Origin of the sequence: Asaia sp. As-1742, assembly GCF_011753235.1 — a bacterium.
Classification (GTDB): domain Bacteria; phylum Pseudomonadota; class Alphaproteobacteria; order Acetobacterales; family Acetobacteraceae; genus Asaia; species Asaia bogorensis_B.
Genome location: NZ_VWWA01000001.1, coordinates 57,672 through 519,044, shown reverse-complemented (window position 1 = coordinate 519,044; position 461,373 = coordinate 57,672). Strand labels below are relative to the sequence as shown.

General features: G+C 60.1%; 393 protein-coding genes, 4 tRNA genes, 1 other RNA gene, 2 pseudogenes and 1 riboswitch (2 of these 401 running past the window's edge). Of the genes and pseudogenes, 164 read left to right on the top strand and 236 right to left on the bottom strand.

Annotated features, from left to right (window positions below):
• From lysA to F3J08_RS02170, 3 genes are all read left to right on the top strand, one after another.
• Positions 1-750 carry the 3' portion of a diaminopimelate decarboxylase gene (lysA, locus tag F3J08_RS02180; protein ID WP_231944547.1) on the top strand. 552 nt of this gene lie to the left of the window's left edge, so the window shows 750 of its 1,302 coding nt (coding positions 553-1,302); the start codon falls outside the window, past its left edge; its stop codon occupies positions 748-750.
• Positions 747-3,452 carry a DUF4175 domain-containing protein gene (locus F3J08_RS02175; RefSeq protein WP_166928241.1) on the top strand — a complete coding sequence of 902 codons (2,706 nt, stop codon included), beginning with the start codon at positions 747-749 and terminating at the stop codon, positions 3,450-3,452. Before lysA ends, F3J08_RS02175 begins: the two co-directional genes overlap by 4 nt.
• Positions 3,453-3,840: 388 nt before the next feature.
• Positions 3,841-6,810, top strand: coding sequence for a TonB-dependent siderophore receptor (locus tag F3J08_RS02170; RefSeq protein WP_166928240.1), 2,970 nt, complete (start codon positions 3,841-3,843; stop codon positions 6,808-6,810).
• 119 nt (positions 6,811-6,929) lie between these two features.
• Here F3J08_RS02170 and uraH read toward each other — a convergent pair whose 3' ends face one another.
• Genes uraH through F3J08_RS02130 form a run of 8 tightly spaced genes read right to left on the bottom strand, consistent with a single transcriptional unit; the run spans position 6,930 to position 13,923 of the window.
• On the bottom strand, positions 6,930-7,262 hold the full coding sequence (gene uraH, locus F3J08_RS02165) for a hydroxyisourate hydrolase (protein WP_166928239.1): 333 nt from the start codon (positions 7,260-7,262) through the stop codon (positions 6,930-6,932).
• Positions 7,259-7,753, bottom strand: coding sequence for a 2-oxo-4-hydroxy-4-carboxy-5-ureidoimidazoline decarboxylase (uraD, locus tag F3J08_RS02160; RefSeq protein WP_166928238.1), 495 nt, complete (start codon positions 7,751-7,753; stop codon positions 7,259-7,261). The genes uraH and uraD overlap by 4 nt, the downstream gene beginning before the upstream one ends.
• Entirely contained in the window at positions 7,750-8,646 is an 897-nt protein-coding gene (puuE, locus tag F3J08_RS02155; protein ID WP_166928237.1) for an allantoinase PuuE, read from the bottom strand. The genes uraD and puuE overlap by 4 nt, the downstream gene beginning before the upstream one ends.
• Positions 8,647-8,666: 20 nt before the next feature.
• The gene (locus tag F3J08_RS02150) at positions 8,667-10,244 is read right to left on the bottom strand and encodes a gamma-glutamyltransferase family protein (RefSeq protein WP_166928236.1); all 1,578 of its coding nucleotides are present in this window, start codon (positions 10,242-10,244) and stop codon (positions 8,667-8,669) included.
• Complete coding sequence (locus F3J08_RS02145) at positions 10,244-11,584, bottom strand: AtzE family amidohydrolase (RefSeq protein WP_166928235.1); 1,341 nt, start codon at positions 11,582-11,584, stop codon at positions 10,244-10,246. Before F3J08_RS02145 ends, F3J08_RS02150 begins: the two co-directional genes overlap by 1 nt.
• The gene (locus tag F3J08_RS02140; RefSeq protein ID WP_166928234.1) at positions 11,581-11,754 is read right to left on the bottom strand and encodes a DUF4089 domain-containing protein; all 174 of its coding nucleotides are present in this window, start codon (positions 11,752-11,754) and stop codon (positions 11,581-11,583) included. The genes F3J08_RS02145 and F3J08_RS02140 overlap by 4 nt, the downstream gene beginning before the upstream one ends.
• Positions 11,751-13,193 carry an NAD(P)-binding domain-containing protein gene (locus tag F3J08_RS02135; protein ID WP_166928233.1) on the bottom strand — a complete coding sequence of 481 codons (1,443 nt, stop codon included), beginning with the start codon at positions 13,191-13,193 and terminating at the stop codon, positions 11,751-11,753. The genes F3J08_RS02140 and F3J08_RS02135 overlap by 4 nt, the downstream gene beginning before the upstream one ends.
• A gap of 1 nt (position 13,194) precedes the next feature.
• Complete coding sequence (locus F3J08_RS02130) at positions 13,195-13,923, bottom strand: HAD family acid phosphatase (RefSeq protein WP_166928232.1); 729 nt, start codon at positions 13,921-13,923, stop codon at positions 13,195-13,197.
• A gap of 314 nt (positions 13,924-14,237) precedes the next feature.
• Between F3J08_RS02130 and F3J08_RS02125 the strand changes: the two genes are divergently transcribed.
• Positions 14,238-14,855, top strand: a complete 618-nt coding sequence (locus tag F3J08_RS02125; RefSeq protein WP_122039969.1) for a TetR family transcriptional regulator C-terminal domain-containing protein — start codon at positions 14,238-14,240, stop codon at positions 14,853-14,855.
• 33 nt (positions 14,856-14,888) lie between these two features.
• On the opposite strand, the gene F3J08_RS02120 is transcribed toward F3J08_RS02125, so the two are convergent.
• On the bottom strand, positions 14,889-16,046 hold the full coding sequence (locus tag F3J08_RS02120; RefSeq protein WP_166928231.1) for an MFS transporter: 1,158 nt from the start codon (positions 16,044-16,046) through the stop codon (positions 14,889-14,891).
• A 109-nt stretch (positions 16,047-16,155) separates the two neighbouring features.
• On the opposite strand from F3J08_RS02120, the gene F3J08_RS02115 reads away from it, so the two are divergent.
• Complete coding sequence (locus F3J08_RS02115) at positions 16,156-17,475, top strand: aspartate aminotransferase family protein (protein WP_166928230.1); 1,320 nt, start codon at positions 16,156-16,158, stop codon at positions 17,473-17,475.
• A 156-nt stretch (positions 17,476-17,631) separates the two neighbouring features.
• Here F3J08_RS02115 and F3J08_RS02110 read toward each other — a convergent pair whose 3' ends face one another.
• The 4 genes from F3J08_RS02110 to F3J08_RS02095 form a co-directional block, all read right to left on the bottom strand.
• Positions 17,632-18,363, bottom strand: coding sequence for a CDP-diacylglycerol diphosphatase (locus tag F3J08_RS02110; protein WP_370458646.1), 732 nt, complete (start codon positions 18,361-18,363; stop codon positions 17,632-17,634).
• Positions 18,364-18,440: 77 nt separating this feature from the next.
• Positions 18,441-19,991: a Ppx/GppA family phosphatase gene (locus F3J08_RS02105; RefSeq protein WP_166928228.1), complete on the bottom strand. Its 1,551-nt coding sequence runs from the start codon at positions 19,989-19,991 to the stop codon at positions 18,441-18,443.
• On the bottom strand, positions 19,948-22,131 hold the full coding sequence (locus tag F3J08_RS02100; protein WP_370458652.1) for an RNA degradosome polyphosphate kinase: 2,184 nt from the start codon (positions 22,129-22,131) through the stop codon (positions 19,948-19,950). The genes F3J08_RS02105 and F3J08_RS02100 overlap by 44 nt, the downstream gene beginning before the upstream one ends.
• Before the next feature lie 224 nt (positions 22,132-22,355).
• Entirely contained in the window at positions 22,356-23,087 is a 732-nt protein-coding gene (locus tag F3J08_RS02095; RefSeq protein ID WP_166928227.1) for an HdaA/DnaA family protein, read from the bottom strand.
• A gap of 95 nt (positions 23,088-23,182) precedes the next feature.
• Between F3J08_RS02095 and purM the strand changes: the two genes are divergently transcribed.
• A complete protein-coding gene (gene purM / locus F3J08_RS02090) occupies positions 23,183-24,241 on the top strand; it encodes a phosphoribosylformylglycinamidine cyclo-ligase (RefSeq protein ID WP_062164814.1) in 1,059 nt (352 codons plus the stop codon).
• A gap of 8 nt (positions 24,242-24,249) precedes the next feature.
• A complete protein-coding gene (purN, locus tag F3J08_RS02085) occupies positions 24,250-24,834 on the top strand; it encodes a phosphoribosylglycinamide formyltransferase (protein ID WP_166928226.1) in 585 nt (194 codons plus the stop codon).
• A gap of 85 nt (positions 24,835-24,919) precedes the next feature.
• Here the strand turns inward: purN and F3J08_RS02080 are convergent, their stop codons facing one another.
• From F3J08_RS02080 to F3J08_RS02070, 3 genes are all read right to left on the bottom strand, one after another.
• Positions 24,920-26,332 carry a DUF2142 domain-containing protein gene (locus F3J08_RS02080; protein ID WP_166928225.1) on the bottom strand — a complete coding sequence of 471 codons (1,413 nt, stop codon included), beginning with the start codon at positions 26,330-26,332 and terminating at the stop codon, positions 24,920-24,922.
• A gap of 75 nt (positions 26,333-26,407) precedes the next feature.
• On the bottom strand, positions 26,408-27,394 hold the full coding sequence (locus tag F3J08_RS02075) for a glycosyltransferase (protein WP_166928224.1): 987 nt from the start codon (positions 27,392-27,394) through the stop codon (positions 26,408-26,410).
• Between the two features lie 92 nt (positions 27,395-27,486).
• Positions 27,487-28,344 (bottom strand): sugar phosphate isomerase/epimerase, encoded by an 858-nt coding sequence (locus F3J08_RS02070; RefSeq protein ID WP_166928223.1) that lies wholly within the window; start codon positions 28,342-28,344, stop codon positions 27,487-27,489.
• Positions 28,345-28,645: 301 nt separating this feature from the next.
• Between F3J08_RS02070 and F3J08_RS02065 the strand changes: the two genes are divergently transcribed.
• Complete coding sequence (locus F3J08_RS02065; protein ID WP_166928222.1) at positions 28,646-30,124, top strand: sugar porter family MFS transporter; 1,479 nt, start codon at positions 28,646-28,648, stop codon at positions 30,122-30,124.
• A gap of 76 nt (positions 30,125-30,200) precedes the next feature.
• Here the strand turns inward: F3J08_RS02065 and F3J08_RS02060 are convergent, their stop codons facing one another.
• Positions 30,201-30,728: an AAA family ATPase gene (locus F3J08_RS02060; protein WP_166928221.1), complete on the bottom strand. Its 528-nt coding sequence runs from the start codon at positions 30,726-30,728 to the stop codon at positions 30,201-30,203.
• A 166-nt stretch (positions 30,729-30,894) separates the two neighbouring features.
• Here F3J08_RS02060 and F3J08_RS02055 point away from each other — a divergent pair, with 166 nt between their 5' ends.
• Entirely contained in the window at positions 30,895-31,827 is a 933-nt protein-coding gene (locus tag F3J08_RS02055; protein WP_370458645.1) for a DMT family transporter, read from the top strand.
• Between the two features lie 14 nt (positions 31,828-31,841).
• On the opposite strand, the gene F3J08_RS02050 is transcribed toward F3J08_RS02055, so the two are convergent.
• On the bottom strand, positions 31,842-32,300 hold the full coding sequence (locus F3J08_RS02050; protein WP_166928220.1) for a hypothetical protein: 459 nt from the start codon (positions 32,298-32,300) through the stop codon (positions 31,842-31,844).
• Between the two features lie 329 nt (positions 32,301-32,629).
• Entirely contained in the window at positions 32,630-33,052 is a 423-nt protein-coding gene (gene ndk / locus F3J08_RS02045; protein ID WP_023978403.1) for a nucleoside-diphosphate kinase, read from the bottom strand.
• A gap of 117 nt (positions 33,053-33,169) precedes the next feature.
• Here ndk and F3J08_RS02040 point away from each other — a divergent pair, with 117 nt between their 5' ends.
• The 3 genes from F3J08_RS02040 to F3J08_RS02030 all read left to right on the top strand — a co-directional run bounded on the left by F3J08_RS02040 (position 33,170) and on the right by F3J08_RS02030 (position 37,216).
• Positions 33,170-35,062 (top strand): ABC-F family ATP-binding cassette domain-containing protein, encoded by a 1,893-nt coding sequence (locus F3J08_RS02040; RefSeq protein ID WP_166928219.1) that lies wholly within the window; start codon positions 33,170-33,172, stop codon positions 35,060-35,062.
• 45 nt (positions 35,063-35,107) lie between these two features.
• A complete protein-coding gene (locus tag F3J08_RS02035; RefSeq protein ID WP_122039954.1) occupies positions 35,108-36,238 on the top strand; it encodes an AI-2E family transporter in 1,131 nt (376 codons plus the stop codon).
• Between the two features lie 180 nt (positions 36,239-36,418).
• Positions 36,419-37,216 (top strand): MerR family transcriptional regulator, encoded by a 798-nt coding sequence (locus F3J08_RS02030; RefSeq protein WP_166928218.1) that lies wholly within the window; start codon positions 36,419-36,421, stop codon positions 37,214-37,216.
• A 162-nt stretch (positions 37,217-37,378) separates the two neighbouring features.
• Here F3J08_RS02030 and F3J08_RS02025 read toward each other — a convergent pair whose 3' ends face one another.
• From F3J08_RS02025 to F3J08_RS02015, 3 genes are all read right to left on the bottom strand, one after another.
• Positions 37,379-37,840, bottom strand: a complete 462-nt coding sequence (locus F3J08_RS02025; protein WP_166928217.1) for a hypothetical protein — start codon at positions 37,838-37,840, stop codon at positions 37,379-37,381.
• On the bottom strand, positions 37,837-39,036 hold the full coding sequence (locus tag F3J08_RS02020) for a DegT/DnrJ/EryC1/StrS aminotransferase family protein (protein ID WP_166928216.1): 1,200 nt from the start codon (positions 39,034-39,036) through the stop codon (positions 37,837-37,839). Before F3J08_RS02020 ends, F3J08_RS02025 begins: the two co-directional genes overlap by 4 nt.
• Positions 39,037-39,173: 137 nt before the next feature.
• Complete coding sequence (locus F3J08_RS02015) at positions 39,174-41,144, bottom strand: nucleoside-diphosphate sugar epimerase/dehydratase (RefSeq protein WP_205206618.1); 1,971 nt, start codon at positions 41,142-41,144, stop codon at positions 39,174-39,176.
• A 127-nt stretch (positions 41,145-41,271) separates the two neighbouring features.
• Here F3J08_RS02015 and F3J08_RS02010 point away from each other — a divergent pair, with 127 nt between their 5' ends.
• Entirely contained in the window at positions 41,272-42,345 is a 1,074-nt protein-coding gene (locus F3J08_RS02010) for a glycosyltransferase family 4 protein (protein ID WP_166928214.1), read from the top strand.
• Here the strand turns inward: F3J08_RS02010 and F3J08_RS02005 are convergent.
• From F3J08_RS02005 to F3J08_RS01995, 3 genes are all read right to left on the bottom strand, one after another.
• Complete coding sequence (locus F3J08_RS02005) at positions 42,302-42,868, bottom strand: GNAT family N-acetyltransferase (RefSeq protein WP_166928213.1); 567 nt, start codon at positions 42,866-42,868, stop codon at positions 42,302-42,304. The genes F3J08_RS02010 and F3J08_RS02005 overlap by 44 nt on opposite strands.
• A gap of 172 nt (positions 42,869-43,040) precedes the next feature.
• Positions 43,041-43,445 carry a MarR family transcriptional regulator gene (locus tag F3J08_RS02000; protein ID WP_023978412.1) on the bottom strand — a complete coding sequence of 135 codons (405 nt, stop codon included), beginning with the start codon at positions 43,443-43,445 and terminating at the stop codon, positions 43,041-43,043.
• Positions 43,446-43,705: 260 nt separating this feature from the next.
• The gene (locus tag F3J08_RS01995; protein WP_240149061.1) at positions 43,706-45,127 is read right to left on the bottom strand and encodes a M17 family metallopeptidase; all 1,422 of its coding nucleotides are present in this window, start codon (positions 45,125-45,127) and stop codon (positions 43,706-43,708) included.
• Between the two features lie 108 nt (positions 45,128-45,235).
• On the opposite strand from F3J08_RS01995, the gene F3J08_RS01990 reads away from it, so the two are divergent.
• From F3J08_RS01990 to fdxA, 3 genes are all read left to right on the top strand, one after another.
• Complete coding sequence (locus F3J08_RS01990) at positions 45,236-47,770, top strand: helicase-related protein (protein WP_240149060.1); 2,535 nt, start codon at positions 45,236-45,238, stop codon at positions 47,768-47,770.
• A 4-nt stretch (positions 47,771-47,774) separates the two neighbouring features.
• Positions 47,775-48,059 carry an RNA-binding S4 domain-containing protein gene (locus F3J08_RS01985; protein WP_166928211.1) on the top strand — a complete coding sequence of 95 codons (285 nt, stop codon included), beginning with the start codon at positions 47,775-47,777 and terminating at the stop codon, positions 48,057-48,059.
• A 167-nt stretch (positions 48,060-48,226) separates the two neighbouring features.
• Positions 48,227-48,559, top strand: coding sequence for a ferredoxin FdxA (fdxA, locus tag F3J08_RS01980; protein WP_023978416.1), 333 nt, complete (start codon positions 48,227-48,229; stop codon positions 48,557-48,559).
• Between the two features lie 264 nt (positions 48,560-48,823).
• Here the strand turns inward: fdxA and cyoD are convergent, their stop codons facing one another.
• The 4 genes from cyoD to cyoA are packed head-to-tail and all read right to left on the bottom strand — an operon-like array spanning position 48,824 to position 52,703.
• Positions 48,824-49,159, bottom strand: a complete 336-nt coding sequence (cyoD, locus tag F3J08_RS01975) for a cytochrome o ubiquinol oxidase subunit IV (RefSeq protein ID WP_122039945.1) — start codon at positions 49,157-49,159, stop codon at positions 48,824-48,826.
• Positions 49,159-49,776 (bottom strand): cytochrome o ubiquinol oxidase subunit III, encoded by a 618-nt coding sequence (gene cyoC / locus F3J08_RS01970; RefSeq protein ID WP_166928210.1) that lies wholly within the window; start codon positions 49,774-49,776, stop codon positions 49,159-49,161. Before cyoC ends, cyoD begins: the two co-directional genes overlap by 1 nt.
• Positions 49,777-49,778: 2 nt before the next feature.
• Positions 49,779-51,767: a cytochrome o ubiquinol oxidase subunit I gene (gene cyoB / locus F3J08_RS01965; protein ID WP_122039944.1), complete on the bottom strand. Its 1,989-nt coding sequence runs from the start codon at positions 51,765-51,767 to the stop codon at positions 49,779-49,781.
• Positions 51,768-51,773: 6 nt separating this feature from the next.
• Positions 51,774-52,703: a ubiquinol oxidase subunit II gene (gene cyoA, locus F3J08_RS01960; RefSeq protein ID WP_122039943.1), complete on the bottom strand. Its 930-nt coding sequence runs from the start codon at positions 52,701-52,703 to the stop codon at positions 51,774-51,776.
• 133 nt (positions 52,704-52,836) lie between these two features.
• Between cyoA and F3J08_RS01955 the strand changes: the two genes are divergently transcribed.
• Positions 52,837-53,124, top strand: a complete 288-nt coding sequence (locus F3J08_RS01955) for a hypothetical protein (protein ID WP_166928209.1) — start codon at positions 52,837-52,839, stop codon at positions 53,122-53,124.
• Positions 53,125-53,295: 171 nt separating this feature from the next.
• On the opposite strand, the gene F3J08_RS01950 is transcribed toward F3J08_RS01955, so the two are convergent.
• Positions 53,296-54,078: a Bax inhibitor-1/YccA family protein gene (locus F3J08_RS01950; protein ID WP_166928208.1), complete on the bottom strand. Its 783-nt coding sequence runs from the start codon at positions 54,076-54,078 to the stop codon at positions 53,296-53,298.
• 333 nt (positions 54,079-54,411) lie between these two features.
• On the opposite strand from F3J08_RS01950, the gene thpR reads away from it, so the two are divergent.
• Positions 54,412-54,981 (top strand): RNA 2',3'-cyclic phosphodiesterase, encoded by a 570-nt coding sequence (gene thpR, locus F3J08_RS01945; RefSeq protein ID WP_166928207.1) that lies wholly within the window; start codon positions 54,412-54,414, stop codon positions 54,979-54,981.
• Between the two features lies 1 nt (position 54,982).
• Positions 54,983-55,576 (top strand): uracil-DNA glycosylase family protein, encoded by a 594-nt coding sequence (locus F3J08_RS01940; protein WP_166928206.1) that lies wholly within the window; start codon positions 54,983-54,985, stop codon positions 55,574-55,576.
• Positions 55,577-55,608: 32 nt separating this feature from the next.
• Here the strand turns inward: F3J08_RS01940 and F3J08_RS01935 are convergent, their stop codons facing one another.
• The 3 genes from F3J08_RS01935 to F3J08_RS01925 are packed head-to-tail and all read right to left on the bottom strand — an operon-like array spanning position 55,609 to position 60,097.
• Positions 55,609-56,340 (bottom strand): MarC family protein, encoded by a 732-nt coding sequence (locus F3J08_RS01935; protein WP_166928205.1) that lies wholly within the window; start codon positions 56,338-56,340, stop codon positions 55,609-55,611.
• Positions 56,340-58,433 carry a lysylphosphatidylglycerol synthase domain-containing protein gene (locus tag F3J08_RS01930; protein WP_166928204.1) on the bottom strand — a complete coding sequence of 698 codons (2,094 nt, stop codon included), beginning with the start codon at positions 58,431-58,433 and terminating at the stop codon, positions 56,340-56,342. The genes F3J08_RS01935 and F3J08_RS01930 overlap by 1 nt, the downstream gene beginning before the upstream one ends.
• Before the next feature lie 38 nt (positions 58,434-58,471).
• Positions 58,472-60,097, bottom strand: a complete 1,626-nt coding sequence (locus F3J08_RS01925) for a lysine--tRNA ligase (protein ID WP_166928203.1) — start codon at positions 60,095-60,097, stop codon at positions 58,472-58,474.
• Between the two features lie 167 nt (positions 60,098-60,264).
• Between F3J08_RS01925 and F3J08_RS01920 the strand changes: the two genes are divergently transcribed.
• Together F3J08_RS01920 and F3J08_RS01915 are read left to right on the top strand one after the other, a co-directional pair.
• Positions 60,265-63,159, top strand: coding sequence for an ATP-dependent DNA helicase (locus F3J08_RS01920; protein ID WP_166928202.1), 2,895 nt, complete (start codon positions 60,265-60,267; stop codon positions 63,157-63,159).
• Positions 63,152-64,297, top strand: coding sequence for a glycosyltransferase family 32 protein (locus F3J08_RS01915; RefSeq protein WP_166928201.1), 1,146 nt, complete (start codon positions 63,152-63,154; stop codon positions 64,295-64,297). The genes F3J08_RS01920 and F3J08_RS01915 overlap by 8 nt, the downstream gene beginning before the upstream one ends.
• A 131-nt stretch (positions 64,298-64,428) precedes the next feature.
• Here the strand turns inward: F3J08_RS01915 and F3J08_RS01910 are convergent, their stop codons facing one another.
• Positions 64,429-67,401 (bottom strand): TonB-dependent receptor domain-containing protein, encoded by a 2,973-nt coding sequence (locus F3J08_RS01910; RefSeq protein WP_166928200.1) that lies wholly within the window; start codon positions 67,399-67,401, stop codon positions 64,429-64,431.
• Positions 67,402-67,753: 352 nt separating this feature from the next.
• A complete protein-coding gene (locus F3J08_RS01905; RefSeq protein WP_166928199.1) occupies positions 67,754-68,653 on the bottom strand; it encodes a LysR substrate-binding domain-containing protein in 900 nt (299 codons plus the stop codon).
• Positions 68,654-68,766: 113 nt separating this feature from the next.
• Between F3J08_RS01905 and F3J08_RS01900 the strand changes: the two genes are divergently transcribed.
• On the top strand, positions 68,767-69,549 hold the full coding sequence (locus F3J08_RS01900; RefSeq protein ID WP_166928198.1) for an SDR family oxidoreductase: 783 nt from the start codon (positions 68,767-68,769) through the stop codon (positions 69,547-69,549).
• Between the two features lie 67 nt (positions 69,550-69,616).
• On the opposite strand, the gene F3J08_RS01895 is transcribed toward F3J08_RS01900, so the two are convergent.
• Positions 69,617-70,378, bottom strand: coding sequence for an SDR family NAD(P)-dependent oxidoreductase (locus tag F3J08_RS01895; protein WP_166928197.1), 762 nt, complete (start codon positions 70,376-70,378; stop codon positions 69,617-69,619).
• Positions 70,379-70,492: 114 nt separating this feature from the next.
• On the opposite strand from F3J08_RS01895, the gene F3J08_RS01890 reads away from it, so the two are divergent.
• The 3 genes from F3J08_RS01890 to F3J08_RS01880 all read left to right on the top strand — a co-directional run bounded on the left by F3J08_RS01890 (position 70,493) and on the right by F3J08_RS01880 (position 73,800).
• Entirely contained in the window at positions 70,493-71,407 is a 915-nt protein-coding gene (locus F3J08_RS01890; RefSeq protein ID WP_166928196.1) for a LysR family transcriptional regulator, read from the top strand.
• 51 nt (positions 71,408-71,458) lie between these two features.
• Positions 71,459-72,523 carry a bifunctional transcriptional activator/DNA repair enzyme AdaA gene (locus F3J08_RS01885; protein WP_166928195.1) on the top strand — a complete coding sequence of 355 codons (1,065 nt, stop codon included), beginning with the start codon at positions 71,459-71,461 and terminating at the stop codon, positions 72,521-72,523.
• Between the two features lie 374 nt (positions 72,524-72,897).
• Positions 72,898-73,800 carry a prohibitin family protein gene (locus F3J08_RS01880; RefSeq protein ID WP_166928194.1) on the top strand — a complete coding sequence of 301 codons (903 nt, stop codon included), beginning with the start codon at positions 72,898-72,900 and terminating at the stop codon, positions 73,798-73,800.
• Positions 73,801-74,146: 346 nt separating this feature from the next.
• Here the strand turns inward: F3J08_RS01880 and groL are convergent, their stop codons facing one another.
• The 3 genes from groL to F3J08_RS01865 all read right to left on the bottom strand — a co-directional run bounded on the left by groL (position 74,147) and on the right by F3J08_RS01865 (position 76,562).
• Complete coding sequence (gene groL / locus F3J08_RS01875) at positions 74,147-75,790, bottom strand: chaperonin GroEL (protein ID WP_023978433.1); 1,644 nt, start codon at positions 75,788-75,790, stop codon at positions 74,147-74,149.
• A gap of 50 nt (positions 75,791-75,840) precedes the next feature.
• A complete protein-coding gene (groES, locus tag F3J08_RS01870) occupies positions 75,841-76,131 on the bottom strand; it encodes a co-chaperone GroES (RefSeq protein ID WP_023978434.1) in 291 nt (96 codons plus the stop codon).
• Positions 76,132-76,358: 227 nt separating this feature from the next.
• Positions 76,359-76,562: a DUF4169 family protein gene (locus tag F3J08_RS01865; protein WP_166928193.1), complete on the bottom strand. Its 204-nt coding sequence runs from the start codon at positions 76,560-76,562 to the stop codon at positions 76,359-76,361.
• 50 nt (positions 76,563-76,612) lie between these two features.
• Between F3J08_RS01865 and F3J08_RS01860 the strand changes: the two genes are divergently transcribed.
• Complete coding sequence (locus tag F3J08_RS01860) at positions 76,613-77,287, top strand: dienelactone hydrolase family protein (RefSeq protein ID WP_166928192.1); 675 nt, start codon at positions 76,613-76,615, stop codon at positions 77,285-77,287.
• 30 nt (positions 77,288-77,317) lie between these two features.
• The gene (locus tag F3J08_RS01855) at positions 77,318-77,638 is read left to right on the top strand and encodes a DUF2934 domain-containing protein (protein ID WP_166928191.1); all 321 of its coding nucleotides are present in this window, start codon (positions 77,318-77,320) and stop codon (positions 77,636-77,638) included.
• Positions 77,639-77,723: 85 nt separating this feature from the next.
• Here the strand turns inward: F3J08_RS01855 and F3J08_RS01850 are convergent, their stop codons facing one another.
• A complete protein-coding gene (locus tag F3J08_RS01850) occupies positions 77,724-78,611 on the bottom strand; it encodes an S-methyl-5'-thioadenosine phosphorylase (RefSeq protein ID WP_166928190.1) in 888 nt (295 codons plus the stop codon).
• 178 nt (positions 78,612-78,789) lie between these two features.
• Here F3J08_RS01850 and hemF point away from each other — a divergent pair, with 178 nt between their 5' ends.
• Together hemF and F3J08_RS01840 are read left to right on the top strand one after the other, a co-directional pair.
• A complete protein-coding gene (hemF, locus tag F3J08_RS01845) occupies positions 78,790-79,731 on the top strand; it encodes an oxygen-dependent coproporphyrinogen oxidase (protein WP_166928322.1) in 942 nt (313 codons plus the stop codon).
• Positions 79,732-79,837: 106 nt separating this feature from the next.
• Positions 79,838-80,965: a hypothetical protein gene (locus F3J08_RS01840; protein WP_166928189.1), complete on the top strand. Its 1,128-nt coding sequence runs from the start codon at positions 79,838-79,840 to the stop codon at positions 80,963-80,965.
• Between the two features lie 65 nt (positions 80,966-81,030).
• Here the strand turns inward: F3J08_RS01840 and F3J08_RS01835 are convergent, their stop codons facing one another.
• From F3J08_RS01835 to F3J08_RS01815, 5 genes are all read right to left on the bottom strand, one after another.
• Positions 81,031-81,657: a Smr/MutS family protein gene (locus tag F3J08_RS01835; RefSeq protein ID WP_370458644.1), complete on the bottom strand. Its 627-nt coding sequence runs from the start codon at positions 81,655-81,657 to the stop codon at positions 81,031-81,033.
• A 56-nt stretch (positions 81,658-81,713) separates the two neighbouring features.
• Positions 81,714-83,171, bottom strand: a complete 1,458-nt coding sequence (locus tag F3J08_RS01830; protein WP_166928320.1) for a cytochrome-c peroxidase — start codon at positions 83,169-83,171, stop codon at positions 81,714-81,716.
• A gap of 270 nt (positions 83,172-83,441) precedes the next feature.
• Positions 83,442-84,278, bottom strand: a complete 837-nt coding sequence (locus tag F3J08_RS01825) for a site-specific DNA-methyltransferase (protein WP_166928188.1) — start codon at positions 84,276-84,278, stop codon at positions 83,442-83,444.
• A complete protein-coding gene (locus tag F3J08_RS01820; protein ID WP_166928187.1) occupies positions 84,278-85,435 on the bottom strand; it encodes a murein transglycosylase A in 1,158 nt (385 codons plus the stop codon). The genes F3J08_RS01825 and F3J08_RS01820 overlap by 1 nt, the downstream gene beginning before the upstream one ends.
• A gap of 143 nt (positions 85,436-85,578) precedes the next feature.
• Positions 85,579-86,262, bottom strand: a complete 684-nt coding sequence (locus F3J08_RS01815; protein ID WP_240149058.1) for a Tim44/TimA family putative adaptor protein — start codon at positions 86,260-86,262, stop codon at positions 85,579-85,581.
• Between the two features lie 234 nt (positions 86,263-86,496).
• Here F3J08_RS01815 and secB point away from each other — a divergent pair, with 234 nt between their 5' ends.
• Positions 86,497-87,015, top strand: coding sequence for a protein-export chaperone SecB (secB, locus tag F3J08_RS01810; protein WP_023978446.1), 519 nt, complete (start codon positions 86,497-86,499; stop codon positions 87,013-87,015).
• Positions 87,016-87,266: 251 nt separating this feature from the next.
• Here the strand turns inward: secB and F3J08_RS01805 are convergent.
• The 3 genes from F3J08_RS01805 to tsaD form a co-directional block, all read right to left on the bottom strand.
• A tRNA-Ser gene (locus F3J08_RS01805) sits at positions 87,267-87,356 on the bottom strand.
• Between the two features lie 223 nt (positions 87,357-87,579).
• The gene (locus F3J08_RS01800; protein WP_122039922.1) at positions 87,580-87,774 is read right to left on the bottom strand and encodes a hypothetical protein; all 195 of its coding nucleotides are present in this window, start codon (positions 87,772-87,774) and stop codon (positions 87,580-87,582) included.
• A gap of 109 nt (positions 87,775-87,883) precedes the next feature.
• On the bottom strand, positions 87,884-88,984 hold the full coding sequence (tsaD, locus tag F3J08_RS01795) for a tRNA (adenosine(37)-N6)-threonylcarbamoyltransferase complex transferase subunit TsaD (RefSeq protein WP_166928186.1): 1,101 nt from the start codon (positions 88,982-88,984) through the stop codon (positions 87,884-87,886).
• A gap of 88 nt (positions 88,985-89,072) precedes the next feature.
• Here tsaD and hemC point away from each other — a divergent pair, with 88 nt between their 5' ends.
• Genes hemC through F3J08_RS01770 form a run of 5 tightly spaced genes read left to right on the top strand, consistent with a single transcriptional unit; the run spans position 89,073 to position 93,471 of the window.
• Entirely contained in the window at positions 89,073-90,182 is a 1,110-nt protein-coding gene (hemC, locus tag F3J08_RS01790) for a hydroxymethylbilane synthase (protein WP_166928318.1), read from the top strand.
• Positions 90,175-90,921 carry a uroporphyrinogen-III synthase gene (locus F3J08_RS01785; protein WP_166928185.1) on the top strand — a complete coding sequence of 249 codons (747 nt, stop codon included), beginning with the start codon at positions 90,175-90,177 and terminating at the stop codon, positions 90,919-90,921. Before hemC ends, F3J08_RS01785 begins: the two co-directional genes overlap by 8 nt.
• Positions 90,918-91,775 carry a 23S rRNA (adenine(2030)-N(6))-methyltransferase RlmJ gene (locus tag F3J08_RS01780; protein WP_166928184.1) on the top strand — a complete coding sequence of 286 codons (858 nt, stop codon included), beginning with the start codon at positions 90,918-90,920 and terminating at the stop codon, positions 91,773-91,775. Before F3J08_RS01785 ends, F3J08_RS01780 begins: the two co-directional genes overlap by 4 nt.
• A complete protein-coding gene (locus F3J08_RS01775; protein WP_166928183.1) occupies positions 91,772-92,737 on the top strand; it encodes an NAD(P)H-dependent glycerol-3-phosphate dehydrogenase in 966 nt (321 codons plus the stop codon). The genes F3J08_RS01780 and F3J08_RS01775 overlap by 4 nt, the downstream gene beginning before the upstream one ends.
• 23 nt (positions 92,738-92,760) lie before the next feature.
• Positions 92,761-93,471, top strand: coding sequence for a TylF/MycF/NovP-related O-methyltransferase (locus tag F3J08_RS01770; protein ID WP_166928182.1), 711 nt, complete (start codon positions 92,761-92,763; stop codon positions 93,469-93,471).
• Between the two features lie 94 nt (positions 93,472-93,565).
• On the opposite strand, the gene F3J08_RS01765 is transcribed toward F3J08_RS01770, so the two are convergent.
• The 3 genes from F3J08_RS01765 to F3J08_RS01755 form a co-directional block, all read right to left on the bottom strand.
• Positions 93,566-93,862, bottom strand: a complete 297-nt coding sequence (locus F3J08_RS01765) for a superinfection immunity protein (RefSeq protein WP_166928181.1) — start codon at positions 93,860-93,862, stop codon at positions 93,566-93,568.
• A gap of 85 nt (positions 93,863-93,947) precedes the next feature.
• A complete protein-coding gene (locus F3J08_RS01760) occupies positions 93,948-94,865 on the bottom strand; it encodes an MIP/aquaporin family protein (protein WP_166928180.1) in 918 nt (305 codons plus the stop codon).
• 152 nt (positions 94,866-95,017) lie between these two features.
• The gene (locus F3J08_RS01755; protein WP_166928179.1) at positions 95,018-96,259 is read right to left on the bottom strand and encodes a NupC/NupG family nucleoside CNT transporter; all 1,242 of its coding nucleotides are present in this window, start codon (positions 96,257-96,259) and stop codon (positions 95,018-95,020) included.
• 226 nt (positions 96,260-96,485) lie between these two features.
• On the opposite strand from F3J08_RS01755, the gene F3J08_RS01750 reads away from it, so the two are divergent.
• Positions 96,486-96,974, top strand: a complete 489-nt coding sequence (locus F3J08_RS01750; RefSeq protein ID WP_166928178.1) for a glutathione peroxidase — start codon at positions 96,486-96,488, stop codon at positions 96,972-96,974.
• 84 nt (positions 96,975-97,058) lie between these two features.
• Here F3J08_RS01750 and F3J08_RS01745 read toward each other — a convergent pair whose 3' ends face one another.
• The gene (locus F3J08_RS01745; RefSeq protein ID WP_062164858.1) at positions 97,059-97,694 is read right to left on the bottom strand and encodes a LysE family translocator; all 636 of its coding nucleotides are present in this window, start codon (positions 97,692-97,694) and stop codon (positions 97,059-97,061) included.
• A 481-nt stretch (positions 97,695-98,175) separates the two neighbouring features.
• Between F3J08_RS01745 and murJ the strand changes: the two genes are divergently transcribed.
• The 3 genes from murJ to F3J08_RS01730 all read left to right on the top strand — a co-directional run bounded on the left by murJ (position 98,176) and on the right by F3J08_RS01730 (position 105,473).
• Complete coding sequence (gene murJ / locus F3J08_RS01740) at positions 98,176-99,729, top strand: murein biosynthesis integral membrane protein MurJ (protein ID WP_166928177.1); 1,554 nt, start codon at positions 98,176-98,178, stop codon at positions 99,727-99,729.
• Between the two features lie 242 nt (positions 99,730-99,971).
• A complete protein-coding gene (mutS, locus tag F3J08_RS01735; RefSeq protein ID WP_240149057.1) occupies positions 99,972-102,617 on the top strand; it encodes a DNA mismatch repair protein MutS in 2,646 nt (881 codons plus the stop codon).
• Between the two features lie 48 nt (positions 102,618-102,665).
• On the top strand, positions 102,666-105,473 hold the full coding sequence (locus F3J08_RS01730; RefSeq protein WP_166928176.1) for a [protein-PII] uridylyltransferase: 2,808 nt from the start codon (positions 102,666-102,668) through the stop codon (positions 105,471-105,473).
• Between the two features lie 44 nt (positions 105,474-105,517).
• On the opposite strand, the gene F3J08_RS01725 is transcribed toward F3J08_RS01730, so the two are convergent.
• Both F3J08_RS01725 and F3J08_RS01720 read right to left on the bottom strand, forming a co-directional pair.
• Positions 105,518-107,341: a tetratricopeptide repeat protein gene (locus F3J08_RS01725; RefSeq protein ID WP_166928175.1), complete on the bottom strand. Its 1,824-nt coding sequence runs from the start codon at positions 107,339-107,341 to the stop codon at positions 105,518-105,520.
• 65 nt (positions 107,342-107,406) lie between these two features.
• The gene (locus F3J08_RS01720) at positions 107,407-107,757 is read right to left on the bottom strand and encodes a DUF3147 family protein (RefSeq protein WP_166928174.1); all 351 of its coding nucleotides are present in this window, start codon (positions 107,755-107,757) and stop codon (positions 107,407-107,409) included.
• 147 nt (positions 107,758-107,904) lie between these two features.
• Between F3J08_RS01720 and F3J08_RS01715 the strand changes: the two genes are divergently transcribed.
• The 5 genes from F3J08_RS01715 (at position 107,905) to F3J08_RS01695 (ending at position 114,184) form a co-directional block, all read left to right on the top strand.
• Positions 107,905-109,044: an L-dopachrome tautomerase-related protein gene (locus F3J08_RS01715; RefSeq protein WP_166928173.1), complete on the top strand. Its 1,140-nt coding sequence runs from the start codon at positions 107,905-107,907 to the stop codon at positions 109,042-109,044.
• A gap of 84 nt (positions 109,045-109,128) precedes the next feature.
• Positions 109,129-110,535, top strand: coding sequence for a threonine synthase (gene thrC, locus F3J08_RS01710; RefSeq protein WP_166928172.1), 1,407 nt, complete (start codon positions 109,129-109,131; stop codon positions 110,533-110,535).
• A 128-nt stretch (positions 110,536-110,663) separates the two neighbouring features.
• Positions 110,664-111,929 (top strand): pitrilysin family protein, encoded by a 1,266-nt coding sequence (locus F3J08_RS01705; RefSeq protein ID WP_166928171.1) that lies wholly within the window; start codon positions 110,664-110,666, stop codon positions 111,927-111,929.
• Positions 111,926-113,269, top strand: coding sequence for a TldD/PmbA family protein (locus tag F3J08_RS01700; RefSeq protein ID WP_166928170.1), 1,344 nt, complete (start codon positions 111,926-111,928; stop codon positions 113,267-113,269). The genes F3J08_RS01705 and F3J08_RS01700 overlap by 4 nt, the downstream gene beginning before the upstream one ends.
• 9 nt (positions 113,270-113,278) lie before the next feature.
• Positions 113,279-114,184: a TIM44-like domain-containing protein gene (locus F3J08_RS01695; protein WP_166928169.1), complete on the top strand. Its 906-nt coding sequence runs from the start codon at positions 113,279-113,281 to the stop codon at positions 114,182-114,184.
• Positions 114,185-115,060: 876 nt separating this feature from the next.
• Here the strand turns inward: F3J08_RS01695 and F3J08_RS01690 are convergent.
• The 3 genes from F3J08_RS01690 to F3J08_RS01680 form a co-directional block, all read right to left on the bottom strand.
• The gene (locus tag F3J08_RS01690; RefSeq protein WP_166928168.1) at positions 115,061-116,002 is read right to left on the bottom strand and encodes a heme o synthase; all 942 of its coding nucleotides are present in this window, start codon (positions 116,000-116,002) and stop codon (positions 115,061-115,063) included.
• Positions 115,999-117,192 (bottom strand): hypothetical protein, encoded by a 1,194-nt coding sequence (locus F3J08_RS01685; protein ID WP_166928167.1) that lies wholly within the window; start codon positions 117,190-117,192, stop codon positions 115,999-116,001. The genes F3J08_RS01690 and F3J08_RS01685 overlap by 4 nt, the downstream gene beginning before the upstream one ends.
• 102 nt (positions 117,193-117,294) lie before the next feature.
• Positions 117,295-118,017, bottom strand: a complete 723-nt coding sequence (locus F3J08_RS01680; protein WP_122040085.1) for a class I SAM-dependent methyltransferase — start codon at positions 118,015-118,017, stop codon at positions 117,295-117,297.
• A 276-nt stretch (positions 118,018-118,293) separates the two neighbouring features.
• Between F3J08_RS01680 and F3J08_RS01675 the strand changes: the two genes are divergently transcribed.
• Complete coding sequence (locus F3J08_RS01675) at positions 118,294-118,617, top strand: hypothetical protein (protein WP_166928166.1); 324 nt, start codon at positions 118,294-118,296, stop codon at positions 118,615-118,617.
• A 21-nt stretch (positions 118,618-118,638) separates the two neighbouring features.
• On the opposite strand, the gene gshB is transcribed toward F3J08_RS01675, so the two are convergent.
• From gshB to uvrB, 4 genes are all read right to left on the bottom strand, one after another.
• Positions 118,639-119,619, bottom strand: coding sequence for a glutathione synthase (gene gshB / locus F3J08_RS01670; RefSeq protein ID WP_346426167.1), 981 nt, complete (start codon positions 119,617-119,619; stop codon positions 118,639-118,641).
• A gap of 171 nt (positions 119,620-119,790) precedes the next feature.
• On the bottom strand, positions 119,791-120,288 hold the full coding sequence (gene greB, locus F3J08_RS01665; RefSeq protein WP_370458643.1) for a transcription elongation factor GreB: 498 nt from the start codon (positions 120,286-120,288) through the stop codon (positions 119,791-119,793).
• Between the two features lie 6 nt (positions 120,289-120,294).
• Entirely contained in the window at positions 120,295-121,188 is an 894-nt protein-coding gene (locus tag F3J08_RS01660) for an aldose 1-epimerase (RefSeq protein WP_166928165.1), read from the bottom strand.
• Entirely contained in the window at positions 121,185-123,404 is a 2,220-nt protein-coding gene (uvrB, locus tag F3J08_RS01655) for an excinuclease ABC subunit UvrB (RefSeq protein WP_166928316.1), read from the bottom strand. The genes F3J08_RS01660 and uvrB overlap by 4 nt, the downstream gene beginning before the upstream one ends.
• A gap of 121 nt (positions 123,405-123,525) precedes the next feature.
• Between uvrB and F3J08_RS01650 the strand changes: the two genes are divergently transcribed.
• From F3J08_RS01650 to glpK, 4 genes are all read left to right on the top strand, one after another.
• Positions 123,526-124,293, top strand: coding sequence for a DeoR/GlpR family DNA-binding transcription regulator (locus F3J08_RS01650; RefSeq protein WP_122050327.1), 768 nt, complete (start codon positions 123,526-123,528; stop codon positions 124,291-124,293).
• 117 nt (positions 124,294-124,410) lie between these two features.
• Positions 124,411-126,066, top strand: coding sequence for a glycerol-3-phosphate dehydrogenase (gene glpD, locus F3J08_RS01645; protein WP_166928164.1), 1,656 nt, complete (start codon positions 124,411-124,413; stop codon positions 126,064-126,066).
• A 47-nt stretch (positions 126,067-126,113) separates the two neighbouring features.
• The gene (locus tag F3J08_RS01640) at positions 126,114-127,019 is read left to right on the top strand and encodes an MIP/aquaporin family protein (protein WP_122039896.1); all 906 of its coding nucleotides are present in this window, start codon (positions 126,114-126,116) and stop codon (positions 127,017-127,019) included.
• A 117-nt stretch (positions 127,020-127,136) separates the two neighbouring features.
• Positions 127,137-128,672, top strand: a complete 1,536-nt coding sequence (glpK, locus tag F3J08_RS01635) for a glycerol kinase GlpK (protein WP_166928163.1) — start codon at positions 127,137-127,139, stop codon at positions 128,670-128,672.
• A 99-nt stretch (positions 128,673-128,771) separates the two neighbouring features.
• Here the strand turns inward: glpK and F3J08_RS01630 are convergent, their stop codons facing one another.
• Positions 128,772-129,287, bottom strand: a complete 516-nt coding sequence (locus F3J08_RS01630) for a DUF2938 family protein (protein ID WP_166928162.1) — start codon at positions 129,285-129,287, stop codon at positions 128,772-128,774.
• Between the two features lie 517 nt (positions 129,288-129,804).
• Here F3J08_RS01630 and F3J08_RS01625 point away from each other — a divergent pair.
• From F3J08_RS01625 to F3J08_RS01615, 3 genes are read left to right on the top strand one after another with little or no spacing between them, the layout of a single operon-like run.
• Positions 129,805-131,139 carry an SMP-30/gluconolactonase/LRE family protein gene (locus F3J08_RS01625; protein ID WP_166928161.1) on the top strand — a complete coding sequence of 445 codons (1,335 nt, stop codon included), beginning with the start codon at positions 129,805-129,807 and terminating at the stop codon, positions 131,137-131,139.
• Positions 131,136-132,365 carry an L-dopachrome tautomerase-related protein gene (locus F3J08_RS01620; RefSeq protein WP_166928160.1) on the top strand — a complete coding sequence of 410 codons (1,230 nt, stop codon included), beginning with the start codon at positions 131,136-131,138 and terminating at the stop codon, positions 132,363-132,365. Before F3J08_RS01625 ends, F3J08_RS01620 begins: the two co-directional genes overlap by 4 nt.
• A complete protein-coding gene (locus F3J08_RS01615) occupies positions 132,362-132,877 on the top strand; it encodes a DUF1440 domain-containing protein (RefSeq protein WP_166928159.1) in 516 nt (171 codons plus the stop codon). The genes F3J08_RS01620 and F3J08_RS01615 overlap by 4 nt, the downstream gene beginning before the upstream one ends.
• A gap of 52 nt (positions 132,878-132,929) precedes the next feature.
• On the opposite strand, the gene F3J08_RS01610 is transcribed toward F3J08_RS01615, so the two are convergent.
• Positions 132,930-133,349: a GNAT family N-acetyltransferase gene (locus tag F3J08_RS01610; protein ID WP_166928158.1), complete on the bottom strand. Its 420-nt coding sequence runs from the start codon at positions 133,347-133,349 to the stop codon at positions 132,930-132,932.
• A gap of 76 nt (positions 133,350-133,425) precedes the next feature.
• Complete coding sequence (locus F3J08_RS01605) at positions 133,426-134,535, bottom strand: zinc ribbon domain-containing protein (RefSeq protein ID WP_205206612.1); 1,110 nt, start codon at positions 134,533-134,535, stop codon at positions 133,426-133,428.
• Between the two features lie 156 nt (positions 134,536-134,691).
• On the opposite strand from F3J08_RS01605, the gene F3J08_RS01600 reads away from it, so the two are divergent.
• On the top strand, positions 134,692-136,314 hold the full coding sequence (locus F3J08_RS01600; RefSeq protein WP_166928157.1) for an ABC-F family ATP-binding cassette domain-containing protein: 1,623 nt from the start codon (positions 134,692-134,694) through the stop codon (positions 136,312-136,314).
• Between the two features lie 233 nt (positions 136,315-136,547).
• On the opposite strand, the gene F3J08_RS01595 is transcribed toward F3J08_RS01600, so the two are convergent.
• A complete protein-coding gene (locus F3J08_RS01595) occupies positions 136,548-137,063 on the bottom strand; it encodes a 2'-5' RNA ligase family protein (protein WP_166928156.1) in 516 nt (171 codons plus the stop codon).
• A gap of 124 nt (positions 137,064-137,187) precedes the next feature.
• Positions 137,188-137,883, bottom strand: a complete 696-nt coding sequence (locus F3J08_RS01590) for a TetR/AcrR family transcriptional regulator (RefSeq protein ID WP_166928155.1) — start codon at positions 137,881-137,883, stop codon at positions 137,188-137,190.
• 75 nt (positions 137,884-137,958) lie between these two features.
• Between F3J08_RS01590 and F3J08_RS01585 the strand changes: the two genes are divergently transcribed.
• Positions 137,959-139,395: a cytochrome P450 gene (locus tag F3J08_RS01585; RefSeq protein ID WP_166928154.1), complete on the top strand. Its 1,437-nt coding sequence runs from the start codon at positions 137,959-137,961 to the stop codon at positions 139,393-139,395.
• Between the two features lie 63 nt (positions 139,396-139,458).
• On the opposite strand, the gene F3J08_RS01580 is transcribed toward F3J08_RS01585, so the two are convergent.
• The 4 genes from F3J08_RS01580 to F3J08_RS01565 form a co-directional block, all read right to left on the bottom strand.
• On the bottom strand, positions 139,459-140,319 hold the full coding sequence (locus F3J08_RS01580; RefSeq protein ID WP_205206610.1) for an FkbM family methyltransferase: 861 nt from the start codon (positions 140,317-140,319) through the stop codon (positions 139,459-139,461).
• A 490-nt stretch (positions 140,320-140,809) separates the two neighbouring features.
• Positions 140,810-142,177 (bottom strand): AarF/ABC1/UbiB kinase family protein, encoded by a 1,368-nt coding sequence (locus tag F3J08_RS01575; protein ID WP_166928153.1) that lies wholly within the window; start codon positions 142,175-142,177, stop codon positions 140,810-140,812.
• A 3-nt stretch (positions 142,178-142,180) separates the two neighbouring features.
• Positions 142,181-143,992 carry a M3 family oligoendopeptidase gene (locus F3J08_RS01570; RefSeq protein ID WP_166928152.1) on the bottom strand — a complete coding sequence of 604 codons (1,812 nt, stop codon included), beginning with the start codon at positions 143,990-143,992 and terminating at the stop codon, positions 142,181-142,183.
• A 120-nt stretch (positions 143,993-144,112) separates the two neighbouring features.
• Complete coding sequence (locus F3J08_RS01565; protein WP_240149056.1) at positions 144,113-145,561, bottom strand: AMP nucleosidase; 1,449 nt, start codon at positions 145,559-145,561, stop codon at positions 144,113-144,115.
• A gap of 109 nt (positions 145,562-145,670) precedes the next feature.
• Here F3J08_RS01565 and F3J08_RS01560 point away from each other — a divergent pair, with 109 nt between their 5' ends.
• The 4 genes from F3J08_RS01560 (at position 145,671) to F3J08_RS01545 (ending at position 150,574) form a co-directional block, all read left to right on the top strand.
• Entirely contained in the window at positions 145,671-146,105 is a 435-nt protein-coding gene (locus tag F3J08_RS01560) for a DUF6525 family protein (protein WP_240149055.1), read from the top strand.
• A gap of 364 nt (positions 146,106-146,469) precedes the next feature.
• The gene (locus F3J08_RS01555) at positions 146,470-147,936 is read left to right on the top strand and encodes a hypothetical protein (protein WP_166928151.1); all 1,467 of its coding nucleotides are present in this window, start codon (positions 146,470-146,472) and stop codon (positions 147,934-147,936) included.
• Positions 147,933-149,132, top strand: a complete 1,200-nt coding sequence (locus F3J08_RS01550; protein ID WP_166928150.1) for an HlyD family secretion protein — start codon at positions 147,933-147,935, stop codon at positions 149,130-149,132. Before F3J08_RS01555 ends, F3J08_RS01550 begins: the two co-directional genes overlap by 4 nt.
• The gene (locus F3J08_RS01545) at positions 149,129-150,574 is read left to right on the top strand and encodes an efflux transporter outer membrane subunit (protein ID WP_166928149.1); all 1,446 of its coding nucleotides are present in this window, start codon (positions 149,129-149,131) and stop codon (positions 150,572-150,574) included. The genes F3J08_RS01550 and F3J08_RS01545 overlap by 4 nt, the downstream gene beginning before the upstream one ends.
• Before the next feature lie 70 nt (positions 150,575-150,644).
• On the opposite strand, the gene F3J08_RS01540 is transcribed toward F3J08_RS01545, so the two are convergent.
• From F3J08_RS01540 to F3J08_RS01510, 7 genes are all read right to left on the bottom strand, one after another.
• On the bottom strand, positions 150,645-152,672 hold the full coding sequence (locus tag F3J08_RS01540) for a transglycosylase domain-containing protein (protein WP_166928148.1): 2,028 nt from the start codon (positions 152,670-152,672) through the stop codon (positions 150,645-150,647).
• Entirely contained in the window at positions 152,669-157,720 is a 5,052-nt protein-coding gene (locus F3J08_RS01535) for an alpha-2-macroglobulin (protein ID WP_166928147.1), read from the bottom strand. The genes F3J08_RS01540 and F3J08_RS01535 overlap by 4 nt, the downstream gene beginning before the upstream one ends.
• A gap of 160 nt (positions 157,721-157,880) precedes the next feature.
• Positions 157,881-158,810: a Gfo/Idh/MocA family protein gene (locus F3J08_RS01530; RefSeq protein ID WP_166928146.1), complete on the bottom strand. Its 930-nt coding sequence runs from the start codon at positions 158,808-158,810 to the stop codon at positions 157,881-157,883.
• Positions 158,807-160,093: a sugar MFS transporter gene (locus F3J08_RS01525; RefSeq protein WP_166928145.1), complete on the bottom strand. Its 1,287-nt coding sequence runs from the start codon at positions 160,091-160,093 to the stop codon at positions 158,807-158,809. The genes F3J08_RS01530 and F3J08_RS01525 overlap by 4 nt, the downstream gene beginning before the upstream one ends.
• A gap of 171 nt (positions 160,094-160,264) precedes the next feature.
• Positions 160,265-164,785 (bottom strand): glutamate synthase large subunit, encoded by a 4,521-nt coding sequence (gltB, locus tag F3J08_RS01520; RefSeq protein WP_166928144.1) that lies wholly within the window; start codon positions 164,783-164,785, stop codon positions 160,265-160,267.
• 5 nt (positions 164,786-164,790) lie between these two features.
• Entirely contained in the window at positions 164,791-166,251 is a 1,461-nt protein-coding gene (locus F3J08_RS01515) for an NAD(P)-dependent oxidoreductase (RefSeq protein ID WP_166928143.1), read from the bottom strand.
• A 178-nt stretch (positions 166,252-166,429) separates the two neighbouring features.
• Positions 166,430-167,365, bottom strand: coding sequence for a complex I NDUFA9 subunit family protein (locus F3J08_RS01510; RefSeq protein WP_166928142.1), 936 nt, complete (start codon positions 167,363-167,365; stop codon positions 166,430-166,432).
• 111 nt (positions 167,366-167,476) lie between these two features.
• Between F3J08_RS01510 and F3J08_RS01505 the strand changes: the two genes are divergently transcribed.
• The 7 genes from F3J08_RS01505 to rpoN all read left to right on the top strand — a co-directional run bounded on the left by F3J08_RS01505 (position 167,477) and on the right by rpoN (position 173,419).
• Positions 167,477-167,563 (top strand) — tRNA-Leu (locus F3J08_RS01505).
• A gap of 69 nt (positions 167,564-167,632) precedes the next feature.
• Complete coding sequence (locus F3J08_RS01500) at positions 167,633-168,280, top strand: ribonuclease D (RefSeq protein WP_023978500.1); 648 nt, start codon at positions 167,633-167,635, stop codon at positions 168,278-168,280.
• 126 nt (positions 168,281-168,406) lie between these two features.
• The gene (locus tag F3J08_RS01495) at positions 168,407-169,441 is read left to right on the top strand and encodes an SIS domain-containing protein (RefSeq protein ID WP_122039875.1); all 1,035 of its coding nucleotides are present in this window, start codon (positions 168,407-168,409) and stop codon (positions 169,439-169,441) included.
• Positions 169,438-170,220, top strand: coding sequence for an LPS export ABC transporter periplasmic protein LptC (gene lptC, locus F3J08_RS01490; RefSeq protein ID WP_166928141.1), 783 nt, complete (start codon positions 169,438-169,440; stop codon positions 170,218-170,220). The genes F3J08_RS01495 and lptC overlap by 4 nt, the downstream gene beginning before the upstream one ends.
• A complete protein-coding gene (locus F3J08_RS01485; protein ID WP_166928313.1) occupies positions 170,220-171,209 on the top strand; it encodes an LptA/OstA family protein in 990 nt (329 codons plus the stop codon). Before lptC ends, F3J08_RS01485 begins: the two co-directional genes overlap by 1 nt.
• Complete coding sequence (lptB, locus tag F3J08_RS01480) at positions 171,209-171,985, top strand: LPS export ABC transporter ATP-binding protein (RefSeq protein ID WP_023978504.1); 777 nt, start codon at positions 171,209-171,211, stop codon at positions 171,983-171,985. The genes F3J08_RS01485 and lptB overlap by 1 nt, the downstream gene beginning before the upstream one ends.
• 6 nt (positions 171,986-171,991) lie before the next feature.
• Positions 171,992-173,419: an RNA polymerase factor sigma-54 gene (gene rpoN / locus F3J08_RS01475; RefSeq protein ID WP_166928140.1), complete on the top strand. Its 1,428-nt coding sequence runs from the start codon at positions 171,992-171,994 to the stop codon at positions 173,417-173,419.
• A 67-nt stretch (positions 173,420-173,486) separates the two neighbouring features.
• On the opposite strand, the gene F3J08_RS01470 is transcribed toward rpoN, so the two are convergent.
• From F3J08_RS01470 to F3J08_RS01460, 3 genes are all read right to left on the bottom strand, one after another.
• Complete coding sequence (locus F3J08_RS01470) at positions 173,487-173,849, bottom strand: RidA family protein (RefSeq protein ID WP_122039872.1); 363 nt, start codon at positions 173,847-173,849, stop codon at positions 173,487-173,489.
• A 2-nt stretch (positions 173,850-173,851) separates the two neighbouring features.
• Positions 173,852-174,106 (bottom strand): DUF1150 family protein, encoded by a 255-nt coding sequence (locus F3J08_RS01465; protein ID WP_035443886.1) that lies wholly within the window; start codon positions 174,104-174,106, stop codon positions 173,852-173,854.
• 84 nt (positions 174,107-174,190) lie between these two features.
• Complete coding sequence (locus F3J08_RS01460) at positions 174,191-174,688, bottom strand: Hsp20 family protein (RefSeq protein WP_023978508.1); 498 nt, start codon at positions 174,686-174,688, stop codon at positions 174,191-174,193.
• 189 nt (positions 174,689-174,877) lie between these two features.
• Here F3J08_RS01460 and def point away from each other — a divergent pair, with 189 nt between their 5' ends.
• From def to truA, 3 genes are read left to right on the top strand one after another with little or no spacing between them, the layout of a single operon-like run.
• A complete protein-coding gene (def, locus tag F3J08_RS01455; RefSeq protein ID WP_023978509.1) occupies positions 174,878-175,423 on the top strand; it encodes a peptide deformylase in 546 nt (181 codons plus the stop codon).
• A gap of 4 nt (positions 175,424-175,427) precedes the next feature.
• A complete protein-coding gene (fmt, locus tag F3J08_RS01450) occupies positions 175,428-176,354 on the top strand; it encodes a methionyl-tRNA formyltransferase (RefSeq protein WP_166928139.1) in 927 nt (308 codons plus the stop codon).
• Positions 176,344-177,135 (top strand): tRNA pseudouridine(38-40) synthase TruA, encoded by a 792-nt coding sequence (gene truA / locus F3J08_RS01445; protein ID WP_166928138.1) that lies wholly within the window; start codon positions 176,344-176,346, stop codon positions 177,133-177,135. The genes fmt and truA overlap by 11 nt, the downstream gene beginning before the upstream one ends.
• A gap of 28 nt (positions 177,136-177,163) precedes the next feature.
• Here the strand turns inward: truA and F3J08_RS01440 are convergent, their stop codons facing one another.
• The 3 genes from F3J08_RS01440 to dapD are packed head-to-tail and all read right to left on the bottom strand — an operon-like array spanning position 177,164 to position 179,759.
• Positions 177,164-177,799, bottom strand: a complete 636-nt coding sequence (locus F3J08_RS01440; RefSeq protein ID WP_166928137.1) for a hypothetical protein — start codon at positions 177,797-177,799, stop codon at positions 177,164-177,166.
• Positions 177,796-178,926, bottom strand: a complete 1,131-nt coding sequence (dapE, locus tag F3J08_RS01435; protein WP_370458642.1) for a succinyl-diaminopimelate desuccinylase — start codon at positions 178,924-178,926, stop codon at positions 177,796-177,798. The genes F3J08_RS01440 and dapE overlap by 4 nt, the downstream gene beginning before the upstream one ends.
• 2 nt (positions 178,927-178,928) lie before the next feature.
• Positions 178,929-179,759 carry a 2,3,4,5-tetrahydropyridine-2,6-dicarboxylate N-succinyltransferase gene (gene dapD / locus F3J08_RS01430; protein ID WP_023978513.1) on the bottom strand — a complete coding sequence of 277 codons (831 nt, stop codon included), beginning with the start codon at positions 179,757-179,759 and terminating at the stop codon, positions 178,929-178,931.
• 212 nt (positions 179,760-179,971) lie between these two features.
• On the opposite strand from dapD, the gene F3J08_RS01425 reads away from it, so the two are divergent.
• Positions 179,972-180,997, top strand: a complete 1,026-nt coding sequence (locus tag F3J08_RS01425) for a diguanylate cyclase domain-containing protein (RefSeq protein ID WP_166928136.1) — start codon at positions 179,972-179,974, stop codon at positions 180,995-180,997.
• Here F3J08_RS01425 and argB read toward each other — a convergent pair whose 3' ends face one another.
• The 6 genes from argB to rpmH form a co-directional block, all read right to left on the bottom strand.
• The gene (argB, locus tag F3J08_RS01420) at positions 180,998-181,921 is read right to left on the bottom strand and encodes an acetylglutamate kinase (protein WP_062164924.1); all 924 of its coding nucleotides are present in this window, start codon (positions 181,919-181,921) and stop codon (positions 180,998-181,000) included.
• Positions 181,918-182,595, bottom strand: a complete 678-nt coding sequence (gene yihA, locus F3J08_RS01415; RefSeq protein ID WP_062164926.1) for a ribosome biogenesis GTP-binding protein YihA/YsxC — start codon at positions 182,593-182,595, stop codon at positions 181,918-181,920. Before yihA ends, argB begins: the two co-directional genes overlap by 4 nt.
• Entirely contained in the window at positions 182,592-184,361 is a 1,770-nt protein-coding gene (gene yidC, locus F3J08_RS01410) for a membrane protein insertase YidC (protein WP_062164928.1), read from the bottom strand. The genes yihA and yidC overlap by 4 nt, the downstream gene beginning before the upstream one ends.
• 164 nt (positions 184,362-184,525) lie before the next feature.
• Positions 184,526-184,759, bottom strand: a complete 234-nt coding sequence (gene yidD, locus F3J08_RS01405) for a membrane protein insertion efficiency factor YidD (protein WP_336717216.1) — start codon at positions 184,757-184,759, stop codon at positions 184,526-184,528.
• Positions 184,756-185,097: a ribonuclease P protein component gene (rnpA, locus tag F3J08_RS01400; protein ID WP_166928134.1), complete on the bottom strand. Its 342-nt coding sequence runs from the start codon at positions 185,095-185,097 to the stop codon at positions 184,756-184,758. The genes yidD and rnpA overlap by 4 nt, the downstream gene beginning before the upstream one ends.
• Positions 185,098-185,104: 7 nt before the next feature.
• Positions 185,105-185,239: a 50S ribosomal protein L34 gene (gene rpmH / locus F3J08_RS01395; RefSeq protein ID WP_023978518.1), complete on the bottom strand. Its 135-nt coding sequence runs from the start codon at positions 185,237-185,239 to the stop codon at positions 185,105-185,107.
• Positions 185,240-185,387: 148 nt separating this feature from the next.
• On the opposite strand from rpmH, the gene F3J08_RS01390 reads away from it, so the two are divergent.
• Complete coding sequence (locus F3J08_RS01390) at positions 185,388-185,600, top strand: hypothetical protein (RefSeq protein ID WP_166928133.1); 213 nt, start codon at positions 185,388-185,390, stop codon at positions 185,598-185,600.
• 74 nt (positions 185,601-185,674) lie between these two features.
• On the opposite strand, the gene gloA is transcribed toward F3J08_RS01390, so the two are convergent.
• The 19 genes from gloA to rpoZ form a co-directional block, all read right to left on the bottom strand.
• Positions 185,675-186,070 (bottom strand): lactoylglutathione lyase, encoded by a 396-nt coding sequence (gloA, locus tag F3J08_RS01385; RefSeq protein ID WP_023978520.1) that lies wholly within the window; start codon positions 186,068-186,070, stop codon positions 185,675-185,677.
• Positions 186,071-186,124: 54 nt separating this feature from the next.
• Positions 186,125-186,967: a UDP-2,3-diacylglucosamine diphosphatase LpxI domain-containing protein gene (locus tag F3J08_RS01380; protein ID WP_166928132.1), complete on the bottom strand. Its 843-nt coding sequence runs from the start codon at positions 186,965-186,967 to the stop codon at positions 186,125-186,127.
• Positions 186,964-187,815, bottom strand: a complete 852-nt coding sequence (gene lpxA / locus F3J08_RS01375; protein ID WP_166928131.1) for an acyl-ACP--UDP-N-acetylglucosamine O-acyltransferase — start codon at positions 187,813-187,815, stop codon at positions 186,964-186,966. Before lpxA ends, F3J08_RS01380 begins: the two co-directional genes overlap by 4 nt.
• Positions 187,816-187,836: 21 nt before the next feature.
• The gene (gene fabZ, locus F3J08_RS01370; protein WP_031240655.1) at positions 187,837-188,256 is read right to left on the bottom strand and encodes a 3-hydroxyacyl-ACP dehydratase FabZ; all 420 of its coding nucleotides are present in this window, start codon (positions 188,254-188,256) and stop codon (positions 187,837-187,839) included.
• 247 nt (positions 188,257-188,503) lie between these two features.
• A complete protein-coding gene (gene lpxD, locus F3J08_RS01365; RefSeq protein WP_166928130.1) occupies positions 188,504-189,565 on the bottom strand; it encodes a UDP-3-O-(3-hydroxymyristoyl)glucosamine N-acyltransferase in 1,062 nt (353 codons plus the stop codon).
• A 6-nt stretch (positions 189,566-189,571) separates the two neighbouring features.
• The gene (locus tag F3J08_RS01360) at positions 189,572-190,483 is read right to left on the bottom strand and encodes an OmpH family outer membrane protein (protein ID WP_166928129.1); all 912 of its coding nucleotides are present in this window, start codon (positions 190,481-190,483) and stop codon (positions 189,572-189,574) included.
• Positions 190,484-190,554: 71 nt separating this feature from the next.
• A complete protein-coding gene (gene bamA / locus F3J08_RS01355; protein WP_370458651.1) occupies positions 190,555-192,855 on the bottom strand; it encodes an outer membrane protein assembly factor BamA in 2,301 nt (766 codons plus the stop codon).
• 324 nt (positions 192,856-193,179) lie between these two features.
• Positions 193,180-194,265, bottom strand: coding sequence for an RIP metalloprotease RseP (rseP, locus tag F3J08_RS01350; protein WP_122039859.1), 1,086 nt, complete (start codon positions 194,263-194,265; stop codon positions 193,180-193,182).
• Entirely contained in the window at positions 194,258-195,460 is a 1,203-nt protein-coding gene (gene dxr / locus F3J08_RS01345) for a 1-deoxy-D-xylulose-5-phosphate reductoisomerase (RefSeq protein ID WP_166928127.1), read from the bottom strand. Before dxr ends, rseP begins: the two co-directional genes overlap by 8 nt.
• Positions 195,461-195,479: 19 nt before the next feature.
• Positions 195,480-196,346: a phosphatidate cytidylyltransferase gene (locus tag F3J08_RS01340; RefSeq protein WP_166928126.1), complete on the bottom strand. Its 867-nt coding sequence runs from the start codon at positions 196,344-196,346 to the stop codon at positions 195,480-195,482.
• Positions 196,343-197,110, bottom strand: coding sequence for a polyprenyl diphosphate synthase (gene uppS / locus F3J08_RS01335; RefSeq protein WP_276110103.1), 768 nt, complete (start codon positions 197,108-197,110; stop codon positions 196,343-196,345). The genes F3J08_RS01340 and uppS overlap by 4 nt, the downstream gene beginning before the upstream one ends.
• Before the next feature lie 9 nt (positions 197,111-197,119).
• Positions 197,120-197,686 carry a ribosome recycling factor gene (gene frr / locus F3J08_RS01330; RefSeq protein ID WP_166928125.1) on the bottom strand — a complete coding sequence of 189 codons (567 nt, stop codon included), beginning with the start codon at positions 197,684-197,686 and terminating at the stop codon, positions 197,120-197,122.
• Positions 197,687-197,822: 136 nt separating this feature from the next.
• Positions 197,823-198,551 carry a UMP kinase gene (gene pyrH, locus F3J08_RS01325; protein ID WP_166928124.1) on the bottom strand — a complete coding sequence of 243 codons (729 nt, stop codon included), beginning with the start codon at positions 198,549-198,551 and terminating at the stop codon, positions 197,823-197,825.
• 86 nt (positions 198,552-198,637) lie between these two features.
• Positions 198,638-199,528 (bottom strand): GTPase Era, encoded by an 891-nt coding sequence (era, locus tag F3J08_RS01320; protein ID WP_035443892.1) that lies wholly within the window; start codon positions 199,526-199,528, stop codon positions 198,638-198,640.
• Positions 199,525-200,274, bottom strand: a complete 750-nt coding sequence (gene rnc / locus F3J08_RS01315) for a ribonuclease III (protein WP_166928123.1) — start codon at positions 200,272-200,274, stop codon at positions 199,525-199,527. The genes era and rnc overlap by 4 nt, the downstream gene beginning before the upstream one ends.
• A 9-nt stretch (positions 200,275-200,283) precedes the next feature.
• Positions 200,284-201,078 carry a signal peptidase I gene (gene lepB, locus F3J08_RS01310; protein ID WP_166928122.1) on the bottom strand — a complete coding sequence of 265 codons (795 nt, stop codon included), beginning with the start codon at positions 201,076-201,078 and terminating at the stop codon, positions 200,284-200,286.
• 43 nt (positions 201,079-201,121) lie between these two features.
• Positions 201,122-201,532 carry a holo-ACP synthase gene (gene acpS / locus F3J08_RS01305; RefSeq protein WP_166928121.1) on the bottom strand — a complete coding sequence of 137 codons (411 nt, stop codon included), beginning with the start codon at positions 201,530-201,532 and terminating at the stop codon, positions 201,122-201,124.
• A gap of 8 nt (positions 201,533-201,540) precedes the next feature.
• Positions 201,541-203,766, bottom strand: a complete 2,226-nt coding sequence (locus F3J08_RS01300) for a bifunctional (p)ppGpp synthetase/guanosine-3',5'-bis(diphosphate) 3'-pyrophosphohydrolase (RefSeq protein WP_122040073.1) — start codon at positions 203,764-203,766, stop codon at positions 201,541-201,543.
• A 151-nt stretch (positions 203,767-203,917) separates the two neighbouring features.
• On the bottom strand, positions 203,918-204,316 hold the full coding sequence (gene rpoZ / locus F3J08_RS01295) for a DNA-directed RNA polymerase subunit omega (protein WP_023978537.1): 399 nt from the start codon (positions 204,314-204,316) through the stop codon (positions 203,918-203,920).
• Positions 204,317-204,621: 305 nt separating this feature from the next.
• Here rpoZ and F3J08_RS01290 point away from each other — a divergent pair, with 305 nt between their 5' ends.
• The 3 genes from F3J08_RS01290 to F3J08_RS01280 all read left to right on the top strand — a co-directional run bounded on the left by F3J08_RS01290 (position 204,622) and on the right by F3J08_RS01280 (position 207,363).
• The gene (locus F3J08_RS01290; RefSeq protein ID WP_122039853.1) at positions 204,622-205,227 is read left to right on the top strand and encodes an NYN domain-containing protein; all 606 of its coding nucleotides are present in this window, start codon (positions 204,622-204,624) and stop codon (positions 205,225-205,227) included.
• A 430-nt stretch (positions 205,228-205,657) separates the two neighbouring features.
• Positions 205,658-206,632: an NAD(P)-dependent oxidoreductase gene (locus F3J08_RS01285; RefSeq protein WP_370458641.1), complete on the top strand. Its 975-nt coding sequence runs from the start codon at positions 205,658-205,660 to the stop codon at positions 206,630-206,632.
• A gap of 122 nt (positions 206,633-206,754) precedes the next feature.
• Positions 206,755-207,363, top strand: a complete 609-nt coding sequence (locus F3J08_RS01280) for a superoxide dismutase (protein ID WP_166928119.1) — start codon at positions 206,755-206,757, stop codon at positions 207,361-207,363.
• A gap of 129 nt (positions 207,364-207,492) precedes the next feature.
• On the opposite strand, the gene yajC is transcribed toward F3J08_RS01280, so the two are convergent.
• On the bottom strand, positions 207,493-207,807 hold the full coding sequence (yajC, locus tag F3J08_RS01275) for a preprotein translocase subunit YajC (RefSeq protein ID WP_023978541.1): 315 nt from the start codon (positions 207,805-207,807) through the stop codon (positions 207,493-207,495).
• A 122-nt stretch (positions 207,808-207,929) separates the two neighbouring features.
• Between yajC and F3J08_RS01270 the strand changes: the two genes are divergently transcribed.
• Positions 207,930-208,772, top strand: a complete 843-nt coding sequence (locus tag F3J08_RS01270; RefSeq protein ID WP_166928118.1) for an ATP-binding protein — start codon at positions 207,930-207,932, stop codon at positions 208,770-208,772.
• A gap of 102 nt (positions 208,773-208,874) precedes the next feature.
• Here the strand turns inward: F3J08_RS01270 and F3J08_RS01265 are convergent, their stop codons facing one another.
• A complete protein-coding gene (locus F3J08_RS01265; RefSeq protein ID WP_166928117.1) occupies positions 208,875-211,391 on the bottom strand; it encodes a TonB-dependent siderophore receptor in 2,517 nt (838 codons plus the stop codon).
• 426 nt (positions 211,392-211,817) lie between these two features.
• On the opposite strand from F3J08_RS01265, the gene F3J08_RS01260 reads away from it, so the two are divergent.
• Positions 211,818-212,918 (top strand): aromatic ring-hydroxylating dioxygenase subunit alpha, encoded by a 1,101-nt coding sequence (locus F3J08_RS01260; RefSeq protein ID WP_166928116.1) that lies wholly within the window; start codon positions 211,818-211,820, stop codon positions 212,916-212,918.
• Positions 212,915-213,877, top strand: a complete 963-nt coding sequence (locus F3J08_RS01255) for a bifunctional GNAT family N-acetyltransferase/(deoxy)nucleoside triphosphate pyrophosphohydrolase (protein WP_166928115.1) — start codon at positions 212,915-212,917, stop codon at positions 213,875-213,877. Before F3J08_RS01260 ends, F3J08_RS01255 begins: the two co-directional genes overlap by 4 nt.
• 14 nt (positions 213,878-213,891) lie before the next feature.
• Here the strand turns inward: F3J08_RS01255 and F3J08_RS01250 are convergent, their stop codons facing one another.
• Positions 213,892-214,800 (bottom strand): SMP-30/gluconolactonase/LRE family protein, encoded by a 909-nt coding sequence (locus F3J08_RS01250; protein WP_166928114.1) that lies wholly within the window; start codon positions 214,798-214,800, stop codon positions 213,892-213,894.
• A gap of 131 nt (positions 214,801-214,931) precedes the next feature.
• Between F3J08_RS01250 and F3J08_RS01245 the strand changes: the two genes are divergently transcribed.
• Positions 214,932-215,684: a molybdopterin-binding protein gene (locus F3J08_RS01245; protein ID WP_166928113.1), complete on the top strand. Its 753-nt coding sequence runs from the start codon at positions 214,932-214,934 to the stop codon at positions 215,682-215,684.
• Positions 215,685-215,775: 91 nt separating this feature from the next.
• Here the strand turns inward: F3J08_RS01245 and F3J08_RS01240 are convergent, their stop codons facing one another.
• The 3 genes from F3J08_RS01240 to F3J08_RS01230 are packed head-to-tail and all read right to left on the bottom strand — an operon-like array spanning position 215,776 to position 217,969.
• Positions 215,776-216,732 (bottom strand): acetyl-CoA carboxylase carboxyltransferase subunit alpha, encoded by a 957-nt coding sequence (locus tag F3J08_RS01240; RefSeq protein ID WP_062164959.1) that lies wholly within the window; start codon positions 216,730-216,732, stop codon positions 215,776-215,778.
• Between the two features lie 48 nt (positions 216,733-216,780).
• Positions 216,781-217,707, bottom strand: a complete 927-nt coding sequence (locus tag F3J08_RS01235; RefSeq protein WP_166928112.1) for a tyrosine recombinase — start codon at positions 217,705-217,707, stop codon at positions 216,781-216,783.
• Positions 217,708-217,717: 10 nt separating this feature from the next.
• A complete protein-coding gene (locus tag F3J08_RS01230; RefSeq protein ID WP_166928111.1) occupies positions 217,718-217,969 on the bottom strand; it encodes a hypothetical protein in 252 nt (83 codons plus the stop codon).
• Positions 217,970-218,116: 147 nt separating this feature from the next.
• Between F3J08_RS01230 and aroB the strand changes: the two genes are divergently transcribed.
• From aroB to F3J08_RS01215, 3 genes are all read left to right on the top strand, one after another.
• Positions 218,117-219,799 (top strand): 3-dehydroquinate synthase, encoded by a 1,683-nt coding sequence (aroB, locus tag F3J08_RS01225; RefSeq protein WP_166928110.1) that lies wholly within the window; start codon positions 218,117-218,119, stop codon positions 219,797-219,799.
• A gap of 311 nt (positions 219,800-220,110) precedes the next feature.
• Complete coding sequence (locus F3J08_RS01220) at positions 220,111-221,256, top strand: OmpA family protein (protein ID WP_122039845.1); 1,146 nt, start codon at positions 220,111-220,113, stop codon at positions 221,254-221,256.
• Between the two features lie 186 nt (positions 221,257-221,442).
• A complete protein-coding gene (locus F3J08_RS01215; protein WP_023978550.1) occupies positions 221,443-221,586 on the top strand; it encodes a hypothetical protein in 144 nt (47 codons plus the stop codon).
• Between the two features lie 110 nt (positions 221,587-221,696).
• On the opposite strand, the gene F3J08_RS01210 is transcribed toward F3J08_RS01215, so the two are convergent.
• On the bottom strand, positions 221,697-223,259 hold the full coding sequence (locus tag F3J08_RS01210) for a peptide chain release factor 3 (RefSeq protein WP_122039844.1): 1,563 nt from the start codon (positions 223,257-223,259) through the stop codon (positions 221,697-221,699).
• A 107-nt stretch (positions 223,260-223,366) separates the two neighbouring features.
• Entirely contained in the window at positions 223,367-223,984 is a 618-nt protein-coding gene (gene rpsD, locus F3J08_RS01205; protein WP_023978552.1) for a 30S ribosomal protein S4, read from the bottom strand.
• A 387-nt stretch (positions 223,985-224,371) separates the two neighbouring features.
• Here rpsD and F3J08_RS01200 point away from each other — a divergent pair, with 387 nt between their 5' ends.
• On the top strand, positions 224,372-224,842 hold the full coding sequence (locus F3J08_RS01200; RefSeq protein ID WP_023978554.1) for a LysM peptidoglycan-binding domain-containing protein: 471 nt from the start codon (positions 224,372-224,374) through the stop codon (positions 224,840-224,842).
• A 44-nt stretch (positions 224,843-224,886) separates the two neighbouring features.
• On the opposite strand, the gene F3J08_RS01195 is transcribed toward F3J08_RS01200, so the two are convergent.
• Complete coding sequence (locus tag F3J08_RS01195; RefSeq protein ID WP_166928109.1) at positions 224,887-226,314, bottom strand: MATE family efflux transporter; 1,428 nt, start codon at positions 226,312-226,314, stop codon at positions 224,887-224,889.
• A 96-nt stretch (positions 226,315-226,410) separates the two neighbouring features.
• Between F3J08_RS01195 and cysS the strand changes: the two genes are divergently transcribed.
• Genes cysS through F3J08_RS01180 form a run of 3 tightly spaced genes read left to right on the top strand, consistent with a single transcriptional unit; the run spans position 226,411 to position 228,933 of the window.
• A complete protein-coding gene (gene cysS, locus F3J08_RS01190) occupies positions 226,411-227,766 on the top strand; it encodes a cysteine--tRNA ligase (RefSeq protein ID WP_166928108.1) in 1,356 nt (451 codons plus the stop codon).
• Complete coding sequence (locus F3J08_RS01185) at positions 227,763-228,542, top strand: RNA methyltransferase (RefSeq protein WP_171840683.1); 780 nt, start codon at positions 227,763-227,765, stop codon at positions 228,540-228,542. The genes cysS and F3J08_RS01185 overlap by 4 nt, the downstream gene beginning before the upstream one ends.
• Positions 228,517-228,933 carry a VOC family protein gene (locus F3J08_RS01180; RefSeq protein ID WP_240149054.1) on the top strand — a complete coding sequence of 139 codons (417 nt, stop codon included), beginning with the start codon at positions 228,517-228,519 and terminating at the stop codon, positions 228,931-228,933. Before F3J08_RS01185 ends, F3J08_RS01180 begins: the two co-directional genes overlap by 26 nt.
• 116 nt (positions 228,934-229,049) lie before the next feature.
• Here the strand turns inward: F3J08_RS01180 and F3J08_RS01175 are convergent, their stop codons facing one another.
• The 10 genes from F3J08_RS01175 to tkt all read right to left on the bottom strand — a co-directional run bounded on the left by F3J08_RS01175 (position 229,050) and on the right by tkt (position 242,738).
• Complete coding sequence (locus tag F3J08_RS01175; protein ID WP_240386549.1) at positions 229,050-230,519, bottom strand: MFS transporter; 1,470 nt, start codon at positions 230,517-230,519, stop codon at positions 229,050-229,052.
• Between the two features lie 152 nt (positions 230,520-230,671).
• Positions 230,672-231,442 carry a DUF4349 domain-containing protein gene (locus tag F3J08_RS01170; protein WP_166928107.1) on the bottom strand — a complete coding sequence of 257 codons (771 nt, stop codon included), beginning with the start codon at positions 231,440-231,442 and terminating at the stop codon, positions 230,672-230,674.
• A gap of 400 nt (positions 231,443-231,842) precedes the next feature.
• Entirely contained in the window at positions 231,843-232,379 is a 537-nt protein-coding gene (locus F3J08_RS01165) for a gluconokinase (protein ID WP_166928106.1), read from the bottom strand.
• A complete protein-coding gene (gene rpiA, locus F3J08_RS01160; RefSeq protein WP_062164970.1) occupies positions 232,376-233,095 on the bottom strand; it encodes a ribose-5-phosphate isomerase RpiA in 720 nt (239 codons plus the stop codon). The genes F3J08_RS01165 and rpiA overlap by 4 nt, the downstream gene beginning before the upstream one ends.
• Positions 233,088-233,837, bottom strand: coding sequence for a 6-phosphogluconolactonase (gene pgl / locus F3J08_RS01155; RefSeq protein WP_166928105.1), 750 nt, complete (start codon positions 233,835-233,837; stop codon positions 233,088-233,090). Before pgl ends, rpiA begins: the two co-directional genes overlap by 8 nt.
• Before the next feature lie 95 nt (positions 233,838-233,932).
• Entirely contained in the window at positions 233,933-234,796 is an 864-nt protein-coding gene (locus F3J08_RS01150) for a Cof-type HAD-IIB family hydrolase (protein ID WP_062164972.1), read from the bottom strand.
• A gap of 28 nt (positions 234,797-234,824) precedes the next feature.
• The gene (zwf, locus tag F3J08_RS01145) at positions 234,825-236,372 is read right to left on the bottom strand and encodes a glucose-6-phosphate dehydrogenase (protein ID WP_166928104.1); all 1,548 of its coding nucleotides are present in this window, start codon (positions 236,370-236,372) and stop codon (positions 234,825-234,827) included.
• Between the two features lie 133 nt (positions 236,373-236,505).
• A complete protein-coding gene (gene gnd / locus F3J08_RS01140) occupies positions 236,506-237,501 on the bottom strand; it encodes a phosphogluconate dehydrogenase (NAD(+)-dependent, decarboxylating) (RefSeq protein ID WP_166928103.1) in 996 nt (331 codons plus the stop codon).
• Between the two features lie 91 nt (positions 237,502-237,592).
• On the bottom strand, positions 237,593-240,460 hold the full coding sequence (locus tag F3J08_RS01135; RefSeq protein WP_166928102.1) for a bifunctional transaldolase/phosoglucose isomerase: 2,868 nt from the start codon (positions 240,458-240,460) through the stop codon (positions 237,593-237,595).
• 157 nt (positions 240,461-240,617) lie between these two features.
• Positions 240,618-242,738, bottom strand: a complete 2,121-nt coding sequence (gene tkt, locus F3J08_RS01130; RefSeq protein ID WP_122039835.1) for a transketolase — start codon at positions 242,736-242,738, stop codon at positions 240,618-240,620.
• 726 nt (positions 242,739-243,464) lie between these two features.
• Between tkt and F3J08_RS01125 the strand changes: the two genes are divergently transcribed.
• The 6 genes from F3J08_RS01125 (at position 243,465) to F3J08_RS01100 (ending at position 247,782) form a co-directional block, all read left to right on the top strand.
• A complete protein-coding gene (locus tag F3J08_RS01125) occupies positions 243,465-243,980 on the top strand; it encodes an ankyrin repeat domain-containing protein (RefSeq protein WP_122039834.1) in 516 nt (171 codons plus the stop codon).
• Positions 243,977-245,044, top strand: coding sequence for a histidinol-phosphate transaminase (locus tag F3J08_RS01120; protein ID WP_166928101.1), 1,068 nt, complete (start codon positions 243,977-243,979; stop codon positions 245,042-245,044). The genes F3J08_RS01125 and F3J08_RS01120 overlap by 4 nt, the downstream gene beginning before the upstream one ends.
• A 124-nt stretch (positions 245,045-245,168) precedes the next feature.
• Positions 245,169-245,453, top strand: coding sequence for a hypothetical protein (locus F3J08_RS01115; RefSeq protein WP_023978569.1), 285 nt, complete (start codon positions 245,169-245,171; stop codon positions 245,451-245,453).
• Between the two features lie 86 nt (positions 245,454-245,539).
• The gene (locus tag F3J08_RS01110) at positions 245,540-246,781 is read left to right on the top strand and encodes an aminopeptidase (protein ID WP_166928100.1); all 1,242 of its coding nucleotides are present in this window, start codon (positions 245,540-245,542) and stop codon (positions 246,779-246,781) included.
• A 56-nt stretch (positions 246,782-246,837) separates the two neighbouring features.
• A complete protein-coding gene (locus F3J08_RS01105; RefSeq protein ID WP_240149053.1) occupies positions 246,838-247,305 on the top strand; it encodes a hypothetical protein in 468 nt (155 codons plus the stop codon).
• A gap of 69 nt (positions 247,306-247,374) precedes the next feature.
• Entirely contained in the window at positions 247,375-247,782 is a 408-nt protein-coding gene (locus tag F3J08_RS01100) for a hypothetical protein (RefSeq protein WP_122039829.1), read from the top strand.
• Positions 247,783-247,888: 106 nt separating this feature from the next.
• On the opposite strand, the gene F3J08_RS16905 is transcribed toward F3J08_RS01100, so the two are convergent.
• Positions 247,889-248,242 carry a hypothetical protein gene (locus tag F3J08_RS16905; protein ID WP_205206608.1) on the bottom strand — a complete coding sequence of 118 codons (354 nt, stop codon included), beginning with the start codon at positions 248,240-248,242 and terminating at the stop codon, positions 247,889-247,891.
• A gap of 506 nt (positions 248,243-248,748) precedes the next feature.
• Between F3J08_RS16905 and F3J08_RS01095 the strand changes: the two genes are divergently transcribed.
• Positions 248,749-249,480: a response regulator transcription factor gene (locus F3J08_RS01095; RefSeq protein ID WP_122039827.1), complete on the top strand. Its 732-nt coding sequence runs from the start codon at positions 248,749-248,751 to the stop codon at positions 249,478-249,480.
• A 3-nt stretch (positions 249,481-249,483) separates the two neighbouring features.
• Here the strand turns inward: F3J08_RS01095 and thiD are convergent, their stop codons facing one another.
• From thiD to secA, 16 genes are all read right to left on the bottom strand, one after another.
• Entirely contained in the window at positions 249,484-250,275 is a 792-nt protein-coding gene (thiD, locus tag F3J08_RS01090; protein ID WP_166928099.1) for a bifunctional hydroxymethylpyrimidine kinase/phosphomethylpyrimidine kinase, read from the bottom strand.
• Positions 250,275-251,642, bottom strand: coding sequence for a phosphoglucosamine mutase (glmM, locus tag F3J08_RS01085; protein WP_166928098.1), 1,368 nt, complete (start codon positions 251,640-251,642; stop codon positions 250,275-250,277). Before glmM ends, thiD begins: the two co-directional genes overlap by 1 nt.
• Positions 251,643-251,751: 109 nt before the next feature.
• Positions 251,752-253,674, bottom strand: a complete 1,923-nt coding sequence (gene ftsH, locus F3J08_RS01080; protein WP_166928097.1) for an ATP-dependent zinc metalloprotease FtsH — start codon at positions 253,672-253,674, stop codon at positions 251,752-251,754.
• Between the two features lie 166 nt (positions 253,675-253,840).
• Positions 253,841-255,130 carry a tRNA lysidine(34) synthetase TilS gene (tilS, locus tag F3J08_RS01075; protein WP_166928096.1) on the bottom strand — a complete coding sequence of 430 codons (1,290 nt, stop codon included), beginning with the start codon at positions 255,128-255,130 and terminating at the stop codon, positions 253,841-253,843.
• 8 nt (positions 255,131-255,138) lie between these two features.
• Entirely contained in the window at positions 255,139-255,999 is an 861-nt protein-coding gene (locus tag F3J08_RS01070) for a tol-pal system YbgF family protein (protein ID WP_166928095.1), read from the bottom strand.
• Positions 256,000-256,259: 260 nt separating this feature from the next.
• Positions 256,260-256,736, bottom strand: coding sequence for a peptidoglycan-associated lipoprotein Pal (gene pal / locus F3J08_RS01065; protein WP_023978578.1), 477 nt, complete (start codon positions 256,734-256,736; stop codon positions 256,260-256,262).
• Positions 256,737-257,012: 276 nt separating this feature from the next.
• Positions 257,013-258,392 carry a Tol-Pal system beta propeller repeat protein TolB gene (gene tolB, locus F3J08_RS01060; RefSeq protein WP_122039821.1) on the bottom strand — a complete coding sequence of 460 codons (1,380 nt, stop codon included), beginning with the start codon at positions 258,390-258,392 and terminating at the stop codon, positions 257,013-257,015.
• 46 nt (positions 258,393-258,438) lie between these two features.
• Positions 258,439-259,434 (bottom strand): energy transducer TonB, encoded by a 996-nt coding sequence (locus tag F3J08_RS01055; RefSeq protein ID WP_122039820.1) that lies wholly within the window; start codon positions 259,432-259,434, stop codon positions 258,439-258,441.
• A 17-nt stretch (positions 259,435-259,451) separates the two neighbouring features.
• A complete protein-coding gene (tolR, locus tag F3J08_RS01050) occupies positions 259,452-259,886 on the bottom strand; it encodes a protein TolR (protein WP_023978580.1) in 435 nt (144 codons plus the stop codon).
• Between the two features lie 5 nt (positions 259,887-259,891).
• Entirely contained in the window at positions 259,892-260,608 is a 717-nt protein-coding gene (gene tolQ / locus F3J08_RS01045) for a protein TolQ (protein ID WP_122039819.1), read from the bottom strand.
• Between the two features lie 99 nt (positions 260,609-260,707).
• Positions 260,708-261,121 carry a tol-pal system-associated acyl-CoA thioesterase gene (ybgC, locus tag F3J08_RS01040; protein ID WP_023978582.1) on the bottom strand — a complete coding sequence of 138 codons (414 nt, stop codon included), beginning with the start codon at positions 261,119-261,121 and terminating at the stop codon, positions 260,708-260,710.
• Positions 261,108-262,166: a Holliday junction branch migration DNA helicase RuvB gene (gene ruvB, locus F3J08_RS01035; protein ID WP_122039818.1), complete on the bottom strand. Its 1,059-nt coding sequence runs from the start codon at positions 262,164-262,166 to the stop codon at positions 261,108-261,110. Before ruvB ends, ybgC begins: the two co-directional genes overlap by 14 nt.
• Positions 262,167-262,221: 55 nt before the next feature.
• Positions 262,222-262,827: a Holliday junction branch migration protein RuvA gene (gene ruvA, locus F3J08_RS01030; RefSeq protein ID WP_023978583.1), complete on the bottom strand. Its 606-nt coding sequence runs from the start codon at positions 262,825-262,827 to the stop codon at positions 262,222-262,224.
• A gap of 76 nt (positions 262,828-262,903) precedes the next feature.
• On the bottom strand, positions 262,904-263,410 hold the full coding sequence (gene ruvC / locus F3J08_RS01025) for a crossover junction endodeoxyribonuclease RuvC (protein WP_122039817.1): 507 nt from the start codon (positions 263,408-263,410) through the stop codon (positions 262,904-262,906).
• Positions 263,407-264,156 (bottom strand): YebC/PmpR family DNA-binding transcriptional regulator, encoded by a 750-nt coding sequence (locus F3J08_RS01020; protein WP_122039816.1) that lies wholly within the window; start codon positions 264,154-264,156, stop codon positions 263,407-263,409. The genes ruvC and F3J08_RS01020 overlap by 4 nt, the downstream gene beginning before the upstream one ends.
• Before the next feature lie 36 nt (positions 264,157-264,192).
• Positions 264,193-266,940: a preprotein translocase subunit SecA gene (gene secA / locus F3J08_RS01015; RefSeq protein ID WP_166928094.1), complete on the bottom strand. Its 2,748-nt coding sequence runs from the start codon at positions 266,938-266,940 to the stop codon at positions 264,193-264,195.
• Between the two features lie 362 nt (positions 266,941-267,302).
• Here secA and F3J08_RS01010 point away from each other — a divergent pair, with 362 nt between their 5' ends.
• The 5 genes from F3J08_RS01010 (at position 267,303) to F3J08_RS00990 (ending at position 272,576) form a co-directional block, all read left to right on the top strand.
• A complete protein-coding gene (locus F3J08_RS01010; protein WP_166928093.1) occupies positions 267,303-268,214 on the top strand; it encodes a peptidylprolyl isomerase in 912 nt (303 codons plus the stop codon).
• A 139-nt stretch (positions 268,215-268,353) separates the two neighbouring features.
• A complete protein-coding gene (argJ, locus tag F3J08_RS01005) occupies positions 268,354-269,589 on the top strand; it encodes a bifunctional glutamate N-acetyltransferase/amino-acid acetyltransferase ArgJ (RefSeq protein WP_062164989.1) in 1,236 nt (411 codons plus the stop codon).
• A gap of 352 nt (positions 269,590-269,941) precedes the next feature.
• Positions 269,942-271,177: an NAD(P)/FAD-dependent oxidoreductase gene (locus tag F3J08_RS01000; RefSeq protein WP_035443912.1), complete on the top strand. Its 1,236-nt coding sequence runs from the start codon at positions 269,942-269,944 to the stop codon at positions 271,175-271,177.
• A 26-nt stretch (positions 271,178-271,203) separates the two neighbouring features.
• Positions 271,204-271,962 (top strand): 2OG-Fe dioxygenase family protein, encoded by a 759-nt coding sequence (locus F3J08_RS00995; RefSeq protein WP_370458640.1) that lies wholly within the window; start codon positions 271,204-271,206, stop codon positions 271,960-271,962.
• Positions 271,963-272,021: 59 nt separating this feature from the next.
• Positions 272,022-272,576 carry a hypothetical protein gene (locus F3J08_RS00990; RefSeq protein ID WP_205206606.1) on the top strand — a complete coding sequence of 185 codons (555 nt, stop codon included), beginning with the start codon at positions 272,022-272,024 and terminating at the stop codon, positions 272,574-272,576.
• Between the two features lie 26 nt (positions 272,577-272,602).
• Here the strand turns inward: F3J08_RS00990 and F3J08_RS00985 are convergent.
• Positions 272,603-272,676 (bottom strand) — tRNA-Gly (locus F3J08_RS00985).
• 104 nt (positions 272,677-272,780) lie between these two features.
• Positions 272,781-272,860: riboswitch (SAM riboswitch) on the top strand.
• 67 nt (positions 272,861-272,927) lie between these two features.
• Here F3J08_RS00985 and metZ point away from each other — a divergent pair.
• Together metZ and apaG are read left to right on the top strand one after the other, a co-directional pair.
• Positions 272,928-274,115 carry an O-succinylhomoserine sulfhydrylase gene (gene metZ / locus F3J08_RS00980; protein ID WP_166928092.1) on the top strand — a complete coding sequence of 396 codons (1,188 nt, stop codon included), beginning with the start codon at positions 272,928-272,930 and terminating at the stop codon, positions 274,113-274,115.
• Between the two features lie 36 nt (positions 274,116-274,151).
• On the top strand, positions 274,152-274,625 hold the full coding sequence (gene apaG, locus F3J08_RS00975; RefSeq protein ID WP_166928091.1) for a Co2+/Mg2+ efflux protein ApaG: 474 nt from the start codon (positions 274,152-274,154) through the stop codon (positions 274,623-274,625).
• On the opposite strand, the gene F3J08_RS00970 is transcribed toward apaG, so the two are convergent.
• Both F3J08_RS00970 and F3J08_RS00965 read right to left on the bottom strand, forming a co-directional pair.
• The gene (locus F3J08_RS00970) at positions 274,585-277,467 is read right to left on the bottom strand and encodes a ligand-binding sensor domain-containing diguanylate cyclase (RefSeq protein ID WP_166928090.1); all 2,883 of its coding nucleotides are present in this window, start codon (positions 277,465-277,467) and stop codon (positions 274,585-274,587) included. The genes apaG and F3J08_RS00970 overlap by 41 nt on opposite strands.
• Positions 277,468-277,723: 256 nt before the next feature.
• Entirely contained in the window at positions 277,724-278,224 is a 501-nt protein-coding gene (locus F3J08_RS00965; protein ID WP_166928089.1) for a hypothetical protein, read from the bottom strand.
• 484 nt (positions 278,225-278,708) lie between these two features.
• On the opposite strand from F3J08_RS00965, the gene F3J08_RS00960 reads away from it, so the two are divergent.
• Positions 278,709-280,112, top strand: a complete 1,404-nt coding sequence (locus F3J08_RS00960; RefSeq protein ID WP_166928088.1) for a sugar porter family MFS transporter — start codon at positions 278,709-278,711, stop codon at positions 280,110-280,112.
• 105 nt (positions 280,113-280,217) lie between these two features.
• Complete coding sequence (locus tag F3J08_RS00955; RefSeq protein ID WP_166928087.1) at positions 280,218-281,381, top strand: bifunctional 2-C-methyl-D-erythritol 4-phosphate cytidylyltransferase/2-C-methyl-D-erythritol 2,4-cyclodiphosphate synthase; 1,164 nt, start codon at positions 280,218-280,220, stop codon at positions 281,379-281,381.
• Between the two features lie 149 nt (positions 281,382-281,530).
• Here the strand turns inward: F3J08_RS00955 and F3J08_RS00950 are convergent, their stop codons facing one another.
• The 11 genes from F3J08_RS00950 to aat form a co-directional block, all read right to left on the bottom strand.
• Positions 281,531-281,704 carry a hypothetical protein gene (locus F3J08_RS00950; protein ID WP_023977686.1) on the bottom strand — a complete coding sequence of 58 codons (174 nt, stop codon included), beginning with the start codon at positions 281,702-281,704 and terminating at the stop codon, positions 281,531-281,533.
• A 133-nt stretch (positions 281,705-281,837) separates the two neighbouring features.
• Positions 281,838-282,569, bottom strand: coding sequence for an ATP12 family chaperone protein (locus F3J08_RS00945; RefSeq protein ID WP_166928086.1), 732 nt, complete (start codon positions 282,567-282,569; stop codon positions 281,838-281,840).
• Entirely contained in the window at positions 282,566-285,124 is a 2,559-nt protein-coding gene (locus tag F3J08_RS00940) for an AsmA family protein (protein WP_166928085.1), read from the bottom strand. Before F3J08_RS00940 ends, F3J08_RS00945 begins: the two co-directional genes overlap by 4 nt.
• Before the next feature lie 16 nt (positions 285,125-285,140).
• Positions 285,141-286,136 carry an RluA family pseudouridine synthase gene (locus F3J08_RS00935; RefSeq protein ID WP_062164997.1) on the bottom strand — a complete coding sequence of 332 codons (996 nt, stop codon included), beginning with the start codon at positions 286,134-286,136 and terminating at the stop codon, positions 285,141-285,143.
• The gene (locus tag F3J08_RS00930) at positions 286,133-287,545 is read right to left on the bottom strand and encodes a replication-associated recombination protein A (protein WP_166928084.1); all 1,413 of its coding nucleotides are present in this window, start codon (positions 287,543-287,545) and stop codon (positions 286,133-286,135) included. The genes F3J08_RS00935 and F3J08_RS00930 overlap by 4 nt, the downstream gene beginning before the upstream one ends.
• A gap of 218 nt (positions 287,546-287,763) precedes the next feature.
• Entirely contained in the window at positions 287,764-291,036 is a 3,273-nt protein-coding gene (locus F3J08_RS17485; protein ID WP_166928083.1) for an AsmA-like C-terminal region-containing protein, read from the bottom strand.
• A 15-nt stretch (positions 291,037-291,051) separates the two neighbouring features.
• Complete coding sequence (gene bcp / locus F3J08_RS00920; protein WP_166928082.1) at positions 291,052-291,513, bottom strand: thioredoxin-dependent thiol peroxidase; 462 nt, start codon at positions 291,511-291,513, stop codon at positions 291,052-291,054.
• 22 nt (positions 291,514-291,535) lie between these two features.
• Positions 291,536-291,913: a hypothetical protein gene (locus tag F3J08_RS00915; protein WP_122039801.1), complete on the bottom strand. Its 378-nt coding sequence runs from the start codon at positions 291,911-291,913 to the stop codon at positions 291,536-291,538.
• A gap of 367 nt (positions 291,914-292,280) precedes the next feature.
• A complete protein-coding gene (locus F3J08_RS00910) occupies positions 292,281-292,925 on the bottom strand; it encodes a hypothetical protein (protein WP_166928081.1) in 645 nt (214 codons plus the stop codon).
• Positions 292,922-293,569, bottom strand: a complete 648-nt coding sequence (locus tag F3J08_RS00905) for a DUF4412 domain-containing protein (protein WP_166928080.1) — start codon at positions 293,567-293,569, stop codon at positions 292,922-292,924. Before F3J08_RS00905 ends, F3J08_RS00910 begins: the two co-directional genes overlap by 4 nt.
• Before the next feature lie 20 nt (positions 293,570-293,589).
• Positions 293,590-294,252 carry a leucyl/phenylalanyl-tRNA--protein transferase gene (gene aat / locus F3J08_RS00900; protein WP_166928079.1) on the bottom strand — a complete coding sequence of 221 codons (663 nt, stop codon included), beginning with the start codon at positions 294,250-294,252 and terminating at the stop codon, positions 293,590-293,592.
• 161 nt (positions 294,253-294,413) lie between these two features.
• On the opposite strand from aat, the gene F3J08_RS00895 reads away from it, so the two are divergent.
• Positions 294,414-294,578, top strand: a complete 165-nt coding sequence (locus F3J08_RS00895; protein ID WP_162922287.1) for a hypothetical protein — start codon at positions 294,414-294,416, stop codon at positions 294,576-294,578.
• A gap of 96 nt (positions 294,579-294,674) precedes the next feature.
• Here the strand turns inward: F3J08_RS00895 and F3J08_RS00890 are convergent, their stop codons facing one another.
• Positions 294,675-295,511, bottom strand: a complete 837-nt coding sequence (locus tag F3J08_RS00890) for an EcsC family protein (protein ID WP_023977674.1) — start codon at positions 295,509-295,511, stop codon at positions 294,675-294,677.
• Between the two features lie 224 nt (positions 295,512-295,735).
• On the opposite strand from F3J08_RS00890, the gene F3J08_RS00885 reads away from it, so the two are divergent.
• From F3J08_RS00885 to F3J08_RS00865, 6 genes are all read left to right on the top strand, one after another.
• On the top strand, positions 295,736-296,218 hold the full coding sequence (locus F3J08_RS00885) for a hypothetical protein (RefSeq protein ID WP_166928078.1): 483 nt from the start codon (positions 295,736-295,738) through the stop codon (positions 296,216-296,218).
• A gap of 5 nt (positions 296,219-296,223) precedes the next feature.
• Entirely contained in the window at positions 296,224-297,606 is a 1,383-nt protein-coding gene (locus F3J08_RS00880; protein WP_166928077.1) for an NAD-dependent succinate-semialdehyde dehydrogenase, read from the top strand.
• 253 nt (positions 297,607-297,859) lie between these two features.
• Entirely contained in the window at positions 297,860-298,495 is a 636-nt protein-coding gene (locus F3J08_RS00875) for a PadR family transcriptional regulator (RefSeq protein WP_166928076.1), read from the top strand.
• Complete coding sequence (locus tag F3J08_RS17085) at positions 298,492-298,851, top strand: siderophore-interacting protein (RefSeq protein ID WP_240149052.1); 360 nt, start codon at positions 298,492-298,494, stop codon at positions 298,849-298,851. Before F3J08_RS00875 ends, F3J08_RS17085 begins: the two co-directional genes overlap by 4 nt.
• Positions 298,852-298,875: 24 nt before the next feature.
• Complete coding sequence (locus tag F3J08_RS17080; protein ID WP_240149051.1) at positions 298,876-299,295, top strand: siderophore-interacting protein; 420 nt, start codon at positions 298,876-298,878, stop codon at positions 299,293-299,295.
• A 53-nt stretch (positions 299,296-299,348) separates the two neighbouring features.
• Positions 299,349-299,486, top strand: coding sequence for a hypothetical protein (locus tag F3J08_RS00865; RefSeq protein ID WP_166928075.1), 138 nt, complete (start codon positions 299,349-299,351; stop codon positions 299,484-299,486).
• Positions 299,487-299,814: 328 nt separating this feature from the next.
• Here F3J08_RS00865 and F3J08_RS00860 read toward each other — a convergent pair whose 3' ends face one another.
• A complete protein-coding gene (locus tag F3J08_RS00860) occupies positions 299,815-300,453 on the bottom strand; it encodes a pyridoxamine 5'-phosphate oxidase family protein (RefSeq protein WP_166928074.1) in 639 nt (212 codons plus the stop codon).
• Between the two features lie 107 nt (positions 300,454-300,560).
• On the opposite strand from F3J08_RS00860, the gene F3J08_RS00855 reads away from it, so the two are divergent.
• Positions 300,561-301,997 carry a PLP-dependent aminotransferase family protein gene (locus F3J08_RS00855; protein WP_166928073.1) on the top strand — a complete coding sequence of 479 codons (1,437 nt, stop codon included), beginning with the start codon at positions 300,561-300,563 and terminating at the stop codon, positions 301,995-301,997.
• A gap of 16 nt (positions 301,998-302,013) precedes the next feature.
• Here the strand turns inward: F3J08_RS00855 and F3J08_RS00850 are convergent, their stop codons facing one another.
• Positions 302,014-302,436, bottom strand: coding sequence for an EVE domain-containing protein (locus F3J08_RS00850; protein WP_062165862.1), 423 nt, complete (start codon positions 302,434-302,436; stop codon positions 302,014-302,016).
• A 215-nt stretch (positions 302,437-302,651) separates the two neighbouring features.
• Between F3J08_RS00850 and F3J08_RS00845 the strand changes: the two genes are divergently transcribed.
• The 7 genes from F3J08_RS00845 to ccmI are packed head-to-tail and all read left to right on the top strand — an operon-like array spanning position 302,652 to position 308,077.
• Positions 302,652-303,413 carry a heme ABC transporter permease gene (locus tag F3J08_RS00845; protein ID WP_166928072.1) on the top strand — a complete coding sequence of 254 codons (762 nt, stop codon included), beginning with the start codon at positions 302,652-302,654 and terminating at the stop codon, positions 303,411-303,413.
• Positions 303,410-303,607, top strand: coding sequence for a heme exporter protein CcmD (gene ccmD, locus F3J08_RS00840; protein WP_166928071.1), 198 nt, complete (start codon positions 303,410-303,412; stop codon positions 303,605-303,607). The genes F3J08_RS00845 and ccmD overlap by 4 nt, the downstream gene beginning before the upstream one ends.
• Before the next feature lie 35 nt (positions 303,608-303,642).
• Entirely contained in the window at positions 303,643-304,158 is a 516-nt protein-coding gene (ccmE, locus tag F3J08_RS00835) for a cytochrome c maturation protein CcmE (protein ID WP_166928310.1), read from the top strand.
• 10 nt (positions 304,159-304,168) lie between these two features.
• Complete coding sequence (locus tag F3J08_RS00830; protein WP_205206604.1) at positions 304,169-306,187, top strand: heme lyase CcmF/NrfE family subunit; 2,019 nt, start codon at positions 304,169-304,171, stop codon at positions 306,185-306,187.
• A complete protein-coding gene (locus tag F3J08_RS00825) occupies positions 306,184-306,774 on the top strand; it encodes a redoxin domain-containing protein (RefSeq protein ID WP_166928070.1) in 591 nt (196 codons plus the stop codon). Before F3J08_RS00830 ends, F3J08_RS00825 begins: the two co-directional genes overlap by 4 nt.
• 50 nt (positions 306,775-306,824) lie before the next feature.
• A complete protein-coding gene (locus F3J08_RS00820; RefSeq protein ID WP_370458650.1) occupies positions 306,825-307,283 on the top strand; it encodes a cytochrome c-type biogenesis protein CcmH in 459 nt (152 codons plus the stop codon).
• Positions 307,280-308,077 (top strand): c-type cytochrome biogenesis protein CcmI, encoded by a 798-nt coding sequence (gene ccmI / locus F3J08_RS00815; protein ID WP_166928068.1) that lies wholly within the window; start codon positions 307,280-307,282, stop codon positions 308,075-308,077. The genes F3J08_RS00820 and ccmI overlap by 4 nt, the downstream gene beginning before the upstream one ends.
• Positions 308,078-308,125: 48 nt before the next feature.
• Here the strand turns inward: ccmI and F3J08_RS00810 are convergent, their stop codons facing one another.
• A complete protein-coding gene (locus F3J08_RS00810) occupies positions 308,126-309,853 on the bottom strand; it encodes a hypothetical protein (protein WP_166928067.1) in 1,728 nt (575 codons plus the stop codon).
• A gap of 21 nt (positions 309,854-309,874) precedes the next feature.
• On the opposite strand from F3J08_RS00810, the gene F3J08_RS00805 reads away from it, so the two are divergent.
• Positions 309,875-310,078, top strand: a complete 204-nt coding sequence (locus F3J08_RS00805; RefSeq protein ID WP_166928066.1) for a hypothetical protein — start codon at positions 309,875-309,877, stop codon at positions 310,076-310,078.
• Between the two features lie 192 nt (positions 310,079-310,270).
• Here F3J08_RS00805 and F3J08_RS00800 read toward each other — a convergent pair whose 3' ends face one another.
• Positions 310,271-311,518, bottom strand: a complete 1,248-nt coding sequence (locus F3J08_RS00800) for a DUF3142 domain-containing protein (protein ID WP_166928065.1) — start codon at positions 311,516-311,518, stop codon at positions 310,271-310,273.
• A gap of 380 nt (positions 311,519-311,898) precedes the next feature.
• On the opposite strand from F3J08_RS00800, the gene F3J08_RS00795 reads away from it, so the two are divergent.
• From F3J08_RS00795 to F3J08_RS00765, 7 genes are all read left to right on the top strand, one after another.
• Positions 311,899-312,252, top strand: a complete 354-nt coding sequence (locus F3J08_RS00795) for a hypothetical protein (RefSeq protein WP_240149049.1) — start codon at positions 311,899-311,901, stop codon at positions 312,250-312,252.
• Positions 312,253-312,316: 64 nt separating this feature from the next.
• Positions 312,317-313,468 carry an LPS export ABC transporter permease LptF gene (gene lptF, locus F3J08_RS00790; protein ID WP_166928064.1) on the top strand — a complete coding sequence of 384 codons (1,152 nt, stop codon included), beginning with the start codon at positions 312,317-312,319 and terminating at the stop codon, positions 313,466-313,468.
• Positions 313,458-314,609 carry an LPS export ABC transporter permease LptG gene (lptG, locus tag F3J08_RS00785; protein ID WP_023977652.1) on the top strand — a complete coding sequence of 384 codons (1,152 nt, stop codon included), beginning with the start codon at positions 313,458-313,460 and terminating at the stop codon, positions 314,607-314,609. Before lptF ends, lptG begins: the two co-directional genes overlap by 11 nt.
• The gene (locus F3J08_RS00780) at positions 314,609-316,921 is read left to right on the top strand and encodes an LPS-assembly protein LptD (RefSeq protein WP_166928063.1); all 2,313 of its coding nucleotides are present in this window, start codon (positions 314,609-314,611) and stop codon (positions 316,919-316,921) included. Before lptG ends, F3J08_RS00780 begins: the two co-directional genes overlap by 1 nt.
• Positions 316,922-317,003: 82 nt before the next feature.
• Entirely contained in the window at positions 317,004-318,461 is a 1,458-nt protein-coding gene (locus F3J08_RS00775; RefSeq protein ID WP_166928308.1) for a peptidylprolyl isomerase, read from the top strand.
• The gene (gene rsmA, locus F3J08_RS00770; RefSeq protein ID WP_166928062.1) at positions 318,458-319,276 is read left to right on the top strand and encodes a 16S rRNA (adenine(1518)-N(6)/adenine(1519)-N(6))-dimethyltransferase RsmA; all 819 of its coding nucleotides are present in this window, start codon (positions 318,458-318,460) and stop codon (positions 319,274-319,276) included. Before F3J08_RS00775 ends, rsmA begins: the two co-directional genes overlap by 4 nt.
• A gap of 166 nt (positions 319,277-319,442) precedes the next feature.
• Complete coding sequence (locus F3J08_RS00765) at positions 319,443-319,649, top strand: cold-shock protein (RefSeq protein WP_023977648.1); 207 nt, start codon at positions 319,443-319,445, stop codon at positions 319,647-319,649.
• Positions 319,650-319,817: 168 nt separating this feature from the next.
• Here the strand turns inward: F3J08_RS00765 and F3J08_RS00760 are convergent, their stop codons facing one another.
• From F3J08_RS00760 to F3J08_RS00720, 9 genes are all read right to left on the bottom strand, one after another.
• Positions 319,818-322,082 (bottom strand): TonB-dependent siderophore receptor, encoded by a 2,265-nt coding sequence (locus tag F3J08_RS00760; RefSeq protein WP_240149047.1) that lies wholly within the window; start codon positions 322,080-322,082, stop codon positions 319,818-319,820.
• 134 nt (positions 322,083-322,216) lie between these two features.
• Positions 322,217-323,416: a cyclopropane-fatty-acyl-phospholipid synthase family protein gene (locus F3J08_RS00755; protein ID WP_166928061.1), complete on the bottom strand. Its 1,200-nt coding sequence runs from the start codon at positions 323,414-323,416 to the stop codon at positions 322,217-322,219.
• 138 nt (positions 323,417-323,554) lie between these two features.
• Positions 323,555-324,133: a 50S ribosomal protein L9 gene (gene rplI / locus F3J08_RS00750; RefSeq protein ID WP_122039778.1), complete on the bottom strand. Its 579-nt coding sequence runs from the start codon at positions 324,131-324,133 to the stop codon at positions 323,555-323,557.
• 10 nt (positions 324,134-324,143) lie between these two features.
• Positions 324,144-324,425, bottom strand: a complete 282-nt coding sequence (gene rpsR, locus F3J08_RS00745; RefSeq protein ID WP_023977644.1) for a 30S ribosomal protein S18 — start codon at positions 324,423-324,425, stop codon at positions 324,144-324,146.
• A gap of 5 nt (positions 324,426-324,430) precedes the next feature.
• Positions 324,431-324,895: a 30S ribosomal protein S6 gene (rpsF, locus tag F3J08_RS00740; protein WP_023977643.1), complete on the bottom strand. Its 465-nt coding sequence runs from the start codon at positions 324,893-324,895 to the stop codon at positions 324,431-324,433.
• 226 nt (positions 324,896-325,121) lie between these two features.
• Positions 325,122-325,706, bottom strand: a complete 585-nt coding sequence (locus F3J08_RS00735; RefSeq protein ID WP_166928060.1) for an N-acetyltransferase — start codon at positions 325,704-325,706, stop codon at positions 325,122-325,124.
• Between the two features lie 16 nt (positions 325,707-325,722).
• Positions 325,723-327,672, bottom strand: a complete 1,950-nt coding sequence (gene rpoD, locus F3J08_RS00730; RefSeq protein WP_166928059.1) for an RNA polymerase sigma factor RpoD — start codon at positions 327,670-327,672, stop codon at positions 325,723-325,725.
• A 246-nt stretch (positions 327,673-327,918) separates the two neighbouring features.
• Entirely contained in the window at positions 327,919-329,730 is a 1,812-nt protein-coding gene (gene dnaG / locus F3J08_RS00725; RefSeq protein ID WP_166928058.1) for a DNA primase, read from the bottom strand.
• A 14-nt stretch (positions 329,731-329,744) separates the two neighbouring features.
• On the bottom strand, positions 329,745-330,197 hold the full coding sequence (locus F3J08_RS00720) for a GatB/YqeY domain-containing protein (RefSeq protein ID WP_062165027.1): 453 nt from the start codon (positions 330,195-330,197) through the stop codon (positions 329,745-329,747).
• Positions 330,198-330,362: 165 nt separating this feature from the next.
• Here F3J08_RS00720 and carA point away from each other — a divergent pair, with 165 nt between their 5' ends.
• The 4 genes from carA to F3J08_RS00700 all read left to right on the top strand — a co-directional run bounded on the left by carA (position 330,363) and on the right by F3J08_RS00700 (position 337,131).
• Positions 330,363-331,715, top strand: a complete 1,353-nt coding sequence (gene carA / locus F3J08_RS00715; RefSeq protein WP_166928057.1) for a glutamine-hydrolyzing carbamoyl-phosphate synthase small subunit — start codon at positions 330,363-330,365, stop codon at positions 331,713-331,715.
• Between the two features lie 3 nt (positions 331,716-331,718).
• Positions 331,719-334,973 (top strand): carbamoyl-phosphate synthase large subunit, encoded by a 3,255-nt coding sequence (gene carB / locus F3J08_RS00710; RefSeq protein ID WP_166928056.1) that lies wholly within the window; start codon positions 331,719-331,721, stop codon positions 334,971-334,973.
• A gap of 400 nt (positions 334,974-335,373) precedes the next feature.
• Positions 335,374-335,847, top strand: a complete 474-nt coding sequence (greA, locus tag F3J08_RS00705; protein WP_031240013.1) for a transcription elongation factor GreA — start codon at positions 335,374-335,376, stop codon at positions 335,845-335,847.
• A 72-nt stretch (positions 335,848-335,919) separates the two neighbouring features.
• Entirely contained in the window at positions 335,920-337,131 is a 1,212-nt protein-coding gene (locus tag F3J08_RS00700; protein WP_166928055.1) for a threonine ammonia-lyase, read from the top strand.
• A gap of 13 nt (positions 337,132-337,144) precedes the next feature.
• Here F3J08_RS00700 and F3J08_RS00695 read toward each other — a convergent pair whose 3' ends face one another.
• The 7 genes from F3J08_RS00695 to aroA form a co-directional block, all read right to left on the bottom strand.
• Positions 337,145-338,047: a hypothetical protein gene (locus F3J08_RS00695; RefSeq protein WP_166928054.1), complete on the bottom strand. Its 903-nt coding sequence runs from the start codon at positions 338,045-338,047 to the stop codon at positions 337,145-337,147.
• Positions 338,048-338,232: 185 nt separating this feature from the next.
• The gene (locus F3J08_RS00690; protein ID WP_122040058.1) at positions 338,233-339,246 is read right to left on the bottom strand and encodes a glycosyltransferase; all 1,014 of its coding nucleotides are present in this window, start codon (positions 339,244-339,246) and stop codon (positions 338,233-338,235) included.
• A gap of 52 nt (positions 339,247-339,298) precedes the next feature.
• On the bottom strand, positions 339,299-342,265 hold the full coding sequence (locus tag F3J08_RS00685; RefSeq protein WP_166928053.1) for a glycosyltransferase: 2,967 nt from the start codon (positions 342,263-342,265) through the stop codon (positions 339,299-339,301).
• Between the two features lie 20 nt (positions 342,266-342,285).
• Positions 342,286-345,642, bottom strand: a complete 3,357-nt coding sequence (locus F3J08_RS00680; protein ID WP_166928052.1) for a glycosyltransferase — start codon at positions 345,640-345,642, stop codon at positions 342,286-342,288.
• A gap of 197 nt (positions 345,643-345,839) precedes the next feature.
• A complete protein-coding gene (gene rpsA / locus F3J08_RS00675) occupies positions 345,840-347,534 on the bottom strand; it encodes a 30S ribosomal protein S1 (RefSeq protein ID WP_023977629.1) in 1,695 nt (564 codons plus the stop codon).
• A 496-nt stretch (positions 347,535-348,030) separates the two neighbouring features.
• Entirely contained in the window at positions 348,031-348,663 is a 633-nt protein-coding gene (gene cmk / locus F3J08_RS00670; RefSeq protein WP_166928051.1) for a (d)CMP kinase, read from the bottom strand.
• The gene (gene aroA, locus F3J08_RS00665; RefSeq protein ID WP_240149046.1) at positions 348,663-350,006 is read right to left on the bottom strand and encodes a 3-phosphoshikimate 1-carboxyvinyltransferase; all 1,344 of its coding nucleotides are present in this window, start codon (positions 350,004-350,006) and stop codon (positions 348,663-348,665) included. The genes cmk and aroA overlap by 1 nt, the downstream gene beginning before the upstream one ends.
• 182 nt (positions 350,007-350,188) lie before the next feature.
• On the opposite strand from aroA, the gene F3J08_RS00660 reads away from it, so the two are divergent.
• Together F3J08_RS00660 and F3J08_RS00655 are read left to right on the top strand one after the other, a co-directional pair.
• On the top strand, positions 350,189-350,515 hold the full coding sequence (locus tag F3J08_RS00660) for an FYDLN acid domain-containing protein (RefSeq protein WP_031240006.1): 327 nt from the start codon (positions 350,189-350,191) through the stop codon (positions 350,513-350,515).
• Between the two features lie 44 nt (positions 350,516-350,559).
• Positions 350,560-351,090 (top strand): hypothetical protein, encoded by a 531-nt coding sequence (locus tag F3J08_RS00655; RefSeq protein WP_166928049.1) that lies wholly within the window; start codon positions 350,560-350,562, stop codon positions 351,088-351,090.
• Positions 351,091-351,141: 51 nt separating this feature from the next.
• Here F3J08_RS00655 and F3J08_RS00650 read toward each other — a convergent pair whose 3' ends face one another.
• The 9 genes from F3J08_RS00650 to F3J08_RS00610 all read right to left on the bottom strand — a co-directional run bounded on the left by F3J08_RS00650 (position 351,142) and on the right by F3J08_RS00610 (position 360,996).
• On the bottom strand, positions 351,142-353,031 hold the full coding sequence (locus F3J08_RS00650) for a glycosyltransferase family 2 protein (RefSeq protein ID WP_166928048.1): 1,890 nt from the start codon (positions 353,029-353,031) through the stop codon (positions 351,142-351,144).
• A gap of 30 nt (positions 353,032-353,061) precedes the next feature.
• Complete coding sequence (locus F3J08_RS00645) at positions 353,062-353,820, bottom strand: SDR family oxidoreductase (protein WP_166928047.1); 759 nt, start codon at positions 353,818-353,820, stop codon at positions 353,062-353,064.
• A complete protein-coding gene (gene recR, locus F3J08_RS00640; protein ID WP_370458649.1) occupies positions 353,817-354,413 on the bottom strand; it encodes a recombination mediator RecR in 597 nt (198 codons plus the stop codon). Before recR ends, F3J08_RS00645 begins: the two co-directional genes overlap by 4 nt.
• Before the next feature lie 57 nt (positions 354,414-354,470).
• Entirely contained in the window at positions 354,471-354,794 is a 324-nt protein-coding gene (locus tag F3J08_RS00635; protein WP_166928045.1) for a YbaB/EbfC family nucleoid-associated protein, read from the bottom strand.
• Between the two features lie 18 nt (positions 354,795-354,812).
• Positions 354,813-356,924 (bottom strand): DNA polymerase III subunit gamma/tau, encoded by a 2,112-nt coding sequence (locus F3J08_RS00630; RefSeq protein ID WP_166928044.1) that lies wholly within the window; start codon positions 356,922-356,924, stop codon positions 354,813-354,815.
• A gap of 32 nt (positions 356,925-356,956) precedes the next feature.
• An RNA gene (gene ffs, locus F3J08_RS00625) (signal recognition particle sRNA small type) lies at positions 356,957-357,053 on the bottom strand.
• Between the two features lie 57 nt (positions 357,054-357,110).
• Positions 357,111-358,895, bottom strand: a complete 1,785-nt coding sequence (gene ggt / locus F3J08_RS00620) for a gamma-glutamyltransferase (protein ID WP_240149078.1) — start codon at positions 358,893-358,895, stop codon at positions 357,111-357,113.
• A 69-nt stretch (positions 358,896-358,964) separates the two neighbouring features.
• The gene (gene map, locus F3J08_RS00615) at positions 358,965-359,756 is read right to left on the bottom strand and encodes a type I methionyl aminopeptidase (protein WP_031239998.1); all 792 of its coding nucleotides are present in this window, start codon (positions 359,754-359,756) and stop codon (positions 358,965-358,967) included.
• Positions 359,757-359,877: 121 nt separating this feature from the next.
• Complete coding sequence (locus tag F3J08_RS00610) at positions 359,878-360,996, bottom strand: D-alanyl-D-alanine carboxypeptidase family protein (RefSeq protein WP_166928043.1); 1,119 nt, start codon at positions 360,994-360,996, stop codon at positions 359,878-359,880.
• Positions 360,997-361,313: 317 nt separating this feature from the next.
• Between F3J08_RS00610 and clpS the strand changes: the two genes are divergently transcribed.
• Complete coding sequence (gene clpS, locus F3J08_RS00605) at positions 361,314-361,682, top strand: ATP-dependent Clp protease adapter ClpS (protein ID WP_023977614.1); 369 nt, start codon at positions 361,314-361,316, stop codon at positions 361,680-361,682.
• A gap of 115 nt (positions 361,683-361,797) precedes the next feature.
• On the top strand, positions 361,798-364,134 hold the full coding sequence (clpA, locus tag F3J08_RS00600) for an ATP-dependent Clp protease ATP-binding subunit ClpA (protein ID WP_062165040.1): 2,337 nt from the start codon (positions 361,798-361,800) through the stop codon (positions 364,132-364,134).
• A 103-nt stretch (positions 364,135-364,237) separates the two neighbouring features.
• Here the strand turns inward: clpA and F3J08_RS00595 are convergent, their stop codons facing one another.
• From F3J08_RS00595 to F3J08_RS00575, 5 genes are all read right to left on the bottom strand, one after another.
• On the bottom strand, positions 364,238-364,705 hold the full coding sequence (locus F3J08_RS00595; RefSeq protein WP_166928042.1) for a DUF3465 domain-containing protein: 468 nt from the start codon (positions 364,703-364,705) through the stop codon (positions 364,238-364,240).
• A 5-nt stretch (positions 364,706-364,710) separates the two neighbouring features.
• Positions 364,711-364,923: a DUF2945 domain-containing protein gene (locus F3J08_RS00590; protein ID WP_166928041.1), complete on the bottom strand. Its 213-nt coding sequence runs from the start codon at positions 364,921-364,923 to the stop codon at positions 364,711-364,713.
• 161 nt (positions 364,924-365,084) lie between these two features.
• The gene (locus tag F3J08_RS00585; protein ID WP_122039758.1) at positions 365,085-365,825 is read right to left on the bottom strand and encodes an HAD family phosphatase; all 741 of its coding nucleotides are present in this window, start codon (positions 365,823-365,825) and stop codon (positions 365,085-365,087) included.
• Between the two features lie 524 nt (positions 365,826-366,349).
• Positions 366,350-367,054, bottom strand: a complete 705-nt coding sequence (locus tag F3J08_RS00580; RefSeq protein ID WP_240149045.1) for an HAD family phosphatase — start codon at positions 367,052-367,054, stop codon at positions 366,350-366,352.
• Between the two features lie 282 nt (positions 367,055-367,336).
• Entirely contained in the window at positions 367,337-367,630 is a 294-nt protein-coding gene (locus F3J08_RS00575) for a DUF333 domain-containing protein (RefSeq protein WP_166928040.1), read from the bottom strand.
• A 728-nt stretch (positions 367,631-368,358) separates the two neighbouring features.
• Here F3J08_RS00575 and F3J08_RS00570 point away from each other — a divergent pair.
• Both F3J08_RS00570 and F3J08_RS00565 read left to right on the top strand, forming a co-directional pair.
• On the top strand, positions 368,359-369,150 hold the full coding sequence (locus F3J08_RS00570) for an SDR family NAD(P)-dependent oxidoreductase (RefSeq protein ID WP_122039756.1): 792 nt from the start codon (positions 368,359-368,361) through the stop codon (positions 369,148-369,150).
• A gap of 137 nt (positions 369,151-369,287) precedes the next feature.
• Entirely contained in the window at positions 369,288-370,088 is an 801-nt protein-coding gene (locus tag F3J08_RS00565) for an SDR family NAD(P)-dependent oxidoreductase (protein ID WP_166928039.1), read from the top strand.
• Between the two features lie 69 nt (positions 370,089-370,157).
• On the opposite strand, the gene F3J08_RS00560 is transcribed toward F3J08_RS00565, so the two are convergent.
• On the bottom strand, positions 370,158-370,607 hold the full coding sequence (locus tag F3J08_RS00560) for a response regulator (protein WP_166928038.1): 450 nt from the start codon (positions 370,605-370,607) through the stop codon (positions 370,158-370,160).
• Positions 370,607-371,710 (bottom strand): histidine kinase dimerization/phosphoacceptor domain -containing protein, encoded by a 1,104-nt coding sequence (locus F3J08_RS00555; RefSeq protein ID WP_166928037.1) that lies wholly within the window; start codon positions 371,708-371,710, stop codon positions 370,607-370,609. The genes F3J08_RS00560 and F3J08_RS00555 overlap by 1 nt, the downstream gene beginning before the upstream one ends.
• Before the next feature lie 652 nt (positions 371,711-372,362).
• Between F3J08_RS00555 and F3J08_RS00550 the strand changes: the two genes are divergently transcribed.
• On the top strand, positions 372,363-372,857 hold the full coding sequence (locus F3J08_RS00550) for a lysozyme (RefSeq protein WP_166928036.1): 495 nt from the start codon (positions 372,363-372,365) through the stop codon (positions 372,855-372,857).
• Positions 372,858-372,894: 37 nt separating this feature from the next.
• A complete protein-coding gene (locus F3J08_RS00545; RefSeq protein ID WP_122039751.1) occupies positions 372,895-373,134 on the top strand; it encodes a hypothetical protein in 240 nt (79 codons plus the stop codon).
• 594 nt (positions 373,135-373,728) lie between these two features.
• Here F3J08_RS00545 and F3J08_RS00540 read toward each other — a convergent pair.
• The 7 genes from F3J08_RS00540 to F3J08_RS00510 all read right to left on the bottom strand — a co-directional run bounded on the left by F3J08_RS00540 (position 373,729) and on the right by F3J08_RS00510 (position 379,149).
• Positions 373,729-373,803 (bottom strand) — tRNA-Thr (locus F3J08_RS00540).
• 69 nt (positions 373,804-373,872) lie between these two features.
• Entirely contained in the window at positions 373,873-374,286 is a 414-nt protein-coding gene (gene dksA / locus F3J08_RS00535; protein WP_023979604.1) for an RNA polymerase-binding protein DksA, read from the bottom strand.
• A 490-nt stretch (positions 374,287-374,776) separates the two neighbouring features.
• Positions 374,777-375,436, bottom strand: coding sequence for a glutathione S-transferase family protein (locus tag F3J08_RS00530; RefSeq protein WP_166928035.1), 660 nt, complete (start codon positions 375,434-375,436; stop codon positions 374,777-374,779).
• Between the two features lie 14 nt (positions 375,437-375,450).
• Positions 375,451-376,515 (bottom strand): tRNA 2-thiouridine(34) synthase MnmA, encoded by a 1,065-nt coding sequence (gene mnmA, locus F3J08_RS00525; RefSeq protein WP_166928034.1) that lies wholly within the window; start codon positions 376,513-376,515, stop codon positions 375,451-375,453.
• Between the two features lie 38 nt (positions 376,516-376,553).
• Complete coding sequence (locus F3J08_RS00520) at positions 376,554-376,868, bottom strand: ferredoxin family 2Fe-2S iron-sulfur cluster binding protein (RefSeq protein ID WP_023979601.1); 315 nt, start codon at positions 376,866-376,868, stop codon at positions 376,554-376,556.
• Between the two features lie 23 nt (positions 376,869-376,891).
• Positions 376,892-378,040, bottom strand: a complete 1,149-nt coding sequence (locus F3J08_RS00515; protein ID WP_166928033.1) for a cysteine desulfurase family protein — start codon at positions 378,038-378,040, stop codon at positions 376,892-376,894.
• The gene (locus tag F3J08_RS00510; protein WP_166928032.1) at positions 378,037-379,149 is read right to left on the bottom strand and encodes a cysteine desulfurase family protein; all 1,113 of its coding nucleotides are present in this window, start codon (positions 379,147-379,149) and stop codon (positions 378,037-378,039) included. The genes F3J08_RS00515 and F3J08_RS00510 overlap by 4 nt, the downstream gene beginning before the upstream one ends.
• Positions 379,150-379,615: 466 nt before the next feature.
• Here F3J08_RS00510 and F3J08_RS00505 point away from each other — a divergent pair, with 466 nt between their 5' ends.
• From F3J08_RS00505 to F3J08_RS00485, 5 genes are all read left to right on the top strand, one after another.
• Positions 379,616-380,281 carry an alpha/beta hydrolase gene (locus F3J08_RS00505; protein ID WP_023979597.1) on the top strand — a complete coding sequence of 222 codons (666 nt, stop codon included), beginning with the start codon at positions 379,616-379,618 and terminating at the stop codon, positions 380,279-380,281.
• A 161-nt stretch (positions 380,282-380,442) separates the two neighbouring features.
• Positions 380,443-381,699 carry a tyrosine--tRNA ligase gene (gene tyrS / locus F3J08_RS00500; RefSeq protein ID WP_166928031.1) on the top strand — a complete coding sequence of 419 codons (1,257 nt, stop codon included), beginning with the start codon at positions 380,443-380,445 and terminating at the stop codon, positions 381,697-381,699.
• Between the two features lie 646 nt (positions 381,700-382,345).
• A complete protein-coding gene (locus F3J08_RS00495) occupies positions 382,346-382,909 on the top strand; it encodes a hypothetical protein (protein ID WP_166928030.1) in 564 nt (187 codons plus the stop codon).
• A 40-nt stretch (positions 382,910-382,949) separates the two neighbouring features.
• Positions 382,950-384,044: a sensor histidine kinase gene (locus F3J08_RS00490; RefSeq protein ID WP_166928029.1), complete on the top strand. Its 1,095-nt coding sequence runs from the start codon at positions 382,950-382,952 to the stop codon at positions 384,042-384,044.
• Positions 384,041-384,655 (top strand): response regulator transcription factor, encoded by a 615-nt coding sequence (locus tag F3J08_RS00485; RefSeq protein WP_122039740.1) that lies wholly within the window; start codon positions 384,041-384,043, stop codon positions 384,653-384,655. The genes F3J08_RS00490 and F3J08_RS00485 overlap by 4 nt, the downstream gene beginning before the upstream one ends.
• Here F3J08_RS00485 and F3J08_RS00480 read toward each other — a convergent pair whose 3' ends face one another.
• The 4 genes from F3J08_RS00480 to F3J08_RS00465 form a co-directional block, all read right to left on the bottom strand.
• Positions 384,656-385,762, bottom strand: coding sequence for a glycosyltransferase family 4 protein (locus F3J08_RS00480; RefSeq protein ID WP_166928305.1), 1,107 nt, complete (start codon positions 385,760-385,762; stop codon positions 384,656-384,658).
• Between the two features lie 47 nt (positions 385,763-385,809).
• Positions 385,810-387,642: a heparinase II/III family protein gene (locus F3J08_RS00475; RefSeq protein WP_166928028.1), complete on the bottom strand. Its 1,833-nt coding sequence runs from the start codon at positions 387,640-387,642 to the stop codon at positions 385,810-385,812.
• 27 nt (positions 387,643-387,669) lie between these two features.
• Positions 387,670-388,344 (bottom strand): ribulose-phosphate 3-epimerase, encoded by a 675-nt coding sequence (rpe, locus tag F3J08_RS00470; protein ID WP_122039738.1) that lies wholly within the window; start codon positions 388,342-388,344, stop codon positions 387,670-387,672.
• A gap of 89 nt (positions 388,345-388,433) precedes the next feature.
• A complete protein-coding gene (locus F3J08_RS00465; protein WP_166928027.1) occupies positions 388,434-389,696 on the bottom strand; it encodes an RsmB/NOP family class I SAM-dependent RNA methyltransferase in 1,263 nt (420 codons plus the stop codon).
• A gap of 78 nt (positions 389,697-389,774) precedes the next feature.
• On the opposite strand from F3J08_RS00465, the gene F3J08_RS00460 reads away from it, so the two are divergent.
• The 5 genes from F3J08_RS00460 (at position 389,775) to F3J08_RS00440 (ending at position 395,407) form a co-directional block, all read left to right on the top strand.
• On the top strand, positions 389,775-390,452 hold the full coding sequence (locus F3J08_RS00460) for a YggS family pyridoxal phosphate-dependent enzyme (protein WP_240149044.1): 678 nt from the start codon (positions 389,775-389,777) through the stop codon (positions 390,450-390,452).
• A 140-nt stretch (positions 390,453-390,592) separates the two neighbouring features.
• Positions 390,593-392,581, top strand: coding sequence for a potassium transporter Kup (locus F3J08_RS00455; RefSeq protein WP_166928025.1), 1,989 nt, complete (start codon positions 390,593-390,595; stop codon positions 392,579-392,581).
• Between the two features lie 26 nt (positions 392,582-392,607).
• On the top strand, positions 392,608-393,735 hold the full coding sequence (gene hemW, locus F3J08_RS00450) for a radical SAM family heme chaperone HemW (RefSeq protein WP_370458639.1): 1,128 nt from the start codon (positions 392,608-392,610) through the stop codon (positions 393,733-393,735).
• A 159-nt stretch (positions 393,736-393,894) separates the two neighbouring features.
• A complete protein-coding gene (locus F3J08_RS00445; protein ID WP_122039733.1) occupies positions 393,895-394,980 on the top strand; it encodes a nucleoside hydrolase in 1,086 nt (361 codons plus the stop codon).
• 4 nt (positions 394,981-394,984) lie between these two features.
• Entirely contained in the window at positions 394,985-395,407 is a 423-nt protein-coding gene (locus F3J08_RS00440) for a DUF1489 family protein (RefSeq protein WP_166928024.1), read from the top strand.
• A gap of 39 nt (positions 395,408-395,446) precedes the next feature.
• Here the strand turns inward: F3J08_RS00440 and F3J08_RS00435 are convergent, their stop codons facing one another.
• The 11 genes and pseudogenes from F3J08_RS00435 to rimP form a co-directional block, all read right to left on the bottom strand.
• Positions 395,447-397,489 (bottom strand): FUSC family protein, encoded by a 2,043-nt coding sequence (locus F3J08_RS00435; RefSeq protein ID WP_166928023.1) that lies wholly within the window; start codon positions 397,487-397,489, stop codon positions 395,447-395,449.
• Positions 397,490-397,520: 31 nt separating this feature from the next.
• Positions 397,521-398,951, bottom strand: coding sequence for a nitronate monooxygenase family protein (locus F3J08_RS00430; RefSeq protein ID WP_122039731.1), 1,431 nt, complete (start codon positions 398,949-398,951; stop codon positions 397,521-397,523).
• A 60-nt stretch (positions 398,952-399,011) separates the two neighbouring features.
• Positions 399,012-401,165, bottom strand: coding sequence for a polyribonucleotide nucleotidyltransferase (gene pnp, locus F3J08_RS00425; protein ID WP_062165066.1), 2,154 nt, complete (start codon positions 401,163-401,165; stop codon positions 399,012-399,014).
• A 248-nt stretch (positions 401,166-401,413) separates the two neighbouring features.
• Entirely contained in the window at positions 401,414-401,683 is a 270-nt protein-coding gene (rpsO, locus tag F3J08_RS00420; RefSeq protein ID WP_023979579.1) for a 30S ribosomal protein S15, read from the bottom strand.
• On the bottom strand, positions 401,667-402,620 hold the full coding sequence (gene truB, locus F3J08_RS00415) for a tRNA pseudouridine(55) synthase TruB (RefSeq protein WP_166928022.1): 954 nt from the start codon (positions 402,618-402,620) through the stop codon (positions 401,667-401,669). The genes rpsO and truB overlap by 17 nt, the downstream gene beginning before the upstream one ends.
• Positions 402,621-402,635: 15 nt before the next feature.
• Complete coding sequence (gene rbfA / locus F3J08_RS00410) at positions 402,636-403,061, bottom strand: 30S ribosome-binding factor RbfA (RefSeq protein ID WP_122039729.1); 426 nt, start codon at positions 403,059-403,061, stop codon at positions 402,636-402,638.
• Positions 403,058-405,220, bottom strand: a pseudogene (gene infB, locus F3J08_RS00405) (translation initiation factor IF-2); the annotation flags it as partial. The pseudogene infB and the gene rbfA, both read right to left, overlap by 4 nt.
• 206 nt (positions 405,221-405,426) lie before the next feature.
• Positions 405,427-405,865, bottom strand: a pseudogene (locus F3J08_RS17480) (translation initiation factor IF-2 associated domain-containing protein); the annotation flags it as partial.
• Positions 405,862-406,491 (bottom strand): RNA-binding protein, encoded by a 630-nt coding sequence (locus F3J08_RS00400; protein WP_255345471.1) that lies wholly within the window; start codon positions 406,489-406,491, stop codon positions 405,862-405,864. The pseudogene F3J08_RS17480 and the gene F3J08_RS00400, both read right to left, overlap by 4 nt.
• A 52-nt stretch (positions 406,492-406,543) precedes the next feature.
• Positions 406,544-408,088: a transcription termination factor NusA gene (gene nusA, locus F3J08_RS00395; protein WP_062165068.1), complete on the bottom strand. Its 1,545-nt coding sequence runs from the start codon at positions 408,086-408,088 to the stop codon at positions 406,544-406,546.
• An 83-nt stretch (positions 408,089-408,171) separates the two neighbouring features.
• Positions 408,172-408,798, bottom strand: coding sequence for a ribosome maturation factor RimP (gene rimP, locus F3J08_RS00390; RefSeq protein WP_122039726.1), 627 nt, complete (start codon positions 408,796-408,798; stop codon positions 408,172-408,174).
• Positions 408,799-408,996: 198 nt separating this feature from the next.
• Between rimP and F3J08_RS00385 the strand changes: the two genes are divergently transcribed.
• Genes F3J08_RS00385 through F3J08_RS00375 form a run of 3 tightly spaced genes read left to right on the top strand, consistent with a single transcriptional unit; the run spans position 408,997 to position 411,887 of the window.
• Positions 408,997-409,635, top strand: coding sequence for a hypothetical protein (locus tag F3J08_RS00385; protein ID WP_166928019.1), 639 nt, complete (start codon positions 408,997-408,999; stop codon positions 409,633-409,635).
• A complete protein-coding gene (locus F3J08_RS00380) occupies positions 409,632-410,900 on the top strand; it encodes an AAA family ATPase (protein WP_122050449.1) in 1,269 nt (422 codons plus the stop codon). The genes F3J08_RS00385 and F3J08_RS00380 overlap by 4 nt, the downstream gene beginning before the upstream one ends.
• Positions 410,901-410,921: 21 nt before the next feature.
• Positions 410,922-411,887: a hypothetical protein gene (locus F3J08_RS00375; protein WP_166928018.1), complete on the top strand. Its 966-nt coding sequence runs from the start codon at positions 410,922-410,924 to the stop codon at positions 411,885-411,887.
• Between the two features lie 528 nt (positions 411,888-412,415).
• Here F3J08_RS00375 and F3J08_RS00370 read toward each other — a convergent pair.
• The 3 genes from F3J08_RS00370 to acnA all read right to left on the bottom strand — a co-directional run bounded on the left by F3J08_RS00370 (position 412,416) and on the right by acnA (position 417,440).
• Positions 412,416-413,942 (bottom strand): ABC transporter substrate-binding protein/permease, encoded by a 1,527-nt coding sequence (locus F3J08_RS00370; protein WP_166928303.1) that lies wholly within the window; start codon positions 413,940-413,942, stop codon positions 412,416-412,418.
• A gap of 41 nt (positions 413,943-413,983) precedes the next feature.
• On the bottom strand, positions 413,984-414,676 hold the full coding sequence (locus F3J08_RS00365; RefSeq protein ID WP_083510828.1) for an amino acid ABC transporter ATP-binding protein: 693 nt from the start codon (positions 414,674-414,676) through the stop codon (positions 413,984-413,986).
• A gap of 70 nt (positions 414,677-414,746) precedes the next feature.
• Positions 414,747-417,440, bottom strand: a complete 2,694-nt coding sequence (acnA, locus tag F3J08_RS00360) for an aconitate hydratase AcnA (protein ID WP_166928017.1) — start codon at positions 417,438-417,440, stop codon at positions 414,747-414,749.
• Positions 417,441-417,556: 116 nt separating this feature from the next.
• Between acnA and ccmA the strand changes: the two genes are divergently transcribed.
• The 3 genes from ccmA to F3J08_RS00345 all read left to right on the top strand — a co-directional run bounded on the left by ccmA (position 417,557) and on the right by F3J08_RS00345 (position 422,386).
• Positions 417,557-418,246, top strand: a complete 690-nt coding sequence (gene ccmA / locus F3J08_RS00355) for a heme ABC exporter ATP-binding protein CcmA (protein WP_166928016.1) — start codon at positions 417,557-417,559, stop codon at positions 418,244-418,246.
• The gene (gene ccmB / locus F3J08_RS00350) at positions 418,237-418,908 is read left to right on the top strand and encodes a heme exporter protein CcmB (protein WP_166928015.1); all 672 of its coding nucleotides are present in this window, start codon (positions 418,237-418,239) and stop codon (positions 418,906-418,908) included. Before ccmA ends, ccmB begins: the two co-directional genes overlap by 10 nt.
• A 172-nt stretch (positions 418,909-419,080) precedes the next feature.
• Positions 419,081-422,386 (top strand): S41 family peptidase, encoded by a 3,306-nt coding sequence (locus F3J08_RS00345; protein ID WP_166928014.1) that lies wholly within the window; start codon positions 419,081-419,083, stop codon positions 422,384-422,386.
• A 350-nt stretch (positions 422,387-422,736) separates the two neighbouring features.
• On the opposite strand, the gene F3J08_RS00340 is transcribed toward F3J08_RS00345, so the two are convergent.
• The 4 genes from F3J08_RS00340 to aroQ are packed head-to-tail and all read right to left on the bottom strand — an operon-like array spanning position 422,737 to position 425,608.
• Positions 422,737-423,306, bottom strand: a complete 570-nt coding sequence (locus tag F3J08_RS00340; RefSeq protein ID WP_166928013.1) for an NIPSNAP family protein — start codon at positions 423,304-423,306, stop codon at positions 422,737-422,739.
• A gap of 21 nt (positions 423,307-423,327) precedes the next feature.
• The gene (accC, locus tag F3J08_RS00335; RefSeq protein ID WP_166928012.1) at positions 423,328-424,674 is read right to left on the bottom strand and encodes an acetyl-CoA carboxylase biotin carboxylase subunit; all 1,347 of its coding nucleotides are present in this window, start codon (positions 424,672-424,674) and stop codon (positions 423,328-423,330) included.
• Positions 424,675-424,700: 26 nt separating this feature from the next.
• Entirely contained in the window at positions 424,701-425,156 is a 456-nt protein-coding gene (locus tag F3J08_RS00330) for an acetyl-CoA carboxylase biotin carboxyl carrier protein subunit (protein ID WP_122039717.1), read from the bottom strand.
• Positions 425,153-425,608 (bottom strand): type II 3-dehydroquinate dehydratase, encoded by a 456-nt coding sequence (gene aroQ, locus F3J08_RS00325; protein ID WP_023979560.1) that lies wholly within the window; start codon positions 425,606-425,608, stop codon positions 425,153-425,155. Before aroQ ends, F3J08_RS00330 begins: the two co-directional genes overlap by 4 nt.
• Positions 425,609-425,888: 280 nt before the next feature.
• On the opposite strand from aroQ, the gene F3J08_RS00320 reads away from it, so the two are divergent.
• A complete protein-coding gene (locus F3J08_RS00320) occupies positions 425,889-426,593 on the top strand; it encodes a septal ring lytic transglycosylase RlpA family protein (protein WP_166928011.1) in 705 nt (234 codons plus the stop codon).
• 140 nt (positions 426,594-426,733) lie between these two features.
• Here F3J08_RS00320 and F3J08_RS00315 read toward each other — a convergent pair whose 3' ends face one another.
• Entirely contained in the window at positions 426,734-427,702 is a 969-nt protein-coding gene (locus tag F3J08_RS00315) for a YihY/virulence factor BrkB family protein (RefSeq protein ID WP_122040050.1), read from the bottom strand.
• 622 nt (positions 427,703-428,324) lie between these two features.
• On the opposite strand from F3J08_RS00315, the gene F3J08_RS00310 reads away from it, so the two are divergent.
• From F3J08_RS00310 to F3J08_RS00295, 4 genes are all read left to right on the top strand, one after another.
• Positions 428,325-429,458: a type III PLP-dependent enzyme gene (locus tag F3J08_RS00310; RefSeq protein WP_166928010.1), complete on the top strand. Its 1,134-nt coding sequence runs from the start codon at positions 428,325-428,327 to the stop codon at positions 429,456-429,458.
• A 292-nt stretch (positions 429,459-429,750) separates the two neighbouring features.
• Positions 429,751-430,857 (top strand): P1 family peptidase, encoded by a 1,107-nt coding sequence (locus tag F3J08_RS00305; protein WP_166928009.1) that lies wholly within the window; start codon positions 429,751-429,753, stop codon positions 430,855-430,857.
• Positions 430,858-431,063: 206 nt separating this feature from the next.
• Complete coding sequence (locus F3J08_RS00300; RefSeq protein ID WP_062165886.1) at positions 431,064-432,716, top strand: NAD-dependent malic enzyme; 1,653 nt, start codon at positions 431,064-431,066, stop codon at positions 432,714-432,716.
• A 1-nt stretch (position 432,717) separates the two neighbouring features.
• Positions 432,718-434,121 (top strand): lyase family protein, encoded by a 1,404-nt coding sequence (locus F3J08_RS00295; RefSeq protein ID WP_166928008.1) that lies wholly within the window; start codon positions 432,718-432,720, stop codon positions 434,119-434,121.
• A 793-nt stretch (positions 434,122-434,914) separates the two neighbouring features.
• On the opposite strand, the gene F3J08_RS00290 is transcribed toward F3J08_RS00295, so the two are convergent.
• Positions 434,915-435,268, bottom strand: coding sequence for a hypothetical protein (locus F3J08_RS00290; protein ID WP_240149043.1), 354 nt, complete (start codon positions 435,266-435,268; stop codon positions 434,915-434,917).
• Positions 435,269-435,530: 262 nt separating this feature from the next.
• Here F3J08_RS00290 and F3J08_RS16900 point away from each other — a divergent pair, with 262 nt between their 5' ends.
• Positions 435,531-435,731 carry a hypothetical protein gene (locus F3J08_RS16900; protein WP_205206602.1) on the top strand — a complete coding sequence of 67 codons (201 nt, stop codon included), beginning with the start codon at positions 435,531-435,533 and terminating at the stop codon, positions 435,729-435,731.
• 56 nt (positions 435,732-435,787) lie between these two features.
• Here F3J08_RS16900 and F3J08_RS00280 read toward each other — a convergent pair whose 3' ends face one another.
• Positions 435,788-436,843: an AAA family ATPase gene (locus tag F3J08_RS00280; protein WP_240149073.1), complete on the bottom strand. Its 1,056-nt coding sequence runs from the start codon at positions 436,841-436,843 to the stop codon at positions 435,788-435,790.
• Positions 436,844-437,504: 661 nt separating this feature from the next.
• On the opposite strand from F3J08_RS00280, the gene F3J08_RS00275 reads away from it, so the two are divergent.
• Positions 437,505-439,004, top strand: a complete 1,500-nt coding sequence (locus F3J08_RS00275) for a S10 family peptidase (RefSeq protein WP_166928005.1) — start codon at positions 437,505-437,507, stop codon at positions 439,002-439,004.
• A gap of 65 nt (positions 439,005-439,069) precedes the next feature.
• Here F3J08_RS00275 and F3J08_RS00270 read toward each other — a convergent pair whose 3' ends face one another.
• From F3J08_RS00270 to F3J08_RS00255, 4 genes are all read right to left on the bottom strand, one after another.
• Complete coding sequence (locus F3J08_RS00270) at positions 439,070-440,575, bottom strand: aldehyde dehydrogenase family protein (RefSeq protein ID WP_166928004.1); 1,506 nt, start codon at positions 440,573-440,575, stop codon at positions 439,070-439,072.
• A 247-nt stretch (positions 440,576-440,822) separates the two neighbouring features.
• Positions 440,823-441,614, bottom strand: coding sequence for a deaminated glutathione amidase (locus F3J08_RS00265; protein WP_166928003.1), 792 nt, complete (start codon positions 441,612-441,614; stop codon positions 440,823-440,825).
• A 112-nt stretch (positions 441,615-441,726) separates the two neighbouring features.
• Positions 441,727-442,680, bottom strand: a complete 954-nt coding sequence (locus tag F3J08_RS00260; protein WP_166928002.1) for a BadF/BadG/BcrA/BcrD ATPase family protein — start codon at positions 442,678-442,680, stop codon at positions 441,727-441,729.
• 93 nt (positions 442,681-442,773) lie between these two features.
• Positions 442,774-445,248, bottom strand: a complete 2,475-nt coding sequence (locus tag F3J08_RS00255) for a TonB-dependent receptor (protein ID WP_166928001.1) — start codon at positions 445,246-445,248, stop codon at positions 442,774-442,776.
• A 327-nt stretch (positions 445,249-445,575) separates the two neighbouring features.
• Between F3J08_RS00255 and nagB the strand changes: the two genes are divergently transcribed.
• Positions 445,576-446,343 (top strand): glucosamine-6-phosphate deaminase, encoded by a 768-nt coding sequence (gene nagB / locus F3J08_RS00250; RefSeq protein ID WP_166928000.1) that lies wholly within the window; start codon positions 445,576-445,578, stop codon positions 446,341-446,343.
• Positions 446,344-446,497: 154 nt separating this feature from the next.
• Here the strand turns inward: nagB and F3J08_RS00245 are convergent, their stop codons facing one another.
• From F3J08_RS00245 to F3J08_RS00235, 3 genes are all read right to left on the bottom strand, one after another.
• On the bottom strand, positions 446,498-448,690 hold the full coding sequence (locus tag F3J08_RS00245) for a beta-N-acetylhexosaminidase (protein ID WP_166927999.1): 2,193 nt from the start codon (positions 448,688-448,690) through the stop codon (positions 446,498-446,500).
• A 27-nt stretch (positions 448,691-448,717) separates the two neighbouring features.
• Positions 448,718-449,527: a copper homeostasis protein CutC gene (locus F3J08_RS00240; RefSeq protein ID WP_166927998.1), complete on the bottom strand. Its 810-nt coding sequence runs from the start codon at positions 449,525-449,527 to the stop codon at positions 448,718-448,720.
• 150 nt (positions 449,528-449,677) lie between these two features.
• On the bottom strand, positions 449,678-450,814 hold the full coding sequence (locus tag F3J08_RS00235; protein ID WP_122039703.1) for an ROK family transcriptional regulator: 1,137 nt from the start codon (positions 450,812-450,814) through the stop codon (positions 449,678-449,680).
• 509 nt (positions 450,815-451,323) lie between these two features.
• Here F3J08_RS00235 and gluP point away from each other — a divergent pair.
• The 3 genes from gluP to F3J08_RS00220 all read left to right on the top strand — a co-directional run bounded on the left by gluP (position 451,324) and on the right by F3J08_RS00220 (position 455,413).
• Positions 451,324-452,604 carry a glucose/galactose MFS transporter gene (gluP, locus tag F3J08_RS00230; RefSeq protein WP_166927997.1) on the top strand — a complete coding sequence of 427 codons (1,281 nt, stop codon included), beginning with the start codon at positions 451,324-451,326 and terminating at the stop codon, positions 452,602-452,604.
• A 49-nt stretch (positions 452,605-452,653) separates the two neighbouring features.
• On the top strand, positions 452,654-453,724 hold the full coding sequence (gene nagA, locus F3J08_RS00225) for an N-acetylglucosamine-6-phosphate deacetylase (protein ID WP_240149072.1): 1,071 nt from the start codon (positions 452,654-452,656) through the stop codon (positions 453,722-453,724).
• A gap of 171 nt (positions 453,725-453,895) precedes the next feature.
• Positions 453,896-455,413 carry a carbohydrate porin gene (locus F3J08_RS00220; RefSeq protein ID WP_166927995.1) on the top strand — a complete coding sequence of 506 codons (1,518 nt, stop codon included), beginning with the start codon at positions 453,896-453,898 and terminating at the stop codon, positions 455,411-455,413.
• A 59-nt stretch (positions 455,414-455,472) separates the two neighbouring features.
• On the opposite strand, the gene ade is transcribed toward F3J08_RS00220, so the two are convergent.
• Both ade and F3J08_RS00210 read right to left on the bottom strand, forming a co-directional pair.
• Positions 455,473-457,176: an adenine deaminase gene (ade, locus tag F3J08_RS00215; RefSeq protein ID WP_166927994.1), complete on the bottom strand. Its 1,704-nt coding sequence runs from the start codon at positions 457,174-457,176 to the stop codon at positions 455,473-455,475.
• A 198-nt stretch (positions 457,177-457,374) separates the two neighbouring features.
• Positions 457,375-458,925, bottom strand: coding sequence for an NAD(P)/FAD-dependent oxidoreductase (locus F3J08_RS00210; RefSeq protein WP_166927993.1), 1,551 nt, complete (start codon positions 458,923-458,925; stop codon positions 457,375-457,377).
• A 434-nt stretch (positions 458,926-459,359) separates the two neighbouring features.
• Between F3J08_RS00210 and F3J08_RS00205 the strand changes: the two genes are divergently transcribed.
• Together F3J08_RS00205 and F3J08_RS00200 are read left to right on the top strand one after the other, a co-directional pair.
• Positions 459,360-459,599, top strand: a complete 240-nt coding sequence (locus F3J08_RS00205; RefSeq protein ID WP_023979534.1) for a FeoA family protein — start codon at positions 459,360-459,362, stop codon at positions 459,597-459,599.
• A gap of 6 nt (positions 459,600-459,605) precedes the next feature.
• Positions 459,606-461,373 carry the 5' portion of a ferrous iron transporter B gene (locus tag F3J08_RS00200; RefSeq protein WP_166927992.1) on the top strand. 95 nt of this gene lie beyond the right edge of the window, so the window shows 1,768 of its 1,863 coding nt (coding positions 1-1,768); the start codon lies at positions 459,606-459,608; its stop codon lies off the right edge, out of view.

Sequence of the window (461,373 nt, the reverse complement as noted above, 5' to 3'; positions counted from 1 at the left end):
GCCGATGTCCCGGCCCTCTACCGCGAAGCCAGCACCCTGCCGGGTATCGATATCCGCGGGCTGGCGACCCATATCGGCAGCCAAATACTATCGCCAGCCCCGTTCAAGGCCGCCTATGCCCGTATCGCCGAGATGGTGGTCGGTCTGCGCGAAGAAGGTCTGAGCGTTTCGGTGGTGGACTGTGGCGGCGGTCTGGGTGTGCGCTATCGTGACGAACTCGCTCCGCCCCCGGCCGCGCTCGCCGGGGCAATTGCCGAGACACTGGGCCATCTCGATCTGAAACTCGCCATTGAGCCCGGTCGCTGGATCGCGGCACCGGCCGGCGTCCTTCTGGCCTCGGTGATCGATCTCAAAGCCCAGCGCGAGGGTATTTCGGACTTCGTGATCGTGGATGCGGCGATGAACGATCTGGCGCGCCCAAGCCTTTACGGGGCCTGGCACGGCATCATCCCGCTTGCGCCCGATCTTGCCTACGCTGAAACGGCCCCCCAGACCGTTGTGGGGCCCGTTTGCGAGTCGAGTGACGTTCTGGCCAAGGACCGACTTTTGCCTGCGGTACGCACGGGCGATCAGATCGCCATTCTCGATACGGGTGCCTATGGCGCCGTCATGAGTTCGACCTACAATAGTCGCCCCCTGGCCGCACAGGTCATGATTGAAAACGGCCAGTGGCAAGTGGTGCGCAAGCGGCAACGGGTCGAAGCGCTTTGGGGTGATGACAGCATACCGGAGTGGCTGGATAGCGAATGAGCATGGCGCCGCCCGCACCGTCTTCCGGCTCCAGCCTCACGCCCGAGATGCGCGTCCACAAAGCGCGTCATCGGGCAAGACGTGTGCTCTGGCTCGAATCTGCCTGGTCTGCCGTCCAGCGGCCTCTGGCGCTCGTAGGTGCCTACGCCATATCGGGGTTGCTGCGCCTTCCGCAGTCCCTGCCGGACACGCTACACGCGTTTCTGCTGGCGGGCGTTGCGGGAGGGGCCATCGCCCTCGCTGCCCGCAATCTGACGCGTTTGCCCCCGCCCTCGCCCGCCCTCATAGACAGGCGCATTGAGCGGGCTTCCGGATTGGCACATCAGCCTCTCGCTGCGCTTGATGACTATCCGGCTGATGGCGAAGAAACCGCCCTGTGGCGCGTGCATATGGCTCGTCTGCGCGACAGCGTTGGGCGGTTGCGCACGGGCTGGCCACGACTGATCTGGACCACTGGCCGAAAATCCGGTTGGGCAGGGTTCGGGATATGCCTGATCGCGACACTCGCTCTGTCGGGTCCGGCGGCACCCTCGCGCCTCGAGGCCGCCTTCCTGCCGGGCGTGGATGATATCGATGTCCCGTTGCCGCAGATCGAGGCCTGGGTCGACATGCCGGATTATGCCCCCGGCGCACCCGTTTTCCTGACGAACACCACCACGCCGCCGCGCCTCCCGCAGGATGCGAAACTCACCATCCATGTCACCGGCGCACGCTCGGGTCCCCATCTTCTGGGCATCGAGACGAGCGATGTCGCCACGAAGCAACTCGATTCCGGAAGCTGGAGCTTCACCGCCAAACTCGCTCATAGCGGCAGGATCTCCGTTCGCTCGCGTGGCCGGACGGTTGGCGAATGGCAATTCGAGATCGACCCCGATCTTGCCCCCGAGGTTGCGTGGACATCACCGCCAGCGCCTGCAAAAGACGGCACCGATCTCGCCATGCCCTGGAGAGTTGCTCAGGCACATGGCGTGGCGGGACTGCAGGCTGAAATCACACTCAAGGCCAATCCGGACAAGCCTGCGCTGAACGTACCCATTCCTCTCAAAGGGGTGCCCAACAAGGCGGACGGCACGTTCCAGAGCGACCTTACCGCTTCGCTATGGGCGGGAGAGGCTGTCGCGCTGCGGCTCAAGGCCACGAGCCGCAGCGGCAGGACAGCCTACAGCAAATCCGAGACGGTGACGCTCCCTGTGAGGGTTTTTCACGATCCTGCAGCCCGCGCCCTGGTGAGTCTGAGGCATCGTTTCGGGCTCGACCGCGAAACTGCCGCACAGACTGCAGACGAACTGAGGGCGATTGCGAGCGCATTGCCGCTGCAGGAGAAAGGCAGCATCCTCGCGCTCCTCTATGCCGCCGCCCAGCTTGAGGATCAGGATTCAGACGGAGCCAGAGAGAACACGATCGGGCTTACCTGGGCTGTCGCGCTGTATCTGGAAGATCTGCGCAACACGGACCGTGACACCGCACAGGCTAATCTTGAGATCCGCGCGGCGCAGAAGGCCGTACAGGACCAGATCGCCCATATGCGTGCGCTGGGCCCTGCCGGGCATAGCGAAGCCGAGCAGCAGGAACTTGCCTCGCGCATGAAGACGCTGCGCGAGGCCCTGAGCCGACGCATGCAGGCCCTGATGCAACGCAGCATGCAGCTTGGTACGGTTATTCCCGACATCGGTGACTCACCCGATGATGGATCGGACCCGGTATCGAGGCTCATGCGCCGTCTGCAATCGGACGCGGCCAATGGCAATGCCGATCAGGCGATCAAAAGGCTGGACGACCTTTCGCGAATGGCCGAGCGTATGCGCACGGCCACCCCGGAGGACCTGGCGCAGATCGCCCAGCAGCTTCAGGCGCAGGCACGGGCGCGAGCCCAGAAAGCGACCCTGCATGATCTCGTCAGACGTGAAACCACCCTGCTCGACCATGCCCAGTCCCGCCTGAACCCTGGCCAGCGCGCCGCGCACGAGGCCATGCTGAACCAGAATGCCCCGGGGCAGGATGTCAGTGCCATGTCCACCGCTGAGTTACTCAAGCGCCTCGGGATGGCCCCGCCGCCGGATATGGATGAGGCAACGCCCCCCGCCCAGCCTCCATCTCTTTCGCCAGACGAAATCGCGCTGCAGCACGAGGAGAGGCGCAACGACCATGCTGTCCAGCGTGCCCTGCAAATGGTGGCCCGCCTGCTCAATGACGACATAAAGGGCTTGACCGGCAAGACGATGCCGGGCCTGACCAAGGCCGATCAGGACATGAAGGCGGCGCGTGCAGCCCTGGCCGCCGCGCAGGACGGACCTGCTGAAATCGCCATACGCAAGGTGCTCAAGGATCTCGCCGAAACTGGCCAGCAGATGAGTGAGGCACAGAAAGGCAAGAACCATGGCGGTGGACCGCTCGCCTTGCTGCCCACAATGGGAAGCTCGGGCCACGCCCAGGGTGGCAAGGACAAGAAAGGCCAGAGCCAGGCTGATAGCGACGATGACGACAACGGAGACGGCCAGTCCGGTGACAAGAGCGACCGCGATCCCCTCGGCCGGAAAACCGGCAAGGGCCATTCTGGCGCTGACACGGACGGCACAGTGCCGGAAGCAGACAGCCGCGAAAAAGCCAGGGAAATCGAGCGCGAGCTTCGCCGACGTGATGCAGATCGGACACGCCCCCAGAGCGAGCTCGACTATCTGGACAAGCTGCTGAAATCCTACTGAGCCACACGACCAGCGTTTCTGGAATGCGCGCTTCACCCGGCGCGGCAAAGGGATGCGCTGGCCCGCGCTATCCCGGCGGGTCCTTAATGAAATCTGGAGGTTAAGGGACACCGTCGCCGAATCGCGTGATGCTGCTGCCGATCGTCTGTGTCCCAAGCTTGTACACTAGCCCGCCTGCGCAGAGCACCTGCCCAAACCCTGTTGGACACCTCAACCCTCGCGCGATGAACTGGAGGCAGACCGCCGTTGTGGCAACAAAACGATGCAATTTTGCAACATCGACCGAGTGCTTTGCAGAAACGTAACGTCACAGAACGATAACGACCTTGCAATAAAAAGATAGAAAACGCAGCCTCGTGAAACCAAGTTATTCCGAGGGCAAACTTTCATGAAAATCGTTAATTTGCAGAGACGAGGGCGATTGCTGCTGGGTGCGGCCATTATCCTTTCCCCTGTCGTAACGAATGTCGCAGCCCATGCGCAGACGGCTGCAGCGACCACGCATCATCGCAAGGCGGCCAGGCACAGCACGGCTCGCAAGACCACCACTCGTCCGGTCAACGGACCGCAGCTCGGCGCCCAGACAGCGCCCGCAGCCACGATGGTCCCCACACGCTCGCAGAACGCGCTGCGCAATGTCGCGCCGGCAAGCGCTGTATCGTTCTCGCAGGGTGGCAAGTCTGAAGAGCTCATCGTCGTCGGTTCAGCCCTGAGCACGGCCCATAATACGAGTGCCAATCCGGTACAGATCGTTACAGCCAAGCAGATCCAGCAGACGGGCACGACCAACCTCAACGACTACCTGTCGCGCCTCCCTTCGATCGGTTCGAGCGGCACCACCAACAACAATACCAACGGCACAGGGGGCGCTGCCTGCGTCGATTTGCGTAACCTGGGCCAGAACCGCGTTCTGGTGCTTGTCGATGGCAAGCGCACCACGCCGAACGGCAATAACAACTGTATCGATCTGAACACGATCCCGGTACAGATGGTCCAGTCGGTCGAAATCCTGAAGGATGGTGGTTCGGAACTCTATGGTGCCGACGCCGTATCGGGCGTGCTCAACATCAAGCTTCGCCACGACCTGAATACTGGCAGCATCACCATGCGCGGCGGTATTACCGGTCATGGTGACAACCGCACCGGTATGCTCTCGGCCATGAAGGGCTGGAACTTCGATCACGATAAGGGCAACATCACCCTTGGCGGCAGCTACATGACGCAGGGCGGTATCCAGCAGCGCAACCGCTCATGGTCCGCTACATCTCTAGGCGCGCCTGGTACCTATCCGAACCAGCCAGGGCTACAGGTCGGTTCAATCATCACGCCGGGCGGCACCTACGTTGGTCAGGATACCGGCGCCACTTATGTCGGCAACATTGATAACGGCTCGCTCAGCCCCTACAGCAAAAGCAAGCGTTACAACTACGGCCAGAACACGTCGCTGATGAACGCTTTGCAGGATTCGACCCTTTCGGGCGATCTGCATTACGAGATCAACAAGCATTTTGACCTCTATTCGAACGTGCTTTACGCCCATCGCTCATCCAAGACGAGCCTTGCCCCTGAGCCTGCAAGTGGTAGCGTACCGCCCTCGCCTCTGCCCAATTCGATCATTCTCGGCGCCGATTATCCTGGCAATCCGGCGGGTGAGGATCTGCAGCTCTATCGCCGCCTGAACGAGTTCGGTCCGCGTATCGACAATAACGTCAGCGACACGGTCACCGGCATGTTCGGCGTGCGCGGCGATATCGTGCGCGACTGGAAGTACGACCTGTCCTACACCTATGGTGCAAGCCAGGTGACGGATGAGATTCAGGGCGTCGGCAACTACTCAAAGCTGCTGCAGGAATGGGGCCTGGAAAATGCGATTGATCCGAACGACCCTTATGGCGCGCTGATCTACAACCCGAACAGCTGCGCGGGCTCACCGGGCTGCGTGCAGTCCAACGCTTTCACGCGTCTGTCGCCGGGTGCCGCGCAATACGCCAATTACACCACGTACCAGCACACCATGTATCAGCTGCGCGACCTGAACCTGCGCATCCACAACAACCACATCTTCCATATGCCCTGGAAGGGCGGCGGCGATTTCGGCGTGGCGCTCGGTATGGAGCATCGTGGCGAGCAGCTCTCGAACAATCCCGATCCGCTGGTGCAGAGCGGCTACTCGCTCACCAACACGGTGCAGTCGACCTCGGGCGGCTTCAACGTGACGGAAGGCTATATCCAGGGCCATGCGCAGCTCCTCAAGGACGTTGCCTTCGCCAAGGATCTGTCGATCGACGGTCAGGGCCGTTACTCGTCGTACAACACCTTCGGCGGCGCCAAGAACTGGAAGGTCGGTATCGACTGGGCACCGACACGTGACATCCGCTTCCGCGGCACGCTGGGTACGTCCTTCCGTCAGCCGAATGTTTACGAACTCTATGGTGGCGTCGGTCTCGGCTATCCCGCAGCATCCGATCCCTGCGCTGGTGCAGCGAACCCTATCCTGATCGCGAACTGCATAAAGGGTGGCGTTGCCAACCCGCAGAACTTCAACTCGGCCAATTCCGGCCAGGTACCCACCCTTTCGGGCGGCAACAGGGCGCTGCAGCCTGAAACCGGCCGTACCTACACGTTTGGCACGATCATCACGCCGCGCTGGGTGCCGGGTCTGTCTGCCTCGGTTGAATACTGGCATTACACGATTGGCGGCCTGATCGGTTCGCTTCCCACGCAGTATATCCTGAACCAGTGCTATCAGGAGAGCGTCCAGTCCTATTGCAGCGATGTCAACCGTCTGCCCACCGGCCAGATCAACACGGTTTCGGCGCTTGACCAGAACCTGGGCGACCTGATCACCAGCGGTATCGATTTCGATCTGAACTATCGCTTCCGTGTTACACGTCATGACTCGTTCATCGTCGACAATAACTTCCAGCAGCTGGTCAAGTACAAGCAGCAGCAGCAGCCCGGCGGCGCGTATCTGAACCAGACGGGCGCCCTGTTCTATCAGAACGGTATCAGCCAGCCGCGCGTACGTGACTACGCCACCCTGACATGGCAGCATGACGCTTTCCGTGTTTCCTACATGTTCCAGTATATCGGTGGTGCAAACTGGAATGACGGTAGCGCCTTCCTCAGCGAGGAAAATCCGGCAGCCAACGCCCGTATCAAGACACCTGCAATGGTTCAGCAGGACATCTCGATCGGGTACACTTGGAAGCGCTGGAACTTCGAAGGCGGCGTGCAGAACATCGCTGGCAAGAACCCGCCTTTCGTCCTCAACGCAGCCTCCAACTCGGCTGACAGCACCTATGGCGGCTTCTATCTGGGCCGTTACATCTTCCTGCAGGCTGGTCTGAACTTCTGATCACCCCAGACGCGGAGCTCTGCTCCGCGTCATGGAAGAAAGACGACCAAAAAGGGAGAAGGGCCTGCGCCTTTCTCCCTTTTTTCATGCGCATCCCGCGCCATACAGAATGACGCGTATCAGCTCCCGCGATAGGTCGAATAGCCGAAGGGCGAGACCAGCAAGGGCACGTGGTAATGCCCGGTCTCCGTCATGCCGAAATCGATCTGCACCACATCCAGAAAAGGTGGCTCGGGCAGATCATGCCCACGCGCCCTGAAATAGGCCGCCACGCCGAAGCGAAGCACATAAGCGCCTGCCCCAACCACGATATCCTTCAGGCCGGGACAGCGGCCATCCTCATTTGTCGCTCCGGAAAAGAGCACGCGATCATCATGAAGCAGGGTGATCGTCATACCCTGTGCGGGCACGCCCCCTGCCGTATCGAGAACATGGGTGGAAAGGCTGGTCATGATGCTATCCTGTCCTTGAGTCTGAGCAACGCAATCTGGTCGATCTGACCGAGGGCCTCCGCCAGTTCCTCCTGCGGTGACTGCGCCAGTCGACGTTCGATCTCCTGACGCATACGCTCCTTGGTGGCCTGTCGGACACAGATGACGAAAGGCATATTGAAACGTGCCTGATAGGCTTCGTTCAAAGCGCGGAAGGCGATGAATTCAGCCTCGCTCAACCTGTCTAGACCCGCCCCCTCCTGCTCGGCAGCCGAGAGCCTGCCCAGATCGGGGTCTACACCAAACTTACGTGCGAGCTCCGGATGGGCCTTGACCAGTGCTTTCTGCCTGTCGTGATCGGCATCGCGTATGATCTGCGATGTTGCGGCGATCATGGCCTCCGGGCCTGAAAAGGGCGCCTGAGGCCACGCCTCGGCCACGATCCAGGGCGTGTGCTCATAGATATCGCCATAGGCCGATACGAATTCTTCCCGTGTGTTCGCGGTGATCATGCGGGGTGATGCTCCTGCCAGTGACGGGCGATATCGAGCCGTGTCGTAACCCAGGCGTCCTGATGGGCCTGCACATGGGCGATGAAACGTTTGAGCGCCAGCGCACGGGCGGGCCTGCCTGCAAGGCGACAATGCAGGCCGACAGACATCATACGCCCGCCCTCCTGATACAGCATGTCGAACGTATCACGCAGATAACGGAAGAACTGCTCGCCTTCGGTAAAACCATTGAGCGCGACGAGCTTCATGTCGTTCACGTCAAGCGTGTAAGGCACGATCAGCTGCGCCCGGCCATAACGACGGTCGTAATAGGGCAGATCATCGGCATAGGAATCGGCGTCGTAGACGAAGCAGCCTTCCTCGGCGACAATCCGGGCGGTGTTCGGGCTTGTACGCCCCTGATACCAGCCCAGCGGAGCCTCGCCCGTGACCTCTTCATGCAGCCTGATGGCTTCCCGGATATGCTCGCGCTCGATTGCTTCCGGGATGTCCTGATAATCGATCCATCGATAGCCGTGGGACGCAATCTCCCAGCCTGCCTGCTTCATGGCCGTTACAGCATCGGGATTGCGGGCAAGGGCCATTGCCACACCGAAAACCGTAAGGGGTAAACCTGCCTCGGTGAAAAGCCGGTGGAGACGCCAGAAGCCGGCGCGAGAGCCGTATTCATACAGGCTTTCCATCTGCATGCAGCGCGCGCCGATGATCGAACGGGTACCGACCATCTCCGACAGAAAGGCCTCGGAACCGGCATCGCCATGCAGAACGTTGTTTTCGGCGCCTTCCTCGTAATTCAGAACGAACTGGACGGCGATGCGGGCGCCGCCAGGCCATGCAGCCTCGGGGGGATTGGCACCATAGCCGAGCAGGTCGCGTGGATATGCCTGTGTCATGCCTGTTCGTTCTCTCCCATTCAAAGCGCTGCCACGCCGCCATCGCTGCGCGGGTCGGTGGCCCCTTCCATTGTGCCATCCTCATAGCGCCGAATGGCCCCGGCATGACCCATTGCCGTGGCAAATGGCGTCAGACTCTCGACGTCGTGACCAAGCGCGCTCAGCCCCTCCAGGATTTCCGGACCAAAGCGCGTTTCCATCTTGAGCGTTGTGGTAGTTTCGCCCCAGGTGCGCCCCAACAGCCAACGCGGTGCCGTGATCGATTCCTGAAGGCTCAGCCCGGCGATGACATTGCGCGCCACGATGGCCGCCTGGGTCTGCGGCTGTCCCTCGCCGCCCATCGTGCCATAGGCCAGCAAGCTCCCATCATTGAGCGCGGCCATGGCGGGATTGAGCGTGTGGAAAGGCCTGCGCCCCGGCACGAGGCTACGCAGACGCCCGGGAACGAGGTCGAAACTGGCACCGCGATTCTGCCATACCAAGCCGCTCTCCGGCAGAACGATGCCCGAGCCGAATTCGAAATAGAGGCTCTGGATCATGCTGACGGCCCAGCCCTGCGAGTCCATCACGCCAAACCACGTGGTATCGCCCTGCTGGGTCTGATGGGGCCAAGGTGCCGCTCGGGTCAGATCAATGGAGGCTGCCATATCATCCAGAGCAGCGTGATCGGACAAAAGCGCCTGTGGAGAGGTTTCCATGATGGCAGGATCGGCAATCACGCGATCACGCCAGATGAAGGCGGCCTTTGTCGCTTCAACCCAGCGATGAATGTCGTCAACCGTATCAGCCCCGGTCACGCCCAGCCGTCCGGCCAGAGCCAGAATCAGCAGGGAAGCCGCGCCCTGCGTGGGTGCGACCATGTTGAAGAAACGACCATGATGCAGCGTGGTCTCAAGCGGTTTCGTCAGGAGCGCTTCATGGTGGTTGAGGTCGTCGCGGCTGACCGGCGAACCACAGGCCGCAAGATCAGCCGCGATCTGATCGGCCAGCTTGCCATGGTAAAAATCGCCCAGACCGGCATTGGCGAGACGTCGCAACGTGCGCGCCAGCGCCGGATTGCTGTGCACGGCGCCCGCAATCGGCATATCGCCTTGTGGCAGGAACAGGCCACTGAAATTGGGCATGTAGCTCAGCACGTCAAGATGGGCAGCCATAAGCCCGGCCATGCTTTCCGTAACCACCATGCCACTCTCGGCGTGATCGATGGCGTCGGCCAGCAATGTCGAGAGAGGCAACGCCCCTCCCGCATAGGCAAGCGCTCGCGACCAGCCCGCAACCGTACCGGCAACCGTGTTGGCTGCCAGCCCGCCACGCCAGGGCACACTGTCACATTCCGCATAGAGTTCGGGAGTCGCGTTCTGGGCGAGCCTGCCGCACGCATCAATGGCCACGGTTTCGCCATCAGGGCGGCGAATGAGCCAGAAGCCATCTCCCCCAAGGCCGGTCATATGGGGGTAAACCACAGACAGGGTTGCAGCCACGGCCACGGCTGCCTCGACCGCGTTGCCTCCCGCCTTGAGAATGTCCCTCCCCGCCTGCGCCGCAAGATGATGCGGGGCGGTAACCATTCCCTTGCGGGAGCGTGCGCTGAAAAGCATCAATCCTCCAGAATACGGGCGCGAGCGACGCCAGCGCGTTCCAGCGCCTCGCCGAGCGCAACGAGACGATCTTCACGCCCCGGCTGCGCCACGAGCTGGACGCCAAGCGGCATCCCGCTGCCGACATTCGCGTCGATGGCCAGAGGCACTGTCAGGACAGGGAAACCGGCCAGAGTCAGGGGCTGGGTGTAAAGGCCGAGATTGGCACGCGCAGAAACCGGTTGACCACCAATTTCGATGACGGGCGCATCAATCCGCGGAGCGGGGCCGACCACGGCGGGTGCAACAAGAATATCTGCCTCGAGAAAAGCTTCGTGCATGCGCTCACGAAACCAGTGGCGGATCTTGTGTGCTCTGAAAACATGCGGTGCAGGCACAAGCGCCCCTGCGAGCAGGCGATCACGCACCGCCGGATCATACTGCTCCGGGCTGTGACGCAAGCGATCGAGATGCAGCCCTGCCCCTTCGGATGCGCTGATGACAAATGCCGCGGCACGCGCCCTTGCAACCTCTGGCAGAACGATCTCTCTGCGTATCGACAGGGCCGTGCAGAAAGCTGCGAGAGCCGCTTCCATCTCCCGCGACATATCCTGGGCGAACCAGCCGCCAAGCCGCGCCATTTTCAGCCCTGCAACATCCACCCGCGCCAGAGGTGACGCGCTCAGCACCTCCACCATCACCCGCATATCGGCAGCGCTTGCCGTGAAAGGCCCGACCGTATCGAGACTGGCGACAAAAGGATAAGACCCCGATACCGACAGCAGGCCCTGTGTGGCGCGCAGGCCCCACACACCACAAAGCGATGCCGGCACACGGATCGAGCCATTCGTGTCAGAGCCGAGGGAGAGCGGGAAATATCCCGCAGCGACGCCTGCCGCAGACCCACCGGAAGACCCACCGGCGAGACGCGCGCTGTCATGCGGATTTTTCGTTATGCCATAATGGGCATTGTCTGTCGCAAAACCGTAGGCAAATTCATCCATATTGGTCGTGGCGAGCGGTATGGCGCCAGCCTCGATCAGCCTGCTGACCAGCAGCGCATCACAATCGGCCGGCGCTTCGCTGGCCAGCACCTTCGACCCAGCCGTAGTGACCAGACCTTGCACATCAAACAGGTCCTTGATGCCAAAAGGCACCCCTGCCAGCGGTCCGGGGTCGATCCCCTCGGCCACAAGAGCATCGATGCGGCGCGCCTGATTGAGCGCCCGCTCCGACAGCAGGCGCGTGACGGCATTGACGGTGCCATCGCGCTGGGCGACACGGTCGAGGCAGTTCTCGATCAGGCCAAAAGCGCTGCGTTCGCCCGACCTGACAGCGCGCGCAATCTCGGTGGCGTTCATGGATGATACTCGAAAGCGGGCTCCGTGCGCTCGGGCAGATCGAGCGACAGGACGAGATTCTGGTACCGGGCGAGCAGGGCGAGATTCTCCAGCACGCCGGGTTGGCAATCGACCGGAATCGTCAGATCGAGCGCAGCCGCACGCGCATTGAGCGTGGCCTCGTCAATCATGCCTGCTCCTCACCCTCCCGACCGAGACTGACGAGTTCCTCCGCGTCATAGGCGAGCAGGCTCTCAAGGTGCTTTTCACCATCCTGGACAAACAGGTCGCAAGCAATCGAGCGGGCCAGGCGGTCCACGCCATAGCGCATGCCGCTGATCGAGGCGCCCGAAAGTCCCATGCTCGGCGTCGCCGCAAAGGTGAAGTTATAGATCGCCCCGAGCATGGCGGCATCCGGATGAGCCGGGTCGCGCGGCAGGAACTGGCTCTGCGGGCCAAGATAGGGATAGGAGTCCAGAACGGCGCTTTCCTCGCCCTGTGGGGCCTCGAAACGATCGCGCCACAGCGCAACGTTTCCGGCAAACGAGGCTGTTTCCGGCCGCTTGCTGAAATCGATCACGAAGCCGGTGCCGATGATCAGGAAGTCAAATTCCATCGTCCCGTGAGGCGTATCGACGGTAATGGTCTCACCCTCGCAGCGCGCGCCAAGCCAAGGGGTATCACCATGGAAGCTGAACCCGTCATGACGGCTGCAACGCCAGAATGTGTCCTGCGGCGGCGGCTGATTGAGATCGAAGATGCGGCGCATGAAGCGCCAGCGTGTCAGATCGGGCAGCGCCGGGAAATGGGCCAGAAACCCCGCATTTTCCATCCAGCGATACGGGTTGATGCGCGGCAGGGTCTTGCGGCGTATGCAGACGGCAACCGAACTGGCACCGGCTTCTAGCGCGGTCGCCGCATTATCGAATGCGGAGGCGCCGCCGCCGAGCACACCGACACGCTTGCCACGCATCGCCTCGAAATCGATCGGCTGATGCGTGTGCGCGTAGAGATGGCTGGGAACCGCCTCGCGTATGAATTCCGGCACATGCCATGACCCGCTACCCTCAATGCCGGTCGCCAGCACAAGGCGGCGTGCCCAGACGTGAGAGATCTCTCCCTCCTGCGAGCGGAACTGCAGATGCAACAGGCCATCCTGCCACACGACATCGACCAGTTCACGGTTGTGCTCCACTGGGAGAGCAAGTGTCTCCTCATACCAGTCGAGATAGGCCTGCCAGTCGCGCCGGTCGATCTTGCCCAGCGACTCCCATGCATCCTTGCCGTAACGCGCCTCGAACCAGCTTCGCGGCGTCAGCGAGGGGATGCCGAGATCAGGGCCAGTCACGTGCTTGGGTGTACGCAGCGTGATCATCCGGGCAAAAGTAACCCAAGGTCCCGCCTGCCCCTTTTTTGCGCGCTCGAATACCCGAACGTTATGCACGCCAATGCGACGAAGCGCGAAAGAGGTCGAGAGACCTCCCTGCCCGCCACCGATCACCGCAACATCGAGCACTGGCTCACCATGATGGGTCAGGGTGGACGAGACCCAGGGACCCGACGCATAGGCGATTTTCTGAAGATCCTCATGAACCCGGTCAGCGAGGTCACGGAGCGCTTTGTTCTGCATGTCAGGGCACCCGGTAAAATGGATTGGGGAGAAGGAAACCACGTTCGGCATGGCCACCTGCGAGATCGGACGGCTGATCACCAATATTGGCGATGATCTGGAAACCCTTCTGTTCAATCTCGCGACGGGCCGCCGCCTTGTAGTCCGAGGCTGATGGCGTATGGCTGCCCTCGGGCCTGAGCACGAGGCCAGACCAGCCAGTATAACCCGCAGTCTCAAGGTTACGCGCCGTATCGGCACGCTCGTTCTCACTGCGTCCGGTCACGAAAAACACCGACACGCCATGCTGCTGGGCCATACGATAAAGAGCGAGTGTGGAGGGAAAAGCCTGCGCCTTGGCGCTCATTTCCCAGGCCATCACGCCGCACGGTCCCTTGGGCAGGACATCGCACTGACCATCACGAAAATAGGCAAAATGATTGGCCTGAATCTCGGGCCAGTTGGAGAGCGATGTCTCGTCGATATCCAGGACAATGGCCGGCTTGCTCACATGCGTGGCACGCAAACGAACCCACTCCGATGCCTCCTCGACCACGGCAGCGAACTCACGATCATAGGCCCCGCTATCATGGTAGGTGGTAGCGGCAATCTCTGCATCACCTACATTGGCCGGTGCCGCGTGGGCAGAGCCCGCTGCCGGTGCCCCAAGCAAAACCGCAAGCGCCAATGCGCGCCCGAAACGATTTAAGCGCCGGCGAGAAACCGAACAGACGACAGACGGATAATTCATGGTAGGCGGCGCTCCTGTGAAGCCAAGATACAATTGCACCATCTTCACAGCTGTAGAGACGGCTCACAAGACCGGTGCGCAGGAGCATGTCCTTGCCTCAAACAATCGTTTTTCATACCTGCCCCGTCCTGTATTGATATCTCGTTCCCCAAGTGAAACAGAACATCTCCTCTTCGTCTATCCCTCTTGTGCACAAACGCATCGAAAGCCTATTTTGTAAATTCTGGTTCAGGTGGCCCGAATAGGGATGCAACTACTTGCAAATACCCCAATACCCGCCTAGACACGGTCGTATACAACGAAGCAGTCAGGAGATGATTTTGGGCGCGCCTCGGGAAATTGCGGTCGTGACCATTCTGGAAGCCGCTGAAAAGATCTTCTCCGAACATGGATTCAGCGGTGCAAGCATTGCTGCCGTGGCCCGGGAAGCTGGTATTCCCAAAGCCAATATTCATTATTATTTCTCTACCAAGGAGACCCTGTATCAGGAAGTGCTCCGGCGCACCGTGCAGGAATGGCTTCGGGAATGCGAAATCTGGCTTCGCCCTGAAAATAAAGCCTCTACGGCCCTACGCGCCTATATCGGCTCCAAGCTCGCCTTCTCACGTGCCAATCCCCATGCGTCACGCCTGTTCGCCCATGAGATCATCGGAGGGGCGCGCTACCTGCATGATTATCTCTCGACAACCCTGCGTGAGGCGATAGCGCCGTTCGGTGAGACATTCGGGGTCTGGATGGAGCGGGGCGAGATTCCGCAGGTCGATCCGACGCATTTCCTCTTCTGCCTCTGGGCCATGACCCAGTGGTATGCAGATATGCAGCCTCAGGTAACCGCCCTGCTCGGCAAGGAAACGCTTGAAGAAAGTGATTTCAATGTTGCCGCGGAAACAATCCTCGCCCTCGTTCTCGCCCGGAAGGACATAACAGCCTGACGTCTGGCCTGCCGAGAAAGCCCTGCCGGTGGTTTATCCTCGGTCCATTGACGGAACACGAACGAGCAGAACAATCAGGATAGCAAGCGCGGCGAGTGCGGCACCGCTCATCGAAACAGCACCATAGCCTAGCCCCTGATACAGAACCGCGCCGCCCAGCCAGGCACCAAGCGCGTTACCAAGGTTGAACGCGCCGATATTGACTGACGACGCCAGAGCCGGGGCGCGCTGTGCCGCCTGCATCGTGCGCATCTGCAACGCGGGCATGATGGCGAAAGAGGCCGCACTCCAGACCAGAATACCGAGTATTGCACCGATCGGCGTGACCGCAATAAACGGGTACATCAGCATGATGCCACCTAGCATAGGGAGCATCAGCAACAGGGCAAAACGCGTGGAGCGATCGGCCAGACGACCGCCAAGCGCTGCGCCAATGCTGAAACCGACGCCGATCGTCATGAGTGCGAGGGTGACGAGTCCCTCACTGGCATGGGTGATGCTATGCAGGAAGGGCGCGATATAGGTGTAGAGAACGAACATGATCCCCGCACCGAGCGTGGTGACGGCAAGGGCCAGCAACACCTCACCGCCCGCCAGAACGCGCAATTCGCCAAGGATATCCGGGAGTGGATTGCTGCCCCGTGGTGGCAGGGCGAGGCTGAGGGCCAGCACGGCCAGGGCGCCGAGCAGCGCCGTCACCAGGAAAGCGCTGCGCCACCCCATGGTGTCGCCCAGCCAGGTTGCCGCAGGCACCCCGAAGATATTCGCGATGGTCAGCCCCATGAACATCGACGCCACCGCCGAGGCACGACGCTCGGGTGCCACGACACTCGATGCCTCGACAGCCCCGAGGCCGAAAAACGCCCCGTGTGACAGGCTGGTGATCACTCGCCAGATCATCAGAACGGCATAGCTATGGCTGAGCCCGGCACCGAGGTTGCCGATAATGTAAAGCCCCATCAGCCCAACCAGGGCGGCCTTGCGCGATACGGCCCCCAGCAGCAGCGTCATGATGGGGGCCCCCAGCATGACACCAAAGGCATAAGCGCTCACGAGCGACCCGGCCTTGGGCACGCTGATGTGAAGATCCTGGGCAATGACCGGCAACAACCCCATCGGGGTGAACTCGGTCGTGCCTATGGCAAAAGCCCCCACTGCCAGCGCGAGCAGCGCCCCTCGAGCCGAACCCATCTTACCCCCTGCCGAATTAAAGCTTGCGCAAGTTCTTCTTACTTTCCAGATCCTGCGCCCCGTGCCACGATTTTCTCCTGATGTTTCCACAAGGAGCCGGATCGAGACAATGACCACACCATTTGCCGACAGCAATCACGACGCCCTCTGGCTGCCCTTCACGGCCAATCGCCAGTTTCGCGATGCCCCGCGCATGCTCGTTTCGGCAAAAGGTATGTATTACCGGGATGATAAAGGCCGCGAAGTCCTGGATGGTTGCGCCGGACTCTGGTGCGTCAATGCAGGCCACGGGGCACCGCGTATCGTGGAAGCCGTGCAGAAGACGGTCGCGACACTCGATTTTGCCCCTGCTTTCCAGATGGGCCACCCCCTGGCTTTCGAGGCCGCAGACCGTGTCGCGCGCCTGGCCCCGAATCCGCTCAACCACGTTTTCTTCTGCAATTCCGGCTCTGAAGCAGGCGACACGGCGCTCAAGATCGCCATCGCCTATCATCGCCTGCGTGGCGAAGGCACACGCACCCGCCTGATTGGGCGTGAACGCGCCTATCATGGCGTCGGGTTTGGCGGCATTTCGGTTGGCGGCATTTCGGGCAATCGCAAGCTCTATGGTTCGCTGCTGACCGGGGTGGATCATCTGCCCCATACGCTCGATCTGCGTCGCAACGCTTTCTCGCGCGGCCTGCCGGAACATGGCGCGGAACTGGCTGACGATCTGGAGCGCATCGTCGCCCTTCATGACGCCTCGAACATTGCGGCTGTTATCGTCGAGCCCATGGCTGGCTCGACAGGCGTGCTGCCAGCGCCGAAGGGCTATCTCAAACGCCTGCGCGAGATCTGCACCAAGCATGGCATCGTGCTGATTTTCGATGAGGTCATCACCGGTTTCGGCCGTCTGGGCGCGTCTTTCGCCGCCGAGAAATACGGCGTCGTGCCTGACATCATGACGGTGGCCAAGGGTATTACCAACGGTACGATCCCGATGGGTGCCAATATCGTATCCGACGAGATTTTCGACGCGTTCATGCAGGGACCGCGCGAGGCCATCGACCTGCCGCATGGCTACACCTATTCGGCCCACCCCGTCGCCTGTGCTGCTGCCATTGCCACACTCGACACCTACGCCGAGGAGCATCTGTTCGAACGCGCAGCCGCGCTCTCGCCGTATTTCGAGGAGGCTGCCCATTCGTTGAAAGGTGCGCCTCATGTGGTCGATATCCGCAATGAAGGGCTTGTGGCCGGTATCGAACTCGCCCCCCGTGGCGCCAAGACGACGCGCGCTTTCGAGGTGTTCGAGCGTGCTTTCCATGAAGGGCTGCTGCTGCGCTACACAGGTGACATCCTCGCCATTTCACCGCCGCTGATCATCGAAAAGAACGAGATCGATCGCATCTTCGAGACGATCGGCCGCATCCTCAAGACGATCGACTGATCAGGCTGGGCTCCGGCGGGATACGCCGGGGTCTCACCCCCATCGCGCAGACTTTTCGATCTCCCGGCAATCCGGTCAGATCGAGCCTGTTTGGGGCCAATAGTGCGACAAAGCTTCGCCTCGGCCCAAGACGTTCAGCCAGTTACCTTGCGCATCTCAAGGAACAGATCGGGGATCACTGTCGAGAACATGGCAGGCATGGTCCTGCAGCTCTTCACCAGAGGCATGGTCATCATCATGCGCCACGTCATCAAGCAACGCATAACCGGCGCCGAGCGGCACGAGGACGAGGGTATGGTCCCCCATTTCCTGTTCGGGATGGGCCAAGGAACCCGCAAGTATCCTGAAGGGCGAGCCGTTCAGCGTCGAGAGATAGAGGGCGCGGTAACGATGTGCACCCAGCGGGACGGGTAGAAATGACCAGCTTGGCCCGATACGGTCGCCGTACCGGTCCAGTGTCGCCCTCACCTCAGGGTCCACGCAATCCAGATGGATGTGGAGCTGGTTCTGCGAGCGCCCGTGTGACGAGTTGATCGAGAGGGCAAGCAGCCGGTCCGGAACAGGGTGCCCATAGGCCGCGCCAACGCGATCGCGAAAAGACCAGGCTTCGGCGAAGTAATTGGGCGTTTCGGGACGGAGCAGGACCGTGCTTTCCATCCCCGCTACCTTGTCCGTCGGAATCAGAAGATATTGCCCACGCCCCTCAAGCGAATGCAGCAGGGCAATGCCCCGCGCGTGGTCATAGATCACACAGGGCTTCGTCCCTTTGGAGCACTTCGCGCTGATGAGCTTCCAGAGGATATCCGGATCATGATCCTTGTGGATCACCGTGGCGGCGCGGGAGGCGGGTGCAAGACCGACGCCCAGCGCCGCAACGGCAACACCCACCCGCCACATTCCGCGCCTGATGCCGCGCGGCAAAGTACGACCCGATCTGGGAAACAGGGATAGACCCCGACCGCCTCTCAGCATGCACGCGTCGCCGCCGAAAGAGCCATACTCTGACCCAGTCGCTCAAGGCGACGCTTGACCCCGCCACCCGCAGCAAAGCTGCTCTGCTCATTATGGCTCAACCAGAGAATCCCGTCCTCGATCGAGAGCGAGGTATTCTTGAGAAGCGCCGACGTGCCACCGCAGATCGTATAGGCAAGGCGAAGCGCAAAGCCGAGCTGCACGGCACGGTCGCAATCATCAGGTGAGAGCAGACGCCGCGAGACTTCCATGAGGGGATCGGCCGGGTCGGCCTCGTAACGCACCGCCAGCGTCAGAGCGACGAAGGCGCGTGACTGGTGGTCGAAGCCAACGCCATGCATACGCATGATACGCAGATAGGTCTGGGCTGCGCGATATTCGGGATGATCGAATGAGCCGATGTCGGACATACGGCAGGCCATGTCGCGCAATGCCGTTTCGGACGGCGTTTCATGCTGGAACAAGGGCTCGGTCCAACGCACGAGATCATCAGGTAGCTCCATGCTGCGGCTCAGACGATGCGCGGTCTCATCAGCCAGCGCACGACAGGGGTCGAGTGCAGCAACCTCCTGCCCGACCTTGCGCATATACCAGCCCTCCCGCAGGCCATCGACGCTGAATATGATCTGTGATGGCTGCACGATGCGCATCAGGCGCCGCAGGACGGTGGCGGAGAACGGGACATCGTCCAGACGCTTGCGCGGAAAGCCGGGTACTTTTTCCAGCATCTTGCGCGGGGTATCGATCAGCCACGTCACCATCTCGCGCGCCTCATCGGCACCCAGCGTGTAGAGATGAACGATATTGAGCGGGTAATGCGTGCGGGCAATCTGCAACCGGGCCAGGGCGCGGAAGGCGCCGCCAACCAGATAGAGCGGCTTTCCTTTCAGGGCAGGCAGCCACGCCACACCATCAAGATCGGCTTCCACAACCTCACGCGCACGTTTGAGGTCACCGCCGGAACGGTCAGACAGTCGTATCACCCCAAGCGGCTTGGTGCAGGCCTCATGATGCCGGCCCCCTGCCACGCGGATTAGTTCAAGCGAGCCACCGCCAATGTCAGCGACAACGCCATCTGCATCCGGCAAACCACAGAGCACACCTGTAGCCGCGTAATCCGCTTCCTCCTCACCCGAGAGAATACGGATCGGCACGTCGGGCATGCACTCATGCAGCGTCTCGACAAATTCGCGCCCGTTGCTGGCATCGCGAACGGCAGCCGTCGCCAGTACCTCAAAAGGTTGGGCATCCATTGCGCGTGCGATGGCATTGAAGCGGGTCATGACATCGCGTGCGAGTCTCAGCCCCTCCTCATTCAGGCGGCCCGTCTGCTCAAGCCCTCGCCCCAGACGGAGCGTGGCTTTCTCATTGAAGATCGGGATCGGATTACGGGTGACGCCCTCGAACACGACCAGCCGGACCGAATTAGATCCCAGATCGACGATGGCGGCGCGATGATGGCCCTTTGGCGCGTCAGTACCCGTCACTCTACCCTCTTCCTCAATCTTCGCGGATACGCTCGGGCCGTTCACGACGGCCCGCATCCTTATCCTGCGGTTTCTCCCTCGCTGCCGAGCCACGCCCGGAGAGCGAAGGGTTATGCATGAAATATTCATGCGCCGAGAAGGGATTAGCCCCCGGAGATACGCGATGCCAATCCCCACGCGAGGAAAGCACCCAGCTTTGAAGTGTGTCACGTAAATCCATGGTCATGATCTGACCCAGGATCTGGGCATGGACGGTCGAATTGAAGATCGGCACCATCGCCTCGACACGACGATCCATGTTTCGTCCCATCCAGTCAGCCGAGGAAATAAAGACCTTGGCCTTGTGCGACGGCATCCGATGACCATTGCCGAACGCGAAGATACGCGCGTGCTCCAGAAACCGACCGACGATCGAACGGATCTCGATATTTTCCGAAAGGCCCGGCACACCGGGGCGCAGGCAGCAGATACCCCGGATGATTCCAACCACCCTCACCCCGGCGCGTGAAGCCCGGTAGAGCGCATCGATCAGGGCCGGGTCGACCAGTGAATTCATCTTCAGCCAGATCTTGGCAGGGCGTCCGGCCTTGGCATGAGCGATCTCCCCCTCGATCAGGTCCATGAGCGTGTCACGCAGCGTGATGGGGGCAAAAGCGAGCGCCTCCATATCCACCGGGGTCGCATAACCCGTCATGTAGTTGAACAGCTTGGCCGAATCGCTCGCGAGCTGGGGATCGCAGGTGAAGAAGGAGAGATCCGTGTAGATACGCGCCGTGATCGGATGATAATTACCCGTACCGAAATGGGCGTAGGACCGCAGACCACCAGCTTCTCGCCTGACGACAAGGCTGAGCTTGGCGTGCGTCTTGAGATGGGTGAAGCCGAACACCACCTGGACGCCTGCCGATTCGAGCGACCGCGCGAGGCGGATATTCGCTTCCTCGTCAAAGCGCGCCCGCAGCTCAACCATCGCCGTGACCGACTTGCCCAGCTCGGCGGCCTCGATCAGCGCCCGCACAATGGGGCTGTCCCGCGAGGTGCGATAGAGCGTCTGCTTGATCGCCACCACATTGGGGTCAAGCGCTGCCTGTTTGAGAAACTGCACCACCACATCGAAGCTCTCGAAGGGATGATGCACCACGATATCCTTGGCGCGGATCGCTGCGAAGCAATCGCCGTCATAATCGCGGATTCGCTCAGGGAAGCGCGGCGTATAGGGTTTGAACAGCAGGTCGGGGCGATCCGATACGATCATCTGCTTGAGGTCGACCACACCGATGATGTCGGGCTGAACCACCACATCGTCACGTGCCACGTCGAGTTCTTCAGCGAACTCACGCCCCATGCTCTCCGGTATGGAGGCGTCGAGGGCAAGATGGATACCCACACCGCGGCGACGCTGCTTGAGCGCTGTCTCGTAGGACAGCACCAGATCCTCGGCTTCGTCCTCGAACTCGACATCCGAATCGCGGATGATACGCAGCACCCCGCCCTCGGCAATTTCCATCCCGGGGAAAAGACGCGTGATGTGCAGCCGTATGACGTCCTCGAGCGCCACGAAGCGCACATCGGGGCGGATATCCGGCTCCTCCTTGTGCGGCGCGGGTAGACGTATGAAACGGTCGATCTGCTGGGGCAGCAGAATGAGCGCATCCATCGAGAACCCTGGGATCGTCGGGTCATTGAGGCGTAGTGCCAACGCCATTCCAAGATTCGGAATGAACGGCATGGGGTGCGAGGGGTCGATGGCGAGCGGCGTCAGAACAGGATAGATCTCGTTCTCGAATTTGGCAGCGATACTCTCGCGCTCGGCGTCTGTCAGTTCCTCACGTGTGCACAGGCGAAGCCCCGCCTGGGCCAGTTCACCGCGCAACAGGCGCCAGATGCGCTGCTGTGCCGCAAAGAGCTTTGCCGCGCTGCGGCGCACGCTCGTCAGCTGGCGCGCTGGTGTCAAACCATCAGCCGAGGGGGCGACCAGTCCCTCGCGCACCTGACCAACAAGCCCCGCCACACGCACTGAATAGAATTCATCCAGATTGCTGGCACTGATCGACAGAAAGCGCAGACGCTCCAGCAACGGGTGGCGGCTGTTTTCTGCCTCCTCGATCACGCGCTGGTTGAAATCGAGCCAGGATAATTCACGGTTGATGAACCGCGTCGGTGAGGTCACGATTCCGGGGTCGGGAATACGGGCCACGGCACGCGTGGCACGCGTCGCCCTTGGAGCTTTCGCCCGGGTGGCGCGTGGTGCCTTGGAGGGGGCGGGCCTTGAGTCCTTTTCCGAAGACGACGTCACGCGCTACGTTTCCTGTTTCTGTCCAATGAGAAGTAACAACATCGGCCCGTGAGCAGCGCGCGTCAAACCCCTTAACCCAATCATCATAAAACGTTCCGGCCCGGTGATGGCCTGAGCGGTCAGGTTCAGCGTTCGCCGGGGGCTGGCTCATCCAGCAGTCCCGACAGGGCCTGTCGTGCAAGGCCCCGCGTGAGTGGCCTGTTATGAGCAAGCCCAGCCTGATCGAGCCGGTCTACCGCGCTCACAATCGCATCGCAGGTGCGCGGCAGATGGTGCATGAGCCAATCGAGAATCGGTTTGGAAACAATCATCTGGCGCTCTGCAATCAGGCGCAGAAGCAGGGCAAAACGCAGGGAATCCTCAGGAGCCAGAAGCGGCACCACCGTAATGGCCCGCAAGCGGCTTGCCAGATCAGGCAGAACGATGGGCAGACGGACAGGCGCAAAACGCGAAGCGATGAGCAGGGTCGTGCGTTGTTCACGCGCCAGATTGAGCAGATGCAGCAGGGCACGCTCGGATGTCACACGCTCCAGATGATCGAGCGCCAGCGTGGTGTGGGCTGCCCCCGCGATCTCGACCACCTGCGCCATATCCAGCGTCGCCGCATCCACAACGCGCGCCTGACGCCTCGCCGCCCAGATGTGCAGAAGATGCGACTTGCCACAACTGTCGTCACCGCAGAGCAGCAGCCTGCGATCGGGCCAGCCGGTCTGGTTCAGCCAGTGGCGCGCCTGTGCGTTGGAGGCCGACGGAATGAAGTGACGGGCTGCAACGCTTGCAGGCGGCCGCAGCGCCAGCGCGAGTTGCGCGGCGGCGTTGCCCGGCGCCAATCCGTCAATTCCCGCTTCTTTGTCCATTCAATAGCCGTTCCGGTCCTTTCCGAGCCGGGTCGGCTCCATTAGAAGGACAGATACTAACGCAACCGGCCAGGTTTTTCGAGCGAGGCGACAGCATGACCGATCCGATTTCCCCTTCAGCAAGCTATCGCGATTCCGGCGTCGATATCGAGGCCGGTGATGCGCTGGTCGAGGCGATCAAGCCTGCAGCAAAATCGACCGACCGGCCGGGCACGATGGGTGGTCTGGGCGGCTTCGGTGCGCTGTTCGACCTCAAGGCCGCTGGCTTCACCGACCCGATCCTGGTGAGCTGCACCGATGGTGTGGGCACAAAGCTCATGGTCGCCATCGAGAGCGGCCAGCATGATACGGTCGGCGTCGATCTGGTCGCCATGTGTGTGAATGATCTTGTGGTGCAGGGCGCTCAGCCGCTTTTCTTCCTTGATTATCTGGCAACTGGCAAACTGGCTGTTGAAGATGCTGCCCGTGTCGTGAAGGGCATCGCGCAGGCCTGCCGCGATACGGATTGCGCACTGGTCGGCGGTGAAACTGCCGAGATGCCCGGGATGTATGACTCCGGACATTACGATCTTGCTGGCTTCAGCGTTGGCGCAGCCGAGCGTTCCGCTCTGCTCCCCGCCGGCATCACCGAAGGCGACACATTGATCGCCCTCCCCTCCACCGGCGTTCATTCCAACGGCTATTCGCTGGTACGCAGCATCAAGGCGATGAGCGGTCTGCAATGGAACAGCGAAGCCCCCTTTGAGCCGGGCAGTACGCTCGCCGAGGCCCTGCTGCGCCCCACCGCGCTTTATGTGCGCACGGTCATGGCCCTGCATCATGCCGGGTTGCTGCATGGCTGCGCCCATATCACCGGCGGTGGCCTGCCCGGAAACCTGCCCCGCGTCCTGCCTGAGGGTCTGGGTGTACAGATCGAAGCCGATACCTGGCCTGTGCCGCCTGTCTTCCGCTGGCTGGCTACCACGGGCAATGTCGCGCATGACGAGATGCTCAAGGTCTTCAACTGCGGCATCGGCATGGTTCTGATCACGCCCGAGCCCGAGAAGGTTCTGGCCATGCTCGAAGCCCGCGGTGAAAAGGGCTATCGCATTGGTGACGTAACCGCCAATGGCCCACGCTATGCACTGGATGGCCAGGTTGATTTCGCCCTATGAGCGAAACAATGGCTGTCCATAAAACCCCCATCGCGGTTTTCATCTCGGGGCGCGGCAGCAACATGAATGCCCTGATCGAGGCCTGTGCGCGACCGGATTATCCGGCGCGCATTGCCCTTGTGCTGAGCAATAACCCTGATGCACCGGGGCTCGAGACGGCACGAAACGCAGGTCTTGAAGCGGTAGCGATCGATCACCGTCTCTTCCCAAAAGACCGTGAGGGACACGAGAAGGCCATTGAGGCCTGTCTCGAAAAGGCAGGGATCGAGTTGATCTGCCTCGCGGGCTACATGCGCGTCCTCACCCCTTATCTCGTCGGGCGATGGGTCGGCCGCATGCTCAACATTCACCCAAGCCTGCTGCCGGCCTATCCCGGTCTGGATACGCATGAGCGTGCCCTGGCGGCGGGCGATACCCGTCATGGCTGCACGGTCCATCTGGTCACTGATGGTGTGGATGAAGGCCCGATACTGGGCCAGGCCGAGGTGCCGGTCCTGCCGGGCGATACACCCTCCGCGCTTGCGGCACGCGTTCTGGAGCAGGAGCATCGCCTCTACCCCGAGGCGCTCGCAGCGTTTCTGAGAGCCCGATAAGGCACCCTCTCACGACATAAAGAAGCCCGGTCAAGCCGGGCTTTTTTTATTGAGCATCCATAGGTTCGGGGAGCAGGGGGCTCCCTTACCAGAAACGTGCGGCCAGAACGCTCGTGAGCGTTACAAGGTCGAAGCAAAGGAAAGCGGTCATACCCAGCATGGCCCAACGCTGCGTGCTTTCCGACGGGGAAAGCTGGCCTGCTCTTGGCATGAGGGGAAACAACAGAGCCAGAAAGGGCGCAATCGGCAGGAAGTAGCGGCCCTGAACGCCATCGATGATCGGCGCACCCACCGGGGTCCAGATCACATAAAGCGAGAAATAGACGGCGCCCACCGCAAGCAGCACGGCAAGCACCGTCACGAAAACCGTTCTACCGTTTTGTGCCAAGGCCCGGTTTCTGATCGCCGGATAGGCGCAAAAGCAGAGTGTAGCGAGAATCGTCGCATAGACAAGGCGATAGAACCACGCCGGAAACAGCGTATCCAGCCAACCAAGCACCCCGATGAACTCGTGAATGTTGTGACCGAGATTCACCTTGAGCGTCGTATAGGCGAGCATCGGCAGCGAGAGAGGATGGGTGAGTACCCAATGCACCTGACCACTATCCGACGTGCCCGACCCATCAAGGAACTGCACTTTGGTCGGGGTCATGCCGAAATGCTGCCAGACAAGAAACGCTACGATGCTGGCGACAAAAGGGGCCACAGCGAGATATTTGCGGCGCCCCACACCCAGCCATTCCCGCGCCGGAAACAGGCCAAGCGGGATAAGGCTGCACAGCAGCAGTGGGGGCTTGCTGACCGTCAGAACGGCGAAAAGACAGGCGATACCAATCCAGAAGCGCGTTGATCCCGGATCAAGCGTATTGATCCGGGTAAGCAGCGAAGCCGTAAGAAGGGCGAGCGCGAAGATCAGGCCATCCTGCGAGCATGACGCGTTGAGCGCCATCACCATGGGCAGGCTCGCAAGCAACATCAGATAAAGCACCCCGCGACGGGCCAGCGCGATGGCGAGCGTGCACAGAGCAATGCTGATCACCGCATTGATCACATGCACCATGATGCTGGTCTGGATGATCGTCGCCCGCGTATGGCGACCGATAAAGGTGACGACCGCGCCCGGCAGATAGGTGATGGGAGCGTAAATGACCGTATTGCCGAAAGAAGCCCAGCTACGGTGATTGTCCCATTGCCGCTGCGCAAGAGCGGACAGCTCGCCCATATCCACCTTTCTCTCGGCGTGGAAACGCAAACTGTCCAGTAATTCCGCCTCCGAAGGAAAGTTTGCAGGCAAATAACCACCCGCCTGCCCCGCATCGAGCTTGATGCCAACAAACCCGCCCTGGGCGATCTGAACGATCCGCGCAAAGTGGTTGCGCTCGTCCGGCATCTGCCCGGGGGGAATGAGCAGGATGCAGGCGAGCCCCATCATGGAGGCAAAGAACATGAATACGCGCACGGGCGAGAGCGCCAAGGCTGATCGCAAAGTGGAAAGCAAGACTTCATCCCCCGGGGGAAAACGCGATGAATGCCCGGAAGAAACCGGGCTGGCGGGAAGTGATGGCGAGACCTGTCAGAGATCGACGCAGGGAGGTGCCTGAAGCGCCAGATAGGCCAGACGCTTGTTCTCCTGACGGCCCAGCGCAACACTGTTCAATATCAACCCGCATACCAGCGAGAGGGCCGCCAGCAACTCAAGCCCGGTGGCCAGCACAGCCGAAGGCAGATGCGGCACAGTGTGGGTCTCGATAAAGTCGAGGACCGAACGCAGACCGATCAATCCGCCAAGCACAGCGAGAACCAGGCCGATCGCACCAAAGAACAGGAGAGGACGCTCCTGTTTGAGCAGGTTCAGAATTGTCCCAAGAATACGAAAACCGTCGCGATAGGTGTTCAGCTTGGAGAACGATCCTTCGGGACGCTCGATATAACGGGTCAGCACTTCGCCCATCGACATATTCAGCTGCAGGGTATGGACCGTAAATTCTGTTTCGGTCTCAAACCCGGATGACAGCGCCGGGAAGGATTTCACAAAGCGGCGACTGAAGACGCGGTAGCCCGAAAGCATGTCTGACTGACCGCGACCAAAAAGGCTAACGACCAGCCCGGTCAGCACCTTGTTCCCAAGCACATGGCCAGGGCGATAGGCAGCAGCGTCCTGATGCTCACGAACGCCCATCACGGTATCATGCCCGTTTTCCAGCGCCATACGCACCATCTGCGGCGCCGCAGCCGCTTCGTAGGTGCCATCGCCGTCGATGAGCACATAGAAATCAGCCTCGATGTCCGCAAACATTCGTCGGATGACATGGCCCTTGCCCTGCAACCGCTCGCGTCGAACGATCGCACCGGCTTCCTTTGCCAGTTCAACGGTCCGATCGCTGGAGTTGTTGTCGTAAACGTAGATAGAGGCATCCGGCAACGCGGCGCGCATATCGTGCACCACGCCGGCTATGGTCACCTCCTCGTTATAGCAGGGAATGAGGACCGCAATCCGGCAGATGCCAGGCGGCAATGCGGTTGCTGTGACGATACCTGCCGGATTGGGGTCTACCTGCATTACTCTCTCTGCGGAACGATCCTGATCAGCCGCTCCTAGCATCTCGGATGCAACGAAGCCAGATCATGCCTGTCGCCCCCGAGGCTTGGGCGTCACTCCTGCCCAGAAGCAGCCGCCCGGGAGCAGCCGGTCGTCATATAGCCACGCAACACGCCCTGTAGACGCGGAAGCAGGAAAGCCGGGTCGCACTCCCACAGTGCCGGGCTGATCAGCTCGACCGACCACGGCCCGGCATAGCCACTGCGCCTGACCGCGTCGCACCACCCCGAAAGGTCGATTTCCCCCTCTCCCGGCATGCAGTCACGGAGTACGGTCTCGTCCCACGCCTCGCCGGGACGTGGAAGGCGCCCATCGCAGAAATGCACACCAAAGATCCTTGCAGGGTCGAGGGAATCGAGATCAGCAGGGATCGCTCCCGACCCGTGGAAATGCCAGAAATCCACGACACCCCCCACATTGGGGGCCCCCACACGGGCAATAACCTCTTTTGCCTGGGTCAAGGTCCGGAAACGGGTGAAGGCCGGCAACTCGATCATATATCGCACACCCCAATCGCCCCCGATCGCGGCAATTGAAGCGATATTCTGCACCATGACATCCATGAGCGCAGGATCTGACAGATGGTCGGCACCGTTGCGCGGAAGAACCATGACTGTTGGTGCGCCCAGATCATGCGCCTCGCGCGTGATCTTTACCGCTTCCTCCATCAGAGCTGCGCGCCCAGACGCATCATGACGCTCGATGTGATCGAGCGCGCTCACATGGCTTATGCCCATCCCGGCATCGCGCACCATGCCTTGCACGGTATCGATAGTACCGCCGCAGGAAAGATAACGGGCAAGTTTCGGATAGAAAATTTCCATATCGTCAAACCCCGCCTCATGCGCGAGACGGATATCAGTCAACAAATTCGAGTGGAAACTCGTAATACCGTGCAACGCGGTGCGCATGACGACCATCTCCTCCTGACAAATCAGTCAACCTCACCGGACAGAAATCTGCCCCGGTGATCCTGTGCCGATCCTGTCGCGGGCGGTGACAGGGTCGCAGTCCGTCCTTGATGTGAAACCATCGGAATTCGCATTCGCTTCCGCAGGCGCATGGCTAGGCTTCGGACGTTAACTTAATGTCATCTTGGGGTCGCCCTATGATCATTCCTTCGATTCCCTCCCCTGCCTTGCATCGTCGCTCCTGCAAGACCCATCGCGCGTCTGCAATCGAGACCGCTTTCCCGGCAAACGGAGGACGCGCATGAGACGGATTCAGTCACTCGTTGGCGTCACGTCCGAGCGCCATGATGTTTCCTATGTACTTCGCATCTGCGCGGTTGCTGCGCTGGGCGGTATTCTCTTTGGTTACGATACCTCCGTCATATCGGGGGCCATTGGGCCGATACGGGCCCATTTCCATCTGAGTGACGCCGCAACCGGCTGGGCTGTCTCCAGCGTGATACTGGGCTGTATCATCGGGGCCTTCGGATCGGGGTGGCTCGCTCACACGCTCGGACGCCGGATGGCCCTGTTCATCTGCGCCATCCTGTTTTCCGTGCAGTCGGTGGGTGCAGCCCTTGCACCTGATTTCACCCAGTTTGTCATCTATCGGATCCTGGGTGGGCTGGCTGTTGGCATCGCTTCTGCGGTGTCGCCCATGTACATGTCTGAAGTATCGCCAAAGGACATGCGCGGTCGGGCCTTGTCGATGGAGCAGTTTGCCATCGTTCTGGGCGCGCTGATCGTCTATGTCGTCAATTACCTGATCGCCGCCCGTGCTAGCACTGCCTGGCTTGAGGAAATGGGCTGGCGCTGGATGCTTGGATCGGAGATTGTTCCGTGCCTCGTTTTCTGCGCAACGATTTTCCTCATTCCGGAATCACCACGCTGGCACATGATCCGTGGGCGCGAGTCCCATGCCCTCAAGACGCTGAGCCGGATATCAAACGAGGCCCATGCGCGCTCGCTCATCGCAGAGATACGGGAATCCATGACGCAGCATACCCGCCAGGGACCTGCACTCATGACGGTGCTGCGCGACCGCCGCGCAAGATGGATCGTCTTTGCGGGCGCCATGGTCGCAGGCCTGCAGCAATTCACCGGCATCAATATTGTTGTCTATTACGCACCGATGCTCCTGAGCACGACAAGCGGCAGCCTACAGAATGCCCTGTTTCAGACCATCTGGATTGGAGTGGCCAATCTCGTTGGTGGCATGATTGGTGCCTGGATTGTCGATCGAAAGGGAAGACGTCCGCTGATCCTGTGGGGGTCGCTCGGCATGACCATCGGCCTTCTGGTGTCGTCCGTCGCCCTTTACAGACAGGATTCCGGACTTCTCGCCCTGTTCGGCCTGCTTTTCTACATGCTCATGTTTGGCCTTTCATGGGGGCCTGTCGCATGGATTCTCGTTTCGGAAATCTTCCCGAACCGCATCCGCTCGATTGGCATGAGTCTTGCCGTCGCTTCAAACTGGGTGATGAATTTCGTGGTGGCGCAAGGCTTCCCAATGCTGGCAGGCAACCACGCCCTGAATGAGGCTTTTCACGGTGCCTTTTCCATGTGGCTTTTTGCGGCGCTCTGTCTCGGATCAATGGTCTTCGTGTTGCGTTATATCCCCGAAACAAGAGGCGTCTCGCTTGAGAAGATTGAAGAGACCATGATGGCTGGACCCGACTACAGTCCGAGCCGCCTGGGGAACAAGCCGCTCTCCACCGGACGTCCTGTCGATCACACGTGAACCGGGCGCGGTGAAGCGTGATAGAAAAACAGGCTGACATAGGCGGTGCCTCATTGGATGCCGGCATAATGCCTCCTCACAATCCCACGTGCCGACAGAACTCATCGACGGCACGAGGTGTCGGGAGGAAGCATTTTGGCAAGCGCGATCGGGCGTAGATCGTTCGATAGCGCCGCCTGTTCATTCTCGTCGGCCCGACGATATGGCCCAGCATCGCGACACTGATGGGCTCGCGGGTGTCGCGCGCAAACCCTCCTATACGCTGGCCGGGACGTGCACAGCGACGCAGGTAACGATACAGGCTGAGGCAGGTTGACGCGTCCAGCAGGATCAACCCGGTCGCTCGTGCCAGACGATCTTCCATACAGGAGGAGTAATTTCCCTCGATCACCCAGCTTTCGCCCGAAACCGCCCGTGCATGATCAGCATGGAATGCGTCGAGCGGCCTCAATGTGCTGAAATCGCCATAGTGGTAGCGCAGAAGGTCCAGATGAACCACGGAGAGACCATAGGCAGTGCCTATACGCAGCGCGAGAGTGGATTTCCCACTATTGGAAGGGCCGATGATACAAATGCGGCTCCCTAGTCTGGCTGTCAGCTTCATTGGCTCAAGGTCCCCCATCAGAGTAGGCGCTTTCGTTGCGCTAAAGTAGAACGGGAAATCTAGACCTCACCGGGGCTCGCCGGTGGACAATCCCCTTATGGAGGATGCGGCTGACCCTTACCCGTGCCACAAGACGGATGAAACGATTTAGAAAGAGGGACGATCCGTGCAGGAGCAACATCAGAATCATATGGGGCCAAAAGAATGGTCGCTCCTGCTGGTCCTGGCTCTTCTTTGGGGAGGCTCGTTTTTCTTCTTCAAGATTCTCGTCTCTGTCGTACCTCCCTTTACAGTCGTACTGGGGCGGGTCGGGCTGGCGGCTCTGGCCCTTAATCTCCTTCTGGTCATCCGCGGCACTTCCCTGCCACGCGATGGCGCTCTCTGGATGCGCCTCCTGCTACTCGGACTGCTGAATAACGTGATACCCTTCTCGGCCATCGCCTTCGGTGAGTCGCGGATCTCCAGCGGTCTGGCGGCCATCCTGAATGCCACGACTCCTGTTTTCACTATCATCGTCGCGCATTTCATGACCCATGATGAGAAAATGCGCCCAGGGAAGATTCTTGGCATCCTTCTGGGGTTTTTCGGGGTCGGCATCCTGATTGCGCCTGCCCTCACAGGAGGAAAGACTCAGGGTTCCCTTGCTGGAGAACTGGCCTGCCTCGCTGCGGCGCTAAGCTATGGGTTTGGTGGCGTGTATGGGCGCAGGTTTCGCGGCCTGCCACCCTTGCAGATCGCCACCGGGCAGTTGACTGCCAGTACCGCCCTTATCTTTCCGCTTTCCATACTCATCGACCGCCCATGGACCCTGCCTACGCTTTCCTGGAACGTCTGGGGTGCCTTTGCCGGGATCGCCCTGCTCAGTACGGCTGGCGCCTTCATTCTTTATTTCAGACTTCTCGCGACCGCCGGTGCCACCAATCTTTCTCTGGTGACATTCCTGCTGCCGATCATGGCATTGCTGCTGGGGACCCTGTTTCTGGGAGAGCATCCGGGCTGGACGGCGCTTGCTGGCCTCCTCCTTATCGGCACTGGCCTTGCCGCAATCGACGGGCGACTCTTGCCCATTTTCTTACGCAGCAGGCCTGGCGCCGACTGAACGCCCGGAAACAATCATTTGGGTAGTGGTAGATGTGAACACTTCTGAAGCTTTATCGACAGCATGGCCACATCATCAGGCGACTGACGGGCGAGATAAAGGGTTCGCCCCGGACTGATCCAGTGTGTCAGCTTCTCGCCTCCGATTCCAAGCCGCCGACCGCGATCCTCGTCCATTCCGATCTCCGATACGGCATCGCTTTCGGACAGGATGACCCGCACAGGCATAATCTCTGACACGTCACTCGCTTGCGCTTGCGACGACACGAGCGCTTCGTCTTTTTCCAGGGAGATCACGCTCACAAGGGGAGGCAGGATGTAGCAGCATTCATCCTGGGACATCCCGAGTTTATCGAGCTTGCGACCGTCTTCGGTGGTTACGATAATATTTGGGTCAGGCAATACATGGGCCGTATCGAGCAGCCTATCGGCGCGCTTGGGGAACTGAATGACATTGTCAGACATCTCCGTCATGTTTTCATTAGATATTATATCGTTATTATTACCGATCTTAATCATTGAATTCTCTACTTCATGTAATTTTGAGCCGATTTCGCGGACTCAAGCTCCATAACACTACGCTTGTTATGGGACTTATCAAAACAGTTGTAATCGGTCAGATCCTTCATGTTTCTGTTACAGAAAGCGTTAAAGAGCGGCATATGACCGAAAACCCCTGCATGGTACGATACGTATATTTGAGAATGGTCAACGAAAACTGATCCGTGGATCAGGATCGGAACTATGAATAAAAAAAGGCGGCCCGGAGGCCGCCTTTTCGATCTGCATCGATGCAAACTGCCTTACGGCAGGATTTCCGTCTCGGCAAAGAAGAACGAGATCTCGTTCTTTGCATTTTCGAGGCTGTCGGAACCATGCACCGAGTTGGCTTCGATGCTCTCGGCATAGAGCTTGCGCACGGTGCCCTCAGCAGCCTGGGCCGGGTTGGTTGCGCCCATGACTTCGCGATGATGTGCCACAGCGTTGTCACCCTGCAGCACCTGCACGACAACCGGCTCGGACAGCATGGAAGCAACAAGGCTGCCATAGAACGGACGCTCGGCGTGCACAGCGTAGAAGGCCTTGGCCTGGTCTTCAGTCAGCTTGATGCGCTTCTGGGCGACGATGCGCAGGCCTGCGCCTTCGAACACGGCATTGATCTTGCCGGTCAGGTTGCGGCGGGTTGCATCGGGCTTGATGATCGAAAGGGTGCGTTCCAGGGCCATGAGGCATCTCCTGCATTAAAAAAGAAAAGCGGTGAACGCCCTTCCCCTAGAGCAAAACAAGACTTCCTGATAGTCCGCTTGGCATCAAAACGCCTCCATATTGCCCGGGAAGAAACTGTGAGCCTGCTGACCATCACCGACCTGACCCTGCGCATTGCCGGTCGCGTCCTGCTCGACAATGCCTCACTCAGTATCGACCCGGGGCGCAAGGTGGGGCTGATCGGCCGGAATGGCGCCGGTAAATCGACGCTGCTTGCCGCCATTGCCGGTGATCTGCACCCCGATGGGGGCACGATACAGCTCTCCAACCGGGCCAGCATGGGGCGCGTCAAGCAGGAGACGCCTGAAGGGGATGCCTCCCTTATCGACACGGTTCTGGCCGGTGATCTCGAGCGCGCGCGCCTGCTGCACGAGGCCGAAGCGGCCCATGATCCCTCTCGCCTTGCCGATATCCATGAGCGGCTGCTTGTCATCGACGCTCACACGGCCCCGGCCCGCGCAGCAAGCATCCTGTCAGGGCTTGGTTTCGATCATGCAGCCCAGCAGCGCCCGGTCTCGTCATTCTCCGGTGGCTGGCGCATGCGCGTGGCGCTGGCCACAGCCCTGTTCCTAAACCCCGATCTGCTGTTGCTGGACGAGCCCACGAACCATCTCGATATCGAGGCGACAATCTGGCTCGAAAACTGGCTCAAGACCTTCTCGGGCGCAGCGATCGTCGTGAGCCATGATCGCTCCCTGCTCGATAGCGTAGTCGATTCCATAGCACATCTGGACAAGGGCAAGCTGAGCCTCACCCCTGGCGGGTATAATGAGTTCATCCGCATACGCACCGAGCAGGCCCTGCAGCAGAACAGGGCGGCCGAACGCCTTGCTGCACAACGCGCGCACATGCAGTCTTTCGTCGATCGCTTCCGGGCCAAAGCCACCAAGGCCCGACAGGCTCAGGCCCGCCTCAAGGCATTGGCGCGTCTGCCTCAGATCGACTCTGTTGTGGAGGACAGTCCCACCCGCTTTTCCTTCCCGGAGCCAACGCCTCTTCCCCCGCCCATGCTGTCGCTGGAAAATGTCAGCGTTGGCTATGGCGGGCGCGCTGTCTTGTCCAACCTCTCCTGCCGCCTCGATCTTGATGATCGCATCGCGCTTCTGGGCCAGAACGGCAAAGGCAAATCGACCTTCGCCAAATTGCTGGCAGGGCGTCTCGACCCCATCTCAGGCCGCGTCAACCATTCTCCAAGGCTCCGCATTGGCTATTTCGCCCAGCATCAGGGCGACGAGCTCGTGCTGGGCGATACACCCATCGACCATATGAGCCGCGCCATGCCTGACGCAACGCCCGTCGCCGTGCGCGCACAGCTCGACCGGTTCGGGCTCGATGCCGGCAAGGCCGAGTCCCGGGTGGGCGACCTGTCAGGCGGTGAGAAAGCGCGCCTCCTTCTTGCCCTCGCCACGCGCAACGCCCCTCACCTCCTGCTGCTGGACGAACCGACCAACCATCTGGATCTTGATGCCCGCGACGCACTGATTCGCGCCCTTTGCGATTTCGAAGGTGCTGTCGTGTTGATCAGCCATGATTCTCATCTGGTGGAATCCGTCGCTGATCGTCTTTGGCTCGTCGATGAGGGAACAATCACGCCGTTCGATGACGATATGGACGGCTATCGCAGCTGGCTGATCGAACGGGCACGCAAGGCCGCCAGTGATGGCCGGGGTGAGAGCGAGCCGGACAGCGCCGGCAGGAAGGACCAGCGCCGCGACCGTGCGGAACAGCGAAAGGCTCTGGCGCCCCTGCGCAAGGAAGCGAAAGCCGCCGAGCATTTGCTGGAGCAGCTTGGCAAGGAACGTCAGAAAATCGAGACGCGTCTGGCCGATCCGGCACTTTATGCAAAAAGCGATACCGCTGAAATCACGAAGCTGAACACAAGGCTGGCCGCATTGCGCCTTGAGGAGCAGGCGGCTGAGGAACGCTGGCTGGCCGCAGAAGCCGAAATCGACGAGGCGAACCGAAGCTAGGGCTCTCCGTTACAACGAGACAGTTTTTTGAAAACAAGAGAGACGATGTCCGAAACCCATCCTGACGACGCCCACGGCGCGGGGCGCGAACTGACACGGATCTTCCGGATCCTGCGTTTTACTCTCATCGTTACGGTTGCCGTGCTCGCCATCTGGCTCATTGGCGACGTGCTGATGGTCGTTTTTGCCGCCACGTTGTTTGCTGTGATCCTGCACGGTCTGGCGCGTATTCTGCGTGACAAGGCCCGTATGCCTTACCAGCTCGCCGTGGGTCTGGTGGCGCTGACAATCCTCCTCGCCATCGCCGCTCTCTTCTTCTTCAGCGGCCCGCAGATTGGTGACCAGTTCGTCAAGCTGAAGCAGGCCCTGATCACGCAGTATGGTCAGATACGCGAGCAAATGGGCTCCAGCACATGGGGCCAGTTTGCCCTTGATCACTTGCCCAAATCGCTTGGTGGGAACGAGGCTGGCAGCGGCCCGTCCCTCGGTGCCGGTCTGGCCAATTCGGTAACGGGTATCCTGAGCAGCGCGTTCGGTCTGCTCGGCACGATTGCCGTGATCCTGATTGCCGGACTCTACTTCGCCCTGTCCCCCGCCATCTATGTGGACGGTCTGCTGCGACTTGTGCCCGAGGGCCATCGCCCGGAGGCCCGCAAGCTTCTTCTGACGGCGGGCACGGCGCTGTGGTCATGGACAATCGGACAGGCCTTTGACATGCTTGCCGTTGGTCTGGCCTCGGGGATCGGGCTGGGCTTTCTTGGCGTTCCTCTGGCGATGGCCCTTGGCGTTGTTGCCGGCCTCTGCAATTTCATCCCCTATATCGGCGCGATTCTCGGGGCGATACCCGCTGTGCTGATCGCCCTTTCCCAGGGCACACGCACCGGCCTTATGGTGGCGGGGCTCTATTGCGTCATCCAGTTCCTGGAGGGCAACGTGCTCGCCCCCCTGATCCAGCGTCACGCCGTTCATATGCCGCCAGCGCTGGCAATTCTCTCCCAGACCGTGTTTGGCACCATTCTGGGCGTGCCCGGCCTCATTCTTGCCTCTCCCCTCACCGCAGCTCTGCTTGCCATTGGTGACAAGGGCACGGCACCGCTCGCCGATGATATGCGGACGGGCGAGACCATGGGTGATGCGCCGCTTTCGAGCGAGAGCGGAAAACAACAACACGCCTGACCCCTAAGTGACGGGGCGTATTATCACCCCGTCAGTCCAGCCTGCCAGCCGGAGTGATGCCACGGGCTGCGCGCGGCTCTGCCTTCAAATACCAGTCTCAAACATAGCGTATTTACCTCTTGCTCCTCACACTGTGTCAGCATCGCATGGTGATGCCGGACGATAGAGAGGGGCATCGTGATGCGTGATCGATCAATTGGCGAAATGGCTGCCCAAAGCGGGCTATCAATACGCAGCTTGCGCCACCTTGAGGAAAAAGGGTTGATCGCTCCACGCCGAACCGAGGCAGGTCGTCGTGTCTACGGCGCGCGGGAAGTGAACCTGATCACCAAGATTCTCCTGCTTCGGCAGGCAGGGTACCGGCTATCGGCAATCTCTGCGGTCATGATTGCCCCCTCTCTGGACGCCCGGAGCCTGATCGAAACACAGATCCTGCATCTTGGCGCGAAGCAAAGAGAGATCGAGACCATGCTGCGCCGTCTGCGGCATATGTCCGATCTGCTCGAAACACGCGAAACACCTGATGCTGACCGGCTCTGTTCCCTTATCAAGGAGGCACAGACCATCATGACACAACAGGATCTCAGAACCGTCGCAAAGCAGTATTTCACTGAGGAAGAATGGAATCGCTGGCAGGCGCTCGGCGCCAGACTTTTTCCGGGAGACACACGCACCGCCTATGAGCAGGACTGGGCGGCGCTGATCACCCGTGTTGAAGACGCCATCAGACAAGGTGTTGTACCGGGATCGCCCAAAGCCCTGTCGCTTCTTGGTGAATGGATGACGCTTCAACAGCCTATGGTTGATGCGTTGGGCAAAGACCACTGGAACAAGGCAGCAAAAATGTATGCCGATATGGAAAACTGGCAGACAGACACAGCCAGGGCACCGTTCAGTGCCGAGGTCTATCGCTTCATCACGGAGACCGGCCGGCTCTCACGTACGGGGGAGAAGCAGGTCTCGCAGGGCCAGCCCTGAAGGCGGGCATTGCTGGTCCGGGATGGATGCTTTCATTCCGGGCCATGGGTGTCGTAATCGCAACGCCTGACACTATGCCTGCACACCGTCACAAGTGTCGGACCAGAGTGCCAAGCACGGGCCCGAACACCTTTGCAGGTGAACAGGCCACGAGGCTTCTCCTCAGGGAACGTCGGTTTTCTCGAAGCCCTGCCCCTCGATCAGTCGACGCAGCGGCGCCCAACCCTGATCATCAAAGCTCTGCACCTTGAAGCGTGCCTTGGGGTTCACGCGCGTAATGGCTGTATCATTCCAGTCAGCTCCGCTGATACCCGTCCAGAGCGCAAGCTCGAACGGCTCACCATCCGGCAGATGGGCCTTGATTACCACATCACCGGTTGAAGGGGCTGGCGAGGTGAGCGGGGCCCAGCCATGCGTATGGCTGTGAAGCCATGCATTCAGCTGAGCCGTTTCCGCCTCATCGAGCTTGCGCGTCTGGTTCGTCTGCTCGATCGTCAGTGTCACATCCGACACGGTCTCGAACCGTACCGGACGCAGAGCCGGCCATGCGAAATACCAGATGAGCGCGACCGTCGAGAGAACAACCGCCAGAAATCCGAAAACGAGAAGGGTCTCTTTTCTCACGCGCCGCGCTCCTGCCCGGCATCGGCTGAACCGGCCTCACCACCTGCCTCGGACGCTGCAAAATAGGACGAGACAGCGCCGATCACACGGCTGACCTCTTCGTCAGTCAGTTCAGGATGAAGCGGCAGGGCCAGAATACGAGAGCCCAGCGTTTCTGAAACTGGCAGCGATACCGTTTCGTCATGATGCTCGGCATAAGCTGGCTGCTCATGCAGCGGGCGCGGATAGTACACGACGCTTGGCACCCCGTGGCGGCCAAGATGTGCCTGCAAGGCATCCCGCGTTGCGGCGTCCGGCAGCAGGATGGAGTAAATGGCCCAGGCGCTTGCACTGTCCTTCACCCGTGCCGGAGTCTGCACAATACCGGAAAGCGCCGCGTCATACGCCTGTGCAATGGCTTCGCGGCGGGCCAGTTCCTCTTCAAACCGGTCGAGCTTCGCCAGAAGAATAGCCGCCTGAAGCGTATCGAGACGTCCATTGAGGCCGATACGCAGAACTTCGTAGCGCGTGCGCCCCTCACCGTGGGTGCGCAGCGAACGGTACAGCTCCGCACGCTCGGCATCGTCAGTGAGGATGGCCCCCCCATCGCCATAGGCCCCCAGCGGCTTGGACGGGAAGAAGGACAGGGTTGTCGCCATTGCCTCGCGGCCCAGCTTGTGACCGTTCAGAGAGGCGCCAAAAGCTTGGGCGCAGTCAGCAACAAGCAACAGATCCTCCTGCGCGGCAATATCGCGCAGGTTCGCCCAAGGCGCAGGCTGACCGAACAGGTCAACGCCGATAATGATGCGAGGCTCAAGCTCCTCCTGCGCACGTATCGACGCTATGCGCGCGCGCAGATTATCGCAGTCGATCTGGAAACTTGCCGGATCCACATCCACGAAAACCGGGGTGGCGCCAAGCAGCAGCACCACTTCTGCGGTAGCGGTATAAGTGAAGGCCGGCAGGAACACGGCGTCGCCCGGACCAATCTCCTCGGCCATGAGCACCATGAGGAGCGCATCGGTACCGGACGAGACGCTTACGGCATGCGCCGCACCGCTATAGGCGCAGAGCCGTTTTTCAAGCTCCTCAACCTCCGGCCCCATCACGAATTTACAATGATCGAGGACTGTGTCGATCCGCTGCTTCAGCGCCGCGCCGAGGCGCGCCTGTTGTCTGGGCAGGTCGAGAAAGGAGATGGGGGCTTTGTCGCTCATGGCACCTTTTTTTCCATTGACGGCCGCATGAGGCCGGTCCCGTATCACTGGAGGTTCCGTCAATCGCGGCATAGCCCGAAAGACAGTTTCCATTGGCCGGGCGCATGAAGAAACGCGCCCGAACGTTCACGCCGGGACTATGACACAGGGTTCGTGTTTTCCGAAGCCTCCAAGCTTTCAGCTTTCAGGATCGGTGGGGCGGAATAACGTACCTCGCCCAGTGGGTTATGCGCGAACTCCGGCACGAGTTCCTGTATGATGGCAAGCGACTGCGCGATATCATCGGCATGACTGGCCGCCTCAAGCTGCTGCAGCAATGTTCGGGCAGCTTCCAGATCAATCATCCGCGGCGTTGCCATTTTCAGACCCGGCGCATCGGTCGGAACCGGCGCCTCGCGGCCATGAAACAGCTCCTCATAGAGCTTCTCGCCCGGGCGCAGTCCGGTAAACCGTATGGCGATGTCCTCATCGGGCCTCAGCCCCGCCAGACGCACCATCTGACGCGCCAGATCGAGAATGCGAACCGGCTCGCCCATATCGAGAACAAAAATTCCGCCGCGTTGCAGACGTTGGTCCGTCTCGTCGGCCTCACGCCGAGATGCTGTGCCACGCACACTGGCCTGAAGCACGAGACCTACCGCCTCTGGTACGGTCATGAAATAGCGTGTCATATCAGGATGCGTGACGGTAAGCGGCCCCCCCTGTTCCAGCTGGCGTCGGAACAAAGGCACGACCGACCCCGTAGATCCAAGGACATTGCCAAAACGCACGGTCACACAACGGAAATGTGAGCCCTTTGCCTCAGCCTCGCCCATGAGCGCCTGACAGTAGATCTCCGCACAGCGTTTGGTTGCCCCCATGATGCTCGACGGATTGACGGCCTTGTCGCTTGAAATGAGGACCATCGCCCGCGCCCCGTGGCGAATAGCGGCATCGGCGACGACCCGCGTCCCGATCACGTTTGTCAGCACGCCCTCGCAAGGGTTGGCTTCAACAATCGGTACGTGTTTGAGCGCCGCAGCGTGAAACACGAGCGCCGGACGATAGCGTGCGAACACCTCGTCGATACGCTGGGCATCGCGGATATTGGCCACGACGACCTGACGCTGCACATGGGGGAACAGCTCTGACAGTTCCAGATCGATCTGCCAGAGCGCATATTCGCCGTGATCCAGCAGGAGCAATGTAGCGGGACCAAACTGGGCAACCTGTCGGGCCAGCTCTGAACCAATCGTCCCACCCGCGCCCGTGACCATGACCACCTGCCCCTGAATCAGGCGTGCCATACCTTCACGATCCAGCGGGACTTCCGGCCGGTTCAGGAGGTCCTCCAGCGCGATGGGACGCATCTGGATTTCCTCGGCCGGCGTAAGCCTTGTGAGCGAAGGGGCACGTTGTACCGCAATGCCGTAGCTCTGCCCGGCATCGAGCACGACGGAGAGCTGCGACCCGCGCCATTCAGGATCGGTCACGATCACGCTATCTGGCAGGGTGTCGTTCTTCTCCATCTCCGCCAGCACGGAGGAAAGATCCTCGGTCACACCAAGAATCGGTACGCCATGCAGCCGCCGCCCCTGCTGCCCGGGCGAGCGGGTAACCAGTCCCATCACCAGATAATGCGCGTCCGATACGCGCTCCAGCGCGCGAAGAAACAAGTCAGCGCTCAGATCAGAGCCCGCAAGCAGAACACGGCGCCTCTGCCCCTGCGCCTGCTGTCGCACCGTACCGTAAAGGCGCGTGGCAACACGGCCACCTCCAAGGCCAACAAGGAGAACGAGCGCGTAGATCAGGGGAAAGGTGGGCGATGGCAGGGGAAAGCCGGAAACCCAGAGCATGAGCGAGAAAAGGGTGGCACCTGCGATAGAGGCGGCGGCTATACCGCGCAGATCCGCAACACCCGAAAAACGCCAGTATTGCTGGGGGATACGAAATGGCAGGCCACTGACGAGCAATGTGATGGCACCGCCCATGACGAACCAGAGCGGATGCAGCAACCCGTCATGGGGGGCGGCCAGAAATCGGGCTACCGGGGCAGCGAGTCCTGATATCAGACCGTCAGCGATAACATTGACGGCGATGCGCCCGCGTGATCGATGACGCCGCGTCAAGGATGAGGGGACCGGGCTATGAGATTGTTGCTTCGCGTTCACCCGACACTTATAGCCGCAAAAAAACTTTTGTCGCGATGGGCAGTCGTCACGTCAGCCCCTGCCCGCTGAGAAATTTCCGGATCCGATGATGATACCCCTGATCCTCTGTTGTGCTGCCACGGCCTGTATCAGTGCTGCCCTTGTCCTTTACATGATCCGCATCGGGGTCATGGACGTGCCGGGGCATCGCAGCTCGCATACGCGCCCTACCCCCAAAGGTGGCGGCATTGGCATCATCACGGGGTTCCTGCTCGTCTTTCCCCTGTCGCAACTCTGGACACAGGGCGATCTACCGGGCCCAGCGCTTCTTCTGCCTCTTCTCGCCGTGGCCTTGCTCGCTTTCTTTTCCTGGCTTGATGATATCCACTCCTATCGCGCCTCGCTCAAGCTGGGTGTTCAGGGTGTGGCAGCCCTGATGACGCTGGCGGGCGTGGCGCTCACCTCACTCCCGGGTTCCGACTCTGGCGTAATTGGTCAATTAATCCTGGGCAGGAGCGCTCTCCCCTTCATTCCTGCCTATCTCATGTCAGGCTGGGTCATCGTGGCTCTTGCTATCGGCATCGGCTTCTTTTGGCTCGTTTTTACGACCAATGCCCTGAACTTTATTGATGGCCTGAATGGCCTTGCGTCCGGTGTGATGGCCATTACGGCTTTGACGCTTTCGCTCCTGTTCAGCCACGCGGGGCGACCCGGCTTTACCCATGCAGCACTTCTTCTGGCTGTTGCGCTCCTGATATTCCTGCCCTTCAATTTTCCCAGGGCGCGTATCTTCATGGGTGATGTGGGCAGTCAGGGTGCAGGACTGACTTTGGCATGGCTCGGTATAGAGGCCGCCTGCACAACACCCTGCCCCCTGATCGTACCCTTCATGCTGGGTGGGGTGCTCTATGACGTTGCCTTTACGCTGATCCGTCGTGCGATCGCCGGTGACCCGCTGGCGCAGGCCCATCGAAGCCATCTTTACCAGCTCGCCGCGCGCAGCGGCGTCTCACCAACGCTTGTAAGCCTCTTGCACTGGGCCTTCGCCCTATGGGGCGCAGCTGCCGCCGTGACCCTCTCGCCTATTGCCGCTCAGTTGAGCCTTGTCCTGGCCCCGCAGCTGCTCTGGACAGGCTTTACCCTGCACCGGGCACGGGCACGTGATCTGGGCAAATGGTGACGCCGCACCGCTGACGTTCAAGGACGTCGATAGCAGAGCCCAGATACTGGGTCCGGGCCAGCGATGTGAAGCCATATCGCCTCGCCAGCTTCATTGAGGCCAGATTCTCCGGATCGATGATGCAGCGTGCGACCCTATGATCGGTCCGGGTGTCGAGCCATTTCAAAGCTGCGGCCACACCCTCACCCCCATACCCTTTGCCGTGACACCAAGAGGCGAGCACCCAACCAGCCTCGGGATAGCCATCGAGGGACGGCTCGATACCCCGTCTTGCCTCGCCAAACCCGATCGTACCCACGAAACGCCCGGTAAGGCGCTCCTTCACGCACCAGTAGCCGTAGCCAAGTATTCCCCAGTATCCACGATACCGTATCAACCGGTCCCAGGACTCATTGCGCGATGCAGGCTGACCGCCAGTATAGCGTGTCACAACCGGATCGGCGCGCATGTCTGCAAGCGCCTCGAAATCCTGCCGGTCGGGAAGCCGGAAACACAAATTCGCCGTGTCGAACTCGTGCGTCATGACCTCAACCCTTGCTGACTGCGTGGAATGCCGCTGCCATAGGACATAGCGGCTGCAGGAATTTAGCAGAACATCCGATCGCTCGCACCTGAACAAAAAAAACCGCCACCCTTTCGGGAGGCGGCTTTCAAAATCCTCTGCTGGCGCGAGCCCGTCAGACGATCGGGCTCGTTCAGCCTGCGATGCGACGCACCGTCATGCGCTCTACGGTGCCACGACCAGTCTTGGCAGCCGGCTTGACCGTGCCCGAAGCCTCGCTCATGAGCGAACGCATTTCGCGCAGGAACGCGGAGCCCTTGAGGGTGCGCTGCACGAGAACCGAGCGGCGATCGAGCGGATCGACCTTGCGACGCGCCAGATCGAGCTCACCCAGACGATCAAGAGCGCGGGTGATGGCAGGCTTGGAGACATTGAGTTCCTGAGCCAGGCCACGAACTGTGTGGGCGCCATCCTGCAGATAGCAGGTCAGAAAAACACCAAGCTGACGTGCGGAGAGATCAGGGCCGTCCTTGCGCACGAGCGAAACGATCGTGTCACGAAGAAGGTTGAGCATCTGGTCATTCTGTGCCTGGGCCATCGAAAAAACTCCTCAATGCATCGCGCATCCGGCGCGGCTAATGGTCTTACCCGTCGCCCAAGTAAGCCACCCTGAAAACACCTTGCGGATATTTCAGGGATGCCACGCCTTGGGTGCGTGTCCTGAAGGCGCTTGCTTTAGGAACGGAGCGGGTTACATCCCGATTAGCGTTGCATTCCTACAACATGCGTCGAACGATACGCATCCATATAGGTTCGTTTTTGTAATCGGTTTAGTATCTTTTTGTTGAAAGTCAGTGACTAAGCTGGTCCTGACCCTACCCTTTCATTAATCATTCGTAATGTTGCCTCGACCAGAGCGCGTAATGCGAGCGTCTCTCCCCCCTCGGGACGCCCTTTTCTCGGTCCATCATTCCAAGCGTAGGTGTCGATATGTGCCCATTTTACAGTGGGTTCGACGAAATGCTGAAGGAATAGGGCGGCAGTGATCGCCCCCGCCATTGGCTTGTCCGTCACATTGCCAAGATGGGCATTTTTGCGGCGGAGCCATGCGTCATAGCCATGCCAGAGTGGCAATTGCCACATGGCATCACCGGCCTCATGACCTGATTCAAGCAGAATCTGCGACCATTCCGGGTCGTTACAGAACAACGCAGGCAGGTCAGGGCCCAGCGCGACACGGGCCGCACCCGTCAGAGTCGCCGCGTCCAGCAGCCAGTCGGGTCGGGACTCGCAAGCCTCGGTCAACAGGTCGCCAAGCACAAGACGCCCCTCGGCATCGGTATTACCCACCTCTACCGTGAGGCCTGCCCGCGTGGTCAGAATATCGCCCGGCCTCATGGCATGGCCGGAGATGCTGTTCTCAACGCAGCCAAGACGCAATTCCAGACGCAATGGCAGGTCCTGCGCCATGATCACATGCGCCAGAGACAGCATCAGGGCAGCGCCACCCATATCCTTTTTCATGCGCAGCATGCCGCTGGCGGGCTTGATGTCATATCCGCCAGTGTCGAAGCATACGCCCTTGCCAACCAGAGAGAGCAGCGGCGCATCGGCTCCGGCAGCGCTGCCCTGCCATGTCATCCTGAACACTTGCGCCGGGCGATCCGACCCAGCGCCCACAGCCGCAAGGCAGGGATAGGCCCGCTCCAAGGCCTCTCCGCTCACAATCTCACTCGTGGCGGCGTGAAGTCGGGCCACCGCCTCGGCCCTTTGCGCGAGCTCTACTGGCCCCAGGAGATTGGCAGGCATGTTCACCAGATCGCGGCCGAGCCATGTCGCCTGAGCAAGCGTAACGGCGCGACCTGTATTGCACTCCGGAGGCAGAACCAGGCGCACCGTATTCTCGCTCGCCGGGCCTATCGCGTAGTGATACGCCCCCATGCAAAAGCCCAGCACCACATCCTGCATAATCCCCAGGCGCGACCCGGCATAATCGGGTGCGACAGAAGGAACCCAGTCACCAGGGGGCAAGCCCGTGGCCAGCACACCGAACCGCGCGGCATCGCATGATTGCGGATCATCCAGATAGACCGCGTGACTGACGCCCGCCGCTCCGGGGACGAGATAAAGACGTCCTGCCACCGGCTCCCCGGCCATTTCGCGCAGGGCGGCGCCGTGTCCATGAAGCAATGCCTCGAGATCCTGCCCGACAGGCACGATATGGAGGAGTCTCGCCGCGTCGGCCGTCGTCGTCAGGCAAAGCTTTTCGGGATTACGCATGGTTATCTGCCTTTCTGCTGATCTTCCGGTAGAGGATCGGGTCCGCACAAGCTGTGCCAGTGGCGGTGGCGTCTTGCAATTCGGTCGCTCATGCACAAGCATCGTATCATGAAGTCCCAGCTCCATCTCATGCCCCGCCGAATTCGTGCCGTGCTGGGACCGACCAATACCGGCAAGACCCATTATGCGCTCGAGCGCATGCTGGCGCATGAATCTGGCATCATCGGCTTCCCCCTGCGTCTGCTGGCGCGCGAAAATTACGAGCGCATGGTGCGCCTCAAGGGCGCGCGCCATGTGGCGCTCATCACGGGTGAGGAAAAGATTGTTCCCCCCGATGCAAAGTGGTTTTCCTGCACGACTGAGGCCATGCCACTCACGCGCAAGGTCGAGTTCGTGGCCGTGGACGAGATCCAGCTCAGCAGTGACCCCGATCGTGGGCACGTCTTCACTGACCGGCTGCTGAATGCGCGTGGCAATGTGGAGACCCTGTTTCTCGGCGCCGAGACCATGCGCCCCCTTCTGCAACGCCTTGTGCCCGGCATCGAGATCGACACGCGCCCTCGCCTATCGAGTCTGGTCCATACGGGTCATACCAAACTCTCGCGGCTCCCTGCCCGCTCGGCCATCGTCGCGTTCTCGGCTGCCGAGGTCTACGCCATTGCGGAGATCATACGGCGTCGACGGGGTGGCTGCGCGATCATCATGGGGCAGCTCTCGCCCCGCACCCGCAATGCACAGGTCGAGCTCTATCAGAACAAGGATGTTGATTATCTCGTTGCGACCGATGCCATAGGCATGGGGCTGAACATGGACGTGAACCATGTCGCCCTGGCATCGCTCACAAAGTTCGACGGCGCCTCGCTTCGGCCACTGACAGCCCAGGAATGTGCCCAGATTGCCGGTCGCGCCGGGCGCGGCATGAAGGATGGCACATTCGGCGCGACCGCCGAGGCGCGTCCGATGTCAGAGTCGCTTGTTGATGCGATCGAAGCGCACCGCTTTGACCCGGTCGAGCGTGTGAGCTGGCGCAATGCGGCTCTCGATTTCACCTCCCCCGACGCCCTTTATGCGAGCCTCAACGCGTCACCACCCAAACGCGGTCTGGTGGCGGGCCGTCCTGCTTCCGACGTGCTGACGCTCGAGAGCCTTTCAGGTGAGCGCGAAATCCGCGAGGCCGCGCGAGGCAGGAAGGCCACAGCCTTGCTATGGGAAGTGTGCCAGATCCCCGATTTTCGTAAACTGGGTGACGATTCCCATGTGCGGTTATGCCATCGTCTCTTCATGCATCTCCTGCAGGATGGGGGCATCCCCGGTGCGTGGTTCGACTCCCATATTGCGGGGTTTTCGCGCCTAGATGGCGATATCGACACGCTGATGCATCGCCTGACCGGAATCAGGATCTGTGCCTATGTGGCGGCGCGCAGTGACTGGAGCGACCGGGCAACCCATTGGCAGGAACGTACCCGGGAAGTCGAGGATCTGCTGTCAGATGCGCTGCATGAGCGCCTGACGGCCCGGTTTGTCGATCGACGTGCCACATCCCTCCTGCGTCGTCTCGATAGTGATGGCACACGGGACCTGCTTTCTGCCGTGACCCGTGAGGGGCAGGTGATTGTCGAGGGCCACGCCGTCGGCACCATTGAGGGTTTCACCCTGAAGCCCGATCGTGAAGAGGCCCTTCCCGAACGCAAACTTATGCTGCGTGCGGGACGGCGTGCGCTGCTGCACGAAATCCCGCGACGCGTGCAGGCTCTTGTCTCGGCCTCCGATGATACTCTCTCGCTGGATGCGACCAATGGCCATATCGCCTGGGACGGCGTGGTCATCGCGCGCCTTGCCCGTGGTACGGCCCTCCTCGCGCCTGCCGTACAAATTCTGGGTGGGGAATTTGCTGACACGAAGCAGCGCGATCTCGTTCAGGAAAGACTGATCGCGTTCGCCTTTGCCCATATCCGTACGACGCTGGCCCCGCTTTATGCGCTGGCTGCGCAGCCCCGCCCCACACCTGCCCTGCGCGGCCTTACCCATCGCCTGATGGAATATGGCGGTGTCGCTCCCCTCATGCCTGGAGAACCCGCCAGCCACGGAACGCAGGTGCTCAGCCATCTGCGACGTTTAGGGATACTGTTCGTCCCGCAGGGCGTCTTCATGCCTGCCCTCCTCAAACCTGCCGCCATGACCCTGCGCTCGTTGTTGCTCAGTCTGTGGCACCGTCATGCCAGTCAGAACCCTGACGGCCGCCAGATAACGATTGCCCTCCCGGGCACAGCGCCAATCGCCTCTGCGGGCTGGGCTTGGGCTGGTGGAAGCTGGATGCGGCTGGATCGTGTGGAGAAGCTGCTAGGTGAAGTGCATCGCCTGACACGACACGGCCCCTGCCCCGTACCGAACGATCTGGCGCAGCGCTATGGGCTGAACAAGACACAGCTACCGGAGCTTTTATCCGGTCTGGGCATACGCCTGCGTGTGGCAGCGCCGCTATCGGCCGGTCAATTCGGGCCGCCCGTGCCCCTCATGCTTTTGGCATTGAAGCCACAGGCAGAACACCGCCGTCATTCGGGCAAACGAGCGCCCGCAAGGCCCGCTCCCCCCTCTGACAGCCCCTTCGCTGCGCTGGCCCGGCTGGGTCTGGGCGGGAGATGATCTCATGACTGATGCAGAGCGTGATTATCAGCGGCTCGATCTGTGGTTGTGGCATGCCCGTGTGTGCCGCCAACGTCAGGACTGCGCCGCCCTGGTGGAAAAAGGACGCATCAGGATCAATCGTCAGGTAACGACCAAGCCTCACAGCAAGATACGTGTGGGCGATGTGTTGGGATTGCCTGGTCATCCGCGCCCCGAAGTCCGTATCTGGCGTGTTCTCGGCCTTGCTGAGCGCCGGGGATCTGCCATCGAGGCCGCCCTGCTTTACGAGGTTATCGGCGAGGACTGAGCCCACAAGGCAAATTTGCCGTGGCTTGCCGTAAACATATGCTTGCCACGGACCGAAACTTCCGCCTATCTGCGGCATCCCTTATTGGAAAATCCCAGACGGCGTCTCTCTATTGCCTCCCGGGATCCTCTCGGGCCTCTGGCCCCAGCTTAAGATCGGAGACACCAATGGCCTATGTGGTCACCGAAAACTGCATACGCTGCAAATACACGGATTGCGTTGAAGTCTGTCCGGTCGACTGCTTCTATGCAGGCGAGAACTTCCTCGTGATCAACCCCGATGAGTGCATCGATTGCGGCGTTTGCGAACCAGAATGCCCTGCTGAGGCCATTGTGCCTGACAGCGACGACCGTGCGACGCCCTGGCTTGAAGTCAACAGCAAATACGCTGCCGTGTGGCCCAACATCACACGAAAGATCGACGCCATGCCGGACGCCGATGAGTGGAAAGACAAGCCCGGCAAGGATGCCATGCTCTCGCCGGAGCCGCACAAGGACTGAAGCGCGTCACGCGTTGCGAAAGAAAAAGCCCGATCAATGATCGGGCTTTTTTTGTGTTCGCTCTGGGTGTAGCGAGCGCTGCAATGCGTTGCTGCTTCTCCATTCGTCGCCGGACAATGCCCGCGGTTTTGTCACCACAGGCGAGATTGCAAAACACGCCGTAAAAAAGGCCCGAGGGATTTCTCCCCCGGGCCTTTCCTTTTTCACCAATATGATCGGCTCCCGTCAGACTTCTCGCGAAGCGACGCCGGGAGCCTGACCGTATCAGCGCGACATCATGTTCATGCTGACGTCGTGGATGATGAAGATCGTTCCACCGACAATGATCAGCACGCAGATAACTGCGAAGGCAAATGCCGTGTTGTTCCAGGACTGGCTCGAGCTGCTGTTCATGTGCAGGAAGTAAATCAGATGCACAAAGATCTGAACCACTGCCAGCGCGGCGATGACACCGAAGGTCACGCCGGGGGTCATGAGGTGCATCTCGACGATGGCGAAAGCCGCTACCGTCAGGATGGCCGCAATCACGAAGCCGATGATGTACGAGGCGAAGCTGCCGTGAGACTCGCCTTCGTGTTGATGGGTCGATGCTTGGCTCATCAGATCACACTCAACAGATAAACGAAGGTGAACACGCAGATCCAGACGATGTCCAGGAAGTGCCAGAAAAGGCTCAGGCACTGGAGCTTGTCCATATAGCGTGTGCTGAAAACCTGCGAGCTGAAGCTCTGGACCATGATAACGGCGATCCAGACCAGACCACAGGTGACGTGAAGACCATGCGTCGCCACCAGCGTGAAGAATGCGGAAAGGAACGCAGAGCGATCCGGACCGGCACCTTCATGGATGAGATGAGCGAATTCACGGACTTCGAGAACAAGGAAGCCGAGGCCGAGCACGAAGGTGATGGCGAGCCATGCAAGCATGGCACCCTGCTTGCGGGCATAAGCCGAAAGCATACCGAAACCGAAGGTGATCGAGCTGAGCAGGAGGAGGGCTGTTTCCAGCCCCACCCCGTTCAGATCAAACAACTCCTTGCCCGTTGGGCCACCAGCGAACTGGGTGCGCATGACAGCGAAGGTGGCGAACAGCGTCCCGAACAGGAGGCAGTCCGTCATCAGATAGATCCAGAAACCAAACACGTTGTTCGTGTGATGGTGTTCGTGATCATCAATGCCGTGTGCGGTGCCGTGTGGCGTTGCTGAGATATTTGCCATTGTTATTCTGCCGCCTGTGCTGTCAGCGAGCGGACATAGTTTGCCTGGTCGCGTTCGATTTCGCTGACCGGGACATAGTAGTCCACATCATTGTTGAAGCTGCGCAGGATGACTGTCGCGAACACGCCAACCAGGGCGAGTGCTGCAAGCCACCAGATCCACCAGATCGCTGCGAAACCGAGCACGAAGCTGAAGGCACCGACAAAGAAGCCGGCAGCCGTGTTCTTCGGCATATGGATCGGTGCAAGCACCTTACCCTCATAGCTGCGACGGCCCATCTGCTTCTCGGTATGGAACGTATCGATACCGTGAACATCAGGGAGGACGGCGAAGTTATAGGCGGGCGGGGGCGAGGACATCGACCATTCGAGCGTACGTGCGTTCCACGGATCACCCGTGAAGTCACGGTTCTCGGCCAGATTACGATCGCGGATCGAGACATAGATCTGCATCAGCTGGCAGACAACGCCCACTGCGATGACGGCAGCGCCGGCAGCAGCGATGAGCATCTGAACATGCCAGTCAGCATTGTCGTAATGGTTCATACGACGGGTCATGCCTTCGAAGCCGGCAATGTAGAGCGGCACGAATGCAAGATAGAAGCCGACGAACCAGCACCAGAAGGCGCGCTTGCCCCAGGACTCGTTCATCTTGAAGCCGAGAACCTTCGGCCACCAGAAGTTCAGACCTGCGACGTAACCGAAATACACACCGCCGATGATGACGTTGTGGAAGTGAGCGATCAGGAACAGCGAGTTATGCAGCACGAAGTCGGCTGCCGGCATCGCCATCATGACGCCCGTCATGCCACCGATGGAGAAGGTGACCATGAAGCCAACGACCCAGTACATGATGCCGTTGAACTGGATACGGCCCTTGTACATGGTGAACAGCCAGTTGAAGATCTTCACGCCCGTCGGGACGGCGATGATCATCGTGGCAACACCGAAGAAGGCGTTGACGTTCGGGCCTGCGCCCATGGTGAAGAAGTGGTGAGCCCAGACGATGAAGGACAGAACGCCGATCGCAAGCGTGGCGTAAACCATCACGCGGTAGCCAAACAGGGGCTTGCGCGAGAATGTCTGGGTGATTTCCGAGAACACACCGAAGGCCGGCAGAACCAGGATGTAAACTTCCGGATGACCCCACGTCCAGATGAGCGAGAGATACAGCTGAACGCTGCCGCCGCCATCATTGGTGAAGAAGTGCATACCCAGATAACGGTCAAGCGCGAGCTCGGCCAGGGTAACGGTCAGAACCGGGAAGACTGCCATGATCAGAACGACCGTGACGAGAGCCGTCCAGGTGAAAACGGGGAGCTTCATCCAGCCCATGCCCGGAGCGCGCATCTTCACGATGGTGACGAAGAAGTTCACGCCTGTCAGCAACGTACCGACACCGGCAAGCTGCACGGCCCAGATGTAGTAATCCACACCGACGCCAGGGCTGAACTGCTGCTCTGACAGCGGCGGGTAGACCAGCCAGCCGCACTGAGCGAATTCACCGATAAAGAGCGAGACGTTGATCAGGACTGCGCTGATCGTGGTCATCCAGAAGCTCAGCGAGTTCAGGAAGGGGAAGGCCACGTCGCGAGCGCCGATCTGCAGCGGCACGATGACGTTGAGCAGACCCGTCATGAACGCCATGGCCATGAAGAAGATCATGATTGTGCCATGGGCGGAGAAGATCTGGTCATAATGGTGCGGGGGCAGATAGCCCGGGTTACCATTATAGGCCAGAGCGAGCTGACTGCGCATCATGATGGCGTCCGCAAAGCCGCGGAACAGCATGACAAGGGCAAGCACGATATACATGATGCCAAGGCGCTTATGGTCGACCGAGGTCAGCCATTCACGCCACAGATAGCCCCATTTGCCGAAATAGGTGATAGCACCCAAAACGGCGAGCGCGACGATAACAACACCTGTGAACGTGCCGACCAGAATGGGCACATCCAGCGGTATCGCCGAAAGTGTTAACTTACCTAGCATGTGTCCCTATTCCTTCATCTGCATGTCGGACATGGCGGACTGCATGTGCATGACCTGACCTGTCGACTTGTCGATGACCGTACCGTTATTGTACTTGGCCACGATGCTGTCGAAGAGATTAGGCTGAACATGCGCGAAATACTTCACCGGCGCTGCTTCCTGAGGAGCGGCGACCTGCGGATAGTCGGCTGAGTCGAGCGAGTCAGACGCGCCCTTCACCTTCTCCACCCACTGATTGAAATCGTCATCCGTCATGGCGAGCGTACGGAACTTCATGTCAGAGAAGCCACGGCCCGTGTAGTGCGCTGCTTCACCCAGGTAATCACCCGGCGCGCTGGCCAGAAGATGGAGCTGCGTCTGCATGCCAGCCATGGCATAGACCTGCGAGCCCAGACGCGGGATGAAGAACGACGTCATGACTGAGTCAGACGTGATGCGGAAGTTGATCGGCGTATTGACCGGCACGGCAAGCTGGTTGACCGTTGCAATACCCTGATCGGGGTAGATGAACAGCCATTTCCAGTCGAGTGCGACAACCTCGACATTGAGAGGCTTGCGCCCGGCTGCCTCGGCCGAATGCAGCGGGCGATAGGGGTCGAGCGTATAGCTCGTCCAGATCGCGATTGCACCCAGGATAACGATGACAACGGCAGGAACACCCCAGACAAAGAACTCAATCTTCGTCGAATGATCCCAGTTCGGCAGATATTCGGCCGAAGTGTTGCTCTCGCGATACTTCCACGCGAAGTACAGTGTCATGATGATGACGGGAATGACGATGCAGAGCATCACACCCAGTTCGATCAGGATGACGTTGCGGTTCTGAATGCCTACCGGGCCACGCGGATCGAGAAGATCGAGCGTACATCCGGAAAGGAAAAACGCCGGCGCCAGCGGCAAGAGCCGCCGCAACTTCGGCAAGAGTCTATTGTTCATTGTCTGCCCCGCTCGTTGAACCGACCGTCAAGCTTTTCGGCTGCGCTACGCTGCCGCTAAACCCGACCACGGCTTGGTCGAACATGGCGACAACACCTTCAGGGGATGTCATCCATCTCTCCTATTCCAGTGAATGGTGCGCATCGCGCCGCACCGTGACATCATCATACGGCTGGAGCCGTATAAAGATGTAACGTTACGTCTGCCGGTGATTTCGACCATCCCGACCACGATCCGCCTCATCCTTGCCTCGCCTTGCTTCAGCAGGACGGCTGATCTCATGATCGGCCATCTGCCTGCACGCTGGGCATCAGTGCCCAGCTCTGTTCTGTTGTTTCCGCCCGATTGGTCTGCAAAGCAAGCACTGATCCTGAATTTTCACGCACCTGTTCACAATTTGAACACAGACATTAGCTTTTAGATTCAGTCTCTTAGGAGACATTACCGCTTTTCTGCCGCATTTCATTGCGGATTTTTTAGATTCAGTTCAGCTAGAAAATACAAGTTAACTAGACTGAAATAGTCTGAATACACAAAACGGGGCGTGCCATGGACACACCCCGCGAAATAAAAAGTCGCAACAGGTCAGTAGTTACCCGTTGTTATTATTACGAACCCCCATGAACTGGAGCAAAAAGGTGAAGAGGTTGATAAAGTTCAGATAAAGCGAAAGCGCATCATAAACACTGCGCTTGCCCATTTCCTCTGGCCCCACATAGGACAGGTAGTATTGATACGTTGCGCGTACGCGCTGCGTGTCGAACGCTGTCAGGACAGTAAACAGCACCACACCAATCAGGCTTACCATGAACGACATGGCCGGGCTGTGAAGGAACATGTTGACCAGGCTGGCGATAACGAGACCAATCAGTCCCATCGACAGAAACGAACCCATCGAACTCAGATCGCGGCGGGTCGTGTATCCCCAGAGCGACATCGCAGCGAATGTTGCTGCCGTCACAAAGAACGTACTTGCCACAGAGGTATGGGTATAAACGATCAGAATATTTGACAGGCTGGCTCCCATCACGGCGCAGAAAGCCCAGAACAGCCCTTGGGCTGCCTGACGCGACAGGCGGTTTACGCCAAACGACATGACCATAACGAAAGCAAGAGGGGCAAAGATTGTGAGCATTCCCAGCCCTGTCGGACGGGTAAGGATGCCACCCGGCGTCAGAACCTGCTGAAAGAACAGATCACGCAACGAGGTTTCGGCCACGGCATAGGCCACGAAACCGGTCAGAACCAGCCCCGCTGTCATCCAGTTATAAACGCTGAGCATGTAGGCGCGCAAACCGGCATCGACCGTATCGACCCTGGCGGCTCCGGTGTTACCCGAGGTATTACCAGATCGAGAATTTGGAACGAAAGCCATGACACCCTTTCCTGAAATTTTGGCCAGATTGGCCTTTTGTCTCTTCAATGTGGCGCTTTTAGCATAGTGGTCAAGGCAACCTTGGGGAACGACATCCTAAGATACATTCGCCATACTGGCCGAAACCACCGCGACTTGGTGCGTTATAAGGCCTGATGATACGACATAAGTGCCCCGTTGCGCCATCGAATTCACCACCCGAGCGCGGGGGTGCATCGTTCCCGTCAGGTCTTTATCATCAGGACGTTCCCGCATCTGCACGGGGCTTGGGGCCCTCCGGCGTACGGAACTCAGGAATTCAACCGCCCTCTTCTTTCCCGTCAGGAAATATCCATGCGTCTGTTCATCGCACTCGATCTGGCCAGCGAACACAAACGCCTTCTTTCCTCCCTGCGTCGCCCTTATTCGGGGGTCACCTGGTATCCGCCTGACACGTATCATCTTACCCTTCGCTTTATCGGGGATGTGAGATCACGCCCCATCATGGAAGAGCTGGATCATGCTCTTGCCGCTGTAACCACCGAGCCTGTGCTGATTGAGCCATGCGGCGTGGGCATCACGACGCAAGGTCTGCGCTCCCGGTTATGGACCGGGGTCGCACCGTCCCGCAGCCTGAACGTTCTGCAGGGCAAGATCGAAACGGCTCTCCGGCGATGCGGCTTTGCGCTGGAGAAGAAGCGCTTCATCCCCCACATATCCTTGGGGGCCTTTGATGGCGAACCGGGTTCCGACATCGTTCGCTGGATTCAGGCAAACAACCTGCTCAGGGCGAGAGCCATAACAAGTGAGCATTTTGTATTGTTCCGCTCTCACAGGGGGGGCGACGCCCCTCACTACGAAGCCTGTGCTGAATATCCGCTTACTTCAGGCGCCCTGCCGTCACTCGAGGCGTGGTCGCTCTAGAGTGCAGAGCTCGAAATCTGGTGAAAGCCTTGCGGATCTGGTCACACGCGTCAAAGCCTGCCGGATCTGCGAGGCGTCGCTGCCCCTGGGCCCCAAACCTCTCATTCATGTCTCACCGACATCGCGTGTTCTCATCGCAAGCCAGGCGCCCGGCACCATTGCCCATGAGAGCGGCAAATCATTTTATGACCCCTCGGGGCGACGGTTGCGGGAATGGATGGCTCTCTCCGAAGAGGATTTCTATGACACGGGCAAAGTGGCCATCCTGCCCATGGGGCTGTGCTATCCCGGTCGCCTGCCGAATGGCGGTGACAGGCCACCTCGTCCGGAATGCGCGCCTGCATGGCGCGATCAGGTTCTGGGGCATCTGAAGGAGCTGCGGCTGATCCTTCTGGTTGGCTCCTACAGCCAGCATTACACGCTGGGGCGTGGATCCGTAACGGATCGCGTGCGTCACTTTCGGGATTACCTGCCCCGTTACTTTCCGCTCCCGCATCCGTCATGGCGAACGGGTGTGTGGGAAAAACGGGCGCCCTGGTTCCGGGAGGAGGTGATCCCAGCATTGCGGGAGGAGATACGTATCGCCTTGGCCTGAACGCCCTGCCCGTTTGCCCAACTCGGCTCAGTTCAGTTCAGCAAATTGAGCTGTCGCATATGCTTGAGTGTCGAAACAACGAACCCCTCCAGCCCCGCGAACAGGATCTGGATACCGATACACAGCAGGATGAGGGCGGCAAGACGGCTTACGATGCGCGCGCCGGTGCGACCGAGTGAACTGACGATCCGCTCGGCATAGGTGTAGAAAATGACCACGGTCAGGGAGACAGCAAGTACCGCAAGGGACAAGCCGATGATGTAGCTGGCAGCCGAGGCCCCGAGGGTACGACCCGAACTTAGGGCAATGGCCACGGCAATACTGCCCGGCCCCACGGTGAAGGGCATGGCGAGCGGAAAGAACGCCCTGTCCCCAAGGTCGTTATCCGCGTTGGCAGTGTCATGGTCGAAAACCTGACGCTCCTTGCGTGCCTCGCTCTCCTCCGGCGCCAGCAACAGTGCCCAAGCACGAGAGGCGACAACGAGGCCACCAGACACGCGCAGGGCATCAATGGTGATTCGAAAGAAGCTGAGGATCCACCCACCCAGCCACACCGACACCATCAGAATGATGAAGGAATAGAAGCCGACGGTCCGGGCCAGACGAACCACTTGTGCTCGTGGGCGACCCAGGGTCGTCTGCGCAAAGATAAGCGAGGCCCCAAGTGGATTGACGATCGAGAACAACGCTGAATAAGCCATCAGCCAGATGGCCGTAACGTCGCTGATCCTGACCTGTTGCGTCAACACATGGGGCAGGTGCATCACCCGGCCCGATCGGCACGGGCCTTGACCGACAGGAAACGTCTCGTGTGCAGAAGGCGTTTGAGCCGTCTGTGCTCACTGCCCAGCACCGCCTTGACCGCCTGCAGATCCTGCGCGAGGCAGCACAGCGCCCCGGTTTCACCCGGACCGTTGGGGCAAACCGTCATGCCGATGTCATGATAGACCCCAAGAAGCGCCTGACCGACCTTGATGAACACGGGATGACGCCCCTCTTCAAGGGCGAGATCGCGCAGGCGCCAGATCGCAGCAATACACTCGGTCTCCGCGCCGGCAGGATCTCCAACACCAATAATGAACTGACCCGTGCGCAGAAACGGGATACCGGCACGGCCATTGTCATTCAAAATCAGTCCGCTCGGGCGACGGGGGCCAAGCTCCTCGAGGGCGTGAGCCAGGTTGCGGTAGAGCGTCTCGCTCTCCTTGTCCCACGGACGCACCAGAACGTGGCTTCGACGCAGCATCTGGATGACGGCCACAATGCCGAGCAGAGCCGAAATGCCAAGCGCCCAGCGAACAACTGAGGTATGCGCATCATAGATCAGCGACCGCCACCATGCATGGCCGAGATGATGACGGAGGGCGAACAGTCCTACGCTGCCGAGGCTGATGATCCAAAGCGTGACCGGCGCCATGAGTGTCGGGCTGAGCGGTTCGGCAAAAAGCTTTGCCTTGCGATAGTAGCATGACCGGAACGGCGCGATGAGAAACATCACCATCATCAGACACAGCGGAATTGCCAGTGGCCCCTGCCGCAGGATGACAAGTGGAATGGCAATCCCCAACAAGGTAAGTGCCGCCCGCCAGGCCGCAGTCACGCGCTGCGCCAGTCCTGCTGCAACTCCCACAAGCATCACCCCGGTCAGGCACAGAAGAAACTCTGCCAGCTGCAACATGAGATGGGTGAATGGCGTGCCAAGGAGAGGCGCAGGAACGGCCACGGCGTAGAACACGAGCAATATCCCGGTCCCGGCCACCACACCTGTCGCGACCGTCACCGAAAAATCGGCCTCGGACTCACGCACCACCTGACTTGGCCGCCGTGCAAACGCACCCGCTGCCGCTCCGCCGCGGCGCCGTGCCCAGGCCGCATCACCACGCAAAAACAGCTCATGAACGGCAAACATGCCACCGGCCAGAAAGAGCGGAATGATGTAATAAAACAGGCGGAAGGTCAGAATAACGCCAAGGATCTGCGGGGTGGGCAGATAGGGCCCAAGCGCCAGAAGCATTGCGCCGTCGAACACGCCTAGCCCACCCGGCACGCTCGCGACCAGACCGGCAGTGTAGGAGGCGATGTAGATGGCGAGAAATGCCGGAAAGCCGATTGCCGCTTCGGGAGGCAACAGGACATAGGCAATCATCGCTGTCATCGCCATGTCGGCGGCGCTGACAATGACCTGTGCCACAGCCACGCGAAAACCCGGCACGTCGAGCGTGTAACGCCAGATACGCATCTGGCGATATCGCAGCGACACGCCGAGATAGGCGAGCACGCAAAGCCAGGCCGCTGCACCACCCAGTTGCAGGAACAGATGGGGCAGATGCGCCACAAGCGGGATATGGCCCGGCTCGAACAGGAACACGCCGCCTATGAGCGCCATCGCACCAAGCAGATAGGTGGTGGAACAAAAGGCGATAATCTGGGCGATGCCGCCGGGCGACACCCCCCAGTTTCGATAGAGCCGAAAGCGCACGGCAGCGCCGGAAATGGCCGAGCAGCCTAGATTATGTGACAGCACATAAGAGCAGAACGCCGCAAAAGCGGTCCGCAGGAACGATTGTCTCGATCCGATATGGTAGCAGGCCAGCCGGTCGTAGAAAGACAGGATAAAATAGGACAGGAAGGTGCAACCTACCCCAGCCAGCAATGCCTGTGCCGGTATGGCCTGAAGAGCCCCCCTTATCTGGGCAAGAGAGAGCGATTTGAGCTCTTTCTGGATAACGTAGATCGCCGCCACCAGAAGAATGAGCCCCAGCAGCGCTGGAAGACGACAGGCCACGCGTCGCCAGGGGCTCGCATGTTTGGCCTCGCCTTCCTCACAGCACGGTGTTGTCTGTTCCTGAACGGTCATAAACCCTCAATCAAGGCTGCTGATCGTCTCTCCACCTGTCAGTTATTGGCATCAGCCACGGCAACATCGCGGGCAAGGGCATTTTCGATCAGCGCCACCGTTTCCGGCAGGCCGAAAAGCGAAGCGAAGATGCCAAAGCGCGGTCCCTCGGTCTGCCCGAGCAAAACCTCGTAGAGACACCCGAACCACGCCTTTAGCGGCTGGATCTGATGTTTCTTGCCAATTTCAAAGACGATATCCTGAACCTGAACAGGAGATAGTCCGGGGTCTGCCAGTTTCAAGGCGTCTGCCAGATCCTGCAGGGCAACGCGCTCCAGATCGGTCGGGGCACGGAACGTTTTGGCCGGACGGACGAACTCCTTGAAATAAACAAGAGCATGGCCGACCAGACGATCGACATAGGGGTGTGTTTCCGGCGAGAGGCTCGGGTCGTAACGGCGCAGGAATTTCCAGAGGGTATCGCTGGTCTCGGCATTGGCGACCGAGGCCAGATTCAGCAAGGCTGTGAACGAGACCGGGCTGGAAAGCCCCTTGTCGAGCGTGCCGCCATGAATGAACCAGGCCGGATTGGCGCGCAGCGTGGTCTCGTCTTCCGTCTCGACAGCCTTGTCCAGATTGGCCAGATACTCATCCATGGCCCGCGGGATGACATCAAAGAACAGGCGCTTGGCGCGTGTCGGCTGGTTGAACATGTACTGCGCCAGACTCTCGGGCGGCGCGTAATGCAGCCACTCCTCGATCGACAGACCATTTCCCTTGGACTTGCTGATCTTCTGGGCGTTCTGGTCCAGAAACAGCTCATAGGTCAGGCCCGCGGGCGGGGCCTTGCCAAGAATACGGCAGATCTTGCTGGACAGCTTGACGCTGTCAATCAGGTCCTTGCCTGACATTTCGTAATCCACGCCGAGCGCATACCAGCGCATGGCCCAGTCGGCCTTCCACTGCATCTTGGCATGACCACCCAGCACGGAGGTCTCGAAATTCTCGCCCGTCTCGGGGTCCTGCCACTGCACGGTTGCGGCAATCGGATCGACCTTGGTCACGGGCACCTGCATGACCTGACCTGTGCGCGGGTGAATGGGCAGCACAGGCGAGTAGGTCGCGCGACGTTCGGCACCCAGCGTGGGCGCAATGGTCGCCACGACCTCGTCATGCACCTCAAGCATACGGCGCAGCGCCGCATCGAAACGACCCGATGTGTAATAATCGGTTGCGGACGCAAACTCGTACTCGAAGCCGAAACGGTCGAGGAATTCGCACAGCATCGCGTTGTTATGCGCCGAAAAACTCTCGAATCTGCCAAACGGATCGGGGATACGGCTCAGTGGCAGGCCGAGATGCTGCGCCAGCATCTCCTGATTGGGGACATTGCCCGGAACCTTGCGCAGCGCATCCATGTCATCGCTGAAAGCCAGCAGACGCGTCTTGCGTCCCGTCAGGCGTTCGTAGGCCAGACGCACCCAGGTCGTACGCGCAACCTCACCGAAAGTGCCGATATGGGGCAGGCCGGAGGGGCCATAACCGGTCTCGAGCAGGGCTGGAGCATCGCCGCCTCGTGCCTCGACATGGGCTACGATTTTTCGCGCCTCCTCGAACGGCCATGCTTTTGGCAGGTCGAGGGCGTCTGGAGTGAGGGAGGCGTTGTTTTTTGCAATGCTGGACATGATTGGTCGAAAACTAGAAATAGTTCCGCCCCGGGTCAAGCAAGTTGGCGTTAGCCCCTCATCTTCACAGGCTGCCCAACGCGCCCATTCCACCCCGCTCCAGGCCGCATATGGCAAAGGAAACGCGCTGCTGGCGGGCGAGCGCGAGTGCGTCTATGGTCAGTGTGATGCCCACACCCTCCCGCGCCTTACCTTATGATGCCCCTGCCCTTGTAACGACCAGAGCGCGGGCGTCGGTTCTGACACCGGATGGCGAGCTTCTCTCCCTCGACGCGAATGAGGCGGCACAGCTGCTGGCGACGCTCCCCCCGCCGCTGCTGATTCACGGTCCGGCCACAATCAGACGACTGGGTCTCACGCCACCGGGTCAGGTCGTGCCGTGGTTCGATCTGCTCGAACTGTTCCTGTTTCTCTTTCCCACACGCCCTGTCGTGCCGACCCCTCGGGGTATGGCGTTGGCATTGGGGATTATGGCCCCCGACCCGTGCGAGGCCGATTTTCTGCATCAGCTTCTCGAAATGCTGCGCCAGAGCCTCACCCGTCTGGCAGAGACAGGCGAGGCGGACACCATGCGGGCCCTGCTTCCGCTTCTGTCCCGTGCAGGCTGGGCCTGGGCGGCGTTTGTCGAGACGGAACTGGCGGCAACGTCTTCAGCACAGCGCCATCCCTACGAGGCGTTGCGCGTCTGGCGGCGTCTGCCGCGCTGGGAGGAGATGGCGCAAAGACCACCGCCGGGAAGCCGCCCCGTCAGCCCCGTCGAGGCGCGTGCACGCCTCTCGGCCATACTGGGTGACAAGGCCGAGACGCGCCCGGGACAGGCCGATTATGCCTCGGCTGTGACCCACGCCCTGACCCCACGCGAAGGGTTCGGGATACCGGAAATTGTGCTGGCGGAGGCCGGAACCGGGACAGGCAAGACACTTGGCTATATCGCCCCGGCAAGCGTCTGGGCCGAACAGAATGATGGACCGGTCTGGATCTCCACCTATACGCGGCATCTGCAACGGCAGATCGAGCAGGAGCTGCACCGCCTCTATCCCGATGATGCCGAACGCCGAAATACAGTTGTTCTGCGCAAGGGACGGGAAAACTATCTCTGCCTTCTGAACATGGAAGACGCAGTCAACACGCTGGCGTCGAGACCGAACCCCTCACCTGCTGCCCTTGTCGGCCTGTCCATGCTGGCCCGCTGGGCTGAAGCGACCGAAGATGGCGATCTGATGGGGGGCGACCTGCCAGGCTGGTTTGGCGATATCTTCGGTACCAGCACGATCTATGGCATGGCTGACAGACGGGGCGAGTGTATCCACGGCGCCTGCCCGCATTATCAGACCTGCTTTGTCGAACATTCCATTCGTCGGGCACGCAGCGCCAATCTCGTGATCGCCAATCATGCTCTTGTGCTTTCGCAGGCAAGCTGGGCCAGCCTTGCACGTGACGATGTGCCTGATGAGGACCAGCTTCCAACGCGCTATTTCTTCGATGAGGGGCATCACCTGCCTGAGGCGGCGGATAGCGCGTTCTCTCTTGCTCTTTCGGGGCTGGAAGCGGCAGAGCTGCGACGCTGGCTGCTCGGCGCCGAGGGCAGCCGCTCGCGGGCGCGCGGATTACGCCGAAGGCTGGAGGACCTCGTTGCCACCTCCCCGGCGCTGGAATCGCCGCTGGATGCCATTCTTTCTGCGGCTCATGCCCTGCCCGCACCGGGTTGGCTCGGTCGCCTCAATGGGGAGAATGACGCGACGGAGCCGGAGGTGCCGGAGCTGATCACCAACAGCGCCGAACAGTTTTTCCGGGCGCTCAGAGCGCAGCTTGAAGCGCGCCGTATTGGCGCAGCGGGACAGGACACGTCCGAATGTGAGCTTCACCCGGCAGGTGATATGCTCAGGGGGGCGGCAGACCCTTTCGATACGGCGCTACGACGCCTGCTCACGCCACTCGAAACCCTCGTCGAGCGTCTCAAGGCCCTGTTGAGCGAGCCGGATGACGCGCTGGAAGCGGCGCAGAGGCTGCGTATCGAGGCCATGATACGCTCGATCCGCCGGCGGGCCATTTCCCGCCTGGAGGGCTGGATCGCCATGCTCGACACCGTGCTGGGCGATACCCCTGAAACGGGCAGCGCATTCATCGATCTCATCAGGCTCGAATATGTCCCCGGCCGCCCGGGCGAGCGCGATATCGGTCTGCACCGTCACTGGCGCGACCCGACCATTCCCTTTGCCTCGGTCATGCAGGGGCCGGCGCATGGCATACTGATCACCTCGGCCACATTGCGTGACCAGACGCCCCCGCAGGGTGAGAGCGGCCCTGATCCCCGTCTGGTCGAACAGGGATGGCAGGCAGCCGAGACGCGACTGGGTACGCCGCATTTCATCAAGCCGCCCATGCGGGCCTCGCTGCTCAGCCCGTTCGACTACGCCAGCCAGACACGCGCGCTGATCGTCACGGATGTTCCACCGAACGATCTCGATGCGCTGGCAAGCGCCTACAGGCTGCTTTTCATGGCGGCGGAAGGCGGTGCGCTGGGGTTATTCACCGCGATCTCCCGCCTGCGCGCCGTGCATCAGCGGATTGCGGCACCGCTGGAGGAAGCAGGCTTGCCGCTTTACGCGCAGCATGTCGATACGATGGATAATGCCACCCTGGTCGATATCTTTCGCACCGAGCTTCATTCCTGCCTGCTCGGCACAGATGCGATGCGCGACGGCGTGGATGTGCCGGGTCAGGCGCTACGTCTGGTCGTTTTCGAGCGTACAACGTGGCCGCGCCCCGATATCCTGCATCGCGAGCGGCGCAAGGCGCTCTCCCCCGACGACCCGCGCGATTACGACGACCGTCTCACGCGTATGAAACTGCGTCAGGCTTTTGGTCGGCTGATACGCAAGGGCGATGACTGCGGGGTATTCGTCATTCTCGATCGACGCATGCCCTCACGCCTCCTTTCCGCTTTTCCTGAAGGCGTCGCTGTCGAGCGTGTGAGCCTCGCACAGGCGGTGCGGCAGATCGGGGAGTTCCTCCCTCGTGAGCCCCACGCCGTAACGAAAAGTGATACGCACGATGTCTGACACAGCCCTCGTGACCATGTTCGGGGATGTCCTCATCCCCAACGGGACAGAGACTCCCGATATGGGGGCGACCGGGCCAGGAACGCCCGGAATGGGGACAAACGGAACAACTGATAGCCTCACGCCGAATACAAACAGTCCCATTCGCGGCACGGTTCTGGAGGGCACTGGGCAAACCCTGCTCGGCATCGATACGCAACGCCGCCTGTTGCTCAATGCACCTGCCGGGTGGAACCTGCATCAGACAGCGCCCGCCGTGTATCAGCTGCGCGACGCCTCTGGCGCGATCTGGTCGCACGCCCCTGACGGCTCACGCGACCGGGTCATGGAGCGCGCCAGCTGGAGCGATCTCGTTTGCCTCAGCCTGCGCCGCTTTCCGGTCATTGCGCCAGCACAGATATCATCCGAGCCCATGCCGCGTCTGTTGCATTACATCTGCAATGATGTGGCGACACTGGACCCCGCCATTGCAGCCAATATCGAGCGCACGGCCCAGATGAATTCGGGATGGTCGCTCAGGCTGTGGGACGAGGCTGCACGTTTCGACTTCATATCCGAGCATTATGGCTGGGACATGCTGAAAATATACCTGATGATTGGCGGGGAATACGGCGCCGCCAAGGCCGATTTCTTCCGTTATCTGCTGATCTACAAGCTGGGTGGGGTTTATCTCGACCTCAAATCGACCACATCGCGACCGCTGGATATGATGATACGCGCGGACGATGCGTATCTGCTCTCGCAATGGAACATGTCAGGCTCCGGGCTGCACAAGGGATGGGGCATTGGTGCCTCAATCGCCCATGTTCAGGGTGGAGAATATCAGCAATGGTTTCTCATCGCCCGGCCCGGTCATCCTTATCTGAGGCGGGTGATCCAGCTCGTGATGACCAAGATCCTGACCTACCGCCCCGAGGTGCATGGCGCGGGCGCGGTCACGACATTCAATATCACGGGCCCGCACGCCTATACCAAGGCGATCTATCCAATCAGAACCGCTGACCCACACAGGGTATTCGATGCTGAAAGCGAGGGGCTGGTCTACTCGGTCATCGAGGATCATCGTGCGCGCAGTGGCAGCAACTACCGAGAAGCCCGGACGCCCATCGTGACCGGTAACGAGTCCTATCGCCTGTAAGGCAGCCAGCCTTCGCGCAGCCGGACATGCAACACTCAAAACGAAGCAAGGCCGTCGAACGCAGGGTCCGACGGCCTTTTACACAAGGCGTTCGCGCCCCTCACACGAGGCGCATCACCCTTGGGGCAGGATCAGAAATTGACCCCCGCCTGAAGGAAGACATAGCGGCCATAATAAAGATCGCCATAAAGACCGGCAGCGCTGTTGGTCGAGGCATCGGCCACGAAAGGCGGCTGCTTGTCGAACAGGTTGTTCACACCGGCCTGGAACGTCCACTTGTTCAGACGATAATCAATCGTCAGATCATGCGAGAACACGCCGGGAGTCTTGTAGCGCCCATAACCAAGGGCCGTGCTCAGATCCTGCGATCCGTTGTTCCACACCATGCCACCCGTATATTTCATCATATAGGTGACACCCCAGTTGCCATGCTGCCAGTTGACCGTGGCGTAATCGCGCACGCGCGGCTGGCCTGTGCCCGACTGGTACATCAGACGACCGGCATAGTTGTACCACTGTCCGCCCGGCTCGTTCTGCTGCAGATAGCTGATGAGCTGCTGGAAGTTGTTGCCCAGCGTCACCACATCCCTGGGTGTAACACGAATACGATAATCAAGGTCGAAATCGATACCGCTCGTGCGCAGACCGCCAATATTGGCATAGTAGTCCGTCACAGAGTTCAGCTGGCTGGTGCTCGAGACGCGTGTGATGTTGTTGCAGTAATTCGTGCTGGCCCCTGTGTAGCACTGGTCAAGAATATACTGTGAGCTCAGATACGAGATCATGTTCTTGATCGTGTAATGCCAGTATTCCACCGAAGCAGAGAGACCCGGCACCCAGCGCGGTGTGATCACCGTACCGATTGTGTAGGTGCGGCCGGTTTCCGGCTTCAGCGAGGCGTTACCGCCATAAAGCGTCGGCACCTGACCCGAGTTTGCCGCAACAAAGGTTGAGGTATTGATGCCCTGCTTGGCGCAGTTGGCTACGACATTGGCCGAGAGCGATCCATAGGAGCTGGCCTGGGCGCAGGGATCGGTTGCCGAGGCATAACCAAGGCTGCCACCTGAATAGAGCTCATACACATTCGGCTGGCGATAGGAGCTGCCAATCGTTGCGCGGAAACGGATATCGCGGATCGGCGCCCAGTTGATCGAGGCCTTCCAGTTCTTGGTGCCACCAAAGGTGCTGTAGGACGAATAACGCCCCTGCGCATCGATGGTCAGATCCTTGGCGAGAAAGACGTCTCGCAGAAGCGTCGCCTTGCCTTCGAGATAACCTTCCGTGACGTTGAATCCACCACCGGTATAGGAGGCCGAGTTGGTGAGCGTGTCGCCTGACGCCACAACAGCATCAGGGTGATAGGCAAGCTGCTCGCCACGATGTTCCATGCCCAGTGCAAAGCCCAGATCGCCGCCGCCCTTCCAGGGCATGGTGGCAACATGGTTGTTGTGCATACGCAGGTTCAGGTCGCGCAGCTGGTAATAGTAATGATCATGGCTCGTGTAGTTCGAATAAGCCGCAGCCGCCGAGGAAAGGGGCTTGAACGGATCGGACAGTACACAACCGGCAGAGGCCTGACAGACCGACGGGTTATAGACGAGCGCAGAACTTGAATCGGTCGGATCGACCTGCTGCAGACCGTATTCCTGCAGAAGCTTGGCATAGTTGCCCACACCCGACATCTGCGATGTCACCTGGTTCCAGCCATAGGTGTAGGACAGATCGTACATCCAGCCATGGGTGATCTCGCCCTTGGCGCCTGCAATGGCGGTGTAGGTATCGGTCGCTGTCTCGGTACGACGGTTACCCCATTCGCCGTAACGCTTGTACATCAGCACGTCTTCGCCAAACGTGTTGTATGGCGCATCAGCCGGGATCACGAGGCTGGACGGCAGGTTGGACGGGTAGATGCTGCCCGTCATCGGCTCCGGCGCCAAGGTGGTGCTGGAGGTACGGTGGCTGTACTGGAAATTGGCATAGGGCGTGAAATGGCTGTTCACGTCATAATGCGCGTCGAAAGACAGCGTGGAGTTCTGCAGCGAGTTGGTCAGGGATTGCTGCGAGCCATAATTATAGCGATCTGCAGAGGTGGCCGTGTGGTAGCCGGTCCCACTGGCATTGGGGATATAAGTCCCTGAATCAGTAAAATACTTGCCCGTTGTCGGGATTGATGAACCATAGAGCAGGTCGGACGCGTCGGTCGGATCGTTGATCTGCACATTGCGTGACCAGGCGCGGTTGCGCTGCATGATCCCGCTCTTGGTCATGTATGACCCGAACAGTGTAACGTTGCCCTTGCCGTGATCGAAATTCCAGCCCTTGTAGCCGGAAATCTGACCCGTCTGGCCGTCACCGACATCGGTGATCCCGCCGCGAACGGTAATGTTCGCGTCATTCAGGTCATGGCGCATCTTGATGTTGATCACGCCTGCAACGGCGTCGGCACCATAGAGTTCGGAGCCGCCATCCTTGAGGATTTCGATGCTCTGAACCTGATAGACGTTGATCGTGTTCAGATCGACGCAGCTGTTATTGCCGTTGAGCGTGGTGCGCTTGCCATCGATCAACACCAGCGTACGGTTCTGGCCAAGGTTACGCAGATCCACGCAGGACGATCCGCCCGTACCGTTCGTCTGCGAATTATAGGTACCCGACGAACCGACAGAAGGCAGGCGCTGTAGATAATCGCCTACCGTGGTGGCGCCTGTCTGCAGGATCTGCTTGGACGTCACGATCTGGACCGGGTTGGCATTGGCGTTGTTCGAGGTACTGAGCGCCGAACCGGTCACCACAATGTTTTCACTGCCACCCCGCGCCCCACGACCGGAAACCGGCGCGAATGTGTCGTTGCTGGCCGAGATCGAGCGGACACCGGCACCCTGCGCAGCCGGACGAACGAGCGGTGCGGCGGAGGCTGCAGGAGCGGTGGTTGCCTGGTTGCGCGCAGCAACGGGGGTTGTCTTTCTGGCCGTGCGCTTGTGGGCCTTGTGTGAGGGTGCCGTTGCAGACTGGGCGGCGTGGGCCAGCTGCGCCTGACCAAGAACCAGACCTGCACCAACTGTGGAGACAAGAAGCAATCGCCGCTTGTTTCTGATGATCTTCATAGTGTTTTCGACCTCCAAAAGGCGTTCTGGGAGCGAAAAGATTTCACAAACGAAATCACGTCCAGAGGCTTATTGCAGATCAAATCGCGCAGACACTGATCATTGTATTTTTATCACAGAGTTACTTACGGTTGTTGTAAACTGAACTCATATCTTACCTTTGGTTATTCGAATTACACTTCTGAAATAATCAGAATCATTCGGAAACGTCGCGCGATATGGCAGTGTCGGGGGCAAAAGACGACCAGCAGGCAAGTGACTGATCTGCGCGCAAGCCAATCGCCGTGAGGCACGGCACCGTCGGGTGTGCTGTATCCCGCCTTCAGGCGACCTTCTCCCTGGCATGGAACGCTTACGCGCTTGGGATGCGGAAAAACGCCGTGAAGGCTTTCAGTGCAGCCGGGACGTGCCTTCGGGAGGGATAATAGGCATGAAAGCCCTCCCCCAACGACGCCCACTCAGGCAGAACCAGTTCAAGTTGGCCATTATCGAAAGCAGGCTGGGCTCTCTTTTCGAGACAATAGAACAACCCGCCCCCGGCGGTGGCGCAAGCCAGCGACAGTTCGCTATCGCCAAGAATGACCTGCCCCGGCACGTCGAGCACGCATTGCCTCGACCCCTCACCCAGTTCCCATGGATAAAGGCGACCTGTGCCGGTGCGGATACGGATGCAGCGATGCTGCATCAGATCCTCAGGCTGCTGCGGACGACCCATTGCGTCGAGATAAGCCGGCGCGCCGACGACAACCCAGTTCAGATCGCCCGTCAGGCGGGTCGCAATCATGCCCTCGGGAACAGTGCCCCCGTAGCGTATGCCTGCGTCAAATCCTTCCGAAACGATATCCACCACACGATCATCAACCACGATATCCAGTTCAATTGCCGGATACTGCGCCATGAATCCCGCCAGTCGGGGCGCCAGCAGCAGATTGGCCGCATCCCGCAGCGTCGTGATCCGCAGCCGGCCGGAAGGCGACGCGCGAAACGCATCAAGTGCCGCGAGAGTGGCATCAATCCGCGCGAATTGCGGAGCAATTTCTGCCAGGAGCATTTCGCCAGCGCCTGTCAGCCTGACCTGACGCGTCGTACGGTGAAACAGCCGCACCGCGAGTTTGCGCTCAAGCTGCGTCATGGCGTGACTCAATGCTGATCCCGTCACGCCACGCAGCGAGGCAGCCCGTGCGAAACTGCCCGCCTGGGCAATAGCGATAAAGCTTTCGAGACTGTCCTTACTCACACCGCTCGCGGCCATTTATGAGCTATCCTCATCACTGCACCAAGTTTGACTCAACAAACTACTGAGGTGTGCACCTGTTCCATATCCCCGTGATCAATCGGGTTACTTTCAAGGACAGGATTTTCATCATGACCCATCGCCCACTCGCCTTCGTTACCGGCGCTTCCTCGGGTATCGGCCTCGAACTCGCTCTCGAATTTGCGCGGAACGGGTATGACGTTGCCATTTCCGGATCGAGCGCACAGATCTTCACAGCAGCCACGAACATCGAGGCCCTGGGCGTTTCTGCGTATCCCCACCGCGCGGATGCAGCGTCGGCTGAGGGCGTGGATAGTTTCTGGCAGTTCATCATTGAACTGGGGCGGCCTGTCGACGCCGCGGCCCTCAATGTCGGGATTGGTCTGGGGGGTGCTTTCATCGACACCGCCCTGGAAGACGATCTGCGAGTGATCGCCATCAACATCAGTGGCACCGTGCGCATGGCGAAGCATGTGGCACGTCATATGGCCGCGCAGGGCCGTGGCCGCATCCTGATCACCTCGTCGGTTTCAGCGACTTTGCCCACGCCTTTCGAGACCGTCTACGGGCCCTCGAAAGCTTTTGGCTTTATGTTCGCAGAATCCCTGCGCGAGGAACTGAAGGAAAAAGGCGTAAGCGTAACGGCCCTGCTGCCCGGCGCCACCGATAGTCGTTTTCACAAGAATGCCGGTATGGCCAGCAGCGCCATTGATCAGGGTCACAAGAATGACAAGACCCTAGTAGCCCGGCAGGGTTATGAGGCTCTCATGAATGGCCTGGACCATGTGGTAGGCGGCGATGAAGAGACGAAGCGGGCGGTAGAGGAAAACCGCGTGACCCCAGAGCCCGTCAAGGCAGCGCGCCACGCCCGACTGACGCGCCTGCATTCCTGAGCACCCAGGAGGGCTCATGCGCCTTCCCCGGGATCATAAACCCCGGTGGAGACTGAGCCATGACTTCTCAGAGCGACTGGCCGCCTGACACCTCGATGCGCTGCGCGTTGACCCAGCGGTTATCGTCCGAGAGAAGCGAGGCGATCATCGGGCCGATATCATCAGGCTGGCCGACACGCCCCAGCGCCGTGTTCTGGGTGATATGACGGGCAATCTCGGGGTTATCCCGCACGGCGCCACCGGAGAAATCGGTCTGTATGGCGCCGGGTGCCACGACATTGACCGTAATGCCTCGCGGGCCGAGTTCCTTCGCCATATAGCGCGTCATGGTCTCGACTGCGCTCTTCATCGAGGCATAGACGATGCGACCCGGAAAGGTGAAGCGTGTCAGGCCGCTGCTGATATTCAGAATACGTCCGCCATCCGCCAGAAGGGGCAAGAGCGTCTGTGTCAGGAAGAACGGCCCCTTGAGATGTTCGCCATACATGCGGTCGAACTCGGCCTCGGTGGTATCTGCCAGGCCGCCATTATGGGCACTGCCAGCGTTATTGATCAGATAGTTAAAATGGGACAGGCCCCATTGGCCCAGAATGTCCTTCACCTGCCCGGCGAAGACGCTGAAACTGTCGCTGCTGCCCATATCGAGTTTGAGCGTGGCAGCCTTCACACCGGATTGCTCTGCCAGAGCGACAACGGCCTCCGCCGCCTCCCGATTACCCTGATAGGTCAGAATGACGCCAATGCCTCTCCGGGCAAGAGCCTCGACGGTGGCTCGGCCCAGGCCACGGCTACCGCCCGTTACAAGCGCGATGCGATGAATGGAAGTCATGGTGATATCCCCTCGTTTCGATACGCAGAGGAGACCATGCGCGCTGGCTTGCGATAAGCCGCGCATTCCTGTCATCATTATTCACCATAACAGAACAATCGGCAGGGCGCGCTCATGGACAGACTGGCCAGTATCGAGCTTTTCCTGCGCGTCATCGAGCGCGGCAGCTTCAGCGCAGCGGCCTCTTCCTGCGGTGTTTCACGACCCGCTGCGAGTGCTGCCATACAGGCGCTGGAACGGCGTCTCGGCACGAGGCTGTTGCATCGCTCCACACGTCACGTTCAACCCACAGAGGAAGGCAAACTCTACTACGCCCATTGCCGCTCGATCGTCGCTTCACTCGAGGAGGCCGACCGGTCCATCGGCTCAGCGCTGAGCGGCGTGATCCGTCTCGATACGGTCGGGCATCTTGCACGCACCATTATCCTGCCCGCTTTGCCCGATTTCCTGTCCCGTCATCCGGGGCTTACCGTGCATCTGGGCGAGGGCGAGAGGCTCGTCGATCTTTTGCGTGAAGGCGTGGATTGTGTGGTACGCGGCGGCCCCCTGCCCGATAGCGACATGATGGCCCGCCCGCTGTGCCTGCTTCCGGAAATCACGGTGGCCAGCCCTGATTATCTTGCCCGTCATGGCACGCCCCGTGACCCGGACGATCTGGACGGGCATTGCATGATCGGCTTTGCCTCGTCCCGCACGAAGCAGGTCCTGCCGCTGGAATTCAGCGTTGGCGGCCAGCTTGTCGAGCGTATCCTGCCAGCTCGGCTTCTCGTTTCCGGCGCGGAATCCTCAGCGACAGCAGCGTGCCTCGGGCTTGGTCTGGCCCAGGCGCCGCGTTATCGCTTCGAGGCTGAACTGGCACGCGGTGCGCTGGTCGAGGTGCTTTCTGCATTTCCTCCGGCCCCGACGCCCCTCACGCTTCTCTACCCCAGCAACAGGCAGCTCCCACCGCGCGTACGCGTTTTCATGGACTGGCTGATCGACATCTTTTCTGCGTTCGACAGAAACAATCGCAAACAGGCAGAAAAATGAAACGCCCGTTTTCCGGCCTCACGTTTTGAACGGAGGGGTTAGGGTGATCTCATGCTGTTCGATCTTCCCTCCCATGACACGCTCTATAAGGCGCTTCTTGCGCGCGATCCCCGATATGACGGACGGGTTTTCGTGTGTGTTGGAACGACGGGAATATTCTGCCGTCTGACATGCCCGGCACGCAAACCCCTCGCCACCAACTGCACCTTTCGCGACAGCGTGCGCAGCTGCATCGAGGCCGGGTTCCGCCCCTGCAAGCGATGTCACCCGCTCCAGGGCGGCGCCGCTCATGACCCCCTCATTGCCGGGTTACTTGACAGGCTCGAAGCCAATCCGGGCCGGCGCTGGAACGAGCAGGATCTCGTGGCCCTCGGGTTGGACCCTTCAACTGTCAGGCGCAGCTTCAAGCGGCATTTTGACATGACCTTTCTTGATATGGCCCGGCAGCGTCGCCTGCGCGACGGCTTCCTGACCCTCTCCCAGGGAGAGTCAGTCATCTCCGCCCAGCTCGATTCAGGATTTGAGTCGGCCAGCGCCTTCCGTGAGGCCTTTTCCAGACTGATCGGTTGTGCGCCCGGCACGCTGCAGCAGGGCGGTCTGTTGCAGGCCAGCTGGATTGCAACGCCGCTGGGCGACATGCTGGCGGTATGCTCGACGCGTCACCTGCACCTTCTCGAATTCATTGATCGCAAGGCCCTCCCGCGCGAGCTCAAAGCCCTGCAAGCGGCGCTCAAATCACCTCTCGGTCTTGGCGGAACCCGGGTGACAGAGCAGGCACACGCGGAACTCAACGCCTATTTCGCGGGCGTATCAGCCCGTTTCGCGACACCCCTCGCCCCCCAGGGATCGGAGTTCACACGCCGCGTTCATCGCGCCCTTCAGGACATCCCACCTGGCGAAACACGCAGCTATAGTGCCCTTGCCCGTACCATCGGCCACCCGGGTGCAGTCCGCGCCGTGGCACGCGCGAATGGCGCCAATTGCATCGCGCTCATGATCCCGTGCCATCGGGTGATCGGCGCAGATGGCACCCTGACAGGCTATGGCGGCGGATTATGGCGCAAGCAACGCCTGATCGAAATCGAGCGTTCATTCAGCGCCCGGATCACAGCATAGGTTCCGCCATCTCATTTTCCTGCCGGTGAAGCCTGCTGCCCCAGCCAGAATACCGGCATCATGGCAGCGCGGCGAACACAGGAAATCCATGACAGGCGCGTTATCTCTGCGCTCGACTAACCTAAACAGCGGCAAGGCTGACAAATGAGACTGGCGCGGCCTTTCGAAAACAACCTGCACAAGAAGCACATCAAGGTCGTATACGCGTAGTCGACTGGCAACAGCGATACAGTGACGGGCGATGTGCACTGGACGTGCCCCGCCGCTCCGCCCTTTCGTTACGATAGTGTTACTTGATGCGACACAGCGTGGCTGTAACAGTAACGTCGCTCTCGCAACGACGGGACGAATACTGCACAGGGATCCGCAGCAATATGTCTTTTCCTCAGCCGCCATCCAGACTGCCCGTTCAGCTGCCTTCAGGAGCGATCAAGCTTGGCGTAGTCGCACTGGGTGCTGTCGCGATTATCGCTGTGCTCAATCCATTCTACCAGATCGCTTCAGGCTATTGCGGCATCCTGACCAATTTCGGTTCAGTCCAGCCCAACGCTCTCGAGCCCGGGCTGCATATCGCCATACCGGTCTATCAGAAGATCATCTCAGTCTCGACCCAGCCGCAGACCATTACCTCGCATGAGCAGGCTGCCACGCACGACCTTCAGGACGTGCGCACATCTGTCTCGGTAACGTTCCACATCGCACAGGCTGATGCCCCGGGTTTTTATCGTGATTTCCGCACGCTGGACATGCTTGCGCGCCGTATCATCGAACCCACGGTCTCGAATGACGTGAAGGCCATTACGGCCAATTATAACGCAGAGGAACTCATCACGAAGCGTGATCTGGTTGACGGGCAGATCAAGGATCTGATCATCCGGTCGCTTCAACCCTACCACCTGACCATTCATTCTGTGAACACAGCGAATTTTGCGTTCTCAACAGCCTATGCACAGGCCATTGAGGCCAAGCAGGTCGCCCAGCAACAGGCGCTTCAGGCCCAGTACACGTTGCAACAGACGCAGATCTCGGCGCAGGCGCAGGTCGTACAGGCCAAGGCGCAAGCCGACGCCGCCATCGCCACAGCGCAGGGACAGGCGCAGGCACTATTGGTGACCTCGCAGGCGCAGGCAAAAGCCAATAGCCTGGTCTCGCAATCCCTGACGCCGGCGCTGTTGCAGCAGAAGGCGCTTGATCGCTGGTCGGGCACCATGCCGACCTATCTGAGCGCAGGCGCTCCCCTGCCCTTCATCGGCACCATGGATGCGGTTCAGAAGTAAGGAGACGACACCTTGTTGATGACGGGACTTTCTTTCGAAAAAGGCCCCTCATCACGTCGACGCTCATCCGGCCTTCTCTCCAGGCTGGAACACAGATCGGATAGGCCATCGACCGGGGATCACTCCCTGCCTGATCTGGCACGTTTTCTGCCCCCGCGACCATCAAGGGGATCAACGCTACAAATCTGACTGGTCATGTCCAAAGCTGCGATCCCGACCCGTTTACCTGTTCTCCTAAGATGACGAAGCCTACGGGCAGTGATCTCACCAATACGCCGCCCATAAAAAAACCGCCCTGTCTTGCGACAGGGCGGCTCTTTCGTAACCTCGATGGAAAGGCGCTGGATCAGAAATCCATATCGCCCATGCCACCCATGCCACCCGGACCACCGGCCGGAGCGGCCTTCTTCTCGGGCTTTTCGGCAACCATGGCTTCCGTGGTGATCAGCAGGCCAGCAACCGAAGCTGCATCCTGCAGAGCCGTACGGACAACCTTGGTCGGATCGATGATGCCAGCAGCCACCAGATCCTTGTACTCGGCGTTCTGAGCGTCGAAACCGTGCGTGTACTCGTTGATCTCGAGCACCTTGCCAGCGATGACAGCGCCATCTTCACCAGCATTGAACGCGATCTGACGCAGCGGAGCCTGCAGGGCCTTGCGGATGATGTCCGCACCAACGCGCTGGTCGTCGTTCTGGAAGGACAGGTCCTTCAGGGCAACGGAAGCGCGGGCAAGAGCCGTACCACCACCCGGAACGATGCCTTCTTCAACAGCGGCGCGGGTTGCGTGCAGCGCGTCATCAACGCGATCCTTACGCTCCTTCACCTCGACTTCGGTGCTGCCACCGACGCGGATAACGGCAACGCCACCAGCCAGCTTGGCCAGACGTTCCTGCAGCTTCTCACGGTCATAGTCCGAGGTGGTTTCCTCGATCTGCGCGCGGATCTGTGCACAACGGCCCTTGATGTCGTCCGTGTTACCGGCGCCTTCAACGATCGTGGTGTTTTCCTTCTCGATATGCACCTTCTTGGCGCGACCGAGCATGTCGAGCGTGACGGTTTCGAGCTTGATGCCGATGTCTTCGCTGATGACCTGGCCGCCCGTCAGGATGGCGATGTCTTCCAGCATGGCCTTGCGACGGTCACCGAAGCCAGGAGCCTTGACAGCAGCAATCTTGAGGCCACCGCGCAGCTTGTTGACGACCAGCGTGGCCAGAGCCTCGCCATCGACGTCTTCCGCGATGATCATGAGCGGACGGCCGGACTGCACAACGCTCTCGAGCAGCGGCAGCATGGGCTGAAGCGAGGACAGCTTCTTTTCATGGATCAGGATGTAGGGGTTATCCAGATCCGCCATCATCTTTTCGGCGTTCGTCACGAAATACGGCGAGATATAGCCGCGGTCGAACTGCATGCCCTCGACAACGTCGAGCTCGGTGTGGAGGCCCTTGGCTTCCTCAACCGTGATCACGCCTTCGGAACCAACCTTCTGCATGGCCTGCGAGATCATCTCGCCGATTTCATGCTCGCCATTGGCCGAGATCGTGCCGACCTGAGCCGTTTCGGCCGGGGTCGTGATCTTGCGGGTGTTCGCCTTCAGCTCTTCAACAACGGCTGCAACAGCCTTGTCGATGCCGCGCTTCAGATCCATCGGGTTCATGCCAGCGGCAACAGCCTTGGCACCCTCACGGATGATGGCCTGTGCCAGAACGGTCGCGGTGGTCGTGCCGTCACCAGCGATGTCGTTGGTCTTCGAGGCCACTTCGCGCACCATCTGGGCGCCCATGTTCTCGAACTTGTCAGCCAGTTCGATTTCCTTGGCGACGGAAACGCCGTCCTTGGTGATGCGCGGTGCGCCGAAGCTCTTGTCCAGAACAACGTTGCGACCCTTCGGGCCCAGCGTGACCTTCACAGCGTCAGCCAGGATGTCTACGCCACGCAGCATACGCTGGCGGGCATCAGCGCCGAATCTTACGTCTTTGGCAGCCATAATCTTTTCTCCAGTAGAGGTTCAGTGTGCGAAAATGGGGAGGCTGGAAATCAGCCGATCACACCCATGATGTCGCTTTCCTTCATGATCAGCAGCTCTTCGCCGTTGATCTTCACCTCGGTGCCGGACCACTTGCCGAACAGCACGCGATCGCCAGCCTTGACGTCCAGTGCTACCAGCTGACCCTGCTCATTGCGGGCACCCGGACCAACGGAGACGATTTCGCCTTCCATGGGCTTTTCCTTGGCGGTGTCCGGAATGATGATGCCACCGGCCGTCTTCTGCTCGCCCTCAAGGCGGCGAACGACGACACGGTCATGCAAAGGCCGAAAATTTGTCATAATGGATCGCTCCACTCTATCTCTAAGGCGGCGCCCTTGCTCAAAAGCAACGCCGCCGGTTTGCGCGCCCGCTAAGCCGCAGCGCGTTAGCACTCCCGTAGCGAGAGTGCCAAACAGGTAAGAGAGCCCCCGCCCAGCGTCAAGACCCCCGCCATATCTGCCACCTGAATTTCATCAAAAAATCAGTAAGCCGGCGCTTGTTCATTTCCCGGCCGGGAGACGTTCGATCAGTTGCCCTCATCAGGCAAATGCGGCGCCTCCTCAAGCCGGGCGCCATCGATCTCGCGCTTAACACGGTTCTTCTCCTGCGTTGTTCTGGCGCGCTCGCCCTTGCTCTGCCCGAAGAGATGCCGGTTTTCATCAGCCTGCCGAGCATCCTTCTCACGCGCCAGACGTTTGCGTACCCGACGCAGGTTGACGATCTCTGCCATGTTATCGTTGCTCCTGATTAAGATGAACAAGCAAGAAGGAGGGCCGTTCCATGGGACGCCTGATATCCCTGACCGCCTCGGATACGCATCATTTTTCTGCTTATGAGGCAGGCGACGCCAAGGCACGTCGCGCTCTCGTGGTGGTTCAGGAAATCTTCGGCCTTACCGATCACATCCGTGCCGTGTGCGATGAACTCGCAGAGCGTCATGGCTATCATGTGATCGCCCCTGCCCTGTTTGATCGTGCAGAGCGCGATGTGGTTCTCCCCTATGATTCCGAAGGCATGACCGAGGGCCTCGCCTTGCGCGAGAAAATCAGCCCTGATGCATTGCAGGCCGATATCACCGCGGCTTGCCATGCCCTGAATCATCACGGTCACTCGAAGGTCGGCATACTGGGTTTCTGCTGGGGCGGTCTCGTAGCATGGGAGGCCGCGACCCGTACGCGCAACTTCGCGGCTGCCTGCGCCTGGTATGGCGGCGGAATTGCAGCGCTCAGCCACGAAAAGCCCCATTGCCCGGTGCAACTGCATTTTGGCGGTGAGGACGACCATATCCCCCACACCGATATCAACACCATTCGCGAAAACAGGCCCGAGGTCGAGATCTTCGTCTATGACGATGCTGGCCACGGCTTTGGCTGCAATGATCGTCCGAGCTTCAACAAGCCGGCCCGGGACCTCGCTTATGAGCGCAGCATGGCGTTCTTCGAAGCCCATCTCTGATACCTTACACTCTCAGTCAGGAAATCCATCATGTCCGCAGACAGCACCAATCCGCTCGTTGACAGTCCTGAACGCGATGCCCGCATTGCCGCCAAGGCAAAGGAACTCTGGGAAGCCGATGGCAAGCCTGGATGCGGGCCTGAGGCCTACCATGAGAATGCCTCGGAAATTATCGGCATGGAGGAGCACCCGCACGCGGGAGAGATTCCCGTGAAGGATCTGCCTGACCCGCAATTTGCTGATGTTCAGGTAGAGAACGCTGAAATCCAGCAGAATCTCGGAGAGTTTCCCGAGCGTCAGACCGACCAAGGGGACCGTGAGCATTTCCCGGAGAAGCAGGATCAGGCCTGATCACGCCGGCCTACATGGAAATTGGGCAGATGCTTCCGGCAGTAAGACGCGGGAAGTGCTTCGCTCCAACGAGACAGGTCAGTTCTCAGCGCAGAACGCGGCCTGCAACGGCATCCAGCTTTGCCAGCATGGCAGGGTCACGTGATGCCGGAGCTGTGATGATCGCATGATCCAGCGCCCGCTCTGCACCCGAGGGGCACAGGCCGCGCTTCTTGCCGAGTTCAGGAATGATGGCCTTGACCAACGCCTTCGCCTTGGCGGCGTTCTGGGTCATGACGGCCACAACCGCATCGACCGTCACGGAGTCATGGTCGTCGTGCCAGCAATCGTAATCTGTCACCATGGCAATGCTGGCATAGCACATCTCGGCTTCACGGGCGAGTTTGGCCTCTGGCATGTTGGTCATACCGATGACCGAGCAACCCCACTGACGGTATAGCTCGCTCTCTGCGCGGGTCGAGAATTGCGGTCCCTCCATCACGAGATAGGTTCCACCACGCACCATTGGCACGCCAATCTTTTCGGCCTGTTCGGCAATAACATCGCCCATACGGCCCGAAACCGGATCGGCCATGCCGACATGGGCCACGCAGCCACGACCAAAAAAGGTCTTTTCACGCGCAAACGAGCGGTCGATGAACTGGTCAACCAGAACGAACTGTCCCGGAGGCAGATCCTCACGCAGCGAGCCGACAGCGGAAAGCGAGACAATATCGGTCACGCCAACGCGCTTGAGCGCATCGATATTGGCGCGGAAATTGAGTTCTGACGGCGGAATAGGATGACCACGGCCATGGCGCGGCAGGAACACGCAGCGCACACCGTCCAGCCGGCCAAACAGCAATTCGTCGGAGGGCTCACCCCAGGGAGTTTCGACCCGACGCCATTCCTTTTCTTCCAAACCGTCGATGTCATACAGCCCAGACCCGCCAATAAGGCCGATCACGGGTTCGATGATCACGTTTTCAGTCATGCCGAACTGCCTTTGCTCTGTGTCGGTAAATGTCGCGTTCAGGAACACCAGAATGGCTGGCTTCGCAACCTGTCAGTGTTTTCATTCTGCCCTGCATGGCTCTGTTCTGACGATTCTGATATGGGTTCAGGCTATCAGGCTGGCGCAAGACCGGCTGGAACAGAATGTGGAGCTTGCCATGAGCGAGACCTTGGACCCCAAGACATTTGGCACCCTCATCCGGGACGACGTGCCTCATGACTCTTTCAAGGAAAAGGCGCGGCACTGGTTCGAGACCCTGCGCGACAAGATCTGCGCTTCGTACGAAGCCATTGAGGACGAGGCAGTCGCCAACAACTCGCCGGTCCTGCGCGATAAAGCCGAGGCCGGTCGCTTCGTGCGCACGGCGTGGAACCGCAGCGAAGACCCGGACAGCGCCCTTCAGGGTAGTGGCGTCATGTCCGTCATGCGTGGCCGCGTCTTTGAGAAAGTCGGCGTGAATGTCTCGACAGTCTGGGGCGAATTCTCACCCGAGTTTCGCAAAAACATGCCCGGTGCCGATGTCGACCCCCGCTTCTTCGCGACCGGCATCTCGCTTGTGGCCCATCCGTGCAACCCGCATGTGAGTGCAGCCCATTTCAACACTCGCATGATCATCACCAGCAATGGGTGGTTTGGTGGCGGGGGTGATATTACCCCCATGTTCCCCGACAGCGCCGAAGCGCAGGAAGATGCTGCTGCCTTCCATGAGACGTTTCGCAAGGCTTGCGAGCCGCACAACCCTACATATTACGAGAAGTTCAAGGCCTGGTGCGACGAGTATTTCTTCCTTCATCATCGTGGTGAACCACGCGGGCTTGGCGGCATCTTCTACGATCACTTCAATAGCGGTGACACCGAAAAGGATTTCGCCTTTACGAAGGATGTCGGCCTGGCTTTTTATGAAGCCTATCCGCGTGCTGTTCGCGCGCGCATGATGCAGCCCTGGACCGAGGCTGAGCGTGAGGCACAGCTTATAAGACGTGGTCGCTATGTCGAGTTCAATCTGATACATGATCGCGGAACCGTGTTTGGCCTCAAGACCGGCGGCAACACGGAAGCGATCCTCATGAGCATGCCACCCGAGGTCAAATGGCCCTGATGAAGGGTGCTTCGGGGCAAACGCCCCGAGGCGTGGCGACACGATTTAGCCGCAATCATCTGGCTTACCAGCCCGTGCTGGCCAGACCGGCGGTGAAAGGGAAGAAGTGCGCTACAGGTTGACGTCTCATGTGACGGGCAAAAAGACGACCCGACGCAGCTTTCTATCCGCTGTTGTCGCGACAAATCTAGCTACCATCCTTCCGGCCTATGCCTGGGAGGATGACGAACGGAGTGTCACGACATCGTCACTGGTCGACTCACCTCGGCTCATTGTGGGTGGCGGTCCGGACTCCCTTCCCGGACAGGTTGCCCCGCTCGTGGCAACCGCTCTCGCAACCGGCCTCAATACGCCTCCCCCCATTGCCGTTCATTATGACATGGGACGTGACGGCGTCACGGCTGCCAATCTGTTCGATAATGTCAGCCCCGAAGCCGATGGCGGCACCGCCATCCTCGCACCCGGTGCTGCGCTGATCGCCTCGCTTTCCGGCGACGCCCGTGTGCATTTCGATTTTTCGCGCTGGGCCGCTCTGATCGTGGCACGCCGCCCGGTTGTAACGCTGGCGCGCGCGGAGTTGCATCGCACCATACGCACGCGCCTGAGCGGGCTGTTCCATGATCGACCCGTCAGAGTAGCCGTGTCCCACCCTACCGGCGTGGAACTCTCCAGCCTGCTCGGGCTTTCCCTTCTTGGGCTTCACCCCCTGCCTGTCGCTGGCTATGCGAGCAAGGCTGAAGCGATGGAGGCTCTCAAATCGGGTCAGGTCGATGCCGTACAGCTTACGCCCGGTCCCGGAGATGACCTCGCCACCGATATCGCGACCGCACCGGAGGGGATCAAGCCTATCTTCTACTCGGGCCCTACCGTAGCCAACGTACCGAGCTTCGAAGCGACATATCTCATGGCCCGTGGTCATGCACCGGCAGGTGCCCTGTTCGAAGCATGGCGTGCCGTCTCCAGCGCAGCCGCGTCAGCGCTTGTCCTGGCATTACCCATGCTCACACCGCCACTGGCCATTGCGCGCTGGCGCCACGCCTCGCAGGAGGCGATTTTGGACAGCGCCTTGCGAAGCTGGAACGACACGCAGCATCTTACGGTGGTAGCCGGCGCCGACGCCGCTCCCCTGCTGAATCAGTGCATGCCGGAACTCACCTCGCTTCTGGCACTGCGACGCTGGATCAACAACAATCAGCCGCGCTGGCGCCAGGGTCAGGAAACACGCCCCACCTGAGGGCACATCCGGACATGATGTGAGACGAGACAGAGCCGCAGATATCCGGCTCGAGTGACGTCGCCTCAAAGGCGGTGACGGGCCCTGAGCAGGATCCGTACCGCTCCCTTATTGCGCTTATGTGTGTGGACCACCGCAAGGATGAGGGGTCGCAAGTCGCCCCGCTCCAGCCAATGGGGCAACTCCTGACGGATAACGCCGCCCTCCTGACCGCTGCCGAGCCCCGTAATCACCTCAACACAGCGAATACCCTGCTTGCTTGCGGCGTGCAGAAAATGATGGAGCTTGTAAAAGGCATCCTGAGCAAAATGCCCGTGCAGGTCGAGCCGCTTCTGCGGCTTCATCTTACCGGTCGCCAGCGCGTTCCATGACGTCGTATCCAGACCCGGCTGCCGGCCATTGATTTCGAGGCGCTCGTGAATCATGGCTGGTTTTGCAGCGGGCGTTGCCACGCGCATCACCTCACGCACCACATAGCGCGGCGCTGGCGAAACCCCGCCGGTCCCAGCGCCCATAGCTTCGACGAGGTCACTCGAGGTGCCGCGCCCCGATGCGACGGCGCCCTTGATCCTGCCTCTTGGCGCGGCACCTGAGCGCCGGCCAGCGCGCCCGGCGGCCCGGAGAGGCATGATCGTACGCGTAAAAGCCTGCCACAACGTTTCGTCTTCAGAACTCAGATCACGTCGCGACACGGCTCTTCCTCGATGACGCGCACGGATACGCGTTCAGTTCTCAGGGCAGTGCGCCCTCATGGCGCATCCTGTTGTGTTTCTGGCGTCTTCAGGGGTGGCTCCGCAACGACCTGTTGCAGTGGCACGCCCTGATATTTGCCTGTCAGGGTTTTGAGGAAAGCAACGATATCGTCAACGTCCTGCTTCGACAACGTTGCATAAGGCGTCTGGTAACGGGCCATCTGACGCACGGCATCCGCCAGAGTTGCGGCACTGCCATCATGAAAATAAGGGGCCGTCAGCGCAACGTTGCGCAGATTGGGCACCTTGAATTTCTGGTGGTCATCAAGCGCATGGGTAAACCCCTCACGCCCTGAGTCCACATCGGTCAGCTCGGCCTTGCGATCCGTGAAATACGGACCTTCCAGTCCCATGACCTCATAAGCATCGCCACCCACGGCCACGCCGCTGTGACAGCCCGAGCAACCAATCGCCTTGAAGCGCTCATAGCCCCGCTTCTCCTGCGCCGTAATCGCGTTGTTATCCCCCTTGAGATAAAGGTCGAACGGGCTGTCAGGGGTGATCAGGGTTTTTTCGTACTCGGCAATGGCATTGGTGACCGTGCGCTGATTGACAGCGTTGGGGCCATAAAGAGCCTCGAACGCCGTATGATATTCCGGCACGGCGGCAATGATGGCGGCCACGGCGGGCCAGTCATGCGACCCCATCTCCACCGGATTGGTCACCGGTCCCGCCGCCTGGGCTGCGAGGTCAACAGCACGCCCATTCCAGAACTGTGCCACGTTGAACACGGCATTATAGACGCTGGGTACGTTGATCGGGCCTTTCTGGCCGTTGATTCCCGTTGCCGTGACGAGATTATCCACGCCCCCCTTGTCGAGCCCGTGGCAGCTCGCACAGTTGAGCTTGCCATCACCCGAAAGACGACGATCAAAGAAAAGCTGCCGACCCAGCTCGGCTTTCGTCCAGTCCACCGGCAAGCTTTCCGGGATAGGCTGAATGACCTCTCCCGCAAATTGCGGCGCGACCCCGGGCGTTGCGTAATAGCGACGACGCTGGTCAGCCACCCAGGCCAGCACATCGCCACGGGCCTTTTCGGTCATGTAGGCATGCGGATGCATGAGCAGATAGGCTGCTGGCGGCATGCGGTTCTGGCTGATCACCTCCTCGATACGCGACAGTTGTTCAACCGAAGGCGGCTTGCCAGACATGAATGCCGCAAGGATAGGCTCAAAACGGAAATGCCTCTGCCCCGCTACCAGATCGCGCTCCATGATCTGGTTGGCAAAAGGCAGCTTGAAATAGAACGGGAGATCCGCATTGCGCGTATGGCAGTAATCGCAGCGTGTTTCCTGAAATGCCTGAAACGCGGCCAGTGCCTTCGGGTCATGCCATGTGGCGCTGTTCGTCGGCAGACGCGGCGCACCCTGATGATCAAAGTGAGTCAGATAAGCGATCGTAGCGCCATAGGCCGCAATCCCTGCGACCGCCAATCCGGCAATGGTTCTTTTTATAAGTCTTCTCTTCCCGGCGGCATCCGACAACCGACAATCCCCCAATTTGTGCAGATTGGGGCAACATGTCCAAACAGGTTGCGCCTGTCAAAGTATTGTTACCAATGATGCTGATAGGTATCGCCGATAGTGTTAATCTATTTTAACGATACGTCATCTCTGCATAAGCGCTACGTGCACGATACATCGGCTCCGGCTTCAGAGACTATGGCAGTCATTCAAGGTCGTCCTGCTGTGCGATCGGGATGCGAGGCGTCGCAGGATTGCCCCTCAGGAAGCTTCATCATCCGTCTCGCCAAGAGCCTCGCGCAGTCGACGCCGTGCGACGGAAACATAGCGGGTATCGATATCAATCCCGATCCCGCTGGCTCCGAGCTCATGCGCCGCCACCAGACTCGTTCCCGTCCCCATGAACGGATCAAGCAGCACGGTGCGCTCGTCATAGCCATGAAGGGTCATGCACGCCGTCGGCAGCGCCACAGGGAAGGTTGCAGGATGGAGGAATTTCTCCTTGCGGTGGCGCACCGTCTCGTACGGGATGAACCAGGTATTGCCCCGGCACCGCCGATCGACCGCGTGGCGCCTGCGATTGATGTTCGACTTGTCAGTGAAGGGAACACCCGCAGCGAGACGCTGGAGCGGCACATCCCCCTGATGCGTCAGGTGAAAGACGTGCTCGTGATTATGGTTGATGAAGCGTGTGGAATTGACCGGCTTGAAATGACCATAGGTCTTTTCCTCGATCGAGACAGACTTGATCCAGACGATATGGTTCTGCAGCACGAAAATATCACGCAGCTGCGTGATCAGTTCGAATGGGAGCCAGGGCTGTGCCGATGAGCCGGCAATATTCAGAAAGAACGAGCCACCCGGTTTGAGCACGCGGGCAATCTGGGTGCAGATGATCTGCATCCAGCCGATATAATCCTGCTCGTCCAGACGGTCATTATAGGTGCGGTAGGCAAGACCGATATTATAGGGTGGCGATGTCACGACAATATCGACCGATGCCTCCGGCATACGGCGCATGACATTGAGCGCATCGCCACGTATCAGGGCGTGGGGACCAATCGCCTCCCGACGCGCCCTGACCTTGTCATGCTTCATCAGGCGGGAGGATGCGGCAGCAGCACGACCATTCGGCCGCGACTGCGCAGTTTTCCAGCCAGCGCCTCCGCCTCGGTGCCCCAGCCAGTGAACAAATCCGTTCGTCCGACACCCTTGATGTCGCTGCCGACATCCTGCGCGAAGACAAGATGCGTCCAATGCCCCTCTGCCCCGTTTGCCTGCGGCAGATGCGTATCGATCCAGAGCGGCACGCCCAGCGGCAATACACTGCGGTCCACAGCAACGGAACGACCGGGCGTGAGGGGTATACCCATCGAGCCGGGGGCGCCGCGATCAAGCGGCACCGTATCGATACGCCGGAAGAACACGTAATTGGGGTTTTGCTCCATGACGCTCTGGGCACGATCGGGATGCGCAGCAAGCCAGGCCCGCAGCGTAGCCAGAGACACATCCTGCGCCGCCATCTGACCCTGGCTTACCAGCACACGACCGATCGGCACATAAGGCTCGCCATTCTTGGCCGCGAAGCCGACGCGACGCACGGAGCCATCGGTCATGACCAGACGCCCTGCCCCCTGGATCTGCAGAAAAAACAGGTCCTCGGGCGAACGCAACCAGGCAATTTCCAGACCGCGCCCCTCAAGCGCGCCACGGTCGATTTCGGCACGGCTGTAATAGGGAACGAACTTGTCGTTCTCCCAGCGCCCTGTCACCCAGTCACCCGCCGTGTCCTTGGTACGAACAAGGTCGGCAGGCTGTCCGTAGAGCGGTGTCTGGAATTCGCCGCCCTTCTGGGCTGAAGCATAAATCTGGGGCTCGTAATAGCCGGTGATCAGACCATCGTTCGCGACCAGATAGGGCGCGAACCATGTCTCGAAATAGCGTCGCGCTTCACCAGGCTCACTCCCGACCGACTGAAGGGCGGTGCAGGCGCCGCTCCAGTCCCCGGCGAGGCTGCCATTGGGAATCGTCCCCTGCGCACCACCGAGATGTGTCTCAGGAGGCAACCTCGTGATGCGCTGGCACTCTGTACGTAGCTCGGGCAAAAGCGAACCAGGCGTTTCCGCTGACCAGCCATCGAGCATGGCATAAGTGACCGGGGTCAGATCGAGGCGGGCTTCTTCCTGTTCCGGCGTGGCGCAGGAGGCCAGGAGGGCAAGGCTGAGCCCAAATGAGAGGCGGGTAATTGTCTTCATGGCAAACCGATTTCGTCATACGCCCTGCAAGCCCCACGACCCGATGAGAACATCAACCGGGCGGTACAGGTCTGCAGAGTGCACATTCATGGGCCAGCCGGAAGCATGATACGCGTTCCGACAACGGAAAGGCTCAGCAGATATCAGGCTGCGCGCGCGGCCGCCAGATGCCAGGCAGCGACTGGCTGGTTCGGGCCTGTTTCACTCTCGAATTCCCATAGATCAGAAAACTCGGTAACGGATTCCGTCCCGATCAGCGGCTGCCCGCCAACATCGTTGAGAATGCTGATCTGGCGTGAGACGATCTGCACGTCGATACGTGCCTTCTCGCCGCCTTCAAAGCGTGTCAGCACGGCGTCGACAATGGCCAGCGAGTTGATGCCGACAATCTCGGTGCGCTGCTGCTGCTGCGCCTCCTCGCGGGCCGTAATGGCAGCGTCAAACCCGGCAAAAGCTTCAGGCGTCAGATAAACACGCAGTTTTTCGCGATCTCCCGTTGCGAAGGCCGTCACGACATCGCGGAAAGCCTTCTGTGCATTTTGCAGAAAGATTTCCGGTTTGAACCCGGGCTGCGCTGCCGCAATCTCGGCCAGAACCTGCCCGACCCGCGTGGCGGGCTGAGGAATATCAAACTTTGCGCCGGGTTCTTCCACGGGCGCCGGCGCGGCCGCCGCAGGCTGCGGGCGAGCAGGAACAGGCGCAGCTGTAACGGATGATCCGCCAACATCGACGCGACGACCGAGCACAGCACGCAGCCGCCAGACCAGAAGGGCCGTCAGCAAGGCAAAAATGACGATGTCGTAGGGGATATGCGAAAGGACGGACATCAGGACTTCAGCTTCCCGCTATTTTTTTCTCGAAGGGCATGTTGCCTAGGTAGAGCGGGTCGTGCGGTGGCACAACTCCCTGCCAATGCCTCACAACCCGAAATATGGTCACATTTGCGCCGGAACCATAGGCTGTTGGCGTGAGTCATCGATCATGCTACCGCCTAGAGGTACGCAATGCAGCTCTCATGGGCTGCATGTTCACAACCGCCCATGCGAGCAATGCGAGGCTTTATGTCCGATACCGTCCAGAACCCGGCCAACGACCAGGGCAACCCGCCCGCCCTGCCCCTGTCGGTCAATCTGCAATACACGAAGGACCTTTCCTTCGAGGTCCCGGCCGGTGCAGCGATTTTCGCAACGCTGCGCTCTGCACCCCAGATCTCGGTCAATATCGACGTGCAGGCCAATCGCCTTGAAGAAGCCCAGCCGGTTTTCGAGGTTGCACTCGCCATCCGCGCCGAAGCGACCGAATCGCCGGAAACCGAGGGCGGTGCAGCGGGCCGCACGGTATTCATCGCCGAGCTGACCTATGCTGCCATCGTCACGCTGACCGACGCCCCCGCCGAGCTGATCGAGCCGATCCTGCTGGTTGAAGTGCCGCGTCTGATTTTCCCCTATGTCCGCAGCATCATCAGCGACGTAACACGCGATGGCGGCTTCCCGCCGATCGTTCTGCAGCCAATCGATTTCGTGGCACTGTGGCAGGCCAAGCGCGCCCAGCAGTTCCCCGAGACCGCAGGCAACGCCTGATCATGCGCACCGGGAGGGCCCACCCCTCCCGGTACGCACGCGCATCACGCGCCTGCAACGGCTGACGCGCCGAAAAACACCTGACATCATGGATATCGCCATCGGCGCCTGATCAGCCCGGCGTCAAGCCGGTCAGCGATCGTCACCTCTCGCTTCGTCGATGATGAAGTTGCATCCCCTGAACGCGTTATGGTGCACGACGTCCTGCCTCTGGACAGATCGGTATCATAACTGGAAATTTCTAAGGGAAATGGCGGAGAGGGTGGGATTCGAACCCACGGTACGCTTACACGCACGGCGGTTTTCAAGACCGCTGCCTTCAACCACTCGGCCACCTCTCCTGCGCTCATCAGGGCATGACCCCTGCGGCGAGAGCCGCCTCTTTGCCCGGTTTTATGTCGGGACGCAAGAGGGCGAATACCTCGGTCCCCTTCCGGATGCCCGGAAACGATGCACCGTCCCCGCACACCAGAAATTCCGTTCTGCAGCATCGTGCCTGATTGACACGTGGCCGACGCGAGAAACATCCGGCGCGGTTTCCTCAAGGTGCGATCGGCAGCCCCCTCACCCCAACAGGTGGAACCATGAAATGAGAACCCAGAGGGCACCTATGAGGAAAATCCCCATCGCAATGCAGGGGAGGACAATCGACCACAGGAAACCACGGGTAGTCTGGGCTGGTTCAGCAATACCGGCCTGACGCTCGAGAGCACTGGCCTGCTCATCAATCGTGAACCAGGCATCATCTTCTTTGCTCATTGCGTTGACCTTTCCTTTTTTTATCGGCTTCAGCCAAGCATGAACAACGCGTTCGGTCCAATCAGTTCCTGGTCAACTTTCGTGGCAGCTTTCGGATAGTGCAGCACTACTATTGCCGGGCCTGAGCCTTGGCTTCTCCTCCTGCAGGCGAAATATCGCCCAGCGGCCATCGAGGCCGTGGTGCGGCCGCAATGCCGTCCTCCAGCATCACACCCGCCTGCTCATGCGCCCGAATCGTTTCGATGGCTGCCCAGCCCACCATGACCGCGTTATCTGTGCACAGGCGTAGTGGCGGTGCGACGAACGGAATATGTGCCTCCTGCGCAACCTGCTCCAGCGCGACGCGAATGGTCGTATTGGCAGCGACCCCGCCGGCCACGACAAGAGAGATGGCCTCTGGCAGCGCCTGGAGGGCATGACGCGCCCTGTCTGCCATCACATCGCAGACGCATTGCTGAAAACTGGCGGCGATATCCGCCGCAACCTGCCGTGGCAGGGCCGCCATGCCATAGGGCTCGATCTGTCGGGCGACTGCTGTCTTCAGTCCTGAAAAGGAGAAATCGCAACCCGGCCGACCGATCAATGGACGTGGCAGGCTGATGCTTCCTGCATTGCCCTCAGCCGCAAGCTTTTCGAGGGCCGGACCACCCGGCCAGCCCAGCCCCAGAAGCTTGGCCACCTTGTCGAAGGCTTCGCCCGCTGCGTCGTCGATCGTTCCGCCAAGCTTTTCGTAATGCCCCACACCGTACACTGCGACGCATTGGCAGTGCCCACCTGACACTAGAAGCAAAAGATACGGAAATTTAATATCGGTCGCGACCAGCCCCGGCAGCCGCGCTGTCAGGGCATGGGCCTCGATATGATTTACTGCGATAAAAGGCCGGTCCATCGCCAGTGCCAGCCCTTTTGCATAATTGCTGCCCACAATCAGCCCACCGATCAGACCCGGACCGGTGCAGGCCGCAAAAGCCCCCATCTCGTGCAATGCAAGGCCCGAATTCTCAAGTGTTTGCCGGACGATATCAGGCAACAGGGACAGGTGCGCGCGTGCAGCAATTTCTGGCACGACCCCACCCAGCGCCGCATGGCCCGCCTGCGTATGCACGGTTTCGGCCAGCACCCGCCCTTCAGGGGAGAGAATTGCGCAGGCTGTCTCGTCACAGCTTGATTCGATGGCCAGAACCGGGGCCTTGAGTGAAAAACATGCCATCCCCCCTGATAACGCGATGGAACGCCATAAGCGAGCCGTCTCTTTTCATGGATCACGCGGTGGAGTAGCAAGATCAGCCATGAAACAGATGACGATGCCCGAAGCGCTCATGACCCAGAGCCTGCAATTGCAGCAGGTTGCTGCCGAAGCCATGCGCCGACAGGCCTCGCCTCATCCGCCGACCTCAAGGCACTCCCTGCCGCTCCGCGTGGGCACGCGTGGCTCACCGCTCGCGCTTGTGCAGACGAGGGCTTTCCTGACACGGCTGACCCGTTTCTGTCCGCTGCTGCGTGACATGGGCGCGTTTCAGGAACACCCGATCAACACGACAGGCGATCAGGTCCAGTCCCGCCTACTGTCGGAAATTGGCGGCAAAGGGCTGTTCGCCAAGGAAATCCACGAATCCCTGCTCGCACGGCAGATCGATTTCGCCGTTCACAGCCTCAAGGATCTCGAAACGGTTCTGCCTGCCGGGCTGACACTGGCCTGCACGCTCAAGCGTGAGGATGCACGCGATGTGCTGATCCTGAGCCCGGCGCTGCGCGACAAAGCAAAGGCGCTGGTCGCAGCTGGTCACTCCCCGCTCGATGCCCTGCCCTTTGGCGCCAGGATCGGCTGTGCCTCTGTGCGTCGTCAGGCCCAGCTGCTGCATCGGCGTCCCGATCTGCGGTTCGGGCTGATACGCGGCAATGTGCAGACGCGCCTCGACAAGCTTGCAGGCGGCGCTTGCGACGCGACCCTTCTTGCTCTGGCCGGGCTACGCCGTCTGGGTATGGAAGACCGGGCCGATATCGTGCTCGACACCGATTTCATGATTCCGGCGGCCGGTCAGGGGATCGTTGGCGTGACAGTCCGCGCGGAAGACCGTGAACTGCTCGACCTGCTGGCGGCCATAGAAGACCCCGAAGCACGCGCTGTTGCAACAGCAGAACGCGCGCTTCTGGATGTGCTCGATGGCTCGTGCCGCACGCCGATAGGTGGCTATGCCAGGCTGCGCCCCAAGGCCCAGCCGGGCGGGCGCGGTCATTTCGGAGATCGCGAGCTTGTCCTGACAGGTCTGGTGGCCCGCGAGGATGGCTCCTTCTTCCTGCAACGCGAGATCTGCGGCGAGCCGACCGAGGCCCTGCGTCTGGGGCGCGAACTCGGCCTGTCGCTCCATGCCGATTCCCCTGCCGATATCTTTGAGGATCATGGCTGATACGCCGCGCCGGACGGTCCTTGTCACACGCCCGGAACCGGGACTGAGCGATACGCGCCGTGCATTGGAGGCGCTGGGCTGGGAGCCTCATCTGGCCCCCATGCTGCGCATCATGCCTATGCCGTTGCGTCCCCTATCCCCTGTTGGTCGTATCGTCGTTACCAGCGGGCAAAGCCTCGACTCCCTGCGTGATGTTCTTCCACTGCAAACGCCGCTGACCGCAGTCGGCGCACGCACTGCCGAGCGCGCACGCGCCTGCGGCTTCAGTCATGTCGATCATGCTGATGGCGACGCCCGCTCCCTGTTGCAGCATCTCGGTCGCCCCCAGTCAGACCCCTCTCTTCTTCTCGCGACCGGACGCGGGCTCGGGGGTACGCTGGCGCGCGACCTGCGAAGCCAGGGCTGGCGCGTCACAAGACGGGTGGTTTACCATACCGCCCCTGCCGGCACGCTGGATGACGCTACTCGGGCGTTGCTAGCCAAACAGCGTATCGCCGCTGTTCTCTTTTACTCGGCCGCGACAGCCCGTGCGTTTCTATCGGCGCTGGGGTCAGACAGCGCACTTCTCTCAACGGTGCGGGCGCTTGCCCTGTCGGACCAGATTGGCGACGCGCTGAGGCCGTCGTCATTCGCCGATATCGCCATCGCCGTACGACCGGAGCAAGAGGCGCTGCTGGATCTGCTCGGCCCATCAAGCGCTTCAGCACACGACACGCAATTCAGGAAAGACGCCCGTTGAACTACCGTCACGCCTATCACGCAGGCAACTTCGCTGACATGATGAAACACGGGCTCCTGCTCGTTATCCTTCGCCATCTGCTGCGCAAGCCAGCGGGTTTTTGCGTGCTGGACACCCATTCAGGCTGCGGGCTCTATGATCTTGACGCAACCGAAGCGCAGAAAACCGGAGAATGGCGCGAGGGCATCGGCGCTTTCCATGACACCCCGGCCCTGCCGGAAACCGTGCCCGAGGAACTGACTGATTACCTCTCGATCGTGCGCAGCTTCAACGCGCCCGATGGTCCGGCAAACCGCTATCCCGGCTCACCCGCGTTGATCGCTTCGGTGCTGCGCCCTCAGGACCGGCTCATCTGCTGCGAACTTCATCCCGATGACGCCCGCATACTCAAAGGCAACTTTCGCGACCAGCCGCAGGTTGCGGTGCATGAACGCGATGGTTATGGCGCGCTCAAGGCCTTTCTGCCGCCGCGTGACCTCAAGCGCGGCCTCGTGCTTATGGACCCGCCTTTCGAAAAAACGGACGAGTTTGATACCCTCGCTACCGCCATGCGCAATGCACGGCGTGCTTTCCCTATGGGCATTGTCGCCGCCTGGTATCCCATCAAGCATCGCGCCCCGGTGCGCCGTTTTCATGATACGCTGCGCGATATGGGTTTGCGTGATATCGTCGATTGCAGCCTCTATCTGCGACAGCCCACCGATCCCGCCCGGCTCAATGGCTGCGGCCTGACCGTCATCGCCCCACCCTATCGTTTCGAGGATCAGGCCAGAGTGTTTCTTGACTCCATCGCGCCCATCCTTTCACCGGACGGTGAAGGCTACGCGGAAGTGACCCGGATCGTGGAAGAATGACAGCCACCTCCCCTCATATCGCCGTTATCGGCGCCGGGGCCTGGGGTATCGCCCTGGCTTGCGCCAGCGCCCGTGCCGGCGCGCGCGTGACGCTCTGGTCACGCTCCCCTGTGGTATCCGGCACGCGAACGCTGCCCCGCCTGCCTGCTGCCGTCCTGCCCGACGCAGTTGGCGTGACGTCCGACCTGCCTGAACACGCCGATCTGACATTGCTGGTAGTGCCCATGCAGACGCTCAGATCAATCGCGCCGCGCCTCAAGGGTACCTCACCGCTCATTGCCTGCTGCAAGGGGCTCGAACTGGGCACGGGAGATCTCCCGCTCGACATTCTGCGCGAAACTCAGCCCGATCGGCCTCACGCTGTTTTGTCAGGCCCGAATTTCGCGATCGAGGTTGCAATGGGCGCACCGGCAGCGGCCACCATCGCCGCGGCATCGCTTGATGAAGCCCATCACTACGTCGGCCTGCTCTCCTCGCCGCATTTCCGTCTCTACGCCAGCGATGATCCGATTGGAGTGCAGATTGCCGGCGCTGCAAAGAACGTGGTCGCCATCGGCGCCGGGATCGCCATTGGCGCAGGGCTTGGTGAGAATGCACGCGCGGCGCTGATCACACGCGCCATTGTCGAGATCGGTCGCCTCGCCGCAGCGATGGGGGGGCGTCCTGCGACGATAGCGGGCCTCAGCGGTCTGGGCGACCTGATTCTCACCTGCACAGGGGCAGGCTCACGCAATTACAGCCTTGGTCTCGAGCTGGGACGCGGCACAAGCCTGGCCGAAATCCTTGGCACACGCAGCACGGTTGCTGAAGGCGTCGCCACGGCGCCTGCCCTGGCTGCAAGGGCAAAGGCGCTCGGCATTGCCATGCCCATTACCGAAACCGTCTCGGCCTTTCTGGCAGGGGAAATCGACCTCGCCCAGGCACGTCGCCACCTTCTCGAGCGGCCCATTACCGTCGAATAAGAACAACGAAAAGGGACAGCATCATGTGGATGCGCAATGAAGCCATGCGTCGCCTCGTCAGCCGAAACCGTGTCATCCGGTTTCTGACATTCGGTATACACAGCATGATGCAGATGAAGCTGCTCGGTGGGCACAAACATCCGGTGACCCTACGCCGGCTCGACAAGGCGCGTGCAGGCACGGATTCACTCCTGAGCAGTGACGAGGCCTTCGTGCTTCATGAACTGGCGCAGGCGCAGGCCGTCTATGAGGGCGATATGGCCGAGTTCGGTGTCTATCGCGGCGCCTCGGCCGAACTGCTCTGCATGGTGAAGAATCACCGCAGGCTTCACCTGTTCGACACGTTCGAGGGTCTGCCCACACCCTGCGCGAAAGAGGGCATGGTCTTTGCCAAGGGTGAGTTCTGCGGAACGCTCGATTCCGTCAAACGCAAGCTCGCAGGGTATGAGAACGTCGCCTTTCACCCCGGCTTCTTTCCAGACTCTGCTGCCTCGCTTGGCGATGAACGCTACAGCTTTGTCCATCTCGATGTTGATCTGTACGAAGCGACACTGGCCGGGCTGACCTATTTCTATCCGCGCATGATCCCCGGCGGCATTATTCTCACGCACGATTATTCCATCATTGACGGCGTGGCGCAGGCTTTCGCCGAATTTCTGGCCGACAAGCCGGAGCATGTCATTGAACTACCCACCACCCAGGCCATGATCATCCGTCACCCCCGTCAGGACTGATCCGCGGGTATTACAGCAGGGGTGGCGCGCCGTGCTCCATGAACGCATGCGTTCATGGAGCGGGCCCCATTTCACGGCCCGTATGGGTCGATGGCTATCTGCCTCGTCCGGGCAGAATATTCCTTACGGCGCCGCGCAGGCGCTCGAAACGGGCCACCATCGCATCGCCGGGCCGATCCATGAAAGCCCATGCCATGAGCGGCATCCAGATCCAGAACTCCCAGAAGAACACCAGATTGATCAGCGCGATCATCCGGAAAGACGGATGACGGCGCAGCCCTGCAACAAGCGTCGGCAGAAACACCCAGACGAAACAGACAAGCCCCACCAGAACAAGAGCCAGCGGATCATGATCATGCAGCCGGTGCAGCAACGCGCTCTTATCCAACATGATAACGTCTCCATCCGTTTCGGTAAGATAACGTTAATCGGCATGGATAGATGACGCAATGCAACCATTCATTGCTTTGAGGTAACTATCTCGCTTCGTGGGACGCACGGCCCTTGTGCCTGAACCATCTCGACAGGAAAAACGGCGCCCGCCCTTCATGACCGAAATAGGCCAGACGCGCCTCGTGCAGATGAACCCTGCCAAACGCTTCGGCCCGTATCAGGACGATCATGATACTGGCCCCAGCGAAGGGGCCGAGCAGATAAACCCAGAAATGCTCCCATGATCCCGATATCAGCGCCGGTCCGACGCTCCGGGCGAGATTCGTACTATCGCCCGAAAGCCAGGCCTCGAAGGGATTAAGCACGAAAAACACCGGACCTGCCGCCCAGGCGGCAAACGGTCTCAGCATAGGCCGCGCACCGCAGAGCAGGACAACAGCAACGAGAATCGCCGTTGTATTGATCTCGCCTACAAAGGCCCACCATGGCGGCACAAATGGAGACGGCACGGTCGCTGCAAAGCGTGACGACTGGCACCAGAGCCCCCAGACTGGCCAGATCAGGCCACTCGCCGCAACCAGCCCCGTTCCCATGACCGCACCTGAAATCTGGGCGAGCATGTAAAACGCCATATCGGTCAAGGCCAGACGCTGGCCCAGACAAAATGCCAGGCTGATGGACGGGCTCAGATGAGCGCCGCTGACACGTCCAAAAGGCGAAAGCGCCGCCAGCGTGGAGCTCAGACCAAAAACGAGCCCTTCCAGGGCACTGAGCAGATTGGGCCAGTCAGCCAGCGCCCTGGCGACGGGGCTATGCGGTGAGCCTATGGCAACGTTGGAGCAGACACCACCAATCATCAGCAGGCAGGTGGCCCAGAACTCGCAAATATAGAGCCGCGTATGAAGGTTCTTGCCCGGCTCGGGCTTCCCCATAAGAGGGCGGTCATGGGGATCGGGATAAAGGGAGTGAAGGTCCTGCTTGCCGGGTGTGTCATCCACCATGCCTGAGCTGTCCCTCTTCCTCTGCCTTCCTGCGCCCTGCCATCCGAGGCGTGTCAGATTTGCGGGATCGGAAAATCCCGCTGCTGACAGGCAAGATCCCATGACGCCCCTGCGATAGCCGGGTCTATGCGAGGCTTTTGGGGGACACTGGCTCAGGCGGCAATAAAAAGCCCCGTGATCGTGGCACTCATGAGATTGGAGAGCGTCCCGGCAATCACACAACGTGAAGCGATCGTCGCGATTTCAGCGCGTCGCTCAGGAGCCACGCTGCCAAAGCCACCGATAAGGATCCCTACGCTCGAGAAATTGGAAAAGCCGCACAGCGCGACCGAGACGATCGCGAGGCTATGAGCAGAGAGTGCATGCGCATGGATAAGCGGCGATAGACCGACATAGGCGACGAACTCGTTGAAGGCGATTTTCTGCCCAAGGAGCCCGCCAACGGTCAGGGAGTCAGCCCAGGGGATACCGATCAGCCAGGCGAGCGGAGCCATCAGCCCGCCCAGAAGCGTGGAGAGGCTCATCCCGGGCAAATGGAGCCACCCGCCCAACCCGTGAAGGACGCCATCGACCAGTGCGGTGATGCCGACAAACGCAACAAGAACGGCACCCACGGCAAAGGCCACGCGGGCACCGCTCATCGCGCCCTCGGCCAGCGCATCGAAAACACCGGATGTCTCGAGCACGGCGCTTGGCATGGGTTCTTTTGCCAGCGCGGCATCCTCCGGGGTGGGCCAAAGAATTTTGGCGAAAAGCAGTCCGCCCGGTATTGCCATGAAAGACGCCGCCAGCAGGTAATGCATGGGCACACCAAGCCCCGCATAACCTGCCAGAACGGAACCGGAAACCGAGGCTGTGCCAGAACTCATGATCGTGAACAGTTCGGCGCGACGAAGCTTGTTCACATAGGGCCGCAGCACCACCGGCATTTCGCTCTGCCCCAGAAACACGGTCATGACGGCAGAAAAGGATTCGATGGCCGTTGTGCCGAGCACACGGCAAAGGCCCTGCCCGATGATACGCGCCAGCGCCTGCATGACGCCCCAATGATAGAAAATGGCAATCAGCGCCGAGACATAGACAATGGCTGGCAGCACCTGAAAGGCGAACACGAAACTGTCTTGCCCGAACAGAGCGTCCATTTTGGGCCCTGCAAGACCGCCGAACAGAAAATGCGTGCCAACCTGCCCATAGGCCAGCACTGCCCCGACGCCATCGGCCAGCGCCCCGAAAAGCCTGCGCCCCCACGGCACGAAAAGCGCCAGGGCGCCGATGCCGCATTGCAGCGCCAGAGCAATACCCACCTGACGGAAATTTATGGCTCTCCGGTTACTCGAAAGCAGAACACCCAGCGCGATGAGCACTGCCATACCAACCAAACCGCGCAGGAACATCAACGGCCCTTCAGTTCATTCATTCCCTGCCCCCTCAGGGCATGAAACTGCGCCCAGGCGGGTGAGAGATGCGAGGAGTTACAACACGATAGAGCGCCAGCGTCGAGACTTGACCTGCGGGAACCGTTCTACTCGCGAAAGGTTTTACTGTGTCGGGATGCTTGCACGCTGTCCAGCGGAAAGCCACAGTGGCGATCAGGCTCATAACGAGGCATGACGGACTGACATGACGACCAGTTTTTATGATTTGCAGATACCCGCCCTGTGCGGCGAGCCGATCTCGATGGCCGATTTCAGAGGCAAGGCGGTCGTGATTGCCAATACGGCCTCGAAATGTGGCTTCACCCCGCAATATGAAGGGCTGCAATATCTCTGGAGCCATTACGGCAAATCCGGCCTTGTGGTGCTGGGAGTGCCAAGCAACGATTTTGGCCAGCAGGAACCGGGAACAGCTTCCGAGATCCAGACCACCTGCTCGCGCAATTACGGCGTCAGCTTCCCTATGGCGACCAAATCGACCGTCAAGGGCAAGGAGGCCACGCCGCTTTTTCGTTGGCTGGCCAGTCGGGGCGGGATCCTGTCGCGCCCGCGCTGGAATTTCTACAAATACATCGTCTCGCGTGAGGGTGAGCTGCTCAACTGGTACACGCCGCTCACCGCCCCCGACTCAGATCGCTTCAAGGCCAGCGTCATGCGTGCTGTGATGGATCGGTAATAATCCTGCCTGACCCTGTGGCGTGTCGGACTCTCTGATGCAACTGCGCCAGAGGCTTTGCCCCAAGCGCATTGAGAAAATGGCTCAGCCTTGGCGCTCGAGGGCAAGGCGCAGGCCGAATGCCATGAAGATACCCCCCGTAGCACGGTCAAGAATCCTTACAGTGGCGGGGCGGGACAAAAACGCCCCCAACCTGACGGTCATGAGAATGAGCAATGTGAACCAGCTCAGCGTCAGCAGCACCTGAATTCCCGCCAGCAGCAGTGAAAATGCGACGAAATTGACCCCGTGCGGGATGAATTGCGGCAGGAAGGTAATGAAGAAGATACCGACCTTAGGGTTGAGCAGATTGGTCGTCAGCCCCTGACGAAAGCTCTGCCAACCAGACAGGGTGACCCCGCGCAACGCGTCACCGGGTGTGGCCTTGCCACGGGGCTGGAGCAGCAGGCGTATTCCGACACTGAAAAGATAGATGGCGCCTGCCCATTTCACGATGGTGAAACCGAGTTTTGAGGCTGCGAGCAACGCTGTCAGCCCGAAAGCGGCGCTTGCTCCCCACACGAAAAGCCCGAGCGTGATGCCGAGCGCCGCACAGAATCCTGTGCGAGTTCCGGAAATGGTCGTGCTGCGCAGAACGAATGCCGTATCGAGCCCGGGGACGAGGGTAAACACCCCCGCAGCAAGGACAAAACTGGTCAGTGAAAGCACTATAGGGCTCATCTCTCGCTCGCCTTGTTCGACATCCGGCTAACCGGGTCCATCCTCTTTTGATGCCGGGCCGCTTTTTGAGGCTAACAGGAAAAAATCCCGCCAACGTGCGGCCCGAGGGGCGTTCTCTAGCCCCGGGAGATAGCTGCCCACAAGAAAAAGCTCGTAGGAGCAGCCATGCCTTTTCTGCACGATCGAACCGTCAGATAATTTCGCGCAGAAGAGCGCGGCCTGTCGGCATGGGGGACAAACTCAGGATATGTCTGGCATTGCAGGCTAGGCTGGCCATACCTGCGTGTGGTCATGACGTAACGACACCCTTTTTCGCCGCGCTCATCCACCGCCACAGGAAAGCCACTCTCTGCCCCGATGGCTGGGCGCCGTCATGCTGATGACCCCGTAGCCAATCCTCCCCGACCCGATGGCGCTCCAGCGCCGTTGCGTCTAAAGAGGCGCGTTCAATTTTAGCTTGTTCTCTGACTGGAAGCCCGGAATGCTCCGAAACCTGATCACCGTCGGTGGTTGGACCATGCTGTCCCGTATCCTTGGTCTGGTGCGTGACCAGCTTCTTGCAGCGTTTCTGGGTGCTGGCCCGGTGCAGGACGCCTATCAGATTGCCTTCAGGCTGCCGAACATGTTCAGGCGGCTTTTTGGCGAGGGGGCTTTCAACGCAGCCTTCGTACCGCTCTTCACCGAACGTCTGACAGCGCATGGGCAGGAAGATGCCTCGCGCTTTGCCTCGCAGGCCCTGAGCTGCCTCAGCGCATGGCTGCTTGGCCTCACAATCCTGGGCGAAGTGTTCATGCCCTGGATCATCGAAATCATCGCACCGGGTTTCAATCATGCCGGGGGCCGCTTCGAGATGGCGGTCACTCTCACGCGCATCACCTTCCCCTATCTGATCCTGATCTGCACAGCCGCTCTGGTGGCGGGCGTGCTCAACGGGCTGCATCGTTTCTCCATGGCAGCCGGGGCCTATGTTTCCTTCAATATCGTGGGCATCGCCACCATCCTGCTTGGCGCGCTGGTGTTTCATGATACCGCCACCTGGACCGCCATCGGAATCACGGTTTCAGGATTCGTCCAGCTTGGCCTTCTGCTCTGGTCGGTCAGACGGGCCGGTGTGCGATTGACCCTGCCGCGCCCCCGCCTGACGGGCGAGATGCGTGACATGCTGCGTCGGCTCTGGCCGGGACTGGTTGGCTCTGGCGCCACACAGCTCAATCTGACCGTCGATACGCTGATTTCCACCCTGCTCCCTGCAGGATCGATCTCGTGGCTCTACTTTGCCGATCGCGTCAACCAGCTGCCACTGGGTGTTCTGGGGGCCGCTGCAGGAACAACGCTTTTGCCCGTACTGACCCGTCATGCAGCCGAACACGACACGGCAGGCGGACAGAAAACGCTCAATCAGGCCATTGATTATGCGTCTATCCTGACTTTTCCAGCCTGTTTTGGCCTGCTGGCCCTTGCCCCCGAAATCATGGCGACGCTTTTCGGCTATGGAAAATTCACGACCGAAGACGCGCTTTCATCAGCGCAGTCGCTACGAGCCTATGCGCTTGGCCTGCCCGCTTTCATTCTGATCAAGGTGCTCTCGCCCGGCTTCTTCGCTCATGGTGATACCCGCACGCCAGTGCGTATCGGATTTCTCACCCTTGCGCTCAATCTTGCGCTCAATCTTGCCCTCTATCGCCCGCTCACCCATGTCGGGCCGCCGCTTGCGAGTACGATTGCGGCTCTGGTCAATCTTGGCTTCCTTGCCGTCATCCTGCACAGGCGATCCGTATTCCGTCCGGATGCGGCTCTGGTTGGCCGCCTGCTGCGTGTCATCGCCGCCTCTTTTCTCATGGCGCTTGTCACGGTCACGCTCGCACGCCTCATCGCGCCGGGTCTGGTCATGTGGCATGCCCTCATGCGGGCGATGATGCTTGGCATCCTCATGGGGCTGGCCGGTGTGGTTTACCTCGCCGCCCTCTGGGCCTTCGGCGTTGCGCAGCCTGATCGTCTGCTTCGTCGTGTGCTGCGTCGCGGGCGGGCCCGCTGAGACAATACCAGGGCCCTGAATTCAGGTCGGGGCGTGATGGCGCCCCACGCATTGCGTCTCTCCGCACCTGCATGATTTACACGGCTATAGGTCGCTGGCTTCCTGACCGCACAGTCAAGCGTTGCAAAATAATCATGGCTCTAAAGCGATTGCGTCCGGTCCCTTAACAGAGAGTTCACAGGACCGCGCTGTAACGTTAGGATTTGTGTCATGTGGCGCGACATACAGATCCGATATCCAGCATGACGACCCCCGCGATTACGGGTGCAATCCCCTGTGCCGAGGGGGCAACACCTGCCATGGCGCAGTGGTTTTCCCTTAAGGCGCAGGAACCCGATGCGCTGCTGTTTTTTCGTATGGGCGATTTCTACGAGCTTTTTTTCGCCGATGCCGAAACGGCGTCGATGGCGCTCGATATCAGCCTGACCACACGGGGAAAGCATAACGAAGAGCCGATCCCCATGTGCGGCGTTCCGGTTGCGGCCGCCCCGGCGTATCTCACCCGCCTGATTCGTCGCGGCTTCCGTGTGGCTGTGGCGGAGCAGACCGAAGCGGCACGGAAGGCTGGTGATCTCCCCCAGAAAGGCCCTCTTTCGCGGGCCATCGTGCGTCTTGTCACGGCAGGGACGCTGACCGAAGACGAATTGCTCGAAGCCGGGCGCCCCAACCTTCTCTTCGCCCTCTCCGCCCCCGCTCGCAAACCGCGCGTGAGCGACGCGTGCGGCGCGGCGTGGATCGATATCTCGACCGGATCGTTTGAAACAACGACGCTGCCGCGTAACCAGATCGAGGAGTTGCTCGCCCGCCTCGACCCCTCGGAAATCCTTGCTGAGCCGGCGCTTGTCCCGGAGCCCTTCGCGCTGCGCATCGCACCCAACATGGTCCCGCCCGGCATCGACTCAGCACAGACGCGCATGGCGCAGATTTTCGAAGTTCCTCAAATCAATATTCTGGGCGACTTCACCGACGAGGAGATTCGTGCTGGCGCCCTGGTGCTCGATTATGTGCGTCGCAGTCAGGCCGGTGCGATGCCCCGTATCGCCCGCCCCCTCAGACGGGATGATTCCGAAACGCTGGGCCTCGATCCTGCAACCCGCGCCAGCCTCGATCTCGTGCAGGCCAGAGACGGCACGACCACACATACGCTCTTTGCAGCAGTGGATCGCTGTGTCAGCGCAGCCGGGCAACGTCTACTCGCCCAGTGGATTGCAGCCCCCTCTACCGATCTGACGCTCATCCAGAGCCGCCAGGAAGGCTGGCGCTGGATTGGTGCCCAGCCGGGGCTGATGGAGGCGATAACGCCTATCCTGCGGCGCAGTCCCGACCTTGCCCGCGCCTTGGGCCGCCTCTCGACGGGGCGCGGCCTGCCGCGCGATCTGGCTGCCACACGTGATTTGCTGCAAGCGGCTGATGCGCTCGTGGCGTTGCTCGAGCCGGTTTGCGATGATGCAACGCCTTCGCTCATCCGGACGCTTTTCGCCGGGCTGTACGGCCGTGCCGATGCCTTGCTGGAAACGCTGGAAAAAGCCCTATCAGACTCCTTGCCCGCCCGTATTGAGGATGGCGGGGTTATCGCCACCGGCTACGATGCCGATCTCGATCGTTACCGTGGCCTGCGTGACGACAGCAAACGTACCCTAGCAGCGCTTCAGCAAAGCTATGCCGAGAAATTCGGCGTTGCCACGCTCAAGATAAAACATCACGCGCAACTGGGTTATATCATCGAGACCTCGGCACTGCACGGGGCGAGGCTCCGGGATTGCCCCGAGCTTTCCTTCAGGCAGGGCACTGCCAATCTGGTGCGGTTCACCACCGAAGAACTGCTCGACCTCGACCGGGCTATTCTGGAGGCTGCCGACCGCGCCGGTGCGCTGGAGCGTCGTCTGTTCGGCGCGCTGGTTGCCGAGACTGTCTCCCATCCTGCCCTGCCGGAACTGGCGGAACTTTTTGCGCTGGCCGATGTGCTGACTGGCAGTGCGCGCCTGGCGCAGGGTGGCACCTGGTGCAGTCCCGAAATGACGCAGGATCAGAGCTTTGCGCTCAAGGCCTGCCGTCACCCTGTGGTTGAGGCTGCCCTGGACCGCGCCACGCGTTTCATCCCCAATGACTGCCACCTGCCCCCCGATCAGCGCGTGATGCTGCTGACCGGCCCCAACATGGCCGGCAAATCGACTTTCCTGCGCCAAACGGCCCTCGCTGTTATCCTCGCCCAAGCCGGTCTGCCCGTTCCGGCTGAAAAGGCCCGTATCGGCATCGTCGATCGCCTGTTCTCACGCGTGGGCGCTGCTGATGATCTCGCGCGCGGACGCTCGACCTTTATGGTAGAAATGACCGAGACAGCCGCCATCCTGCGTCAGGCCGGTCCACGCTCACTTGTCGTGGTGGACGAGATCGGCCGTGGCACCTCCACGCTCGACGGACTTGCCATCGCCTGGGCCACACTTGAGGCGCTTCACTCGCAGCTTGGCTCACGCACCATCTTCGCCACGCATTTTCATGAGCTGTGCAGCCTGTCCGATTCGATGCCCCGGCTGACACCTTTCACCATGGCGGTGCGCGAATGGCAGGGCGAGGTAATTTTCCAGCATGAGGTGCGCAAGGGCTCGGCGCGCAAGAGCTGGGGGGTGCACGTGGCCCAGCTGGCCGGCGTTCCGCTACCGGTCGTGCAGCGTGCCACGCGCCTGCTGGCAGCCCTTGAGCGCGATCAGGGGCGCAGTGGGCCGCAACTCCCACTATTTGAGGCCGCCCCACCTCCCCCTGTGGCGAAAGATCACCTGCGTGAAGCACTGGAAACGATCGACCCCGACACCCTATCGCCGCGCGACGCTCTGGAGGCCCTCTACGCGCTACGCAAACTTGCGCTTGAAACAAAGAACGATTTGACCTGAAGATAGCAAATTCAGGTATTCCTTAACGCCCCTGACCGACGGATCTTAATGCGCGAACCCATCTCCCTCCTTGAAACCGACATGCAGTCAGCCCTGACCACGGCCCTTGACCGTGTGCGTCAGCCGGATGGCTCTGTTTCACGCGAGGATGCCGTCAGCCTCTTCCGCCGTCATATCGGTCGTCATCACGGCGAGATCCGCAGGCTTTTCGAGGGGCGCCAGCTCAAGGGCATTGCTGCCGCGTCAACTCTGGCGCAGCTGATGGATGGAGCCATCGCGAGCCTTTTCGACCTGTCCCGCGCGGCGGCCAAGGCCCCGGCAGACGGCCTCAGCCTCTGTGCTACGGGTGGCTATGGCAGTGGCCTTCTTGCCCCCTATAGTGACATCGATCTGCTTTTCCTCACCGACGAGATCCCTGCGCCCGAAACGACAGCGCAGATCGAATACATACTGTATTTCCTGTGGGATCTGGGCGTCCGTGTGGGTCATGCCACGCGGTCCATTGAAGGCTGCCTGCAAGCGGCGGCTGAAGATCTGACCATACGCACCACCCTTCTGGATGCGCGACGGATCACCGGGGCAGAGCGGCTGTTCATCGAACTTGGTGCGCGTTTCAGCCGAAGCGAAGCAAACGCCCTGTCTTTCATTCATGACAAGATCGACGAGCGCGAGAAACGTCACAAACGCTTCGGCGACAACCCCTATATGGTTGAGCCGAACATCAAGGAGGGACGCGGCGGCCTGCGTGACCTCCAGACCCTGAACTGGATGACGCGGGTCTTTCAGGACAGCAGCGACATCAATCCCGCCCATCCTCACCGCCCGCACGAACCCGTTTTCACGACACTGGGGCTCCTGACCGAGCAGGAAGCCAATCGCGCACGACGCGCCTGGAATTTCCTCTGGACCATCAGACTGCATCTTCATTACATCGCCGGAAGGGCTGACGAGCGTCTGGCCTTTGACGTCCAGCCTGTGATTGGCGGCCGTATGGGCTATGCCGGTCATGGACGACAACAGGGCGTCGAGCGCTTTATGCGCCACTATTTCCTCACCACGCGCGAGGTCATGCGCCTGACCCGTATCCTCGAACCAAGCATCATGGAACGCCTGCAAGGCCCTGTTCGCGAGGCTCCCTATCAGGGAACGATCCTGACGCCCGCAGATGCCAGCCATTTCCGACTGATCAATGACCAGATCGCGCCCGCGGATGCGCAGTGCTTCGAGAACGATCCGCGCCTGATGGTCCGAATGCTCGATGCGGCATTCCAGGACAATCTGGAACTGCATCCGACCGCCATCCAGCAACTCATACGCAATGAGCGCCGGATCGCCTCGCTGCGTGACGACCCAATGACCATGCGGGTGTTTCTGTCGCTTCTCATGCGCCCGACAGAGATGAACAGGGAACATGCCCGCCCCAGCGGCGCAGACTGGCTTACCATTCTCAACGATACGGGATTTCTTGGCGCGTTGCTGCCTGACTGGTCGCGTATCGTCGGGCAGATGCAGTTCGATACCTATCATATCTATACGGTCGATGAGCATAACATCGAGGCCGTGCGTATGCTTGGCTGGATCGAGGCCGGGGCCATGGCGGATGAAATTCCGCTCGTTTACGATCTGGCTCGCGACATGCAGTCGCGTCGTGCCATGTATGTCGCCACGCTTTTGCATGACGTTGCCAAAGGGCGCGGTGGCGATCACTCGGTTCTCGGCGCAGAGGTGGCACAGCATGTCTGTCCGCAGCTTGGACTGGATGCCGAAGAGACCGAGACGGTCTCATGGCTCATCCTGCATCACCTGCTCCTGAGCCAGACCGCTTTCCGTCGCGATATTGACGACCCGCGCACCATTCTCGACCTCGCCGACATCATCCAGTCTCCAGAGCGCCTCCGCCTGCTGCTGTTGCTCACCATTGCCGACATGCGTGCCGTGAGTCCGAATGTCTGGAATGCCTGGAAAGCGACTCTGCTGCGCGAGCTCTACAGCCGCGTTGCCGAGGTTCTCGAAGGTGGCCTGGCAGCCACAGAACGCGACGAGCGTGTGAGCCATGCGAAGGAACTGGTGCGTGACGGCCTTCTCCAACAGGGTGTCGCCGCCGATCAGGCCGAGCACTTCCTGACATTGGGCTATGCCGGTTACTGGCTGGGCTTTGACGCCGATACCCATATCCGCCACGCACGACTGGTCCTGGATTCGGAAATCCACTCGGCACCGCTGACAATCGAAGCGACCCCGATCCCTCAGCGCGACGTGACCGAAATCACCATTTTCAGCGCCGACCATTCAGGGTTGTTCTCACAGATTGCCGGTGGACTCGCTGTTGCCGGTGCCTCGATTGTCGATGCCCGTATTCATACGCTCAGCGATGGCATGGCGCTCGATACGTTCTGGGTGCAGGACAGCAACGGACGCGCCTTTGACACGCCGCTGCAACTGGCGCGCCTGAACAGTCTGATCGAGCAAGCTCTTTCGAGCCGCCTCGCCATCGGTGCTGAACTCGACCGCCTTGCCGATCAACGCGCGACACGCCGTATGAGGGCCATCCATGTTCCGGCCCGTGTCGTGATCGACAACCGCGCGTCGGAGCGTCACACGATCATCGAAATCAACGGGCGCGACCGCCCCGGACTGCTATACGATATCACCCGCACCATCAGTGAGCAGTCACTGCAGATTTCCTCAGCACATATCACGACCTACGGCATGCGGGCGGTCGACGTTTTCTATGTGCGCGATCTGGTAGGGACCAAGGTCACCTCCGAAACCCGTATGGCTGAAATCCGTACTGCCCTGCTGGCAACCATGAATCAGGATGATACCACCCGACCGCTCAAGCCCGTCGCGGCCTGAGCGATAGCGCGCGCCTCAGGGATAACAATCAGGCGCGCCCATGTTCAGAGCGCCGGTTTTTCGCTTTCCCTGTCCCGCAGGGCCTGAGCGACACGTGTCACTACGACAGGCCACGCCTCAGCAGGCGGTGCGTGATCGGCAGGGCGGAACACCCGTGTCCTCGCGTACCAGTCAGGCCCCTGCCAGCGCCAGTCTCCCCCGACGCGGTCGAGAAGCCAGAGCTCCATGCCCGCCGATCCCGCCACATGGGCCAGCAGGCTATCCACGCCGATGATCATCTCGCATCGGGCCATTTCCCTTGCTGTGTCGAGCAGGGTCGGACCAACGCCCTGCACCATGCCAAATGACGGGGCCGCCGCACGCTCTCCTTCAGCCTGGAAGCTGACAAACTCATAACCGGGCACAGCGACCAGCGGCGCGAGCATCGAAACAGGCAGTGAACGACGCGCATTGAAGCGATAGGTCGGACTCCCCGCATGAAAAATACCCACGCGGCCTGGCTCGGGCGCAACCCCGAGATCAAGGATCGGCTTTGCGTCGATGTGCTCCACACCCAGTACGTAAGGAAGGCTCAGCATCGGGCTAAAGAGTGTTGCCTCGCCTTCAAGAACGACACGGCCCGATTGAAGGAGTGGTGTCAGGGATGGCATAGCGCGAAGAAGCCCCTGAAGCGGTGCCGGTATGGACAGAAGGAGCGGTGCCCGCTCAGCCGCGCAGGGCACAAAGCGCAGGAACTGCAACGCGTCCCCCAATCCCTGCTCGGCCTGAATGCAAACGCGTTGAGCGGTTTCCTCACCCGACCAGCGCGGCGGATCTGACGGTAGCGGTGTGAGAGCGAGCCTGTGCTCGAAATTGGCCCAGCCCTGCGCGTAATCGCCCCGGGCCAGCTGGAGCACGCCGAGATTGAACCGTGCACGATGAAAGCCCAGAGTCCCCGCAACATCGTGGGGAGCAACGCCAGTTAGGGGCGGCTGAGCCACGGCGCAGAAAGCCTGCTCGGCTTCATGCTCCCTGCCGGTCTCGGCAAGAAGCGTCGCATGGTTCCCCTTGATGCCTGCATCGTCAGGGGCATGAGAGAGCGCTTGCGTAAACAGGCTCTCTGCCTGAGCGAAAGCACCGAGCGCATGATAGACGAGGCCCAGATTATTGAGCGTCTGCGCGCTTGGCACATCGAGCGACAACGCTGTTTGCAGGGCGGTCAGCGCCTCGCTCATGGCACCGGCCTCGAAACACGCTGCGCCAAGATTGGCATAGGCTGCCGCCTGTGCCTGCCGCTGAGTCTTGTCAGCGTCTCTGGCATGGCCTGCATTGCTGTCGTAGCCAGCACCGACGGACAACCGGGCGATCAGTGCCTTGAACGTCTCGGATGCCGTCACGAAGTCGCGCTGCGCCATCAGGAAGGCGCCGCGGCGAGCGAGCAACGACGCCGGGTCGGCAGCAAGGGCGAGTGCCTCACGAAACTCGCGTTCAGCCTCGTCACCCTGCCCGCTGCGATATAGTAGTTCGGCGAAAAACGCCTTACCCCTGAAATCGCGCGGCTCAAGCAGGAGGGCCACGCGACAGGCCGAGACCGCTTCTCGCAGATGTCCGGCCTCATCCAGCGCCGCAGCAAGCGTGATGTGAAAGCGCGATTTCTCGCGGTCATTCTTTTCCAGCTGAAGGGCCTGCGCGGCTGAAGCAATGGCCACGCGGGGCTGCCCCAGGGCACGCGCCACGCAGGCCAGCCCATGCCACGCCCCCGCACACTCGACATCGACCGCGAGTATTTCCCGAAAGATGGCCTCCGCCTGCACAGTTTCCCCGCCTGCGAGAAGGGCAAGACCCGTATCAATCCGTGAGGCGTGAGCCCTTGAGCGCGTATCTGACATGATGCTGATCATGAAACGTCTGAGTGCCTGTTACAACCGCGCGAAGCGCCTGGTTCAACGCGCAATTACAGGACAAGCCCAAAGCGCGGCCCGATCCATGTCACTGCAAGGTAGAGTACGATCGTCAGCAGGCAACCGGCACCGAGTGCGGGCCAGAACCCGACCCCGTGCCGAAGCAGCGCCGGGATAAGAAGGAACATGGGCAAGGAGGGCAGAACGTACCAGAACGTCGCCTCCGCATGATCGGCCATGTTGGCCGCGTCGGGCCTGTCACGCCACAGCCAGATCATGCCCAGCACGGATACCAGCGGCAATGAGGCAATCAGCGCACCAAAACCGGGAAAGCGGCGGGCTACAGTCGAAGCGCAGGCAATCAACACACCCGACAGGGCTGATCTGACAAACAGGGCAAGCACGAACCGTTTCTCCCTTGCGTGATGGGTGCCCCCCAATCCGCAACATATCTTCTGGCTCTTTGAAGCATCCGCCAATCCGATGGCGGCAAAATGCTGCTCTTGCAACAGATGGTTTTGCAAGGGGGCCGATTGGCCTTAAAAGGAGACATGGTCGCCTTCTTACGCTCTCTGCCCAGCCGCCTCCTGCCCCCACGCCACCCGCTCAGATTCCGTTTCCGAGCGATCTCGGCCGTTGCCGGCCTTGCCTTGCTTGCCCATGCCGCACCGGCGAGAGCGTCTCACGAGCGCCCCTGGGTTGCCGATACCGAAGGCGCGCGCGTGGTTGCGACAATCGATCTGCCCGAGGCACGCCGCTGGAAACAGGCACTCCCCCTCAAGAACAATCAGATCGTCCTGCTGTGCGACGCAACGGAACACGACGCGGGGTCCGCAAATGACTGCCTGATTAGGCTGAGCGCAGATCAGACTTCGAAGCCCGTCGCCTCACCTCTGACACTTATCTGGCCGGATGGCGGCACAGAGCCTCACGTCAACACGTCTCTCTCGCCCGTTGCCCTCGCTTACGGCACTGACGGTACGCTGTGGTTGCTCGACGGGGGCGCAGACAAGACCGCGCCGCGCCTGATCCGTTTTGACCCGACGTCAGGGCAGGTTCTCCAGACGCAGGAGATCCCCGCCGAGGGGTACACGCCCCAATCCCGCTTTACGGCATTCGCCGTTCATGGCGACATGGCCTATCTGGCTGATGAAGGCGGCATTGCCCTGACCGTGCTCGACCTCAAACGTCATGCGGCCACGCGGTTTTTCGCTGGCTACCCCACATCTCGCGGGCATGTGCCCCTGACCATCGATGGACACGCCGTACCGGGCAAGGACGGACATCCCCTCACGCGCGACCTCGCCTATCTGGCACTCGAATCCAACGGTCAATGGCTGTACGAGCTGGCCCCTACCGGGCCGATCTACCGCCTCTCCGCCGATCTGCTGAACGATCCTTCCGTGACCCCGTCCGAACTCATGGAAGGGGTGACGCAATGGCGTGGCACGCCCACCGTCAGCGGGATCACGATCGATGACAAGGCCACGCTTTATCTGACCGATATCAGCGAGGGACGCGTCCTGAGTTTCGACACCGCACGGCATCCGCATATCCTGCTGTCATCGCATGAACTGGTCGGGGCCGGTATGCCGCAATGGGTGCCGGGCGACGCCGGGCACAGCACTACGGGCGCGGGGGAGCTTTACATTCCGGTCGGATCCAAGCTGTTGCGCATTGCCCTGCCCTGAAATACGGGCCATTTCTTTTTCTTCTGTTCTTTTTCGTCTTTTTCTCGCCCCCGGTTTTCCAGCCAAGCAATCATGAAGGCCATCATGCAGTACCGTTCCACCCGCGGCGATGCGCGCCCGCGCTCCTTTTCAGACATTCTGCTCGCCGGTCTGGCAGAGGATGGTGGGCTGTACATGCCGGAAACCTGGCCCCGCTTCACGGCAGATGAGTGGCGCGCCATGCGCAGCCTCTCCTATCCTGATCTGGCCGCAAAAATCCTCTCGGTCTTTGCCGCGGGCAGCATAGACCTGCCGACATTGCAGAAGCTCTGCGCGAAGGCCTATGCCGGTTTTTCGCATGCCGCCATCGCGCCGCTGGTAGAGGTCGAGAACGGGCTGTTCTCGATGGAGCTGTTTCACGGCCCCACCCTCGCCTTCAAGGACATGGCCATGCAGCTGCTTGGCCAGCTTTTCGAGCATGTCCTGACCAAGCGCAACCAGCGCGTGACGATCGTGGGCGCCACGTCGGGCGATACCGGCTCTGCAGCCATCGAGGCTTTCCGTGGCAGCCCACATCTCTCGGTTGCGATCCTTCATCCGATGGGCCGCACATCGGATGTGCAGCGCCGCCAGATGACGACTGTTCACGATGACAACATCCTGAACATCGCCGTCGAGGGGACATTCGATGATTGTCAGGATCTGGTTAAGGCCATGTTTGCCGATACCGGCTTTCGCGATGAGATCGGTCTCTCTGCGGTCAACTCGATCAACTGGGCACGTATTGCCGCACAGATCCCGTATTACGTGCGCGCTGCCCTCATGATGGGTGCGCCTGATCGTGAAGTCTCATTTGCCGTTCCGACGGGCAATTTCGGCAATGTGCTCGCGGCCTGGGCGGCCAGCCAGATGGGGCTGCCAATCCGCCGTCTGTGCATTGGCTCGAACCGCAACGACATTCTTACCCGCTTCCTGACCAGCAACGACATGAGCATGCGCGCCGTTGAGCCAAGCCTGTCGCCCTCGATGGATATCCAGATTTCATCCAATTTCGAGCGCCTGCTGTTCGAACTGCTTGATCGCGATCCGGTTGCCTGCCGGGAAACCATGCAGAGTTTCCGCCAGACAGGCCGCATGAGCGTCGATCCTGCCGTGTGGAACCGTGCGCGTGAGCGTTTTGGCGCTCTCATGCTCGATGATGAGGCAACGCTGGGCGAGATGAAGGCGCTGTGGGACAATTCGCTCTATCTGGCCGACCCGCACAGCGCGATCGGACTGGCTGCTGGCCGTCAGGAGCAGGAGCCGGGAATTCCGATGATCGTGGCCGCCACGGCCCATCCAGCCAAGTTCCCCGATGCTGTGCGCAAGGCCACGGGTATCGACCCGGCGCTACCGCCGCACCTGGCTGATCTGTTTGCCCGTGAAGAGCGTTACGAGACTCAGCCCAATGAACTCAACCTCGTTGAGGATGCCGTGAGGCGTCATCTGGCCAGTCACGTTCACGCCGCCTGATATCCGGGCTGGCGTCAGACACGCCCTGGCACGATCATCCAACGCGGGGGGCTAGGATTTTGCCCCCCGCGACGCCATCTCCTTTCACAAACCCCATTTTCCTTCGATTTCAGGACCATCACCACTCGATGACCGATCCGATTACCGTCACCACCCTTCCCAATGGCCTCACTGTCGTAACCGAAAGGATGGAGCGCGTCGAAACCGTGTCCTTCGGGGCCTATGTTGCCACCGGCACGCGCAACGAAAGCGCAGAGGAAAACGGTGTCTCGCATTTTCTGGAGCATATGGCCTTCAAGGGCACGCAGCGCCGTAGCGCCGCACGTATTGCCGAAGAGATCGAGAATGTGGGGGGGCATATCAACGCCTACACCGCTCGCGAGCAGACGGCCTATTACGTCAAGCTTCTGAAGGAAGACCTCCCGCTCGGTATCGACATCATTGGTGATATCCTTACCCACAGCACGTTTCTCGATCAGGAAGTCGAGCGCGAGCGGGGTGTGATCCTACAGGAAATCGGTCAGGCGAACGATACGCCTGACGACATCATTTTCGACCATTTTCAGGAAACGGCTTTCCGCGATCAGCCTATGGGGCGTCCGACCCTGGGCACCGAGGGGCTCATTGCCTCGATGAAGCGCGAGACCATGATGCGCTACATGCAGACGCATTACACCACGCGTAACATGGTCATCGCCGCGGCTGGCAATTTGCAGCATGATGCCGTGCTGGAGATGGTGCAGGAGCATTTTCGCGATCTGCCCGACCATCAGCCACCCTCACGTGAGGGATGCACCTATCTCGGTGGCGAGCATCGCGAGAAGCGCGAGCTCGATCAGGCGCATATCGTACTGGGCTTTCCCTCGGTCAGCTATAATGACCCGGCCTATCATGCGACCATGCTGCTCTCGACCGTCCTTGGCGGGGGCATGTCCTCGCGTCTGTTCCAGGAAATCCGCGAAAAACGCGGTCTTGTCTACTCGGTTTATTCCTTCGTCCTGCCCTTCCTCGATAGCGGGCTTTTCGGCATCTATGCCGGAACGGGTGAACAGGAGGCGGCAGAGCTTGTGCCGGTCCTGCTGGACGAGTTGCGCCGTATCGGCGATGGCATCAGCCCGGAGGAGATTGCGCGTGCTCGTGCACAGGTCAAATCCTCGCTTCTGATGTCGCTGGAAAGCACGGGCAGCCGCTGTGAGCAGATTGCCCGCCAGATGCAGCTTTTCGGGCGGATTATCGACACGAGCGAGACCGTGGCAAAAATCGATGCTGTGGATGAAGGGGCCATGATCCGCGCCGCCGAGACACTGTTTCGTGCCCGCCCCACGCTCGCAACCATTGGCCCAGTGGGGGCCATTCCGTCATTTGAGGCCATCAGCCAAAGGCTTGTTGCATGAGCAAGGACCAGGAGCGTCTTTCAGACCTGATCGAAGCCGCAAAGCGCGCCGGAGCCGATCGGGCCGATGCGCTCATGGTGGCCTCGCGTTCGGTTTCGGCTATGTGCCGTCAGGGCGTACCGGAAGGGCTGGAGCACTCCGAAACCCTTGCGCTTGGCTTGCGGGTGTTCGTGGGCAAGCGCGCGGCCAGTGTTTCGGCCACGGCACTCGACCCGTCCCGCTTTGAGGCGCTTGCCCAACAGGCCGTTGCCATGGCGCATGTGGTGCCGGAGGATGCCTGGGCCGGTACGGTCGATCCCGACCGGCAGGGCGTGTACGATATCGCGGCGCTCGATATGGTCGATCCGACCGAAGCCCCGAGCCTCGATGCATTACTGGCCCGGGCGCGCGAGGCCGAGGAAACCGCCCTCGGTATCAAGGGGATCACCAATAGCAATGGCGCCTCTGCGGGCTATAGCCGCGTCGAGATCACCCTGGCTGAAAGCAGCGGTTTCAGCGGCGCTTATGCCCAGACCAGCCATAGCAACGGCATCAGCGTGCTCGCTGGTGACGGACCAAGCATGCAGCGTGACTATGCCGGACATAGCACGCGCCATCTGACCGATCTGGATAGCCCGGCGCTGCTCGGACGCGAGGCGGCCGAACGGGCTCTCGCGCGCATGAACCCGGTCAAGCCGCGCACCGGATCCTTCCCGGTGGTGTTCGACCCACGTGTCTCGTCCAGCCTGCTCGGCCATCTGGCGGGTGCCATCAATGGCTCTGCCATTGCTCGTGGGACCTCGTTTCTGTCCGGCCACAAGGGCAAGCGTATCCTGCCGGAAGCCCTAAGCGTCATCGATGACCCGACGCGCGCACGCGGCCTGCGCTCAAAGCCTTTCGATGCCGAGGGCCTGCTGCCCAGACCTCTCGCCTTTGTTGAAAATGGTGTGCTTACGGACTGGATTCTGGATGGTCGCTCGTCCCGCCAGCTTGGTCTGGTCAATAACGGCCGCGCCTCGCGCGGGGTGGGTGGCCCCCCCTCTCCAGCGGTCGGCAATTTCTTTCTGACGGGCGGAACGGGATCGCGTGCTGCGCTGATGGCGGACATTGTCGAGGGCATCTATGTAACCGAGATGATGGGTTCTTCCATCAACGGCCTGACAGGCGATTACAGCCGTGGTGCATCAGGTTTCATGATTCGTAACGGTCAGCTTGCGGAACCTGTCGCCGAGTTGACCATTGCAGGTAATCTCATCGAGATGTTCGCGGTCCTGCGTGCCGCCGACGATCTCGTCTTCCGCCACGGTGTCGATGCCCCGACACTGAGGATCGACGCCATGAGCGTTGCCGGAAGCCAGTAAGGAGTTCCCATGTCACGCCGCCTGTTCCGCGCCTCTCTTCTGCTTCTTGCCCTTGCCCCGCTTCTGGCCGCCCCGGCCGATGCGCGCCCCGGTGGCGGTCGCTCCATGGGAAGCCGGGGAAGCCGCACCTATTCTCCCCCGCCCATGACCCAGACCGCGCCTTATCAGGCCCGGCCTATGGAGCGCAGCTATGCCCCCTCATCCCCGTCACCGGGCTATAGCAACCCGATGCAACGTCCGATGGGCCAGCCTTACGGCTTTGCACAGCGCCGCCCGTTCATGACCGGCTTTGTGGGTGGCCTGCTGGGTGCCGGCCTGTTCGGCATGCTGTCTGGCCATGGTTTTCTTGGTGGTATCGGCGGGGGGCTCTCCTTCCTCGGCCTGCTGTTCCAGATTGCGCTGTTCGGTTTCATTATCGTGATGGTGCTGCGCTGGCTCGGCAATCGTCGCCAGGGCGGTGCCAGTGCCCCTCAGAGCCCCGGCTTTTCCGGTGGTGCCGGGGCGCCGGCCGTGACACTGAACAACAACGATTACCAGAACTTCCAGCGCCTCCTGCTCGACATCCAGGCTGCCTGGAGTGCCCAGAACATGCGGGCGCTCTCCAGCATGGCCACACCGGAAATGGTGTCGTATTTCAACGAGCAACTGGCCGATTATGCCAGCCGCGGTGCACGCAATATCGTATCGGACGTGCAATTCATGCGCGGCGATCTCTCGGAAGCATGGCGTGAGGGCAACCTGACCTATGCCACCGTTGCCATGCAGTATTCGCTGTATGACGTTACGACCGATCAGCTTGGCAACGTCATTGATGGCAGCAAAACCGAGCGTCAGGTGGTGACAGAACTCTGGACCTTCGTGCGTGCCGATGGACGCGGCAACTGGGTGCTTTCCGCCATTCAGCAGGTTGGCTGAAACGGCAGCCAAGGCTGCGTTTGTGCCGGGCCAAGTCGGGTGATTGCTGACGCGGGAGGATAGGTAGCTTCCAGCCGCCTCCCACCGCCTCCAGAACTGAAGCCGGAGCCCCTGAAGGCTCCGGCTTTCATGTATGGGGCAGTCACCGATGGTGTCTTCTTCGGATGGCACGCGCTCTGAATGGTCGAGTGCTTCCGTCCCGCCATTGACGGGCCTGAACCAGCCCTTTGAGGCGGGGGACCCCCATTGGGCGGATTGTCGGGGCATCAACACTGATCTGTACCGGTTATATGATCCCCACTGATCCGTGTGGGGCATCCCGACCCGATGGCCATTGTACACATCTTCCCATAGGGTAGCCGTTCTTCTCGGATGCCAGATCGTCGTAAGTCGTATCAGCTGATCGTTATCGGGACGTAAGGCCGCACTCACCATTAGGGCTACACCGGCCCTTACCTTGCCCGTCTGCCTGTGCGTAATGATTTGCGGCAGCTTCTGCCTCGCAGCGCTGCCCGCGCTGTCTCAGACGCTTCTGAAAAGCCGCGCATTGTCTCGATCGGAGAGGTGGCAACGGCCAATCAAAACGAGGCTGGCCCCGGCCCTGTAAACAGGTCCGGCAGAGGGAGAGGCACCGGCATCAAAGGCGTTTCTGCAGCCCTATCCTCATTGTTGCCCAGAGGCAGCACTACAGGCTTGCAACCTGGGTAGCGGATCTCTCATGCCTCTCCGACGCGGGATCGGGCCGCAGTTGGGAAAGCTCCCGCGGGTCTCAGAGACGCAGATAGGTCAGGGCGAAAAGAGAGATCATGACCAGTGACAGACCACCCAGCAGGCCCATGATCCGCCCCTGACGGCGCACGGCGAGTTCGTTTTTCATCATGGAAACAACACCCGATCAATCAGCAGGGCTGAAAACAGGAAGAACAGATACGCCAGCGAATACCGGAAGGCATAGCGGGCAGGCTTGTCAGCCGTCAGGCTCACCCCGGTCTCGTCTTGTTTGTCGAGCAGAACACGCAAGGCAAATCCTACAAAGCCCAGCCCGAGAACCGTGGCGCTCACCGTGTAGATCAATCCGCAAAGATGCAGAAAGGACGGTACCAGAGAGACAGCCAGCAGGATCAGCGTGTAGATGAAGACATTCCAGCGCGTATGACGAGCCCCCTTCACCACGGGCAGCATCGGGATGCCAGCCTTCGTGTAATCCTTGCAGGCGTAGAGCGAGAGCGACCAGAAATGGGGCGGCGTCCACAGGAACACGATGGCAAACATCACCACCGGCAATACGCTCATGGAGCCTGTTGCGGCGGCCCAACCGATCATGGGCGGAAAGGCTCCGGCTGCTCCGCCAATCACGATATTCTGCGGTGTGCTCCGCTTGAGCCACATGGTGTAGATGACGGCATAGAAGAAAATCGAAAACGCCAGAATACCCGCAGCGAGAGCATTACTTGCCAGCCAGAGCAGAGCCACAGAAGCCAGCGACAGCACAACGCCATAGATAAGGGCGCCATCGGCATCCATACGGGAGTCCGGAATGGGTCTCACCGAAGTCCGCTTCATGATCGCGTCAATATCGCGGTCGTACCACATATTGATGGCACCGGCCGCCCCTGCCCCGACGCATATGCAAAGCATATCGATCAGACCGAGCGGAACCGAAGGCCATGTCGGTGCCACGGCCATGCCCGCCACACCTGTGAACACAACCAGCGAGATGACACGCGGCTTCAGCAGCGCAAGCCAGTCCTTGAGCGTCGCCCCTTGATGGCGATCGAACCCCGGCTCGACATGCGGAAATGATTGTGAGGCACTCATGAAAGGTCGACCTTCGCAGGCTCACGCAATGGCATGATCAGCCTGACGCCCAGACAGGCAACACAGCAGAGTGAGACCATCATGCCGGCCTCGCCGATATGACGCAGCATGGGCAGAAACGGAATCATGGCCAGCACCGCTATACCCATCGAAACAAGATGAAGACGACCAAGCCAGAGTGGTGCGGCCATATCGCCCAGCTGGGCCTGCCAACGATAATAGCAGCCAAACAACGCAAACACCGCACCAAACAGCATGGCGGAATGAAAGGCCTCCGGACGCGCGGGAAAGAGATAGAGCACCCACCCCGCGGAGAGCAGAAGCAGCGCCGGAAAGCTCCAGGAGAGCGCATAGGTCATGGTGAAGCTGCGACGCCACAGGGAAGCGCAGATCAGCCCCATGATCCCGAAACAAGGGAGTGCAACGCCTGCCCCCAGAAGCCACGCCTCGGAAAGCTCCGGCACGATAACTCCATGCGCCCAGACCACCGACACACCCAGCGTCGGTACCGCCATAAGCAGTGGCAGAACGATCTTGGCACGGGTTGAATGGAAGGAAACGAGGTTTGCAATCGCCCCGAGGGCAAGTTGCATGACAAGAGCCAGCACGGGAATCTGGATACGACCAAGCCATACGCCAGCGACGATCTGTGCATCCCCACCTGCCACAAGGTCATGGCTCAGGCCAGCCAGCACGACAGGGACGATGACGACCAGGCCAAGTGACGCCAGAAGTTGTGACCAGGTGAAGTGCGACAGGTCACGAAAGCGTACAACGCGACATTCGAGAGATTTGACGATTGTCGACAGCGCCAGCAACACAACACCAACGGACCAAAGCCCCATCGAGACGGCAAACAGGCCAGGCCGTGAGGCACCCCAAAGCGCGCAAAGCGCCCCGAGGAACAGGGCGACAAGAGCCACGCGGTCAAAACGGACCATCAGGGATGGAAGGGATGTCAGTTCACCCGGCAGGATCAATCGCCCCATACCGCCCAGAAAAGCCGGGATCAGGACAAAAAGATCAAGCAGCAATCCGTGGCCCAGCGCATGGGTTGGGCCGACATTCTGGGAGATAAACCCGAGGAAACCACCTGCGAGACCGCAAAAGAGCGCCAGGGCGAGAAAAGCGGCACCATCGGCGCGCAATGTCAGACCCTCGCGGTGTCTCGAAATCGGCAACTGTAACAAGACCCGTTCCTTATTCCGTCCTGGGGGTCCTCATGCCATCAGCATCGGAAAGGGACCCTGAGATCAAGGCCAGTCTGGTATGATTTGTCGGGCACAAACGTGTCAGGCAACCAGGGCCGTCTCTTCCTTACTATCCTTCTCGAGCGGCAATGTCACGAGCGTAAACAGTCCGGCAGGCGGGACTGGCGTGATGGTTGCACGGCTCAGATCTTCGGGTGGCAGCAGGGATTCCATAGCGAAATCCGGGTGCCAGCCGAGCGATCGGGAGGCCCGGGCCATACCGCGTTCGACAGCCAGCCTGACACCACCTGTCGCAAGAAAATGATTAACGAACAGGATATGGCCGCCCGGCTTCACGACGCGTTTGAGTTCACCCAGAAGGCGGCGTGGGCTCGGAACGACTGAGGCCACGAACATCGCCACAGCAATATCGAAGCTTCCTGCCTCGAAAGTGGTCGCTTCAGCGTCCATCTCCAGCAGATCATCGACGTTGCCGAGCTGCTGGTTGATCACACGCTGGCGCGCGCGCTCGAGCATGGCCTCGGAAAGATCGATGCCGGTGATATGCTTGTCGCGATTGTAATGCGGCAGCGCGAGCCCTGTGCCAACCCCGACCTCCAGAACGCGCTGGCCCGGCAAAGCATTGACAGCTGCTACAGCACGGCGGCGACCGAATGCGGAAATGCCGCCAAACACGGAGTCATACACCTTGGCCCAGCGGCGATAGGCTGCACGGACGGCATCCGCGTCCAGTGCAGAGCGCGGGCGGGGATGAGTATCGTCGAAAGAGACGGTCGGGTCGATCAGGGGGTCCGGTCGTGTCATCAGGCTTCGTTCGTCTGGTCGCACAAAATCATTGGTTTTGTCCTGAATACCTGTCCCGGGACCCGCGCGCGAGACCTGGGCGATACAAAATTGTCGCCCGACCGCAGCCAGTGTGGCAGGCATCGAACAGAGCTGGCACTCTTAGCCTATATCGCCAGAACTGGCGAGAGCCGGTTTGCATTTCGTCACAGCCAGAGCCTAGAAGATAGGCAATAACAACGGGAGAGAGCCTGCAGCCGGGCTATCTGCAACAGCCCGGAAAGAAGAGTTCAAGCGATGTCACTTCTCAATCTTAGCCTGATCCTAATCGCAACAGGTTTATGGTCATTAATCTACATTATCAAATTCAAGGAGAATATCGAACGGTGGTATCACACCAGATTTGATAAATCCTCGCCGCCCCTCCCCCCTGACGGGATCATGCCGGAGGTACCCCTCCCTTTCTGCTATGATCCGCCTACGGAGGACAACAGTGAGGAGACGAAACTGCCAGCCGCAGAAGCGCATGCGACGCAGCCCGGCAGTGATGCCGAGACATCAAAAGCCGAGCCGCACAATGTGGAAAACGCGGCAGACGATGTGAGAGGCAAAACAGCCTGACGCGCACTTAAGCCCTGCACCTCAGCCGAGGCGCTTTTCGATGGCGTCCCAGACCAGGCCCGCACTGTTCATGTCATTGAAACGGTCGAGTTCCTGCAGGCCCGTCGGGGAGGTCACGTTGATCTCGGTCAGCCAATCGCCGATCACGTCGATCCCGACGAAGATGAGCCCGTTTTCACGGAGATATGATCCGATACGCGCGCAGATTTCCTGATCGCGCGCCGTAAGGGCGACGGCTTCCGCCCGACCACCCACATGCATGTTCGAGCGGGCCTCACCGGTGGCAGGAACGCGGTTGATCGCACCGATCGGCTCGCCATCGACCAGAATGATGCGTTTGTCGCCCTTGCGCACCATCGGCTCGTAACGCTGAATCATGAGCGGTTCACGCGAGCGGCTGAAATGCAATTCCAGCAATGAAGCAAAATTCTCATCGCCTTCACGGATACGGAAAATGCCCGCCCCGCCATTACCGTAGAGTGGTTTGAGGATCACATCCCCGTAGCGGGCCCGGAATTCGGCCAGCGCCTCAGTGTCCCATGTGACCAGTGTCGGGGGCATGAGATCAGGATAATGCGTGACAAGCAGCTTTTCAGGAGCGTTTCGCACGGCTTGCGGGTCATTCACGACCAGCGTCTTGCCGGGGCCAACACCGTGGACATGCTCGAGCATATGGGTGGCGGTGATATATCCCATATCGAAGGGCGGATCCTGACGCATCAGCACCACATCTGTCTCACCCAGATCCAGACGCTGCTCTGCGCCGAAGGTCGCATGCCCCCCCTGCACGCGCTGCACCGAAACCGGACGCGCCCGCGCAGAAACCCGACCATGATGCAGCGTTTTCTCGGCCCCGCCTTCGCCAAGACATAGCGAGTCCACGGGATATACAAAGAGTTCATGCCCACGTCTCTGGGCTTCGAGCATCAGGGCGAAGGTCGAGTCCCCGTTGATATTGACGTGCTCAAGCGGGTCCATCTGTACGGCTATGCGTAGGGCCATCGTCCTCGTCCTTTCGGTATCTGCAAACCAGAATGTCATCGTCACACACCAGGCGCGATCCCTGGCTCTTGCCCTGCGGGGCCGTTTGCATCACGCCACACCCATATCATGAGCGAGCGCCCTGCCAAGCATGCGCAAAAAGAAAGTCTGGAGGGGCCTTACGGCTCCCCCTCAATGCGGATAGGCAATTTCCAGAATCTCCAGCGTGACCGTCCCGTTAGGGGTCAGCAGGCTCACTTCATCACCAACACGGCCGCGCATCAGGGCACGCGCGACGGGCGACACCAGCGAGATTTCCCGCCGGGTCAGATCTGCCTCATCGCAGCCGACAATGGTCACATCATGCCTGACATCGTCTTCATCGGCATAGGCAACGCGCGCCCCGAAAAACACGCGGTCGCGCGTTGTCTGGCTGGCGGGATCGACAATCAGTGCATGCTCGAGTCGCTTGCTCAGAAACCGGGCGCGGCGGTCGATCTCACGCAGCCGACGTTTGCCGTACAGATAATCGCCATTTTCAGAGCGATCACCGTTGCCCGCTGCCCAGGAGACAATCTCCACAATGCGTGGACGCTCAACTTGCATGAGTTCCCGTAATTCCTCACGCATACGCGCGGCCCCCTGAGGGGTAAGATACTGGCTGAGGGCAATACGGGAAGCGTCGGACACGGAAATTCAGCCGCGCTGCTCGGTGATGCGATAGCGTATGACACCCGATATTCTCTCACCCGGCGCGAGAACATGCAGCCCGTTTTCCAGTATCTCGGGATGGTTGATCGCGTTGTTCATGTTTGTCACGGCCTCGACCGCCACGAAAGGTTTTTCCGGCGCGGTGAAGACCACCAGATGCGAGAACGCCGCATCAGCCTCAATCGTCAGATCATAGCCAGCCGAGGGATAACCGAGCCTCGCCTTGCCATCCCACCCGGCAAAGCAATTGTCGAGACGTGTCGCCCCGACGAGCTTCGCCTTGTCGAAAAACTCCGTGCCCTCATAGGGCTGCAAAGTGGTGGGAAGCATGTCCGGCCCATTCTGCCACATCCCCCGCGCCCCGAATTGCAGCGTCATGTCGTCACTTCTCGCGAAGAACGGGTGAAATCCCATGCCGACAGGCTGTGCACGCGTATCGCGATTGGCGAGAAGGATTTCGACATCCAGCCCTTCACGATGCAGTACGAAAGAGAGAACGGCGCGGTAGGCAAAGGGCCATTGCGCCGCATCGTCCCCCTTGGCGGGATCATGGTCGAGATAAAGAATGGCCCGCTCGGCATCGTGCTGGGCGACTTCCCAGTTGCGTTCCCAGCCATTGCCGTGGATGGCATGGGGCTCACTGACAAAATTATGCGCCAGTTGGTACGGGATACCCTCGAAACTGAATGTGCCATCCCCGATGCGGTTGGAGAAGGGCAGCAAGGGATAGCCCGCAACGGGCGTGTTTTTCTGTGCGACAAGGTTCGGATCGGCGGTCGGCACCAGCAGATCGCGCCCGCGTAGCCGCCAAAAGGCGAGACTGCCACCAAGAGCGGGGAGTAATCCGAGATGGGCCTCGCCCAGTTTTAGCTCGATCATCCTGCTTTTCTCCTGCCACCGCCCCGTTTCTTGTTGGGGTCATAACCGCCGCCGCCCGGGCCGAGCGGTCGTGGCGTCTTGTCCTTGCTTCTGAACCCGCTACGCCCTGCGGTCGAACTCGGCAAGGGGGGAGGCTCAAGCCCGAGATCGATCGCTTCAAGCCGTTTGATTTCATCTCGCAAGCGCGCGGCCTGCTCAAAATCGAGGTCAGCCGCCGCAGCGCGCATGCGCTTTTCCAGATCCTGGATAGAGGCTGCGAGCGACTTGCCCACAAATTCCTGCGTGTCCCCGGCCTCATCAGGACCAACCGTCACGTAATCCTGCTCGAACACGGACGACAGCGCATCGCCAATACGCGAACGCACGGTCTGCGGTGTAATTCCGTGTTCCTCGTTCCATGCCACCTGACGGGCACGACGACGCGCCGTTTCCTCAATCGCGAATTCGAGCGAGCCCGTCATCTTGTCGGCATAGAGCAGCACGCGGCCATCCACGTTACGCGCCGCCCGGCCAATCGTCTGGATCAGCGATGTGCGGCTACGCAGAAAGCCCTCCTTGTCTGCATCAAGGATCGCAACGAGCGCACATTCAGGAATATCGAGCCCCTCACGTAACAGGTTAATGCCAACCAGTACGTCAAAAGCGCCAAGACGCAGATCACGAATAATCTCGATGCGCTCGAGCGTGTCCACATCAGAATGGAGATAGCGCACCTTGATCCCGGCCTCGCCGAGATATTCCGTCAGATCCTCGGCCATACGCTTGGTAAGCGTGGTCACCAGAACACGCCCTCCCGCCGTGATGGTGTCACGGGCTTCAGCCAGCAGATCATCCACCTGCCCTTCGACTGGGCGCACGATCGTGACAGGGTCGATCAGCCCGGTCGGACGAATGATCTGCTCGACAAACACGCCGGCGGTCCGTTCCATCTCCCAGGGGCCGGGTGTTGCGGAAACGAACACACTTTGTGGGCGCAAGGCCTGCCACTCCTCGAATTTGAGGGGCCGGTTGTCAAGGCAGGAAGGCAGACGAAAACCATATTCGGAAAGCACGGATTTGCGCGCATGGTCACCCCGCGCCATGCCCCCGATCTGGGGCACCGTCACGTGGCTTTCATCGACAATCAGCAGCGCATCCTCTGGCAGATACTCGAACAGGGTGGGTGGCGGATCGCCGGGGCCTCGGCCAGAGAGGTAACGGGAATAGTTCTCAATGCCCTTGCAGGCCCCTGTGGTTTCGATCATCTCGAGATCGAAAATCGTGCGCTGTTGCAGGCGCTCAGCCTCCAGCAGCTTGCCCGCAGCATTGAGTTCATCGAGGCGCTGGCGCAGCTCCGCCTTGATACCGATCATGGCCTGATTGAGCGTCGGGCGTGGCGTCACGTAATGAGAATTGGCATAGACGCTTATCTCTGTGAGATCGGCGGTCTTGTTGCCTGTCAGTGGGTCGAACTCCGTGATGGCCTCGATTTCATCGCCGAAAAGCGAGACACGCCAGGCGCGATCCTCGTTCTGCACAGGGAAGATATCGATCTGCTCGCCGCGCACGCGGAAGGTACCGCGCTCGAAAGCCGCGTCGTTGCGGCGATATTGCAACTCAACCAGCGCCTTGATCAATCGATCACGATCAATGCTGCCGCCCGCCTCAAGCTTGACCACCATGCGCGAATAGGTCTCGACCGAGCCGATACCATAGATGCACGATACCGAGGCCACGATGATAACGTCGTTGCGCTCCAGCAAGGCCTGCGTGGCAGCATGGCGCATACGGTCGATCTGCTCGTTTATCTGACTGTCTTTTTCAATATAGGTGTCAGAGCGCGGCACATAGGCTTCCGGCTGGTAATAATCGTAATAGGATACGAAATATTCGACCGCGTTATCGGGAAAGAACTGCTTCATTTCGCCGTAGAGCTGCGCCGCCAGCGTCTTGTTAGGTGCCAGGATCAGGGTCGGCTTCTGTGTCGCCTCGATGACCTTGGCCATGGTGAAGGTCTTGCCCGAGCCCGTGACACCCAGCAGAACCTGATCCACCTCCCCATCATTTACGCCCTGCGTCAGTTCCGCAATGGCGGTGGGCTGGTCGCCCGCGGGCTCATATTCGGATTTGACGACCAGACGCCGCAGCTTCTCCTTCGCGGGCTGTCGTTCAGGCCTGAACCCCATAAGCCGGTGCTCGGGGATCGCTTCCATCGTGGATCGTGTTGCTGTCGCCATGGCAGGAAAATGGGCTTTCAAAAGGGCTGTCACAAGAGCGCGCCAGATCGCGGGTTCAAAAGCGAGATTGTCGGCATCGGTATCGCATGACAGAACGCGTCATGGCAGACAGGGGTTCATGATGCAGGATATCCTCAATTCGCCCCGTCACAGGCAGATCGTGACGCTGGTCCAGGCCCATGGCTTCATGTCCAATGAGGATCTGGCGCAGCGTCTTGGCGTCACGGTCCAGACCATACGGCGCGATCTCAATGCCCTGTCCGAGGCCGGGCATGTGGCGCGCTATCATGGCGGGGCAAGCCCTGCCTCCTCCACCGAGAACATCGCCTATGGCGAGCGCCAGAGCCTTCACTCCCGTGCCAAGGAAGCGATCGGGCAATGTGCGTCACGGCTCATCCCCGATGGCAGTTCGCTCTTCATCAATATCGGCACCACGACAGAGGCGTTTGCCCGGGCCCTGACCAGCCATAAAGACCTGCATGTCATCACCAATAATCTGCATGTTGCAGTTGCCCTGTCTCCCCGGCGCGATTTCCGCACCGTGCTGGCAGGAGGACTGGTGCGCCCCCAGGATGGCGGCATTGTTGGCGCGGGCGCGACGGAATCCCTGTCGGGCTTCCGGGCGGATTTCGGTGTTATCGGTATCAGCGGCATTGAGGAAGATGGCACGCTGCTTGATTTCGATCTAGATGAGATACAGTGCGCCCGCGCCATCATGCGCCATGCAAGACGTGTGATTCTGCTGGCCGACCACACGAAGTTCACACGCAGCCCGGTGGGGCGGGTGGGCGATCTCTCCAGCATCGATGACTTCGTGACGGATCGTATGCCCTCCTCCCCATTCGTTGCCGCGCTCGAAGCGGCAAATGTTAGACTTCACATAGCCTGACCCACATTTTGCACACACATAACACGAACGCGTTATAGTTAACGTTTAATGTTCGCTTTCTTTCGTTTTTGATCTAGCAAGACTTTCGAGTTTGTTCCCCTCGAAAGGTCTCACCCCATGAGCGGTTCCACCCCCATCCACCCGAACGAGGATTCCGACACGATTGAGCACGACCTGCTGATCGTGGGCGGTGGCATCAATGGCGCAGGGATTGCGCGCGATGCCGCAGGGCGCGGCCTGAACGTGCTGCTGGTCGAAAAGGATGATCTGGCAAGCCATACGTCCTCAGCCAGCACGAAGCTGATTCACGGTGGGCTGCGCTATCTCGAATATTACGAGTTTCGGCTGGTGCGCGAGGCGCTCAACGAACGTGAAAACCTGCTTCGCATTGCGCCACACATCATCTGGCCCATGCGTTTCATCCTGCCTCATTCAGCCATGCTGCGTCCGGCATGGCTGCTGCGCACGGGGCTCTTCCTTTACGACAATCTCTGCCGCGTCATGACCCTGCCCAAAACCCGCGTGCTCAAGCTGCAGCAGGACCCGGCAGGGCGTGTGTTGCGCAACGAATTCCGCAAGGGGTTCGAATATTCCGATGGCTGGGTGCAGGACAGCCGGCTCGTCGTGCTCAATGCCATGGATGCCGCCCGACGCGGCGCAACAATCTGCACCCGCACAAAGCTGATCGGGGCCGAGCGTCACCCGGATCGCTGGATCGCCACCCTGCGTGACGAGACGAGCGGTCAGACAAGGCAGGTCAGCACCCGTGCCCTTGTCAATGCCGCAGGCCCCTGGGTGGCTGAACTGCTCAAGGACAGATTGACAGTACCGAGCAGGAATGATGTGCGGCTCATCAAGGGCAGCCACATTGTCGTGCCCCGCATGTTCGAGACCGAGCAGGCCTATATCCTGCAAAATCCGGACCGGCGCATCGTCTTCGCCATCCCGTATGAGAAGGATTTCACCCTTATCGGCACGACCGACATTCCCTGGGAACAGGACGCCGGTGCCGTGGCCATTTCACAGGAGGAAATCACCTATCTCTGCGAGAGCGTGAACCGCTATTTCAAACGCGCCATCACACCGGATGACGTTGTGTGGAGCTATGCTGGCGTACGTCCGCTCTATGACGACCATTCGGGCAGCGCCTCAGCCGTGACGCGCGACTATGTGCTCGATGTCGATCACAGCTCAGCTCCCGTGCTGTCCGTTTTCGGCGGCAAGATCACCACCTATCGCAAGCTCGCCGAGCACGCGCTTGAAAAGCTCGCGCCCCATCTGCCCGGACTGCCGGTTACGTCTTGGACGGCCGATACTGCCCTGCCCGGCGGCAATTTCAAGCGGGCAGATTTCAATAACCGCGTCCGTCTGCTCATGAAGCATGTGCCGGGGATGACGCAGGATACCGCAACGCGGCTCGTGCGCAATTACGGCACCCTGGTCGAAACGCTGATGGCAGAAGGCGCAGAAGCGCACACCACCCAGCCCGGCACGGGCACACAAGCAAATGCCCTTCCTGCCGGGCATACACCCGATGTCAGCGCCCTTCCCTCGCTGGGGGCCTGCCTTGGAGCCGATCTGTATGAGGCCGAGGTCAATTATCTGATCGACCATGAATGGGCGCGCAACGCAGAGGATATTCTCTGGCGTCGCTCGAAGCTCGGCCTTCGTTTTTCCCCTCGCGAGACACGCGCCCTCGAGGATTACATCGCCCGGCGATCGCGCCGGAATTCCCCGCCTGTCGAGACCGGCCCCGCCCACGAAATGGCCTGATCTCCCTCCCGCCTCTCCCTCCCACTCTGGCTGACGGAAATTTTCTCATGTCAGAAAGAAAACGCTATCTCGGCGAACTGATTTCCGAATTCATCGCCGTGCTGATCATCATCATCTTCGGCGACAGCGTCGCGGCGATGATCGTGCTTTATGATCCCAATCCGTATCAGAACGCCTATTGGGGCGTGGCCATCGTGTGGGGGCTTGGCGTCACTATCGCCATCTATGCCACCGGGGCTGTAAGCGGCACCCATGCCAACCCCGCCGTAACCCTCGCTCTCGCCCTGTATCGCGGCTTTTCATGGAAAAAGGTCCTGCCTTACTGCACCGCGCAGGTGCTGGGCGGCATTGCCGGGGCTGCGGTCGTCTATCTCAATTTCCATCCGGTCATCGATCACTACAACATGACCCATCACTTCACCCGTGCGGGTGATGGCGGGGCCGCAGGGGTGTTCTTTACCCATCCCGGTCTTGCCGTGACGGCCATGCATTCCTTTGTGGTGCAGATCGTCCTGACCGCCGTTCTGGTATTTGGCATTTTCGCCATCACTTGCCAGTATAACACCCAGGCCCCCCAGGCGAATTCGGGTGCCCTGATCATCGGTCTGCTCGTTGCAGCCATCGGTGCCTCTTCCGGCTTTCTCGATGCCTGGGCCATCAACCCCGCACGTGATTTCGGCCCACGTACCTTCGCCTTCTTTGCCGGCTGGGGGGCTTCGGCATTCCCGGCACCTCAGCATTACTGGTGGGTCCCCATTGCAGGCCCGCTGGTTGGCGGCGTGGTGGGTGCTGGTATCTATCAGTTCACGCTCCGCCCGTTCATGCCGAACTACAACCCCGGCGCGACGACAGGCGCAGCCCAGACATTGCCCGATCCTGTCACCGCTACCCCCGTCATTACCCCGGCACCCGTATTCGCCTCGCGTGTCAACGAGGTCACGACACTCCATTAGATCCAGCCTTGTGAGGCACCGGCCGACCGGAACAATCCGATCGGCCTCCCCTCCCCGATTTCATGAGACAGCCTGCACCGGCACCGATATTCCACGCGTATTTCAAGGACCATCACCATGACCCGCAAGACCCATATCCTCGCCATCGATCAGGGCACGACCTCCACACGCAGCATCGTGTTTGACAGCAAGGCGCGCTCTCTCGCGCTGTCACGGCGTGAATTCACCCAGCATTATCCCAACCCCGGCTGGGTCGAGCATGATGTCGAGGATATCTGGCGCGATGCGCTCGACACGGCACGCGAGACCATCGAACAATCCGGGGGTATCGACAGGATTGCCGGGCTAGGCATTACCAGCCAGCGCGAGACCGTCGTGCTCTGGGAGCGCAGTACAGGCAAGCCGGTGCATCGCGCCATCGTCTGGCAGGACCGGCGCACAGCCGCCTTCTGCGCCGAGCTCAAACGCGATGGTGCGGAGGAAATGGTGCGCGCCAAGACCGGCCTGCTCCTCGATCCCTATTTCTCTGCCAGCAAGATCACCTGGCTGCTCGACAATATTCCCGGCTTGCGGGCACGGGCCGAGGCAAGCGAACTTGCCATGGGCACGATCGACTGCTTCCTCCTGTGGCGCCTCACCGGTGGCAAGGTGCATGCCACCGATGTCACCAATGCCAGCCGCACGGCCCTGTTCAACATTCACACGCAGCAATGGGACCACGAGCTTCTGGCCCTGTTCAACGTCCCTCAGGCCCTGCTGCCCGCTCTTTGCGACAATAGCGGTGAGCTGGGCATGACCGATCCGGCCCTGTTCGGCCAGTCCATCCCCATCGGCGGCATGGTGGGCGATCAGCACGCAGCGCTTGTGGGTCAGGCCTGCTTCAAACCCGGCATGGCCAAGGCAACCTATGGAACAGGCTGCTTCATGCTGCTCAACACGGGTGACAAGCCCGTCACCTCGCATCATCGGCTTCTGACCACAATCGGCTATCGTATCGGTGGCAAGACCACCTATGCGCTGGAAGGCTCCATCTTTGTGGCCGGGGCTGCCATCAAATGGCTGCGTGACGGGTTGCACCTCATCACCCATGCCTCTCAGACCGATGACATGGCAACGCGTGTGCCAGATAGCCACGGGGTATACATGGTGCCCGGTTTTGTCGGGCTGGGTGCCCCCCATTGGGACCCGGAAGCACGCGGTCTGATCTGTGGCCTCACGCTGGGCTCAACCGAGGCGCATATCGCCCGTGCAGCGCTTGAGTCGGTCGCTTATCAGACTTTCGATCTGGCGCACGCCATGCGTGAGGACGGCGCCATGCAGGCCCAGACATTGCGTATCGATGGCGGTATGTCAGCCAATGACTGGTTCTCGCAGTTTCTGGCGAACATCCTCGATACGGACGTGCAGCGCCCCGTGGATCTGGAGACAACGGCTCTTGGCGCTGCCTTTCTGGCAGGCCTGGCCACAGGTGTCTGGCAGTCTCTGGAGGAAATCGGCACCATCTGGGAGCAGGAACGGCTTTTCACGCCCGATATCGACGGTGCCCTGCGCCTGACATTGCTGCGCGGCTGGGAAGATGCGGTGCGTCGCACCCTGACCCCTCCCCATGAGACGACGAGCGTCACATCCGCGCGCCGCGATCAGGCAGCCTGAACCGGCTATCAGGCGTATGGTCCGAACCGGGCTGCGGGGGAAAGCCCCCGCAGCCCGGCCTTATTCAGCCCCTCACTCGTGGCCGGGGGAGCGTGTCCCTTAAAAGCAGGACGCAAACCCTATCGCTGCCGCATATTGCCCGATGGCAAAGACTGCATGGGCCAGCAGCACGAGACCGTAAAGCTTCACCGGGTTGGGCGTCTTGAGACCGAGAAAACCGCCTCCCATGCCCGGTACCATAAGTGTCAGGCCAGCAATGGTGGTCAGGACCACGCCGATAAGGATGATCGGCAGCCATGTGGGTGCTGCGATGAACGCCACACCCCAGAAAACCGGCAGCATGGCGGCATAGGCACAGCCCACCACGTAATGGAACAGCCAGCCAAGCCCGTGTTCACCGGGTGTGTAGACCCCGCTTGCCGTCGGTTCGAACACGCAGCGCCCCTGCTTCATGCCCTGTAGCCAGTGGCCGACCGCGCCCCAATTGGTCTGGGGGAGACCCAGAGCCTTGTCGAGCACGAGCGCGTAGAGATCGAGGATCAGGGTCGAGACAACGCCGACGAAAATCGTGAATACAATGATGGCCCCCAGAGGGTGCGCGAGAAAACTGTCCATTCCGGTCATCCTGCAATGAGCGAGCCCGGCTGAGCATGATGTGCTGACACCGGACCGTAAGCCCGCCCTCCATGACAGATCCGCCATCTGTCAGCCAGTTCGTAACACGTGCGCATCATCGGACACGCGCAATAGTGATCAGGAGCAAATCGCGAGCCCTTTCATAGCTGCGGCTGAATGACTGCGACAAATGGCACCGAGCTGAAGTGCTGTATCAGCCAGAACACAGCGGCCCCATGATGATGACTCACCTGACAAGAAGAAAGGCCAGATCTTCAGGCACAGCATTGGTCTCGTATCGATCACGAAAAGTAATCGGGCAATTCTTCATTGCGACTGGCCAGAGCCTGGTCACTAATTTAGCGTTATTTATAACATAGGCATCACACTTCCACCTGATACCCTTGTTGATCCGCCCGGAACCTGACCCCGCCACCGGCCTTCAATAACCAATCCCGTCCCGTTGCCGTCGCTTTGCGCGGCGCCCGTGGAACCGAGCCTGCGAAAGGAACGCCTCATGCTACCTGCCACACCCCCCGCCCCGAAAGTCGTCGCCGGTGAAAAGACGCTTTCCGGCGCCGACGATCCAGGCCCGGCAGGTTCGGTTCCCTCCCCGTCACGGCGTGGGCTGATCCGGATCGGTAGCGCCGCGCTGGGCGCAGCGCTTATGGCCCCCCTGATGCGGCGGGGAGCCTCGGCCCATGACGTTTCGGCTGATACGGCGCTCTCCCCGCCGAGTGTCGTCAGCACACCGCCGCGCCTCTGGGGGCCAGAAGCTCCCGTCGCCTTCACCCCCGACCCCGATATCATTTCCTACGACCCGTCCTTCTCGGCGGTGATTCTTGATAACGCGCCGCTTGTTCAGGCGTGGAAAGGCAAGGTGCTCTGGCTGGAAGGGCCTGCATGGTCAAACGAGGGCAGGTTTCTCATCACCAGTGATGTCATGGGAAGCACACAGTACCGCTACCTGCCGGAAGAACGCTGCATGACGGTGTTCCGCAAGGAAAGCTACCACTCCAACGGCAATACGTTCGATCGTGAGGGACGGCTCATCACCTGCGAGCACGGGTTGCGCCGGGTGATCCGCTGGGAGCATGACGGGCGCTGCACAGTGCTCGCGGAGAGCTTCAACGGCAAACGCCTCAACTCACCCAATGATATCGTGGTCGATCATGAGGGCGGGATCTGGTTCACCGACCCGCCCTATGGCGACAGATTATGGGAAGGGCACCCGGATGCTCCCGACGGGGCCACGCCGACAAAAGGCAATCTTACCTGGAATCTGGATCTGGAAGCCACAGAGCAGATAGGGGGTGAGCATGCACAGGCAACCCATGTCTTTCATCTCGACCCCGACACGCGTCACCTTACTGCGCTTCTCGATGGCGACGCCCTCGCGGGGCCGAACGGGCTATGCTTCTCTCCCGATCAGAAGACGCTCTATATCGTCTCCAGCGAAAAAGGCGCCCTCGGCCCCAAAGGTGGCGGGTATCGCAATATCTACGCATTTGACGTGCAGAAACTGAGGGGCACTCAACCCGGCACGAATGGCGTCCCGGCCCTTACGAACCAGCGCGTCTTTGCTGATATGACGCTGGGTGGTCACAAGCTCATGCCGGATGGTATCAAGGCAGACCGGCTGGGCAATCTCTGGGTCGCGGCCAATGGCCCGCTCGGGTTGTGCGGTGTGTTTGTCTATAACCCGGCAGGCAAGATGATCGGCCGCCTGCGCCTGCCGCGCAGTGTTTCCAATCTGTGCTTTGGCGGAACCCAGCGCGACCGTTTGTTCATGTGCGCTGAAAATACGATTTTCACACTCGATGTCGCCACACAGGGAGCCGGCCTGTCATGAAAACGCCTTATCGATTCCTGATCGGGGGGAGCGCAGTCACTCTACTTGCCCTCTCCGCCGCGCCTTGCGCACTGGCTGCGCCAGCACCCGATACAACCAAGCCGGATGCGGCCTCACAGCGCATCGCTCCGAAAAACGGCACGACGGCGCTGGAGGTCGTCAAGCGCTTCCCGAAGGATTTCAACATGATCGGGGTCGGGGTCTCGCATTCCGGCATCGTCTATGCCTCTGCCCCGGCAACCATGAAGCGCTACAGTGCGAGTGTCGTGCGGGTCGACCCCGCGACCGGCGCCCTCCAGCCGTTTCCCGATGCGGGCTGGAACCGCTTTGACCCGCATCCGGTGGACAAGGAAGTATGGGTTTCTGTACCGGCCCTGTGGGTGGATGACCGCAATCATCTCTGGGTGCTGGACTCATCGCTCCCTTCGGTGGACCAGAAAACCCTGCCGCCCAAGCTGGCGGAATTCGATGCCGAAACCGGGCAACTCTATCAGATCTATCATTTCGGCCCCGACATCACCCCGGCCGACTCACTTAACGATGTGCGCGTGGATACGCGCACGCGCACTGCCTATATCACCAATGAATGGGGGCGTGGCGGGCTGGTGGTGATGGATCTCGATACCGGGGCCTATCGTCTGGTTCTGGCCAATACGCGCTCGGGGATCGCCGATCCCAAACAGCATCTTCACATCTATGGGGAGCTTGCGCGCAAGAAAGACAATACGCTCCCCGTCACACAGGATGATGGCATCGCGCTCTCACCCGACCGCAAGTGGCTCTATTATCGCCCGCTCACCGACCATCATTACTGGCGCATCGCGACCTCGGATCTGCGCAATGCCAAACTCACCGATGCGGAGCTGGACAAGCGGGTAGAGTATCTTGGCCAATCGGTCATGAGCGGCGGTATCGAGATGGATTCCTGCCAGCGACTATGGGTGGGGGATATCGAGAACCATGGCCTTTATGCCCTGAGTTTCCCCAAAGGAGCGATGACACCCAAAATCGACTTCAGCTATCGCAACCCGGCGGTTCTGGACTGGGCCGATGGCTTCGCAATTGCGAAAGACTGGCTCTATATTTCCGACTCACGTCTTGATGAACTGGCCTTCAGCAATTCCCGTCCTGTTTCTGGCGCCACAACCATCTATCGTATGAAGCTTCCTGCCTGCGAGACGGGTGGGGAAATCTCGCCTCAACAGATCGATGGACATTCAAATTGACCGGGAACAAGACCGAAAAGGCCTCCCTCAACAAGGCTCTGTGGGCAGGATTTATTGGTGGCAACCTGTCCAGCCTCGTCAAATGGGGGACCGAAGTTCCCCTGCCGCCCCGCACGCCGGACCGCCCCAGCCCACCCGCCGAGATGCTGCGCGATTTCGGCATCGACGTTCGTGACCTGGTCTATCACTATTCGGACCATCTGGTGCAGGGCGGTGTCCTCCTTGTGCATCACCTCTTCTCCATCGTTTTCGCGCTGCTCTATTGCGTCATCTGGCGCTATGAGCCGCGCATTGCGCTCTGGCAGGGCGTTGCATTCGGGCTGGTCGTCACGGTGGTGTTCCATGGCATGGTACTGCCTTTGGGGCACTGGGCACCCGCCCTGTGGAATCTCCCGCGAGCGGAAATCCTGTCCGAGACAATCGGCCATATGTTGTGGGCATGGGTCATTGAGCTGATCAGACGTGAGTTCATGACCCCAGCCTCCGAGGCAAGGAAAACCCTGAAAGCCTGAAATACGGAAAGAGCTGCGAAGCGGGGCCATCATATCGCCCCCGCAGCGACAGTCAGAGGGCAAGCGCCATGCGTTGATGCTCGATCGGCCCCTTGAAAAACAGATCCCCCATCGGCTGCATGGCAAATTTCTCGTAAAAGCCGCGTGCCGTGCTGCGGGCATCGAGTTCGAGACGCGTGACGCCCAGCATCCGACAGGTCTCGATCGCCTCGCGCATCAGTTGCGTCCCGATCCCCTTCCCCTGACAGCGCCCCGTCACAGCGAATTTGCGCAGCTGGTACAGACCCGGCCCGATGGGGCAAAGCGAGAGACAGCCCACCAGCGTCTCGCCGATAAACGCTCCCAGATGCGTGGCTTCGGGGTCCTGCGGCACGCGACACTCATCTTCGGTCAGGGCTGGCCAAAGCACCTCACGGCGCAAAGGCAGACAATCTTCGGTTGAAATTCGCGCAATGCGCAGAGCGTCCTGCATTTCCCTACTTCCTAATGAGGCATTTTCACGCATCATTCCCGGCCGGTGCGATGCGTGTCCACGCCTTGAGCATAACTCAGATTGTCGTTTGAGGCCCTGCGCCAGCAATTTGTGTCCCCTCAGCCGGGCCGACATCTGAACAGGCTTTCTCGGGCGCCTGTCCCAGATCCTCCGCGCCACAACTCAGGCAAAAGCGGTTGAATGCCATGTTGCGCGTGTCGCAGCGCAGGCAGTGCTGATAGAGCGTCAAACCGCAATGGACGCAGAAATTCGTGTCCATACCCTCGGTACGTGCGATGGGACGATCGCAGTCGGGACAGATCCTCTTCTCGATTTTCGCATAGGCCTGCTCGCGGTCCACCCGCTGACGTCGCTCCTTTTCGGACTCTGCCTCGGCAATACGCCGTCTTGCCAGATAGGCCTGCATGTTCCTGATCAGTACCACGCAGACAATGACAGTGAGGAGTGCGCCAACGCCATAACGCACATACCCGCCATAGCTTGGAAGATAGGGGACAAGCTCGACAAAGAACGCGTAAAGCGAGGCCAGAACGAAGCCGCGATAGAGTGGCCAGTAGGCGCTTTGCCGCTTGCGCATGACCAGCCATGCTGACAGCAGCAGAAGCGGCAGGGTGAAGGCAAGACGCATGAGGAACACGCGTAATTGCGCCATAAAGACAGCGCGGGCATAAACCGGCCGGTAAGCCTGCGCGATTGTATCGCGTTCCTGCTCGATCGCCGTTTTCTGCTGGCCAAGCTCGTGCGCACGCTGATCGATCGCCTCGATTTTCTGCGTCGCCTGATGCTCGAGCCGCTGCAATTGCTCGAGCACTTCGGTGCGACGCGTCAGCTCGGTATCCTGCCGTTGGTCAGTTGTCGCCTTGCGCGTCTCGATCCAGGCTTGAAACGCCTCTTTTGCACTGCTTGTCGCACTTTGCGCGGCTGTCAGGGCAATTTCGTCGCTTTCACGCTGTGTACGCAGGGTGTCCTGCTCGCTATCGATTGCGCGATCACGCCTTAAAAGCGCTTCCGGGTAATGGGGCTGGTAACTGACATCCCCTGCGCGGCGCGGCAGATCATCGATAACCAGACCGCCAAGCCCGATCAGGAATACCGCAAATGCAGCCGAGACAACCCACATAGCCAGCGCATACAGACGCTCCGGAAGGCGATTGCCTTTTTTCATTCTTGTTTCCCATGATGGTGCCAGGTTGGCGGGGGCACGTCGCTGGAAAGGAAGCGCGATCTGACGCCTGCGTCAAATATCCGCAGCGTGATCGTAATTGCACATTGCGGGTCGAGCCCGTATCAACGCCACCTTCCCCCGTGACCCAGAGGTTCCATGATCCGTCTTGATTCGATCAGCAAGCAGAACGGCCAGCGCGTCATTTTCATCGAGACGAGCGCTGCCATCCAGAAGGGCGAGAAAATCGGTCTGGTCGGGCCCAATGGCGCCGGCAAGACCACGCTGTTCAGGCTGATCACAAAGCAGGAATCTCCCGATGAGGGTCAGGTGTTCCAGGACCGCGGCATCACCATCGGGTTCTTCAGCCAGGACGTGGGCGAAATGGATGGCCGTTCGGTTGTGGCCGAGGTGATGGACGGCGCAGGCGAAGTCGCAAAGATTGCTTCGGAGCTGGCAGAGCTCGAGGCCGCCATGTGCGATCCCGACAGAATGGACGAGATGGACGCCATCCTTGAACGCTTTGGCGATGTGCAGGCGCGCTTCGAGGAACTTGGCGGTTATGGGCTGGACAGCCGTGCCCGTGAGGTGCTGCACGGCCTCGGTTTCTCGCAGGAAATGATGTCCGGCGATGTGGGGCTTCTGTCGGGTGGGTGGAAAATGCGCGTAGCGCTGGCCCGCATCCTGCTCATGCAGCCTGACGTGATGCTTCTTGATGAGCCGAGCAACCATCTTGATCTGGAAAGCCTGATCTGGCTCGAACAGTTCCTGAAAAACTACGAGGGTGCGCTCCTCATGACGTCGCATGACCGCGCCTTCATGAACCGTGTTGTCAACAAGATCCTCGAAATCGACGGCGGGACGCTGACCTCCTACACGGGTGATTACGAATTTTACGAGCAGCAGCGTGCGCTGAATGAAAAGCAGCAGCAGGCGCAGTTCGACCGTCAGCAGGCAATGCTGGCGAAGGAAATCGCCTTCATCGAACGCTTCAAGGCACGGGCCTCCCATGCCGCCCAGGTGCAGAGCCGGGTCAAGAAGCTCGACAAGATCGATCGCGTGGAACCGCCGCGCCGCCGCCAGACCCTGTCTTTCGACTTTGCCCCTGCACCGCGCTCTGGCGATGCTGTTGCCACGCTCAAGCAGGTTGGCAAGGCCTATGGCTCACGCGTGATCTATCAGGATCTCGACCTGCTGATACGCCGTCAGGAGCGCTGCTGTATCCTCGGCGTGAACGGTGCTGGCAAATCCACTCTGCTCAAACTGATTGCAGGAGCCAGCGAGCCTGACTCAGGCAGTGTGAGCATTGGGGCTAGCGTGAAAATGGGCTATTTCGCCCAGCATGCCATGGATCTGCTCGACGGCAGCCGCACCATTTTCGAGACACTGGAGCACGCTTTCCCGCTTGCCGCCCAAGGCTCGCTGCGTGCTCTGGCAGGCGGATTCGGCTTTTCAGGGGATGATGTCGAGAAATATGTCAGCGTCCTTTCGGGCGGGGAGAAAGCCCGTCTGGTCATGGCGCTGATGCTGTTCGATCCGCCGAACTTTCTCGTGCTGGACGAGCCAACCAACCATCTGGATATCGACACCAAGGAAATGCTGATCCGCGCGTTGTCCAATTACGAGGGCACCATGCTGTTCGTCTCGCATGACCGGCATTTTCTGGGGGCACTTTCCAATCGTGTGCTCGAAGTCACGCCGGATGGGCTGCACCGCTATGACGGTGGGTATCATGAATATGTCGCTGCCACGGGTCAGGAAGCCCCCGGCCTTCACGTCTGATCCGTTTACGTCTACCGGGCGCGACATCAAGCACCCGGCAGATGGCATGATCCCTGTTCTCCCGATAGCCCAACGCCTCGGGAGGGATCATCCGGTTTTTATGCAAGGCGCCGCACCAGACCCGGCACCAGATCCAGCCCGAAGCGATAGCGGTCTGTCGCCCTTTGGAATTGCCCGCTCTTCGGGCGGTGGCCACGCCCCAATAGGGTCGAAGCGTCTCTTCTGTCCCCCGCTCAGACGGTGATAAATGCAAACCGCTCGAGCAACGTCCAGGGGCCGCCTTCATAGCGCCAGAGACGAAGAGCCACCGCGTGGCACCTAACCGGATGAGGGGCCGTCTGAAGGTCTGCAAGAAGCGCACGGGCCTGTTCCGGCGACACCTTGTTCTGCACCGTCAGATGGGGCCGCCATGAAGCGGCATCCTGGCGGGTCAGGCGCTCCCTGCCGACCACAGAGACGATATCCGCACGCAGCCGGGCAAGATCCGGCGTTGTCATGGCATAGGCCACACCACGCCCTAGAAGATAGGGCGCGCCGATCGTAATCTCTGGCGCCTCACCCAATGTTGCCAGATTCGCGCCGATGCAGTCGCGACACGATGATGGCAGGGCGTGAAACAGGGTCACATGAGCAGGGACGATGTTGCGAGCTGCTGGAAAATGCGTGCTGCGCATATTCTGCGCCCAATCCTGCGTAGCCGGGTCGAATTCCAGCGTCAGGATAAGCGGTGCGTCATTCCCCTGATCCATGCGACCTGCTCTCCTTACATGCTTGACGGTTTCAACCCATCAAGACGCGAAAGAGCGTGGCGGGGTTGCCCCCGAAGACAGGCCACATGCTGGCAGACCGCCCGCCAGCCCTCCGCCCGGCAGTCTAATCCTGGCCTCCATCGCGGTTGCGCCCATGAAAAGCGATCATATCCGGGTGCCTTGTCATGATGAGGCGCGCAAGCCAGGTGCGATAGGGAAAAACAAGCGCCATAATCTGGCTGAAACCCCATGAGAGATGGCTGTCATCCGGATCGCTAATGCCCGTCTGGTGGATGACGTAGCCAAGCCAGTAGCTCGATACGATGAAGATATTGGCGACGAGCGGCGGTATGGCGTCATCATCAATCGATAATGCCCTAAGCCGCCTGAGTTCCAGGACAAGACCTGTGATCCGTGCCGACAGATCGCGATTCAGGCTCATGGCTGCAGCCTGAATCTCCGGCGCAAGGCGGAATACGGCGTTACCGTCGCGCATCAGCGCCCGATAGTGCCAGCTGAGCGCGCACCATTCGCGCAACAGGCTGATGGCCTGCTCGATTGCGGCAATGAGTTCGGCGCGGTTGAATTGTCGATGAATGAATGGCCCGGATGAAAAGATCTCCCGCGCATCCGTCTCGAACAGGGCAAACAGAGCCTGCACGATCTGGGCCTTTGTCTTGAAGTAATAATAGAGGTTTCCCTCATTGATGCCGCAGCGCTCGGCGAGTTCACGCGTGGTGAGGCGATCGAACCCGACTTCATTGGCAACGACGCGCGCCTCCTCAAGGATTCGTGATCGTGTGGAAGGACCCCGCGCCATATCTACGCTCGCTTTCTAAGGTAATCACCTTATATGGTTTAAGGTGTTAGCCTTAGATAACGGAGTCCATCCGCAATGTCATCCCTGCTCAACCCCGTCCGATCCCTGCCGAGCCAGATCAAGGCGCTGCACGCCACGATGAAAAACCCGGTGGAGGCCCTGCCCGAGGCGGTCTATCACGAGCGCATCGTCGAGCGTCGCCTGATGCGACAGCATATCGTCTATGTCTGCGCGCCGGACCTCATACGAGAAGCGCTCGTGACCCGCAGCCATGCACTCGACAAGGGCGAAGGGCTACGCCGCGCCATCGGACCCGGGCTTGGGCAGGGCTTGCTGACGGCCGAGGGCAGCCATTGGCGCTGGCAGCGTCAGGCCCTTGCCCCGGTTTTCAGAGCCAATGCCACAGCTGCCTTCCTGCCTGCCATGACGCGGGCCACTCTTGGCTGTGTGCACGATCTGGTCAGACAGGGCGGCGTGGTGGCCATCGAGCAGATCATGATGCGGCTTACGGGACGCATCATTATTGAGACGATGCTGTCTGATCCCGAAGCCGTCGATGCCGATGCCATGGCCGACGGTCTGGCGATATTCCTTCATCAGACGCGATGGAGCCTGCTCGGCGACCTGCTTGGCACCCCCGAATGGATGCCCCATCCGGGCAAGGCACGCGGCCTTGCCGCCGCCCGTGCCTTGCGTCGTGAGGCGATGGCCCAGATCTCACGCCGCCGCGCGGCGATGGCGCACGATACGCCGTCCGGATTTTCGACGCAGGAAAACACTCCGCAAAGCGGTGGGGCGTCACTCCTGCCCGATGATCTGCTAGCGCGGCTCCTTGCAGCGCGTGACCCTGAGACAGGTCGGATGATGAGCGATGAGGAAATCATCGATAATCTCCTGACGTTTCTGACGGCGGGTCATGAGACCACAGCGTTGGCGCTTGCCTGGACATTCGACCGTCTCGGTCGTCACCCCGAAATCGCACGCAGCGTGCAGGCGGAAATCGATGCCGTACTGGGCGCTGGTGATGTGAATGGCACTGGGGGCGATGCGCTTGCTATGGAGCAGGTCCAGAAGCTCACCCTCACACGTGCCGTACTCCGTGAGTCAATGCGTCTGACGCCACCGGCGCCGATGATCGTCCGTGAGGTGAGCGAGCCTTTTGAGCTGGAGGGGGTGCAGCTTCGTCGCGGTACGCGTCTGGTTGTGCCAATCTGCGCCCTGCACCGGCACAGGAGCCTGTGGTCGGCACCCGAAATTTTTGACCCATCGCGCTTTATGATGCCGGACGACGGCAAGGAAAAGCAGATTGACCGCTTTGCCTATCTGCCTTTCGGCGCAGGGCCACGCATCTGTATCGGGGCAAGCTTTGCCGAAACCGAGGCCCTTGTCGTAATGGCGCTCATGCTACGCCATGTCACCCTCACCCCGATGCTGCGCGAGGCCCCACCCGGTCGGATGGAAATCACCATGCGACCGGCGAAGCCGCTGCTGATGGCACTGGGCAAGCGTTAGCCGCAACGCACCCTTATCGTATGGCCCCAAAATATCCGGCGGCATCCATAAGCCGCGGATGGACTAAACCAGGAATGGATGAAAGGTAGAATCTGTTACTTCGTCCATGCCTTCAACGGAAACATTCGACTCACGAGGGACACAGAGCATGTTACATGAGACGACCTTTCCATATATATTTTCTGTGTTACCTCGATAATTTGACGCGTTATACAAGAACGGCAGGTGCCACCACAGGCGGTAGCCGATACTCCAAAGATATTCTATCAGCGATTGTGAGAGGGATTTCTCTTCATTTTCGATATAGAGAAAAGGACGGCATCGGCTGATCGTTTCTGATGCGCCCAGTAGGACCTCACGTTCAAATCCCTCAACATCGATCTTGAATAATGTGACGTTGCGTCCCTGAAGCGCTTCATCGGCCTTCAAACTCTGTACCTTCACCATATCGTCAGCATGATCGTGGTGCATGGCAACACCGCCGAAATTGCCTATCCGGAGATAATCGGGACGTTTGAAACTTACGGCACCGTTTTCGGCCGCGCAGGCGAAAGGTAAGGCGAGCACATTATCTATGGCATTCAGCGCCAGATTTGCGCAGAGGTTCTGAAACAGAAAAGGCTGAGGCTCGAATACGACGAGATCACCTGCGACTTTTTTCGCAGCCTGCGCCAGCGCAACTGTCTGGCTTCCATTATTCCCGCCTACCTCAACGATCGTTCCGGGTCCCCGAACAAGAACACGAAGTAACTCGAGCTCGGACTCCCCATACTCGCCATACCGAAGCAGGGCCTGCCCGATATAATGATCATGCGGATTAACAAGCATTGCCCCGTAGCGACCTTGGGTCAATTTGTAGGGGGCGCTCGGCTGTACCACCTGTTCCAATACTTTCAATCCTGAAAAATCTGATAGATCGGGCATGCGCCTCATAGTGCGCTCGCCTAGTATACACGCGGATTCTTTCGAACGTCGTTTACTTCCAGGCCGATCACAGAATAGCGTTTATTTCATTGGCACCGCGATGCAAGTGGCAGATCATGACAGTTCACATCCGCATTCAGTACAGATCTATTTTGAGGCACAAACGATGCCATAAAAAAGAATAACTCAAAAATAATTTTATTTTCTAGATATTATGAAGAGATATACAGTTTCTCTGATACTTCATATTTCAAATTTATGTTTATAGATTTCCAAATATCATATGGCTGCCATTTTATATTTTAACCTGCACGACGCGTCCGATTTTTCACCCGAGATGGACGTTCTACCCGGAAAAGGCATCGATGGCTTGGCTCCCAAGGGGCTATCTCGGGAAACGTCATCCGTAATTCACAACATAGTGGACACCAAACCAGGGGGCTGACACAGCCGGTTTACCAATGCATCAGCAAACCGGCCGATATAACGTTTAAAGACCGTTGAGCGGCGGCGGAACACGAGCAGCGGCGAGTGCCACCTGCTGTCGCTCCGCGAGAGCGACCTCGTCGAAATCCGCAATCAGTTCCTGGAAAAGCTTGTGCCAGTTCAGCTTGGCGCGCAGGCGAAGGAAAACGCTCCCCAGACCGATAGCCGAGCGGTCGACCAGCACGAACTCACGTGACGGACGCACGCCGCCCGTGCGCTTGAGCCCCTCGTATACGCGTTCAGCAATATCACGCCCGAAATTCGGGTCGTCATTTTCCTGAATGAAACGCTCTCGGTCATCCATCAGCGGGCCGTAGATGAAACGCGCCCACTCATTCAGCACCGAGGCTGTCTCGCGCGATAGCCCCTTGAAGCCCCAGGCCTCATAGGCTGCAAAGGCCATGTCCTCATCATTTTCACGCAGCGCATTGAAGAGGTCGATGATACCCTTGATGAAATGCGGTGGGAAAATACGTATCGCACCGAAATCGAGCAGGTTGAGCCCCCAATCGGGGCGAATGGTGAAATTGCCCATATGCGGGTCGCCATGGATGATTCCGTAGCGATAGACCGGTGTGTACCACGCCTTGAACAGCGCGGTCGCAATGGCATTACGCTCTTCCTGAGTCGGGTTCGTATCCAGAATCTTCTGGATACCCCTGCCCGAGACCCACTCCATCGTCAGCAGGCGACGGGTGGAAAGCGCCTCGACAGGCAGCGGTACCGTAACTTCAGGAATATGCTGCAGCATGTCGCGATAAAGCCGCATATGCGAGGCTTCGCGCTCGTAATCGAGCTCCTCGCGCAGGCGCTCTTCCAGCTCGCGCACGACTTCATCCTGTTTGATGGCTGGCAGGAACTGCTGCACGAGCCCGACCACCACCCTGAACTGACGCAGATCGGACTCCACGGCAGCGTTCATATCGGGATATTGCAGCTTGCAGGCGACATCCTGCCCTTCTGCCGTTACTGCGCGATGCACCTGCCCCAGACTGGCCGCCGCCATGGCCTGATGGGAGAAGGAGCGAAACTGCCGCTCCCAGTTCACACCGAGTTCAGTCACCATACGGCGGCGCACAAAGCTCCAGGCCATCGGCGGGGCATTGGCCTGAAGTTCTGCCAACTGGTTGGCATATTCCTCGGGCAGGGCACCGGGGATGGTAGAGAGTATCTGCGCGCCCTTCATGAGCGGCCCCTTGAGCCCCCCCAGAGCCGCACGCAGGTCATTGGCATGAATGGCCTGATTGGATTTGAAACCAAGCTTGTTGCCAATCACGCGCGTCGCAATACCCCCGACCGTGCCTGAGGCACGCGCCATGCGCTTGATTTCGCCAAACAGGCCAGTCTGATCCAGATCCTTGGGTGTGCTCATCGGTTAAGCGCTCTTGTCCTGTTTTTCCTGAGCCTCAAGCTCGTCAATGAAGCCGGAGATCACATCCAGGCCCTTGCGCCAGAACCCCGGGTCGGTCGCATCCAGACCGAAAGGTGCCAGCAGATCGGCATGACGCTTCGTGCCCCCGGCCTCCAGCATCGCCACATAACGATCCTGAAACGCGGCTGTTCCACCCTGCTTGTCCTGTTCGCTTTGATAGACGCCATAGAGCGCATTCACCAGGCAATCCCCGAACGCATAGGCGTAAACATAAAACGGTGAGTGCACGAAATGCGGGACGTAAGACCAGTAGGTGTCATAATCGGGAGTGAACTCGAAGATCGGGCCAAGACTGCGCGTCTGCACCTCGCGCCAGATTTCGCCCAGACGCTCGGGAGACAGCTCGCCGTTACGGCGCTCATCATGCACCTTCACCTCAAACTGGTAGAAGGCAATCTGGCGCACAACCGTATTGAGCATGTCCTCGACCTTGCCGGCCAGCATGCGGCGCCTGCGCGCGGGGTCGTCTTCCGCGTCCAGCAGGGCGCGGAATGTCAGCATCTCGCCGAACACCGAGGCTGTCTCGGCAAGGGTGAGCGGGGTCGAGGATTGCAGATAACCCTGCTTTGCCGCGAGAAGCTGATGCGCGCCATGTCCCAGCTCATGCGCCAGCGTCATGACATCGCGCGTGCGACCGTGATAGTTGAGCAGCACGTAAGGATGGGTGTCCGGTGTGACCGGATGGGCAAAGGCGCCGGATGACTTGCCCGGCACTGGCGGCACGTCGATCCAGTCATTCTCCATGAAGCGCCCCACGAGCGCACCAAGGCGCGGGTCGAAACGCTCATAAGCATCGCGCACGATGGTCTTGGCATCTTCCCACGGGATTAGCCTGTCCTCGTCACCGGGGAGCGGGGCGTTGCGATCCCAGTGCTGCAGCTTGTCGAGGCCAAGCCATCCTGCCTTGAGACTGTAATAGCGATGTGCCAGCCGGGCATAATCGGCGTCGACTGCCGAGACGAGCGCATCGACCACTTCATCCTCAACCATGTTTGCCCGGTTGCGGCTCGATGAGGGGCGCGGGAAATTCCTGAGCCCATCCTCAATGGACTTGTCCTTGGCAAGCGTATTGGTGATCAGCACGAGAAGGCGCTGATTGGCCCCCAGAGCGCGGCTCACTTCACCGGCTGCGATACGACGTTTCTCCCGATCGGGGCTGGACAACTGGTTGAGCGCGTCACCCAGAGGGCGCTCCTCGCCATCGAGCGTGACCGTCAGGGAGGCCATGGTCTCGTCAAAAAGCCGGTTCCACGAAGCCCTGCCCGTCACCGACTTTTCGACCAGCACCTGTTCAACCTCATCAGAAAGCTGATAGGGCCGCCATACACGCAGATCACGCAGGAAGGGCACCCAGCGGGCGAGCTCGGCGTCCTCCAGCAGCTTTTCAAGATGGGTATCATCCAGTCGGTTGAGCTCAAGCGTGAAGAACAGCAGATGCGATGAGATTGCCGTCAGACGCTCTGTCATGCCCTGTGAGAAGCGCCCTGTGGCCGGGTCGGTCGTTCGCGCCGCAAAGCCAAGTTGCGCGAACGCACCCAGACGGCCCATGCGCTGGTCGATCTGCTCATACGCTACGATGGCAGAGGTCAGATCGCTGGCACTCGCTTCAGCCAGCCTGCCTTTCCAGCGTTCGGCGAAGGCCTTTGCCTGTTCATCGCACCAGGCGAGATCGTGCTCGATGGCAGGGTCATCGAGGCCGGCATACAGATCCGAGAGATCCCAGCGGGGCAAGGTAGGGCTGTCGGCTTGGGCCATGTCGTCGGGTCCTTGTTATCTTTGTCTGTCCCATCCCATCTGGTGACGACCAGATGGGACAGAAAGAGGGGTATCGCCCCTGCCGTGAAAGAGTGCGTGTCGCGTCCGGGAAATGACGCCCTATCGGAACGCCGGCTCGTCAAAGCCGCGCAGCTTGCGCGAATGGAGACTGTCCACCCCCCGCTCACGCAGCAGGCGCATGGTCTCGATCCCCACCATGAGGTGCTGGCTAACCCGCTCACGGTAGAACGCATTCGCCATTCCGCGCAGCTTCAGCTCGCCATGCAATGGCTTGTCGGACACACAAAGCAGCGTGCCATAGGGAACGCGAAACCGGAATCCGTTGGCCGCAATGGTGGCGGATTCCATATCCACGGCGATGGATCGGCTCATATTGATCTGGGTAAAGAGCGCCCGCAAACGGAGCTCCCAGTTGCGGTTATCGGTCGTCATGACCGTGCCTGTGCGCAGCCTGGTCTTGATCTCGCGCTCGTCCAGCCCGGTCACACGCTCCATCGCCTCCTGCAGCGCCACCTGCACCTCTGCAATCGGGGGGACGGGCACCCATGTCGGCAGGTCGTCATCAAGCACATGGTCGTCGCGCACATAGCCATGCGCCAGCACGTAATCGCCCAGCAGCTGGGTACGACGCAGCCCGGCGCAATGGCCCACCATAAGCCAGCAGTGAGGGCGCAGAACAGCCAGATGATCGGTGATCGTCTTGGCGTTGGAAGGGCCAACACCGATATTGATGAGCGTGATGCCATCACCATCCGGGCGGCAGAGATGATAGGCGGGCATCTGCGGCAACGAGGCTGAAGGCTGCCCCGACATACCGGTCTTGCTGTAGATCGCATCGCCCGGCTCGACGAAAGCGCTGTATTCACCGCCCGCATCGACCTGTGCACGGGCATAATCGCGAAAGCCATCAACATAGCGCTGATAGTTGGTCAGCAGAATGAAGCGCTGGAAATGACGGGGCGCCGTGCCGGTATAGTGATGCAGGCGCGCAAGCGAATAATCCGTCCGCTCGGCGGTGAAAAGCGCCAGAGCCTTTGGCGCGTCGGAGTCCGGTATGATTTCGCAATTGGCAATGCGGTCATCTGTCGCATGCAGATCCGGCAAGGCGTAATTATCCTGCAGGATCTTCAAATCACTCTCGGTGAGGCCAGTCACAGCCTCTTCCATGACGTAGGGCAGCGGCATGGGGCGACGCGAGAGCCCGACATGCACAGGCTGACGGTAACATTCGAGTAAGTTCTCGATCTGGGCACGCCAGTAAGTGCGAAACAGCGCAGGCCGCGTCAGGGTGGTGCCATAGAAGCCGGGCTCAAGCAGAACGCCAAAACGCGGCTTCACATCATGGGGGATCGATCCGCGCGCGAGAGAAAAAGCGAGATAGGGATAATAGGACTCCGCAGGCTCACGCGCCTCGAAGGCCTTGCGCAGCCGGGATGCCCCCTCGTCGTAAAGCGCTTCGATCCGGTTAAGCGCTGCCTCGGCATCATGAAACGGCATGAAGCCTGAACCGACCTGGTCGAACATGCCATCCTGATCCGATACGCTCATCCTGCATCCTTCCCGTTTTTCAGCCCGCTCTTGAGAGGGTTGCGATCAGGCTAGCCCGAACTGCACAACGACGATAGACGCAGATATCGGTACGTTATAACATAACGATATGAGCCATCACGATTCCGCCTCGCCTGCCGCTATCCGTTCTGCGAACGCGCAAAGCCGCCTCACCTCCGAGGCTGCCGGAAAAAGATCGTCCAGACGCAAGGCATCGGCAGATAATGACGGCACCTGCCGCAAAACGATCTGGCGCAGGCTGGAAGGCGATTCATGGGAGGCGTTCGATGCCCTGCCCCGCGCCATTCGCCTTCGACTGACCGAACATGTCTATGATGCCTGGTCGGTCAACGCTCTGGCGCTATGGCGACACTACAAGAAAGTGCATGGCGCAACCGAAAGGGCTGAACGTGCCATGATCCGCTACCTCGACTACTGCGAAAGGCTCGAGCAGCAGGCTTTCATCGAGCGCCATGGTGCCTTGGCCCATCAGGCGGCGGGTGCCACGCCGTTACGCTATGAAGCCTCGCATCGGAAAACGTGAGTGAGATAAGGAACGTCCGAGCAACGCTTTGCTCCCTCTGGAATTACCAGGGCATTCAATAACTCTTGCGTGTGATTAACGCGCATCACATATTTTTCACGCGTGCACGCCATCAGGCTCTGCCATATACTTCGCTTACCATGCATAGTTCAGTATTGGAGTTTTCCAGCCGGTCAGTTTTTTCTGCGGCTTCTCTGCCCTTACGCTTGTGGTTACCACCGTATTATTGCGCAAAGGGGACAAGCCCGAGGGGTGTGACCTTCTGACCGATACCCAGTCGACTGACGGGCTTGAGCGCCCTCCCCTTCTCGGGGCCCCCTACATCGCCCACCATCCTATGTGGCGAAGGATCCTCTATGCCTGCATGGGTGTTTTCATGCCCATCATCGCCTCAACCCAGAATGCCCTTATCTCTGGCAATCTCGGCAATGCTGCTGGCGAGGCGGGCCTGACGACAGCCGAGGCGGAGTGGCTGATTGCCGCTTTCGTAGGCGCGGCTGCCTTTGCAAATCTGGTGGTTATCAAAGGCCGTCAGCAATTTGGCATCATGTTCTTTCTGATCACCCTGCTCGGGATCAACGTGGCAACCGGATTGCTGCTTATTGTCGCGCCTAGTTTCACTACGCTCATCATAAACCGCGTCAGTAACGGGCTGATGGTTTCGACGAGCGTGGCGGGCGGGGTGTATTACCTTATCCAGGCGCTTCCCAAATCGCACCGGGTCATGGCCATCGCCATCGCCATAACATCACTCCAGATTGCCAATCCGCTTGCGGCAATGATTCCCATCGAGACGCTCACCAGTTCTGGCAATCACGGATTCGCCTGCCTCGCCACCGCATGCGCAGCCCTGCAACTTTCCTTCGTGCTTCTGCTGCCATTGCCCAAAACCAACATGGGTCGCGTTTTCGAGAAAATGGACGGCGCTTCGGCCCTCCTGATGTGCGGTATGTCGGTCTGTCTGGCGTCGTTTCTGACCTTTGGCCGCACCATGTGGTGGACTGACACGCCATGGGTTGGCTGGTTGCTGGTGGGCACGATCGGTTTCGGGGCCGCCGCCCTTGCGTTGGAACTTTGCCGAAAACGCCCTCTGCTGCAGATCGACTGGCTCAGCACGGGGACGATTTTGCGTTTTGCGCTCGTCGCGATCATGGAGCGCCTCCTGCTGTCTGAGCAGAACACCGGGGCGATCGGATTGCTCGGCCATGCGGGGCTGCTGAACGACCAGTACCACACGCTCTATATGTTCGTGATCCTTGGCATGGTGGCAGGCATGACCGTGATGGGTCTGACCCTCTCGGCTCGCGCCATCCCCTATCAGTGCATCGTCGCACTACTGGCGATTGCCCTCGCCGCATGGCTCGATTCCGGCAGCAACGACCTGACTCGCCCTGAGGAGATGTACCTTTCCCAGATGCTGCTTGGCTTCGGCACCACACTCTTTGTCGGGCCGGCGCTGCTCTACGGTGTCATTCTCGTTCTCAAGTCGGATACGAGCCATTTCATCTCAACCATCTATGTGTTCGCCATCACCCAAAGCATTGGCAGTGTAACCGGGGCAGCCCTGCTCGGCAGTATCCAGTATTACTACGAGCGTTATGCCGCGACCGGATTCAGCTCGCGCATTGCCGACACGGCGTCCCTGTCGCTGGCCACATCCAGCCAGGGTCTCTCGGGTGTTTCGCAAACCCTTTCCGATCAGTCCGCCATCATGGGGTATCTGAATCTGTTTGGCTTTGTAGCTGCTCTGGCGTTTTGCGCCGCCATTTTGATCTGCCTTTTCCTGGTCGGACGACAACTCATCCAATTAACAAACAAGCGCGCCTCATGACCGATACATCCCTCCCCCCCCCTGATCAGAATGCGCCCCCGCCTTCCAGAGGGGCTTCACATCCAGACCAGCCGGCTTCAGGGCATCAGGCACCAATCTGGCATCCGCCCCGGCGCAACCTCAAGGTCCTGAGTATCGTAGGGGGGCTTGCCTTCATTGCGATCGCCTGCGTTCTGGCAACATTCGGCCTCGCACCATTCGGGACAGACGGCGTCAGTACGGATGATGCCTATGTTCAGGGCCATGTCACCATCGTGGCGCCTGAAGTGCCGGGTTATATCGAGGGGGTTTTTGTGACCGACTTCGCCCCGGTGCATAAGGGACAGCTTCTGGTGCAGATTGATGAGAGCACCTATCGGGCCCGCGTGGCACAATCCGAGGCCGATCTCGCAAGCAGGCAGGCGTCGCTCGACAACAACAGACAGAACCAGGCCTCGGCGCGGGCACGGCTCGACCAGCGTCAGGCCGCCTTGATGACGGCACAGGCCCACCTGATGCGCAGCACGGCGGATCATCGGCGACAGGCGGCCCTCGTGAGCGATCAGAGCGTGTCACGCGTGGAATATGATTCCGGCCTCGATGCCCTGCGTTCCGACCAGGCGGCATTGCGTCAGGCCCAGGCCGATATCCGCGCCGCACAGGCCGATGTGAAAGCGGCGGATGTGCAGGAGGAAGTTCTCAGCGCGCAGGTTCGTCAGGCGGCCGCAACCCTTGACTCAGCGCGCATCGACCTCGGTCGCACCCATATACGCGCAGCCAGTGACGGTGTGATTGGCCGAACAGGCGGCACGCATATTGGCGCCTATGTGGGCGCAGGAACGGCGCTTTTTTCTCTGGTGCCCCGTGAGCGCTGGGTAGTCGCTGAATACAAGGAAGCGCAGACCGGCAATATCCGCATCGGTCAGGCGGCCTCTTTCACCGTGGATGGCCTGAACGGACAGAAATTTACGGGACGCGTTTTCCGTATCGCCCCGGCAACAGGCTCGGAATTTGCAGTCGTCAAACCAGATAATGCGACAGGCAATTTCGTGAAGATCCCTCAACGTATCGGCATCTATATCGCCATCGATCCGCAGCAGCCCAACGCCGATCGCCTCGCGCCGGGGATGTCCGTTGAGTCTTACGTCGCTACGCCGTCCGGATTGCCCGCAGAGAATGCGACCCGAGAAAGTGCGTCCGGAGCCTACACACCATGAGGGGCGCCTCTTGCTTTGCGCGATACCTCTCTGCCGGGCTTTCGACCGGCCTCTGCCTTTTTTCGCTCGGCATGACAGGATGTCAGGAAGGCGATTTCATCTTGCCCGAACACTCAACCGTCGTCGCACCGGCGCAATGGCGGGCAGGCGACAGCGCAAAGACTGGCGTTGGGCTCGACCCGCAATGGTGGGAACAGTTTGGCGACCCGGTTCTTGCAAAACTTGTAGCGACTGCGCTGGATAACAATCCGGATCTTGCGCTGGCTGCCGAGCGTGTCATGCAGGCTCGTGCGCAGATGCGCCTGGCTCTTAGCGCCCAACTGCCCCATATCGATGGGCAGGCCCTCGGCGTCGGCAACGGACGGCTGTTTGGCTCGAATTTCAACCAGTATATCCTTGGTGGCGGACTGACCTTTGATTTCGATCTGTTCGGCAAGCTGCGTGAACAGACCAGGGCCGCCCGGGTCCAGACCCTTGCCAGCGCGGCGAACAGGGAAGCTGTTCGTCTGGCACTCATTGGCGACACAGTGCGCGCCTATGTGTCGCTCCAGGCGTCTCGCACGGCGCTGGATGTACTGCAACGCACGCTGATCGTTCGTCAGAATGAGCTGACACGTGTGAAACATCAGCTCACAACCGGCTATGAGAAGATCAGCAGTTTCGACCAGGCGAGCGCTTTGGTCAGTGACGCGCAATCCCAGATCGAGTCGACACATCTGCAGATTACGCAGCAGGAGGACGCGCTCGCAGCGCTTCTGGGTGAAATACCCAGCGACGAGATTGCAACCATGACACAGGGCAAGCCCCTCGCGGCACTCATGCTACCACCAGCCCTTGCCCCAGTACCGGCACGGCTACTTGCCAACCGGCCTGATCTGATCGAGGCGGCAGATCAGATCGTCGCAGCCGATCACTCTCTCCGCTCTGCCCGCGCCGCCTTCCTGCCTGATATCACCATCAATCCCGGGGTCGGTACGGCAGGCGGCAATACGCCCATCGCTGGGACGGTCTGGGCTCTGGGCGGCAGTATGCTGGCCCCTATCTTCGAGGGTGGCGCCCTGCGCGCCCGCGAAAGCATTGCGGTATCGCAGCGCAACCAGGCCGCATGGGGTTATCGCAAGGCAGCTATACAAGCATTTCGCGAGGTGCAGGATGCCCTTACTGGCGTAACCCGACTGGCCGCGCAGGAAGAAAGTCTGCAACGCAGCCTTGAGGCACGACGACACACCCTCGAGGATGCCCGCAAGGAGCTCGCGACCGGGTATGTCAATTATTTCGATGTCGCCAATGCCGAGACCGCAGCCTTGTCAGCCGAGCTTCAGACTGTACAGGTCAGGGCATCGAGACTGGCCGAAATCGCCACGCTCTATCAGGCAGCAGGCGGGGGCTGGACGCCGCCAAAGGATGTGCTCCCCCTGCCTACCCATGACGACAGGTCTTGAGCCTGGATAGGCCATAACGCTCGAAAAACGCGCAGTGTGAGAAAAGAGGGCCCGCTCCTCCGCCCAGCGTTCAACGGATCCTGATATCCACCGCACTGCCCGCACCGGTGGCATCCACGAGGGCAATATGCACAAAGCCGGGGCTGTCGGGCTTCCATGACGGCGTGATCCCGACCGGTGTGTCGAGGGGCACGCCATTGATGAGCCAGCGATAGGGCTCCGTTCCCCCGCTGGCCACCAATCCCAGTGGGGTGACCTGACCATCCTCGGCAAAGCACTCCACCACGCCCCCGTCGCCCGGCTGCACGATACGCGGCCCTGCATTGTCACGCGCCCTCACCAGAGCGGGCGACAACGAGGCTGCGGGCGCCATAGCATCCGGGCCTTCATTCCCTTCAGGGGGCAGGATATCGAAAACGTTCATAAGTAATGGCGCACTGGTACCGAGTCCGGTAATGCCGGGCACGGCGGTACCGTCGGGCCGTCCGCCCCAGACCACGACAATCCAGTCCCCCCTTACCCCAACGGCCCAGGCATCGCGCTGCCCGTATGAAGTGCCTGTCTTGAACGCCACGCGCTGGTCCTGGGTGTCGATGCGTCCTTTAGGCAACGGCGTGCCGCGCAGGATGGACATGATCTGATGGGCAGCATGACCGCCGATCATTCTCATCCCCTCAGAAGGCGCGACGGGCCAGTCAAGCCCGACCGGACGTGACATGCCGTGATTGGCAAAGATGGCGTAGAGCCGCGCCAGATCGAGCGGCGTAATGCCAACACCCCCCAGTGCGAGGGCCAGACTTGGCGGTGTCGCCGGAGGAAGTTTCAGCCTTATGCCGGCGGCATCAAGCGTTCCGGCAAAATAGGACGCGCCAATCATGTCGAGCGCCCTCACGGCTGGCAGATTATACGACCGTTGCAGGGCATTGCGTATGGTGGTGGTGCCATGAAAGACGCGGTCGTAGTTGCGTGGCGCGTAGCCGCCAAAGCGCGTGGCGCGATCCTGTATGAGGGTATCGGGCGCCAGATAGCCGAGTTGGAAGGCGAGCGCATAGATTGCAGGCTTGAGCGTCGACCCCGGTGAGCGCCACGAGGTGATCATATCCGCAGCGCAGCCCGAGCAGGCATTGCCGGCATTGCCTTGCCATGCCGCGATACCCCCGTCGCGCTGCGCCACCAGAACAGCCCATGTGCCCCCTTCCGGCGGGGGTGTCTGGCGCAGGATACGCGCGAGATTGCTCTGGATACGCCGGTCGAGCGATGCCTGATAGACGTTGCGCGTCCCCTGCCGCCACTGCCAGGTCAACGCACCCTGCGCCTCATGAGCAATTCCGGCGGGTATCAGGGCGAAGGGCGTCGCCCCCCCTGCGGTGCGCAGGGATGGATGGTCCTCAAGCAGGGCTGCAACGGCCCTGTGCGCCGTCTGCGGATGACGGTCCGGGCGCAGGGCTTCCGGATGACGCGCCATCACGATCAGAAGGGCCGCCTCCTCATCGCTCAGATGCAGGGGCTCATGCCCGAACCAGAGGAGCGACGCCGCGCGTATGCCCTCGATGTTCCGGCTTTCCGGCGCGAGTGTCAGATAGAGATCCAGAACACCCCGATGCCCGTAGCGCCATTCAAGCTGAACCGCCCGCGCCATATCCTGAATCTTGCCGCGCCAGCTGTGACGATGCGGGCTGAGCAGCCGGGCCGTCTGCATGGCTAGCGTCGAGCCGCCCGAGACGATATGGCCGCGGGTGGTGAGCTGATAACCCGCCCGTAACAGCGACAGGGGATCAATTCCCGGGTGCAGCCAGAAACGCCTGTCCTCGATCGCGAGCAGCATGGCGCGATAATGCGGATCGACCGATGCGGCCGGTGTGGCGAAACGCCATGCGCCATCGCGGCTCACCCTCCCGTCCATTACCTCGCCACGCCTGTCCTGCATCAACAGGGCGAAGGCGCGGGCACGCGACATATCAGGCGGAAAAAGTCTGTCTGCCCCCCAGAGCAGCGCCACCGTCAGGGTGACACAACCCAGAAGGGCGCAGACCATCCGGCCCGACCGGGCCAGACGGCGCGCCGGACTAACCGCCGGTATCTCGCCCCCTTCGTTCATCGTGGGGCAATGACAATCCGGCTCGAAGCACTGCGCGCCATTACTGACGGGCTGAAACGGTCCTTCACCATCGTTTCGGGGCGCAGAAACTGCCCCGGCGCCACGGCGCGCACGATATAGGCCAGACGAAAGGCATTCGAAGCCAGCAGATCGGCATCGCTCGGGCGATAGGATCCGCCAGCGATATCGAAAGCGACCGTCAGACGATCATCCCTGATCGCGACATGATGCGGCACGGTGAGTTCGCCCAGAGAGGCAAACATGGAGCCACCCGATTGCGAAGCCTCGCGCCCGTCATCATCGTCGGTTCCCTCATCACCGTCCCGGTCACGACCCATGCCATGCCCGTGTGCCTGCACGAGGCTCTCGATTTCCCAGCCTGCCGGAAGCAGATCGGTCAGAAGGCAATGATGCGCGTTCCGGTCCTGCGCCTCACCCTGCACCAGCACGATGAACCGGTCATTCTGATGCCCCTGACCAGGATCGTACGGATCGCCGCTCATGGTCAGCATGGACACACGAAGGGTCATTCCCGCGCTGACTGGGTCCGGTGCCTCTCGCGGGGTGCCCGTCACGGTTTCCGTCAGCCAGAGCGGGGTCGTGCCGGTATTGGTCAGGCGATAACCCTGCAGTGCCGATGGCTCGGGCGCGAGGGCAACAGGCATGGCGATGGGACGGGGCATCTCCTTGCCGTTGACGGCAATCCCGCGCGCCGGGTCGGGGCGTTCCATGGCGCGGGCCGCTTCGAGCATTGCTGTTGTGGTCTCGGCAGGCAGCGACGAGAGCGAGACATCGAGCTGGCCGAAGCGATCGGTCAGTTTCTGCGCAAGCCCCTTGTTGCCACTCTCTGCCGCCAGCGGCACAAGACCGCCCAGATCACGCAGATAGATCCAGTAGAACGGGTCGGAAGGCGCCGGACGACCCGACCGGACCGGGCCAAGGGCATCGACCGCCATCCCGAAAAGTGTGTTGCTCATGCTCCGCTCATTCCCCAGCGAGAGCCCACCGGCGAGATGTCCAAGCGCCAGCGCATCGGCGAAAGCCGCGTTGGCTGCCGTGTCACCCCAATAGATACGCGACACGCCATTGCTTGTCCTTGCCGTCGTACGATCACCCAGCGCACGCAGGGCACCGATATCCAGCCTTCCCGCCCGGGCGAGAACATAGAGCGCGTAAGCGCGTGTCTCAGGCGTGACCGCGCCTTCGCTATTGCGTTCATCCCGGCTCGCATCCCCGGGACTCTGGGCCTGGGAGGTCTCCAGCCAGTCCAGCGCACGATCGAGCGCCGGCGCAGGCACCCCGTATCCAGCCTCTTTGGCATGGACGAGAAAATCGACCACGTAGAGCTGCTCCCAGGGGAACAAGCGGCCATCATTCAGTCGCCATGAGCCAAAACGCCCACCGGCATCCTCGCGATCGACGAGCATGGCAATGGCACTGTTGATCCGTTTATCTGCCCCTTCGGGTACGGTCAGCCGTGCCAGCTCATCATGCCCCTTGAAGGCCAGAAGCCCGCGTGCCGAGGCTGCAAGCGATACGCTGTCAGTGCCATATCCGGCCTCGAGCGTCTGAAGCAGGCCGATCGTGTCAATCCCGTGCACCCCGGAATAGCCCAGCGTCACCTGCGAGCTTCCGGGCTCAAACGGTGCCAGCAGATCGGCCGAAGCCTCGTAGCTTTCACCGGGTGCCTGCGGCTTGACCACCGAGCGGGTGAAGGGCAGATGACCCGGCCTGACCTGAAGATCCCAGCCTCGTGTCAACACAGGCCGGCCGGACTTGTCCTGCACCCTGATCGTCATGTGGGCGATGCCCGAGTCACCGGCCAGCAAACCGGCACGAAACGACTGGCGTGCACCCTTTGCAAGATTGGCTTCGAAATGCCCGGCCCCCGTGATGCGGATCGGCCCTGTGACGCTCAGGGTTGCCGTATAACGTCCAGCCTCGCCTTCCGTATTGACGATCGAGACCAGGCTGTCGGTCACGTCACCCGGCGCCAGGAAACGCGGCAGGGTAAGATCGGCAAAGACCGGATCACGAACGAGCACGTCGGACTCCGCAGTGCCCAGGGCATCGTCCGACCAGGCCGTGACCATCAGATGCAACGTGCCCTCGAAATCGGGAATATCCAGCGGTATGGCAGCGTGACCCGCGTCATCCGTGGTGATTATGCCCGAGAACAGCGAGACGATACGGGTGGACGTGACAGAAAGGCCGCCCCCGCCATCGCCGCCCTCATCACCACCCTCGCGAATCTCGCCGCCCTGTCCGACCGGAGTCATGAGATGCGCATAACTGTCGCGTATATCGAGCGCCAAGGCGCGGCGCCCATAAACCAGATCGAACGCATCCGGCAGTTTCCACTGCGTCAGGGCGAGAATACCCTGGTCCACCGCCGAGACCACGAGATGAACCTTCCTGCCCCCCGTGACGGTCAGGGGAAGCACTGCGTGACCCTGCGGCCTCAGCACAGCCGGTGCTTCGAGTGCGATTTTGAGGTGATGCGCCGACTGGTCCAGACCGATATAGCCAAGCCCCACCGCCCGTGACGGCTCATGCGGACGCGCAGGCGTATCGAGCGGTCGATAGGCTGTAACGAGCACATAGGCGCCACCGGGCCAGCCCGCTTCCGCTTTCACCGGGATATCAAGTCCGCCCTTGGGCAGGGTCACCGTTTTCGTGCTCTCGACCTTGTCTGTCGCAATCACGATCTGTGCTTCGCCCGCAAAAGGCGCCTGCACATGCACAATGGTTTCACCACCCACCGGCAGGATCTTGTCGCGCACGGTCAGGCTCAGGCGATCAGGCGCGTTGGGCTTTTCGGTGGAATCCGACCACCAGCCCGTAGCGAAGCGGGATGAACTCGCGGCGTTGCTTTGCGGGTCACTCAGAATGACGCGATAGCGCCCGCCATCCAGTTCGGTCGCAAAATGCGCCCGCCCCGAGGCATCTGTTGTCAGCGTGCCATTCTGGAGCGGCTCATCAATGACATGACGAATGAAGTGCCAACCCTGGCTGTTCCTGATCCAGTCATAGGTCTCGTTTTCACGCACGACGGTCCATTTGAGGGCGTGATTGGCCAATGCCTTGCTGTCGGGACTAAGCGCGATGACATCAACGGGGACCGAGCGGGTCTCCAGTTCCCCCCCGCTTGCGGGTGGGGTGACACGCACACCGATCAACGGCCTGTTGCGACGAATGGGCAGCGTCAGGATCTTGCTGACACTGCACCCGGCAGGATCGAACAGACTGAGGCGGATTTCTGCCTTGAGCGGCAGCGTGAGCCCATTGGGGATTTCGGGCAGGACGCTCAGTGCAGCGTGGCCTGAATCATCCGTGTCGGGTACTGCAAGGCTCTGCTGGTCAGGGCTGAAATTTTGGGTCCGCAACCCGAACACAAAGCCTTTCGCCTCTGCGACGGGCGCCTCATCACGCATGACACGCAAGACGCCCTCTCCCCTCAGATGCGCAGCCGGGGCACCATAGAGATAGCGCCCTTCAACCGCGATGCCGAGCTTCTGCCCCTCGGTAATGAAAGGGCTGGCCGGGGTGGCATCGACCGCGATGGTCTGGGGGACGAAATCCTGCACCAGAACCGAGGCGCGTCCCACGGGCGGTGACGTGGGATCGACATAGGCCTCAAGTGTCCAGTTTCCCGCTGCCGCTGCGGCCGAAAGGGCAAGGCTGGTTACAAGGCCGCCAGAGGCTTGTGGGGTTAGGTGAAGGGTCTGCGCCTTCACGCCATCGGGTCGACGCAGGACGAGGTCAAGCGGCAGATCCGGCAGCGCACGGCCCTGAGCATCGCGCAGGATCAGGGTCGTATTGATGGTCTCGCCGGGACGGTAGATGCCGCGATCAGTCGCGATCACTGCCTGTTGCGGCCCCGGTGCCTTGTGCCCTTCAGCCCCGCGGTCGGAAAAATCGAACCACGCCTGAGTGAGGGAGGACGTGGCATAATCGCCCGTCGGGCTCATGGCGATGAGCGAGACCGGTTGATCCGCCCCCTTGCCCTTGATCAGCCCAACGGGAAACGCAACGCCGCCCGTTGCGTCGCTGAGGGCCTGACCAAGGTCATCCCCCCCCTGAGACACGAGCCGTATCGAGACACCCTTCATGGGCAGAGCCGTCGAGAGCGCTCTGGCAAAGACATGCAGCCCGTCCGCGCCACGCATGATGGTGAGCGCCATGTCGCTCACATTCACCCAGTGAGCGGCAATAGGGAGGCTCTCACTCTCATCATAGCTGTCATTGGTACGCGGCGGGGTGTGAGGCGCAGCGATACGGCTATCGCTCTTGGGCGTGCGCGCGGTTTCAGCCGTAACGAGGTAAAGCCCTGGCTTCTTGCCCGCAATCACACGCGCAATCGGAAAGGCCGTAACGGTCGTGGCATTGCGCGTGCCCGGCGTATCCATCGTCCCGGTCCAGATCTGGCTCAGACGCTTTTCGCGCAGATTGTTGAATTCATAGCCTTCGAGCGAGGTGACGCCCGTATCGACGCGAGGATAACTCTCATCGCTGGTCATGTTCTGGGTCGCAGCAGGCGACAACCGCCATACGCTCACGCGCACACGCTCGATATTGACGGTTTGCACATCAAGGCCGGCCACGCTGTGACGGGGCAGGATAAAGCCCTCACCAGCAAGACTGAGGCTTGGTGTCCGGTCACCCGTCGCCATGCTGACCACCACCGGATCAGCCAGCACGTTGCCGCGCGCATCATGCATGCCGCTGGTGAGTGTAACATTATATCGGGTGGCCCAGGCCAGACCACCAAGGCATAGATCGCGGTTGCGCAGCGAGATTTCAGGCCTCAGGCTGGGCGTGATCTGCACATGATCGGCATAATGGGGGCCTGCCTGGCTATCGAGCGGCGCAGCAAAGCGCAGACAGAACTCCGGGCTTTTACCCCCGGTATTGAGCAGACTGCGCTGAAACTGCATAGGCGCGGCAAACGCGGCCCCCGAGGCCAGAACGCTGATGAGCACCGAACCGAGAAGCGGCGCGCAAAGCACTGCGACCCTTACAGGGATACCGGGGAATTTCCGCGTCATGGACCACGCCTCTTTGTCTGACCTGAGGGAATTTTGATGGACCCGGCAGGAAGGAAAGGCAAGTATCCAGTGCCTGCATTACCTGAGATCCACCGAATGTCAGGCGCTGCAGGCTAGAAAACGTAGATGATCCGCAAATCTGACAAATTGTATTACATATTTATTGAAAATTATCGGACTGGTGATGACGTGTCCCATAGGCCAGTGACTCGGTCACGATATCCAGCGGTCTCAGATCGAGGGCGCAGTCCTGTGCCGTGATCAGCGCCGCAAAGCTGTCATACACCCCGTCATATTCGCGACTTTCGGCGAGGGGCATCACCTTTCCTCCCAGAGAGAGCCTCGCGCCCCCTTCCGACATGAGAAGCTGCGCCCCATCCGGCATGGTCCAGATAATTTCCCATATCTCGTTTTCCCGCTCATGCCGCCAGTCGAAACTGGCCGATATGGGGCAGCGGGTCCGCGCACCGACAAGCGCCAGCCGGGCCCGCGCCGGTGCCTGCTGCTGCGCAAAGAAATCGAGTGAGGCCTGCTCGAAGACGAGTGCCTCGGGGCTGACGGCACAGAGAATGGACAGGGCATTGATCCCTGCATCGAAAACCCCCAGCGCGCCCGGACGCCACAGCCAATCAGCGCCAGGATGCCATTTATCGGCATTTTCCTTCCAACTGATCTCCACCCTGACCGGGTCATTCTCTTTGAGCAAAGCTGCAACATTCGGCACCGCCGCCGCATGAACCGAATGCCATGCTGCAAACAGAGTAAGTCCACGCTGACGCGCTTCGGCCAGCAGCGCCTGCGCCTGGCTGCGCGTCAGGGTCGGCGGCTTTTCGAGCAGCACATGCCACCCCGCCTCAAGCGCCTGCATGGCGAGATCATAACGCATGGAAGGCGGCGTGCAGATAGCGACGGCATCGATGTCGAGATGACTTTCGATCAAGGCCTCTATGGATGCAAATACCGGCACCTCCATCGTGACCGGCACGGGTGATACCGCCGCCGCCAGATGATAGGCCGCACTCGCAGCAAGGGCGGGAAGATGCTGCTGACGCGCGATCTGCCCGACGCCGATAACGGCAATCCTGATCATGATATTGTCTCCCGGGTTACCGACGCATGGCGGCGCGGCACGGACCCCCAGCTCGCATAGAAAAGAAGGTAGAGGTAACAGACAAAGGGCAGGAGATAGGACAGGGATAGACCGATATGGTCTGCCAGCACGCCCTGGAAAATCGCCGCTGCCCCACCGGCAATCGCCATGATGAGCCACCCTGCCCCCTGCTCTGTCTGCGGGCCGAGTTCCGCAACACCGAGCGAGAAGATCGTGGGGAACATGATGGAGTGACACAGCCCGGTCAGAAGCAGCGCCCACATGGCCAGCCCGCCACTCGACGAGACAACCACCAGAATGAGCATGGCCCCGGCAAGGCTGGCGAGACCCAGCATCAGATGTGGGCTGACACGCCGCATGAGTGCCGCACCGACAAAGCGCCCCACCATGGCCCCACCCCAGAAAAAGGCCACGTAATGCGCTGCCTGGGCATGGCTCATATCGCCAATCTGTTTTTGTGAGATGAAATTCACCAGTGTGCTGCCAATGCCGATCTCGCAGATCATGTAGAGGAATATGGCGGGCACACCCCAGAACAGATTGCGATGACGCCACACGCTATGCTGCGTCCCGGCGGCTGCCACCTTGCGGCTGCCCGCATCGATGGACGGCAATGGGAACCGCCAGACAACCAGCGCCATGGCCAGCAGCACGAGTGCGATCAGCCCGTACGGCAATTGCACCATCTGGGCATCCTGGATGTGTTGACCCGCCGTCTCGGCAAGCTGGCCGCCTGTCGAGTTCTCATGGCTGCGCCCGAAGATCAGGATGCCGCCAAACAGCGGCGCAAGCGTCGTGCCGAGCGAATTGAACGCCTGAACCATTGTCAGGCGGCTCGAAGCCGAGGCCTCATCACCAATCACCACCACATACGGATTGGCTGCAACCTGAAGCAGCGTGATGGCCGCAGCCAGCAGAAACAGCGCGACCAGAAAAAACCCGTAGGAGAAAAACGCGCTGGCAGGGATGAAAAGCAGGCAGGACGCTGCCATGCCGACAAGCCCGAGAATGACCGCATTCTTGTAGCCCAGGGCCGAAACAAGACGCGAGGCAGGCAGGGATATGACCAGATAGCCAAGATAGAAGCAGAACTGCACCAGAAGGGAGGCGGTGTAGTCGAGCGAGAAAGCAGCCTTCAGGTGGGGAACGAGAATGTCGTTGAGGACAGTCGCAAAACCCCACATGAAAAAGACGCTCGATAACAGGGCCAGAGCGGCGACCGATGACGCCGCGCCCTTTGAAGTCGAGACTTGAGACGGCATGAATAACCCTCGAAGAAGAGACCCTGCGATCTACTGACCGAGGGAGAGGGCTAGACCCTACCGAATGACTTTTCGGTAATAAAATAGATATTCAGAGGCAATATATGCCTGTTTGGCTATGAATGGGCATTACGGGCATCGCCTGAAGCGCGCCCGTAATGCCCTGTCCGCTCAGGCGGAAAGCGCTTCCTGCTTGCCCGGCAGTTCGTAGCCGATGATGCGGGCGCAATCGCGCGGAACCACCTGCCAGAACTGCGACAGTACCCGATCCCAACGATGCAGAAGCTCGGCTGCATAGGCGCTGCCGGTTTCATCGGCATGGCGCTGCACGAGCGAACGGAGGTTCTCTTCCCATACGCTGCCGGGCTCGATACGCGCCCAGAGAAGCGTATCCGGGTTCACACGGCGCTCGAACATCTCTTCCTTGTCGAGAACGAAGGCCATGCCGCCCGTAAAACCGGCACCGAAATTATCGCCGATATGGCCGAGGATCACGACCGTACCGCCAGTCATGTACTCACAGCCATTCGAACCACAGCCCTCGACCACGGCTGTTGCACCCGAGTTACGCACAGCGAAGCGCTCGCCTGCCTGTCCCGCCGCGAAAAGCGACCCGGCAGTGGCACCGTAAAGCACGGTATTACCAATGATCGCGTTGTCTTCCGACCGCCACGGTGCGGTGGGGGACGGACGAACGACGATGGTGCCACCCGACAGGCCCTTGCCAACGTAGTCGTTCGCATCGCCCACGACATCGAGCTTGAGGCCCTGCACTGCGAAAGCACCCAGCGACTGACCGGCCGAGCCACGCAGGCGCAGGGTCAGATGCCCTTCAGGCAGGGTCTTCATGCCGAATTTGCGGGTGATCAGCGACGAAACGCGCGTGCCGATGGCGCGATGCGTGTTCTGCACCGTGTAGTGCAGATGCAGCTTCTCGCGATGATCGAAAAGCGGCGTCGCATCGGCGATGACCTGCGCATCGAGCGTCTCCGGCACCTCATTGCGCCCTTCACGGGTGCAATAACGTGCATCCGGCCCCGGATCGGCCTGAACCAGCAGCGAGTTCAGATCCAGATCGTCCAGATAATCGGCGCCGCGCGAGACCTGACGCAGCAGATCGGTACGGCCGATGATTTCCTCGACGCTCTTGAAGCCAAGCTCGGCCAGAATGTTGCGTACGTCCTCGGCGATGAAGGAGAAGAGGTTGATCACCTTCTCGGGTGTGCCCTCGAACTTGGCGCGCAGCGCCTCGTCCTGAACGCACACGCCCACCGGGCAGGTATTGGAATGGCACTGGCGCACCATGATGCAGCCCATGGCCACGAGGGCTGCTGTCCCGATGCCGAATTCCTCGGCACCCAGCATGGCGGCCATCACCACATCACGCCCGGTCTTGAGACCGCCATCGGTACGCAGGGTCACGCGATGGCGCAGACGGTTGAGTGTCAGCACCTGATTGGCTTCGGTCAGCCCCATTTCCCAGGGGAGACCCGCATATTTGATGGAGGATTGTGGGCTCGCCCCCGTGCCACCGCAATGGCCCGAGATCATGATCGCATCCGCCTTCGCCTTGGCCACACCCGCAGCAATCGTGCCAATGCCTGTGCGGGCCACGAGCTTGACCGTAACAGTCGCCTCCGGGTTGATCTGCTTCAGGTCGTAGATGAGCTGAGCCAGATCCTCGATGGAGTAGATGTCATGATGCGGTGGCGGCGAAATGAGCGTCACGCCAGGCGTGGCATGGCGCAGCTTGCCAATGAGTTCCGTCACCTTGAAACCGGGTAGCTGCCCGCCCTCACCCGGCTTGGCCCCCTGGGCGACCTTGATCTCGATCTCGCTGCAATTATTCAGATATTCCGCGGTAACGCCAAAGCGCCCCGAGGCAACCTGCTTGATTTTCGAGCTGGCATTGTCGCCATTCTCGCGCGGCGTGAAGCGCGAAGCATCCTCACCACCCTCGCCTGAATCCGACTTCGCACCGATACGGTTCATGGCGATTGCGAGCGTCTCATGCGCTTCCGGGCTCAGTGCGCCGAGCGAGATACCCGGAGCCACGAGACGACGGCGGATGGAGGTGATGCTCTCGACATCTTCCACAGGGATGGGTTCGCGCACACGGCGGAAATCGAGCAGATCACGCAGAGCGGTCGGCGGCTGGCGACGCACGGCATCGGCATAACGCTTGAACAGCGAGAAGCTGTCGGTCGAGACGGCTGTCTGAAGCATGTGGATGAGCTGGCCGCTGAAGGCATGGACCTCGCCCTTGCGACGCAGCTTGTACAGACCGCCAATCGGCAGGGCGTCCACACCGCCCGCATAGGCCGTTTCATGCGCCTTGAGCGCATTGCGGGCCAGACCGGGCAACCCAATGCCCGAGATGCGCGACGGCATGCCGGGGAAGAATTCGGCCACAAGCGCGCGCGACAGGCCAATGGCCTCGAAATTATAGCCACCGCGATAGGCTGAAACGATGGAAATGCCGGATTTCGACATGATCTTGAGCAGACCCTTGTCGAGCGCCTTGCGATAACGCTCCACTGCCTCGCGCAGGGTGAGATCGCCAAACAGGCCGCGCTGCAAGCGGTCGGCGATACATTCCTGAGCCAGATAGGGGTTCACCGTGGTTGCCCCAACACCCACCGTCACCGCCATGCCATGCACGTCCATCACATCGGAGGAACGGACATTGAGCGAGGTGAAGGTACGCAGAGACTGACGTACGAGGTGGATATGTACGGCAGCGGTTGCGAGGATCATCGGGATCGCGACGCGTTCCTCGTTCTGTCCCTCATCGGAGAGGAAGAGATGGGTGCAGCCACCGCGCACATAATCCTCGGCCTCGTGACGGATGCGTGCAATGGCGTCGCGCAGTCCGGCCTCGCCATCGGCAGCGCGGAAGGTACAATCGACCGTCGCGCCATCCTTGCCACAGAAATTGCGCAGCGCCTCGAACTCACCCGTGGTGAGCACAGGGCTTGGCAATTGCAGCAGGTCGCACTGCTCGGGCGACTGGTCGAGGATATTGCCCAGATTACCAAGGCGCGTGACGAGGCTCATCACGTTCATTTCGCGCAGGGAATCGATGGGCGGATTGGTGACCTGACTGAAGCCCTGACGGAAGTAATGGGCCAACCCGCGATAGGTGCTCGACAGAACCTGAAGCGGTGTGTCGTCACCCATCGAGCCAATGGCTTCTGCCGAGGTTTCGACCATGGGATGGAGAATGGTCTCCATTTCCTCATGCGTCAGGCTCATGGCCAGCTGGCGTCGGCGCAGCTGATCGGCGCTGAACAGGACCGGCTCGGCGACATCGCCCCGCACAACGGAGCTGATATTGCGAATATGCTTCGTCCAGGCGGTGAAGTCCTGACGCTCGGCCAGAAGATCAAGCAGTTCCTGCGGCGCGTAGAGCTTGGCTTCCTGCAGGTCGAGACCCAGCGTCTCGCCCGGCCCGAGGCGCCCCTTCATGCGCGTATTGGCGTCCTGCACGCGCACCATACCGGCTTCGGAACCCACGATCAGCAGATCGTCCTGCGTGATGGTGTAGCGCAGCGGGCGTAGACCAGCGCGGTCAAGACCGGCAACGACCCAGCGCCCATCGGTCGCACAGATGGCGGCAGGGCCGTCCCACGGCTCCATCACGGCATTGCAGTAGGAGAACAGCGCACGATGCTTGTCAGTCATGGCGGCATTGCCACCGGCACTGGCAGGCACCATCAGCGTCTTGGCCATGGGGGCATCGCGCCCGGCATGGGTGAGCAGCTCGAACACGTTGTCGAACATGGCGGTATCTGAGCCCGCCGCCTGAACGACCGGCTTGAGATCGCTCATATAGGGGTCGAGTTCGGCATTCGCGAGACGGGTCTCGTGGCTGCGCATCCAGTTCACATTGCCCGAAAGCGTGTTGATCTCACCGTTATGCGCCAGACGGCGGAAAGGCTGAGCCAGCTTCCAGGTCGGGAAGGTATTGGTCGAGTACCGCTGGTGGTAGATCGCAAAGCGCGAGACGAAACGCTCATCAAGAAGATCGGGATAGAAATCCGTCAGGTTCTCGGCAAGGAACATGCCCTTGTAGATGAGCGAACGACATGACAGCGAACACACATAGAGATCGACCTGAGCGGCGGCTGCAGCCTTCTCGATACGACGGCGGATCACGTAAAGATCACGCTCGAACTCGGCTTCCGAGCGGTTCAGGCGGTTACGCACCATGATCTGCTCGATCTCGGGACGTGTCGCATTGGCCTTCTCACCGATGCAGGCCGTGTCGATCGGCACCTGACGCCAGCCATAGATGCCATAGCCGAAATCGAGGATCTCGCTCTCGATGATCGCGCGCCCTGCTTCCTGCGCGGCCAGATCGGTCTTGGGCAGGAAGATCATGCCGACGGCAATACGACCCTCGATATGGTCGTCACCGGCGCTGTGAATCGCCTCGGCAAAGAAATCCTGCGGGATCTCGACATGGATGCCCGCACCATCGCCGGTCTTGCCATCGGCATCGACCGCACCACGATGCCAGAGCGCCTTGAGCGCCGCGATGCCAGCCAGAACCACGTCACGACGGCGCTTGCCGTCCAGCGCCGCTACAAGCCCGACGCCGCAGGCATCACGCTCCATGGTCGGGTCATAAAGGCCTTCGAGGGCGCGGACATTGTCCTGATAGGACTGGATGAAGCTCTTCTCGGTCATGGCCCTTACTCCGCCGCCACTGCCTGTGCGGCATGGTCTGATGTCATGCTCTCTGTGCCAGAGAGAAATTGGTGCATTTCGGCTGCTGCCTCGCGTCCGTCCCGAATGGCCCAGACCACAAGCGAGGCTCCGCGCACGATATCGCCGCCTGCGAAAACGCCCGGCACGCTTGTCTCGAAACGTCCCGGTGTGACCTTGAGCGTGCCCCATTTGGTCACGGCCAGCTCCGGCGCCTTCCAGTCGCCCGGCAGATCCTCGGGGTCGAACCCAAGCGCCTTGATCACCAGATCGGCCTCGATCACAAAGCTGCTTTCAGGCACAGCCTCGACCGACTGGCGGCCTGACGCATCGGGCAGGCTCAGCCGCATCCTGTGGGCGCGCACGCCGCTGACGGTACCATCGCCAAGGAATGCCTCGGGAGCCGCAAGCCAGGCGAAGTTCACGCCTTCTTCCTCGGCGTTTTTCACTTCCTGCACCGAGCCGGGCATATTGGCGCGGTCGCGACGGTACAGGCAGGTCACCTTTTCAGCACCCTGACGGATGGAGGTGCGCACGCAATCCATGGCCGTATCGCCACCACCGATCACAACCACATGCTTGCCCCTGGCGTGCAGCACGGCATCATCACCCGGCGTCTCATGATAACCACGACGGTTGGACGCCGTGAGGAAATCGAGCGCCTGAACCACACCGCCCAGTCCGCTGCCCGGCACGGCAACCTCACGTGAACGATAGACGCCCGTTCCCAGAAAGACCGCATCGTGTTTCTCACGAAGCGCCTCGAAAGAAAGGCCGCCCTCACCTTCTCCGATGGGGGTGGAGAGATGAAAGACAATGCCCTGTGCCTCAAGCAACTCATGACGACGGGCCAGCACGTGCTTTTCCAGCTTGAAGCTCGGGATGCCATAGACCATCAGCCCGCCGACGCGATCATGGCGGTCATAGACATGAACCTGATAGCCGAGGGCGCGCAGGCATTCTGCCGCAGCAAGCCCGGCCGGACCGGCGCCGACCACGCCGATGCTCTGTGAACGCTCGCGAGACGGCAGGCGTGGTTTGACCCAGCCCTGCTCGAAAGCCGTTTCAGTAATGAACTTCTCGACGGCACCGATCGTAACCGCCTCGAAATCCTTCTGAATGACGCAATTGCCCTCGCACAGACGATCCTGCGGGCAGATGCGCCCGCAGATTTCAGGAAAGGTGTTTGTCGCCGAAGAAAGACGATAGGCTTCTTCCAGACGGTTCTCGGCCGTCAGCTTCAGCCAGTCGGGAATGTTGTTGCCCAGGGGGCAATGGACCGAACAGAAAGGTACGCCGCATTGCGAGCAGCGGCTGGCCTGACGCTCGGCGTGATCGACTGCGAAGGCGCGATAGATTTCTCCGAAATCCTCACGGCGTTCCGCAGCGTCACGCTTCTCAGGCATCTCCTGCGGCAATGACACAAATTGCAGCATACGTTCGGCCACGACACGTTCTCCCCAAGGGCAAGCGGACGCATGACGCCCCGCTCAAAAAACATGACGGACAGGTAAGACAAGCTGACGAACCGTATAAGTAATCAATGCTTACCTATCGCCGGTCATATTGACGATTTATGGCGCAAACATACACAAATCTCGCATTATTAGGTCCGAAACGGACCTTTTATTTGCGAACCATTCTCAACACGCTGATTTGGCTCAAATATTCCGGCGCCACATCATACACGCTCCGGGGAACGACTCCGAGGGTTTCGAGGGTCTCAGCCCCGGATGACACGATATTGTCCTGCGAAAGCATCTCAAGCTGATCCCGCGTCAGCAGCTTGCCCGGCAAAGCCTCCATCACACTGGCCTGTATCTGGGCAACACGCTCCGGCACCGTCAGCAGTCGGGGTGTGCGCCCCACGGACTGCGCCACGAAGGCCATGATCTCAGCCATGGTGAGACGATCGGGACCGCCAAGCTCGAACAGCCTTCCGCCCAGACCGCTTTCCGTCAGGGCGAGAGCGGCAGCCTTCGCAACATCCTCGACATAGACGGGCTGAAGGCGGGTCTCGGGAAAGTAGACAGGCAGGACAGGCAGGACTTTTGCCATGAGGCCAAACATACGCAGGAAGCTGTCCTGCGGACCGAACACAACACTTGGGCGCAGGATTGTCGCCTCGGGGAAGGTGGCTTTGACCCTGCGCTCGCCCTCCGCCTTGCTACGCCCGTAGCGCGAAGGCGAATCAGGCGCAGCACCGATGGCCGAAACCTGAACGAATCGCTCCACACCAGCAGCACGCGCCTCTTCAGCCACGCGTTCCGGTGCCTCGGCGTTCATGCGCTGAAAAGTCGCCCCGCCCTTCTCTGTCAGAATCGAGACCAGATTGATGGCCGCCCCGGCACCCTGCAGGGCTGCACGCACCGACGCACGATCCGTCACCGAGGCATAAACAGGCAAGACCGTTCCGGGCGGTGATTCGGCGACGAGAGAGCCCGCCTTGTGCGGCGCACGTGAGGCCACGCGGACATGATGCCCCTTCCCGACAAGCTGGCGCACGAGTGAGCGCCCGATGAAGCCATTGCCGCCGAATAAGGTGATGACCGGGTTTTCCATAAAAAAATCCTCTTTTTTCAACGGGGGGTGTTGACGCCCCCCACATCCACCGGTAAACGCCACCTCACCGAACGGGATGCCGAAAAAAACGGCGCCCCGGACAGCCTCTGAGCCCAGATGGCGGAATTGGTAGACGCGCAGGTTTCAGGTACCTGTGTCCGCAAGGACGTGGAAGTTCGAGTCTTCTTCTGGGCACCATACGAAAAACGGAAAAGCCGACGAGAAATCGTCGGCTTCCGTTTTTTCTAGCCCCAGGGTTTCCCAGACATGGCCGCACCAAGCGCTTCGATCCATCTTTACGATGGTGATCTCCCCGACGATTTCGATCTGGGTCCGGTCGTCGCCGTCGATACCGAAGCCATGGGCCTCAACCCGCATCGCGACCGTCTGTGCCTCGTGCAGCTTTCTGCCGGTGATGGCGAAGCCCATCTGGTGCAGATCCGTCCGAAATCGCTGGGTGGTCGCTATGAGGACTGCCCGAATCTCAAGGCGCTCATGGCCGATGAAAGCGTGACAAAGCTCATGCATTTTGCCCGCTTCGACGTGGCACTGCTTCAGCACGCCCTCGGCATCAAGGTCGCGCCCGTGATCTGCACCAAGATTGCAGCCCGTCTTGTGCGCACCTTTACCGATCGTCATGGTCTGGCACATCTGTGCCGCGAATTGCTGGGTGTCGATCTGGCCAAGCAGCAGCAGACGTCTGACTGGGGTTCTGAAGTGCTCTCCCCCGAGCAACTGAGCTATGCCGCTTCGGATGTGCTTCATCTGCATGCGCTCTGGGCCAAGCTTGAGGCCCTGCTTATCCGCGAAGGTCGGCGCGAGCTCGCCCAGGCCTGCTACGACTTCCTGCCGGCACGTGGGCAGCTCGATATCCTCGGCTATGAAGAGCCCGATATCTTCTCGCATCGCGCCTGAGCCTCGCCGTACTTGCCCTCCTTTCCCGCTCCGGTCAGTGCGGAATTTGCAAGGCGTGTCATAGAAACGCCTTGCTTGGGATGGCAGGGTAATTGACCTGAGGCCAGCAAAGCGGGAAGAGGACGCATGACCGAGCTTTCACGTTCCAGCTCCGCTTTGATTGCCGATTCCGATAGTACCCGGCGTGCGGCACTCGACAGCGCCCAGGCCACCCTTGCCGCGGAAGCCGCAGGGCTGACCGCGTTGCAATCTGCTATCGCCGTGCCTGAGATCATGGGCAACAGCTTCACCGAGGCCGTTGCCTGCATCGCCGCCGCTGAAGGGCGCGTTGTCGTCTCCGGTATCGGCAAATCCGGCCATATCGGCCGAAAAATCCAGGCAACGCTCGCCTCGACCGGCACCTCAGCCATATTTGTCCACCCCGCAGAGGCAGCTCATGGTGACCTCGGGATGATCGAGGCGCGCGATGTCATGCTGCTGCTCTCGCAGTCCGGCGAGACAGCGGAGCTTGCGGCACTTCTCGAACATGCCGCGCGCCATGCCATCACCATCATCGGCATGACGTCATCGCCAGCTTCTACACTTGCGCGCTCCAGCAGCGTTGTCCTGTGCCTGCCGCGCAGCAAGGAAGCCTGCCCGATGGGCCTGGCGCCAACAACAAGTACCATCATGCAGCTTGCGCTGGGGGATGCCCTTGCGGTCGCCCTGCTGGAACGCCGCGGCTTCACCGCCAATGATTTCAGCGCCTTCCACCCCGGAGGCTCTCTCGGTGCGCTGCTCAGACCCGTGCGCAGGCTGATGCACGAAGGCGCCGCCATGCCCCTGGGCACAGCCGACATGCCACTTTCGGTCGTCATCATTGAGATGACACGCAAGGCGTTCGGATGTATTGGCATCGTCGATGCTGACGGCATTCTGATTGGCCTCATCAGTGACGGCGATTTGCGCCCCGCACTCATGCGCAATCTCGATAGCACCACCGCAGGCGAAATCATGAACCGTGCGCCGATCACCACTCACGGCGATGTTCTGGCCCAGGAGGTTATTCATTTGATGACCGCAGGGCGCAAGGCCATCAACAGTCTGTTTGTGCTCGATGAGGCTCAGCGACCGGTGGGCATCATTCATCTTCACGATCTGCTCCGCACAGGCATCGCATGACGGAGACAACCGACCAGCAGAACCGCAAGCCGCCGCAACGCGAGGATTTTGCACGCGATGCGGCAAAGCTTGCCGCCCTGCGCGAGGCCATGCGTGAACAGGGGCAGTCCCGCCAGCGCAATATCCCGACATCGTCGGACCTCGCCTCGCGCCGCCGCCTGCTCGACACGGCAAAATGGGCGCTTCCGCTCACGGCCGCTGTTCTTCTCGGCTCGATCGCTGTCTGGCCGGAAATTGCGCGCTGGCTCAGCGCCAACCGCGCCGTCATGCAGGAAATGGCGCAGATGCGGGTCGAGAGCGGCAATCTCGAAGGGGCTATCTATCGCGGCCTTGATGCCCATAACCGCCCCTATATGATCACGGCGCGCGTCGCCCACCAGAACGGCCCCGATCGTGTCGATCTGGTCGATCCGGTGGCTGATACGCATATGGCAGGTGGTGGCTGGGCCGAAATCAAGGCGGACAAGGGCGTTTACATGCAGCATGAGCAAACGCTCAATCTGACCGACCATGTCGTGCTTTACAGGGACGACGGGACGCTGCTGAACGGCCTGACCGCGGATATCGACCTTCACCGCAGCGTAATCGCGTCGAATGACTGGGTCCATGCCGAGGGGCCATTTGGCATACTCGACGCCCAGGGCTATTTTATCGACCAGCACGCCAATCTTCTGCAATTCGTGGGGCCGCAGCGTGTCATACGCAATGATGACCGTCAGGATGCCATGCCCTCGCTCACCTCACCTGCCCGCACCTTATCCACCCAGAAGGCCCCATGATGCGCCGCCTTATCCCCGCCATGACCCTGGGTTCACTCCTGATGGGCCTTCCCCTTACCGGCGTCTCGCTTGAGGCCCTCCTTTGCCCGCAGGCCCATGCCCAGGCGCTCGACATGTCGCATGGTGAGCAGGTCAATATCAGCTCCGCTGGTCCGCAAACCTATGATCACGATGCCCAGACGGTCACTTTCGTCGATCAGGCGCGCGCTGTTCGTGGCGACGTGACGATTGATGCGGATCAGCTCATCGGTTTTCTGCGCAAGAAGGCGCCCGATCCCAACGCCCCCAAGCCGCAGGACGATTCAGCACAGCAGGACGGCGAGAAAAAGCCTGGCGATGATGGCGCCATGGGCGGATCGATGGAGCTCTATCGCATGGAGGCCATCGGGCACGTTCATATCTATACCAGCACCGATCAAGCCTGGGGCGACAAGGCGCTTTACGACATCGATCAGGGCGTGCTTGTCATGACAGGCAAGGCACTCAAGCTGACCACGCCTCAGGATGTCATGACCGCGCGCGACGTGATGGAATATCACAGCCAGACCCGTATGTCGGTCGGTCGTGGCGATGCCACCGTAACCACCAATGACGGCAAGCGCATCAAGGCTGATGTGCTGGTGGCGTTCAGCAAGCCGGATTCCACGCCTCCCGCGGGCACGACACCTGCCCCTGCGCCCGCACCGGGTGGCGATGGCAACGCTCGCAGCTCGAAGCTCGATCGCGCCTATGCCTGGGGCCATGTCATGCTGCGCACCCCCAATGAAACCGCGACAGGCGACAGGGGCGTGTATGTGTTCGACACGCAGATGGCGCGGCTTATCGGGCATGTGCACGTGACGAGCGGCCAGAACCAGAATAACGGCGCTTCGGCCATCGTGAACATGAAGACGGGCGTTGCCATCATGAACCCCGCACCCGGCCAGCGTATCGAAGGTCTGGTCATCCCCAACGAAGCTGGCAGCAGCAAGCCCGGAGACGCGCATTGATGAGCGACAACGAGACCGTCATCCTGCAGCAGATCCACGATGACCCCACCGTGCAGACAGGGCTGATCGCGCACGGCATCGGCAAAAGCTACAAGAAGCGTCAGGTGGTCCGAAACGTCTCGATCCAGGTGCAGCGTGGCGAGGCCGTGGGTCTGCTGGGGCCGAATGGTGCTGGCAAGACGACAAGCTTCTATATGATCGTGGGTCTGGTTCAGCCTGACACAGGAACCATCACCCTCGATGGCGCCGATATCACCCAGCTGCCTATGTATCGTCGTGCGCGGCTCGGTATCGGCTATCTCCCGCAGGAAGCCAGCATTTTCCGCGGCCTCAATGTCGAGCAGAACATTCTTGCGGCGCTGGAAGTGGTCGAGCCCGATTACGACCGCCGCCAGACCATGCTGGATGGGCTGCTGGCCGAGTTCGGTATCTCGCATCTGCGTCATTCGCCCTCTCTGGCCCTGTCAGGCGGCGAACGACGCCGTCTTGAAATTGCCCGCGCCCTCGCCAGCCAGCCCAACTACATTCTGCTTGATGAACCTCTGGCCGGTATCGACCCGATTGCGGTGGGCGAAATCCGCGATCTGGTGTCCCACCTCAAGGACCGTGGCATTGGTGTGCTGATTACCGATCATAACGTTCGCGAAACCCTTGAGGTCATCGACCGGGCCTATATCATGCATTCGGGTCAGGTGCTGATGGAAGGCATCCCCGAGGAGATCGTGGCCAATGAGGACGTACGACGCGTCTATCTGGGAGAAAATTTCTCCCTCTGAGTCCTGATGGCGCGCCTCACGCTTCAGGCGCGTCAGACCGCTGGTCTTGTCATGACCGCGGAGCTGCAACAGGCAATCGGCCTGTTGCAGCTTTCGAACCATGAATTGCTGGCCGAACTCTCTCTTCTGGCCGAAGCCAATCCGCTCCTGCTTGTCAGCCCCCCTGCGGGAGAAGCCGGCAGCACGGAACCCGACACGATGACCCACCCGGACTGGCGGGATGGCGATCTGCCGGGCGATCTTATGCCTGATGACAGTGACTGGCGCGATGCCGCCTCCTGGGATGATGACCCCGTCCTACGTCATGGCGTGTACGACAGTGACGAACCGACCAGCCATGAGCCATCGGCCCCTGCGCCGACACGCCTTGAGCAGTTTATCTGGCAGATCAACAAGGCCTTTACGCAGCCAGCCGTGCGTCATATCGCCCTGACCCTGCTCGACGCGATGGATGAATCGGGACGCCTCGATACTGCCATACCCGATCTGGCCGCGCTTACCGGCGTATCGATGGAAAGCATCGAGCAGGTGCGCAGTATCATGCTGCTTTTCGAGCCAGCCGGATGTTTCGCTACGTCATTGGCCGAATGCCTCGCCGCCCAATTCAAGGCAAGGAATCGCCTCGATCCTGCAGTTACCACGCTATTGGGTCATCTCGATTGGCTCGCCCGAGGCGAACATGAACGTCTGCAAAAAGCATGTGGCCTCGACAGCCAGGACTATGCCGAGCTGCTGCAGGAACTACGCGGTTGCGATCCCAGACCCGGCGCAGGGTTCGATCCCCCGCCCCCCGAGCCCGCGCCGGATCTGTTCATTCATCTTGTCGAGGGAGAGCCTGTTGTCGTGCTCAACGAGGCCACATGGCCGGGGCTGACAATTGATGAGCGCCTGTATCGGCGGTTACAGACCGCTGATCGCGAAGCCCGTGGCTGGGCCCAGGAAAAGAAGCAGGAAGCGCAAAAACTGTTACGCGCTGTCGAGCAACGTGCGCGCTCGCTCCTGCTGATCTGCACCGCAATCGCGCGTCATCAGATCCAGTTCCTGCATGACGGTATCGACGCCCTGCGCCCTCTGACCCTGGCCCGTATTGCCGAGGTGACGGGACTACATGAAAGCACCGTCAGTCGCGTCACAGCGACACGCATGATCGGCACGCCGCATGGCGTGGTTCCTTTGCGGCGGTTCTTTTCCACCGGCCTGGGCGATGAATCGGACCAGACGAGTGCCGAGGCGGTGAAAAACCGGATCAGGCAATTCGTCTCAGCCGAGACTGCTGATTCGATCCTGTCCGATGAGGCGATTACCCTGATGCTCCAGCAAGGCGGCATCGCCATCCAGCGACGCACAGTCGCCAAGTATCGCGAAGCCCTTGGCATTGCAGGCTCGGCGCAGAGGCGCCGGGATTTTCGCATGAGAGCCCGAATGGCCTCGTAATGCATTGCTCGCACCCTCATGCCGCGTCGCTTGGCGCAAGCATAGGGTAACCGAACGGGATGGCCGCTCAGATGGCGGCGATAGCCGTGATCTCTACAGACCATGCCGGATCGACGAGGCGCGTCTCGACGGTCGCCCGTGCCGGTTTATGGTCATGGTCGAGCCAGGCATCCCAGGCGCGATTCATCGCATCAATCTCGGTGATATCGGTCAGATAGACCTGCACCGAGAGAAGCTTGGTCTTGTCCGTGCCTGCCTCGGTCAGGAGTACATCGATCTGACGCAGGATATCGGCAGTCTGGCCTTCGGTATCGAGCGATGCGTCATCTGCAACCTGCCCTGCCAGATAGAGTGTATTACCATGACGCACCGCCCCGCTCAGGCGGTGTTCCTCGGCGTAACGCTGGATGGTGTCAGGCGTGGTTGTCATGGTCAGTGTACCCAGGCCGGAATCATTTCATGGTCGACAATGGCTTCGAAGGCGCTCGAACGGTCCTCTGCCAGCGCCATCGGGGTGCCATCCGCCGCATGGATCGCAAAGGCAGCTTCGCCCTCGTAAACCACGGGTTTGACATAGGCGACATGGCTCATCCCGAACGCCTTCAAATCGTCATGCGACATGCGGCGCAGATCGGCAACCGGGGCGGGTGCGTCATTTCCGGCATCATCGCGCGTGTTTTTTCTCATCGCTTTTCTCTCTTTTCAGCCCAATACCATGACGGTACCGGGCTGGTCATCTCGCCAGTTGCCCGAATAAGGCCCTGATCGTCCTCAATCGTCGTCAAGATCGCGTATGGCGCGAGTGCGACGGGGTTTGGGCATTTCGATATGGGTGGCACGCGTCACACCCGTCTCGCGACGCCCGGCGCTGATCTCGATGCGCTTGACTCGCACTTCGGGCTGGGGGCGGAACAGATCGATGTAGAGCAGGCCGTTATCGAGCCAGGCTTCGCCAATCTCGATGTTTTCGGCCAGAACAAACGCCTTTTGAAACTGACGTGCGGCAATGCCACGATGCAGGAACACGCGGCCCTGACTGTCGTCAGTCTGACGCCCTCGAATAACCAGCTGGTTATCTTCCTGCGTGATATGCAAATCGTCCATCACGAACCCGGCGACGGCCAGTGTGATACGCAGGGTGGTCTGGTTCAGCTGCTCGATATTATAGGGGGGATAGCCATCAGAGGCTGTTTTCGAGGCCCGTTCGAGCATCTGCTCCAGATGATCGAAACCGAGAAACATGGGTGACGTAAACAGACGGCCTGACATGCAGCCTCCTCCATGAGCGAGACGGTAACAGGATCCAGCCCTAGGTTGCGGCGCCGGATCACTTTCCCGATATGGTCATGTTTGGTGCGTGGTGCAAGCAAGAGCCCTTGCAGGAATTGCTGTTCTTTGAGGTTTATGCCCCGTTTAGAACTGGTTTTCCGGCACCTGACCGATTACATCCGCTCCATCATGACAGCGCTCTCCTTCCTCCCGGACATCGAGTCCATTACGCCCACGCCCATCCTTGTTGCGCCGCAGCCCGTGCTGCGGGCGGTCGCCCGTGAGGTCACGGCTGACGACATGGCTCTCGTCAAGTCCCACCTGCCGGGCATGTTCTCTGCCATGTACAAGGCGCCGGGTATCGGCCTTGCTGCCCCGCAGATCGGTCTGGGCCTGCGTTTTGCGCTCGTTGATGTGGCCGATGAGGGCGAGCGCAACCCGATGGTGCTCATCAACCCCGAAATCATAGAAGAATCCGAGCAGCTCGCCGCCCGCGAGGAAGGCTGCCTCTCTCTGCCCAACCAGTATGCAGAGGTCATCCGCCCCCTGAGCGTGCGGATGCGCTATCGTAATCTCGAGGGTGAAGTGATCGAGATGGAGGCCGATGACCTGCTGGCCACCTGCCTTCAGCACGAAATCGACCATCTCGACGGTATCCTGTTTGTCGACCACCTTTCCAAGCTCAAGCGCAACATGATCATGCGCCGCCTCGCCAAGGAACAGAAGGGCCGCTGAAACCATGCGTCTGGTGTTTATGGGCACGCCTGATTTCTCGGTGCCGGTTCTCAAGGCGCTGATCGCCGCCGGGCATGAGGTGGTGCAGGTCTATACCCAGCCCCCGCGTCCGGCCGGGCGCGGCAAGGCGCTGCGTCCCTCACCCGTTCAGAGCGCAGCCGAGGCCGAGGGCATCGCCGTGCGCTCCCCCGTCAGGATCCGGCAAAACGAGGAGGAACTCGCTTTTTTCGAGTCCCTCCAGGCCGATTGCGCCATTGTGGTCGCCTATGGGCTGATCCTGCCCCAGCGTATGCTCGATGCTCCGAAACTGGGCTGTCTCAATATCCATGCAAGCCTGCTGCCGCGCTGGCGGGGTGCCTCGCCCATTCAGTCAGCCATCCTGGCCGGTGACCGCCGCTCGGGTGTGTCGATCATGCAGATGGATGCAGGGCTGGACACCGGCGATGTGCTGGCGGAAGCCGCAGTGGATCTGTCCCTCACCGAAACTGCCTCGACACTGCATGATCGCCTCAGCTTTCTGGGTGCGGAACTGCTGCTCGAGACGCTGCGCCGTCCCTTTGCCCCGGTTCCGCAGCCTGAAGAGGGCGTGACCTACGCCGAGAAACTCACCCGCGAGACAGGCCGCATCGACTGGAACCAGCCTGCGACGATCATCGACCGCCAGATACGCGGTCTGACGCCCTGGCCGGGTGCCTTCACTACACAGGACGGGACTGTACTCAAGATCGGTGAGGCAAACCTTGTCCCGCTCGCTGCTTCAAGTGGGGCGAATGTCCCGGCCGGCACAGTTCTGGATGATGCGCTGACGGTACGATGCGGTGACGATGCCCTGCGGATTCTGCGGCTCCAGCGCCCCGGCAAAGCGATGATGAACGCGACCGATTATCTGCGTGGCACCCCCATGCCAAAAGGCACGTGTCTTGGGCAGTGATGAACCGGCCAGCGGATATCGCCGCTGGGCGCTAAGAATCGAATATGACGGCACGGGGCTCGTCGGCTGGCAGCGTCAGAACAACGGAGTGTCGGTGCAGGGCCTGCTGGAAGAAGCCGCATCGCGCCTGGTTGGGGACGCCCCCGTCATGACGGCCACGGCGGGGCGCACCGATGCGGGGGTGCATGCCTCTTCCATGGTGGTGCAACTCGACCTGCCGGATGACCCGCGTCTCGATGCGCGACAGATACGTGACGGCGTCAGCTTTCACCTCAAACCGAATCGCGTGGCGGTCCTGGAGGCGGCACAGGCGCGCCCGGGCTGGCATGCGCGGTTCTCCGCCATCTCGCGTCGTTATTGCTACACCATTCTCAACCGCCCTACCCGCCCGGTGATCGACCTCAATCACGTATGGCATGTACGGCGCCCCCTCGATGCCGAGGCGATGCATGAGGCAGCCCAGAGCCTGCTGGGGCGGCATGATTTCTCATCGTTCAGAGCCGCATCCTGTCAGGCGAGCAGCCCGATCCGCACGCTGGACCGACTGGATGTCACCCGCGAGGGGACGTTTGTGCGACTGGATGTGGAAGCCCGGTCCTTTTTGCATCATCAGGTGCGCAATCTGGCGGGTTCGTTGCAGCTTGTCGGTAGCGGCCAGTGGCCGGTCGCCCGTATCCGTGACGTTCTCGAGGCCTGCGACCGGCGCGTCGCTGGCCCCACGGCCCCGCCGGACGGCCTGTGCCTGATCGGTGTGGGCTACGAGCTGGACCCGTTCACCTGAGCCCAGCCCTGCGCCGCAGATCGGGCAATCACGGATGCGGCTTGGGCAGAGGGCCCATCAGTTCCTTGAGCGCGTTGTAATGCGGCGGCAGCGCAATGGCGATGAGATAGAGCGACGCCACAGCAAGGTTTACTGCAACTACGAGCAGTGCCGCTTGGCCGCCCTTGAGCCCCAGCCCGGATCTGGCCACGAACCACGAGAGCCAGAACTCATAGGCCTCGATGCCAATCATGATGACAGCCAGCGCAGGGCGTGAGGTCACGATACCGGGCATGATGATCTGCGCGATGCTCAATACCACCAGAGACAACACCATCGGCAGCCATGCTGACCACAGCAATGCCGTAGCGTAGCGCAGCCAGCCCTCCGCCTTCCCCCAGACCGAAGCCAAAGCCTGCGAAACCACGAGACGCAGTAGCAGCGCCGTGATCAGGATCAGAACCTTGGTGACCTCAGTGGCATCATATCCCTGCACGAATTGCGACAGGGCCAGAACCAGAAAAAGGGCGGCACTCGGTGCAATCGCCGATAGAAGAGCTTCAGGCGTATTGCCGAAAGACTCGATCCCTTCGGCCTTGCCCCGGCCCAGACGCACCACGCCACGAATGATCCGTGTTGCGGCACCACCAGGGGTTTCCGCCGGAGGAGTTGAACCGGGTGTCACAATCCGAAGGCCTCAAGAAAATCACGATAGATCAGGACAAGCATTTCCAGATCGGCAATCGCCACACATTCGTCTGCCTTATGCATGGTCGCACCGACAAGACCGAATTCCGCCACAGGGCAATAGGACGCTATGAACCGCGCATCAGACGTGCCGCCGCCTGTATCGAGGGCAGGCACACGCCCCGTACGACGGGCGATGACACTGGAGAGGGCTTCGACGTGCGCACCGGGCGTGGTCAGGAACGCCTCACCGCTGATGCTGGCCTCGACATGACCGGCAGGCGCATGACGCGAAACCACCTCCCTGATCCAGGCAGCCAGATCGTCCCCCTTATGGGCCGTATTGAACCGGATGTTCAGCAGCGCCGTGGCCCTGGCAGGAATGACATTGGTCGCCTGATTGCCGACATCCACACTGACAACCTGCAACGATGAGGGTGCAAAATGCGCATTGCCCTCATCCAGAACACGTCCGGTCAATTCGCTCAGTATAGGCAGCAGGCGATGCACCGGATTATCAGCGAGATGCGGATAGGCCACATGACCCTGCACACCCTCGACAGTGATCCAGGCATTGAGGCTGCCACGACGCCCGATCTTGATGACCTCACCCATCCGGGCGGGATTGGTGGGCTCGCCCAGAAGGCAGAAATCGGGACGATGCCCATGCGCCACCATCCAGGGAAGGACTTCTTTCGTGCCGTGCAGTGCCGGCCCTTCCTCGTCCCCGGTGATCAGAAAGCTGACAGACCCCTTGAGCGGGCGCTCGGCCAGCAAAGAGGCGACAGCCCCTACAAAGGCGGCGATGCCGCCCTTCATATCGGCAATACCGCGCCCGTACAGCATGCCATCAGCGTGCTGGGCACCAAACGGGTCATGCACCCAACCTGGCCCAGGCGGCACAACATCAGTGTGTCCTGCAAAGCAGAGATGCGGCCCCGATGCGCCAAGCCGTGCAAAGAGGTTGGGCGTGCGCTCACCCTCCGGGCCGCAATCGACCCGCTCGCAGGTAAAGCCCATCCCCTCAAGCGTGCGGGACAGGACATCCATAGCCCCGTCATCCGCCGGGGTTACGGAACGGCAGGCAATCAGCTGGCCCGCCAGGGTCACGGCATCGAGCGACACAATCAGTCGCGCAGCAATTCGTTGATGGAGGTCTTTGAACGCGTGCGTTCATCCACCCGCTTGACGATGACGGCGCAGGCCAGATGCGGCGCATCGGGGGTACGACCCGGCAGCGTGCCCGGCACAACGACGGAATAGGCCGGCACACGACCCATGAAGATCTCGCCGGTGGCACGATCGACAATCTTGGTGGAGGCACCAATGAACACGCCCATGGAGAGCACGGAGCCGCGCTCGACAACTACGCCTTCGGCCACTTCGGAACGCGCGCCGATAAAGCAATCATCCTCGATGATCACAGGGGCCGCCTGGAGCGGCTCAAGCACGCCGCCAATACCGGCACCGCCGCTGATATGGACGTTCTTGCCGATCTGGGCGCAGGAGCCCACGGTGGCCCAGGTGTCAACCATCGTGCCGCTATCCACACGCGCCCCGACATTGACGAAGCTTGGCATCAGCACCACGCCGGGGGCGATATAGGCCGAGCGACGTACGATGGCGCCCGGCACGGCGCGGAACCCGGCCTCTGCAAAACGGAACTGGTCCCAGCCGTCGAACTTCAGGGGCACCTTGTCAAAGCCGGGGACGCCCCCGCAGGCACGTTCGGCCACGCGGCTATCCGTAATACGGAAGGAAAGCAGCACCGCCTTCTTGAGCCACTCATGTACAACCCAGCCACCATCCGTGGGTTCGGCCACGCGCAGCTTGCCCTCATCGAGTGATGTCAGGGCCTGTTCGATCGCCTCACGCGCCTCACCTTCCGTATGGGCGTTGAGCGTGTCTCGACGCTCCCACAGGGAGTCGATCACGGTGCGCAGATCTGAAACAGGCATTATCAGCCATCCTCTAACAGGGTTACCCAAGTGAGCGGACCATGCTCAGGACGCACCCGGAAGTCAACGAATCTTCCTCAAACGAGGCATTAAGGAGTAATTAAATACCGCGACCTATAGTAGTAGTAAGCCGTCAGCGCCAAGGCCGCACTATATAGGTCGGCTTCTCGTCACTGGCCCGACAGGCCGCCTTCCGAGTTCCAGGAACGATCATGATGGACGCCAATTTTTCCGACATCATGCGCTCGGCTCGTGTTCGCCTGTCACGCGCTTTCAGGAATACCCCCCAGAGAAGATCCCCTTCGTCAGATGAGACCACGCTTGAGGCCACATTGATGGAACTCCTGCGATCTGCCATCTCAGTGCCTGAAGGCCTCAAGCTGGCCTTCGATCATTTCTGCCTCGTCACACGTCCTGAGCGCGGCCTGATCATGAGTTCAGGCCCCCTTGTCATACCGCCGCCCACTGAACCGCAAATCCATATCCTCCACTCGTGGCCGATACGCGACGGCGATTTCCGCAGCCGTCTGGGCGGCATCAGAACCACCACCAATCTTTGCCTGCGTGCCATTGCGGAGATACGCCATCAGGGAGAGATTGGCTTAGTCGTCTATTATGGATGTCGCATGTCGCGCCGGCGCACGGCATCGTGCCGCCGTATCCTCAACACGCTGGCACAGACCGCGGCGGCCATGATCGAGGTGGATCATCGCTATCGTGCGCTCCTGCGTGCCCTTCCCTTCGATCCACTGACCCATCTGCCAGTCTGGTCGCTATTTCGTGAAAAGGTTGAGCGGCGTTTTGCACGGCTGGACCGCGAGCAGATCCCGGCCACGCTCATGCTCGTAAGTTTCTATGGCTTGCTTCATACACCCAGCGAAACGGTCGAGGCCGATGAAGCTGTGGAACAGATCGCCCATGTGCGTGACGCCATCAGTTTTCTCCAACGCGCCATACGACCGACAGATCTGATGGGACAGCTGGATCGTGAAAGCTTTGTTCTCTGGCTCGATGGCGGAGACCGTTTTGCCTCGGTCGAGCGGGCCGAACAGATCTGCCGGCGTAAATATATGTGCTCAGCCGGCGCCAATCCGCTTGTTTCGGTCAAGATCGGGCTCGTGACGCGTGAGCCGGGATCGCATGATACGCTCGATGTGTTTTTCGAGAGAGCCCGCATGGCTCTCTCGATTGCCCAAGAGGAAAACCTGGACTGGTATTTCGCGCATGAAAGCGCGTGATCAGGCGGCGCGGATGAGCGTGCCTGATCCCTTATGCGTGAAAAGCTCCAGCAAGCAGGCATGAGGCACACGACCGTCGAGGATCACAGCCGCACTGGCACCTGCCTTGACCGCAGCGAGACAGGTCTCGACCTTGGGAATCATGCCACCCGATATTGACCCGTCGGCAATGCGGCGACGCGCCTCATCAGCCGTCAGTTCGGGAATGAGCTTGCCATTTTCGTCAAGCACACCTGCCACATCGGTCAACATCAGCAGGCGCGACGCATTGACGCTACCAGCGATGGCACCAGCCGCCGTGTCGGCATTGATATTATAGGTCTCGCCCTTCTCGCCCACGCCAACCGGCGCGATGACGGGAATAAGCCCTGAACCCAGCAGGGAAAACAGAACACGGGGGTCGATCTTGACGGGCTCACCCACGAAACCGAGATCCTGCGCCTCATCATTGCCCGAGCGGGCGTCGCGGCTGTAATGCAGAAGCTTTCGCGCCTGCAACAGGCCACCATCCTTGCCCGAAATGCCAACAGCCAGAGCCCCGGCGCGATTGATGAGATCGGCCACCTGCTTGTTGACGCTGCCCGAAAGCACCATCTCGATCACGTCGATCGCCGCCTGATCGGTCACGCGCAGGCCATCGACAAAGCGGGATTCAATGTTCAGGCGCTTGAGCATGGCGCTGATCTGCGGGCCGCCGCCATGCACGACGATGGGGTTGATGCCCACGAGCTTCAGCAAGGCAATATCGCGCCCGAAAGCGCTGGACAGATGATCCTTGCCCATGGCGTTTCCGCCGTATTTAACGACAATGGTATCGCCCGCATAGCGCCGCAGAAACGGCAATGCGCTGGCCAGAAGAGCCGCCTGCTGCTGCCCCTCATCATTCATGTCCGGAAGCGTCAGCTCCGGGATATCCTTACTCATCCCTGCATCCCCTCAGGTGACGCACCAGCGATAAGCCGGGCGATCTCGGCACGCAATGTCTCGATGCCCAGCCCGGTCTCGCTGCTGGTAGTCGCGATATGTGGATAGGCCGCAGCATGTTTGGCCAGCACGGCCTGCACCTCGGCCATCTTGGCCTTGAGCTTGTTCGGCCCCATCGAATCTGCCTTGGTCAGCACGACCTGAAACAGCACTGCCGCACGGTCGAGCATTTCCATCACGTCGCGGTCCGCCTGCTTCAGCTCGATACGGGAGTCGAGCAGCAGAAAAACGCGCGTGAGCGTCGGGCGTCCGCGCAGATAGGCAAACATCATGGTCTGCCATTCTTCCTTGACCGACTTGGCCGCCTTGGCAAAGCCATAACCCGGCATGTCCACCAGAGCGAGACGATCGCCAAGATTGAAGAAATTGAGCTGCTTGGTGCGTCCCGGCTCGGAAGAGGCGCGGGCCAGTCTGTTACGTCCGGTCAGGGCATTGATGAGGCTTGACTTGCCCACATTGGAGCGACCGGCAAAGGCCACTTCCGGACCGGCAAGCGGGGGAAGCTGGTCGAGCTTTTGCGCACCGAAAAAGAATTCGCATTCCGATGCGAAAAGCAGACGACCTTCCTCGATCTGCTCGTCACTGAAGACTGTCGGATCTTCTTTCTGGCTCACGACTTGCTGACGGCCTTTCCGCCTTTCTTCTGGGCACGATCGATCTGGCTCTGGATCAGCTTCTGCTGACCATAGCTGAGTACGTTGTTCCATGTGTAGTAAATGATGATACCTGCCGAGATACGACCAAGGAAGATCGTATAGATGACCGGCATGAACTGCATGATCTTCTGCTGCGCCGGATCCATGCTCACCATGCTCTGACGCTGCATCAGCCAGATGGTGAAGCCGAACAGGATGGGCCAGATGCCGATATGGAGCATCTCGGGCATGAAGCTCGGGTTGAATGGCAGCAGGCCAAACAGATTGAAAATGGTGGTCGGGTCGGGCGCTGACAGATCGCGGATCCAGCCATAGAAGGGCGCGTGACGCATCTCGATGGTGATGTTCAGCACCTTGTAAAGGCAGAAAGCAACCGGGGCCTGAACGAGCAGCGGCAGACAGCCTCCCGCCGGATTGACACCCTCTTCCTTGTAGAGCGCCATGATCTGCTGGTTCTGCGCCAGCTGATCGCCCTTGTTGTGCTCACGAATGGCCTGGATACGGGGGGCCAGCGTGCGCATACGCGCCATCGAGGCGAAGGATTTCGTCGCCAGGGGGTAAAGGATCAGCTTGATGATCAGGGTCAGGATCAGCAGGGCGATGCCGAAATTGCCGACATGACTGTAGAGCCAGTGCAGCACATGGAACATCGGGCGCGTCAGGAACGCAAACCAGCCGAAATCTACGGCCTTGTAAAAATAGGGAATATGCAGATCGTCGGTGTACTGGTCGAGGAGATTGACTTCCTTCGCACCGGCAAAAATCATGCTTGTCGTGGCAACATTCGAACCCGGCGCGATCTGGATCGGCTGGCTCGAGAGCGTATCGACAATATACGAGCCTTCCTTGGCGTTGGGCACGTAGCGATACCGTACGGTCACCGCAGCCTTCTGGTCGGGGATAATGGCTGTCAGCCAGTACTTGTCGGTGATACCGGCCCAGCCACCCACGCCATCAGCCGACCAGGCGGTGTTGTCGGGCTTGCCAGCGCCCTTGCGCATGGTCTTGTAGGATTCCTCGTCCAGACGGTCATTCATGACAGAAAGCGGGCCTTCCTGCACGATCATACCGCCAGTTTCGAGCGGCTTGTAATCACGCTCGACGCGCTGATAGGGCGTGAGAGAAACCGGCCCACCGGCCTTGTTCTCGACACTCTGGGTAATCGCGAAAAGATAGCGACGATCAAGCTTGATCTGAATTCGGAAAATCAGACCCTGACCGTTATCCCACTGCATGGAAACCGGGTGGTCGGGAGAGAGCGTCTTGTCATCGCTCGACCAGTCGGTATTGGCATCCGGCAGGCGTATCGTAGAGCCTGACGGCGCCTGCCAGCCCAGTTCGACAAAGCTCGGCTGCGGACCCTCATCTGTTTCCAGGAGGCGAACGAGCGGCGAGTTCTTGTCCAGCGTCTCAAAATAATGCGTGAGCACCAGATTGTCGAAACGGGCCCCGCGCAGGCTGAAGGATCCGGTTGCATCCGGCCCCTCAATGGCAATGCGTCCAGCCGGTCCGTTGGGAACGGCAGGCCCATTGGCAGGTGCGCCGCCCGGCGCGGCAACAGGCAGGGCCGAAACCTTGCCATCAGCTTGGGGCTGTTTGCCCTGAACCTGCCCGGCCGTCTGGGTTTCAGCATCTTTCTTTGCGTGCTGAGGCACGAAATAATCGAAGCCGACCACGATCGCGAGCGAGAGACTGGTTGCCACCAGGATGCGCTTGATATCCATCAGCCGAGTGCCGGTCTTTCCATGAAAGTAAACAATTCTGCGCGCCCGGCGGCAGGATGCCACGGTCGCAGCCGTTGAAGTGACCGAAATCGGGTCACAAAACAATAGGGCGGAGGTGAATTAGGCGTTTTACAGCCCCTTGCAACCATCCAAAGCCGCCCCGTTCAGGGCACGGGGTCATATCCGCCGCGACAATAGGGGTGACAGCGCAGCAGTCGCTTCACAGTCAACCATATCCCGCGCACCAGACCGTGTCGGCGCAACGCCTCCTGGGCATAGGCACTGCAGGAGGGGTGAAACCGGCAGTTCGTACCGAGTTGGGGACTGATATAGCGGCGATAGACATGCAGACCGCCGAGCAGGCACGAAAGCAGAAGCTTTCTGCCCAGGCCGATCACAGGGCCTGACCTTTTTTCAAGGCATGTTCGAGATCGGCAAGCAGCTTGCCGAAGGGCCGGCCACGTGTCGAATCGCGGCCAATGAGCACCAGATCCACTGCGCTCAACGCATGGTCCTGCGCCACATGCGCCAACGCCGCCCGAAGGCGGCGGCGGGTGCGGTTACGCACAACGGCGTTCCCGACTTTTTTGGTAACCGTGTAGCCGACGCGGGCCGGCGCCTCGTCTTCGGTCTTCAGAACCTGAAGCACGAGCCCCGATGTGGCGACCTTGCGCCCGCGGCTCGCAACCCGAAGAAATTCGGGTCTTTTCCGAAGTTTTTGAGGCAGACCCGCCAAGTCGGAATCAGGCCGACAGCTTCTTGCGGCCCTTGGCGCGACGGTTGTTGATGACGCGACGGCCACCGACGGTTTCCATACGTGCACGGAAGCCGTGGCGACGCTTGCGGACGAGCTTGGACGGTTGATATGTACGCTTCATGGCGTCATTCCTCAAGGCAATGAATGATGGTGAGGCCCCTGGCTCCACCCCCGACAAGAAGACGACACAAGGCTGACGCCATCTTCCTCTGTGCGCGGGCTTTTACGGGCCTGAAACTGCGCTGTCAATCAAATCAAGGAGTCTGACCATGACACTGCGCGATGAAACGCCACCAACCGATGCCGAGACGAGGCTGAAAACGCTTCGTCATGATCTGCGCAACGATCTGGCGACTGCCCTTCTCGCTGCCGACCTGTTAACGTCGCATGGTGACGAGGCAGTCAAACGGCACGCCGCCAGCATCGTCAAAGCACTGGAAAAGGCGACCGAACGCCTCAAGCGCTCGCGCGTGGCGAACTAGGGTCACCAGACGCCCCGCCCCATGTCCGGGCGAGGCGCAAGGCGGGTGAGTCATGCACCCGCCCGATCTCTCCCTCAGAACGTGTCCTTCTGGATGATCTCGATCTTGTAGCCATCGGGATCTTCAACGAAGGCGATGATTGTTGTGCCGAACTTGACTGGCCCAGCTTCGCGCGTGACCTTGCCGCCATTGCTTCGGACCGTCTCGACGGTACGGGCCGCATCAGGCACGCCGATCGCAAAATGCCCGAAGCCCGTCCCGAGCTCGTAAGGACCTTCCTGATCCCAGTTATAGGTGAGCTCGACTTCCGCCTCACCATGGGCGTTGTCGTTGAACCCCATATAGACCAGCGTGTAGCGACCATCGGGCACTTCGCGACGACGGATCTCACGCATCCCCAGAATTTTGTAGAAAGCAACGCTCTTATCGAGATCCTGAACGCGTATCATCGTGTGCAGATAGCTTGCCATTGTGGCTCTCCCGGGCAGTTGGGTCCGGAATGCGCAGCACACCGGACAGGATGATCAGTCAGCGCCCAGCAGTTCGGCCGGGCTCAGACCATAGAGAAACAGACCTGAGCGGTCGGCGGTTGCCTCGCAGGCGGCCGGATCCGTCAGAAGGGTGCCTCCCGTCTCGAACGCGATGCCACGCAATCCGGCAGTGGCGGCGTTCCGGATGGTTTGAGGGCCAATCGTCGGCATGTCGGCCCGCTTTTCCTGGCCGGGTTTCAGCATCTTCACCAGCACGCCACCGGGGCCAGGCTGGCGCAGCCCCCCTGCCCGCGCAATCATGGCATCCGTCCCTTCGATAGCCTCGACAGCAAGAACGAGGCTATCCTGCACGATGCACCCCTGCCCGATATCCAGCGCACCCAGCCCACGCACGACAGCAACACCGCGTCTGATATCGCTCAATGCAAGATCATCCGGTGCGTAACGCCCCATGGCGCCAGGGCGACCGAGCGAGCGGGTCAGAAATTCATGGGCGCCACGGACGCGAAAGCCCTCTTCACCGAAAATCCGCACGAGCGCGCCGAGCAACCCGTCATCACCGGAGAAGAGCGCGCGCCCAACCCGCGCGAGCAGACGCGCACCTTCCGCGTCGGGGCGCAGATCACGCAGGGCCGGTCGCTTTACCGGGCCGATAAGCACGATATCGCGGCAACCGGCAGCACGAAGTGTGGAGAGAATTTCGCCCGCCGCAGCCAGACGGATGATACGATGTGGCCAGGCACGGATCAGATCGGGATCAACAAAATCCTGAAACCCGATGATAAAAACCTCGCCCCCCTGGGCGCGCACTGAATCGGCCACCTGGAAAGGGAGCGGACCACCCCCTGCCAGAATACCGACCGGTGCGGCAGTCACACGCCCTCCGTCTCGGCGGAGAGCTGCGCAGGGCTGGCGGCGCGGACAAGACCACGCCGGCTCTGGACTTCCATGAAAGCGATGATTTCCTGCACACGAGGGCTGTCAGGAAAGTCACGCTTCACAGCCGCAAGACGGGCTTCGAGCACCTGCTCATTGCGGCCAGTGCGCGGGTAAAGAACGCGGAAAGCGCGACGCATCTGCTGGATTTCCTCGGCGCTGACGCCCTGGCGGCGCAGCCAGATCCAGTGCAATCCTACGAGACGTGCCCGGTTACCGAGCACACTGCCATAGGGAATGACGTCAGCTTCGACACCGCATACGCCACCAACCAGCGCACCGCGACCGATACGCACGAACTGGTGCAGCGCAGCCGCCCCCATGACACGGGCGCCATCGCCAATCTCGACATGCCCGCCCATGACCACATTGTTCACGATGATCACGCCATCACCGATCATGCAGTCATGCGCGACATGGGCATTCGCCATGATCAGACAGTGCGAGCCGATTTGGGTAAGCGCCGTTCCTTGCGCCGTGCCGCGATGGATTGTCACGTTTTCACGAATGACGGTATGGGCGCCAATCACGCAGCGTGTCGGCTCGCCCTTGTATTTGAGGTCCTGCGGCGCAAGACCGATCGTCACGAAGGGGAAGACTTCAACCCGCGCACCGATCTCGGTCAACCCGTCGATGATGACATTGGCATGAAGGCGGGCCCCCTCACCGATCGAGACATCGGGGCCAACGGAACACCAGGGCCCGATGGTGACATTCTCACCCAGTATCGCCTCGGGTGCGACCAGGGCGCTGGGATGAATGCTGACAGTGCTGGGCCAATTTGACACGGAACGATCCACGAAGCTGTTTTAACCCATGATCATGGCGCTGAAGGTCGCCTCGGCAACCGACACGCCATCGACGCGTGCAACGCCCTTGAAACGCCACACATTGGCTCGGGCACGCTCCTTCACGACAGTGATGTGCAGCTGGTCACCGGGGCCGACCGGCCGGCGGAACTTGGCACCCTCGATCGTCATGAAATAGACGAGCTTGCCTTCAAAAGCCTCACCCAGTGTCAGAACGACCAGCGTTGCCGCTGTCTGGGCCATGGCTTCGACAATGAGCACGCCCGGCATGACGGGCTGCGCCGGAAAATGCCCGGTGAAAAAAGGCTCGTTGATGGTGACGTTCTTGATGCCGGTTGCCGACTCACCAAGCTTGATGTCGACCATCTTGTCGATCATCAGGAAGGGGTAGCGATGCGGGATAGCGGCCATGATACGCATGATATCGATAGCTTCGATATCCACCGTTGCGACCTCGGCTGCGCCGTTGTCAGCCGTGCCGGCCTGCGCCGTTACTTCCTTGTTTTTCTCTTCCGCAGAGGCGTCCAATGTTCTGCTCACTTCTCGTTCCTGAGCGGGTCAGCCCTGCCAACCGCGCCCAATTGTCAGTTACATGACAACAGGTTTAACGTGTCCGCCTGCTTCTAGCAAAACTCTGTAGTCATGACCACTGCCCGACCGATGGTGCTCAGGCGTCGGGCTTGCCGTCCTTCTTGGCCAGTCTGCGCAGAAAGGCAACATTGCGGAAAAACTCGCGGAAGGGCATGGCCGGGCTGCCAATAACATCTGCACCAGCCTCGACATCCGACATTACACCGCATTGTGCGCCAATACGGGCCTTTTCGCCGATCTTGATATGACCGATCAGACCAGCCTGAGCGGCGATCGTGACAAAGTCGCCCAGTTCCGTCGAACCGGAAATGCCGGCCTGCGATACCACAATACAGCAACGACCAAGCTGCGCATTGTGGCCAATCTGGACGAGATTATCGATGCGCGTTCCCGCCCCGATTACCGTGTCGCGCATGGAACCACGGTCAATGGTCGAGTTTGCACCGATCTCGACATCATGACCCAGAATGACTCGTCCCAGCTGTGGGACGGTCTCGAACCCGGCCGGTCCGACAGCAAAGCCGAAGCCGTCCTGTCCGATACGCGCACCCGGATACAGGGTGACACGATCATCAAGAATGGCATGAGACAGTGAGACATGCGCGCCGATGCGGCACGATGCGCCAATCACGACACCCTGCGCCACATCGGCGTGAGAACCGATGACGCTCCCTGCCCCGATCTGCACATTGGCGCCGATCGTTGCAAACGGGCCGATCTCGACGCCCTCTCCCAGGACAGCGCTTTCATCGACAAACGCCGTCGCATGCACGCCGGGACACGATGGGGGCACCGGGTGGAAACGGGCGGCGATACGAGCCCAGGCAAGGTAAGGTGACTTGCTGACCAGCCCGACAACGCCCTCGGGAAGCTTGTCTTTGAAAGCCGGTGCAAGAATGACGGCACCCGCCCTGGTTTCTGCCAGGAGCGGCAGATAGCGCCTGTTATCCAGAAAGCTCACTTCCTGCGCGGTGGCCGCCTGGAGGGGCGCCACACCACGCAACATGCGCTGACCTGCCTCACCCTGCCCCACAATCTCGGCATCCGCCCACTCGGCAAGCGACTGGATTGAAAACGGTCCCTGACGCCCAAAGAAGCGGGGGTCGCCGGGAAGAGCATCTGGCAGGGAAAGCGTCATGACTTATCAGTGCTTTCTGAGGATGGAGGCAGGAGCAGCTTGCGGCGCAGAAGCATCCGGCGTTGCTGCCGGGCCCGGGCCGACCTGAGAGTTCGTATCTTCATCCGCAGTGGTCGGCATCTTGCCCGACTTCGCCAGCACTTCAGGATCGACATCCTCAGCCGGAATAAAGACATGCGGCAGGATCTTGTTCAGAACCTTGGCTGTCTCTTCCGTGATGTCCTGACCATCGACATGCAGGGCGACCTGTTCGCTATGCAGAACGAGGTTCATGCTGTGGGATGCAGCAACCTGACGCACGATACGGACCAGCTCACGCTCGATCTGGTTCAGGGAAACGTTGGCCGCTTCCTGAATGATGCGAGCGCGATTGGCGAAGTCACGCTGCGCCTTGGCGCGACGCTCCTGCAGGTGACGCTCACGCAGCTGAATCTGTTCTGAAGTCAGCGTGCGGGCGCTTTCCTGCAGCTTCTGCTGCTCGGCGCGCCAGCCAGCCTGCTCCTTCTGGGCCGCGGCGGCGAGCTTGTCGCGGCGCTCGCCCAGAACACGCTGTGCCTCGGCGGCCGCGCTGGAGAGACGCATGACAGTCGGAATGCTGATCACGCCAAGCAGGGCGGCCGGCGGCGGTGCAGCCTTGGGCAGATCGGGCGAGTCAGGAATAGGGGGCTGAGGCAGAACGGGCGGTGTTTCCGGCTGCTGCATCGGCTCGTCAGAGTCCTGCGCCACAGGCTGCGCAACAGGAACGCGACGAACCGGATGCGGCGCGGCAGGAGCTGGCTGCTGGGCTGCCTTGGGGACGAACCAGCCACCGTTGCCGGAGGCGTTCTGGGCAGATTGTGCCTGGGCCAGGCTCGGCAGGCTGACGGAAGCGAGCAATGCCGAAGCAGCCACGAGACGGGCTGCCGAGAAAATGGACATGGAAACCTCTGTTCAAGACCGGGTGGCTATCGCCTTCTTGGCGGGCGATAGCACAGAGCGGTAAGCGGAGATCAGAATTGCTGCCCGAAGCCGAAACGGATCGGGTAGAGACGGTCGTTGCGCGACTTGCGGATCGGCACGGCGGCGTCGATATTCACGAGGCCGAACGGGCTTTTCCAGGAGATACCGAGACCCGTGGTGACACGCGGTGTGAGCGTGTTACCCGTGACAGGCGTGTATCTGGCCTGCGCGGGGTTGGTGTAGAGATTCTTGACGCGCAGCCCTGCAAGGCTACCGGCATCGACAAAGTAACGTCCGGAAATCCCGACATCCTCACCCATGGGCAGCGGGAAGTTGAGCTGGGCAGACGCCGTGTAGATGAAGCGACCACCGATCAGATCTTCCTGACCCGGCCGCGGATTATCGATGCTTGTATGGCCCGTACGCGGACCGGCACCACCCTGCAGGAAGCCGCGGAGGTTTTCACCACCAAGATAGAAGTTGTCGATAATGCTGACATTGCTGCTCTTGGACCAGTCGCCCATATAGCCGACGCCGCCCTTGAACTGCAGGCCCCAGTCATGGTTACCGGTCACGGAATCGAGCGGCACATAATACTGGCCGTCGAACTTGGCACGCAGATACTTCACGTCGCCACCCACACCGGCGAAATCGCCGCTCAGGTTCAGCACATAGCCCTTGCGCGGGCGCATGCGGTTGTCGCGACGGTCATAAGTCAGTGTGGTGCTCAACTGCGAGAGCAACGACCAGCCTGCCGAATCCTGCACGTAATAGGACGGGACATACTGATAGCCATAGGTCTCGATATCGCTCTGGCTGAAGATGTTGCCGACGCGACGATCGATCAGCGAGTAGCTCCAGGATTGCGAGAGGTAGTTGTTATACGAATACCCCATGCGCAGCGTCATACCATAACGGCCCTCTTTATAGGACTGATAGGTCTGATAGTTGTTTTCGATACCGAAGATATCGATACCTGCAACGATATTGCGATTCAGGAAGTAGGGATCGGTCAGCGAAAGATCGACCTGCTTCTGATAATACGCGACCGTTCCGGAGATGCCGGCATCCATGCCCGTGCCAAGCAGGTTATGCTGCTTGACCGAGCCGTTACCGAGAATACCCACGTCGGTCGAGTAACCACCACCAAGCGAAAATTCGCCGGTCGGCTTCTCGACCACATTGGCCGCAACGTTCACCTTATCCGGTGCCGAACCCTGGGTCTGGTCAACGGAAACCGTGCTGAAATAGCCGAGATCCTGAAGCGCAGCCTTGGAGTACTTACGATCGAACGGGGTGTACGGGTCGCCCTCTGCCATGGGCAGCGCACGACGGATGACCTTGTCCTTCGTAACGGTGTTGCCGTTGATGTCGATGCGCTCGACATAGACATGCGGCCCTTCGTTCACATCGAACAGCAGATCGACGATGCGTTTTTCAGGATTACGGGCAATTTCGGAACGAACCATCGCAAACGGATGGCCTGTCGCCTGCAGACGCTCCTGCATACCCGTCACGTTGTTCTGGATGGCTGTGCCATCGTACCACTGGTGCGGGAACAGATCGATGTACTGCTTGAGATCCTTCCCTTCGACGTGACGAAGGCTGGAACGCACATCCATCTTGCCAATGCGATAACGCGGCCCCTCATCCACCGTGAAGGTGATGATGAAGTTCTTGCGGTCAGGTGAGAGTTCACCCGTCGCATTGATCATGTGGAAATCGACATAACCATTATGCAGATAGAAGCGACGCAGCAATTCGGCATCGTACTTCACACGCTCGGGGTTATATTCATCCGATGAGGAGAAGAAGCGATACCACTCGGTCTCCTTGGACGAGATCACAGAGGCAAGACGGGCTTCGCTGAACGCCTTGTTGCCGACGAACACGACCTTGTTGATCAGGGTCTGGCGCGCTTCGTTGATCTTGAAGATCACATCGACACGGTTATGCGACAGCTTGATGATCTGCGGCGTAACGGTCGCCCCGAAACGGGCCTTTGAGGCATAAAGATCGAGCAGCTTCTGACGATCAGCCGCAGCCGCCTGCGAGGAGAACACGGCGCGCGGTCGCATGGCGATTTCCTTGCGCAGATCCTCATCCTTCACCGCATGATTGCCCTCAAAGGCAATGCGATTGACAATGGGGTTCTCTACAAGGTCCACGGTCAGCGTGCCGCCCGTGCGGCGCAGCGTCACGTCCTTGAAAAGGCCGGTCGCATACAGCGTCTTGAGCGAACGATCGAGATCGTCCTGGTTGAAACGGTCACCGGGCTGCACCACCATATAGGAGAGCACGGTGCTGGTTTCGATGCGGGTGTTACCCTTCACGTCGATCGCCTCGATCATCTGCCCGTTGGCCTGCCGTGGGGCGGCTGCGTGGTGATGCGACGGACGGCGGGTTTTCTGAGCCTCGGCCTTCCCTGCCCAAACAGGGAGTATGCAAACCGAAGCAAGAAGAACGAGGCGTTTACCTGACAAGACGGACGTTCCTTAACTTCATCAACCCGACGTGAAGGTTTATTTCAGACAATTTAAATTTATGCAACGAAGCGACGGCCTAATCCAGCCCCGCTTCCCCGGACGTATCCGGTTTATCCCCCCTGAGCAAGCGCCCCGCCTCATGAAGTGTCGTAACACTCTGTGTCAGGCGTGGCCGCGCTCAGCGTTTTCCTATCGAAACAGACCGAGATTCGATAGATCGTTGAAGGTGGAAAACAGGAAGAGCGCTGCGATAATAGCGAAGCCAGCCTGATAGCTGATCTCCTGCACCTTGCGTGACACGGGCTTACCCCGGACCGCCTCAGCCACATAAAACACGAGGCGCCCGCCATCGAGCAGAGGAATGGGGAAAAGATTGATCAACCCGAGATTGATCGAGAGCAGGGCCATGAAGGAAAGGATGCTGGCGAAGCCATAATGCGCCACCTGTCCCGAAAGCTGCGCAATCCGGATCGTTCCACCCAGCTCCCGCGCACTGCGGTGACCCGTAATGATCTGCCAGACACCTTGCAGGGTCTGCACAGAAACAAGCCAGGTTTCGTGTAGTCCGGCTGTGAAGGCGCTTGCAAAACCCATCGGCTTGCCTGGTACCAGCTGCGCCATGATGCCTATGCTGCCCGTGTCGGGGGCGCCGAGCTTGCCCGGCACACGATCCAGCGTGATCGGCAGACTGAGATCCTGATCGCCGCGGTGAATGCCCAGGGTTGTCTTTTCGCCCGGCATCTTGACGGCGTGAGCCTGAATATCGGCAAAGTTGAAGACGTCCAGTGAGCCCAGACGGGTGATGACATCGCCCTTCTGCAATCCAGCCTTCTCTGCCGCGCTATGAGGTACAACCTGTGCGATTTCATTCTTCAGCTCAGGCTTGCCAACTGCGACATAAAGCGCGGTGAAAAGCAGGATGGCGAAAACGAAATTGAATACAGGCCCCATGACAATGACCAGCATGCGCGAGCCAACTGGCTTGTCGTGAAATGTCTGGCCAGGAATCCAGGAGGCTCTTTGCTCAGGCGTCGCGTCCTCAGGGTCTTCAAATCCATGCGGCTTGACGAAACCACCAAGCGGAATGGCTGAAATGCGCCATTCCGTACCCGTACGATCGTGCCAGCGATAAAGCGCAGGACCAAAACCGATCGAGAATGTATCCACCTTAACACCACGCCAGCGTGCGGCGAGATAGTGCCCCATTTCATGCACAAAAACGAGCACCCCCAGAATGAGGGCGAAAGCAAGGATCGTCACCGCAAATTCATGCATGAAGCGTCTCCGCACCGTTCAGGGAATTGCTGCGCTCACGCGACACGAAAACCTCTGCTACCCGGCGGGCTTCCGCATCCCAGTGCAGCACCTCATCGAGCGTATCGAGTGTAGGTGCCCCGAGCTTGTCCATCGCATAGGCAATCGTGTCACCGATCCCGAGGAAGCCAATGCGACGGCCAAGAAACGCCTCAACGGCGATTTCATTGGCAGCAGAGAATATGGTTGGCGACGCTGCCCCGGCACAAAGCGCCTCACGGGCCAGACGTAGCGCGGGGAAGCGTACCTCGTCGGGCGCTTCAAAATCCAGACGGGCGAGCGCAGCCAGATCCAGACGCGGCGCGTTGGTCTGCATCCGGTCGGGCCAGGCCAGGGTGTTGGCGATGGGTACGCGCATATCGGGCGCGCCCAGCTGTGCAATCAGGCTGCCATCGCGGAACTGGACCATGCCATGAACAGCCGATTGAGGGTGAACCAGCACGTCGATCTGCTCGTTGCTCAGGCCGAAGATGCGAGCGGCCTCGATCACCTCCAGGCCTTTATTGGCCATCGACGCGGAGTCGATCGTGATCTTGGCCCCCATGCTCCATGTCGGATGCTTCAGAGCATGTTCGGGCGTTGCCGCACGCATGGTTTCAATCGAGGCGCAGCGGAACGGGCCGCCAGACGCCGTGAGTACGATCTTCTCCACGCTCTCGATCGGGCTACCTGTCAGGCTCTGGAAGATGGCGTTATGCTCGGAATCAACCGGCAGAAGGGTCGCCCCTGCTGCGGCAACCTCGCGAAGCATGACGTCACCGGCGCTGACAAGCGCTTCCTTGTTGGCTAGAGCGATGGCGCGGCCATTACGCGTTGCAGCCAAAGTTGGCTCAAGTCCCGCAGCCCCTGTAATGGCAGCCATGGTCCAGTCAGCCTCCATCGCAGCCGCCTCAATGACAGCCTGACGTCCACCCGCAGCCCGCACACCACGGCCTTTCAGACGGTCGCGTAATTCGTCGAGCAGGGCCTCGTCGTTGATGACAGCAATCTCGGCGCGCAGGGCAATGGCCTGCTCTGCCAGCAGCGCCACATTGCGGCCGCCGACAAGCGCCCGGATCTGGAAACGTGCCGGTTCAGCCAGCAGGAGATCGATCGTCGAGCAGCCAATACTGCCAGTGCTGCCAAGAACGGTGATGCTGCGTGGTGAGGCGGTCATGATCTCAGGGAACTCCAGATCAATGCGATGAAGCGGAAGATGAAACGAAGAAATGCGTCAATGCTGCGAAGATGTCGTGCGGTGTGGCATTCCAGAAGATCTGCTCGGGGACGCAAAGGGAGACCAGAGCGGCCAAGGGCGCCGCCGCCAGGAGGCCGTCGAAACGGTCGAGCAAACCACCGTGGCCGGGTATGAGCTTGCCGGAATCCTTGATGCCAACGCGTCGTTTGGCCGCGCTCTCTGCAAGGTCACCTGATTGCGAGGCAAAGCCAAGAATCATACCCCATATCAGCCCGCCCAACGGGGAGCCGATGCCGCTGCTCAGCACAACGAGCATGCCCACCAGTCCTGCAGCGATCAATCCACCGACCGCACCGGAACGCGTCTTGCCGGGCGAAATACGCGGTGCCAGTTTTGCACCGCCGAAAACTCGCCCTGCCAGATAAGCACCGCTGTCGCTCGCAATGACAACCGCCACCACAAACAGAACAAGTATAGCCCCATACGGTGGTTCGCGCAGCCAGAACAGGGACAAACCACCAAGTGCAGCCACGGCGACACATGCCCATTGCGCGGCCCCGAAGATCCCTGCGGCAAACACCAGAGCAAACGCGACACGCCATTCACCCTTCATGGCAGCAAGAAGCGCAGCCAGGGGCCAGGCGAGCAAGAGCCAACCTCGCCATTTAAGCGCCCCCCGCCCCCACCGTAGCCCAGCCATTGCCATGGCCTCATAGACGAGACCGAGGCTGACAAGCAGGATCATGCCGCGATAGGCGAGCCCTCCTGCCAGGATGCAAAGAGCGGCCACCGGTACGATAATCGCGGCCGAGATAAGACGCAGACGAAGATCAGACCAGCGCGAGGCAGAATTCTGTTGGCTCACAACGCGCCATCCGGATCAAGGCGTTTACCAAAGCGGCGTTCACGCCGGGAGAAGTCGCTCATCAGTGCTGTAAAATGCCCCTCGTCGAAATCAGGCCACATCACATCCAGAAAGGCCAGCTCGGCATAGGCCGATTCCCATAGCAGGAAGTTCGACAGGCGACGCTCTCCACTCGTGCGAACGATCAGATCGGGATCGGGGAATGACGAGGTCTGAAGAAACTCACCGAAAGTCGCTTCGCCCATCGCATTCAGGTCGATCTCCCCTCTTGATGCTGCGACAGCCATTTTCTTGGCCGCATTCAGCACATCATGGCGCGCACCATAGGACAGGGCGAGAATCATGGTCAGACGTGTGTTACGTGCTGTCAGGGTGCGGGCACGTTCAATTTCGTCGCGCAGGCTCGCATCAAACCGGGACAAGTCACCGATGAAATCGAGCCTTACATTCTGCTCGTGCAATTCCGCCACTTTATGGCGCAGATAAAAACGCAGGAGTGACGTCAGATCCGACACCTCTTCAGACGTGCGGTTCCAGTTTTCGGAAGAAAAGGCATAGAGGGTCAGATACCGAACGCCTGAAGTGATTGCCCCCCTCACACATCGCCTGACGGCCTCCGCGCCTGCCCGATGCCCGGCCATGACAGGCTTGCCGCGCGCACGCGCCCAGCGCCCGTTACCATCCATGATAACGGCCACATGGCGAGGTACTGTCGCAGGGTCCAGCCCTGTGGCCGGAGCAGTATGAGCGCGTGAGGAGGACACAGCCTTCAATCAGACCTGCTTGATCTCGCGTTCCTTGTCCGCCAGCATATCATCCACCCTCTTGATGTACTGGTCGGTCAGCTTCTGAACACCGTCAGACCAGACCTTCATGTCGTCCTGGCTGATTTCACTCTTCTTCTCGTGCGTTTTGATCTGGTCCATGCCATCGCGGCGCACATTGCGCACGGCAATCTTGCCGTTTTCAGCATAGCGCCCTGCGGCACGGGCCAGTTCGGTACGACGCTCTTCCGTCAGCTGGGGAATCGGCACGCGCACGGTCTGCCCATCCGCCGCCGGATTGAGGCCGAGACCCGCATCACGAATGGCGCGTTCAACGGCACCTACGAGACCGCGATCCCAGACCGAAACTGTCAGCATGCGTGCTTCAGGAACGGCGATCGAACCCACCTGAGAGAGCGGCACTTCACTGCCATAAGCCTCGACACGGACCGGCTCAAGCAGGTTCGGGCTGGCGCGGCCCGAGCGCAGACCAGACAGATCACGACGCAGGCTTTCAAGGGCGCCATCCATACGGCGCGTCAGATCGTCAAGCAGATCGTTCAGTTCGGCAGGCATTGGTCTCTCCTTCAATACGGTTCAGGCGTCCGGACCGGGGGAAGTGTCCCTTGGGTGGCGGTATGGCATTGCCGGCTTATCCCGAGGACCATGAGCCCTCGCGAGATCCCCCGGAACACCCGGCAGATGGCCCTGCTCAGGCCGCTTCGATAATACGGGTGAAACGCCCCTCGCCGCGCATGACACTCGCAAACGCACCGGGGGCATGAATATTGAAAACAATGATCGGCAGGCGGTTTTCACGCGCCAGCGAAATGGCCGTTGCGTCCATCACATTCAGATCGCGTGACAGCACGTCCATGTAGGACAATTCATCATAACGCTCGGCATCCGGCACACGGCGCGGGTCGGCAGAATAGACACCATCGACCTGCGTCCCCTTGAGCAGAACGTCACATTCCATCTCGTTGGCGCGCAGTGCTGCCGCTGTGTCAGTCGTGAAGAACGGATTGCCCGTACCCGCAGCAAAGATGACCACGCGTCCCTTTTCCATGTGGCGCACGGCACGGCGACGGATATAGGGCTCGGCAATGGAGGACATCTGGATGGCGGACATCACGCGGGTATCGATCCCTGCGCGCTCAAGAGCATTCTGCATCATCAGCGCGTTGATGACGGTGGCCAGCATGCCAGCATAATCACCCTGGGCGCGGTCCATGCCCTTCGCTGCGGCGGCCACACCGCGGAAGATGTTTCCGCCACCGATCACCAGACAGACCTGGATGCCGCTGCGTGAGACAGAAGCCACATCGTTCGCGATGGCCTCAACCATCTGCGGCTCGATACCGAATGAGCCCTTGCCCATGAGGGCTTCGCCCGAAACCTTGAGAAGAACGCGCTTGTATCCTGCAGAAGTTCCGGTCATCGCATCCTCTTTCACAGCGGCCTGATCAGGGCCCAACACGGCCCGCGCCTCTCTTATAGGGCGCGGCCTGTCCTAACAAGAACTTCTCAGGCGTCATCCAGCCCGATGGCACGCAGTCTGGCCTTTTCCTCATCCCAGCCCGCGCGCTCACGCACGTTCAGGAAAAGATGGCAGGGCCGTTCAAGCAACCGGCCCAGATCCAGACGCGCCCGCTCGCCGATGCTGCGAATCTTGCGTCCCCCTTCACCAATGAGGATGGCCTTGTGCCCGGGCCGGGAAACATAGATCGTGGCATCAATGCGCACCGACCCATCAGGGCGTTCCTTGAAGCTCTCCGTCTCGACGGTGGCCTGGTAGGGGATTTCCTCATGGGTCTGCATGAAAATCTGCTCGCGCACCAGCTCAGCCGCCAGCAAACGATCGGGCAGATCAGTCAGATCGTCTTCCGGATAGAGGTAAGGCCCCTCCGGCAGTTCAGCTGCGAGATAATCCAGCAGATCGTCCACCCCATCGCCCGAACGGGCGCTGAGCATGAACACATGCTCGACCGACAGCTGATCGGTAATGGCCTTGGTCAAGGGCAAAAGCTGCTGCGTGGTCACAAGGTCGGTCTTGTTGAGCACAAGCCAGACACGGCGCTTCTGCTTTGCCAGGGTATCGATGACCGCCTGGGCCTCCTCGCGTATGCCAGCCTTGGCATCGATCAGCAGGAGCGAAATATCGGCGTCCTGTGACCCGGTCCACGCTGCCGCCACCATAGCGCGGTCGAGCTTGCGCTTTGGCTTGAAGATGCCCGGCGTATCAACCAGCAGAATCTGGGAAGTCTGCCGCATCAGGATCCCGAGCACGCGAAAGCGCGTCGTCTGGGCCTTGGGGCTGACGATCGAGAGCTTGGTCCCGGTCATACGGTTGATCAGGGTGGATTTACCGGCATTCGGAGCCCCGACCAGGGCGACGAAACCACAACGTGTTGTCATTTTCTATCCTTCGTGCCTTTACGGCCACGGTTCAATCGCCGAAGCAAGGCAGTGGCTGCCTCGCTCTCGGCCTGGCGTTTGCTACCCGCAACGCCCTCTCCTTTCTCCCCCATAGCAGAAACCGCGATGGTAAAGCGCGGCGCATGTGAGGGACCTTCCATGGAAAGCGTTTCGTAATCCGGCAGGGGGTATCCCCGGGCGAGAACGAATTCCTGCAGGGTCGTCTTGGGGTCCTTGGGCGGCGTGATCTGCGAGGTCAGCAGATCCTTCCACTTTTCCCGCACAAAACGTCGCGCTGGCTCCAGTCCGCCATCGAGATAGAGCGCTCCTAACAGAGCCTCCATCGCGTCGGCCTGAACATTCGCAAGGCTGCGTATTCCGGCCTGCTCCTCATGTTCCGCAATATGCAGTGCCCCGGCTACACCAATGCTCTCTGCAATCGGGGCCAGAGCATTGCGCGAGACCAGCGAGGCATGGCGCGGCCCCAACGCCCCTTCGGGCTCGTCGGGGAACTGCTCAAGCAGCCATTCAGCCATCAGCAGACCAAGCACGCGATCACCGATGAATTCCAGCCGCTCGTTCGAGGCTGCGCTCGCAACCCGTGCGGCCTGACGTGGCGCGCGCCGTCCCTGACGGGCGGAGACAGCAGAACGGTGGGTGAGCGCCTGTCGCAGAAGCCCCTGATCAGCAAACTGGTGGCCAAGGGCCTTCTGGAGCGTCTCCGCTATGGCGTCATGAGTCGTCATGAGCCACCCTCAATGCATGGTCGCAAAAAGATGGCTCCAGCGGATCTCGAAGGGCCATTGCCAGAACTGCCAGAGAGGATGAACGGCCTCGTACGAGAAGAACACGAAGCGTGCCTTGCCCACCAGATTGACCATCGGCACATAGCCGAGGTCTACACCATTATCGCGCTGGAAACGGCTATCCCCGCTGTTATCGCGGTTATCACCCATCGCGAAAAAGTAACCCTCGGGCACGACATATTCGCGCGTGTCGTTCTGTTCACCCTCATCCGTCTGCTTCAGAATCTGATGCGTGACGGGCGCGGCACCCGCACTTCCGGGCAAGGTTTCGAGATAGCGTATGCCCGTCTGCGGATAACGGTTCTCATCCATCACGGAATAGGCGCCCAGCGACTTGCGCGGCACCAGCGTGCCGTTCAGATAAAGCTCGCCTGCACGCATCTGGATGTGATCACCCGGCAGACCGATGATGCGCTTGATATAATCGACCGACGTGTTTTGCGTATAACGGAACACCGCGACATCACCACGATGCGGCGACGCGCCCCAGATGCGCCCCTCAAAGAGATGTGGCGAAAACGGCATGGAGAATCGAGACCAGCCATAATCGAATTTCGTGACGATGATGTAGTCACCCACCTGCAGCGTCGGGATCATGGACGCGCTGGGAATATTGAACGGCTCGAGAACCACCGTTCGTATCGCCAGCAATACGACAATCCAGATCGCGACAAAGCGCACGATCTCAAGGGGGGTGTCTTCTTTTTTCCTGGAGGCACGTGCCTCCTGATTCTGGTCGGTCATATCCGGGTCTTAGCGCAGGTGGTGGGGCATTGGCGACAGGCTATCACGAAGTACAGGAAACTGACTGCACGATCACATAGGCTATTGCATAAGGTGTTTCATCACTCAGGCTGAGCAGGACTTCCGCCCGCTCTCCCGGCAGGGCCAGCGCAGCAAGACAACGCGCCGCCTCGCCCCTCAGGGTCAGGAAGGGTTTACCCGATGCATCATTACTGACTTCGATATCGGTCAGGGCTATACCGTCGCGAAAGCCGGTACCCAGTGCCTTGACGCATGCTTCTTTGGCCGCCCATCGCTTGGCAAGGATACCGATACGGCCATCGCCCTTGCGCGTATCCGCATAGGCGCGTTCCGCCGCAGTGAAGCTGCGCTCGAGAAATCTTTCCCCTGAACGCTCAAGAGCGCGTGCGATACGACGCATATCGCACAGATCCGTGCCAATCCCCCTGATCATCCCGCAGCTCAGTTCCGGGCGCGCTCGACCTGCATGACACCCTGTGCCGAGCGCAGCGCTGCAATCATGGCGGAGAGGTGCCGCACGTCACGCACTTCGAGATCGACCAGAATTTCCATGAAATCAAGCTGGCGATTCAGGATGCGCAGATTGACGACACTGCCATTATGCTTGGACGCTGTGTTCGTGAGGGTGGTCAGAACGCTCGACTCATTGGCAGCAATCACGCTGACACGCCCGATATGCGGTGCGCCGCGCTCGCCTTGCGCCAGAGCCTCATAATCCCAGTCGATTTCAAGGAACCGCTCAGGCGTGGACGAGAAGGCACTCAGATTCTGGCAAGCACGCTGGTGGATGGTTACGCCCTTGCCCTGCGCGATGATGCCCACGATCGGATCACCCGGTAGCGGATGACAGCACCCGGCGAAATGGGTCGCAATCCCGGAGCCGATACCGGTGATGATCGAACCGCTCTTGGTGCCATAGCGCGGCGCCGTACCGACACCCCCACCAAGGCGACCGGACAGACCCGGCACCATACGAGGCGCGCGATGGGTCTGGCGCAGCTCAGGATAAGCCGCATTGACCACGTCACGCGGCCCAAGCTGACCATTGCCAACCGCAACATACAGATCCTCGATGCTGGCCTGACGCAGATCGCGCAGCAGCGACTCAAGCACTTTCTCACTACCATCGACACCTTCCTGACGGAAAGCCTTGGCCAGCGCGGTGCGCCCGGTATCGAGATTGACCTGGCGCTGCTGCAACGCAACATGGCGGCGTATGCGCGCACGCGCCTTGCCTGTAACGACGAACCGCTCCCAGGACGCGGAGGGCGTCCCGCCACGCGCCGTCATGATCTCGACCTGATCGCCATTCTGCAATTCATGGCGCAGGGGCATCAGGCGGCCATTGATCTTGGCGCCCACGCAGGCATCACCAACCTGGCTATGCACAGCATAGGCGAAGTCAACGGGCGTCGCGCGACGCGGAAGAGAGATCAGCTGCCCTTTGGGGGTGAAACAGAAAACCTGATCCTGATACAGTTCGAGCTTCGTGTTTTCGAGAAACTCGTCAGGTGCCTCAGAATCCTCGAGGATCTCAAGCAGATCCTGCACCCAGCGCAGCTTGTTGAGGCCCAGAGCCGCAACTTCGCTATTGGACGCCTGCGCCTCGTCGCGTTCCTTGTAGGCCCAGTGCGCTGCCACACCGTTCTCGGCAAAATTGTGCATGTCCGCCGTGCGGATCTGCACTTCGATCTTCTGGTTTCGCGGCTGTCGCAGGGTCACGCCCGTATGAAGGCTCTGATAGCCATTGGCCTTGGGCGTGGAGATGTAATCCTTGAAGCGCCCCGCAATCATCGGATAGGCGCCGTGAATAGCACCCAACGCGGCATAGCAGGCATCGCGGCTGGGAACGATCACGCGAAATGCCATGATGTCGGAAAGCTGCTCGAACGCGACATTGCGCTTTTGCATCTTGGCCCAGATGGAATAGGGCGATTTTTCCCGCCCCGTCACATCGATCTGGGGCAGACCGACCTCGGCACAGAGCGCCTTCAGTTCATGCTTGATCTGCTCGATGATATCCGCGCCGTGACCCCGCAGAAAGTTCAGGCGTGCCCGGATTGTCGCATCGGCTTCGGGCTCAAGCTGTTCGAATGAGAGATTTTGCAGCTCGGTCTTGACGCGATCCATACCGATGCGCTCGGCCAGCGGCGCATAGATATCCATCGTTTCACGGGCAATGCGCAGGCGTCGATCCTGCCTCTGCACATAATGCAGGGTGCGCATGTTATGCAGGCGATCGGCAAGCTTCACGATAAGCACGCGAATATCGCGTGACATCGCCAGAACAAGCTTACGGAAATTTTCCGCCTGTTTCGTCCGGTCCGACTGCAACTCCAGACGAGTCAGTTTGGTCACACCATCGACCAGACTGGCCACCGTCTCACCGAAGCGGTCCTTCAGAAAGGCCGGCGTAATCCCGGTGTCTTCGACCGTATCGTGCAGCAGCCCGACCATGATTGAAGGCACGTCCATGCGAAAACCCGCAAGGATGTTCGCCACGGCGATGGGATGGATAATATAGGGCTCACCATTGTCGCGCTTTTGCTCGCGATGCGCCTTTTCGGCTACCTCGTAGGCTTCTTCCACGCGCTTGAGGTCCGCTTGCGGATCATAGGCGGCAATACGGCGAAGAAGACCGCTGATCGATGGCATGGCGGGCGCCATGCCTGTCGGTTCAGCTGCGAGGATTTCAGGCGCTGGCGTGTTGTGCTCGGCGCCGGGGAGAAGGGTGTCAGACATGCCGGTACTCTCTCCCGCAACCTAAATCGTTGAATACGCTACCGGACCACAGAACGGCCCGGCACCGCAAGAGGACTCAGCGGCGGCCGCGTCCTCCGAACTCTGCCTCGAACGACGCCTCGAGCTCGGCTGTGGACATGGTTTCGGCCATATGCGCGTGCTCTTCCTCGGAGGAGACATCCTGCAGGCCAAAGATGTTCTGATCGGTCGGAATGAGGTCCATCACCTCTTCATCGACAGGCTCGGGCTCGGGGGCACGGGCCAGAGAGCGCACGATACCATCCTTGAGCGTACCGAGATTGACCTTGTCCTCCGCGATTTCGCGCAACGCCACGACAGGGTTCTTGTCATTGTCACGATCAAGGGTCATTTCCTCGCCACGCGACAGACCACGAGCGCGCTGTGCAGCAAGGAGAACGAGCTCGAAGCGGTTCGGGACCTTTTCGATGCAGTCTTCAACGGTAACGCGTGCCATAAAACTCTTCCCAACCAATTTCCGCGGATCGACGTGAATTGTGCAAAATAGCATAGCATGGCGGGTGGAGCAATCATAAGCGCTTTCGCGCCCATGCAACATGGCATCAGAGTAAGGATCGCAATCTTCAGCATCGCTCTTGCTTGGCTGAAGGACAGCTCCAGAGGTGATGAACTGACATAGTCTGACAATTACGAAATGTGCGGCGCTCTGTATTATTCATCTAACATTTGTTAATCTTCTACAGTAAATCTAACTGACTGCCGCGAAAGCCTGTCCCGGCAGAATTCTCATACGGATCGAAGATGCTCGACAAAACCGAGAAAACTGCTGTTTTTATAGATGGATCGAGCTTATATTATACTGCCAAGACCCTTGGATTTGAAGTCGACTATCGGCGCCTGCTCCGATATTTGAAATCGGGAACCAGACTGATACGAGCCCATTACTATGCGGCAATTCCCGAGACCGAAGAGTATTCTCCCCTTAAGCCACTCACCGACTGGCTCGCCTATAACGGTTATATGCTCGTTACAAAGACGGCACGCGAATTTACCGATCAATCCGGCCGCCGACGCCTCAAAGGCAATATGGATGTCGAACTGGCGGTCGATTTGCTCGAACTGGCTGACAAGATAGATCACGCTGTGATATTCAGTGGGGATGCAGATCTCAGACGTGCCGTGGAAGCCATACAGCGCCGCGGTGTGCGTGTTACGGCAGTATCGTCGCTCAGGTCCTCCCCCCCCTTGATTGGGGATGACCTCCGGCGACAGGTGGATCAGTTCGTTGAACTGGGAGACATTGCGGCAGAGTTCACACGCCGTCAGGCCGACACCCCGGTACGCCCCAGATCCAACCCGATCAGGCATCCTGCCGATGTCATGCCCGACAACGATCTTGATGATTGATCGTCCTGTCTGACCCAGCCCCGGGCATGTTCCGAGACAGTGAGATGGCATCGGCAGGCATCGTAACGTTTGCCCCGCCCATGTGAGGTCGACAATTCGGCGGTGGGCGCCCGTGGGGATTACCTGCGCGCGCCGCGCCTCCGCTCGGCCTCGTTCGCTGCCAAATCCACGCCTCTACGGGATTTAAAACGTCAGGCGTTTCCATATCTTTCAGCGCTGTATCCACCGGGATCCGATCCGATGCACAGGCTGCTTCAGCGAAGGTAGGCTGTACACGACTGCGATCTGACGTGCTTGTTATCATGACATTTTTTTGCTCATCGGGAAGATACCCGCGCACCAGAAACGTATTGACACAAATCGGGCAAGACTTCCCTAGATAACCCGAGACAATGGGGCGCTCCCCCTTCCCCGCATCTGCCCGCGTCGAATGATGCGTGATCAACTGCGCGTCGGGGCAAGCAACCCGGGCAATCAGGACGCTTTAACCCGCAGGATCACGCTCGAGAGGAGAATCATCATGAACCAGCGTAACTCAGGTAAGATCGGCTTTATTGGCTATGGTGCGATGGGCTCTCTCATGGGCCATAACCTGCGGGCAACGGGTTATGACGTCATTGCCTACACCCCGTCAGGGCGCCAGCAGGATGCAGAGACACCGGTGGCCCAGACGGCATGCAAGCTGGGCGAGAGCGTTGATATCATCATCCTCTGCGTACCGAACGATGCAGCCGTAATGGCATCGGCCGAGGGAGACGATGGATTTCTCGCCGGGGCTCGCCCTGACACGCTCGTGATCAATAGCAGCACCATCTCGCCAGAGGCGACCGAGAAGCTCCGGGGGCTTGTGGTCGAGAAAGGACTACGCTTTGTGGACGCCCCCATGTCGGGCAGCACCCCCGAAGCCGAAAAAGGCGAGCTTGTCATGCTGGTGGGAGCATCCGAACAGGATCTTGCCGCCGCTGCACCCGTGCTGGACGCCATAGGCAAGCTCACCATTCATGCTGGAGACGTCGGGGCAGGCACGCGCCTCAAGCTCGTCATCAACGGCATCATGGGCGCAACGCTCAACGTGATTGCCGAAGCTGTGGGTTATGGCCTCGATAGCGGCCTGAACCGTGACATGCTTTATGAAGCACTCTCTCAGGTGGCCGTCATCTCGCCGCATCACAAGCGCAAGCTCGGTGCTGCACAGCAGGGCGATTTTTCGCCGCAATTCCCCACCCGCCTCATGTCCAAGGATATGGGATTGCTCATCAGCGCCGCCAGATCGACGCACAGCTTCTGCCCTGCCATTGCTGTGGCAGACCAGGCCCTGGCTCTTTCGGGCAAGCGTCATGCCAATGACGATTACTCTGCCCTGCTTGGCGCCATCGAAAAGAGCGTCGTCAAGCACGATAGCTGATATATCAGCGCGACACGGATCGGTGCCGCAACGGGTTGACGAAACCGGTTGCGCACCATAGCTGCCTTCTGTGGCCAGACAGCCCGTCTGGCCCTCACCATGACAGTCCAGGAGACGCGACCATGGCTTTCGAACTGCCGTCCCTTCCCTACTCGTCCGGTGCGCTCGCCGCCTCTGGCATGTGCCAGGAAACGCTTGAGCTGCATCATGGCAAGCATCATCAGGCTTATGTCACGGCGCTGAACGGCTTTGTCGAAGCCAAGCCGGAGTTTCAGGGCAAGAGCCTTGAGGAAATCATTCTCGCCGTGAAGGGTGATGCCGCACAGGCTCCCGTATTCAACAACGCGGGCCAGCACTGGAACCATATCCTGTTCTGGAAGAATCTTGCGCCGAATGGCGGTCAGGTGCCGTCCAAGCTGGCTGCAAAGATCGAGTCCGATCTCGGTGGTCTCGACGCGTTCAAGGCCGCCTTCAAGCAGGCAGCCATCTCGCAGTTCGGCTCGGGCTGGGCGTGGCTGGTTCTTGGCAATGATGGCAAGCTTGCCGTGACCAAGACAGCCAATGGCTCGAACCCGCTGGCCGAAGGCCAGGGTCGTGCCCTACTGGGTCTGGATGTGTGGGAACACGCCTATTATCTGGACTTCCGCAACCGTCGTCCTGATTACATCACCAACTATCTCGACAAGCTTGCCAATTACGAGTTTGCCGAAGCAGAGCTGCTCTCTGCCTGATATCGCTCCCGGCTGCCCCGAGGACTGTTCCTGGGGATCATCTGCGGGGCAGCTCAAGACGATATCCCATGAAAAAGGCCGGCTCCCTCTCGGGGCCGGCCTTTTTCAATCTATCTTGGTTGCCGCGCCTTACTTGGCGGGCTTGCCACCGTCATTCGCTGGCTTTGCCGTGCTGGTCAGAACCTGCGAGACATTTTCGCGCATCAGCTGGATCTTCACGCCGGGAGCGATCTCGATCTCGATTTCCTTGGTCCCCTCACGGGCAAGCTGAACCACGCCGATGATGCCGCCACTGGTCACAATACGGTCACCGCGACGCAGCGCATTAAGCTGTGCCTTGAGTTCCTTCTGGCGTGCCTGCTGGGGACGGATGAGCACGAAATAGAACACGACGAACACGAGGATCATCGGGAGGAATGAGATAATCCCGCTGTTGGCGAGCATGCGTTTCTTCCATATGTCGATAGTCAGGGACCGGACACGTCACGGGACGGACCGGATTGCAGCCGGACCATAATTGACCGCGCCTGCACGTCAAGCACGGCTTTGGAACAAGGGAGAAACCTATGGACCCCGTTCTGCTCGAAAAACTCGAGCGTATTGCATCGGCTCTGGAACGCCTGTCACCCGCACCGGCCAGCGCAACCACGCTCGAGACAGGCGACGCCTTCATGTGGCAGGGGGCGTCCGCAAGCCTGCGACCCGTCGCGCAGGTCCACGGGGTCGATCTCTCGCTGTTGCGCGGGATTGATCGCCAGACCCGGTTGGTTCTGGAAAACACGCGCCATTTCGCACAGGGTCGCACAGGCAATAATGTCATGCTCTGGGGTGCGCGGGGTATGGGGAAATCCTCGCTGGTCAAGGCGTGCTTTGCCGAGGCCAATCGCGAGCGGCCTCATGCCCTTGTTCTGATCGAGATCCAGCGCGACGATCTCTCCACCCTCCCGCGCCTGCTCGATATCCTGCGCGCCCAGCCCCGGCGCTGTATCCTCTTTTGCGATGACCTCTCCTTCGAGACACAGGATGCCGATTACAAATCGCTGAAATCGGTTCTGGATGGTGGCATCATGGGCCGCCCCGAGAACGTGCTGTTCTATGCCACGTCCAATCGTCGCCATCTCATGCCGCGTGACATGATGGAAAACGAAAGCGGCAGCGCCATCAACCCGCAGGAAGCCGTCGAGGAAAAGGTCTCCCTGTCAGACCGCTTCGGCCTGTGGATCGGTGTTCATGGCTGCAACCAGGAAACCTATCTCGCAATTGTCGACGGCTACGCCGCCCACCGCAGACTCGCCATTTCGACCGAGGCGCTGCATCAGCACGCTCTGGAATGGGCCATGGAACGTGGGGGCCGCTCCGGCCGCGTTGCCGCCCAGTTCATCGACCATCTCAGCGCAACGCTGGGATGAAAAAAGCCGGGCCGGTCATGCACCGGCCCGGCTCGACGGCATATTCGAAAGAAAAGCGCCCGCAGGGACCTCTGGCTGGTCCCTGCATGCAAAACAGGACGATCAGAACGTCGCGTTCAGACGGCCGTAGTAATAGGCACCATAGATCGGGATACCCGAGGAGTCGGTGTCATAGATCTTCGGACCCAGATAGTTGGTGATCGGGTTCACGTGGCGCGGGCGCTGGTTGAAGATGTTGTTCGCGCCGATAGCGAAATGCCAATGCTCGGTGAAGCGATAGCCAACTTCAAGATCCGTCAGCCAGACAGGCGTATTCTTGAATTCTGCCCATTCCGTGTTGGAGTACTTGATCGCCGCTGGTGCCAGATCCTCATAGGTCAGCAGCGACTTGGTCTCGCCATAGCGGGTCTGACGCAGGTTCACATCCCACTGATGATACGTCCAGTAGGCGTTCAGGATCAGCTTGCTGCGCGGTGAGCCCGTGGTGAGATAACCCACCGTCTGCGCATTGGCTGCGGGATCGCCGAAAGCGTTGGTGTTGATATGGCTGATGCGCGTGCGGTTGAGGTTGAGCATCGCGCTCAGGTTGAGCGTGCCGTAGCGGTGCAGATGCAGCAGGTAGTCGGTTTGCAGGTCGAGACCCTGTGTGCGCGTGCTGGCCACGTTGGCAAAGTAATTGGCCGTCACGTTGCTGGGGTCGATTCCGCTTGGCAGATCCACGCCTGTCAGGGCGATCGCGTCCAGTGCCGTCTGACCATTGACCGTAGCCGAGCCGATAATGCGGTCACGGATATTGATCTGATAGACATCAACCGAGACATGCCAGTCCTTCAGCGGCTCTGCGATGATACCGCCTTCAGCGCTGGTCGACCGCTCGGGCTTCAGACGCTGGGCACCGATGGTCTTGCCTGCAGCGCCAACAGTCTGCAGCAGACCTGAAGCGCCAGTCGGTGAAACATTAAGCGCCGAGTAATACTGCTCAGGCATGGTCGGCGCACGGAAGCCGTTGCTGATCGTGCCGCGGATAGCGAGCTTGCTGGTGATGTCGTAGCGCGTCGTGACCTTGCCGTTCTCGGTGTTGCCGAAATCGGTGTAGTGCTCGAAGCGGCCGGCAAAATCGAGGTCCCAGTGCGGCAGCGGGTGGAAGTCGCCATCCAGATAACCGGCCCAGATATTGCGCTGCCACTTGCCGGCGTTCTGCGGCGTCAGACCGGCAAAGCCCTGTGTGCCGCCAAGCTCATACGAAGCCGGCTCGCCCGCCTTGATCGTGTACATTTCCAGGCGATGCTCGGCGCCGAAGGCCAGCGTCATCGGCACGACATCCGCGATACGGAAGTTGCGACGGGCATCGAAATTGCTGGTCCACTGGGCAAGAGAATAGCTCTGTGCGCGCACCGTGGTGGGCGAGAACCCATAGGCCTTGTAGTAATTCGGATTGAAGGTGTTCTTGTTGCCGATATCGTCGTCATCCTGGCCGTACAGCGTGCTCAGATCCCAGCTGAAGCCGAACAGATTATCGCCCTTGAGGCCCAGATTGGCCTGGAAGTCGTTCTCCTCGATCGTCTCCAGCGGTGAGAAGCCATAAGGATAGGCGCTCGGCGCCACGGTGGGCACACGGTAGTTCTCGTAAGCCTCGGAATGGCGATGGGCATAGGTGATCAGACCATAGGTCTCGATACCCTCCGTGATACCCTTGCCCCATTCGATGGAGAGATTTTCGCGTGTTTCTTCCGGGTTGGAGAGGATGTTGTTGGAGTTGGCGGGCCAGCTCGAGCTGGTCGTCCAGCGATGGTCGTCGGTGCTCTTGAGCTTCGAGACCCAATGATCGGTGTGATAGACCTGACCGCTCAGGTGGACAAAACCGTCATTGCCCCATTTAAGACCACCATCGGCACCGATCAGATACTGCCAACCGGTGCCGTTATAGGCATTGGCACCCGTCTGCGCGACGGTGTTGATGCCATGATTGGTCTTCTTGGTGATGATGTTCACGACACCTGCGATGGCATCAGAACCGTAAAGGGCGGCTGCGCCATCACGCAGGATTTCGATGTGATCGATCGCGCCCGCCGGGATCATGTTCAGATCGACCGGGGTCGAACCCTGCTGCGGGCCCGCATCGGCATAGATATTGGCTGTCGTATTACGGCGCTTGCCATCGACCAGCACCAGAACCTCGTTAGGATTAAGGCCACGCATACGGATCGCCGAGGTCAGCGCACCGGCATCGGCACCGTTGGCTGTGACCGTGATGGAGGGATCAACGCGCGTGATGGCGTCTGCCAGGTTGAGCTGGCCGGAGCGGCGCAGGGTGGCAGCAGAAACCACGGTGACGGGCACGGCGCTGTCGCGGGCCTTGCGGTTGAAGGCGTGGGTACCCGTCACGATGACAGACTCACCGCTATCGCCGCTCGCATCGCGTGCCTTGCGGGTGCGGATCTTGGGAACGGAATGAAGGGGCTGATCCGAGCCGATTGACGTTCTTTGGTGAACGACGCCGGTCTTTTTTACCTTTGGCGCGGTCTGCTCGGCAGGCTGCGTAGCCGCCTGAGCGTAGCTGAACCCGAATGGGAAGGAGAGAAGGGTCGCCGCCGCCAGTATTCTTCGCTTTGTAAACATCGTTCGAGCTGTCTCTCCATGGGATCGTGAACCAGGATCAGTCTAGGCAGCATCGAAAACTCGTTACAACGTCGAAATGGAATTTTCTTTCGTTAGCGGATCGAATGAGACAAAAAAAACACAGTTTGTCGCAGATAGCCAGCACAAACCGGTCAGTTTCAGCAATTATCTGTCGCTTGCCCTGCATTTCGCGACCATAAGTTCTCCAATGAACATTCGTGACGCAAAGGTGCTGTTCCCTCTGGCCGCAAGCCTGCTAAACTTCGCTTCTGCACAGGGTTGCAAGGATTCAAGAGCCACGCTCAGGGCCGCCAGCTTGTTGCCAGGCCTGGCCATGAGGCGGTCAAGACAGGGATACCGATGACGGAAAGCCTTATTAACGACACATCCGGAAATACCAGATCAGGGCAACGCTGCTCAGACGCCATGAGGCTGGGAAGCGACGTGGTTGATCTGCGCCGGGTCAAGTGTGATCCCGATTACTGGTACCCTGTCGCGTGGTCGCATGAGCTGCGCAAAGGCAAGACCATTGCGACACGTTTTGCCGGCCAGCCCATTGCGCTTGTGCGCCCGCAGGAAGGCACCGTGTTCGCTCTGGAGGATCGCTGTGCGCACAGGCAGGTACCGCTCAGCAAGGGACGTGTCGAAGGCGAGGCTGTCCAGTGCTGCTATCATGGCTGGGCCTATGGCCGCTCGGGTCGCTGCATCGACGTGCCCTATCTGGGCAAGGGCAAACTCCCCAATGGTGTTCGCACCTATCCATGCCGTGAAGTCGAGGGGCTGATCTTCATCTTCCCCGGCGATCCGGCCAAGGCGGAAACGACCCCCTTCCCTCAGCTCGGCTCCGTTGCCGACCCAACCTACAAGACCCGCCGTTTCGGCGAGCATGTGAACTGCCATTACAGCTTCATGCATGAGAACCTGATGGATATGAATCATCAGTTCATGCACTCGAAGCAGATGGGCAAGATGAAGCCCCGCTATCTTGGCGGTGCCGATGAGCCACGCATGGTCGAGGCGCGCTACAGCTTTGCCCGCGTGGGTGGAAAGCAGCCCTGGGGCGAGGCGCTGATCTTTGGAGAGCGTCGCGATGCCAGCGCGAAATTCGCGCATCGTGACGTCATGACCATCCGCACTGTCTATCCCTATCAGACACTGCACATCCGTACCGGCGACGAACCACCCGTGATGGATCTCTGGATCGTCTACGTGCCTCAGGACGCCGAGCATCTTACATGCCGCGTGTTCGGCCTGCTCTCGATTCGACGTCCCAAGCTCAAGGGAGCACTCGAACTCGCCTGGCCGCTCCTTGTCGGGTTCACCAACAGGATCTTCGCCGAGGACCGCGAGATTGTGGAACTTGAGCAGAAGGCGTGGCGTGAACTTGGCGGTGATCGCAATCAGGAAGTCTTTCCGGTCATCAACGCCCTGCGCGACCTGTTGCGTCGTTCGGGCATCCAGCCGGAAACAGAGACTCCGGATACCGAAGTACTGACCGAACCGGATCGGGCTCAGGCCGCCGAATGAGTCTGACACTCGAGGTCTCGCCCTACCGTCTGCGCCCGCTTCGGCCGACCGATGGTGCCGCTGTGCACAATCTGGTCAATGACTGGAGTGTCGTGCGCATGCTCAGCCATCTCCCTTTCCCCTACCCGCGGAAGCTGGCTGATCAATGGATTGCGAGCACTATCGAGCGTCAGGAGGCTGGCAAAGCCTGGCATTTCGCCATTTGCGACAATGACAGGCTCGTCGGCTGCATTGGCTTGTCGATGGATCGCCCGACCCAGACGGCGAGGATTGGCTACTGGGTGGGGCGTCCTTTCTGGCAGAAAGGCATTGCAACTGCCTGCGTACGACGCGTGGTTGAATGGGCGTTCGAGACACTTCCGGTCACGAAGATCATGGCAGATGTGGCGGAAGACAACCTGCCTTCGATCGCTCTGCTGGACCGCCTCGCCTTCGTGCGCTCAGGCACGACGCGTATTCCCTTCATATCGCGCGGGCCGGAACCCTATCCGGTGCTTACCTACAGGCTGGATCGCGCAACGGAGAAGGCAACGCCTGTGACACAGGGTAATGGGCCGCGCGTTCTGCTGGTCGTCGCAGCGGTGCTGATCGATCGGGAGCAGCGCGTCCTTCTGGCCCGTCGGCCGCCCGGCAAACCGATGGCCGGGTTATGGGAGTTCCCGGGTGGCAAGGTCGAGCCCCATGAATCGCCCGAACAGGCGCTGATTCGCGAACTGGATGAGGAACTCGGGGTCGATATCTCGTCGGGGTGTATCGCCCCCTTCACTTTCGTTTCCGAAAACATAGGGGGGCGGCATTTGCTGATGCCGCTTTATCTCTGCACACGCTGGCGACGCCAGCCCGTCCCGCGTGAAGGGCAGGAACTGGCCTGGGTGCCGGTGGATGAACTGGATCGTTTCCCCATGCCAGCACCCGACCGCCCCCTGATTCCCCTCCTCAGGGAGCTGCTCGCCGGCTGATCTGCAGGCGAGGTTCAGTCCGCCTTGACCAGGGCGATGCGATGCTGCGGCAACCCTGCCTTGTCGGCACGGAAAGTGAAAAGACTCCCCGATTGCGGATACCGGGCAAGGACTGCGTCGGAGAGGCCCTGACGCGCACTCGTGACATAGGCCGTCTTGCGATCATCACCACCAAAGGCGACCTTGGTGACATTCATGGCAGGCACAGCGAATGAGGCGCGTTCGACCCCATCGGGGGTGAAGCAGCGAACATGAGCGCCATTCCAGGTCGAGCACCAGATATTGCCCTCGCTGTCTGACACAACGCCGTCCGGATAGCCCTTGTCCTCAGGCAGGTTCACAAAGATGCGCTTGTTGGACAGGGCCCCATCTGCGGAAAGGTCGAAACGGTAGATCACACCATTGGGGGTATCGCAGGCATAGAGAAGCTTGCCATCGGGCGAGACTGCGGGGCCATTGGCAACCGTATATCCCGTATCGTGATGGCGCAGTACAAATCCTTCCGCCGTGTGATGAACCGAATAGAGAGAGCCGCTCGGCGCTTCCTCCGAATCATCCATTGTACCAAACCAGCCGCGCCCGTGCAGGTCCACGCAGCCATCATTCAGGCGGTTGCCGGGCTTGTCGGCCTCGACATCCAGCTCCTTCTCGAAGCTGCTGGCCTGAGGGTCGAACCGGTAGAGCCCGTCAGGCAGCCCCGCCAGAAAGGTACCGTCTTCCACTGGAAGCAGGAACGCGACCTTGCCGGGGGCGACCCAGTGATGGGCCTCGCCCAGCCCGGGTGTGAACCGATGGACCTTGCGACCGTTGATATCGACAAAATAGATAGCGTTTTCGCTGGAGATCCAGACCGGCCCCTCAGCCAGATCGGCGCGGATGTCATAAGCGCATGATGCGCAGGGTTCGCTGTTCAGATCGCTCATTTCCTGTCTCCTGCGAAAAGGTCATAGTCAGGTTCATCAACTCGAAGTTGATCGACGTGTCGGGATTTAACGTCAGGACACCCTGTATGGTTGACGAAGTTATCATTCCCCGGCGATCAGAGGGAAACCCCATGCCACCCACCGCCTGTCTTCTCATCATCGGCAACGAAATCCTGTCTGGCCGCACGCAGGATGCCAATATCCGCTTCATTGCGAACGGCCTCGCCCGCTCGGGGATTGCACTGGAAGAAGTCCGCGTCATTCCGGACAAGGCTAAGCGCATTGTCGACACGGTTGCGACCTGTCGCGCCATGTTCGACCATGTGTTTACCACGGGCGGCATTGGCCCGACGCATGACGACATAACCGCCGCCTGCGTTGCGGAGGCCGTCGGAGTCCCTCTGGAAATTCATGAGGAAAGCTACCGGAAGCTGGAATCCTATCTGGGGAAGGAAAAATTCAACAAGGCGCGGCAGCGGATGGCCTGGCTGCCGCGCGGCGCCGTCCCGATCGAGAACACCGTTTCGATTGCTCCGGGTTTTTCGATTGCCAATGTGCATGTGATGGCAGGCGTACCCTCCATCATGCAATCCATGTTCAACGCTCTGCTCCCAACCCTCGAAGGCGGGGCCCCTCTATGCTCTGTGGCATGGCATGCGGATTTGCGTGAGGGGACATTGGCGGAGGGGCTGGAGGCAATCCAGAACGATTTCCCTACGCTCGACCTTGGCTCCTATCCGTTTGAACGTGCCGACGGGCGAAAAGGCGTGTCTCTCGTCGCCAAGGGCTACGATTCAGATCAGGTGGCGCAAGCCGGTGAGCGGATCCGTCAACTGATCGATTCGCTTGGGGTGACGCCGATCGAGGGTGAACCTGCCCCCTGAGAAGCACAAAAAAAACCGCCTGACCCTATGGCCAGGCGGTTCTTCATCCCTCTGGGCCGGGGTCGTCAGACCCCGTCCGCAAACCGGTACCTCAGAGCGTATCACGCCCCATCGCAAGGAACTTCTCGCGTCGCTTTGCCACGAGATTCTCTCCCTCGAAGGGAATGAGCTCGGCCAGCACATCGCCAATGGCGTCACCGACAGCGGCAATCGCTTCTTCCGGGAAACGCTGCGCCCCGCCGATGGGCTCGGGGATGATACGATCGATCAGGTGCAGCTTGAGAAGATCCTGAGCTGTCAGCTTGAGCGCCTCGGCCGCCGTAGCCGCCTGCTTGGGGTCGCGCCAGAGGATGGACGCGGCGCCTTCCGGGGCAATGACCGAATAAATCGAATGTTCAAGCATCAGAACGCGGTCACCGGCGCCGAGGGCAACAGCCCCACCCGATCCGCCTTCACCAATGATGATGGCAATCAGCGGAACCGGTGCGCGGAGACAGCAATCGGTCGAACGGGCAATAGCCTGCGCCTGACCACGCTCTTCGGCATCGATGCCGGGCCATGCGCCTGACGTATCGATGAATGTCAGGATCGGCAGGCCAAAGCGGCCAGCCATCTCAACGAGGCGCTGCGCCTTGCGATAGCCTTCCGGCTTGGGCATGCCGAAATTATGACGCAGGCGCGACTCCATGTCGAAACCGCGCTCTGTGCCGATCACCATGACAGCCTGACCGCGGAAACGGGCAAGACCACCGACAATGGCCTGGTCATCGTGGCCCAGACGATCACCGGCAAGCGGCGTGTATTCCTCAAGCAGCCCCTTGAAGTAATCAAGAGCGCGAGGACGCTGCGCATGGCGCGCGACCATGACCTTCTGCCACGGCGTCAGCTTGGTATAGGCAGCACGAAGCTGCTTTTCCGCCTTGTCGGACAATTTGCCGATTTCGTCGGCAATGTTGATGCCTTCGCCGTCCTTGGCCATCTGGCGAAGTTCGGCAATCTTGTTTTCAAGCTCGGCAACCGGCTTTTCGAAATCGAGATACTGACGCATGCCCCGCCGATAGCACGGGTTCATGTTCCACAACAATCCGTCGCTTCATCATGGCGCATCATCCGAAAGCGGGTGATGCTGGTTGAGCACCTGCCGCAGCCGTTCCTGCATCACATGGGTATAGATCTGGGTCGTCGCGATATCGGCGTGACCAAGGAGCATCTGCAAGGCACGCAAATCCGCCCCGCGCTCCAGCAGATGGGTTGCGAAGGAGTGTCTCAGCACGTGGGGTGATACCAGATCGGGATCGATCCCGGCCCTGAGCGCAACATGGAGCAGGATCTTGTCGAATCCCTGACGGGTCAGGGCACGCGCCGGGTTGCGACCGGGAAAGAGGTAGGGACTATCGATATCCCGGTCATGATGAAGCAACGCCAGAGCGGCTTCGCGGGCTGCGTGGGAGATCGGTATGAGCCGCTCGCGCCCGCCTTTCCCCCTTATCAGCACCATTTCCGACTCACGCCTGAACAGACGCCCGGGCAGAGAGAGCAACTCCGAGATACGCAAACCAGTCGTATAAAGCAGTTCGAGCGCCGCCCGGCTGACCAGATCGCGCCGCGGATCGTCATGGCCATGACATCCCTCATCGAGCAGACGCTCTACCTGTGCCTCCGACAGAAGTTTGGGTAAGGGCTTCTCCAGACGCGGCATCTGGATGCTTTCTGTGGGGTCATGATCGGACCACCCTTCACGCTGCACGAAACGGAAGAACTGGCGCAGGCATGAAAGCCGTCGTGCTGCGGTACTTGATGAAAGCCCCGAACGCCCCTGCCAGGCACCATAGGCAGCGATGCTTGTCTGCCCTGCCTCGAGCAGAGCCGCAGGCTCACCCTCATTCTGGCGCTTCAGGAAGGCGATGAAATCCGCGAGGTCCGAGGCGTAGGCCTGACGGGTGCGCGGGGCCGCATTGCGCTCCGCCGCCAGCATCTCCAGAAAAGCCTCTGCCGCCGGGGGTAGCCCCTCACCCCCGGTCATGGGGAACGGTTCAGTGTTGGAGCGTGGGCGCTGCGACAGGCTCGGGCATGGAGGGCATGGGTTTGGCGGGTGCGGTACCCGGCATGGCCGGTGCGGAATCAGCCGCTGTCGCCGCAAACTGCGTTCCCGGCAGATCCTTGTGCACCATCGTCTGTACGGGCAGTGGCGGGTTCATGCCCAGCTTCAGAAACGCTCCGCCAAGACCCACAACGATCAGGACAGCGAGTGCAAGGGCGATCCGGGGAAAGCTCAGCGTGGACATGAAAAACTCCTGAAAGACGGGCGCGTGGGCAAGATTTTCAGCCACAGGCCGCGCCCTGCCGGGGCTGCTCGGTGGCGAGCCGCTTTCCTGTATGTTAGCCTTGCCCGAATGTCACGCCCCACCTTTTTTTCCGATCGAACCGAACCGATGCCCGACCTGCCTGATCCCGCAACCGGATCGGACTTCCCTGCCCCGAACACTGCTGACCCGATCATTGTTCTCGTCGGCCTGATGGGCGCCGGAAAGACGACGATCGGCCGCCGTCTGGCGGCTCGACTCGGTCTGGAGTTCGTGGATGCCGATCTTGAGATTGAGCGTGCTGCGGGCTGCACCATTTCGGAGATCTTTGCCCGGCATGGCGAGCCGGCATTTCGTGATGGTGAGAGACGGGTGATCCAGCGCCTGCTGCAGGGGCCTGCCAAGGTGCTTGCAACAGGGGGCGGCGCCTTCATAGACGCGCAGACGCGCCGTCTGGTGAAGGCTCACGCCCGTTCCGTCTGGCTGCGTTGCCCCCTGCCCGTGCTGGTGCGTCGTGTTTCGGGCCGCACAGGTCGCCCCCTGCTCGACAAGGGCAATGTCGAATCAACGCTTGCCGCGCTTCAGGCGCAGCGCCACCCCATTTATGCAGAGGCAGATATCGTCGTGGATTGTGGAGATGACAGCATCGATCATGGTGCTCAGCGCATTATTGAGGCGCTCGATTCCTATGCCCACCCGCTTCGGGTACCCGTAACGCTTGAGTCGCATCATTACGAGGTTCTGATCGGGTCTGACCTGATCAGCCGTGCCGGGGCCTATCTGGCGCCTGTCCTGCCCCAAAAGCGTGCGGTGGTGATCACCGATGAAACCGTGGCGAAACTGCACCTCCCGCGTCTGCTTGGTGCACTGAGCGAGACCGGTATCGAGGCCACACCTTTCGTGGTTCCGGTGGGTGAGGAGTCGAAATCACTCACCCGTTATGCAGCGCTGATCAACGACATTCTGGACCATGGGATGGAACGCCATACAACGGTCATCGGCCTTGGTGGTGGCGTGGTGGGCGATCTTTCCGGCTTTGTGGCGTCCAGCGTTCTGCGTGGCGTTCCCTTCGTGCAGATCCCGACAACACTGCTCTCTCAGGTCGACAGCTCGGTAGGGGGCAAGACGGGCCTCAATGCCCGCGCCGGCAAAAATCTTGTCGGCGCCTTCTACCAGCCTCGCATCGTTCTGGCAGACAGTTCGGCACTGGCGACGCTGTCACGCCGTGAGCGCGTCGCGGGTTATGCCGAGATCGTCAAGGCAGGCATTATTGCCGACCCCGCCCTTTTTGCCTGGTGCGAAGCCCATGGCGCCGATCTTCTCGACGGCGACCCGGCAGCCCTCGGCGAGGCCGTGCAACGTGCCTGCGCCTTCAAGGCGAAAGTCGTGATGGACGATGAAAAGGAAACGGCCGCACAGGATGGGAGGGCCCTGCTTAACCTTGGACACTCCTTCGGCCACGCCCTAGAGGCCCATTTCCGCTATGACGGACGACTGTTGCATGGGGAGGCCGTATCGATCGGGCTCCATCTGGCCGCAGCTCTCTCAGTGGCTCTGGGCCTGTGCCCACGTGCTGACATGGAACGCATCGACACCCATCTGCGTGGCCTTGGCATGCCCGCTGGTCTCGACTGGTTCGATGAGACGCTCAGCGCCAGCGAACTGATTGCCTCGATGGCTCGCGACAAGAAAATGCTTAATGGACGCCTTTCCTTTGTGCTGATTCGCGGGATCGGCCAGGCATTTACAACGCGTGATGTTGAAATGGACACGGTGCGTGACGTTTTGGTCCAGGAAGGTTGCGTAGCGTAACGACAAATCAGGTGAGCGGTATTTTTTCCTTACAGGACAGCCATTCTCCTCACGATCCCTTGATGCCGCGATTCATGAACAAACCCGCTAGAACGGCTCGCTGCATAAGAAATTGTTAATCGGGCGGAATGGAGTGTTGCAGTTTGGACACGGCTATTTCGTCTAATCGTCAAATACCCATGGAACTCACTTCCTGAACCGGAACTGACGGCTCTATACGCACTTATGCATCGCGCTGAGCCTGTTGTTGCTTCGCCTCTCCGGAGGGAAAACGGCAGGCTTGAATGGATGAATTTATGAGGACGAAACTAATGCGTCTCCGCACGGCACTTCTGGCCATGACGTCGATGGCAGCCGCCCCGACGATCGCCATGGCGAGCACCATCACCGGCCCGTATGTCAATATCGGCGGTGGCTACAACCTGGTTCAGCAGCAGCACGGCCGCTTCTCGCCGACCACACAGGCTGATGGCACGACCAGCAACAACGCAAGCAGCTCGCGCTTCCGTCACAAGGACGGCTTCACGGGCTTCGGTTCGTTCGGTTGGGGCTTCGGCAACGGCCTGCGCGCTGAAGTTGAAGGCGTCTACAACTACTCCCAGATCAACCACCGCACGCCGACGGCCGTCCCCGGCTCGACGAGCGGTTCTGACCAGTCGTATGGCGGTTTCGTCAACGTGCTGTATGACATCGATCTGGCTCAGTTCGGCATCAACGTGCCCGTCACGCCGTTCGTCGGTGTCGGTGCTGGCTACCTGTGGCAGCATTACAACCCGATCACCACGGCTTACAGCAACGGCGCTGTGAACCGCGTTGGTGGCACGCAGGGTGGCTTTGCCTACCAGGGCATCGTCGGTGCAGCATACGACATTCCGGGCGTCCCGGGCCTCGCGCTCACGACCGAATACCGTATGATCGGCCAGACCTTCACGGATGGCGCATATCGCTCGACGAGCTGGAACCGCAATGGTTCGGGCCTCCACAAGGGCAATGTGAACTTCGATCAGCGCTTCAACCACCAGTTCATCCTGGGCCTGCGCTATGCATTCGACACGGCTCCCCCGCCGCCGCCGCCGGTTGCCGTGGTTGCTCCCCCGGTCGTGCAGCCTGCCCGCACCTATCTGGTGTTCTTCGATTGGGACAAGTCGAACCTGACTGGCCGCGCTCGTGAGATCGTCGCCCAGGCAGCTCAGGCTTCCACGCACGTCCAGACGACGCGCATCGAAGTCAACGGCTACACCGACAACTCTGCTGCTCACCCCGGTGCACGCGGCCAGAAGTACAATATGGGCCTCTCGGTCCGTCGCGCACAGTCGGTCAAGGCTGAGCTGATCCGTGACGGCGTTCCTGCCGCTGCGATCGACATCCACGGCTACGGCGAACAGCACCCGCTGGTCCCGACGGGTCCGAACACCCGTGAGCCGCAGAACCGTCGCGTCGAAATCATCCTGCGCTGATTTCGGCCTGAGAAAGAGGCCTCCCCGGAGGCCTCTTGATCGGTTCAAGAATAAAGGCCTCCGGTATTCGTGCCGGGGGCCTTTTTCTTTGCAATCTCCCCTTGTCTCACCGACCAAAGTATTACATATAAGTAATGTATTCGGAGGATAAGCAGTTCACGCTTTGCCCCTCCGGGGAGGTTGGCCATGGCTCAGACTTATCATATCGATCGTTCGGACCGCACCGGCATTACGCCGCTTCATCATGAGGGCGAGAATGTCTTCCTCATGCTCGGCGCTCTCGTGGGTGGGCTTTTCGCTCTTGGGGCGATCGCTTTGCTGACCCTGTGAACGACATGTTCCTACGGCGCAAAAAAGCCCCGGTCTCCCGGGGCTTTTTTATTCCAGACAATGTCATCCCGAGTTTTACTCAGATAGCATCCCGCAAGGCACTCAGCTGATCAGTTGCTCAGACCAATCTGCTTGATATCGTGAAACGCCAGATCGGGGTTCATCTCGACCATACGGCGCATCATGAAGTTGGAGCTCGCGAGGAAAACAGGATCGCCATCGAGATCGTCTGCCATGGCTGAGCGGTTTGCCATTGAATAGGCCTCGATCTTGGTGCGTTCGCCTGTCACCCAGCGAGCGATCGTATAGGGGGTCGATTCAAACCCGATAGCGACGCCATATTCGCCCTGCAAACGCGACTGCAACACGTCGAGCTGAAGTGTGCCGACGACGCCCACGATGGGTGGCAGCCCATCCTGCGGGCGAAACAGCTGCACAACCCCCTCCTCTGCCAGCTCAACAAGCGCCTGACGCAGCTTCTTGGCTTTCATCGCGTCATCAAGGCGCACACGGCGCAGGATTTCGGGCGCGAAATGCGGCACGCCCGTAAAGCGAAGCTCTTCACTCTCGCTAAGCGTATCGCCAATGCGCAATGTGCCGTGATTGGGCAGTCCCACAACGTCACCCGCAAAGGCCTCCTCCGCAAGCTGACGATCACGCGCAAAGAAAAACTGCGGCGTGTGCAGCGCAAACTGCTTGCCTGTGCGGACGTGCTTCAGACGCATGCCACGCGTAAGTCGTCCCGAGCAGATACGGGCGAAAGCCATACGGTCGCGATGGTTGGGGTCCATATTGGCCTGGATCTTGAAGATCAGCGCCGTCACCTGCTCCTCGTCGGCCTTGACCTCACGCGTCTCACTGGGCTGGGCACGCGGCTCGGGACCATAAGCCACCAGGGCATCGAGTAGATCGGTCACGCCAATTTCCTTCATGGCGCTTCCGAAAAACACAGGCGTCAAATGCCCGGCGTCGAAAGACTCACGGTCGAACAAGGGCAGCGCAGCCTCGGCGAGTTCGAGCTCTTCGGAAAGCGCAACCATACGCGCATCGGATTGCGGGAGCGTCGCAGCCTCACCGCGTATCTCACGCGTGCGCATGTCATAGGTCCCGGCAAAATGTCCGGCACGCCCAATCGGCCATGTGGCAGGCGAGGTATCCAGCGCAAGGGTCGACGCAATTTCATCCAGTAGCCCGAAGCAGTCCTGCGCCTCGCGGTCCATCTTGTTGATGAACGTCACGATAGGAATATCGCGCAGGCGGCAGATCTCGAACAGCTTGCGCGTACGGTCCTCAATACCCTTGGCTGCGTCGATCACCATGACGGCGCAATCGACAGCTGTCAGCGTACGGTAGGTGTCCTCGGAGAAGTCTTCATGGCCCGGCGTGTCGAGCAGATTGAACACGCAGCCGCCATATTCAAAAGTCATGACCGAAGTCACAACCGAAATGCCGCGGTCACGCTCGATACCCATCCAGTCGGACTTGGTACGGCGGCGCTCACCCTTCGCGCGTACATTGCCTGCAAGCTGGATGGCGCCACCCGCACGCAGGATACGCTCTGTCAGGGTCGTCTTACCGGCGTCAGGATGCGAAATGATGGCGAAGGTCCGGCGTCGCCGGATCTCGCTGGCAAGGCCCGTGGCAGAAACGGAGGCGGACGCGGCTTCGGACATCGAAAACTAACCTTCGGTAAAACGGCAAATACCAGAAACGACAAATGCCGGACCGGGGGTGAACCCGATCCGGCATTGGCCAGAAACACCCGGAAGAAACGGGTCTTTTAGCGCGAGTAGAACTCGACCACGAGGTTCGGTTCCATCTGCACGGGGTACGGCACATCGGACAGACGCGGGCTGCGAACGAACTTGCCCTTCATCTGGCGATGATCGACCTCGATGTATTCCGGCACGTCACGCTCGGCGGACTGGGCGGCATCGAGAACGACAGCAAGCTGCTTGGACTTCTCACGCACTTCAATGACGTCGCCGTCACGGACGAGGTAGGAAGGAATGTTCACCTTGCGGCCATTGACCGTCACGTGGCCGTGGCTGACGAACTGACGGGCAGCGAACGGGGTGATCGCGAACTTGAGGCGGTAGATCACCGCATCCAGGCGACGCTCCAGCAGGTCGATCAGGTTCTCTGACGTATCGCCCTTACGACGGACGGCTTCGTCATAGTACTTGCGGAACTGCTTCTCGCTGATGTTGCCGTAGTAGCCCTTGAGCTTCTGCTTGGCCATCAGCTGGATCGAGAAGTCGGAGGGCTTCTGCTTGCGGCGCTGGCCATGCTGACCGGGGCCGTATTCCCGCTTATTGACCGGCGACTTGGCACGGCCCCACAGGTTTACGCCCAGACGGCGATTGATTTTATACTTGCTCTCTTGGCGCTTGCTCATGTGCAAGAACTCGCTTCGACTTCGGGTTGTCCTGACGCTGCGCGACAACCGCATGTTGCGCCGGTAGGCCTTCCCCCGAATTAGGAAAGACGGGCGCATCCCTCGAACCGCTGTCACGGGATGCAGAACCCGATCTGACAACGGCCGGCATGTCCACGTTCCCGGCAATAGCGGCGGCTCCTACAGGACCCCCTCTGCGGTGTCAATCAAATTTGCCCGTATCTGCGGCGGCAGGGTGGGCCTTTCATCCGATCGCATCTGTCAACGCAAGCCCGCGTGGCTCACAAATTTCGGATCGACGGAACAACCCAAGGTCGGCTGCGTCTGCATGGATGCACGCCATGTCTCATGGCATAATAATCACAAGTTATCCGAGGGAGGACCACCATGGCCATTTTCAAGTTCAATCGTGCTGCCGGGCGCAAGCTTGACGAGCAAGCAAAGGTTGCGGCCATCAACCCGGCCGGTGCCCCCGCACCCAAGGCTCCGCATGAGAGCCTCATCAAACGCGCTTTCAAGCAATATGGCATGTCGCAGCTTTCCGTCTCGCACATCACGGTGCGCGACAGCACCATCGCCCTGAAGGGCAAGGCTGAAAGCGCGGCCGAACGCGATGCCATGATCCTCGCCGCCGGCAATATTGCCGGCATCGACACGGTGCATGCCGATATCACAGTGCCAGAGGGCACCCCTGCTCCGGTATTTCATCAGGTCTCACCTGGGGAGACGCTGCATGCCATTGCCGAAAAGACGGATGCGGATGTCACGGCAGAGGATTTGCACAAGGCTAACGAAGCCGAGCTGGCCCATCATGACGGCGTCTATCCCGGCCAGACGATCCGTATCCCGGAGGCCTGATCTCGCCAAAGCCCACCGATTACTGAGCAATAAGCGGGGCCTGCTCAGGCTGGCTCCGCACAGGCAGGGGGCAGCGTTCCCTGCCCCTCTCGCAGTTTGCGCCGTAGCGTAACCACCAGTCTTATCGACAACAGGACCGACAAGATACCGAGCCCGGTAGCCAAGCCAATCCAGAGCCCCGAAGCCCCGTAACCTGCCTTGAACGCCAGCCAGTCGCCTCCGAGGATGGATACGGGGATATAGGTCACCACCATCAGAACCATTGGCATGAACGTGTCATGGCAACCACGCAGGGCACCAGAACAGACGCATTGCACGCCATCGAGAATCTGGAAGATCCCCGCAATTTTAAGAAGCGTCACAGCCAGCGGAATGACCTGTGCCGCATCCTGACCATGCGGATCGACATAGAACCCGGCAATATATTCCGGGAAGACGAGCAGGATCGTAGCGGTAAAGCATGTCCACAAAACCACCAGCATGACCGCCCCGAGCGTGGCGCGCAGGGCCGCCGCAGGAGCACCAGCACCCAGCCAGTACGCAACCCGGATATTCACCGCCTGAGAGAGCGCCAGACTGATCATGAATGCGGTACTGGTCACGCTGAGCGCTATCTGATGTGCCGCCGACGAGACAGCCCCCAACGCGCCAGCGTGAAGCCCTGTCATCTGGAATGCCAGCAATTCTGCGCCCGTCGCGCCCATCATGGGCAGCCCCAGACGCAGCATTTCCATCATGGCGCGAGGATCGGGGCGCGTCAGCCGAAGATGCGGCCTGAGTAAGGACTGACGCCGGGCGAGGATTACCAGCAGGATGGCAACCGACCAGCCCGTCACGATGGTCGCGCAGGCCGAACCCCACAGCCCCATACGCGGCAGACCAAAGCGCGCATGGATCAGACCGGCATTGAGAAAGCCGTTCATGACCGCCATACCCGGCATGGTCCAGAGCAGCAGACGTTCACTGCCAAAAGCAGGCAGGATAATGCGCAGCAGCCCAATGATGACCAGATTGGGCAGGAGCGCCCATAGCAGCAGATGCATGAAGCGGCTGCCCTGTGAAACGATCAGGGCGGGCTCGTTGAAGAAACCGAGCAGAGACCCTGCGGGCAGCAGAATGGCCAGCACTGGTAGACAGAGCAGCAGAGCGAGCAAGACGCCTGATGTCACGATGCCAGAAAGATCTTCCAGACGCTCCTGCGACGCGAAGGCACGGCCGCGTGCCCGCGCGATGAGGATGCTGGCCCCACCCAGCGCCGCCTGAAACGTGATGAACGTGCAGAAGAAGAGGTTGGTGGTCATGCCACCCACCGCCAGCGCCGTGGCACCCAGACCGCCAAGCAGCACCGTATCGGTGACATTCATGGCCATTTCGCTCAACTGCGAAAAACTCAGCGGCGCGGCAATTCTGATAAGCGCACGCAGGTGTTCACCCCAGCGCGGGGCCGTTGCGGAAGAGCGAATTTCTGTCATGCAGCCCTGATTATAGCAGTGCCGAAAGAAAACCAGCACCAAAAGCCGTAAATTAGAGTTGCATGGGGCGCGGGGCTGACGCATCTACTCAACTCCATGGCCACCCCACCCTATACCCTGTCCCTTCATGACAGCCAGACGCGGCGGAAACAGGTTTTCACGCCCCTGGACCCTGAAAATGTGCGCGTTTATTACTGTGGACCCACGGTTTATGACGCCGTGCATATCGGCAATCTGCGTGCCATGCTCAGCGCCGACATTCTGGTCCGCCTGCTGCGTGCGCTGTTCCCGCGTGTGACCTTTGTCCGCAACATTACGGATGTGGATGACAAGATCACCGCCAGGGCGCGGGATAATGGTGAGGATATCGCGAGCCTGACGGCCCGCACGACCATCGCCTTTCATGAAGATGTCGCGGCGCTGGGCATCCAGCCACCTGACATCGAGCCCCGCGCCACGCACCATATCGACGACATGCTGGCGATGATTGCCCAGCTAATCGCAAGCGGCCACGCCTACGAAGCAGAAGGCCATGTTCTCTTCGCAGTCGATCGCTGCGCGAGTTATGGCACCCTGTCCGGACGTAGCCCGGACGATCTTCTGGCTGGTGCACGGGTAGAGATCGCGCCCTACAAGCGTCACCCCGGTGATTTCGTCCTGTGGAAGCCCTCCGCGCCGGAACAGCCCGGATGGGACAGTCCGTATGGCCGCGGCCGCCCCGGCTGGCATATCGAATGTTCGGCCATGTCCCATCGTTATCTGGGTGAGAGTTTCGACATTCATGGCGGGGGCGACGATCTGCTTTTCCCACATCATGAGAACGAACGGGCCCAGTCTCTCTGCTGCAATCCGGGCAGCAGCTTTGCGCGATACTGGCTGCATAATGCCATGCTGCTCTCCAATGGGGAAAAAATGTCCAAGTCTCTGGGCAATTTCTTCACCATTCGCGAGGTGCTGACCCGTGCCCCGGCCGAGGCGCTGCGCCTGCTTATGCTTGGTGCCCATTACCGTTCCGTGCTCGATTTCACCTGGGAAAAACTTGAGGACGCGAAGCGGACGCTCGATCGCTTCTATCGCGCCCTTGAGAAACACCCGTCTGTCGCACCCGGCGCAGTCGATGCGGATTTCATGTCCGCCCTTTGCGATGACATGAACACACCTCTCGCCCTCTCCTGCCTGCACCCGCTGGCCGATGCTGCCCTCGCTGGCGATGCACAGGCAGCCGCTTCGCTCAAGGCTTCTGGCGCCATGATCGGCCTGCTTGGCCAGTCGGCCGATGACTGGTTCCGTGCCGGATCGGATGACGGAGCTATTGATGCCCTGATCGTCCAGCGCGCCGAAGCCAAGAAAGCACGTGATTTCGCCCTGGCAGACTCCATCAGGGCCGATCTGGCCGCGCAGGGGATTATTCTTGAAGATACCGCACAGGGAACGAAATGGAGGCGCGCATGACGGGTCGTGATGGTGGCGCCGATATCGGACCGATCGGGGCCTTCAGCCCGGTCGTGATTCTGGTGCGTCCGCAGCTTGCCGAAAATATCGGAACGACGGCCCGTGCCATGGCCAATGGCGGTCTCTTCCATCTGCGTATCGTCGCGCCGCGTGATGGCTGGCCGCAGGAGCGCGCCTGGTACGCCTCTTCCGGTGCCGACCGGATTCTGGACGAGGCGCAGGTTTTTGACACCGTGGATGAGGCTGTTGCCGATCTCCACCACGTCATGGCGACCTGCCCGCGCCCGCGCCATATCGTCAAGACCGTCATGACGGCCCGTGGTGCCGCATCGGAACTGCGTGCAATTGCCGATCGGGGGCTCAAGGCAGGGCTGCTTTTCGGTCCCGAGCGCGCAGGGCTCGATAATGAGGACATGGCGCGCGCCGACATCCTGATACGCTATCCGCTTAACCCCGATTTCATGTCACTCAATCTCGCTCAGGCGGTGCTGATCATGGCCTATGAGTGGTGGATGGCTTGCGAGACCACGCCGCCGCGCACGTTGATGACAAACGAAACCCATGTAGCGACCAAGGGTGAGCTGGAAAACTTCCTCGGCCATCTTACGCGCGATCTCGATGAGTGCGGTTTCCTGCGCAATGAGCAAAAACGTCCTGGTATGGTGCGCAATCTGCGTCATCTGTTCCAGCGTGGGGAAGTGACCGAACAGGAACTCCGCACCATGCATGGCGTCGTGACAGAACTCTCCAATGGCCGCAAAGCCCGACAGCAATAGGCGTCAGACGATGTTCAACGGCGTCCATCATATCGCGATCATTGCCTCGGATTATCAGAAATCGCGCAGCTTCTATACAGAGGTGCTGGGGCTGGAAATTATCCGTGAGGTCTGGCGTGCGCAGCGGCAGTCATGGAAATGCGACATCGCCATTGGCGATACCCAGATCGAGCTTTTCTCGTTTCCAACCCCACCTTCACGACCGACCCAGCCGGAGGCTGCCGGGCTGCGTCATCTCGCCTTTTCCGTGAGCGACATGCAGGACGCCGTCGATCATCTGACGGGTCATGGCGTAGCCTGCGAGCCGATCCGTACTGACCCGTATACAGGCAAGCTCTATACCTTCTTTACCGACCCTGATGGCCTGCCGCTGGAGCTCTATCAGAGCTGACCGCAGAACCGTTAGTCCGAGAAAAGGCCGAGAGTAGCGGCTGCCGCACGACACTATCCCCTCCCTGATCTGGGGGCTACGCCCGTGATACGCCGTCTGGAGCAGGAGCAAACTGTTCATGCGCCAGAGCGCATCGCCTCCTGCTCACGAGCCGCATAGAGGGCAGAAAGCGGCGGGGCCACCTCCTCAAGCGAACGGTTTTCGGCATCGACACCCCAGATCCAGGCGACAACACTGGCCACCAGCATCAGAGCGGCAGCCACGAGATACCCGACGACCAGCAGCGAAAGCCGGCCTGTGCCAATCAGATGGCCGAAGATGACAGGTGCCGCTACACCCCCGAACAGGGTGCCCACAGCGTAGAAGACGGCGATGGCAAATGCCCGCATTTCGAGCGGAAACAGTTCGCTTGCGGTGAGATAGGCTGATGATGCTGCCGCCGAGGCAAAGAAGAAAATCGCGCACCATGAGAGCGTCTGGGTCGTGGCTGTCAGCAGATCAGCCCCCATGGCCCAGGCAACGATAACCATCAGGGTGCCTGATATGGCGTAGCTCAGGCCAATCATGCGGCGCCGCCCCCAGGTATCGAACCAGCGTGCCAGAACAAGGGGGCCGATCAGATTGCCGATTGCGAGCGGCAGAATGTACCAGCCAACTTCGCGCGCTGAGACGCCGTGATACTGGGTGAGAACCATGCCGTAGGTGAAGAAAACGGCGTTGTAGAGAAACGCCTGCGATATCATCAGGACCAGCACATAGAGCGACCGTCCGCGATAGCGCTGCACCATGATGCGGATCATCTCCATCGGGCTGAAAACCCCGGCCGGATAGATAAGTACCGTGGGCAACTTGCTTGCCCATCCGCCCTGCGGTTCGGCACAATGCGATTCAACGTGGCTGACGATGGCATTGGCCTCCTCCACACGTCTGTGAGTGATAAGCCAGCGCGGGCTTTCCGGCACGAAGGTGCGCAACAGCAGCACAGCCACACCAAGCAGGGCGCCGAGGGCAAAGGCCACGCGCCAAGCCAGCCATACAGGGATAAGCGCGGTATTCAGCAGCCAGACCGAGCCTAGTGCGCCAAAAGCCGCCCCAGCCCAGAAGGTGCCGTTGACCATGACATCCACTCGCCCCCGCAGCCGGGCTGGCACGAGCTCGTCGATGGCAGAATTGATGGCGGAATATTCCCCCCCAATACCCATACCCGTCAGGAAACGGGCAACGGCAAAGCTGCCCAGGTTCCAGGAGAAAGCCGATGCGCCAACGCCCACGACATAAAGGGCCAGAGTGAGAAAGAAGATCTGCTTTCGACCGAGCTGGTCCGTCATCCAGCCAAACAGCAACGCCCCCAGCACAGCACCTGCGACATAGGACGACGAGGCAAAACCAATCCCATCGGCGCTCAGACCGAGCGTATCGCCGCGTTCGAGCGATGGGGCCAGCGAGCCAATGATGGTGACCTCCAGCCCATCCAGAATCCAGGTAATGCCAAGGGCCACGACGATGAGCATGTGGAAACGCGACCAGGGCAACCTGTCCAGTCGGGCCGGAATATCCGTCTCGATGGGCCTGCCATGGTCTTTCACGCTGTCTGCCCGATGCGATTGGTCGGAAAATGAATGCACAGAGCGAACCCCTCACCGATTACAGAATTTTTAATCTTTGATATCGGTTCTGACGCATCGCAGCTGCAAGGGTTCGCCGGCTCACTTTAAGCTGAGCCAGCGAACGCAGATCCCTAGTCGCGTCTGAACCAGCCTTTGCGGATCGCACGACGAACCAGCAGGAGGGCTACAAGGACCAGAGGAGCCCAGACCACGGCCTGAATCAGGAAAAACCAGACGTCGCCCAGTGTCTCCATGAAAATCTGAGTGCTCTCGTTCCATCTCTGTCGGACAGGTGTGGACGTTGCCCTCGCACCCTCGAAGCTGACATCGACCCTCTCGGTATCAATGCGGCGGGAGAGGCCGTTCTTCTCCTTCTGTGCATCTTCAAGCGAGGATTGTACTTCAGAGAGTTCCTTGGCGACCTTGATCAGGTCGTCGGTACGGCCGGCACTCTGGGCCTCGAGGGCTTCCAGCCTGTCGCGGTAGGCCGTCATCTGCGCCAGACGCCGATCCACATCAATAACGTCATTTTGCAGATCGGTCTCGCTCGTTGTCGCTGCACGCGTGACGATATTACGGCTTTCCTCGCCCGGCAGGGGCGATGACACGGCTTTGATAAAGGCCTCGACACGATCATGGGGCAATCGCACGGCGATGCGGGCAGAATGTTGCGATACGCCCTGCCCCAGTTCCTCCGTATTCTCATTCGACGATACAAGTTCGCACGACACCGCCGCTGTGCAGGCCGAGCGCGCTGCATCCAGATGAGCACCGACAAGATGATCGGGGACAGTAAGGTCCAGCCGGTGCTCGTAGGCCATGAACGCCTGCCCGGCCCGTTGACTGACACCATGTTTGAAGAAGCGCGGGCTCATTGCCGGTGCGGGGGCTACGACGGCCATGATCGGTGGAGGAGGACCCTCTTCGCGTTGCGTGGTGTGACGGTGCTTGCAACCAGGCAGAAGCGCGAGGGTCAGAAAGACGCCGGATAAGGAAAGTAACCGTAGGGCTCGTTTGGAAGAACTCATATCACCTGCCATCTCTCTGCCCGGATTTGGGCAAATCGCCACCAGCAACGTGGCCTCATGTCAGGCTGGGCGGGAAATAGGGCGGAATTCCGCATCAGGCCGGTTCATTACTTTATGATGCCTGAGAGGACAGAAGTTATCCCCAGATTCAAGGAACAACTCTGCGGATCAGCCTGTGCATAAGCTGTTCACGAGCTTGGATAGAATCTGATGACAGGCCTTTTGGATCGATCCACAGACTGCGCGTGAATCGATCCTGATGTTGACGAAACGCCTAGCCGGCCTTGGATTTTAACGAAGCGATCAGCTTTGCCATGACGATCTCGGGCGTACCTGCACTATCCACAGTCACCACATTCTCATCCGGGCCTGGCGGCTCCAGCGTGGCAAGCTGGCTTGGCAGCAGCGATGGCGGCATGAAATGGCCGATGCGATGCTTCAGGCGCTCGGCAATCGTGCGCTCGCTGGTCTCGAGATAGACGAAGGTGACATCCAAACCGCTACGCAGGGTGTCGCGATACTTGCGCTTGAGTGCCGAGCAGGTCAGAACACCCCCGGTTGCCGCATGATCACGAAGCCATTCGTGGCAGATCTTGAGCCACGGTGCGCGGTCTGAGTCGTCCAGTGGGATGCCGCTATGCATCTTGGCGACATTGGCCGGCGGGTGGAGATCATCCCCCTCCTGAAACGGCCATCCAAAATGATCGGCAAGCCCCTGTGCCACGGTTGTCTTGCCGCAGCCCGACACCCCCATGACGACAAAAAGCCCGGGCGCCGCACGATCGGCGGCAGGGTTATGCGCAGCGCTCATGCCTTGAGCCTCTGCAGACCGGACACGCCCGCCACCAGCACTTCGGTCGTGATGTCCAGAAACAGCCCATGATCAACCACACCCGTGATCGAGATGATGCGGTCAGCCAGGCCACGCGGGTTTTCGATGCGCTCGTAATCGCAATCGATGATGATGTTGTGGTTGTCGGTCATGTAGAGCGACCCGTCCTCATTACGACGCGGTATGCAGCTCTTGGCACCCGTCTGACGCAGCAGGTTCTCGACACGCTCCCAGCCCCAGGGGATAATTTCGACGGGCACAGGCATATGAGTGCCGAGATCCGTCACAATCTTGCTCTCATCAACGATCACGATGAACTTGCGCGCCGAGACCGCCACGATCTTCTCACGCAGCAACGCGCCGCCGCGCCCCTTGATGAGGAATAGCGAGCCGGTCTGGACCTCATCGGCGCCGTCAATGGCGACATCGAGATACGGATCATCGGCAAAATTGGTGATGGGGATGTTCAGGCTCTGGGCCTGGGCCGCGCTGGCCTCTGAGGTCGGAATTGCGCGTATCTTGAGCCCTTCACGACGGACGCGCTCTCCGAGCGCGTCGATCATGAACTTTGCGGTGCTGCCCGTGCCAAGACCAACGGCCATGCCATCTTCGATATAGGCAATGGCGTGAGTCGCAGCCTCGCGTTTCAGCTCGGCGACACGTGCTGCGGCATCCTGTGCGCTGAGATCAGCCATTTGCCAGATCTCCGGCAGCTGCCTTGTCCGTAAGGAACACGACCTCACCTTCCGACGTGATATGCGATGACGGCAACGAGGCGTCACCCGCCCTCACACGTGCAAGCATCTCGGCTTTGCCTGCCCCTTCGATCAGGAACACGACAGCACGGCTGGAATGGATGGCTGTGTAGGTCAGTGACACGCGGTCATGCGGTGCGTTGTCAGGTGTGCAGGCCGCCACCCATTTCCCGCGCTCCTGCAGGATAGGCTGACGCGGAAAAAGCGATGCCGTGTGACCGTCGGGGCCCATGCCCAGCATGACCACGTCGAAAAGCGGGCGCCCCGGGATGAGGTGATGGCTGCCATAAACATCCACCAAGGCGGCCTGATAAAGAGCCGCATCATGCTCGGGTGTGCCATCGGCCGGGATGGGATGAACGTTCTCGGGCGGCAGGTCGACCTGATCGATCAGGATTTCGCTCGTCATGCGGAAATTGCTGTCTTCATGGGTGAAGGGCACATGCCTGTCATCACCAAAGAAGATCTGGGTACGACGCCACGGAAACTGGGCGGCATAAGCCGGCTCAGCCATGATCTTGAACAGGCGCTTGGGGGTCGAGCCACCCGAGAGCGCGACAACGAACGGGCCGTCTTTCTTTGCAAGCGCCTGATCGAGAAGCCACTGCGCCATCTTGCGGGCTACGGCCTCGCCATCTTCCAGAACCACGAGCCGGGCCGAGGTCACATCATGTCCACTCATCTATCTCATTCCTTCTTCTAGGGCTTCCAGGGGGGCCTTGCGCAGCGCCGTCGCGCCGCTATGCCGCACGACGATTCCACTTTCAGGCCCGCGCCTCAGGCCGCGCCCGGTGCACGGGGGAGAACGTAGTCACGCATGGCTTGCGCCCAGCCATCTGCGTCGTTTCGCCCTGTCGTCACATGGGCATGAGCGCTGACTTCCTCACTGGCATTTCCCATTGCGATGCCGAGCCCGGCAATGCTGAGCATCGGGACATCATTGGACATGTCCCCAATGCAGGCAACCTCACTCATGGGTATGCCAAGCCGCTCTGCCAGAGCACGAGCAGCGAAGCCCTTATTGGCATCCTTGTGCGTGATATCGAGGTAATAATCCGACGACCGGTGCACACTGGCCTGCCCTTTGAGCATGGCCCCGATCTCGATTTCCATACGCTGCAGAAGCGCAAAATTGCTGCTGGCCGCCATGATCTTGCCGACACCGGCCATGTAGGGTCGGAAGTCAGGAACGACAACGGGCTCGATACCGACCGATTTGCGTTCATGGGCCACGTAATAGGCGCCCGGATCGCGGATCAGCCAGTCATGGTCACGAAACAGCCAGGTGTCGATTTTGTGAACCGACAGGGTATCGCAGGCCGAGACCACGCAGCTTTCGGGCAGGACGAGGTGAGAGAGAATCTCGTCATCCGGGCTGACAATCAGACCACCATTAAGTGCTCCGAAAGGCGTCTGGAGCGCCAATTCGCGATGGTAGCGCAAAATACCCTCTGCCGAACGGGAGCTGACCAGACACAGGGCAATCCCGGCCTTAGCCAGATCCTGCGCGGCCGCGAGTGTCGACGGTGCCAGGGATTTGTCAGGGCCGATCAGCGTGCCGTCGATATCGGAGACGACAAGCCGAATTCTGGATGCCTCGGGCGGGAGAGCATCGTGAATGGCATCCAGTTCGATTGTCATATGGTCTCCTGTCGTTTTTCCAACGATCTTAGTTGTTCAGATCAAGCCAGCGACGACCAGAACGCGCGAGTAGCTCATCGGCTTCACGCGGGCCGTCCAGTCCGCCCGGATAGAAGCAGAGCGGGGACTTGTCAGCGATGTTCTGCGTGAAGGCAGGTTCCACAATGCGCCAGCCTTCTTCGATGGTATCGGCGCGCTGATAGAGCGTCTGGTCACCGATCATGCAGTCATAAATCAGCGTCTCATAGCCGGTGCTCGGCCCCTCGCTGAACCAGTCGGAATAGTCGAACTTCATGCGCACACCGCCGAGGCGGACCGAAGGACCCGGCACCTTGGCCGAAAACTGCATGGTCACGCCTTCGGTCGGCTGGATATGCAGCACCATGATATTGGGGGTGAGCTTGTCCACCGGCGTATCGCGGAACAGCGCAAAGGGTGCCTGCTTGAAGTGAATGGCAATCTCGGTCTTGCGACGACGCAGACGCTTGCCTGTGCGCAGATAGAACGGCACGCCAGCCCAGCGCCAGTTATCGATGCGCAGCTTCATCGCCACATAGGTTTCTGTCTGGCTGCCCATCGCGACATCGGGCTCCTCGCGATAACCGCGAAGCGCCTCAGCCTCATCACCCACGCCGAAAGAACCGCTGACATACTGACCGCGCACGACCTGAGAGAGGTCGATGGGCTGGATGGCACTCAGCACCTTGGCCTTCTCGTCACGCACGGCCTCGGCATCGAAGGAGGTCGGGGCTTCCATGGCGACCATGGAGAGAAGCTGCATCAGATGGTTCGGCACCATGTCACGAATGGCACCCGTGCTTTCGTAGAAGCGACCGCGGCGCTCGACACCAACGGTTTCCGCTGCCGTGATCTGCACGTGATCGATGTTCTGACGGTTCCAGAGCGGCTCGAAAAAGCCGTTAGAGAAGCGAAGGGCAAGAATGTTCTGGACCGTTTCCTTGCCGAGATAATGATCGATACGATAGATCTGGTTTTCGTCCAGCGAGCGCAGCAGACGGGCATTCAGCGCCTTGGCTGACTCCAGATCCGCACCGAAAGGCTTTTCGATGATCACGCGGCGGGAGATTGTATCGGTCTGCTCGGCCAGCCCTGACTCACCCAGAAGATCGACGATCGGACCAAAGAACCTTGCAGCAACTGCGAGGTAGAACACGGCAGAACGCTCACCGAGACGTTCCTTGAGCGCCTCAAAGGTCGAGAGCTCCTCAAAGGAGCCACGCAGATAGGTGATGCTTTGCGAAAGGCGATCCCACACATCCTGACGCAGCGTCGTGGCGTTGGTCCCACGCTTGCTGACGAAGTCATCCAGCGCGCCCTTGAGTTGCTCGAGCAGCCCCCCAGTCGTCATCTCGGCCCAGTCGACCACGATGATCGAGAAATCCTCACTGAGAAGACCGGCGGAGTCCAGATTATAGATAGCAGGGACGAGAAGACGTTTGGTCAGATCGCCACCACCGCCGAAAATGACCATGGACCCGGGAGGCGCCTGTCGAACCCCACGCGTTGTCTCGTTGTTGGACAATGCCGCATGTGCTGAAGCGGAAACGTCGACCATATGCCAAACCTTTTTAGTCGATAATCGGAAAGCCGGAGTGCGAGCGGGAGCATTCGGACTCCCGCTGGCATTCAGGCAGACAGCTTAGAGAAAAAAAAAGGGCCGGGACCAGAGAAGGTCCCGGCCCGTCATGTCACTTCTTCTCGACGTGGCCGCCGAAACCAAAGCGCATGGCAGAGAGGATCTTCTCTGCGTAGTTGTTGCCCGAACGCGAGCGGAAGCGCGTGAAGAGCGATGCCGTCATGACCGGCACCGGCACCGATTCCTCGATGGCCGCTTCGATCGTCCAGCGACCTTCACCGGAATCGGCCACTTCGCCCGAGAACTCGGAGAGGGATTCGTTCTTGGCAAGTGCATCGGCCGTCAGGTCGAGCAGCCAGGACGACACGACGCTGCCGCGACGCCAGACTTCAGCAATATCGGCCATGTTCAGGTCGAAGCGCTGGTCTTCCTGCAGGACCGGCGAGTTCTTCGACTTCATGACGTCGAAGCCTTCAGCGAAAGCCTGCATCATGCCGTATTCGATGCCGTTATGGACCATCTTGACGAAGTGACCCGAGCCGGCCGGGCCGCAATGCAGATAGCCTTCCTCGGCACGCGGTTCGAGGCCCTCACGGTCACGACCGATGGTGCGCACAACGTCACCCTTGCCCGGTGCCAGAGCCTTCAGGATCGGGTCGATATGATCAGCCGAATCCTTGGTGCCGCCGTACATCATGCAATAGCCGCGATCGAGGCCCCAGACACCGCCCGACGTGCCGACGTCGATGTAGTGAATGCCCTTCTCCATCAGCTCATGAGCGCGACGGACATCGTCCTTGTAGTAGCTGTTGCCACCATCGATCACGATGTCGTCCTTGCCGAGCAGGCCGCGCAGTTCCTGCACGCAGGCTTCGGTGATCTCACCGGCCGGCAGCATGACCCAGACGATCTTGCGCTCTGCCGAAAGCTTGCTGACCAGATCGGCCACCGAGTTCGCGGCGATCGCACGGCCCTTTTCGGCACGGTCGAACGTCTTGGTCACAACTTCAGGCGTGCGGTCGAACAGCACGACGTCATGACCATGACGGGTCAGGCGCACTGCAATGTTGCCGCCCATACGGCCAAGGCCAACAATACCGATTTGCATCTCTAAAACTCCTGCACAGTTTTCCTGTGCCCTCTAACTACCACGTCAAAAAACAATCCGCCCCGTCGGAGCGGGGCGGATTGCGTCAGTCTCAGACGGCTTTCTTGATGACCGTCGCCAGTTCGGCGAGGCCAGCTTCAAGCGGTCCCTTGATATGCACTCGCAGGGCGCGACGGCCACGCTCGGACAGCACGTCGAAATCGCCGCGCGCCTGAGCTGCCTTCACCACACTGAACGTGAAGCGTTCACCCGGCACAGCGAGATCGGCATGATCATCTGCCGTGATCTGAAGGAACACGCCGCTATCAGGGCCGCCCTTATAGGCCTGGCCGGTCGAATGCAGGAAGCGCGGGCCGAATTCGGCTGCCGTTGCGACCCTGAGCTGGTCACGCAGGTTGAGGCGAACGTTCTGGATCCACTCGCGCGTCTTCAGATCACGCTCCACATAGGCGAGAACACCCACGTAGTCGCCAGCCTTCACGCGACCGAAATGCGCCTTCAGGATTGCCAGCGCGTCGCCACCGCCCAATGCCTTGGCATTGGTGTCGTCAGCGAAGAACTCGAACGCACCCGAGGTTGCAAACGGCGTCTCGGCCGGAAGCTTGCCCGTCTCGTTGAAAGCGGTCGTGAGCTTCTTGGTCTCGATCTTGCTGAACTCGACATCCGGCTGGTCGAACGGATCGATTGCCAGCACCGAGCCTGCAACAGCCGTGGCATATTCCCAATGGAAGAATGCCTGGGCGATATCGAGCTTGTCAGCCAGGTCGATCGTCACAACCGGCTCACCAGCGGCAACGAGAGCGGCAATGGCCTTTTCCTGGTTCGGGCAAGGCGCATCCGTCAGGCGCAGATAGGCGAAGACGCGATCCTTGCCGTAAACGTCCGGCGCACCGAGGGTCTCGTCATCAATCGGGATCAGGCCAGTGCCCTTTTTGCCGGTCGATTCAGCCAGAAGCTGCTCAAGCCACGCGCCAAGGTCATAGATCGCAGGCGAAGCGATAATCGTCACCTTGTCACGACCAAACTTCGTTGCGGCCGCACCAAGGATGGCACCGAGCTGAAGCGCCGTGTTCTGCGCCGGCGGGGTGCTGGCCGAAGCGCCCTTGACGGAACGCAGAGCCGATTCGAGGAATGCGCGAACGTTCAGACCGGCAGCGGCTGCGGGGACGAGACCGAAATTGGACAGCACGGAGAACCGGCCACCAATCTGCTTCTCACCGTAGAAGATCTTCCAGAAGCCATCGCCCTTGGCCACCTGCTCCATATGCGAGCCAGGATCGGTCACGGCAACGAAATGCTTGCCGGGGGCCGAGCCGAGCGCCTTTTCGGCAGCGGCGAAGAAGTAGGCCTTCAGAATGTTCGGCTCCAGCGTGCCGCCCGACTTGGACGAGACGATGAAAAGCGTATTCTTCAGGTCAACGGCGTTCTCATACGTCTTCACCTGCTGCGGGTCCGTGCTGTCAAGCACGTGCAGCTTGGGGAAGCCTGCGATCTGGCCGAAGGTTTCCGAAATCACTTCCGGACCGAGGCTCGAACCGCCCATGCCGAGCAGCAGCACATCACTAAAGCCCTTGGCCTTGACTTCGCTGGCGAAGGCTTCGAGCTCGGCGACATGAGCCAGACGCTCATCGACGATATCGAGCCATTTCAGCCAGCTGGCTTCGTCACCGCCAGTCCAGACAGAGGCGTCCTTGGCCCAGAGCTTGCGGCCCTTGCCAGTCTTGCGCCAGTCTTCGAGAACCGCATCAGAGGCGGCTTTCAGATCGGCCGGAAGCTCGGCCTTCTGCTCGATCAGTTTGGACCCGAGAAACGTGGCCTGCTTGTTTGCTACCGCCCCAAGCAGCTGGTCGAAAGCGTCGCAGAACGAAGCGCAGCCTTCTGTTACAAGGGTCTTAGTGACGCCATCGAGGTCGAGGCCGAGCTTGGCCTGCTGCTCGAGCACCTTGAAGGCATCCTCCACGTTTTCGGTCAGGCTGGCACGCAGCTTGCCATGATCACGGAAGGCATCGAAGGTTGCGGGCGGGATGGTGTTGACCGTGTCCTCACCGATCAGCTCTTCAACATAAAGAACGTCCGAGAAGGTCTTGTCCTTGGTGCCCGTGGAAGCCCAGAGCAGACGCTGCGGCTGGGCGCCAGCAGCAGCCAGCTTCTTCCAGCGCTCGGAAGCGGTCACTTCGAGATAATGCTGATAGGCAACCTTGGCGTTCGCAATGGCAACCTTGCCACGCAGAGCCTTCAGCGCCTCGGCATCCTTGTCGCCTTCCTTCACGCGACGGTCGATGGCACCATCGATCTTGCCGTCGATGCGCGACACGAAGAACGACGCCACGCTGGCGATCTTGCTGATATCCTTGCCCGCTGCATGACGGATCTCAAGGCCCTTGATGTAGGCTTCGAGAACGTTCTTGTAGGCTTCGAGCGAGAAAAGAAGCGTGACGTTGACGCTGATGCCTTCCGAGGTGACTTCCTGGAATGCCGGAACACCCTCAGGCGTGCCCGGAATCTTGATCATCAGGTTTTCTTCGCTCACGGCAGCCCACAGGCGGCGGGCTTCGTCAGCCGTGGCCTTGGTGTCGAAAGCGAGATAAGGCGAAACCTCAAGGCTCACATAACCATCAAGGCCCTTGGTCTGCACGAATACCGGGTGCATGACCTTGGCAGTTGCCTTGATGTCGGTGATGGCGAGTTTCTCGTAGAGCTCACCGGGGGAGAGGATTTCCTCGGCCAGCAGATCCTTGATCTGGGCGTCGTAATCCGTGCCATACCCCATGGCCTTCTCGAAGATGGCCGGGTTGGAAGTGACGCCACGCAGGCCGTCTTCGTCCACCAGCTTCTGCAGGCTGCCATCGGCAGTGTAGGATCTCTGGATGAAGTCCAGCCAGGGTGACTGGCCAAATTTGGAAAGGTCACGCAGCGGGTTCCCGCTCGTGGCGGCACCCTGCTTCTGTTCGACGTCCATGACGTACTCCTGTCTGTCCACCTGACGGGCTCCCTGTGGACACCCGTCTCAGCTCAGGTCGGCCTTCCGACCCTGACCTCAAATTGAGGGGGCCAAAGCACGCTAGGGCCCCGAAAGGCCCGACCGCCGAGGAAGCGGTCAGGCCCCGGTAGTCGTCTTACTTGCGGGCAGCCTGCTCGCGGGCCGCGTCGTAAACCTTCTCCGGCGTGAAGCCGAACTTGGTGAGAAGGCTCTTGAGCGGTGCCGAGGCGCCGAAGCTGTTCATCGCGATGATCGAACCGCCGATGCCGGTGTAACGATCCCACCCGAAAGCGGCAGCCTGTTCAACAGCCACACGTCCCTTGACGTCTGGTGGCAGCACGCTGTCCTTATAGGCCTGATCCTGCTCCTCAAAGAGGTCGAAGGACGGGAAGGAAACGACGCGGGCCTTGATGCCTTCGGCCGTGAGCTTCTCATAGGCGTCAACAACCAGCGAGACTTCCGAACCCGAAGCCATCAGGATCACATCCGGCTTGCCTTCACAGCTTGCCAGGACATAAGCGCCCTTCGCTACACCAGCAGCCGAAGCATACTTGCTGCGATCCAGCGTCGGCAGGTTCTGACGGCTCAGAACGAGCACGGCAGGCTTGTGCGTCTGCGGGATCAGGGTGCGCCAGGCTTCAGACACTTCGTTGGCGTCGCCGGGACGAATGGTCATGATACCGGGTGTGGCGCGCAGCTGGGCCAGCTGCTCGATCGGCTGATGTGTCGGACCGTCTTCACCAACACCGATGGAGTCATGGGTGAAGATGTAGATGACCGGCAGCTCCATGAGAGCCGACAGACGGATCGGGGCCTTCATGTAATCCGAGAAGATCAGGAAGCCCGAACCATAGGTGCGCAGGCCAGCCAGCGCCATACCGTTGCAGATCGACCCCATGGCGTGTTCGCGAATGCCGAAATGGACATTGCGGCCGCCATAAGTACCACCCCACTGCGGCGGCTGGAACGAACCAGCGCCTTCGAAGGTCAGGTTCGTCTTGGTCGAGGGCGAAAGGTCAGCCGAACCACCGATCATCCAGGGGATGTTCTTGGCGACGGCGTTGATCAGCTTGCCCGAGCTGGCGCGCGAGGCAACACCCTTCGCGTCGGCTTCCCAAACCGGAATATCCTTGTCCCAGCCTTCCGGCAGACGACGCTCGAAGATGGCGCGCAGCTCGGCGGCTTCCTTCGGATATTCGTTGGTGTAACGATCGAACAGCGCATGCCATTCCGCACGAGCCTTGGCACCGCGCTTGCCGAGGCCTTCCTGGAAGTGCTCCAGAACGCCTTCCGGCACATGGAAAGCATCGGTCCAGGGCCAGTGATAGGCCTTCTTCGCACCGGCGATTTCTTCTTCGCCAAGCGGCTCGCCATGGGCGGAGGCCGTACCGGCCTTCTTGGGCGCACCGAAACCGATCACCGTGTGCATCACAATGAGGCTCGGACGATCCTTGACCGAGCGGGCTTCCTCAAGGGCCTTGCTGACAGCGGCGATGTCATTGACATCATTGACCGTCACCACGTGCCACTTATAGGCGCGGAAACGCTCAGCCACGTTTTCCGTGAAGGCGAGATCGGTCGAACCCTCGATCGAGATCTGGTTGGAGTCATACAGCCAGATCAGGTTGCCCAGACCCAGGTGCCCCGCCATCGAAGCCGCTTCGGACGAAACGCCTTCCATCATGTCGCCGTCACCACAGAACACATAGGTGTGGTAGTCGAACAGATCGAAGCCGGGGCGGTTGTAATGGGCAGCGAGATACTTCTCGGCCATTGCCATACCGACGGAGTTGCCACAGCCCTGACCCAGCGGGCCGGTGGTGGTCTCAACGCCGGAGGTGTGGCGGAATTCCGGATGACCAGGAGTCTTGGAATTCAGCTGACGAAACTGCTTGAGATCTTCGAGGGTCAGCGACGGGCTGTCGAGAACCTTGTCCTTCACCACATCGCGAATGCCGGTCAGGTAGATCGTCGAATACAGCAGCATCGACGCATGACCGACGGACAGCACGAACCGGTCGCGGCCGGGCCACAGCGGATCGGCCGGATCGTATTTCAGGTCGTTCTGCCAGAGGGTGTACATGACAGGAGCCAGCGCCATGGCCGTTCCCGGATGGCCTGAATCGGCCTTTTCCACACCATCCATCGACAGGGTGCGGATGGTGTTGATGCTCAGCTGCGCGATGTCAGAGACACTGGCGCCGGCCGCTCCACCGGTTTCCGCGCCGAACGCGGACGGGTTGCTACAAGAACGCATCAAAAATCGACCTCCGAATTAACTCTCTGCGATGGAAAACCATCAGCCGGACAGACACCAATGTTCAAGACCGGTTTTCTGTCCGAGACAACCCCATCGGGGATCCTTTTCGTATCGGCGACCATGCAGAGTCAGCGACCACCCTCACCTTGCACGGCGCACCGTGGGGAGGCGGTTTCCAAACACCCTGACCATACGCCCTGGTCAGCGCGATGTTCCGCTGGACTGCACATATTGCCTCAAATTCCCGACAGCGTTGAAACCAGACTGAAGCCTACCGGCCAGGCAATACATTGCGTTGCGCATAAAACGCCCATTGCCCACATTGTGCTAGAGCCAAACCCTTCACGACTGCTCGACTACACAAAAATTTGCTCGACCCGCATACGCATTCCGGGCCCAGGAATAACGCGTTCGAGCGCAGATCTCCCTGCAACCTCATCGGCAGCCAGAGAAAGCCATATGACACCAGGCGGGTTGAGATGATGCTTTCGGGCAAAAATTTAGCAATATTTTAACATTCGATCGGATGCCGTTCTGGTGAATCTGCTCGCCCAACCAAATCAGCAGATTATCCTTGAGGTCCTCACCCGGAAATGCTCTCAGCCAGATCCGGGCTTGAGAAAGTTCCGCTGCTCCTTCCGGATCAGCGAGCGCTCGGCTATCATTTGATCATACGGTCCACAGCGGCCGGGTCGGTTCAAACCTGAGAGTTCCAGCACCACGATGACCGAGATGATGCCGGCAGGCAGTTTTTCGCCAGAACAGATCACTGCGCTCTTCATCGATGCCGCCCGTGTGGACGACACCGACATGCTGACGCAATTTCTCGATGCAGGTATGGCGGTCGATGCACAGGATAGCCGCGGCTACACGGCTCTGATCGTAGCGGCCTATAATGGCGTCCTGCCCGCAACGGCTCTCCTTCTCGAACGCGGCGCCAATCCTGACATGCAGGATGCAAAAGGTGCGACAGCCCTGTCGGGGGTCGCCTTCAAGGGGCATCTTGCCGTAGCCGAACTGCTCGTCAGTGCAGGCGCCAGTCTCGATATACCCAGCCATCTGGGCCGCACGCCGCTCATGTTTGCCGTCATGTTCGGACGACAGGATATGGTGCGGTTTCTGCTCTCGAAAGGCGCCAATCCTGCCCATCGTGATGCAGAAGGCCTGTCTGTGCTCGATATCGCGGAATCGCATGGCCAGAGCCATCTTTTCACCTCAAGCGAAGCGGATTTCTCATGAGCCGGTTCTGGAACCCGCTGGTTGCGGATCTGCACCCCTATATCCCGGGCGAGCAGCCCCATTTTACCGATATCCTGAAGCTCAACACCAACGAGCTTCCCTACGGGCCGAGCCCGAGCGCGCTAAGCGTCATGCAGGAAGGCTGCAACGATAGCCTGCGGCTCTATCCAGACCCGACAGCCCGTGATCTGCGCCAGACCATCGCGTCGGTCTATGACACGGTGCCGGAACGCGTCTTTGTCGGTAACGGGTCTGACGAAGTGCTGGCCCATGCCTTCCGGGCACTGATCGCACCGGAAGCGCCCATGCTCTTTGCCGATGTGAGCTACGGGTTCTATCCCGTCTATTGCGGTCTGTTCGGTCAACCCTATCAGGAAATACCGCTCAACGAACGCTTCGAGATCGACATCGAGGATTATGCCATCCCGTGCGGCGGCATCGCGATTGCCAATCCCAACGCCAATACCGGGCACGCCCTGTCACTCGGGGCGATCTCGCGCCTTGCAACGCTGCAGCCTGACCGCACCATCATCATCGACGAAGCCTATGTCGATTTTGGCGCCGAGTCCGCTGTGTCCCTCACCCGGGAGCATGACAATCTGCTGGTCGTGCAAACCCTTTCGAAGTCGCGCGCCCTAGCCGGATTGCGGGTTGGTTACGCCATAGGCCACCCCGACCTGATTGAGGGATTGATCCGGGTCAAGGACAGCTTCAACTCCTATCCGCTCAGCCGCCTGGCTCAGGCCGGAGCCTCTGCGGCCATTGCCGATACGGCCTGGCTGGCCTCGACCACCGGGCGAGTCATGGCGAGCCGCGACAGGTTTGTGCAGGTGATGAGCGGGTTGGGCTTTGACATTCTGCCCTCCTGTGCCAATTTCGTTCTGGTGCACCATCCCGCACACAAGGCCGGCGATCTGCTGGCCGGGCTTCGGGAGCGCCACATCATCGTCCGGCAGCTGAGTGCCCCTCGCATACGCGACTGGCTTCGCATCACGATCGGCACGGATGATGAAATGAGTCGCCTGATAGAGGCGCTTGCTTCCATGGGTCTGACCCCGCGCTGAGTCTCAGCGCAGTCACCCTTCTGACCTTCAAATGACGGGACTGGCCCGGCGCAATAAGTCGCCGGTCTGGTTCCATGCCGAAAAACGAGTCCCGGGCTGACCGGGCAGATAAAGAGATTTCACGATGCGTTCGTACACAGGACAGCTTTCAGACAACCAGCCCATCCGACGCAATCTGGCCGAGAAGCAAAAGCAACTGCGTGACCTCAAGGAAACGCTTGCCACGATGAAGCCGCATACATCGCCTTCGCTCAAGGAAAGTGTGCAACGTCGTATCCGCGAACTCGAGGTCGAGATCCGTACCGCGCCACGCAATGACAAACCCGCGACGCAGGACAAGGCACAGCGCAACGAGCGTCAGCGCCGTGCGCCGCGCCGCGCCCATCATGCCGAGACATTTGGCGAGTAATCTCGTTCGATCAGGCGCCCCTCACCCGAGGTGAGCAGGGCGCCGACCCGGAGTCGAACAAAGGCTTGCCCCGCAGGAGAAACGTGATGTCTGAAGCCCCCCTCTCATTCACCGAGCGTCTCGACAGACTCGGCGAAGTTGCCGTTCGCATCGGGTTGAATCTCCAGCCCGGTCAGGAGCTGGTGATTTCCGCGCCGCTGGAGGCCGTCTCGCTGGTGCGCCGCATCACCGAGCACGCCTATCGCGCCGGCGCGAGCCTTGTCACAACGCAATATGCTGATGATGAGGCAACGTTGGCACGCTATCGCTTTGCCTCCGATGAGAGCCTCGACAAGAGCGCCCAGTGGATGGCGGATGGCATTGCACGGGCTTACCGGGAAGGTGCCGCGCGTCTCGCCATTACTGGCAGCAACCCGACCCTGCTCAACGGGCAGGATCCGGCGCGCGTGTCGCGCGCAAGCCGCGCCGCATCGCGTGCCAGCCGTGAGGCCATGGAGATCATCACGCGCTTTGATACCAACTGGACGATTGTTGCCTACGCAACAGCCAGCTGGGCTGCGCAGGTCTTTCCCGATCTGCCGACGCAGGAAGCGCAGGACCGACTCTGGAACGCCATATTTGCCTCGTCCCGACTGGATGCGGCTGATCCTGTCATTGCCTGGAAGCAGCATAATGCAACCCTGCATGCCAAGGCGGCGATGCTGAATGAGCGCCGCTTTCATGCCCTGCACTTCACCGGCCCCGGCACGGACCTGACTGTGGGCCTTGCAGATGGTCATGCCTGGGCGGGCGGTGCAGAACGCACGACAAACGGGATCGACTGCAACCCCAATATCCCGACTGAAGAGGTCTTTACGACTCCACACAGCCATCGGGTGAGCGGACACGTATCCAGCACCAAACCACTCTTCCATCAGGGCACACTGATCGACGAAATCCGTGTGACCTTCGCTGAAGGGCGTATCATCGAGGCCCATGCGGGCAAGGGGGAAGATGCGCTGCGGCGGATTCTGGAGACAGATGAAGGCGCCGCCCGCCTTGGGGAAGTGGCTTTGGTGCCCCACGCCTCACCCATCTCGAACACCGGCATCCTGTTCCGCAACACATTGTTCGATGAGAATGCCTCGAGCCATATCGCCCTGGGTCAGGCCTACACCAAATGTCTGTTCGACACCGAAGGGGCCTCGGCCGAAACACTGGCAGCCCGCGGTGCCAATACGAGTATGATTCATATCGACTGGATGATCGGCTCGGACAAGATTGATCTTGATGGTCTGGCTGAGGATGGCACCGCAACACCGCTTATGCGCAAGGGGGAATGGGTATGATGAGAGGGATATCAAAATTTGCAGTTCTGACCGTTGCGCTGGGTTTGTCACCTGCCATGACGATATCAGATGCCCGGGCCCAGACATCAATCGATGGAGCCCCAAGCCAGCAGCGAAACATTCCGCCTGAAATGAGACAGGATATCGAAGCTGGCCTTCGCTATCCTCTACCCGCCGATTTCATGTCTCGAGCAGCGCAGACCATTCAGGCCCTGCAGGCGGCCAATATACGCCCGCCCAACTCCACTCAAATGTCGCTGAGGGCAACCATCGGGCAGATACAGTCCATACCCGGCTTGCCTGCCATTCTGGAGGCTCACGGTTTCACACCTGAAAGCTTCGTGATGGGCATGACAGCATTCGGCATGACTGTCGCCGCCACCAACGGTCAGCCCCTGCCCGCGGGGCTGCCAGCAGCAAATCCGGCCAATATTGCGCTGTTCCATGCACACCCGGAACAGGTAACCGCTCTGATGCAAGCCATGGGAACTCCCCCGGGGCAGGCTGCGGGCCAGGTGAACTGATCTCTTGTTTTCTGGCGATCGTCACAAGGGCGACCGCCAGCTGGTTTATCGGGACGGAGCCACGACACCATGAAGGAATTTGCACTCGACCCCACGACATTGCCGTCAGCCGACATCCTCGGTCACGCGCAGGCGGGGCGTCTTCTGCGAGCCGAGCGCCAGACCCCGGAAAACGGCGTACCTGCTTTCATCACGCGGGAGGACTGGGAGCAGATGGCAGCGCGCTTTGGTGTTACCGGACAGAGCAGCGCAGACCTTCTTCCTGCGCTTGAACGGGCAGTTCAGCGCTTGCTGGCCCACGCGGCGAAGACCCTCTCAGAGCGTGAGCCAGGTGTGATCAGCGCCGTCCTCAGTGCGAGAACTGACCTGTTCGAAGAAAACACCCAGACCTATCTTTCGTTCTTGCGCGATTCCACCCATCCGGTTGCCTGCGTCGTCATAGGGTCATCTCCCTGGTGCGATACGGATACGCCGTGAGCACTGCTTGGCAGCAGGAAGATCAAATATCGCGCGCTTCCCGGATACTCACCGTCTGAGCGTCAATGGCTGGGAGTTGTTAAGGCTTCTCAGCCGGCTGGAGGGCTCATTCGCCCCTCTCGTCGCCCTCCCCCGTTGATGCCATTACAGAGGGATCAGAAGAAGCAGGCGCATCTCCTGTGGGCAGCGACCTCTTGATGGCAATCCTCGCCTGTATGTAGGCTTGATAGGCGACTGCGACGTCAATCGCGACTTCGCGTTCAGCTGACCTGGCACGTTCTATCGTTGCCCTCGCCTCCGGTAGCCAGTTCACGAATCCTTCGACAACACTATCCTCGTCATTCGAAGCAAGAACATTCCGTTCAGCGCAGACGATAACTGCCTCGGCGTTGCGTCTCTCCCGCCTGACGCCAGTCTCGCGACGAAGAACGGCCGTCAACGCCTGAGCGCGGTCCCTCATTTCATGCCACCTCTGCAACCGGGTACTTTTTCTGATCTGCACGGCGCTCACTTTTCATTGCAGGCCTGCCAACGCTTACCCACGCCAGACTCCTTGTCACCTGACAACCAGCCCCGTCATCGATCGATGACGGGGCCAGATGGTCCGCTCAACCAGAACCATGAAGGTTCAGAAGAATGCGAGACACATCAGTTACGCAATACAACCTGTACGCGCATTCAGGCGACTACCGACTACATGGCCAGACAAACCCGGGTCATAGCTCGTTAACCGTCGTTAAATAGCCCTGTGTTAGTATTGAAAAAACACTTTATAGGCTGCGGAAACCCTATATCTCGTAGCCAAATCCAGAAAATCACAGGCAATATTTCAGAGAAATTGTAAGGTTAATCCGTTAAAGACTCGTTACTTTCAGGACAAAATGTTTCAGCCCTCAACAAGTATTTTTCTTGCCGACAGCAACCTTAGGTAGTAACTAGCGATCAACAACCCTGGAGATTGACGAGATGCGCCTCCTTCTTGCGGAAAGCGACCAAGCTACGGCTCAAGCGCTCATCAAAACACTCAAGCAGGGCGGTATTACTGTTGATCATGCACATAATGGGCATGAAGCAATCGATATGCTGCGCCATTATGATTACGATCTGGCTCTCACGGAACTGACGCTCGAAGATCTTGAAGGCTACGAGGTGATCCGTCGGGTGCGCAAGACACAAATACAGACGCCCATTATTGTTCTGAGTGCCATGACCCGCCCTCAGGCGAAAATAAAGGCGTTGCATGCAGGCGCAGATGACTACATCACGAAGCCCTTCGACACAGACGAACTCCTGGCACGACTACAAGCCGTATTGCGACGTTCCCGGGGCTTCAGCACAACGGTCATGACTGTCGGCCCACTTTCGCTCGACCTGAACGCGAAAAGTGCCTCGGTCAACGGCAACCCTGTGCAATTGACCGGCAAGGAATATGCCATTCTTGAACTTCTGGTTCTGCGTCGCGGAAACGTCCTGACCAAGGATGCCTTCCTCAACCACCTGTATGGCGGCATCGATGAACCGGAAATGAAAATCATCGACGTCTTTATCTGCAAGCTGCGTCGGAAACTCCAGCAATTCGGTGCCGGGCAAATGATCGGTACCGTGTGGGGCCGCGGTTACGTGCTCCGCGAAGACACCAAACCATTACCGGTCATTCCAGCCACGGAGCAGACACAACAGCCTATTGAGGTACTCTAGTTCTCATACTGCGTCCGGAAGATGGTTCATTGGCCGGGCGGTTCCTTTCCCATAGGAGGGAGCCTGCAAGATGGCCTGCCGCACGTAGGCGCGCGCGCGCGCTACAGCGTTATTGACATCATAATCCTGAGCTAGACCTGTAGCGATAGCACTTGCCAAGGTGCAGCCCGTTCCATGGGTGTGGAGCGTGTGAATACGGGTATCCACATAATTGTGAAATTTCTCTGCACCAATCAGGATATCCGTGACGTCAGGCCCGCTTAGATGGCCTCCCTTGGCCAACACCCACCTGATGTCGTGAGAGACCCTGAGAGCCCTGGCTGCCTCAAACATCTCGCTCTCGGTCGAGAGCGTTTTGCCCGTAAGGACTTCAAGTTCGGGAAGGTTCGGCGTCAACATGAAACAACGAGAGTAGAGACGCGCCAGAGCCGACTCGCCATCAGCTGTCATCAATTTTGCGCCGCTCGTGGCGACCATCACAGGATCAATGACACAGGGTATGGTCGGGTGTTGGGCCAGTACCCGGCCCACGGCCTCCATGATGCCTGCATTGCCAAGCATCCCGAGCTTGATAACGTCAGCGCCGATATCATCGAGCACCATCGTCATCTGCTCAGCCACCATGTCGGGAGCCATATACTCGATCCGGCTCACTCCTGACGTGTTCTGTGCAGTCACGGCGGTCAGGGCTGTCATGGCAAAGCCACCAAGAGCGGTGACCGTCTTGATGTCAGCCTGAATCCCCGCGCCCCCGCCAGAATCGCTGCCTGCCACGATAAGGACCCGGCCTTTCATCAGACAGCAACCGCTCGCTGCACGGCATCACAGATCGATGCAACAATGTCCTCGACAAGAGCTGGATCCTCGGCCTCAGCCATGACACGAATGAGCGGTTCGGTCCCGCTCTTGCGCAGCACCAGACGGCCCGTGCTGCCAAGACGCGACTCAGCCGCCTTCCTTGCCTCTGCCAGCAGGTCGGTCGAGAGCGGATCGCCTCCCTGATAACGCACATTGCGCAGTAACTGGGGATACGGTTCGAATACACGAAGGATCTCGCTGGCTGGCTTCCCTTCCTCAACCAGCACTGCGAGGACCTGCAAGGCGGCAATCAGTCCGTCACCGGTGGTTGCGAAATCGGACAGGATCATATGGCCTGACTGCTCGCCACCAAGTTTAATTCCCTGCTCGCGCATCTTCTCAACCACGTAGCGATCACCCACCGCTGTACGATGTAGCGTGATCCCATGCTGGGCGAGCTTCTTCTCCAGACCGAGATTGGACATGATGGTGGCAACAGCATCATTACTGCCAAGACGCTCGTTCTTCTGAAGGAACAACACGATCAGACCAAGAATCTGATCCCCATCCACAATCTGGCCTTTCTCGTCCACAATGATCAGGCGGTCGGCGTCTCCATCAAGCGCTATCCCGAGATGAGCACCATGCTCCAGCACAGTACGCTGGAGGGTCTCCGGATGGGTTGAACCACAGTCCGCGTTGATGTTCACCCCGTTGGGCTCACACCCGATCTTGATGACCTCGGCACCGAGTTCCCACAGGGCTGCCGGGGCCACGCGATAGGCTGCCCCATTGGCACAGTCGAGCACGATACGAAGGCCATCAAGCCGGGACCCCTTGGGAAAAGCAGCTTTGGCCGACTCGATATAACGCCCTGCCGCGTCATTGAGTCGCGATGCGCGTCCTACTCCCTCTGGCGACGCCATCTGATCCGTAAGATCCTGCGCCATCATGGACTCGATTTCCGCCTCGACCTCGTCCGAGAGCTTGAAACCATCAGGACCAAACAGCTTGATCCCGTTATCGCCGAACGGGTTGTGGGAGGCAGAAATCATCACCCCCAGATCGGCGCGCAAGGAGCGTGCGAGCATAGCGATGGCCGGTGTAGGAAGAGGCCCTACGAGGATGACATCCATACCGGCTGACAGGAAACCCGATACGAGGGCACTTTCAATCATGTAACCCGAAAGCCGGGTATCCTTGCCCAAAACGACGCTGTGGCGGTGGGCTCCGCGACGAAAGTAAAGACCGGCTGCCTGACCAACGCGAAGGGCGACGTCAACTGTCATTGGGAAGCTGTTGGCCTTGCCTCGAATACCGTCAGTCCCAAACAGCTTGCGGCCTGGATTAGATTGCTTGCTCATGATCGCCCTTCCTGTCGCTTGCTTCTGCGCGTGACGTGAGGTTCTTCAAGCACACCGCGCCATACGAAAAAAGGGGGCTTGCGCCCCCTCTTCCCAACCGTTGTGAGCCTCAGCCCGCCTGAGGAGACGGATCCAGCGCTTCTGTTGACCCTCCCGTTCTGGCCTTGACCGTGGGTACCGATGAACGGCGGTTCTCAGGGGCCGAATCATCCACTTCGAGACGGGTGATCTCCTCACCGCGCAGCACACGCGCGACCTCATCGCCAGACAGCGTTTCATATTCCAGAAGCGCCTTGGCGATCCGGTGCAACGCGTCAATGTGCTCCAGCAAGAGCGCGTGGGCCTGACGATACGCCGTATCGATCAAAACCCGGATCTCGCGATCGATTTCCATCGCGGTCTGCTCGGACACGTTCTTGTTCTGCGTGACCGAGTGCCCCAGGAACACCTCCTGACCGTTATCCCCGTAGGCGACCATGCCGAGCTTCTCGCTCATGCCCCATTCAGTGACCATGCGGCGCGCGTAATTCGTTGCCATCTTGATGTCACCAGAGGCACCGGTCTCGACATTCTCGGCGCCGAAGATGATCTCTTCAGCAGCACGGCCACCCATGGCGAGCACAAGCTGGGCCTTGAGCTGGGTCCGGCTCATGTTCAGGCGATCACCCTCCGGGAGGATCTGAACCATACCGAGCGCGCGGCCACGGGGAATGATGGTCGCCTTATGAATAGGATCGGAACCGGCAGTCAGCAGCGCACAGATGGCATGGCCGCCTTCATGGTACGCTGTCTTCTTCTTCTCGTCCTCGGTCATGGCCAGTGAGCGACGTTCGGCGCCCATCAGAACCTTGTCCTTGGCATTGTCGAATTCGAGCATTGCCACGGTGCGCTTGCCCAGACGGGCAGCAAGCAGAGCGGCCTCGTTAACCAGATTGGCAAGGTCGGCACCGGAGAAGCCCGGCGTACCACGGGCAATCACCTTGGGATCAACATCCGAAGCCAGCGGTACCTTGCGCATATGGACGCGCAGGATCTTCTCACGACCCGCGACATCCGGGTTCGGCACCACGACCTGACGATCGAAACGACCGGGGCGGAGCAAGGCAGGGTCGAGCACGTCAGGACGGTTTGTCGCCGCGATGAGGATCACGCCCTCATTGCTCTCAAACCCGTCCATCTCCACCAGCATCTGATTGAGGGTCTGTTCGCGTTCGTCATTGCCGCCACCCAGACCTGCGCCGCGATGGCGTCCGACGGCATCGATTTCGTCGATGAAGATGATGCACGGCGCCGATTTCTTCCCCTGCTCGAACATGTCGCGCACACGCGAAGCACCGACACCCACGAACATCTCGACGAAGTCCGAACCGGAGATCGTGAAGAACGGGACGTTGGCTTCACCGGCGATAGCACGCGCAAGCAAGGTCTTACCTGTGCCCGGAGGGCCAACAAGCAGCGCGCCTTTCGGAATTTTGCCGCCCAGACGGGTGAATTTCTGTGGGTCTTTCAGAAACTCGACAATTTCCTCAAGCTCGGCTTTCGCTTCGTCAATGCCGGCCACATCGTCAAATGTGACGCGTCCCTGTTTCTCGGTCAGAAGGCGGGCACGCGACTTCCCGAAGCCCATGGCCCGGCCACTGCCCGACTGCATCTGGCGGAAGAAGAGGATACCGATACCCAGGAGGAAAATCATTGGCAGCCAGCTCGTGACCGCGCGCAGGATGGGGCTGCCATCCGCATCAAGCGGCTTGGCAACAACCTCCACGCCCTTGCCTGTCATCCGTGGCACGAGGCCAGGATCGACCGGCGCATAGGTCTCGAAAGACGTGCCGTCCTTCAAGGTGCCGGTGATGTTCTGGTTCTGCACGACGACAGAGCGCACCTTGCCTTCGTCGATATCGGTCACGAAATCGGAATAGGCGAGTTGCTGCGCCGCGTGCTGGCTTCCCGTGGGCTGAAACGCCAAGAAGAGCAACAACGCCAGAACGATGATGATCACCCAGAGTGCCAGATTGCGGCCAAAATTGTTCATCACGGTCTCTATTGTTTCCAAATAACAGGTGCCAGGCCATGCGACCGGCGTGCCCCCGAAGGAGAGACGTCGGCGTCGGTAGCCCCGTCTGCTGCCCTGAACCGACAACAGCGCTGATCTTTTTCATAACATAAGCATTTGGGGGGACGTTCCCACCCCCTGACGATTAAGTTTTCACGGTTTCCCGGTATTCTGGCCATCTTGACCCGTTACTCAGGCTTGCGGCAGGCTCAAACGCGACTTCGAAACCGGGCCAGTCCCGTGAAACGCCCTCACCCAGCGTCGGTACACCCACCACACTGCCGCCTCGCCATAAGGCCGGAAGGGCGGCCAGTACCCGAGAGGGCAATGGATGGTGACGATAGCGGCGTGATTCCGGTCCCAAGGCGCCGACACTCAGCCCAGGCTGCGTCGGCGCACCCCGCACCTTGAATCGCCGGTCCCACCAGAGCCCCTGACACAAGGCTGACTGCGCACGGATCGCCGCCACCTCGCGTGCCAAGATCCACCCCTCGCCATACCGCCCTGCCTCGTACAGGATACCCCCTGAGAGCGTCATCGCGCGTGGCGACGCGACCAATCCGGCCAGATCCGATGGAGAAGGAGGATAAGCCGCGCCGGATATCATCTGCCAGAGCTGCCCCAGGAGGGCCGGGTCATCAGGTAAAGCCGCCATGACAGCATACCCGGCAGGATCCAGGCGGATCGAGGCGAGCCAACGAGCATCGGCCTCCGATCGCCTGTTACGTAGTGCTCCGTAAATGCCTGCCTCAACCAGCGTATCGCACCGCGTTACGGCGTCCATATCCTGCCGTATACGAACACGCTCGAAGCATCGTTTCTGGTTACTGGGGTCTTCCACCCATTCTATATCATGCGCCTGTAGTGTGGCTCGAAGCCGCTCTGGCGCAATTGACAACAGGGGGCGAAGATAGCGCAGATGCGGCGTCTCACGACTGAGCGCCATGGAAGCAAGACCATAGGGTGTGCTGCCATGCGCCTTGCGCATGAGGAAGGTCTCCGCCTGATCGCCGGCATGATGCCCCAATGCAAGGTCGAGGATACCATGAGCGGCGCAGGCCTCGGCGAGGATCTGATAGCGGGCCGCCCTCGCGGTCTCCTGCAATCGTCGCGTGCCATCGAGCGCCTGAATGCGCAGAACACTCACGGGGATATCGAGCGCCTCAAGTCTGGACGCTGTCAACGCAGCCTCGGCTGCAGAGTCTTTCCGCAAACCATGATCGACGACAAAGGCCCTGACAGCTCGGCGCCAGCGTCTAAGCAGCCAGGCAAGACAGAGACTATCTGCCCCACCTGAAACTGCGACACCTAGTGGAAAGCGAGGGTCATCGGATGGAAAAGCCCCAAAGCCCTGCATGAGAGCCGCAAACTCCCCTGCCGCGATAGGGCCTTCACCCGGCTGGAATCGCCGGCTCGCAGTTTCATCCTCAGGCATCAGCCCGGTCAGTGGCAGTTGGCACGGCCCTTGAAGCTTGTGACGGCAGCCTTCACGCGTGGTGTGGGCGAAGGAAACTCGGAATCGAGCTTCTGCAGGGCCTGACAGGCCGAGTTCTTGTCGCCCATTGCCAGCATGGAGGCGGAGACGCCAAGCAAGGCTTCCTGCGCGCGTGCGGACTTGGGAGAGCGATTATAGGCGTCGTAATAGGCAACAGCGGAATCGCGATACTGCTTCTGCCCCGCGAGAGACTGGGCGAGCAGGAATTGCGATTCGAGCTTCCCATTGGCCGTCTTGGCCAGCTTCAACGCTTGTTCGGCATTGCTCTGCGCCGTGGCATAGTCACGGCTCTTCAGGGCAGCCTGACCGGATTTGAGCAGATCCAGCGCGGTTGCTGGTTTATCTGCGGGCGCTGCGGGTGGCGCACTGGAAGTGGCTGGCGCAGTCATGGCACCGGCACTGGATGCAGCGCCTGCCGCAGCGCCACCGGCTCCATTCTGGGCGGCAAACTGCATATCGCCAATCTGCTTTGTCAGCGTCGCATTCTGTGTCTGGACCTGGTTGGTCAGCTGATCGAGCTCTCCGCGCATCTCCCGGTTCTCGTTCTCGAGCGTCGAGACACGCTGCAGAAGCTGGGAAACGAGATCGCCATTGCCTGAACTGATGGCAGGCGCGGCACTGCCACTCACCGGCACGGATGCGGCGCTGGACTGCACCTGCTGGAGCTGTTGCGAGAGCTGCTGGATCTGGTTCTGCAGCGCGATACCCTCGCGGCTCGTCACCTGAGCCTGCGCGGGTGAGAGCCCCAGCCCCGTCACAGCGGCGGCGGTTGAGAGAATGAGGAAGCGGGAAACTCGGGCACCGCGCATGGCGCATCCTTCGGTCAGATCGTGATGGCTGGCATCATGCCGCGCATGATCCCTCACCGTATAGCTCAAAAGAACTTTTAAATCAGACGTTCCATAAAACAAAACCGGCCGGTGCCAAAGCACCGGCCGGTTTTGCCAGATCCGAATTCATCCCCTGCAGGACACAGGGGAGAATCAATCGTCAGAGTCAGCGGTATATCAAGGCACTGACAAGAAAACTCAGGTCAGGCCCTCAGACAACCCCGACAGTCTCGGACCGATTACTTGACCGAGGTGATCGCGTTACGGTTCTGAGCCCATGCCTGCTCGTCGTCACCGTCAGCGGTCGGACGGTCCTTGCCGTAGGAGATCGTCGTGATGCGCGAAGGAGCAACGCCCTTGGCAACCAGATAGTCACGGGCCGCATTTGCACGACGCTGGCCGAGCGCAATGTTGTACTCTTCCGTGCCACGGTCATCGCAGTTACCAGCGATTTCGACGCTGACCTGCGGGTAGCGGGCGAGCCATGCTGCCTGCTTGTCCAGAGTTGCCTGTGCATCGCTGGAGAGCGTGTTGCGGTTCAGGTCGAAGAAGACGCGATCGCCGACATTGGCGACCAGATCGGCTTCGCTACCGGGCGCAGCGCCGGTTTCCTGAGCCGTTGCGCCTGCACCGGTCGATGCACCCTTGTTTGATTCATCCGAGCATGCAGCCAGAACGACTGCAAGGCCAAGCGCACCGAGAAGCTTGAAATTCATTTTTGCCAACCCTGAATATAGTCCCCATCCGGGACCAGGAAGCGTGACGACAACTAATTACGAAGGTCGGAGTTCCCGTTTTGCTTGCTGGTTACCATAACCATTGGGCCTTACCGATCCCGACGACCAAGATCGGCCATACTCATTCCCGCGAAGCGCGGTCAAGCGGCATGACTACCATCGCGCGCCAAGTCGCGTGGATTTCATTAGAAATTCAGAATTAGTGTCTCCGACGCCACAAAAAGCGGCATCAGAGACACAGCCTTACGGCATTATTCAGCCCTGAAGCGGCGACCAGGCCGGATCGGAAGCGCCCGTGCTGGTGCGTACGGGACGCTCATGGAATCCGGTGATATCGATCGTACCGATTCCGCTGGAGAACCCGGCCCCACCCGCCCCGGCTGCCGACTGGCGGCAGAAGGCGATCACGCGACCATTCGGACAGAAGGTCGGGCTCTCGACCGTAAAGCCCTCGGTCAGGATGCGCTCTCCCGTTCCGTCCGGTCCCATCACACCAAGCGAGAAGCGACCATTGGCGATACGGGTGAAGGCAATCACATCGCCACGCGGCGACCAGACCGGCGACCCGTACGTGCCGTGACCGTAGGAAATACGACGCGCGCCGCCGCCTGATGCACTCATGATGTAGAGCTGCGGCGATCCACCACGGTCGGAGTTGAACACGATCTGGCTGCCGTCGGGGCTGAAGCACGGGCTCGTATCGATCGCACCGGAATTGGTGATCTGGCGTTTGGAGCCCGAGCCAAGATCGACAACGAATATGTCTGACCCGCCACCACGCGTTGCAGAGAGCACAACCTGGCTGCCATTGGGGGAGAAACGGGGCGCAAAGGAGATGCCCTCGAATTCACCCAACATACGCTGGCTGCCCGAGCCGAGATCGAACGTATAAACGCGCGGACGGTTATTGGCGTAGGACATGAACGCAATCTGATCGCGCACCGGGTTGAAACGCGGCGTGAGCGTCAGCCACTGACCTGAGGTCAGCATATGGCTGTTGGCGCCGTCCTGATCCATCACAGCAAGACGCGTGATCTGGTGATGGCGTGGGCCAGTGCGGGCGATATACGCAATGCGCGTATCGAAATAGCCTTTCTCACCGAGCATGCGCTCATAGATCACGTCAGCGATCGTGTGGGCAATACGACGCCAGTTGCCAGCTGAAGCCGTATAGGCTGTGCCCTGGATCTGCTCGCCTGTCAGAACGTTCCACAGACGCATCTCGACGCGCGTGCTGCTCGAACCCGCGGCACTCCCCGTGACGGCGGCGCGTGCACCCTGCGCCTTGAGCGCCGCAAAATCCGGCGTGCCAGAGGTACCGGGCAGGATCGTGAACAGGCCGGTACTGTCGAGATCGGCAGAGACCACACTGGTGATCTGCTCACCCAGCCCGGGACCGAAAGACGGGATAGAGATGGGGATAGGCGCTGTACGGGCCTGGTCGACCGTGATCTCCGCCTCACCCGGCGCGCCGCCAGCAGCATTCTGCGCGAAGGCGCCAATCGGCGTGGCCAGCAGACCACCAGCAGCAAGGGACGCACCGAGAACCGAGCGTCGTGAGAACAGGGAGGAGAGGCTCTGCGCCTGGTCGTCGGTCAGCAGGGGCCTGTCGAAACTGAACGTATCGCGTGACATGAATGCGGGTCTCTTGCGGTCTGGGAGGATCATGAACCTGAAAACCTCAGGGGCGGAACACGAATTTGAGTTCGTGCGTCTTGCCCAGAAGGTTTGAGGGGATGGGGAGTTTCGAGCAGGTCGGGCTGAGCACGGCATCGCGTGCACGCTCGGCCAGCGCCCGATAGGACGGGTCGGAAGCTGCCTTCGCCTGGGTATCGGGAGCAAAACGCGCCATTCTCGCCTCTCCGGTCGCATCGATCGTCACGATCAGATGCGCGCTAAATGAGGCATAATTACGCGCTTCGGTATCTTCCGAATAACAACGGCGCACCGAGCCACCAATCGCCTTCTGCTGGGCAGAACTCAGCGCGTTGGTGATGTCGCCATTCGGCGCGCCACCCCCGTTGGGCGCCCCGCCCTGCTGCGGGTTGGCGCGTGCCTTCGGCGGATGTGTCTGCTTCTGGTCAGCGCGCAGGGCATCGAGTGTCGCAAGCAGCGAGTGCGAGTCCGCCTGGGTCTTCTTCGCCGCATTGGGTTGCGTGATATGCGAGAAAGTCGGTGTTTCAGGCAGCTTGTCCACAGGCTGTGTCTGAGGCGAAGGCGGCGCGACCTGCTTCGATGCGGAAGGGGGTGACGGCTTGGGCGGCGAGGCCTTGATGGGCTCGGCCGAGTCGTCAACCATCTTCTGCGGTGTCTTCACGTCAGGCAGGGGCGGCGTCTTGCTCTCCGCCGGAGGCGGAATAGGCGGCGGCGGTGGCGCAGGTGGCGGCGGCTCCTCCACAGGCTGAGGTGTCGGCGGCGTTGGAGCTGGCGGCGCGTCTGTCGGCGTAGGAGCTGGCGCCGGCGCTGGCTTGGGCGCTGGCGTATCAGCCTTGTGCGGCGTGGCGGGAGGACCGGAATCCTCGAAAGCCATCTCGATTGGCGGCGGTTCGGGGGGCTCGGGGGGCTTGCTCATGGGCAGCCGCACGAGAAGGAAGCCGATGAACAGCGCATGCGCTGCAACCGACGCTCCCAGCGCATAGCGGAAGCGCCGGACATCGGACCGACGGGGACGCAGCAAGGCTGCTTCTCCTCTGGTTACTGGCCCGCGGCGGGCTGCTGGGCGAGCAGCGCCACGTGCGTGAAGCCACCTGAGGTAATCTTCCCCATGATGTCCATCACCTGTCCGTAATTGATATGAGCATCAGCGCGGACGAAGATGCGATGCTCCTTGTCGTTCTGTGCGGCCTGCTGAAGCTGGGCGACGAGTTGGTCGGCCGAAACCGGGTCATCTCCCAGATAGGTCCCACCATCGGCCTTGATCGAAACCGTTATGGGTTTGGTATCAGCATTGAGCGGGCTGGCATCGGTCTTGGGGAGATCCACATTCACGCCGCTCGTCATCATGGGGGCTGTCACCATGAAGATGATGAGCAGCACAAGCATGACGTCCACCAGCGGTGTGACGTTGATTTCCGACGCCGGGCGTCGCCTGCGGCCGCGTGCGGGGCCGCCCCCTGCAGACATGCCCATGGGTCTTAGCTCCGCTCTTCCGACTGTCGCGACAGGATCGCGGCAAATTCGGTACCGAACGCATCCATGCGCTCAGCGAAATGATCAAGGGCAGAGCTGGTCACGTTATAGGCCACATAGGCCGGAATTGCTGTGACGAGGCCAATTGCCGTTGCAAAAAGGGCTTCGGAGATACCGGGGGCCACAACAGCAAGGTTCGTGTTGTGCATGGCCGCGATCGAGCCGAAGGCATGCATGATGCCCCACACCGTGCCGAACAGACCGACAAACGGGGCAACGGGACCAATCGTGGCGAGAGCCACCACGCGACGGCTCAGCCGATCCATTTCACGAGCAACCGTGATATTGATCGCACGATCCACGCGATCACGCACACCACCGCGCGCCAGATCGATCCCCGTGATGCGGGCGGAGCGGCGCCATTCGCCCATGGCCGCACCAAAGACGGCAGCCATCGGGTGGAGCGGCTTTGCACCATCGGAATCATAAAGATCCTCCAGGCTGCCGCCGGACCAGAAACGATCCTCGAATTCCGTCGCTTCGCGATTGACGCGGCGAATCAGGATGATCTTCTCGATGATCACGGCCCAGACGAAGGCGCTGCACAAGATCAGCCCCACCATGACCAGCTGCACCACGACGGATGCATGCAGGAACAAGTCCAACGGTGACAAACCAGAAGCGGCGGCCCCAAGGTCAGCCGCATTTACCGCTCGATCCAAAAAAACCTCCTGAGGCTTCGTTCTGCGTCACGCCTATACAGTGCATGCCTCATACGCGCCTATCCCGAATCGTCACGCATCATCACATGCCGCCTGTCCTCAGGTCTGGCTCGACAATGCCTCCAAGGATGCACGCCATCGCGGCGGAATTCGGGCAGGCCGCCCGGAATTCTGCATGATGCATGCCAGCTCGACTGTCAGCGTGGCGGCGTGCATGTCGCCACACGACACGATCTGGCGCAACTGGCAACGTGCAGAGCCAACAGATTCAATCGTGGTTGTGATCTCTGCCCAGTCATCCAGACGTAACGGGCGCAGATACTCGACCGTGAGCTTCGTTACGACAAAGACGAGACCCGTTTCTTCCTGCAACATCGAAACGGGTGTGCCTGACATACGCAGGGCCTCGGTTCGTGCCCGCTCGGCAAAGGCCAGATAGCGGGCATGGTAAACAATTCCGCCTGCATCCGTGTCTTCGTAATAGACGCGATACCCGATCTTATGAACCTTCATCGCTCTCCCTCAACAGATCGAACTGTGCCGCACTGGCCGAGGCTGGCGCCGTGAGGCCGAGATGGGTCCAGCCACGCTCTCCAAGCATTCGGCCCCGCGAGGTGCGCAACACAAGCCCTTCCTGAATCAGGTAGGGCTCGATCACATCTTCCAGCGTGTCACGCGCCTCAGCCAGCGCCGCAGCCAGGGTCTCGACTCCGACAGGGCCACCGTGATGATGCTCTGCAATGCGCTTGAGATAGCGCCTGTCCATGGCATCCAGCCCGACCGAATCGACCTCAAGCCTCGTGAGCGCGGCATCAGCCATCACGCGCGTGATCGCCCGGTCATGCGGCGCGCCCACAGCGGCGAAATCACGCACGCGACGCAGGAGCCTGCCCGCAATACGCGGCGTCCCACGCGAGCGCCTCGCGATTTCCTCCGCCCCTTCCTCGGTCAGGTTCATGCCCAGCTTGGCGGCTCCACGGGACACGATCAGCCGCAGTTCCTCGGGCGTATAGAACACGAGCCTTAGCGGGATACCGAAACGGTCGCGCAGAGGTGTCGCAAGCAGGCCAGCCCTCGTTGTGGCCGCAACAAGAGTAAAAGGCGCCAGATCGATACGCACCGAGCGGGCGGCTGGCCCCTCGCCGATGATCAGATCGAGCTGGAAATCTTCCATCGCCGGATAGAGCACTTCCTCGATGGCGGGCTGCAGACGATGGATCTCGTCGATGAACAGCACATCATTGGGCTGCAGATTGGTCAGAATGGCTGCAAGATCACCCGCGCGCTGGATCACTGGCCCCGATGTGGCGCGAAACCCGACGCCAAGCTCGCGCGCCACAATCTGTGCCAGCGTGGTCTTGCCGAGGCCTGGTGGCCCGTGCAGCAGGACATGGTCCAGCGCCTCGCCCCGGCTGCGGGCCGCCTGGATGAACACGGACAGGTTTTCGCGACTGGCGCGCTGTCCGGTGAAGTCATCGAGCGTCTGGGGACGCAAACCGTGATCGGTATCTTCCATACGACGCTCGGGGGTCAGTGGGCCTCTATCCGTGTCACTCATGCTCTTGCCCCCATTCCCCTGCCACTGGTCTCATTTGACCGGCCCATGCCTTGCGTCATCGCGCCAGATCCTTGAGCGCCAGACGAATGACCTTGTCCAGCGTTGCTCCCTCATGCTCGACCAGAATGCGGCTGAGCACAGGCCAGGCCTCGGCGCGGCGAAAACCAAGACCGGCCAGTGCCTGCAACGCGTCGCTTTCGACAGAGCCTGCATTGCCCGTGACGCTACGCCCGACAGCAGTCGCGCCGCCTGCGGGCATCTTGCCCACCTTGCTCTTGAGTTCCGTCACGATGCGCTCGGCCAGACGGGCGCCAACGCCTGCCGCACGGGTTAGCGCCGCCTTGTCGCCAGCGCTGATGGACAGAACCAGATCACCCGGTGTCGCCACAGAGAGAATGGCCAGCGCCACCTTGGCCCCGACACCCTGAACCGTGGTCAGCAGACGGAACCATTCCTGCTCATCCGAAGTCAGGAAACCGAAGAGCTGGATCGCGTCCTCGCGCACCACGGTTTCGATGAGCAATCGTGTCTTTTCGGGGGCCGCAGGCAGATTCGCCAGAGTCCGGCTCGACGCCGAAACGAGATAGCCCACGCCATTGACGTCGAGAATACAGCGATCCGTATCCGTGCTTACCACGATACCCGTCAGTAGCCCGATCATGCCCACCTCACTTCACGCGTCATGGCACCCTGCCCCGAGCCCTGTTGTCTTGTTACTAGTCAGGCTGCGAACCCGATCAGGCCATCCGTCTGCCAGACATGACCTGCCGCGCCGTCTCCCGATGATGGGCGTGGCAGATCGCCACCGCCAGCGCATCGGATGCATCCGCCTTGTGAATGACGGCACCCGGCAGCAAGCGCTTGACCATCATGGTCACCTGCTCCTTCGTGGCCGCCCCGGTGCCGACAACGGATTTCTTGACCATCATGGCGCCATATTCCGCCACGGGGAGCCCTTCATAGGCCGGGGTCAGCAAGGCAACACCGCGCGCATAACCGAGCTTGAGTGTCGAAGCTCCGTTGCGGTTGACATATGTTTCCTCAACCGCCGCTTCGGCAGGCTGATAATCGCGTATCAGCTTCTGCAGGGCACCATGTAGCTCGCATAGGCGGAGCGGTACGGACTCAGCGCCATCCGTGGCAATCACGCCGGAGGCGACATGCTGTAACCGGTTGCCTTCGACATCAATCAGCCCCCAGCCCATGAAACGCAGGCCGGGATCGATACCGAGCAGACGGATCAAGCAGCGAGTGCCTGGGCAACGTCGTCGGGAATGTCGAAATTCGCATAGACGGCCTGGATATCGTCATTGTCTTCCAGAACGTCGATGAGCTTGAGCACCGAGCGTGCCTTTTCCTCATCCAGTGTCACGGTGTTTTCCGGACGCCAGTCGAGCTTGGCCGAGCTTGGCTCGCCAAAACGTGCTTCGAGCGCATCACGCACTGCAAAGAGGTTTTCCATGGCGCAGGTGATCTCGTGGCCATCGGCCGTGAGCTCGGCATTATCGGCACCCGCCTCAATGGCCGCATCCAGCATGTCTTCCTCGGAAGCCGCGCCAACCGGGTAGGTAACGACCCCCAGACGCTGGAACATGAAGGACACCGAGTTGCTCTCGCCCATCGACCCACCATGCTTGGAGAACGCAGCACGCACTTCACTCGCGGTACGGTTGCGGTTATCCGTCAGCCCCTCGACGATCACGGCAACACCCGCCGGGCCATAGCCCTCGTAGCGGACTTCCACGTAATCCTCACCGCCACCGGCACCACTGGCCTTCTTGATGGCGCGCTCGACATTGTCCTTGGGCATGTTGGCTTCACGTGCCGCAATCATGGCGGCGCGCAGGCGCGGGTTGGATGACGGATCAGGCAGGCCCGAGCGCGCAGCAACCGTGATTTCACGCAGGATCTTCGCAAACTGCTTGGCACGCTTGGCGTCCTGCGCACCTTTGCGATGCATGATGTTCTTGAATTGCGAATGACCGGCCATCAGAGCCTCCTAAACCGTATGACTGTTCGTTCTTCTTCAGGCCAGACGGCCATGACAATGCTTGAATTTCTTGCCCGACCCGCACGGGCAAGGCGCGTTGCGCGGGGTTTCCTGCGCATAGCTACCCTCGGCCTCCGGCACATTCATGCCCATGCCTGACGGGGCCTGAAACATTCCGCCCGGCTGCATGCCTATCTGCCGCGGCTCAAGCCCGGCAGATGACGCCCCCTCATCGGAGGACGCAAAGATCTGCTGCCCCTCGAAACCGGCATGACCATCGAAACCGGGGAACGGATCAGCCTGCTGGACCACCTCAATGCGCGACATGGTCGAGGTGGCACGAATACGCATGTCGTCCAGCATGGCGGTAAAGAGCTGGAAGGCTTCGTGCTTGTATTCGTTGAGCGGGTCGCGCTGACCATAGGCGCGCAGGCCGATGCCCTGACGCAGTTGATCAAGCGCATGGAGGTGCTCTTTCCACACACCGTCAAACGAGGTGAGCAGCACCTGCTTTTCGATATGACGCATGATCTCCGGGCCGATATTGGCCGAGCGTGCGGCCTGCGCCTGCGTGGCCGCCTCTTCCACACGCTGGATGATCAGATCGGCATCCATGCCGTCTTCCTTCGCCCAATCGCGAATCGGCAGGGTCAGGTTGAGCAGCGACAGCAGATCGGCTTCGAGCGCCTCGCTCTCCCACTGTTCGGCAAAAGCCTTCTCGGGTACGCGGGCATGGACCATCTCTTCGATGCTCTGCTCGCGGAGTTCCTGCAGGATACCCGATACATCGTCCATCGCCATGTATTCGCGGCGCTGGGCATAAACCTCCTTGCGCTGATCGTTCATGACGTCGTCGTATTTCAGGACGTTTTTGCGCATGTCGAAATTGCGCGCTTCAACCTTCTTCTGGGCACGCTCAAGCGCCTTGTTCAGCCAGGGATGAACAATGGCCTCGCCTTCCTTCATGCCCAGCTTGGTCCAGAACGCGCCCATACGCTCGCCGCCATAGATGCGCATCAGGTCGTCTTCAAGCGACAGGAAGAAGCGTGATGCCCCCGGATCACCCTGACGGCCGGAACGGCCACGCAGCTGGTTGTCGATACGACGGCTCTCATGGCGCTCGGTACCGATCACATACAGGCCGCCAAGCTCCTTGACCTTGCCATGATTGACCGCGATTTCCTCACGCAGACGAAGGATCTCGGCTTCATGCGCTGCCTCATCCTCGATCTTCTCGAGGCTCTGACGGATCAGCATGTCCAGATTGCCGCCGAGTTTGATGTCCGTACCACGTCCCGCCATGTTGGTGGCAATGGTGATAGCCCCCGGCGCCCCGGCCTGTGCGACGATCTGCGATTCCATTTCATGGAAGCGGGCGTTGAGCACGGAATGAGGGATTTTCTTGGAGCTGAGCAGGTTGGAGAGATGCTCGCTCTTTTCGATGGAGGTCGTCCCTACCAGCACCGGCTGCCCTGATTTTGCAACGTCCTGGATCAGGTTCGCTACAGCCTCGAACTTCTCGCGGGCCGTGATGTAGACCTCGTCATCCGTATCCTTGCGCGCGACGGGGAGATTGGTGGGAATCTCGACCACATCGAGCTTGTAGATCTCGGCAAATTCGTCGGCCTCGGTCATGGCCGTGCCGGTCATGCCCGAAAGCTTGGGATAGAGGCGGAAATAGTTCTGGAAGGTGATCGAGGCCAGCGTCTGGTTCTCAGGCTGGATCTCGACGTGTTCCTTGGCCTCAAGTGCCTGATGCAACCCGTCGGAATAACGACGGCCATCCATCATGCGGCCTGTAAACTCGTCGATGATGACCACCTTGCCGCTACGGACGATATATTCGACATCGCGGGCGAAAAGTGTGTGGGCACGCAGGGATTGCTGGACGTGGTGCATGACGGCGATGTTGTGCACGTCATAAAGGCCGCCCTCATGCAGGACGCCGGCCTCACGCAGCATTTCCTCGACCATGTCGGAGCCCTGTTCGGTCAGGATGACCGTACGCAGCTTCTCGTCCCGCTCGAAGGCCTCGGGATGCTTGACGAGCTGCACCACCACGTCATCCACCCCGCGATACAGCTCGGAACTGTCATCGGCCGGGCCGGAGATGATGAGCGGTGTACGCGCCTCATCGATCAGGATGGAATCCACCTCATCGACGATCGCATGATAGAAAGGACGCTGGACCATTTCTTCCAGCGTGTATTTCATGTTGTCGCGCAGATAGTCGAAGCCGAATTCGTTGTTCGTGCCGTAGGTGATGTCCGACCCATAGGCAGCGCGGCGCTCATCGTCCGACAGATTGGGAATGATCACACCCGTGGTCAGGCCAAGGAAGCTGTAGAGCTTGCTCATCTCCTCTGCATCGCGCTTGGCCAGGTAGTCGTTCACCGTCACGACGTGCACGCCCTTGCCGGCCAGCGCACTGAGATAGACAGCAAGCGTCGCCACCAGCGTCTTGCCCTCACCCGTACGCATTTCAGCGATACGGCCGGAATGAAGCACCATGCCGCCCACGAGCTGAACGTCGAAATGACGCATGCCGAGCACACGGCGCGATGCCTCGCGGCACACGGCGAAGGCCTCGGGCATGATCTTGTCGAGGCTCTCACCTCCGGCGATACGGCCCTTGAATTCCTCGGTCTTTGCGCGCAGTGCATCATCGTCAAGAGCCTGAATGGCAGGCTCAAGCGCGTTGATTTCAGGCAGGCGCTTCTGATAGCCCTTCAGTGAGCGATCATTGGCGGTGCCGAACATGGCGCGGGCAATACGAGCGAACATGACTGTCCTTCTGGCGAACTGGTCCGCTAGAAGCAGGACCGCGAACTGGAGTGCGGATCATCCCGACCCGCCTGCACCGATGAACTCGCCCGGTTGAGAGGCGGCGATCGGTCGAGGCGGTCACGCGAAACATCCGCCGAAGCCGGATCGGGATTGTCCACGCGGGAAATGAGATAAGGCGCGCCCTTGCCCCGGTCAACCGAGCAGCATGGCGTTCAGCGTTGCTCAAAGCCCCGCAACGCACGTTTTCTTCATGAAGAGCGCTATCAAAACCCGATATCGCGCCCCTGTCGGCCTTGCCGAGCGCCCAAGCCTGCGCCATGCTGGACAAAGTTCCACGAGTTTTTCGAGGTTATTTCTCCATGCGGCTTACCCGCCCGGCCCTTTTCTGCGCCGCTCTCATCTCCGGCACGACTCTGGCAGCTCCGGCTTTCGCAGCCCCTGCCCCTGCCGCTCCGGCGAATGCGGCTCCGGCCGCTGCTCCGGCTGATGCCAACCCGCTGATTGCCTCTGTCAATGGACAGAAGATCTATCTGGATGACGTCAAGCACGCTGCTGCCAGCCTGCCCCCGCAGGCGCGCCAGCTGCCGCCGAACACGTTGGTCAATATCCTGCTGAACCAGCTGGTCAGCCAGAAGGCCATCCAGATCGACGCGCTCAAGGAAGGCCTCGACAAGAAGCCGGACGTGAAGGCCCAGATGCAGGATGCCGCGGATAACGCGCTTCAGAATGCCTATCTGCAGGAAAAGGTTGCGCCGCTGGTGACGGAAGACGCCATCAAGGAGGCCTATCAGGCGAATTACGCCTCCAAGAAGGGTGAGCAGGAAATCCATGCCCGCCATATCCTTGTGGCTGATGAAGCAACCGCAAAGGACGTGATCAAGCAGCTCGACAAGGGTGCGAAGTTCGAGGATCTCGCCAAGAAGCTCTCGACCGACAAGGGGTCGGGCGCAAGCGGTGGTGATCTTGGCTGGTTCAAGAAAGACGACATGCTGCCGGAGTTCTCGAAGGCCGCTTTCGCCATGAAGCCCGGCACGATCAGCCAGACCCCGGTCAAGACCCAGTATGGCTGGCACGTCATTCAGGTTCTGGCCTCGCGTGAGGCTCCTGTGCCGCCGCTTGACCAGGTGCATGACGAAATCCGTCAGCAGCTGATCCGTGACAACGTGCGCAAGATCGTCGAGGACGCGCAGAAGAAGGTCAAGATCGTGCGCTACGACGCCCAGGGCAAGCCCATCAGCGATGCCCCGGTTGCAGCCCCGGCGAAGAAGTAATCGCCACAAGAAGGTGAGCGCCTAACGCTCACTTTTCACTCAGAATTCCGGTCTTTTCGCCCCATTAGGGGGCGGGGGGCTGGACCTGAGCCCCAAGCCGTGCATCCTCTTTCCGACGTATAAAGCTCGGAGACAGATCATGGCAAAAGCCCTCCCCCGCTCCCCCCTCGCCCAACCCCTGCCGCGCCTTCTGCCGGTAGCTGGTGTCAGGCTGGGCGCTGTTGCCGCACAGATCCGCTACAAGGATCGCACTGACCTCATGATGATGGAGTTCGTGCCTGGCACAACGGCGGCGGGTGTGTTCACGCGCAGCAAATGCCCTGGCGCTCCCATCGACTGGAGCCGTGCAGCTCTGGCGCAGGGCAAGGCGCGTGCGCTGGTGGTGAATTCGGGCAATGCCAATGTTTTCACTGGCCGTGCTGGCGTGATCGCAACACAGATCTCGGCTGCCGCCGCCGCGCGCGTCGTGCATTGTCCGGCAACGGAAGTGTTTCTTGCCTCGACCGGCGTCATTGGCGAGCCACTTGATGCCGAGCGCATCAGTGATGCAATGCCTCAGCTCTATGAGGCGCTTTCGCCCGAGGGCTGGGAAGACGCTGCCCGCGCCATCATGACCACTGATACCTTCCCCAAGGCTGCCACAAGGCAGGTCGAGATCGGGGGCAAGACCGTCACCCTGCAGGGCATTGCCAAAGGCAGCGGCATGATCGCGCCCGACATGGCCACCATGCTGGGCTTTGTGGTGACCGATGCGGCGATTTCCCATGATGTGCTGCAATCGCTTCTGCGCGAGGGCACAGAACGCAGCTTCAATGCCATCACGGTCGATTCCGACACGTCGACATCGGATATGGTGCTCGTTTTCGCTACCGCGCAGGCCGGTCATGACGAGATCACATCCCTGACCGATCCGGCACTGGCAGCTTTTCGTGAAGCCCTCGATTCCCTGCTGCTCGAACTGGCCCTGATGGTCGTCCGTGACGGTGAAGGGGCAACCAAGATGTTCACGGTGCGTGTGAGCGGTGCCGTTTCGGACGAATCGGCCAAGAAGATCGCGCTCGCCGTTGGCAACTCCCCGCTGGTCAAGACGGCTATTGCAGGCGAGGACGCCAACTGGGGCCGCGTCGTCATGGCCGTAGGCAAGAGCGGTGAGCCAGCCAATCGCGACACACTCTCCGTCGCCATCGGCAATGTCTGGATTGCCCGACAGGGAACGGTTGTCGAAGGCTACGATGAAACCCCCGTGGTAGCCCACATGAAGGGTCAGGACATCGATATCCAGATCGATCTCGGGCTGGCCAATGGCCACGCACAGATCTGGAGCTGTGATCTTACCCACGGTTATATCGACATCAACGGCTCCTACCGGAGCTGAACCACGACCGCTGGGCCCGCCAACCGGGCCCAGCATGGCGGGCTTCGCTCTGAATGTTCTGTCCTGTGGGGCCATTGAAGTCCGAGCGCAGAATCACCCCCCGCCCTCTCCCGAATCCTTCGGACGGACCTCTGTCTGCGCCCCTTCTCTGTGCCTGCGCGCGGCATTGCGCCTCATCCTTTTCTGATTTAGTACCATAGTCGTCCTTTTTTGATCGCTGCGACGCATCTCGCGTCTGGACGACCGCGTTGATTGCTCCCACATTATGGGTTGAGAGCGAGACGCGCTCACAACAAGAGCAATCATATCAGTGTCGTAATTCCTGCCCGGACGACACTGCGGAGGAAACTTCATGGCTAATGGATTTCGCGTGGTCATCATCGGCGGCGGTGTTGCCGGGATGGAAACAGCGATGACCCTCGGTCGCGGCCGCCATCGCAACATCGAAACCACGCTGATCGACAAGGGCGCCGTCCATTACTGGAAACCCATGCTGCACGAATTTGCAGCGGGTACGGGTGAGGAAACGCGGGATTGTACGACCTTTGTGGAGGCCAGCCGCCGTTTCGGCTTCCGCTTCATCCAGAGTTCGCTGAGCAGCGTTGACCGTGAGAAGCACGAGATACGCCTCGCGAATGACGAGATCGTCCCCTACGACATGCTGGTGGTCTCGCTTGGCTCGCGCTCGAATGATTTCGGTATCACGGGCGTTATGGCCAATTGCACCTTTATCGATTCACTGCCGGATGCAAGCTCGTTCCATGAGAAATTCCGGGCAGCTTTCCGTGATGCAGCGGCCAGCAACCGCAAGCTGGAGGTCGGTATTGTCGGCGGTGGCGCAACCGGCACGCAGCTCGCCGCCGAATTGTGCAGCGCCATCGATCTCGCTCCCGGTTATGGCAAGGACGCAAGACGCAACGTGTTACGCCTCTCCCTGATCGAGACAGGCAAGCGTATTCTCCCTGCCTTCCCCGAGCGCGTTTCGAACGATGCGCGCAAGCAGCTTGAGGCTCTGGGCGTGTCCGTTCTGACCGAGGCCATGGTGACGTCAGTGGATGAGGAAGGGTTTCACCTCAAGGACGGGCGCGTCATCCCGGCCTCGCTGCGTGTATGGGCTGCCGGTGTACGCGCCAGTGCTGCAACCGAACTGTTCGAGGGACTGGAAATTGCCCGTGGCGGCCAGCTTGTCGTGAACCATCACATGCAGTCCACGAGCGATACGTCAATTTTTGCTCTCGGCGACTGCGCGCGTATCAACGACGCCCCGCTTCCCGCCACAGCCCAGGTTGCCCGCCAGCAGGGCATCTATCTTGGCCGCGCCATACCGGTCATTGCTCAGGGCCGCGAGCCCTCGACATTTGTTTACCGCGACCGTGGTGCGGTCGTGTCTCTGGGAGACTATAACGGGTGGGGCATGGTTGGTGCCTCGACGAGTTTTGGTGGCGGCTTCCTGCGTGGCCTCGCCCCGAGATGGCTTCATGATCTGATCTTCCGTCAGCATCAGATTGGCGTCATGGGTCTGGCCCGCGGGACGGCTGCCTTCCTCAAGGCTCATCTGAACCCGACCCGCCCTCGTCTGGACCAGTAACACCCGATCAACGGTAGTCTCGATTCATGCCCCTGCAACGGTCACAGTCCCTCCCCCCCGCCGAGGCGCAACGCCTTGATGATATGGTCGCCACGCTGCAGGCGCGTGGCTTTGCCTTCGAGCGTGGGCCCGACATGCGCTCCTTCCTTAAATCTTTCGGTTTCGAGGACTGGGAGCGCTTCGCCGAAAGCTGGAACCGGCTGGGGCTCGACCGGTACATGGCGGATGGCGGGCGCTATCGTAAGCGGCGTTATGCCACCTATGCCCTGGCGGGTGGGCGTATCGACCGCAAGCGTCATCAGCCCCACTATCAAAGCCGCGATTACAACCTGCTCAATGGCGGCATCGAACGCTGGTTTGGCCCGATAGAGGATGCCATTGCCTCGCATCCGGTCATGCTTTCCATTCTCAATGCCGCCCATCTTCTGGCATTGCGTATGACGCCGGCCTCAACCCAACCCGATAGCTGGCACGCGGAAGTGCATCAGTTCCGTATCGAGGCTCAGGCTGGCAGCCAGGGCCGCCCCACGCCGGAGGGAATGCATCGTGATGGTGTGGACTGGGTTTTCGTTCTGATGGTCAGTCGCGAAAATGTCGCTTCCGGCGTCACGACGATCCACGACGATCACCGTCAGGAAGTCGGTTCGTTCACGCTCGAGTCCCCCCTCGACACGGCTCTCGTCGATGACCATCGTGTGTACCACGGGGTCACCCCCGTCGAGCCAATCGACCCCGCCCGTCCGGCCTATCGCGATGTACTGGTCGTCACGCTCAGACATGCGTAATAAACCGGCGTGAAAAAATGGCCCCTGCGATTCGTGCGGGCAAAATGAAAGACAATCCGATGCGTTTTCGTGTGGTATTGGCGGGTATTGCCATCACAGGCCTTATGGCAGCACCTGCCCTGGCCCGGACGCATCAAAAGTCGGCCCCATCAGGCAATGGGCCGCATCCCGTCATTCTCACGGCGCAGCCTGGTACCAATCTCGATCAGGAGGCCCGCCAACTGAGCGCGGGCGATCTGGCGGATGCCGCCAAACATGATGATCAGCCTGTCGTTCTGGTTGCCTCGGCACCACTCTCGACAGACCGGGGCGACATGGCACTTTTCGTGCAACTGCAATCCGCCCGTCTTTGCGGTTCGGCGGGCTGTTCGACTTCGGTCTATCTGCGTCACAAGGGTGGCTGGAAGCTTGTGCTCGACTCGGTAAGCGGGGCCATATCTGTCCTGTCGAGCCGTCACAACGGCATGCATGATCTGCTGATCGACAAGAATGATCGCTGGACCTGGAATGGAACAGCCTATCAGGACGGTGCGCCCGTCACGGCGCCGGCACCGCAAAAGACAGACAAAGACAAGGGTGAGGAGACCCCGAAGAAGAAGCTTCTTCGCGGGTAGTCTCAGCACCGAATTTTTCGGGAAATTGGAGCGGGTGAAGGGAATCGAACCCTCGTATGCAGCTTGGGAAGCTGCCGTTCTACCATTGAACTACACCCGCAACGGTGCCCCTTCTATCCCAGTCGCTTGCGCGATGCAATCATCCCACTGCCGGTTGACGACCGACACAGCCTTTGCGCATAGTCACTACCGTGGTGCCGCACGCGGCAGAACCCTCGCGATTTGAACGGCCGGATTGCGGCGAGGCTAAACAACAGCGCTAAAGAGGCCCGGAACCAGTTTGGTTCCAGGTTTTCCACGGCCAGAATCGCACCCTACGGATCACGGTGCATTTTGGAGCGTCTCCCTCCCATGACTCAAAATAATTTCGGCCCCTCGACACGTCTGTTGCATGAGGATGTCAGCCGTACCGAACATGGCGAAACCAGCGAAGCCATCTTCCTCACCTCGGGGTTTGTCTATGACAGCGCCGAGCAGGCAGCCGCCACATTCACCGGCGACGTCACCCATTATCAGTATTCCCGCTTCGGTAATCCCACGACCGATGCCCTCCAGTCACGCCTCGCCCTGCTGGAAGGAGCCGAGGCCTGCATCGTGACAGCCAGTGGCATGGGGGCAGTCTCATCTGCCCTGCTGTCCCATCTGAAACAGGGCGACCGTGTGGTTGCGTCCCGCGCCCTGTTCGGCTCATGCTACTGGATCGTGACCAATCTGCTGCCGCGCTACGGCATCGAGACTGTTCTCGTCGATGGTGATGACTGGGCCGGGTGGGAGGCAGCGCTTTCACAGCCAACCGGTGCCGTGCTGATCGAAAGCCCCTCGAATCCGATGCTCGACGTGCTGGACATCGAACGCATTGCCGATCTCGCACACAAGGCCGGCGCCCTGCTGATGGTCGATAACGTGTTTGCCTCACCGGTCGGGCAGAAGCCTCTGGCCCTTGGGGCTGACGTGGTTCTGTATTCCTGCACAAAGCATATCGATGGGCAAGGCCGCGTTCTTGGTGGCGCTGTTCTGGGCCGCAAGCAGTGGATTGAGGAAGTCCTGCAGCCCTTCACCCGTAATACGGGCAACGCCCTTTCACCGTTCAATGCGTGGGTTCTGCTCAAGGGGCTTGAAACGCTTCCGCTACGCGTCAACGCCATGGCCCACAATGCCAGCGAAGTGGCAAATTTCCTCGAGAACCAGCCGGGTATCGCCCGTGTTGCGTATCCTGGCCTTGCCTCTCACCCCCAGCGCGCCCTGGTTGAAAAGCAGATGCTCAATGGTGGCTCACTGGTCGCTTTTGAAGTCGAGGGCGGCCGTGAGGCAGCGTTCCGCTTTCTCAATGCGTTCAGGCTGATTGCGATCTCAAACAATCTGGGGGATGCACGGTCTCTCGCCACCCATCCCGCCACGACGACTCACTCCAAGGTCGATGCAGCCGAGCGAGCCAAACTCGGGATTACGGATGGCGCCATCCGTCTTTCGGTAGGGCTTGAAGATGCCCGCGACCTGATTGCAGATCTTCAGCGAGGGCTTGCTGCGCTCAAAGCCTGATTGCTTTCCGGCGCTTCATCGGCCTACAAGGCGGGCATGTCGCAAAAGCCTGCCCCTCCCCGCCTCGTGGCCGACCCTGAAGCGAGCCTTGCCGAAGCCATTGAAGCTGCGCCTCGCTACGAGGCCACAACCCAGGGGGTGAGCGTCTCAGTGCGCACTTTCTGGCTTGAGGACCAATCCCAGCCGGAAGACCATCATTTTGCCTGGGCCTATCATATCCGGATCGAGAATGGCGGCAGCGAGACGATCCAGCTCCTGACCAGGTTCTGGGAAATCACAGACGGACGCGGAAAGACCGACCATATTCATGGCGATGGCGTGATCGGCGAGCAGCCCATTCTTATCGCACAGGAAGTTTTTGAATACACATCGGGCGTGGCCCTGCCCACAGCGTGTGGCTTCATGCGCGGAATGTACCACATGATCGTGCCCGCCACGGGTGAACGCTTCGAGGTCACCATTCCTGCTTTCAGTCTTGATAGTCCTCATCGTCTTGGTCTTGTTCACTGACAACAAGACGTCCCCGCCCTTCGAGTTTGGCACGATAAAGAGCCTGATCGGCCCGCTCGAGGGCTTCCATCCAGATCTCACGAGGGGTTTCGATTTCAGGCACGCTACGTGCCAGTCCGGCGCTGCATCCGATAGCCAACGCACCAACCTTGGTCTCGAAAGGCTCGTTGCTTAGTCCGGCAAGCAACGCCTCAACGCGACGAAACGATGTTGGCATATCGCCCTGGATGACAATCAAAAATTCTTCGCCGCCGTATCGTCCGATAATCTCTTCGGGCTGCTTGTCACGCAGAAGGCGAGCGCCGATCTCAGCCAGTATCTCATCGCCTATCGTATGCCCGAACGTGTCGTTGATCGACTTGAAGTAGTCGACGTCGAACAATGCGAGAGTCAATGAGCGATGTTCGCCCTCGAAATCGGGCTGTCCCAGTCGCTCGAGCAGTCGCAATACGCTCGCCTCTGCTGTACGACGGTTCATGAGTCGTGTCAGTCCGTCCTGTCTCGCCTGCTGCTCCAAGGCAGCCTGCGCAGCACGCATCTCGACCGTACGTTCGTTGACCAGCGCCTCCAGGCGCCTCTGCCGCTTAAGCAGGTAGCGAAACCGGACACGGTTCAGGACGTACGGGAGTATCACGACCGCAGCGATATACAGAACGATCAACGGCCATGCCATCCACCAGGGGCGCTGCATTCTGATAAGCAGCACGATCGGCCGGGAGACGATATTCCTGTTATCGTTGATCGCCTGAACGATCAGGCGCGAATGACCTGGCGGAACGAAGTTGTAGCGTATCTCTCCGGTTGTTGACGTGATCCAGTCCTGGTCCACTCCCTCAAGGCGGTATCTGAAATAGGTCGTCGAGGCGAGCGCCGTATTGAGGGTCCCAAGGGTGACTACCAAGGGATCACGCGTGAATGGCACAGCATGCTCGGGAAGCACCTGCTCTCCAAGTCTGGCCTCGATAAAGACTGGTTTGAGATCGGTCGGCTCAAAAAAATGATCAGGATGCATCAGATGCGAAACACCACGCGTCGTGGTGACCCAGATCGAACCGTCCGTATCCTCGGTCAAGCCTTGCTGGTTGATGTTGGCTGAAATCAACCCATCATCACGCGTCAATCGTAACCACTGCCGCCCGTCAAAGACCGCGAGACCATTTTCGGTACCGACCCATAGCCGCTTGTGATGGTCCCAGAGCAGGCTGAAGATGATCTGCGACCCTGTGCACTGGGCACCAATCTGCCTCGTATTGCCAATACGGTTACCATCGAGATGAATATGCACGAGCCCGGCACGGGCACGCAGCCCCCCTACCCACAGATCATCGTGGGAGGTGAATATCATCGTCAATGGCGAGAAATCGCGCCCATTAGCCCAATGCGTCAAGACAGGAGACCATCGCCCTGTGTCCGTGCGACGGTAAAGCGCGTTCCCTATGATGGCCCAGGGTGTGCCATCATCTCGCAACGTTATGGCACTGGCCGATCTGTTGAGCGGCCTTCCCGCTTCATCTACCGCGATATCCGGCGCTGCCACGGCATTCTGCGGCACTTCGAGCAACCCCTCGTCCGAGGCGATCCAGAGCTTGTCGTCGCGTATCGACGCGACCAGACCAAGTATCCTCCTGATTGGCAGTTTCTGATTGCAGATCAGATGCTCTGCCTGGAAGAGACAGTGCAGGAGGTCACGGTCATCTACGGGCAACCAGTATCCAGACTTTCCGTCCGGCAGCCCGAAGAAGAAATTTCCGTCTCTCAGACGTTCGCCGATCTCGTTATGCCGGAATTCATAAAGTCCATGATCCGTGAGAAGCAGTTTTTCATCCGCAAGAGGTAATACTGACCAGACAGAGCGAATACTTTCCGGCTCGAGGTTTTCCCACGTACTCCACCCGATCAGCTTGGTGAGCTCGACCGAATCCTGCACTGTCCAAAGCTGACGGTCGCGATCAATATAGGCGAAGTGGATGTCCTGTTCCCGGCCCAGGGCGTGATTGAGTACATTCCAGTACTGTCCATTGAAGTAGCGCAGCCGGGTACCGTCAAAAAATACGGTCGCGTCACCCGTCTCAACAGCAAATGTCGGATGTTCGACAATACTCTGTCGATCGACCGCCCAATCGACAGGCACTTTTTCTATGTGGCCATTCTGATGCGGGAGGAGCAGATTATCAGTCTGAAGCGCGTAAAAGCTGGAGTCAGATTGTGTGAACGGCGAGTCTGATATTTCCGCGTCCCAAGGCAGCTTGATCACGCGCAGACCGCTGAGATCGTGCAGGACTACGCTTCCAGGCTCGCGCAGGAAAACGGCTTCCCCGATCTGATAGATAAGTGTCCTTGGATTAGCGACGAGCGGTTGTGCAGGGCACGACAGCCTATCGTCTCGCGGGGCGTCACAGAGATAGACACCGTGACCACCCACGACGACCAGACGCCCATGGTCGATCAGGATGTTGCTTACCAGCCCGACATGGCCAAGCTCTACCCTTCTGAATTGCAGCAGGAGTGGCGATACACGTTCGGTTGTCTGGCGCTGCGAGATGGCAAGTGTGCCACGCTTCAGGACGAGGACCCGACCATCGGGCAGAAACCTTACGCCATCGGCATGGCTGGGTTGGCCAGGTCCATCCTGAACGTGGATCCTGTAAAAGCGTCGTCCGGAAAAGAAATAGAGTGCTCTCTGGGTAAGTAAATACAGATAGCCCTGCTTGTCCTGAGCAAGACCGTATATATACGAACTATCCACGCCATCGCGTTGCGTGAAACTCTGCATCGCAAGGTCTGCATTACCTGCCCTGGCCTGGCCAATGAACCATGCAGGCAGAAGCAATGCGACCAGCATGATGCCTCGCGCGATGCGCCGAACATGACAAAAAAGGGCCGATGCGGGATGCATCGTACCCTCTTCGATCTTGCTGATGAACGGGACGGATATCAGGATTTTTTCCCCAACGCGTGACTGCGCTTTCACTCAATACTCTAAGATAACTACCGCATCACGTCGTTAAAAACTCGCGACATCATATATAACGTATAAGCCACAGCTTAAGATCGATACATTTGTCCCATTCTTCGTCAGGCTGACAGTGGAGACCGGCTCAGGCTACGCTCTGACGGTTCTCGACAACGCAGGCACTCGGCTGCAGGCAAGGATCCCACTTCTGACCAGCAGGCGGACGCGGGCCAGCATAGGCAACGTCTTGACGGTTCTCGACAACGCAGGCACCCGGCTGCAGGCAAGGATCCCACTTCTGACCAGCAGGCGGACGCGGGCCAGCATAGGCAACGTCCTGACGGTTCTCGACAACGCAAGCGCCCGGCTGCAGGCACGGATCCCACTTCTGACCGGCAGGCGGACGCGGGCCAGCATAGGCAACGTCCTGACGGTTCTCGACAATGCAAGCGCCCGGCTGCAGGCACGGATCCCACTTCTGACCAGCAGGCGGACGCGGGCCAGCATAGGCAACATCAGATACATCCGACAGGACGTGGGCAGGTTCGCCAGGCAGCGAAGCCGAGGCCGCAACCCCCAAACCCAGGACCGAACCCGCAAACGCAAGTACTGACAGAGACCTTGATGCTGTGATGAGAATAGACATGAGACCAATCCATTTACATACAAAAGCTTTATTGCTTGAGCAGACAATGGTCTCTTTCCTGACGAACGTCTCGCGTAGTTATGGAATGATTTAGAGGTAGAGTTATATCATAAAAGAATAATTTGTATTTATGTCTATTTATTGTTGATTTATAGTTCACTTATACTGTATGCGATCAAGTCAACAATAGAGGCTCGTCCATCCCTTCCTTTCGGTTAAATTAACATAAATCGTGGTTACTTTTTTCTCTGTTATTAGAATTAGGCGGCTATTTGCTTTTTCTTTGACATGGGACCGCCCTCTCAAGACACGACCCACTAGTCCCTAATTCACCCGGAAACCCATTATGTGGATCACAACGATTTTGGTTTGATTTAACGTGACAAACCCTTAAAGATCACACGGAGTTTGGGATTTCCTGTGTGACAACAGCGATTCCTCTGCAGGCCCGGCCCCAAGGCTTTCTCGACTAAGGTCTTCTCATATGAGTAACGTTACCTCTCCCACCCCAGTGGAAACGAAGCTTCCGCTGGTTGGAAAAATGATGCTCGCTGCGATTCTTGCGGCAGTTGCAGGATTGATGTTCGGTCTCGATATCGGCGTCATCTCCGGCGCCCTTGGCTTTATTGCCAAGGAATTTCAGGCCAGTGATACCGCTCAGGAGTGGATCGTTTCTTCCATGATGTTCGGCGCGGCCCTTGGGGCACTCATTGCCGGGCGTCTTTCCTACAGCCTTGGCCGCAAAAAGGCGCTTGTCTTCAGCGCTGCCCTGTTCGTGATTGGCGCCATCTGCTGTGTCGTGGCCCATTCTGTCACTCTGCTTATCGTTGCACGTGCGATTCTTGGGCTTGCCATCGGTATCGCCAGTTTCGTGGCACCGCTTTACATTTCGGAAGTGGCTGACGAACAGCATCGCGGCAGCCTGATTTCGGTGTATCAGCTCATGATCACCATCGGGATTTTGCTCGCCTTCATCTCAGACGCCATGTTCGCCTATTCGGGGTCATGGCGCTGGATGCTCGGTATCGTCGCCGTCCCGGGTGCTGTGTTCCTTGTGGGCTCACTTTTCCTTCCTGACAGCCCGCGCTGGCTGATGCTGCGTGGCCGTCATGCCGAAGCGCTCGAAACGCTTGCCTCGCTGCGCGCCTCGCGCGCCGAAGCAGAGAGCGAAATCCGCGATATCCAGGAAGGCCTGCAACAGAAGCAGCGCGGCTTCTCGATGTTCCTTGAAAACCCTAACTTCCGTCGCTCCGTCATGCTTGGCATTGGTCTGCAGATCGTCCAGCAGCTCACCGGCATCAACATCGTCATGTATTACGCGCCGCGTATCTTCGAAGTGGCCGGCTTCGGTCAGGACGGGCAGATGTGGGGCACGGCCATCGTCGGTCTGGTCAACATGCTGGCCACTTTCATCGCCATCGGTTTCGTCGATCGCTGGGGTCGTCGTCCGATGCTCGTCGCCGGCTTCGTCATCATGGCCATTGGCATGGGGGCACTCGCGATCCTGCTTTCCTTCGGTCAGGATTCGAGCACGATGATGCATTACCTCTCGGTCGGGGTTCTGCTGCTCTTCATCACCGGCTTCGCTTTCTCTGCCGGCCCGCTCATCTGGGTGCTTTGCGCCGAAGTGCAGCCGCTCCAGGGTCGTGATTTCGGTATTGCCTGCTCGACCTTCACCAACTGGATTGCGAACATGGTCGTAGGCGCCACGTTCCTGACGCTGCTTGGCACACTGGGCGCCTCGCACACCTTCTGGCTGTATGCAGCGCTCAATGCAGTGTTCATCCTCGTCACCCTCGCCTTCGTGCCTGAGACACGTGGCGTGTCGCTGGAGTCCCTCGAACACAAGCTCAACAAGGGTATCCGCCTGCGCGATATCGGTCGCTGAAACCCACTTCACGTGTGACGCACAGGTCATGGGCTCCGCAGTCTCTGCGGGGCCCTTTTTTCTTGGCTTGACGCGGCAGGGACAAATCCCCATTCCCTGAACATCATGCGTATTGCTGCCATCCTCCTCGCCGCCGGTTCCGGTCGCCGCTTCGCTGATGCCAGCGCCGCGCCGGCCACCGGCCTGTCTGCCATGCCAAAGCAGTACCTGCTGCTTGGTGGCAAAACCGTCATTCGCCACGCAGCTGAAGCGCTGCGCGACCATGTGACCCTTATCCAGCCAGTTGGCGATGACCCGCTGCTGCTGCAGGCCCTCGACGGGATCGAGACATTGCCGCCTGTCGCAGGGGGGCGTGAACGTCAGGACAGCGTGCGCGCCGGGCTTGAGGCCCTAGCGCGCCTGCCCGAGCCACCCGATCTTGTTCTGGTCCATGATGGCGCACGCCCCTACGTGCCCGCCGAGGTGGTACGGAACGTGCTCAAGGCGCTTGAAAAGCATCCGGGGGCCATACCAGCGGTTGCCGTGGCGGATACGCTCAAGCGCGGTCGCGACGGCCTGGTCGACACAACCGTTTGCCGCGACTCCCTGTGGCGTGCCCAGACCCCGCAAGGCTTCCATTTCCCGCTTCTGCTCGACCTGCACCGCACACATCAGGGGCCTGTCACTGATGACGCCGCCCTGCTCGAAGCCGCGGGTCATCCGGTTGCCCTCGTCCAGGGCGCTGAGGATAACATCAAACTGACCCTACCGGAGGATCTCGTGCGTCTCGAACGACTGCTCGGCTCGACCCCACTCCCGCGCACGGGGCTGGGCTATGACGTTCATGCCTTCGAGGCCGGCCGTCCCCTGATCCTCTGTGGTATCACCATCCCCCATGATCGCGGGCTGGCGGGCCATTCCGACGCTGATGTCGGTATCCACACCCTGTGCGACGCCATCTATGGTGCGCTTGCCGAGGGAGATATCGGCCGCCATTTCCCGCCCACGGATAATGAGTGGAAGGATATGGACTCCGCGCGTTTCCTGATTCACGCAGGCGAGCGTATTCGCCAGCGCGGCGGCATGCTGATCAATGCCGATGTAACGCTCATCTGCGAGCGTCCCAAGATCGGCCCTCACGCTCAGGCCATGCGTGAGCGCCTTGCCTCGCTGCTTCAGGTCGATGTGGAACGCATCTCGGTCAAGGCGACCACCTCCGAGCGCCTCGGCTTCACGGGCCGCGAAGAGGGCATTGCCGCCACGGCTGTCGCCACAGTGCTTGTTCCCTGAACGACATACAGAGCGTATGAAAGCAGAAAGCCCGGCCATTGTGCCGGGCTTTTTTCATTGATGCGCCGACAAGAGCAGCTGGAGCTGCGCCTTTTGCCGGTTCGGAGCCGGGCGTTCTCGCCTTCCGGCGCAGGCCGGATGGGCGAAACTCAGCCCTTGATGGCGCAGATCACAACAATGACGGGCGTTGCTGCAAGAAGCAGCCAGACATTCTGGACGCAACGTGCCACGAAATGGGCAGAACGCACCTTGAACGGAATACGACGAATGAGATTTGCAGCAGCGGCGTTCTCATCCAGCACGGCCTGAATACGAGAAGACATACCTGATCCTTGCAGAAATTCTTCTGATTACCTGACAACCCTCTAATAAATCACGAAGAGGGCGTCGAGTAACCAATGGTCACCGAGTGTGATGACCACTCAAGGCATGGGTTAAAGGCCGATCATGGCAAAATCATGCCTGATTCGTCTCAGTCCCGTAAGAAAGCTCCAGATACCGTAACGCAATTGCCACATCGGCCGCGTTGCGGTCGATCTCCTGCATCAGCGCATGGTCCTCACCCCATTGCGCCATCTGGTGCCGTTCCTCGACGCTGGCCATAAGCCGCGCCGAGGCAGCATCCACCCATCCCTCGACCAGACCGACCGCCAGAATCAGGCTGCCCGTGGCAGGTGCGCAGATTGCGGCACAGGTCAGGGCTGCGTCATCCATACGCTCAAGGGCGGCCCCGTAGGCCTTTTGAAGCTCAGGCGCGATGGAGAGCGGCAGAAGACTGCGCGTGACCGGAGGCACAACATCATGTCTGTTGCCAAACAGGGCCAGAACCGGGTCGAACAGTGCGTCCTGCTCCCGGCCAAGAGATCCGACAGCCCGGTAACAAAGCAGATCATTTTCACCATAGGCGCTGAGGCCACCGATGATCTGCTCGCGGTCAGGCCGGATACGCTCGATTTCCGTACCTGCCATCTGCGTCATGGGCAGATCTGCGGTTCGAAAGGCCTCCCCGTCGGGAATGGCCCGCCACTCGGCGGCAATAGCGTCAGCCAGCCTTGTGGAGGAGGTGGTCAGCATATTTCCGCCGGGTAGTCTGAAAGGGCGCCCATCAAGCATAACGGCGTAATGCCCATCGGGCCCATAGGCAGCGACCTCAACGGCCTTCCAGAAACGTTTGATCGTCTGGCTCAATGTAATATCCCCAAACCATGCAGCAATTCAGAGGCCTGCGAATGCTTCTTGCGCTCAGGCGCTGCCTCACCTGACATATTCTCACGCGCGGCGGAGAGGATATCGGGACAGGTATCGGGCTGGCTGCCGCCGATTGTCAGCTGGTACCGCCCCCCTTCGGTTGCCTCCTGGCTTGCCTTGGGGGCATCGAGCGTTCCCTTGACCAGTACAGGAGTTGAAGCCCCCGTGCCACCAAAGCCGATACGCGGCACCAGATGCAGATCGAGCATTTCGTCAGCGAGACCGTAAACACCGTGGCCAGACAGGGTGAGCGCACCAGCCTCCATACCGATCGTATCGAGTTGGGCATGCCCTCCCTCGAACCGGGCGTGAAGCCCAAGGCAGCGCACCGGCAGTTCACGATGCGAAAGCAGCGAGCGCGCCGCATCGCCAAGATAGGCCCCAAGCCTGCTGGTATCGATCGTGCCACCCACCATGGATAGGCCCAGATGCCCCTGCAGGGTGTCGCGCATCGCTGCGCGCGTCTCGCCCCTTGCATCGAGCTCACCCACCAGCATCAGCGGCCCATGAAACAGGTCCGGAATAGAAAGCAGAGTCTGCGCCAGCGTGGCCGGGAAAAGCACCGGGGAAAAAACGACACTCAACGATGCAGGCGACACACTCCGGTCGTATACGGCTCGCCCGGCAAGCGTCATGCCATTGCCCGCCCCCTTGATCGACTCGATGGCCAGCCTGGCGTTGCTGAGCGCGATATGCCCGGAGACATCGCTGTAGTCATCACCATTGAAACGCAGTTTTGCGGCAGAGACATCGATCGATGCCTGCCCGTGGTCAATGAAGCGCTCCAAGACCGTCATGCTGTCGGTATCGCCCATAGTGCCGGTAGACGCAGCTGTCTCAGCCGCCGTCTGAGGCGCTGCAGCGCTGTTGCCGGCTACCCCGGTCAGACCCGCGATTGGCGTCTGTGCAGACGCGGTCGCTGAGGGTGCGGGAGACGAAGCCCCCGAGGCGCCTGGGTCGGCTGGCACAGCGGCTTGCGCTGCCGCCCCGGTTCCCTCATCGCGTCGACCCAGCCACAGCCCCTTGAGGGCGTCGAGGTCAAGAGCGGAAAACTGGAGTCTTCCGTTTATGGCAGATGGCAGGGGGGGCCTCATGGAGGCATCCACCACGCCCGTCGCCTCATGGCTTGTGAGATTCAGTCCCTTGATCTGAATCGATCCGGACGTGTCGCGCTGCACCTCACCCTTGAATGTCACATCATGCAGCGCCGCCTGCATGACATCGAGCGTACGCGCCTGCCCTTCCAGAGCAAGCGTAGAGTCATCCGCGCCGATCTGACCGGAGAGATGGGCCGTAAGCCCCGAACCAGTTCCGATCTGGGACACATCCCGCAGATCCACCGCCACCGGGAGCGGCGTTGCAAGTCCGGATTGCCAGGCCGTCCCAGCTTGGGCCAGGGTTCCAAAACGTCCTTGCATGGCGACGCCCGGTGCCAGTTCGCTGATCATCGCACCGTTGACGACGGCACTCACCGTCAGGGCCGAAGAGAGCGTGTCGGCATCGGCATGAACTGCGCTGAATGTCAGCCCATGCCATGCCGGGCTGGAATCAGCATGCATATGCACATGGTTCACGCCGAGCCGCGAGAGATCGAGACCGCTGCCTTCTGCTTGCGGATCCGCATCGAACACCCCGATCTCGCCCCCCAGCCCTTTCACATCTGGCAGGTTGGCATTCGGGAAGAGGGATTCGACATCCTTGAGGGAGGCTAGTTCACCACGCAATACGCCCGAAAAACCATGGAAATGGCGCATATCAGTGATCTGCCCGTCGAAATTCAACCAGTCCTGCTGTTTGCTGTCCGTCCCCAATGTCGCACCAAGACTGACTGCCCAAGGAGGGTTAGCCCCCTGAAACAGCGAAAGCGGGCCGATATGGCCATTGACACGAAACGGGGCATCCCCGCGACGCCCGTGGACATCGAGATAGGGAGCAGGGGAAGAAAGACCGTCGAACTCGGCTCGCTCCACGCTCATGGCACCGCTGTGATGACCCTGTCTATCATCGAGGGAGATCGCCATGTTATCAAGCTTGGCAGAGCCAATCTGCAACTTCCATCTCGCTTGAGGGTGAGAGGCATGTCCGGTTGGAGAACCTGATTTGCCCGTCAGTGGATGAAAGACCCAGTTTGCCACCCCGGATTCGTCGCGATGCAGGGTCAACGCACCGCGCATCACCGTCAGGTTTTCGAGACGGATCTCACGCCAAAGCAACGGAATAAGCGCGATCGACGCGCGGATGTCGCGTGCGCGCAGCATCGGCGTCACGCCATCGTCCCCCTCGTCAGACAGCGTCACCTGATAGGCGCTGAAGGACGGCCAGGGCAGCACGCCTACCGAGAAACGCGCCATCGCGAGATCACGGCCGGTCTGTCGCTTGACCGCGGCAATCACATCTTCTTTCAGCGATGAGCGATCGATCAGGATATGGGCCGTCACGGCCAGGCCTGCCGCCAGCACCAGAATGACGATGAGCGCCGCAGTCAGACGTTTCATTTGACGAGTTCCTTGGTCATTTCCTGCCGGTCTTGCCCCCGATCCGTTCGGGGCGCGGCGTCTCACCGGCGGTAAAGCCGAGATCCTTGAATGTGTCACGCATATGGGGCGGCAATGGGGCCGCTACGCGCAGGCGCCCACCGGCAGGATGCGGAAACTCCAGTGCACGCGCATGAAGATGCAACCTGTCGATGAAACCCTCCATATGCGCGGCCTTGCCACCATATTTCGGGTCGCCAAGAATAGGCGTGCCGAGGGTTTCGCAATGCACACGCAGCTGATGGGTGCGGCCTGTGAGGGGCTTGAGCGCAAGCCATGAAAGGCGTTTGCCCGCCGCATCGACCACTTCATAATCGGTCTTGGCCACCACAGCGTCTTCGTCATCACGCGTAGCGGCAATCATGAGGGCTCCGTTTCCGGCCCCAAGCTTTGCGAGCGGCTGATCGATCACGCCTGAGCCGGGCATGGGGCGCCCGACGACAATCGCCCAGTAGGTCTTGTCCACATCGCGCCCGCGAAAGGCTGCGGCCAGCTTGGCGGCAACACCCGGTGTCCGGGCAACCAGCAACAGGCCGGACGTGTCGCGGTCGATGCGATGCACGAGGCGCGGCCGGTCAGGCAGATCGCCACGCAGGCCATCGAGCATCATGTCGATATGCTTGGTGATGCCGGGTCCACCCTGTGTGGGCAGGCCGGATGGCTTGTCGAGCACGATCACCTGATCGTCACGATAGACCACCATGCGCTCGATCTCGCGGGCAAGCTGCGGGTCGAGCGGGGCGGGGCGGTCGGGCTGCGCCGCCATCGGAGCAGGCAGAGGCGGTATGCGCAGGCTCTGGCCGGGGGCAAGACGGCTTGCGCCAGTCACGCGCTTGCCATCGAGACGCACCTGCCCTGTGCGGCACAGCTTTTGCAGCGCCCCCTGGGTGAGATCGGGATAATGACGGCGGAACCAGCGATCGAGGCGCATATCGGCCTCGTCTTCACTGACAATACGGGTCGTAACACTCATGGGCGACGGCTTGCCCGTATTGCGGCCTGCCTGTCCAGATTTTTTCTGATTTCACTTTCCCGACCACGGTCGGTGGGCTGATAGAGTGACACGCGCGCCATCTCATCGGGGAAGTAGTTCTGACCCGAAAATCCCTCCTCCGTATCATGGTCATATTCATAGCCCTTGCCGTAGCCGATCGACTGCATCAGCTTCGTAGGGGCGTTGCGTATATGATGTGGCGGTCCGAGGCTGCCCGTTTCGCGGGCCAGTTTGCGGGCCTGGTTATAGGCACGATAAACGGCGTTCGATTTCGGTGCCGTAGCCAGATGCACGACCAGTTGCGCTAAAGCCAGTTCGCCCTCGGGGCTCCCCAGACGCTCATATGTTTCCCACGCGGCCACGGCCAGCGGAAGCGCTGTGGGGTCAGCCATGCCCACATCCTCTGCGGCAAAGCGCGTCAGGCGGCGGGCGATATAGCGAGGGTCCTCCCCGCCTTCGAGCATCCGGGCAAACCAGTAGAGTCCCGCATCGGGGTCTGATCCGCGCAGCGACTTATGCAGCGCCGAGATCAGGTTGTAATGTTCCTCGCGATCCTTGTCGTAAAGCACCGCCCGACGGGCCACCACACCGGCCAGCCCCGCCGTATCGAGCAGCTCCCCGGCGGGCAGAGCCTGTATCTGCTCAACCAGATTGAGCAGGTAACGCCCATCGCCATCTGCCATCGCACGCAAGGCAGCGCGTGCCTCTGCGGTGAGTGGCAGCGCTGTGTCGGACAGGGCTTCGGCACGTTGGAGCAGCTTCTCGAGCCCGTTATCGTCCAGCCGGTTGAGCACCATCACCTGACAGCGCGACAAAAGCGCGCCGTTGAGAGCGAATGACGGATTTTCTGTTGTCGCACCGATCAGGATGACGGTCCCACGCTCGACGTAAGGCAGAAAGCCATCCTGCTGGGCGCGATTGAAGCGATGGATCTCGTCAACGAAGAGTAACGTCCCCCGTCCTGTCTCCTGCTGGAAGCGCGAGGCGGTTTCGAAAGCCTTCTTGAGATCAGCCACGCCTGAGAAAACGGCTGATATCTGCTCGAATCTGAGCTTGGCCTCACGGGCAAGGAGCCGCGCAATCGTGGTCTTGCCGCATCCCGGTCCGCCCCACAGGATAAGGCTTGGCAGCGTGTTGCGGCTGAGCATCTGGCTGATCAGCCCTTTGGTGCCCAGCAGATGATCCTGACCGACAACTTCCGCCAGTGTGGAGGGGCGCAGCCTGTCCGCCAGCGGCTGCGTCTGTCGCGACGTCGGCATGGGCGAGGCGCCCGTTTGCGATGCGGGGGGCATCATCGGTGTGGAATGTGCCACAGGGCGCCCTTGGCGCGCGGCGTCCTTGCGAGGGGAAGGCGTGCCGAACAGATCCGCATTTCCATCATCCTGCATCGCGCTGGCCTTTTCCTTCCTGCAATCCTGCTCTACCCGACTTCCCGCGTATCTTATCGCACCATCGCCAACGCATGCAGGAACGTGCACAGGCGGGCAAACGTCGCGCAGAACAGACGCTTGAGATTCATCATTCGCCGAAGCGATTACCGGCCATTCTCTACGCAAGGCCAATCACCGGGGCAAATATACCCTTGGTCAGGCCGGTACAGGATGCCCTATTTTGCGAGTTGACGCATGACGCCGGGTAAAAGCATGGCAAATGGATTGATCGATAGATCCGGATTTCCCGCTGTTCCCTTGACCGTAAAGGTCGCGGCAAGAAAGCCGCCCCCTTTTTCCGGCGAGAACAGCTTGCCCACATTCGGCAGCCGCCCCGGTGCCGCGTTCAGGCCAAAGATAGGCACGACTGTCCCGCGCAGATCGAGCCCGCCCTTGTCGAGATCGATCTTGCCTTCCAGCGTGGCCCCGAGCGCCGGGTTGCCAAGATGCCCCTCATGAATGGTCATGACGTCATCACGCACCCTGATCGGCAGATGAAGATGCTGAACCTCAAACCGGTCATGGCTGGCCTGGGACCAGTTGAAGACAGAAAGATGGGTAGCCGCTGTCAGTGCCGCTGGTGGCTGCCTGAACGCGAAGGGTGAGACGGAAATCATCCCCTTGAAAGGCGGAACGCGCCCCGTATCGCCGTCTCCAACCTGACCGGAAATCTGCGCACGCCCGCCCTCAAGACGATCCGTCATACCGGTTTCGTTCAGAAGCCGACCGAGATTATCGATACGGAGCATGAGCTGACGCCCGGCCTCATGCGGGGCAAGATCGAACGCCACGCCAACGGGCCTGACCGCTGTAAAACGGGCACGGTCCAGCCGATCATGGCGATGCTCCAGATGCGCGGTCACACCCCCCAGAAATTTCTGCGTGTTGTAGAACAGGCGGTCGGTTGCAATATCGACAGTCCAGTCCTGACCTGCTGGCGCCGTACTTTTGCCTGACGCGCTCTCGGCAGGGCCGCTCGATGCGCTGCCGGTCACCGCACTGCCGCCCTGCCCCTCCCCGGGCTTTGCATCGTCGCGGTGCAGCAGAGTCGCGATATCGAGGTCCTGCGCATGGATACGCACGGCAATCGCTGCATTGGCCTGTGTCGGCAGTTCGATCACCGCATCCCCGTTGGAGCGGCCAATCATGAATCCGTTCAGATTGATGGCCTGGACCTGCCCCTCAACCAGTCGGCTGTCGCCCTCGACATGCAGGTCTGGCCCCTCGGCACTGATGCGATCGAGCGCAACCATCTTTCCATCGTGCAGGCCGATATGGGCGGAAGCTATTGTCGTGATACCGGCCGCTTTGCTCCAGACGGGAATCGTCAGGGCTGCCTGGGTGAGATCAAGTGCAAGGTCCAGATTGGCATGGCCATCGAATGCCGCATGATAGTCAGAGACGAGCTGCGCCGTGCCCTGAAACAGGCCGTTATTGGAGATATGGGCCTTGTTCACGGCCTGTTCATCGAAGATCGATACGGCATGAACGCTCTCGCGTAGCCCGCCTGACCGGCTCAGGAAATTCTCGTTCAGCGTGGCATCGGTCGGCACACCATCGAGCAGACCGTGCCCCTGAAGCGCGAGCTTCTTTTCAGTCGCCTCCAGATTGCCAGACGCCTCGGTCAGCTCCCGCCCCAGAACAACATTGCCAAGGGTGACGTGGTCAAACCGTGCCCGTGCGTTGACGTGGATCTGGTCATTCTCGATATGCGACGAAAGCGGCAGCGTGATGGTTTCGCTCACTTTTACCGCACCTGCTGGATGCGTGAAGGGGAGCGGGTGCCGCGAGAGCAGATGCAGCCTTGGATGGGCAAGAAGGGTAGCGCAGTCGCCCAGATCGCAGGAAAGATCGAGTGCAATCGTGCCAGTCTGATCATGGGCGAAAAGATCGCTGATCAACATCGACCCACCATCGAGATGGATGAGACCGGCCCGGGCCGCATCGGATGCGGGCTGGGTGCCATGCAGAAAGTCGATGCGAAGAACATCCGGGGCAGCAAAGCTGAAACGCGCGGCGACATCACGTGCGGGCGGCACGGGCCGAAGCCAGTTCACGGTCGCATGCTCGATGGTCAGGGACGCGTCGGTTTTACGGGGGCGTAGCTGGTCCCAGCCCGCGTCACTGCCGAGAACGGCATCGAGATGCAGCGAGTCTGTCGTACCGGCGCTCAGATTATTGGTAACCCAACGGCGCGCGCCCTTCATCAGGAAGCGTGGCCAGATGGAACCCAGATGGGGGACATCGAGCGGTGTCGCCGTAAGGGAAACTCCCCCCGAAATCTGCCGGGCAGAGCGAAGCGAATCTACCTCAAGATGGCCATGCGCCTGGAATGTGTCGGTTCTGCCTGTATCATCAACAAGCGCGATGGCGGCATCGCTCCGGTCGACGACAAAACGCCCCTCAGGCAGGGCAATATGGGCGGAGACACGACCCTGCTCCACGTTCAGAGGGTCGCCTCCTGACTGATCGATTTTGCCCTTGCCGAGAGAGAGGGCAATCTGCCCTTGCGTGACCGGGATACCTTGTAGCGGCCCATCGCCAGCAAGCTGCCGCTTTCCTGTGCTGCCCTTGACCAGAAAAAAGGCCTGCAATCCGACCGGCACATGCCAGTCACCGGCATAGGGAACGAAACCGCGCAGAATGTCAGGCGTGAAAGGGGGGACCGTCACGCGCCAGGAAAGATCCCCCGCCACCAATGCACTGACGGCGGATGAACTGGCTGCGCTGAAGCCGATCGGCGGTTCATGACCCGGGCTCACCTTGCCTTCGACCAACCCGGTCCACGCATAATCGGCTGTCCGTGGATCGTGATGCAGCATGATATGGTTCAAGAAAAGCGTAGCATCAGCGCGATCGGCATAGGCTCCAATACCATTGGCTGAAAGCGCATGGCGGAGCTGCACCGCAACAGCGTTCAGGTCGAGTGCCGCCAGATGGTCGAGTGAAAGTGGATTAGCGGCGTTTTTGCGATGTCTCGCATCGGGCCAGTCCAGATCGATCGACCCGTCTTCATGACGATCGAGGATGATCCGTCCCGATTGTGCAGTAAGACGTGTGGGCTCGACACGCCCGCGCAGCAAAGGCCCCATGCGCAGGGCCAGATCGACCTGCGACAGCGCCAGCGTTGCGCTGCCGTCCTTGCGCAGAATACGCAGATCCTGCGCCCTGAGCACAAGTTCAGGATGGACATGACGCAGGCCAGGCTGCCAGCTCAGAAACAGACGCCCCCAGCTCAACCTGCCAGCAGGACGCCCTGTCTCATTGCTGGCCTGGATTGCTACGGGCGCAAAGCGTGAGGCAATGGCTGTGACATCCAGCGGGCCAAGCGACAAACGCCACAGGAACGCCAGCCCAGCCACCGCAATGATGGCGACCGGCGTTACAATAATGAGCGCCCCGAGACGGAACGCCCGCCAGGACGCACGATGGAAGGGATCGTGCGGCACGATATCCGAAAAACGCTACAGTTCAGCGGCGGCTTCAGTCACCAGCGCCACATGCTCTGCTGGCTTGACCTTGCGCCAGAGGGCCCGGATGACACCTTCGGCATCGACCAGAAACGAGCTGCGCTCCATGCCGAAATAGGTCTTGCCGTACATGGTTTTTTCAACCCATGTACCATACTCATCGGCAAGCCTGTGGTCCGCATCGCTGACCAGCGTAAAATCCAGCCCGTATTTCCGGGCGAAGCGATCGAGCTTCCCTACCGGATCGGGGCTGACCCCGATCACACGAAGACCAAGCGAACTGAGCGTCTGTTTCTGATCGCGCAGGTCGCAGGCCTGAGTCGTGCAACCGGGTGTATCGGCCTTCGGGTAAAAATAGAGCAGATAAGGCTGCCCATTCAGGGCTTCGCTTTCGACAACCTGACCAGTTGCATCAGGCAAGGAGAAAGCGGGAGCCCTGTCACCAATGGAGACCATGATGGATGCTTAGCCTTTGAACTCAGTATGCCGGATAGGCGGGGTAAGACGGATAAACTGCAACCGGCGGCGGGTAAACCACCCGCGGAGGCGGCTGATACACAACCGGCGGCGGGGGCGGTGCGTAAACCACCGGAGGTGGCGGCGGTGCCACATAGGGCCGCGCAATTGCGCCGATTACGGCACCACCAACAAGACCGCCAACGAGGCCGCCGACAAAAGCATTACCGCCGCGATGCCAGCCGCGATCACCGCGCCAGCCGCCACCACGCCAGCCACCATCACCATGCCAGCCGGGACCGCCCCAGCCTGGGCCGGGGTGAGCCTGTGCCAGTGGAGCGCCTCCCATGAGGCCGATCAGGGGCAGAGCCGCAAGGCCAATTTTCAGGATATGACGCATGAAGAAACCTCCTCGTCAGATCGGCCTGAAACGAGTGGCCGACCCGATATCCAGTTTATACCGTCCATATGGTGTCGATTTTGGGACCAAACAGGACCAAAACCGGGCTAGAATGTAACATAATCGCGCAGACGTGTTGCTGGATCCCACGGCGGGCATGGTCGTAACAAAAAAGGGGCATGCCGACGAGGCTGCCCCTTTTTTGCGCTTTATCTGAAGTGTGGAAAGGTGAATGACCAACCCACTCTTCTATCGCCATACCTTTTGATCTGGTGATGTCCATCCGGATGCCGGACCTCTCAAACGCGGCGGCAACCTGGAGTACGCGGGCGGGTCATCCCGGCATGAGAGCTAAAGCTCGCCCCCCTTACTGATGGTCAACCTGTATGGGTCTGGTTTCGTGGAAGCCTTCCGGCTCCTTGAAGATTTCTGGCCCTTGGGCAGTCGTCGCGTAGGAAAGAGCCTTGATCACCTCCAGACCATTGTGGCTCGCGGATAACAAGACGCCGTTGTCATCGTAGCAGAAATCCCCGACCTGACCGTCTGTGTCCGTGGTGGTCCAGTGTGTGCATCCCTGCCCCGCGACACGATCCTGCGTCCCGCGCTGCCAGTGACCGGCAGCCGGAGTGCCTGGCGGCGCGAACTGGGCGTCCGGTGCACCGGAGACCGTGTAGGTTTTCGTGCGCGTATCGATCACGGAAAGACGATGCGCCTTGTAATCCGTCAGCATGATGAGCCCGGTCGTCTCCATATCGAGACGCTGCTGCCAATGGGCAGCGTTCCAGCGCATACGCTGACGATAGGCCTGACCATCGGGCCCCTTGGCTTCGTAGGTGACGTCCACATCGACGCGAGGTGTGACATAAGGCGTTGCCTGCACGTCCTCAGCGTGCGCCATGCCGGAATGGCCGGTCAGACCGAGCGCACCAATACAAAGGGCGGTCGGCAGCGCCCTGCGAAACGGGGCGCAGATACTATGGCGCGGGCTGACCTTGAGCGATTGTTGGCTCATTTGGGTGCCGCAGAGCTCTGCGGGCCAGCGCCATGCGGAATGGGCATCTGAGCCGTGATCTGCTGATAGTCGGCTGGCGGCTGGAACTGGGTATCGGCAACCGGGCCGTAAGTCACCTTCTGTGCTTCAAGCTTACCGTGCAGCCCGTCTGCATCCACGCCTTCCTCACTCAGGATAACGCCGTCCTCCGTCACGCAGGCTGTCGCCTTGCCGTGGGTCGAGGTAATGGTCCACTTGTTGCAGGCAAGTCCTGCGACCGTTCCGGCACCATCCGGCGCATATTGCATGGACATGTCGAGCATGAACGGATTGCGCAGACCATGCTTGGGGGCAAAGCTCGTATAGACGCGCTGTTTGTGCATGATCAGCGTCACGCGCTGGGCAGGACGATCGAGAATGGTCGAGCCTGCATGGTCGGGCGAATCGATGCGAAGCTTGTCGCCCTCAGCCTTGAACTGCACGATGGCCTGTACCGGCTGGGGCATTTTCTCAGGCTGGACAGAATAGACCACCGTCACGTCACGCGCCGGCGAGAGCCGGGGATGGGCGCCCGTGCTTTCCTGCGCCAGCGCCGTGACGGCACCGGCCGTCATTGACAGAGCCAGCGACAGTAACGCTGCGTTTTTTACATCGAATACCGACATGGTGTTCCCTCCTTCATGCCTCAACGAGCCTCTATACCATCGCGCAGACGGATGACTTCATGTCGAAGTCTGCCCAGTGAAACATCCTCGTGCCACGATGCCTCAATCCCGAGGGCATGGTCCAGTAGCAAGCGATAGGCGTGGTCTGGAACGGTCAGGCAGCCGAATGTTTCCAGATGCCGTGTAGGAAACTGGGCATCAAGCAGGGCGAAACCCGCGAGGCGCAGTGTCGCAACGAGATGCACCAGCGCGATCTTGGACGCATCCGTGCAGAGCGAGAACATGCTCTCACCAAAGAAAGCCCCGCCGATCTGAACCCCGTAGAGCCCGCCAACCAACGCATCGTCGCGCCATGTCTCGATGGAATGGGCATAACCAAGCTCGTGCAGCAGGGTGTATCTGGCCTGGATACGCCCGCTGATCCATGTCTCGTCACGGCCGGGCGTTTCAGCACAGAGGCGAATGACGTCATTGAAGCAGCGATCGGTCGTCACCTCGAATCCGCCCTGCAACGTTGTGCGCGCCAGACGGCGCGAAAGGTGGAACCGGGAGTTCAGCGGCAGAACGCCACGCTCATGCGGGCGATGCCAACTGATCTCGCTGGCGTCGCGCCCGTCCGACATAGGAAAAATACCGTTGCGGTACGCCTCGATCAGAAGCTCCGGTGTGATCGGATCCGTCATCCTCTGTCCCGTTTCACAGTCTCATTGCAGCATAAGGCATAGCTGGCAGGCCTCATGTCACCAGCTCCCGGCAACTCTCTCGCGGGCCCGGATTTGTCATGGCCAGACCACGCAGCACCATGATAGGCCATCTGTCATTGCACCATGCCGGGAGGTTCATCATGCCACTGACTTTTGTCTATCTCATCGGTATCGCGCTCAGCGCCGTGCTCGCGCTCGTGGCCCCACATTATCGCGGCCTTTGCTTCGTCATGACAGCTATCTTCTCATTGCAGATCGTTCCGGTCGGGTTGCTGGAGACCTTTACCTCCCCGCGTAAGCGCTGACCTCACGCAAGGCACGAGAGTTCCGCTCTCGTCAGTCCGACCGGGGGGCGAGGGATGCGCCATGACTCGGCGTCGCGCTCCCTCACCTCACACCCGTCAGGCCGATGCGGCGTCAGCGCCTGTCTGGCGCATATGCTGGGCGGTATCACGCACAATCGGGCCATGCTGACGCTCAAGGCGTCGGATGGTGAAATGCGCCCGGGCGAGTGCCCTGTAATGTGAGAGGAAAGCCGCGTTGAGCGATGCGCCGCAGAGCGCACCGGCAACCGGCACCATCTGCAGGGCAAACTTGCGCGAAAGCCCGATGCCGTAATGCGACGCGACCTCCGCAATAAGCAGGACAATCGGCTTGCCGCGCATCAGGGCACGGGCAGAGAAGAAGCCCAGCTCGCTCTCATCGGCGTTCTGGCCCGCGAGAAAACCCTTCAGGGCAAATACTTCGAGACAGGCGCGGCGGGTCTCGTCATCGCTCAGATCCTCACCCTCCTCACGGGCGATGCGGGCAATCTCGCGCATGATGGTGAGTGTGGTGAAACCGATATCGGGCATCAGCCCGACCACGCCACCGAAACCACCTAGCGCACCTGAAACAGCAACCGCCGCCTGAGCCGCCGGGTCACGCCATTTCGGGGCTTTGGTCACCGATTCCTGCGTCATGCCGAGCACTGCAATATCGAAAGCACGGGCAATCGAGGCTTCGGCCAGACCCTGAAGCTTTGTCTGGATCGCCGGCGCCATGCCCAGCCCCTGCATGCCGATACGGGTCGCCTGCCCCACAGCGCCACCCATCAGATCCGCCAGGCGCACGAGCACGCCGCGCCCATGTTCGACCTTGGCCAGAGCCGCCTGAAGCTGGGCGAGCGACTCGCTATCGAGATTCATCGGGGCGATCTCACCGATTCCGGGGATCGTCGATCCGTTTGCTGTAGCCATGGGTCATGTTCTCCCTGCACTGGCGTTCGGGCCTCGGGCTCCTGCTTTCGCGGGTCGCCTGCACAGCCTGCGCCGAATTCGTTTCATGACGGGCAACGCCCGACAGGTGCGGCAGTCACCAATAATTGTGACAAAGCCTGTTTTTTTACATCTTACAGGTTCATAGAAAAACGAAACAGACGCGCCCCTGTTAGCACCCTACAGAGGCAGGCAGGAGCACGGACATGCCCGGATCACGGTTCACGACCCCACTTACCCGCATTTTCACCGCGTTACTCGTCATGGCGCCACTCGGTACCGGCATGGCGCTGGCCGATCCGGCCTCGCAGCTCAAGGCGATGGAACACCCCCTCACCCCGGTTGAAAAAGTGGCCCTGCCCGATGGCGGTGCCCCGCCGCCGCCGCACGGCTATGTCGTAACCGAGGATTTCGACAACTCGCTGCGGGATTATTCCTACAAGGTCCGTGCCCATCCGGCACTGGGACTGCCGAATTCGGAGGCTCATCAGAGCACCCAGATCCCCAATGACGCCCCGTCCCATTTCTCGTTTCTGGGCTGGCCGGTGAAATTCAATGCGCCTGTGCGGCCGCCTTATACCAACGGGGTGTATCACAACTACGCCGGCTCACCCGGCAACGGTCAGACCGATGTCGTGGCCCAGTCCGATGCGGCAGGCACGGCAATGTGGCACAACAACCAGAGGTAAAGATCATGACCCATCCTGCGTCAGGCGATTGCGTATTCACGGTCAACCCGGCCACCGGAGAAACGCTGGGGCGCTACCCGTTTCTGTCGGAGCAGGCGGTTGATGAGATGCTGGCCCGTGCCCAGGAGGGGTTTCTGTCATGGCGCGCCAAAACCCTGGGCGCACGGCTTGATCTGCTCCACCGTCTTGCCGCAGGGCTTCGCGCACGCAAGGAGGAGCTGGCCCGCCTTGCCGTGAGTGAAATGGGAAAAACCATTACCTCAGCGCGTGCCGAAGTCGAAAAATGCGCTTCGGTTATCGACTGGTATGGCGAACACGCACCAGCCCTGCTGAGGGACAAACCGATGCCCGTACCGATGGGCAAGGCCCATCTGAGCTACGCGCCTACCGGCATTGTGCTGGCGGTCATGCCGTGGAATTTCCCCTACTGGCAGATCATTCGCGCTGCCGTGCCCATTCTGGCCGGAGGCAATGGTTTTATCGTGAAGCCTGCCGAAAACACGCTGGGCTGCGGCGCATTGCTGAATGAGATCGCGCAGGATTGCGATCTTGGCGATGTATTCATCTCCGCCAATCTCGCTCGTGAGCAGACGGCACGCGTCATTGCCGATGAGCGGATTTCGGGCGTGACAGTCACGGGCAGTGTCAGGGTCGGGCGTCTCCTCGCTGGCATGGCCGGTGAAAATGGCAAAAAAACCGTTCTGGAACTGGGTGGGTCTGACCCGTTCATCGTGCTGGCAGATGCCGATCTGGACAAGGCCGTCGATTCCGCCGTGACGGCGCGCTTCGCAAATTGCGGGCAGGTCTGCATTGCCGCCAAGCGGATCATCCTCGAAGCACCGATTGCCGAGGCCTTCACGGAACGGTTTCTCGATAAGGTAAGAGCGCTTCGTCTCGAAGACCCTATGAGTGATGGCGCCTTTATCGGCCCGATGGCACGCACCGACCTGCGCGATGGCCTGCACAAACAGGTGCAGCAGAGCATCGCAGAAGGAGCGCGGCTTGTGGTCGGCGGCGAGGCTGTGAACCGTCCCGGTGCGTGGTACGAGCCGACCGTGCTACTGCACGTCACCCCCGGCATGACCGCGTTCAGGGAAGAGCTCTTCGGGCCTGTCGCCTGCCTGATTACGGCGCAGGATGTCGATCACGCGATTGCGCTGGCCAATGACAGTGCCTATGGCCTTGGCGCAAGCCTGTGGACACAGGATGAGCGCCTTGGTCTCGCTCTGTCACAGCGCATCGAATCGGGTGGCGTATTCATCAACCGCATCACGGCCTCGGACCCCGCTTTGCCGATCGGTGGCGTGAAGGCGAGTGGCTATGGGCGCGAACTGACCGAACTCGGCCTGCATGAGTTCATGAACATCAAGACGGTCTGGGCCTGCTGAACCAGTCAGATTCTCTTTCCGGTCCTGACGCCACCGGCGCTCCTACGGCGCCTCCCCGGTCTCATTGACCGGGATCAGGACCGGAACCGGGAAGAACACTCGCTCTTCCCCCCGTTGCATCCGGCAATCCGATCGCAAGCATAACGACACGCCTCGTTCTTTTTCCCTCCAAGCACAGGGCGAATCAGTCTTACGAAAGTTCTTGCGTTATATCTTAAGATAGAACATTCTAAAGATATAACGGAGGATACAAATGTTTTTTCGCCATCATCTACGTCATGCCCTCAATCGCCATGACGGTTTCGGTCACGGCTCTGATCATCGCTTCGGCGGTGGCATGGGCGGGGGTTTCGGGGGCCGCTTCGGCCGCCGCCGGGGCGGTGACATTCCCGGCGGTCGCAAGCTGAGCGCCGAGGAACTGCAACTGGTCATTCTCGCCCTGCTGGCCGAAAGTCCGGCTCACGGTTACGAAATCATCCGCCGCCTCGAGGCGCGGACAAACGGTTTCTACAAGCCGAGCCCCGGCATGGTGTACCCTGCCATGACCTATCTGGAAGAGATCGGCCAGGCTGAGGTCACGCAGGAAGGAACCCGCAAACTCTACACCCTGACAGATCAGGGGCAGGCTCACCTTACGGAAAACCGTGCAGAAGCCGATCGTATTCTTGAAATCCTGACACGCATTGGCAGCCGCATGAGCGAAGTTCGCGAAGCATTTGCCGGGCTGCATGATGTCGATCCCGAGGCCGCAGACGGGCTGCACAAGGCGCGTCATCACCTCAAGGCAGCGCTCTACAAGCATCGTGGGTGCAGCCCTGTCGAAGCCAGACGGATCGCTGCCATCCTGATGCGCGCTGCCGCTGAAATCATGGGCAAGGAATCGTCATGACCAGCAATTTACCCCCTCTGCCCCCCACCAAGATCCGCCATCCGCTTCGCCTGAGGCAGATCGAGGTGGCACGAATCATCCCGCTATCCGACACCATGCAGCGCGTCGTCTTTACGGGCCCCGACCTGCATGATTTCGTCACCGCCGGGACCGATGATCATGTGAAGCTGTTCTTCCCCCAGCCCGGCGAGACCCATCCTGTCCTGCCTGACATGGATGCCGACCGCACGGCACCGCGTGATCCGCGTATCATTGCCCGCGACTATACCCCGCGGCGCTTTGACGAGGAAAACGGCGAACTCACCATCGATTTCGTTCTGCACGACTCAGGGCCGGCCACCCAATGGGCTGCTTAGGCCAAACCGGGGCAGCGTCTTGGGATGGGCGGCCCCAAGGCCTCGAATATTCCGCATGAGCGCCTCACCTCGCATCTGCTGATCGCCGATGACACGGGCCTGCCCGCCATCGCCCGTACGCTGGAAGAGTTGTCACCCGAACACAGCGCCGTTGTGGTGCTCGATACGCAGGAAAGCGACAAGACCTACCCGCTGACGAGCCGCGCCTGGGTCGATCTCTTCCGCTGTGACAGGGCCGCTGGCCAAAGCCTCGCCGATCTTCTGCGCCTGGTCGTTCTGCCTGCCACAGAGACGCTCAATGTCTGGATCGCGGCCGAGATCGATACCGTGCGTGCCCTGCGCGACCATCTGGTGAATGAGGAAGCCATCCCACGCAACCGGATCAGGGCAGCCGGATACTGGCGTCGTAACACCGAGGCGGCCGGTGCACGGGTAGATGACTGACAACGTCATTAGACAGCCCGGCTTTCGCCTTTTCCTTGCTGCACTGGATATGGGTGGTCAGGCTTGCGAGAGCCCTTCACCGGGATTTTCCATTCCTTCCCGGTGATGCGTCGCTGCGCGCACCGATCACGCCTGCCGATGCCTTGCCATGTGGTCAGGCAGCTTGGGGCAAGCCAGCCAATGGTGGCTGAGAGAAAAGGCTCACCCGCGAGGCTGCGTGTCCCACCACGGATCGCTGTGGAGCAGTAAAACTCCAAGCCTCGTACCCGGCTCGGATTGCGCGACAGAGGTTTGATGCGTGATGCTGCGAAGCCTACGGCCGGTCTCTCCCTCGGCCAGCGCAACTCGTGATTGCGCTAAGCACGGGTTACGCGGCACCAACCAGCCTCCATACTGCCTGCCCAACACTTGAAATCGTCAGACACTCAGGCTTCCTCGGCCATCGGGACGCATCAGAGTCAAAGAACCCCAAGAACCTTGTTTTCCAAAGACGCGTCCACGACAGGGTTCACTGCTTGATCAGGCCAGAAATTTTGCCTGTGCCTTGCGCAGCGACGCGGGAGGCAGCGTGCCTTCCGGGGTATGGCCGTCCTGCACACCTGTCCCGAGAGCGGTCACAACCGGCACCACGCCGCCCCACTGCGTGGAGGGCAGATCGGCATCATCCTCGACCGGGCCGCCTGTTCTGATCTTTGCACTGGCTGCCTCGATGTCGAGGGCAAGGACGCCTGTAGCCTTGCGTTCCTGCGCCGTCATGGCCCGCACCTCACCCGAACGGCCCGGCAGAAGATGATCGGTTATGGCATCGAGCGCCAGCTGATGCTCCTCCGCGAGAACCTTCCTCGCAGTGCCATGCACAACCGCACTGCGGTAATTGACCGAGTGGTGAAATGAAGAGCGGGCCACGACGATCCCCGTCAGCTGGGTCACGGTCAGGCAGAGCTTCTGGCCATCCAGCGCCATGATCCGTGTCTTGGAAGCGCCATGCAGATAGAGCGTGCTGCCGATACGGGCATAGGCCATCGGTATGACCATTGGACGCTCATCAACCACAAACCCGACATGCCCGACCAATCCCGTATCGAGAATGGCGTGGATGGTGGCTTCATCATAATGCGCGCGCCGTGCCTGCCTTGCCTTGGCATAATCGGGAATCATGGCTCTTTTCTCCTTGCTCGGCATGCGGCCCCTGATCCGGCACCGTTCGTAAAGGCGTTAGCGCAGGAACTGGACTGATCCGAGAGCCGGTTTTATGGTTTTTCGCCATGCCAGTTTACCTGCCCGCCCTGTTCAGCGTCGATCCACACACATCTGCCCCCTTGCCGGTCCAGCTCTTCGCTGCTCTGGGTCGCGCCATAAAATCGGGCAAACTGGCGCATGGCGAAGCCTTGCCCTCGACGCGACAGGCCGCCGCCATGCTCGGCCTGTCGCGCAGTTCGGTCGCCACGGCCTATGACCTGCTTCGGGCGGAAGGTATTCTCGATATGCGGGCCGGACGACGCCCGGTTGTGCATTGCATGAGCCTGCCCTCACCCCGCACAGTTACGGGGGGCACGACCGCCCTGTCGGACAGAGGCAGGATTCTTGCCCAAGACCCGCGAGCAGCAAGCTATCAACGCGATACAGGTCGCTTATCCCCCGGTGTCCCGGACGAGGCACAGTTTCCCGCCGATCTGTGGGCCCAGACGTTGCGTCGTGTTGCGCGCCAGAATCACGGTGATGAAGCCGCCTATGGCGGGTATCACGGGGCTCATGCCCTGCGTGAGGCAATCAGCACCCGCCTTGCGAGCGATCGCGGGCTGCGTGTCAGCCCCGGGCAGATCATCATCACGCCAGGCACGCAGGCATCGCTCACGCTCATTGCGCAGGTCATGACCGACCCCGGTGATGTGGTTGCCGTAGAGGATCCCGGCTATCTGGGCGCCCGTGCGAGCTTCATGGCATCAGGCGCACACATTGTCCCCGTTCCGGTGGATGATCACGGGATGCAGGTCAGCCAGCTGCCCCACGAAGCGCGTCTCGTCTATATCACGCCATCGAACCAGTTCCCTCTGGGCGGTCGCATGGGGCTGGACAGACGTCTCGCCCTTCTTGATCGCGCCAGAGCCCAGAATGCGCTGATACTCGAGGACGATTATGACAGCGAATTCCTGTGGCATGGTCGCGAAATTGCCGCGCTCGCCGCGCATGGCACGGGGTGTGAATGGCTCTATCTTGGCTCCGCCTCGAAAGCCTTGCTGCCGGGATTAAGGCTAGGCTGGATGGCTGTGCCCGAGCCACTGGTTGCACCCTTGCGGGCGGCACACCGCACAATGGGCCTCGCCGCCAATCTGCACGCCCAGCTTGCCCTCGCGGCCCTGATGGAAACAGGGCAATACCGGGCGCATCTGCGCCGTATCGCGCGTCTTTACCAGCAGCGGGGCATGGCCCTTTACCACGCTCTTTCAACCGTGGAAGGGCTGCATGTCACGCCGCCGCATGGCGGGGTGCAAATCGGCGCGATCCTTGAACATGCAGGTTTCGAGACAGCCTGCCTGACAGCGCTCAGTGCAGCGGGGTATCGCATGGGGCGTCTGTCAGCCCTTTGCCAGCGAACACCGCTGGAGGGGCTCATCATGGGCTTTGCCTCGCTGCGAGAAGACGACCCGGCCAGACTTGCCGCCCTTTTGCGCGGCGTCCTCGAAGGTGGGCCGGCCGTTTGAGCCCGTTGCCGCAGGCTCAGCCCTTGGGCTTGTTCCACCCTCCCATATGGCAAAGATGGTGCCATTCACCTTCGGTGACAGGCGCTACCGAGAGACGTGACTGACGCAAAAGCGCCATGTCAGCCAGGGCCGGATCAGCCTTGATGGTCGCGAGAGAAACCGGATTTTCAAAGGCCCCACAGGCCTGCACGTCCACGCAGACCCATTTACCGCCCTCGGCGCTCGGATCGGGATAGGATTCACGGACAACCCGGACCACACCCACGATCTCCTTGTCCGAGACTGAATGATAGAAAAATGCCAGATCGCCACAACGCATGGCGGCGAGATTGTTACGCGCCTGGTAATTGCGCACACCGGTCCAGGGCTCGATGTCGTTGCGCACTTGCTGCTGCCATGAGAAGGCCTCGGGTTCGGATTTGATCAACCAGTACTGCATTATCGTCCCTCTCTTATCGGCCTGACCTGTTCGGGTTATCGGAAGAAACTGCACCTTATGGCCTCCCTCCCCCGCCATGAATCCCGTATCAGGACGGCTTTCCGTCAAAACCTGCATTGGATGGTGGCTGAAGCGGGCTATATCATGACCGCAATCGAGGGGGAGAGAAGCACGAAGTGACAGGAACTGCGCAAGATACCAAGGGAGGCAAAAGCGTGGAACGGCCCGTACAGGGAACGTTCCTGCATCGTTACGCCAATCCGGGGCGCTTCCTGAAGCTGGCGCAATGGCTGTTGCCGCTCCTGGCCCTTCTGTCATGCCTGACGCTTGGCGTCGGTCTGGTCTGGGCGCTGATCTGGTCGCCAGCAGACTGGCAGCAGGGGGATGCCGTACGGATCATGTATATCCATGTTCCCATGGCGATACTGGCCTCGGGTGGCTATGCCGCTCTTGCCATATGCGGGGTTCTGTCCCTCGTCTGGAAGCATCCTCTGGCCGACCTTGCCGCCGTCGAGATCGGGCCATTAGGCGCTGCCATTACCGCACTGTGCCTGATCACCGGTTCGCTCTGGGGCAAGCCCATGTGGGGGACGTGGTGGGTGTGGGATGCACGGCTGACATCGGTTCTCGTGCTGTTTTTTCTGTATCTCGGTCATATCGCGCTGATTCAGGCCTTCGACGATCCGCAGCGCGGTTATCGTGCCGCGGCTGTTCTGGCTATCGCCGGTGTCATTGATCTGCCCATCATCAAGTTCAGCGTCAACTGGTGGAATACCCTGCACCAGCCCGACAGCATCACGCTGACCCATGCCCCTGCCATGCCGCCCTCCATGCTGCTGCCGCTTTCATGCTGCATGGCCGGCTTTGCCTTCGGCTTCGCCGCCCTTGTGACAGGCCGCCTCAAGGCCGCCATTCTCGAAGCCCGGGCCCGACAGATCATGACCCGGTCGCTCATGCAGGAGGGACCGGCCGCGTGACCCATCTGCCCTATATCGTTGCCTCCTATGCCGCGACGCTTGTGATGATCGGTGCCTTTACCCTGCCTCTCGTGATGCGGCTGCGCCGCGCCAGAGCCCGCCTCATGCTGCTCGAACAGCGGCAGGGAGCCAGACACCGCAGCATCGGACGCCGCGGTACCGGATCGCTCCCCGATCAGGAGGCGACCTCATGAGCGATGCGCTCTTTCAGACGCGCCCGAAGCGTCGCATGACCCGCAAATCCCGGCGTTTATGGCTTGTGCTAAGTTGCCTCGCCTGCTTCACCATTACGACGGCGCTGGTACTGAATGCGTTTTCCTCCAGTATTGTCTTCTTCATGGCGCCCTCACAGCTTGTGCAAAAGCCACCCGCGCCTGACCGGGTGATTCGCCTTGGCGGCATGGTCGTGGCGGGGTCGCTCCGACGCGAAACGGACGGCAAGACACCGGTCAATTTCTTCAGGGTCACGGATGGGCAAGCCGCCGTCGAGGTGCGTTTCGAGGGCATCCTGCCGGATCTGTTCCGGGAAGGGCAAAGTGTGGTCGCCCTTGGCAGCTATCATGTCGGCGCGCCCTTTGCTGCCTCTGAAGTTCTGGCCAAGCATGACGAGACCTATATGCCGAAAGAGGTGGCCGAAGCCCTGCAACGCAGCGGCAAATGGGACCCGCGCTTTGGCAAACCACCCAGTTCCGAAAGCTGGACGAGCATGATCCGTGACGATGCCAAGGGTCACACAACGCCATGATGCCTGTCGCATGATTTCTGTCCTGGGGGCCGAACAAGGCCATTATGCACTGGCTCTGGCCTGCGTGATCGCACTGGCCCAGTTCATCCTGCCGCTCTGGGGGGCCGCACGCGCCAGATTTGCGCTGCTCGATCTGGCCCCGGCGCTGGCTGTAGCCCAGCTTCTGGCTTTGGGCTTTTCCTTCGCAAGCCTGATTGCCTGCGCGGTAAGCGATGATTTCTCGGTTCAGAACGTGGCCGCGAATTCTGCCCTGAGCAAGCCGTTGCTCTACAAGATCACGGGCGTGTGGGGTAATCACGAGGGGTCGGTTCTGCTCTGGGCGCTTATCCTTGCCCTGTGCGGAGGCGCCGTGGCCCTGTTTGGCCGCAACCTGCCGCTTGTGCTTAAGGCCCGCGTGCTGGCCATTCTGGGTGGCGTATCGACCGGGTTCCAGCTTTTCTGTCTGCTCACTTCCGACCCGTTCGAACGCATCTGGCCAGCACCCGATGACGGGCAGGGCATGAACCCGCTTCTGCAGGACCCCGGCCTCGCCTTCCACCCGCCCATTCTCTACACTGGCTATGTCGGGTTTGCCGTGCCGTTCGCCTTTGCTGTCGCTGCCCTGATCGAGGGGCGCGTGGATGCGGCCTGGGGCCGCTGGGTCCGTCCCTGGGCCGTGGCGGCCTGGGCGTTTCTCACATGCGGCATCGCGATGGGCTCATGGTGGTCCTATTATGTGCTGGGCTGGGGCGGCTACTGGTTCTGGGACCCGGTGGAAAACGCTTCGCTCATACCCTGGCTGACCGGAACGGCCCTCGTTCATTCGGCCATCGTGGTTGAAAAACGCGATGCCCTGCGTATCTGGACCGTTCTGCTGGCCATTGCGAGCTTCTCGTTCTCGCTTTCAGGCACATTTCTTGTACGCTCGGGTATTCTCAATTCGGTGCATGCCTTCGCCAATGACCCTGCCCGCGGCATTTTCATTCTGGGTCTGCTTGCGCTCGTCATAGGCGGGTCGCTTGTGCTCTTCGCCTGGCGAGCCCCCTCGCTCACCTCGGGGGGCATCTTTGCACCGTTTTCACGCGAAGGCGGGCTTGTGCTCAATAACATCCTGCTTTGCGCCCTGTGCGCGGTGGTGGTGACTGGCACCATGTACCCCCCCTTCATGCAGATCCTGACGGGGCGTACCCTCTCGGTCGGCAAGCCGTTTTTCGATGCCACGACCATTCCGCTGGCACTGCCCCTCCTGCTTGCAATGGGTATCGGTCCTCTGCTGCCCTGGAAGCGTGCACGCCTCTCGCCGGTGCTGGGGCGCCTTTATCCGGCGGCCTGTTTTGCTGTGGTTGGGCTTGCAACCGCGCTCATTCTGCTCGACGGCCTTCTGCCTGCGCTCTGTGCGGCGGCAGGGCTCTGGGTCATTGCGGCCAGTCTTTCCGATCTGGCCGTCCGTCTTGGCGTCACCACAACCCGGTGGAGTGCGATACCCCGGACCATGCACCAGCGCGTGGCAGGACTCCCCCGCGCCGTATGGGGCGGGGCTCTGGCCCATATCGGCGTGGGTGTGACGGTGCTGGGTCTCACTGGCATGTCACAGGCGAGCCATTCTGTGGTGGAACTCGGCGTGGGGGAGACGATCCAGCAGGGTGCGCTGGTCTGGCGGCTCGATGGCGCCAGACAGGAGGACGGCCCGAATTACCGCGCGCTCGTGGCCGACCTGACCGTCGTGCGCGGCGGGCATGTTGTTGCCCATCTGCACCCGTCGCGTCGTGATTTCACAAGCCAGCATCAGGTGACGACCGATGTCGCCATAAGAACCAACTTGCTGCGTGACCTCTATGCTGCACTAGGTGAGGCTCATGGTACAGGCGCGCAGACCCGCTATGTGCTGCGCCTTCACAATAATCCGCTTGCCCCCTGGATCTGGCTTGGCGGTGTGATCATGGCTCTCGGGGGGGCGCTTTCGCTGTCGGATCGACGCCATCGCCTCGGTGCGCCCAGTAGAGGCCGCACAGCTTCTACCTTGCCGGTCGCGAAGGAGATACGCCCATGACACGCCTGACAAGACGCCAGATGTTCATGGCGCTTCCCGTAGCCGGGGCGACGCTTGCGGGGCTGGGATGCTGGAAGATGCTGGCAGCGATGCAGGACGGTTCCTTCGACCCTCATGCCATCCGTAACGATCAGGCGAGCGAGACAATTCCGGATTTCTCGCTGCCCGGTCTCACCGGGCAAAGTGACGGTTTCTCAACCGCTGAGCTTAGAGCCAGCCCTGTGCCTGTGCTTGTTAATTTCTTCGCCTCCTGGTGTATCCCCTGCGTCGCAGAGATGGCCGCCCTGCGGGTGATCAGCCGCGACATTGCTCTTTGGGGTATTGCCTATAAGGACAAGCCACAGGACGCCCATCGTTTCATCGAGCGCGATGGCTCGCCTTATGCACGCACGGGACTGGATGAAAGCGGTATGACCGCCATCGACTGGGGCGTAACCGGCGTGCCTGAGAGTTTTCTTGTCATGCCGGGTGGGCATATTGCATGGCATGGCGCGGCCGCGCTTGATGACGCCCTGTTTCATCACACGATCCTGCCTCTCGCCACGCAGGCGTCTGCCCCATCTACAGGTGGTGGCAGGTCACCATGAGCCCGTCAGGATTGGGCTTACGTTCTCTCGCTCCGGCATGGCTTGGTGTTATTCTGCTGACAGCGCTGCTAGCCCTCACACCCCTGATATCCGGTCGGGCTTTGGCGCTGGACGATCCGTCCGAGATGCTGAACGACCCCGCACAGGAAAAGCGGGCGGCTGCCATAGGGGCCCAATTGCGCTGTCTGGTGTGCCAGAACGAATCCATCGAGGATAGCAGCGCAGGGCTGGCGCGCGATTTGCGCCATGTCGTGCGCGAGCATGTGGCAAAAGGAGAGAGCGACGCCCAGATCATGGCATGGATGACCCATCGCTATGGCGAGTTCATCCGGCTGAAGCCGCAATTCTCGATGGCCACGTTGCTGCTCTGGACCATGCCGGCTCTGGCGGTTGCCGTCGGTATTGGCTCGGCCCTTGTGATGATGCGCCGCAAGCAGGAAGAACCTCCCCTGACTGAAGCCGAAGCCACGCGTCTGGCCAGTCTGCTGCGTGAGGAGAGCAAGTCATGAGCTGGACCGGTTTCCTGCTTGTCACGCTTCTGGCCCTCTCGCCGCTGCTTTGGCTGATATTCCTCCAGTCGAAGCGCCAGATCCCACCCGTCGGGCCACGCCTGTCAGCCCTCGCGCTATATCGCGAGCAGTTACGCGAACTCGATCGGGATATGGCCTCCGGGCTGATCGACCCCACTGAGGCGGGCAAGGCACGGCTGGAGATACAGCGTCGCATTCTCGCCGCCGACGCGCTGCCCGATGACGGACTCACAGCCCGCGCCCTGCCAGCAGCACGTGTGGATCCTGATAATCGCGAGGGCCATCGGGCCCAGGTTTCACAAGGTATGCGGCTCTGGAAATCTGTGCTCTGGCTACCCGTGCTCCCCATCGCTGGTTTCGCGCTTTATCTGGTGAACGGTCATCCGTCACTCCCACCCCAGCCGCATCAGGACCGCACGCGTACTGTCTCGCCGGAACTGCAGGCGCTTTTCGGCAAGCTGGCCCGGCAGGTGGCAACGCTCTCGCCTCAGGACCCGGATTTCATCCGATCGGCCCTGCTGCTGGGACAGGTGGATGAGGCCATGAATCGCCCCGATGAGGCTATCGGCCTGTATCGTCGTGTTCTGGCTGTACGCTTCATCCCCGATCTGGCCGTGCAGGTGGCAGAGCTTCAGACCCGTCGTGACGGTCACATCTCACCCGATAGTCTCGCCCTGTATCGACGCGCTGTGGATGAAGCCCCGGCAGATGCCCCGTGGCGTATGGCGGTCGAGGCCCGCATCGCGACAGGCGAACACGAGAACACCCCCTGAAATCAGCCCAAGCCTGTCGCCACACTTCCTGCGCGAACGCAACGCCCCTCAGACCCGACGCGCGATCGCCGCTCGAACGCGCTGCCACGTCTTGCGGAGCCCGTAAAAACGGGTCTGCTCAAAAGCGGGCCTGACTGTGCAGCTATTGCCGAATTTCGGGGCAAAATCGACAACAGCTCCTTCGCGCACATAACGCCGGTAGAGCGCTTGGGTCTGGTCGGTCTGCCACCCAGCTGCCTGACAGAGTACAGCCGCGAAAGCCTGCGAGCGCGGGGGCAGGAGATCAGCCGCACGGGATGCATAGCTGACGGCAAGCCAGCGATAATGATAGCGCACATCAGGCTTGACTGCGCTGCTGTCGAACCGGGCGATTTCCTGCGCCGTTACGAAGGTTCTTGAGGCAGGCGGCTGCTGGGCTACTGGACCTTGCACCGAGCGAGGATCGATGTCGGCACCCCAGCCATAAGTCCCGCCCCAGATATAATAATCCGGCCTGATCTCCGTGCCCATCAGCTCCATGCCATAGAGCCTCACGATCCGTGCCGCCAGAAACCAGGCTTCAGCCCGCCCCGTTCTGGTCCAGCGTGATTTTGCATCCGAAAGCGCCTGTGCATAGGTTTTGATCAGTTGTTCATAAGTCAGTTTTGCCAGATCGCGTGGCTGACCGCGTTCGCTCTCATAATCGCCACTCTTGGCACGGAAGTGATCCGTATAGGTCAGAGCCTCAGCAAATCGGTTTTCGCGGATCAGGCGACGCACGAGTAGTGACCGTATCATATCTGGCATTGGGTCAACGGGCCGCACATCCACCGACTCTGCCTGGCCATTCTGTTCTCCGGATGATCGGGCGCCAGATGCCTCGGGCAGCGTTGGGGGCACGTTGGCATCCACAAACTGCATGAGTTCATCGGCGCTCAGCACGCGCTCAGCGACATAGGCGGCATCGACCTCCACATCGCTGGCCGGTCCAGCCTGCTGCGCAGCTCTATAAAGCCAGACTAACGCTTGAACATATTCGCCGCGCGACAATGCCAGCACACCCTGCTCGCCCTGCATACGCACTGCAATGGCAGGGTCTTGCGCAGGCGACAGTGTTGGGAACCCTTTGGTCGCCTCGGCATAGGCAAGCGCTGCGGCTTTTGTGTCATTGGCACGGACAGCCAGCTTGGCCCGCACCCAGGCAGCCAGAGGGGACGGATTCTGTCCCGCGAAATCCCGCGCCAGATCGAACTGACCCTGACGATAGGCCGCAGCCGCCAGCAGATCGGTTCCGTCATCCGGTTTGACGCCCTGCTCATGCACGGCAATCGCAAGATTTTTCAGGGATGAATGGGCGAGGTCATCGTCATAATCGAAAGACAGGGCATAGGCGCTGAGCATTTTGCGCGACAGCGGATCAGCGGCGAGTGCTCTCACCAGATCAGGATATTGCGCGATCCAGCCAAGAACGTAACGCAAGGAGTCCTCACCGGCGTAGGATCCGGATTCAACCTGATGCACATAAAGAAGGAGCGCTTTGCCAATCAGATCCTTCCTCAGGCTGGTCGTGCACGGGGCGTGCGTCTCCATTTCGTGCCAGCCACACAGACCATTGGCGCCGCGCAGATAGAGCTTCGCCTCTTCACCCCATGAGGCCTTGGCCAGGGCGTCAGGGTCGTATGCGCCCGCATCGACCAACGAGCGCGTCAGGGCAAAGGCCCGGGCGGCTTCGGTCAGGTCATGCTCCGGATCGTTGGCTGACGCAAAAGCCGAAGCACTATACGCCTTGCCCAACATGAAGGCTGCCGCAACTTTCTCATGCGCGTTGCTGGCGTCCGGAATCGCAAGAACCGCCTTGAATGCGTCGATCCCGTGATCGGCGCTATTGGGGTCGCGATAGGCCTGCGCGCCGCTCTGGTAGAGATCACGCGCCCGGGCTTCGGCTGGGTTATCCTCATCCGGGGGCGCGATGCAGCCTCTGACCCTGGCGACGGCTCCGGTGTTACCTTCTGTCCGGGATAAAGATGTCTGATTGCATAAGAAAACGAAAAAGAAGGCAGCTTCTCAAGCGTGTGTGTACGGTCATTCAGCAACGGCTCGGGAAAGAACGGACCGCAGGCCATGACGCCGGCAAGGCTTGCAGGCACCAGAACCAGCACGCCAAGCAAGGCCCCCTGCCTTGCTGTCAGCCGCTTTTGGCGGGGTGCATGGCCTTCAGAAGCGTGGGGTAACGTCCTGCGCTGAGACATTGATCTGATCTTTCTTTTTCTGGCAGGTCAGCCAGCCCGCAACAATTTCCTGTCCGACCGGCAGCAGCGCCTCACCCGTTCTGACAAGAACCGGGCCAGCCTGGTCGTAATCGAGACGATAAGGCCCCTGCGCCCCCATACCGGCGCAGCCCTTGTCAGCATGGATAATGAGCGGCAGCGTGGCGTCAATCGTGCCGTCATTTCTCAACACGATATGATACAAAGCTGCACCCTGCGGGTTCAGGCCGAGCGAGAGTGCCCTGCGCAATGGCTCGTGCCTGACCAGCGTCAGCCACGCAGGCAGGCTCCAGGCGCGTCGGTCACCGGCAACCGGCAGGCGGAACCAGATCCATCCCGCAAGACCCGCGGGCGGCGCGTGCTCGATACGCTCCATGAACTGCGCGACCTCCTCCGGAGCTACGGTCAGTTCCTGCCCCGCCCCTCTGGCAATGCCGCGTGCCATCTCGCTTTCAACCGCGACCGGCTGGCCCGCCTCCCCCCATATGATTTTGGTACCGTAGCTTGGCAGCGCAATCTGCCAAGGAACGGGTGAAATCCTGCCGAAGCCGGCAGCGTCGCGCTGGGCCTCATGGGCTCTGAACAGGCCGCCCGCCGGATTGCTGACGGCGTGAAGCTGCAGGACGACGCTCTCGACATGGGACAGAACCGAACCGAGCGCCGGGGCGCCGATCCAGCTTGGCAAGGCTGTAATCGTCAGACGGTAGCGCCCCGACAATCTGCGATGAAGTGCATCGAGCCATGTCGCATAATCACCAAGCCGCGCAGTGGGGCAGTCATGATCGATCTCAATCCCCTCCGGCGTAAGGCCGAGCGTCTGCCATCGGGCGAGCACCTGCTCGATATGCTGGCCTGTTTGCACAGGATCGAGCGCTTCTATCCGACCGCTGAGGCGGAACACGGCGATCACACGATGCGATGCCAGAACCTGTCTTGAGCTGAGCAACGCCGTATCATGCCACTGGCCGGCCTGATCGAACTCGGCGGCTAGAATGTGCCAGGTCTGGATAGAGGGCGCAGCCTGCGTGATGGAGCGTAGCAGTTCATCCCGCCATTGACGCTGCCAGATATAGGCATCTGACGGCAGCTGCACGGGCTTGGGAGCGGCAGACCGTACAAGAAAAAGGCCCACAATGGCGGTCAGGGCAGCGAGAGGAATGAAAGCCCCGGCGAGTGCGGTACGCCATCTGGGCACAATTCACCTCCTGCATTCAGATGCAGCCATCGGGGCTCTGACTCTCATCGAAGGAGCTTGTCGGGAAGATCTAGACGGGGATCGTACACCTTGCCAAGACCTGCGGCCAAGGGCAGGTCGTCCCTCCCATTCCACATTCCTGACCAGAACCCGTGGCGGCCAGCACGCTCAGGGCCCTCCCCGGATCCTCGCATAACCAAGGGCGATCAGACGCCTGTCACAGGACGCAACGCGAGAGAGCCGCAAAAGCGTGCAGCTTGTCGGGGCAGCCAATCAATCCGGAGCACTGCGAATAAAAGCGGCCTTGCCTCGGCAACAGCGTGTCGCCTTGCCTGATTTTCATATTGCACTGCCCCCATGCTTCACGGCATGTGCATTTCATGGCGCGTCTCTCCCCCCTGCCCCGACAAAGATCGGTCATCACCGGCAATTATCTTCCTGTCCCCCGACCACCGGCGCAGGAAACGGTTGTTCTGTGCCCGGTTTGCCGCGGCAAGATGCAGCGTACGGATGAGGAATGCCCTAACTGCCATGCGCAGCGTCATTTCGGCCCCACCCGTCGTGAGACGGTTGTCAGCACTCTGATCGGACTTATCGCGGCTCCAGCCCTGTCACTCCTGCTGATACGCCCTTCGGGCTGGACATTCGCTTTTGCCGTGGCTGGTCTGCTGGCCGGGTTCTTTGTGGCGCATAGCCGCCACACCGGCGATCGCTGGTTGCGTGATCCGCGCTGAGACGGAAACTTCGTAACAAGATGCAGCTTTCGGCACGTCCGGCGAAACGCTAAGGGCAATACTCATGTCTGCTTCGGCTTCACGCTCCAAACAACGCTCTCCCCTGCTGCTGCGAGAACGCTATATCCTGCGTCAGCTTTTCCTTGGGCTGGTGGGCATTACCAGTGGTGCGATCGCGCTCATCTGGCTCATGCAGTCGTTGCGCTTCGTATCACTCGTCGTGGATCGTGGCCTCTCGCTGCGCGTGTTCATTCAGCTCACCTCCCTGATGATCCCCTCCTTCCTTGCGGTCATCCTGCCAATCACGACTTTTCTGGTTGTCCTGTTCGGTTATCAGCGCATGTCGGGCGATCGTGAACTGACGGTCATGCAGGCAGCGGGGCTTTCGCCGTTCCAGCTGGCGCGGCCAGCCATGGCCTGCGCCCTGATCACGACCGTAATTGGGTACATTCTCAACCTGTGGCTTGTACCGGTCTCCTACCACGCGTTCAGGCGCTACGAATTCGAGATCCGCAATCGTATGGCCGCCTTCCTGCTTCAGGACGGTGTGTTTGCTCAGCTCTCGAAAGACATGACCGTCTATGTGCGCACGCGCGACCGTGACGGGGAAATGCACGGTGTGTTTGTGGAGGATGACCGTCAGCCTGAAGCGCGCGCAACGATCATTGCTGAACGTGGAACGATGGTGGTGGTCGATAACCAGCCACGCGTGGTGCTCTTCAACGGCTCCCGCCAGGAGATCGATCATCATACCGGGCGGCTCAACGTCCTGACATTCACGCGCAATTCGATCGATCTTTCCAGCAGCAAACAGGCCGATACCGAAGTGCGCGACGCTTCCGAAATGTCTCTCCCCGAGCTCTTCCACCCTGACCCGCGCTTTGTCTCGCAACGTGACTGGGGCAAGTTCGCGGTGGAAGGGTGGAGGCGTCTGACTTCCCCCCTCACCACCCTGTCTTTCAGCATGATCGCGCTCGTTGCCGTGCTGAGCGGTGCCTTCTCGCGCCACGGCAACATCAAACGCCCGTTGGCCGCCATTCTCTCCGTTGTGGGGCTGATGGCCATGTCCCTCATGCTGCAAAATCTGGCAGGCCGAAATCTCGGTCTTGTCTCCCTTCTCTGGGGCGTAGCGATACTGCCTGCCATTGGCTGCGCGGTATGGCTCTTCCTGCCCAGAGGGCTGAATTCCGGCCGGAAAACATCTCATGGCGCGTAATACCCTGGCCCTGTTCCGCGGCACCTCGGCCGGGGTGTCGGTCACGCTCTCGGTCTATATCTCGCGCATTTTCACGCTGTTCTCGCTGGCAATGATCGCGGCATTGACAGGGCTCGTCTCGCTGTTCGACTTCATCGATCTGCTTCGACGTGTCGCCACCAAGCCCGACGTTCCAACCAGCCTTGTGACGGAAATTGCCGGGCTGCATGTGCCGTATTTCATGATCATGATCATGCCGTTCGGTATCCTGCTGGGCGGTATCGTGTGCTTCTGGCGCCTGACGCGCTCGTCCGAGCTGATTGTTGCCCGTGCAGCGGGCATTTCGGCCTGGCAGTTTCTGGCGGCGCCCCTGGCCTGTGCCATTCTGATGGGCGCTTTCGGGACGATGGCGCTCTCACCGCTTTCCTCCTCCATGTTCCGCAAGGCGGAGTTGCTGGACGAGGCCTATCTGAAGACCGGGGGGGGGCCACTCTCCCTTAATGGCGGTGCGTTATGGCTGCGCCAGCTCGATGATGAGCAGGGCGGACAGGGTGTTGCTATCCTGCACGCGCGTCACGTCTTTCTGCGGGACCGCAAATTGCAGATCAACGACATCAGCATCTTCCGCCTCGACGCGCGCGATCAGCTTGTCATCCGTATCGAGGCCCCTCGCGGCGAACTGGTGGAAGGTGCGTGGAAGCTGGAAAATGCCGCGACAGTCAGGCCGAACCACTTGCCGATCCATATCGGCGATTATCTTCTGCCGACCAATCTCTCGCTGCGTCGCGTCGAGCAGAGCTTTGCGTCGCCCGATACATTGTCCGTCTGGACGCTGCCGGGTTTCATCCATCTCCTCGAGCGGTCCGGTTTTTCCTCCATCCGGCATCGACTGCACTTCCAGACTCTGTTAGCTCTTCCGATCCTGTGCGGTACAATGGCGCTCGTCTCTGCCGGCTTCTCGATGCGTCCTACCCGGCGCGGCGGCGTGGCCCGGATGCTGGGCTCGGGAATCGCGGCGGGCTTCGCGCTTTTCACCATCTCGAAGGTGGCGGCGCAATTTGGTGAATCCGGTGCGTTGCCGCCTGTTATGGCGGCATGGGCACCGACTGGCGCGGGTCTCTGCTTGGCGGTAGCCTTGCTTCTGCATCTGGAGGATGGTTGATGTCGAAACGGCGCGTTGCGCATCACAGGCGCAGGTCATGGCTTGCTGCCTCCATGCTGGCGGGCACGGCGACATTCGGTGCCATTCCGGAGGCGGATGCAACCATGCAGCGCCAGACCGGGCCGAAAGTTGCCGTAGGCAAGCCTTCTTCACAGTCCGACCCTGTCACCTATCTGGCTGATAACGAGAGCTACACCCGCAGCGGTGTGGCAACCTGGACAGGCAATGTGCAGGTCTGGCAGGGCGAGCACGCGCTGCGTGCCGACAAGATCGTGTTCGATCGCAATACTGGCGTCCTGACGGCCACAGGCCACGTCGCGATGGTAGAGCCCGATGGCAGCACCAGCTTTGCGGACTATGTCGAGCTCAGCAATGGCATGCATGATGGCATTGCACGCGGCATCTTTCTGCGTATGGAAGACAATGCCAAGCTTGCTGCCAATGGCATGAGGCGGACCAACGGCAAGATCAACGATATGGCCAAGGCCGTTTATACGGCCTGCCAGATCTGCGCCAAGGATCCGTCACGCCCGCCCTTCTGGCAGCTGCGCGCGTATAATGCGACCCAGGATGCCGAACACAAACGCATCGAATTCAGTCATGCCTATCTGGACATGTTCGGTCTGCCGATCATGTACCTGCCTCTGTTTTCGATGACAGACCCCAGCGTAAAGCGTCAAAGCGGCTTCCTGATCCCGGGCATCAACCCGCATGACCGTTATCTGGGCACCTATTTCACCATTCCGTATTTCTGGGCGATTGACGACCAGCAGGATCTGACCGTCCAGGGGCTTGTCTCGACACGCACCGGACCGCAGATCAGCGGGCAGTATCGAAACCAGCTCAATTTCGGCAAGATCAACTTCACGGGCGGCGTGGCCTATAGCACCCATAAGGAAGGCAGCTACGTCAACACGTTTGGCAATACGGTTGATGGCACGAACGATAATGGCATCCAGGGCTATGTCCGTGGCAATGCCATTTTCGATATCGATGATCACTGGCGCGCGGGCGCCAACATCAACCTTGCCTCTTCAGCCAACTACATGCGTGACTACCGCATCACAGGCTACGGCAACGAGACCCTGCAATCCACCGCCTATATCGACGGCTTTGGCGTTGGCTCCTACACGCGTCTCGACGGGCAGTTCTATCAGGGTCTGAACCAGGGCGTTATCCGCAACTCGAATCTGCCTTTCGTTCTGCCGCGCTTTACCTATGCGTTTCAGGGTGAGACAGATCCGCTGGGTGGCACATTCTCGCTCAGCACGAACGACTTCAACGTCTATCGCCCCGAGGGGACACGCGATCAGCGCGGGCAGATCCAGATGAACTGGAACCGGCCATTCCACAATGTGCTGGGCCAGATTTGGCTACTGACAGCACGTCTTGACGCTACGGTTTACCAGGCGAGCCATCTGACAGAGCAGCCAACCTATTATACCGATACCGGGACACATACGACGGGCTGGGTCCTGCCCACTGTCGCGCTGAAGATGAACTGGCCTTTCATGCGCAGCTTTGCGCATGGTCACGGCTCTCAGGTGCTCGAGCCTATCGTGCAGGCAATTGCCGCGCCCAATATGGGCAATAGTGCCACGCGCATGATCCCGAATGAAGATTCGCTGCAATACGAATTCACGGACAGCACCTTGTTCGCACTGAACCGCTATACCGGCACCGACCGTCTGGATGGCGGCCTGCGCGGCAATATCGGTGTGCATGGCAACTGGACGTGGCGTGGCCATGTCGTGGATTTTCTCGTGGGTGAGAGCATCCAGCAGCACGTTACCCAGAACCGCATCCCCTATTCTGGCCTGTCGCATCACCTCTCGTCACCCGTGGCGCGTGTGCGCGTCAGCCCCAACCGCTATCTCGATCTGACGGCTCGCGGCCGCTATGACCCCTATCGCAAGAGCTTCGATTATGGCGAGGGACTGGTCAGTGTCGGTGTGCCCATATTCCATGTAAATGCCGGGTATATCTACGAACCTGTCACGCCCTATTACTTCTATGCGACGAACTATCGACTGAATGGTCCGACGCAGGTCTATTATACAAAGACAAATGAAGTAACAGCAGGTGTCTCGACGGCCTATAAGCAGTACCACGCCTCGATCTATGGGCGCCGTTCGCTGTCGCGCAAGGAGTTTGTCAGCCTGGGTGGCGATATCGGCTACTCCAATGACTGCTTCGGCTTGGACATCCTTGCGATCAAGCAATATACCTCGATCGGTGGCCAGCAGCGTAATACGACGGTGCTGTTCAATCTCACATTCAAGACGATCGGTACCTTCGGAATCAATGGCTGACGGACGCGCAATGACCCTTACCGCCCCCTTCCTCCGGGCTGCCCCGCAATCCGGCGCTGCCCGGCCCCTGCGTGCGATACTTATGGGCTTTGCCACCTGCCTCGTCCTGCCTGCTCTGACAGCAGAGGCAGCGACCACACATCACGCCACCCATGCCCGCCCGGGCCATGGCAGCGTCGCCCCGGCGGCCAATCCGCCGGAAGATGCCATTCTCGGAACGATCAACGGTCAGGTTCTGACCGAGCGTGACGTCGATAACCGCGGCAAGCTTTTTGCACTCTCCACGGGGCTGAATATCAGCGCCGACCTGATGCAGCGCCTGCGCCCGCAGATCATTCGTCAGCTGGTCGATGAGCGCATCAAGACGCAGGAAATCCTCAAGCGTCACATCAATGTCGAGCCGCAGCAGATCGCTCAGGCCATCAACAACATCGAATCCCGCAATGGCATGCCCAAGAATGCCCTGCGTGACCGACTGGCGCAGGATGGTGTATCGCTCACCACCCTGATCGACCAGATCCGCGTGCAGATCGGCTGGATGCAGGTGCTTCGCGAAGAGATTTCGGGACGCGGCCGCATCACGGCGCGTGAGATATCTCAGCGTGAGGAGGCCCTTCGTGCCGAGGAAGGCCGCGCGCAGTACAATGTGAGCGAGATCTTCATTCCGGTCGCCGATCCGCGCCATTCGGAAACCGAGCTGGAATTTACAAAGACAATCATCACGCAGCTGCGCAACGGGGCGCCTTTCCCTATCGTCGCCGCGCAGTTTTCGCAGGCCCAGACCGCGCTTGACGGCGGAACAATGGGCTGGGTGCAGGAAGACAGTCTCGACCCGCCGGTTGTCGAGATCGTGCGCCAGATGCCCATCGGGGCCATTTCGAACCCGGTGAAGGTGGCGGGCGGCTACGTGATCGTCACGGTCAACGGCAAGCGCACCATCGGCCATCAGAACGTCACGATGATCACGGTACGTCAGGCCTTCTTCCCCTTCTCCTCACCGCTCAACCCACAGGCGCCGACGGATCAGCAGAAGCTGACCCTTCAGAAAGCCACGGCCGCCGCACAATCCGTGCATGGCTGTGAGTCAATGGAGGCGCTCAATCGCTCTCTGGGTGAGAAGCATCCTTCCGATCCAGGCGGTCAGCTCGTCCTTGAGCGCCTGAACCCGCAAATGCGTCAGGTACTGGCCGATCTGCCCGTCGGGCAGTCGAGCCGCCCGCTTGTCTCCTCTGATGGTATCGCGCTGCTGACAGTCTGCACCAAGGGGCAGAAGAACATCGCCCAGCAGAGCCCGAGCGAAATCGCCGATAGCCTGATGAATGAGCGCGTCGAACAGGCCTCACGTCAGCTCGAGCGTGATCTGGAGCGTCGCTCCGTCATCGAGATGCGCAAGGACGACAAGACCGCTTCGGCCAAGGCAAGCGATGACGCTGCTGCCGATGATGAGGCCCCCGCCAAGCCTGCCCATCACGGGTCGGGGCAAGGCGGTCCGGCACAGGGTGGCAAGCCCCACGGCAAGCCAGTGTCGGACCAGGGATGACCCTTCCATCCCTGCGTGATGCAATCCGGATTCATGGTCTGGATGCGAAGAAATCCTTCGGTCAGCATTTTCTTCTCGATCCGGGAATCGTTGCCCGGATCGCCGCACTGGCTGGCGACATGGCTGGACGGCAGGTGGTCGAGATCGGCCCCGGTCCCGGTGGCCTGACGCGCGCCCTGCTGGATACGAAAGCCGATGCGGTGCATGCGGTTGAGATCGATCAGCGTGCCTGGCCCCTGCTGGATGAGCTTGTCGCCCACGCGCAAGGCAGGCTGCATCTGATCAAGGCGGATGCCACGTCCCTGGACTGTGCCACGCTATGCCCCGCACCACGCAAGATCGTCGCCAACCTGCCCTATAATGTTGGCACGCCTCTTCTGGTCGCGTGGTTGCGTCAGGCAGCGTCCTGGGAGCGCATGACGCTCATGTTCCAGCTTGAGGTGGCCGAGCGTATCTGTGCTGCGCCCGATACCGGTGCCTATGGCCGACTGGGTGTGCTGGCGCAGTGGTGCGCAACCTGCAATGTCGTCATGAAAGTCCCTGCGGGTGCCTTCTCGCCCCCGCCCAAGGTAGAGTCGGCTGTGGTCGATATCGTCCCGAAGCCCATCCAGCCTTCAGCCTCGATGTTCAAGGCGATGGAGCATGTGACGCATCTCGCCTTCGGGCAGAGAAGAAAGATGCTTCGTGCCTCGTTGCGTCCCATTGGCGGTGAGGCCCTGCTTGAAGAGGCAGGAATCATCGCGACGAGGCGGGCCGAGACACTGTCGATCGACGAGTTTGCCACACTTGCAAAACTGGTCTGCAAAGAGGGTTAAGCCTCGCTCAGTGCTTGCACTGGGCTGAGCGAACGCCCATACAGGGTAGACGCGGGTGCTTTTGGCCGGAAATGCGGGTGCATGTGGCGCCCGAAACAGATCCACGAGAGCATGTTTGCACGCATAATTCTTCTGCGTGGCCGCTATACTATCAAGGAGCCTTGCTATGGCAACAGGCACCGTCAAGTGGTTCAACTCAACAAAGGGCTATGGCTTCATCAAGCCGGATGCCGGTGGCGACGATGTGTTCGTGCACATTTCTGCTGTTGAGAAGGCCAACCTTTCCTCCCTCAACGACGGCCAGGCGCTCTCTTATGAGACCGAAGTCGGACGCAACGGCAAGACCTCGGCAGTAGCTCTCAAGCTTAGCTGAATCCAGCCGTTACGGGTGCCGGATTCCGGTAGAGGAAAGCGAACCAATCCAGTCGGGCCCGCAAGGGCCTCCCTTGGTGACCGTTCACGTCTCGCCGGATCTGCCCTGTCTCTGCACGGGGAGGACCATTTCCTCCCCCTCGGGTGGCTTTGAGCCACCGCTTTCCCCTCAGAATGCAATCGAAGTCGCGACAGCGAAGCTGCGCCCCTGCCCCCAGCTATTACGGTAAGCTGACCCTGTCGGAGCGATGATATAACCCTGGTTGAGCAGGTTGACCGCGTTGAGTTGCAGGCTGATCTGCCGCGCAAAGAGTTGCGTCACAGTCCAGGATGCAAAAGCATCAACCGTGCCGTAACCGGGCACCTGGAAGCTGTTATCAAGCGCTGCCGAGCGCGTTCCCACAAGATGGACACCACCACCTGCACGCATCGACACAGCGTGCCACGGCAAGACGCCATTCCACGTCAGGAACTGGCTCCCGCTGTTTTTCGGCACGCCAATCAACTGGCGCCCTTCGGTGGCAGACGTATCGCGTAACGTCCGGGCGTCGGTCCACGCATAGGCGAGCACGGCGCTCCAATGGGCAGACAGGGCCCCTGTTACACTTGCCTCCAGACCTTTCGACCCGGCCAGACCGGTAAGACGCTGCACGATATTGCCATCACTATCCTGCCCTGCAGTCTGGAGAACGTTTTTCTTGCGGATATGATAGAGGGCGAGATCGGCTGTCAGGCCGCCATGCGCATAACGTGCCCCGACTTCAAATTCCCGACCCGTCGTGGGCTTGTAGCCTCCCTGCAGCACGCTGCCGGCGGAGAGCTGATTTGCGCCGAAGGATTGCGAATAATCGCCATAGAACGAAACGCTTTTGAACGGCTGCCAGACGAGCGCAGCAAATGGCAACGGCTTTGTGTAGGACGCGTCGGTCGTCCGGATGAAGGGAATTCCACTGCCATAGCGCAAACCAAACCACTGATAGCGCACGCCGCCGCTTGCAATCAGGCTGCCTGTCAGGTGGATATTGTCCTTGAAATAGCCAGATGCCGAATTGATGTTCTGCTGCAGATTGCTGTTCGCCGGATTGGGGCGCCCGACGGGTGCGAGCCCCCCATAGACCGGATTGGCCAGGGTAAAGCCACCCTGATTGGCTGACTGATAGAACACCCCTTGATCCTGATTCCGGTTTTCGTAGTCGATACCCGCCGTGATTTCGTGGCGCATCCCCCACAGATCGTGATCGCCCAGATAATCAAGGGCGACACTGCCATTGGCACGGATTGTCCCACCATTGGCACGATAGCGACGTAGCAGAATGCCGGTGCGCGCCGAGTAGCTCGAAGGGTCGGCCTGCCTGTCATGATAATCGTCACGGTTATAGCCACCAGACAGCCTGAGCCTGTCATGCATCCCGATCCGGTAGCCCAGATGACTGGCAATGAGATGACGGGCACCGAAAGACGCGGTCCAAGGTTCATCTAGACGCTTCTGAGGACCGGAAACCGGATTATTCCCGACAAAAACGGCGCCGCGATCCAGCACATTGTCGTAATCGACATATTCGTAAGACAATGCGCCATCCCAGCGTTCGCGATGCCAATTGAGAGTCGGTGCCACCAGGATCTGCTTGTTGGCGCCAAAATTACGCCAGTAATTCTCGTTGCGGTAACTGCCGATCAGACGGAAAGCCAGCGTCTTTCCGAGCGGCCCGGTCACATCGACATGACCATTTCCACCTCCCAGAGAGCTCCACTGGGTTCCCAAAGCTGCCCCCCAGCGCCGGAAATCGGGCGCCTTGGTAATGACATTGATCACACCGCCTGGCTCCTGCATGCCGTAGAACAATGAGGCTGGTCCTTTGAGGATCTCGACGCGCTCGGCAGTATCACCCTGATAATTGCGTCCGATGGGCATCCTCACCCCGTCACGCAGGATGGACCCATCATCAATGGCCCCAAAGCCACGCTTGATGAGGGCATCCTGTGTACCGCCGAAATTGTTCCCGATTGCCATACCGGGCACGTATTTCGCCATATCCTCCATAGTCTGCGGCGAGAAATCCGCGAGCGTCTGATGGGTGACGACATTGGTGGTCTGTGTCTGTTGCAGAAACGGGGTGGCGCGCTTGTCCCCCATAGCGCTTTCGGCAGCGGCATAACCACCACGTGCCCCCATTACGGTCAGCACCTCATGGTTCCGATGGTGCCGCGCGCTCGTCTCGCCTCCCTGTCCTTCTCGGTGCGGGCGGGTGATATGGCGCAGCGGCTCGGCACGCGTAGCTCTATCATCCCCTGTCCGCCCGGGGCCGACAGTTTTGTCGCCAGGTTTGCCCTCCGCCAAGGCATCAGGCGGCAAGACCATGCCAAGCGCCGCAATGAGGACGATTCCGGGGCCAGACAGGCTCACCCCACTATATGGGTTGCGAATGTTTCTCATTCGCTAATCGTTGGCACAAAGCGTTACGTAACGAAACCGTGAGTCACGGTTTCGAGAGCCTATTTTCTTAACAAAGTATGAGCGCAGATGTCAGGTGGCTGACTAGGGGCCAGCCGTGCTGCTCAAAATAGGCTTCAGCGACCAGCCATATAGTCGCGGGTCAATGGAACAGCATCGATATCGGCAGTCAGCTGAAGCTGGAAGTTCATGTGGCCCTGCAGTCGGAAAGACAATTCGGCCCCAACGAGATAGAACTCGAACATACGGCAGAAGCGCTCGTCATAAAGCGCCTTGATCTTCTCACGATTGGCCGCAAAACGCTCACGCCAGATCCGGATCGTTTTCGCGTAATGCAAGCGCAGGATCTCGCAATCCGTCACCCAGAGGCCAGCCCGCTCGATTGCCGGAAACACTTCGCTCAAAGCCGGGGAATACCCACCGGGGAAGATATATTTGTCGATCCAGGGGTTGGTGGAACCCGGCTCGTCCATACGCCCGATCGAATGGACAAGCGCCACACCGTCAGGCCGAAGCGCCTTGCGCAGGGTACGGAAATAGGTGTCGTAATGACCTATGCCGACATGTTCGAACATGCCGACTGAAACGATACGGTCATACTGCCTGTCGAGCTTGCGGTAATCCATGAGCTTGAAGGTTACCAGCCCCTCAAGCCCTGCCGCACGAGCACGCTCGCGGGCAACCTGAAGCTGTTCCTGCGAGAGCGTGATGCCTGTCACCTTGACGCCGTAGTCACGCGCCAGCGTCAGGGCCATGCCTCCCCAGCCGCAACCGATATCGAGCACATCAAGGCCGGGCCGGTCGAGTTGCAGCTTGGCAGCAATATGATGCTTCTTGGCGAGCTGCGCCTCTTCCAGTGTCATGTCGTCAGAAGTGAAATAGGCGCATGAATACTGACGGTCTTCATCGAGGAAGAAGTCGTAGAGTTTTCCGTTCAGATCATAGTGATGAGCGACATTGCGACGTGAGCGCCTCTGCCCGTTCCATTGCCGGAGAAACCGCGTGACGAAACGGGCCTTTTCCTCGACGCGATTAAGCAGATGGTGACTGCCGTGGATGTTGAGCATGAGAACGCTCAGCACGTCCTCAAGCGAGCAGTCCACCGAGACGATGTCGCCATCCATCCAGCCCTCACCGAAGGCGAGCCCTGAATTCAGAAGGAGTGCTCTCAGCGCCTTGTCTGTCTTGACATGAATGGCTGCGCTCGGACCGGGACGCGTCCCTTTGTAGCGGCGTTTTTCACCGCTGGGCAGGATGACGTCGAGTGCTCCGGCACTGATAAAGCGCTCCAGAACACGGTCCAGCAGAAATATCATGGTCAATCCCGCTCTTCTCTCATCAATTCAAGTAATTGAACGAGGAAAACCTGAGATCGTCAACTGGCCCCAATAACACAAAACCCGACTGCCTGAGGCAGCCGGGTTTTGCACTCAATCGCTAAACGATGCGTCTTTTCAGACAGCAGCGCCTTCGACTTCACCTTCAGCCGCGGCGTCTTCACCCTCGACTTCGGTTTCGAGAACGTATTCGTCCTCTTCAGCGACGATGGCTTCGCCACGTGCCTGACGCTCGGCTTCTTCTTCCGAACGGGCCACGTTGACCGTAACCGGGATCGACACTTCCGGGTGGAGGGCAACGCGTGCCTCGACCAGACCCAGCAGCTTGATCGGCTCGGCGAGGACCACCTGGCTGCGGCTGACGCTCAGGCCAGCAGCCGTCACGGCAATCGCGATGTCGCGCGTCGTCACGGAGCCGTACAGGCTGCCGCTGTCACCAGCCTGACGGATGATGACAACGCTCAGGCCATGCATACGCTCGGCAAGACGCTCGGCCTCTTCACGACGCTTGAGGTTCTGGGCCTCAAGCTGTGCGCGCTCGGTTTCGAAACGCTGGCGGTTCTGGGCGTTGGCGCGGAGCGCCTTGCCCTGGGGCAGCAGGAAGTTACGGGCATAGCCGGGCTTCACGCGGACGATATCGCCCATCTGGCCCAGATGCTCAACGCGCTGCAGCAGGATGACTTCAGTCTGTGACATGCCTGTCTCCTCAGTTCATCACGTAGGGGAGCAGGGCAAGGAAGCGGGCGCGCTTGATCGCCTGCGCCAGCTCACGCTGCTTCTTGGCCGAAACCGCCGTGATGCGGCTCGGAACGATCTTGCCGCGCTCGGAGAGGAAGCGGCTCAGCAGACGCACGTCCTTGTAGTCGATCTTCGGCGCGTTGGGGCCGGAGAACGGGCAGGACTTGCGGCGGCGGTAGAACGGACGACGGGCGCCGACGGCAATGCGACGGGCGGCCGGGTTGATTTCGTTGGTGTTCTCGTCAGACATCGCGATTACTCCGCATCCATCTCGGCACCCTCACGGGCGCGGTATTCTTCACGATCGTCACCACGACGGCCGCCACGACCGCTGTCGAAACGACCAGCAGGCTTGGAGTTGCCACCACGGAAATTGCCACGATCGCCACGATCATCGCCCTTGCGGGACAGGATCGGAGACGGGTCCTGCGTGATTTCCTCAACGCGCAGCGTGAGAACGCGCAGAACGTCTTCGTTCAGGCTCAGCTGACGCTCCAGCTCGCGGATCTGGTCCGGACGGGCATTCAGGCCGAGAAGGACGTAGTGGCCCTTGCGGTTCTTCTTGATGCGGTATGCGAGCGAACGCAGACCCCAGAATTCGCGCTTCTCGATGGAACCGCCATCCTGGGTGAGGAGGGTTTCGATCTGCTCGACGAGGGTTTCGACCTGCGCCTGCGAGATATCATTACGTGCGATGAGCACGCTTTCGTACAACGGCATATGAGCTCCCTTCGGATTGCTTCAACCCAACCACCCGACCGGGACCGGTCGGATCAGCGCCTCTTCCACAAGGCTCGGGTATAGCCGGGACGATGCCTTCGTCCGGCAGGGAAAGGCGGCATAAAGCACATACGCCCCTGCGGGGGCAAGAGTTTTCCTGCCTCGGAACGCTCCCGTGCGAGCAACAGCCTGCTTTCCCGCATATTTGTCTTGGGTGTGGACGGGCTCAGGGGCGGAGTAGATGGGCCGGCAGGGTGAGGCCAAGATCGTCAGGCACCGCCCAGTGCTCCTCCTCGACCATGATCGGCACGAAGCCGGCAGCCTTGTAGGTAGGGAGCGCATTGGGGTGATCGGCCGTGCAGGTATTGACCCGCATGACCCGCGTGACCTTGCGCCAGCCATGAGATATGGCAGCCGCCAGCAATTTGCGGCCAAGCCCCTTGCCCTGCGCGCCCGGCACGAGCCCGAGATAGGACAGATAAGGGGTTTCCGGCTTGTGCATATCAAGCTCGAAAAAACCGGCCACGCCCTGCGGTCCCATCAGACGCCAGATTTCGGTATGGCGTGAGGCGATGATACGATGAAGGGTGTCAGCAGGCATCATGTACCGCATCCACCAGCAGTGTGGGGCGCCGATCAGACGGTAGAGGGCCAGATAATCATCCACATCCGGATGCCAGCGCTCGATGTGATAGCCTTCGGGCCAGCCGATATGGGCTGAAGGTGGCGGCCTGAGACGTTCGAGGAACGTCACCTCGACCGTAACTTCGGTCGTGGGACGCTCCGGAATCGTCTCAAGCCAGGGCTCCATGAGCCGTTCCCGCCGATCAGTTATCGTCGAGGAAGGAACGCAGCTTGCGGCTTCGGCTCGGGTGCTTGAGCTTGCGCAGTGCCTTCGCCTCAATCTGGCGGATACGCTCGCGAGTCACGTTGAACTGCTGACCCACCTCTTCCAGCGTATGATCGGTGTTCATGCCGATGCCAAAGCGCATACGCAGCACGCGCTCTTCACGCGGGGTGAGAGAGGCCAGAACGCGCGTGGTTGCCTCGCGCAGATTGGTCTGGATCGCGGCATCCAGCGGAATGACCGCCGTCTTGTCCTCGATGAAGTCACCAAGATGGCTGTCTTCCTCGTCACCGATCGGGGTTTCGAGAGAGATCGGCTCCTTGGCGATCTTGAGCACCTTGCGCACTTTCTCAAGCGGCATACCCAGCTTTTCAGCCAGCTCTTCAGGTGCGGGCTCACGACCAATCTCGTGCAACATCTGACGTGAGGTGCGCACGAGCTTGTTGATCGTCTCGATCATATGCACCGGAATACGAATGGTGCGGGCCTGATCGGCAATCGAGCGCGTGATGGCCTGACGGATCCACCATGTCGCATAGGTCGAGAACTTGTAACCACGGCGGTACTCGAACTTGTCCACCGCCTTCATGAGGCCGATATTGCCTTCCTGAATCAGATCCAGGAATTGCAGGCCACGATTGGTGTATTTCTTGGCAATGGAAATCACGAGACGCAGATTGGCCTCGATCATTTCCTTCTTGGCGCGCGTCGTGTCACGCTCGCCACGCGACACCACAGCATAGACGCGGCGGAACTCGCCAACCGGCAGACCGGTGCTATGAGCCAGATCGGCCACCTGGTTACGCAGATCAATAATCTGCTCGGCATAGCGCGTGGTGAAATTCTTCCACGACTTGCCAGGCAGCGCCGAGACGGAGGCCAGCCAGTTGGGGTCGAGTTCGTAGCCGCGATATTTTTGCAGGAAGTCATCACGCGAGACGCGGCAACCCTCGGCCATACGCAGCATGCGGCCTTCGAGGTTATTGAGGCGCTGGAACTGAACCTTGAGCTGGGTCACTAGCTCCTCGATCCGATTGTTGTGCAGATGGACCTGCTCGACCATCTTCACGAGCTCCATACGCACTTTCTCGTATTCCTGCTCGGAAGAACCTGTGGTCTCGGACCCGCTGGTCAGCGTCTCGATGCGACGCACCTGAAGTGCACGCAACGTATCGTAAAGCGGTTCGATGGCCTCGAAATGCGCCAGGATCTCGGGCTTGAGCTTCTCTTCGAGGGCAGAGAGCGACAGGCCGGAGCTTTCCGGGTCGCCACCTTCCTCGTTTGCGGGCTCCTCGTCGAGATTGTCCTCGTTCTCCTCGGCGTTCTCGCTCTCGGCGGCTTCCTCTTCGGAGGGGCCGCCCTGCATGGCTTCAAGGTCGACGATGTCGCGCAGCAACATCTCGCCTTCCTTGAGCTTGTCGTGCCAGGAAATAATGGCGCGGAAGGTCAACGGGCTTTCGCACAGCCCGCCGATCATCTCATCGCGGCCCGCCTCAATCCGCTTGGCAATGGCGATTTCGCCCTCACGCGACAGCAGCTCGACCGAGCCCATCTCGCGCAGGTACATACGCACCGGGTCATCTGTACGACCGGCGCTTTCGCTCACATTACCAGTAGGAGATTCTTCGGATTCCTCAGCCTCTTCCTTTTCCTCGGATTTCTCCTCGGCTTCGTCAGAGTCCTCGTTTTCCTCATTCTCGACGACCTGAATCCCCATCTCGGAGAAAATCGCCATGATGTCCTCGATCTGCTCGGAGGACATCTGATCCTGCGGCAGGACAGCGTTCAGCTCGTCAAACGTGATGTGACCGCGCTCGCGTCCCTTGGCGATGAGCCGCTTGACCGCACCGGACTGCGTGTCGAGGACATTGGTATCGCCGTCCTGGTCCTGCGCGTTCCGCTCCGTTCCCGTGGCCGCTTTCGTCGCCATACCCTACTCCCTGCTCCCGCACGCCCTATCGAACGCCGCGCTTAAAACCAGCCATGAAAGAAACGCGCTTGGCCAGCGCACTGCAATCACAGAACGCCGCCCCACCCGTCAGCCTGAGGCCGACCTGTCTTTCATTTGCGATCCACCAGCGCGAGCGCCAGCAATTTCGGCATCGTGCAGGTGGGCGATACGGGCCACGAAGTCAAGGGCCGGGGGCGCTCTTTTCGCGTTACGAAACCTGCATCGTCAATCTGCGTCATCGCCCTCTTCGCCGCGACGCAGGCGCTCGAGTGTGCGCAGCCGCACCATCAGCGCCTCGGGCAGTCCTTCCAGCGCGGGATTGGCCAGCGCCGCCTGCATGTCCTGCTCGACCTCGCGCTTGAAGGCCGGGAAATTGACCAATCCGAAAAAATGCCACCATTGCTGAAGCGGGGCCTGATTGAAAACTCCGCCCGTCTCGGCTTGCGCGGAGGGCACAACGCCCCGCGCAATCAGTTGTCGAGCCTCATCGCCCAGCCCCTCATGATCGAGTGCCACGAGGGCATTCTGTTCTGTCAGGAGGTCCGGCGAACCAATTTCGGCAAACCAGTCGAGAATCGTGTCGCGGATCTCATCGAGCGGGTGGGGCAGATCGAGACGGCCATAGGGGTCTTCGATCTGCGGCAGAATGGACGGGTGGCGCAGCACCAGAACCGTCAGCACCCGCAGACGCTCTCCAGCCCCGTCCCCTACAGCAATATTGCGCACCCGGCTCTTGCCAGAATCCGGCCGTGAAGGCCCACCCCGCCCCTTGCCCCGACGTGACGATGCGAAAAACCGCTCCATCAATGCACGCCGGTACTCAGCGGCAAGGTCCTTGTCCGCCACCAGTGCGGCAGAGGCCTCCAGCCGCTTTTTCAGCGCCGCACGCTGCTCGGGCACATCCTGCTTCACACCGGCCTGCATGAGCTGGAACAGTTCGTCCGCCAGAGAGGTTGCTCCATCGAGCACCTGACGCATGGCCTGAGGGCCATCGCGCCTGATCAGGCTGTCCGGGTCATCCTTGGGGTCGAGGCGGCAGAATTGCAGGCTGCGCTCCGGTGTCAGGAGCGGCAGGGCCAACTCAGCCACACGAAGCGCCGCCCGCGCCCCGGCAGCATCGCCATCAAGACACAGGATCGGATGCGAGGCCTCGCGCCACAGAAGTTCGAGTTGCTCAACACCCATCGCCGTACCGAGCGGCGCAACCGCAGCTTCGAACCCGGCCTGTGCGAGGGCGATCACATCCATATAGCCTTCAGCCACAACCAGCTTCTGGGCTGGGTCGCGCAAGGCGTTGCGGGCCTGATCGAGATTGTAGAGTGCGTGCCGCTTCGAGAACAACGCCGTCTCGGGACCATTCACATATTTCGGCTGAGCGTCGCCAAGGGTGCGTCCACCGAATGAGATCAGCCTGCCTCGCCGGTCGCGTATAGGGAACATGACACGCGAAAAGAACAGCTCGCCTCGCGGTGCGCCATGTTCATCCACACGCATCAGCCCAGCCTGTAAAAGCTGCTCGGCTGTAATATCCTGCCCGCGCAGCGCCTGAAGCAGCGCCCCCCGTCCCTCGCCCGCCCAGCCAAGGCCGAAGCGCTCGATCGTTGCCTCGGTCAGGCCGCGTCGCCTGAGATAGGACAGTGCCTGACGGCCTTCAGGTGCATAAAGCGCCTGGCGGTAGACGTTCTGCACGGCCTCGAGCACATCGCCGAGAGATCGCGCCTCGCGCGATCGGGCCTCCTGCCGCGGGTCCTGCCGGGGCATATCGAGTCCGGCTTCATTCGCCAGCTGCTCCACAGCCTCCGGGAAGCTGCGTCCCTCGCTTTGCATGACGAAGGAGATCACATCGCCATGGACGCCGCAGCCAAAGCAATGGAAGTGATCGTCATAAACATAAAAGGATGGCGTCTTTTCCCCATGGAAGGGGCAGCATGCCTTCCAGTTGCGGCCTGAACGGCTGAGCTTGGTGCGGCGCCCGATGACGGCTGCAATCGGGGTGCGGGCACGCAGCTCGTCCAGAAAACCGGGATCGAACGCCATCGTTCAGCCTGCCTTCAGGACAGACGGGCTTTGACGACAGGATTGACGCGACCCATATCGAGGGCGCTGCCAAACTTGGCTTTGAGCACACCCATGACCTTGCCCATCTCCTTCATGCTGGTCGCACCAGCCTCGGCAATCGCCGCATCGATTTCGGCATTGAGGGTTGCCTCGTCCATCTCGGGCGGGAGATAGGTCTTGATCGTCTCGATTTCGGCTTCTTCCTTTTCCGCCAGTTCGGGACGGCCGCCTTCGCGATACATCGTGGCGGACTCGGTGCGCGACTTGATCATGCTGCGCAGCATCGGGAGGATGTCCTCGTCACCAACTTCCTTGCCGTTGGCACGCGCCGCGACATCCAGATCCTTGATACGGGCGGTGATGCCACGAATCTGGGCCACGCGATCCATCTCCTTGGCCTTCATGGCGGTCTTGAGATCGGCGGAGATCTGTTCTCTCAGGGACATTGTCTCATTCCTTTTTCGGATCACGCCACATGATTTCGGGAATATTTTTCCCACATATCAGGCAACGCATGTGAGTGGGAAAAAACTTCCCAATCTCGTCTCAAGGGCTTATCTAGCACCAACCACGCGAGCGTCCGAGTGGAAAAGGACGCAAGGGAGACGGGTATGGATATCGAAGAGATCATCGAGAAGGCCGGTGGCGCCGAGGCGCTGGCAAGCCTGACCGGCGTCGGCACCGAAGCCATTCGCAAATGGCGCCAGTCGCGCGCCATCCCCGGCAAGCACTGGGCCGCATTGCTGCGTCTGCCCGGCATTTCCCTTTCGGACCTCGATCCGCAGACGCCTCAGGAGGAAACCCCGACAATGACAGAGACCTGCCCTGACGGCGCGAATGCCGCCCTCGTTCTCGCTGATGGCACCGTTTTGTGGGGCGTCGGCTTTGGCGCCCATACGGATGGCGCAGCCATTGGCGAGCTCTGCTTCAATACCGGCATGACCGGCTATCAGGAAACGCTCACCGACCCGTCCTTCGCCGGGCAGATCGTGACTTTCACCTTTCCCCATATCGGCAATGTCGGCACGAACGCCGAGGATGACGAGGCCCAGCGCGTGGCCGCGCGTGGCGTGGTGGTGAAAGAGGACGTTACCCTGCCCGCCAACTGGCGCTCGACCCAGAAGCTTGCGCAGTGGATGATCGGCCAGAACCTGCCTGGCATTGCCGGCATCGACACGCGTCTGATCACCCGCCGCCTGCGCGATGGCGGCCCGCAGACCGCCGTGCTCGCCTTCCCGAAGAATGGCCAGTTCGACCTCGCCGCCCTGCGTGCCCAGGCCGTTTCATGGCCGGGGCTGGAGGGCATGGATCTGGCAAAGGATGTGACCTGCGCCCAGAGCTATAGCTGGGATCTGGGCGTGTGGCAGAAGCCCGCAGCAGAGCGCAGCACGCGTCGCCGCGTGGTCGCTGTCGATTACGGCGCCAAGCGCAACATCCTGCGCTGCCTCGTGACCGCAGGCTGCGACGTGACCGTGGTGCCTGCCACGGCAACGGCCGAGGAAATCCTGCGCCACGATCCTGAAGGCGTGTTTCTCTCCAACGGCCCCGGCGACCCGGCGGCAACCGGCGTTTATGCGGTGCCCGCCATCAAGGGCGTGCTGGATGCCAACATCCCGGTCTTTGGAATCTGCCTTGGTCACCAGCTTCTGGCGCAGGCACTTGGAGCAAAGACCTTTAAGCTGGAGCGCGGCCATCGCGGCGCGAACCAGCCGGTCAAGGACCTCGCCTCGGGCCGCGTGGAGATCACGAGCCAGAATCACGGCTTTGCTGTGGATGACAAATCCCTGCCCGAGGACGTGATCATCACCCATACCAGCCTGTTCGATGGCTCGAATGAGGGTATCCGCAGCACGAAGCTCGATGCCTTCTCGGTTCAGTATCACCCCGAGGCCAGCCCCGGGCCATCGGATTCATTCTATCTCTTCGAGCGTTTCGTCGCGCTCATGGACAAGAAGGCAGCCTGATCCATGCCGAAACGTACAGATATCTCGTCGATCCTCATTATCGGCGCTGGCCCTATCGTGATCGGTCAGGCCTGTGAATTCGATTACTCCGGCACGCAGGCCTGCAAGGCGCTGAAGGAGGAAGGCTATCGCGTCATCCTCATCAACTCCAACCCGGCCACCATCATGACCGATCCGGGTCTGGCCGATGCCACCTATGTCGAGCCGATCACCCCGGAATTCGTCGAGCGCATCATTCTCAAGGAAAAGCCCGATGCGGTTCTGCCGACAATGGGCGGTCAGACGGCGCTCAACGCCGCCATGGCGCTCGACAAGTCGGGCTTCCTCAAGAAGCATAATGTCGAGTTGATCGGCGCCAATGCCGAAGTCATCGACCGCGCCGAGGACCGTCAGAAATTCCGCGAGGCCATGGACGAAATCGGCGTGGAATCCCCGCGCAGCACCATCGCCCACACGCTCGAAGAAGCCCGTGCGGCGCTGGAATCGGTCGGCCTGCCCGCCATCATCCGCCCTTCCTTCACCATGGGCGGCGCCGGTGGCGGCATTGCCTATAACCGTGAAGAGTTCGACCAGATCGTGGCGGGCGGTCTAGATGCCTCCCCCACCACCGAGGTTCTCATCGAGGAATCCGTGCTGGGCTGGAAGGAATTCGAGATGGAAGTCGTCCGCGACAAGGCGGATAACTGCATCATCGTCTGCTCGATCGAGAATATCGATCCGATGGGCGTGCATACAGGTGACTCCATTACCGTCGCCCCTGCACTCACCCTGACCGACAAGGAATTCCAGAAGCTCCGCGACATCTCGATCGCCTGTCTGCGCAAGATCGGTGTAGAGACCGGCGGGTCGAACGTTCAGTTCGGCATCAACCCCGATGATGGCCGTATCGTCGTCATCGAGATGAACCCGCGCGTCTCGCGCTCTTCGGCACTTGCCTCCAAGGCGACGGGCTTCCCCATCGCCAAGATCGCGGCCAAGCTGGCCGTGGGCTACACGCTGGACGAGCTCGCCAACGACATTACCGGCACGACACCTGCCAGCTTCGAGCCGACCATCGATTATGTCGTGGTGAAGATTCCGCGCTTCACCTTCGAGAAGTTCCCCGGCGCCCCTGCCCTGCTCTCGACGTCAATGAAGTCGGTGGGTGAGGCCATGTCGGTCGGTCGCTCCTTCGCAGAAGCGCTGCAGAAGGGTCTGCGTTCGATGGAGACGGGTCTGACAGGCCTCGATCCCGTCGAGGCCCCGGGAGACGGCTCGCTCGATGCCTATCGCGCCGCCCTCTCCGAGCCGCGCCCCGAGCGTATTCTCATGGCTGCCCAGGCCATGCGCGCCGGGCTGTCTCTTGAAGACATCAACGCAGCCTGCCGCTTCGAGCCATGGTTCCTGCGTCAGCTGCACGATATCATCGTTACCGAAAACGAGATCGCCGCCAACGGCCTGCCCAGGGATGCCCGCAATCTGCGCCGCATCAAGGCGCAGGGCTTCTCCGATCGCCAGCTTGCCCGCCTGACGGGCCAGAGCGTCGAGGATGTGGCCGCGTTCCGTCTCAAGCTTGCCGTGACCCCAGCCTATAAGCGCATCGATACCTGCGCAGGCGAATTCGCTTCTGACACACCCTATCTCTACTCGACCTATGAGGGTGGGTTCGGCGTGCCGGAATGCGAAAGCCGTCCGACCGACCGCAAGAAGATCATCATTCTCGGCGGTGGCCCGAACCGTATCGGTCAGGGTATCGAGTTCGACTATTGCTGTGTGCATGCCGCCTATGCACTGCGCGAGGCCGGGTTCGAGACCATCATGGTCAACTGCAACCCCGAGACGGTCTCGACCGATTACGACACCTCGGACCGTCTCTATTTCGAACCGCTGACCGATGAGGATGTGATCTCTCTCATCCGCACCGAACAGGCTGGCGGCGAGATTCTGGGCTGCATCGTGCAATATGGTGGCCAGACCCCGCTGAAACTGTCCCGAGCGCTGGAAGCCGCTGGCATTCCGCTGCTCGGCACCCCGGCTGATGCCATTGACCGTGCAGAAGACCGCGAGCGTTTCCAGGCACTGCTGCGCAAGCTCGGCCTGCGTCAGCCCGAAAACGGCATTGCCCGCACACCGGGTGAAGCCGAAGCCGTGGCCGAGAAGGTTGGCTACCCGGTCGTGGTTCGTCCGTCCTATGTGCTGGGCGGCCGCGCGATGGAAATCGTCTATGATCCGGCAGGGCTGCAGCGCTATCTGCGCAATACGCTCGTTCTGGCCGGTGCCGAGGTCTCTTCCGGCCCGATCCTGCTCGACCGCTATCTGAATGACGCCATCGAAGCCGATGTGGACTGCATCTGCGACGGTCAGGACGTGTATGTGGCGGGCGTGATGGAGCATATCGAGGAAGCCGGCATCCATTCCGGTGACTCTGCCTGCTCGCTGCCGCCCTATACCCTGTCACCCGCCATCGTGACCGAGCTGAAGGCCCAGACCGAGGCCATGGCGCGTGAGCTGGGCATTGTCGGCCTGATGAACGTGCAATACGCCATCAAGGACCACGAGGTTTTCGTGCTCGAGGTGAACCCGCGCGCCTCGCGCACGGTGCCCTTCGTTGCCAAGGCGACCGGCGTACCGGTGGCCAAGATCGGCGCCTGCGTGATGGCAGGCGCCAAGCTTTCGAGCTTCAAGCTCGATGGCGATGCCATTGCGCCGCATGTGGCGGTGAAGGAAGCTGTCTTCCCGTTCCATCGCTTTGCCGATACCGACACGATCCTCGGGCCGGAAATGCGCTCGACGGGTGAAGTCATCGGGCTCGACAGCAGCTTCGAGCGCGCCTTTGCCAAGTCGCAGCTTGCTGCCGGCGTGGTGCTGCCCCAGTCGGGCGCCGTGCTGCTTTCGGTGCGCGATGGTCACAAGACCCAGGTCCAGGCCCTTGGACGCAAGCTGATCGAAATGGGTTTCAGCATTCTCGCCACACGCGGCACGGCTGCCCGCCTTGAAGAAGCCGGTATTCCCGTCAAGCGCGTGAACAAGGTGCTGGAAGGCCGCCCGAACTGCGTGGACGCCATCCGCTCGGGTGACGTGCAGCTGGTCATCAACACGGCGCAGGGTGCGCAGGCCGTGCGCGACAGCTTTGATATCCGTCGCTCCTCCCTGCTCGGAGGCGTTCCGCATTTCACAACTCTCGCGGGTGCCCGTGCGGCGATCTATGCCATTTCGGCCATCAAGGATGGCGGGCTGGATGTGGCGCCCCTTCAATCCTACTTCAAACGCGCTTTCTGAGACCACGGGGCTTTGTCCCTTTCCCCTGCCCGGCTGTTTCAAGCCGGGTAGGGTGACGAGGCTCTGCCTCGCGCTCTGGAAAGGGACTTGCCCCTTTCATCCCCGCTTTGAGGCCTTCAAGGCGGGATGCGACATCCTCAAGTCGCGGATTTTCAGAGGTCGACCGCCTTTTAGCGCGTTTCAGGGCAGAGCCCTGCTTCCTCCCCGAGATGATCAACTCTGAACAAAACAGGCCCTCATTTCGAGGCTTGCCTTGAATTCGCCCCCCGGAAGACCTAATTTATCTGATCAAATTGCGGGCGGGGATTGTCTCATGCCCATCCATGCCCCGTGCAGGGCTCTGGGACAATGTTGTTCCTGGGCGCTACGCGAGGGCTGAACTCGTTTTGGGGAATGCGCTGTGCAGAAGATTCCGATGACCGGTGAAGGTTTGACCCGTCTAGAAGATGAACTGCGTCGGCTGAAAAGCGAAGATCGTCCGGCCGTCATCCGCGCCATTGCTGAAGCACGCGCTCACGGCGATCTGTCAGAAAATGCCGAATATCATGCAGCACGCGATCGTCAGTCCTTCATCGAGGGGCGCGTTCTCGAACTCGAGGAACTGATCTCGACGGCTGAAGTCATTGACCCCTCGCAGCTCTCGGGGGACACCGTGAAATTCGGTGCTCATATCGAACTGGTCGATGAGGAAACGGACAAGGAGAGCAGCTATCAGATCGTGGGCGTCCACGAGGCTGATATCAAGCTGGGCCGCCTTTCTGTCTCCTCGCCGCTCGCCAAGGCGCTTATCGGCAAGTCGGTCGGTGACAGCGTGACCGTACCGACCCCGGGTGGCGACAAGAGCTACGAGATTCTGGCCGTCACTTTCAAATAAACGGATCAGTATCAGCACGGGCTGGCGTCTGGCGGTTTCGGACGGCCAGCCCCAAAGCAAGAAAAGAAGACCGTGTCCGAAAGCCTCACCCTCACCTTCGCCGATATCCTTGCCGCCCATGAGCGGATTTCCCCCCATATTGTGCGCACGCCCAGCATTCGCTGCGCGGCCCTGTGCAAGATGACGGGAGCCGATATCTGGCTGAAGCTCGAGAATCTGCAGGCTGTCGCCTCGTTCAAGGAACGCGGTGCCGCCAACAAGCTGGCGCTGCTGAGCGACGAGGAAAAGAAACGCGGCGTGATTGCGGTTTCGGCGGGAAATCATTCTCAGGGCGTGGCCCGTCATGCCAGCCTGCTTGGCATTGACGCTACCATCGTCATGCCGCGCCATACGCCCTCGGCCAAGGTCGAGCGCACACGTGGCTGGGGCGCTCATGTCGTGACCGAGGGCGAGGATTTTGCCGAAGCCTCAATGGTGGCTGAGGCAATCCGCAAGGAGAACGGCCTCGTTCTGGTTCACCCGTTTAATGACGTGGCTGTCATGGCGGGTCAGGGCACCTTCGCCATCGAGTTGATCGAGGACAGCCCCGAGCTCGATTATCTGGTCCTGCCGATTGGCGGTGGCGGGTTGATCAGCGGTTCAGCCATCGCTTCGGCAGCGCTAAGCCCCAATACGAAGATCATCGGCGTGCAGGTCGAGAGTCATGCCTCGCTTTCCGCCTTCCCCGAGGCGGCCGTACAGGCACGTGGTGGCTCCACCATTGCCGAAGGTATTGCGGTCATGCAGATCGGCAATACCTGCCTCGAAACCGTCAGCCCGCTTCTCGACCGTGTTCTGGTCGTTACCGAGCTTCAGGTGGAATCGGCCATTGCCCATTTGGCCGAACAGGCCAAGCAGGTCTCCGAGGGTGCTGGCGCGGCAGCTCTGGCTGCAGTGATGGCCTATCCCGAGCTCTTCAAGGGCAAGCGGGTGGCTTTACCCATCACGGGCGGGAACATCGGCACACGCATTTTTGCCAACACGCTACTTCGCGCCCTGCGCCGTGATGGCCGCCTGCTGTCGCTTACCCTTCAGATCCCTGATCGTCCCGGTGTGCTGGCTGATATCTCCACGCGCATCGGCAATGCTGGCGGCAATATCATCGAGGTCTCGCATCAACGCCTCTTTGCCGCTCCTTCTGTGCAGACGGCGGAGCTGGAGATCATGATCGAAGCCCGCGATGGGGCTCATGCTGACCAGATCGAGGCCGATCTGCGCAGCCATTATCATCTGACGCGCGGCTGAACCTGCTGCCCGATCAGTGCGAGCGGGCCTCAGGCGAGAAATGACTGGCCATCCAGTTCAGGCCATCTGACTGGTCGTAGTCATCCGGGAGGGCATAAAGCGTTGCCAGAACGGCCCTGTCATAGGGAAGCATCTCCCCTGTTGGTCCCTCGAGGATCTCGGTCTGCGTGTATCTGAGCAAACTCCGGTCGTCGTAACCGTCGCGGAGATGCGGCGCCGCAAAGGCAACGAGCGAGAGCAGATCACCCAGCATGCCCCAGGATTCATTTCTGAGGCGGTTGATATCGATGATGATCAGAACAATCGTCAGGTCCCGCCGGGTTGTCACATTCCCCAGAGCGCTATCCACTACCGGCGCAGCATATCGAGGCGGAAAGCTCGATGGCAGGATGATCGGCGGCATATCGCTCTTGTTGCGCATGGACGACGATGCCAGCCACCTGACGGCGCGTGGTTTGAGAAACTGTCTGACCTCATCTCGGGTCGCTTCGACCTTACTCTCCTGATATTCCTGTGCATTATCCAGACCTACGAACAGATCGGGGTTCAGTTTGTGTATTCCGTCAGCCAGAGCATCGGACTGATCGGTAAAGAAGACGAAAAGCTGCTTTGCGCTGCAATCGCGCGACAGAGACAGCCCCAGACTACTCCCCGTATTCTTGAGGTGAGAGAACAGCATTTTGTCGAACTGCTCCTGCACGCCATGAATATCGACGCAGACCTGCTGATGCCATCGTGGCAGCGTGCCGAACTGACGTTCCCCCAGTTCGAAATTCAGATGATCCTCAAGAGCGTCTTGGGTCATGCCATGCACGGTCAGATGCTCCTGACAAAAAGCAGGATTTCCGACCGACAGCCCCGTCAACCCGACAACAGCCAGGAAAGCAAAGCGACGTAACAGGCTAGCAGTATGCATGAATTCTCCCGGAAAACGGACGTGACAAACTGTATCATCCGTTTTGAGGAGGAAAAGACGCTGGCATACTGAAATGCGATCACATGTCGATTATTTCAACAGAGCGCGCGGGCATCTCTCATCGTGCCATCCGACCTGCTTCAATACGAAGAGGCCGGATCGATCACCGGCTATTGCGCAGGATTTCAGTCCTGCATGAAGCCCTCACGCTTCAGGACCGCAATGGCCGCGCGGATACGATGGCCATAAGTATGCTCCTCCATCGTGCGCGCCTGAGCACGGCGCGCCATCTCGATGCAAAGCGGCGTGTCGTTGATATAGCGGGCCACCAGACGATCGAAGTCGATCTTGTTCGAGAAGGTCGGAATCTCATCGGCCGTGAAGTAGCGGCGCAGCTCATAGGTATCCTCATGGAATACCTGAAAAGCACCTGCAGCAGCGGCCTCGAAGGTACGCGGACCGGGCGTCGAGGGTGAGATCATGAAGCGCTTGTTTTCGAAATGGAGCGAGCGGCCCAGATTGAGAACAAGCTTGGAGCGACGATACAACTCGATAAGCTGTGCCTTCTCGATGCGCGCATCCGAGAAACCGATACCGAACTCACCCCAGCCCGGACCGATGATCTTGATGTTCAGGTTGCGGAGCGTGGGCATCAGGTTGCGCACGATATCCTTGCGGCTCGTGAAGGCCACACCGCAGAAAAGGACATCGATCGACTTCTCGACATCAGCTTCAATCGGCGCGTAATGCAGCTTGCGGCTGGCCGCGAGCGGAAGATGATAGATCTGCTCGCGCTGATAGAAGTTATGACCCCAGCGGTCACACGAAAAGATGACATCGAAATCATCCGTGATGCGATAATTGGCGTCCTGCTCGTAGGGGTCTTCTGTTGCCCAGAAAACAGTCGTTGCCCCGATCTTCTTGGCTTCGCGACAGACCTCCCCGAAATAGGTGCTCTCGGGAAGATAGGAGCCGATGGCAAAAACGATGGTTGGCTGGATACGCTCGACCGCAGCCGCGGCACCGCTGATATGCACGGCAACAACATTTTCATCGCCGAAGCACTCGGCCCAACCATCCATGATTGATTCACGGATCTGCGCATTGGCCTGTGACTCATAGCGTCCGCCACTGCAAACGAGCACGCGCTGCGTTTTGCCAGCAGCCTTGGATCCTGTGTTTTTTTTCTCTGCTGACATGGTCTTTACGTCCATTCCTCATTCTGGCTCCGGGGAAACCCGTCACCGATTGTCAGACGTGGCTGCCTGCGGGCGCCACACTTGCTTCAATAATCGCCCGGAGTGCGTGACTGAATCGCGCAGGGCTACAGTCGCGCTCAATGGCCCGCAGAGCCCCGGTGCGGATCATTTTCCACTTCTCGGCATTGTCGTAGAGTTCCGACAGGGCAAAGGCGAAGGCGATCGGATCCTCGCTCGGCGCACTCACCAGCTCTACGCCGTCCGCCCAATCCATCTGACGAGCGAGAAGCCGCGTTGCGACCACTGGCAGGCCATAAGACGCCGCCTCATGCACCTTGTAGGGCAGGCCACCAGCATAGCGCGTGGGTGCCACAAATAGACGATGCGAAGCATAAAGCGGGCGGAGATCGTCAACCGGACCAAGCCAGTTTATCCGCTTGGACGAACGCAAGGCAGAGACATCCAGGGCAGGGTTGAAGTACCCGGCAACACTCACCTTCACGTCTGGGGGAAGGTACTCATCGAGCTCGGGCAACACGTCGTTGATCAGCCAGAAGAGACTGTCGAAATTGGGAGCGTCTTCATCATGAAGGGCGCCTACGAAGAGAATATCGCGACGCTCTTCAAAGCCGCGAGGATCCGGCCTGGCCGCCAGGGCATGGCCCAGAATGGAGACGTTTTCATACCCGGCTTCACGAACAAGGGCCGCATCATGGGCGGAAACCACGACGATCTTCTGGCAGTAATGGGCTGTCTCAAGCTCGCGTGATACCATTTCGCCCAACGACAGGAGTTTTTCCTTCGGTGGGTGAAAGCGCGCTTTTTCGATCGCTCTTGGTGCGGCAATAACCTCCGTATCAAGCACGACACTATCGACCGGCAAATGACGGCTTTGCTCTGTAAGGACCGGTAGCAAGCGCGTAAGATTATGTGTGCGCCCTATCCAGATAAGATCATAATACCCGGCCCGTTCCTCAATAAATGCGTTGAGGTCACTCAGGTCACTCTGCGCCATGAGTTCGACGTCATCCGGAAAATCGGTCGCCAGATCGAGATGACTTGCCGGGCGCGGAAGTACCGGAAACACAGTGACCTGCAGACCCAGGCGGCTCATGGCCCAGACCAGATCATTCGAGCGCACGTATCCCGACCCCAGCGAGCGCAGGGGAATACGATCCTCGATGAACAGGACGCGGCGCCGGCCCCCACGATGGGAACGGGCCAGAACGGCATTGCGCACATGGGCAGGAAGCTGCTGCCTCAGATATTCCTGATGCTGCTTGCCAAAAATACGATAATTGATCTGGATCTGCGCATGCGAACCCGCATTGCCGGCACTGCCGAATTCGAGATGCTCGACCACCACACTGGGATCGTACACGATGCGCTTGCCAGAGCGCACGATACGCAGACAGAAATCCGTATCTTCAAAATAGGCAGGACGGTAGATCGTATCATAGCCATTGAGCGCATGGGCAGTCGCGCTGCGGACCATAAGAAAAGCCGCCGAGCAGTAATCGACATCGCGAACGAAATTCGCCTCCGGGATGGAGGGATTATCCTGACGCCGATAGCCATAGGTCGCACCATCACGCCAGATGATTGAACCCGCTTCCTGAAGCCACATGTTGCTTCGGATAAGTTTGGCGCCAACGGCCGCAATCTCATCCGATGAGTTCAGCCGCGACAACGCATTGCGGATAGCATGCGGATAGAGACGAAGATCATTATTGAGATAAAGCACAACCGGCGCACGCACTTCGGCCAATGCCGCGTTGCACCCGTCGAGATAGCCAATGTTGTAGCGATAGCGCATCACCCGCACACCGCGCACGACCTGCTCGATACGGGTCGTCTCGTCGCTTGATGCAGAATCAACGATGATGACCTGTAACGCCCCTGCATAATTTGCACGCAACGAAGCAAGAGCCTGCATGGTCAGCGCGTATTTGTTGTGCAGCACCATGATGACTGAAAGCTGCGGCTCACCCTCGTGGGTGAAATCAGGAGCATGCCGGGTGAGAACACGCTGCTGTAAAGCCGCGGTTGCCTCGAAAAGCCGGCGTGTCTGTTCCTCGGACGGTGGGGCAACGTCGCCTTGCTCACCATATTTGAGGCGCTGTGCGACCCAGCAAGCGAAAACGCTATCGTAAAGGCCGGCGTCAAGCAGGGCACGGATATCGGGTTTGGTTCCGAAAACCTGAAGGTTGATCCCCTCAGCAGGCCGACGTCCTTCTCGCGCACCAAACCTTACAAAATGCTCGTATCCATTCCGGAATGCCCCATTATCGATGCTGGGCATCACATCTGCATGGACACGCAGGTAATATTGCTCATCGAAAAAAGCTTGCGGATTGAACTGCCGCGGCGTCTGGTTTGTCAGATAGTGGTGAAGAGCGGATAGATACCGCCCCGCAGCAATCTCACGATCAACTTCCGGATAGCGCTCGCGATACCAGACCGGGTCAAAATACCATGAGACCCGGTGCTGATCTGCCATCCCCGGCTTGTTGAGGGTCAGGGCAGAAAAAAGTGCCCTGCCGTCGCCCTGCTCTGCAAATGTTTCCGGGCAGAGCCGCGCAACGGTTTCCGGATCGAGGAACCAATGGCCTGAAAGCCCGTCAGCATCGCCTGTTTCAAGAAAATGGTCATAACCATTGACGTAAAACCCACTGGCAAGCGCCGGCTCGATCTGCCTGCCATTGCGGGCACGATAGTAGGTTTCGGAAAACAACCAGTGCGGTGCGTAGGATGTGTAACCCGTTGCGCAGTAGTGATCGAACCCCGAAGCCAGTCCACCACGGCAGATTTCCGCATAGATCTCGGGATAAGTCTGACGATACCAGCTCTCGTCGAAATAGCGATTGGGGGAAAATCCGAAGGACTTCCCTATCGTCTCGTAATGCTCCGTAGCATCACGCAATCCGTTAGCAGTGATTTCGTCGACCGCCTCCGGATGAAGACCGAGATACCAGTCTTCATCAACCAGACGCCATTTCGCGATGCGCGCATGCTCCATGAGAAGGCTTCCCCCTGATGTCAGACAGCAGGCTCGGACGCATAGCGTGCCTCAATGCAATCATTGACCTGGGCAACTGTCGCCTCACTCACCTCGCTGTGTTCGACAGAGGCAATAATGCCCTCGGTGACCGTCACGATGACATCCAGAGGTTTGATACCCACCAGTTCACCAATCGTGTTGACCAGACATAGACGATAACGTCCTGCCATTTCCGCCGCATAGCCTGACGCTATGGAGAGCCACCCTTCAAAGCCGACACAAAGCGGTGCATCGACGAAAATCGTTTTGACATCGTGACGGACAAATCGATTGAGCGCAAAGAAGAAGACATCTCCGTTGGCTTCGCTCACCAGAGCAACCGACATGGTGCCAGCGCGCTCGATCTGGCGCAGGAAACCCCACCCACGGATGAAGAGATTGCCGTCATCGGTGAGCAACGGAGCCGGATCGCCAATCAGGCCGCTCAGTGAATCGATATAATGCTGGAAATCATTCGTGCTGCGATGCGGGGCATTTTCCCGGTGCAGTCGGCTCAGCTTGATCCCGCGCAAATGGCCATCGGCATGCGAGACACGGGCGAAATCAGCCATGATCTGGCCATTCGACGGGCGCTCGACCTGAATTTCGTTGATCTTGCCATCCTTGACCGCAATCTCGACCGAGGTGACCATGAAGGCACCGGAGCCATTGACGATGTTGACCAGCGCCACCCGGAAACGTCCCTCACACCACTTCCCGCGCAGGGCAGCCTGGCCAGCAAAGCCCGAGCGACGCGGCGCATTAGGATAGATCGACAAGACGTCGCCGCGGGCCTCGCGAATGCAAGGCAGGAAGATCATCGGCGTATCGTCATCACCGATCAGAACAGCATACATCGAGCCTGCAGAACTGACGCCCGGCAGAACGTGCCAGCCACGGATATGGAACTCGTAAGACCCCGCGAAGTCCTCCGGTTCGTTATCTGCGAGAACGAAATGGCAGACGTCGTCAATGTAGTATTCAGCACCCTGGATTGCGTACCAATCCGTTACCGGCTCAGGCAGTTCAACCGACAGATCGCGGATGGTCGGTGGATCGAAGATGTGACGCGGGGGCGCCTGATGACGCCAGGACGCATGCGGCAACAAATGAACCTGACCGGCATCGATCTGCATCTCTGCGGTACCGAGCTCGCGGACCGGAGCCGCCTCGCGATAGACATCGCGCATATCGTTTGCGTAGGTCTCGGCCTGCGTCCAGAGCGCGGGCGAGATATTACTCATGATACCACGGCGAATACCCTCTGACGAACGGAGGAGTTCGAGACGCTCGAGAACCATGTTGGCGCGACCGATCGGAACCTTGAACCCGTTCACACCATCCTTCACGCGGTCACCGAGGGCACCAACATCAGTCACGATGGGAATGAGACCATTCTGCCATGCCTCTGAAAGCGAGATGCAGTATGTCTCAGGCCAGATCGAAAGGTTGAGAGCAACATCAGCCACCTGCAGGGCTGCGATATCGCCGGCCGTGTAACGACCGTATACCTTCACGTTAGGCCGTGGCTTGCCATTGATCACCGCGTCATATTCCGGGTGAATATAACCGAAGATATGGAACTCGAAATGATCGGGATGGGCGATCTCGATCAGATTGAGGATGGTATCCGCGCCCTTGGTACGCAGGAAATTGCCGACAATCGCGACCTTGAGCGGACGTTCCCCAAGAGGTTCATAGGCCTTTGGAACGATGGGGATCGTGTTCTCGGGAGAAGGTATACCGAGGATCAGACTGCTCTTCTGGTTCAGGATCGGGTAGATCTCATGAGTCAGATTGCGCGAGTGCTCGGTTCCGAACAGGATGAGATCGACTGAGTGAAGCATCTTGGCGATGAAGGCCCGACGGGTCTGTTCGCCACCATATTCAATGTTCTCGGCCACCTTCAGAATGATGTCGCTTGCCACGACCGACTTCACCTCATCCTCGACGTAACGAAGATCCTGGTTCAGCAGGTTATAGCGTGACGAAATCAGCCAGAAATCATGCGCCGAGAACACCACGCCTGCGCCACAGGCCTTGGCGATGATCGGCAGAGACAGGGCGTGATGACCGAGATGCTGGAAATGCACGATGTCAAAATTGTACTGACTGATGGCGTTCGAAAATGCCATTTCTTCCGGGCCGTCGCACATGGCGTCCATCCAGCCCACTTCTGGCACGTCGTAACGCTCGACTTCCTGCCCGTTCGCCGTGGTCAGACGGCAATGCGTGCCGCGACGCAGCCAGTAGAAAAACTCGATCTCACGACCCAGCATCGAGCATAGAGTTTGCTGATAGACCTCAACGCCACCCCAGGCTGCCTCATGGATGGTAGAGTGCGTGCACATCAGAACGCGCAGACGGCGGCGGCGCGGCGCAAGTTCAGTACCGGGCTTTGCGCGACCGAAATTCGCTCGGGTCACCTCGGCCATATAGCGCAGGCGGTGCTCATACAAATGGCCCTCCTCCACCGACTTCTGGCCGGCAAGAGCCACGTTTCGTCGAAGGTCGCGATCGCTCAGCAGCGCTGCAACAGCGCTCACGACACCATCGACATCGCGAGCAAGGAACGTGCCCTCGATCTCCGCAAAATACTTGGTGTCCATGCTCTCAGGCGCTTCAACCACCTGCGCGGCACCAGCAAGGGCAAGCTCGTAGAAACGCGGCCCCGGCGCTGTTGCCTGGCTTATGTCACCGTGACTCGCATAATCGCGGAACATGGTGAGCGTCACCGCACTGGCATTGGCGAAGTCGATGAATGCCTCATGACTGACCGGTCGCTGGATCGCCAGTTCGGCGAGATCGGCAGGAAGTGGCGGCAGATATTCGTTGCCAGGACAGATCAGCTTGAGGCGGGCCTTCGGGAAGGCCGCAATGATACGGCGCAGCGTCTCGACGCGGTTAGGCCACATCGTGCCCGCGAAAAAGATGTCGTAATCGAGAGACTCGGCGTCCTTGACATCGCGCTGGTGGATGGTGCGGCTGGCGCCGAGCGGCAGGTAGAAGCCCTTGCCACGATAGTGTTCAGCGCAGGACGGATCGTTGGTGAAGACGTAGTCGAAGAGATGGGAGTTCTCGACATTGAAGTCCCGCATGAACGGATCTTCAAAGGTCCAGAGAATCATCGTCTTGAACGCGGGGCGGATGCGCCGCATGAGCTGCGTATTGATACGCTGTCCGTCGATGCAGATGAGTGTGTCATGTTCACCGGATGCGGCAGCGGCAGCCAGGGACATGTTGTCGGCAAGAATGATCTGGTCATGGCCGAACAGCGCACGGGCTGCACGTTCGACAGCAAGTGTCAGGTACGAATTCGGGTTATGGGTGTAGTTTGTATTGTAAATAACAGCCATGAAGACCCCACCTGCACATCTCACCAACAAACGGGGCAATCCCCATCCGTCCATTGATCTGCCTTTAGCCTAATCATCGATCTGGCAAAAGTGTTCGTCTACGAATTAATGATTAAGTTGAATGTCAGTTTAACAAGAAAAAATAAAAGGGCTGCCGAAGCAGCCCTTTCATAGTGTTTCTGCGATTTAACGCCAGATTACACTTCGGTATTACGACGACGGATCGCCGCACCGAGGATGTCACCAAGCGATGCACCGCTGTCGGACGAACCGTATTCGTTGATGGCTGCCTTGTCTTCCTCGACCTCACGGCCGCGGATGGTCAGGGCCAGCTTGCGCGAAGCGCGATCGACGGACACAACCTTCGCATCGACCTTCTCGCCAACCGCGAAGCGCTCGGGGCGCTGCTCGGCCTTGTCACGAGCCAGTTCGGCGCGACGGATGAAGCCGGTCAGGACGTCGTCCACCTTCACTTCGATGCCGTTGGTCTGAACCGACGTCACGAGGCAGGTCACGATGTCGCCCTTGTGGACGCGCGACAGGGTATCGGCTGCAGGGTCTTCCTGAAGCTGCTTGATACCGAGCGAGATGCGCTCCTTCTCGGGATCCACATCGAGCACCTTGGCCTGAACGACCTGACCCTTCTCGAACTTCGCCATGGCTGCTTCGCCGGCTTCGTCCCAGGAGAGATCGGACATGTGCACCATGCCGTCGATATCGGCAGAGAGACCCACGAACAGACCGAATTCGGTGATGTTGCGGATCTCGCCTTCGATGGTCGAACCGACCTTGTGCTCTTCGGCGAACTGCTCCCACGGGTTGCGCTGAACCTGCTTCAGGCCGAGCGAGATACGACGCTTGGCGCTGTCCACGTCGAGAACCATGACGTCGACTTCCTGCGAGGTCGCGACAAGCTTGCCCGGATGGACGTTCTTCTTCGTCCAGGACATTTCGGAAACGTGTACCAGACCTTCAACGCCGGGCTCGAGCTCAACGAATGCACCGTAGTCGGTGATGTTCGTGACGCGACCGGAGTAGCGGGCACCCGGCGGATACTTGATCGCCACGTTCTCCCACGGATCAGCCTCAAGCTGCTTCATGCCCAGCGAGATACGCTGCGTGTCGGAGTTGAAGCGGATGACCTGAACGCGAACCGGCATGCCGATCTGCAGGGCTTCGGACGGGTGGTTGATACGCTTCCAGGCGATGTCGGTGACATGCAGGAGGCCATCGACGCCGCCGAGGTCAACGAACGCACCGTAATCGGTGATGTTCTTGACGACGCCATCGAGGATCATGCCTTCCTTCAGGCCCTGGATCAGCTCGGAGCGCTGCTCTGCACGGGTCTCTTCAAGAACGGCACGACGCGAGACAACGATGTTGCCACGAGCGCGATCCATCTTGAGGATCTGGAAAGGCTGGGGCTGGCCCATGAGCGGAGCAACATCGCGCACGGGGCGGATATCGACCTGGCTGCCCGGAAGGAACGCCATGGCGCCGCCGAGATCAACCGTGAAGCCGCCCTTGACGCGACCATAGATCGTGCCGTTGACGCGCTGGTTGTTCGCGAATGCACGCTCGAGCGAGGTCCATGCCTCTTCACGACGGGCCTTCTCGCGCGACAGCACGATGGAGCCGTCACGGTCTTCGTAGCGCTCGACATAAAGCTCGATCACGTCGCCCGGACGCACGTCAGGCGCGGTGCCCGGCGGTCCGAATTCCTTGAGCGAGACGCGACCTTCGCTCTTGAGGCCGACATCGACAATCGCATACTCGTCCGTCAGACGGATAACGCGACCGGTGACAACCGAGCCGTCAAAGCCCGTGTCCTGGCCGAGGGTCTCGTCGAGAAGAGCAGCAAAGTCTTCGACGGTGTTGGTGGCTGAAGCCATGTGTTTTCGTAATCCTGGGCCGATCGTGAAGACCGGGCCAATGTCTGCGCCCGACATCTTGGCCGGACGGCTTGCTCGATGATCCTGGGCCACCCATGAGCCTTCAGGGAAAGATCGCCCGCAAGGCGCGGGAGAACGGATAGCGCAGGTGGCATTACGCTGCTCGTGGTCAGACACCCGCAGCGGGGTGCTTGTCAACAAAAACCTGTATTTCCGGGCCGAAATCGGGTGCGGGCTCTCGACTCCGACTCAGATCGCAAGTGCCGCCAATCATGCCGTTCAGTCATGCGTCGCGTATAAAGTCGAACACCTGTAGGCGCAGGGGTGCTTCCGCGCTGCAGGACGCCCCGGCGATGGTATGAGTGCGGTGACGGTGCCGGAAAGCATCCCGTTTGCAGAAGGTGCCTGATGCGCCTCCAGCTGTCATTCATCTGCCGGGAACTGGGTCGAAGGATAAAGCCCCCTACCCGCCCCGGCCAGATTTCAGGCTTCCGACTCAGGCCGGAAAACGAGACCTTACGATTGACAAGGCGTGGGCCAGAACAGCCCCGGCATCCATGTCATCTGTTTCAATCAGAACGGCATCATCAGCCTGACGGAGCGGAGAGACCGGGCGCTCCGCATCCTTCTGGTCGCGTGCGCTGATCTCTGCCGTCAGGGCAGAAAGCGCGTTTTCATCACGGGCGCCTGTCCCATGAAGTTGCTGGTAGCGACGCAGGGCGCGGACCCCGGCGCTGGCGGTGACAAAAAACTTGAGGTCGGCATCGGGGAAAACCACCGTGCCAATATCGCGCCCATCAATCACCGCACCGCTGGCTGTCGCAAACTCGCGCTGACGCCGAAGCAGGGCGGAGCGTACAGGGGGCTGCGTGGCTACCGAACTTGCGCCGCGATCGATTTCCGGCACACGCAGGTCACCACGCAGCAGATCCTCGGGCTGGAGCGCCTGCGCCGTCTGCTCGCCGCTATCGGCAGCGGGATCCAGACCCTTGAGGATCATCTGACGGGCGACAGCGCGATAGAGGAGCCCCGTATCCAGATGAGGCAGCCCCAGCGCCGCAGCGAGCGATTTGGCCAACGTCCCCTTGCCCGCTGCAGCCGGGCCATCAACAGCAATGATAAGGCGCATCAGAGCGCAGCCCCCAGAGCCGTCATGAGCGACACGAAGCCGGGGAAACTCGTATTGATGAAGCCGGTGTCATCCACCATCACGGGCTTCTCCGCAGCCAGGCCGAACACGATGGCACTCATGGCCAGACGATGGTCCATGCGCGTCTCTACCAGCCCGCCGCCCAGTCCTTCGGCGCCGCCGCGCCCCTCAATGATCATGTCATCACCCTCGACACGAACAGTCGCGCCATTGGCCTTGAGCAGCGCCACAGTGGCGGAAAGGCGGTCGCTCTCCTTCACGCGCAGTTCTTCAAGACCGCGCAGGCGCGATGTGCCGGTGGCAAACGCACAGGCCACAGCCAGCACGGGATATTCATCGATCATGGAGGGCGCGCGATTGGCCGGCACGTCCACACCGTGAAGGGCAGAGGCACGCACCACGAGATCACCGACGGGCTCACCACCCTCGATGCGCTCATTCTCGATCTCGAGCGATGCGCCCATTTCACGCAATGTGGTGAACAGACCGGTGCGCAAGGGGTTCAGCCCGATACCGGGCAGTCGAACTTCCGAGCCGGGAACAAGGCAGGCCGCCACGATGGGGAACGCCGCAGATGACGGATCAGCCGGCACGACAACATCGCGGGCAGCAAGACGTGCAGGTCCCTGCAGGGTGATGATACGACCACCTGTCGGGGTCAGCCCTACCTCAACCTCGACGCCGAAATGGCGCAGCATGTTCTCGGTGTGATCGCGCGTCGCTACGGGCTCCTCCACCTTGGTCCTGCCCGTCGCATTGAGCCCGGCCAGCAAAATGGCAGATTTCACCTGCGCCGAGGCAACCGGCAGGCGATAGGCAATCGGTGCGGCCTCACCTGTGCCGATGATGGCCATCGGAAGCTTTTCGCCATGTCTGGTGGCAAAACAGGCCCCGTTAGCCGAGAGCGGCTGCGTAACGCGGCGCATGGGACGACTGCGCAGGCTGGCATCGCCCGTCATGAAGCTGGTGATGGCGTGGCTGGACAGGATACCTGACAAGAGGCGGGCGGCCGTGCCGGAATTGCCCATATCCAACACATCGTCGGGTTCGTTCAGCGCACCGACCCCCTTGCCCTCGATAACCCAGCGATCCGTCTCTCGGGTGATTGTCGCACCAAGGGCGCGCATGGCATCGGCCGTGCGCAGCACATCCTCACCTTCAAGCAGGCCGGTTACAACAGTACGCCCACTGGCAAGAGACGCCAGCATCAGGGCGCGATGGCTGATCGACTTGTCGCCGGGGACACGAATCGAACCCCGAAGCGGGCCAGGATTGCGCGCTACGGAAAGAGGAATGACGGGGGCGGAGGGATGATGTTCCATGATAGCGTTCATTCCGATGCGAGCCCCCTCCCTGTCAATTGCCGAGACCGGATTCACGTCAGGTTTCGACATCAAAATCCCCGCTGGCATTTGACATTGCGGGCACAAGCTGGCATGGCCCCGTGCTTCGCGGCACAAGCCGTTTCCCTTTTCAACCGGTTCAGGATCGACAGGTAGTCATCATGGCAAAACCAGAACTCGGTCTGAAACGCGTCTGCGTCTCCTGCGGCACACGTTTCTACGACCTGAATCGCGCTCCCGCGATTTGTCCCAAATGCGGCGCAGAACAGCCCAGCGATCTGCCCCAGCCCAAGCGCGGTGGCGACATCCCCGCGGATCAGACCAAGAATGATCCCAAGAGCGACGAGGATGACATCGATGTCGATCTCGACGCCGATGAAGATGGCGATGACGATGTGATGGAAGACGCATCGGATCTCGATGATGACGATGATGATCTTGGCTCCGAGATCGAAGTCACCACCGACAACGACGATAACGAAAATTGATTTCCTTGGGAAAAGCCGGTCTGACCGGCTTTTTTCTTTTGTGCATGGCTCCTTCCTTCTCCCACGCCGAGACGGCCGATCAACTGGGCCGCGCCCTTCAGGCCGAGCCGAGCGCTACAAAAGTGCTGCAAGCCTATTGCTCGCGTCTCGCGCCTGGCGTGGCGATCACGGCCATTCCGCTACCCGCTGACAGTCTGCCGCCGCCTGCGCCCTTCAGGACACATTTTTCGCTGGGTGCGGATGAGCATATCCGGCTGCGCCATGTCAGCCTGCGCTGCGGAACCCACGTGCTTTCTGATGCCTGGAACTGGTATGTGCCTGAGCGTCTTGAACCCGCCATGAACAAGCTGCTCGACACCACCACCCTGCCTTTTGGCCATGTGGTGGCCGCGTTGCGTTTTCACCGGGTGGGGCTGGAAAGCGAGCGCGACCACCTTCCGTCAGATGTCCTGCTGCGCAACACCGCCATGCTCACGCGCGGGACTGACGGTCTGCCCTTCTCCCTGGTGGTCGAAAATTACCTCGCCTCCGGGTTTGCAGGGCTCACATCAGCATCGCATCAAACCCAACCCTGATGGAGGCCCGGTAACCGGGCCTCCATCATCGGGGCTGGGTCCTGTCCTCCGTCAGGAGAGACCGCGCAGCCTGCGCCATTCCGCAACCAGGGCGCACCATCTTTCCCGTGTCTCGACATCGATGCGATCATCCTCTTTCATGATGGCCGCACTCTGCTCAACGTAATCGATCGATTGCTCAGCGAAGCGTCTCTCGATCTCCTCGCGGGCTTCGGTTACGCCGGGCAGACGGGAGAGACGCCGGATACCCCGGTGGACGTCCTCGGCAAGAGGCAGTGCAGGTTTGGGACCACCAGCCTCGAAACGCGTGGTGAAAAGATTGAAAACACCCGGATTATTATATCGAAAATGCTTGGTCTTGAGCACGCCATTGCCGTCGTTTTCGCCGCGGGCGAATTTCCAAACATATTCCTCAAGAGAGCGAACGTGATAGTGGCAGATCATCGCATTGACGGTGGGGCGGATAGCAAAATTGATATCATGTTCCCCCAGATCACCGCTACGGTGACGCTCGCCATCAATGGTGAGGAACGGGATCACGCGCCTGTCCTGTGCATCCGGATGATGGGCTGAAGACCCGAAGAAGCGGTTGGTACGAAACACCGATTTGATCAGCGGGTGACGCTCGGTCTCTACAAAACGCTCGGATGCCAGTCCGGGGGACCATGTCAGACGGCCATTGGAATTGAAAACGTGCCACGAGATCGCAATAGCCTCGGCACCTTCATGCTCTCGGGCTTCAAGCAATGGCGGCAGGCTGTAATCGACATGAGCGCCAGGCAGGACCATCTCATCGAGATCGAGCACGAGACACCAGCGATAATCCAGTATTTCGGGCACGATGGTCAGTGCATGACAATAGGCCTTGTCCTGCATGTTTATTTTGGCAGGAGATGCTCCGGTATTGTCAATCCAGACAATCTCGCCCGCTTCTGCCAGTTGCCGCAGCAAGACATCCGAGCCGTCTGTCAGATCATTCGTGTAGATGAAGAATTGCTCGACACCGACGCGGCGATGATGAGCAATCCATTCCAGCAGATACAGCCCCTCATCACGCGCCGTGGCCAGGATCGCCAGTTTGTGGTTGGGAACGATTGCACGACGGGCCTCGCCCAGCAGCCGGGCGCCCAGATGGTAGGCACTCCCCGGGCCGCGCTGGTCATGAAGTCCGAGAAAATCAAAACGCTCGTCGGCCGACAGACAGGCCCGGCTGCGCCCGTTTTTCCACTCATGCAGATCCTGCAGGGCACCCGCGATCCAACCCCCTCCCGGCAGGGCGGCGAGAAGGCGCACGGCGTCGCGTGTTGCGGGGTCGACGGCCCGGGCGAGGTCGGTCGTAAACAACGCTACGAAAGAGGTCAGAACGTCCGGCCGCAGGATTGTCAGCAGGATATCGAAAAGGGCTGGGAGAAAAGGCGCGGGGGCTGAAAGCAGCGTATGCAGGGCAGCCACCGCATCGTGACGGGCATGAAGCACAATGCCAAATTGTTCGGCGAAGTCGCCCAGAAGTACCGCTACCGACTGCCTGACGGACTCGAACTCAAAGAGCTCCCAGTCCGAGATGGTCGGCCGGTTGGTATGGATCAGGCCCGTATTGATTTCCGCAGTCAGAAAATCGGGTTTTCCGAATTCCTTGAGCGCGTGGCGACCTGCCTGCATGTCGATCACGGAAAGCGCCATGAAAGCCGGACTCCAGGGCTTCCCCTCTCCTCTTGAGAGCGCTTCCGGCCAGCTTCCATCGCTTGAAACCAGCAAACCAAACTCAGGCATGAAAGACCAGGTAACAAGGATCGTCTCTCCCTCGAGGGCAGATGACGTTTCATGTGCAAGACTGTGGTCCCGAGCCCGAAGGTTCAGATAGGTGTCGTGATGGGTGCGGACCCTGGATATGGTGAAACCGAAGCGATCTCCATCAGCCATGCGGCGAGTAAAAGATGTCATATGGAGATATTCGCCTCTTTTATTCAAATGTTAAGGACGCCACTGTAAATGCTGACCTCCATCAAGCGCAATCATCTGGCCAGTGACTGAAGGCATTCGCAATAAAGCTATCGCGGCTGTGACAATTTCCTGCGGGTCGGCACCGATACCGAGCGGGGCGTTCTGGCGCATCCTGTCGAAATGCTCCTGCGACTGCCCCACTGCCGGCAGCACAGGCCCCGGCCCGATAGCATTGACCCGGATGCGCGGCGCAAGGGCAAGCGCCATACTCTGCGTCAGGGTCCATAGCCCGGCCTTGGAAAGCGTGTAGCTGATAAAATGCGGCGTGAGATTCCAGACACGCTGATCCAGCAGATTGAGCACCGCGCCCTGTGCTGTTTCGGGCAGCATTCGGGCGAAATCCTGCATCAGCACGAAAGGCGCTCGCAGATTGGTTTCCATATGCCGGTCCCACGAACTGCGTGTGACGTCGGACCACTCATCACGCTCGAAAGCCGAGGCATTGTTGATCAGGACACCCAGAGGCCCGAGTGCCTTCGTTGCATCACCCACCAGACGGGCGGTTTGTGACTCATCTGTGAGGTCCGCCTCAAGCACACAGCCCGTCACATCGAGCGTGGCCAGCAGGGCTCGTGCCTCATCCGCATGAGAGCGGCAGTGGATGGCAACCGAGAATCCCTCCATCGCCAGCGCCTCGACCAGCGCCCGACCAATGCGCCTTACGCCGCCTGTGATCAGGGCCGCCCGGGGCATACACGGTGGGAAAGATGGCGCAGAGGTCGTTTTCATTGCGCGGGACGCCGGGCAGAGAGTGCCGCAGCCAATGTGCCGTCATCCAGCACATCTAGCGCACCACCGATTGGCACGCCGTGACCGACGCGGGTAACCGTCACGTCGAAGGCAGCAAGCTTCTCCTGCAGCCAGTGCGCCGTGCTCGCTCCCTCGACCGTAGCTCCCAGCGCAAGAATGACCTCACGCACCTGACCCGATTCCACGCGCGCCAGCAGCGACGCCGTGTTGAGATCCTCAGGACCGGTGCCGGACAATGCCGAGAGTACCCCACCAAGCACCTGATAGGTGCCGGGATGCAGCCTTGAGCGCTCAAGCGCCCAGAGATCGCCCACTGTCTCGACCACGCAGATCAATCCCTTGTCCCGCGCCGGATCGGCACAGATGCTGCAGGGATCGCTGCTGTCGAGCGTGCCGCAGATGGAACAGCTGCGCACGGAATGGGCTGCGGCCTCCATGGCCTGGGCCAGAGGCAGAAGCCTGGTCTGCGGGGAACGCAGGAGCACAAGGGCGGCTCTGCGCGCCGATCGCGGCCCCAGTCCGGGCAGACGGGATAGAAGCTGGATCAGCCTGTCGACATCGCCACCACCCATCATGGCTGTGCGCTCCTGCTCAGTACAACCGGTATGACGGTTTCCGGCCTTTAAGGTTCAGAAAGGAAACTTCATGCCAGCCGGCAAATCGATCCCGCCAGTGACCTTGCGCATTTCCTCGGCATTGGCTGCCTCGACCTTGCTGCGGGCATCGGCAAAAGCCGCGATGATCAGATCCTGCAGCATCTCGACTTCATTCGGGTCCGCCAGCTTCGGATCGATACGCAGGCCGCGCATGTCACCCTTGCCGCTGAGGGTTACGCTGACGAGCCCGGCGCCCGAGGAGCCCTCGACCGTGAGCGCATTGAGCGTGTTCTGCACCTCTTCCATGCGCGCCTGCATCTGTGAGGCCTGCTTCATCAGTCCTGCGAGATTTTTCATGATGTCTTGTCCTTGAGGTCAGAAAGAAGGGCTGCCACCGAAATCGTGCCAGTCATCGTCATCCATCAGATCGGCATCGAGGGGCGCAAAGTCCAGATCGGGCACGGCAGGTTCTGCCGTCCAGCTCTCCGGCTCTTCAAGCTCTTCGGGGGGAAGCCCGTATTCGTCGAGCGAGAGATCCTTTGGCTCGCCAACACGGGCATCGGGAAACACGTCGAGTATGGCACGCAGCAGCGGGTGCGCATGCAGTTCCTCGCGGCGCAGGGCCACGATCTCTGCACCTTGCTCATCCAGCGTCGGCTCGCCTTCTTCATCCGAGGCCTCGACATGCCACTGCCCCGGATAGGCTTTCTCAAGCAGAGCCTGCAGACGCGTTTCAATACGCGGTGGCGTGCCACGGGCCATGCGTATGGCCACACGCGGCGGCTCGAAGCGCACAAGATGAGCCGAATGGCGCAGCATGCCATGCAACATCGCTTCGGACTGGCGCGCGACAAAAGCGACCATCTCACGCCATGAACGCAGGGGCGGCAGGAGAGCATCTGCCGCCTCGCCCTGCGGCGCTGGCTGGACCGGGGTCAGAACGGGCGCTGGGACAGCCACGGCACTGGAGACAGGGTCGTAGGCTACACCCCCATTCGCAACCAGACGCAGGGCGGCTTTGGGGCGGTCATCGCCGCCCTGATTGCCCGAGATCCCCTGCGGGCTGCTCGCTTGTGCGGAAACCGATCCGGCGCCCTGACCCGTCCTGCTGCCTGCGGGACCCGACAGGCTTTCCCTGTCCATATCACCGGCGGGGCGGTCCTCGGATTGCATCTGCATGACCATGCGTGCCACGCGATCCGGCGTCGGCAGGGTGCTGGCATAGCACAGACGTATGAGCACCATCTCCGCCGCCGCGCGTCGATCAGGGGCCTGCTCGACCTCCTGAATACCCTTGAGCAGAATCTGCCAGGCGCGACCGAGTTCAGCATTGGGCAGGCGATCGGCCAGAGAGGCCCCGCGATCACGCTCGGCCTCCGGCAATTCGCGGCTGTGACGCAGCGACGGGATGGCCTTAAGACGCGAGATTACATGGATCAGATCGAGCAGATCGGCGAGGAGGATGCCAAGGTCAGCCCCCTGCGCATAGGCCTGACCACTTATGGCGAGCGCCTCTTCGGCCTTGCCCTGCATCAGGATCTCGAACAGGTCGAACACGAGCTGACGATCGGCCAGCCCCAACATGGCGCTGACCATGGGGGCCTCGATGCGCTCGGCCCCCTCGCCCTCACCTTGTGCAATCGCCTGATCGAGCAGAGACAGCCCATCACGCACAGAGCCATCGGCAGCGCGTGCGATCAGGGAGAGCGCCTCTTCCGAAAACGCGACCGACTCCTTCTCCGCAATGCCCGCGAAATGCTGCATGAGCATCTCCTGCGGCACGCGGCGCAGATCGAATCGCTGGCAGCGCGACAGCACGGTCACCGGCACCTTGCGCAGTTCGGTCGTCGCAAAAATGAAGGTTACCTGCTCGGGCGGTTCCTCGAGAGTTTTCAGCAACGCATTGAAGGCGTTGCGTGAGAGCATATGGACCTCATCGATGATGAAGACCTTCATGCGTCCCTGCATCGGGCGGAAACGTGTCGCCTCAATGATCTCGCGTATATCGTCCACGCCCGTCCGTGATGCGGCGTCCATCTCGAGCACATCGGGATGACGATCGGCGAGAATGGCCGTGCAATTGGCGCAGACACCGCAAGGATCAGCGGTCGGGCCACCCTGCCCATCGACGCCAATGCAGTTGAGCGCACGGGCGATGATGCGCGCCGTCGTGGTCTTGCCCACGCCGCGCACGCCGGTGAGCATGAAGGCATGAGCAACGCGGCCCAGCTGGAAGGCACGGCGCAGGATACGCACCGTGGCATCCTGCCCGATCAGGTCATCGAAATGCTGGGGGCGATATTTGCGGGCGAGAACACGATAGGGTCCGCTGCGCTCGTTTTTATCCCGCGCGGGTGCCACGGACGCTGCCGGTGCAGGAGCAGCCGCTTCAACGGGACTTTCCTGCGGCGCATCGAAAAATCCGCCAGCCTCAACTGGGGGCAGCGGAATATCGTCATCGTGGGAGGGGGTATCTGAAGGCGTCATGACTCGCGCGACGAGACCGGCTGCTTCAGAGGGTGGGAGGCCGAACACATGACCCGAACAAAACTCACTGCGGCTGCTTCCTTCCGGACCTGACCGGGTTCGCAAGCCGTCCGTCCAAGGCCGACCTCCCGGTGCAGGGTTAACACCATTCTGCCTCTCATGCGCAAGAGGCAGGATCAGGTTTTTTTACAATCCGCTTGCGCCGCCACCTTCATGGCGTCGGTCCCAGCCCCCATAAAGCTTGCCGCTTGCAGGTGCCGCAACCGATGGACGCCCAAACAGAATTCCCTCAGCCACACCCCAGGGGCGATGCGGCGAGAGCGCGTATCCCTCGATCTGAAGCTGCTGCATGACATCAGGGCTGAGTGCCCGCGGTTCGAGCTCGATCGCCGAGGGCTTCCACTGTTCATGAATACGCGGCAGATCCACGGCCTGCTGGATGTCCAGCCCGCCATCGATCACCCCGAGCACGACAGACAGAATGATGGTGGGGATGCGTGAACCGCCGGGGCTGCCGATCACCATGAAAGGCTTGCCCTCATGCGTGATGATCGTGGGGGCCATGGATGACAGAGGGGTCTTGCCCGGCGCGATGGCATTGGCCTCGGACCCGACAATGCCAAACATGTTGGCACTGCCCGGCTTGGCGGCAAAATCATCCATCTCGTCATTGAGGAAGAAGCCGGTATCCCCACCGATAACACCCGCGCCGAACCAGCCATTAAGCGTGTAGGTGGCAGAAATGGCGAAGCCTGAGCGGTCAGCTACAGAAAACTGCGTTGTCTCATGCTTTTCGTGATCTTCGGCAGGCTGGGCCTGCATGACACCCGGCAGGGGGGCGCCCGCGACCAGCGCATCGGAATTCAGGGCGTGATCAAGCGGAATACCCTGACGGATGGCGGCCGCATAGGCCGGGTCGATCAGGTGGGCGACAGGGTTCTTCACGAAGTCCGGATCGCCCAGATCGCGGCGGTCGGAATAGGCATGGCGCATGGCCTCTACCTGACGCTGAACGCCAGCCACCGTGCGCAGGCCAAGCTGCTTCATGTCATAGCCAGACAGAATGTCGAGCATTTCGCACAGGGCCACACCACCGCCGCTGGGAGGCGGGGCTGTATCGATATCATAGCCACGATAGCTGCAATGAATCGGTTCCAGCTCACGCGTATGATAGGCCGCAAAATCGGCGAGGCTCAGAATCCCCCCATTCTGCTTGCTGGCGGCTACAACGCGCTGGGCAATATCGCCCTTGTAGAACACATCCGGCCCCTGGCTCGCGATGCTGCGCAACGTGCGGGCAAGCTCTGTCTGCACCAGTCGATCGCCCGGCTGAAGCGGTGTACCGTCGGGACGAAGAAAGATCTTCGATGCATGCGGGTCTTTCTGAAAGGCCGCGGTGCTGGTGTGCAGCAGATCGGCATCGCCTTGCCCGATCACAAAGCCCTTCTCCGCCAGTTCGATGGCCGGCGCCATGACCTGAGCACGGCTGAGCTTGCCCCAGCGACGCTGGATCTCATCCAGTCCGGCAACTGTGCCCGGCACGCCGATTGCCCGCCATCCTTCGATGGAGGCCTTGGGGTCCACCTTGCCCTGTGCATCCTGATACATCGTGGCCGTGGCCGCGAGCGGCGCGTGCTCACGGAAGTCGATGAATGTCGTCTTGCCGTCTGGCAGGCGCAGGGTCATGAAGCCGCCGCCGCCGATATTGCCGGCAGCCGGATAGACAACCGCGAGCGCATACCCCACCGCGACGGCAGCATCAGCCGCATTACCACCCGACGCCAGAATACGACGCCCGGCCTCCGACGCCAGATGCTGGGCCGATACGACCATGCCACGCGTTCCGACAACCGGCTTTGCGGGCTTGAGCGCCGGGTTGACCGTGCCAAAGGCCAGCGGATCATAGGGCATGGCTGCTGGCGCAGCCTGGACGAGACTCGAGACAGAAATGCTGGCGAGGAGGAGCGGCAGGGCCGCAACCCGGGTGCTGACACGCTTCACGTAAATCGTTCCTTGCAGATCAGACAGAAGCCTTTGGCTTCAGACGTAAGGCGGCTTGGTAAAGCCGGCAGGCGAGAGCGTGAAAATCTCGCATCCCTCACTCGTTACGGCAAGCATATGTTCGAACTGTGCGGAAAGGGAACGATCACGCGTCACAGCTGTCCAGCCGTCCTCAAGCGTCTTGGTGCCTTCCTTGCCCAGATTGAGCATGGGTTCGATCGTGAACACCATGCCTTCTCTCAGCTTCAACCCCTTGCCCGGCTTGCCGTAATGCACGACCTGCGGCTCGGCATGGAATTCACGCCCGATGCCATGCCCGCAGAAATCGCGCACGACCGAAAGTCGCTGCCCCTCGGCAAAGCTCTGGATGGCGTGCCCGATATCCCCCAGTGTCTTGCCCGGCGCAACTTCCGCAATGCCAAGCATCAGTGCCTTGTAGGTTGCATCAACCAGATTGACAGCTTTGCGGGGCACGTTCCCCACCAGATACATGCGCGACGTATCGCCATACCAGCCATCGATGATGGAGGTGACATCAATATTGACGATATCGCCATCCTTGAGGCAGCGCTCGCCAGGGATGCCATGACAGACGACATGGTTGATCGAGATGCAGCAGGATTTCGGGAAACCACGGTAGTTCAGTGGTGCAGGAACTGCCCCATGATCGAGCGTGTATTCGTGGATCAGACGATTGAGATCATCGGTCTTGGCGCCGGGCACGACATAGGGCGTGATCATGTCGAGTGTGGCGGCAGCGAGTTGACCCGCTTTTCTCAGGCCAACAAAATCGTCCTCAGTGTAAATCGTGATCCCGTGGTCGTGCGCCATACTGTCCATACCCTGCTGTTGCTCCCGCTCATGTTGTCTACTTCACGGATGATGCAGAGAAAATGCGCTGCCGGAGCAGGAGGAGCAAGGCCGGATCGTCGTTTTTTATCGCCCGACCGGATCAACCCTTCTGGTGGCGGCTCGTCTTCCGGGTCGAGACAACATGACGCGACGTAGCCATACGCAGCTTTGCAGACGCGACTGTGTGGTGCTTGGCACCATGCGCAAGAGGCTGATAGCGGCGCGGGCCTGTTGGCGCCTCTGCCACCTCAAGAACGGCCGCAGACCCGGCAGAGAGATGCCCGTGACGGCGCGTGTTGCGTGCCAGAACAACCGGGGGATGCAGCGGGGCCATGGGGGCCACACCTTCCGCCGCAAAACCCTGATCGAGGATGTTCGCCATCATCGCGTTGCGCTGGGGATTGGAGCGCGCGCCCAGCACCACGCCCACAAGACGCACATTGCTGCGCTGGGCGGATGTGATCAGATTATGCCCTGCCAGATCGGTATAACCGGTCTTCATCCCGTCCGCACCTGCATAGGTCTTGAGCATCGGATTATGGTTCGGGATCATGCGCCCGTGGAAAGCAAACATGGGCGTGGAGAAATAGTGGTAATATTCAGGAAAATCTTGAACCAGATGCTGCGCCAGCATGGACAGGTCGCGTGCCGTCGTCACCTGATCGGGGTCAGGCAGGCCCGAGGCATTGCGGAACGTCGTATTCGACATACCCAGTGCGCGTGCCTGCTGAGTCATCATATTCGCAAAACGGACCTCGTCGCCTCCGCCCAGCAATTCACCGAGCGCGCAGGCGGCGTCATTGGCTGATTTGGTAACAAGGCCGAGAATCGCCTGCTGCACGACGAAATGCGTGCCGGGAACCAGGCCGAGCTTCGAAGGCGCCTGAATGGACGCGTGGATGGAGACCGGCACCGGGGTATCAGCCGTGATCTCGCCTGCACGCATGGCGCGGAACGCCATGTATAGCGTCATGAGCTTGGTCAGCGAGGCCGGATATCGCTGAAGGTCAGGATCGACCTGCGAGAGGACGGCGCCGCTATTCACATCCACGACATAGGAGCTGACATGGCCAGCATACTGGGCATGTGCCGGTGCCGAGACCGCTACAGTACCCAGCCCCAGCCCGGCACCCAGAAGCGCACGGGTGAACACCGACCATTTGCGCGCCTTGTCCGCCCGGGTGACCTTGATCAGGTTCGTCTTGATAGCGGACTGCATGCAGTAGGTCACTCGTGCCCCCGGAGATCTGGCGTTAACTCGTATCATAGACTGACACATTTCAAACCGTCCACGACGATCTGACATAATTGAGGGAAAAATAAGGTAAAAGAGCACACAAGAATCGCAACTGAACCTCATCAGGGATTTCAACCTGAGATTTGGGGCTGGAAGTCCAGTTCCACGTGGCGCGAATGCGCGCGCGGCAAGTCCGCAAAACGCACGAATGATCTTTGCGAACGCCGCATTGATCCCATATGGTCTGGATCATGCCGTACCGCACAGAAGTTTCAGGAATCCGGTTAGCCGATGTCTCGGTGACCCCCGCCCCTACCCTGCCTCATCTGGCGGGCGAGGACGATCCACCGCGCAAGGATGGCAATAACGACGAGTCGCATATCAGCGTCGTCATCCAGGCGCGCCCCGAAACGCGTCGCCCGGCGATGTACAAGGTTCTCATGCTGAATGACGACTACACGCCGATGGAATTCGTCGTGCACGTTCTGGAACGCTTTTTCTCCAAATCACGCGAGGAGGCGACCAACATCATGCTTAATGTCCACAAAAAAGGCGTTGGCGTCTGCGGGGTCTTCACCTTTGAGGTGGCAGAGAGCAAGGTAACTCAGGTGATGGATCTGGCACGGCAGAACCAGCACCCGCTGCAATGCATGATTGAGAAAGCCTGAATCGAAATTATTCGACCTTGCCGGGGAAACGGCAGGAGAGACCCTTTTACAAACCCATTATTTGCCTACATCCTGTCATGCTGACCCGTCACGCCTGACCTCAAGGAGCGCCCCCATGTTGTCTCGTATGCTCGAACAGACGCTCCATCGCGCCCTCACCCTTGCGGGTGAGCGACGCCACGAATACGCAACCCTTGAACACCTGCTGCTGGCTCTGACCGAAGACACGGACTCGGTGACGGTCTTCAAGGCCTGCGGAATCGACCTCGAGAAGCTTCGTGCCGATCTGACCGAGTTTCTCGACAAGGATCTGGCTGGCCTTGCTTCCGACCGCCCCACCGAGCCCAAGCCGACAGCGGCTTTCCAGCGCGTCATCCAGCGAGCGGCCATCCATGTGCAGTCGACGGGCCGCGATGAGGTGACGGGTGCCAATGTGCTGGTTGCGCTCTTTGCCGAGCGCGAAAGCCATGCCGTCTATTTCCTGCAGCTGCAGGACATGACCCGGCTCGATGCCGTGAACTTCATCTCCCACGGTATTGCCAAGGCACCTGACAAATCCAGCCGCCGCACCCCGACCGGGTCGCGTGACAAGGATGAAGGGGAACGTGAGGAGAAGCAGGGCAAGGCCGCCAAGCCGCAGGAAGCGCTCGCCGCCTATTGCGTCGATCTCAACAAGCGTGCCGAGGAAGGCAAGATTGACCCGCTGATCGGGCGCGACGGTGAGGTTGAGCGGACGATCCAGATCCTGTGCCGCCGCACCAAGAACAACCCTCTCTATGTGGGTGATCCGGGCGTAGGCAAGACTGCTATTGCCGAAGGGCTTGCCAAGCGCATCGTCGAAGGTGATGTGCCGGAGGTGCTGCTCGATGCGACGATCTTCTCGCTCGATATGGGCGCGCTGCTTGCTGGCACCCGCTATCGCGGTGATTTCGAGGAGCGTCTCAAGGCGGTGGTGACAGAGCTGGACCAGACGCCGGGCGCCATCCTCTTCATCGATGAAATCCACACCGTGATTGGCGCAGGGGCGACATCGGGTGGGGCGATGGATGCGTCCAATCTGCTCAAGCCCGCACTGGCAGCCGGTACGCTGCGTTGCATTGGCTCGACCACCTACAAGGAATACCGTCAGCATTTTGAAAAGGACCGTGCGCTGGTGCGCCGGTTCCAGAAAATCGACGTGCCCGAGCCCTCGATCAGCGATACGATCAAGATCCTGCGCGGGCTCAAAGGCAATTATGAGCGCCATCACAAGGTCCGTTACACCGATGACGCCCTGAAGGCGGCGGTCGAGCTTTCGGCCAAATACATGCATGACCGCAAGCTGCCGGACAAGGCAATCGACATCATCGATGAAGCCGGTGCGTCGCGTATGCTCCTGCCCGAAAGCAAGCGCCGCAAGACGGTCACGCTCAAGGATATTGAAGAGATCGTGGCCAAGATCGCACGTATTCCGCCCAAATCGGTCTCAACCGATGACCGCGAAACGCTTCGCCTCCTGTCCCGTGATCTGAAGAACATGGTGTTCGGTCAGGATACGGCGATCGAAGCCCTCAGCTCTGCCATCAAGCTGGCTCGTGCCGGTTTGCGTGATCCTGAGAAGCCTATCGGAAACTACCTGTTTTCCGGACCGACTGGCGTGGGCAAGACCGAAGTGGCCAAACAGCTTGCCGCCTCTCTGGGTGTCGAACTGATTCGCTTCGACATGTCGGAATATATGGAGCGTCACTCCATTTCACGCCTGATTGGTGCGCCTCCGGGTTATGTGGGTTTCGATCAGGGCGGTTTGCTGACCGATGCCATCGACCAGCACCCGCATGCGGTGCTTCTGCTCGATGAAATCGAGAAGGCGCATCCCGAACTCTATAATATCCTGCTTCAGGTCATGGATCATGGCCGTCTGACCGACCATAACGGCAAGACCATCGACTTCCGTAATGTTATCCTGATCATGACGACCAATGCGGGCGCGGCCGATCTGAGCAAGGAAGCTGTCGGGTTTGGCCGAACGGATCGTGTGGGTGAGGATGAAGACGCCATCAAGCGCCTGTTCACCCCGGAATTCCGCAACCGCCTGGATGCGATCATTCCGTTCGCCAATCTCACACCCGAGACTGTCGGCCGGGTGGTTGAGAAGTTCGTGCTGCAGCTTGAAGCCCAACTGGCGGATCGTCATGTGACGATCGAGATCAGTTCCGCGGCCAAGGAATGGCTGGCTGAACGCGGCTATGACCGCCATTACGGCGCACGCCCATTGGGGCGCGTCATTCAGGACACGATCAAGAAGCCCCTCGCGGAGGAGCTATTGTTCGGTGCCTTGGCGAATGGTGGCGCGGTGCGCATCGGGCTGAAGGACAACGCACTGCACTTCGACTTCCTTGAGGCTACTCCAGCCACACCGAAGAATGGCGAAGAAGATTCCGACGAGAAGTCGGAAGCGACCAGCGATAACTGACCGCAGCCCCCTTACCTCGGTATCCCGCCGGACAAGGGGCAAAGAAACAACAGGCTCACGTGAGCCCAAAAGAAAAAGCGGTGGGAAAACCCCACCGCTTTTTTTATTCGTAGCGTGTACCGTTCACGACGACATAGCCGGGCGTCGCCCAGTGTCTGCCTGTGCCATGATGCGTCCAGTCAATGCCCTGACTGCGCGCTGAGTCGAAATAATACCGGCCTACGACCTCAACCTGATCGCCCGGCTTGACCCATGGCCATGCGGGTGCGTTCATACGGTCGAGATCAGACACGATACGAATGGCCTGCCCGGGCGCCAGCTGCATGATGAAGTAGCCATGGACACCGCTGCGCGTATGACGCGCACGCGTGGTGACCGACATGACCTTTCCGCAGACATGTTCAGGCAGGTCGACACGCGTCGGACCTGTTTGCAGAAAACCGGCCTGATCTGACTGGAATTTCGCGTTATCACACTGGCCGTCTGCTGCCTGCGCAATTGCGGGAGCCACAGCGAAAGCCAGAGCGGCAAGCGCAGCGCCTCTCCAGCGCCGAAACGATTGAATCTGCATCTGTGTCACTTTTTGTGCAGTGTGTCTGGCTTGTGAGCGGCCTTCGCACCAGTCTTGTCACTTTCCACCAGAATTTTGGGATTGTCCTTGGACGCTTTCACCTCATTGCTTTTGATCTTCATCGGCTTCGTAACCGTCTTGACCACATGGCCCTCGGTTTCGCCGTTGCTCGTCTTCCAGGTGACGTCATCACCCTTCTTGAAGTCCTTTGCTGACATGATGCCTGTCCTTGCTCTGCCCGGCGGGCGGTTGGGAAGGAAAATCCCGTGCAAGCCGAACGCAGGGTGAGGCGGGAATGTTGCCTGCCTCACCAACTGAGCAGACATTAAAAAAGCCGCCCCGAGGGACGGCTTTTTGACGAGTGGACGATCACCAAGCCTCAGGCAGCGATTGCCTTTGCGCCGGACTGCACATCCAGAATTTGCTTGAGGATCAGCGGGAATTCAGAAAGATGCCCGATGCGGAGAAGGCCAGGCCAGCTGGGAGCAGGCTTGCTGAGGTCGCGCAGCAGCACACAGGCCATACCGGCGCGACGAGCGGCTTCAGCACCTGTGTCTGAATCCTCAAGCACGATGCAATTCTCGGGATGCACGCCTTCCATTTCAGCTGCGTGCAAATAGAGATCGGGGCGCGGCTTCGGCATGTCGAGATCACGGCCCGAGTGAATGCGCTCATCTTCGAGCAATTCGTCGAGCCCCGTGCTCGAGAACTTTGCTTCCATTTCAGCGCCGGAAGAGTTCGAACCAATACGGATGGGGAGGCCCAGATCATGCACGCTTTGCAGCATGTCATGAGCACCATCGATGGTCTCTGCTTCGGTTTCCATCATTTTGACGATGCGGTCCTGCATCATCATGTCCCAGTTCTCGGGCATCTCGGTGCCGGTCTCGCGGCCAATCCGCTCGCCAATTTTCACAAGTTCACCACCTGTGAAAATCTTGTGGGCCTCGTCATTGGAAATGTTCCAGCCGTAATGACGGGCTTCTTCAGCCATCTTGGCGGTCGACAGATGCTCACCATCAACCAGCACGCCATCGCAATCGAAAATGACGAGTTTCAATGAGCCATCTTCACGAAGGGCTGCGGGAATATCGGTAGCATTAGCGGGGGCTACAGTCATGATATTGTCCTCTCTCGGTTTGTGCGGGCACCGATCGGCGCTCTCTGCACACAGGGTTTGGGCAATCACGAAATCGTGTGTATGGGCTCAAGATAAGCATGAAAAATAGAAATGCAAGGAAAAACGTCAAAATATCTCTCCTGGGAGAGCGGGATTTTCCATTCGGCCAATGAAGTCCGCATAACTGCAGGAATGTCACGCGTCACATATTTGGCGTTATACGTGTAGGTTTTGGATTTCTCTCGGCAATCATGACAAAGACATGACAGAACTACCGCAAAAAGATTATTGGCCTGTTTTATTACTTTTTCTATACAATAAATCTCGAATGATCACTTGGAGAGACCATGAACGGATGCGCGTGGTCCTATGGGCATATGGCCCGCTCAAGTAATCGCAGGTTCGTGATGAACAGCGCCAGACCGGCTCATCGGTTTTGTCATCACAGCATGAAGTTTTCGTAGCCTTGGCGTTAGGTTCGACGCTACGTTGTCGTTGCGCCGTTTTATACGCGAATTAGGACCCTATCGGGCATAGCGCATGAGATAGTCCCTGGCGACGTCGAGACTTTCAACGATGGCAAGAGCGTTAGCTCTCGCAAAATCGTCTGGTTCAGCCAGATCCGGCACCATGATGACGCGCATACCTGCTGCAACCGCCGCCCTGACGCCTACTGATGAATCCTCGAGTGCAAGGCATAGTTCGGCGGTCACGCCGATACGGGCGGCGGCAAGCGTGTAGGGTTCAGGATCCGGCTTGCCGTGGGTTACATCGTCACGCGTCACAACGGCGTCGAAACGCTCTGTCATGGCAAGAGCGGCAAGATGATTTGTGGCGCGCCCATGGCTTGATGACGTGGCAATTGCGCGTGGAATATTTCTGGCGTCGAGCAGATCGAGAAGACTGAGGGCGCCCGGCTTTAACCGCAAACGACCCTGCCCGACCATTTCGGACAGGCACTCCTCCTGCAAGGCGAAGAATTTTTCCGCTTGCGCTGCTGCACCGCAATGCATTGCAAGGAGTTCGAGGCACCTGTCCTCAGGAAGGCCTATCATGGCGTTCGCAAGAGATACCGGCAGCGGGAAACCGCATTGTCGCGCAGCCCGCATGGAGGCCTCTATACCTAGCGATTCGCTGTCAAGCAGGAGACCGTCCATGTCCAAAATCACACCGCGAACCGACATCTGTGGGGTGGTGATCAGGGATTCGGCCAGGGTTTTTGTAACCATCTCGCGTCTCTTTCGCAGCAGATCCAATGCCGCGACCCCCAGAGAATTTCCTCTTCGACGAGAGACTGGCCAGAAGCAACGGCGTCCCGCTGCTCTCATACAGACGGGTAGCTGGGTTCTATCAACGCGTGCATACAACCCATTTAAGGCTTAACGATGTCGCGCACCGGCTGTTCGCATGGTGTCGCCCATCCTTCGTTCACAACCGCGCTACCGCAGGAGCGCGTCTGAAAATCCAGGGGATGCTCGAATGCTCAACGTCGTGCATTCAAGCACCCCCCGTCACCGCCCAAGTGAATTGCGCGCCTGATGGTGGGCCGCTCTGTAAAGCACCCATTCCTCAACCACGCGTCCATAGGCCAGGTGGCAGTAACCTACCTCACCATCTTTCTCATGCCGAATTTCGAGCTTACCGCCCTGCTCCTTGCAATAAACAGAAGCGGGATTGGCCAGATAGGCACCTTTTGCCGGTCTATCGTCATGAGCGCATCCTGCAAGCACTGATGTCAGAAGCACTGTGAACAGCGCGATGGAGCGGGGAAAACCCTGTCTCCCTGTTTGACGCAATCTGATCATGACATGTGTCCCTCTCACGCAATTTTCTATCTACAGCGTCTGGTGATGAACCATGTCAGGTGCCGCGTCGAGGGCGGCTCACGCATCCAGGTCCCGCCTCCTTGTAAGCCCGGATCACGATTTGCAGGCTGCAAAAAAAAACCAACGACCATGAAAGACTCGTTACGGGCAGGCCTGCACAGATGGTAGCGCGCAAGACCTCGGTCATACCGGGCACGGCACCGTTAGTGGCGTCGTCAGCCGCGCCACATCAAGCTGCATTGCTCGCTCGCCCCCAGAACTTTCGTCTGTCGACATCGCCGCGAATACGGTGCCGCGGCAAAGAACGGCAGTGATCGTCCTGAAACCCGGGATTGTTTACTGCCACGAGGGGGCACAATCCGGTTGATGACGCTCCCTGGCCCAGGTGAGAAGCTCGGCAGATAAACGGTCACTGGAAAGAGCGACGCGCCGAATACCCTATCGGGATACTCAACGATGCTTACGGTGAAAAAGTCACCCCCAGAAACCTTTTCCGCACGGATCGTCCCAGCCTGAGGCTCGTGTCGGTTCTGGTCAGCCGACGGGTAGCTGCACTGCTCATCTCCCTCGCCTCACCGTAGCGTGTTCGATGTCACTCAAACTTGTGCGCTTCTCCCTCTTCCTCCCGTTTCTGATCCCTCGTTCAGTATGCCGCCTATGGGTCGCCTCACAGGGAGGTGACACAGGATCTCACAAGGACGATTGGTATGGATCTGGGTTTGAAGGATAAAGTTGCTGTCATCACAGGTGGTAGTGTCGGCATCGGTCTTGCTGTGGCTGAGGGTCTGGCCCGCGAAGGGGCTCACATCGTCATGGTGGCCCGCGACAAGGAGCGGCTGACAGAAGCGGCATCAAAGCTCGCGGCAAGCTTCGGCGTGCGCTGCGTGCCCATCGCTGCCGATGTAGCGACCAGCGAGGGAATCGAAAGCATTGTTCGTGAAACTGAAGCCGCTTTTGGTGGTGCGGATATCCTCATCAACAATGCCGGAACGGGCTCGAACGAGACTATCATGGAAGCCTCTGACGAAAAGTGGCAGTTCTACTGGGATCTGCACGTCATGGCGGCCATTCGCCTGGCACGCGGCCTTGTGCCTGGCATGAAGAAACGTGGCGGTGGCGCCATCATTCACAATGCCTCCATCTGTGCAGCCCAGCCGCTGTGGTACGAGCCGATCTATAATGTCACCAAAGCAGCCTTGATGATGTTCTCGAAAACCCTCTCGACAGAGGTGATCAAGGACAACATCCGCGTGAACTGCGTCAATCCGGGCCTGATCCTGACGCCTGACTGGATCAAGACGGCCAAGCAACTGACCAGCGAAAGCGGTGGCGACTGGGAAGCCTATCTGCAGGGCGTTGCCGACGAACATGCCCCCATCAAGCGCTTTGGGTCACCCGAGGAACTGGCCAATTTCTTTGTGTTCCTGTGCTCCGACAAGGCTTCCTACAGCGTGGGTTCGTCGTATTTCGTTGATGGCGGAATGCTTAAAACCCTTTGATGCATAGCAATGCGAAAGCCCTGCTATACTGCTAGTTATGAGGAACCGACCCGCGCCTATGCCGCTAAAGGCAAGGCAGGGTCTTTCGGCGTATCCCGGTCGAAAGGCCGGGATACGACCATGAAGGATGACAACCAATGAGTGAGACGAAACGTTTCGCTGGCAAGACAGCTCTCGTGACCGGTGCCGCTGGCAATATCGGGCTCGCCGTAGCACGCCGTCTGGCGAAAGAAGGCAGTCACGTTGTGCTGCTCGATCTCGATCAGGGCAAACTCGACGAAGCGGCGAAGCAGTTCGCCGAGCATGGTGTGAAGGTCAAGACGGTGGTTTGTGACGTTACGAACTACACCAGCGTCGAGGAAGCCGTTGACTACGCCGAGAAGGATGTCGGCCCGATCGACCTGCTGTTCAATAATGCCGGTTATCAGGGCGCCTTCGCACCCATTCATGAGTACCCCGTTGAAGACTTCCAGCGCGTTGTCGATATCGATCTGGTTGGGGCGTTTCATGTGCTGCGTGCCGTATCGCGTCGCATGGTTGCTCGCCGTTCGGGCAGCATTGTGAACACAGCCAGCATGGCAGGCCTGCAGGGCCCTCCGAACATGGGCGCCTATGGTTCGTCGAAATTCGGCGTGGTCGGCCTGACACAAGTCGCCTCCAAGGATCTCGCGCCTCATAACATCCGGGTCAATGGCATTGCCCCGGCGCTGATGGGGCCGGGCTTCATGTGGGACCGCCAGACCGAGCTGCAAGCGGCCACGAATACGCAGTATTTCTCGACCGATCCGGAGACAGTCAAGAAGGAGATGGTTGCTGGTGTTCCCATGCGTCGTCTTGGCGACATCGAGGAAATTCCTGGCACCGTGGCTTTCCTGCTGAGTGAGGACGCAAGTTATATTACAGGCGTTACGATGCCGATCTCGGGCGGCATCCTCTAACCTTTGGCTGCTCACTCAGGGTGCAATGAGCAAGACATCGTTGCCCCCTGAGCAGACGCGGATCATGCCTCAGGCGCAGGTCGTCCAGCGTTCGCGCAGATGTTCTGACGTTGCGAGGCTTGATGGGCGCGGCACAGAGGGCGGTGGATCGAACACCCCCTCAGACAGATAACGCAATGCGTTCACCACGCCAGCATGGGAAAATGGCTTGGCGATTACACCATGGGCCCCTGAAAAATCCTCGGGGATTTTCGAGACGTTAGCGGTCAGGAAGATAATCAGGGCTTGCGGCCATCTCTCGCGTATGTGCGCACAGACCTCAAACCCGTTCGATCCCCCTGCAAGATGAAGATCAACTAATGCGAGTTGCGGACTGACCTGATCCGGCAGCGCCTCGACCTCCTGTAACGACGCAACAGCTCCCACCACCTCATGACCACTGTCACGTATCAGCGCTTCCATATCCATAGCGATGATCATTTCGTCCTCAACGATGAGGACATCCATGGGAGTTGCCATCAGAGAGTATCGCTTTTGGGAAAAGTGATCGTGACGCAGGTGCCAGGACCGTTGTCACTCCATGTGGCCTGAGCCTGAGCCTGACGCGAAAGACGGGTGATCAGGGCCGCGCCTATGCTTCTGGTTCGTCTGACTGAGAGCATGCCGGGACCGTCATCGCATATCCGGATCGTGCCAAGCCCGTTTTCCTCCCCGGCGAACAGGCTGAGCACACCTGCCCGACCATCGGCAAAACCGTGCTTGATAGCGTTTGTCAGGATCTCGTTGAGGATGAGACCAAGGGCAGAGGCATGGGCTGAATCAACCATCAGCGGCCGCACCTTCAACAGGAGACGTATATTTGTGCGACCACTCGACCCGACGACGTCGCGTGCAAGGTTTTCAACGAAACCGCCAATGTCGAACGCGGCAATATCCTCTGACTGGTAAAGCTGACGGTGGACCACAGCGAGGGCATCGACACGCTCAAGCATACTGTCGAGCTTCGCAACGATAGCCGGGTCGTCAATCGTGCGCGCTTGCAGACGCAGAAGCGACCCGATCATGGTCAGATTATTCTTCACACGATGATCGACTTCGTGGAGGAGGATGGTTTTCGCCTCCAGAGCATCACGTAGATCCGCCGTTCGGCGTTCAACCTCACGCTCCACCAAAATCTTCTGGTGGTTGATGATCTGCTGCGCCTCCACACGCTCTGTCACATCGAGCTGGGAAGCGAAGAAAAAGCGGATATCACCATTCGCGTCGCGGACGGGAGAGAGATAGAGCGCATTCCAGAAGGTCGAACCGTCCTTGCGGTAATTCAGCAAATCAACGTCGATGTCGTGCCCCTGCTCGATCGCTGCACGAACTCGCGCGACCATATGAGGGTCGGTTTCAGGCCCCTGAAGAAAGCGGCAGTTCCTGCCGATAATTTCGGCGCGGTCATAACCCGTCAGTTCCTGAAAAGCGACATTGCAGAAAACGATCGGATTATCTGACTGACCCGGATCCGTGATCACCATGGGCATGCGCGTTGCCCGGACAGCAGCGGCAAACGGGTCACCTCGCCCCTGCTCATAATCAAGCTCGTCTGTCAGGTGCCAGTCGTCGCGCTGCTTCACATTTTCTCCCCCGGTGAATGCCGGAGGGGCATCACATCTGCATCAAACGAAACCTTGCCGGGAGGGTTTCACACACTTCCATGTTCCCCAACAAGCGAGGCTCCCACCCGACACAAGCCGCCCATGACAGGCTCGCGGCGAGGTCATTGTTTCAATGACAGACTGACTTGCTCTCGAACCAGGTAGCCAGAGATCTTATTTTGCCCCCAATCGCAGACGAACACCGGAGTTTCTATCTATCATATCTGTTTTCAATGGAAATATTGATCAATCGAATATGATATTCACATATAATCCAAGATATGATATCAATGTAATTACCTGAACGTATATCTGTGTTCGAGGTGGAACTTACCATCCGCTTCTCTTCAGGATCTACATCGCCGATACGCGATCAGGGCAGAGCATTCTACGGGTCCAGACCAGGGATGGCCGCTCTCTGTGCTTACGAGCTGCACAGCAGCATCCCTGCGCCTGTTGCAAGCACGGTGGAACGATCCAGACATTCCCGCCGTAAGTGGGCAAAAGAAAAATTTCCAACACACCCACAGCCTGCTGACAGAAGTTTTGCAGAAAACATCTGGGTTTCCAGCACGTAACTGACGGATGCCGAACGTCATTAAACAATAGATTACAAGTAATGAGAAATATAATGAGCAATTCAATCGAAGTTGCTACGGCGCTTTTGCGTCGTGACGATGTTGAGGGACTACGCCTCGCCCCCTACCGATGCCCTGCTGGATACTGGACGATTGGCATTGGCAACCGGTTTCTCGCTGATGGTAGCCCGGTTACCCCCGAAACGCCCCAACTGACAGAAAAGAGCGCAATCAGCCTGCTGAGATGCACTCTTATCGATCTACGCGAAAAATTGCGTAAAGCGATTTCAGTACCATTGTTACCTACTCAGGAGGCCGCCCTCCTGTCATGGCAATTCAATATCGGTAGCGCGGCCATGTATCGCTCCACTCTGCGCACCCTGCTCAATCAGGGCCAATACACAGCCGCCGGTGAGCAGTTGCTCCGCTGGGACAAAGCCAGTGTGAACGGCCGGATGGTGGTTCTTGCAGGTCTCAGGAGGCGCCGCCAACTCGAGCGCGCCGTCTATTTCGGTCAACCCGTGACAGGTGTGCCGAGTTGCGCCTGATCATCGTTCCATCCAAATCGTCAAAGGTAATCTGACAATGGATCTCGACTGGCAGGCGTTTTACACGTCCATTATGCCGATAATCCCGGCTGAACTGGCTTCCGACCTTACGGTGCTTGGAACTTTCGTTGTGGCATCATGTGCCGTCGCGGCCCGTTTCTGGCCGCGTCCAGCCGAAGGCTCAAAATGGCTGGGCCTTTATAATCTGGTCAATCACCTCGCCATGAACAGCAGACATGCGGCAAATGCCGATGACACAAAGCCTACGAAAAACTGAACTGACAGGCTGAGCGATGAAATAGCGCATGTGAGTGCCATGGGGACACCTCGCTTGTCCCCATGGCGCTGCACCTCAAGCGTCAGGTCGATGCGTTAGTCATCGAACCGGGCAATCAGGCCGAGATACGAAAAAATAGACAAACTTTCCAATGTTGTCCTCATGGGAACGATCGGCAGACGCCTGTCAGCATCCTGCACCGCACCGCCGACGCCATAATCCAGGTCAGGCATCGCAAGACATGTGCGCTCCACCCGGAACGTCTTGACCAGCCAGCAAGGGAGGAAATACCCACCTTATGCCTGAGGCCGGGGGAATGCTGTGTGTAGCAGGCCATCTGTCTGCAGGGATCGATTTACGGCTTGAGCCACTGTCAGCTTCAATCCATATCCCGCGACGTATCAGGGCCGAGGCAGAGAATGGAAACGGATCAGAGAGAACCAACGGTACCGGCCCGGAGCATTCGGCTAGGCTCTGTTTGTCCAGAAGCCACGTAGCCAGCAAAAACCTGAGCGTAGTGTCATACCATGCGCTATCAGCGCTCGACGGGGAAATGCGTCTCGCGTGCGGCGGAGAAAAATGTCAGGAAAATCATGGTGCTGCTAGCGAGGATTGAACTCGCGACCTCTCCCTTACCAAGGGAGTGCTCTACCACTGAGCTACAGCAGCAACTGGAGCGCTTCGTAGCTTCTCAGCCTGAAAGCTGCAAGCCCCGAAAGCGCTTTTTTGTAAAAAGAATCAGTCGTCGCGATGAATTTTTTCCATACGCTCATGACGCTCCTGCGCTTCGATCGACATCGTTGCAATGGGGCGGGCCTCAAGGCGACGAAGGCCAATAGGCTCACCCGTTTCTTCGCAGAAGCCGTAGGAACCGTTCTCGACACGCTGCAAGGCAAGGTTGATCTTGCCAATCAGCTTGCGAGCACGGTCACGCGTTCTCAACTCCAGAGCTCTGTCTGTCTCGACACTGGCGCGATCAGTGACGTCGGCCTCGTGAATTCCCCCTTCGGACAGACTGGCGAGCGTCAGATTAGCCTCCTTAAGGAGGTCATTGCGCCAACGCAGCAGTTTCTGCCTGAAGAACTCCACCTGAAGCGGATTCATGAACTCTTCGTCGTCGGAGGGCCGATAATCCGGTGGGAGCGTGATCATGCACGTCTGTCCTTAACGCAAGTCGCTTGAGCCGCGCCGTCCCGTCATATGCGTTGCAGGAGAGGAGGGCCCAAACCCGTATCCTGAGCAAAACGGCATGGCTGGTTTGGCGCGGCTTATACCCGCCTTGGTAACGATCGCCAAGCCCGAACTGTCAAAAACGCGCAATCTATTAGTTAACAGACTACATAAATCCAAAAATCAGCTGACGGTAATAAAATTGTCTTATACAGCAGCACGATTTTTTATTTTGGGAATTTCAATCAATACCGTGAAGCGCACCGTGACCACCTCTAAGCAATAGGTAACGAATTCCCAAGCAATTTACCGCCGTTAAAGTGTTCGAAGTGATGAAACAGGAATAGGACCCTATCCAAGATCATTCGGCCCCGTCCATAACTACTATCAAGCCGGTGTTTAGGGGCGTTATGAAGCACAATGCCTCAATGCGAGGCAGAGCCCTTGCGCATCAAGGCTGTCACTATGGCGCTCAGTTGAGTGCCTCGTAACGCTCCAGATGCCACGAGGTGGGTTCCAGCGCCGCGAGACGCGCCCATTCCCGCATGAGGGGATGATCGAGCACCGTCTGCCGATAGGCTTCAGCAATAGGCGAGAGCGTTACTCCATAGGAGGTGAAACGCGAGACTACCGGTGCAAACATGATATCAGCAATGCAGAAATCGGCGCCAAAAAGATAAGGACCGGTTGCACCGAAGCGCTCGCGTGTCTCGCACCATATCCGATCGATTCTGGCGATGTCCGCCAGCACGTCATCGCCGGTTTCGAGCAAAGGACGCTTTGTCCGACCGAGATTCATAGGCATAGCGATACGCAAGGCGCGAAAGCCTGCATGCATCTCACTGGCCACGCTGCGGGCCACGGCGCGGGCCACGCGATCGGCCGGCCATAATATGGGCGCGATCTCAGCGCAGTATTCGCAGATCGCAAGGCTTTCCCATATCCTGGCACCCTGATGCACCAGATAGGGCACCATCCCATTTGGGGAGATCGCATGGATCTCGCTCGTCTGTCCGCCCCCGCGCAAGGCGATGACCTCATCCGGCACGTCCAGCCCGGCGCAACGCACGGCGAGCCACCCTCTCAGAGACCAAGAGGAGTAGCGGCGCGTTCCAATGACGAGGCGATCCATAACAATGGTCCTGTTCAGGCGAGAATGAAGCCCCCGCCCAGAACCCTGCTCTCTTGATAAAGGACGCAGGCCTGTCCGGGCGCAGGCATGGCTGCCTCATCCAGCACGACACGTGCGCCACCCGCAAGAGGATAGACCCAGGCGTCACGCGTCACCTCGCGGGCCCGGATCTGCACCTGGCAGCGCACGCCGACTTCTGGCGCATCGATCAGCCAGTTCATGTCGCGCAGGGCGAATTCGCTCCGCCCGGCATTTTCCTTGGGGCCCACGATGATACGGCGCGTCGTGGCGTCAATGCGTTTGACAATCTGGCGGCGGCCATCCTTCGTGTGGATGTCACCCAGGCGTTTGCTCTGCCCGACCGTGTAGCGCGCGATGCCCTCATGCTGGCCCAGGATACGCCCTGTCTCATCGACGATCTCGCCAGTCCCGCTGGTTTCCGGGCGCAGCTTCTCAACCACTTCGGCATAGGTGCCGGTGGGAACGAAGCAGATATCCTGACTATCGGGCTTGGCCGCGATTGCCAGTCCGAATTCCTCGGCTTTCTGACGCACTGCATCCTTGTTCGGCATATCGCCAAGCGGAAAGCGCAGATAATCGAGCTGGTCCTGCGTGGTTGCGAACAGGAACCATGACTGATCGCGCGAGCTATCTGACGGGCGATGCAGTTCCGACCGCTCCTCACCCTCGATACGCCGCACATAATGACCGGTCGCCATCGCCTCGCAGCCCAGATCACGGGCCATGCTCAGCAGATCGGTGAATTTGACGCCCTGATTACACGCAACGCAGGGCACGGGCGTTTCACCACGTGCATAGCTGTCAGCAAAACTGGCCATCACGCTGCTGCGAAAACGATCTTCAGCATTGATGACGTAGTGCGGGATATCGAGCCTGTCGGCCACGGCACGCGCATCAAGAATGTCACGGCCCGCACAGCAGGCACCGGGCTTGGACACGGCCTGACCATGATCATAAAGCTGCAACGTGGCGCCGATGACCTCATGCCCTTCCTGTTTCAGGAGCGCGGCCACTACGGAACTGTCCACGCCTCCCGACATGGCAACTAGGATACGCATGAGATCTCTCTACTTTTCAAAAAACGGAATTTCAGGCTTCAGGAAGCCTTGGGCAGACGCACAACCAGACCGTCCAGCGCATCGGTCATAACGATCTGACAGCCGAGACGGGAAGTCTTTTCGAGCCCGAAGGCGAGATCGAGCATGTCTTCCTCGTCGTCTGTCGGCGCCGAAAGCTTGTCGGCCCATTCAGGATCGACAATCACATGACAGGTGGCGCAGGCCAGCGAGCCCTCGCAGGCGCCTTCGAGCTCGATGTCGTGCTTGTGGGCAACTTCAAGCACGGAGAGGCCGACCGGCGCATCGACTTCCCTGCGGGTGCCGTCCTGCTCGACGAAAATCATGTGTGGCATAGTGTTTCTACCCTGCTTCTTCGTTACGAGGTGCGATAGACCTCGCAGGCTGCCTGACGGAAATATCCCAGCGCCTGCACGATCTCGGGCGTGGAGGTAAAGCGTCCGACCGACAGACGCAAGCATCGTGCCGCGTCTTTTGCATCAAGCCCCATTGCCGTCAGAACATAGGAAGGCGTGACATCAGCCGAGGTACAGGCTGATCCGGTGGACAAGGCCACATCAGGCAGCGCTGCCATAAGGGCCCTTGCCTCGACCCCTTCGGGGAAGATGAGGTTGAGAGCGCCGCCAATTCGAGGCGACGAAGCACCATTGGCGCGCACCCCGGGAAAGATCTCCTCAAGCCCCGCCAGAAGCTGGTCGCGCAGACCGGCAAGGCGCTGCTGCTCCTGCGGCATCAGCGCCTTTGCCAGCGTTGCCGCCTTTCCAAATCCGGCGATCAGGGGTGTCGGCAAGGTGCCCGAGCGCAATCCCCTCTCCTGCCCGCCCCCGGAGAACAGGGGAAGAAGGCGCGCCCTTGGCCGATGGCGTACATAAAGCGCCCCGATGCCTTTGGGCCCGTAGAACTTATGGGCCGACAGCGACATCAGGTCGACCAGACCGCAATCAAGCGCCATCTTGCCAGCGGCCTGTGCGGCATCGGTGTGGAACAGCGCACCTGCCTCACGGGCCATGGCAGACAGGCGCGGAATATCCTGAACGATGCCTGTCTCGTTATTGACCGTCATGACACTGACCAGAGCCGTCGGTTGCGACAGGGCAGCGGCCAAGGTTTCGGGCGCGAGCAAGCCGTCGGGTCCGACAGGCAAGATGACGGGCTCGAACCCTTCTGCTGCCAGATCGCGCACCGACTCCAGAACACATTTATGCTCTGTCGCAACAGTAATGATGCGACGCTTCGGACTGTTCTGGCGGGCCAGAAACCGGGCTGCGCCCTTGATCGCCAGATTATTCGCCTCGGTGGCGCCGGAGGTAAAGATGATCTCGCGTGACTGCGCCCCGATCAGCGCCGCAATGGCAGCACGTGCCTCTTCAACAGCACGGGCTGCCGCCTCACCTGCCGCGTGCCCTTCGCTGTGCGGATTGCCGTAATACTCGCTGAACCAGAGCAGCATGGCCGCCACGACCTCGGGATCACAACGCGTCGTTGCCTGATTATCGAGATAGATCACGCTGCCTTGGCCCCCAGACGAAGCGCCATGGACGTATAGGCCTCGATAAAACGGTCAATCTGCTCCTCGGTGATGTTCCAGGGCAATGAGACGCGGATGGCATTGGCGGCTGCCTCACCCAGCCCCATGGCCTGAAGGACATGGGAGGCCGAGACCTTGCCGGAGGAGCAGGCCGACCCCGTTGAAACGGCAAAGCCCTGCAGGTCCAGCATCATGAGTTGTGTCTGTGCCGGCACACCCCACAAGATCAGAGAAGTCGTGTTGGGCAGGCGCGGTGCCATGCGATCTCCGGTTACGCGCGCACCGCAGGCGAGCGCCGCTTCATCCACCTTGTCACGAAGCCTTGCAATCTCGCGCCAGTCCTGTTGGCGGGATGCTTCAAGCGCGGCCATCATACCAAGGATTGCGGGGAGTGGCGGAGTGCCTCCGCGTCTGCCACGCTCCTGGCCACCGCCGCGGATGAGCGGGGTGATGTGTCCCTCTGCTCCCAGAATCAAGGCGCCCGCGCCCATGATGCCACCGGCCTTGTGCCCGGACAGTGCGAGGCTTGCGACCGAACCAAGGGGTAACGCCATACGCCCCGCCACCTGCACCGCGTCGACATGGAGCAGAGCCCCGTAGCGTGCGCAGAGCGCAGCGATTTCCTGCGTCGGATGAATAATCCCCGTCTCGTTATTGGCGGCCATGCAGCAAACGAGCGCCGGCGCGCCATCAGCAAGCGCCTTTTCCAGGGCATCGAGGCAGAGTGTCCCATCTGCCAGCACGGGCAGGATCGCGGCATCAGGACGCGCCATCCTTACGGCGTCATGCTCCGTCGCGCCAATCAGCAGCCGTCGCGTCGTCCCGCCGGGCAGGCTATCGCCCTGCGTCAGGGCGTGTATGGCCAGCATGTTCGCCTCGGTTCCGCCCGAGGTGAAAACGACCTGCTCCGGCCCTACGCCGCAATAGCGACCCATGCGGTCACGCGCCTCCTCCAGCGCCCGACGCGCAACGCGTCCCGGCCCATGCACCGAGGAGGGATTGCCCTTAAGCGCCAGTGCCTCAAGCATCGCCAATCTGGCTTCATCACGCAAAACGTCAGTAGCATTGGCATCAAGATAAACGGTCATCTTCCTATAGATCGGCTTGCGCTCACCAAGTGCAAGTCAAAAGCGCAGGAAAGGGAAATGGCGTGTTGTGACGATTTCTGTGGAATTTTACCTGTCAGCATCGTTATACACTGCGCCAATGATGGCGTGGTGATCTGCCCCTGAGAGAGAAATCCCTCCCACGGGGCCCGCGCCGCTTCAGGGAATATCCGCTTGATATTCCCTTACCGTTGAGGAGCTAGTCCATGCGCGTTTCAACGCCTGCCGAATCCCTACATGGTTTTCACGCCCGACCAGCCTTCCCTTCGGTACGTGTCGCCACGGTGCCGCTTCGCTGAGAGATCTGCGTCAATCATCATGACCTGTCCCTGAACAGGTCTGGAGCAACAAGCCTCCGGGTCTTCAGGCATAGCCTCATCTCCCATAAAAAACACATATCCCCTGCAGGGCACGCCCTCAGACAGGGGCATAATTCGGAAGCATTTTGATGCCAGAAGTCATGTTCGCCGGCCCTGATGGCCGGTTGGAGGGTCGTTACCACCATTCTGACGAGCCCAACGCGCCGCTCGCTCTGGTTCTGCATCCGCACCCGCTTCATGGCGGGACCATGAACAACCGCATTACCTACACGATGTACCGGTCGTTCGAAAAAATGGGTTTTTCCGTCATGCGCTACAATTCGCGTGGCGTGGGGCGTTCGCAAGGCCGCTATGATGGCGGTATCGGAGAAATTTCAGACGCCGCAGCCGCGCTGGACTGGATGCAGATGGTCAACCCGAACTCAAGCGAGTTGTGGATTGCCGGCTACTCTTTCGGTGCGTTCGTGGGCATGCAGCTTCTGATGCGTCGCCCTGAAATCAGCGGCTGGATCAGCGTGGCACCACCCGCCAATGACTATGATTTCGGCTTTCTGGCCCCCTGCCCCTGCGGTGGCCTCATGATTGCTGGCGACAAGGATGACATGGCCCCGGAGCCGGGCATCCGCAAGCTGGTCGACAAGCTGAACACGCAAAAGAATGTCGAGGTTGATTACCGTGTCTTTGAGGGCGCCAACCACATCTTTGCCAGCGAGGCCGACAAGGTCGCCCACGCGCTGGAAGACCATGTGACTGTCATGCGCAACCGTCGCGTTCTGGCTATCGCTGCCGACTGACGCCTGAAAGGCATCGGATCTGTTGAAAAGGCGGGGTATACCCCGCCTTTTTTATTGGCGATTTACTTTTTTAGGGGGGCAGCTCTGCGTGCCCGGTCGGCTTCCGGGCAGTTTCATGCTAGGACCCCCAGCCTTGACCCTATTCTGATGGATGACCCGATATGGCAGAGCACGCGCTGAAAAGTCCTTTCCTGAAAGAGGCTCAGGCTCGGGGCTATATTTTCCAGTGCACCGACCTTGTCGCGCTTGACGAAGCGATGAGCAAGGGCCCGGTGGCAGGCTATATCGGCTTCGACCCAACAGCGGACTCGCTGCATGTGGGCAATGCCCTCTCCATCATGATGCTGCGCCTGATGCAGAAGCACGGCCATCGCCCGATTGCCCTCATGGGCGGCGGCACAGCCAAGATCGGCGATCCCTCGTTCCGCGACGAAGCAAGAGCGCTGATGAGCCCAGAAAAGCTGGCGCATAATCTGTCCGGAATCGAGATCAGCCTGCGCCAGTTCCTGAATTTCGGCACCGGATCGAGCGATGCCATGCTGGTCAATAATGCCGACTGGCTCGATCGCCTGTCCTATATTGAATTGCTGCAGGATGTCGGCGTGCATTTCTCGATCAGCCGCATGCTGTCATTCGAGAGCGTCAAGCAGCGCCTGGACCGCGAGCAGGGCCTGACTTTCCTAGAGTTCAACTATTCCATCCTGCAATCCTATGACTTCCGTGAACTGAACCGGCGCTTTGGAGCCGTGCTTCAGATGGGCGGCTCCGACCAGTGGGGCAATATCGTTGCCGGCATTGATCTAGCGCGTCGCACGGATGGCAAGCAGGTCTTTGGCCTGACGACACCGCTGGTAACGACATCATCCGGTGTGAAAATGGGCAAATCGGCCAAGGGTGCCACCTGGGTGAGCGCTGAAAAACTGCCGGTCTTCGAATACTGGCAGTTCTGGCGCAACACGGAAGATGCCGATGTTGGCCGCTTCCTGAAGTTCTTTACGGATCTCCCCGTTGAGGAATGCGATCGTCTCGGTGCGCTTGAAGGGGCCGAAATCAACGAGGCAAAGAAAATCCTCGCCACCGAAGCCACGGCCATCTGCCACGGCCGCGACGCCGCTCAAGCTGCCGCCGAAACTGCACGGCAGACTTTCGAGGCCGGTGCCGTTGCCGCTGATCTTCCCTCGCGCGACCTGCCGCGTGCAGAACTGGAGGCTGGTATTCCGGCGTTCCGTCTATTCGGCGAGTCGGGGCTGGTAGCGACAAACAGCGAAGCACGCCGTCTGATCAGGGGAGGCGGCGCAAGGCTGAACGATCAGCCCATTCAGGACGAGAACCGGATCATCGGTCCGGACGATCTTGCAGAAGGGGTGCTCAAGCTCTCCTCTGGCAAGAAGCGCCACCTGCTGCTGCGTATCGTCTGATCACGCCTCTGGGGGCGTGGCTGTACGGCTGTTTCGAACTCGTCGCGGCAAAGCCATTCCAATACGGAAACGCTCCCGCAGGTTTCGCCAGCCTTGTTCGGGCGGATCATGTCTCCGCCCACTCCCGGCGGCCAGAAAGCCGTCCGGGAGTGCTCTCCTCTGTTGCCTGTCCACGTTTGATGCCCGACCATCGGAAACGCTTCCCTGGCTCGCTGCAAATCAATCCTGAAGATCTTCTCATTGCCTGAAATGATCAGGAAGCACTCATCATTTTTTTGATGCAGCCAGCTCGGGCGTCAGCGCTATGTCAGCGTCGATTTTCACCCCGGATCAACAACCGCAATGGCACTGCCGGATATCCTCTTTAATCAGGACCGCAAGACCTCAATGAGCGTACTCGGCCTGGGCGCGGGAGAGCCTGGCGGGATCGATCCCAGTCCGGTGGACCCTGGTCCATGCACAGCATCACGAGTTGTGTACGCAAAACTACGCCCGGCTTCCTTCGCTGCAACCTTCTGCTCGTGCCGGGTTCAAGCTAAGCACTTTGTAATGCCAGGTCATTCAGCCACCTGACTCTTCTCACTGTTGTGCGCCCGGCCGATACACCATCGTGGTCTCCGTTGTCCTGAGAACGAGAGAACGTGACATGCTATCGACCCCCGTCCAGAACTCATGGCGCTATGCCCTTACAGATCTTACCGGGCTGTTATTCGCGGCCCTCTGGAGCATGCGAGGACTGACAGCACTTGGCATTGCCCCGTCTCAAGGACTGATTGTGACGGCGGTGATCTCTCTGCCTCTGGGTTGGGGCTTCCTGAGAAGAGACATCACGCAGGGTAAGCCCGAGAGAGTTCATCATCATCGTCTGGCTCGGCAGGCCCGCAGACTGAGGGTCTTGGCTCTTTTGGCTACCGGCATGGTTTTGTCCATGCTGCACCGACCTGACCTGATGCTCGTTTCTGCGGGTCTCATCATTGGTGCCTCTTACCTGCCATTGGGGCGAGCCATGGACGAGCCTGTACATGTCTACACGGGTATCGCCATTCTCATTGTCACCATGATGTCGCTTAGCCTGAATCAGCCTTTGCACAGTGCTGTCGCTGGGCTTGGGACAGCACTTGCTTGCTGGATCGGGGCGCTATGGCGCCTCGTACGGAGTGCACGCATCCCGGCACGAGGTGACGAAACCGAAACTCGCCTCGCATCCTGAAGCCTGATCTCCCCGCCCCGCAATGAACAGAGGCGCTGTCATGTCTTTCGCCCCCGGGTCCCGCTCGCGTATTGCCTTTCGCCGCAGCATTTCGGCCATCTACCTGCTTCTCTTCCCGCTCCCCTGGCTCGCTCATGGAGGGAGCCTGTCGGGAGCGGCCGCCTTCATCGCGGGAGCAATGGTATTCCTTGTGCTGCCGTTTCTGCCGGGCAGGCTTGCCATGCCTGTTGCGCTCAGGGCCGTAGTTTACGCTGCCATCGGCATTCTGCTTATCCCTTTTCACGGCTACTGGGGGGTGTTCTTCATCTCCGCCGCCGCAACATGTGGTGCGATCGAAAACCGCCGGCTCGCTCATGCCCTGCTTGCCGCCATTCTGATCGTATGCGCTTTACTGACATGGCTCGCCTATGAGGATCTTGTCGGCTGCCTGATCACAATCATCGTTGCCGTTGGCACATTTGCCACCATGACGCTTTCTATGGATCTGCATCAGCGGAATGAGGCGCTTGCTGCAGCGCAGGAAGAGATAAGATCCCTCACCCTTGTCGCAGAACGTGAGCGCCTTGCGCGTGACCTGCATGACACGCTTGGCCAGTCTCTGACCGTGATCGCGCTCAAATCCGATCTGGCAAGGCGTCATCTGCCTCATGACACCGACAAGGCGCAAAGCGAACTGGAAGAAATCGGTCGGAAGGCCCGCGATGCACTGGCAGAAACGCGTCTTGTCGTATCGGACATGCGCGTCGCCTCTCTTTCCCACGAACTTGCTGCGGGAGTCGCCGTGCTGCATGACGCAGGCATAAAGACCGATATCACAGGCGAACCCGGCCTGATGCCCGCACGGGCGGAGGCGGTTCTGGCACAAGCCTTGCGTGAGGCGCTGACCAATATCCTGCGTCATGCCAACGCCGTATCGTGCCACATCGAGTTTCGGCGTGCTGCATTCGGCGCGGCGCACCTCATCATCAGCGATCTGACGGATCGCCCTCAACCCGGCAATATTTTGATATCATTCCGCGAAGGGAATGGTATAAGCGGAATGCGTCGGCGTCTGGCTGAAATCGATGGACGACTTGTCCTGACTTCTCGTCCTGACGGCCTGACCCTCGTCATCTCGCTTGGAGACCCGTCATGAGGCAGAAGCTGCGCCTCGTTCTGGCTGAAGACCAGGCCATGGTGCGCGACGCTTTTGAAGCGCTTTTATCGATGGAACCGGATTTCGAGGTTGTTGGCAAAGCCGCGAGTGGTCTGGAGGCTCTGACCCTTTGCCGGTCCGAGCGACCCGATATCCTTCTGACTGATATCGAAATGCCCGGTATGAGCGGCATCGAACTGGCAGAGACATTACAGGCCGAGAAAGCCCGGACTGTGGTCGTCATCGTGACGACATTTGCGCGAGCAGGCTATATGAAGCGTGCGCTCAATGCGGGGGTGCGGGGGTATCTGCTGAAAGATGCGCCGCTGAGTCAGCTTGCCGGTGCGTTACGCAATGTTGGACGCGGTGGGCGCGCCATCGATCCTTCTCTCGCCCAGAAAGTGTGGGATGCTGCCCATGACCCGCTCAACTCGCGTGATCGCGCCATATTGCGCCTGGTTGAATCCGGACGCTCCAGCGAACAGATAGCAACATTTTTCGAGCTGACACCCGGCACCCTGCGCAACTGTTTTTCTGACATCATCCAGAAAATCGGGGCTCGTAACCGCGTCGAGGCAAGCAGAATTGCTCGGCAGAACGGCTGGCTCTGATCAGCTCAGCAGCGTGACCACGCGAGCCAGAACCTTCTTCTCGTCATAGAGCTGCACAGCACGGGCCCGACCGGCCCGCCCCATTGTCGCCCGCAGCCCAGGATTACTCACAAGCTGATCGAGCGCGTCGGCAAGAGGGGCCGCCAGGCCGGGAGAAACCAGAAAGCCTGTTTCACCATGCACGATCTGCTCGTTCGGGCCCCGTATATCGGTCGCCACAACCGGCAGACCGGTCAGCATGGCCTCAATGACCGACATAGGCAGCCCCTCGAAATGGCTGGGCAAAGCGAAGATATCTGCTGCGGCCAAAAGCTGTGGCGTATCATTACGATAGCCCAAAAGGCGCAATCGATCCCCGAGTACCGATGCAGCCTCCGCAAATTCGACAGACATGCTGTCACCATGATCAGAGGCGAGACGCTCTCCCACGATGACCAGCACGGCGCCAGGCACAGCCTCCATAGCGCGTAGAAGCTCTGGGTATCCCTTGTGACGAACGATACGCGACACGGCGATAATAACGACCTGAGAATCGTCAAGACCCAGTGTTCGGCGATATTGCCGCCTGACCGCCTCATCCGGCCGATAAAGTTGCGGATCACGACCATTGCCAACCGCTTCAGGCCAAGGGTGGATACGCAGACGACGAGCATCGCGCGCTTCGGCATGTGACACAGTCATGTAGCGGTCGGTTACCTGCCCTGCCAGCCATTCAAGCCCGTAGGACAACGCCCTGCGTCGCCACGATCCGGGTTGATTGAACAGATAACCATGGCAGGTATAGGCAATGAGAGGCACGTCGCACCACCACGCCGCAACCCGCGCCAGAAAACCGCTGATAGGCATATGCCCATGAACGAGATCGGGGCGCGTGCGTCGGATGAGCCGGACGATAGCCCGTAGCGCGCGCCACTGCGCGAACGGCGAGTAAGACCGCGCCATGGGAAGAGCATGCACGACGAAGCCGTCTGCACGAACGGTGGATAAATGCTCCCCTTCTGCACATCCCCCTTCAACCTCATGCCCTGCATCGCGCAAGGCGCGCATCAACGGGTGAATGAACTGCCTCATCGCGAAATCGACATTCGTGATTTCAAGGATACGCAGTTTTCCACTCGTGCCGGGCCGGGGTTCTACCCCTGAGCGCCGCTTTTTCATTCAGGCACGCGCTCCATGACCCATTGCACAACCTGATGCACGACACTCGGTTCAGCGGAGCGCGCAGGTGCAGAAGGCGGCGCCGTGTCATTCGGCAGAGGTTTTGTGATCTCCTTCCGAACAGAGGTTGCCCCTCCGGAACTCTCATTACCGGCATCTGATACATCTTCGGACTCAGCCAAAGTCCCGGAACTGCCGGCAGGCTCGGTTTCGAGCGCCTCTATGCGAGGTGTCTCCTGCTCATCGGCAGTCGCGATAGCCGTTATCTCGTTTTCCGTGCCTGGCGCGACGGGACGCACCACGATCTGAAGACTGGGAACCGGCTTTTCACCGCCAGCATAGACACTTTTCTCAAGCGCCAACTCCCCACCCTCCTGCCGAAAGCGCCAGATCATGCCGCCAGCGTGCATCAACACCTCATCACCATCAGGTGCCAGTTCGGCCGTCACTGTAGGATGAAGGTGAAAACGCAGGGCGAAACCCACGTTTCGCTCGCTCTCCACACAATCCTCACCTCGCAGATCCTCGCCTGTAGGGCCAAGGTAGAGGCGCCGGCGCCAATTGGCGCCAAGCCCGGGATACCACCCATCATGCTGGCCATCGATCCAGTGCGAGCCATCCTGACTTTGATGATTGAGGGTAACGTGGGCCGGTCGTCGCGTGATGGTGCCATCGGCGCCAATATCGCAGCAGGATGTGTTTTCAACGACGAGGGATGAATGAGCCGCTGTCTGGCGAAGGGCGCGCTTCCATAATCCTGCGGTGGCTCCGCCGCAGTTTACGATAAGCCTCTGGCGCGCATAGGAAAACTCGAGCGCGAGAGGAGCCGCATGCGCGTTCCGGTCATACCCGGCTGCAGGCGTCTGCCCTCCATCGACAAAAAGCAGCGCCTTGCCGGCGCTCACACGCCAGAAGGCACCATCAGGCATGGAAGATGCCAAGAGCCTCTGACGCGCCCCATACTGGATGATCCTGTCAATCTGGCGGTCGTCACCCTCCTTGCTGCCGTGAAACAGGGCGAGCCCGCCATCCCCATGCCGCAGAGCACGCAATACAGGGCAAAGGCGCGCAAGGGCATTCTGCACGACTTCCGAGGGCGCCATCTGCGCCATACGCATGAACACGCTGATCTCGGCCAGTTCACGCGTCGCCTCCATCTGAGCGAGGGGACTACGCTCGCGCAACGTGCCATCAGGAAGAATCTGACGGTCGATCTCCTGACCAAGAAAACGTTCAAAACGCTGGAGGAAGCCGGTCTGGGACGGTATGGCAACCGCGACTGCCAGCAACCCCTTGAGTGCTGTGAAATTGCGCCATCCATGTGCCTCGAGTGGCAGCATGATGGAGATCAGGCGTCCTTCGACCAGAAGACGATCCATCAATCGTTGCCTGAACGCTTCGCTGGCTGATGCCGCAAAGAAATCGAAATGCCCCAACCAAGAGGCAAGACGCGCGCCTGTTACGGTTGCGTTCAGAACAAGCGGATCGATAGGCGGTTGATCGAGCCAGCTGCTGACAATCGACCGGGCATAGAGACGGGCTTCGTCGCTACCGAGCGCACGAAGGTCCCGTAGCCAGGTAAACCCCTGCAACCAGTCACGGGTCGCGGGGGAGAGGTCGGCATATTCCCAGTCATTGACCCGCAAGGGGACGGTGCGTCCCTCAAAACGGGCCGCCCCGCTTACGAGCAAGGCACCATGATCAGCATTACCGGGCCATATATCGCGAATGGCATGAACCGGCCGGTCTGGCGCACGCGCGAGACCCGGCACGCTCGATGGCAGTCGGGCAAATGAAAGACGAGCTTCACGTGCCCAGCGTCCGAGCATGCCAGTACGATTCCTCTGGTCAGGTTGTCAGGACAGGCTGCCCGCCTGTCTCAGAGAGTTTATTGCAGCAGCATAATCATGCTGACCATAAATGGAGGTTCCGGCGACCATCATATCTGCGCCTGCGCCGGTTGCAAGAGGCGCTGTTGCGAGATCAATCCCGCCATCGACGCCAATACGGATGTCGCGTCCTGTGGCATCGGCCATCTGGCGAAGCTTGCGGATTTTGGGCACCTGGCTCTCGAGGAATTTCTGCCCCCCGAAACCGGGATTGACGGTCATGACCAGAATGATGTCGACAAGGTCGAGCAGATATTCGAGCGCTTCAGGCGGCGTACCCGGGCAAATGGCAATCCCGGGCTTCTTGCCAAGGGCACGGATGTGCTGAAGCGTACGATGCACGTGCGGATTGTTCTCTACATGCACATGAATATGGTCCGCACCGGCCTTGGCGAAAGCCTCGATGAAGGCATCGGCCGGCTCGATCATCAGATGCACGTCAAAGGGCTTGTCGGTACGGTTACGCAGGGCCGCCACCATGCCGGGGCCAAATGTCATGTTGGGCACGAAATGCCCGTCCATCACATCCAGATGCAGCCAGTCGGCCCCATCGCGCACCACGGCCTCGACTTCCTCGCCCATGCGCGCAAAATCGGCGCTGAGAATGCTTGGTGCAATCAGGGGCGTTTTCAACTGGGGCATCGTTCTACCTTCTCTCTGTGTCGATCGTTCCGTAGCAGGCCACTCAACTGGCGCCGCCCGACAGGGCGACGCTCTCTGACCGGTCCGTCTCAGGCCGTCTTGCGCAGCCTTGCAGCGAAAAAGCCATCCATACCGCCCCACTCGGCCCACATGCCGGGATGAGTGCGGAATGTTCCCTGTTTTGTGAGTGCCTCGGGCATGGCCGCCAGCTCTTCAGCGGTGAAAGGCTCCAGCACCCAGCCGCGTTTAAGCGCTGCCGCCACACGCTGCGGACCTTCCTCATCCTGGAGTGAGCATACTGCGTATAGCAAGACGCCGTCCGGCTTGAGCATGGCACCAGCGGCGTCGATCAGGCGATCCTGATCCTTCGCAAGCGACAGCACATCACGCGGGCGCTTCACCCACAGGACGTCTGGATGACGACGCAATGTCCCCGTTGCCGAACATGGCGCATCGAGCAGAACCGCGTCCACTTTCTCTTCTGGCTGCCATTGCAGGGCGTCGGCGATAACCACCTCGGCATCGAGCCTGAGGCGCTCAAGGTTCTGCTTGAGGCGCCTGGCGCGCGTCTCCTCGCGCTCGACCGCAAAGACCTTCGCCCCGGCTACAGCCAGCTGGGCCGTCTTGCCACCCGGCGCGGCGCAGAGATCGACAACGCTCTGTCCCGGCGAAACGTTCAGCAGGCGCGCTGGCATGGTGGCAGCCGCATCCTGAACCCAGAACGCGCCTTCCTCGAAGCCTTCAAGCTCCGTCACCCGCGTCCCCGGTGCGAAACGCACACTGCCATTGGGCATCATCTCCCCGTCTTCCGGAACCACAGCGCCCGGTTTCAGGGTCAGATCGATCGGCGCCTCGCGATGCAACCCTCCCGCGATATCGCGGGCGCGGTGCCCCCAGGCCGTCCAGAGCCAGGCCGGAACATCGAGCCGATCGGCATCAAGACCCTCGGCCAGCTCGTCACCATCGCGCGCCACACGCCTCAGCACGGCATTGGCCAGCCCGGCGAAAGGCGCCAGCCCACGACGACGAAGCAGGGAGACAATCGTGCCCACCGCAGCATGGGGGGGTGTCTCGAGATGACGCAGCTGGGCCACGCCCATCAGCAAGGCACAGCGCACGGGCGCAGGCGGCTCGCGACGAAGAAGCGGTTGCAGCAACTCGGTCATGCTGCCCATGTGCCGCAGCACGGTCGCCGCGAGGCGATGAGCGCTTGCACGGTCCCTTGGGTCGGTCAGCGGGCTACGGTCGAGCGTCGTCTCCAGCATTCGTCGATGCTCGACGACACCGCAGACAATATCGAAGGCCAGATCGCGTGTCGGATCGGCGGGAATCTGAGAAGGTGCTTTGGACATTGCCTTGCCAATGGCATTTCGCGAAGCGCCGCGCTACCCCTTCATGCATCTTAACAGCAACAACTTGCGGATATGGCCATGACAAACGACACGCTCTCCTCTCGTCTCGACCGGATTCGTGCGCGTATCGATGCCGCCTGCATGACAGCCCAACGCCAGAGGGAGAGCGTTCAGCTCGTTGCCGTCAGCAAGTTTCATCCGGCCTCCGCCATCGAGCAGGCCCTCGAGGCCGGGCAGCGCCTGTTCGGTGAAAACCGTGTGCAGGAAGCCAGGGACAAATTCCCTGCCCTGCGTGAAGTCTGGGCTGATCTTCGTCTGCACATCATCGGTGGCCTGCAAACCAACAAGGCGCTGGACGCGTGTCGCGTGGCCGATTGTATCGAATCCCTCGATCGCCCCGCTCTGGCCGATGCCATTGCCCGGGCCGGTGACCGGCTGGGCCGGCTGCCTGACCTGTTCGTTCAGGTCAACACCGGTGACGAACCCCAGAAATCAGGTATCCCGCGCGAGGAGGCCGATGCATTCATCACGCTGTGCCGGGCGCGTTTCGGCAACGCTGTGAAGGGACTGATGTGCATCCCTCCCGAGGATGAGGAACCGGCCCCCCACTTCGCGTACCTTGCACAGCTGGCGCAGGCTCATGGTCTGGCAGAGTGCTCCATGGGTATGTCGGCCGATTTTGAAACCGCTATCGCCCATGGCGCGACACTCGTGCGCGTCGGGACCGCCATATTCGGCAGCCGTCCCACCATTTGATTTCGGCCACACCATGCTTGCGGCGACAGGACGAATGATCGTATGGCAGGCTTTATGTCAGTGATCGCTCACATCTATGTGTATCACGCACCGTATTTGCCCCCGTGCTTGCCTCGCGCTTGCCATGAGATGGAACAGAAATGACAGACAGGCCTGCCGGACAGCCAGGTTCCACCACCGCAGAACCAGGGTCCGTTGTCAGAAACGCAACCGACGGGCAGGGCTCCATCCGTGAGTTCGGCGCGAATGACGGGCTGCAAAAGAAAGCCCCTGTCGGTCTGGCCGGTCTGCTGGGCGTTCTTGGGGTAGTCTATGGGGATATCGGCACCAGCCCACTTTACGCCTTCCAGGCCTCTGTCCAGATTGTTGGCTCAATCCGTCATCCGGCAGAAAGCTGGGAGATCATGGGCATCGAGAGCCTGATTTTCTGGGCGCTCATGCTGGTCGTCACCATCAAGTACGTCATGCTTGTCATGCGCGCCGACCATGATGGCGAAGGTGGTATCATCGCGCTCATGTCTTTGGCACAGCGTGTCTGCAAATCGCCAAGATATCGCTGGTTCTTCGGCATTGTCGGTATTGGCGGGGCCTGCCTCTTTTTCGGTGACGGCATCATCACGCCGGCCGTTTCGGTTCTCTCGGCCATTGAAGGTATCGAGGTCTCGGTGCCGTCTGCCTCCCACATCATCATCCCGGTGGCGATCATCATCCTGATTGCCCTGTTCAGCGCGCAGGCACTGGGCACCGGCAGGATCGGTCGTGCCTTTGGCCCGATCATGATGGTCTGGTTTCTGACGCTGGCCGTCATGGGCATTCATTCCATCGCCCAGACGCCCCATATCCTGATGGCGCTTTCGCCTTATTACGCCGCGCAATTCGTGCTCTATCACGGATGGCTGGCCTTCATCGCACTCGGCTCTGTTGTTCTTTCCGTGACAGGTGCCGAGGCGCTTTATGCCGATATGGGGCATTTTGGCCGGACGCCCATCCGCTATGCGTGGCTGTTTTTCGTTCTGCCGTCCCTGACGCTGAATTATCTGGGTCAGGGTGCCCTTCTTCTCCGCAACCCGGCAGCGTTGCAAAATCCGTTTTACCATCTTGCCCCCGGTTGGGCCCAGATTCCGCTTCTGCTGCTTGCCACCATGGCAACCGTGATCGCCAGCCAGGCCGGCATTTCGGGTGGCTTCTCGCTCTGCCGTCAGCTTATCCAGCTGGGCTATCTGCCCCGTATGCGCATCACCCATACCAATGCGGAGGAAGAAGCCCAGATCTATCTTCCTGTGTTCAACTGGGTGCTCGCTCTCGGTTCGATCCTGCTCGTGCTCTCCTTCCGCTCCTCTTCGGCGCTGGCTGCGGCTTACGGCATTGCCGTGACAGGCACCTTCATGTGCACGGCCGTTCTGGCCATGGTGGTGTTTCGCCGCGTGTTCAACTGGAGCACCCCTCTGGCGGGTCTTGTCTTTGGATTTTTTCTGCTCAGCGATGGGACCTTCTTTGCAGCGAATGTGCTGAAAATCCCCGATGGTGGCTGGGTGCCTCTGGCCATCGGTGTTTCGGCCACCATTCTCATGACCACATGGGCGCGCGGTCGCAGTCTGATCCGCACCCGCCAGATGGCAGATTCGCTACCCATGGCGTCCTTTCTGGCGCGTCTGCCGCAATCACGCACCGTCAGGGTGCCCGGCATGGCCGTATTCCTGACAGCCAATCCCGACACCGTCCCCACCTGCCTCCTGCATAACCTCAAGCATAACAAGGTGCTGCACGACCATGTCCTGTTTGTGACGGTGCAGAACCTCGATCAGCCCGAGGCAGAGCGCGGCCATCGTGCGATGGTGCAGGAGCTGGCGCCGAACATTCACCGTGTGATCGTACGCTACGGCTTCATGGAAATGCCCAATCTGCCCAAGGCCCTCGAGGAACTAAACGCGGCCGGGGTTGAGTTCGATGCCATCCAGGCCTCGTATTTCGTCTCGCGTGAGCTCGTCGTGCGCTCCACCCTGCCCAAGCTTTCAATCTGGCGCATGTGGCTGTTCCTGCTGATGGTGCGCAATGCCGTACCGAGCACCGAGTTCTTCCGTATTCCGCCTGATCGCGTGGTCGAGCTTGGTGTGAGGATCGCGATCTGAGCGCAGCACCGCCGCTCTCGCTCTATGTGCACTGGCCCTTCTGTCTGGCCAAATGCCCGTATTGCGACTTCAACTCCCATGTGCGCGACGTCATCCCGCATGAGCGCTTCACGGCGGCGCTGCGTCGGGAGCTCGCCCATGATGCAGCCCGCACGGGGCGACGCAGCCTGCGCTCGATCTTTTTCGGTGGCGGCACACCGTCGCTCATGCGCCCTGAAACTGTGGCCATGATCATTCAGGATGCCCTGCACCATTTCGACGCCGCGCCTGATCTCGAAATCACCCTCGAAGCCAACCCGACCAGCGTGGAGCGCGAGAAACTCGCCGGCTTTGCTCAGGCGGGGGTCAATCGGATATCGCTCGGCATCCAGAGCCTGAACGAGGATTCCCTGCGGTTTCTGGGCCGTGAACATTCAGCGGGACAGGCCGTGCAGGCTCTCGAGACAGCGCGTGCCCTCTTTTCGCGGCTTTCCTTCGACCTGATTTATGCCCGCCCCGGCCAGAGCCTGAGCGCCTGGGAGGCAGAGCTGCGCGAGGCGCTCGCCCTCGCCTCCGATCACCTGTCCCTCTATCAGCTCACCATCGAACAGGGCACGAAATTCGAGGCGCTCTATCGACAGGGGCGGTTCACCCTGCCCGAGGGAGATGAAGCTGCTCGCCTGTACGAAAAGACTGCCGAAATCGCAGGCCTTTTCGGAATGCGTGATTACGAAATCTCGAACTATGCCCGCCCCGGAGCCGAGAGCCGTCACAACCTCACCTACTGGCGCTATCAGGATTATATCGGCATCGGGCCGGGAGCGCATGGCAGGCTGACGCTGGATGACACACTTCTGGCCACACGGCGGCATCGTGCTCCGGAAATCTGGGCAGACCGTGTCGAACAGCGAGGAAGCGGGTCGACCGAGGAAACGCCCCTGTCATCCGTGGAACGCGGGCGTGAGGCGCTCCTGATGGGGTTGCGCCTGCGCGAAGGGATTGATCTGGACTGGTTCGCAATGCGTACAGGGCGCCACCTGACCGAGTGTGTGGACCCGATGATTTTCGAGGCGGCGCAGGAAGAGAATTATCTCAACCTTCGGGACAACCGGCTCATTGCCACAGACGAAGGTCGTGTGAGGCTCGAAGCCCTGCTGGGTGCTCTGGTCCTCTGATCATCCGCTAATCACCGCCCTTCGGCTTTGCGATTATTCAGGCTGCATGAACACCCTGCACGCCACGGGATGACGTTCATCGCCCCTTCCCTTAAGACTTTATTGCTCACAGTATGAGACACAGGGAACCGTCCCGCTTTTCCGGAGTCAAACCAGCTTATGCGTTGTTTCCTTGCCAGTCTGGCGCTTGCCGCCCTCACCATCGGCACAGCCTCCGCCGAAACCCGGAACGGTCCGGAGCTTGTGATTGCCGATAATGACTATCTGGGCCCGGGCGGCTCGAACATCCAATCCGTCATCCCCCTGCTGAACAACCCGAAACTGAAGGTTCTTGGCCTGACGGTCGTGGCTGGCGATGACTGGGAAAATGCTGAAAGTGCACGTATCCGCCGCTTTCTGGAGATTTCGGGCCATCGTGATGTGCCGGTTTATGACGGGGCAACACAACCCCTGATCAACACAGTGGCACTCACGCGCCTGCGCGAGCAGCAATATGGCAGCCTGCCCTGGAAAGGGGCGTGGGGTGGCATGGGGTCAATGGACAAGACTCCTGACACACAGCCCGCTGTTGCCCAGACCCCCGATGGCAAGCCCGAGCTTCAGCCTCAGGGCATCCCTGCGGCGCTGTTCATGATCCAGCAGGTCCATGCTCACCCCCATGAGGTGACAATCATCGAAGCTGGCCCGATGACCAATCTGGCTTTGGCCATTCGTCTGGATCCAAGCTTTGCGAGCACGGCGAAGCAGCTTGTCTTTATGGGCGGCTATCTTGACCTGGCAATGATGTCTGTCACCGGCAATGCGGATAATGGATCTGATTTCAATCTGATTTTCGATCCCGAGGCCGCGCATATCACCCTGACCGCGCCCTGGGCCCATATCACCTCTGTCGCCAATGTCTCCAATGACGTGGTGCTCAGCAAGGCTGAGGTCGAGGCCATTGCGAAGGATCATCGCTCGGCCGCCACCGATTATCTCGTACGCTACTATGTCCCGCTGGCCATGTGGGACGAAGTCACGAGCGCCATCGTGGCCGATCCCTCCCTCGTTACCAGGAAACAGGACGCCTATATGGATGTCGAGATCGGCAAGGGCATTGGCTATGGCCACGCCTATGTCTGGCCGGATGCCCTGGCACCCAGAGCAATGGGCGTTCGGAAGGTCAGCATCGTGCAGGCCATCGATGTCGATCGCTTCAAGAAGCTTTATGCCGGCTGGGCGCAGGGCTTCATGGGAAAGCACTGATCCCTTGTTGCACATGATCAAACTGGTCGTCGGTTGCACGACACTCGATGAACTCGCCGCCTGGATGCAGCGCGGCGAGCGTGTCGAGGGGTATGGCGTCATACGCACACGCACAATGCCCAAGCAGGCCGATGAGATCAGTGGGCAGGGCTCGCTTTTTCGGGTGATGGGCGGGCTGGTGCTCTGCCGTCAGCCGATTATGGGGTTCCGACCCTTCACCCGCCCGGATGGCCAGCTGGGCACTCATATCCTCGTTACTGACGAGATCATTCCGGTTCAGCCGCGCGCCATGCGGCCGTTCCAAGGCTGGCGTTATCTGAAGCCCGAGGACGCGCCCATCGATCTGGGCTCGTCACCCGCAGCGACGGGGATCGAGAACCTCCCCCCGGCGCTCAGACGCAGCCTGTCCGAACTCTGCCTGATCTGACTTCTCGCTGCTCTGATTTCCGGGCAAGTGGGGACGGCCTCAAGTCACGGCATCTCCTGCCACCCTGGTCCGAAGCCCGGCCTTCTGCCCCAGCCGCATCAAAGCCGTCTCGTCGTTAAGCCAGGTCAGAACTTCCTGCATGGCGGGAAGGCCCGTCCTTTCGGCATCTTGCGGCACGATCTTCGCGCCGCGGGACTTTCCCTCAGACGCGATCGCCTGCGCCCACCGCTCGAAGCGTGCCGCTTCCTGCGGGTCAGGGCATCGCAACCCGTTCTGCATATCGAAGCGATAGAGGGTCAGTTCGCCGCTCAGGCGACGGAGCGCCCGAAGGACGGCCTGCACATCCTGTGACTCCCCATCGCGCAGTTGCGTCACCAGTCCGCCGAACAAAGGCAGTCCCCCACGAGAGAACTCGGCAGCAATCGTTGTCATCCCGGCCTCACGCTGCGCCTTGTCGGTCTGGCCCTGATCCGTATCGCCCGAGAGAACAAGGCTGGCATAACGGCAATGGGCCAGTATCGCACGCCTGACCAGCGTTTCCCGGTCGGAATCGCCGCGCTGGGGCCAGAGCAGCAGGACGCAAAGCAGAGCGATCCCGCTGCCGATCAGATTGTCCAGCACACGCGCCCACACGATGCCGCCCCCCGGCATCAGCGCCTCGGCAATAACGACCACCAATCCGGTCAGGAAGAAAACCAGCATGGTGTAATTGACGGCCCGGGTCGCAATCGCAGCGAGAGAGAGAAAAACCGCTGCGATCAGAAGGGGGATTTTACCCGGAAGCACCAGAGCGCAAAGCGCCGCGAGCAGACTGCCCCCGATGCTGCCCACAACACGCTCCATGCTGCGCACGATGGTCAGGTTGCCAGCCGGCTGCATGACCAGCAGTGCCGCGATCAGCGCCCAGTAGGAAAACCCTTCGCCGCCATACAGACAGACGATCTGGGTCAGGGTAAGCGCCAGAGAGAGACGCATGGCATGGCGCCATATCAACGGGGTCAGGGCGCGCCCGCGCCCGGATTGCCCCTCACCCTCCTCACGATGGCGGCGCGAAAACGCAGCGATCATCTGCTGGAAAGCCGCGGCGCAGGCGATGACAGGCATGGCGTTCACCACACCACCATTGCGTGACTCCCTGTCGAGGCGCTGTGCGAGTTGCCCGAGAATACGAAAATCAGGCTCTGGCCGCGCGACCTGTCGCATGCACTCGTGGCAGGCCATGCCGAGCCGGCCAAGGAGGACGCGCAGCTCAGGCGATAAAGGCCCATTCTGCGAAAGATGCTCCAGCGCCAGCAGAGCGGTAAAGACGCGCTCGGCTGCCATGAGTGTCGCTTCCATGCGCCGACGAAGGCGCATATTGCCATGACGCGCATCGAGCATCAGCAGCAAGGTTCGGGCACGTTCGATCGCGTTGCGCGCCGCTTGACGATGCACGGCCTCGCGCAGACGCCCGGCCGATAACTCACGCGCCATCAGATCGAGAATATAGAACGTTGCCGAGAGGCTACGGCGCGCCGGGGCATAAGGCTGCTGCCGCCAAAGCACCAGACAGAACAGCGTCGCCAGGGCACCCCCCGCGAAGAACAGACCCGCAATCTCAGCCGCCTGACGCGGAGGTGATGGAAAACCGGTGGCGGCAACGGCGGCACAACCAGCCAGAGCCCAGAGCTGCATGACTGCCGGAGAAAACACACGCGCCAGACCGCAACCCAGCCCGATAAGCGCCACAAGCGGCACGGTGGCCCAGGGACCGAACAGGCTCAGGCTGGAAACCCCGAACACAAGAAGGGTACCGGCCAGGGTGAACCCGCCCAGAACCTGAAAGCGCTCGCGATTGGGGCCGCCCGGATCAATCAGACAGGCCCAGAAGCAGGCAAAGGCAATCCAGGCGAGAACGGGCTGGTCGAAGAAAAGCGAGGGGGTCAGGGCGAGCGCCGTGACGAGGCCTGCTCGCGCGCCTTCGTACAGGCTCAGCTGCTCTGGCGTGAGCGTGATGGCATAACGGGCGAGATGGTTTGTGGAGGTTGTCAGAAAGGCAGCCAGAGGGCGAGAGGCAGAAAGCCGGGTCTTGCCCTTCATCATGCCGTTTCGCACCTCCGCTGCTTGAGGGCGCTCAGCGCCCCGTCATGATCTGTTCAACAAGCTGACCGACTGTCGGCGTGAAGCCATCAGCATAGAACGGATCGGAACCGAAACGCCATGCGTTCGTCCCACCAAACATCAGGTTATGATCAACCAGCTGGTCGGCGGCCTCGATCCCCATGCTGTCATCGGCATGAGCAATGTCCTGCAGGCTCTTCTGGATGCAGAAGGAACGCGGATCGGACTTCGCCCCGTTGGTATAGTTCGGGCCTCGCTGGCTCCAATTGGAGAAGCGACATTCCGAAAGACAGCCCATGCAGGCCACCTGATCGGCCACGATCACCCGGCTTTCCTCAGGCGTGACGAAAACGAGCGTCGAATCCGGCGTGCGCATGGCCTCGGTATAGCCCGCAGCCTCCCATGCCAGAACATGCTCGCGATCCGTCGCGGTCATCCAGACCTCGCGCTTGCGCGCGCCGATCCCATGAGCCGTATCATGCTCGCCCACAGGTTCGCTGCTATAGGCCACCTGACGTTCGGAACGCCCGCGCAGGTTCTGCATGAAGCTGTTGTTCACAGCCGATGAGTAGAAGCCGGTGGGCGAGAAGCGATTCAGATACACATCGCCTTCATGCAGGCGGCGCAGGCGGCGCTTCCATGCATCAGGGATAGGGCTCTCCTGAGTCAGCAACGGGCGTGTGCCGAACTGGAACACGATCGGGCCGATCTCGGGATTATTGAACCAGTGCGCCCATTCCTCGAGCCACCAGACACCACCAGCCATGATGATCGGCACGGTCTCGAGACCGAACTGGTTCATGGACTTGCGCAGCGCGGCAACGCGGGGATAGGGGTCTTCCGGCTTGAGCGGGTTCTCGGTGTTCGACAGCCCGTTATGGCCGCCCGCCCGCCAGGGATCCTCGTAAACCACGCCGCCCAGCAATTCGGATGTCTTGCTGTACGAACGCTTCCACAGCGCGTTGAAAGCGCGCGCCGAGGAGACGATCGGATAATAATGCACCTTATGACGTGCGGCGATTTCCGACAGACGATAAGGCATGCCTGCGCCGCAGGTCAGCCCGTCGATCATCCCGGGGGCACCCTCGAGGATGCCCTCGATCACCTGCTCGGCACCGCCCATCTCCCACAGGAGATTGGCGTTGATCATGCCCTTGCTGCCTGCAATTTCGCGGGCAATGCGAACCTGGGTGATACCGCCCTCGATCGCGTAGCGGATCAGCTCCTCATGACGCTCACGGCGCGTACGGCCCGAATAGATCTGGGGGATACGGTTGCCATCTGCGTCATAGCTGTCGGCATTGACGGCAGAGACAGTGCCCACGCCACCAGCAGCAGCCCAATGGCCTGCTGATATACCGGTCGAAACCGAGACGCCCTTGCCACCCTCAACGAGGGGGAGGACTTCCCGGCCAGCCATGCGGACGGTATCAATCGACATCATAATCTGTGTTGTACTCCGAGGGAGGAGGCCCCTTTATGGCCCTCCTCCTGAAACGGGAGATCAGTCAGCGTCACGCTGCCTGGTCGGACGAGCGGCCTTTGCACCGACGCTCTCCGAGATATCGGCGCCGGTCTGCTGATCGACAACGCGCATCGACAGCTTGACCTTGCCGCGATCGTCGAAACCGACAACCTTCACCTTCACAGCGTCGCCCTGCTTCACGACATCGGTGGTCTTGGCAACGCGACCATCGGTCAGCTCGGAGATATGCACCAGACCGTCGCGCGGCCCGAGGAAGTTCACGAACGCACCGAAATCGGCGGTCTTGACGACCTTGCCATCGTAGATGCGGCCGATTTCCGGCTCAGCCACGATGCCTTCGATGCGCGAGATGGCCTTCTGGGCCTGCTCGTCATTCGATGCAGCGATGGTGATGACACCTTCGTCGTTGATATCAACCTTGGCACCCGAGAACTCGACGATCTCGCGAATGACCTTGCCACCCGAACCGATCACATCGCGGATCTTCTCCTTGGCGATGTTCATGGTGGTGATCTTCGGCGCATTGCGCGAGACCCCCTCACGACCTTCATCGATCGCCTTGGCCATCTCGCCGAGGATGTGGATGCGACCGTCACGGGCCTGCTCGAGCGCCACCTTCATGATTTCCGGCGTGATCGAGGTGATCTTGATGTCCATCTGGAGCGCAGTGATACCGGATTCGGTACCGGCCACCTTGAAGTCCATGTCACCAAGGTGATCTTCGTCACCCAGGATGTCGGACAGCACGGCGTAGCCACGATCTTCCTTGATCAGGCCCATGGCGATACCGGCAACGGGGCGCGGCAGCGGCACGCCGGCATCCATCAGCGCCAGCGAGGAGCCGCAAACGGTGGCCATTGAAGACGATCCGTTGCTCTCGGTGATCTCGGAAACGATACGCACCGTGTAGGGGAAGCGGTCCTTGCCCGGCAGCAGCGGGTGCAGCGCACGCCATGCCAGCTTGCCATGGCCGATCTCGCGACGGCCCGGGCTTCCCATGCGGCCGCACTCACCAACCGAGTAGGGTGGGAAGTTGTAGTGCAGCATGAAGTTCGAGCGGTACTCGCCTTCAAGGGCGTCAATGATCTGCTCGTCCTGGGTGGTGCCCAGCGTGGCAACGACCAGAGCCTGCGTCTCACCGCGCGTGAAGAGCGAGGAGCCATGGGCGCGTGGCAGGATGCCGACTTCGGACACGATCGGGCGCACCGTCTTGGTGTCGCGACCGTCGATACGGATGCCGGTCTTCAGGATGGCGCCGCGAACGACCTGGGCCTCAAGCTCCTTGAGCATCGGCTTGGCCATATCGACGTCCAGACCTTCCTCGGTCAGGCCTTCGATGATGCGCGCCTTGGCGGTCGCGATCTTCTCGTAGCGTGCCTGCTTGGCCTTTTCCTTATAGGCGTCGGCCATCAGCTTGGTGCCGATCTTCTCCACGCGCTTGCGCAGGGCGATCTGCTCCTTGGTGGGGCCTTCGAGGTCCCAGGGCTGCTTGGCGGCGTGCTCGGCCAGATCGATGATCGCGTCGATCACGGGCTGGAAGGCGGCATGGCCTGCGGTCACGGCTTCGAGCATGATCTCTTCCGAAAGCTCGGAAGCTTCGGATTCAACCATCAGCACGCCTTCGCTCGTCCCGGCGACGACGAGATCGAGCGCGCTCTCCTTCATCTCCGCAATGGTCGGATTAATGACGAGCTGGTCATTGATGCGGGCCACGCGCGCCACGCCAACCGGACCATAAAAGGGAATACCCGAAAGGGTGAGCGCGGCTGAGCAGCCGATCAGCGCAACCAGTGCGGGGTCGTTTTCCATGTCATGGCTGAGAACGGTCGCCGTGACCTGCACTTCATTGCGGAAGTTCTCAGGGAAGAGCGGGCGGATTGGACGGTCGATCAGACGCGAGATCAGGGTCTCGCTCTCGGACGGACGGCCCTCGCGCTTGAAGAAGCCGCCAGGAATACGGCCAGCTGCATAGGCCTTTTCCTGATAGTTGACGGTCATCGGGAAGAAGTCCTGGCCCGGCTTGACCGACTTGGCGCCAACGGCGGTGCAGAGCACAACCGTATCGCCATAGGTGGCGACAACCGCACCATCAGCCTGACGGGCAATCTTGCCGGTTTCCAGAACGAGCGGGCGTCCGGCCCAGTCGATTTCCTTGCGGAAGTAGTTGAACATCATTCTGTCCTGATTAGGGGGCTTTGGCACCGGTTACGGTGATCTGAAGGGAACGGGCCCTGACTGGCTGGCAGCGTTTCGGACGGCATGGCAAGAAAGGCCGGGATCGGACCGGCATGTCACCATGTGGCCTGAAACGCCGAAGGCCGGTTCTGTCTCCAGCTTCAACGTTCAGTGACGAAGCCTGGTACCCCGCCGCCAGCATGACGACGGGAGGCGGCGGAGGCATGACCCTCCGCCCGAGCATGTTAGCGGCGCAGGCCGAGACGCTCGATAAGGGTCTGGTAGCGGCCCTGATCCTTGCGCTTGAGATAGTCAAGCAGGCCACGACGCTGGCCAACGAGCATCAGAAGACCACGACGTGAGTGGAAGTCCTTCTTGTGCGTCTGCAGATGGCCCGTCAGGTTGACGATACGCTCGCTCAGCAGTGCAACCTGCACTTCCGGCGACCCGGTGTCGGTCGGGTTGGTCTTGAATTCTTCGATCAGCGCCGTGCGGCGTTCAGCTGTAATCGACATCTCTGTCTCCGTATTTAAACGACTCGAATATCCGTATCGGCTTGAGACGGCCCTCCTGGACGCGGCACAAACCGACAAGACACCCCCCCTCCTGGGCCTGCAGGACGTCACCCTCCTGCGGTGTCAGCATCAGAGCGGCGCAATCGGCCAGAGAAAGGCTCTGTCCAAAGCGCAAGGCCTGTGCTTCTGCGTCGGTCACGGCCAGAGCCGGGATGTCGGCCAGCGCGGTCGAGACCGGGCGCAAAAGCGCTGAAAGTGCATCGGCCTTGTCGTCATTTTGAACCAGCTTGTCCAGTGTTATCGCATGGGTCTCGTCAAACGGGCCGCATTTGGTCCTGCGCAATACGGCAATATGCCCGACGGTACCGCTGGCCAGGGCGATGTCACGTGCAAGGCTGCGCATATACACGCCCTTGCCCGACTGAACCTCGAACACGGCATGGTCACGATCAGGACGGTCGACAAGCGTGATGGAGTCAACGCGTGCAGGCCGCGGCGGCAGATCGGGCGGTCGTCCGGCCCGTGCGAGGTCATAGGATCGCTCGCCATCCACCTTGAGCGCCGAGTAGACCGGCGGCACCTGCATGATATCACCGGTGAGCGCAGGGAGAGCCGCGCGCAATTCGGCATCACTGGGGCGATGCTCGCTTGTCAGCACGACCTCGCCTTCACGGTCATCGGTTGTGCGCGACTCACCAAGGAACAGCGTGAAGCGATAACGCTTGGTAGCATCCATGATATAGGGGATCGTCTTGGTGGCCTGACCGAAAGCGACCGGCAGGATGCCCGTCGCCAAAGGGTCCAGCGTACCGCCATGCCCGGCCTTTTTGGCATCGAACAGGCGGCGCGCCTTGTTCACCACATCGGTCGAGCCGATTTTCAGGCTCTTGTCGACGACCAGCCAGCCGTCGATATCCTGCCCTTTTTTGCGTCCCATGACGGGTCGCTCCACTCAGTCTTCGGAATCAAGATCACGACGGACTTCCGGCGTGCGCATCAGCGCATCCATTTCCATCGCGTGTTCGAGCGCGGTATCGGGCTGGAAATGGATTTCCGGCACAATGCGCGAGCGCAGGGTTTTGGAGAGTCCTGTGCGCAGGAACGGCGCTACGCGCTTGAGCGCAGGCAGCACTTCCTCGATATCGCTACGCCCCAGACGGCTGACAAAAGCCGTGGCGTGGCGAAAATCGGGGGAGATACGCACTTCAGTCACCGTCACATGCACGCCCGAAAGTTCCGGATCACGAAACTCGGTGCGGGCGAAGAGATCCGAAAGAACACGACGGACCTCTTCGGACATTCTCAGCTGACGCTGTGAAGGGCCACCGGCGTCGCCGGGCCCTGAAAAGCCCGGCACCTTGGAACGCGAACCCCTCATGCAGGGATCACTTCCATCTCGTAGCACTCAACCATGTCGCCTTCGCGCAGGTCGTTGTAGCCAGCGAAGGAGAGACCGCACTCATAGTTGCGGGCCACTTCCTTGACGTCATCCTTGAAGCGCTTGAGCTGGCTCAGCTCGCCTTCATGGATCACCACGTTGTCACGCAACAGACGCACGCCACAGCCACGCTTGACCACGCCCTCGGTGACATAGCAACCCGCGACCTTGCCGACCTTCGTGATGTTGAAGACCTGACGGATCTCGGCGTAACCGAGGAACTTCTCGCGATGCTTGGGCGCAACCTTGCCCTTGACCAGCTGCTCCACATCGTCGGTCACCTGATAGATGATCGAGTAGTAGCGGATGTCCACATCCTCACGCTGGGCCATTTCACGGGCCTGCGTGGTGGCGCGGACATTGAAGGCCACGATGATGGCGTTCGATGCCTTGGCGAGCTGGATGTCGCTCTCGGTGATCTGACCGACAGAGGCGTTCAGCACGCGGATACGAACTTCCTCATGCTCGAGCTTGAGCACCGAAGCCTCAATAGCCTCGGCAGAGCCCTGCACGTCTGCCTTGATGAGCAGAGCCACTTCCTTCTGCTCACCCGCCTGGATACGGGCCAGCATCTGGTCAAGCGTACCGCGGGCTGCGGCACGACCTGCTGCCATCTTGTCCTTCTGCTTGCGCTGACGGAACTCGCAGATCTCGCGGGCACGGTTCTCGTTCTCTACGACCACGAACGGTTCGCCGGCGCCGGGAACACCCGTGATACCCAGAAGCTCGACCGGCATGGACGGACCAGCATCCTTGAGCTGGCGCCCCTTGTCATCCAGCATGGCACGAACACGACCCCACTCGGCACCAGCCACGACGATGTCGGAACGGTTGAGCGTGCCCTTCTGGACCAGAACCGTCGCAACTGGACCGCGACCGCGATCCAGACGGCTCTCGATGACCGAGCCTTCGGCGACACGGTTCGGATTCGCCTTCAGGTCGAGCACTTCTGCCTGCAACAGAATGGCTTCCTCCAGCTTGTCCAGGCCCGTGCGCTTGAGCGCCGAAACCTCGACATCCTGCACGTCACCGCCAAGGGCTTCCACCACGATCTCGTGGCTCAGCAGAGCCTGACGCACGCGGTCGGGGTTTGCACCCGGCTTGTCGATCTTGTTGATCGCCACAATGATCGGCGCATCAGCAGCCTTGGCGTGCTTGATGGCCTCGATCGTCTGCGGCATCACGCCGTCATCGGCGGCCACGACCAGCACAACTACGTCGGTGACCGAAGCACCGCGGGCACGCATCGAGGTAAACGCTTCATGGCCAGGCGTATCGACGAAGGTGATCTTCGCGCCGCTGGGCACCGTCACCTGATAGGCGCCGATATGCTGGGTGATACCACCGGCTTCGCCAGCTGCCACATCAGTTGTGCGCAGTGCATCGAGCAGCGAGGTCTTGCCGTGGTCGACATGGCCCATGACGGTCACAACCGGAGCGCGTGTCACGAGGTCTTCCTCGCGATCTTCCACACCCTCGATGCCCAGTTCCACGTCGCTCTCGGCAACGCGACGGACACGGTGGCCGAATTCGCTGATGACCAGTTCGGCCGTATCGGCGTCAATCAGCTGCGTGGCTGTAGCCATCACACCCATCTTCATGAGTGCCTTGACGACTTCAGCCTGACGCAGCGCCATACGGTTGGCCAGCTCGGCCACCGTGATAGATTCCGGCAGGATCACGTCACGCACCACGCGGACCTGATCGGCGCGGAGACGCTCAAGCTCGGCCTGGCGACGCTCGCGGTCACGCTGGCGACGAACCGAAGCGAGCGAACGCGTCTTGTCGTCATCACCTTCGATGGCGGCGCGGACGTCGATACGGCCAGAACGACGCGAATCACCGCTCTTCTTGGGGGCAGCTGGCGCACCACGGCGTGGCGGCGCGGCCGGGGCACGGCGCGGACCAGCGCGACGATCTTCCTCGGTTTCGCCACCAGCGCCACCGCGACGCAGATGCAGCGTTTCATTGCGAGGCGCTGCAGCCGATGCACCGGCCGCGGCGGGCGCCGGCTTGGGGGTGACGGGACGCGGCGCCATGACGGCACGTTCGGCCAACGGACGCAGACGTTCCATCGGGGCAGCAAGCTGCACGCCACCGGTACGACGGGCCGACTCAGTCGCCTCGAGCGGCGCACGGCGTGCAGCTTCCTCACGCTCGCGCTCGGCGGCACGCGCCTTGCGCTGCTCCTCGAGGGCTTCCTGCTTCGCCTGATCTTCAGCCGCGGCTGCCATCTGGCGGTCATGCTCTTCAGCTTCACGCTGGGCCTCAACCTCGCGGGCCGCTGCCTCGGCACGTGCCTCTTCCTCGCGCTTGGCCTCTTCGGCTGCGGAGAGGATACGGATCTTCTCTTCTTCGAGACGGGCTGCCTCGCGCGCCGCTTCCTTGCGCTGCTCTTCGAGCACGCGCTGGCGGATGGCGAGTTCTGCGGGGGTCAGCGCGCGTCCTGCGCCTGCGCGGCCACCACGGCCACCGGCAGCACCGCGGCCGTCCTTGCGCTCATTCGTCTCGCGCTTCTTGCGCACTTCGACCTGCACCACCTTGGATCGGCCGTGGCTGAAGCTCTGACGCACAGAGCCTGCGTCTACAGTCCGCCCGACTTCCGTGCGTCCGCCCGGACGCAGGGACAGACGTCCCTTACCCTGGTCACCCTGAGCCTGGGCGCCCTGATCCTGGACATTCTGGCCATCTGTCTGACCGCCCTGAGCCTGAGTGCCCTGGTTCCGTTCGTTGCCTTCGCTCATATACCTGCCTGTTCCCGTCCGAGCCGCTCATTGCGCGGCTCAGGAACCAACCCATCGGTCAGCCCCAAAAATCGTTCATGCTCAGCCATCAGACGCTGCGCGAGCGCACCGGGCGCTATCACAACATAGACCGCATGTTCCCGCCCGAATGCCGTCGCGAGCATCTGGGCCGGTAACGTCCGTACCGGAACCTTGTTGTTTCCCGATATCAGACGCCGCAACTCATCCGGGCTTCCGCCCGATCCCTGGATCACCAAGCCAGCCTTTCCGGCAGCAATCCATTCGCGACACTTAACAAACCCACAGAGAGCCTGCCCGGCCCGACGCGCGAGCCCAAGGCCCTGCACCAGCCGCGCTTCTATTCCTGAAACCAGCACCTGCGCAATATCCTCAGGCACCTTTACCGGCTGACGCGCTGCCCGAGAAAACAGGTGACGCGTCCGCGCGGTTTCTAGCACATCCCGCTTGGCACTCAACCAGATTCCCCGCCCTGGCAGCTTAGCCGCCAGATCGGGAACGACCGTACCATCGGGCGCGACGACAAAACGCAGCATGACTTCAGGGTTCCCGCTCTCGCGAGAGACGATGCAGCGCCGCTGCGGCCCCTTCTCGTCATCGAGTTCGATCAGGTCAAGCTCGATATCGGAGTCGGGACTCGGTGCCTGTGTTTGATGGATCTCAGACGTCGGAAGCCTCCCCTTCCTCGGGGGCTGCTTCTGCCTGCTCGCCATCAAACCAGTGGGCACGGGCTGCCATGATGATCTCATTGGCAGCGTCTTCATCTATATTGTCACTGCCGAGCATTTCGACAAGCTCGTCGCCTGCGAGATCGGCCAGATCATCGAGTGATTTTACACCCTTCTCACCCAGCGTCACCAGCATGGCATTGGTAAATACACCGAGCTCGGCAATCGAATCCTCAACGCCAAGGCCCCGACGCTTATCGTCCAGCTCCTGCTCCTTCTGCACGAGGAATTCCTCGGCGCGGCGCATCAGCTCTTCGGCTACGCTTTCATCGAAGCCCTCGATGGCGTGCAGCTCATCCGGATCGGCATAAGCCAGCTCTTCGATGGTGTGGAAACCTTCAGTCACCAGCAGGCCAGCAATCACGTCATCGACATCAAGCGCATCGACGAAGAGCTGGGTACGCTTGCGGAATTCTTCCTGACGACGCTCGGATTCTTCGGCCTCGGTCAGAATGTCGATGTCCCAGCGCGTGAGCTGGCTTGCCAGACGCACGTTCTGACCACGACGACCGATGGCAAGCGAAAGCTGTTCGTTCGGCACGACAACTTCCACGCGGCCGGCTTCTTCATCCATAACCACCTTGGTCACTTCAGCGGGAGCCAGAGCATTCACCACAAAGGTTGCGGCCTGAGGGCTCCAGGGGATGATGTCGATCTTCTCGCCCTGCAACTCAGCTACAACGGCCTGAACGCGTGAGCCGCGCATACCAACGCAGGCACCAACCGGGTCGATGGATGCATCCTTGGAGACAACGGCCATCTTGGCGCGCGATCCCGGATCACGGGCCACGGCCTTGATCTCGATGATGCCGTCATAGATTTCCGGCACTTCCTGCGCAAACAGCTTGGCAAGGAAAGCAGGATGGGTGCGGCTCAGGAAGATCTGCGGGCCACGCGTTTCGTCACGCACGTCATAGATGTAGGCGCGCACGCGATCGGAATTGCGGAACGACTCGCGGGGGATCAGTTCGTCACGACGGAGCAGCGCTTCCGTATGACCAATCTCGACCATGAGGTTGCCGTATTCCGTGCGCTTGACCGTGCCGTTGACAATCTCGCCCACGCGATCCTTGAACTCGTTATACTGCTTCTTGCGCTCATATTCGCGAACACGCTGCACGATAACCTGCTTGGCGGTCTGAGCAGCGATACGGCCGAAATCGATGGGCGGCAGCGGGTCGACCAGATGCTCACCCAGCTTGATCTCAGGCTGGAACTTTACCGCGATGGCGAGAGGAATCTGGGTGTCCTCGTTTTCAACAGTCTCGACCACTTCGGTCCAGCGTGACAGACGAACCTCACCGGAGCGGCGATCGATTGTCGCGCGGATATCCTTTTCGTGGCCGTACTTGGCGCGCCCGGCCTTCTGGATGGCCTGCTCCATCGCCTCCAGCACTTCTTCACGATCGATGTTCTTTTCACGCGAAACAGCGTCTGCCACCAGAAGCAGCTCAGGACGGGTAACGGAGGTGTCCATCAGACGAAATCCTCAAATGCGGCGCGCCGGTGCGGCGCGGACCATCAGAAACGGGAAAGGCGATAAACCCAGTACAGCTAACTTCAGTGTGTCTTTCGTCCGGGCCGCGATCCCTTGCCCGGCTTGGCAGGATTGAGCTTCGGCGTCTTGCGACGCGGTGCTTCCTCTTCTTCTGCCCCTTCATCCTCGGATGCAATGCCCAGCATCGCGGCACTCGCCTCGATCAGCGCATCGGTCAGCACAAGACGGGCCTTGCGGATCGTGTCGATGGGCAGAACGGCTTCCTCGCCGTCATCCAGACGAATTACGGCTGCACCATCACGCGTTCCGGTGATGATACCCGAAAAGCGCTTACGACCATTGAGCGGCAGATCGAGCTCGGCCTTGACCAGATGACCCGCAAAACGGTCCCAGTCCTTCAGGCGCGTCAGCGGGCGATCAATTCCGGCAGAGGAAACCTCAAGCGTCCACGCGCCAGGGATCGGATCATCCACATCCAGCACGGCGCCAACGGCGTGGCTGATCTGCTCACAATCCTCGATTCCGATCAGGGACCCATCGGCGCGATCAGCCATGATCTGGATGGTCGGCGTTTCGCGGCCCAGCACGCTCAGGCGCACGAGCTCGTAACCGAGATCGGTCAGGGTCGGCTCGATCTGCTGCGCGATACGCGCTTCAAGACCGTTCAGGCTGGGAATTTCATTGGCCAAGACAAAAAAGGCGGCCCGTCAAGGCCACCCCCCGATAAGACGAAAGATGAAAGGAATACGGGCTGTTTAGGCCAAGATGGCCGTCGATGCAAGACTCGCGAAAGGAAACGGACGAGTCACGTACGTTACATACACTTACATTATTGGACTACCGTAACGGTTGCGAGGGAATGACAGGCCCTGCCATCGTCACAGGACATGAGCAATGAAGAGCATCCCGCCCCGCAATTGATGGAAATGCACCCTGATGATGCTGCGCATAAGGGACGGGGATTCTCGCGCCTTGGCGGGTGCATCATTGTCGCTGCGCTCGCTCTGTCAGCCCTTGCGGTGGTGCATCAGTTCGGCGCTGACCCTGCCCAATTCGGTCACACGGGCACGAACCAGACGACTGCCGAAGTTGCGGCGCCGCCCACTGGAACACAAACCCCAGCCACGGCGTCGCATATGGGGGCCGACCTGCCCATGATTCCAGAAGGGCGAGCGGCCCTGGCACTGGCCCATTCGAACTATAGTACCCAGGATCAGGCACGTATTCTTGCAGCTTACAAGAGACGGGATATTTCGCTCGTTCAGATGCCTATCGCTGAAATCGACGGCAAGGCAGGAACAAGCGTCAAGATCGACACGGGAGGGTTCTCCCAGATCGTCACTCTGAGCCCGGCGCTCAAGGCCGTCACCATTCCGATCTACCACGCAGGGGAAGTGACAATTTCACCCGTCCATATGCTTGCGGGCAACACGCTTGCCGCCAGCGTGTTGACTGTCTACGGGATGTATAACCTCCCCACACTGAGCTCTTCGGAGCTGGTCACCCTGGACGTCATCGCGCAATGAAAGCCCTGCTTCCTGCCCTGAACCGTCTCATGCCCGTCATGATGGTTATCTTCCTGCTTCTGGCGAGCATTCAGGCGGCCGTAGCCCTGCACCTGTCAGGGGGCATGTTCGTCCGCTTTTTCTCCTGGGCGCGCGAGGCCTACCTTCCTCTGGCCGGGATTTCGGCGATCGCGGTACTGAGCGGCCTTCTCTTTGAAACACATTCCGAAAAGCTGATCCGAAAAGGCCTTCGCAGAAGGAGAGGTATTCTCATGGACTCACTGGCGAGACTGACCAACCGCGACATGCTCGAAGCCCTGATGGCGCAGGAACAGCGCGAGACAACGATTGACGCCGAGGAGCTTGCCGCAGCGCTGCGCGCCCGTGTCATCGGGCAGGACCAGGTTTGCGAGGATATTGCCCAGCAGCTTCGCAGGCGCCTTGCCCTGCACGTGCGCAACAAACCGGTCGGCATCTTCCTAATGGCCGGCCCTCCCGGCACAGGCAAAACCTATCTTGCCAAGCAGATCGCGCGCCAGATGGAGCGCCCCCTGCTGCATTTTGACATGACCCAGATGTCCAGCCCCCATGCAGCCACGCAGCTTTTTGGCTCCCCCAAGGGCTATGTCGGGTCAGACAGCTTCGGCAAACTCACCGGGGGGTTGCAGGAGAAACCCGATGCGGTCGTGCTGCTCGACGAAATCGAAAAAGCCCATCCGGACGTTTTCAAGAAGTTTCTCACCGCCTGGAATGATGGTCATGTGACCGAGGCCTCCACAGGGGCACAGATTTCGACAACACGTGCGATCTTCATGCTGACGTCGAACATCGCCACTGAAGAGCTCACGGAGATCGCTGACAGGTTGCATGACGACGCCGAGCGGATGCGTGCCGAGTCCACCGAAGCCCTGCGCAAGGCCGGCTTTGCCCCCGAGGTTCTCAATCGCCTCGACCGCATATTCGTCTTCCGTCGTCTCCACGGCCTCGATCTGGCCCGTGTCGCAGCGCTTGAAATCGAAGCCATGATCAAGGGATACGGCCTGAACGTGGAAGCGGGCGGCATCGACGCCCATCTCCTGTTCCAATTGCTTCAACGGCAGCAGAAGCTCGGAACAGGCGCCTCGGCGCGTGATCTTGTCAGATCGATCGAGGATATGGTTAGTGAAAGTCTCATCCTCGCCCGTCAGAATGGCGCCAAGCTTGTGCGTCTGGTCATGACAGATAACGGCGTGGTTGCTGAAATCGCAGAAGAGAAACAAGCACTCAATGCCCGTCTTACGCCTTGATATCTCTGGTCTGATTTCCTGATGTCTGCATCGTCGCGCCTGTGGCGCCGCGCCCCTGCGTGGCGCTTTTTTCTCTACACGACATTCCTGTTTCTGGTGCTGGGACTGATCTTCCCTACACCGTTCGTTTCCCGACATACCGGGTGGCTGCACGCTCTGACCCGTCACCTGCCCTCTTTTGGTAGCAAGACGCCGTCAGATCCTGATGCTCCGCCTGAAACGGACGAGACGCGCGGCAACAGCACTGGCAGCGCAGGTCCCGACCTGAACGACCCCGAGCGCTTCGTGACACCTGATATCGCGACGGCGATTACGGGCGCCATTCCGTTTGGCGGCCACAGCCTGCCCCTGCCTGCCGGAGTGTGGCATCCGGTGCTGAGCGGCCAGTACGGGCTGAACGGCATGATGTCGCTCAATGTTCTAGTGCGAACCGATCGCGGTATCGTCACGGGAGTGCTGATTGCCAGCACGACCAATCAGGAACTGCCACGCGACGTCATCGAGGACGCCTATAATCACTGTCACGACGACAGGAATTACCATTCCACCATCCTGGCTGATCATCCTGATGGCAAGATCGAATGTGCTTATCTTACGGCGGCCTATCTGGGGCCGAGCGGCATCTTATCCACAGATCCACTGATCCAGCTCGCCTTCAAACGCCTGACAACGCTGGGTTTTCCCATGCCGTCCCTGTTCGTTGTTGCGAGCTGGCTGAACAGTAGCGGCGCAGGTGAGAGCACGAAGGGCTCCACCAACGTAACACTTCTTCTCTCGCCTACCCGCCCCGGCACTGTGGTTCTGCGGGCCCCGCTCCCTTATTGGGACAAGCGTCTCATCAACCGGGCTCCGGACGCACTCGAATTTGTACGACACGTCGATAGCTGGTTTGCAGAATGGGTTCCAGTCATGCGTCATGGCATGACCACTGACTATAGCGGTACGGTTCCTGACGCTTTGCTGGCCAAAGACCCTGCTGCCCCCTAGGCAGAGCAGGAGCATAAACCGGTTTATGAGGAGTGGAACGGTCAGGCGGCGCTCTCTTGTGGGTGCCTCCCGCCTCCATAAGAAATTTCTGACATCGCCATGATGATCATATGCGTTGACGAGGCTGAATCCGTCTCAGCGAACACTGGCTCCTCCATCATGCTCGATGCCTCGCGCGCCTTCATTTGGCGCGTTGCATAATCACTGTCCCGGTCGACCGCGTTATCTCATGAGGCTCTGGGAGCGCTCGCGAATAGGTCAAAGGGAAAACGGTACGCCCATTTTTGGCACATTCACGGCTGTGGCTGCGTCCCTCCCGCTTACTCAGCCTGTCGCCAGGCTGTTAAGCCGGATCGGTTCACGGGCTGCACGTCGCACCATGCCGATCATAGAACGCTTACTGCGCCTGAGCATTGCGCCCGAAGTCCTGGCGCCTCACACCATCATGGTGGGACATGCTGCTCACGATCCTGCTGCGAACGACGCACTTACCTCTGCATCGGACTCAGAAGTTTTGTAACAGACTTCTCAGTGGTGTCCCGAGCGTGTGAGGCTCTGCCCCAATCGGCGTTCCACATGGCGGGCAAAACGGACAAAAGGCAGACCGAGCAGCAGATAGGCCGCACCGATCAGAAGCCCGGTACCGATATAGTCGTAATAGGTCGATGAAAGCCGGATATAGGTCTTTGTCAGCTCGGTCAGCGTGATCACACTCACCAGCGAAGAATCCTTGAGCAGGGCAATGAAGTCGTTGGTCATAACCGGCAGGACCGTGCGGAAAGCCTGCGGCACGATCACCAGTCGCACAGCCTTGGCGCGCGTCATGTTGAGCGCAATGGCCGCCTCCATTTGCCCGCGCGGCACAGAGGAGAGGCCAGCCCGATAATTTTCGGCTTCATAGGCGGCATAATTCAGGCCCAAGGCCAGCACGCCCGCGAAGAAAGGCGACAGTTTGATGCCTATGCCCGGCAGACCATAGAAGATGAAGAGCACCTGGATAAGCAGGGGCGTGCCGCGCACAACCTCGATGTAGAGACCGCTCAGCCATTGCAGGGGGCGTGCGCCGTAGTGGCGGCACAAGGCAAGCACGAGCCCCAGACTGACGGCAAGGATCATGGAAAGGGCCGACACCACAAGGGTCAGCACGGCCGCCTTGCCGATGATGGGCAGAAATCCGAGATAACGGTGGAACAGCCCCACCCAGCCAAGCTGACTGCGCATGGCGTCACGATAGCGCAGCCACGCGACAGGAGGCACCTCACGCACCATATGGTCGCCCGTCATGGCCGCCATCTCGGGTGTCCAGAGATTCCAGCGCCGCAGAATGGTCTGAAGCGTCCCATCGCTCATCATGTCACCCAGCACATGATCGACGGAATCATGAAGCGCGACATTGCCCGGCTTGAAGGCAATGCCATAGCGGGTCTGCCCGACCGGCTCACCAACGATCACCAGATCATCAGTTACCCCGGCATAGAAAAGCGCGATGGGTCCGTCGAGCAGGAGCGCATCCAGACGCCCGTTGCGCAGGTCCGAAAAGGCATAGGTCTCCTCCTCGTAAGAGCGCGTGGTAATGCTCGGCTCGTTCTGTAACAGTCGCTCGGCCAGCGTCTCCTTGATCGTTCCGACCACATGCCCCTTGAGGGCCGCGAAACTGGCAAGGTCCTGACGGTCGCGACGCACCACAATGCGATCGCCGGTCACATAGTAAGGCCGTGAGAAGAGCGCCGCCTTCACATGGTCGGGCGTCATCTCAATGCCGTCCACCACCATGTCATACATGCCGCGTTGGAGGCCGGGTATCAGACCATCCCAATCATTCTGCACGAAATGCGGTGTACGCTTCAGGCGCCGGGCAATCTCCTGCACCATGTCGAACTCGAATCCCTCAAGGCGATTCGTGTCTGCCGGGTCGTGAAAGACGTAGGGAACATTGGCCTCACCATCCGAGGCCCAGTTCAGAACCGACGATGAGGCCGCGTTGTTTATCGCTGGTGGGGGTGAAGATGTCTGGGCATGGGCAGGATGGCCACCGATCAGAAGCATCAGCCCCATCAGGGCGCAGGCAAGAACCCGCCTCGGCACGATGCGGGCGTTCACAGCAGTGACCTCAGGAATCGGCGCGTTCTGGCATCTTCAGGAGCCGCAAAGACTTCTTCAGGGTCGCCGCTTTCGATAATATGCCCACCCTCGACATACAGCACGCGGTTCGATGCCGCACGGGCAAAGCGCATATCGTGCGTCACGACAATCTGGGTCATGCCTTCCTCGTCCAGTCTGCGCATGACCTGCAAGACTTCTTCAGCCAGTTCGGGGTCCAGCGCAGAGGTCGGCTCGTCATAGAGCATGATGGCCGGTTTCATGGCCAGGGCGCGGGCAATGGCCGCACGCTGCTGCTGACCGCCAGACAGTGTCGAGGGATAACGGTCAGCCAGACCATCGAGCCCGACCTTCGCCAGCAGACCACGCGCCAGCGGCGCGATATCGCCAGTTGCCATGCCTTTAACCGCCCGCGGCGCCAGCATGACATTGTCCAGAACAGTGCGATGGGGAAACAGGTTGAACGACTGGAAAACCATGCCGACATGGGCACGCAGCTTATGGGCACGGCGCTCCTGGGCGCGGTTCCAGCCCTGACCGGCGACCGTGTCGATTTCGATATCCCGGATCCGGATCGTTCCGGAATCGGGTATCTCCAGAAAATTGAGACAGCGAAGAAAAGTCGATTTCCCGCAGCCCGAAGGCCCGATGATGGAAATCAGGTCACCACGCCTAACGCGAAGCGACATGTCGTGCAGCACGACATGTCGCCCAAAGCTCTTGGTGATGTTTCTGGCGTCGAGAACGGTCTCGGCGTGATCAGTCAGTTTCGGTCATCCCGCGCAGGACATAAGGGAGAATCCCTCCATGCCTGTAATAGGCGACTTCATCAAGCGTATCGATACGGCAAAGAAGTTCAACCTGCTCGGTCTCGCCGCTGGCGCGGGTGATGGTCATGGGTACGGTCATGCGCGGGGTGATGGACTCGAGCCCACCCAGCGAGATCGTTTCGGTGCCATCCAGCCCGAGCGTTTTGCGCGTCGTGCCCTCACGGAACGTAAGAGGCAGAACGCCCATGCCCACGAGATTGGAACGATGGATACGCTCGAAGCTCTCTGCAATCACGGCCTTGATGCCCAGCAGATTCGTGCCCTTGGCGGCCCAGTCACGCGAGGAGCCCATGCCGTATTCACGCCCGCCAATCACGACCAGAGGCGTGCCATCCTGCTGATAGCGATGCGCCACGTCATAGATCGACGCCACCGTGCCATCAGGCAGGTATTTCGACATGCCGCCCTCGACGCCCGGAAGCATCTCGTTGCGGATACGGATATTGGCAAAGGTGCCACGCACCATCACGCGGTCATTGCCGCGACGCGACCCGTAGGAGTTGTAATCCGCAACCGCCACCTGATGCTCGCTCAGGAACTTGCCCGCCGGGGAAGACGGCTTGATGGCGCCTGCCGGTGAGATGTGGTCAGTCGTGATGTTGTCGCCCAGCAGTGCGAGAATGCGTGCATTCTCGATGTCATGCGTCTCGCCCGGCTCCTTGGTCAGCCCTTCGAAATAGGGCGGCTTCTGGATATAGGTCGAGCTGTCCGACCACGCGAAGGTACGGGCGTCGCTGGCAACGGCCAGAGCCTGCCATTGCTTCGTGCCCTTCGAGATGCTGCCATAACGCTCGACAAAGCTCTCACGCGTGACGGAGGACTTTATGAGCGCTGCGATCTCTTCATTGCTCGGCCAGATATCGCGCAGGAAGATTTCCTTGCCATCCTTCGAGATGCCGAGAGGCTCTTTCGTGATGTCCTTGCGCAGGGTGCCAAGCAGGGCATAGGCCACCACCAGCGGCGGGCTGGCGAGGTAGTTGGCGCGCACGTTGGGCGAGATGCGCCCTTCAAAGTTACGGTTACCCGAAAGCACCGACGTCGCCACCAGACCATTGCCTTCGATCGCATCCACGATCGGCTGGGCGATGGGGCCCGAATTGCCGATACAGGTCGTGCAGCCATAACCGACCGTCTCGAAGCCAAGCGCATCGAGATCGGCACTGAGACCCGCCTTGTCGAGATAATCTGTCACCACCTGCGAGCCGGGGGCAAGCGACGTCTTGACCCAGGGCTTGGGCTTCAGGCCAAGCGCACGCGCCTTGCGTGCCACCAGACCAGCCGCCACCAGAACCGCCGGGTTGGAGGTGTTGGTGCACGAAGTGATGGCCGCAATCACCACATCGCCGTGACCGATGTCGTAATCCGACCCGGCCACGATGGCGCGCTTGCGCACGTCGTCGGGCTTCACGCCCAGCGTGGTCGTCAGTGCGTCCTCGAAAGCCGCCGTCGCATTGGTCAGGGCCACGCGATCCTGCGGACGCTTGGGACCAGCCAGTGAGGGGATGATGGTCGAGAGATCGAGCGACAGCACCTTCGAGAACACGGGCTCAGGCGTATCGGCATCGCGGAACATGCCTTGGGCGCGCAGATAAGCCTCGGTGAGACGGATGCGATGCTCGTCGCGTCCTGTCTGGTGCAGATAATCCAGCGTCAGCGCATCGACCGGGAAGAACCCGCAGGTTGCACCATATTCCGGCGCCATATTGGCGATGGTCGAACGATCGGCCACGGGCAGATGATCGAGGGCGGGGCCGAAGAATTCCACGAACTTGCCGACCACGCCTTCGGCGCGCAGCATTTCGGTAATGGTCAGCACAAGATCGGTCGCGGTTGCGCCTTCAGGCAGAACACCCTCGAGACGCACGCCGATCACATCCGGGATCAGCATGGCAATAGGCTGACCGAGCATGGCAGCCTCGGCCTCAATGCCGCCTACGCCCCAGCCCAGAACGCCCATTCCGTTCACCATGGTGGTGTGGCTGTCCGTGCCATAGAGCGTATCGGGATAGGCGTAGTCCTTGCCATCGACCTTGCCGGTCCAGACGGCCTGCGCCAGATATTCGAGATTGACCTGATGGCAGATACCTGCACCCGGCGGCACAACGCGGAAGTTCTCGAATGCGCCCTGGCCCCAGCGCAGGAAGGCGTAACGCTCGCCATTGCGCTCGAACTCGATCTCGACATTGCGTTCCAGCGCATCGGCGCTGCCCGCCACATCCACCATGACCGAGTGATCGATCACGAGGTCGACCGGCACCAGCGGGTTCACCTTCTCCGGATCGCCATCAAGGGCAATGATGCCGTCGCGCATGGCAGCGAGATCGACCACGGCCGGAACGCCGGTGAAATCCTGCATGAGGATACGCGCCGGTTTGAAGGGCACTTCCTGATCCGAATGGCCCTTCGCCGTCCAGTCGACAATGGCCTGCGCATCTTCAGTGCGATAGCTCAGCCCGTCCTCAAAACGCAGAACGTTCTCAAGAAGAACCTTGAGGCTGACCGGCAGGCGGGTCAGATTGCCCAGCTTGGCCGCCGCCTCTGGCAGGGAGAAGATGTGGTACTTTCGGCCATCAACCTCCAGATCCCGCATCACGCCCAGGGAATCCCGTCCAACGGTTCTCATGGCTTGTCCTCCTGCCTTGTCAACTGGCCCTCAAGGGCTGAGCCTTCTATACAGTCTCGACCCTTATTCGCACAGAGTCGAATAAAACTCTCTCAGGAAGATGTTATTTCCGCACAATGTCAGGTTTTCCCTCGCCTCCAGCGCCCTGGCTCAGTTTGCATGACGTAACCGTGATACGCGGTGATCGTCTGGTGCTGGATGGACTCAGCCTGTCGCTCGCGCCCGGCGAGGCCATCCTGCTCACGGGTCCGAATGGTGCGGGCAAATCAACCCTGCTCCGTTTTCTGGCCGGGCTCTGCCCCGCACAGGGTGGTCAGGTCACCTGGAATGGCGAGATAAGGTCAGCCGACAGGCCCGATCCGGAACAGGCTCTGGATATCGCGTATCTTGGCCATCAGGATGCGCTCAAGCCTGCTCTTACCCTGCGTCAGAACCTGAGCCTTGAGGCCGGGTTGTTTGGGGCACGAAAAGGCAAATTGGACGAGGGTGCAGCGCTGGATCAGGCTCTCGACCTCCTTGGCCTGATAACACTGGCTGATCTGCCAACGCGCCTTCTTTCGGCAGGCCAGAAAAGACGCGGCGCTTTCGCCCGCCTCCTTCTGCGCCACGCGCCCCTCTGGTTGCTGGATGAACCGAGCCTCGGACTGGATGCGCACGCAATCGAAACACTCGGGCATGTGATGGCCCGGCATCGTGCCCAGGGTGGGATGATTATCGCTACAACCCATGTTCCCCTGCCCCTGACCGATGCCATGACCCTCGCTCTCACTCCCACGGCGTTTCAGGGGAGTGACCCATGCTGGTGAGCGCTTTCCTCTCCCTCATCCGGCGCGACCTGTCTCTTGCCGTGCGCTTTGGGGCCGACACGCTCGCGGCTGTTCTTTTCTTCGTGCTCTGTGCCAGCCTCTTTCCGCTGGCGCTTGGACCATCGCCGGTTCTGCTTCACCGCATGGCCCCAGGCATTATCTGGGTCTGCGCGCTGCTGGCCAGCCTGTTGCCGCTCGACCGGCTTTTTGGTGCCGAACTTGATGATGGTGGCCTCGATCACCTTCTGCTTCTGGGCCTGCCCCCTTCACTGGTGGCGCTTGCCAAGATCATCGCGCACTGGCTGACAACCGGCGTGCCCCTGCTCGTTGCGGCCGGCCCTCTTACACTCATGCTGGGGGGCACGCCGGGCGATATCCTGCCACTACTGGCCGGGCTCGTGCCGGGCACGGCGCTGCTTTCGCTTCTGGGGGGAATGGCGGCGGGGCTCGTGCTGGGCGCGCGACGTGGCAGCATCCTGCTGCCGCTTCTGACTCTGCCCCTCGCCTCACCTGTGCTGATCTTTGGCGCCGCCGCCGCCGATGCGACGGCCAATGGTCAAAGCAACAGGGTGGAGCTGAGCATACTCGGCGCCTTTCTAGCGCTGGCACTGCCTCTGTGCCCCCTGGCCGCGGGGAGCGGATTACGCGCCGCTACCAGCTGAGGCCCTTCCCGGTGCCGTTTCCTGTGCCATTCGGTCCCCTCTCAGCACCCGAATACAGGCCATGAGGCTTGCGTTTGGGGACACTTCACAGTTTCTATTTGCAACCCCGTCGAGGTGAGGCTTCCGCGCCAGTCTCCCGCATCACAGAATTTCGTTGCTCCAGAAGGTGTTCATGCGTCTCTCCTCCCTGCTCGCCAGTACCGCTATTGCCAGCCTGACCCTGCTTGGCCTTGCCTCGCCTCCTGCCCAGGCTGCGCCCGGCTATCTGCGTGATCCCGCCCTGTCAGGCACGACCCTTGTCTTTGATGACGAGCAATCGGTGTGGAGCGCCCCCTTGCAGGGCGGCAACGCAACGCGCCTGACCGCACCAATCGGCACGGATCCGCATCCCATTCTCTCACCGGATGGCAAGCAGGTCGCCTTTCTGGCCAATTATGACGGCCCGCAGGAAATCTATGTCATGCCGGTCGAAGGGGGGACGGCCAGGCGCGTCACCTTCGAGAACCAGAATGTTATGCCCATTGGCTGGGACAGAAAGGCGGGTATTCTCTACAGTTCTGCTCCCGCGACGGGCCCGGGACTGAGCCGCGTAGTAAGCGCGATCCTTCCCGTAAGCGGCACGAAGCGCACCTACCCTCTGGCCGATGCCAATGACGCTGCCCTGAGCGCTGACGGACAATGGCTCTATTTCGTCCGTTTCGGCACGGCCGTCTCCCATGATCACCTCAGGCTGTATCGCGGCGGGGCTGTGGCGCAACTCTGGCGCTATCGCCTCAAGGGCGGCGGTGAAGCCGAACGTCTGGGGCCGCAAAACGTCAATCTGCGCCGCCCGATGCTCTGGAAAGACCGGCTGATCGTCATCAGCGACCAGAGCGGCCGCGACAATCTCTGGAGCTATGCGCTGGATGGCACGGATGGCCATCCGCTCACGCAACATGATGATTTCGGCATCAGACAGGCCAGCCTGAGCGGCCACGATGTGGTTTATCAGCGCGGAGCCGATCTCTATCACTTCGACCTCGATACCAGCGTCGAAACGCTCATTCCCGTTGATGTTGTCAGTGACAATGCTGCGCGGCGGCCTCAGTGGCTTGATAATCCTTTCCCCTATCTGACCGATATCGATCTCGCGCCCAACGGCAAGCAGGTCGCCCTGACCCTGCGTGGTCACGTGGCGCTTGCCAGCGCGGGGCCGCAAAGACGCATCACGCTGGCAACCGCAGCAAGCACACGGCTGCGTCATGCCAGCCTCTCTCCTGACGGCAAGACGCTTTATGCATTCAGTGACAAGGGCGGGGAATCCGAGCTCTGGGCTTTTCCGGCCACGGGAGGCGCCGAAGGCACGGCCCTGACCCATGCCAGCAAGAGCGAGCCTACCGGGCTCTGGGTGTCGCCCGATGGCACCCATATCGCTCATATCGATCTTGCCGGGCATCTGTATGTTCTGGACGTTGCGACACGCACCGACAAACTCATCGACGATGCTCGTCTCGACGGGCAGAGCGATTATGAGTCGGTGGTCTGGTCCCATGATGGCCGGGCGCTGGCCTTTACACGGGCGCGGGGGGATAATGTCCGGCGCCAGATCGCACTTTATCCTCTTGAAACAGGGGCCACGCTCTGGGCCACGACGCCGGACTACGATTCCTATGCGCCGCGCTTCAGCCCGGATGGTCACTTCCTGTGGTTCCTGTCCGACAGGCTTTTCAAGCTGAGCAATGGCAGCCCCTGGGGGGACCGCAACCCTGCACCCGTGTTCGGGCCTCGTACGGGAATTTTCGCGCTGGCCCTGCACAAGAGCGCGCGTTTCCCCTTTGCACCGCACAATGAGCTCGAACCGGCAGCCCCGACCAAGCCCCCCGAGAAACCAGCCGCGTCGTCGAACACCAAGACCCCGATCTTCGACCCCGACGGTCTGGCCGCACGCCTGTATCAACTGCCCGTGCCGGCGGCGGATTACAGCCAGATCGAGATCGCACCTGACTATCTCTACCTGCTGGCAAAAAAGCCGGACGACCTGACAGCCAAAAACGACGGGATGACGCTGTATTCCGTCAAGGTGACCCGTGACGAGATCAAGCCCAAGGTCTTTGCAGCAGATCTCAGGGATTTCAGCCTGACACCGGATGGCAAGACACTCATGCTGGTCTCCGGCAAGGAAAAGCAGCGACCCAAGATCCAGCTTGTCCCGGCAGGCGCGACGCTGGGTGATGCTGGAGGGCCGGAGTCACAGGTCAGTCTCGATGGCCTGCGACTGCGCATCGACCCCGGTGCGGAATGGCAGGACATGTTCACCGATGCGTGGCGTCTGCATCGAGACCATTTTTATGACCCTGCACTGCATGGCGTGGACTGGAACAGTGTTCGCGAACGCTACCGGCCGCTTCTGGCCCGCATAGGCGACCGCTCGGATCTGGACGATCTGCTCGGCCAGATGATGGGTGAACTCAATGCCCTTCACTCGCAGCTTCGCCCTGCCGAAACCACAACCCGCGACAATGAAACCCTGATTGCCGGCCTTGGCGCCCATCTGACACGCCAGCCGGGCGGCTTTCTGATCGATCGCATCTACACAGGCAACCCGGATCTCCCGCAGGATCGCGCGCCACTGGCTGCACCGGATGTCGATGCGCAACCGGGTGATCTGATTGTCTCCCTCAACGGTCAAAGCCTGGCCGACCTGCCGGACCTCTCTTCGCTGCTTGCCAATCAGGCGGGCAAGCAGGTGCTGCTGACGCTCAAACGCAAGGACAGGCAGTTCCAGACCATCGTCACGCCTGTGTCCGCCAAGCAGGAGGCCAGTCTGCGTCTGCGTGCCTGGGAAAGCGAACGCGCCGCGCGTGTCGAAAAGGACAGCCACGGACGGATAGGCTACCTGCACCTGCGCGCCATGGGCCCGGATGATATTGCAGCGTTCACGCGCGATTTCTATGCCCAGACCGATAAGGACGGGCTGATTATCGATGTTCGTCGCAATCTGGGTGGCAATATCGATTCCTGGGTGCTTTCGCAGCTGTTACGCAAGGTCTGGATGTTCTGGTCCGACCACGGCAAGGCTTCGCAAGGCAACATGCAACAGGCCTTCAGGGGGCATATCGTCGTTCTGTGCGATGAATTTACCTACTCGGATGGCGAGACCTTCTCGCAAGGTGTGAAGGCGCTCGGCATCGGGCCATTGATCGGCATGCGCACAGCCGGAGCAGGCGTGTGGCTTTCAGACTCCGACCGTCTGGCCGATAACGGCCTGCCCCGGACGGCACAGCATCCCTATTTCGACATGAAGGGCCATTGGCTTGTCGAGAACCACGGCGTGGAGCCCGACATTGCCGTCGAGAACATGCCGGTCGCGACCTTCAACGGTCAGGACCAGCAACTCGACAAGGCGTTGGAAACGCTGAACGGGCTGCTGCAAAAGCAGCCCATCACCCCGATGGCGGCTGAAGGCTTCTCGGGCGCCGCGGAGGCTTTGCCTCACTGACATGATCCCTGCCTCCCTCTTTCGGTCGGGAGACAGGATACCGGCCTGCTGACGCTGGTCATGCAGGCGGCCTGATCCCGGCGGTCGGGCGATAGGTCTCCGCAGAGCGATATCGCCCCCGGTGCTCGAGGAGACCGAACAAGCCGGATCGAAGGAATGGGCGCATTTGACCAAGCCCGGTCTGTGCCCTTGGCAAATGTGCTTGGACTCGAGGGGCTTGCTGGCGCAACAACCTGGCCACTCAGCCGAACGGACCCGTCACCGTTGGTCCCTGCCCGGGATGGAACGACATCCCTTCCCGAGCTTCGGTCATCTGCCGCGCAAGGCGTGAAGCCCCGACGGCGTTACCTTTAACGGCTGGGCGAGAAAGCCACCGGCGTCAGGATGCTGCTCTGCATGGTACCGAGCAGGGGCAGGATATTTTTTGGCGGCCACACACCACTCTCCACCGCCAGCTTCCGCTTGGCGGCACGGTCAGCGAGATCGGCATAGGGCCAGATGTGAAGGAGGCGTGATGCCCCCTGCGAGGCGGTCATAACGGCGTAGGCGGGGGAGATCTCGGCCCGCGCGGGGGTCGAGGCCTCCATCAGACCGACGACCTGTGCCTCGCACCCGTCCAGAATATCGTAGAGACGCCATTCATAGGCAGCGCCATACGTGCCGGGCTGCGGGGATGTTCCAGCGTGGAGCGTCCATTCCTGCTGCACAATGCCCTGCACGCCGTGATCAGAACCGGGCCATACGATGTCGTCCGGCAGCTTCTCGAACATGACGACAACCTGATTCAGGATGCCCAGTTCGGTTGTCCAGCATCCAAGGAAACCGGCACGCCCCACAAGTGGAGCCTCAAGCGCGGCGACAACCTGAGGAACGCTGCCCGAGCGGCAGGTGAGAACAAGGGTTTCAACACATACCGACATCGGGGCTTTTCCTTGCGCTTCTTACTTCTTGAGTGATTCGACGAATTTTTCCAGCCAGTGAATCGTGTAGTCACCCTTCTGGAACTGCGGGTCCGCCAGGATCTTGCGATGCAGCGGAATGACAGTTTTTACGCCATCGACCACACATTCATCCAGCGCACGCATCATGCGGGCAATGGCTTCCGCACGGGTCGGCGCATGGACAATCAGCTTGGCAATCATGCTGTCGTAGTAAGGGGGCACGCGATAACCCGCATAGATGGCGCTATCGATGCGCACACCCAGCCCGCCTGGAGCATGGAACACCTTGATCGTGCCCGGGTTGGGCATGAACGTCTCGGGGTCTTCAGCATTGATACGGCACTCGATGGCATGACCGCTGAACGTGATGTCCGACTGCTCGTATCCAAGGGCTTCACCAGCCGCGACACGGATCTGCTCACGTACCAGATCGACATCGCACACCATCTCGGTCACCGGATGCTCGACCTGAAGGCGCGTGTTCATCTCGATGAAGCAGAACTGGCCGTCCTGATACAGGAATTCGAGCGTACCGGCATTGCGGTAGCCCATCTTCTTCAACGCTGACGTTGCGGTGGCGCCAATCGCGTCTCGCTCTTCGGCGGTCAGAACGGGTGAGCCAGCCTCTTCCAGCAGCTTCTGGTGGCGACGCTGCAGCGAGCAGTCACGCTCGCCGAAATGCACGACATTGCCATGCGTGTCGGCCATGATCTGCAGCTCGATATGACGCGGCTTGTCGAGATATTTCTCGAGATAGACCTCGTCATTACCAAACGCTGCGCGTGCCTCGGTACGAGCGACCGACCAAGCTTCCTCGATCTCATCCTCGGTCTGAGCGACCTTCATGCCGCGACCACCGCCACCGGCGGCGGCCTTGATCAGCACAGGATAGCCGACCTTTGCGGCAACTTCCCGCGCTGCTGCCAGATCGCGCAAGGCACCATCAGCGCCCGGCACAAGCGGCACACCAAGCTCACGCATGGTGGTCTTGGCCATGATCTTGTCACCCATCGTACGGATATGATGGGCGGTCGGACCGATGAACACGAAGCCGTGCTCCTCGACCGTCTCGGCAAAATCGGCATTCTCGGACAGGAAGCCATAACCCGGATGAATGGCTTCTGCCCCGGTGATGGTCGCTGCGGAGAGGATGGCTGCTACGTTCAGATAGGATTCGCGCGACGACGGCGGGCCGATGCAGACCGCCTCATCCGCCAGTCGGACATGCATGGCATCGGCATCGGCCGTGGAATGCACGGCAACCGTTGCAATGCCCAGTTCACGGCAGGCGCGCAGGATGCGAAGCGCGATTTCGCCGCGATTGGCGATCAGGATCTTGGAAAACATCAGGCCCCAGACTCAGTCAGTAATGCTTATTCTATGATGGCGAGCGCTTCGCCGAATTCAACCGGGTCACCGCTGGAAACCAGGATACGCTTCAATGTACCGCCACGCGGCGCCTTGATCTGATTGAAGGTCTTCATGGCCTCGATCAGCATCAGGGTCTGACCGGCTGTCACGGCCTGACCTTCCTGCACGAAAGGCGGTGCCGACGGATCGGGCGCCAGATAGGCAATGCCGACCATCGGGCTGTTGACAGCGCCAGGATGGCTCGCTGCATCGACCGGCGCAGCAGCCGGAGCAGGCGCTGCAACCGGCGCTGCCGCGACAGGGGCAGCGCCCACGGCGTGCACAACCTGGCCACCGGCATTGCGTGCCACACGAATGCGGCTGTCCTTTTCCGCGACCTCGATTTCGGTCAGTCCGGTTTCGGTCAGAATATCAGCCAATGCCCGGATGGCATCCGCGTCCACGAGCATACGGCTCATCGTTCGTCCTCGTCTTCAATCATGTCATAGAGTGCACGCAATGCCATGGCATAGCCACGCACACCAAACCCGCAGATTACGCCAATTGCGGCCTGGGAGGTATAGGTATGATGGCGAAAGGCATCGCGGCGATGGATATTGGAGATATGAACCTCCACCGTCGGCAGACCGGTGGCCAGCAACGCATCGAGCAAAGCGATGGAGGTGTGGCCATAGGCCGCCGGATTGATCACGATGCCACGCGCCCTCCCCCGGCATTCCTGGATCCAGGAAACCAGTTCGCCCTCGATATTCGTCTGACGAAAATCGATGGCAACATCGAGCTGCTCGGCAGCCTGGATGCAGACCTGTTCGAGGTCGTCCAGGGTCGCGTGGCCGTATATTTCCGGCTGCCGCATTCCGAGCATGTTGAGGTTGGGGCCGTTAAGCACGGCAATCATCGGGCGAATCATGAGAGGAGCCCGTAGCACTTTCACAACTTGCGTAAAAGCCTCCCTGCGCCGCACCGCAGGATTACGCCTCATTCCTGCCCTGTTTGTAGGCTCACTTGCCACACAGGAGACAGACCGCTGCCTGTTTCACGGTGATGATGCGGTGCGTAAACCTCGCCCCGCCTCAGGATTTCGTGATCGGGCCAGTCTGTGATACACACGTCGTTCGCCGCCCTGGCTTGTCGGGGCAATCGTTCGTTCGGAGTAACTGGGCAAAAGGCTGCACGCTGTCGTGACATCTATGAAAAGCAGAAAACGCGTATACAGTTCCACGGAACGCTGCAAGAAGCGTCTCCGCGCTCGAATCGGTGGCATCGCTCTGCTTTGCACAGTGCTCGCGCCGAAGCACGGCGCACATGCCGCAACGACCTCTCAGTCGGACCATCTGGTCGAAGCCCCCGCCGATCATGCGCCCTGGGCTTCTTCAGTGCGGCTTGCCCTCGCCAAGCGGGCCCATCGCATCGCTCTCGCTAGCCATAACGTCCTCGCCTGGTCGGAACATGGTGTCGCCAGCTGGTACGGTCGCCGCCTTGCAGGTCATCGCACAAGCAGCGGCGAGCGACTGGACAGTCACGCCCTGACCGCAGCCCATCCGACCCTGCCCATGGGGTCCAAGGTTCTCGTCCAGAACGAGGACACGGGGCGCTCTGTCATCGTCACAGTGAATGATCGCGGGCCTTTCAACAGCCGTATCATCGACCTCTCCCATGCAGCCGCCGCAGAGATCGGCATGCTGGGCAGCGGTACAGCCCATGTGAAGATTGCTCCAATCCCGGCCGGCGCGCCGATCAAGGAAGACGAGCCGATCGAAGTGGCCGAAGCCGAGGCTGACGACACCAATGCGCAGGCGATGGACGCTGTGACCCCGAGTCTGACACCGCATGAGGCTAAAACGGCCATGGCCTCGCACGCACCGGCTCATCACGGACGCCATCACCCTAAGTAATTAAGAGGCCGCGGGACCACTTATCTACCTGATGCGCTTCTGAGCAGAAATTCTGCAGCTTACGATATCAATAGAAAAAGGCGCCGGATTGTACCGGCGCCTTTTCTGTTTTCAGGCCCTTGCGGGCCTATACCCGCTTCTCAGTCCCCGCTTCGTACCGACGCAGGCTCCGCTTCCTCCTGCACACGGGTCATACCGGGCATCTTGGGATTAAACCCTCGCATCCGGTCCTCAAGCCCGGCATTCAGCTCCGCGCCGAAAAGCACGACATAGGTGCCAACGAAGAACCACATCATGATGGCAGCAACGGCGCCCAAGGGACCGTAGGTCGAGCCGTAGCTCGCGAAATGACTCACATAATAGGAGAAGGCGAGCGAGGTCAGAACCCAGAGGAGCGTTGCGACCAGCGAGCCCGGCACGATCCAGCGCCAGTCCGGTTTGTCGCGGCAGGGGCCATAGCGGAACAGCAACGTCACCGCCATGAACACGAAGAGCAGCATGAGAGCCGGCGCACCGAAATGGACGATGTAGCGCGTACTGTAGCTCATGAGATAATCCGTGAGATACAGGATTTCCGGCGGCAGGTTGCGCAGACCGAACCTGTTGAGCAGGTCCGGCAGATAATCGATCAGCGCCGGGAACGCCACCATCAGGGCCAGTGTAAGGCAAGCGCCCACGACCGCGCCGAAAGTCACCCCCAGAGCCAGAAACTGGAACCGGAAGAAACCGCGTGTTTCCAGCACGTCATAAGCAAGGTTGAGCGCAGACAGCACCGATTTCGTGCTTGCAGACGCGGACCACAAGGCGATCACGGTGGAGAAAATCAGACCAACAGTCAGTGACGCATGAGGCTGGGCGATCAGCGTATGGATCTGTGAGGCAATCAGTTCGAACGCAGTCGGCGGCAACAGATTGCGTAGGACATTGAGCTGAGGCTCGACGGTCTGCAGATCGAAAATCAGCCCATACACCGAAATCAGAGAGGATATGGCCGGAAAGAGCGAGAGCGTGGCGTAGAAGGCGCAGCCTGCAGCCGAGAGACTGGTCTGGCTCGATCCCAGATTGCTGAATGTCTGGCGCATGACCAGTTTCCAGCCGCCCAGCGGCATGTGGATGGGGCTTCGTGCCCCCGTGCCGGGTGCTTCGCGACCCAAGGCCTCTTCCGGGATATCGACTTCCCCTACTGAGGTGTCCTCAGCCCGCTGGTCCGGCGTCGCGTTGCGCGTTGCAGTCGTATCAATCTCGGTCGGTCGTGCCTCCCCAAGGGCACCGCCCGATTCTGCAGCAGCTCGCGACAACTGAGTTTTCTGGGTCGGTGACTCGTCCACAAACACTTCCTTATACCAAAGCAGCCCCGTTCCGCCTGATGAACACAGCATATGTCACCCGGCGCGCGGCACAGATTTACTGTCGGAATGACGCCCCGGCACGAGAAACGTTGCAGGCCCACCGACGTTGAAACGCGACAACTGCGGCCCCCATGTGAAAAATACAAGTCCGGCCCATTTTTTAGTTGCAACAGGGGGGCTTTGGTCCCATATGCGCCGCACGCAGCAACGCACGTGCCACTGGCCCTCTGTAGGTTACGCAACGACGTCAAGCGTTCTGGCAATCGGGCTGATCCTGCTCACTTTCATGAGCACTCAGCCTCGTCCTGATCGCCGGTCCGTTCGACCGTTTCGCAACAATTCCGCCCGTGCAGTTCCGGGCGGATTTCGGGAGGAGTGACTCATGACTCCGAAAATCGTCCGCTATCTTGCCGAGCAGCAGCCGGCAACTCCCTGCCTCGTGGTCGATGTCGATCATGTCGAGGCACGCTATCACGCCCTGCGTGATGCCCTGCCACTCGCGCAGATCTATTACGCCGTCAAAGCCAACCCGGCTGCCCCGATCCTTGAGCGCCTCGTGCGTCTGGGCTCGTCTTTCGATGCGGCCTCCATCGGTGAAATCCACCAGTGCCTTACCGCTGGCGCACAGCCCAGCCAGATTTCGTTCGGCAACACCGTCAAGAAGGTCTCCTCCATTCGCGAGGCGTTCGGTCTTGGCGTCGACCTGTTCGTTTTCGACAGCGAGGAAGAGCTGGCGAAGCTGGCTGAACACGCCCCTGGCTCGCGCGTTTTCTGCCGCCTTGCCGTCGAGAATGAAGGCGCTGACTGGCCGCTGTCGCGCAAGTTCGGCACCACGGTCAACCACGCCAGGGATCTGCTGCTGAAGTCGGTCGAGCTTGGCCTCGAGCCCTATGGCCTGTCCTTCCACGTGGGCAGCCAGCAGACCAGCACGGCTGCCTATGAGACGGCTATTGCCAAGGTTGCCATGCTTTTCACCGATCTCTCGGCGGCTGGCATCGACCTCAAGATGGTCAATCTCGGTGGCGGCTTCCCCGTGCGTTACCGCGACGATATTCCCGAGATCGAACAGTTCGGTCTGGCCATTGGTCGTGCCATGACCGAGCATTTCGGCAACGCCCTGCCGCAGATGCTGATCGAGCCGGGCCGCTTCATGGTGGCTGAAGCCGGGGTCGTCTCGACCGAGGTCGTGCTTGTCAGCCGTCGCGGTGGCAAGGAGAGCGATCCGCGCTGGGTCTATCTCGATATCGGCCGTTTCGGCGGTCTGGCCGAGACCGAAGGCGAGGCCATTCGCTATCGTTTCCGTACCCCGCATGACGGTCTGCCCACGGGTGAGACGGTCGTTGCCGGCCCGAGCTGCGATGGCGTCGATATCATGTATGAGAAGAACCGCGTTCAGCTGCCACACGCCCTGAACTCGGGGGACCGTATCGAGCTGCTGACCACCGGCGCTTATGTCACCACCTACTGCTCAACCGGTTTCAACGGCTTTGCCCCGCTGAGCGAGCATTACATCTGAGCGCTAAATCAGGCCTCGGCTGGCGGCGGTCATGAACGCTGACCACTACCAGCTTCCTGCGTGAAGCCTTCAGGACCCGATCTGTTGCGAAACGGAGAAAGCGCCTCTTGATCCCGAACGGGACCGAAGGCGCTTTTTTCTTTGGGGCTGGATCATTCTCACCCGGAAGCCGCACTGCCTTGTGGCGCTGACTGGCTCACTCCGGGCCAACATAGGTCTTTCATTGCTCCCTTGCGCGTGATCGCTCTAGTTTGGCCCGCCCGAACCAGCATATGCCCAAAGGACCCCCGCCATGAAACGCCGTGTTTTCTGCCTCGCCAGTCTGGCAGCGACAGCGCTCGCGAGCACACCAAAGACCCGTGCTGCGTCACACGGCCATGTGGGGCAATCCAACACACTCGCCGACGTTGCGGGCTTCAAGATCGGGCAGGCTCAGGACAGCGTGCGCCGCACTGGTGTGACCGTCATTCTGCCGGACCAGCCCGTACCCTGTGCTGTCGATGTACGCGGCGGCGGTCCCGGCACACGTGAAACCGACGCGCTGAATGGCTGGAATCTCGTCCATCGCATCGATGCCCTCACCCTCTCGGGCGGATCGGTTTACGGCCTGGCCGCAGCCGATGGAGTGGCCGCATGGCTTGGCGCGCAAGGGCGTGGCTTTGCCATGCGCCGTGTGGCGGGTGTGCCCGTCTCCCCCATCGTTCCAGCGGCCATCCTGTATGACCTCGATAATGGTGGAGACAAGAACTGGGGCGAAACCCCACCCTATCGAGCCCTCGGTATGCAGGCCGTGCGCGATGCGCAGCGCAGCCTCGAACTTGGCACAGTTGGTGCGGGATACGGCGCGACATCGGGCCGGCTCAAGGGTGGTATCGGTTCAGCCTCCTGGGTCACGGTCGACGGAATCACAGTTGCGGCCCTTGTCGCCGTCAACAGCCTTGGGGCCGTGACGCCACCGAATCAGCGTCAGTTCTGGGCCGCCCCTTTCGAGCAGGGGCAGGAGTTTGGCGGTCTTGGAATCTCCTCCGCCACTGTCCCCCCCGATGACTGGACCGGTACGAAACTCGACCCCGCCCCACGTGCCAACACGACCCTGGCCTGCATCGCCACGGATGCGACCCTTGATCAGGACGACCTCAAGCGCATTGCGATGATGGCACAGGATGGGCTCGCCCGGGCCATTCACCCTGTCCACTCGCCTTTTGATGGCGATACGATCTTCGCACTCTCAACGCAGCGCCGCATAATTAAAGACGAAGGACGGGCTCTGATTGTAGCCCGTCTGGGCAGTATCGCCGCCGATGTGCTGGCCCGCGCCGTCGCGAGAGGGGTTTATACCGCGACGCGCCCGCCGGGCATGAACATCGACCTGTGGTCGGACATACCGTCGCGCCGGTAATCACGCAGCGGTAATTCCAGCCCGGCGCAACAGCCACCCCATTGGGCCGACAACACAGAAGGCGGGGCAGGAAAATAATGCCGGGATAATAACGCTGCGATCACGTTAGCTCTATCAGGGCTCGCCACATGACTCAGCATATGTTCTTCTTCCCGCCCGCGATTTCTGGCGAAACCGCCCCGACCATTTTTTCCGGAGACAAGCCCATGACCAGAACGCTGTCTGTTGCGCTCTCGGGGCAGGATCTGCTCAACCATCCCTTCCTCAACAAGGGCCTCGCCTTTTCCAGCGAAGAGCGCGATGCTTTTGAGCTGCATGGCCTCCTGCCCAAAGCCGTCCAGACGCTGGACCAGCAGGTTGAGGCAGCGCTGAAATTCCTCGATGCCCTGCCCTCACCTTTTGCACGCCATGTGCATCTGCGCGAATTGCAGGATACGAACGAAACGCTGTTCTATGCGCTACTGACCCGCAAGATCGATGCCATGCTGCCGCTGGTCTATACCCCCACCGTGGGTGAAGCCTGCCAGCGTTTCTCCGAGATCTGGCGTCGTCCGCGTGGCCTGTTCCTGAGCTACCCCGAGCGCGAGTCGATGGAAGATATCCTCGACAACCCGGCCTATGACGATGTGCGTGTGATTGTCGTCACAGACGGCGAGCGTATCCTTGGCCTGGGCGATCAGGGCGCAGGCGGTATGGGCATCCCCATTGGCAAGTTGTCGCTCTACACCACCTGCGCGGGTATCTCGCCTGACCAGACCCTCCCGATCGTGCTCGATACCGGCACCAATAATCAGGATCTGCTGCAAAACCCGGCCTATATCGGCTGGCGTCACGAGCGCGTACGCGGCGCAGAATATGATGCCTTCATCGAGCGTTTCGTGACCGCCGTGCAGACACGCTGGCCCCATGTGGCCCTGCACTGGGAAGATTTCAGCGGCGCCAATGCGGCCCCCATTCTTGAGCGCTATCGCGACCGGCTTTGCACCTTCAACGACGACATCCAGGGCACGGCTGCCGTCACTACTGCTGCCATTCTGAGCGCCAATGCGGCCCATGACGGCAAGCTCAAGGACGAGACCATCGTCATGCTGGGCGCGGGCTCTGCGGGTGTGGGCATTGCCAAACTGCTGCTTCAGGTCATGCTCGATGAAGGCGCGAGCGAGGAAGACGCGCTGGCCCGCTTCTACATGCTCGATCAGGACGGGCTGTTGCTGGACGGGCGCGAAGGGCTGACCGACGGTCAGGCGCTTTTTGCCCGCAAGGACTGGAAAGACCGCCCCACCGATTTCGAAAGCGTCATGCGCGAGTGCAAGGCCAGCATCCTGATTGGCGTGTCCGGCGTGAAGGGGCTGTTTACCGAGACCATCGTGCGCGAGATGAGCAAGACCTGCAAACGCCCGATCATCTTTCCCCTCTCAAACCCGACCTCCCATTCCGAAGCGACCCCTGAGGATATCATGGCCTGGTCGGATGAGCGCGCACTGGTCAGCACGGGCAGCCCCTTCCCGCCGCTCGACCTGCATGGCCGCACCCACCGCGTGGACCAGACCAACAACGCCTATATCTTCCCCGGTCTCGGGCTCTGCCTGCTGGCCACCGGCGCGACCCGCGTGACGGATTCCATGTTCATGGCCGCAGCCCGCGGGCTTGCCTCGCTTTCGCCGCTGCGCAGCAACCCCGATGGCAATCTGCTGCCGCCCGTCACGCAGCTGCGCAAGGTGGCTCTGGCCGTGGCCGAAGCCGCCGCCCGTCAGGCGCGTGAAGATGGCGTTTGCCCCTCTTTCAGCGATGACGAATTGCTCGAACGCATCCAGTCTCTGGTCTGGACGCCCGAATATTGTGCTTATGAGAAGATCTGACATGACCGACACACGCATTGAAAGCGACGGCCTCGGCGAAATCGAAATCCAGGCCGACAAGCTCTGGGGCGCGCAAACGCAGCGCTCGCTTCATTATTTCAGCATCGGCCGTGAGCTGATGCCGCGCGAGATGATCGAGGCCTATGCCATCGTCAAGCGTGCCTGCGCGAGCGCCAACCATCAGAGCGGCCGTCTGGGCGAGACGCAGTACAAGCTGATCACCACGGTTTGCGATGAAATCCTTGCCGGTCAGCACGCCGACATGTTCCCGCTGCATGTCTGGATGACCGGCTCTGGCACCCAGTTCAACATGAACATCAACGAGGTCATCTCGAACCGCGCCTGCCAGCTTTCCGACGAGCCTCTGGGCAGCAAGCGCCCGGTTCATCCCAATGACCACGTCAACATGTCGCAGTCCTCCAACGACAATTTCCCCACCGCCATGCATGTGGCGGTCGTGCTGGGCAGCCGTCGCAGGCTGATCCCGGCCCTGACCCGTCTGGCGGAATCCATCGAGGCCAAGGCCGAAGAGTGGATGGACATCGTCAAGATTGGCCGCACCCATATGCAGGATGCCGTGCCGGTCACGCTGGGTCAGGAATTCCACGGCTATGCCGGAATGTTGCGCGAGAACATCGCCCGTATTCAGGAAGCCGAGAAGGGTCTCTATCCCCTCGCCCTTGGGGGCACCGCGCTTGGCACCGGCATCAATACCGATGCCCCCTTTGCTGGTCGCGCCTGCGCCGAAATTGCCCGCCTGAGCGACGCCGCCTTCATCAGCGGCGAAAACAAGTTCGCCCTGCAAGGCGCGCATGATGCGCTCGTGCATTTCTCTGGCGCGCTGCGCACCACGGCAGGCGCGCTTTACAAGATCGCCAACGATATTCGCCTGCTCTCCTGCGGCCCGCGTGCCGGTTTTGCCGAGCTGCATCTGCCCGAAAACGAGCCGGGCTCGTCCATCATGCCCGGCAAGGTCAACCCGACCCAGGCCGAAGCGCTGGCCATGCTGGCCGTGCAGGTAATGGCCAATGACGTGGCGGTGGGTTTCGGCGGCGCCGGTGGCCTGCTGGAAATGAACGTCTACAAGCCGCTTATCATCCAGAACATCATGCAGAGCATCACCCTGCTGCATGACGGCAGCGAGAATTTCCGCACCTTCCTGATTGAAGGCACCAAGCCGAACCTCGCCCTTATCGAGCGCTATGTGGCAGAATCCGTCATGCTGGTGACGGCCCTCGCCCCCACCATCGGCTATGACACGGCGTCAAAGGTCGCGCATCACGCCATGGATCATGACTGCACACTGAAAGAGGCCGCCCTAGCCCTGAACGCGGTCAGCGAAGCCGATTTCGACCGACTGGTCGACCCGCGCACCATGCTGGCACCGAATTTGAAGGGAAAGTAAAGGAAAGCGGGGCTCTGCCCCGCCCCCCGGAAAGGGGCAGAAGCCCCTTTCATCCCATTTTTATCCGTCGCTTAGTCGAAGCTGATGGGTGCTACGAGGCGCATCACCCGCGTCTGCGCTGGTGCCTTAACGACGGCCGATCTGTTTCCTCTGACGTGGGTGACCACCGAGCCCTGTGCAGTTGGCATTCATCGGGGCGACTTCCCCCTGATTGCATCGCACACGTCTATCGGACGCTTGTGGTTTTCGGAGCCACCCTGACAGCCTTGATAAGCGTTTTCACGGATTAACCGCCCTGAGGGCGTATCGTGTAACGCCTCTGATAGTGACCGGGTGCAGGTTCTCCCGTCTCTCGCATCCATATCCGCCGCCGCGAGGAACATCTCAACAAAGGGTCCCGGCGTGATAGGCGTCTGTGCCTTATGAAGCTGCGAGAACAATTTGACGCCAAACGCGCATAACCCGGGATAAAGGTTCGGGTGGTTAAGCAAATGAGCATCCAGCCTCCTGCCAGCGACAATTGGCAGATTTCCCGTGTACAAGCTGTTGAGCCCATTGGCGGTACCTGCCCCATAGAGACCAACTTCACGCGTCAAATAATCAAGCAGGATGAGAGACCGGCAATCCTCCGTCTCACATCGGCGCTTCGATGCTTCGCGGGCAGCGACGGCGACACCATCAATCGTAGGAGATTCCAGCACAGCCTCGATCGGATTCCATGCGGAAGCAGCGACCGACTCATCTGACGCTACCACAAAGAGAAATGATGCGAGGACCTGGAGAAAAATGCGCACTATTTCCCCCGATAAAATTTGAAATTGCGTTCGTCCAAACCCGGGACCGCAACATTATCTAAGTAGTTAGCCCATGACGGCTTGTAGTCTTTCGCAGGGGTACCTTTTTTATCGACCACACCTGCGACGCCTTCCAGACCGCCTCCGATATCCTTTCCATGCTTCACGGATTCGGCATCCTTTTCTTTCGGCATGACCTGCGGTGAATAGAAATAAGTCGCGCGCCCAACTGATATCACGAGCACGGCCTGATAAAATCTCACAAGCGATCTGGGGAGTCTGAGAAGTCGCGGGTTGATTAGATGCGTACTGTCGATGCCCGTGATCAAAAATAACCGAGTAAACACGGTCATACTGGTGCGACTTCATGCGATTAACAATAGTCCAACCCACCATTGCCTGTGTTGTTGCACCGTAAACGTCGGCCTCAGACTGGATGACTGTGGTGAGCCTTGCAACATTACCCTCCGTTGCGACGGATTTACCAGTAAGTCATTTTAGCTGAGAAGCACCCGAACTGGTCCAGCCTGCATCCCGCTGCATGACGGCAGCGAGAATTTCCGCCCCTTCCTGATTAAAGGCACTAAACCGAACCTCACCCTTATCGAGCGCTATGTGGCAGAGTCCGTCAAGCTGGTGTCGGCCCTCGCCCCCACTATCGGCTATGACAAGGCCTCAAAGGTCGCGCATCACGCCATGAGCCATGACTGTACGCTAAAAGAGGCCGCTCCGACTCTCAACGCCGTCGGCGAAGCCGACTCCGACCGTTTGGTCGACCCGCGCACCATGCAGGCACCAAATTTGAAGGGCAAGTAAGGGAGAGCGACGCTCTGCCCCGCCATCGGAGATAAATCAAATAAGCGCATCTAACCCTATCTGCAAACACTCCCAAATAATTCCATAAAGTCTCGACGATAGGTTGGCCACCCAATATTTGCGAAAACTCCGCATATGTGCTCGACTACACTATCCGACTCTTTTTGTAATCGGTTGGATAAATATTTTTCCAGCTTTTCGACAAAGGCCTTCGCTGATTTTCTCCTATCCGCGCCGGAAACAGTACAATCGTAATCAGATGTGAGCGGAGAAATCCTTATCTGATTATCTCCACATCTTGCCCTGATGGAGCTCTCGAATGCCGTTGTATTATCTACAATATAGTCAGCCAAGCCAACCTCCGGCGTAAATGGTAGATAGCTTATATCTTTAGAGTTTTTCTCCATCTGTGCCAATTTAGCATAGCTCTTGCTTTTCTGGAGCGTTTTTATCGACTCGTCTTTAACATCATAGTCGAGCACAGCCCTCTGCAATACTTGACTAGGTAAAACTGAATGATTCCGATCCAAAAAAGCTATAACCGCGTCAAAGGGACCTATGGGCACGATTTTTATAGTGGGGCGTGTAGTTGGATCCTTGAATTTTTCTTCTGCAAATTTTTCGTAGAATGCTTGCAACACTTCGCGAGCAAATGTGTCTTCAACGTACAACACAATGTCTGGAAGACTCTCTTCATCGGCAGCAATACTTCCTATGGCATAGGTTGGGAAACAACCCACCACCGGAACAACATCTCCCGACTCTTGACGATCAAGATATATTATATTTTTCTTATTAATAGTCTTCAACAGAGTAGCTGAATGAGTTGAAAATATTATAGTAAGAGACTTATCTTTGGATATTCTCTCAAGGTGCTTGAGCAGATTTACCTGCGCCCTTGGGTGGAGCGCCATCTCCAATTCGTCTATGATGATCATGCTGTTATTTCCAGCATCCTTCAAGAGGCGTAGCAGTTTCAAGATACACAACTCGCCTAAGCTAAAGTGCTTTTCCGAGTGATAGGTGGCTGGCGCCCCTCCGAGTGATAGAACAAAGGCATCATTCCCTACACCCCTGCTCAAGTTTATGGTGCGCAATGATGAAAATTTCATTGTTTCAAATATATAGTTAGCTGAAGAAACTACATCTGCATCGGCCTTCCGTAAGTTATGCGTATTAAAGTCCTCAGGCCGCGGCGTTATACGCTCAGCCGTAACACCTATATATAATACCGATGAGTACCCAAACTTGTCCAAGAGACGAGAGTTTTTTCGAGGTCTGGGCGTCCATCTTTCTCCGCGGTAGGCATATTCGACTGTTTCACCGTTTATTTCGTAGGAAATGCTCCCTTTTGCATGATTATCTAATTGGTTCGACTGCAACGAAGATGGAAAATGAACGCCAAAAGCGTTGGAATGTCCTATGCGGTGCAGACAACCCAATAAAGAAGTTTTCCCACACCCATTGGCGGCAGTGAGAAGCCAAACACCCCGATCAGGCACCTCAAAGCGAAGCCTCGTGATATTCCTCAAATTCTTGATATCTATTGTACCGCTCACCATTTAAACTCCTCAAGAGTCCGTCAATAAATTCTTCGAATACAACTGATATATTTTATCTACGTCAATTAAAAGTTTTTTATGATATCTCAATTCTATATACTCATGCCTACGCGTATCGGCTTATTTCACCCCCGCTGCGTCGCAGAATCATGCCCCACATTGCACCCCCTTCCGAGATTGTTATACTGTTCCAAACTCGAAAGGACTTTGCATGTCGCGCAAGACTCTTGTTGCGGCGTTGCTGGCTTCGGCCTGCTTCGCCCTTCCCCTTCTCCCCGCCGCCCACGCGGCTGAGCCCGCCAAGAGCGAGGCACCGAAGGAGGGATTGGCGGCGCTGCTGCCTGCAGATTCCATCACCAAGCATCATCTGACCGCAGGCGGGCAGAGCATTGCCTATACTGCCCATGCAGGCACGGTCACGCTGCGTGACAAGGAGGGCAAGCCCTCCGCCAAGGTCTTTTATGTGGCCTATACGAAGGACGGGGCGAACGCCCAGACGCGCCCGGTGTCGTTCTTCTTCAACGGCGGCCCCGGCGCAGGCACAGCCTATCTGAATCTCGGTGCAGCAGGCCCGCGCGTGCTGCAATTCCCTGCGGATCATCCGGAAGATGGCGCGCGCGCCCATCTGGCCGACAACCCGGATAGCTGGCTGCCCGCCACCGACATGGTTTTCATCGATGCCGTGGGCACGGGGTATTCGCAGCCGACCGACCCGAAAAAGGCGGCCGAGCAGTTCTATAGTGTGACCAAGGATGGCGAGGCTTTCGCCAAGGCTATTGCGCTCTGGGTTGGTGAAAACGGGCGTCAGGGCTCGCCGCATTATCTGGTGGGTGAGAGCTATGGCGGCATCCGCTCGGCACAGGTGGCCGATGCGTTGCAGCAGCAGCAGAACCTTATCGTCAATGGCATCGTGATGATCTCACCCGCCATCCAGATGCAGTTTCTGGACAACACGAACAACCCGATGGCCTCGGCCATGGCGCTGCCCACCTTCATCGCCTCGCATCTGTCACAAACCGGCAAGCTGACGCCGCAGGCGGTAGATGAAGCCTATCACTATGCACTCGGGCCGTATCTGACCACCATCGCCAATGCCCCGCCGAAGGGGGATGACGCGAGGAAATTCTATACCGATCTAGCCGCCCGCACCGGCCTGCCGGTGGATGTCATCACCAAGGAAATGGGCGAGCCCAACCCGTTTGCGCATGACGTGCGCAGCCGCGATGGCCGCCTGTACGGCATCTACGACTTCACCCAGTCGATCCCTGACCCGTACGCCGATGGCATCGAGAACGGCCAGAGCCCGGAAATGACGCTGTCCGGTTTCGGTCGTGCCTATGGCAATGCCTATAGCGGCTATCTGGCCAATGAGCTCGGCTACAAGACCGACCTCACCTATGATTTGCTGAGCATGGAAGTGAACGGCGCTTGGAAGTTCACCAGTTCCGGCTCACAACTGACCGATCAGGTCGGTATTTTGCGCAAGATGCTGGCACTCGACCCCAGCCTGCATATCTTCATCGCCAATGGCTATTTCGACATGGCCTGCCCGTTCGGCACCACGCGCTGGACCAAGGACCATATCCCGGTCGGGGCCGATCGCATTGCGCTGCATCTCTATGAAGGCGGGCATATGCTCTATACCCGCCCTGCCAGCCGCGCCGCGCTCACGCGTGACGTCTCGGCATTTTATAACGATACGTCCAAGTAAGACGGTCGGGCACGGGGTTTGTCGCCCCGTGCCTGGAGAGGGGCGACGGCCCCTCCCCTCCCGTTTCAGAAGAAACCGAGTTTCGTCTCGCTGTAGCTCACCAGCAGGTTTTTGGTTTGCTGGTAGTGGTCGAGCAGCATCTTGTGCGTTTCGCGACCGATACCGGATTTCTTGTAGCCACCGAAGGCCGCGTGGGCGGGATAGGCGTGGTAGCAATTCACCCATACGCGCCCGGCCTGTAGCCCACGCCCCATGCGGTAGCAGGTGTTCGCGTCGCGGCTCCATACGCCCGCACCCAGACCGAACTCGGTGTCATTGGCAATGGCCAGGGCCTCTTCCTCGGTCTTGAAGGTCGTCACCGCCAGAACGGGGCCGAAAATCTCCTCCTGGAAAATACGCATCTTGTTGTTGCCACGGAACACAGTCGGCTCGATGTAAAAGCCGTCATCCAGCGTTCCGCCAAGTTTTGCCGCCTTGCCGCCAGTCAGAAGCTCGGCCCCTTCTTCCTTGCCGATAGCGATATAGGACAGGATCTTGTCCTGCTGCATCTGCGAGTTCTGGGCCCCCATCATGGTGGCGGGATCGAGCGGGTCGCCCCGTTTGATGGCCCGCACGCGCGGCAACACTTTCTCCATGAAGCGCTCATAGATTGATTCATGCACAAGGGCTCGGCTCGGGCAGGAGCAGATCTGCCCCTGATTGAGGGCGAACATGGCAAAACCCTCAATGGCCTTGTCGAGATAGGAATCATCACGATCCATCACATCGGCAAAGAAGATATTGGGGGATTTCCCACCCAGTTCGAGCGTTGCAGGAATAAGGTTTTCTGCCGCGGCATGAGCAATGGTCTTGCCCACGCCGGTCGAACCCGTGAAGGCCACTTTGGCAATGCGTGGGCTTTTAGCGAGGTAATCCCCCACATCGCGCCCGCTGCCATTGACGATATTGAGTACGCCCGACGGAAACAGATCACCAATAATATCCATTACTACCAGAATACTGGCGGGCGTCGTCTGGGCGGGCTTCATGACCACACAATTACCGGCGGCAAGCGCAGGCGCCAGCTTCCATGCAGCCATCAGGATCGGGAAATTCCAGGGAATGATCTGCGCGACAACACCCAGCGGCTCATGAAAATGGTAGGCCACGGTGGTGTCATTGATCTCGCCCAGACTGCCTTCCTGCGCCCGGATGCACCCGGCAAAATAGCGGAAATGGTCAATCGCCAGCGGAATATCGGCGTTGAGCGTCTCACGCACCGGTTTGCCGTTATCCCAGGTTTCGGCACGGGCAATGAGGTCGAGATTGGTCTCCATACGGTCTGCCGCCTTGAGCAGAAGAAGCGCCCGGTCAGCCACCGAGGTCCGGCCCCATGATTCACGCGCCTGCTCGGCGGCATCGAGCGCCATATCGACATCAGCGGGGGTGGAATGGGGAACCTGGCACAGTACGCGACCATCGACTGGCGAGTGATTATCGACATACTGGCCAGAAACTGGCTCACGCCACTGTCCGCCTATGAAATTGCCATAGCGTTCGCGAAATGGAGGACCTGCCTTGTTTCCCGACATCTTATCTACCTTTCCAGCAGACGGTAGGGCGACATCTTAAGAGATGTCTGGGCCTATCCGCCCGAACTCAGTATAGCCGTTATCAGCAACAGAATTACTGTGCCGTTTAACGTTATTCATGAGATAAACATGAAAAAGCCGGTCGGGTTTACTCAAGCTCGCGAGAGGTCACCGCTTCGTGAGAGCGCTGCAAGGGCAGCACTGTCGCCAGAAAGAGGCGACCACGCCCTGCATCCTCGCTGCACTCTCAAAGATCGTCGCGCAGAACAGGCGCAGCGAAGCGCCGGTTTTCGAGCACGGGCAATATGCGCCTGACCTCCTGCACATGGCTCTGGTCGAGTGTCGTCATGATCAGCCCCGGCCGGGCGCCCTGTGCGACCACCACCACGCCAAGCGGGTCGATCACCATGCTGTTGCCGATATTCTGCGGACCGCACTCGCCCGCCCCCAGCACATAACAGGTGTTTTCGAGCGCTCTGGCCGCCAGCATGATTTCCCAGTGCCGCTCCTTGCCGGGCCCGCGTAACCAGGCAGCAGGCACAACAATCGCCTCCGCACCCGAGAGTGCCAGATGACGCGCGATTTCCGGAAAGCGCACATCGTAGCAGGTCATGAACCCGATCCTTACGCCACCGATATCGAGAACAGGTGGCAGGTCATGGCCGGGGGCAATCAGGCGTGATTCCTGCATGGCAAAGGCATCGTAAAGATGCAGCTTTCTGTAGCAGGTCAGGATAGCCCCATCGCGCATGACAACGAGCGTGTTGTGAAACCGCCCTGCCCCATCAGGCACGTTCACGCAAAACGCGACCGTGATATCCTGCGTGACCGCCAGCAGCCCGCTCACAAACGGGCCATCCAGCTTCTGTGCCGTGCGCAGTACATGATCCGGGTCCGCCGGATCGCGCGCCAATATTCCCTCGGGCAACACAAGCAGCTTCGCGCCACCCGATCGGGCTTGCGCGATCATCCCGCTCGCTATGGCAAGATTTTCTTCCCATTGGGCCGAAACGATAAATTGTCCAAGCGCGACGCGCATCGCAAGCTCCATTCCGGTGCGTGATCTCGCCACCCTAGACCGGCGAGGCACGCCTTGCCATCACGTCGTCATCGTTGTTACGCGATAGAAGCTGCGAGAGCGCCGAAGCGCCCTAGCTGATCCCGGCAGCCTCCAGCGCCTCACCCAGGCGCGCGACAAAGGCGCTGTCCGTAACCCAGCCCGCCAGCTGAGCGGCAACGAGCACGGCTCCCCCGATGGGGGGCAGACCCGGCGCGACAGGCGCACCGCATTGCTGCGTGATACGCTCGCGCAGGACAGGGCTGCGCATGGTTCCCCCGGCATAGCTCCATGCCAGATGCGGTGCGCCGAGCCTGTGACGCAGGGCATGAACATGCCGCGCAAGGTGCTCTGCCGCCTGCGCAAACAGGTCATGCGAGACGACACATCCCTGCTCTGCAAGTCGCCCCAGCTCTGCTGTAAGGGCTGCCACGGCCGGTCTGGCCTCGTGCAGCCCTGCATACCATTCCTGAAGAGCGCTCGTGCAACCGGCGGTCTCCTCCGGCCAGCCCTGCATCCTCGCAAAACGCGCCTGAAAGCCGGTCTCGTCAGGGAGGCGCCCATCCAGAACCTGCGCCAGATGCGCAAGGGCCAGACGCCCGATCCAGTAGGCACTTCCCTCATCGCCGAAGAGACTGCCCCAGCCACCCACACGGGCTGTCCGCCCCTGTTCATCCTGCCCCCAGGCCATCGACCCCGTGCCAGAAAGCAGCAGCACGCCCGGCCCGTTCAGAAAGGCACCCCGGCAGGCCATATCGACATCATTATGGATGACATGGGGCGCCGGACAGGCTGCACCAAGCGTCTGCGCCAGTTCGCGGCTGAGCCGCCCGCTCTCGCCAAATCCAGCCATGCCGAAAGCTGCGGCACGAATATAGGGCTGCTGACCCTCCAGCAGCCCTGTAATCACGCTCCGCCACTCTGGCACGTCAAACGGGTTGGACCCACCGGCCTTGCGTATGTCAGCAAGGGAGGCGTCAGGTCTGACGCGCAGAAGAAGTGTTTTCGTGCCGCCGCCATCAATGGCGACAATATCGTTGTTCCGCACGTGTTTCCCGTCTCTAGGCCATTGAAACGCGCCCGGACATTCTCCGGGCGAGGGCGATGAGTCAAGTCGATCCGGTTATTCATCCACCCCGGATCAGAACCCGGTCGAGAGTGAAACCAGAGCCGCGAAGTTGCCACCAACAAGATAGATCGGTGAGCCAGCCTTGGTCTGATTGCCGTAAATCCCTGTGCGGCTCTGGGCGCTGGTGACGAAGCTGGCTGGTGCGGAACGATAGATGTTGTTGCCGATATTGACCAGATTGAGCTGGATTTTCGGGCCGTTCAAATGCGCGACATGAGGCAGGCGATAACCAAGCGTGATGTCTGACACGACATAGCCCGGCATGCGCTGGTCATTCATGAACGTGGAATATTGCGAGCTGATATAACGCAGGCTGAAATTCCCGAAAAACTGCCTGTTGTCGTCATAGGCAAGACCGACGGACGCCGTCACATGCGGTGTGGCCACCATCGTCTTGCCCGCGGTTGGCAGATAATCGATGACGGACTGACCCGCTGCGTTGGTCGCAGAGACAGGCAGATTATTATCCGTTGTCGCGTGCAGGTACTGGGCCGAGACATACGGGCTGAAATGATGCCAAGGCTTGAGCCCCAGCTCACCCTGAATACCGCGGATCGTCTCGCCACCCACATTGATCGGCATGGAAACCAGCGTGTTGGTGCCAGGAATATAGGAGGTGGAGCTTACCTGATGATTGGTCAGGTTCATGTTGAACGCCGAAACCTGAAAATGGATCAGCGTGCCGTTATGGCGATAACCGATTTCCTCACCAATACCGTATTCGCCCTTCAGGCTGCCTGGCTGTGATGTGGCCCCAACTGAGTTGGGATCGAAAATCTGGCTATAGGCCTGCACCGAAGCCGGCGCACGGAACGAGGTCGTGCCGTTGATATAGATCTGGTCCTTGGATGTAAGCGCATAGCTGATGGCCACCTGTGGCAAGGGGGCGAAGTAATTGCGCACTGTCTTGTAGGGATCGGCCCCGGGCACGTCATTCGTCCCCTGACGTGACACCATGACCGTACGAAAGCCCGCGCTCAGTGTCAGCTTGTCATTGAGCAGCTTGAGCGTGTCGGCAATGAACAGCGCGTTGATCTGCTGCATGAAATTGAGGTTGTAGCCGCTCAGCAGATCACCGCCCGGCACACGGATGCCATAGGCTCCATAGGAATTGGCAGCCTTGCCCGAGAAATCCACGGTCGCGAAGGTCGAGTGCTCCTCATGCGTTGCATAGGAATACCAGTAACCGCCAGACAGCGTGTTGTGCCCGGAAGTCCAGTCGAGAGACGTATTGATGGCACCGACTTTCTGGTTCCACGGATCGACCGCAACCGTCGTGATCTTGCCGTTGGTAACGTAAGGCTGGTTCAGATTGCCATAGATCTGCGTCCCGAAAGTACCACCGGATGCCGGAATATTCTCACCACCCACAGCGGGGCCGAACTGGTGAACATAATAAGGCGTGACACTCAGCTTGAGCCCGCGTGCCAGCGTGAAATGCATGGGCACCACGACATCCTGCGAGTTCAGATTGCTCAACTGAAGCTTGTAGTAGCTGGCATCCCCCGGCGTGTAGTGGTCGCTATAGGTCAGCCCTTCGCCCCATTGCTTCCACTGGGCCGCCGTTGGCGACCGAAAAGGCGTCTGCTCCTGTTTGTTGAAGCCGAAGATGGCGCTGATCGAGTTGCCATCCCCCCATTCCTTCACGAATTTCGCATCGACATGGTAGCGCTTCAGCCCGCCGGGACCACGCCAGTTATTGTTCGATTGGTGCGAAAACGATACGAAACCACGAATGCCAGTCTGGCCGATATCACCCGTATCCAGACGGAGGAATTCCTTGTTGGCGCTCTTGTTGCCTCCCATCAGATTGATGAAGCCACCATATTTGTGCGACGGGTTCAGCGCTGTCGCTGAAATCTGCCCGCCAACCGCGTTGAATGTCGGCGCATTGAGATCGGGCGAGCCTTGTGAGACCGTCACGGAACCCAGATTTTCCGTATCGACAAGCATCGCCGTGTAAGGCTCGTAATTGATCGGATCAGCCAGCGGTGCACCTTCAAACAGATAGCCGATCTGGCTCTGGTTCATGCCACGCATGGTGATATTGTCACCCGCCGTCGCGAGCGGACTTTGATTGGCATAGACCACGCCCGGCAGATTGGCGATCATCGACGAGATATTGCCCGTGGGCGCCTGCTTGGCGATGAAGTCGCGCGTCACCCCGCTTTGTGAGCGCGGCGCAGTCTGCTTTGGCATCAACCCGCCGCCCGGCGTGGTATTGGTCGTCCCATCCGCATGACGGCTGGATGATCTGACCGAGATTTCCTCTGCCTGCGGGTTGGGCCCCAGAACAGAACCCTCAGTCGCACTTCCCGCCCGGCGATGCCCGGAGCCGGCTTTCTGCACGGGTGCCGGGGCCCTGGCTTTTGCGTGCTGAGCGCTTCCCTCGGGTTGATCTGCTACCGGTGCGGCCATAGCTTCGGCCGCAGAATTAATTGCGATGGCGGAACAGAAAACAAGGAGATCACGTCTTAGATGGCGCATGGTCCACTCCCGTTTGCGTGGAGGATTCAAAATAAATCGGCCGCGATTGAAAGAACTGTTTGTTGTCCGTCCGTATCGTTCCGCGTTCTTGCAAAACGTTAGACGGCTGATTTTCACCCTGCAATTGTTTATTGAAAAAACTAAGTGATTTGCTGGCGTTCAGGAAAATTTACGCCAGAAAACCCTTGTTACGTCACGTTTGAGTGTCGTTCCCGCGATTTTTACTTAATTTATGTCGATAAACAAAGGGGGAGGTCTTATCAGGAGATGGAATCGGTATCGCCCCGGATGCCTCAGGGGCCTCACAACACAGGATCATGACCGTCCATGCGCCTTATTATCATGCCAGAGTCCGGCTCCGCCATGCGACTCGCCGCTGCCGAAATCGCCTCGGTAATGACCTCCTGCGCATCGCCTGTGCTTGGCCTGGCGACAGGGCGGACCATGGAAGGCGTCTATGGGGATCTGGTCCGACTACACCAGAAACAGGGGCTCGATTTTTCAAGCACGACCAGCTTCAATCTTGATGAGTATGTTGGACTCTCTGCCGATGACCGCAGATCCTATCATTACTACATGAACGATCTGCTTTTTCGTCACGTCAATATTTCCCAGACAAACGTACACCTTCCAAACGGGGTCGCCGCTAATCTTGCGCAGGAATGTGCGGATTACGAGCAGGCGATACGCAATGCAGGCGGGATTGACCTGCAATTACTCGGCATTGGCGATACAGGGCATATCGGCTTCAACGAGCCGCCCTCGCCATTCGACACGCGCACGCGCTGTGTCACGCTCAATGAGCGCACCCGTGAGCAGAACGCTGCCATGTTCGGTGGTGACCCTCAAAAGGTGCCTGATCGGGCCCTGACGATGGGCGTCGGAACCATTCTCGAAGCGAAACATCTCCTGCTTCTTGCGCTTGGTTCTGCCAAAGCAGATATCGTGGCGCGCGCCCTTGAGGGCGATGTCACACCGCAGGTCAGCGCGTCGGCCATTCGGCTTCATGACCGTTGCACGGTCATTCTGGACGAGGCCAGCGCCTCTGCCCTGACAGAGCAGACGAGACGCAGTGCAGACTTCCGCCCGCGCTGAAAATCCCGTGTGCCGAGGCGCATTTTTAAGCCTGTTCCCCATGTAGCTTCGTGGCGCGGCGTATCCAGGGGCGCTGCTCCTTCCATATCAACGCCCGGAATATTTTCCTGAATGAAAAAGGGGCTCCGGAATAATCATCCGGAGCCCCTTTTTTTCAGTCGGTGCTGGCGACCAGCGCCTTTATGCCGGGCACAATAGCAATCAACAGCCCTCCCGGGGGCTGGTTCGTATGGTTCGAGGCTTCGTGGTCAGCGCTCGCGGCGTAAGCGGCATCCTGCTCGGCAAGGAGTGCCTCGGCATGCTCATGCCAGGCCTTGCTTTTCCTGCCCGGCTGCATGGCGTCCAGGCCAAGCTGTGACAGCGCCGCGATCTGAGCCGAAACGGGCTTCACCTCATCAATGACTGGCTGCGCAGGTAAAGCCTGAAACGCCTTGTCGTTACCGATATAGCGTAAAAGGTGGCCCTGCACCGCGGCGATAACGCTACGATCTCCCGCCTTGTAGCGCGCCGCAAGCGCGTTGAATTCGTTCCCTTCAAAGCTGTCCGGCCCTGCAATTGCTGCAGGAGAACTCAGGATTTCATCACCCTTGTGGCTCGCAAGCCGGTTGATTGCATAATTGCGCACCGGCACGGTGATCGCGACCAGCTGCGTCAATGGCGTAATGTTCTGCGGGGTCAGGCGGGCGATCATCCGGGCCTGATGATCGCTCGCCTCCAAACCGAATGTCTCAAGCATATTCATGACCAGCGGAAGGCGGCTTGTGAGGGCCTGCGGGTCTCTTACCGATTGATCGGACCAGTAGCGCTCGGCTAGGGCGGCAGAGCGCGGCCAAAGACGCGCATCGACCATTTCATCAGACACGACTTCCGTCCAGAGCGGTGCCTCACCACCCAGCACCAGTTTCTTCTGAGCCTCATCCAGCGGCGGCGCATTGGGATCGAGCGTAAAGGCATCGTCAAGCGGGCGAGGTTTCTGCCCCGGCGGATTGGGTGCCAGACCATCGGCACGCGTATCGAACGGGTCAACGGCATAATGTGTGGTCGAGGGATTGAGCAGATCGAGATAATACCCCGATGACACGACCACCGGATGACCGACACGCGTGGCAGAGCCGATCCATTTGGAGCCGCGCCAGGCCTCAACAACGACATTTTTAGGTATGGGGGCCTCGCTTACCTCATCCCAGCCCATCATGATCTTGCCATCCGCAGCGAGGAGCTTCTCGATCTCTGCGGTAAAGGCCGCCTGCATGGCAGGCGCATCCTTGTAGCCGTGCGCCTGCATATAGGCCGTGATCTGCGGGTTGGTTGTCCACTGGCTGGATACCACCTCATCACCCCCGGTATGAAAATAGCGATCCGGGAAAAGCCGTGCCATTTCGGCAAACAGGATACGGGCGAATTCGAGCACTTTGGGGCTCGTCGGGTCCATTGCCGGCGTGTTGAGGTTAGGGTGCTTCGCGCAATGGGTCGTTGTTTCGCCATTACCCGAGGCGACGTCGCAATCCTTCACCCAGTCTTTCATCGTCACGACGGGCTGCTGCGCAGCAAGCTCAGGATAGGCCGCCAGAATAGAGAGCGTATGCCCCGGCACGTCGAATTCCGGCACGATCCGTATGCCCCGGTCGGCGGCATAGGCGATGATCTCGCGTATCTGATCCTGCGTGTAGTAACGGCTATGCCCACCGAGTTCCTGAAGGCGTGGCAGGCGCTTGCTCTCCACCCGGAAGCCGGTTCCATCGCTCAGATGCCAGTGCATGACATTGAGTTTGGTCAGTTCCATCGCATCCAGCTGGCGTTTGATGGTATCGGTGGACTGGAAATGACGCGAAACGTCGAACATGAGACCGCGCCATTTGAAGCGTGGCGCATCGACAATACGCCCCTGCGCGATCACCGGTGCAGTGCCTCTCGTGTCCAGCATCTGCAGCAGCGTGGCAAAACCGTGGATTACACCAGCAGGGCCATCGGCAGTCAGCCTGATACCCTTGGCAGAGATATCCAGCTTGTAGGCCTCATGCGCGTCGAGCGTCAGATAGGCAGGGTCTCGCCCTACGTCGATCGTGAACGTGGGCCCATGACTCGTCGCGGGGCGAACGCCAGCCGCTGCGAGACGTGCGCTGAAGCGCGCAGCAGCCCGTTTCAGCAAGGGGGTGGGCGCGTGTGACCAGCGAATATCCGGCAGCGCCGTAAGCGCAAGGCTCTGCACATCCAGAGCAACGCTGGCAGGCTGGGGCATGAAAACCGGGGTCAATGGCGCAGCCAAGGCAGGTCGGATCGCGGCACAGCCAGCCAGCAATACGCCAAGCGCAACCCCGGAGTGGATTACCCTTTTCGGGAGAAACATCAGGCCCAATCCTTTTTCAGAAGCAGGTCACTCCGGGCATGCAGTGCGTATCGCCTCGTGCAGCCGAAGGATCTCCGCAGAAGATGTCACAGCGTGAGACGCTGCGAATCCGAAATGATCCAGTCGCCCATCCTGCACTGCTGATTCTATCCGGCAAGAGGCATGAAACGATTTCACGCCGCTTGACGCAATCAGGTCGCCCACATTGTCGGGGCGCACAGCACTGCCAGCCATGATGTCGATACGACCACGCGCATGATCATTCAGCCTGCGCAAACAGGCCGCCCCATCGGGCGCACGAACGGCCTGCCCTGAGGTCAGTACGCGCTCGAACCCCAGATCCATCGCCACATCAAGTGCTGCAATCGGGTCGGGTGTAAGGTCGAAAACACGATGCAGTTGCCGGTGCAGACTCCCACAGGCGAGAGACAGTCGCTCGAGCAGCGCATAATCGAGCGCCCCATCTTCGAGGGCGGCACCCAGCACGACACCATCCATACCCGCCTCCCGTACGAGCGCGATATCGTTCTCCATCTGGGCAATGTCTGCGGGAGAAAATATAAAATTACCCGCTCGCGGCCTGATCATCACAAACACCGGCACGCGGGAGCGCCGCGCCTGCGCCAAAAACCCGCCAGAGGGCGTAAGGCCCCCAAGGTCTAGCGCTGCGCAGAGTTCGATGCGTTCGACCTGATCAAGCTGGGCCGCTTCAAACCCCGCCATATCGTCAACGCAGATCTCCAGGCTTGTCTGCCCGGAACGAGCGCTTGATCCTCTGGTATTCGCCGGAATATCACGTCTCACACCCGGGACGTCACGATCCTGATCCGATGCCATATTGCTCGCCTCTCCGCCCTGCCCGTTTCCTTCATCGACCCAGCCAGCACGTCTGCCGTCAAATAGCCTGTGTTGCGGCATAACGGCGCCAGGTACTCACCAGCCGCTTTTTGACAGGATACGCGATGAATTTCTGACCATATTGGTCGATCAGAGATTCGCGTTGCCAAAAAGAAAATGCTGGGCCGCCAGACTGGCGGCGCCAGTCGCAAAATCCAGCGGCAGGAGAGATGAAAGCAATAGCTCTGTATGATAGCTGTCACGCCTGAGAACATGCGCCTCAACAGCCTGTCGAAGGGCGCGAGCAAACACACTTTCAACCAGATTCGGATCCAGACGGACAACAATACGAGCAGGGTCGACAAACTGGATGACCTGCGAGAGCGCGACGCCTAGCGCCGTGCCTGCCCGGTGCAATATCGTCAGGGCCTCAGGGTGCCCGTCAGTCGCCATCTGGACAATACCTGCTATATCATCGGGCAAACCTGCCCGGCGCGCAGCACCCAGAATTGCGGGCAGCGCCGCAAGGGTTTCGAGGCATCCCGTATTCCCGCAACGGCACGGTAAAGCGACGCCGTCAATGGCAATGGGCGAATGCGACATCTCGCCTGCCCCACCGTGTCGCCCGCGATGCAGTCGGCCATTGATGATATGGGCACCACCGATACCCTCGCTGACAAAAACCAGGCTGAAATCCTGCAAGTCACCTGAATTGCCGAAAAGTTGCTCGCCCACGATCAGCGCATTGGCGTCATTCTCGACGAAAACCGGCAGATTGGTCATCGCTTTGAGGCGGGAGCCAATCTCCACATCCTTCCAACCCAGCGTGGCTGAGGCAAGGCATGTCTGACTGTCCGAAGAGACGATCCCGGCAATAACAATACCGATACCGGCAATCGCGCCAATATCAGGCGTCGCCATATCGATGATCCTTTTTACTGCACACGACATGGCAGCGAGACTGGCCTCGACATCATTGACGAGGGGGAAAGTCAGCTGCGCATGGATGCGACCATGCGGATCCGTGAGCACAGCGCAGGCCGGGTCGGCCTGTAACGAGATTCCGATAAAGCTCGCAGCATCCTGCCTGAGACCAAGCATGACAGACGGACGGCCAAAACCGAAAACACGCTCTCTCTCGTCAAGAATCCGACGCTCTATCAACTCACGCACCAAGGCGGTTACACTCGCCTTGCTCAGGTCAAGTATACGCGCAAGATCGGTGCGGCTCTGTGGGCCGGAGCGACTGAGCACGCTCAGGATTCGGTGATGGCCAATCGAGAACATTTTTTATTTCATTCTCTTAATTTATCGCGGATTTTCTATCATCAGGATTGTGGTACGCCGCCAGGCAGCCCTCTAAAGGCCTGATCCAATCTGGCTCGGAAGTCAATTTTCAACTTCAGACAGCTGCCTGTCTGATGCCGGGTTCGATCAAAACCAGAGCTGCGCGTGTTGAATATGCTCGCAACAGCCTTGAAGCATCTTTTTCTCCCCACAGCCGGGGATTAACGAGCCTGCGCAGCGGGCAGATATCCAAGAGCGTGTCAGCGCGAGAGGAATCCTGCCCGCTGAAATCGATGATCGTCGATACTACGGATTCTCTACCGGAATGCGCCTCATCGGGGCCGCCCAAGGTTCTGCGCACGTCCGGGCGTGAAACAATCGCAGTCTCCGATTATTGTGAAAGCGAAACTTGCAAATGATGCTGGCCTGATCGCAGCATCTTACCTATAATCCCGTTAGTTTATTTTTTAAAATAAATACCCTCGTTCAGATGAGGAATTTCAGACAAGATGTCCAAGCTCCCCCCGGATGACAACAGGCTGGTCGGCTCCTATGGCTATAGCGCCCTGGCCATTGCTGCCCTTATCTTTTTCGCCATGGGTTTCGTGACGTGGCTGAATGGGCCGCTCATATCCTTCGTTCGCGTCGCCTTCTCACTAAGTGAGTTCAGCAGCTTTTTCATTCCACTAGCGTTTTATTTCTCATTCTTCCTCTTTTCGATCCCGACCTCGCTGGTTGCGCAAAGACTGGGGCTGAAGGCGGGACTCACACTCTCCGTTCTCGTCTCCGCTCTCGGCGTCGCGGTTTTCGGGCAATTTGTGGCTTGGCGTATCTATCCGGGGGCTCTGACCGGCCTGCTGATTCTCGGCGCCGGCATCTCGCTCATGCAGGTGGTGATCAATCCGCTGGTCAGCCTGCTCGGGCCAGCCGATCGTGCGGCGCAACGCATCTCGATTATGGGAATCTGCAACAAGACGGCCGGCATACTGGCTCCCATCGTGCTTGGCCTACTGGTCATGCGCAATATCGGTGCCGTCGCAGAGAAAGCCCAATCTGCTACCGACCCTGCTGTCCGTGAAGCCTTGCTCAACAATTTCGTGCAGGCGCTTTATCTGCCCTATCTGGGCATGGCCGGCATTCTGGTGATTATCGCCGCCATCGTGGCCTTCGCCCCCCTTCCCAATCTTGAAGCCCCCCCAATCCAGACAGGCGATGGCGCGAGCCCAAGCTTCTTCAAGCCGCATCTGGTGTTCGGTTTCATTGCGATGTTCCTTTATGTCGGCATCGAAGTGATGGCGGGCGATGCGATTGGCACCTATGGGCAAAGCTTTGGCCTGCCTCTGGATGAGACCAAATTCTTCACGGCCCTGACGCTGACGGGGATGCTGGTCGGCTATATCATGGGCTTCATCATCGTACCGCGGTTCATACGGCAGGAAGTCTATGTGCAGCTGTCCTGCCTTGTCGGCTGTGTGCTGACCGTTCTGGCGGTACTGACCCAAGGCTATACCTCCGTTTTCTGCGTCGCACTGCTGGGTGTGACCAATGCCATGATCATGCCCACCCTTTTCCCGATTGCCATACGCGGCGCCGGTCATCTCACGGCCATGGCCTCGGCCATCATGGTCATGTCGTATAGCGGCGGTGCGGTCGTGCCCCAGTTCTATGTCTGGCTCAAACCGGTCTTCGGCTTTCAGGGCATGTTCGCCATGATCGTCATTCCAGCCTATCTCATCATTCTCGGTTACGCCCGCCGCTATGGCCGCGTCGGGCTCTCACAGGGAGAATAGGATCGTGCTTACCCATCTTACCGGACAGATCGTCCTGCCAGATCGTATCATGCCCGGTACCATTTCCTTCGATGAAGTGATCCGATCCATCGAGCCGGCTACCGGGGCGACCGATCGTTACATCCTGCCCGGCTTCATTGATGGGCACGTACATGGCGGGGGCGGCGCTGACACGATGGATGGCCCCGAGGCCATCAGAACGCTCGCACGATTTCATATGCAGCACGGCACGACCACAATCCTGCCAACCACAATCACCCGTCCCTGGGCCGATGTCATGCGCGCGCTTCATGATGTGGCCGGCATCATGGAAAATCCCGGTTCCGATGAGCCGCGTATTCATGGTGTCCATCTGGAGGGCCCTTTTGTCAGCCCTCACAAGCTCGGGGCGCAACCGCCTTTCACCATAGCCCCCACCTCCGACAAGCTCGATGATGTGCTGGCAGCCCGATGCGTGCGCGTGGTGACTCTCGCACCCGAGATAGAGCACGCCGATGAGGCCATAGATCGACTCGCTGCTGCCGGTGTCCGTGTCAGTCTCGGCCATACCACGGCAGATTACGAAACGAGCGTGACCGCCCTTTGCCGCATCTGCACGGCAGGAGGGGTCGGCGGCGGGACGCATCTGTTCAATGCCATGTCGCCTGTGGAGGGCCGCAATCCGGGCCCGGTCACCGCCTTGATGTGTCATGACGCCAGCTATGCGGAAATGATTTTCGACACCCATCACGTGCATCCGGCCAATTTCCGGCTCGCCTCACGCGTCATGCGTGATCGTCTGGTTTTTGTGACCGATGCCATGCGTGGCGCGGGTCAGCCTGACGGCCCGAGTTCGCTCGGTGGTCAGGATGTGGTCATCAAGGATGGCGTGGTCCGCCTGCCGAACGGTTCGCTGGCTGGCAGCGTGCTGACGCTCGATCAGGCCTTGCGCAATGCTGTGGCCCATGGGGCCTCCCTGCCTGAAGCGAGCGCACTGGTGAGCAGCAACCCGGCGCGTTATCTCGGCCTTCATGACCGCGGCACGCTCGACTGCGGAAAGCTGTCCGACATGGTGGTGATGGATGCCGGACTTACCGTATGTGAGATCTGGGTTGGCGGGCGCAAAACCTATGAAGCATGAGGAGCAAAGGGTAGTGCGTGATAAATCACGCAACACTCTCATGGGTTTGTAACAATATCACACGGAATCTTGTATTTTTTCTTGGTATTGCGCGAACATGTCTTTCTGTTAATGCCTTGTTCAATCACGCTGCCTTTTCAAGGCGGCGGCCAACTCAGACCAGTCAGAGTGATGAGCAGAACAGAACTGATCCCGCATACCCCTTCCAGCCCATCCGGCCCGAGCCCCTTTGCGGGCCACTCAAGGCGTCCCGCAAGGCGATGGCGAGCCTCTGTCGTCCTGTCACTGACACTCGCCCTCGGTGCGGTCTCGGCCACACAGGTTCACGCCCAGGCGCAGACGGCCAAGACCCTCGAAAGCGACGACTACGTCGCCATGGGTTTTCCCATTGCCGGTCAGGGCGCTGTGCCCATCGGCCCCCTTGTTCCTTCCCTCTACGGTAATCCGCATCTTCTGGGTGACTGGGGCGGGGCGCAAAGCTGGATGCAAAAGCGCGGTATCTTCCTCAACGTGGCGCTCAACGAGGAATATATGGGCAATCTCACGGGTGGACGCACGCGTGACAATGTCTTTGCCGGTCAGGTTGCTGCCGAACTCGACATCGACTGGCAGAAGCTGGCAGGTTTCAAGGGGTTCTGGACCCATATGCTGGTTGTGAACGGCCATGGTCGCAATTTCAGCTACTCGCTGGGCGACTATGTCTCCAACCCCGAGCAGATCTACGGCGCACGTGGCAATGTCGTCGCCCATCTTGTCTCGATGTATGCTGACAAGACCTTTTTGCATGACAGGGTCATTCTTTCCGCCGGTGTAATCCCCACCGGGACGTTCTTCGACTTCGATGCACTTGCCTGTAACTTCATGAATGTCAGCGTGTGCGGCAATTTTGCGCCAGGCAAATATGCGCCGGGCGGACGCGACTGGCCCTCTGCCAATATCGGCGCCGTGCTGCGCGTACGCCCGACGGAGCGCACCTATCTTATGGGTGGGTTGTTTGCCGTCAGCCCGCATTCCTTCAATGGCGGCGTGTCAGGCTGGGCCCTTGCCCAGGATGGTCTGGGCAAGCTCAGCTCTCAGTTCGAGGCTGGCTGGGATCCCGCATTCGGCAAGGACAAGCTGCTGGGTCACTACAAGGTCGGGTTCTATTACGACAATTCACGCTACCCGCATCTCTATGAGGACCGTTACGGCGGCTCCTATCAGGCCAGCGGCCTGGGCGCACGCCAGCAGTCGGGAATGTGGTCCAGCTGGTTCATGTTCGACCAGATGCTCATGCGCAGTGGCAAGGGTTTGGCGGATGGTCTGATCGTCATCGGCGGTGTCGGTTATGCCCAGGGCAATGTGGTGGCCATGCGTGACCACGAATGGATCGGCCTCCTGCAAAGTGGCACACCGTGGCATCGCCCGCTCGACCAGATCGGTGTCATGTTCCAGCATATGAACATGAGCCGCTCGGTGCGCTTGCAGCAGGAATCCTCAGTCGCTCTGGGGCTGCCTTTCGTGTCCAATCAGTGGGGCAACGTCTATGGCGTGCAGAACTGGGAACAGGTCTGGGAAGCTTTCTACAGCGTGCATCTGGCACGGGCCACGGCGCTGCAGTTTGACTTCCAGTATCTGCAGCATCCCGGTGCCACAACCACCTTCAACGATGCCGCTGTGATTGGCGGCCAGTTCACCACCAATTTCTGAGCAAGGCGCTGCGCCGGTGCATGCCGGCGCAGCCCTGATCAGCCTTGTTTGTCTGACGTTCAGGATACCAGTGACATGGTATCCACATCGATCATCCCGAGATCTGTGATCTTGAGATGGGGAATGACCGGCAGCGGCAGGAACGCGAGTTGCAGGAAGGGCTCCTCCAGCGTGCCCCCCATGGCGCCGACTGCCGCACGCAGTTTTTCCAGATCGGCCCGTACGACCTCGAAGGGTCTGTCGCTCATAAGTCCAGCCAATGGCAGGGACAATTCGGCCACGACATGACCCTCCCTGACCGCCACGAAGCCACCACCGAGTTCGGCCAGTCGCGCGACTGCCAGCGCCATATCACTGTCATTCATCCCGACGACGCAAAGATTATGGCTGTCATGCCCCACCGATGAGGCGAGCGCCCCGGTGCTCAGGCCAAAGCCTTTAACGAAACCGCGGCCGATATTATCATTCTTGCCATGCCGCGCGATGACACAGATCTTCGCGATATCACGTGTCGGGTCTGGCTGAACCGCCCCACCCTGCACGGGCAGATCAAAACGCAGGTAGTCCGTTATGATCTGCCCCGGCACGATACCGATGACCGGCCGGTTTTCCCCCGGTGCCGCGATAACCAGATCTTCGGCAGTGATCGGCGCGGCGAGGCGCATCGTGCCATATCCCTGCGGGTCGATCGTCTCACGCGCTGCAAACAACGCCTCGTCAACCAGACGCCCCGCCGAAAAAACCTGCGCGACCTGACAGGTTTCGAGGTCATCAAGCAGAACGATATCGGCACGCTGTCCTGGGGCAATCTGCCCGCGATCGCGCAAGCCGAAAGCACGCGCGGCCGAAAGCGACGCCGCACGGTAGGCCGCAAGCGGCGCAACGCCAAGCGCAATGGCCTGGCGTATCAGGAAGTCGATATGGCCTTCATGCGCGATCTCGAGCGGATTGCGGTCATCGGTGCAGAAAGCGAAAAACTGGGAGGTCTCGGGGGTCAGCAGAGGCGCCAGCGCTGCCAGATCCTTGCAAACCGACCCCTCGCGAATGAGGATGGTAATACCCTTGCGGATCTTCTCGAGCGCCTCATCGGCCAGCGTGGCCTCATGGTCCGTCAGAATACCAGCAGACAGATAGCCGTTGAGTTTGCGCCCACGCAAAAGAGGCGCATGACCGTCGATATGCTCACCCGCAAAAGCCACAAGCTTGTCGATGCAATCGGGCTGGCATGAAAGCACGCCCGGGAAATTCATGAATTCAGCGAGCCCGATCACCTTGGGATGGGACCGGTAGCGCGAGAGGGCATCAGCATCGAGAACTGCCCCCGAGGTTTCGAACGGCGTGGCCGGCACGCAGCTCGACAGATTGACGCGCAGATCCATCACGGTGCGGGTGGCGCATTCGAGAAAATACGCGAAGGCTTCGCCGCCCAGCACATTCGCCATCTCATGCGGATCGCAGATCGCCGTTGTCACGCCATAGGGCAGCACACAGCGATCAAACTCGAATGGCGTAATCAGCGACGATTCAACGTGCAGATGCGTATCGATGAAGCCGGGAACGGCAATGCGTCCCTGACCATCGATCTCACGCACCCCTTCATAGGTATCGAGAATACCCACGACACGATCACCGCAGATCGCGATATCGGTCGGCAGCAGGTCACCCGTGACCAGATCGAACAGCCTGACATTGCGTATGACGAGATCGGCTGGCTCTGCCCCCGCCCCCTGCTTCACACGCCGTTCGATTGCATCACGCCTCATCTGCCTCTCCTCCGGGGCGCGAAACCTGTCCCGCCGCCCAATACCCATCATATAGGTCATCTATAGAGGATATAGCCGTATAGGAAATGGGGCGATGCAAGACGTGGCCCTTATCCGATGGCCTTGGCGTAGATCGCCCGGAGACCGAAGAAAGACCGCTGATCCTGCCCGTTCATGCCAACAGGGGAAACCCGCGCTTCAGGCTGCGTTCAACACCAGTTCCGGTTTGCGGAAACATTCATCGAATGTCCCGGACTGAGTGATGGACGCTGCCAGTTTACGCAAGATCTCGAGATTCTGCTCGAGGCGCGCCTCGACAGCATCATTGGATTTGTCACTCATCATGATCGATCCATTCGCGTGATCCTGAATCGTCCGGGCCAAGTCAATAAAGTCCGGCAGACGATAATCGTCGCCCCTGTCAGCGTGACGAAGGTAATCCATGACCCCGAAATGGATCCGGTAGAACTCAGCAATCATTCCGTGAATTTTTTCAATAAAATCAATATCTTCGAATTTCCCATTCATGAAAAGCACGCACATGAACATGAAGTAGAAACAGGAGTCCCAGTTTGTCTTGATAAAGATCTGATTCCAGCGACTAAAGTTACCGAGTGACTCACGGTGCGTATAGTCAAACCCCTTATAAACCTCATCCAGAAGCCCATTGATGCGGTCCACAAGATCCATGCCGTCAGGTCGGGTGATTGCATTCGTGATCAGTGTGTTCGCAAGGGCGATGAGATCCGTACCATTGGAATACATAGGATCGACAAAACCGGCGGCTTCCCCGGTCAGGGCCCAGCCATCACGCGATATGTATTGGGCCGATAGATAGGAATAATTGCGCAGCATCATGAAATCCAGAACCTCGAACGCCTTGAGTTCGAGATAATCCATAAGCCGCGGCTCATGACGCCTCAGCCACCTGGTTGCCAGGGGGTAGGAACTCATATCTGACAACTGGTGGTGCGCATTGTCAAAGACGATACCGATGCTCGTCGTCTGTGCGTTGATAGGAATGATCCATACCCAGTAGCCATCCCCAACCAGATGGGTGGTGCTGTGTGCGCGCTCAGCAACGTCGGCAAACGGGTTCGCCTGGACTGACGACATAATGAACTCGTTGATATCGACGTTTCCGCCCACACGAAACCACACGGACGAATGATTCACCTGCGCTTTTTTCTGCAGGTCGAACTGCTTCATGAGCACACGCCCACGCCCGGACGCATCGACAACCCATCGTGCTGAACGGGTTGATATAATGCCCTCATGATCGCGGATGGAAACGGCGTTTTGCCCCTCCCCGACCGTCATGTCGAGCACCCGGCTGTTCTCAACGAAGCTGACACGCTTGCCCAGTTGCTCGCGCAGGTGGTTCTCCAGTCGACCTCTGTCGATTTGGAAAGTGCTGTGGTGGGGATAGAATGTCAGGCCGAGTTCACGATAGGGGGCATCACCTTGCAAGCCCTGGGTCTGTATGAATCGCTGCCCCATCTTGCGAAGATGGCCCTGCTCCAGGTGAGTTTTGCAACCGATGATGTTGGAGAGGTAATAGGCGCCGATCTCGACCGTTGATTCGCCAACCTTGTGTACCCGCTCCGGGTAGGGAAATCTGCGGTTGTGGACGATACAGATATCGAGCGACGGCTGCCTGTCGAGGAGTTGCTTGGCCAGTGTCAGACTGGCAAGACCAGCTCCCACGATCAAAACGTCATGAGATAGCTGTGAGTTATTTGCAGACATGACGCGCACTCGATACAGAGGGGATTGTTACTTAGTATTTCGCTCTTGAGCAGCGAATTTAAGGTTCACCAAAATAAATATTGGTTTTCATAGAATCAACTACGATAATCTATCAAAATAGCGAGATGGGCAACCGCCTGAGCGCACACATCTCATCCCCGCAGTGTTCGTGCAGCCCTCCCCTGTGAGCACGAGAGGGGCGGAAAGTTCTGCAACGCAGGGCTATCACGGTCACCGTGTCGATATGGTCTCTCGTTGCTCATGATAACCTTGTCCCACGAACGCACTGTTTTCGTACAGGGTGCTGGACGAGGCTGCTCGCGTATCAAAGGATTTCACCCCTTCCCCCTTCCCTAAGAAAACATGAAAGACTATCTAGGCAATTGAGAAGCGTTCTCAGGGCGTCTCGCCCCAGATTACAGGTGTATTGACCCATGACTCTCGACTCCCTTCCCAAAGGCGCCCACGCGGTGATCAGTCAGGTCGTTTCCCGCACGGAAAATGACCCGATCGCCCTACGCCTTGGGGAGCTTGGCTTCATTCCGGGCGCACCTGTCGAGATCGTCGCGACCGGCCCGGTCGGCCATGACCCCATTGCCGTTCGTCTTGGTTCCACCTGCTTCGCCCTGCGTCGTGGCGAAGCTGCACGCGTCTCGCTCAAGCGCGATCACTGATCCCTGATGGATGCCGTGACCTCGACCGTAACGGAGACCGTTCCGTTGCGTGCCGCCCTCGTCGGCAATCCCAATTGCGGCAAGACCTCGCTGTTCAATCAGTTGACCGGCAGCAAACAGAAGGTCGCGAATTACGCAGGGGTCACGGTCGAGCGCAAGGAAGGGTATTTCACGACGCCCAATGGCCGGTCAGTACGCCTGCTCGATCTGCCGGGCGCCTACAGCCTGAGTGCCACTAGCCCGGATGAGGATGTCACACGTGATGTCTGCATGGGTCGTCATCCTTCCGAAAAACAGCCTGACCTGATCATCTGCGTCGTCTCAGCCAGCAATCTGCGGCTGCATCTACGCTTTCTGCTCGAACTCATGCAGCTGGGCCGCCCCATGCTGGTCGTGCTCAACATGATGGATGAGGCCGAGCGTCTCGGGCTGAAAATCGACGTACCGGGCCTCGCCGCAGCGCTCGATCTGCCCATCATCCCGACCATCAGCTTGCGCAAGAGCGGTGTGAGCCATCTTCTCGCGGCACTGGATCAGACCGAGACCCTGACCCCGCCCCCACCCGGCAGAGAGATCGACCTGCATGCCCGGGCGGGCGAGCTTATCGCCCGCTATACCAATGAAGGGGCTCTGCGTGGCGACCGGCTGGCCGACAGGCTCGACCGCTGGTTCCTGCACCCCGTCTGGGGGCCGATCATTCTGCTGGTCGTGCTGTTTTTCATGTTCCAGACTGTCTTTGCCTGGGCACAGCCGCTCATGGATGCACTGGAAGCCGGCATCGCCTCTCTGGGACAGATGGTGGTCTCACCCCTGCCGCCCGGGCTTTTGCGCAGCCTTCTGGCGGATGGCATTTTCGCCGGAGCAGGAACCGTCATCGTTTTTCTCCCTCAGATCCTGATCCTGTTCCTCTGGATCCTGACCCTGGAAGAGACGGGCTATCTGCCAAGAGCCGCTTTCCTGCTCGACCGCGTAATGGCTCTGGCCGGGTTGAGTGGACGCTCCTTCATTCCGCTTCTTTCCAGCTTCGCCTGTGCCATTCCGGGCATCATGGCGGCGCGTACGATACAGAACCCACGCGACCGTCTGGTGACAATCCTGATCGCGCCTCTCATGACCTGTTCAGCGCGCCTGCCGGTCTATACACTTCTGATCGGCGCTTTCGTGCCGCATCGAACGGTTCTTGGCTTTCTCGGCCTTCAGGGCCTCGTGCTGTTCGCGCTCTACCTCGTGGCCATTCTCAGCGGTATTGTTGCCGCGCGCCTCATGACACGCGGTGTGGCATCCGAAGAGCATCCGCTGATGCTCGAGCTGCCCCCCTATCGCTCGCCCAATCTGAAAAGCGTGGCTCTGGGCCTGTGGCAGCGTGCGGTGATGTTCCTCTCCCGCGTGGGCACGATCATTGTCTCCCTGAACGTGCTTCTATGGGCGCTCTCAAGCTTCCCAGCCCCGCCCGCCAATGCCACCGGGGCCGCCATCGATTACAGCCTCGCCGGCCATATCGGGCACTGGATGCTGCCAATTTTCGCCCCGCTCGGTTTCAACTGGCAGATCTGCGTCTCGCTCATACCTGGCCTGGCTGCGCGCGAGGTGGCGGTGAGTGCGCTGGCCACCGTCTATGCGCTGGGTGCCAATGAAGACAGTGCAGCAAGTGCCCTGTTGCCGTTACTCAGCGCCCATTGGAGCATGGCCACGGCATTTTCGCTGCTGGCATGGTATGTCTATGCCCCGCAATGCATCTCCACCTTAGCTGTCATGCGGCGTGAGACGCGTTCAT

What these genes read in the sequence shown, in the direction of transcription:
- F3J08_RS02175 (WP_166928241.1), top strand. Translation starts at nt 747, where the DNA reads ATGAGCATGGCGCCGCCCGCACCGTCTTCCGGCTCCAGCCTCACGCCC.
- F3J08_RS00680 (WP_166928052.1), bottom strand. Translation starts at nt 345,642, where the DNA reads ATGGCTGTTATTTACAATACAAACTACACCCATAACCCGAATTCGTAC.
- tsaD (WP_166928186.1), bottom strand. Translation starts at nt 88,984, where the DNA reads ATGGCATGTTTTTCACTCAAGGCCCCGGTTCTGGCCATCGAATCAAGC.
- F3J08_RS01930 (WP_166928204.1), bottom strand. Translation starts at nt 58,433, where the DNA reads ATGACCGTTCAGGAACAGACAACACCGTGCTGTGAGGAAGGCGAGGCC.
- F3J08_RS01390 (WP_166928133.1), top strand. Translation starts at nt 185,388, where the DNA reads ATGACACTGCGCGATGAAACGCCACCAACCGATGCCGAGACGAGGCTG.
- F3J08_RS01300 (WP_122040073.1), bottom strand. Translation starts at nt 203,766, where the DNA reads ATGGCGCCCGCCATGCCATCGATCAGCGGTCTTCTTCGCCGTATTGCC.
- argB (WP_062164924.1), bottom strand. Translation starts at nt 181,921, where the DNA reads ATGAGTAAGGATATCCCGGAGCTGACGCTTCCGGACATGAATGATGAG.
- F3J08_RS01495 (WP_122039875.1), top strand. Translation starts at nt 168,407, where the DNA reads ATGACCGAGCTTTCACGTTCCAGCTCCGCTTTGATTGCCGATTCCGAT.
- aat (WP_166928079.1), bottom strand. Translation starts at nt 294,252, where the DNA reads ATGACGGATCCGATCACACCGGAGCTTCTGATCGAGGCGTACCGCAAC.
- F3J08_RS00320 (WP_166928011.1), top strand. Translation starts at nt 425,889, where the DNA reads ATGAAAAGCAGAAAACGCGTATACAGTTCCACGGAACGCTGCAAGAAG.
- F3J08_RS00610 (WP_166928043.1), bottom strand. Translation starts at nt 360,996, where the DNA reads ATGCAGTCCGCTATCAAGACGAACCTGATCAAGGTCACCCGGGCGGAC.
- metZ (WP_166928092.1), top strand. Translation starts at nt 272,928, where the DNA reads ATGACTCAAAATAATTTCGGCCCCTCGACACGTCTGTTGCATGAGGAT.
- F3J08_RS00275 (WP_166928005.1), top strand. Translation starts at nt 437,505, where the DNA reads ATGTCGCGCAAGACTCTTGTTGCGGCGTTGCTGGCTTCGGCCTGCTTC.
- F3J08_RS02010 (WP_166928214.1), top strand. Translation starts at nt 41,272, where the DNA reads ATGATGATACCCCTGATCCTCTGTTGTGCTGCCACGGCCTGTATCAGT.
- F3J08_RS02115 (WP_166928230.1), top strand. Translation starts at nt 16,156, where the DNA reads ATGACCACACCATTTGCCGACAGCAATCACGACGCCCTCTGGCTGCCC.
- uraH (WP_166928239.1), bottom strand. Translation starts at nt 7,262, where the DNA reads ATGACCAGCCTTTCCACCCATGTTCTCGATACGGCAGGGGGCGTGCCC.
- F3J08_RS01220 (WP_122039845.1), top strand. Translation starts at nt 220,111, where the DNA reads ATGCGTCTCCGCACGGCACTTCTGGCCATGACGTCGATGGCAGCCGCC.
- F3J08_RS00830 (WP_205206604.1), top strand. Translation starts at nt 304,169, where the DNA reads ATGATTTCTGTCCTGGGGGCCGAACAAGGCCATTATGCACTGGCTCTG.
- era (WP_035443892.1), bottom strand. Translation starts at nt 199,528, where the DNA reads ATGACAACACGTTGTGGTTTCGTCGCCCTGGTCGGGGCTCCGAATGCC.
- F3J08_RS01730 (WP_166928176.1), top strand. Translation starts at nt 102,666, where the DNA reads ATGCGCGAACCCATCTCCCTCCTTGAAACCGACATGCAGTCAGCCCTG.
- F3J08_RS01215 (WP_023978550.1), top strand. Translation starts at nt 221,443, where the DNA reads ATGGCTCAGACTTATCATATCGATCGTTCGGACCGCACCGGCATTACG.
- F3J08_RS01640 (WP_122039896.1), top strand. Translation starts at nt 126,114, where the DNA reads ATGTCAGAAAGAAAACGCTATCTCGGCGAACTGATTTCCGAATTCATC.
- F3J08_RS01985 (WP_166928211.1), top strand. Translation starts at nt 47,775, where the DNA reads ATGACTGATGCAGAGCGTGATTATCAGCGGCTCGATCTGTGGTTGTGG.
- F3J08_RS02140 (WP_166928234.1), bottom strand. Translation starts at nt 11,754, where the DNA reads ATGATTGACGAGGCCACGCTCAATGCGCGTGCGGCTGCGCTCGATCTG.
- hemC (WP_166928318.1), top strand. Translation starts at nt 89,073, where the DNA reads ATGACGATGCCCGAAGCGCTCATGACCCAGAGCCTGCAATTGCAGCAG.
- F3J08_RS00875 (WP_166928076.1), top strand. Translation starts at nt 297,860, where the DNA reads ATGTTTTTTCGCCATCATCTACGTCATGCCCTCAATCGCCATGACGGT.
- F3J08_RS00660 (WP_031240006.1), top strand. Translation starts at nt 350,189, where the DNA reads ATGGCAAAACCAGAACTCGGTCTGAAACGCGTCTGCGTCTCCTGCGGC.
- zwf (WP_166928104.1), bottom strand. Translation starts at nt 236,372, where the DNA reads ATGGTCGACGTTTCCGCTTCAGCACATGCGGCATTGTCCAACAACGAG.
- F3J08_RS00210 (WP_166927993.1), bottom strand. Translation starts at nt 458,925, where the DNA reads ATGTCTGCAAATAACTCACAGCTATCTCATGACGTTTTGATCGTGGGA.
- F3J08_RS00300 (WP_062165886.1), top strand. Translation starts at nt 431,064, where the DNA reads ATGACCAGAACGCTGTCTGTTGCGCTCTCGGGGCAGGATCTGCTCAAC.
- ade (WP_166927994.1), bottom strand. Translation starts at nt 457,176, where the DNA reads ATGAGGCGTGATGCAATCGAACGGCGTGTGAAGCAGGGGGCGGGGGCA.
- F3J08_RS00935 (WP_062164997.1), bottom strand. Translation starts at nt 286,136, where the DNA reads ATGAGTGTTACGACCCGTATTGTCAGTGAAGACGAGGCCGATATGCGC.
- F3J08_RS00970 (WP_166928090.1), bottom strand. Translation starts at nt 277,467, where the DNA reads ATGCTGGTCGCATTGCTTCTGCCTGCATGGTTCATTGGCCAGGCCAGG.
- F3J08_RS01775 (WP_166928183.1), top strand. Translation starts at nt 91,772, where the DNA reads ATGACAGCCACCTCCCCTCATATCGCCGTTATCGGCGCCGGGGCCTGG.
- F3J08_RS00290 (WP_240149043.1), bottom strand. Translation starts at nt 435,268, where the DNA reads ATGACCGTGTTTACTCGGTTATTTTTGATCACGGGCATCGACAGTACG.
- F3J08_RS00385 (WP_166928019.1), top strand. Translation starts at nt 408,997, where the DNA reads ATGAGCAATGAAGAGCATCCCGCCCCGCAATTGATGGAAATGCACCCT.
- F3J08_RS00505 (WP_023979597.1), top strand. Translation starts at nt 379,616, where the DNA reads ATGCCAGAAGTCATGTTCGCCGGCCCTGATGGCCGGTTGGAGGGTCGT.
- rpoZ (WP_023978537.1), bottom strand. Translation starts at nt 204,316, where the DNA reads ATGGCACGCGTTACCGTTGAAGACTGCATCGAAAAGGTCCCGAACCGC.
- glmM (WP_166928098.1), bottom strand. Translation starts at nt 251,642, where the DNA reads ATGAGCAAGCAATCTAATCCAGGCCGCAAGCTGTTTGGGACTGACGGT.
- rpe (WP_122039738.1), bottom strand. Translation starts at nt 388,344, where the DNA reads ATGCCCCAGTTGAAAACGCCCCTGATTGCACCAAGCATTCTCAGCGCC.
- rplI (WP_122039778.1), bottom strand. Translation starts at nt 324,133, where the DNA reads ATGTCACAGACTGAAGTCATCCTGCTGCAGCGCGTTGAGCATCTGGGC.
- F3J08_RS01135 (WP_166928102.1), bottom strand. Translation starts at nt 240,460, where the DNA reads ATGGACGTCGAACAGAAGCAGGGTGCCGCCACGAGCGGGAACCCGCTG.
- F3J08_RS01660 (WP_166928165.1), bottom strand. Translation starts at nt 121,188, where the DNA reads ATGATCGAGCTAAAACTGGGCGAGGCCCATCTCGGATTACTCCCCGCT.
- nagA (WP_240149072.1), top strand. Translation starts at nt 452,654, where the DNA reads ATGCCCGGTACCATTTCCTTCGATGAAGTGATCCGATCCATCGAGCCG.
- F3J08_RS01170 (WP_166928107.1), bottom strand. Translation starts at nt 231,442, where the DNA reads ATGGCCGTCGTAGCCCCCGCACCGGCAATGAGCCCGCGCTTCTTCAAA.
- thpR (WP_166928207.1), top strand. Translation starts at nt 54,412, where the DNA reads ATGCGTCTGTTCATCGCACTCGATCTGGCCAGCGAACACAAACGCCTT.
- F3J08_RS01725 (WP_166928175.1), bottom strand. Translation starts at nt 107,341, where the DNA reads ATGTCAGATACGCGCTCAAGGGCTCACGCCTCACGGATTGATACGGGT.
- rsmA (WP_166928062.1), top strand. Translation starts at nt 318,458, where the DNA reads ATGACCCTTCCATCCCTGCGTGATGCAATCCGGATTCATGGTCTGGAT.
- F3J08_RS01535 (WP_166928147.1), bottom strand. Translation starts at nt 157,720, where the DNA reads ATGACGCGGAAATTCCCCGGTATCCCTGTAAGGGTCGCAGTGCTTTGC.
- F3J08_RS01210 (WP_122039844.1), bottom strand. Translation starts at nt 223,259, where the DNA reads ATGTCCGAAGCCGCGTCCGCCTCCGTTTCTGCCACGGGCCTTGCCAGC.
- F3J08_RS01785 (WP_166928185.1), top strand. Translation starts at nt 90,175, where the DNA reads ATGGCTGATACGCCGCGCCGGACGGTCCTTGTCACACGCCCGGAACCG.
- F3J08_RS01750 (WP_166928178.1), top strand. Translation starts at nt 96,486, where the DNA reads ATGACGACCAGTTTTTATGATTTGCAGATACCCGCCCTGTGCGGCGAG.
- F3J08_RS02095 (WP_166928227.1), bottom strand. Translation starts at nt 23,087, where the DNA reads ATGGACAAAGAAGCGGGAATTGACGGATTGGCGCCGGGCAACGCCGCC.
- F3J08_RS16905 (WP_205206608.1), bottom strand. Translation starts at nt 248,242, where the DNA reads ATGAGGGACCGCGCTCAGGCGTTGACGGCCGTTCTTCGTCGCGAGACT.
- F3J08_RS02170 (WP_166928240.1), top strand. Translation starts at nt 3,841, where the DNA reads ATGAAAATCGTTAATTTGCAGAGACGAGGGCGATTGCTGCTGGGTGCG.
- F3J08_RS00765 (WP_023977648.1), top strand. Translation starts at nt 319,443, where the DNA reads ATGGCAACAGGCACCGTCAAGTGGTTCAACTCAACAAAGGGCTATGGC.
- tolR (WP_023978580.1), bottom strand. Translation starts at nt 259,886, where the DNA reads ATGGGCATGTCTGCAGGGGGCGGCCCCGCACGCGGCCGCAGGCGACGC.
- F3J08_RS00910 (WP_166928081.1), bottom strand. Translation starts at nt 292,925, where the DNA reads ATGAGCCAACAATCGCTCAAGGTCAGCCCGCGCCATAGTATCTGCGCC.
- F3J08_RS00720 (WP_062165027.1), bottom strand. Translation starts at nt 330,197, where the DNA reads ATGTCCCTGAGAGAACAGATCTCCGCCGATCTCAAGACCGCCATGAAG.
- F3J08_RS02035 (WP_122039954.1), top strand. Translation starts at nt 35,108, where the DNA reads ATGTCCGAAACCCATCCTGACGACGCCCACGGCGCGGGGCGCGAACTG.
- truB (WP_166928022.1), bottom strand. Translation starts at nt 402,620, where the DNA reads ATGGGACGCAAAAAAGGGCAGGATATCGACGGCTGGCTGGTCGTCGAC.
- F3J08_RS01755 (WP_166928179.1), bottom strand. Translation starts at nt 96,259, where the DNA reads ATGTTCCTGCGCGGTTTGGTTGGTATGGCAGTGCTCATCGCGCTGGGT.
- ccmI (WP_166928068.1), top strand. Translation starts at nt 307,280, where the DNA reads ATGAGCTGGACCGGTTTCCTGCTTGTCACGCTTCTGGCCCTCTCGCCG.
- lptB (WP_023978504.1), top strand. Translation starts at nt 171,209, where the DNA reads ATGAGCGACAACGAGACCGTCATCCTGCAGCAGATCCACGATGACCCC.
- F3J08_RS01675 (WP_166928166.1), top strand. Translation starts at nt 118,294, where the DNA reads ATGTCACTTCTCAATCTTAGCCTGATCCTAATCGCAACAGGTTTATGG.
- F3J08_RS01855 (WP_166928191.1), top strand. Translation starts at nt 77,318, where the DNA reads ATGTCCGCAGACAGCACCAATCCGCTCGTTGACAGTCCTGAACGCGAT.
- ftsH (WP_166928097.1), bottom strand. Translation starts at nt 253,674, where the DNA reads ATGAACAATTTTGGCCGCAATCTGGCACTCTGGGTGATCATCATCGTT.
- F3J08_RS01230 (WP_166928111.1), bottom strand. Translation starts at nt 217,969, where the DNA reads ATGTCCACGCTGAGCTTTCCCCGGATCGCCCTTGCACTCGCTGTCCTG.
- gnd (WP_166928103.1), bottom strand. Translation starts at nt 237,501, where the DNA reads ATGCAAATCGGTATTGTTGGCCTTGGCCGTATGGGCGGCAACATTGCA.
- F3J08_RS17080 (WP_240149051.1), top strand. Translation starts at nt 298,876, where the DNA reads ATGGGCGGCCCCAAGGCCTCGAATATTCCGCATGAGCGCCTCACCTCG.
- F3J08_RS01995 (WP_240149061.1), bottom strand. Translation starts at nt 45,127, where the DNA reads ATGCGTAATCCCGAAAAGCTTTGCCTGACGACGACGGCCGACGCGGCG.
- F3J08_RS01285 (WP_370458641.1), top strand. Translation starts at nt 205,658, where the DNA reads ATGATGCGTGATCAACTGCGCGTCGGGGCAAGCAACCCGGGCAATCAG.
- F3J08_RS00220 (WP_166927995.1), top strand. Translation starts at nt 453,896, where the DNA reads ATGAGCAGAACAGAACTGATCCCGCATACCCCTTCCAGCCCATCCGGC.
- F3J08_RS00655 (WP_166928049.1), top strand. Translation starts at nt 350,560, where the DNA reads ATGGCTCCTTCCTTCTCCCACGCCGAGACGGCCGATCAACTGGGCCGC.
- F3J08_RS00580 (WP_240149045.1), bottom strand. Translation starts at nt 367,054, where the DNA reads ATGGTTACAAAAACCCTGGCCGAATCCCTGATCACCACCCCACAGATG.
- F3J08_RS02150 (WP_166928236.1), bottom strand. Translation starts at nt 10,244, where the DNA reads ATGCTTTTCAGCGCACGCTCCCGCAAGGGAATGGTTACCGCCCCGCAT.
- F3J08_RS01070 (WP_166928095.1), bottom strand. Translation starts at nt 255,999, where the DNA reads ATGCGCGGTGCCCGAGTTTCCCGCTTCCTCATTCTCTCAACCGCCGCC.
- glpK (WP_166928163.1), top strand. Translation starts at nt 127,137, where the DNA reads ATGACCCGCAAGACCCATATCCTCGCCATCGATCAGGGCACGACCTCC.
- F3J08_RS01270 (WP_166928118.1), top strand. Translation starts at nt 207,930, where the DNA reads ATGGACCCCGTTCTGCTCGAAAAACTCGAGCGTATTGCATCGGCTCTG.
- F3J08_RS00340 (WP_166928013.1), bottom strand. Translation starts at nt 423,306, where the DNA reads ATGTCGGTATGTGTTGAAACCCTTGTTCTCACCTGCCGCTCGGGCAGC.
- F3J08_RS00825 (WP_166928070.1), top strand. Translation starts at nt 306,184, where the DNA reads ATGACACGCCTGACAAGACGCCAGATGTTCATGGCGCTTCCCGTAGCC.
- F3J08_RS01460 (WP_023978508.1), bottom strand. Translation starts at nt 174,688, where the DNA reads ATGTCAGGCCGTCTGTTTACGTCACCCATGTTTCTCGGTTTCGATCAT.
- F3J08_RS01700 (WP_166928170.1), top strand. Translation starts at nt 111,926, where the DNA reads ATGAGCAAGGACCAGGAGCGTCTTTCAGACCTGATCGAAGCCGCAAAG.
- dxr (WP_166928127.1), bottom strand. Translation starts at nt 195,460, where the DNA reads ATGACCGCCTCACCACGCAGCATCACCGTTCTTGGCAGCACTGGCAGT.
- yidC (WP_062164928.1), bottom strand. Translation starts at nt 184,361, where the DNA reads ATGGATATCAAGCGCATCCTGGTGGCAACCAGTCTCTCGCTCGCGATC.
- F3J08_RS00380 (WP_122050449.1), top strand. Translation starts at nt 409,632, where the DNA reads ATGAAAGCCCTGCTTCCTGCCCTGAACCGTCTCATGCCCGTCATGATG.
- F3J08_RS00855 (WP_166928073.1), top strand. Translation starts at nt 300,561, where the DNA reads ATGCCAGTTTACCTGCCCGCCCTGTTCAGCGTCGATCCACACACATCT.
- carA (WP_166928057.1), top strand. Translation starts at nt 330,363, where the DNA reads ATGGATATCGAAGAGATCATCGAGAAGGCCGGTGGCGCCGAGGCGCTG.
- pnp (WP_062165066.1), bottom strand. Translation starts at nt 401,165, where the DNA reads ATGTTCAACTACTTCCGCAAGGAAATCGACTGGGCCGGACGCCCGCTC.
- F3J08_RS00695 (WP_166928054.1), bottom strand. Translation starts at nt 338,047, where the DNA reads ATGCATACTGCTAGCCTGTTACGTCGCTTTGCTTTCCTGGCTGTTGTC.
- F3J08_RS01815 (WP_240149058.1), bottom strand. Translation starts at nt 86,262, where the DNA reads ATGTCCGTCCTTTCGCATATCCCCTACGACATCGTCATTTTTGCCTTG.
- F3J08_RS01095 (WP_122039827.1), top strand. Translation starts at nt 248,749, where the DNA reads ATGCGCCTCCTTCTTGCGGAAAGCGACCAAGCTACGGCTCAAGCGCTC.
- F3J08_RS00890 (WP_023977674.1), bottom strand. Translation starts at nt 295,511, where the DNA reads ATGGCTACAGCAAACGGATCGACGATCCCCGGAATCGGTGAGATCGCC.
- F3J08_RS01610 (WP_166928158.1), bottom strand. Translation starts at nt 133,349, where the DNA reads ATGCAGGACGCTCTGCGCATTGCGCGAATTTCAACCGAAGATTGTCTG.
- F3J08_RS00315 (WP_122040050.1), bottom strand. Translation starts at nt 427,702, where the DNA reads ATGCCGCTGGGCGGCTGGAAACTGGTCATGCGCCAGACATTCAGCAAT.
- F3J08_RS00960 (WP_166928088.1), top strand. Translation starts at nt 278,709, where the DNA reads ATGAGTAACGTTACCTCTCCCACCCCAGTGGAAACGAAGCTTCCGCTG.
- F3J08_RS00280 (WP_240149073.1), bottom strand. Translation starts at nt 436,843, where the DNA reads ATGAAATTTTCATCATTGCGCACCATAAACTTGAGCAGGGGTGTAGGG.
- F3J08_RS02020 (WP_166928216.1), bottom strand. Translation starts at nt 39,036, where the DNA reads ATGAGCGACAAAGCCCCCATCTCCTTTCTCGACCTGCCCAGACAACAG.
- F3J08_RS00955 (WP_166928087.1), top strand. Translation starts at nt 280,218, where the DNA reads ATGCGTATTGCTGCCATCCTCCTCGCCGCCGGTTCCGGTCGCCGCTTC.
- lpxD (WP_166928130.1), bottom strand. Translation starts at nt 189,565, where the DNA reads ATGACGCTTTCCCTGCCAGATGCTCTTCCCGGCGACCCCCGCTTCTTT.
- F3J08_RS00370 (WP_166928303.1), bottom strand. Translation starts at nt 413,942, where the DNA reads ATGGGGCTGATGCTTCTGATCGGTGGCCATCCTGCCCATGCCCAGACA.
- F3J08_RS01900 (WP_166928198.1), top strand. Translation starts at nt 68,767, where the DNA reads ATGACCCATCGCCCACTCGCCTTCGTTACCGGCGCTTCCTCGGGTATC.
- F3J08_RS00850 (WP_062165862.1), bottom strand. Translation starts at nt 302,436, where the DNA reads ATGCAGTACTGGTTGATCAAATCCGAACCCGAGGCCTTCTCATGGCAG.
- F3J08_RS00630 (WP_166928044.1), bottom strand. Translation starts at nt 356,924, where the DNA reads ATGACGCCTTCAGATACCCCCTCCCACGATGACGATATTCCGCTGCCC.
- cmk (WP_166928051.1), bottom strand. Translation starts at nt 348,663, where the DNA reads ATGCGCCTTATCATTGCTGTTGATGGCCCGGCTGCAGCGGGCAAGGGG.
- F3J08_RS00310 (WP_166928010.1), top strand. Translation starts at nt 428,325, where the DNA reads ATGACTCCGAAAATCGTCCGCTATCTTGCCGAGCAGCAGCCGGCAACT.
- F3J08_RS00330 (WP_122039717.1), bottom strand. Translation starts at nt 425,156, where the DNA reads ATGAGCCGTATGCTCGTGGACGCGGATGCCATCCGGGCATTGGCTGAT.
- F3J08_RS00755 (WP_166928061.1), bottom strand. Translation starts at nt 323,416, where the DNA reads ATGATATTTCTGCTGGACCGTGTTCTGGAGCGCTTTATCAGTGCCGGA.
- carB (WP_166928056.1), top strand. Translation starts at nt 331,719, where the DNA reads ATGCCGAAACGTACAGATATCTCGTCGATCCTCATTATCGGCGCTGGC.
- F3J08_RS02135 (WP_166928233.1), bottom strand. Translation starts at nt 13,193, where the DNA reads ATGCAGAACAAAGCGCTCCGTGACCTCGCTGACCGGGTTCATGAGGAT.
- rnc (WP_166928123.1), bottom strand. Translation starts at nt 200,274, where the DNA reads ATGACGACTCATGACGCCATAGCGGAGACGCTCCAGAAGGCCCTTGGC.
- frr (WP_166928125.1), bottom strand. Translation starts at nt 197,686, where the DNA reads ATGCCTGCCGAACTGAACGATCTGCTTGACGATCTGACGCGCCGTATG.
- F3J08_RS01600 (WP_166928157.1), top strand. Translation starts at nt 134,692, where the DNA reads ATGATCCGTCTTGATTCGATCAGCAAGCAGAACGGCCAGCGCGTCATT.
- F3J08_RS00490 (WP_166928029.1), top strand. Translation starts at nt 382,950, where the DNA reads ATGTCTTTCGCCCCCGGGTCCCGCTCGCGTATTGCCTTTCGCCGCAGC.
- F3J08_RS01625 (WP_166928161.1), top strand. Translation starts at nt 129,805, where the DNA reads ATGCTACCTGCCACACCCCCCGCCCCGAAAGTCGTCGCCGGTGAAAAG.
- F3J08_RS00645 (WP_166928047.1), bottom strand. Translation starts at nt 353,820, where the DNA reads ATGAAAACGACCTCTGCGCCATCTTTCCCACCGTGTATGCCCCGGGCG.
- F3J08_RS01905 (WP_166928199.1), bottom strand. Translation starts at nt 68,653, where the DNA reads ATGGCCGCGAGCGGTGTGAGTAAGGACAGTCTCGAAAGCTTTATCGCT.
- tyrS (WP_166928031.1), top strand. Translation starts at nt 380,443, where the DNA reads ATGGCAGAGCACGCGCTGAAAAGTCCTTTCCTGAAAGAGGCTCAGGCT.
- thiD (WP_166928099.1), bottom strand. Translation starts at nt 250,275, where the DNA reads ATGAAAGGCCGGGTCCTTATCGTGGCAGGCAGCGATTCTGGCGGGGGC.
- F3J08_RS01185 (WP_171840683.1), top strand. Translation starts at nt 227,763, where the DNA reads ATGACGGGTCGTGATGGTGGCGCCGATATCGGACCGATCGGGGCCTTC.
- F3J08_RS00475 (WP_166928028.1), bottom strand. Translation starts at nt 387,642, where the DNA reads ATGCTCGGACGCTGGGCACGTGAAGCTCGTCTTTCATTTGCCCGACTG.
- F3J08_RS01560 (WP_240149055.1), top strand. Translation starts at nt 145,671, where the DNA reads ATGAGCCATCACGATTCCGCCTCGCCTGCCGCTATCCGTTCTGCGAAC.
- argJ (WP_062164989.1), top strand. Translation starts at nt 268,354, where the DNA reads ATGGCAAAAGCCCTCCCCCGCTCCCCCCTCGCCCAACCCCTGCCGCGC.
- F3J08_RS01110 (WP_166928100.1), top strand. Translation starts at nt 245,540, where the DNA reads ATGTCTGAAGCCCCCCTCTCATTCACCGAGCGTCTCGACAGACTCGGC.
- F3J08_RS00795 (WP_240149049.1), top strand. Translation starts at nt 311,899, where the DNA reads ATGGCGCGTCTCTCCCCCCTGCCCCGACAAAGATCGGTCATCACCGGC.
- gloA (WP_023978520.1), bottom strand. Translation starts at nt 186,070, where the DNA reads ATGGCAAGCTATCTGCACACGATGATACGCGTTCAGGATCTCGATAAG.
- ndk (WP_023978403.1), bottom strand. Translation starts at nt 33,052, where the DNA reads ATGGCCCTGGAACGCACCCTTTCGATCATCAAGCCCGATGCAACCCGC.
- F3J08_RS01530 (WP_166928146.1), bottom strand. Translation starts at nt 158,810, where the DNA reads ATGATCAGGATTGCCGTTATCGGCGTCGGGCAGATCGCGCGTCAGCAG.
- F3J08_RS00735 (WP_166928060.1), bottom strand. Translation starts at nt 325,706, where the DNA reads ATGGAGCCCTGGCTTGAGACGATTCCGGAGCGTCCCACGACCGAAGTT.
- rpoD (WP_166928059.1), bottom strand. Translation starts at nt 327,672, where the DNA reads ATGGCGACGAAAGCGGCCACGGGAACGGAGCGGAACGCGCAGGACCAG.
- F3J08_RS00270 (WP_166928004.1), bottom strand. Translation starts at nt 440,575, where the DNA reads ATGTCGGGAAACAAGGCAGGTCCTCCATTTCGCGAACGCTATGGCAAT.
- F3J08_RS00530 (WP_166928035.1), bottom strand. Translation starts at nt 375,436, where the DNA reads ATGGATCGCCTCGTCATTGGAACGCGCCGCTACTCCTCTTGGTCTCTG.
- F3J08_RS00905 (WP_166928080.1), bottom strand. Translation starts at nt 293,569, where the DNA reads ATGTCGGTATTCGATGTAAAAAACGCAGCGTTACTGTCGCTGGCTCTG.
- F3J08_RS00895 (WP_162922287.1), top strand. Translation starts at nt 294,414, where the DNA reads ATGCCACTGACTTTTGTCTATCTCATCGGTATCGCGCTCAGCGCCGTG.
- rpsA (WP_023977629.1), bottom strand. Translation starts at nt 347,534, where the DNA reads ATGGCTTCAGCCACCAACACCGTCGAAGACTTTGCTGCTCTTCTCGAC.
- rpiA (WP_062164970.1), bottom strand. Translation starts at nt 233,095, where the DNA reads ATGGCTGATCTCAGCGCACAGGATGCCGCAGCACGTGTCGCCGAGCTG.
- ccmE (WP_166928310.1), top strand. Translation starts at nt 303,643, where the DNA reads ATGACCCGCAAATCCCGGCGTTTATGGCTTGTGCTAAGTTGCCTCGCC.
- F3J08_RS00455 (WP_166928025.1), top strand. Translation starts at nt 390,593, where the DNA reads ATGACAGACAGGCCTGCCGGACAGCCAGGTTCCACCACCGCAGAACCA.
- F3J08_RS01255 (WP_166928115.1), top strand. Translation starts at nt 212,915, where the DNA reads ATGAGTCTGACACTCGAGGTCTCGCCCTACCGTCTGCGCCCGCTTCGG.
- F3J08_RS01825 (WP_166928188.1), bottom strand. Translation starts at nt 84,278, where the DNA reads ATGAAGCATGACAAGGTCAGGGCGCGTCGGGAGGCGATTGGTCCCCAC.
- F3J08_RS01545 (WP_166928149.1), top strand. Translation starts at nt 149,129, where the DNA reads ATGAGGGGCGCCTCTTGCTTTGCGCGATACCTCTCTGCCGGGCTTTCG.
- F3J08_RS00885 (WP_166928078.1), top strand. Translation starts at nt 295,736, where the DNA reads ATGCCCGGATCACGGTTCACGACCCCACTTACCCGCATTTTCACCGCG.
- F3J08_RS00265 (WP_166928003.1), bottom strand. Translation starts at nt 441,614, where the DNA reads ATGCGCGTCGCGCTTGGACAATTTATCGTTTCGGCCCAATGGGAAGAA.
- ruvB (WP_122039818.1), bottom strand. Translation starts at nt 262,166, where the DNA reads ATGAGTGACACGGATAGAGGCCCACTGACCCCCGAGCGTCGTATGGAA.
- thrC (WP_166928172.1), top strand. Translation starts at nt 109,129, where the DNA reads ATGCAGTACCGTTCCACCCGCGGCGATGCGCGCCCGCGCTCCTTTTCA.
- rpsO (WP_023979579.1), bottom strand. Translation starts at nt 401,683, where the DNA reads ATGTCGATTACAGCTGAACGCCGCACGGCGCTGATCGAAGAATTCAAG.
- cyoC (WP_166928210.1), bottom strand. Translation starts at nt 49,776, where the DNA reads ATGGCAAATATCTCAGCAACGCCACACGGCACCGCACACGGCATTGAT.
- F3J08_RS00775 (WP_166928308.1), top strand. Translation starts at nt 317,004, where the DNA reads ATGGGCTTTGCCACCTGCCTCGTCCTGCCTGCTCTGACAGCAGAGGCA.
- F3J08_RS01125 (WP_122039834.1), top strand. Translation starts at nt 243,465, where the DNA reads ATGACCGAGATGATGCCGGCAGGCAGTTTTTCGCCAGAACAGATCACT.
- lptC (WP_166928141.1), top strand. Translation starts at nt 169,438, where the DNA reads ATGACGGAGACAACCGACCAGCAGAACCGCAAGCCGCCGCAACGCGAG.
- F3J08_RS00805 (WP_166928066.1), top strand. Translation starts at nt 309,875, where the DNA reads ATGCGCGTTGCTGGCGTCCGGAATCGCAAGAACCGCCTTGAATGCGTC.
- F3J08_RS01510 (WP_166928142.1), bottom strand. Translation starts at nt 167,365, where the DNA reads ATGGAAAACCCGGTCATCACCTTATTCGGCGGCAATGGCTTCATCGGG.
- F3J08_RS01925 (WP_166928203.1), bottom strand. Translation starts at nt 60,097, where the DNA reads ATGTCCAGCATTGCAAAAAACAACGCCTCCCTCACTCCAGACGCCCTC.
- F3J08_RS00295 (WP_166928008.1), top strand. Translation starts at nt 432,718, where the DNA reads ATGACCGACACACGCATTGAAAGCGACGGCCTCGGCGAAATCGAAATC.
- lepB (WP_166928122.1), bottom strand. Translation starts at nt 201,078, where the DNA reads ATGACCGACCAGAATCAGGAGGCACGTGCCTCCAGGAAAAAAGAAGAC.
- F3J08_RS01745 (WP_062164858.1), bottom strand. Translation starts at nt 97,694, where the DNA reads ATGAGCCCTATAGTGCTTTCACTGACCAGTTTTGTCCTTGCTGCGGGG.
- F3J08_RS00650 (WP_166928048.1), bottom strand. Translation starts at nt 353,031, where the DNA reads ATGACATCTTTTACTCGCCGCATGGCTGATGGAGATCGCTTCGGTTTC.
- F3J08_RS00565 (WP_166928039.1), top strand. Translation starts at nt 369,288, where the DNA reads ATGAGTGAGACGAAACGTTTCGCTGGCAAGACAGCTCTCGTGACCGGT.
- map (WP_031239998.1), bottom strand. Translation starts at nt 359,756, where the DNA reads ATGGCGCACGACCACGGGATCACGATTTACACTGAGGACGATTTTGTT.
- nagB (WP_166928000.1), top strand. Translation starts at nt 445,576, where the DNA reads ATGCGCCTTATTATCATGCCAGAGTCCGGCTCCGCCATGCGACTCGCC.
- F3J08_RS00560 (WP_166928038.1), bottom strand. Translation starts at nt 370,607, where the DNA reads ATGGCAACTCCCATGGATGTCCTCATCGTTGAGGACGAAATGATCATC.
- F3J08_RS02030 (WP_166928218.1), top strand. Translation starts at nt 36,419, where the DNA reads ATGCGTGATCGATCAATTGGCGAAATGGCTGCCCAAAGCGGGCTATCA.
- aroB (WP_166928110.1), top strand. Translation starts at nt 218,117, where the DNA reads ATGCCCGACCTGCCTGATCCCGCAACCGGATCGGACTTCCCTGCCCCG.
- F3J08_RS01580 (WP_205206610.1), bottom strand. Translation starts at nt 140,319, where the DNA reads ATGCCCGATCTATCAGATTTTTCAGGATTGAAAGTATTGGAACAGGTG.
- F3J08_RS01485 (WP_166928313.1), top strand. Translation starts at nt 170,220, where the DNA reads ATGCGCCGCCTTATCCCCGCCATGACCCTGGGTTCACTCCTGATGGGC.
- cysS (WP_166928108.1), top strand. Translation starts at nt 226,411, where the DNA reads ATGGCCACCCCACCCTATACCCTGTCCCTTCATGACAGCCAGACGCGG.
- F3J08_RS01650 (WP_122050327.1), top strand. Translation starts at nt 123,526, where the DNA reads ATGCAGGATATCCTCAATTCGCCCCGTCACAGGCAGATCGTGACGCTG.
- F3J08_RS00990 (WP_205206606.1), top strand. Translation starts at nt 272,022, where the DNA reads ATGCGTTTTCGTGTGGTATTGGCGGGTATTGCCATCACAGGCCTTATG.
- F3J08_RS01850 (WP_166928190.1), bottom strand. Translation starts at nt 78,611, where the DNA reads ATGACTGAAAACGTGATCATCGAACCCGTGATCGGCCTTATTGGCGGG.
- F3J08_RS01715 (WP_166928173.1), top strand. Translation starts at nt 107,905, where the DNA reads ATGGTCGCCTTCTTACGCTCTCTGCCCAGCCGCCTCCTGCCCCCACGC.
- F3J08_RS01570 (WP_166928152.1), bottom strand. Translation starts at nt 143,992, where the DNA reads ATGGCCCAAGCCGACAGCCCTACCTTGCCCCGCTGGGATCTCTCGGAT.
- F3J08_RS01115 (WP_023978569.1), top strand. Translation starts at nt 245,169, where the DNA reads ATGCGTTCGTACACAGGACAGCTTTCAGACAACCAGCCCATCCGACGC.
- clpA (WP_062165040.1), top strand. Translation starts at nt 361,798, where the DNA reads ATGTTGTCTCGTATGCTCGAACAGACGCTCCATCGCGCCCTCACCCTT.
- gluP (WP_166927997.1), top strand. Translation starts at nt 451,324, where the DNA reads ATGTCCAAGCTCCCCCCGGATGACAACAGGCTGGTCGGCTCCTATGGC.
- F3J08_RS00965 (WP_166928089.1), bottom strand. Translation starts at nt 278,224, where the DNA reads ATGTCTATTCTCATCACAGCATCAAGGTCTCTGTCAGTACTTGCGTTT.
- def (WP_023978509.1), top strand. Translation starts at nt 174,878, where the DNA reads ATGACAGCGCTCTCCTTCCTCCCGGACATCGAGTCCATTACGCCCACG.
- aroQ (WP_023979560.1), bottom strand. Translation starts at nt 425,608, where the DNA reads ATGATTCGCCCGATGATTGCCGTGCTTAACGGCCCCAACCTCAACATG.
- apaG (WP_166928091.1), top strand. Translation starts at nt 274,152, where the DNA reads ATGTCGCAAAAGCCTGCCCCTCCCCGCCTCGTGGCCGACCCTGAAGCG.
- F3J08_RS00590 (WP_166928041.1), bottom strand. Translation starts at nt 364,923, where the DNA reads ATGTCAGCAAAGGACTTCAAGAAGGGTGATGACGTCACCTGGAAGACG.
- F3J08_RS01800 (WP_122039922.1), bottom strand. Translation starts at nt 87,774, where the DNA reads ATGAGCAAAGAAGATGATGCCTGGTTCACGATTGATGAGCAGGCCAGT.
- tilS (WP_166928096.1), bottom strand. Translation starts at nt 255,130, where the DNA reads ATGCCTGAGGATGAAACTGCGAGCCGGCGATTCCAGCCGGGTGAAGGC.
- F3J08_RS01910 (WP_166928200.1), bottom strand. Translation starts at nt 67,401, where the DNA reads ATGAAGATCATCAGAAACAAGCGGCGATTGCTTCTTGTCTCCACAGTT.
- F3J08_RS00940 (WP_166928085.1), bottom strand. Translation starts at nt 285,124, where the DNA reads ATGAAACGTCTGACTGCGGCGCTCATCGTCATTCTGGTGCTGGCGGCA.
- F3J08_RS00485 (WP_122039740.1), top strand. Translation starts at nt 384,041, where the DNA reads ATGAGGCAGAAGCTGCGCCTCGTTCTGGCTGAAGACCAGGCCATGGTG.
- glpD (WP_166928164.1), top strand. Translation starts at nt 124,411, where the DNA reads ATGAGCGGTTCCACCCCCATCCACCCGAACGAGGATTCCGACACGATT.
- F3J08_RS01695 (WP_166928169.1), top strand. Translation starts at nt 113,279, where the DNA reads ATGTCACGCCGCCTGTTCCGCGCCTCTCTTCTGCTTCTTGCCCTTGCC.
- F3J08_RS00570 (WP_122039756.1), top strand. Translation starts at nt 368,359, where the DNA reads ATGGATCTGGGTTTGAAGGATAAAGTTGCTGTCATCACAGGTGGTAGT.
- aroA (WP_240149046.1), bottom strand. Translation starts at nt 350,006, where the DNA reads ATGGAACATCATCCCTCCGCCCCCGTCATTCCTCTTTCCGTAGCGCGC.
- F3J08_RS01860 (WP_166928192.1), top strand. Translation starts at nt 76,613, where the DNA reads ATGGGACGCCTGATATCCCTGACCGCCTCGGATACGCATCATTTTTCT.
- yajC (WP_023978541.1), bottom strand. Translation starts at nt 207,807, where the DNA reads ATGCTCGCCAACAGCGGGATTATCTCATTCCTCCCGATGATCCTCGTG.
- acpS (WP_166928121.1), bottom strand. Translation starts at nt 201,532, where the DNA reads ATGATCAGGGGGATTGGCACGGATCTGTGCGATATGCGTCGTATCGCA.
- F3J08_RS00245 (WP_166927999.1), bottom strand. Translation starts at nt 448,690, where the DNA reads ATGTTTCTCCCGAAAAGGGTAATCCACTCCGGGGTTGCGCTTGGCGTA.
- F3J08_RS01165 (WP_166928106.1), bottom strand. Translation starts at nt 232,379, where the DNA reads ATGAGCGCTGCGCATAACCCTGCCGCCGATCGTGCGGCGCCCGGGCTT.
- purN (WP_166928226.1), top strand. Translation starts at nt 24,250, where the DNA reads ATGGCTGTCCATAAAACCCCCATCGCGGTTTTCATCTCGGGGCGCGGC.
- acnA (WP_166928017.1), bottom strand. Translation starts at nt 417,440, where the DNA reads ATGAGAACCGTTGGACGGGATTCCCTGGGCGTGATGCGGGATCTGGAG.
- F3J08_RS00685 (WP_166928053.1), bottom strand. Translation starts at nt 342,265, where the DNA reads ATGGAGCATGCGCGCATCGCGAAATGGCGTCTGGTTGATGAAGACTGG.
- F3J08_RS01595 (WP_166928156.1), bottom strand. Translation starts at nt 137,063, where the DNA reads ATGGATCAGGGGAATGACGCACCGCTTATCCTGACGCTGGAATTCGAC.
- F3J08_RS00780 (WP_166928063.1), top strand. Translation starts at nt 314,609, where the DNA reads ATGTCGAAACGGCGCGTTGCGCATCACAGGCGCAGGTCATGGCTTGCT.
- cyoD (WP_122039945.1), bottom strand. Translation starts at nt 49,159, where the DNA reads ATGAGCCAAGCATCGACCCATCAACACGAAGGCGAGTCTCACGGCAGC.
- mnmA (WP_166928034.1), bottom strand. Translation starts at nt 376,515, where the DNA reads ATGCGTATCCTAGTTGCCATGTCGGGAGGCGTGGACAGTTCCGTAGTG.
- lptG (WP_023977652.1), top strand. Translation starts at nt 313,458, where the DNA reads ATGGCGCGTAATACCCTGGCCCTGTTCCGCGGCACCTCGGCCGGGGTG.
- F3J08_RS00520 (WP_023979601.1), bottom strand. Translation starts at nt 376,868, where the DNA reads ATGCCACACATGATTTTCGTCGAGCAGGACGGCACCCGCAGGGAAGTC.
- F3J08_RS00930 (WP_166928084.1), bottom strand. Translation starts at nt 287,545, where the DNA reads ATGCAGGATGATGGAAATGCGGATCTGTTCGGCACGCCTTCCCCTCGC.
- purM (WP_062164814.1), top strand. Translation starts at nt 23,183, where the DNA reads ATGACCGATCCGATTTCCCCTTCAGCAAGCTATCGCGATTCCGGCGTC.
- uvrB (WP_166928316.1), bottom strand. Translation starts at nt 123,404, where the DNA reads ATGGCGACAGCAACACGATCCACGATGGAAGCGATCCCCGAGCACCGG.
- fmt (WP_166928139.1), top strand. Translation starts at nt 175,428, where the DNA reads ATGCGTCTGGTGTTTATGGGCACGCCTGATTTCTCGGTGCCGGTTCTC.
- F3J08_RS01955 (WP_166928209.1), top strand. Translation starts at nt 52,837, where the DNA reads ATGGTGCGCATCGCGCCGCACCGTGACATCATCATACGGCTGGAGCCG.
- F3J08_RS17085 (WP_240149052.1), top strand. Translation starts at nt 298,492, where the DNA reads ATGACCAGCAATTTACCCCCTCTGCCCCCCACCAAGATCCGCCATCCG.
- F3J08_RS00495 (WP_166928030.1), top strand. Translation starts at nt 382,346, where the DNA reads ATGCTATCGACCCCCGTCCAGAACTCATGGCGCTATGCCCTTACAGAT.
- F3J08_RS02005 (WP_166928213.1), bottom strand. Translation starts at nt 42,868, where the DNA reads ATGACGCACGAGTTCGACACGGCGAATTTGTGTTTCCGGCTTCCCGAC.
- F3J08_RS01280 (WP_166928119.1), top strand. Translation starts at nt 206,755, where the DNA reads ATGGCTTTCGAACTGCCGTCCCTTCCCTACTCGTCCGGTGCGCTCGCC.
- F3J08_RS00460 (WP_240149044.1), top strand. Translation starts at nt 389,775, where the DNA reads ATGACAAACGACACGCTCTCCTCTCGTCTCGACCGGATTCGTGCGCGT.
- F3J08_RS00635 (WP_166928045.1), bottom strand. Translation starts at nt 354,794, where the DNA reads ATGAAAAATCTCGCAGGACTGATGAAGCAGGCCTCACAGATGCAGGCG.
- ruvA (WP_023978583.1), bottom strand. Translation starts at nt 262,827, where the DNA reads ATGATCGGGCTACTGACGGGTATCGTGGTAAGCACGGATACGGATCGC.
- rpsD (WP_023978552.1), bottom strand. Translation starts at nt 223,984, where the DNA reads ATGAGCAAGCGCCAAGAGAGCAAGTATAAAATCAATCGCCGTCTGGGC.
- F3J08_RS00550 (WP_166928036.1), top strand. Translation starts at nt 372,363, where the DNA reads ATGAGCAATTCAATCGAAGTTGCTACGGCGCTTTTGCGTCGTGACGAT.
- F3J08_RS01525 (WP_166928145.1), bottom strand. Translation starts at nt 160,093, where the DNA reads ATGCCGTCTCAAGTCTCGACTTCAAAGGGCGCGGCGTCATCGGTCGCC.
- F3J08_RS01240 (WP_062164959.1), bottom strand. Translation starts at nt 216,732, where the DNA reads ATGCGTCAGTATCTCGATTTCGAAAAGCCGGTTGCCGAGCTTGAAAAC.
- F3J08_RS01705 (WP_166928171.1), top strand. Translation starts at nt 110,664, where the DNA reads ATGACCGATCCGATTACCGTCACCACCCTTCCCAATGGCCTCACTGTC.
- tolB (WP_122039821.1), bottom strand. Translation starts at nt 258,392, where the DNA reads ATGTCACGCGATACGTTCAGTTTCGACAGGCCCCTGCTGACCGACGAC.
- recR (WP_370458649.1), bottom strand. Translation starts at nt 354,413, where the DNA reads ATGGGTGGTGGCGATGTCGACAGGCTGATCCAGCTTCTATCCCGTCTG.
- pyrH (WP_166928124.1), bottom strand. Translation starts at nt 198,551, where the DNA reads ATGACCGGAACTTCTGCAGGATACAAGCGCGTTCTTCTCAAGGTTTCG.
- bamA (WP_370458651.1), bottom strand. Translation starts at nt 192,855, where the DNA reads ATGATCGAGGCGATCGACGTGAAGGGTAACACCCGCATCGAAACCAGC.
- F3J08_RS01565 (WP_240149056.1), bottom strand. Translation starts at nt 145,561, where the DNA reads ATGAGCGTATCGGATCAGGATGGCATGTTCGACCAGGTCGGTTCAGGC.
- F3J08_RS00305 (WP_166928009.1), top strand. Translation starts at nt 429,751, where the DNA reads ATGAAACGCCGTGTTTTCTGCCTCGCCAGTCTGGCAGCGACAGCGCTC.
- F3J08_RS01865 (WP_166928193.1), bottom strand. Translation starts at nt 76,562, where the DNA reads ATGGCAGAGATCGTCAACCTGCGTCGGGTACGCAAACGTCTGGCGCGT.
- F3J08_RS00995 (WP_370458640.1), top strand. Translation starts at nt 271,204, where the DNA reads ATGCCCCTGCAACGGTCACAGTCCCTCCCCCCCGCCGAGGCGCAACGC.
- F3J08_RS01260 (WP_166928116.1), top strand. Translation starts at nt 211,818, where the DNA reads ATGAGGCTGGGAAGCGACGTGGTTGATCTGCGCCGGGTCAAGTGTGAT.
- tkt (WP_122039835.1), bottom strand. Translation starts at nt 242,738, where the DNA reads ATGCGTTCTTGTAGCAACCCGTCCGCGTTCGGCGCGGAAACCGGTGGA.
- F3J08_RS00235 (WP_122039703.1), bottom strand. Translation starts at nt 450,814, where the DNA reads ATGTTCTCGATTGGCCATCACCGAATCCTGAGCGTGCTCAGTCGCTCC.
- F3J08_RS00465 (WP_166928027.1), bottom strand. Translation starts at nt 389,696, where the DNA reads ATGTCCAAAGCACCTTCTCAGATTCCCGCCGATCCGACACGCGATCTG.
- F3J08_RS02075 (WP_166928224.1), bottom strand. Translation starts at nt 27,394, where the DNA reads ATGCAGGTAGACCCCAATCCGGCAGGTATCGTCACAGCAACCGCATTG.
- F3J08_RS00255 (WP_166928001.1), bottom strand. Translation starts at nt 445,248, where the DNA reads ATGCGCCATCTAAGACGTGATCTCCTTGTTTTCTGTTCCGCCATCGCA.
- F3J08_RS00375 (WP_166928018.1), top strand. Translation starts at nt 410,922, where the DNA reads ATGTCTGCATCGTCGCGCCTGTGGCGCCGCGCCCCTGCGTGGCGCTTT.
- F3J08_RS01575 (WP_166928153.1), bottom strand. Translation starts at nt 142,177, where the DNA reads ATGAGCACACCCAAGGATCTGGATCAGACTGGCCTGTTTGGCGAAATC.
- F3J08_RS01120 (WP_166928101.1), top strand. Translation starts at nt 243,977, where the DNA reads ATGAGCCGGTTCTGGAACCCGCTGGTTGCGGATCTGCACCCCTATATC.
- accC (WP_166928012.1), bottom strand. Translation starts at nt 424,674, where the DNA reads ATGTTTTCCAAGATCCTGATCGCCAATCGCGGCGAAATCGCGCTTCGC.
- F3J08_RS01895 (WP_166928197.1), bottom strand. Translation starts at nt 70,378, where the DNA reads ATGACTTCCATTCATCGCATCGCGCTTGTAACGGGCGGTAGCCGTGGC.
- F3J08_RS02120 (WP_166928231.1), bottom strand. Translation starts at nt 16,046, where the DNA reads ATGGGTTCGGCTCGAGGGGCGCTGCTCGCGCTGGCAGTGGGGGCTTTT.
- F3J08_RS02060 (WP_166928221.1), bottom strand. Translation starts at nt 30,728, where the DNA reads ATGAAGCTGACAGCCAGACTAGGGAGCCGCATTTGTATCATCGGCCCT.
- rbfA (WP_122039729.1), bottom strand. Translation starts at nt 403,061, where the DNA reads ATGAGGGGTTCGCGTTCCAAGGTGCCGGGCTTTTCAGGGCCCGGCGAC.
- rseP (WP_122039859.1), bottom strand. Translation starts at nt 194,265, where the DNA reads ATGCATGAATTTGCGGTGACGATCCTTGCTTTCGCCCTCATTCTGGGG.
- F3J08_RS00575 (WP_166928040.1), bottom strand. Translation starts at nt 367,630, where the DNA reads ATGATCAGATTGCGTCAAACAGGGAGACAGGGTTTTCCCCGCTCCATC.
- F3J08_RS01100 (WP_122039829.1), top strand. Translation starts at nt 247,375, where the DNA reads ATGAAGGAATTTGCACTCGACCCCACGACATTGCCGTCAGCCGACATC.
- gshB (WP_346426167.1), bottom strand. Translation starts at nt 119,619, where the DNA reads ATGGCCCTACGCATAGCCGTACAGATGGACCCGCTTGAGCACGTCAAT.
- F3J08_RS00860 (WP_166928074.1), bottom strand. Translation starts at nt 300,453, where the DNA reads ATGATTCCCGATTATGCCAAGGCAAGGCAGGCACGGCGCGCGCATTAT.
- F3J08_RS01680 (WP_122040085.1), bottom strand. Translation starts at nt 118,017, where the DNA reads ATGACACGACCGGACCCCCTGATCGACCCGACCGTCTCTTTCGACGAT.
- F3J08_RS01915 (WP_166928201.1), top strand. Translation starts at nt 63,152, where the DNA reads ATGTCTGACACAGCCCTCGTGACCATGTTCGGGGATGTCCTCATCCCC.
- F3J08_RS02065 (WP_166928222.1), top strand. Translation starts at nt 28,646, where the DNA reads ATGAGACGGATTCAGTCACTCGTTGGCGTCACGTCCGAGCGCCATGAT.
- bcp (WP_166928082.1), bottom strand. Translation starts at nt 291,513, where the DNA reads ATGGTCTCCATTGGTGACAGGGCTCCCGCTTTCTCCTTGCCTGATGCA.
- F3J08_RS01360 (WP_166928129.1), bottom strand. Translation starts at nt 190,483, where the DNA reads ATGTCCATTTTCTCGGCAGCCCGTCTCGTGGCTGCTTCGGCATTGCTC.
- F3J08_RS01760 (WP_166928180.1), bottom strand. Translation starts at nt 94,865, where the DNA reads ATGGTGGATGACACACCCGGCAAGCAGGACCTTCACTCCCTTTATCCC.
- F3J08_RS00435 (WP_166928023.1), bottom strand. Translation starts at nt 397,489, where the DNA reads ATGATGAAGGGCAAGACCCGGCTTTCTGCCTCTCGCCCTCTGGCTGCC.
- F3J08_RS00595 (WP_166928042.1), bottom strand. Translation starts at nt 364,705, where the DNA reads ATGCAGATTCAATCGTTTCGGCGCTGGAGAGGCGCTGCGCTTGCCGCT.
- F3J08_RS02130 (WP_166928232.1), bottom strand. Translation starts at nt 13,923, where the DNA reads ATGAATTATCCGTCTGTCGTCTGTTCGGTTTCTCGCCGGCGCTTAAAT.
- groES (WP_023978434.1), bottom strand. Translation starts at nt 76,131, where the DNA reads ATGACAAATTTTCGGCCTTTGCATGACCGTGTCGTCGTTCGCCGCCTT.
- pgl (WP_166928105.1), bottom strand. Translation starts at nt 233,837, where the DNA reads ATGAGTGGACATGATGTGACCTCGGCCCGGCTCGTGGTTCTGGAAGAT.
- F3J08_RS02050 (WP_166928220.1), bottom strand. Translation starts at nt 32,300, where the DNA reads ATGACGGAGATGTCTGACAATGTCATTCAGTTCCCCAAGCGCGCCGAT.
- F3J08_RS01150 (WP_062164972.1), bottom strand. Translation starts at nt 234,796, where the DNA reads ATGACAATCGAACTGGATGCCATTCACGATGCTCTCCCGCCCGAGGCA.
- F3J08_RS01585 (WP_166928154.1), top strand. Translation starts at nt 137,959, where the DNA reads ATGTCATCCCTGCTCAACCCCGTCCGATCCCTGCCGAGCCAGATCAAG.
- rpsR (WP_023977644.1), bottom strand. Translation starts at nt 324,425, where the DNA reads ATGTCTGACGAGAACACCAACGAAATCAACCCGGCCGCCCGTCGCATT.
- secA (WP_166928094.1), bottom strand. Translation starts at nt 266,940, where the DNA reads ATGTTCGCTCGTATTGCCCGCGCCATGTTCGGCACCGCCAATGATCGC.
- hemF (WP_166928322.1), top strand. Translation starts at nt 78,790, where the DNA reads ATGAGCGAGACCTTGGACCCCAAGACATTTGGCACCCTCATCCGGGAC.
- F3J08_RS01555 (WP_166928151.1), top strand. Translation starts at nt 146,470, where the DNA reads ATGGGTGTTTTCATGCCCATCATCGCCTCAACCCAGAATGCCCTTATC.
- uraD (WP_166928238.1), bottom strand. Translation starts at nt 7,753, where the DNA reads ATGATCACCGCGAACACACGGGAAGAATTCGTATCGGCCTATGGCGAT.
- F3J08_RS01500 (WP_023978500.1), top strand. Translation starts at nt 167,633, where the DNA reads ATGGCCGCACCAAGCGCTTCGATCCATCTTTACGATGGTGATCTCCCC.
- F3J08_RS00760 (WP_240149047.1), bottom strand. Translation starts at nt 322,082, where the DNA reads ATGAGAAACATTCGCAACCCATATAGTGGGGTGAGCCTGTCTGGCCCC.
- cyoB (WP_122039944.1), bottom strand. Translation starts at nt 51,767, where the DNA reads ATGCTAGGTAAGTTAACACTTTCGGCGATACCGCTGGATGTGCCCATT.
- F3J08_RS00365 (WP_083510828.1), bottom strand. Translation starts at nt 414,676, where the DNA reads ATGTCGCTTCGCGTTAGGCGTGGTGACCTGATTTCCATCATCGGGCCT.
- F3J08_RS01425 (WP_166928136.1), top strand. Translation starts at nt 179,972, where the DNA reads ATGATGGACGCCAATTTTTCCGACATCATGCGCTCGGCTCGTGTTCGC.
- lptF (WP_166928064.1), top strand. Translation starts at nt 312,317, where the DNA reads ATGTCTGCTTCGGCTTCACGCTCCAAACAACGCTCTCCCCTGCTGCTG.
- F3J08_RS01820 (WP_166928187.1), bottom strand. Translation starts at nt 85,435, where the DNA reads ATGAAGACAATTACCCGCCTCTCATTTGGGCTCAGCCTTGCCCTCCTG.
- gltB (WP_166928144.1), bottom strand. Translation starts at nt 164,785, where the DNA reads ATGACCGAGAAGAGCTTCATCCAGTCCTATCAGGACAATGTCCGCGCC.
- groL (WP_023978433.1), bottom strand. Translation starts at nt 75,790, where the DNA reads ATGGCTGCCAAAGACGTAAGATTCGGCGCTGATGCCCGCCAGCGTATG.
- F3J08_RS01180 (WP_240149054.1), top strand. Translation starts at nt 228,517, where the DNA reads ATGGCCGCAAAGCCCGACAGCAATAGGCGTCAGACGATGTTCAACGGC.
- F3J08_RS01290 (WP_122039853.1), top strand. Translation starts at nt 204,622, where the DNA reads ATGCTCGACAAAACCGAGAAAACTGCTGTTTTTATAGATGGATCGAGC.
- F3J08_RS00585 (WP_122039758.1), bottom strand. Translation starts at nt 365,825, where the DNA reads ATGACTGTAGCCCCCGCTAATGCTACCGATATTCCCGCAGCCCTTCGT.
- dapD (WP_023978513.1), bottom strand. Translation starts at nt 179,759, where the DNA reads ATGCCTGTTTCAGATCTGCGCACCGTGATCGACTCCCTGTGGGAGCGT.
- F3J08_RS00690 (WP_122040058.1), bottom strand. Translation starts at nt 339,246, where the DNA reads ATGTCAGCAGAGAAAAAAAACACAGGATCCAAGGCTGCTGGCAAAACG.
- ccmA (WP_166928016.1), top strand. Translation starts at nt 417,557, where the DNA reads ATGTCAGGTTTTCCCTCGCCTCCAGCGCCCTGGCTCAGTTTGCATGAC.
- F3J08_RS01250 (WP_166928114.1), bottom strand. Translation starts at nt 214,800, where the DNA reads ATGAGCGATCTGAACAGCGAACCCTGCGCATCATGCGCTTATGACATC.
- F3J08_RS01105 (WP_240149053.1), top strand. Translation starts at nt 246,838, where the DNA reads ATGACGATATCAGATGCCCGGGCCCAGACATCAATCGATGGAGCCCCA.
- F3J08_RS01010 (WP_166928093.1), top strand. Translation starts at nt 267,303, where the DNA reads ATGCGGCTTACCCGCCCGGCCCTTTTCTGCGCCGCTCTCATCTCCGGC.
- F3J08_RS00880 (WP_166928077.1), top strand. Translation starts at nt 296,224, where the DNA reads ATGACCCATCCTGCGTCAGGCGATTGCGTATTCACGGTCAACCCGGCC.
- murJ (WP_166928177.1), top strand. Translation starts at nt 98,176, where the DNA reads ATGCTCCGAAACCTGATCACCGTCGGTGGTTGGACCATGCTGTCCCGT.
- ccmB (WP_166928015.1), top strand. Translation starts at nt 418,237, where the DNA reads ATGCTGGTGAGCGCTTTCCTCTCCCTCATCCGGCGCGACCTGTCTCTT.
- F3J08_RS01765 (WP_166928181.1), bottom strand. Translation starts at nt 93,862, where the DNA reads ATGTTGGATAAGAGCGCGTTGCTGCACCGGCTGCATGATCATGATCCG.
- F3J08_RS00950 (WP_023977686.1), bottom strand. Translation starts at nt 281,704, where the DNA reads ATGTCTTCTCGTATTCAGGCCGTGCTGGATGAGAACGCCGCTGCTGCA.
- F3J08_RS01195 (WP_166928109.1), bottom strand. Translation starts at nt 226,314, where the DNA reads ATGACAGAAATTCGCTCTTCCGCAACGGCCCCGCGCTGGGGTGAACAC.
- F3J08_RS01020 (WP_122039816.1), bottom strand. Translation starts at nt 264,156, where the DNA reads ATGGCCGGTCATTCGCAATTCAAGAACATCATGCATCGCAAAGGTGCG.
- mutS (WP_240149057.1), top strand. Translation starts at nt 99,972, where the DNA reads ATGACGACCCCCGCGATTACGGGTGCAATCCCCTGTGCCGAGGGGGCA.
- F3J08_RS02145 (WP_166928235.1), bottom strand. Translation starts at nt 11,584, where the DNA reads ATGAACGCCACCGAGATTGCGCGCGCTGTCAGGTCGGGCGAACGCAGC.
- rpmH (WP_023978518.1), bottom strand. Translation starts at nt 185,239, where the DNA reads ATGAAGCGTACATATCAACCGTCCAAGCTCGTCCGCAAGCGTCGCCAC.
- F3J08_RS01990 (WP_240149060.1), top strand. Translation starts at nt 45,236, where the DNA reads ATGAAGTCCCAGCTCCATCTCATGCCCCGCCGAATTCGTGCCGTGCTG.
- F3J08_RS01590 (WP_166928155.1), bottom strand. Translation starts at nt 137,883, where the DNA reads ATGGCGCGGGGTCCTTCCACACGATCACGAATCCTTGAGGAGGCGCGC.
- F3J08_RS01265 (WP_166928117.1), bottom strand. Translation starts at nt 211,391, where the DNA reads ATGTTTACAAAGCGAAGAATACTGGCGGCGGCGACCCTTCTCTCCTTC.
- F3J08_RS01000 (WP_035443912.1), top strand. Translation starts at nt 269,942, where the DNA reads ATGGCTAATGGATTTCGCGTGGTCATCATCGGCGGCGGTGTTGCCGGG.
- puuE (WP_166928237.1), bottom strand. Translation starts at nt 8,646, where the DNA reads ATGACACAGGCATATCCACGCGACCTGCTCGGCTATGGTGCCAATCCC.
- F3J08_RS02000 (WP_023978412.1), bottom strand. Translation starts at nt 43,445, where the DNA reads ATGGCCCAGGCACAGAATGACCAGATGCTCAACCTTCTTCGTGACACG.
- F3J08_RS00240 (WP_166927998.1), bottom strand. Translation starts at nt 449,527, where the DNA reads ATGGCATCGGATCAGGATCGTGACGTCCCGGGTGTGAGACGTGATATT.
- F3J08_RS01550 (WP_166928150.1), top strand. Translation starts at nt 147,933, where the DNA reads ATGACCGATACATCCCTCCCCCCCCCTGATCAGAATGCGCCCCCGCCT.
- F3J08_RS01885 (WP_166928195.1), top strand. Translation starts at nt 71,459, where the DNA reads ATGCTGTTCGATCTTCCCTCCCATGACACGCTCTATAAGGCGCTTCTT.
- fdxA (WP_023978416.1), top strand. Translation starts at nt 48,227, where the DNA reads ATGGCCTATGTGGTCACCGAAAACTGCATACGCTGCAAATACACGGAT.
- F3J08_RS00345 (WP_166928014.1), top strand. Translation starts at nt 419,081, where the DNA reads ATGCGTCTCTCCTCCCTGCTCGCCAGTACCGCTATTGCCAGCCTGACC.
- F3J08_RS01200 (WP_023978554.1), top strand. Translation starts at nt 224,372, where the DNA reads ATGGCCATTTTCAAGTTCAATCGTGCTGCCGGGCGCAAGCTTGACGAG.
- F3J08_RS01235 (WP_166928112.1), bottom strand. Translation starts at nt 217,707, where the DNA reads ATGACCGGGGGTGAGGGGCTACCCCCGGCGGCAGAGGCTTTTCTGGAG.
- F3J08_RS00445 (WP_122039733.1), top strand. Translation starts at nt 393,895, where the DNA reads ATGCGTTGTTTCCTTGCCAGTCTGGCGCTTGCCGCCCTCACCATCGGC.
- F3J08_RS01890 (WP_166928196.1), top strand. Translation starts at nt 70,493, where the DNA reads ATGGACAGACTGGCCAGTATCGAGCTTTTCCTGCGCGTCATCGAGCGC.
- F3J08_RS01465 (WP_035443886.1), bottom strand. Translation starts at nt 174,106, where the DNA reads ATGAGAAAAAACACGCGCGATGATGCCGGAAATGACGCACCCGCCCCG.
- F3J08_RS01630 (WP_166928162.1), bottom strand. Translation starts at nt 129,287, where the DNA reads ATGGACAGTTTTCTCGCGCACCCTCTGGGGGCCATCATTGTATTCACG.
- F3J08_RS00915 (WP_122039801.1), bottom strand. Translation starts at nt 291,913, where the DNA reads ATGCGTCATATCCTGAAAATTGGCCTTGCGGCTCTGCCCCTGATCGGC.
- F3J08_RS00545 (WP_122039751.1), top strand. Translation starts at nt 372,895, where the DNA reads ATGGATCTCGACTGGCAGGCGTTTTACACGTCCATTATGCCGATAATC.
- cyoA (WP_122039943.1), bottom strand. Translation starts at nt 52,703, where the DNA reads ATGAACAATAGACTCTTGCCGAAGTTGCGGCGGCTCTTGCCGCTGGCG.
- F3J08_RS02105 (WP_166928228.1), bottom strand. Translation starts at nt 19,991, where the DNA reads ATGCGGGCCGTCGTGAACGGCCCGAGCGTATCCGCGAAGATTGAGGAA.
- F3J08_RS01770 (WP_166928182.1), top strand. Translation starts at nt 92,761, where the DNA reads ATGTGGATGCGCAATGAAGCCATGCGTCGCCTCGTCAGCCGAAACCGT.
- F3J08_RS00430 (WP_122039731.1), bottom strand. Translation starts at nt 398,951, where the DNA reads ATGATGTCGATTGATACCGTCCGCATGGCTGGCCGGGAAGTCCTCCCC.
- ybgC (WP_023978582.1), bottom strand. Translation starts at nt 261,121, where the DNA reads ATGAAGGTTCATAAGATCGGGTATCGCGTCTATTACGAAGACACGGAT.
- F3J08_RS00810 (WP_166928067.1), bottom strand. Translation starts at nt 309,853, where the DNA reads ATGTTGGGCAAGGCGTATAGTGCTTCGGCTTTTGCGTCAGCCAACGAT.
- F3J08_RS00205 (WP_023979534.1), top strand. Translation starts at nt 459,360, where the DNA reads ATGACTCTCGACTCCCTTCCCAAAGGCGCCCACGCGGTGATCAGTCAG.
- rpsF (WP_023977643.1), bottom strand. Translation starts at nt 324,895, where the DNA reads ATGCCGTTGTACGAAAGCGTGCTCATCGCACGTAATGATATCTCGCAG.
- fabZ (WP_031240655.1), bottom strand. Translation starts at nt 188,256, where the DNA reads ATGCGTATCATGGCCGCTATCCCGCATCGCTACCCCTTCCTGATGATC.
- pal (WP_023978578.1), bottom strand. Translation starts at nt 256,736, where the DNA reads ATGAATTTCAAGCTTCTCGGTGCGCTTGGCCTTGCAGTCGTTCTGGCT.
- F3J08_RS00510 (WP_166928032.1), bottom strand. Translation starts at nt 379,149, where the DNA reads ATGACCGTTTATCTTGATGCCAATGCTACTGACGTTTTGCGTGATGAA.
- F3J08_RS01470 (WP_122039872.1), bottom strand. Translation starts at nt 173,849, where the DNA reads ATGACAACCACGCCTGACACCATCCAGCGTTACGCCGAGGAACACCGC.
- F3J08_RS01880 (WP_166928194.1), top strand. Translation starts at nt 72,898, where the DNA reads ATGTCTTTTCCTCAGCCGCCATCCAGACTGCCCGTTCAGCTGCCTTCA.
- F3J08_RS01920 (WP_166928202.1), top strand. Translation starts at nt 60,265, where the DNA reads ATGCCCACACCCTCCCGCGCCTTACCTTATGATGCCCCTGCCCTTGTA.
- F3J08_RS02125 (WP_122039969.1), top strand. Translation starts at nt 14,238, where the DNA reads ATGATTTTGGGCGCGCCTCGGGAAATTGCGGTCGTGACCATTCTGGAA.
- secB (WP_023978446.1), top strand. Translation starts at nt 86,497, where the DNA reads ATGTCCGATACCGTCCAGAACCCGGCCAACGACCAGGGCAACCCGCCC.
- dnaG (WP_166928058.1), bottom strand. Translation starts at nt 329,730, where the DNA reads ATGGCGTTCGATCCCGGTTTTCTGGACGAGCTGCGTGCCCGCACCCCG.
- F3J08_RS01540 (WP_166928148.1), bottom strand. Translation starts at nt 152,672, where the DNA reads ATGAACGAAGGGGGCGAGATACCGGCGGTTAGTCCGGCGCGCCGTCTG.
- F3J08_RS02070 (WP_166928223.1), bottom strand. Translation starts at nt 28,344, where the DNA reads ATGCGCACCGCGTTGCACGGTATTACGAGTTTCCACTCGAATTTGTTG.
- F3J08_RS01620 (WP_166928160.1), top strand. Translation starts at nt 131,136, where the DNA reads ATGAAAACGCCTTATCGATTCCTGATCGGGGGGAGCGCAGTCACTCTA.
- F3J08_RS01245 (WP_166928113.1), top strand. Translation starts at nt 214,932, where the DNA reads ATGCCACCCACCGCCTGTCTTCTCATCATCGGCAACGAAATCCTGTCT.
- F3J08_RS01950 (WP_166928208.1), bottom strand. Translation starts at nt 54,078, where the DNA reads ATGGCTTTCGTTCCAAATTCTCGATCTGGTAATACCTCGGGTAACACC.
- F3J08_RS01605 (WP_205206612.1), bottom strand. Translation starts at nt 134,535, where the DNA reads ATGAAAAAAGGCAATCGCCTTCCGGAGCGTCTGTATGCGCTGGCTATG.
- dksA (WP_023979604.1), bottom strand. Translation starts at nt 374,286, where the DNA reads ATGATCACGCTCCCACCGGATTATCGGCCCTCCGACGACGAAGAGTTC.
- F3J08_RS01935 (WP_166928205.1), bottom strand. Translation starts at nt 56,340, where the DNA reads ATGCACCTGCCCCATGTGTTGACGCAACAGGTCAGGATCAGCGACGTT.
- F3J08_RS01690 (WP_166928168.1), bottom strand. Translation starts at nt 116,002, where the DNA reads ATGAGTGCCTCACAATCATTTCCGCATGTCGAGCCGGGGTTCGATCGC.
- rpoN (WP_166928140.1), top strand. Translation starts at nt 171,992, where the DNA reads ATGGCGCGCCTCACGCTTCAGGCGCGTCAGACCGCTGGTCTTGTCATG.
- nusA (WP_062165068.1), bottom strand. Translation starts at nt 408,088, where the DNA reads ATGGACACCTCCGTTACCCGTCCTGAGCTGCTTCTGGTGGCAGACGCT.